This is a genomic window from Pantoea sp. X-Soil-YNGN-775, from assembly GCF_059730575.1.
In genome coordinates this window covers 1,542,872-2,000,341 of sequence record NZ_AP035945.1, presented here as the reverse complement: position 1 = coordinate 2,000,341, position 457,470 = coordinate 1,542,872, and the positions used below count along the sequence as shown (strand labels likewise).

Annotated in this window: 430 protein-coding genes, 3 tRNA genes, 1 other RNA gene, 8 pseudogenes and 1 other annotated feature (2 of these 443 only partly in view); of the genes and pseudogenes, 189 read left to right on the top strand and 253 right to left on the bottom strand. The window is 56.7% G+C overall.

The annotated features are described in order from the left end of the window. The 3 genes in view from AC6I8I_RS09455 to AC6I8I_RS09445 are tightly spaced (at most 24 nt apart) and all read left to right on the top strand, a layout consistent with a single transcriptional unit that may run on beyond the window. Positions 1-339, top strand: partial view of an ABC transporter permease gene (locus tag AC6I8I_RS09455; RefSeq protein WP_312054632.1) — the end only. Its footprint begins 1,881 nt before the window's first position; only the last 339 of its 2,220 coding nucleotides appear in the window; the start codon falls outside the window, past its left edge; the stop codon is at positions 337-339. Next, on the top strand, positions 336-1,397 hold the full coding sequence (locus AC6I8I_RS09450; RefSeq protein WP_497828606.1) for an ABC transporter ATP-binding protein: 1,062 nt from the start codon (positions 336-338) through the stop codon (positions 1,395-1,397). Before AC6I8I_RS09455 ends, AC6I8I_RS09450 begins: the two co-directional genes overlap by 4 nt. A gap of 24 nt (positions 1,398-1,421) precedes the next feature. Continuing rightward, positions 1,422-2,216, top strand: a complete 795-nt coding sequence (locus AC6I8I_RS09445) for an inositol monophosphatase family protein (protein ID WP_312054636.1) — start codon at positions 1,422-1,424, stop codon at positions 2,214-2,216. A gap of 48 nt (positions 2,217-2,264) precedes the next feature. Here AC6I8I_RS09445 and AC6I8I_RS09440 read toward each other — a convergent pair whose 3' ends face one another. Further along, positions 2,265-2,699 carry a GNAT family N-acetyltransferase gene (locus tag AC6I8I_RS09440; protein ID WP_497828605.1) on the bottom strand — a complete coding sequence of 145 codons (435 nt, stop codon included), beginning with the start codon at positions 2,697-2,699 and terminating at the stop codon, positions 2,265-2,267. A gap of 188 nt (positions 2,700-2,887) precedes the next feature. Here AC6I8I_RS09440 and hipB point away from each other — a divergent pair, with 188 nt between their 5' ends. The 6 genes from hipB (at position 2,888) to AC6I8I_RS09410 (ending at position 9,100) form a co-directional block, all read left to right on the top strand. Next, positions 2,888-3,136, top strand: coding sequence for a type II toxin-antitoxin system antitoxin HipB (hipB, locus tag AC6I8I_RS09435; RefSeq protein WP_497828604.1), 249 nt, complete (start codon positions 2,888-2,890; stop codon positions 3,134-3,136). Beyond that, a complete protein-coding gene (locus tag AC6I8I_RS09430; protein ID WP_497828603.1) occupies positions 3,136-4,461 on the top strand; it encodes a HipA domain-containing protein in 1,326 nt (441 codons plus the stop codon). The genes hipB and AC6I8I_RS09430 overlap by 1 nt, the downstream gene beginning before the upstream one ends. Positions 4,462-4,528: 67 nt before the next feature. Next, the gene (locus AC6I8I_RS09425) at positions 4,529-5,929 is read left to right on the top strand and encodes a M24 family metallopeptidase (RefSeq protein WP_497820055.1); all 1,401 of its coding nucleotides are present in this window, start codon (positions 4,529-4,531) and stop codon (positions 5,927-5,929) included. Positions 5,930-5,990: 61 nt separating this feature from the next. Next, entirely contained in the window at positions 5,991-6,632 is a 642-nt protein-coding gene (locus tag AC6I8I_RS09420; RefSeq protein ID WP_312756969.1) for a LysE family translocator, read from the top strand. A 146-nt stretch (positions 6,633-6,778) separates the two neighbouring features. Beyond that, the gene (locus AC6I8I_RS09415; protein WP_497828602.1) at positions 6,779-8,824 is read left to right on the top strand and encodes an FUSC family protein; all 2,046 of its coding nucleotides are present in this window, start codon (positions 6,779-6,781) and stop codon (positions 8,822-8,824) included. 45 nt (positions 8,825-8,869) lie between these two features. Continuing rightward, complete coding sequence (locus AC6I8I_RS09410; RefSeq protein WP_497828601.1) at positions 8,870-9,100, top strand: winged helix DNA-binding protein; 231 nt, start codon at positions 8,870-8,872, stop codon at positions 9,098-9,100. A 240-nt stretch (positions 9,101-9,340) separates the two neighbouring features. Here AC6I8I_RS09410 and AC6I8I_RS09405 read toward each other — a convergent pair whose 3' ends face one another. The 4 genes from AC6I8I_RS09405 to AC6I8I_RS09390 all read right to left on the bottom strand — a co-directional run bounded on the left by AC6I8I_RS09405 (position 9,341) and on the right by AC6I8I_RS09390 (position 13,284). Then, positions 9,341-9,676 (bottom strand): gamma-glutamylcyclotransferase family protein, encoded by a 336-nt coding sequence (locus AC6I8I_RS09405; protein ID WP_497828600.1) that lies wholly within the window; start codon positions 9,674-9,676, stop codon positions 9,341-9,343. A 972-nt stretch (positions 9,677-10,648) separates the two neighbouring features. After that, positions 10,649-11,662 (bottom strand): hypothetical protein, encoded by a 1,014-nt coding sequence (locus AC6I8I_RS09400; RefSeq protein WP_497828599.1) that lies wholly within the window; start codon positions 11,660-11,662, stop codon positions 10,649-10,651. Between the two features lie 24 nt (positions 11,663-11,686). Beyond that, positions 11,687-11,857: a hypothetical protein gene (locus tag AC6I8I_RS09395; protein WP_312054665.1), complete on the bottom strand. Its 171-nt coding sequence runs from the start codon at positions 11,855-11,857 to the stop codon at positions 11,687-11,689. A gap of 407 nt (positions 11,858-12,264) precedes the next feature. Continuing rightward, positions 12,265-13,284, bottom strand: a complete 1,020-nt coding sequence (locus AC6I8I_RS09390; protein WP_312054667.1) for an alpha/beta hydrolase — start codon at positions 13,282-13,284, stop codon at positions 12,265-12,267. A 444-nt stretch (positions 13,285-13,728) separates the two neighbouring features. Between AC6I8I_RS09390 and uraH the strand changes: the two genes are divergently transcribed. Continuing rightward, positions 13,729-14,157 carry a hydroxyisourate hydrolase gene (gene uraH / locus AC6I8I_RS09385; protein ID WP_031376896.1) on the top strand — a complete coding sequence of 143 codons (429 nt, stop codon included), beginning with the start codon at positions 13,729-13,731 and terminating at the stop codon, positions 14,155-14,157. 37 nt (positions 14,158-14,194) lie between these two features. Here uraH and AC6I8I_RS09380 read toward each other — a convergent pair whose 3' ends face one another. Beyond that, on the bottom strand, positions 14,195-15,106 hold the full coding sequence (locus tag AC6I8I_RS09380; RefSeq protein ID WP_497828649.1) for a LysR family transcriptional regulator: 912 nt from the start codon (positions 15,104-15,106) through the stop codon (positions 14,195-14,197). A 152-nt stretch (positions 15,107-15,258) separates the two neighbouring features. On the opposite strand from AC6I8I_RS09380, the gene AC6I8I_RS09375 reads away from it, so the two are divergent. Further along, positions 15,259-16,008: an SDR family oxidoreductase gene (locus AC6I8I_RS09375; protein ID WP_497820047.1), complete on the top strand. Its 750-nt coding sequence runs from the start codon at positions 15,259-15,261 to the stop codon at positions 16,006-16,008. Between the two features lie 267 nt (positions 16,009-16,275). Then, a complete protein-coding gene (locus AC6I8I_RS09370) occupies positions 16,276-17,379 on the top strand; it encodes an NADH:flavin oxidoreductase/NADH oxidase (protein WP_312054674.1) in 1,104 nt (367 codons plus the stop codon). Positions 17,380-17,424: 45 nt separating this feature from the next. Here the strand turns inward: AC6I8I_RS09370 and AC6I8I_RS09365 are convergent, their stop codons facing one another. Beyond that, positions 17,425-18,009 (bottom strand): NUDIX domain-containing protein, encoded by a 585-nt coding sequence (locus tag AC6I8I_RS09365; protein WP_497828598.1) that lies wholly within the window; start codon positions 18,007-18,009, stop codon positions 17,425-17,427. An 82-nt stretch (positions 18,010-18,091) separates the two neighbouring features. Here AC6I8I_RS09365 and AC6I8I_RS09360 point away from each other — a divergent pair, with 82 nt between their 5' ends. Continuing rightward, the gene (locus AC6I8I_RS09360) at positions 18,092-18,841 is read left to right on the top strand and encodes a DeoR/GlpR family DNA-binding transcription regulator (RefSeq protein ID WP_497828597.1); all 750 of its coding nucleotides are present in this window, start codon (positions 18,092-18,094) and stop codon (positions 18,839-18,841) included. Here AC6I8I_RS09360 and AC6I8I_RS09355 read toward each other — a convergent pair. Together AC6I8I_RS09355 and AC6I8I_RS09350 are read right to left on the bottom strand one after the other, a co-directional pair. After that, the gene (locus AC6I8I_RS09355) at positions 18,834-19,463 is read right to left on the bottom strand and encodes a glutamate racemase (protein ID WP_409455980.1); all 630 of its coding nucleotides are present in this window, start codon (positions 19,461-19,463) and stop codon (positions 18,834-18,836) included. The genes AC6I8I_RS09360 and AC6I8I_RS09355 overlap by 8 nt on opposite strands. Positions 19,464-19,511: 48 nt before the next feature. Then, positions 19,512-20,429, bottom strand: a complete 918-nt coding sequence (locus AC6I8I_RS09350; protein WP_312756948.1) for a LysR family transcriptional regulator — start codon at positions 20,427-20,429, stop codon at positions 19,512-19,514. A gap of 112 nt (positions 20,430-20,541) precedes the next feature. Here AC6I8I_RS09350 and AC6I8I_RS09345 point away from each other — a divergent pair, with 112 nt between their 5' ends. Beyond that, positions 20,542-21,918: an MFS transporter gene (locus AC6I8I_RS09345; protein WP_312756946.1), complete on the top strand. Its 1,377-nt coding sequence runs from the start codon at positions 20,542-20,544 to the stop codon at positions 21,916-21,918. Further along, on the top strand, positions 21,915-22,289 hold the full coding sequence (locus AC6I8I_RS09340) for a DUF4440 domain-containing protein (RefSeq protein WP_497820044.1): 375 nt from the start codon (positions 21,915-21,917) through the stop codon (positions 22,287-22,289). Before AC6I8I_RS09345 ends, AC6I8I_RS09340 begins: the two co-directional genes overlap by 4 nt. On the opposite strand, the gene AC6I8I_RS09335 is transcribed toward AC6I8I_RS09340, so the two are convergent. Continuing rightward, entirely contained in the window at positions 22,290-22,682 is a 393-nt protein-coding gene (locus AC6I8I_RS09335) for a VOC family protein (RefSeq protein WP_312756942.1), read from the bottom strand. Positions 22,683-22,777: 95 nt separating this feature from the next. Here AC6I8I_RS09335 and AC6I8I_RS09330 point away from each other — a divergent pair, with 95 nt between their 5' ends. Both AC6I8I_RS09330 and AC6I8I_RS09325 read left to right on the top strand, forming a co-directional pair. Continuing rightward, positions 22,778-23,311 (top strand): GNAT family N-acetyltransferase, encoded by a 534-nt coding sequence (locus tag AC6I8I_RS09330; RefSeq protein WP_497828596.1) that lies wholly within the window; start codon positions 22,778-22,780, stop codon positions 23,309-23,311. A gap of 138 nt (positions 23,312-23,449) precedes the next feature. Beyond that, positions 23,450-24,088 (top strand): LysE family translocator, encoded by a 639-nt coding sequence (locus AC6I8I_RS09325; protein ID WP_312756938.1) that lies wholly within the window; start codon positions 23,450-23,452, stop codon positions 24,086-24,088. Here the strand turns inward: AC6I8I_RS09325 and AC6I8I_RS09320 are convergent. After that, on the bottom strand, positions 24,064-24,927 hold the full coding sequence (locus tag AC6I8I_RS09320; protein WP_497828595.1) for an AraC family transcriptional regulator: 864 nt from the start codon (positions 24,925-24,927) through the stop codon (positions 24,064-24,066). The genes AC6I8I_RS09325 and AC6I8I_RS09320 overlap by 25 nt on opposite strands. Positions 24,928-25,138: 211 nt before the next feature. Here AC6I8I_RS09320 and curA point away from each other — a divergent pair, with 211 nt between their 5' ends. Continuing rightward, entirely contained in the window at positions 25,139-26,170 is a 1,032-nt protein-coding gene (gene curA, locus AC6I8I_RS09315; protein WP_312756935.1) for an NADPH-dependent curcumin/dihydrocurcumin reductase, read from the top strand. Between the two features lie 40 nt (positions 26,171-26,210). Here curA and AC6I8I_RS09310 read toward each other — a convergent pair whose 3' ends face one another. The 7 genes from AC6I8I_RS09310 to AC6I8I_RS09280 all read right to left on the bottom strand — a co-directional run bounded on the left by AC6I8I_RS09310 (position 26,211) and on the right by AC6I8I_RS09280 (position 35,209). Next, positions 26,211-27,071: a PfkB family carbohydrate kinase gene (locus AC6I8I_RS09310; RefSeq protein WP_312054688.1), complete on the bottom strand. Its 861-nt coding sequence runs from the start codon at positions 27,069-27,071 to the stop codon at positions 26,211-26,213. Between the two features lie 2 nt (positions 27,072-27,073). Next, the gene (locus AC6I8I_RS09305; protein ID WP_312054690.1) at positions 27,074-27,931 is read right to left on the bottom strand and encodes a MurR/RpiR family transcriptional regulator; all 858 of its coding nucleotides are present in this window, start codon (positions 27,929-27,931) and stop codon (positions 27,074-27,076) included. Then, positions 27,931-28,902: an ABC transporter permease gene (locus AC6I8I_RS09300; RefSeq protein WP_312054691.1), complete on the bottom strand. Its 972-nt coding sequence runs from the start codon at positions 28,900-28,902 to the stop codon at positions 27,931-27,933. Before AC6I8I_RS09300 ends, AC6I8I_RS09305 begins: the two co-directional genes overlap by 1 nt. 45 nt (positions 28,903-28,947) lie before the next feature. Continuing rightward, on the bottom strand, positions 28,948-30,438 hold the full coding sequence (locus tag AC6I8I_RS09295; protein WP_312054692.1) for a sugar ABC transporter ATP-binding protein: 1,491 nt from the start codon (positions 30,436-30,438) through the stop codon (positions 28,948-28,950). 16 nt (positions 30,439-30,454) lie between these two features. Further along, complete coding sequence (locus AC6I8I_RS09290) at positions 30,455-31,495, bottom strand: sugar ABC transporter substrate-binding protein (protein ID WP_312054693.1); 1,041 nt, start codon at positions 31,493-31,495, stop codon at positions 30,455-30,457. Positions 31,496-31,558: 63 nt separating this feature from the next. Continuing rightward, entirely contained in the window at positions 31,559-32,539 is a 981-nt protein-coding gene (locus AC6I8I_RS09285) for a TIM barrel protein (RefSeq protein ID WP_312054695.1), read from the bottom strand. A 312-nt stretch (positions 32,540-32,851) separates the two neighbouring features. Then, on the bottom strand, positions 32,852-35,209 hold the full coding sequence (locus AC6I8I_RS09280) for a membrane-bound PQQ-dependent dehydrogenase, glucose/quinate/shikimate family (protein WP_497828594.1): 2,358 nt from the start codon (positions 35,207-35,209) through the stop codon (positions 32,852-32,854). Positions 35,210-35,898: 689 nt separating this feature from the next. On the opposite strand from AC6I8I_RS09280, the gene AC6I8I_RS09275 reads away from it, so the two are divergent. Together AC6I8I_RS09275 and AC6I8I_RS09270 are read left to right on the top strand one after the other, a co-directional pair. Further along, positions 35,899-36,879 carry a GT-D fold domain-containing glycosyltransferase gene (locus AC6I8I_RS09275; protein ID WP_312054699.1) on the top strand — a complete coding sequence of 327 codons (981 nt, stop codon included), beginning with the start codon at positions 35,899-35,901 and terminating at the stop codon, positions 36,877-36,879. Between the two features lie 203 nt (positions 36,880-37,082). Beyond that, positions 37,083-38,408: an MFS transporter gene (locus tag AC6I8I_RS09270; RefSeq protein WP_312054701.1), complete on the top strand. Its 1,326-nt coding sequence runs from the start codon at positions 37,083-37,085 to the stop codon at positions 38,406-38,408. A 32-nt stretch (positions 38,409-38,440) separates the two neighbouring features. Here AC6I8I_RS09270 and AC6I8I_RS09265 read toward each other — a convergent pair whose 3' ends face one another. The 4 genes from AC6I8I_RS09265 to AC6I8I_RS09250 form a co-directional block, all read right to left on the bottom strand. Beyond that, the gene (locus AC6I8I_RS09265) at positions 38,441-39,082 is read right to left on the bottom strand and encodes a DapH/DapD/GlmU-related protein (RefSeq protein ID WP_312756930.1); all 642 of its coding nucleotides are present in this window, start codon (positions 39,080-39,082) and stop codon (positions 38,441-38,443) included. A 611-nt stretch (positions 39,083-39,693) separates the two neighbouring features. Beyond that, complete coding sequence (locus AC6I8I_RS09260) at positions 39,694-40,995, bottom strand: PQQ-dependent sugar dehydrogenase (protein WP_312054703.1); 1,302 nt, start codon at positions 40,993-40,995, stop codon at positions 39,694-39,696. Positions 40,996-41,007: 12 nt separating this feature from the next. After that, positions 41,008-41,415 (bottom strand): DUF2231 domain-containing protein, encoded by a 408-nt coding sequence (locus AC6I8I_RS09255; RefSeq protein WP_031377392.1) that lies wholly within the window; start codon positions 41,413-41,415, stop codon positions 41,008-41,010. Between the two features lie 165 nt (positions 41,416-41,580). Next, positions 41,581-42,696 (bottom strand): ABC transporter substrate-binding protein, encoded by a 1,116-nt coding sequence (locus tag AC6I8I_RS09250; protein WP_497828593.1) that lies wholly within the window; start codon positions 42,694-42,696, stop codon positions 41,581-41,583. Positions 42,697-43,170: 474 nt separating this feature from the next. Between AC6I8I_RS09250 and AC6I8I_RS09245 the strand changes: the two genes are divergently transcribed. The 6 genes from AC6I8I_RS09245 (at position 43,171) to AC6I8I_RS09220 (ending at position 49,638) form a co-directional block, all read left to right on the top strand. Continuing rightward, entirely contained in the window at positions 43,171-44,325 is a 1,155-nt protein-coding gene (locus tag AC6I8I_RS09245) for a mandelate racemase family protein (protein WP_312056112.1), read from the top strand. Positions 44,326-44,461: 136 nt separating this feature from the next. After that, the gene (locus AC6I8I_RS09240) at positions 44,462-46,096 is read left to right on the top strand and encodes an ABC transporter substrate-binding protein (protein WP_312756924.1); all 1,635 of its coding nucleotides are present in this window, start codon (positions 44,462-44,464) and stop codon (positions 46,094-46,096) included. Then, complete coding sequence (locus tag AC6I8I_RS09235) at positions 46,093-47,124, top strand: ABC transporter permease (protein WP_069728294.1); 1,032 nt, start codon at positions 46,093-46,095, stop codon at positions 47,122-47,124. The genes AC6I8I_RS09240 and AC6I8I_RS09235 overlap by 4 nt, the downstream gene beginning before the upstream one ends. Next, on the top strand, positions 47,121-48,026 hold the full coding sequence (locus tag AC6I8I_RS09230) for an ABC transporter permease (RefSeq protein WP_312056114.1): 906 nt from the start codon (positions 47,121-47,123) through the stop codon (positions 48,024-48,026). The genes AC6I8I_RS09235 and AC6I8I_RS09230 overlap by 4 nt, the downstream gene beginning before the upstream one ends. After that, positions 47,998-48,864 carry an ABC transporter ATP-binding protein gene (locus AC6I8I_RS09225; protein ID WP_497828648.1) on the top strand — a complete coding sequence of 289 codons (867 nt, stop codon included), beginning with the start codon at positions 47,998-48,000 and terminating at the stop codon, positions 48,862-48,864. Before AC6I8I_RS09230 ends, AC6I8I_RS09225 begins: the two co-directional genes overlap by 29 nt. Before the next feature lie 9 nt (positions 48,865-48,873). Beyond that, entirely contained in the window at positions 48,874-49,638 is a 765-nt protein-coding gene (locus tag AC6I8I_RS09220) for an ABC transporter ATP-binding protein (RefSeq protein ID WP_312056116.1), read from the top strand. 230 nt (positions 49,639-49,868) lie between these two features. On the opposite strand, the gene AC6I8I_RS09215 is transcribed toward AC6I8I_RS09220, so the two are convergent. Beyond that, the gene (locus AC6I8I_RS09215) at positions 49,869-51,602 is read right to left on the bottom strand and encodes a methyl-accepting chemotaxis protein (RefSeq protein ID WP_497828592.1); all 1,734 of its coding nucleotides are present in this window, start codon (positions 51,600-51,602) and stop codon (positions 49,869-49,871) included. Positions 51,603-52,227: 625 nt separating this feature from the next. Further along, entirely contained in the window at positions 52,228-52,866 is a 639-nt protein-coding gene (locus tag AC6I8I_RS09210) for an RpiB/LacA/LacB family sugar-phosphate isomerase (protein WP_312056118.1), read from the bottom strand. Between the two features lie 139 nt (positions 52,867-53,005). Between AC6I8I_RS09210 and AC6I8I_RS09205 the strand changes: the two genes are divergently transcribed. The 3 genes from AC6I8I_RS09205 to AC6I8I_RS09195 all read left to right on the top strand — a co-directional run bounded on the left by AC6I8I_RS09205 (position 53,006) and on the right by AC6I8I_RS09195 (position 54,863). Further along, positions 53,006-53,335: a cupin domain-containing protein gene (locus AC6I8I_RS09205; RefSeq protein ID WP_312056119.1), complete on the top strand. Its 330-nt coding sequence runs from the start codon at positions 53,006-53,008 to the stop codon at positions 53,333-53,335. Positions 53,336-53,815: 480 nt separating this feature from the next. Next, the gene (locus AC6I8I_RS09200; protein WP_031377998.1) at positions 53,816-54,049 is read left to right on the top strand and encodes a hypothetical protein; all 234 of its coding nucleotides are present in this window, start codon (positions 53,816-53,818) and stop codon (positions 54,047-54,049) included. 316 nt (positions 54,050-54,365) lie between these two features. After that, complete coding sequence (locus AC6I8I_RS09195; RefSeq protein WP_497828591.1) at positions 54,366-54,863, top strand: P-loop nucleotide/nucleoside kinase family protein; 498 nt, start codon at positions 54,366-54,368, stop codon at positions 54,861-54,863. Positions 54,864-54,982: 119 nt separating this feature from the next. Here the strand turns inward: AC6I8I_RS09195 and AC6I8I_RS09190 are convergent, their stop codons facing one another. Continuing rightward, positions 54,983-55,876, bottom strand: a complete 894-nt coding sequence (locus tag AC6I8I_RS09190; RefSeq protein WP_497828590.1) for a dihydrodipicolinate synthase family protein — start codon at positions 55,874-55,876, stop codon at positions 54,983-54,985. Between the two features lie 127 nt (positions 55,877-56,003). On the opposite strand from AC6I8I_RS09190, the gene AC6I8I_RS09185 reads away from it, so the two are divergent. The 5 genes from AC6I8I_RS09185 (at position 56,004) to AC6I8I_RS09165 (ending at position 59,768) form a co-directional block, all read left to right on the top strand. Then, positions 56,004-56,318 carry an antibiotic biosynthesis monooxygenase family protein gene (locus tag AC6I8I_RS09185; RefSeq protein ID WP_497828589.1) on the top strand — a complete coding sequence of 105 codons (315 nt, stop codon included), beginning with the start codon at positions 56,004-56,006 and terminating at the stop codon, positions 56,316-56,318. Position 56,319: 1 nt separating this feature from the next. Further along, the gene (locus AC6I8I_RS09180; protein WP_497828588.1) at positions 56,320-56,730 is read left to right on the top strand and encodes an amino acid-binding protein; all 411 of its coding nucleotides are present in this window, start codon (positions 56,320-56,322) and stop codon (positions 56,728-56,730) included. Further along, a complete protein-coding gene (locus AC6I8I_RS09175) occupies positions 56,708-57,436 on the top strand; it encodes an ArsR/SmtB family transcription factor (RefSeq protein ID WP_497828587.1) in 729 nt (242 codons plus the stop codon). The genes AC6I8I_RS09180 and AC6I8I_RS09175 overlap by 23 nt, the downstream gene beginning before the upstream one ends. Before the next feature lie 189 nt (positions 57,437-57,625). Next, positions 57,626-58,936 (top strand): MFS transporter, encoded by a 1,311-nt coding sequence (locus tag AC6I8I_RS09170; RefSeq protein ID WP_497828586.1) that lies wholly within the window; start codon positions 57,626-57,628, stop codon positions 58,934-58,936. A gap of 10 nt (positions 58,937-58,946) precedes the next feature. Continuing rightward, on the top strand, positions 58,947-59,768 hold the full coding sequence (locus AC6I8I_RS09165; RefSeq protein WP_497828585.1) for a molybdate ABC transporter substrate-binding protein: 822 nt from the start codon (positions 58,947-58,949) through the stop codon (positions 59,766-59,768). On the opposite strand, the gene psrA is transcribed toward AC6I8I_RS09165, so the two are convergent. Both psrA and AC6I8I_RS09155 read right to left on the bottom strand, forming a co-directional pair. Then, entirely contained in the window at positions 59,743-60,642 is a 900-nt protein-coding gene (gene psrA / locus AC6I8I_RS09160) for an L-proline-binding transcription factor PsrA (protein ID WP_312056125.1), read from the bottom strand. The two genes, AC6I8I_RS09165 and psrA, sit on opposite strands and share 26 nt — an antisense overlap. A 24-nt stretch (positions 60,643-60,666) precedes the next feature. Then, positions 60,667-61,152 carry a MarR family winged helix-turn-helix transcriptional regulator gene (locus AC6I8I_RS09155; protein ID WP_497828584.1) on the bottom strand — a complete coding sequence of 162 codons (486 nt, stop codon included), beginning with the start codon at positions 61,150-61,152 and terminating at the stop codon, positions 60,667-60,669. Between the two features lie 72 nt (positions 61,153-61,224). On the opposite strand from AC6I8I_RS09155, the gene AC6I8I_RS09150 reads away from it, so the two are divergent. Then, positions 61,225-62,160 carry a quinone oxidoreductase family protein gene (locus AC6I8I_RS09150; RefSeq protein WP_312056127.1) on the top strand — a complete coding sequence of 312 codons (936 nt, stop codon included), beginning with the start codon at positions 61,225-61,227 and terminating at the stop codon, positions 62,158-62,160. Positions 62,161-62,174: 14 nt separating this feature from the next. Here the strand turns inward: AC6I8I_RS09150 and AC6I8I_RS09145 are convergent, their stop codons facing one another. The 8 genes from AC6I8I_RS09145 to AC6I8I_RS09110 form a co-directional block, all read right to left on the bottom strand. After that, positions 62,175-62,615, bottom strand: a complete 441-nt coding sequence (locus tag AC6I8I_RS09145; RefSeq protein WP_312056128.1) for a thiol-disulfide oxidoreductase DCC family protein — start codon at positions 62,613-62,615, stop codon at positions 62,175-62,177. Further along, the gene (locus AC6I8I_RS09140; protein ID WP_497820026.1) at positions 62,584-63,207 is read right to left on the bottom strand and encodes a P-loop nucleotide/nucleoside kinase family protein; all 624 of its coding nucleotides are present in this window, start codon (positions 63,205-63,207) and stop codon (positions 62,584-62,586) included. Before AC6I8I_RS09140 ends, AC6I8I_RS09145 begins: the two co-directional genes overlap by 32 nt. After that, entirely contained in the window at positions 63,204-63,641 is a 438-nt protein-coding gene (locus AC6I8I_RS09135) for a PTS sugar transporter subunit IIA (protein ID WP_312056130.1), read from the bottom strand. Before AC6I8I_RS09135 ends, AC6I8I_RS09140 begins: the two co-directional genes overlap by 4 nt. A gap of 9 nt (positions 63,642-63,650) precedes the next feature. Beyond that, positions 63,651-63,920, bottom strand: coding sequence for a hypothetical protein (locus tag AC6I8I_RS09130; RefSeq protein WP_312056131.1), 270 nt, complete (start codon positions 63,918-63,920; stop codon positions 63,651-63,653). Positions 63,921-64,030: 110 nt separating this feature from the next. Beyond that, entirely contained in the window at positions 64,031-64,873 is an 843-nt protein-coding gene (locus tag AC6I8I_RS09125) for a class II fructose-bisphosphate aldolase (RefSeq protein ID WP_031377539.1), read from the bottom strand. Then, the gene (locus AC6I8I_RS09120; RefSeq protein WP_497828583.1) at positions 64,860-66,227 is read right to left on the bottom strand and encodes a PTS sugar transporter subunit IIC; all 1,368 of its coding nucleotides are present in this window, start codon (positions 66,225-66,227) and stop codon (positions 64,860-64,862) included. Before AC6I8I_RS09120 ends, AC6I8I_RS09125 begins: the two co-directional genes overlap by 14 nt. Then, positions 66,220-66,534, bottom strand: a complete 315-nt coding sequence (locus tag AC6I8I_RS09115; RefSeq protein ID WP_031377537.1) for a PTS sugar transporter subunit IIB — start codon at positions 66,532-66,534, stop codon at positions 66,220-66,222. The genes AC6I8I_RS09120 and AC6I8I_RS09115 overlap by 8 nt, the downstream gene beginning before the upstream one ends. Before the next feature lie 10 nt (positions 66,535-66,544). Next, positions 66,545-67,525 carry a 6-phosphofructokinase gene (locus tag AC6I8I_RS09110; protein ID WP_497820023.1) on the bottom strand — a complete coding sequence of 327 codons (981 nt, stop codon included), beginning with the start codon at positions 67,523-67,525 and terminating at the stop codon, positions 66,545-66,547. Between the two features lie 458 nt (positions 67,526-67,983). Here AC6I8I_RS09110 and dld point away from each other — a divergent pair, with 458 nt between their 5' ends. Then, positions 67,984-69,681, top strand: a complete 1,698-nt coding sequence (gene dld, locus AC6I8I_RS09105) for a D-lactate dehydrogenase (protein WP_312756894.1) — start codon at positions 67,984-67,986, stop codon at positions 69,679-69,681. 44 nt (positions 69,682-69,725) lie between these two features. Here the strand turns inward: dld and AC6I8I_RS09100 are convergent, their stop codons facing one another. The 8 genes from AC6I8I_RS09100 to AC6I8I_RS09065 form a co-directional block, all read right to left on the bottom strand. After that, positions 69,726-70,310 carry a YceI family protein gene (locus AC6I8I_RS09100; RefSeq protein ID WP_312056137.1) on the bottom strand — a complete coding sequence of 195 codons (585 nt, stop codon included), beginning with the start codon at positions 70,308-70,310 and terminating at the stop codon, positions 69,726-69,728. A 118-nt stretch (positions 70,311-70,428) separates the two neighbouring features. Further along, on the bottom strand, positions 70,429-72,810 hold the full coding sequence (gene pqqF, locus AC6I8I_RS09095; RefSeq protein WP_497828582.1) for a pyrroloquinoline quinone biosynthesis protein PqqF: 2,382 nt from the start codon (positions 72,808-72,810) through the stop codon (positions 70,429-70,431). Between the two features lie 2 nt (positions 72,811-72,812). Next, the gene (gene pqqE / locus AC6I8I_RS09090) at positions 72,813-73,955 is read right to left on the bottom strand and encodes a pyrroloquinoline quinone biosynthesis protein PqqE (protein ID WP_497820020.1); all 1,143 of its coding nucleotides are present in this window, start codon (positions 73,953-73,955) and stop codon (positions 72,813-72,815) included. Next, a complete protein-coding gene (gene pqqD, locus AC6I8I_RS09085; RefSeq protein WP_312056139.1) occupies positions 73,942-74,220 on the bottom strand; it encodes a pyrroloquinoline quinone biosynthesis peptide chaperone PqqD in 279 nt (92 codons plus the stop codon). The genes pqqE and pqqD overlap by 14 nt, the downstream gene beginning before the upstream one ends. Before the next feature lie 3 nt (positions 74,221-74,223). Then, the gene (gene pqqC / locus AC6I8I_RS09080; RefSeq protein ID WP_031377893.1) at positions 74,224-74,979 is read right to left on the bottom strand and encodes a pyrroloquinoline-quinone synthase PqqC; all 756 of its coding nucleotides are present in this window, start codon (positions 74,977-74,979) and stop codon (positions 74,224-74,226) included. 3 nt (positions 74,980-74,982) lie between these two features. Further along, positions 74,983-75,900: a pyrroloquinoline quinone biosynthesis protein PqqB gene (gene pqqB, locus AC6I8I_RS09075; protein ID WP_497828581.1), complete on the bottom strand. Its 918-nt coding sequence runs from the start codon at positions 75,898-75,900 to the stop codon at positions 74,983-74,985. Between the two features lie 54 nt (positions 75,901-75,954). Continuing rightward, entirely contained in the window at positions 75,955-76,026 is a 72-nt protein-coding gene (gene pqqA / locus AC6I8I_RS09070; RefSeq protein ID WP_009090272.1) for a pyrroloquinoline quinone precursor peptide PqqA, read from the bottom strand. A gap of 146 nt (positions 76,027-76,172) precedes the next feature. Beyond that, a complete protein-coding gene (locus tag AC6I8I_RS09065; protein WP_312056169.1) occupies positions 76,173-77,189 on the bottom strand; it encodes a dipeptidase in 1,017 nt (338 codons plus the stop codon). 217 nt (positions 77,190-77,406) lie between these two features. Between AC6I8I_RS09065 and leuA the strand changes: the two genes are divergently transcribed. Next, the gene (leuA, locus tag AC6I8I_RS09060; protein WP_497828647.1) at positions 77,407-79,122 is read left to right on the top strand and encodes a 2-isopropylmalate synthase; all 1,716 of its coding nucleotides are present in this window, start codon (positions 77,407-77,409) and stop codon (positions 79,120-79,122) included. On the opposite strand, the gene AC6I8I_RS09055 is transcribed toward leuA, so the two are convergent. Further along, entirely contained in the window at positions 79,043-79,825 is a 783-nt protein-coding gene (locus tag AC6I8I_RS09055) for an AraC family transcriptional regulator (protein WP_312056141.1), read from the bottom strand. The two genes, leuA and AC6I8I_RS09055, sit on opposite strands and share 80 nt — an antisense overlap. After that, entirely contained in the window at positions 79,822-80,685 is an 864-nt protein-coding gene (locus tag AC6I8I_RS09050; RefSeq protein WP_497828580.1) for an NAD(P)-dependent oxidoreductase, read from the bottom strand. Before AC6I8I_RS09050 ends, AC6I8I_RS09055 begins: the two co-directional genes overlap by 4 nt. Positions 80,686-80,696: 11 nt before the next feature. On the opposite strand from AC6I8I_RS09050, the gene AC6I8I_RS09045 reads away from it, so the two are divergent. From AC6I8I_RS09045 to pqqU, 3 genes are all read left to right on the top strand, one after another. Beyond that, positions 80,697-81,026, top strand: a complete 330-nt coding sequence (locus tag AC6I8I_RS09045) for a hypothetical protein (protein ID WP_497828579.1) — start codon at positions 80,697-80,699, stop codon at positions 81,024-81,026. Then, positions 81,013-81,591 carry a diguanylate cyclase gene (locus AC6I8I_RS09040; RefSeq protein WP_497828578.1) on the top strand — a complete coding sequence of 193 codons (579 nt, stop codon included), beginning with the start codon at positions 81,013-81,015 and terminating at the stop codon, positions 81,589-81,591. Before AC6I8I_RS09045 ends, AC6I8I_RS09040 begins: the two co-directional genes overlap by 14 nt. 218 nt (positions 81,592-81,809) lie before the next feature. Continuing rightward, positions 81,810-83,936, top strand: coding sequence for a TonB-dependent receptor PqqU (pqqU, locus tag AC6I8I_RS09035; protein ID WP_497828577.1), 2,127 nt, complete (start codon positions 81,810-81,812; stop codon positions 83,934-83,936). Between the two features lie 51 nt (positions 83,937-83,987). On the opposite strand, the gene AC6I8I_RS09030 is transcribed toward pqqU, so the two are convergent. The 3 genes from AC6I8I_RS09030 to AC6I8I_RS09020 form a co-directional block, all read right to left on the bottom strand. After that, on the bottom strand, positions 83,988-84,548 hold the full coding sequence (locus tag AC6I8I_RS09030) for an isochorismatase family protein (RefSeq protein WP_497819972.1): 561 nt from the start codon (positions 84,546-84,548) through the stop codon (positions 83,988-83,990). An 11-nt stretch (positions 84,549-84,559) separates the two neighbouring features. Then, the gene (locus AC6I8I_RS09025; RefSeq protein WP_312056147.1) at positions 84,560-84,991 is read right to left on the bottom strand and encodes a MarR family winged helix-turn-helix transcriptional regulator; all 432 of its coding nucleotides are present in this window, start codon (positions 84,989-84,991) and stop codon (positions 84,560-84,562) included. Positions 84,992-85,058: 67 nt separating this feature from the next. Further along, complete coding sequence (locus tag AC6I8I_RS09020; RefSeq protein WP_497819971.1) at positions 85,059-85,613, bottom strand: helix-turn-helix domain-containing protein; 555 nt, start codon at positions 85,611-85,613, stop codon at positions 85,059-85,061. A gap of 133 nt (positions 85,614-85,746) precedes the next feature. Between AC6I8I_RS09020 and AC6I8I_RS09015 the strand changes: the two genes are divergently transcribed. From AC6I8I_RS09015 to AC6I8I_RS09000, 4 genes are all read left to right on the top strand, one after another. Beyond that, positions 85,747-86,925, top strand: coding sequence for a benzoate/H(+) symporter BenE family transporter (locus AC6I8I_RS09015; RefSeq protein ID WP_497828576.1), 1,179 nt, complete (start codon positions 85,747-85,749; stop codon positions 86,923-86,925). A 157-nt stretch (positions 86,926-87,082) separates the two neighbouring features. Then, complete coding sequence (locus AC6I8I_RS09010) at positions 87,083-88,414, top strand: SrfA family protein (protein WP_497828575.1); 1,332 nt, start codon at positions 87,083-87,085, stop codon at positions 88,412-88,414. A 2-nt stretch (positions 88,415-88,416) separates the two neighbouring features. Next, positions 88,417-91,380, top strand: coding sequence for a virulence factor SrfB (locus AC6I8I_RS09005; protein WP_497828574.1), 2,964 nt, complete (start codon positions 88,417-88,419; stop codon positions 91,378-91,380). Then, on the top strand, positions 91,377-93,743 hold the full coding sequence (locus AC6I8I_RS09000; protein ID WP_497828573.1) for a virulence factor SrfC family protein: 2,367 nt from the start codon (positions 91,377-91,379) through the stop codon (positions 93,741-93,743). Before AC6I8I_RS09005 ends, AC6I8I_RS09000 begins: the two co-directional genes overlap by 4 nt. Here AC6I8I_RS09000 and AC6I8I_RS08995 read toward each other — a convergent pair. The 3 genes from AC6I8I_RS08995 to AC6I8I_RS08985 form a co-directional block, all read right to left on the bottom strand. Beyond that, positions 93,740-94,006, bottom strand: a complete 267-nt coding sequence (locus AC6I8I_RS08995) for a barstar family protein (RefSeq protein ID WP_312756863.1) — start codon at positions 94,004-94,006, stop codon at positions 93,740-93,742. The two genes, AC6I8I_RS09000 and AC6I8I_RS08995, sit on opposite strands and share 4 nt — an antisense overlap. Before the next feature lie 2 nt (positions 94,007-94,008). Next, positions 94,009-94,443: a ribonuclease domain-containing protein gene (locus tag AC6I8I_RS08990; RefSeq protein ID WP_312056154.1), complete on the bottom strand. Its 435-nt coding sequence runs from the start codon at positions 94,441-94,443 to the stop codon at positions 94,009-94,011. A gap of 86 nt (positions 94,444-94,529) precedes the next feature. After that, positions 94,530-94,871: a helix-turn-helix domain-containing protein gene (locus tag AC6I8I_RS08985; protein ID WP_013357796.1), complete on the bottom strand. Its 342-nt coding sequence runs from the start codon at positions 94,869-94,871 to the stop codon at positions 94,530-94,532. 299 nt (positions 94,872-95,170) lie between these two features. On the opposite strand from AC6I8I_RS08985, the gene AC6I8I_RS08980 reads away from it, so the two are divergent. Continuing rightward, on the top strand, positions 95,171-96,325 hold the full coding sequence (locus tag AC6I8I_RS08980) for an efflux RND transporter periplasmic adaptor subunit (protein WP_497819967.1): 1,155 nt from the start codon (positions 95,171-95,173) through the stop codon (positions 96,323-96,325). 12 nt (positions 96,326-96,337) lie between these two features. Further along, positions 96,338-99,490, top strand: coding sequence for a multidrug efflux RND transporter permease subunit OqxB (oqxB, locus tag AC6I8I_RS08975; protein ID WP_497819966.1), 3,153 nt, complete (start codon positions 96,338-96,340; stop codon positions 99,488-99,490). 206 nt (positions 99,491-99,696) lie between these two features. On the opposite strand, the gene AC6I8I_RS08970 is transcribed toward oqxB, so the two are convergent. The 4 genes from AC6I8I_RS08970 to AC6I8I_RS08955 form a co-directional block, all read right to left on the bottom strand. Then, a complete protein-coding gene (locus AC6I8I_RS08970) occupies positions 99,697-100,122 on the bottom strand; it encodes a type II toxin-antitoxin system HicB family antitoxin (protein ID WP_031377623.1) in 426 nt (141 codons plus the stop codon). A gap of 24 nt (positions 100,123-100,146) precedes the next feature. Continuing rightward, on the bottom strand, positions 100,147-100,329 hold the full coding sequence (locus AC6I8I_RS08965; RefSeq protein WP_031377622.1) for a type II toxin-antitoxin system HicA family toxin: 183 nt from the start codon (positions 100,327-100,329) through the stop codon (positions 100,147-100,149). A gap of 137 nt (positions 100,330-100,466) precedes the next feature. Continuing rightward, the gene (locus AC6I8I_RS08960; RefSeq protein ID WP_031377621.1) at positions 100,467-100,961 is read right to left on the bottom strand and encodes an RrF2 family transcriptional regulator; all 495 of its coding nucleotides are present in this window, start codon (positions 100,959-100,961) and stop codon (positions 100,467-100,469) included. A gap of 207 nt (positions 100,962-101,168) precedes the next feature. Further along, entirely contained in the window at positions 101,169-102,353 is a 1,185-nt protein-coding gene (locus AC6I8I_RS08955) for an MFS transporter (RefSeq protein WP_497828572.1), read from the bottom strand. Between the two features lie 204 nt (positions 102,354-102,557). Between AC6I8I_RS08955 and tus the strand changes: the two genes are divergently transcribed. Then, positions 102,558-103,487 (top strand): DNA replication terminus site-binding protein, encoded by a 930-nt coding sequence (tus, locus tag AC6I8I_RS08950; protein ID WP_497828571.1) that lies wholly within the window; start codon positions 102,558-102,560, stop codon positions 103,485-103,487. Between the two features lie 57 nt (positions 103,488-103,544). Here the strand turns inward: tus and fumC are convergent, their stop codons facing one another. Further along, positions 103,545-104,942 carry a class II fumarate hydratase gene (gene fumC / locus AC6I8I_RS08945; protein ID WP_312056159.1) on the bottom strand — a complete coding sequence of 466 codons (1,398 nt, stop codon included), beginning with the start codon at positions 104,940-104,942 and terminating at the stop codon, positions 103,545-103,547. A gap of 200 nt (positions 104,943-105,142) precedes the next feature. On the opposite strand from fumC, the gene manA reads away from it, so the two are divergent. Together manA and AC6I8I_RS08935 are read left to right on the top strand one after the other, a co-directional pair. Continuing rightward, complete coding sequence (gene manA, locus AC6I8I_RS08940) at positions 105,143-106,318, top strand: mannose-6-phosphate isomerase (protein WP_497828646.1); 1,176 nt, start codon at positions 105,143-105,145, stop codon at positions 106,316-106,318. 134 nt (positions 106,319-106,452) lie between these two features. Further along, positions 106,453-107,952: a YdgA family protein gene (locus tag AC6I8I_RS08935; protein ID WP_497819962.1), complete on the top strand. Its 1,500-nt coding sequence runs from the start codon at positions 106,453-106,455 to the stop codon at positions 107,950-107,952. Positions 107,953-108,007: 55 nt separating this feature from the next. On the opposite strand, the gene malI is transcribed toward AC6I8I_RS08935, so the two are convergent. Further along, positions 108,008-109,033, bottom strand: a complete 1,026-nt coding sequence (malI, locus tag AC6I8I_RS08930) for a Mal regulon transcriptional regulator MalI (RefSeq protein ID WP_409456006.1) — start codon at positions 109,031-109,033, stop codon at positions 108,008-108,010. A gap of 175 nt (positions 109,034-109,208) precedes the next feature. Between malI and malX the strand changes: the two genes are divergently transcribed. From malX to add, 3 genes are all read left to right on the top strand, one after another. Further along, entirely contained in the window at positions 109,209-110,798 is a 1,590-nt protein-coding gene (gene malX, locus AC6I8I_RS08925) for a maltose/glucose-specific PTS transporter subunit IIBC (protein WP_497828570.1), read from the top strand. A 16-nt stretch (positions 110,799-110,814) separates the two neighbouring features. Beyond that, positions 110,815-111,987: a MalY/PatB family protein gene (locus AC6I8I_RS08920; RefSeq protein WP_497828569.1), complete on the top strand. Its 1,173-nt coding sequence runs from the start codon at positions 110,815-110,817 to the stop codon at positions 111,985-111,987. 140 nt (positions 111,988-112,127) lie between these two features. Continuing rightward, positions 112,128-113,123 (top strand): adenosine deaminase, encoded by a 996-nt coding sequence (gene add, locus AC6I8I_RS08915; RefSeq protein ID WP_312056163.1) that lies wholly within the window; start codon positions 112,128-112,130, stop codon positions 113,121-113,123. A 71-nt stretch (positions 113,124-113,194) separates the two neighbouring features. Here add and AC6I8I_RS08910 read toward each other — a convergent pair whose 3' ends face one another. The 5 genes from AC6I8I_RS08910 to AC6I8I_RS08890 form a co-directional block, all read right to left on the bottom strand. Further along, positions 113,195-114,241, bottom strand: coding sequence for an oxidoreductase (locus tag AC6I8I_RS08910; RefSeq protein ID WP_312056164.1), 1,047 nt, complete (start codon positions 114,239-114,241; stop codon positions 113,195-113,197). A gap of 225 nt (positions 114,242-114,466) precedes the next feature. Then, on the bottom strand, positions 114,467-115,384 hold the full coding sequence (gene araC / locus AC6I8I_RS08905; RefSeq protein ID WP_312056165.1) for an arabinose operon transcriptional regulator AraC: 918 nt from the start codon (positions 115,382-115,384) through the stop codon (positions 114,467-114,469). A 77-nt stretch (positions 115,385-115,461) separates the two neighbouring features. Then, positions 115,462-116,448, bottom strand: a complete 987-nt coding sequence (araH, locus tag AC6I8I_RS08900) for an L-arabinose ABC transporter permease AraH (protein ID WP_031377613.1) — start codon at positions 116,446-116,448, stop codon at positions 115,462-115,464. A gap of 12 nt (positions 116,449-116,460) precedes the next feature. After that, on the bottom strand, positions 116,461-117,981 hold the full coding sequence (gene araG / locus AC6I8I_RS08895; protein ID WP_312056166.1) for an L-arabinose ABC transporter ATP-binding protein AraG: 1,521 nt from the start codon (positions 117,979-117,981) through the stop codon (positions 116,461-116,463). 130 nt (positions 117,982-118,111) lie between these two features. Then, a complete protein-coding gene (locus AC6I8I_RS08890) occupies positions 118,112-119,095 on the bottom strand; it encodes an arabinose ABC transporter substrate-binding protein (protein ID WP_312056167.1) in 984 nt (327 codons plus the stop codon). A gap of 365 nt (positions 119,096-119,460) precedes the next feature. Between AC6I8I_RS08890 and AC6I8I_RS08885 the strand changes: the two genes are divergently transcribed. The 4 genes from AC6I8I_RS08885 to AC6I8I_RS08870 all read left to right on the top strand — a co-directional run bounded on the left by AC6I8I_RS08885 (position 119,461) and on the right by AC6I8I_RS08870 (position 124,541). After that, positions 119,461-121,158 carry a ribulokinase gene (locus AC6I8I_RS08885; RefSeq protein WP_497828568.1) on the top strand — a complete coding sequence of 566 codons (1,698 nt, stop codon included), beginning with the start codon at positions 119,461-119,463 and terminating at the stop codon, positions 121,156-121,158. 147 nt (positions 121,159-121,305) lie between these two features. After that, the gene (araA, locus tag AC6I8I_RS08880) at positions 121,306-122,805 is read left to right on the top strand and encodes an L-arabinose isomerase (RefSeq protein ID WP_312756847.1); all 1,500 of its coding nucleotides are present in this window, start codon (positions 121,306-121,308) and stop codon (positions 122,803-122,805) included. Positions 122,806-123,442: 637 nt separating this feature from the next. Beyond that, positions 123,443-123,739: a hypothetical protein gene (locus AC6I8I_RS08875; RefSeq protein ID WP_497828567.1), complete on the top strand. Its 297-nt coding sequence runs from the start codon at positions 123,443-123,445 to the stop codon at positions 123,737-123,739. A 334-nt stretch (positions 123,740-124,073) separates the two neighbouring features. Continuing rightward, positions 124,074-124,541, top strand: a complete 468-nt coding sequence (locus AC6I8I_RS08870) for a GNAT family N-acetyltransferase (protein WP_312057453.1) — start codon at positions 124,074-124,076, stop codon at positions 124,539-124,541. A gap of 44 nt (positions 124,542-124,585) precedes the next feature. Here AC6I8I_RS08870 and yjfF read toward each other — a convergent pair whose 3' ends face one another. From yjfF to AC6I8I_RS08845, 5 genes and pseudogenes are all read right to left on the bottom strand, one after another. After that, the gene (yjfF, locus tag AC6I8I_RS08865; RefSeq protein ID WP_031377340.1) at positions 124,586-125,572 is read right to left on the bottom strand and encodes a galactofuranose ABC transporter, permease protein YjfF; all 987 of its coding nucleotides are present in this window, start codon (positions 125,570-125,572) and stop codon (positions 124,586-124,588) included. Continuing rightward, positions 125,562-126,585: pseudogene (gene ytfT, locus AC6I8I_RS08860) on the bottom strand (galactofuranose ABC transporter, ATP-binding protein YtfT); the annotation flags it as partial. The pseudogene ytfT and the gene yjfF, both read right to left, overlap by 11 nt. After that, entirely contained in the window at positions 126,578-128,098 is a 1,521-nt protein-coding gene (locus AC6I8I_RS08855; protein ID WP_312057455.1) for a sugar ABC transporter ATP-binding protein, read from the bottom strand. The gene AC6I8I_RS08855 and the pseudogene ytfT, both read right to left, overlap by 8 nt. Positions 128,099-128,152: 54 nt before the next feature. Further along, entirely contained in the window at positions 128,153-129,109 is a 957-nt protein-coding gene (gene ytfQ / locus AC6I8I_RS08850) for a galactofuranose ABC transporter, galactofuranose-binding protein YtfQ (RefSeq protein ID WP_312057457.1), read from the bottom strand. Between the two features lie 487 nt (positions 129,110-129,596). Continuing rightward, positions 129,597-129,746 carry a hypothetical protein gene (locus tag AC6I8I_RS08845; RefSeq protein ID WP_497828566.1) on the bottom strand — a complete coding sequence of 50 codons (150 nt, stop codon included), beginning with the start codon at positions 129,744-129,746 and terminating at the stop codon, positions 129,597-129,599. Between the two features lie 134 nt (positions 129,747-129,880). Between AC6I8I_RS08845 and AC6I8I_RS08840 the strand changes: the two genes are divergently transcribed. The 13 genes from AC6I8I_RS08840 (at position 129,881) to AC6I8I_RS08780 (ending at position 142,687) form a co-directional block, all read left to right on the top strand. Further along, on the top strand, positions 129,881-130,414 hold the full coding sequence (locus AC6I8I_RS08840; protein WP_497828565.1) for a cysteine hydrolase family protein: 534 nt from the start codon (positions 129,881-129,883) through the stop codon (positions 130,412-130,414). Between the two features lie 383 nt (positions 130,415-130,797). Then, positions 130,798-131,013 (top strand): transcription modulator YdgT, encoded by a 216-nt coding sequence (gene ydgT / locus AC6I8I_RS08835; RefSeq protein WP_031377344.1) that lies wholly within the window; start codon positions 130,798-130,800, stop codon positions 131,011-131,013. Between the two features lie 102 nt (positions 131,014-131,115). Next, complete coding sequence (locus AC6I8I_RS08830; protein ID WP_312057459.1) at positions 131,116-131,559, top strand: DUF2569 domain-containing protein; 444 nt, start codon at positions 131,116-131,118, stop codon at positions 131,557-131,559. 123 nt (positions 131,560-131,682) lie between these two features. Further along, positions 131,683-132,264, top strand: coding sequence for an electron transport complex subunit RsxA (gene rsxA / locus AC6I8I_RS08825; RefSeq protein WP_031377346.1), 582 nt, complete (start codon positions 131,683-131,685; stop codon positions 132,262-132,264). Next, positions 132,264-132,842: an electron transport complex subunit RsxB gene (rsxB, locus tag AC6I8I_RS08820; RefSeq protein WP_031377347.1), complete on the top strand. Its 579-nt coding sequence runs from the start codon at positions 132,264-132,266 to the stop codon at positions 132,840-132,842. Before rsxA ends, rsxB begins: the two co-directional genes overlap by 1 nt. Then, complete coding sequence (gene rsxC, locus AC6I8I_RS08815) at positions 132,835-135,834, top strand: electron transport complex subunit RsxC (RefSeq protein WP_497828564.1); 3,000 nt, start codon at positions 132,835-132,837, stop codon at positions 135,832-135,834. Before rsxB ends, rsxC begins: the two co-directional genes overlap by 8 nt. Beyond that, entirely contained in the window at positions 135,835-136,893 is a 1,059-nt protein-coding gene (gene rsxD, locus AC6I8I_RS08810; RefSeq protein ID WP_312756837.1) for an electron transport complex subunit RsxD, read from the top strand. 3 nt (positions 136,894-136,896) lie between these two features. Further along, positions 136,897-137,529, top strand: a complete 633-nt coding sequence (rsxG, locus tag AC6I8I_RS08805) for an electron transport complex subunit RsxG (protein WP_312057699.1) — start codon at positions 136,897-136,899, stop codon at positions 137,527-137,529. Then, positions 137,522-138,223, top strand: coding sequence for an electron transport complex subunit E (locus AC6I8I_RS08800; RefSeq protein ID WP_312056951.1), 702 nt, complete (start codon positions 137,522-137,524; stop codon positions 138,221-138,223). The genes rsxG and AC6I8I_RS08800 overlap by 8 nt, the downstream gene beginning before the upstream one ends. Continuing rightward, positions 138,220-138,852, top strand: a complete 633-nt coding sequence (gene nth, locus AC6I8I_RS08795) for an endonuclease III (RefSeq protein ID WP_312056952.1) — start codon at positions 138,220-138,222, stop codon at positions 138,850-138,852. Before AC6I8I_RS08800 ends, nth begins: the two co-directional genes overlap by 4 nt. A 320-nt stretch (positions 138,853-139,172) precedes the next feature. Next, complete coding sequence (locus tag AC6I8I_RS08790; RefSeq protein WP_497828645.1) at positions 139,173-139,802, top strand: HPP family protein; 630 nt, start codon at positions 139,173-139,175, stop codon at positions 139,800-139,802. Positions 139,803-140,019: 217 nt separating this feature from the next. Further along, positions 140,020-141,363: an MFS transporter gene (locus tag AC6I8I_RS08785; RefSeq protein WP_497819953.1), complete on the top strand. Its 1,344-nt coding sequence runs from the start codon at positions 140,020-140,022 to the stop codon at positions 141,361-141,363. Further along, the gene (locus AC6I8I_RS08780) at positions 141,341-142,687 is read left to right on the top strand and encodes an enolase C-terminal domain-like protein (protein WP_497828563.1); all 1,347 of its coding nucleotides are present in this window, start codon (positions 141,341-141,343) and stop codon (positions 142,685-142,687) included. The genes AC6I8I_RS08785 and AC6I8I_RS08780 overlap by 23 nt, the downstream gene beginning before the upstream one ends. Before the next feature lie 37 nt (positions 142,688-142,724). Here the strand turns inward: AC6I8I_RS08780 and AC6I8I_RS08775 are convergent, their stop codons facing one another. Next, a complete protein-coding gene (locus AC6I8I_RS08775; protein WP_497828562.1) occupies positions 142,725-143,423 on the bottom strand; it encodes a CTP synthase C-terminal region-related (seleno)protein in 699 nt (232 codons plus the stop codon). Positions 143,424-144,101: 678 nt separating this feature from the next. On the opposite strand from AC6I8I_RS08775, the gene dtpA reads away from it, so the two are divergent. After that, entirely contained in the window at positions 144,102-145,598 is a 1,497-nt protein-coding gene (gene dtpA / locus AC6I8I_RS08770; protein ID WP_031377355.1) for a dipeptide/tripeptide permease DtpA, read from the top strand. A gap of 147 nt (positions 145,599-145,745) precedes the next feature. Further along, on the top strand, positions 145,746-146,351 hold the full coding sequence (gene gstA, locus AC6I8I_RS08765; protein ID WP_497828561.1) for a glutathione transferase GstA: 606 nt from the start codon (positions 145,746-145,748) through the stop codon (positions 146,349-146,351). A 58-nt stretch (positions 146,352-146,409) separates the two neighbouring features. Here gstA and pdxY read toward each other — a convergent pair whose 3' ends face one another. The 4 genes from pdxY to AC6I8I_RS08745 all read right to left on the bottom strand — a co-directional run bounded on the left by pdxY (position 146,410) and on the right by AC6I8I_RS08745 (position 149,738). Then, positions 146,410-147,270: a pyridoxal kinase PdxY gene (pdxY, locus tag AC6I8I_RS08760; RefSeq protein ID WP_312756822.1), complete on the bottom strand. Its 861-nt coding sequence runs from the start codon at positions 147,268-147,270 to the stop codon at positions 146,410-146,412. A 56-nt stretch (positions 147,271-147,326) separates the two neighbouring features. Then, positions 147,327-148,601, bottom strand: coding sequence for a tyrosine--tRNA ligase (gene tyrS / locus AC6I8I_RS08755; RefSeq protein ID WP_312056961.1), 1,275 nt, complete (start codon positions 148,599-148,601; stop codon positions 147,327-147,329). 140 nt (positions 148,602-148,741) lie between these two features. Further along, positions 148,742-149,398, bottom strand: a complete 657-nt coding sequence (pdxH, locus tag AC6I8I_RS08750; RefSeq protein ID WP_312056963.1) for a pyridoxamine 5'-phosphate oxidase — start codon at positions 149,396-149,398, stop codon at positions 148,742-148,744. A gap of 25 nt (positions 149,399-149,423) precedes the next feature. Then, a complete protein-coding gene (locus AC6I8I_RS08745) occupies positions 149,424-149,738 on the bottom strand; it encodes an MliC family protein (protein WP_312056964.1) in 315 nt (104 codons plus the stop codon). Between the two features lie 189 nt (positions 149,739-149,927). On the opposite strand from AC6I8I_RS08745, the gene AC6I8I_RS08740 reads away from it, so the two are divergent. Next, on the top strand, positions 149,928-150,131 hold the full coding sequence (locus AC6I8I_RS08740; protein WP_031377361.1) for a hypothetical protein: 204 nt from the start codon (positions 149,928-149,930) through the stop codon (positions 150,129-150,131). 69 nt (positions 150,132-150,200) lie between these two features. On the opposite strand, the gene AC6I8I_RS08735 is transcribed toward AC6I8I_RS08740, so the two are convergent. Then, on the bottom strand, positions 150,201-150,881 hold the full coding sequence (locus AC6I8I_RS08735; RefSeq protein WP_312056967.1) for an SOS response-associated peptidase family protein: 681 nt from the start codon (positions 150,879-150,881) through the stop codon (positions 150,201-150,203). Positions 150,882-151,187: 306 nt separating this feature from the next. Here AC6I8I_RS08735 and AC6I8I_RS08730 point away from each other — a divergent pair, with 306 nt between their 5' ends. The 3 genes from AC6I8I_RS08730 (at position 151,188) to AC6I8I_RS08720 (ending at position 152,345) form a co-directional block, all read left to right on the top strand. Further along, the gene (locus AC6I8I_RS08730; RefSeq protein WP_031377363.1) at positions 151,188-151,421 is read left to right on the top strand and encodes a YgdI/YgdR family lipoprotein; all 234 of its coding nucleotides are present in this window, start codon (positions 151,188-151,190) and stop codon (positions 151,419-151,421) included. 16 nt (positions 151,422-151,437) lie between these two features. Beyond that, on the top strand, positions 151,438-151,668 hold the full coding sequence (locus AC6I8I_RS08725) for a YgdI/YgdR family lipoprotein (RefSeq protein WP_031377364.1): 231 nt from the start codon (positions 151,438-151,440) through the stop codon (positions 151,666-151,668). A 404-nt stretch (positions 151,669-152,072) separates the two neighbouring features. Next, on the top strand, positions 152,073-152,345 hold the full coding sequence (locus AC6I8I_RS08720; RefSeq protein WP_312056969.1) for a hypothetical protein: 273 nt from the start codon (positions 152,073-152,075) through the stop codon (positions 152,343-152,345). Between the two features lie 183 nt (positions 152,346-152,528). On the opposite strand, the gene AC6I8I_RS08715 is transcribed toward AC6I8I_RS08720, so the two are convergent. The 6 genes from AC6I8I_RS08715 to umuD all read right to left on the bottom strand — a co-directional run bounded on the left by AC6I8I_RS08715 (position 152,529) and on the right by umuD (position 156,073). Next, positions 152,529-152,669: a hypothetical protein gene (locus AC6I8I_RS08715; protein WP_497828560.1), complete on the bottom strand. Its 141-nt coding sequence runs from the start codon at positions 152,667-152,669 to the stop codon at positions 152,529-152,531. Between the two features lie 108 nt (positions 152,670-152,777). Further along, entirely contained in the window at positions 152,778-152,981 is a 204-nt protein-coding gene (locus AC6I8I_RS08710) for a hypothetical protein (RefSeq protein ID WP_497828559.1), read from the bottom strand. 146 nt (positions 152,982-153,127) lie between these two features. After that, the gene (locus AC6I8I_RS08705; protein ID WP_409456010.1) at positions 153,128-153,658 is read right to left on the bottom strand and encodes a TetR/AcrR family transcriptional regulator; all 531 of its coding nucleotides are present in this window, start codon (positions 153,656-153,658) and stop codon (positions 153,128-153,130) included. Positions 153,659-153,951: 293 nt separating this feature from the next. After that, positions 153,952-154,230, bottom strand: coding sequence for a hypothetical protein (locus AC6I8I_RS08700; RefSeq protein ID WP_497828558.1), 279 nt, complete (start codon positions 154,228-154,230; stop codon positions 153,952-153,954). Positions 154,231-154,382: 152 nt separating this feature from the next. After that, a complete protein-coding gene (umuC, locus tag AC6I8I_RS08695; protein WP_312056975.1) occupies positions 154,383-155,651 on the bottom strand; it encodes a translesion error-prone DNA polymerase V subunit UmuC in 1,269 nt (422 codons plus the stop codon). Positions 155,652-155,653: 2 nt separating this feature from the next. Beyond that, positions 155,654-156,073: a translesion error-prone DNA polymerase V autoproteolytic subunit gene (gene umuD, locus AC6I8I_RS08690; protein ID WP_312056976.1), complete on the bottom strand. Its 420-nt coding sequence runs from the start codon at positions 156,071-156,073 to the stop codon at positions 155,654-155,656. A gap of 336 nt (positions 156,074-156,409) precedes the next feature. On the opposite strand from umuD, the gene AC6I8I_RS08685 reads away from it, so the two are divergent. After that, positions 156,410-156,661: a hypothetical protein gene (locus tag AC6I8I_RS08685; RefSeq protein ID WP_312056977.1), complete on the top strand. Its 252-nt coding sequence runs from the start codon at positions 156,410-156,412 to the stop codon at positions 156,659-156,661. 92 nt (positions 156,662-156,753) lie between these two features. Here the strand turns inward: AC6I8I_RS08685 and AC6I8I_RS08680 are convergent, their stop codons facing one another. After that, entirely contained in the window at positions 156,754-156,978 is a 225-nt protein-coding gene (locus AC6I8I_RS08680) for a hypothetical protein (RefSeq protein ID WP_031377372.1), read from the bottom strand. 85 nt (positions 156,979-157,063) lie between these two features. Between AC6I8I_RS08680 and AC6I8I_RS08675 the strand changes: the two genes are divergently transcribed. From AC6I8I_RS08675 to AC6I8I_RS08660, 4 genes are all read left to right on the top strand, one after another. Beyond that, positions 157,064-157,228, top strand: coding sequence for a hypothetical protein (locus AC6I8I_RS08675; RefSeq protein ID WP_312756812.1), 165 nt, complete (start codon positions 157,064-157,066; stop codon positions 157,226-157,228). A 290-nt stretch (positions 157,229-157,518) separates the two neighbouring features. Next, positions 157,519-157,776, top strand: coding sequence for a biofilm development regulator YmgB/AriR family protein (locus AC6I8I_RS08670; protein ID WP_312056979.1), 258 nt, complete (start codon positions 157,519-157,521; stop codon positions 157,774-157,776). 288 nt (positions 157,777-158,064) lie between these two features. Beyond that, entirely contained in the window at positions 158,065-158,913 is an 849-nt protein-coding gene (locus AC6I8I_RS08665; protein ID WP_312056980.1) for a manganese catalase family protein, read from the top strand. Between the two features lie 86 nt (positions 158,914-158,999). Beyond that, positions 159,000-159,863 (top strand): glucose 1-dehydrogenase, encoded by an 864-nt coding sequence (locus AC6I8I_RS08660; protein ID WP_312056981.1) that lies wholly within the window; start codon positions 159,000-159,002, stop codon positions 159,861-159,863. A gap of 48 nt (positions 159,864-159,911) precedes the next feature. Here the strand turns inward: AC6I8I_RS08660 and AC6I8I_RS08655 are convergent, their stop codons facing one another. Then, positions 159,912-160,880: an apurinic/apyrimidinic endonuclease family protein gene (locus AC6I8I_RS08655; protein WP_312756810.1), complete on the bottom strand. Its 969-nt coding sequence runs from the start codon at positions 160,878-160,880 to the stop codon at positions 159,912-159,914. A 96-nt stretch (positions 160,881-160,976) separates the two neighbouring features. On the opposite strand from AC6I8I_RS08655, the gene AC6I8I_RS08650 reads away from it, so the two are divergent. Further along, complete coding sequence (locus AC6I8I_RS08650) at positions 160,977-161,342, top strand: MmcQ/YjbR family DNA-binding protein (RefSeq protein ID WP_312756808.1); 366 nt, start codon at positions 160,977-160,979, stop codon at positions 161,340-161,342. Positions 161,343-161,496: 154 nt separating this feature from the next. Continuing rightward, positions 161,497-161,673 carry a con-10 family general stress protein gene (locus tag AC6I8I_RS08645; RefSeq protein WP_031377378.1) on the top strand — a complete coding sequence of 59 codons (177 nt, stop codon included), beginning with the start codon at positions 161,497-161,499 and terminating at the stop codon, positions 161,671-161,673. 125 nt (positions 161,674-161,798) lie between these two features. Here AC6I8I_RS08645 and zinT read toward each other — a convergent pair whose 3' ends face one another. Then, a complete protein-coding gene (zinT, locus tag AC6I8I_RS08640; RefSeq protein WP_497828644.1) occupies positions 161,799-162,422 on the bottom strand; it encodes a metal-binding protein ZinT in 624 nt (207 codons plus the stop codon). Positions 162,423-162,535: 113 nt separating this feature from the next. Beyond that, positions 162,536-162,949 (bottom strand): VOC family protein, encoded by a 414-nt coding sequence (locus AC6I8I_RS08635; RefSeq protein ID WP_312056987.1) that lies wholly within the window; start codon positions 162,947-162,949, stop codon positions 162,536-162,538. A gap of 195 nt (positions 162,950-163,144) precedes the next feature. Here AC6I8I_RS08635 and katE point away from each other — a divergent pair, with 195 nt between their 5' ends. Next, positions 163,145-165,409, top strand: coding sequence for a catalase HPII (gene katE / locus AC6I8I_RS08630; RefSeq protein WP_497828557.1), 2,265 nt, complete (start codon positions 163,145-163,147; stop codon positions 165,407-165,409). Between the two features lie 115 nt (positions 165,410-165,524). On the opposite strand, the gene AC6I8I_RS08625 is transcribed toward katE, so the two are convergent. After that, a complete protein-coding gene (locus tag AC6I8I_RS08625; RefSeq protein ID WP_497828556.1) occupies positions 165,525-165,827 on the bottom strand; it encodes a hypothetical protein in 303 nt (100 codons plus the stop codon). A 414-nt stretch (positions 165,828-166,241) separates the two neighbouring features. On the opposite strand from AC6I8I_RS08625, the gene AC6I8I_RS08620 reads away from it, so the two are divergent. Beyond that, entirely contained in the window at positions 166,242-166,703 is a 462-nt protein-coding gene (locus AC6I8I_RS08620) for a hypothetical protein (protein ID WP_312056991.1), read from the top strand. Positions 166,704-166,849: 146 nt separating this feature from the next. Then, complete coding sequence (locus AC6I8I_RS08615; RefSeq protein ID WP_497828555.1) at positions 166,850-167,419, top strand: hypothetical protein; 570 nt, start codon at positions 166,850-166,852, stop codon at positions 167,417-167,419. Between the two features lie 172 nt (positions 167,420-167,591). Here AC6I8I_RS08615 and AC6I8I_RS08610 read toward each other — a convergent pair whose 3' ends face one another. Further along, positions 167,592-169,253: a methyl-accepting chemotaxis protein gene (locus tag AC6I8I_RS08610; RefSeq protein ID WP_497828554.1), complete on the bottom strand. Its 1,662-nt coding sequence runs from the start codon at positions 169,251-169,253 to the stop codon at positions 167,592-167,594. Between the two features lie 842 nt (positions 169,254-170,095). Between AC6I8I_RS08610 and AC6I8I_RS08605 the strand changes: the two genes are divergently transcribed. Next, entirely contained in the window at positions 170,096-171,352 is a 1,257-nt protein-coding gene (locus AC6I8I_RS08605) for a mechanosensitive ion channel family protein (RefSeq protein WP_312057201.1), read from the top strand. A 54-nt stretch (positions 171,353-171,406) separates the two neighbouring features. On the opposite strand, the gene AC6I8I_RS08600 is transcribed toward AC6I8I_RS08605, so the two are convergent. Next, positions 171,407-171,703 carry a hypothetical protein gene (locus AC6I8I_RS08600; protein ID WP_312057199.1) on the bottom strand — a complete coding sequence of 99 codons (297 nt, stop codon included), beginning with the start codon at positions 171,701-171,703 and terminating at the stop codon, positions 171,407-171,409. A gap of 433 nt (positions 171,704-172,136) precedes the next feature. Here AC6I8I_RS08600 and treZ point away from each other — a divergent pair, with 433 nt between their 5' ends. The 4 genes from treZ (at position 172,137) to budC (ending at position 179,467) form a co-directional block, all read left to right on the top strand. Next, positions 172,137-173,924 carry a malto-oligosyltrehalose trehalohydrolase gene (treZ, locus tag AC6I8I_RS08595; RefSeq protein WP_497828553.1) on the top strand — a complete coding sequence of 596 codons (1,788 nt, stop codon included), beginning with the start codon at positions 172,137-172,139 and terminating at the stop codon, positions 173,922-173,924. Next, complete coding sequence (gene treY / locus AC6I8I_RS08590; protein ID WP_497828552.1) at positions 173,921-176,449, top strand: malto-oligosyltrehalose synthase; 2,529 nt, start codon at positions 173,921-173,923, stop codon at positions 176,447-176,449. The genes treZ and treY overlap by 4 nt, the downstream gene beginning before the upstream one ends. Positions 176,450-176,510: 61 nt before the next feature. Then, a complete protein-coding gene (gene glgX, locus AC6I8I_RS08585; protein WP_046288352.1) occupies positions 176,511-178,586 on the top strand; it encodes a glycogen debranching protein GlgX in 2,076 nt (691 codons plus the stop codon). Between the two features lie 116 nt (positions 178,587-178,702). Continuing rightward, positions 178,703-179,467 carry a meso-2,3-butanediol dehydrogenase gene (budC, locus tag AC6I8I_RS08580; protein WP_312057195.1) on the top strand — a complete coding sequence of 255 codons (765 nt, stop codon included), beginning with the start codon at positions 178,703-178,705 and terminating at the stop codon, positions 179,465-179,467. Between the two features lie 137 nt (positions 179,468-179,604). Here the strand turns inward: budC and AC6I8I_RS08575 are convergent, their stop codons facing one another. Beyond that, complete coding sequence (locus AC6I8I_RS08575; protein ID WP_312756791.1) at positions 179,605-179,880, bottom strand: hypothetical protein; 276 nt, start codon at positions 179,878-179,880, stop codon at positions 179,605-179,607. 542 nt (positions 179,881-180,422) lie between these two features. Here AC6I8I_RS08575 and AC6I8I_RS08570 point away from each other — a divergent pair. Both AC6I8I_RS08570 and AC6I8I_RS08565 read left to right on the top strand, forming a co-directional pair. Further along, on the top strand, positions 180,423-180,965 hold the full coding sequence (locus AC6I8I_RS08570) for a TetR/AcrR family transcriptional regulator (RefSeq protein WP_312057193.1): 543 nt from the start codon (positions 180,423-180,425) through the stop codon (positions 180,963-180,965). After that, positions 180,962-182,131 (top strand): MFS transporter, encoded by a 1,170-nt coding sequence (locus tag AC6I8I_RS08565; RefSeq protein ID WP_497828551.1) that lies wholly within the window; start codon positions 180,962-180,964, stop codon positions 182,129-182,131. The genes AC6I8I_RS08570 and AC6I8I_RS08565 overlap by 4 nt, the downstream gene beginning before the upstream one ends. Before the next feature lie 170 nt (positions 182,132-182,301). Here the strand turns inward: AC6I8I_RS08565 and AC6I8I_RS08560 are convergent, their stop codons facing one another. Further along, positions 182,302-182,535: a hypothetical protein gene (locus tag AC6I8I_RS08560; protein ID WP_312057205.1), complete on the bottom strand. Its 234-nt coding sequence runs from the start codon at positions 182,533-182,535 to the stop codon at positions 182,302-182,304. A 311-nt stretch (positions 182,536-182,846) separates the two neighbouring features. Between AC6I8I_RS08560 and AC6I8I_RS08555 the strand changes: the two genes are divergently transcribed. From AC6I8I_RS08555 to AC6I8I_RS08545, 3 genes are all read left to right on the top strand, one after another. Beyond that, on the top strand, positions 182,847-183,371 hold the full coding sequence (locus tag AC6I8I_RS08555; RefSeq protein ID WP_497819939.1) for a GNAT family N-acetyltransferase: 525 nt from the start codon (positions 182,847-182,849) through the stop codon (positions 183,369-183,371). A 97-nt stretch (positions 183,372-183,468) separates the two neighbouring features. Then, positions 183,469-184,686, top strand: a complete 1,218-nt coding sequence (locus AC6I8I_RS08550) for a diguanylate phosphodiesterase (RefSeq protein ID WP_312756784.1) — start codon at positions 183,469-183,471, stop codon at positions 184,684-184,686. Positions 184,687-184,959: 273 nt separating this feature from the next. Next, the gene (locus tag AC6I8I_RS08545) at positions 184,960-185,193 is read left to right on the top strand and encodes a DUF4060 family protein (RefSeq protein WP_312057187.1); all 234 of its coding nucleotides are present in this window, start codon (positions 184,960-184,962) and stop codon (positions 185,191-185,193) included. A 63-nt stretch (positions 185,194-185,256) separates the two neighbouring features. On the opposite strand, the gene anmK is transcribed toward AC6I8I_RS08545, so the two are convergent. Further along, on the bottom strand, positions 185,257-186,378 hold the full coding sequence (gene anmK, locus AC6I8I_RS08540) for an anhydro-N-acetylmuramic acid kinase (RefSeq protein ID WP_497828643.1): 1,122 nt from the start codon (positions 186,376-186,378) through the stop codon (positions 185,257-185,259). 285 nt (positions 186,379-186,663) lie between these two features. Between anmK and slyB the strand changes: the two genes are divergently transcribed. After that, positions 186,664-187,131, top strand: coding sequence for an outer membrane lipoprotein SlyB (gene slyB / locus AC6I8I_RS08535; RefSeq protein WP_031375726.1), 468 nt, complete (start codon positions 186,664-186,666; stop codon positions 187,129-187,131). A gap of 45 nt (positions 187,132-187,176) precedes the next feature. On the opposite strand, the gene slyA is transcribed toward slyB, so the two are convergent. Beyond that, positions 187,177-187,614 carry a transcriptional regulator SlyA gene (gene slyA, locus AC6I8I_RS08530; protein ID WP_312057185.1) on the bottom strand — a complete coding sequence of 146 codons (438 nt, stop codon included), beginning with the start codon at positions 187,612-187,614 and terminating at the stop codon, positions 187,177-187,179. Positions 187,615-187,764: 150 nt separating this feature from the next. On the opposite strand from slyA, the gene AC6I8I_RS08525 reads away from it, so the two are divergent. The 3 genes from AC6I8I_RS08525 to AC6I8I_RS08515 are packed head-to-tail and all read left to right on the top strand — an operon-like array spanning position 187,765 to position 190,860. Then, entirely contained in the window at positions 187,765-188,001 is a 237-nt protein-coding gene (locus tag AC6I8I_RS08525; RefSeq protein WP_031375724.1) for a DUF1656 domain-containing protein, read from the top strand. 4 nt (positions 188,002-188,005) lie between these two features. Next, the gene (locus tag AC6I8I_RS08520) at positions 188,006-188,863 is read left to right on the top strand and encodes an efflux RND transporter periplasmic adaptor subunit (protein WP_312057184.1); all 858 of its coding nucleotides are present in this window, start codon (positions 188,006-188,008) and stop codon (positions 188,861-188,863) included. Next, positions 188,860-190,860: an FUSC family protein gene (locus tag AC6I8I_RS08515; protein WP_497828550.1), complete on the top strand. Its 2,001-nt coding sequence runs from the start codon at positions 188,860-188,862 to the stop codon at positions 190,858-190,860. Before AC6I8I_RS08520 ends, AC6I8I_RS08515 begins: the two co-directional genes overlap by 4 nt. Here the strand turns inward: AC6I8I_RS08515 and AC6I8I_RS08510 are convergent, their stop codons facing one another. From AC6I8I_RS08510 to AC6I8I_RS08495, 4 genes are all read right to left on the bottom strand, one after another. After that, the gene (locus tag AC6I8I_RS08510) at positions 190,861-191,328 is read right to left on the bottom strand and encodes a hypothetical protein (protein WP_312756778.1); all 468 of its coding nucleotides are present in this window, start codon (positions 191,326-191,328) and stop codon (positions 190,861-190,863) included. Between the two features lie 131 nt (positions 191,329-191,459). Further along, on the bottom strand, positions 191,460-191,978 hold the full coding sequence (gene sodC, locus AC6I8I_RS08505; protein WP_312057181.1) for a superoxide dismutase [Cu-Zn] SodC: 519 nt from the start codon (positions 191,976-191,978) through the stop codon (positions 191,460-191,462). An 84-nt stretch (positions 191,979-192,062) separates the two neighbouring features. Continuing rightward, positions 192,063-192,959 (bottom strand): aldo/keto reductase, encoded by an 897-nt coding sequence (locus tag AC6I8I_RS08500; protein ID WP_312057180.1) that lies wholly within the window; start codon positions 192,957-192,959, stop codon positions 192,063-192,065. Between the two features lie 68 nt (positions 192,960-193,027). Beyond that, complete coding sequence (locus AC6I8I_RS08495) at positions 193,028-193,267, bottom strand: DUF1289 domain-containing protein (protein WP_312057179.1); 240 nt, start codon at positions 193,265-193,267, stop codon at positions 193,028-193,030. Positions 193,268-193,443: 176 nt separating this feature from the next. Between AC6I8I_RS08495 and AC6I8I_RS08490 the strand changes: the two genes are divergently transcribed. The 4 genes from AC6I8I_RS08490 to rnt all read left to right on the top strand — a co-directional run bounded on the left by AC6I8I_RS08490 (position 193,444) and on the right by rnt (position 196,496). Further along, a complete protein-coding gene (locus tag AC6I8I_RS08490; protein WP_312756771.1) occupies positions 193,444-194,040 on the top strand; it encodes a TetR/AcrR family transcriptional regulator in 597 nt (198 codons plus the stop codon). A 50-nt stretch (positions 194,041-194,090) separates the two neighbouring features. Then, a complete protein-coding gene (locus AC6I8I_RS08485) occupies positions 194,091-195,188 on the top strand; it encodes an alkene reductase (RefSeq protein WP_312057177.1) in 1,098 nt (365 codons plus the stop codon). Positions 195,189-195,303: 115 nt separating this feature from the next. Beyond that, entirely contained in the window at positions 195,304-195,711 is a 408-nt protein-coding gene (gloA, locus tag AC6I8I_RS08480) for a lactoylglutathione lyase (protein WP_031375718.1), read from the top strand. 119 nt (positions 195,712-195,830) lie between these two features. Next, a complete protein-coding gene (rnt, locus tag AC6I8I_RS08475) occupies positions 195,831-196,496 on the top strand; it encodes a ribonuclease T (RefSeq protein ID WP_031375717.1) in 666 nt (221 codons plus the stop codon). 45 nt (positions 196,497-196,541) lie between these two features. On the opposite strand, the gene AC6I8I_RS08470 is transcribed toward rnt, so the two are convergent. Next, positions 196,542-196,877 carry a Grx4 family monothiol glutaredoxin gene (locus AC6I8I_RS08470; RefSeq protein ID WP_176035873.1) on the bottom strand — a complete coding sequence of 112 codons (336 nt, stop codon included), beginning with the start codon at positions 196,875-196,877 and terminating at the stop codon, positions 196,542-196,544. Positions 196,878-197,241: 364 nt separating this feature from the next. On the opposite strand from AC6I8I_RS08470, the gene AC6I8I_RS08465 reads away from it, so the two are divergent. Continuing rightward, positions 197,242-198,027, top strand: coding sequence for a C40 family peptidase (locus AC6I8I_RS08465; protein ID WP_312756767.1), 786 nt, complete (start codon positions 197,242-197,244; stop codon positions 198,025-198,027). Between the two features lie 58 nt (positions 198,028-198,085). On the opposite strand, the gene cydH is transcribed toward AC6I8I_RS08465, so the two are convergent. Beyond that, positions 198,086-198,175, bottom strand: a complete 90-nt coding sequence (cydH, locus tag AC6I8I_RS08460) for a cytochrome bd-I oxidase subunit CydH (protein WP_122983609.1) — start codon at positions 198,173-198,175, stop codon at positions 198,086-198,088. A 281-nt stretch (positions 198,176-198,456) separates the two neighbouring features. Here cydH and purR point away from each other — a divergent pair, with 281 nt between their 5' ends. Then, complete coding sequence (purR, locus tag AC6I8I_RS08455) at positions 198,457-199,482, top strand: HTH-type transcriptional repressor PurR (protein WP_312057614.1); 1,026 nt, start codon at positions 198,457-198,459, stop codon at positions 199,480-199,482. On the opposite strand, the gene punR is transcribed toward purR, so the two are convergent. Further along, positions 199,479-200,384 (bottom strand): DNA-binding transcriptional activator PunR, encoded by a 906-nt coding sequence (punR, locus tag AC6I8I_RS08450; RefSeq protein WP_312057612.1) that lies wholly within the window; start codon positions 200,382-200,384, stop codon positions 199,479-199,481. The two genes, purR and punR, sit on opposite strands and share 4 nt — an antisense overlap. Positions 200,385-200,490: 106 nt before the next feature. Between punR and punC the strand changes: the two genes are divergently transcribed. Both punC and cfa read left to right on the top strand, forming a co-directional pair. Beyond that, positions 200,491-201,693, top strand: coding sequence for a purine nucleoside transporter PunC (gene punC, locus AC6I8I_RS08445; RefSeq protein ID WP_312057610.1), 1,203 nt, complete (start codon positions 200,491-200,493; stop codon positions 201,691-201,693). Positions 201,694-202,005: 312 nt separating this feature from the next. After that, on the top strand, positions 202,006-203,154 hold the full coding sequence (cfa, locus tag AC6I8I_RS08440) for a cyclopropane fatty acyl phospholipid synthase (protein WP_312057608.1): 1,149 nt from the start codon (positions 202,006-202,008) through the stop codon (positions 203,152-203,154). Positions 203,155-203,207: 53 nt separating this feature from the next. On the opposite strand, the gene AC6I8I_RS08435 is transcribed toward cfa, so the two are convergent. Next, positions 203,208-203,867, bottom strand: coding sequence for a riboflavin synthase subunit alpha (locus AC6I8I_RS08435; RefSeq protein ID WP_497828549.1), 660 nt, complete (start codon positions 203,865-203,867; stop codon positions 203,208-203,210). Between the two features lie 205 nt (positions 203,868-204,072). On the opposite strand from AC6I8I_RS08435, the gene AC6I8I_RS08430 reads away from it, so the two are divergent. From AC6I8I_RS08430 to AC6I8I_RS08405, 6 genes are all read left to right on the top strand, one after another. Then, positions 204,073-205,446, top strand: coding sequence for an MATE family efflux transporter (locus tag AC6I8I_RS08430; RefSeq protein ID WP_312057701.1), 1,374 nt, complete (start codon positions 204,073-204,075; stop codon positions 205,444-205,446). A 153-nt stretch (positions 205,447-205,599) separates the two neighbouring features. After that, positions 205,600-205,676: transfer RNA gene (locus AC6I8I_RS08425), tRNA-Val, on the top strand. Positions 205,677-205,679: 3 nt separating this feature from the next. Next, a tRNA-Val gene (locus AC6I8I_RS08420) sits at positions 205,680-205,756 on the top strand. A 10-nt stretch (positions 205,757-205,766) separates the two neighbouring features. Next, a tRNA-Val gene (locus AC6I8I_RS08415) sits at positions 205,767-205,843 on the top strand. A 344-nt stretch (positions 205,844-206,187) separates the two neighbouring features. Beyond that, entirely contained in the window at positions 206,188-207,600 is a 1,413-nt protein-coding gene (gene pykF, locus AC6I8I_RS08410; RefSeq protein ID WP_031375710.1) for a pyruvate kinase PykF, read from the top strand. Between the two features lie 303 nt (positions 207,601-207,903). Next, positions 207,904-208,140, top strand: a complete 237-nt coding sequence (locus AC6I8I_RS08405; protein ID WP_006118977.1) for a major outer membrane lipoprotein — start codon at positions 207,904-207,906, stop codon at positions 208,138-208,140. A 79-nt stretch (positions 208,141-208,219) separates the two neighbouring features. Here the strand turns inward: AC6I8I_RS08405 and AC6I8I_RS08400 are convergent, their stop codons facing one another. From AC6I8I_RS08400 to sufA, 7 genes are read right to left on the bottom strand one after another with little or no spacing between them, the layout of a single operon-like run. After that, complete coding sequence (locus AC6I8I_RS08400; RefSeq protein WP_497828548.1) at positions 208,220-209,245, bottom strand: L,D-transpeptidase family protein; 1,026 nt, start codon at positions 209,243-209,245, stop codon at positions 208,220-208,222. Positions 209,246-209,301: 56 nt separating this feature from the next. Continuing rightward, on the bottom strand, positions 209,302-209,718 hold the full coding sequence (sufE, locus tag AC6I8I_RS08395; protein ID WP_031375709.1) for a cysteine desulfuration protein SufE: 417 nt from the start codon (positions 209,716-209,718) through the stop codon (positions 209,302-209,304). A 21-nt stretch (positions 209,719-209,739) separates the two neighbouring features. Then, positions 209,740-210,963 carry a cysteine desulfurase SufS gene (sufS, locus tag AC6I8I_RS08390; RefSeq protein WP_031375708.1) on the bottom strand — a complete coding sequence of 408 codons (1,224 nt, stop codon included), beginning with the start codon at positions 210,961-210,963 and terminating at the stop codon, positions 209,740-209,742. Continuing rightward, on the bottom strand, positions 210,963-212,243 hold the full coding sequence (gene sufD, locus AC6I8I_RS08385; RefSeq protein ID WP_497828547.1) for a Fe-S cluster assembly protein SufD: 1,281 nt from the start codon (positions 212,241-212,243) through the stop codon (positions 210,963-210,965). Before sufD ends, sufS begins: the two co-directional genes overlap by 1 nt. Next, positions 212,218-212,964, bottom strand: coding sequence for a Fe-S cluster assembly ATPase SufC (sufC, locus tag AC6I8I_RS08380; protein ID WP_031375706.1), 747 nt, complete (start codon positions 212,962-212,964; stop codon positions 212,218-212,220). The genes sufD and sufC overlap by 26 nt, the downstream gene beginning before the upstream one ends. Before the next feature lie 42 nt (positions 212,965-213,006). Then, positions 213,007-214,500: a Fe-S cluster assembly protein SufB gene (sufB, locus tag AC6I8I_RS08375; RefSeq protein WP_312056827.1), complete on the bottom strand. Its 1,494-nt coding sequence runs from the start codon at positions 214,498-214,500 to the stop codon at positions 213,007-213,009. 7 nt (positions 214,501-214,507) lie between these two features. Next, complete coding sequence (gene sufA / locus AC6I8I_RS08370; RefSeq protein WP_031375704.1) at positions 214,508-214,882, bottom strand: Fe-S cluster assembly scaffold SufA; 375 nt, start codon at positions 214,880-214,882, stop codon at positions 214,508-214,510. A 389-nt stretch (positions 214,883-215,271) separates the two neighbouring features. Between sufA and AC6I8I_RS08365 the strand changes: the two genes are divergently transcribed. Beyond that, complete coding sequence (locus tag AC6I8I_RS08365; protein WP_312056825.1) at positions 215,272-215,676, top strand: hypothetical protein; 405 nt, start codon at positions 215,272-215,274, stop codon at positions 215,674-215,676. A gap of 33 nt (positions 215,677-215,709) precedes the next feature. Here the strand turns inward: AC6I8I_RS08365 and ydiJ are convergent, their stop codons facing one another. Then, complete coding sequence (ydiJ, locus tag AC6I8I_RS08360; RefSeq protein ID WP_497828546.1) at positions 215,710-218,763, bottom strand: D-2-hydroxyglutarate dehydrogenase YdiJ; 3,054 nt, start codon at positions 218,761-218,763, stop codon at positions 215,710-215,712. Positions 218,764-218,970: 207 nt separating this feature from the next. On the opposite strand from ydiJ, the gene ydiK reads away from it, so the two are divergent. Both ydiK and rprA read left to right on the top strand, forming a co-directional pair. Then, a complete protein-coding gene (gene ydiK / locus AC6I8I_RS08355; RefSeq protein ID WP_312056837.1) occupies positions 218,971-220,080 on the top strand; it encodes an AI-2E family transporter YdiK in 1,110 nt (369 codons plus the stop codon). Between the two features lie 264 nt (positions 220,081-220,344). Further along, positions 220,345-220,452, top strand: an RNA gene (rprA, locus tag AC6I8I_RS08350) — antisense sRNA RprA. 71 nt (positions 220,453-220,523) lie between these two features. Here rprA and ppsA read toward each other — a convergent pair. Further along, positions 220,524-222,908: a phosphoenolpyruvate synthase gene (gene ppsA / locus AC6I8I_RS08345; RefSeq protein ID WP_497828545.1), complete on the bottom strand. Its 2,385-nt coding sequence runs from the start codon at positions 222,906-222,908 to the stop codon at positions 220,524-220,526. A 439-nt stretch (positions 222,909-223,347) separates the two neighbouring features. On the opposite strand from ppsA, the gene ppsR reads away from it, so the two are divergent. Next, positions 223,348-224,175: a posphoenolpyruvate synthetase regulatory kinase/phosphorylase PpsR gene (gene ppsR / locus AC6I8I_RS08340; RefSeq protein WP_031375700.1), complete on the top strand. Its 828-nt coding sequence runs from the start codon at positions 223,348-223,350 to the stop codon at positions 224,173-224,175. Between the two features lie 152 nt (positions 224,176-224,327). Next, positions 224,328-225,374 (top strand): 3-deoxy-7-phosphoheptulonate synthase, encoded by a 1,047-nt coding sequence (locus AC6I8I_RS08335; protein WP_497828544.1) that lies wholly within the window; start codon positions 224,328-224,330, stop codon positions 225,372-225,374. A 1-nt stretch (position 225,375) separates the two neighbouring features. On the opposite strand, the gene AC6I8I_RS08330 is transcribed toward AC6I8I_RS08335, so the two are convergent. The 15 genes from AC6I8I_RS08330 to AC6I8I_RS08260 form a co-directional block, all read right to left on the bottom strand. Beyond that, positions 225,376-226,827 carry a protein adenylyltransferase SelO gene (locus tag AC6I8I_RS08330; RefSeq protein WP_497828543.1) on the bottom strand — a complete coding sequence of 484 codons (1,452 nt, stop codon included), beginning with the start codon at positions 226,825-226,827 and terminating at the stop codon, positions 225,376-225,378. An 85-nt stretch (positions 226,828-226,912) separates the two neighbouring features. Beyond that, the gene (locus AC6I8I_RS08325; RefSeq protein WP_312756747.1) at positions 226,913-227,659 is read right to left on the bottom strand and encodes an EAL domain-containing protein; all 747 of its coding nucleotides are present in this window, start codon (positions 227,657-227,659) and stop codon (positions 226,913-226,915) included. A gap of 295 nt (positions 227,660-227,954) precedes the next feature. Beyond that, positions 227,955-228,413, bottom strand: coding sequence for a C40 family peptidase (locus AC6I8I_RS08320; protein WP_031375696.1), 459 nt, complete (start codon positions 228,411-228,413; stop codon positions 227,955-227,957). A 68-nt stretch (positions 228,414-228,481) separates the two neighbouring features. Continuing rightward, a complete protein-coding gene (gene btuD, locus AC6I8I_RS08315) occupies positions 228,482-229,231 on the bottom strand; it encodes a vitamin B12 ABC transporter ATP-binding protein BtuD (protein WP_497819928.1) in 750 nt (249 codons plus the stop codon). Next, positions 229,232-229,777 (bottom strand): glutathione peroxidase, encoded by a 546-nt coding sequence (locus tag AC6I8I_RS08310; RefSeq protein WP_497819927.1) that lies wholly within the window; start codon positions 229,775-229,777, stop codon positions 229,232-229,234. A gap of 39 nt (positions 229,778-229,816) precedes the next feature. Continuing rightward, positions 229,817-230,800 (bottom strand): vitamin B12 ABC transporter permease BtuC, encoded by a 984-nt coding sequence (btuC, locus tag AC6I8I_RS08305; protein ID WP_312056806.1) that lies wholly within the window; start codon positions 230,798-230,800, stop codon positions 229,817-229,819. Positions 230,801-230,961: 161 nt separating this feature from the next. Next, entirely contained in the window at positions 230,962-231,264 is a 303-nt protein-coding gene (gene ihfA, locus AC6I8I_RS08300) for an integration host factor subunit alpha (protein ID WP_003853259.1), read from the bottom strand. Positions 231,265-231,268: 4 nt separating this feature from the next. Further along, complete coding sequence (gene pheT / locus AC6I8I_RS08295; protein ID WP_497828542.1) at positions 231,269-233,656, bottom strand: phenylalanine--tRNA ligase subunit beta; 2,388 nt, start codon at positions 233,654-233,656, stop codon at positions 231,269-231,271. 14 nt (positions 233,657-233,670) lie between these two features. After that, complete coding sequence (gene pheS, locus AC6I8I_RS08290; protein ID WP_031375692.1) at positions 233,671-234,654, bottom strand: phenylalanine--tRNA ligase subunit alpha; 984 nt, start codon at positions 234,652-234,654, stop codon at positions 233,671-233,673. 71 nt (positions 234,655-234,725) lie between these two features. After that, positions 234,726-234,851, bottom strand: a sequence feature (Phe leader region). Then, complete coding sequence (pheM, locus tag AC6I8I_RS08285; RefSeq protein WP_159859786.1) at positions 234,802-234,846, bottom strand: pheST operon leader peptide PheM; 45 nt, start codon at positions 234,844-234,846, stop codon at positions 234,802-234,804. Its footprint overlaps the feature before it by 45 nt. Positions 234,852-234,968: 117 nt before the next feature. Then, the gene (rplT, locus tag AC6I8I_RS08280; protein ID WP_003853267.1) at positions 234,969-235,325 is read right to left on the bottom strand and encodes a 50S ribosomal protein L20; all 357 of its coding nucleotides are present in this window, start codon (positions 235,323-235,325) and stop codon (positions 234,969-234,971) included. A gap of 40 nt (positions 235,326-235,365) precedes the next feature. Next, complete coding sequence (gene rpmI, locus AC6I8I_RS08275; protein ID WP_004157374.1) at positions 235,366-235,563, bottom strand: 50S ribosomal protein L35; 198 nt, start codon at positions 235,561-235,563, stop codon at positions 235,366-235,368. A 100-nt stretch (positions 235,564-235,663) separates the two neighbouring features. Beyond that, the gene (gene infC, locus AC6I8I_RS08270) at positions 235,664-236,215 is read right to left on the bottom strand and encodes a translation initiation factor IF-3 (RefSeq protein WP_031375691.1); all 552 of its coding nucleotides are present in this window, start codon (positions 236,213-236,215) and stop codon (positions 235,664-235,666) included. Between the two features lie 3 nt (positions 236,216-236,218). Then, a complete protein-coding gene (gene thrS, locus AC6I8I_RS08265; protein WP_312056802.1) occupies positions 236,219-238,147 on the bottom strand; it encodes a threonine--tRNA ligase in 1,929 nt (642 codons plus the stop codon). Positions 238,148-238,394: 247 nt separating this feature from the next. Continuing rightward, on the bottom strand, positions 238,395-239,156 hold the full coding sequence (locus AC6I8I_RS08260; protein WP_069728221.1) for a DUF481 domain-containing protein: 762 nt from the start codon (positions 239,154-239,156) through the stop codon (positions 238,395-238,397). Between AC6I8I_RS08260 and AC6I8I_RS08255 the strand changes: the two genes are divergently transcribed. The 3 genes from AC6I8I_RS08255 (at position 239,062) to AC6I8I_RS08245 (ending at position 240,801) form a co-directional block, all read left to right on the top strand. Beyond that, positions 239,062-239,283: a hypothetical protein gene (locus AC6I8I_RS08255; RefSeq protein ID WP_497828678.1), complete on the top strand. Its 222-nt coding sequence runs from the start codon at positions 239,062-239,064 to the stop codon at positions 239,281-239,283. The genes AC6I8I_RS08260 and AC6I8I_RS08255 overlap by 95 nt on opposite strands. A gap of 225 nt (positions 239,284-239,508) precedes the next feature. Then, entirely contained in the window at positions 239,509-239,829 is a 321-nt protein-coding gene (gene ghoS, locus AC6I8I_RS08250; protein ID WP_312056834.1) for a type V toxin-antitoxin system endoribonuclease antitoxin GhoS, read from the top strand. Between the two features lie 78 nt (positions 239,830-239,907). Then, complete coding sequence (locus AC6I8I_RS08245; protein ID WP_312056799.1) at positions 239,908-240,801, top strand: fructosamine kinase family protein; 894 nt, start codon at positions 239,908-239,910, stop codon at positions 240,799-240,801. Between the two features lie 16 nt (positions 240,802-240,817). Here AC6I8I_RS08245 and AC6I8I_RS08240 read toward each other — a convergent pair whose 3' ends face one another. After that, positions 240,818-241,354 (bottom strand): YniB family protein, encoded by a 537-nt coding sequence (locus tag AC6I8I_RS08240; RefSeq protein WP_312056797.1) that lies wholly within the window; start codon positions 241,352-241,354, stop codon positions 240,818-240,820. Between the two features lie 145 nt (positions 241,355-241,499). Between AC6I8I_RS08240 and hxpB the strand changes: the two genes are divergently transcribed. The 6 genes from hxpB to AC6I8I_RS08210 all read left to right on the top strand — a co-directional run bounded on the left by hxpB (position 241,500) and on the right by AC6I8I_RS08210 (position 246,802). Further along, complete coding sequence (gene hxpB, locus AC6I8I_RS08235; RefSeq protein WP_497819924.1) at positions 241,500-242,168, top strand: hexitol phosphatase HxpB; 669 nt, start codon at positions 241,500-241,502, stop codon at positions 242,166-242,168. A 176-nt stretch (positions 242,169-242,344) separates the two neighbouring features. Continuing rightward, positions 242,345-243,181, top strand: coding sequence for a 5-dehydro-4-deoxy-D-glucuronate isomerase (kduI, locus tag AC6I8I_RS08230; RefSeq protein WP_312056795.1), 837 nt, complete (start codon positions 242,345-242,347; stop codon positions 243,179-243,181). 16 nt (positions 243,182-243,197) lie between these two features. Beyond that, positions 243,198-243,959 carry a 2-dehydro-3-deoxy-D-gluconate 5-dehydrogenase KduD gene (gene kduD, locus AC6I8I_RS08225; protein ID WP_497828541.1) on the top strand — a complete coding sequence of 254 codons (762 nt, stop codon included), beginning with the start codon at positions 243,198-243,200 and terminating at the stop codon, positions 243,957-243,959. A 141-nt stretch (positions 243,960-244,100) separates the two neighbouring features. Then, on the top strand, positions 244,101-244,691 hold the full coding sequence (locus AC6I8I_RS08220; RefSeq protein ID WP_046288366.1) for a metal-dependent hydrolase: 591 nt from the start codon (positions 244,101-244,103) through the stop codon (positions 244,689-244,691). A gap of 152 nt (positions 244,692-244,843) precedes the next feature. Next, complete coding sequence (locus tag AC6I8I_RS08215; protein ID WP_031375684.1) at positions 244,844-246,235, top strand: L-cystine transporter; 1,392 nt, start codon at positions 244,844-244,846, stop codon at positions 246,233-246,235. Positions 246,236-246,427: 192 nt separating this feature from the next. Further along, positions 246,428-246,802, top strand: a complete 375-nt coding sequence (locus tag AC6I8I_RS08210) for a DUF6515 family protein (RefSeq protein WP_497828540.1) — start codon at positions 246,428-246,430, stop codon at positions 246,800-246,802. A 70-nt stretch (positions 246,803-246,872) separates the two neighbouring features. On the opposite strand, the gene osmE is transcribed toward AC6I8I_RS08210, so the two are convergent. Further along, positions 246,873-247,208 carry an osmotically-inducible lipoprotein OsmE gene (osmE, locus tag AC6I8I_RS08205; RefSeq protein WP_010245718.1) on the bottom strand — a complete coding sequence of 112 codons (336 nt, stop codon included), beginning with the start codon at positions 247,206-247,208 and terminating at the stop codon, positions 246,873-246,875. 302 nt (positions 247,209-247,510) lie between these two features. Here osmE and AC6I8I_RS08200 point away from each other — a divergent pair, with 302 nt between their 5' ends. The 7 genes from AC6I8I_RS08200 (at position 247,511) to AC6I8I_RS08170 (ending at position 252,500) form a co-directional block, all read left to right on the top strand. Then, positions 247,511-248,713 carry a multidrug effflux MFS transporter gene (locus AC6I8I_RS08200; RefSeq protein ID WP_497819922.1) on the top strand — a complete coding sequence of 401 codons (1,203 nt, stop codon included), beginning with the start codon at positions 247,511-247,513 and terminating at the stop codon, positions 248,711-248,713. 118 nt (positions 248,714-248,831) lie between these two features. Continuing rightward, on the top strand, positions 248,832-249,656 hold the full coding sequence (gene nadE / locus AC6I8I_RS08195) for an NAD(+) synthase (protein ID WP_312057332.1): 825 nt from the start codon (positions 248,832-248,834) through the stop codon (positions 249,654-249,656). 60 nt (positions 249,657-249,716) lie between these two features. Continuing rightward, positions 249,717-250,607: an aromatic amino acid DMT transporter YddG gene (gene yddG / locus AC6I8I_RS08190; protein ID WP_497819921.1), complete on the top strand. Its 891-nt coding sequence runs from the start codon at positions 249,717-249,719 to the stop codon at positions 250,605-250,607. 217 nt (positions 250,608-250,824) lie between these two features. Next, a complete protein-coding gene (locus AC6I8I_RS08185; protein ID WP_497819920.1) occupies positions 250,825-251,517 on the top strand; it encodes a hypothetical protein in 693 nt (230 codons plus the stop codon). Positions 251,518-251,519: 2 nt separating this feature from the next. After that, a complete protein-coding gene (locus AC6I8I_RS08180) occupies positions 251,520-251,708 on the top strand; it encodes a hypothetical protein (protein ID WP_497828539.1) in 189 nt (62 codons plus the stop codon). Positions 251,709-251,746: 38 nt separating this feature from the next. Further along, a complete protein-coding gene (locus tag AC6I8I_RS08175) occupies positions 251,747-252,226 on the top strand; it encodes an Hcp family type VI secretion system effector (RefSeq protein ID WP_312057338.1) in 480 nt (159 codons plus the stop codon). A gap of 7 nt (positions 252,227-252,233) precedes the next feature. Then, complete coding sequence (locus AC6I8I_RS08170; RefSeq protein WP_497828538.1) at positions 252,234-252,500, top strand: hypothetical protein; 267 nt, start codon at positions 252,234-252,236, stop codon at positions 252,498-252,500. Positions 252,501-252,687: 187 nt separating this feature from the next. Here the strand turns inward: AC6I8I_RS08170 and AC6I8I_RS08165 are convergent, their stop codons facing one another. Continuing rightward, a complete protein-coding gene (locus tag AC6I8I_RS08165) occupies positions 252,688-252,813 on the bottom strand; it encodes a hypothetical protein (protein WP_312057339.1) in 126 nt (41 codons plus the stop codon). Positions 252,814-252,861: 48 nt separating this feature from the next. Between AC6I8I_RS08165 and cho the strand changes: the two genes are divergently transcribed. Continuing rightward, positions 252,862-253,722 carry an excinuclease Cho gene (cho, locus tag AC6I8I_RS08160; protein ID WP_312057341.1) on the top strand — a complete coding sequence of 287 codons (861 nt, stop codon included), beginning with the start codon at positions 252,862-252,864 and terminating at the stop codon, positions 253,720-253,722. 78 nt (positions 253,723-253,800) lie between these two features. On the opposite strand, the gene spy is transcribed toward cho, so the two are convergent. The 6 genes from spy to AC6I8I_RS08130 all read right to left on the bottom strand — a co-directional run bounded on the left by spy (position 253,801) and on the right by AC6I8I_RS08130 (position 260,676). Continuing rightward, positions 253,801-254,295, bottom strand: coding sequence for an ATP-independent periplasmic protein-refolding chaperone Spy (gene spy, locus AC6I8I_RS08155; protein WP_312057342.1), 495 nt, complete (start codon positions 254,293-254,295; stop codon positions 253,801-253,803). A gap of 295 nt (positions 254,296-254,590) precedes the next feature. Then, the gene (gene astE, locus AC6I8I_RS08150) at positions 254,591-255,586 is read right to left on the bottom strand and encodes a succinylglutamate desuccinylase (protein ID WP_312057343.1); all 996 of its coding nucleotides are present in this window, start codon (positions 255,584-255,586) and stop codon (positions 254,591-254,593) included. Between the two features lie 50 nt (positions 255,587-255,636). Then, positions 255,637-256,965 carry an N-succinylarginine dihydrolase gene (gene astB, locus AC6I8I_RS08145; protein WP_312057344.1) on the bottom strand — a complete coding sequence of 443 codons (1,329 nt, stop codon included), beginning with the start codon at positions 256,963-256,965 and terminating at the stop codon, positions 255,637-255,639. Further along, positions 256,962-258,431 (bottom strand): succinylglutamate-semialdehyde dehydrogenase, encoded by a 1,470-nt coding sequence (gene astD, locus AC6I8I_RS08140; protein ID WP_312756719.1) that lies wholly within the window; start codon positions 258,429-258,431, stop codon positions 256,962-256,964. The genes astB and astD overlap by 4 nt, the downstream gene beginning before the upstream one ends. Further along, on the bottom strand, positions 258,428-259,459 hold the full coding sequence (astA, locus tag AC6I8I_RS08135; RefSeq protein WP_497828537.1) for an arginine N-succinyltransferase: 1,032 nt from the start codon (positions 259,457-259,459) through the stop codon (positions 258,428-258,430). Before astA ends, astD begins: the two co-directional genes overlap by 4 nt. Beyond that, positions 259,456-260,676: an aspartate aminotransferase family protein gene (locus tag AC6I8I_RS08130; protein ID WP_312057348.1), complete on the bottom strand. Its 1,221-nt coding sequence runs from the start codon at positions 260,674-260,676 to the stop codon at positions 259,456-259,458. Before AC6I8I_RS08130 ends, astA begins: the two co-directional genes overlap by 4 nt. Before the next feature lie 160 nt (positions 260,677-260,836). Between AC6I8I_RS08130 and AC6I8I_RS08125 the strand changes: the two genes are divergently transcribed. Both AC6I8I_RS08125 and AC6I8I_RS08120 read left to right on the top strand, forming a co-directional pair. After that, the gene (locus AC6I8I_RS08125; protein WP_497828536.1) at positions 260,837-261,076 is read left to right on the top strand and encodes a hypothetical protein; all 240 of its coding nucleotides are present in this window, start codon (positions 260,837-260,839) and stop codon (positions 261,074-261,076) included. A gap of 28 nt (positions 261,077-261,104) precedes the next feature. Next, positions 261,105-261,657, top strand: a pseudogene (locus AC6I8I_RS08120) (porin); the annotation flags it as partial. A 65-nt stretch (positions 261,658-261,722) separates the two neighbouring features. Here AC6I8I_RS08120 and AC6I8I_RS08115 read toward each other — a convergent pair. The 7 genes from AC6I8I_RS08115 to AC6I8I_RS08085 form a co-directional block, all read right to left on the bottom strand. Continuing rightward, positions 261,723-263,171, bottom strand: a complete 1,449-nt coding sequence (locus AC6I8I_RS08115; protein WP_312057350.1) for a YchO/YchP family invasin — start codon at positions 263,169-263,171, stop codon at positions 261,723-261,725. Positions 263,172-263,342: 171 nt separating this feature from the next. Further along, a complete protein-coding gene (locus AC6I8I_RS08110; protein ID WP_312057351.1) occupies positions 263,343-264,140 on the bottom strand; it encodes a glucose 1-dehydrogenase in 798 nt (265 codons plus the stop codon). A gap of 11 nt (positions 264,141-264,151) precedes the next feature. After that, positions 264,152-265,219 carry an ABC transporter permease gene (locus tag AC6I8I_RS08105; RefSeq protein WP_497828535.1) on the bottom strand — a complete coding sequence of 356 codons (1,068 nt, stop codon included), beginning with the start codon at positions 265,217-265,219 and terminating at the stop codon, positions 264,152-264,154. A 17-nt stretch (positions 265,220-265,236) separates the two neighbouring features. Further along, positions 265,237-266,769, bottom strand: a complete 1,533-nt coding sequence (locus AC6I8I_RS08100; protein ID WP_089561234.1) for a sugar ABC transporter ATP-binding protein — start codon at positions 266,767-266,769, stop codon at positions 265,237-265,239. A gap of 10 nt (positions 266,770-266,779) precedes the next feature. After that, the gene (locus AC6I8I_RS08095; protein WP_497828534.1) at positions 266,780-267,391 is read right to left on the bottom strand and encodes a DUF2291 family protein; all 612 of its coding nucleotides are present in this window, start codon (positions 267,389-267,391) and stop codon (positions 266,780-266,782) included. 44 nt (positions 267,392-267,435) lie between these two features. Continuing rightward, positions 267,436-268,371 (bottom strand): D-ribose ABC transporter substrate-binding protein, encoded by a 936-nt coding sequence (locus tag AC6I8I_RS08090; protein WP_312057059.1) that lies wholly within the window; start codon positions 268,369-268,371, stop codon positions 267,436-267,438. Positions 268,372-268,426: 55 nt separating this feature from the next. Beyond that, on the bottom strand, positions 268,427-269,224 hold the full coding sequence (locus tag AC6I8I_RS08085) for a GolD/DthD family dehydrogenase (RefSeq protein ID WP_312057056.1): 798 nt from the start codon (positions 269,222-269,224) through the stop codon (positions 268,427-268,429). Between the two features lie 350 nt (positions 269,225-269,574). On the opposite strand from AC6I8I_RS08085, the gene AC6I8I_RS08080 reads away from it, so the two are divergent. Together AC6I8I_RS08080 and AC6I8I_RS08075 are read left to right on the top strand one after the other, a co-directional pair. Beyond that, positions 269,575-270,387, top strand: a complete 813-nt coding sequence (locus AC6I8I_RS08080; protein WP_312057054.1) for a DeoR/GlpR family DNA-binding transcription regulator — start codon at positions 269,575-269,577, stop codon at positions 270,385-270,387. Between the two features lie 112 nt (positions 270,388-270,499). After that, complete coding sequence (locus tag AC6I8I_RS08075; RefSeq protein WP_497819914.1) at positions 270,500-270,853, top strand: DUF6404 family protein; 354 nt, start codon at positions 270,500-270,502, stop codon at positions 270,851-270,853. A 210-nt stretch (positions 270,854-271,063) separates the two neighbouring features. On the opposite strand, the gene cobA is transcribed toward AC6I8I_RS08075, so the two are convergent. The 7 genes from cobA to AC6I8I_RS08040 form a co-directional block, all read right to left on the bottom strand. Then, positions 271,064-271,882, bottom strand: coding sequence for a uroporphyrinogen-III C-methyltransferase (gene cobA, locus AC6I8I_RS08070; protein ID WP_497819913.1), 819 nt, complete (start codon positions 271,880-271,882; stop codon positions 271,064-271,066). Next, the gene (locus AC6I8I_RS08065) at positions 271,879-274,497 is read right to left on the bottom strand and encodes a nitrate reductase (RefSeq protein WP_497828533.1); all 2,619 of its coding nucleotides are present in this window, start codon (positions 274,495-274,497) and stop codon (positions 271,879-271,881) included. The genes cobA and AC6I8I_RS08065 overlap by 4 nt, the downstream gene beginning before the upstream one ends. Then, the gene (gene nirB, locus AC6I8I_RS08060; RefSeq protein ID WP_497828532.1) at positions 274,494-278,561 is read right to left on the bottom strand and encodes a nitrite reductase large subunit NirB; all 4,068 of its coding nucleotides are present in this window, start codon (positions 278,559-278,561) and stop codon (positions 274,494-274,496) included. Before nirB ends, AC6I8I_RS08065 begins: the two co-directional genes overlap by 4 nt. 10 nt (positions 278,562-278,571) lie before the next feature. Continuing rightward, positions 278,572-279,360 (bottom strand): ABC transporter ATP-binding protein, encoded by a 789-nt coding sequence (locus AC6I8I_RS08055; protein WP_312057044.1) that lies wholly within the window; start codon positions 279,358-279,360, stop codon positions 278,572-278,574. 10 nt (positions 279,361-279,370) lie between these two features. Further along, a complete protein-coding gene (ntrB, locus tag AC6I8I_RS08050) occupies positions 279,371-280,243 on the bottom strand; it encodes a nitrate ABC transporter permease (RefSeq protein WP_497828531.1) in 873 nt (290 codons plus the stop codon). Positions 280,244-280,254: 11 nt separating this feature from the next. Then, positions 280,255-281,505: a CmpA/NrtA family ABC transporter substrate-binding protein gene (locus tag AC6I8I_RS08045; RefSeq protein WP_312057067.1), complete on the bottom strand. Its 1,251-nt coding sequence runs from the start codon at positions 281,503-281,505 to the stop codon at positions 280,255-280,257. A gap of 261 nt (positions 281,506-281,766) precedes the next feature. Next, complete coding sequence (locus AC6I8I_RS08040; protein ID WP_497828530.1) at positions 281,767-282,987, bottom strand: nitrate- and nitrite sensing domain-containing protein; 1,221 nt, start codon at positions 282,985-282,987, stop codon at positions 281,767-281,769. A 490-nt stretch (positions 282,988-283,477) separates the two neighbouring features. On the opposite strand from AC6I8I_RS08040, the gene AC6I8I_RS08035 reads away from it, so the two are divergent. From AC6I8I_RS08035 to AC6I8I_RS08000, 8 genes are all read left to right on the top strand, one after another. Beyond that, positions 283,478-283,969, top strand: a complete 492-nt coding sequence (locus AC6I8I_RS08035; RefSeq protein ID WP_031377504.1) for a hypothetical protein — start codon at positions 283,478-283,480, stop codon at positions 283,967-283,969. 85 nt (positions 283,970-284,054) lie between these two features. After that, positions 284,055-285,272 carry a type IVB secretion system protein IcmH/DotU gene (icmH, locus tag AC6I8I_RS08030; protein ID WP_312057036.1) on the top strand — a complete coding sequence of 406 codons (1,218 nt, stop codon included), beginning with the start codon at positions 284,055-284,057 and terminating at the stop codon, positions 285,270-285,272. Then, entirely contained in the window at positions 285,272-287,386 is a 2,115-nt protein-coding gene (gene tssM / locus AC6I8I_RS08025; RefSeq protein WP_312057034.1) for a type VI secretion system membrane subunit TssM, read from the top strand. The genes icmH and tssM overlap by 1 nt, the downstream gene beginning before the upstream one ends. Positions 287,387-287,399: 13 nt before the next feature. Beyond that, a complete protein-coding gene (tagF, locus tag AC6I8I_RS08020; protein WP_312057032.1) occupies positions 287,400-288,098 on the top strand; it encodes a type VI secretion system-associated protein TagF in 699 nt (232 codons plus the stop codon). Between the two features lie 36 nt (positions 288,099-288,134). Further along, on the top strand, positions 288,135-289,271 hold the full coding sequence (tagH, locus tag AC6I8I_RS08015) for a type VI secretion system-associated FHA domain protein TagH (RefSeq protein WP_312057030.1): 1,137 nt from the start codon (positions 288,135-288,137) through the stop codon (positions 289,269-289,271). Next, positions 289,268-290,044: a PP2C family protein-serine/threonine phosphatase gene (locus AC6I8I_RS08010; RefSeq protein ID WP_312057028.1), complete on the top strand. Its 777-nt coding sequence runs from the start codon at positions 289,268-289,270 to the stop codon at positions 290,042-290,044. Before tagH ends, AC6I8I_RS08010 begins: the two co-directional genes overlap by 4 nt. A 14-nt stretch (positions 290,045-290,058) precedes the next feature. Then, the gene (locus AC6I8I_RS08005; protein WP_312057027.1) at positions 290,059-291,012 is read left to right on the top strand and encodes a hypothetical protein; all 954 of its coding nucleotides are present in this window, start codon (positions 290,059-290,061) and stop codon (positions 291,010-291,012) included. 44 nt (positions 291,013-291,056) lie between these two features. After that, positions 291,057-292,484: a serine/threonine protein kinase gene (locus AC6I8I_RS08000; RefSeq protein WP_312057025.1), complete on the top strand. Its 1,428-nt coding sequence runs from the start codon at positions 291,057-291,059 to the stop codon at positions 292,482-292,484. A gap of 109 nt (positions 292,485-292,593) precedes the next feature. On the opposite strand, the gene AC6I8I_RS07995 is transcribed toward AC6I8I_RS08000, so the two are convergent. Together AC6I8I_RS07995 and chaB are read right to left on the bottom strand one after the other, a co-directional pair. Beyond that, the gene (locus AC6I8I_RS07995) at positions 292,594-293,271 is read right to left on the bottom strand and encodes a gamma-glutamylcyclotransferase (protein ID WP_312057065.1); all 678 of its coding nucleotides are present in this window, start codon (positions 293,269-293,271) and stop codon (positions 292,594-292,596) included. A 226-nt stretch (positions 293,272-293,497) separates the two neighbouring features. Continuing rightward, entirely contained in the window at positions 293,498-293,728 is a 231-nt protein-coding gene (gene chaB, locus AC6I8I_RS07990) for a putative cation transport regulator ChaB (protein ID WP_031377314.1), read from the bottom strand. 369 nt (positions 293,729-294,097) lie between these two features. Between chaB and chaA the strand changes: the two genes are divergently transcribed. Continuing rightward, entirely contained in the window at positions 294,098-295,189 is a 1,092-nt protein-coding gene (gene chaA / locus AC6I8I_RS07985; RefSeq protein WP_312057591.1) for a sodium-potassium/proton antiporter ChaA, read from the top strand. 68 nt (positions 295,190-295,257) lie between these two features. On the opposite strand, the gene kdsA is transcribed toward chaA, so the two are convergent. From kdsA to hemA, 6 genes are read right to left on the bottom strand one after another with little or no spacing between them, the layout of a single operon-like run. After that, a complete protein-coding gene (kdsA, locus tag AC6I8I_RS07980) occupies positions 295,258-296,112 on the bottom strand; it encodes a 3-deoxy-8-phosphooctulonate synthase (RefSeq protein ID WP_497828529.1) in 855 nt (284 codons plus the stop codon). 25 nt (positions 296,113-296,137) lie between these two features. Next, positions 296,138-296,947 (bottom strand): invasion regulator SirB1, encoded by an 810-nt coding sequence (gene sirB1, locus AC6I8I_RS07975; protein ID WP_312057587.1) that lies wholly within the window; start codon positions 296,945-296,947, stop codon positions 296,138-296,140. Position 296,948: 1 nt separating this feature from the next. Further along, positions 296,949-297,341, bottom strand: a complete 393-nt coding sequence (locus AC6I8I_RS07970; RefSeq protein ID WP_312057586.1) for a SirB2 family protein — start codon at positions 297,339-297,341, stop codon at positions 296,949-296,951. Positions 297,342-297,364: 23 nt separating this feature from the next. Further along, positions 297,365-298,198, bottom strand: coding sequence for a peptide chain release factor N(5)-glutamine methyltransferase (gene prmC / locus AC6I8I_RS07965; RefSeq protein ID WP_497828528.1), 834 nt, complete (start codon positions 298,196-298,198; stop codon positions 297,365-297,367). Beyond that, positions 298,198-299,280: a peptide chain release factor 1 gene (gene prfA / locus AC6I8I_RS07960; protein WP_031377320.1), complete on the bottom strand. Its 1,083-nt coding sequence runs from the start codon at positions 299,278-299,280 to the stop codon at positions 298,198-298,200. The genes prmC and prfA overlap by 1 nt, the downstream gene beginning before the upstream one ends. A gap of 42 nt (positions 299,281-299,322) precedes the next feature. Continuing rightward, positions 299,323-300,579, bottom strand: coding sequence for a glutamyl-tRNA reductase (hemA, locus tag AC6I8I_RS07955; protein ID WP_312057582.1), 1,257 nt, complete (start codon positions 300,577-300,579; stop codon positions 299,323-299,325). A gap of 216 nt (positions 300,580-300,795) precedes the next feature. Here hemA and lolB point away from each other — a divergent pair, with 216 nt between their 5' ends. From lolB to AC6I8I_RS07935, 4 genes are all read left to right on the top strand, one after another. Then, entirely contained in the window at positions 300,796-301,419 is a 624-nt protein-coding gene (lolB, locus tag AC6I8I_RS07950; RefSeq protein WP_312756699.1) for a lipoprotein insertase outer membrane protein LolB, read from the top strand. After that, positions 301,416-302,273 (top strand): 4-(cytidine 5'-diphospho)-2-C-methyl-D-erythritol kinase, encoded by an 858-nt coding sequence (gene ispE, locus AC6I8I_RS07945; RefSeq protein WP_497828527.1) that lies wholly within the window; start codon positions 301,416-301,418, stop codon positions 302,271-302,273. The genes lolB and ispE overlap by 4 nt, the downstream gene beginning before the upstream one ends. Before the next feature lie 136 nt (positions 302,274-302,409). Further along, on the top strand, positions 302,410-303,357 hold the full coding sequence (gene prs, locus AC6I8I_RS07940; RefSeq protein ID WP_006118899.1) for a ribose-phosphate diphosphokinase: 948 nt from the start codon (positions 302,410-302,412) through the stop codon (positions 303,355-303,357). A gap of 214 nt (positions 303,358-303,571) precedes the next feature. Then, positions 303,572-304,723: a GGDEF domain-containing protein gene (locus tag AC6I8I_RS07935; protein ID WP_312057661.1), complete on the top strand. Its 1,152-nt coding sequence runs from the start codon at positions 303,572-303,574 to the stop codon at positions 304,721-304,723. On the opposite strand, the gene ychH is transcribed toward AC6I8I_RS07935, so the two are convergent. Further along, entirely contained in the window at positions 304,720-304,995 is a 276-nt protein-coding gene (gene ychH / locus AC6I8I_RS07930; protein WP_312057663.1) for a stress-induced protein YchH, read from the bottom strand. The genes AC6I8I_RS07935 and ychH overlap by 4 nt on opposite strands. 261 nt (positions 304,996-305,256) lie before the next feature. Here ychH and pth point away from each other — a divergent pair, with 261 nt between their 5' ends. Together pth and ychF are read left to right on the top strand one after the other, a co-directional pair. Beyond that, complete coding sequence (gene pth, locus AC6I8I_RS07925; RefSeq protein ID WP_312057664.1) at positions 305,257-305,844, top strand: aminoacyl-tRNA hydrolase; 588 nt, start codon at positions 305,257-305,259, stop codon at positions 305,842-305,844. A gap of 108 nt (positions 305,845-305,952) precedes the next feature. Beyond that, complete coding sequence (ychF, locus tag AC6I8I_RS07920; protein WP_031375312.1) at positions 305,953-307,044, top strand: redox-regulated ATPase YchF; 1,092 nt, start codon at positions 305,953-305,955, stop codon at positions 307,042-307,044. Between the two features lie 173 nt (positions 307,045-307,217). Here the strand turns inward: ychF and AC6I8I_RS07915 are convergent. The 37 genes and pseudogenes from AC6I8I_RS07915 to exaC all read right to left on the bottom strand — a co-directional run. Next, positions 307,218-307,493 (bottom strand): annotated as a pseudogene (locus AC6I8I_RS07915) (type VI secretion system Vgr family protein); the annotation flags it as partial. A gap of 36 nt (positions 307,494-307,529) precedes the next feature. After that, a complete protein-coding gene (locus AC6I8I_RS07910; RefSeq protein ID WP_497828526.1) occupies positions 307,530-309,317 on the bottom strand; it encodes a T6SS phospholipase effector Tle1-like catalytic domain-containing protein in 1,788 nt (595 codons plus the stop codon). Beyond that, positions 309,317-309,862, bottom strand: a complete 546-nt coding sequence (locus AC6I8I_RS07905; protein ID WP_497828525.1) for a DUF3304 domain-containing protein — start codon at positions 309,860-309,862, stop codon at positions 309,317-309,319. The genes AC6I8I_RS07910 and AC6I8I_RS07905 overlap by 1 nt, the downstream gene beginning before the upstream one ends. Next, positions 309,849-310,118 (bottom strand): annotated as a pseudogene (locus AC6I8I_RS07900) (DUF3304 domain-containing protein); the annotation flags it as partial. The gene AC6I8I_RS07905 and the pseudogene AC6I8I_RS07900, both read right to left, overlap by 14 nt. A 106-nt stretch (positions 310,119-310,224) precedes the next feature. Continuing rightward, a complete protein-coding gene (locus AC6I8I_RS07895) occupies positions 310,225-312,012 on the bottom strand; it encodes a T6SS phospholipase effector Tle1-like catalytic domain-containing protein (RefSeq protein WP_497828524.1) in 1,788 nt (595 codons plus the stop codon). A 14-nt stretch (positions 312,013-312,026) separates the two neighbouring features. Beyond that, positions 312,027-312,551: a DUF3304 domain-containing protein gene (locus AC6I8I_RS07890; protein WP_497828523.1), complete on the bottom strand. Its 525-nt coding sequence runs from the start codon at positions 312,549-312,551 to the stop codon at positions 312,027-312,029. Positions 312,552-312,597: 46 nt separating this feature from the next. Continuing rightward, the gene (locus AC6I8I_RS07885) at positions 312,598-313,425 is read right to left on the bottom strand and encodes a DUF4123 domain-containing protein (protein ID WP_497828522.1); all 828 of its coding nucleotides are present in this window, start codon (positions 313,423-313,425) and stop codon (positions 312,598-312,600) included. Between the two features lie 2 nt (positions 313,426-313,427). Beyond that, positions 313,428-315,770 carry a type VI secretion system Vgr family protein gene (locus tag AC6I8I_RS07880; RefSeq protein ID WP_497828521.1) on the bottom strand — a complete coding sequence of 781 codons (2,343 nt, stop codon included), beginning with the start codon at positions 315,768-315,770 and terminating at the stop codon, positions 313,428-313,430. A gap of 3 nt (positions 315,771-315,773) precedes the next feature. Beyond that, positions 315,774-316,301: a type VI secretion system lipoprotein TssJ gene (gene tssJ / locus AC6I8I_RS07875; RefSeq protein WP_497819901.1), complete on the bottom strand. Its 528-nt coding sequence runs from the start codon at positions 316,299-316,301 to the stop codon at positions 315,774-315,776. 65 nt (positions 316,302-316,366) lie between these two features. Beyond that, the gene (gene tssG / locus AC6I8I_RS07870) at positions 316,367-317,446 is read right to left on the bottom strand and encodes a type VI secretion system baseplate subunit TssG (RefSeq protein ID WP_497828520.1); all 1,080 of its coding nucleotides are present in this window, start codon (positions 317,444-317,446) and stop codon (positions 316,367-316,369) included. Beyond that, complete coding sequence (gene tssF, locus AC6I8I_RS07865) at positions 317,410-319,179, bottom strand: type VI secretion system baseplate subunit TssF (protein ID WP_497828519.1); 1,770 nt, start codon at positions 319,177-319,179, stop codon at positions 317,410-317,412. The genes tssG and tssF overlap by 37 nt, the downstream gene beginning before the upstream one ends. An 84-nt stretch (positions 319,180-319,263) precedes the next feature. Next, positions 319,264-320,882, bottom strand: a pseudogene (gene tssA / locus AC6I8I_RS07860) (type VI secretion system protein TssA). Beyond that, positions 320,883-324,254, bottom strand: a complete 3,372-nt coding sequence (locus AC6I8I_RS07855) for an ImcF-related family protein (protein ID WP_497828518.1) — start codon at positions 324,252-324,254, stop codon at positions 320,883-320,885. A gap of 27 nt (positions 324,255-324,281) precedes the next feature. After that, positions 324,282-325,442 (bottom strand): KPHS_23130 family T6SS system protein, encoded by a 1,161-nt coding sequence (locus AC6I8I_RS07850; protein ID WP_497828517.1) that lies wholly within the window; start codon positions 325,440-325,442, stop codon positions 324,282-324,284. Positions 325,443-325,444: 2 nt separating this feature from the next. Further along, the gene (locus AC6I8I_RS07845; protein WP_101700237.1) at positions 325,445-325,702 is read right to left on the bottom strand and encodes a PAAR domain-containing protein; all 258 of its coding nucleotides are present in this window, start codon (positions 325,700-325,702) and stop codon (positions 325,445-325,447) included. 45 nt (positions 325,703-325,747) lie between these two features. Next, entirely contained in the window at positions 325,748-326,158 is a 411-nt protein-coding gene (locus AC6I8I_RS07840; protein WP_497819896.1) for a hypothetical protein, read from the bottom strand. Continuing rightward, entirely contained in the window at positions 326,158-328,584 is a 2,427-nt protein-coding gene (locus AC6I8I_RS07835; protein ID WP_497828516.1) for a glycoside hydrolase family 19 protein, read from the bottom strand. Before AC6I8I_RS07835 ends, AC6I8I_RS07840 begins: the two co-directional genes overlap by 1 nt. Positions 328,585-328,655: 71 nt before the next feature. Next, complete coding sequence (locus AC6I8I_RS07830; protein WP_497828515.1) at positions 328,656-328,913, bottom strand: PAAR domain-containing protein; 258 nt, start codon at positions 328,911-328,913, stop codon at positions 328,656-328,658. Positions 328,914-328,971: 58 nt separating this feature from the next. Further along, positions 328,972-330,201, bottom strand: a complete 1,230-nt coding sequence (locus AC6I8I_RS07825; RefSeq protein WP_497828514.1) for a lysozyme inhibitor LprI family protein — start codon at positions 330,199-330,201, stop codon at positions 328,972-328,974. Beyond that, entirely contained in the window at positions 330,192-330,434 is a 243-nt protein-coding gene (locus AC6I8I_RS07820) for a hypothetical protein (protein WP_497828513.1), read from the bottom strand. Before AC6I8I_RS07820 ends, AC6I8I_RS07825 begins: the two co-directional genes overlap by 10 nt. A gap of 121 nt (positions 330,435-330,555) precedes the next feature. Continuing rightward, entirely contained in the window at positions 330,556-331,047 is a 492-nt protein-coding gene (locus AC6I8I_RS07815; RefSeq protein WP_497828512.1) for a hypothetical protein, read from the bottom strand. A gap of 3 nt (positions 331,048-331,050) precedes the next feature. Beyond that, the gene (locus AC6I8I_RS07810; protein WP_497828511.1) at positions 331,051-332,067 is read right to left on the bottom strand and encodes a glycoside hydrolase family 19 protein; all 1,017 of its coding nucleotides are present in this window, start codon (positions 332,065-332,067) and stop codon (positions 331,051-331,053) included. 3 nt (positions 332,068-332,070) lie between these two features. Continuing rightward, positions 332,071-332,844, bottom strand: a complete 774-nt coding sequence (locus AC6I8I_RS07805) for a hypothetical protein (RefSeq protein ID WP_497828510.1) — start codon at positions 332,842-332,844, stop codon at positions 332,071-332,073. A gap of 103 nt (positions 332,845-332,947) precedes the next feature. Further along, on the bottom strand, positions 332,948-333,385 hold the full coding sequence (locus AC6I8I_RS07800; RefSeq protein ID WP_497828509.1) for a hypothetical protein: 438 nt from the start codon (positions 333,383-333,385) through the stop codon (positions 332,948-332,950). Between the two features lie 122 nt (positions 333,386-333,507). After that, complete coding sequence (locus AC6I8I_RS07795; protein ID WP_497828508.1) at positions 333,508-333,765, bottom strand: PAAR domain-containing protein; 258 nt, start codon at positions 333,763-333,765, stop codon at positions 333,508-333,510. A gap of 180 nt (positions 333,766-333,945) precedes the next feature. Continuing rightward, entirely contained in the window at positions 333,946-334,362 is a 417-nt protein-coding gene (locus tag AC6I8I_RS07790) for a hypothetical protein (protein WP_497828507.1), read from the bottom strand. Beyond that, a complete protein-coding gene (locus tag AC6I8I_RS07785; protein ID WP_497828506.1) occupies positions 334,359-334,892 on the bottom strand; it encodes a hypothetical protein in 534 nt (177 codons plus the stop codon). The genes AC6I8I_RS07790 and AC6I8I_RS07785 overlap by 4 nt, the downstream gene beginning before the upstream one ends. Before the next feature lie 12 nt (positions 334,893-334,904). Then, a complete protein-coding gene (locus AC6I8I_RS07780; protein ID WP_497828505.1) occupies positions 334,905-337,802 on the bottom strand; it encodes a hypothetical protein in 2,898 nt (965 codons plus the stop codon). A gap of 11 nt (positions 337,803-337,813) precedes the next feature. Continuing rightward, on the bottom strand, positions 337,814-340,168 hold the full coding sequence (locus AC6I8I_RS07775; protein ID WP_497828642.1) for a type VI secretion system Vgr family protein: 2,355 nt from the start codon (positions 340,166-340,168) through the stop codon (positions 337,814-337,816). Beyond that, complete coding sequence (tssH, locus tag AC6I8I_RS07770; RefSeq protein ID WP_497828504.1) at positions 340,168-342,825, bottom strand: type VI secretion system ATPase TssH; 2,658 nt, start codon at positions 342,823-342,825, stop codon at positions 340,168-340,170. The genes AC6I8I_RS07775 and tssH overlap by 1 nt, the downstream gene beginning before the upstream one ends. Positions 342,826-343,125: 300 nt before the next feature. Next, entirely contained in the window at positions 343,126-343,617 is a 492-nt protein-coding gene (locus AC6I8I_RS07765) for an Hcp family type VI secretion system effector (RefSeq protein WP_497819888.1), read from the bottom strand. A gap of 3 nt (positions 343,618-343,620) precedes the next feature. Continuing rightward, a complete protein-coding gene (locus tag AC6I8I_RS07760) occupies positions 343,621-345,309 on the bottom strand; it encodes an OmpA family protein (RefSeq protein WP_497828503.1) in 1,689 nt (562 codons plus the stop codon). After that, positions 345,309-346,061: a type VI secretion system protein TssL, short form gene (gene tssL / locus AC6I8I_RS07755; RefSeq protein ID WP_497828502.1), complete on the bottom strand. Its 753-nt coding sequence runs from the start codon at positions 346,059-346,061 to the stop codon at positions 345,309-345,311. The genes AC6I8I_RS07760 and tssL overlap by 1 nt, the downstream gene beginning before the upstream one ends. Continuing rightward, positions 346,058-347,407, bottom strand: a complete 1,350-nt coding sequence (gene tssK / locus AC6I8I_RS07750; RefSeq protein WP_497828501.1) for a type VI secretion system baseplate subunit TssK — start codon at positions 347,405-347,407, stop codon at positions 346,058-346,060. The genes tssL and tssK overlap by 4 nt, the downstream gene beginning before the upstream one ends. Positions 347,408-347,425: 18 nt before the next feature. Beyond that, entirely contained in the window at positions 347,426-348,973 is a 1,548-nt protein-coding gene (gene tssC / locus AC6I8I_RS07745; protein ID WP_312757323.1) for a type VI secretion system contractile sheath large subunit, read from the bottom strand. A 33-nt stretch (positions 348,974-349,006) separates the two neighbouring features. Further along, positions 349,007-349,504 carry a type VI secretion system contractile sheath small subunit gene (gene tssB, locus AC6I8I_RS07740; protein ID WP_497819884.1) on the bottom strand — a complete coding sequence of 166 codons (498 nt, stop codon included), beginning with the start codon at positions 349,502-349,504 and terminating at the stop codon, positions 349,007-349,009. A gap of 963 nt (positions 349,505-350,467) precedes the next feature. Beyond that, entirely contained in the window at positions 350,468-351,988 is a 1,521-nt protein-coding gene (exaC, locus tag AC6I8I_RS07735; RefSeq protein ID WP_312057462.1) for an acetaldehyde dehydrogenase ExaC, read from the bottom strand. Positions 351,989-352,220: 232 nt separating this feature from the next. On the opposite strand from exaC, the gene AC6I8I_RS07730 reads away from it, so the two are divergent. Further along, positions 352,221-352,784 carry a class I SAM-dependent methyltransferase gene (locus AC6I8I_RS07730; RefSeq protein ID WP_312057463.1) on the top strand — a complete coding sequence of 188 codons (564 nt, stop codon included), beginning with the start codon at positions 352,221-352,223 and terminating at the stop codon, positions 352,782-352,784. On the opposite strand, the gene AC6I8I_RS07725 is transcribed toward AC6I8I_RS07730, so the two are convergent. After that, positions 352,772-353,494 carry a glutamine amidotransferase gene (locus tag AC6I8I_RS07725; protein ID WP_312057465.1) on the bottom strand — a complete coding sequence of 241 codons (723 nt, stop codon included), beginning with the start codon at positions 353,492-353,494 and terminating at the stop codon, positions 352,772-352,774. The genes AC6I8I_RS07730 and AC6I8I_RS07725 overlap by 13 nt on opposite strands. A 178-nt stretch (positions 353,495-353,672) precedes the next feature. On the opposite strand from AC6I8I_RS07725, the gene AC6I8I_RS07720 reads away from it, so the two are divergent. Both AC6I8I_RS07720 and AC6I8I_RS07715 read left to right on the top strand, forming a co-directional pair. After that, positions 353,673-354,557: a DMT family transporter gene (locus tag AC6I8I_RS07720; protein ID WP_312756668.1), complete on the top strand. Its 885-nt coding sequence runs from the start codon at positions 353,673-353,675 to the stop codon at positions 354,555-354,557. Between the two features lie 48 nt (positions 354,558-354,605). Then, positions 354,606-355,970, top strand: coding sequence for a CoA transferase (locus tag AC6I8I_RS07715; RefSeq protein ID WP_497828500.1), 1,365 nt, complete (start codon positions 354,606-354,608; stop codon positions 355,968-355,970). 1 nt (position 355,971) lies between these two features. Here the strand turns inward: AC6I8I_RS07715 and AC6I8I_RS07710 are convergent, their stop codons facing one another. Genes AC6I8I_RS07710 through ghrA form a run of 3 tightly spaced genes read right to left on the bottom strand, consistent with a single transcriptional unit; the run spans position 355,972 to position 358,284 of the window. Beyond that, positions 355,972-356,538, bottom strand: a complete 567-nt coding sequence (locus AC6I8I_RS07710) for a TorD/DmsD family molecular chaperone (RefSeq protein ID WP_312057468.1) — start codon at positions 356,536-356,538, stop codon at positions 355,972-355,974. Between the two features lie 27 nt (positions 356,539-356,565). After that, the gene (locus AC6I8I_RS07705) at positions 356,566-357,303 is read right to left on the bottom strand and encodes a phosphatase (RefSeq protein ID WP_497828641.1); all 738 of its coding nucleotides are present in this window, start codon (positions 357,301-357,303) and stop codon (positions 356,566-356,568) included. Between the two features lie 39 nt (positions 357,304-357,342). Then, positions 357,343-358,284 (bottom strand): glyoxylate/hydroxypyruvate reductase GhrA, encoded by a 942-nt coding sequence (ghrA, locus tag AC6I8I_RS07700; protein WP_312756661.1) that lies wholly within the window; start codon positions 358,282-358,284, stop codon positions 357,343-357,345. A 210-nt stretch (positions 358,285-358,494) separates the two neighbouring features. Between ghrA and treA the strand changes: the two genes are divergently transcribed. Both treA and AC6I8I_RS07690 read left to right on the top strand, forming a co-directional pair. Next, on the top strand, positions 358,495-360,180 hold the full coding sequence (gene treA, locus AC6I8I_RS07695) for an alpha,alpha-trehalase TreA (protein ID WP_497828499.1): 1,686 nt from the start codon (positions 358,495-358,497) through the stop codon (positions 360,178-360,180). Between the two features lie 191 nt (positions 360,181-360,371). Further along, positions 360,372-362,471 (top strand): TonB-dependent siderophore receptor, encoded by a 2,100-nt coding sequence (locus tag AC6I8I_RS07690; protein ID WP_497828498.1) that lies wholly within the window; start codon positions 360,372-360,374, stop codon positions 362,469-362,471. Between the two features lie 61 nt (positions 362,472-362,532). On the opposite strand, the gene AC6I8I_RS07685 is transcribed toward AC6I8I_RS07690, so the two are convergent. Then, on the bottom strand, positions 362,533-362,781 hold the full coding sequence (locus tag AC6I8I_RS07685) for a GlsB/YeaQ/YmgE family stress response membrane protein (protein ID WP_031375306.1): 249 nt from the start codon (positions 362,779-362,781) through the stop codon (positions 362,533-362,535). 212 nt (positions 362,782-362,993) lie between these two features. Between AC6I8I_RS07685 and AC6I8I_RS07680 the strand changes: the two genes are divergently transcribed. Beyond that, a complete protein-coding gene (locus AC6I8I_RS07680) occupies positions 362,994-363,728 on the top strand; it encodes a flagellar brake protein (RefSeq protein ID WP_497828497.1) in 735 nt (244 codons plus the stop codon). A gap of 98 nt (positions 363,729-363,826) precedes the next feature. Next, positions 363,827-364,957 (top strand): mechanosensitive ion channel family protein, encoded by a 1,131-nt coding sequence (locus tag AC6I8I_RS07675; RefSeq protein WP_312057559.1) that lies wholly within the window; start codon positions 363,827-363,829, stop codon positions 364,955-364,957. Between the two features lie 164 nt (positions 364,958-365,121). On the opposite strand, the gene AC6I8I_RS07670 is transcribed toward AC6I8I_RS07675, so the two are convergent. From AC6I8I_RS07670 to AC6I8I_RS07635, 8 genes are all read right to left on the bottom strand, one after another. Beyond that, the gene (locus AC6I8I_RS07670; protein ID WP_312057560.1) at positions 365,122-366,540 is read right to left on the bottom strand and encodes an L-fucose/L-arabinose isomerase family protein; all 1,419 of its coding nucleotides are present in this window, start codon (positions 366,538-366,540) and stop codon (positions 365,122-365,124) included. Between the two features lie 18 nt (positions 366,541-366,558). Then, positions 366,559-368,046: an FGGY family carbohydrate kinase gene (locus tag AC6I8I_RS07665; protein ID WP_312057562.1), complete on the bottom strand. Its 1,488-nt coding sequence runs from the start codon at positions 368,044-368,046 to the stop codon at positions 366,559-366,561. Between the two features lie 2 nt (positions 368,047-368,048). Next, a complete protein-coding gene (locus tag AC6I8I_RS07660) occupies positions 368,049-368,993 on the bottom strand; it encodes a transketolase family protein (RefSeq protein WP_312057563.1) in 945 nt (314 codons plus the stop codon). Next, entirely contained in the window at positions 368,986-369,816 is an 831-nt protein-coding gene (locus AC6I8I_RS07655; protein ID WP_312057564.1) for a transketolase, read from the bottom strand. The genes AC6I8I_RS07660 and AC6I8I_RS07655 overlap by 8 nt, the downstream gene beginning before the upstream one ends. Positions 369,817-370,006: 190 nt before the next feature. Further along, positions 370,007-371,113, bottom strand: a complete 1,107-nt coding sequence (locus AC6I8I_RS07650; RefSeq protein WP_312057565.1) for an ABC transporter permease — start codon at positions 371,111-371,113, stop codon at positions 370,007-370,009. A gap of 2 nt (positions 371,114-371,115) precedes the next feature. Beyond that, on the bottom strand, positions 371,116-372,630 hold the full coding sequence (locus AC6I8I_RS07645) for a sugar ABC transporter ATP-binding protein (RefSeq protein WP_497828496.1): 1,515 nt from the start codon (positions 372,628-372,630) through the stop codon (positions 371,116-371,118). Continuing rightward, entirely contained in the window at positions 372,630-373,229 is a 600-nt protein-coding gene (locus tag AC6I8I_RS07640) for a DUF2291 family protein (RefSeq protein WP_312756647.1), read from the bottom strand. The genes AC6I8I_RS07645 and AC6I8I_RS07640 overlap by 1 nt, the downstream gene beginning before the upstream one ends. A gap of 2 nt (positions 373,230-373,231) precedes the next feature. Continuing rightward, positions 373,232-374,173, bottom strand: a complete 942-nt coding sequence (locus AC6I8I_RS07635; RefSeq protein ID WP_312057567.1) for a D-ribose ABC transporter substrate-binding protein — start codon at positions 374,171-374,173, stop codon at positions 373,232-373,234. Between the two features lie 183 nt (positions 374,174-374,356). Here AC6I8I_RS07635 and AC6I8I_RS07630 point away from each other — a divergent pair, with 183 nt between their 5' ends. Then, complete coding sequence (locus tag AC6I8I_RS07630; RefSeq protein WP_312056905.1) at positions 374,357-375,307, top strand: sugar-binding transcriptional regulator; 951 nt, start codon at positions 374,357-374,359, stop codon at positions 375,305-375,307. Positions 375,308-375,363: 56 nt separating this feature from the next. Here the strand turns inward: AC6I8I_RS07630 and emtA are convergent, their stop codons facing one another. Further along, complete coding sequence (gene emtA, locus AC6I8I_RS07625) at positions 375,364-375,993, bottom strand: membrane-bound lytic murein transglycosylase EmtA (RefSeq protein ID WP_084227875.1); 630 nt, start codon at positions 375,991-375,993, stop codon at positions 375,364-375,366. Positions 375,994-376,159: 166 nt separating this feature from the next. Between emtA and ldcA the strand changes: the two genes are divergently transcribed. Together ldcA and AC6I8I_RS07615 are read left to right on the top strand one after the other, a co-directional pair. Next, positions 376,160-377,083: a muramoyltetrapeptide carboxypeptidase gene (ldcA, locus tag AC6I8I_RS07620; RefSeq protein ID WP_497828640.1), complete on the top strand. Its 924-nt coding sequence runs from the start codon at positions 376,160-376,162 to the stop codon at positions 377,081-377,083. 22 nt (positions 377,084-377,105) lie between these two features. Further along, positions 377,106-377,768, top strand: a complete 663-nt coding sequence (locus AC6I8I_RS07615) for an MBL fold metallo-hydrolase (RefSeq protein ID WP_312056909.1) — start codon at positions 377,106-377,108, stop codon at positions 377,766-377,768. Here AC6I8I_RS07615 and AC6I8I_RS07610 read toward each other — a convergent pair whose 3' ends face one another. The 3 genes from AC6I8I_RS07610 to AC6I8I_RS07600 form a co-directional block, all read right to left on the bottom strand. Beyond that, on the bottom strand, positions 377,769-378,182 hold the full coding sequence (locus tag AC6I8I_RS07610) for a GNAT family N-acetyltransferase (protein ID WP_312756642.1): 414 nt from the start codon (positions 378,180-378,182) through the stop codon (positions 377,769-377,771). 21 nt (positions 378,183-378,203) lie between these two features. Then, the gene (locus tag AC6I8I_RS07605; protein WP_312056913.1) at positions 378,204-378,587 is read right to left on the bottom strand and encodes a hypothetical protein; all 384 of its coding nucleotides are present in this window, start codon (positions 378,585-378,587) and stop codon (positions 378,204-378,206) included. Positions 378,588-378,781: 194 nt separating this feature from the next. Further along, positions 378,782-378,961 (bottom strand): hypothetical protein, encoded by a 180-nt coding sequence (locus AC6I8I_RS07600; protein WP_233988194.1) that lies wholly within the window; start codon positions 378,959-378,961, stop codon positions 378,782-378,784. Between the two features lie 215 nt (positions 378,962-379,176). Between AC6I8I_RS07600 and AC6I8I_RS07595 the strand changes: the two genes are divergently transcribed. The 3 genes from AC6I8I_RS07595 (at position 379,177) to AC6I8I_RS07585 (ending at position 381,161) form a co-directional block, all read left to right on the top strand. Continuing rightward, a complete protein-coding gene (locus AC6I8I_RS07595) occupies positions 379,177-379,506 on the top strand; it encodes a hypothetical protein (protein WP_089561031.1) in 330 nt (109 codons plus the stop codon). A 63-nt stretch (positions 379,507-379,569) separates the two neighbouring features. Beyond that, complete coding sequence (locus AC6I8I_RS07590; protein WP_312056915.1) at positions 379,570-380,121, top strand: hypothetical protein; 552 nt, start codon at positions 379,570-379,572, stop codon at positions 380,119-380,121. Between the two features lie 29 nt (positions 380,122-380,150). Then, entirely contained in the window at positions 380,151-381,161 is a 1,011-nt protein-coding gene (locus tag AC6I8I_RS07585; RefSeq protein WP_497828495.1) for a Ppx/GppA phosphatase family protein, read from the top strand. A gap of 63 nt (positions 381,162-381,224) precedes the next feature. On the opposite strand, the gene AC6I8I_RS07580 is transcribed toward AC6I8I_RS07585, so the two are convergent. After that, the gene (locus tag AC6I8I_RS07580) at positions 381,225-381,431 is read right to left on the bottom strand and encodes a DUF2767 family protein (RefSeq protein WP_312056919.1); all 207 of its coding nucleotides are present in this window, start codon (positions 381,429-381,431) and stop codon (positions 381,225-381,227) included. Positions 381,432-381,619: 188 nt separating this feature from the next. Here AC6I8I_RS07580 and AC6I8I_RS07575 point away from each other — a divergent pair, with 188 nt between their 5' ends. From AC6I8I_RS07575 to AC6I8I_RS07560, 4 genes are all read left to right on the top strand, one after another. Beyond that, positions 381,620-381,868 carry an ElaB/YgaM/YqjD family protein gene (locus AC6I8I_RS07575; RefSeq protein WP_312056921.1) on the top strand — a complete coding sequence of 83 codons (249 nt, stop codon included), beginning with the start codon at positions 381,620-381,622 and terminating at the stop codon, positions 381,866-381,868. 189 nt (positions 381,869-382,057) lie between these two features. Then, a complete protein-coding gene (locus tag AC6I8I_RS07570) occupies positions 382,058-382,228 on the top strand; it encodes a hypothetical protein (protein WP_031374488.1) in 171 nt (56 codons plus the stop codon). A 367-nt stretch (positions 382,229-382,595) separates the two neighbouring features. After that, positions 382,596-383,657: a glycosyltransferase family 9 protein gene (locus tag AC6I8I_RS07565; protein WP_497828494.1), complete on the top strand. Its 1,062-nt coding sequence runs from the start codon at positions 382,596-382,598 to the stop codon at positions 383,655-383,657. Next, entirely contained in the window at positions 383,654-384,001 is a 348-nt protein-coding gene (locus tag AC6I8I_RS07560) for a DUF1493 family protein (RefSeq protein WP_312056925.1), read from the top strand. Before AC6I8I_RS07565 ends, AC6I8I_RS07560 begins: the two co-directional genes overlap by 4 nt. On the opposite strand, the gene AC6I8I_RS07555 is transcribed toward AC6I8I_RS07560, so the two are convergent. Together AC6I8I_RS07555 and icd are read right to left on the bottom strand one after the other, a co-directional pair. Further along, positions 383,998-385,005 carry a glycosyltransferase family 9 protein gene (locus tag AC6I8I_RS07555; protein ID WP_497828493.1) on the bottom strand — a complete coding sequence of 336 codons (1,008 nt, stop codon included), beginning with the start codon at positions 385,003-385,005 and terminating at the stop codon, positions 383,998-384,000. The two genes, AC6I8I_RS07560 and AC6I8I_RS07555, sit on opposite strands and share 4 nt — an antisense overlap. A 640-nt stretch (positions 385,006-385,645) precedes the next feature. After that, positions 385,646-386,896 carry an NADP-dependent isocitrate dehydrogenase gene (icd, locus tag AC6I8I_RS07550; RefSeq protein ID WP_046288384.1) on the bottom strand — a complete coding sequence of 417 codons (1,251 nt, stop codon included), beginning with the start codon at positions 386,894-386,896 and terminating at the stop codon, positions 385,646-385,648. Positions 386,897-386,993: 97 nt separating this feature from the next. Here icd and rluE point away from each other — a divergent pair, with 97 nt between their 5' ends. The 8 genes from rluE to AC6I8I_RS07510 all read left to right on the top strand — a co-directional run bounded on the left by rluE (position 386,994) and on the right by AC6I8I_RS07510 (position 394,857). Then, complete coding sequence (gene rluE, locus AC6I8I_RS07545) at positions 386,994-387,665, top strand: 23S rRNA pseudouridine(2457) synthase RluE (RefSeq protein WP_312756632.1); 672 nt, start codon at positions 386,994-386,996, stop codon at positions 387,663-387,665. 45 nt (positions 387,666-387,710) lie between these two features. Further along, on the top strand, positions 387,711-388,187 hold the full coding sequence (locus AC6I8I_RS07540; protein ID WP_497828492.1) for an NUDIX domain-containing protein: 477 nt from the start codon (positions 387,711-387,713) through the stop codon (positions 388,185-388,187). A 39-nt stretch (positions 388,188-388,226) separates the two neighbouring features. Beyond that, positions 388,227-389,339: a tRNA 2-thiouridine(34) synthase MnmA gene (mnmA, locus tag AC6I8I_RS07535; protein WP_312056929.1), complete on the top strand. Its 1,113-nt coding sequence runs from the start codon at positions 388,227-388,229 to the stop codon at positions 389,337-389,339. A 43-nt stretch (positions 389,340-389,382) separates the two neighbouring features. Continuing rightward, positions 389,383-390,024 (top strand): high frequency lysogenization protein HflD, encoded by a 642-nt coding sequence (gene hflD / locus AC6I8I_RS07530; protein ID WP_312056930.1) that lies wholly within the window; start codon positions 389,383-389,385, stop codon positions 390,022-390,024. Positions 390,025-390,068: 44 nt separating this feature from the next. Beyond that, positions 390,069-391,439, top strand: a complete 1,371-nt coding sequence (gene purB / locus AC6I8I_RS07525; RefSeq protein ID WP_312056931.1) for an adenylosuccinate lyase — start codon at positions 390,069-390,071, stop codon at positions 391,437-391,439. A 104-nt stretch (positions 391,440-391,543) separates the two neighbouring features. Beyond that, on the top strand, positions 391,544-392,212 hold the full coding sequence (gene phoP / locus AC6I8I_RS07520) for a two-component system response regulator PhoP (RefSeq protein WP_159860662.1): 669 nt from the start codon (positions 391,544-391,546) through the stop codon (positions 392,210-392,212). Between the two features lie 2 nt (positions 392,213-392,214). Further along, complete coding sequence (gene phoQ / locus AC6I8I_RS07515; protein WP_497828491.1) at positions 392,215-393,675, top strand: two-component system sensor histidine kinase PhoQ; 1,461 nt, start codon at positions 392,215-392,217, stop codon at positions 393,673-393,675. A 57-nt stretch (positions 393,676-393,732) separates the two neighbouring features. Next, a complete protein-coding gene (locus tag AC6I8I_RS07510) occupies positions 393,733-394,857 on the top strand; it encodes a ribosomal protein uL16 3-hydroxylase (protein ID WP_031374481.1) in 1,125 nt (374 codons plus the stop codon). Between the two features lie 111 nt (positions 394,858-394,968). On the opposite strand, the gene pepT is transcribed toward AC6I8I_RS07510, so the two are convergent. Continuing rightward, complete coding sequence (gene pepT / locus AC6I8I_RS07505) at positions 394,969-396,198, bottom strand: peptidase T (RefSeq protein WP_312756624.1); 1,230 nt, start codon at positions 396,196-396,198, stop codon at positions 394,969-394,971. A 315-nt stretch (positions 396,199-396,513) separates the two neighbouring features. Here pepT and potA point away from each other — a divergent pair, with 315 nt between their 5' ends. Genes potA through potD form a run of 4 tightly spaced genes read left to right on the top strand, consistent with a single transcriptional unit; the run spans position 396,514 to position 400,300 of the window. Further along, on the top strand, positions 396,514-397,629 hold the full coding sequence (gene potA, locus AC6I8I_RS07500; RefSeq protein ID WP_312056937.1) for a spermidine/putrescine ABC transporter ATP-binding protein PotA: 1,116 nt from the start codon (positions 396,514-396,516) through the stop codon (positions 397,627-397,629). Further along, positions 397,622-398,473 (top strand): spermidine/putrescine ABC transporter permease PotB, encoded by an 852-nt coding sequence (gene potB, locus AC6I8I_RS07495; protein WP_497828639.1) that lies wholly within the window; start codon positions 397,622-397,624, stop codon positions 398,471-398,473. The genes potA and potB overlap by 8 nt, the downstream gene beginning before the upstream one ends. Further along, positions 398,470-399,243, top strand: a complete 774-nt coding sequence (potC, locus tag AC6I8I_RS07490) for a spermidine/putrescine ABC transporter permease PotC (RefSeq protein WP_497819871.1) — start codon at positions 398,470-398,472, stop codon at positions 399,241-399,243. The genes potB and potC overlap by 4 nt, the downstream gene beginning before the upstream one ends. A gap of 13 nt (positions 399,244-399,256) precedes the next feature. Beyond that, complete coding sequence (gene potD, locus AC6I8I_RS07485; RefSeq protein WP_312056939.1) at positions 399,257-400,300, top strand: spermidine/putrescine ABC transporter substrate-binding protein PotD; 1,044 nt, start codon at positions 399,257-399,259, stop codon at positions 400,298-400,300. Between the two features lie 34 nt (positions 400,301-400,334). On the opposite strand, the gene cobB is transcribed toward potD, so the two are convergent. From cobB to lolC, 4 genes are all read right to left on the bottom strand, one after another. Then, positions 400,335-401,168: a Sir2 family NAD+-dependent deacetylase gene (gene cobB / locus AC6I8I_RS07480; RefSeq protein WP_031374476.1), complete on the bottom strand. Its 834-nt coding sequence runs from the start codon at positions 401,166-401,168 to the stop codon at positions 400,335-400,337. Between the two features lie 149 nt (positions 401,169-401,317). Further along, the gene (gene lolE, locus AC6I8I_RS07475) at positions 401,318-402,562 is read right to left on the bottom strand and encodes a lipoprotein-releasing ABC transporter permease subunit LolE (protein ID WP_312756621.1); all 1,245 of its coding nucleotides are present in this window, start codon (positions 402,560-402,562) and stop codon (positions 401,318-401,320) included. Beyond that, complete coding sequence (lolD, locus tag AC6I8I_RS07470) at positions 402,562-403,266, bottom strand: lipoprotein-releasing ABC transporter ATP-binding protein LolD (RefSeq protein WP_312056941.1); 705 nt, start codon at positions 403,264-403,266, stop codon at positions 402,562-402,564. Before lolD ends, lolE begins: the two co-directional genes overlap by 1 nt. Then, positions 403,259-404,458, bottom strand: a complete 1,200-nt coding sequence (gene lolC, locus AC6I8I_RS07465; RefSeq protein ID WP_312056942.1) for a lipoprotein-releasing ABC transporter permease subunit LolC — start codon at positions 404,456-404,458, stop codon at positions 403,259-403,261. The genes lolD and lolC overlap by 8 nt, the downstream gene beginning before the upstream one ends. Before the next feature lie 248 nt (positions 404,459-404,706). On the opposite strand from lolC, the gene AC6I8I_RS07460 reads away from it, so the two are divergent. Both AC6I8I_RS07460 and mfd read left to right on the top strand, forming a co-directional pair. Beyond that, on the top strand, positions 404,707-404,916 hold the full coding sequence (locus AC6I8I_RS07460; RefSeq protein ID WP_312056943.1) for a hypothetical protein: 210 nt from the start codon (positions 404,707-404,709) through the stop codon (positions 404,914-404,916). Between the two features lie 185 nt (positions 404,917-405,101). After that, on the top strand, positions 405,102-408,545 hold the full coding sequence (gene mfd, locus AC6I8I_RS07455; protein WP_312756618.1) for a transcription-repair coupling factor: 3,444 nt from the start codon (positions 405,102-405,104) through the stop codon (positions 408,543-408,545). Between the two features lie 122 nt (positions 408,546-408,667). Here the strand turns inward: mfd and AC6I8I_RS07450 are convergent, their stop codons facing one another. The 22 genes and pseudogenes from AC6I8I_RS07450 to hinT all read right to left on the bottom strand — a co-directional run bounded on the left by AC6I8I_RS07450 (position 408,668) and on the right by hinT (position 436,867). After that, positions 408,668-409,210, bottom strand: coding sequence for a glycine zipper 2TM domain-containing protein (locus tag AC6I8I_RS07450; protein WP_312056947.1), 543 nt, complete (start codon positions 409,208-409,210; stop codon positions 408,668-408,670). 244 nt (positions 409,211-409,454) lie between these two features. After that, a pseudogene (locus AC6I8I_RS07445) lies at positions 409,455-409,673 on the bottom strand (VENN motif pre-toxin domain-containing protein); the annotation flags it as partial. A gap of 245 nt (positions 409,674-409,918) precedes the next feature. Continuing rightward, positions 409,919-410,254 (bottom strand): hypothetical protein, encoded by a 336-nt coding sequence (locus AC6I8I_RS07440; protein WP_497828490.1) that lies wholly within the window; start codon positions 410,252-410,254, stop codon positions 409,919-409,921. A gap of 238 nt (positions 410,255-410,492) precedes the next feature. After that, a pseudogene (locus tag AC6I8I_RS07435) lies at positions 410,493-411,074 on the bottom strand (hemagglutinin repeat-containing protein); the annotation flags it as partial. 123 nt (positions 411,075-411,197) lie between these two features. Continuing rightward, complete coding sequence (locus tag AC6I8I_RS07430; protein ID WP_497828489.1) at positions 411,198-411,584, bottom strand: hypothetical protein; 387 nt, start codon at positions 411,582-411,584, stop codon at positions 411,198-411,200. A 234-nt stretch (positions 411,585-411,818) separates the two neighbouring features. Next, positions 411,819-412,322, bottom strand: coding sequence for an immunity 42 family protein (locus AC6I8I_RS07425; RefSeq protein ID WP_497828488.1), 504 nt, complete (start codon positions 412,320-412,322; stop codon positions 411,819-411,821). A 776-nt stretch (positions 412,323-413,098) separates the two neighbouring features. Next, positions 413,099-414,778, bottom strand: a pseudogene (locus AC6I8I_RS07420) (hemagglutinin repeat-containing protein); the annotation flags it as partial. 113 nt (positions 414,779-414,891) lie between these two features. Further along, positions 414,892-415,512 carry a hypothetical protein gene (locus AC6I8I_RS07415; protein ID WP_497828487.1) on the bottom strand — a complete coding sequence of 207 codons (621 nt, stop codon included), beginning with the start codon at positions 415,510-415,512 and terminating at the stop codon, positions 414,892-414,894. After that, a complete protein-coding gene (locus AC6I8I_RS07410; RefSeq protein WP_497828638.1) occupies positions 415,502-415,600 on the bottom strand; it encodes a hypothetical protein in 99 nt (32 codons plus the stop codon). The genes AC6I8I_RS07415 and AC6I8I_RS07410 overlap by 11 nt, the downstream gene beginning before the upstream one ends. Positions 415,601-416,836: 1,236 nt before the next feature. After that, positions 416,837-417,556 carry a hypothetical protein gene (locus AC6I8I_RS07405; RefSeq protein WP_497828486.1) on the bottom strand — a complete coding sequence of 240 codons (720 nt, stop codon included), beginning with the start codon at positions 417,554-417,556 and terminating at the stop codon, positions 416,837-416,839. A 1-nt stretch (position 417,557) separates the two neighbouring features. Then, positions 417,558-417,872 carry a hypothetical protein gene (locus tag AC6I8I_RS07400; protein ID WP_191919849.1) on the bottom strand — a complete coding sequence of 105 codons (315 nt, stop codon included), beginning with the start codon at positions 417,870-417,872 and terminating at the stop codon, positions 417,558-417,560. After that, positions 417,869-417,997: a hypothetical protein gene (locus AC6I8I_RS07395; protein WP_346544218.1), complete on the bottom strand. Its 129-nt coding sequence runs from the start codon at positions 417,995-417,997 to the stop codon at positions 417,869-417,871. Before AC6I8I_RS07395 ends, AC6I8I_RS07400 begins: the two co-directional genes overlap by 4 nt. A gap of 152 nt (positions 417,998-418,149) precedes the next feature. Next, complete coding sequence (gene cdiI, locus AC6I8I_RS07390) at positions 418,150-418,515, bottom strand: ribonuclease toxin immunity protein CdiI (RefSeq protein WP_497828485.1); 366 nt, start codon at positions 418,513-418,515, stop codon at positions 418,150-418,152. 17 nt (positions 418,516-418,532) lie between these two features. Then, entirely contained in the window at positions 418,533-429,272 is a 10,740-nt protein-coding gene (locus AC6I8I_RS07385; protein WP_497828484.1) for a hemagglutinin repeat-containing protein, read from the bottom strand. Positions 429,273-429,311: 39 nt separating this feature from the next. Further along, on the bottom strand, positions 429,312-430,961 hold the full coding sequence (locus AC6I8I_RS07380; RefSeq protein WP_497828483.1) for a ShlB/FhaC/HecB family hemolysin secretion/activation protein: 1,650 nt from the start codon (positions 430,959-430,961) through the stop codon (positions 429,312-429,314). Positions 430,962-431,540: 579 nt separating this feature from the next. Further along, a complete protein-coding gene (locus AC6I8I_RS07375; protein ID WP_084227771.1) occupies positions 431,541-432,845 on the bottom strand; it encodes an NAD(P)/FAD-dependent oxidoreductase in 1,305 nt (434 codons plus the stop codon). Positions 432,846-433,057: 212 nt separating this feature from the next. Beyond that, on the bottom strand, positions 433,058-433,600 hold the full coding sequence (gene ycfP, locus AC6I8I_RS07370; RefSeq protein WP_312052532.1) for an alpha/beta hydrolase YcfP: 543 nt from the start codon (positions 433,598-433,600) through the stop codon (positions 433,058-433,060). Between the two features lie 40 nt (positions 433,601-433,640). After that, on the bottom strand, positions 433,641-434,681 hold the full coding sequence (nagZ, locus tag AC6I8I_RS07365; protein ID WP_497828482.1) for a beta-N-acetylhexosaminidase: 1,041 nt from the start codon (positions 434,679-434,681) through the stop codon (positions 433,641-433,643). Positions 434,682-434,720: 39 nt separating this feature from the next. Next, positions 434,721-435,503 (bottom strand): thiamine kinase, encoded by a 783-nt coding sequence (gene thiK, locus AC6I8I_RS07360; protein ID WP_497828637.1) that lies wholly within the window; start codon positions 435,501-435,503, stop codon positions 434,721-434,723. Between the two features lie 16 nt (positions 435,504-435,519). Further along, complete coding sequence (gene lpoB, locus AC6I8I_RS07355) at positions 435,520-436,116, bottom strand: penicillin-binding protein activator LpoB (RefSeq protein ID WP_312756602.1); 597 nt, start codon at positions 436,114-436,116, stop codon at positions 435,520-435,522. A gap of 11 nt (positions 436,117-436,127) precedes the next feature. Further along, positions 436,128-436,496 (bottom strand): YcfL family putative periplasmic lipoprotein, encoded by a 369-nt coding sequence (locus AC6I8I_RS07350; protein WP_312052537.1) that lies wholly within the window; start codon positions 436,494-436,496, stop codon positions 436,128-436,130. A 20-nt stretch (positions 436,497-436,516) separates the two neighbouring features. Further along, the gene (gene hinT, locus AC6I8I_RS07345) at positions 436,517-436,867 is read right to left on the bottom strand and encodes a purine nucleoside phosphoramidase (protein ID WP_031377253.1); all 351 of its coding nucleotides are present in this window, start codon (positions 436,865-436,867) and stop codon (positions 436,517-436,519) included. Between the two features lie 363 nt (positions 436,868-437,230). On the opposite strand from hinT, the gene AC6I8I_RS07340 reads away from it, so the two are divergent. Together AC6I8I_RS07340 and bglB are read left to right on the top strand one after the other, a co-directional pair. Continuing rightward, positions 437,231-438,820, top strand: a complete 1,590-nt coding sequence (locus AC6I8I_RS07340; protein ID WP_031377252.1) for an MFS transporter — start codon at positions 437,231-437,233, stop codon at positions 438,818-438,820. 12 nt (positions 438,821-438,832) lie between these two features. After that, a complete protein-coding gene (bglB, locus tag AC6I8I_RS07335; RefSeq protein ID WP_497828481.1) occupies positions 438,833-439,972 on the top strand; it encodes a beta-galactosidase BglB in 1,140 nt (379 codons plus the stop codon). Positions 439,973-440,027: 55 nt separating this feature from the next. On the opposite strand, the gene ptsG is transcribed toward bglB, so the two are convergent. The 14 genes from ptsG to yceD all read right to left on the bottom strand — a co-directional run bounded on the left by ptsG (position 440,028) and on the right by yceD (position 452,249). Beyond that, positions 440,028-441,461 carry a PTS glucose transporter subunit IIBC gene (gene ptsG, locus AC6I8I_RS07330; protein ID WP_312052541.1) on the bottom strand — a complete coding sequence of 478 codons (1,434 nt, stop codon included), beginning with the start codon at positions 441,459-441,461 and terminating at the stop codon, positions 440,028-440,030. A 292-nt stretch (positions 441,462-441,753) separates the two neighbouring features. Beyond that, positions 441,754-442,545, bottom strand: a complete 792-nt coding sequence (locus AC6I8I_RS07325; protein WP_497828480.1) for a metal-dependent hydrolase — start codon at positions 442,543-442,545, stop codon at positions 441,754-441,756. 17 nt (positions 442,546-442,562) lie between these two features. Next, the gene (holB, locus tag AC6I8I_RS07320; protein ID WP_312052987.1) at positions 442,563-443,552 is read right to left on the bottom strand and encodes a DNA polymerase III subunit delta'; all 990 of its coding nucleotides are present in this window, start codon (positions 443,550-443,552) and stop codon (positions 442,563-442,565) included. After that, a complete protein-coding gene (tmk, locus tag AC6I8I_RS07315) occupies positions 443,552-444,184 on the bottom strand; it encodes a dTMP kinase (RefSeq protein WP_312052545.1) in 633 nt (210 codons plus the stop codon). Before tmk ends, holB begins: the two co-directional genes overlap by 1 nt. Then, a complete protein-coding gene (gene mltG / locus AC6I8I_RS07310) occupies positions 444,174-445,193 on the bottom strand; it encodes an endolytic transglycosylase MltG (RefSeq protein WP_312052547.1) in 1,020 nt (339 codons plus the stop codon). Before mltG ends, tmk begins: the two co-directional genes overlap by 11 nt. Continuing rightward, positions 445,190-446,005: an aminodeoxychorismate lyase gene (gene pabC / locus AC6I8I_RS07305; RefSeq protein ID WP_312756594.1), complete on the bottom strand. Its 816-nt coding sequence runs from the start codon at positions 446,003-446,005 to the stop codon at positions 445,190-445,192. Before pabC ends, mltG begins: the two co-directional genes overlap by 4 nt. 105 nt (positions 446,006-446,110) lie before the next feature. After that, the gene (gene fabF / locus AC6I8I_RS07300; protein ID WP_312756592.1) at positions 446,111-447,352 is read right to left on the bottom strand and encodes a beta-ketoacyl-ACP synthase II; all 1,242 of its coding nucleotides are present in this window, start codon (positions 447,350-447,352) and stop codon (positions 446,111-446,113) included. Positions 447,353-447,437: 85 nt separating this feature from the next. Then, a complete protein-coding gene (acpP, locus tag AC6I8I_RS07295; protein ID WP_003849865.1) occupies positions 447,438-447,674 on the bottom strand; it encodes an acyl carrier protein in 237 nt (78 codons plus the stop codon). 154 nt (positions 447,675-447,828) lie between these two features. Then, positions 447,829-448,563 (bottom strand): 3-oxoacyl-ACP reductase FabG, encoded by a 735-nt coding sequence (gene fabG, locus AC6I8I_RS07290; RefSeq protein WP_312052553.1) that lies wholly within the window; start codon positions 448,561-448,563, stop codon positions 447,829-447,831. A gap of 10 nt (positions 448,564-448,573) precedes the next feature. Further along, entirely contained in the window at positions 448,574-449,506 is a 933-nt protein-coding gene (gene fabD / locus AC6I8I_RS07285; protein WP_312052555.1) for an ACP S-malonyltransferase, read from the bottom strand. Positions 449,507-449,522: 16 nt separating this feature from the next. After that, positions 449,523-450,476, bottom strand: coding sequence for a beta-ketoacyl-ACP synthase III (locus tag AC6I8I_RS07280; RefSeq protein WP_312052557.1), 954 nt, complete (start codon positions 450,474-450,476; stop codon positions 449,523-449,525). Further along, positions 450,477-451,517, bottom strand: coding sequence for a phosphate acyltransferase PlsX (gene plsX, locus AC6I8I_RS07275; RefSeq protein ID WP_069728168.1), 1,041 nt, complete (start codon positions 451,515-451,517; stop codon positions 450,477-450,479). Positions 451,518-451,542: 25 nt separating this feature from the next. Further along, positions 451,543-451,713, bottom strand: a complete 171-nt coding sequence (gene rpmF / locus AC6I8I_RS07270; RefSeq protein WP_003849870.1) for a 50S ribosomal protein L32 — start codon at positions 451,711-451,713, stop codon at positions 451,543-451,545. A gap of 14 nt (positions 451,714-451,727) precedes the next feature. Then, positions 451,728-452,249 carry a 23S rRNA accumulation protein YceD gene (gene yceD / locus AC6I8I_RS07265; RefSeq protein ID WP_312052560.1) on the bottom strand — a complete coding sequence of 174 codons (522 nt, stop codon included), beginning with the start codon at positions 452,247-452,249 and terminating at the stop codon, positions 451,728-451,730. A gap of 140 nt (positions 452,250-452,389) precedes the next feature. On the opposite strand from yceD, the gene AC6I8I_RS07260 reads away from it, so the two are divergent. Next, complete coding sequence (locus AC6I8I_RS07260; protein ID WP_312756589.1) at positions 452,390-452,977, top strand: Maf family protein; 588 nt, start codon at positions 452,390-452,392, stop codon at positions 452,975-452,977. A gap of 11 nt (positions 452,978-452,988) precedes the next feature. On the opposite strand, the gene rluC is transcribed toward AC6I8I_RS07260, so the two are convergent. After that, complete coding sequence (gene rluC, locus AC6I8I_RS07255; protein ID WP_497828479.1) at positions 452,989-453,945, bottom strand: 23S rRNA pseudouridine(955/2504/2580) synthase RluC; 957 nt, start codon at positions 453,943-453,945, stop codon at positions 452,989-452,991. Positions 453,946-454,517: 572 nt separating this feature from the next. Between rluC and rne the strand changes: the two genes are divergently transcribed. Then, positions 454,518-457,470, top strand: the 5' portion of a protein-coding gene (rne, locus tag AC6I8I_RS07250) for a ribonuclease E (RefSeq protein ID WP_497828478.1). It continues 467 nt past the right edge of the window; the window shows 2,953 of its 3,420 coding nt (coding positions 1-2,953); it begins with the start codon at positions 454,518-454,520; the stop codon falls past the right edge of the window.

Genomic DNA, 457,470 nt, shown 5'->3' with positions numbered 1-457,470 from the left:
AACAGTTTCCGTACCCTACGTAAAGTGGTGCTGCCGCTGCTCAAGCCAGCGATCAGCGCGGCGCTGGTCTACGCCTTTGTGCGCGCCATTACCTCAATCAGTGCGGTGATTTTTCTGGTCAGCGCGCAATACAACATGGCGACGTCCTACATCGTCGGGCTGGTGGAGAACGGGGAATATGGTGTCGCGATTGCCTATTCGTCGGTACTGATCGTGGTGATGTTAGCCATCATCGGCCTGTTCCAGCTGCTGGTGGGTGAACGCCGCCTGCGCCGTGTTACTCAACCTGCGGCTGCGGCCGCTGCTGTCGCCACTCTGACTCAGGAGAGAGCCGTATGACCACCATCAACGCGGGATCGGTCGTGTTTGAACATGTTGCTAAACGCTTTGCCGGTTTTACAGCGCTGCCGGATCTGTCGTTAACCGTCGAGCCAGGCACGCTGGTGACGCTGCTCGGTCCCTCCGGCTGTGGCAAAACCACCACGCTGCGCCTGCTGGCCGGGCTGGAGCATCCTACCGCTGGCCGCATTCTGATTGGCGGTAAAGAGGTTACCCATCTGCCAGCCAATGAGCGCGACGTGGCAATGGTGTTTCAGTCATACGCGCTGTTTCCTCATATGAATGCTCTCGACAATATCCTGTATGGGCTGCTGTCGTCGGGGATGAGCAAACGGGAGGCGCTGGATCGGGCGCGGGAAGGGCTGAGGCTGGTCGGGCTGGAAAGCCAGGGTGAGCGGCTACCGTCTGAACTTTCCGGTGGACAGCAGCAGCGTATTGCGGTGGCCCGCGCGCTGGTGCTGGAACCGCAGGTGCTGCTGCTGGATGAGCCGCTGTCGAATCTGGACGAACGTTTACGGCGTCGGGTGCGGACCGATATTCGCGATCTGCAACAGCGGCTGGGTTTTACCGCGGTCTATGTGACGCACGACCAGGAAGAAGCGCTGGCGGTCTCCGATAAAATTATTGTCATGAAAGAGGGGGATATTGCGCAGCAGGGCGCGCCGGAAACCCTCTACCATTCGCCCAATTCGGTGTTTATCGCCGACTTTATGGGCGAAGCCAATATTCTGCCGTGTGAGGTTGAGCAGGCCGGAGGCGGTGAGGCGCTGATCCGCGTCGGTAACCAGCGCTTCCGGGTGCGTGGCGACGGAGCGAAAACCGGCAGCGGTCAGCTGGCGGTGCGGCCGCAGTTTATCACCCTGTCTGGCGACGGTCAGGGCGCCCTGCAGGGTGAGATTATTCACAGTACCTGGCTGGGTGACCATATCGAATATGAAGTGACCACCGAACTGGGATCGCTGTTCATCATCGATCCCCACATGGAACAGCGCCTGCCGCTGGCCGCCCGGGTCGGCGTTAACTTCAAGCCGCAGGGTCTGGCCCTGATTGCCCGCTAAACTGCTTAACCGCAAGGAGTCACAATGGAACTGCACGATGAAATGATGTCGCGTCTGGCGCTGGCTGAAGCTGTCGCCCGCGCTGGCGGTGCTACGGCCTTATCTTACTTTTCCCGCCGCGATACGCTGGTGGTGGAAACCAAATACGATCTGCAGGATGTGGTGTCGATTGCCGATCGCGAAGTGGAACAGACGATCGCCGCCCGCATCCGTGAAGCGTTCCCTGATGATGGCTTTCTCGGTGAGGAGAGCGGCCTGCACCCGGGCCGGACCGCCTACACCTGGGTGGTCGATCCGATTGATGGCACCAGTCCGTTTCTCAACGGCATGCCAAACTGGTGCGTGTCGGTTGCCGTACTGCGCGACGACGTGCCGGTCATCGGGGTGATTTTCGCACCGACCTTTGAGGAGTGCTATGTGGCAGCGCTGGGTGAGGGCGCGACTCTCAATGGCCGACGCTTGCAGGTCGATCCGGCACGTACCCTGCAGAATCACGTGACCGGCTTTGGTGCCAACAGCTACGTCAGCCCGCAGCAGGTTGGCGAGATTGTAGCGGCCTTGCTGGCAGCCGGCGGTAACTTTATCCGCATCGGCTCAGGCGCACTGATGCTGGCGTGGGTGGCGGCCGGTCGGGTCGTTGGTTACTACGAACCGTATATGCACGCCTGGGATTGTCTGGCCGGTTACTGTCTGGTGAAAGAGGCGGGGGGCTGGGTGCATCCTTTCAACACCGACGGGGAGCGCATCATCAAAGGGGCGCAGGTGCTGGCGGTGGCTCCCGGTGCCGAAGCGGATTTGCGTCGCATCGCCAGTCTGTGACCCTGTCACGACGCGCAGGTCAGTACAGCCACCTTAGCGTCGTGACCTTTAGCCGTTGAGCGTTTTGGTCAGGTAGTGCCGCTGCATACCGGGTTGCGGAAAGTCGGGCAGGGACATCTGCTGTTGATAACCCTGTTTCAGATAAAACGGTAGCGCCTGAAAGCTGAAGGTATCCACCAGCACCTGCTGACAGCCGTAAGCTATCGCCTGCTGCTCTGCTGCCCGCAGTAAAGCACTGCCCAGACCGCTGCCGCGCAGCGTATCATCTACCCATAGATAATCGACACAGAGCCAGTTCCCCTTACGCGAGGCCATTACGCCACCCCGCAACTTACCGTCTGCGTCATGATCAAATACCGCCAGCGCTCCCCGATTTTCACTGCCGATAAACTGCCGGTTGTAGCTGCCGAGCCCGGCGAATAACGCCTCCCGGTCCTGGTCCTCTGGCTGCTCCGTCACGGTAAGACCCGCGCTTAATGTCATGATTTTTCTCCTGTTATGCTACGCCATGAAGTCGAATATCCGTGTCAGGGGATAATAGACCATTTATCCCCGCAAGGGTATAAATAGTTATTTATCCCTTATTGGGGATAAATAACTAATTATCCTCTTTCGGGGATAATCAGGATACGCTATGCTGATCGTCTGCCGACCCCGGAGGAACAGACACCATGATATACAGTCCGCTGCAGCTGGCTAACCGGCTGAAACTTATCCGTCAGCGTAATGGCTGGACCCAGAGCGAGCTGGCCAAAAAGGTTGGTCTGAAACAGGCGACCATTTCGCATTTTGAAAATGCGCCGGACAACACCTCGCTGGCGACGCTGTTTAAGCTGTTGCAGTCGCTGGAGCTGAGTCTTGAGGTGCAGGAGAAAATGGCCGCCGCACCGCCGCCGCTCAATGACGAGGATGACTGGTAATGCAGAAGCTGATTGCGTGGATGAACGGCGAGCGGGTCGGCGTGCTGACCCGTCAGCGCAACGGTGCGCACGAATTTCAGTACGACAAAGCGTGGCTGAGTAATCCGCTCGCCAGGCCGCTGTCGCTCTCGATGCCGTTGCAGGTTCCGGCGATCACCTCCCACGCGGTGATTAACTTTTTCGATAATCTGTTGCCGGATAGCCCCTTGATTCGTGACCGGATTGTGGCGCGCTACCAGATAAAATCCCGTCAGCCGTTTGATCTGTTGCAGGAAGTGGGACGAGACAGCGTCGGTGCGACCATGCTGTTGCCGCCCGAGATGCCGCTGCCGCCGTTAGAGGTGCGCTATGAGCTGCTGAACGAGGCGCGGCTGGAAAGCGTACTGTCAGCCTATCAGTCCGACATTCCGCTCGGGATGCTGCGCGAAGAGACCGACTTCCGTATTTCGGTGGCGGGTGCGCAGGAGAAAACGGCGCTGCTGCACACGGAACAGGGCTGGAGCATCCCGACCGGGGCCACGCCGACCTCACACATTATCAAACTACCGATCGGAGAAATTAAGCAGCCGACGGCGACGCTGGACATGCGCGAAAGCGTTGAAAATGAGTATCTCTGTCTGGCGCTGGCCAGGGCGCTGGCCAGGGCGCTGGGAATGAAGGTGCCTGAAGCAACCCTTATCCGCGCCGGCGCGATGCGTGCGCTGGCTGTCGAGCGCTTCGACCGGCGCTGGTCACGTGACAGAAGCCGGCTTATTCGTCTGCCGCAGGAGGATTTCTGTCAGGCGCTGGGGCTGCCGTCATCGACGAAGTATGAGTCAGACGGCGGGCCGGGCATTGCGGAGATCATGCAGCTGCTGATGGGATCGAGTAACGCGATAGAGGATCGTTATCACTTCATGATGTTTCAGGTGTTTCAGTGGCTGATTGGAGCGACGGACGGCCACGCCAAGAACTTCTCGCTGTTTATTGAGCGCGGCGGCAGCTACCGGCTGACCCCTTTCTATGATGTGATTTCCGCCTATCCGGTACTGGGCGGCACCGGCCTGAATAAGCGGGCGCTGAAGCTGGCGATGGGGCTGCGGGCCAGTAAAGGCAAAAAAACCGAAATCGATAAGATATTCCCGCGTCATTTCTTCGCCACTGCAAAAAGCGTCAATTTTGATAGCGGTAGCCTGCAACAGATCTTCGACTTCTTTATCCGCGCTTTTCCACCAGCGGTTATCGCGGTGCGCGATGCGTTGCCCGCAGGATTTCCGCAGCACATTGCCGATGCCATTTTCAGTCATTCACTGATTATGCTGGAGCGGTTACGGCAGAAAGATTGAGGCAGACAGCAACAGGCTGGCCCGGCAACGGCCAGACTGCTGTTTTCCTGTTTAACCGGAGTCTGATATGAATCGCGATCGCTACGCACTGGAACCGATCCCGTTGCCACCCACTTTTCCCGACGTGGCGAGCCACGTGATGGCGGATGAAACCCTGCATCGCCGGCTGGCGGCGATTGTTCAGCGCATGAAACAGCATCAGATTACGCAGCTGATCGTTTATGCGGATAAAGAGCACGGCAGCAACTTTGAGTATCTGGCGGGCTTTATTCCGCGCTTCGAAGAGGCGCTGCTGGTGGTTAATCAGCAGGGCGAACTGGCCTACATCATGGGCAACGAAAACCTCAAGCTGGTGCCGTTTGCCCGTAATCCCGGCAGATGCCTGCACGCGCCACTCTTTTCGCTGCCCAATCAGCCGATGAGTGGTGAGGCATCGCTGTCCCTGCTGCTGAGCCAGGCAGGGATCGTCGCGGGGGCGCGCACCGGGCTGGTGGGCTGGAAGTTGTTCAGCCCCGCCCAGCAGACTCTGTTTGATCTGCCGCAGTTTATCTGCGCGGCGGCGGCCGACGCGGCAGGTGGCGTCTCGCATCTGGTCAATGCCACCGGGCTGTTTATCTCACCTGATCAGGGAGCGCGCTGCATTAACAGCGCCGATGAGGTGGCATTTTACGAGGCGGGCGCGAATCGTGCCTCAACCGCCATGCTGGCGGCGCTGAACAGCGTGACGCCAGGCGTAAGCGAGAAGCACATTGGCGCGCGTCTTAATGCCGACGGCCAGCCAAATAGCGTGATGACCATTGCCGCCACCGGCGATCGCTTTGCTAAGGCGCAGCTTTATCCCAGCGACAAAACGATTAAGGTCGGCGATAAGCTGTCGTTAACCGTCGGCTATAAAGGCGGGCTAAGCAGCCGCACTGCTTATGCGGTCAGTCAGGCATCAGAGTTACCCTGTCACGTTTCAGACTGGCTACCCCGGCTGGCGATCCCCTATTACCACGCGGTGGTCAGCTGGCTGGAGCAGTTACGCATCGGCATCACCGGTGGCGAACTGTATGCGTTAATCGAGGCGGTATTTCCTAAAGCACAGTATGGCTGGCACCTTAATCCGGGGCATCTGGTGGCGGATGAAGAGTGGTTATGCTCGCCAATCTGGCCCGATTCAGCCATCACTCTGAAGAGCGGCATGCTGTTGCAGATCGACATTATTCCTTCGGTGGCCGGCTACGGCGGCTGCAGTATTGAGGACACCGTCGGTCTGGCGGATGCGGCGTTGCGTGCCCAGCTGGCGGCGGAATTTCCGGCGGTCTGGCAGCGGATGACCGAGCGCAAAGCCTGGCTGAGCGACGTCCTGCGGCTGAAACTGGCCGATGAGGTGATCCTGCTGTCGAACACGGTGGGCTATCTGCGTCCGTTTTTACTGGACCCGCAGCGGGCGCTGGTGCGGCAGCCGGTGAATGACGGGGTTTGAAAAAGGGCGATCGGCTGTTAGGTTAATAGCTGATAAACCCTAATAAAGGTCAGGAGCCGTGATGTCCGATATCGTGCATTTCCCGCTGTTTGTAGCTTCCGTTGTGCTGCTCTGTATTACGCCGGGTCCCGACCTGGCCTATGTGGTGGGACAAAGTGTCGCCAGGGGACGACGTGCCGGTATTCTGTCAGCCGCCGGTGTTGCGCTGGGCAGCTGTACCCATGCCGTCGCCAGTGCGCTGGGTCTGACTGCGCTGATTGCCGCCTCGCCGCTGCTGTTCACGCTGATTAAGTATCTCGGTGCGGCCTATCTGATCTACCTGGGCGTCAGAATGATCGGATCAACCTTTATCGCATCCGCAGCAGCGGAGACTGCGTCACCGCCGCCCGCGCAGACCGGCACCCGCTTACTGCTGCTGCGCGGCTTCATCACCTCAATCACCAATCCCAAAGTGCTGCTGTTTTTTATCGCCTTTTTCCCGCAGTTTGTGGCGATCGGCAGTCAGTATCACGCCAGCGCCTTCCTGCTGTTGGGGATGACCTATGCGCTGGTTGGCCTGATGACTGACGTGATGTTTGCGCTGCTGGCGGGCGGGGCCGCAGGCGCGGTGGCCAACAATAAGCGGTTACAGACAGTGCTGGATCGGCTGGTCGGTGCCACTTTTATCGGCCTGGGGATCCGTCTGGCGCTGACCCGTCGCTGAGCCAAATCTGACGCGCCAGGCACAGTCAGCAGCAACCTGAACCGGTCAGGGAAGGCCGGTAATAATTTGTATAAGTTAACTGAGAGTAAAACGCTGACGCTTCTGTCAGGATACGCGCCACAGAAGTATTTCGGTCCTCTCATTCGATGAAATGGTTTACCAAAAACGCGGTTTTGTTTGCCTGCAAAACCTCCCTGGCCGCGTTTATCGCGTTATCTGTTGCTCTAATCCTTAACTTTGAAAAACCCGCCTGGGCGCTGACCACCGTTTTTGTCACTTCCCAACTTTATGCCGCCTCAACCGTCTCGAAATCGGTTTTTCGTCTGATCGGAACCGTGCTGGGCGGCGTATTTATCCTGCTGATCTATCCGGAAACGGTGCAGTCGCCGCTGCTGTTCAGCCTGTGCGTCTCGCTGTGGGTGACGTTTTGCCTCTATCTATCGCTGCATGACCGCACGCCCAAAAGCTACGTCTTCATGCTGGCGGGCTATAGTGCGGCGATCATGGGATTTCCGGAGGTGAACACGCCGTCGGCGATTACCAATACGGTGATTTCGCGTATCGAGGAGATCACTCTCGGCATTTTGTGCAGCACGCTGGTACACCGGCTGGTTTTTCCGGTATCGATGCACCATCTGCTCGGGCAGAGCGTGGATCACTGGTTTCAGAATGCGCGTAAATTGTGTAATGAGCTGGTCAGCGGCATGGTGAAGAACAAGTCCCTCGAGCGGGAAGATATTCTGATCCAGATGGCGGGCTATCCGCTGAATGTCGAAACGCTGCTGACGCACTGTGTTTATGAAGGGGAAGCGGCGCGCAATGTGATCCGTCTGGTCAGCGTGCAGTATCAGCATCTGACCTATCTGCTGCCGACGCTAACGGCAATTGAATCGCGACTTGGGGTGCTGGCAGAACTGAACATACGCTTTCCGCTATGCGTTACCTCGGTGTTTCAGCAATTTCTGCTGTGGCTCAATCATGACCGGGTTAACGATATCGAAGGACTGCGTAACGCCATCGCCGCGGGGCAGGCGACGCTGGAAGCGGACTGGCAGGCGGGAAGGCTGGGCACTGAAGAGAGCCTGCTGCTGATTGGCTTACTGGAACGGCTGGCTAACTTTGTCCGTATCGCCGATGCGTATCAGAACGTCAGCGCCCGTGCTGGCGATCTCTACAGTCATGGCGACGGGGCGGCGATCAGGAACATTCGCGAGCATCGCCACATTGATAACGGACTACTGAGCCTTTCGGTACTGACGGCTTTTCTGGCGACCTTTCTTTCCAGTCTGTTCTGGATTGGCAGCGGCTGGGCCGATGGGGCCAATGCACCGCTGATGGCGGCGATTATCAGTTCGTTTTTTGCCGGGGTGGATTCGCCGGTTACGCCGATGAAGCTGTTCGTTAAAGGGGTGATGATTGCGCTGGTGGTCAGCCTGTTTTATATCGCTTTTCTTATCCCGCAGGCCAACACCCTGCAGGCGTTAATGATCTGCCTGCTGCCGGGGCTGATGCTGCTGAGCCTGATCATTGCCAATCCAGCCACCAATCTGATTGGTCTGAGCGTGGCGATCCAGATTCCAGGCTTTATCGGACTGAGTCATCACTATGTGCCCAATCTGATCGTCACCCTGAACGCCGCAATATCGTCGCTGGTGGGGATTATGTTTGCGGTGGTGCTGACGGCGCTGATCCGCAATAAGCGTCCCTCGTGGATTGCCCGCAGGGCGGTGCTGCGGGGGCTGCGCGATCTGCTGAGCTTTATTAAAAAGGTCGAACGCAATTCCGCCACGCTGTTATCACGCCAGCAGTTTATTGCGCGCATGCTGGACCGGGTGAACATTATTCTGCCGCGTAAACGGCTCGATCCGGTGCCGGATATCGTGGTCGGTGGCTATCTGATCAGTGAAACCTGGCTCGGCGCTAACTGCTATGACTTTTATGCCCGCTATCGGGAGGTGCTGGAGGCGCACCGCATCGACAGCGGCCAGATGTTCCACGAACTGGGTCTCTATCTGAAGCGTAAAATGAAGTCGCTGCAGCTGCTGCCGCATCAGGATCTGCTGGAGGAGCTGGATCAGCTGCTGCTCCGGCTGGAGAAGATTGCGCTGCAGGAGAGTGCGGCGGTAGCTCCGCTGGTTCACCTGTTTAACATTCGCGTCTCGCTGTTCCCGCAACAGCGCTGGCCGGGCTGAGTGTGCTATAAAGGTTGCCGCGCTCTTTCAGGGGGAGAAAAACCGATGTCAGCACAGCAAAAAACGCCGCCAGAGACGCCCGATTCCGCCGCGCTGGGCGAGGAAGTGAGAAGGGTGATCAGCCAGTTTGTCCGGCGGGTTCGTCAGGAGACCGGCACGCTGCGTCATTCGCAACACGAAACCCTGGAGCTGCTGGAGCGTCAGGGGCCGCTGTCGGTAGCCGAACTGGCCAGCCTGCGCAGCGTAAAACATCAGTGGATCGATAACGGATATTAGTTACATCATACATTAGTTGTTGCGTTAATTACTCATCAGACATTGTGCCTGTTTATTTTTTGCGAGTCAGCATAAGAGGTCGATATAAAGAAGGCTTCGGGGTAACCGATTAATCAAAACGGCTGGCATTACCGCGCTGCACGCTGACTCGATACACGACAGGATCGGTCTCAATACCGCTGATAAAAACGCTAAAAGAGCAGGGCGTACGCAGGGCAAACCGGCTGAAAGGCTAATCGGTCAGGCTGATAATGGCGGCTGCAGCTGGTAAATCCAGGCGGTTAACTGCTGATTGTTGCCGGTGTTAACCGTCACTTCAACCCGATTGTAGCCATCTTCAAATTCATCCAGCATCGGCCAGTGCTCGTCGAGCCGATCGGAGATAAACAGATAACCCGGTACCGGTGATGCCTGGTCATCCAGAATGATGCCGGGGAAATCAGCCGCCGCACCCCAGCCACGCGGGTAGAAAATGCCGGTCACCGAACCGGGCAGCCATTCACCGCCAATCTGTTCCAGGATGTGGGCATTCTCACGGCCAGGGCAAAGCGTGCCATAAACAAATAAGCGTTTCATTTTTCCTCATCAGGATCACAGCCGAAGCCGGCAACTTTAACCTGCCTGAAAGCCGTTGTCATGTCAGCCGGGTGGATTTCGGCTTTTACCATCGAACGGTAATTCAGCCAGCGATAAAATGACGCGCTGTGATAAATTCTGCGACCCAGTAGTCACGCGGCAGGCGCAGAATTCACGTAGCGTTGTCAAAATCGCGGGTTGTTTCAGCCGTTTTATCCCGATTGGCCGGTAAAGGAAGCAGACAATCCTAATCGGGCAATGCCAGTGACTTAGCGTGTTTGCAGTAGCAAAGGCCGGTTTAGTAGGCATTAGCTGGCAGGAAGACAGCAACGACAAAGCCCGGTACAGTGCGGTTTATCTGGCAGCGCGACAATCAGTAACGACGTCGAGCCGTTTAATAACAATGGTGCAGGAGATTGTTTGCCGCTGCGTCTGGCGTGGCCAACCGAACGTGCCGTTGCATAAGTACGGTTGCCGCAAAGCATACGGAAGCAAGACGTGATGAATCAAAGGATGAGGCCGCAAAGCATGTTGAGCGAGAACGATGTTGCACGGGAAAGTTGTCGCAAAGAGGATTGCAGAATGATCGCTGGAGTTACGGCGTTCCTGACACAGAGGAAAGCGGTTTATGCCAGCGAACGCAGAAAGAGGATCCGGGGAATGATCTATAGCCAGGGGCGTTGGTTGGTCAGAAAGTAAAGAAGGTATTGAGCCAGTCAGGAGCATTGGTCGAACGAGAGCAAACGGCAGCAAACGGCAGAATTAAGCGATGTCCGGCCATCATAATCAGGCGGTTACCTAAAGGCGCATAATGTATATTATGTTAAATAAGGTATTAACACGGCATTATCTGACTCAGCCACAGCGATCATATCATCCCCTTTCCTCTGCCTTCCTGATTTTATCCCTTACCTATGAGGCCCGCGTCTGTGTGTCGACAGTAAGCCATTTCAACGCTCCCCGTTACGCGTTTCACTTCTTATTGCCACGCATCTCTTTTTGCCGTTGTTGTTCAGCACGGCGCTGCTTATCCCGACCAATTCTGGCCACATTATTTTTCAGAGCCGCGGCTTTCATCGGCAACTCTTTAGCCCAGAAAGCTTGCGGCACGTAGTAACTTTCTGGCTCAGCTTCAAATACCGCAGCAAGCTGCTCAGGAATCAGATGCAGGTTTATGTTGTGCTCGACCTGAACACGTATATTTGTTTCCTGCATGGATATCCGGAAGAACTCGTCGAGATAGGCTTTCATCTCACGAAAACTGACTGGACACCTTTCCGCTTCATCAGCGGGATCGGTGACTGCATCAAATTTCTCCAGTAAAAAGTAGACAACAGGAAGCATCATCGCTTTGATACGAGCGACTTCTATTGCCGGATTACGTTTCAAATCGCTTAGATTGCTTAACCTTGCACGGATACAAGCGATCGGATTGATGACCCTGATAAGTTCGTGTGATTCTGCAGATGTGGCGCTATCTTGCTCAATCATAAACCTCTCAGTGTTTAACTGCAGTCTATCGCCAGAAAAGTCTTTGTAGCTGAATCCTGATGGAAAATCGATAACATCCACCGTGTTTGGCCGTTCAGGACTATCCGGGTCTGCAAAGAATCGGCCATCAACGTTTTTAATCTGTTGTGTTTTAAGGTCAACCAGGGCAAATCGTGCCAGTGATGGTGGCTGTCCTTGTTCATTCATATTCGGATCCACACCGAGAGCTGCAGCTATTGCAGCGACATCATGGCGTCGGGCGGCGTAATCGACATCTACGGAGGTAACAAGACGGGCATCTGGCAGAGCATCTCTGTAAAGCTCCCGGTAGTAAGCAACCCAGTACTGAATGGCTTGTCCGCCAACGGTTATTACGGGATCAGATAAAGTATGGGCCTTATCAATCAATTTCTTATTGAGAATATAGGCTTGTTCAAAAGGCGGGATGACAGGATCAGGTGACATAAAAAAACCATCTGCTGGAAGATGGTTCATTTTGCTTTGCCTTATCAGACAGCATCAGGAAAAGCTGACGATATGCTTAGATAAAAGTTTACAGGATTTACTGTAGCGCGATTTCTCAGCAGGTTTATATCCGTCTTCACCCCGGACAATTGCTGCCGCTTTTTCATTATAGCGCTTGTGCTGTGCTTCTTTGATTTCAGACGGAGTCATTTTAAGAAACCACATTACCTTTCAGTAGACAATGCTACAAATTTATACCCTTTCGTCTGACCATTCCAGTGTTTCGAACGACAAAATCTCGTCTGCGGGCTGATTCAGCCTCGGCCAGCTCCTGATGCTTAAACAGATAAGATGACTACACTTACACACTGCCGATGTGATTTAAAAATGAAAATCAGTTAATTTTATTAATATTTTATGGTTGTAAATCAATAAGTAACCACCCTTTCCTATCGTTTTCATTTACACGCAGAAACCTCCGGGAAACATTATCTCAACAGCTTGCGCTGGCCTGAAGTCCACCGGTATAAGGTTAGTGTTGCGATGTTAACGGTTGCTGAACCACTAATGCGGTGAAAATGCCGTATTGGTGAAACAGAATTCGGGCGGCATCATGATACCGCCCGGCTTGCTTATTTCAGATGTGCGCGCAACGCTTCACCGGCCTGGCCGATGGCCGTTCTGACCGTGGGTTCCTGACTTAATGCGTTCAGCAAACCGTAATCATGAATCATGCCGTTATAACGCGTCACGGTAACCGGCACGCCCGCTGCATCCAGTTTACGACCAAACGCTTCGCCTTCATCACGTAACACGTCCAGTTCTGCGGTCTGAATCAGCGTCGGTGGCAACCCTTTCAGCTGCGCGGTCGTTGCCCGCAACGGCGACGCCAGGATGTTATTACGATCTTTTTCCGATGTGGTGTAGTTATCCCAGAACCACTTCATCATGTTCTTCGTCAGGAAATGGCCGTCGGCAAACTGATCATAGGACGCGGTATCGAAACGCGCATCGGTAACCGGCCACAGCATCACGTCATAACGAATGGCTGGGGTTTTAAACTGTTTCGCCTGCAAGGCAACCGCAGCCACCATGTTACCGCCAACGCTGTTGCCAACCAGCGCCAGACGTTTACCGTCAACGCCAATTTCAGCGCCGTGTTCGGCAACCCATTTAGTGGCTTCATAAGCCTGAGTAATCGCCACCGGGAAATGCGCTTCTGGCGACGGCTGATAATTAACAAATACCGCAGCCGCGCCGGAAGCATTCACTATGTCACGTACCAGCCGCTCATGGGTCGGGAAATCGCCCAGCACCCAGCCGCCGCCGTGGAAGAACATAAACACTGGCAACGTACCGCTGGCGTGCTCGGGCTTAACGATGGTCAGCGTCAGTGGCTGGCCCAGTACGGTGATGATCTTTTGTGAAACCTGTGCCGGCGGCAGTTCTGCGCCCTTCTGCGCGCCAGTCAACACCGCACGGGCGTCTTTAACCGACAGCTGCTCAATCGGTTTGCCACCGCCGCTGTTCAGCGCTGTCAGAAAAGCAGCAACGCCGGCGGTGGGTTGCGGGCTGTTTTCAATCGGTGCAGCAAACGCGGTACTCATCTGGCTGGCTAACAATAATGCGCTGGCGGTCAGTTTCATTTTCATCACAGGGCTTCCTTTAATTTGCTATTAAGTAGTGTGCTATCTGGTTGGCAAGACAATGACACGCCGCAACTGAATTGTAAACTATCAAATAGTGCGCTATTTAAATGATGCATTCACCCTGCTGGTTATTCTTCGGCCTTAACAGCCAACCTTGCGGTTATCTGCATCGATTACCTGCCAATACGCGTCCTTCCTGAGAAGTTAACAAAAGCAAAAATTACTCCAAGACCCTGCTTTCCTCGCTAATTAGCCATTAATATCCGCACATTGTCGGATGACTGTTAGTTGGAAAATTAAATGTATGATGTAACTAATAAGAGCCATAGCCCCCGACTTCTGAGGGTTGCGCCTCGGAAATTTCACATTTTCCGCTGCAAATTATCGCTCTGCCGCCAACCGCTCTACTATTGCGGCAAATAAACCCCGTCAATAAAGGAAACATTGATGAAAACCTCACATGCTTTGATCGCAACCGTACTTCTGGCCACTGGCGTTTCTGCTTCTGCTGTCGCTGCACAACCGGCTGCGGCAAAAAATCCGTTAAGCGTCCACGTCCTCAACCTGCAAACCGGCCAGCCGACCGCCGGTATTGAAGTTGAACTGGATCAGAAACAGCAGGACAACTGGGTGAAGCTGGCTTCAGGCGTGACCGACAATAATGGCCGTATCAGCGCCCTGTTCCCGCAGGATAAAACCGCCAGCGCCGGCAGCTACCGCGTAGTGTTCAAAACCGGTGATTTCTATAAAAAGAACAACCAGAAAACCTTCTTCCCGGAAATCCCGGTTGAGTTCAACATGGAGGCCAGTGGCGAGCATTACCACATTCCGCTGTTGCTGAGCCCGTTCGGTTACTCAACCTATCGCGGTAACTAAGCCTGTTGAACGCATCCGGCACGCTGACCGTGCCGGATTAACCCTCTCCCGCCACCCGCGCCGGAAAACACTCCGCCAGCCAGTCGATAAACACCCGCAACCGATGCGTAACGTGACGATTCTGCGGATAGACCAGATGAAACGGATAGCCCGCTGGCCGCCAGTCGCGCAGTATTTCCACCAGTTCCCCCTGTTGCAGAAGTGCCCCAAGGCTGTAGCTGAAGGTCTGGATAATCCCCAGCCCGGCCAGTCCCGCCGCCAGATGCGCATTACTTTCATTTACGCCAATCCGATGCGCACTCTTGATCTCGATTTTCTCGCCGTTGCGTTCAAAACGCAGTGGAAACGGCCTGCCGCTCTGCGGTGACAGATAGCTGACCAGCCGGTGACCATTGCGCAATTCATCCGGATACGCCGGCACGCCAAAGGCTTTCAGATAGGCAGGCGTGGCGCAGGTAATCAGCGTGGCGTGCCCCATATTACGGGCAATAAGTGAAGAATCGACCAGCGGTCCGCCGCGTATCACACAGTCAACGTTATCGCTGACCAGGTCGATCGGTCGATCGGCCACCCCGAGATCCAGCGTGATGTCGGGATAACGGGCAAAGAAATCAGGCAGCAGCGGGATCAGTACCTCCCGGGCGGTGGAACCGCCGATATCGACGCGTAAATGCCCGCGCGGTTTACTGCGCAGCACGTTAAACGAAGCATCGATATCGTCGAGGTCGTGCAGGATACGCAGCGATTTTTCATAATATTCCCGCCCTTCTGAGGTCACCGTTACCCGCCGGGTGGTGCGCTGGAGCAGCCTGACCGACAGATGGGTTTCCAGCTGCTGGACCAGCTTGCTGAGGGTCGCTTTCGGCATATTCAGTAAGTCAGCCGCACGGGTAAAACTGCCGCTCTCCACCACCCGGGCAAAGGCTTTGATCGCCAGTAACTGATCCATTTCTTCCCCTTTATTATCCACCACCATGGATAGTCATTTTCATTTTACCCGATTTATCTGCCAATCCTGCCGCTCTACAGTAGCCATCAGTCGGGCAACGTAACGGCCCGGGACACATCGGCTTTATAACTACCTTATCCGGAGAGCAACAGATGAACGCAGCACTGGCAGGAAAGATTGCACTGATCACCGGCGGCACCAGCGGAATTGGTCTGGCAGCGGCTATCGAACTGGCATCACAGGGCGCGCAGGTGTTTATCACCGGTCGACGTCAGGCTGAACTGGATGCCGCAGTTGCTGAAATCGGCAGCGCCGCCACTGGCATCCGCGCCGATGCTTCACAATTGCCTGACCTTGATACGGTTTACGCCCGCATCGCCAGTCAGGCCGGACGGCTTGATATTCTGTTCGCCAACGCGGGCGGTGGTGACATGATGCCATTAGGGGCGATCACTGAAGAGCATGTTGATCGCATCTTCGGCACCAACGTGCGTGGCGTGCTATTTACCGTGCAGAAAGCCTTACCGCTGCTGGTCGATGGCGCATCAATTATTCTGACCGGTTCTACCGCGTCGATTCAGGGCACCGCAGCCTTTAGCGTCTACAGCGCCAGCAAAGCCGCCGTGCGTAACTTCGCCCGTTCGTGGGCAGTGGATCTGAAAGAGCGTGGCATTCGCGTCAACGTCGTCAGCCCCGGCCCGGTCCGCACCCCGGGTCTGGGCGGGCTGGTGAGTGAAGATCAGCAACAGGGACTGTTTGATGCGCTGGCGGCGCAGATCCCGCTCGGTCGGCTGGGTAAACCCGAAGAGATTGCCAAAACGGTGGCGTTTCTCGCCTCGGATGCGGCCAGCTTTATCAACGGCACCGAACTGTTTGTTGATGGCGGCATGGCGCAGGTCTGACAATCATCCCGCGACGGATAAGTGGGAGCGGCACGGTCAGGCCGTTATCTCCGGATAACTAACCCGTGCGGCAAATCATCGCCGCATCGGACCAGGCAAATGCAGCCTTTGACCGCGTCCGGCCGCCACCATAAGCCGCTTTGGCGACGCGGCACCGCAGCAACCCTGCTCGCTGTCATAAAATGACACGTTGCGCCGCCCCCAATCCGGCTAATCCCCCGCTATAGTTATTCCCTGTCACGTTAGTCATACAACCATGGAGATAACATGAGCCAACTTTTTTCCCCTGTCTCACTGGGCGAACTTGCGCTGGAAAACCGCATTGTGATTGCGCCGATGTGCCAGTATTCAGCCGAAGCCGGCAATGCCTCGGCCTGGCACCGCATCCACCTTGGCCAGCTGGCTTTTTCCGGCGCCGGTCTGCTGATCATTGAAGCCACCGCCGTCGAAGATATCGGCCGTATCTCTCCCGGTGATTTAGGGCTGTGGAATGATGACAATGAAGCGGCGCTGAAGTCAGTGCTGGCGGATGTCCGTCGCTACTCGTCGATTCCGATTGGCATTCAGCTGGGGCACGCCGGACGCAAAGCGTCATGCGCGGTACCGTGGGAAGGCGGCAAACAGATTGCACCTGATGCCGCAGAGGGCTGGCAAACCGTGGCACCTTCGGCGCTGAGCTACAGCGAAGATGAAGCCAAACCGCTGGCGATGGACGCCGACGCGCTGGCGCGGGTCAAACAGGCGTTTGTCGACAGCGCCCGCCGGGCGGTAAAGCTTGGCATTGAGCTGATTGAGGTGCACGCCGCACACGGCTATCTGCTGCATCAGTTCCTTTCGCCGCTGTCGAACCAGCGCAGCGATGAGTACGGTGGCTCGCTGGAAAACCGGATGCGCTTCCCGCTGGAGGTGTTCCAGGCGGTGCGTGATGCGGTACCGGCGTCAGTACCGGTTGGCGTGCGTATTTCGGCAACGGATTGGGTTGAGGGTGGCTGGGAAGTGAATCAGTCGATCGCCTTCTCCCGCGAGCTGGAAGCGCGCAACTGCGCCTATATTCACGTCTCCAGCGGTGGCTTGTCTGACAAGCAGAAAATCAGCGTCGGCCCGAATTACCAGGTTCCGTTTGCCCGCGATATTCGTGAGCAGGTTTCCATTCCGGTGATTGCGGTTGGTCTGATCACCGAGCCGCAGCAGGCAGAAGATCTGTTGCAGCAGGGTGAAGCCGATCTGGTGGCACTGGCACGCGGTATTCTCTACGATCCGCGCTGGCCGTGGCACGCCGCCGCCGCGCTGGACGGAAAAGTCCGGGTTCCGCCACAGTATCTGCGATCGGAGCCGCACGACGTCAAAGGCATCCTGACCGGCGACGAATAAGCACACTTGCAGGCCATCGCGAGGCGGCCTGCCTGTCATTGGATGCTAAAGAATGCCCTTCAGCCGCAGATGTTGCAGCAGCATGATGGTTTTGGCATCCATGATTTCACCGTCCGTAATCGCCTGCAGCGCCTGGTCAAAGTCCATCTCCAGCACCTCAATATCTTCCCCCTCTTCAGCGATACCACCGCCCTCACCGCTGCGCTGCCGATCGGCATATTCAGCGATAAAGAAGTAGAGCTTTTCGGTGACCGAGCCGGGACTCATAAAGGCTTCAAACACCTTCTCGACCCGCGTGACGCGAAAACCGGTCTCCTCTTCAGCTTCGGCGACGATGCGCGTCTCCGGTGAGGCGTTATCCAGTAATCCCGCCGCCGCTTCAATCAGGAAGCCGTCGTGGCCGTTAAGGTAGATGGGTAAACGGAACTGACGCGTCAGCACCACCCGTTTTTTGTCACGGTTATACAGCAGGATCACCGCACCGTTGCCCCGGTCATAGGCTTCCCGGCTCTGCTCCTGCCATTGCCCATCACGCCGTAACAGCGAAAAGGTGTATTTTTTCAGGGTGTACCAGTTATCCGACAGCAACTGCTCGCTGATGATGCGCACACGGTCACGGTTCTGCTGCATAGTGATCTCCTCGATGAGTGGACAGCGGTCACGCTATCATGCACAATCGTGCAATATCAAGAAAAAACAGGCAGGCAAGCTGATGTTATCAGGGCAACGTAAACAGGCGATTCTGGCGCTGCTCGCCAGCGAAAAGCAGGTGCAGTCGCGCGACCTCAGTCAGCGATTTGGCGTCTCAGAAGACTCTGTGCGGCGGGATCTGCGTGAAATGGCGGCTGAAGGATTGCTGCAGCGGGTCCATGGCGGCGCCCTGCCGGTTTCCGCTGCGCTGGCGGGATTTGAAACACGCAAAAACGTGCAAGCCGACTCAAAACGGGCAATTGCACAGAAAGCCGTTGCGCTGATTCAGCCCGGACAGATCGTTCTGATCGACGGCGGCACCACCAGCGCTGAACTGGTGCGACTGCTGCCGGCGACGCTGGAATTTACCGCGGTGACTCACAGTCCGAGCGTAGCGCTGGCGCTGGCCGATCATCCGCGCGTCGAGGTGATCCTGATTGGCGGCCAGCTTTATAAGCACTCGGTGGTGGCGGTCGGTGCGGCGATGCTGGAATCGAGCAACCGCATCAACGCCGATCTGTTTTTTATGGGGGTCACCGGTGTGCATCCGACCGCAGGCTTTACCACCGGTAATTTCGAAGAGGCCACGGTAAAACGCGCGCTGGCCGGTCGGGCGGCGGAAACCGTGGTGATGGCCTCTGCGGAGAAACTCAATTCCGCTTCCGCTTTTGCAATTGGCGATCTCTCGCTGGCCAGTACGCTGGTGGTCGATACGCCGCCGGGCGAGCCGCTGCGTCAGGCACTGACCGCCCACGGCGTCACCCTTATCTGAGGGCGTAACAGGCCTGTAACGCCAGATGCGGCGCGGTCAGCGGCCGCTGGCTGACAGTAAACTGCTGCGCCACCGGCGTCATCGAGCTTTGCGCCAGTGCCACCTGACCTGCGCCCTGCTGATAAGCCTGCTGCACCGCGTCCGCAATCAGGGCAAAATAACCTGCACTGTCTCCGGCTTTAAAGGCTGCCCAGGCACCTTCCACCAGCCGGACCTCAACCTCGCTGCCGGCCCGGCAAAACAATGATCGGGTCGCGTCCAGCGTCGATTCCGCAGCACAAAGTGCAACCGAGGGTCCCTTATGACGCTGCAGCGCTTCAGCCAGCATTTTATCGCTACGCAGCACCCAGCCATGCTGACCGGCAGCGACAAAATCATCGGCGACCGGTGCCAGGGTTGAGCAGGTAATCACTATCGCATCCATCTGCGGCAGCAAGGAATCAATCAGCCGGGCGATCCGGACGCGCAGTTCCGCCGTCATGCCGCCGCTGCGCTCCGCCTCCGCCAGCCAGTCAGGCATCACCAGGTGGTTTAGCGGGCGCGCAGTGGTGGCCAGCGAGGCGGCAGCGTCATCAAAAATGGCGATATTACTGGCCGCAGTATGCAGACAGAGCAGGTTCATGGTTCTCTCCGGGCTGGGTTATGTCGGGTGAGTGAGCAGCTGACAGACTCAACCGGTTACGCCGCCCTGTCCAGCGCTTAAGGCGATCCGCTGACGTAAAAAGTCGATAAAGCTGCGCACCTTTTCCGCAACGTGTCGGGTATCCGGGTAGACGGCATAGATACCCTGCATCGGAAACGCGTAGTCCGGCAGCAGATGACACAGGCTGCCGCGTTCAATCGCCTCACTCACCAGCCACGCCGGCAGCAGCGCGACCCCATTGCCCTGCAGCGCAAATGCCATCAGTGCCGCCGCGCTGTCTGCCGAAAACCTGACCGGCCGGGTTATCTCAAACGGAATCATCTGACCATCCGGACCGCTCAGCTGCCAGCGTAGCGGGTCGGTAAGCCGGTTGTGCACAATCCAGTCAGCCTGGGCCAGCGCGCTCAGCGAGTCAACCGGCTGGTGGTTCAGCCATTCCGGTGCGGCCACCGGCAGTATGGCAAAACGATCCAGCAGTGCCGCCCGATGGGTGGAATCCGCTAACCGGCCGAGTCGGATAGCCACATCAAAACGGCCGGAAATCAGATCGTCAGTCGCGGTCGAGGCGACGTGCCGGATACGCAGATCGGGATGCTGCCGCTGAAAGGCAGTGAGCGCCGGAATGATCATCTGCACCCCATATTCCGGCGTACTGGTGATATGCAGCTCGCCGGTTAACCCGCGGTGATCGCGCTGCACGTCGTCAAGCATCCCCTGCGCATCCTGCAACAGTGTCACGCTACGGCGATAAAAGGCGTCGCCTGCCGCGGTCAGCGCCAGCCGTCGGGTGGTGCGCAGCAGCAGGCTGACGCCCAGCTCCGCTTCAAGCTGCCGCAGGCTGAAACTCACTGCCGCTTTAGTCTGGCCGAGCGAAGCGGCGGCGGCGGTAAAACTGCCGCTCTCCACCACCGCCACAAACATCGCCACCCGCTGTAGATTGAGCATCGGCATCATCCTTATTGTCAAAAATGCGTTGACAGTATATCGCTGAATCCGGAGTTTATCTGACATTCTGCCGCGCCTAAAGTGTGCTCATCGTTCCGGAGAGAGCCCACTTATGACCTATCGTAGTAAAGTCGCCACGGTATTCCTGCTCGGCTTTTTTATCGACCTGATCACCCTGTTTATCGGCAGCGTCGCCTATCCGACTATCGGCCACAGCCTGCATGCCTCGGTGGCAGAGCTGGCCTGGGTGAGCAACGGCTATATTCTTGGCCTGACCTTAGTCATCCCGCTCAGCGCCTGGCTAAGCCAGCGTATCGGCGCGCGGCGGGTATTTCTGATCTCCTTACTGTTGTTCAGCGTGGCAACCGCCGGTGCGGGACTGGCACCCAGCCTGGCGGCGCTGATCGGCTGGCGGGTCATTCAGGGCATCGGCGGCGGCCTGATTATTCCGGTCGGTCAGGCGCTGACCTGGCGTCTCTATCCGCCACAGCAACGCGCCAGGCTGTCGGCGGCGGTAATGCTGGTCGGTCTGTTAGCCCCGGCGTTATCACCCTCGCTGGGCGGCCTGCTGGTGACAACGCTTAGCTGGCGCGGCATCTTCATGGTCAGCCTGCCCGTTTCACTGCTGACGCTGTTACTGGCCGCCTGCTGGATCAAACGCGAACCCCTGCCCGCCATCCGGCCGCCGCTGCATCTGACAGGCCTGCTCAGCGGCTGTGGCGCGCTGGCTACGCTGTTACTGGGATTAACCTGGATCAGCGATCCGGCCCGGCGACCGCAGGCGGTTGCGCTGCTGCTGTCCGGCGGGCTGCTGGCTACCCTGTTTATCCGCAGTAGCCGTCGCCATGCTCATCCGCTGCTGCCGATGCATCCCGGCCAGCTGATGCGCTTCTCAATGATCGTCTATCAGTGCGTGCCGGGAATGTTTATCGGTCTCAGCCTGCTCGCCATGTTCTATCTGCAGGCACAGCTCGGGCTGACGCCGGTGGCGTGCGGCATGCTGATGCTGCCGTGGTCGCTGGCGTCGGGACTGGCGATCGTGCTGACCGGTAAACGCTTCAATCACACCGGCCCGCGTCCGCTGATCGTCACCGGCTGTCTGCTCCAGGCGCTGGGGATAGGCGTACTGGCGCAGGTCAGCGCGCCGGCACCGCTGCCGGGGCTGATACTGGCTTTTGCCCTGATGGGGGCTGGCGGCAGCCTGTGCAGCAGCACCGCTCAGAGCAGCGCATTTCTTGAAACCGACGACGATGCGCTGCCGCACGCCAGCGCCCTGTGGACGGTTAACCGCCAGCTGAGCTTTTGCTTTGGCGTGGCGCTGCTAAGCCTGTTGCTGGATCTGCTCTCCGCCCATCTGGCGTTACCTCTCGCCTACCAGCTGACCTTTTACAGCGCCGCGCTGATCGGCCTGCTGCCGATTCTGGCCAGTTTTGGTTTTGATAACCGCGCCATTGTCCGGCGCTTATCCCCCCACAAGGAGTCCGTATGAACCGTTATTTTCGTGAAGTCATCGAAGCCCATCAGGCGATAGAAGCCTGGCTGAGTGCAGGCAGCGGCGACGCGCTGCTGAGCCGTTTTGATACCGACTTTTCAATGATTACCCTGAGCGGCGCGGTGATTGATTACGCCGCACTGAGCGCGATGTTCAGCAGCCAGCGCGCCGCCCGGCCAGGCCTGCAGATTACGCTCGATCGGCTGACCTTACTGGCGGAATGGCCGCAGGGCGCGGTGGTGTTATACCGTGAGCACCACCACCAGCCGGGCCAGACGCCGATTGTCCGCTGGTCCAGCGTGCTGTTTACGCGACAGGGTGAGCGGCTACTGTGGCGGCACCTGCACGAGACGCGCCAGCCAGAGTAGTCAGGGTTGCCAGGCGGCGTGCTGCAACACCACCCGATAGCCATCAGCATCCAGGAAGGTGATGCCCTGCCGATCCCAGTAGGGATTAAAGGCCGGACGCCGCTGGAATCCCGCCTGATCCATCCGCTTGCAGTGGGTCAGCCACTGCTCTCTGGCCGGAATATAGAGCACCAGCAGGTCGTCGTCGGACACCTGCGGCGTCAGCGGATGGGCATCACAGCGGGTAAATTCCAGATGCCAGTTTAAATCGGCCCGCCCCAGCATCACGCCGCTAAATCCCTGATGCTGTTCAAACGCGCCGATCGGGCTGAGCGCCAGGCCATGACAGTACATTCGGCTGCTTCGGTTCAGATCGGTCACCGGTCGGGCGATACGCAGTTGTTGAATATTCATCGCTTTCTCTCCTTCAGGTTTACTGTTATTTATCACAACATTCCGTTCTCTCTGTTACGCCGGGTGCGCAACCGCACCCTGCCGAGGCTGATACCATGCTGCACACTGAACGTTTACTGCTACGGCCGATCCGGCCAGAAGATGAAGCCGATTTGTGGCGTATCTATGGCGATCCCGCCACCAATACCTTTAATCCGGCCGGTCCGTTGCGCGATCGCCAGCAGGCCCATGACGTACTACAGGCATGGCTACAGGGCTGGCAGGATGACGGCTTCGGCCGCTGGGCGATTGCCCGTCAGGCGCATCCCGATAAGCCGATTGGTTTTGGCGGCCTGAGCGTGCACCTGCAGGATGAACGGCGGATGAATAATCTCGGATACCGCTTTGAAACCGCCGCCTGGGGCCAGGGATACGCCACGGAATTCGCCTGCTTCACCGTCGGTTATGGCTTTACGGCGCTGGCGTTAAGTACCATTGAAGCGCGGGTCAGAAAACACCATCAGGCGTCGATTAAGGTGCTGGAGAAAGCCGGGCTGCGCTATGTCAGTGAGATTCAGGACGTCGCCAATGCTGCACCGAGCCAGCTTTATGCGCTGTCGCGCGCAGCGTGGCTGGCCCGGCCGGCGTGAATCCGCCATTTTTTCCGCAATTTTTTCCAATATTCCTCTCGCCCGCCGGTGATGAAATCGGGTTTCCTTTTTACTGCTAACAGGAAGCCTGATGCCAGCCTTACTCCTCACCCAATTCATCCTGCCGGGCGGTGCCGCATGATGCCATTTTCTAATGGTTTTTTGCTGAGCCTGTCGTTGTGCCTCGATATCGGTATCGCGAACATCGCGATGATCACGCTGGCGATGCAGCGCGGCTATTTCCAGGGGTTCTGGCTGGGCATCGGGACCTGCGTCGGCGATCTGGTGTATGCGCTGCTGGCGCTCTCCGGCATGGCGGTGCTGCTGCAGTTCAGCGCGGTACGCTGGGTGTTGTGGATTGGCGGCAGCGCTATGCTGCTGTGGTTCGCGGTCAAAATGGCGTTTGCCGCCGCCCGCCCCGCAGCGCCGGTCGGTCTGGAGACGGCCGCGCCGCCGCGCCCGCTGAAACGTGAGTTTTCCCGTGGCGTACTGCTGGCGCTCTCCTCGCCGAGTGCGATTCTGTGGTTCGCCACCGTCGGCGGTGCGCTGATTTCCCGCATCGGTCAGCAGAGCGCGGCCACCTCATCCGCCTTTCTCAGCGGCTTCTTCATCGCCGGCGTGCTCTGGACCTGCGCCTTGTGCCTGGTCGGGCATCTGGGCGGCCGGGCGCTGGGTCAGCGCTTGCTGAAATATTGCGCCATCGCCTCGGCCATCATCTTCAGCTATTTCGCTGTCTACGTAATCGTCTCTGGCTATCGGGAATTTATGCTGCCGTGAGCGGTGTGCCGGGCATAGTCATGCGGCGTCACGCCCATCACTTTCCGGAAGGCATTGATGAAATGACTCTGATCGTAAAAGCCCAGCGCCAGCGCCGCTTCCAGCGGATGGACCCGGTTACGCAGCAGCTGACGGGCCCGGTGCAGACGCAGCTGCATATGATATTGCAGCGGCGGCAGACCGGTGTGGCGGGTAAAGCAGCGTACCAGGTGATACTTGCTCACACCCGCCTGGCGGGCCAGATGGTCAAGCGAAGGTTTGCTCTCCAGCGTCGCATGCAGTTCAGCTTTGACCGCGGCCACCAGCCGATGCTCTGCCGGGTCAGCCGGCGCTTCGGGTTGCAGCAGTTCGCCACACAGCGACAGCAGCCGCTGTTGCTGATCCGCCAGCTCATGGTCCCGGCTCGCCGCAGCGAAGTCACATATAGCGCTAAACAGACGCGGTTCGTCCAGCACTCCTTCACGCAACGCCGGTGCCTGCTGGTGACTGACCAGGTTGTGCGCGCGGGCAAGGCTCTGCAGCAATGACTGTGGCAGATGCACGCTGATAAAGCTCACCCCCTGACGATCGAATCGCGAGGCCTGCAGCGTGGCCGGATTGTATAAGGTGACCTGCCCGGCCTTCACCTCGGCGGTTTTGCCCGCCAGCCAGATCTGCTCAACGCCGGTCAGGTTGGCGCTGATCACATACTCATCATGCAGATGACGTGGGAAAACCGCGTCGCAGGCGCTGACCTGCGAGCATTCAATGCCGTTAAAACTGAACCACGCCGAGGAGTGTAGCGCCATTCTGTCGCCCTTTTTTGCCAGCGGATTTTTGCCAGCGGATCTCTCTGTCACGATGAATCATCACACCATTTTGCCGTTGCGAATGCAATCGGTCCGCCGCCGTTCACGCCGTGCCGAATGCGGGTCAGCGCTCCCGTTGTCAGCGGGCCCCGATCTCATACCGCCCACAGCGCTAAACGCACCCTGTCAGATGTCATCTACACTTTGTCGACGTTCACCTGGCAATGCACAGCGCGTTGCCCCGCACTAAAAGGATGACAGCATGACTGAACACGCGACGCAGAACCACGCCTGGTTACTGGCCTCTCGCCCACAGGGCGAACCGACCAAAGAGAATTTCCGCCATGTAGCGCAGCCGATACCGGAACTGAAAGAGGGTGAAGTGCTGCTGCGCACTATCTACCTTTCGCTCGACCCGTACATGCGTGGCCGCATGGATGAGGGTAAATCGTATGCCGCGCCGGCCGAACTGGACCAGCCAATGGTCGGCGGTACCGTCTGTCAGGTCGCTGAATCAAAAAACAGCGATTTCCAGAGCGGCGACTGGGTACTGTCGCAAAGCGGCTGGCAGGAATATGCCGTCTCGGATGGCAAAGAGATCGCGAAGCTGGGCAACGATCTGCCGCACCCATCATGGGCACTGGGCATTCTCGGTATGCCAGGCTTCACCGCCTACATGGGCCTGATGGATATTGGTCAGCCAAAAGCCGGTGAAACGCTGGTGGTGGCGGCGGCGACCGGACCGGTCGGGGCGACGGTTGGCCAGTTAGGCAAACAGCAAGGCTGCCGGGTCGTTGGGGTCGCCGGAGGTGAAGAGAAGTGCCGTTATGCCGTGGATACACTGGGCTTTGACGCCTGTCTCGATCACCACAGCGCCGATTTTGAACAGCAGCTGAAAAATGCCTGTCCGGACGGCATTGATATCTACTTTGAGAACGTCGGGGGCAAAGTGTTCGATGCGGTGTTCCCGCTGCTGAATACTGCGGCGCGCGTGCCGGTCTGTGGGCTGGTCTCCGCCTACAGCCAGCGTGAGCTGCCGCCCGGCCCGGACCGCACCTCGTTGATCATGGCGGGCATTCTTAAACGCCGGATCCGCATGCAGGGCTTTATCATCTTCCAGGATTACGGCGATCGTTATCCGGAATTCCTTGAGGCGATGCGTCCACTGGTGGAAAGCAAAAAAATCCACTATCGCGAGCATGTAATTGAAGGACTGGAGAATGCGCCACAGGCGTTTATCGATATGCTGAACGGCAAAAACTTCGGTAAAACCGTGGTGAAAGTGGCATCGTAAGGTAAAGCGTGCAGCGTCACTGACGCTGCACGCCGGTTGATCAGTGCGGCAGTCGCGACACGTGCTCTGCCGCCGCCCGGTTCGCCGCCTGAACCGCAGCCGCCAGCGTTGCCCCGTCGCTTAAGCGCTGACACAACACCCCGACAAAGCAATCGCCCGCGCCATGGGTGCTGACCAGCGTCACTTTCTGCGCCGCCAGACTCTCGCTGTGGCCGGCCTCGCTATACGCCACGCCATGTTCGCCTGCGGTGACCACCACCCGGGCAAAACGTCTGCCCAGCGCCTCAGCAGCGGCCCGCGCCGAAGCCAGATCCTGCACGCTGATCTGACACATATCGCGCGCTTCAATCGCATTCACCACCAGCAGATCGATACAGCGTTCAAACTCCGCTGACAGCGTTCTGGCTGGCGCAGCATTAACGCACACCGCAATGCCACGCGACCTTGCCGCCTGTGCCGCCCGCAGATTGACCGCTTCCGGCACCTCATTTTGCAACACCAGCATCGTCACATCCTGCCAGAAAGCCGGCTGGTCAAACGCCGCCAGCGCAATGTGCTGGTTGGCGTTTGAGACCACCACTGCGCCATAGTCGCCTTCGGCATCGGTAATCGCCACGCTGATACCTGACGGCAGATGATCGACAGTGGTGACCGCAGTGCAATCCACTCCGGCCTGTAGCAGCTGATCGAGCAGAAAACGGCCTTGCGGATCGCTGCCGACCGCTCCGGCAAAGCGCACCGCTGCGCCCGCACGGGCTGCGGCCACCGCCTGATTACCGCCCTTGCCGCCAAACTTATAGTGACAGGCGCTGCCCATCACCGTTTCGCCTTTCTCCGGACGATGTGGCGCGTCCAGCATAATGTCGTAATGAAGACTGCCGGTGACTGCAATTTTGCTCATAGCTAGAATTCCCGCAGATCCTGAACCGCATGCTGGGTTTTCATCAGGTTTTTCTCCGCCCGCTTTAAATCTTTCTTGGCGATAGCGACAAACAGCGCATCCAGAATATTCAGCTGGGCGATGCGTGACGCGGCGTTTTCCCCTAACAGATGCGATCCCTGAGACGTTGAATTGAGGACCACGTGCGCGCTGCGAGCAATCGGTGATTCGGCATAATTGGTAATGGCGATCACCTTCGCGCCATTCCGTCCCGCCAGTTTCACCGGATCGTTCACCGCACGCGTGGCACCCGAATGACTGATGGCGATAACCACATCGTCATCAGATAACACCGCGGCGGACATCAGCATAATGTGGGCGTCATCATAGGCGGTCGACTTAATGCCTATCTTCAGCATCTTGTGCGAGAGATCGCGCGCAACCGCCGCCGATCCGCCCACCGCATACAGATCGATATGACGCGCTTTAAAGATAATGTCCGCCGCGCGATTAAATTCAGAGACATCCAGAATCGACAGGGTCTCTTCGATGGCCTGGATAGAGGTTCTGAATACTTTTGCCAGCAATTGTTCCGACGAATCATCCGGCTCAATTTCCGCATGCAGTCCCGCCACCTCAGACTGATTGTAATAAATCAGGCTGCTTCTGAAATGCCGGAAGCCGGTGAAGTTAAGCTTTTTGGTAATCTTAACGATCATCGCCTCAGAGACATTATTCTCACCGGCAATCTCTTTTAATGACGACTGCTCGGTCATGTCGGTTCTGGCGATAATCGCCTCAGCAACACGGCGTTCTAACGGCGTCAGCTGGGGCAAACGCATACGAATCTGAGCACCAATGGCTCGTGGATCTTGCTTCATTACTTGCCTCGGGTCGCCCGGTCAATCAACATCGCTATGATAATAATCAGACCGGTAGCGAGCAATTGATAAAAGGCCTGAATGTTCAGTAAGGTCAAACCATTACGTAACGCACCCAGGATAATCACGCCAATCAGGGTGCCAAACACGCTGCCCTTGCCGCCCATTAACGAGGCGCCGCCAATCGCCGCCGCCGCGATAGCATCCAGTTCCCACAGGTTACCGATGGTCGGCTCCGCCGCGCCCAGACGGCCAATCAGGATCAGCGACGCCAGTGAGGCCAGCAAACCGGAGAAGATGTAGACCGTGACTTTGGTGCGCTTCACCGGCACCCCGGCGACCCGCGCCGCCTCTTCGTTGCCGCCGATGGCCAGAATGTATTCGCCCAGCGGGGTTTTGTTCATCACCGTCCACAGCAGCAGCGCAATCACCGCCACCACCACGATCGGCATCGGGACCCCAAACAGGGTGCTGTTGACCAAGCTGCGAAACGACAGCGGAATGCCGAAGATCGGATTACCGCCGGTGTAGATCAGCGCAATGGCGCGAAACAGCGACAGACCGCCGAGCGTGACGATAAAGGGTTGCAGGCCGGCATAGGCAATCAGCGTGCCGCTGAACAGGCCACACATCGCCCCGACGCCCAGCGTAGCGAGGATCGCCAGCGGCACCGGCACCCCGGCTACCATCAACGTTGCGCCCAGCACCGCCGACAGCGCCGCGGTCGGACCGACCGAGAGGTCGATACCGCCAGAGATAATCACCAGCGTCATCCCCAGCGCAATTAAGGCGTTAATCGAGGACTGCTGCAGAATATTCAACAGGTTCGGCAACGTAAAAAATACCGGCGACAGAAATGAAAATGTCACCACGATAATTAATAATCCAATTAAGGTACCGGCATCGCGCAGATTAAATTTCAGCAGCGCGGGCGTGCGCACACCCGCCTGGGGAGTCGTCTGAGTCATCATAGTTATAACCTTCAATAGGGTCCGGATAAGAAGTCAGGCAGTCGGTTAACTCTGTTTAATGGCAAAGCGGGCAATATTCTCTTCAGTGATCGCGCTGCCGGTTAATTGCTGGGTTATTCGCCCCTCGCGCATTACCAGCACCCGGTCGGCGATCCGCATGATTTCGGTCATTTCAGACGAGACCACCACAATGGCTTTGCCCGCCTGAGCCAGTTTTTCAATTAAATGGTAAATTTCAGACTTGGCGCCGATATCAATGCCGCGGGTCGGTTCATCAAATAAAAAGACGCTGGCATCCGCCGCCACCCAGCGACCAATAATCACTTTTTGCTGATTACCGCCGCTCAGCGTGCCGATACTTTTCTCGATATCCAGCGGCCGCAGTTTTAAATCGCCCATCACCGTTTGTGCTTTGCGGTTCAGCCGCACCTGGCTGAGTAAACCGCCGAAGGTGAAATGGTGCATCGAGGGCAGCGCCATATTCATCTTCACCGCCCGCTCTTTAATGATGCCCTCTTTTTTGCGGTCTTCCGGCACCAGACCGATGCCGGCTTTGATGGCAGCACGCACGTTATGGTTCTTCACCGGATTACCGTTGACGCTTACCGTGCCGCTGGTGCGTTTGTCGATGCCGGCAATCAGCTTCAGCAGTTCAGTACGGCCCGCGCCGACCAGCCCGGCAATGCCCAGCACTTCACCGGCTCGCACGCTGAAGTTGGCCGCCACCACCGCGTTGCCGCGTCCGAGGTTCTCCACCCGCAGCACTTCGCGGTCGCTGACAAACGCCTGGTGGTCGAGCTTGTCGATCTTACGCCCGACCATTTTGGCGACGATGCTCTCTTCATCCTCATCACAGATATTGACCACCCCAACCTGTTTACCATCACGCATGATGGTGGCGCGATCGCAGACCCGGAAGATCTCATTCATCTTGTGCGACACGTAGATCAGCGAGACGCCGGTCGACTTGAGGTCAGCAATCAGCTCGGCCAGCCGATCAAACTCGGTCGGCGTCAGGCTGGAGGTCGGCTCATCCATGGCGATGATTTTGGCGTCATCGAGCAGCGCCCGGGCAATTTCAACGATCTGCTGCTGCGACACCTTGAGATTCTTAATCGGCGTGCTGGGATCGATGCTCGGGTCCAGCGTTTTCAGGATCAGCGTCGCCCGCGCCAGCTGGGCGCTTTTATCCACCCAGCAGCCACCGGCTCGGGTCAGCGGACGACCGAGAAACATATTCTGCGCCACCGAGAGTTCGGGAACGTGCTGCAACTCCTGATGAATCATCGCGATACCGGCGTGACGGGCGCTGAGCGGATTCTTCATCTGCACCGCCTGCCCGTTGACGCTGATTTCGCCGCTGTCCGCCGCCCGCACGCCGGAGAGAATATTCAGCAGCGTTGATTTGCCGGCTCCGTTCTCGCCAATCAGGGCATGCACTTCGCCGGGCCGCACTGAAAAATCGACGTTCTGCAGCGCGGCGGCGTTGCCGTAGGTTTTACTGATGCCACGCATCATCAAACGATTCTGTTCCATGGGCACTCCGCCTGACTTATTGCTGGGTCAGCAGCTGACGTAACCGGGTGTTGTCTTTGGTCGAAAAGGCCTCGACGTTCTCTTTGGTGATCAGCGCCTGCGGGGTTGAAATCACCCGCGAGAGTTTCTGGCCGTTGATCAGGCGAATCATCACATCCATCGCTACTTCGCCGGTCAGCACCGGGAAACTGTCCACTGTGCCGGTCAGTTCGCCGCGCTTGATTGAGGCATAGGCGTCAGAGATACCGTCGGTGCCAAAGATTGCCACCTGCGCTGCTTTGTTCTGCGCCCGTACCGCTTCCACCACGCCGAGCGCCATGGTGTCGTTGTTGGCGTAGAAACCAATCAGGTCCGGGTGCTGTTGCAGAATGGTCGAGGCGGCGTTAAACGCCTGCTCGCGGCTCCAGTTGGCCGGTACGCTGGCGGCGATAGTGAATTTGCCGTTGGCCTGCAAGGTCTCTTTAAAACCACGGGTGCGCTGTCCGGCCGCGTAGACGCCCGGCTGCCCTTCAATCACCGCCACTTTTCCGCCCTGCGGATGGTGTTCAATAAACCATTTGGCTACCCGCACGCCGTTGTCTTTCTGCACGTTACCGACGTAATACTGCGCGTTGGGCATCACCGCATCGTTGACGTTAACCACCGGGATATTCTTGCTGTTGGCGGTTTCCAGTGCCGGTTCGAGGTTGATGTCGGTCTGCGGTGAAACCAGCAGGCCGTTAAAGCCCTGCGAAATCAGGGTTTCGGCAATCGACAGCTGACCGAGCTGATCGTCTTCATTGGCTGCCGCCTGATACGCAACGGTGAAGCCATATTTTTTCGCCACGTTCTGATAGCCCTGGCCGAGTGAACGCCAGTATTCGTTGGTCAGAGTTTTCGATACCCCACCAATCTTCAGCGATTTGTCCGCGTTGGGCAGCGCACCATATTTGGTATCGAGCTGGGTCCAGTCAGTGCGATCCGGTTCGGTGTCGGACTGCAGCGGGGCCAGTTCAGCCGCATAAACGGTGCTGCACAGCAGTGAGGAAGCGATGACGGCGAGCAGGAGTTTCTTCATACAATGGCCTTTTCTTCTCGGGTGTTGGGGAGAGGTTTTTCTGTTTTATCGGCGCTACAGCCGTTAGCGCGCCAGCATAATGTCATTGACGATCTGCTGTGACGCCACCGCATCCTGGCGATCGATTGCCGCCTGTAATGGCGCGTTGTCATCCAGCTGCTGACACAATCTCAGTAGGCGGGTGACGGTGGCGATATTGCTTTCCGCTTCACGAATCGGGTCAAGGCCGCTGGCATCCGGGAAGGTATCGAAGTAGTAGGCTCCGCTGTAGCCGTCACGCTGCATCTGCCAGAGAAACTCCAGCGTGGCGCGTGGATTGACCGAACCCACCATCAGTCCGTCGTCGCGTTTGCCCCAGCCGTCGTTCAGATCCAGCCCCAGCAGGCGGGAACGGCGCGCCACCATCGCCGCTGCGTACGCCGGGATCTCATTGGCAAACAGCACGTGGGCGAAGTCGAGCGTGATGCCGAGGTTCGGGCAGCCCGCCTCTTCCACCGCCAGCAGGCAGGTGGTGGCATTGGGGAAAATACTGTAGGCCCGTGGCTCGTTGGGTTTGTATTCAATACTGACGTCGACGTCCGGCGCATACTCCGCCACTTCACGTACCGCGCTGACCGCATCTTCCCAGATCTTCTTGTAATCCGCCTGGAAGCAGTAATCGAAACCATCCTGCCCCATCCACAGCGTCATCAGCCGTGAGCCAAACTCCCGGCCGGTGTCAATGCCGCGCTTGGTCAGCTCGATCGCCTCACGACGTATCTTCGCATCCGGATGGGTGAAGGCACCGATTTTGAACTGCGGCGCATCCCAGCGCATCTGCATGCCGTTGACGGCCAGCCCGGCGTCGGCAATCGCCTGACGTAGGGTCGGGATGTCAGTGGTGAGGTGCTGCGGGAAATTGAGATCGAGATGGGTTAAGCCCTTCACCTTACCGGCGCGGGCAATCATCTGCAGCACCGACGGTTTGCCCTGTAAATCGGGCCAGTAGAGATGAGCGCCCGAGGCGAAGGAGTTAAGACGAGTGGCGAATTTCAGTTCGGACATGGTGATCAATCCTTCAGATAGCGACTTGTGATGTACTTTCCATATTCACAGTTATTTGTGAAGTTATGCATTAATCTACTCTATGTGCTGTGCTGCGCAAGCGTCGCAGCGCTGCTGAATCTCTGAACTGAGAGAGCCATCACGAAATAGTTTCGTGGAGTGATTAGATGAATTGCGCGGACCGGTCTCTGAAAAAACTGCGACAACAAGGAGTTAGACGAGGAAGGTGTCAGGCGAAAGCAGGTAAAAAAACGGTGCGGCAGCGGGAAGAAAAAAAGCTGAGCGCCAGCCAGTGGCGCTCAGCCTGTCAGGTTACTTCAGACGGAAAGCGACCACGCTGTCGCCCGCCGTGGTGCCGAGCGAACCGTGTCCGCCAGCGGCAATCACCACGTACTGCTTACCATCTTTACCCATAAAGGTAGATGGCGTGGCCTGCGCGCCAGCGCTCAGTTCGGTCTGCCACAGCAGCTCGCCGGTGGTGCTGTCATAGGCACGGAAGAAGTTATCCGCCGTGGCACCGTGGAACACCAGATCGCCCGCGGTCAGTAACGGACCACCGTGTGCCACCATCCCCATCGGGAAGCCGATAGGGAAACGGCCCGGCAGGAAGCTGGTTTTCAGGTTTTTGGTGTTACCCACCCGACGCAGCCATTCGGTTTTGCCGGTTTTCAGATCGACACCGACCATGCGTCCCCACGGTGGCGCGATGCACGGAATGCCGAGGCCAGAAGCCAGCTGCTGGATGTGAATCGCATAGTCGCCGTGGAAGTTTTCATTCCAGTACGGCGCACCATCTTTGGTGAAGGTACGCTGGGTTGCGGTTTCCGGCGTGCGCTTGATCAGGTTGTATTTGTAGGCCAGACGGACTGGCGCAGCAATCAGCATCTGACGCTGCGGATCAACGGCCACCGAGCCCCAGTTGAACACCCCGATGTTGCCCGGGAAGATCAGCGAGCCTTTCTCGGTTGGCGGCGTCCACGGGTTACCGTCGTAACGCAGCTCACGGAAATCGGCCCGGCAGCTCATCTGGTCAAACGGCGTGATACCCCACATCGACTTTTCAGTCAGCTGCTGCGGAATGAAGTTAAGGCTGGAGACCGGCTGCGTGGCGGCATACTGCTCGCCTTTGATGCCATCAGTCGAGACCTTAACCTGCTCCACCGGATAAACCGGTTCGCCGGTCAGACGGTTCAGCACAAACAGGTTGCCGGTTTTGGTCGGCAGGATCACCGCCGGTTGTGACTTGCCCTGATAGTCGATATCAATCAGCGAAGGCTGTGACGGATTGTCACGGTCCCACAGATCGTGGTTTGAACTCTGATAACGCCATTTAAAGGCACCGGTTTTCAGATCCAGCGCCACCAGCGCATCGCGGAACTTCTCGGTGTTGCTGTTTGGGTCACGCTCAATGCCGACTTCATCCGGCGAGGCGTTGCCAAACGGCACATAGACCAGCCCATTTTTCAGGTCAGCGCTCAGGGTCGCCCAGGCAACCGGGGTATCCTGGGGATAGGTGGCGGCTGCCGCTACCGGCGCGGTATTTTCCGGATTGGCCGGATCGAAGTTCCACACCAGACGACCGCTGATCGCATCGTAAGCACGGATCACGCCAGACGGGTTGCCGGTGTTGAAACCGTTATCCATCACTGAGCCACCGACAATCACCAGATTGCCAGCAACCAGTGGCGCAGCGGTCTGCATCAGCGCATGGGGACGGACATCGCCCATGTTAGCGCGCAGGTTCACCACACCGTTATCACCGAAGTCAGCACAGGCTTTACCGGTGTCGGCATCCAGCGCAATCAGGCGAGCGTCGGTGGTGGCGTTGAAGATACGCTTGCGGCACAGGGCCGGCTGCGCGCTGCTTTGCGGCTGAGCCGCCTGGCCCGCGTCGAAGTAGCTGACGCCGCGACAGGTCTGGTGCTGCTGCAGATAAGAGCGGTTTTTATCCGGCGCCGTCTTCCACTTCACCGCACCGGTTTCCGGGTCGAGCGCGTGGACTTCGTTATGCGGCGTACAGAAGTAAAGCATGCCGTTGGCTTTCAGCGGCGTCGCTTCAAAGGTGTACTCGGTGGCATCATCACCCTGACGCAGATCGCCAGTATGATAGGTCCACGCCACTTCCAGATCTTTCACGTTGTCTTTGGTGATCTGCTTCAGTGCCGAGAAGCGCTGGCCGTCAGTGGTGCCGCCATAAGCGCTCCACTCGTCAGCTGCACCGTTAGTCGCAGATGGCGTGCGCGCGTTGCTGATGGTGCCCTGCTGAGGAACCGGATCGTAGAAGCACAGGCCGATCACCAGCAGCACCATCAGGATAACTGTCCCGCCCAAAAACGGATGGAAACGGCGCTGTCCCTGATAGAGCGACCGGACCACCCACGGCAGTGCCAGCCAGACGCCCAGTACCCCAAACAGGTCACCGCGCGGGATCCACTGCCACTTGTCGAAGCCCACTTCCCAGATAATCCAGAACAGGGTGATCCACATCAGCAACGCATAGAGCGTTAGCGCGCTGCGCTTGTTCATAAACAGCAGGATAGCGCTGAGCAAAACGCCCACGCCGATTAGCGCATAGAATGCACTCCCTCCCACCAGCAGGAGTTGTCCTCCCATGTAAATCAGGGCGATAGCAATTATCGCCATGATTACACTGGTAATTTTGTTAATCATGATCCATCCTCGGGTCATTAGCGGCGGTAGAAAATCAAATTAGAAAACATAAAATCAACGGGATTTTAACTAACGTAAGAAATATGTAAAAACATGTCGAAAGGTAAGACATTAGACAGACTTATTAATATCCCCCCCCTCAATAGCCTAATCGCCGCTTTTTTTACTTTCCGAAGCGGTAAAACCGCGACATTCATCACAAAAAATTAACCAATGGCCTGAGTGAACCGCACCTTTTGTTCAAAGCTGTGGATTTAATCAACAAGTTAAACTTCAGCGACACGCCACCACAACGTCGCTTAAACCTTTTTCAACTGACAAAATTGTGTAATCAGAACGCGGGGAGCTGACTGCGCTAAATCTTAACCCCGCCAGCGAATAAGCTGCGCTTATTTTCATCTTTGCGTCACCCGGTGTGAAATAGTGCCTGCGAACAAGAGGTTAACGCCGCCCGACCGGCAGCGCTTTTATTTATTACCCCTTTTCTGCTTAAAGCGTTTGTTTACATCGAGTCCGATAAGCCCGATAAAATATTAACGTTGCTGTTAACTTATTGCGCTAAATAGCTTTAAGATATTCCTCAGCCTGGCAACATTAATGCAGTATGATATAGATCAGGCAGACCTTTATTTCCGTTCATGCAGGCGCTGCACATTTATCGCCGGCAAAATAAAACAGGCAGGCTAATCATGTCGGCAATAAATGCGATTTATCGTAAGATTCGTTTCCCGTTTAAATTTATTAATGCAGCGCTTCGTTATCCGGCTGCTCAGGCCAGAGTTAAATCTTATTCAGTGATGTCGATAGAAGAGACCATCGATCGGCTATTAAGCGATCCGCAGTTATCGCTGGCCCGCTACGGCGATGGGGAACTGGAGATGACCTATTATAAGAACATCGGTTTTCAGCCCTTCGACCCACGCCTCTCGGCAAGGCTTAAGACACTGTTGCAGCAAGGACCACAAGCCAACCCGCACTGCCTGCTCTGCCTGCCGGACGCCTTTCGCACTACGCGAAATATGCGTAACGGATCGGCCCTGTTCTGGTTCTTTCACAAATCGTTTTATTTTAAATATTATCACTCTCTGCTGAATAAGCAGTACCAGTATGGTAATACTTCGGTGACCCGACCCTATCACGATTATAAAACCAAGCAGTTATCCCGCACCATCTTTGATAAATTCAAGCTGCTCTATAAAGACCGACGGGTATTAATTGTTGAAGGCAGCGGCACGCGACTGGGATTAGGTAATGATTTACTGGCCGGGGCGGGTGAAGTTAAAAGAATTACCACCTTAAACCGTAACGCTTTTTCAATTTATGACCGCCTGTATGCCGCCGTTTTATCCCATGCTGCTGATTTTGATCTGGTCTTAATTTCACTCGGCCCAACCGCAACGGTACTGGCTTACGATCTCAGCCAGCAGGGCATTCGCTGTATTGATAGTGGCCACGTTGATATTGAATATGAATGGATGCTGGCCAGTGCCACCGATAAAATTAAAGTGGCGGGCAAAAACGTCAATGAAGCAGGCGTGCTGCTGAGTGAGCAGAGCGCGGTGGCGGATGCCGGCTATCAGCAGCAGGTACTGCAACATGTTGGCGAACCGGAAGAGCCACCGCTAATGCCGCTCCCCCACGCCAGTCAGACGCAGCACAACGCAACCTGAGCCTGAACCCTGCACTCCCTGTTATCAGGCACGCTCTGCACCGGATTGATGCGCAGGCGAATAATTAGCCGGGTAATTCTTCATCACCGCTCGCCCGTCAGGCGGTCTGCACCGCCTGCACCCGCTGGCTTTTCAGCCCGGCCCGCATTTCCGGCACTCATTTTGCTTAATCGATCCTGTTAATTCCATTCAGGAGAAGTGAGATGAAGGCCAGCCGTTACCGTTACACCATATTTTCACTGTTGTTCCTGATCGCCCTGATCAACTACATCGACCGCGGCGCGCTGTCGTTTGCCGCCAACGCGATTGCCGTCGAGTACCACTTCAGTAAAGTGCAGCTGGGTGCCGTGCTGGGCTACTTTGGCTTTGGTTATCTGTTTGGTTCACTGTGCGGCGGCTTTCTTGCCGATCGCATCGGCACCAAAAAGGTCTGGTTACTGGCAGGCGTACTCTGGTCGCTGCTGGAGATCGCGACCGCCTGGGCCGGTGAGCTGGGTATGGCGCTGTTTGGCGGTTCCGCCATTATGGGCTTTGCCGCCCTGCGCATCCTGTTTGGCTTCTCAGAAGGTCCCGCCTACGCGCTGATGAACAAGGCGATTGCGCACTGGGCGCCGGATAACGAACGCGGCCTGGCGCTCGGCATTGGCCTGCTCTCCACCCAGGTTGGCGCGCTGCTGACCGCGCCGATTGCGGTCGGGCTGCTGCTGCTGACCGGTGACTGGCGGATGATGTTTATTCTGCTGGGGGTGTTTTCGCTGCTGGCGATGGCGCTGTTTGCCCGCACCTTCAGTGACGGTCCAGAGAGCAGTCCCGCCACCAGCGCAGCCGAACGCAAGCTGATCCGTGACGGCCAGCGTCAGCGCGCAGCCGATGGCGTGGCGCTGCCGTGGTGGCGCTTCTTCACCAGCCGCACCCTGGTGTGCAACGCACTGGGCTACTTCTCCTTCCTCTACATCACCTTTACCCTGGTGACGTGGATGCCGAAATACCTGCAGGATAATTTCCATTACGACCTGCATTCGCTGTGGTACGTGGCGATGATCCCGTGGAGCGGTGCCTGTGTGACCGTACTGCTGGGCGGACGGATCGCCGATACCCTGCTGGCCCGTTTCAATAACCTGCGGCTGGCGCGCAACCTGTTCGCCGCAGTCACGCTGTGCGGCACCGCCTGTTGCTTTATGGCGATCCCTTACGTGTCGTCAGCCGCCGGGATTATTGCCCTGATGACGCTGGGCAACGCGCTCAACGCGCTGGTGAATAACGTCTACTGGTCAGTGGTGATTGACGTCACCCCGAAAGCCTCAGTCGGCACCTACAGCGGCATGACGCTGGCGATTGCCAATCTGGCCGCGATCATCTCGCCGATGTTATGCGGCTGGCTGGCGGAATATTACGGCTACAACGCGATGTTTACCGTCACCGCGCTGATCGCGTTTGGCAGTATGCTGGCGATGACTCTGCTGCAACCGGAAAAACCGCTGGTCGCTGATACCGCGTCGTCTGAGGTGGCAGAGAGGTCGGTGGCATGATGGTTGTCGCCCCGGTTCGCGCGGGGCGACCGTTACGCGGTTCGGCGGTCGTGACGATCGCAGAACTGTTCAATATCACCCTGTTGAAAGTCCGCCAGGTTAGCCAGCAGTTTTTCCAGTGGCCAGTCCCACCAGGCAATACGCTGCAACCGGGCGGCAATCGCCGGGGTAAACCGCAGCCGCAGTGGCCTGGCTGGCACGCCGCCCACTACGCTGTAAGGCGCGACATCTTTGGTCACTACCGCACCCGCCGCCAGTACCGCGCCATCACCAACGGTAACGCCGGGCAGTACAATCACCGCATGGCCAATCCAGACATCGTGCCCGATGGTCACCCGATCGGCACGACGCGCGGCAAAGAAACTGCCATCGCGTTGAGCGTCAGGGTGGTAATACTCCGGGCAGTAGGTGAAGCGATGCTGGGAAGCGCGATCCATTGGATGATTGGGCGCACCGATGCGCACCTGATTAGCGATGGCGCAGAAGCGGCCAATCTGGCTATCGGCGATGCTGCAATGCTCCCCGACGTAAGAGAAGTCCCCCAGCGCGCAATATTCCAGCGCGCTGTGGGCCAGAATTTCACACTGCTGGCCGATGTGGGTTTCACGCAGACGCACACTCTCATCAATCCGGGTGTGCTGGAGTCTGGCGGGCATAACGGTGGCAACTGACATAACACTCCCGATAGCGAAAGGTGACGCCAGGCTGGCGTCACGCTGTCGCGCCACTCTACCCGGCCAGCATGACAGCCAATTGACAGCGAAAAAAGGCGGAGTGGTTAGCTCCGCCTTGATTCAAGTTCCGGTTAACCTGCGTGACCGGTCAGTTGCATAAGGGCAACGATGATCTGCAAGATGACCCGGATCAGATCCAGAATCAGCTTAGTCAGTTCCATCACTTTCCTTCTCCTGTAACAGGAGCGCGCTGTTCGGCAACCGAGGCTTTGACTCTACCCGCCGGGCGCCTAAGCACATCTTTGTGGAGAGGGCTGAGCGGCACTCATGGTTAAAGCCACAGGCCAGCACCACCTGATGCCTGCCGGGATTTTGGAAACCGTGCCCCTGGGAGCGGCCAGTCGACAATGAGGCTTCGCCCAACGCTCAACACATGTATAAACATACAGTATTTTGGCGAAACTTGAAATCCTTAGCCGCACATTTTACAATCTGCTGTGTGGAGAGTGCTGAGCACCTCGTTCGCAGCGCGGTTACCAGCCGGGTAGCGAGCAAAAAAATAAAGGATTTGGCATTACGCCAAATCCTTTTTTTATGCCGGTCATAAACTTTTAGTTGGCGGCGCTGATCCGCCAGACGGTATTGCCGGCATCATCAGCGATCAAAACGCCGCCCTGCTGGTCGCTGGCCAGGCCAACCGGCAGTCCCCGCACCTGCTTCTCATCTTCCGTCAGGAAGCCGGACACCACCGTCTGTGGCTGCCCGACCGGCTTGCCGTTTTCAAACTTCACCCACACCACTTTGTAGCCGTTGAGCGGCGTGCGGTTCCAGCTGCCGTGCTCACTGATGAAGGCACCACCGCGATACTGCGGCATATTATCGGCACCGTAAAACAGCAGTCCGAGCGGTGCGACGTGCGAGCTGAGCGCGTAATCCGGCTTTATCGCCTTCTCAACCAGATCTGGACGCTGCGGTTCAGCGCGGCTATCGACATGCTGACCAAAGTAGCTGTAGGGCCAGCCGTAGAAGCCTTTATCCTGCACCGAGGTCATATAGTCCGGCACCAGATCGGAACCGATTTCGTCACGCTCGTTGACGATGGCCCACAGCTTGCCGCTCTGCGGTTCCCACTGTAAGCCGGTCGGATTGCGCAGCCCGCTGGCGTAAATGCGGCTGGCACCGCTGGCGGCGTCCACTTCCAGCACCGCCGCACGCCGGTATTCGGCCCCGATGCCGTTTTCGGTAACGTTACTGTTGGAGCCAACGCCGACATACAGTTTGCTGCCGTCCGGGCTGGCTAACAGCGCTTTAGTCCAGTGATGGTTAATCGGGCCGCCCGGCAGTTCGGTCACTTCTTCCGGTGGGGTGCGGATTTCGGTGTCCCCTTCGCGATACGGGAATTTCACCAGGCTATCGGCATTAGCGACGTAAAGCGTGTTGCCAACCAGCTGCATGCCAAACGGCGAATGCAGGTTTTCGATAAAGCGATGCTGCTCCCATTTACCGTTAACGTTACGCAGCAGCGTGATGCGATTGCCACCGGCCCCGCCTTTGCCTGAGGCTTTCTGCACAATGCCCATGATCAGCTGCTTAGGTCGGGTGGTCGGCTTCGCCGGCCCGTTTGATTCCGCCACCAGCACATCGTTATTCGGTAACACATAGACCTGGCGCGGATGCTGCAGATTCTCGGCGATTTTCTCGATTTTCAGCCCCTGCGCCACTGTTGGCATTTCGCCCGCTTTCCACGGCGTGCCTTCCGGCACCTGCATTGGCGGCATAAAGAAGTTCTGCGCCTGCGGCAGTTCCGGGTTGGGTCCAGTCTGTTTCTGCGGATCGACCAGCGCGCCATCATCACAGCCCACCAGCAGAGCCGTCAGGGTGAGCGCCAGGATAGATTTATGCTGCATTTTCATGGTGGCTCCTCCTTAAGCGCTACGCTGACGTAACGCAAGTTGCACATTCGCCAGCAGCAACAGCGCCACCACCAGCGTGGAAAGCGTTACGCCAAGCGGGATCACCGCGGCAGCGTCGCGACTGTGGATAAACGCATTGACGATAGCGATGACAATCGCCACCAGCCACAGCCAGAAATGGCTCTTTTCTGCACTGTCGCTGCCGCGGAACAGATAAACCAGCGCGATGAGTCGCGGCACAATCGCCAGCACCAGCCCCAGCGCGATCAGCCAGCCGGCGGCGTCGGTCCAGAACTGGACAAAGGTCTGGCTATAGAGGATATCGAACAGCCAGGCCGCGACAAAAAAGCCCAGCGGCACCGGCTCCAGCAGAGCGTACAGCGTCACGGCGAATGCCGATCTTCCCGAGGTATTGCGCATGTTTCTCTCCATTTTAACGATGAATACAGATCAGGCCAGACGTCAGGCTGCCGGTAGCAACCGATATCGTGCCTGTAAAAGATTAGTAAACATGAAGAAAAGCGAAGGGTTAATTCGGCAGGAAGTGAAAATCAGGGCGGCGACCGGCAGGTCACCGCCTGCGGATCAGGACTTATCGGCCGGCAGCGTCATCCAGTAGCCTGGCTGATACGGCAGCGGCAGGAACTGCTGATGAAACTCACGGAAGGTCGCGTCGGGATCGAGATCGGCAAACAGATCGGGATGCAGCCATTTGGCCAGCGCCTGAATCGCAACAAACTGATACGGGCTGTCATAGAACTGATGCCAGATGGCGTGCGCGTTGCCGTTGTGCGCCACCGGCAGGGTTTTGAACGCGTCCCGCATCATCAGGGCGTTGAGCCGTGCGCGGGCTTCTGTCAGGTTGGCACCCGGACCGACGCCGACCCACTTACCGACGGTGTTGTAGTTCTTCCAGTTGGCACCGGTCACCACCACCACATCCGGCTGGCTGGCAATGATCTGCTCCGGGTTAACCGTGCCAAAGGTGCCGGGGATCAAATCCTTCGCGATGTTGCGTCCGCCGGCCATCTCCACCATCTGACCAAAGTTTTCATTACCAAAGGACATGCAGCACTCATCGCTGTAGCCACCGGCCCGATCAATCATCACTTTTGGCCGGTAACCGGTAAAGTTGGCCAGCTTTGAGGTCACCCGATCGATCTGCTGCTGACGAAAACGGATAATCGCCTGCGCCCGCTCTGGCTTGTTCAGCAGTTCGCCCATGATGTGAATGCTTTTCTCAGCATTAACAAACGGCGATTCACGGAAATCGATAAACACCACCGGGACGCCAACTGCCTGCAGCTTCTCGATTAACTTACCTTCATCGGTTGCCGCTTTCGATTCGAGGTTCATCAGCACCAGATCGGGCTTGAGGGTTAACGCCTGCTCAACGTTGAACGTGCCATCTTTTGCGCCGCCAAAGGTCGGCAGCTGCTTTATCTGCGGATAGCGCTGCTCATACGCCTGGTAACCGTCCCAGTCCGCTTTAGGAAAATCATCGCGCCAGCCGATCACCCGCTTAAACGGCGCATCGGTATCAAACGCTGCCAGCAGGTAAATCTGCCGTCCCTCACCCAGAATGATGCGTTTTGCCTCCTGCGGCACCTCGACCTGGCGTCCGGCCACATCGGTAATGGTTTTGGCCGAAGCCATCCCTGCCAGCGTGATTAGCCCCAGTGCTAAAAGCCATTTTTTCATAGTCAGAATCCACAGTAATGATAATGAGAATTATTAATATAAAGCGGCGTTACTATCACCTAAAAACAGCAATGGGGGAAGTGATGGCGCGAAATGTTTTTCCGCTGGGTCGCAGCGCGGCAGGCCGTGCGCGAACGCCGGGCTTTGGGCTTTGGGCTTCGGGCTTGGGGCTTCGGGCTTCGGGCTTCGGGCTTCGGGCTTCGGGCTTCGGGCTTCGGGCTTCGGGCTTCGGGCTTCGGGCTTCGGGCAAAAGTATTGGTAAGCACGGGGCGGTCTGCTGACAAACGGCTGTGTTACTGCTCACAAAACGGACAGCTTTCGTGAATATGCTCACAACATCCTGGGCGCTTGCACACATATTAGCCAGCAAGATACGCCCTTTGGCTAATGCGTTAATAAAATGTTACGGCTAGATTGAAAAATGAAACGACGTTTTAATATTTCGTCAGGATAGCCAGCCACAGGAGCTTAGCCGTGAAGATTAGCGCGATTGATGTCACTCTCTTTACCTATCCGACCCAACGCTGCAGCGACAGCGCCGGGCATTCCCATCCCGGTCCGGAAAATGAGGCGCAGATGGCGCTGCTCACCCTGACCAGCGAGGACGGTGACTGCGGTTACGCCTTTGCCCCGCCCGAAGTGATCCGTCCACATGTGGTTAATGCCTTCTTCCGTAAAGTGCTGATCGGCCAGAACGCTTTTGATCGCGAGCGCTTATGGCAGGATCTGGTGCACTGGCAGCGCGGCAGCGCCCATCAGCTCACCGAACGGGCGCTGTCAGCGGTGGAACAGGCGCTGTGGGACCTGATTGGCCGCAAGCTTAACCAGCCGGTGCATAAGCTGCTGGGTGGCTATCGCGAAAAGATCCCAGCCTATGGCAGCACCATGTGCGGCGATGAGCTGCGCGGCGGCCTCTCTACTCCGGATGAATACGCGCAGTTCGCGGAAAAACTGGTGGCGCGCGGTTATCAGGCGATAAAACTGCACACCTGGATGCCGCCAGTGTCGTTTGCGCCCAGCCCGGCGATGGATATTAAAGCCTGCGCCGCGGTGCGTGAAGCGGTCGGTCCGGATATCGCGCTGATGCTGGATGGCTACCACTGGTATAGCCGCAGCGATGCGCTGACCATTGGCAAAGCGCTGGAGAAGCTCAACTTCGCCTGGTTTGAAGAGCCGATGGAAGAAGAGAGCATGGCCTCTTACGCCTGGCTGGCGGACAACCTGTCGATTGACGTGCTCGGCCCGGAGAGCCTCGGCGGCAAGCATCACAGCCGGGCAGACTGGGTGCGTGCCGGGGCCTGCGACATTCTGCGTGCCGGGGCCAACGGCGTCGGCGGTATCTCTGCCACGATCAAAGTGGCTAACCTCGCCGAGGCGTTCGGCATGGACTGTGAAGTCCACGGCAACGGCGCTGCCAGCCTGGCGGTGGTCGGGGCGATCCGTAACTGCCGCTGGTATGAGCGCGGTCTGCTGCATCCGTTCCTCGATTACGACACGCCGCCAGCCTATCTCAACAGCCTGGTCGATCCGATGGATGAGCAGGGTTTTGTTACCCTGCCGAGCCGCGCCGGACTGGGCGAGGACATCAACTTTAGCTGGATCGAGACCCATACGCTGAATCGCTGGTAAGTCGCGATCGTCCCCTACAGCCAACAATAATAATTCCGAATCGCCACCGGCTTAGCGCCGCGCTGACCGTTCTGCGGTCAGCGGGCTGACCGGCTGAAAGACGATCGGGCAACCTCTGACCTGCCGGACCCGACTTATGAAACTGTTTAAATCGTGTGGCAGCGGGCTGATTGCGCTGCTGCTGCTGCTGACGGGCAGCCCCGCGCTGCAGGCACAAACGCCTGACGACCAGCTGATCGTCGGCATGAACATGAATAACCTGCTCACCCTTGATCCGGCCGCCATGACCGGCAACGAGGTGGTGGGCATCGTGGTCAACCTCTATGACGGGCTGGTGGAACTCAACCCGAAAAAGCTGACCGAGGTACGTCCGGCGCTGGCTGAGCGCTGGTCAGTCAGTGCCGATAACAGCACCCTGACCTTCCACCTGCGTGACAATGTCACCTTTCATTCCGGCAATCCGCTGACCAGCGACGATGTGATCTGGTCGATGCGGCGGGTGCTGCACCTTAACCTGGCGCAGGCCTCGGTGTGGAAATCCTACGGTTTCAGCCGCGACAACGTTGACCAGATGATCACCGCTCCCGATGCCCGCACCGTAGTGATCACCCTGCCTAAACCCAACGATCCGCAGCTGGTCATCTACTCGCTGGCGGCGCTCGGCAGCATGGTGGTGCTGGATCGCAAAACGGTGCAGCAGCATGAGATCAACGGTGACTGGGGCAACCGCTGGCTCACCACCCACGAAGCGGGTTCCGGCCCGTTCCGGCTGGATATCTGGCAGGCCAAAGATGTGCTGCGCATGAGCCGCTCGGCCGGTTACTGGCGCGGTGAAGCGAAAATGTCGCGGGTGGTGTTCCGCCATCTGCAGGAGTCGCAGACCCTGCGCCTGATGATGGAGAAAGGCGACCTCGATATCGCCAGCAACATGTCGATTCCCGACGTGCGCGCTCTGCGCCACGATCCCGATCTCACCATTGATGCGGTGCGGCGCGGCACAATCTACTACCTGGCGATGAGCATGAAGGACCCGCATTTTGACGACAGCCGGGTACGTGAAGCGGTGCGTTATCTGGTGGATTATCAGGGGATCAATAAGAGCCTGATGACCGGCTACGGCGAACTGCATCAGCGGCCGATTCAGGCGGGTATGCCCGCTACGCTGCCCGACCCTGGCTACCGGCTGGATGTGCCACGCGCCCGGGCGCTGCTGGCCGAGGCGGGCTATCCGGACGGCTTCGACACCACGCTGCGGGTACTGGCCGACCAGCCGTTCCTGAATATCGCCATTGCCATTCAGTCGACGCTGCTGCAGGCCGGCATTCGCGCCCGCATCATCACCGGCACCGGTAACCAGATCTACGGCGCGATGCGCGACCGTCAGTTCAGCCTGCTGGTCGGACGCGGCGGCAGCGGCGTGGAGCCCCATCCTCACTCCAGCCTGCGCTCGCTGGTCTATAACCCGAACAATGCCGACAGCGCCCGTCTGACTAATTTCCAGGGCTGGCGCACCGGTTTTTACGATGCGCAGCTCAACAGCATGATCGATCGCGCGCTGGTGGAACGCGACAGCGCCCGGCAACAGCAGGCTTACTTCGCTATTCAGCAACGCTACGACCAACTGGTACCGGCGCTGATGCCGATCTCCCAGATGCTCGATTCGGTGGTGGTCAACAACCGGGTGCAGGATTATCAGCCACACCCTTCGGCCACCACCTTTCTGCGCGACGTCTGGAAAACCCCGGATAGCCTGGCAGGAGGACCCCAATGACCCTGACACTTACCCGCAGCCACTGTCGCCGCATCAGCAAACGCGGCCTGCAGGTGCTAATCACCCTCGCGGGCTTACTGATGCTGACCTTCTTTATCGGGCGGGTTATGCCGCTCGATCCGGTGCTGGCGATTGTCGGGCCAGATGCCGATCAGGCCACCTATCAACAGGTTTACCACCAGCTCGGTTTTGATAAGCCGCTGTGGGTGCAGTTTGGCCTCTACCTTAATGCGCTGCTGCACGGCGATCTTGGCCATGCGCTGCTAACCGGCCAGCCGGTGGTCAACGATATCCTGCGCGTCTTCCCGGCGACGGTGGAACTGGCAACGCTGGCGATTGTGATCGGTGCCGGTCTCGGCGTGCCGCTCGGGGTACTGGCCGCCGCCCGACGTAACAGCGTAATCGATTATCTGGTGCGGATGATCAGCCTCGCCGGTTACTCAACGCCGATTTTCTGGGTCGGGATGATGGGTCTGCTGCTGTTTTATGCCCATCTCGGCTGGGTCGGCGGCGCGGGCCGGGTAGATTTCAGCCTTGATGGCATCGTGCCACGCCGCAGCGGCTTCATGCTGATTGACGCACTGCTGGCCGGTAACAGCCAAGTGTTCTGGAACGCACTTAATCACCTGGTGTTACCCGCCTCCCTGCTGGGCTTTCATTCACTGGCCTACATCAGCCGCATGACGCGCAGCTTTATGCTGGCGCAGCTGTCGCAGGAGTTCATCCTCACTGCCCGGGTAAAAGGCTTAACCGAGTGGCAGGTGATCTGGCAGCACGCCTTCCGCAATATTCTGGTGCAGCTGCTGACGGTGGTGGCGCTGGCCTACGGTTCACTGCTGGAGGGAGCGGTGCTGATTGAAACCGTCTTCTCGTGGCCCGGCTTTGGCTCCTACCTGACCGGCAGCCTGATGCTGGGCGATATGAACGCGGTGATGGGCTGTGTACTGGTGGTTGGCCTGATTTTCGTGCTGCTTAACCTGCTCTCTGACCTGCTCTATCAGGTGTTCGATCCGAGGACCAAAGTATGACCCTTTCCTTTGATGCCCCCGCTGTCAGCACTACCGGTGAGCGACTGGCGCGCTGCCGCCGTTTCGCTGCCCGCAGCGCTCACTTTATCTGGCGCATGGCCCGTAATCCGCTGACCGCTATCGGCGGCGGCATTGTGTTACTGCTCTGCGTGGTGGCGCTGTTTGCCCCGTGGATCGCGCCGTATCATCCGCTGATTCAGGATCTGAATAATGCGCTCTCGCCGCCGGGTGCCGCCCACTGGTTCGGTACCGATGAGTTTGGCCGCGACATCTTCAGCCGTCTGGTGTGGGGTGCGCGCATCACGCTGTATATCGTGCTGCTGGTGTCGGTGACCGTCGGGCCACTCGGCCTGCTGCTCGGCGTCACCGCCGGCTATTTTGGCGGCTGGGTCGACAGCGTGCTGATGCGGGTGACCGACATTTTTATCTCGTTTCCCAGCCTGGTCCTGGCGCTGGCGTTCGTCGCCGCGCTGGGTCCGGGACTGGAACACGTGGTGATCGCCATTACCCTCACCGCCTGGCCGCCAATTGCGCGTCTGGCGCGGGCGGAAACCCTGTCGCTGCGTCAGGCTGACTTTATCTCTGCGGTGCGTTTACAGGGTGCCTCGCCGCTGCGGGTGCTGTGGAAGCACATCATCCCGCTCTGCCTGCCGTCGGTGATTATCCGCATCACCATGAATATGGCGGGCATTATCCTCACCGCGGCCGGGCTCGGCTTCCTCGGGCTGGGCGCGCAGCCGCCCGATCCGGAATGGGGCGCGATGATCGCCAGCGGCCGCACCTACATGCTGGAGTGCTGGTGGGTGGTTACCGTGCCTGGCCTGGCGATTCTGATTAACAGTCTGGCATTCAACTTTTTAGGAGATGGCCTACGTGACCTGCTCGATCCCCGCAGTGAGTAACGCCACGCCGTTGCTCGACGTGCGCGATTTGCACGTAAATTTTGTTAACGGACGCCAGAGCACCCCGGCGGTTCGCGGCGTCTCGTTTCAGCTGGGTCAGGAGAAGCTGGCGATCGTCGGTGAATCCGGCTCCGGTAAATCCACCGTCGGTCGGGCGCTGCTGCAGTTACTGCCGGCGAAGGCACGAATTGAAGCCAGCTGGATGCAGTTTGGCGCGGTCGATTTGTTACACGCCAGTCCGGCCCGGATGCGCGAAATCCGCGGCAAACGGATCTCGATGATCATGCAGGACCCAAAATATTCGCTTAATCCGGTGGTACGGGTCGGTGAACAGATCGCTGAGGCGTGGCGCAGCCACCATCGTGGCCAGCATGCCGCCGCCCGTCAGCGGGCGCTGGCGATGCTGGAGGAGGTGCAGATCCGCGATCCTGAGCGGGTTTATCAGCTCTATCCGCATGAAATTTCCGGCGGTCAGGGGCAGCGCGTGATGATTGCGATGATGCTGATTACCGAACCGGAGCTGGTAATAGCCGATGAACCGACCTCAGCGCTGGATGTTTCGGTACGGCTGCAGGTGCTGACGCTGCTGGATGAGCTGGTCAATGCGCGCGGGCTGGGGCTGATTTTTATCAGCCACGACATCAACCTGGTGCGCAGTTTTTGCGACCGGGTGCTGGTGATGTATGCCGGCCGGGTGGTGGAGTCGCTGGCCGCCAGTGAACTGGATCGCGCGCAGCATCCCTACACCCAGGGCCTGATGGCCGCGCTGCCAGACATCGATCACCGCCGCAGTCGTCTGCCAGTGTTACAACGTCACCCAAGCTGGCTCACCGAATAAGGAGTAGCGATGATTGAAGTGAACAATCTTAACCTCAGTTTTGGCGACGAGAATGCCCGCAATCAGGTGCTGTTCGACGTTAATCTGCGGGTCAATCAGGGCGAAATCTTTGGCCTGGTCGGCGAGTCAGGTTCCGGCAAAACCACGGTGCTGAAGTGCCTGGCCGGCCTGTTTAATCACTGGCAGGGTACGCTGGCGATCGATGGCGAGCCGCTGGCGCACCGGATTAATCGGGCGCGCTGCCGGCGGGTACAGATGGTATTTCAGGACCCGTACGGTTCGCTGCATCCGCGGCATACCATTGGCGATATTCTGGAAGAGCCGCTACAGATTCAGGGCATCGGGCAGCGCCAGCAGCGCGTAATCGCCATGCTGGAAAAGGTCGGCCTGAACCGCGCCTGGCTGACCCGCTATCCCCACCAGCTGTCGGGCGGACAGCGTCAGCGGGTGGCGATCGCCAGGGCGCTGATTCTGGAGCCGGCGGTGCTGTTGCTGGATGAGCCGACCTCGGCGCTCGACGTCTCGGTGCAGGCGGAGATCCTGAATCTGCTGAGCGATCTGCAGCAGCAGGACAACCTGACCTATCTGATGGTAACCCACGATCTGGGCGTGGTGGCGCACCTCTGCCATCGGGTGGCGGTGATGCAACAGGGAAAAGTGCTGGAGACGCTGGATGTGCCGACGCTGGTGAGCAATCGGGCGAGCGTGGCCTATACCCGGATGCTGGTGGAGGCGAGCCGGCACGCGGCTCCGGTGCGGCTACAGGCGCACTGAGCTGGCGCTGATGCCGGTCAGGCCGGATGATTGTCAGACTGCATAACCGATAATGGAAACGCGGCTGCGGCAGAATGAACACCTCAGGCCGCGTCACGCAGCTGCGCCTCAGCGGCATTGCCCGCTCGCTAGCGCGGGCTGTGTTCACAGGAGGCCCGAGGACAGCGCCTCAGCGGCATTGCCCGATCAGCTGCGTCTGCAGTTGTCCGGGCCTGCCCCCTTACTGCCGCCTATTCAACGATAAACTTGTTCACCAGGTTGCTCATCGCCTCTGATTGATCATGCAGCAGATGGCTGCTGTTAGCAGCCTCTGAAACCATACTCACATTCTGTTCGGTCACCTGACCCATCTGGTTTAGCGCCTGTTGAATTTGCGCAATGCCCGCCGACTGTTCAGCAGAAGCATCCGCAATATCATCAATAAATCGCTTCATTTGCCCGGCATCGCCCACCACGCTTCGCAGAATATGCTCAGAGGAGAGGACTCTTTCTGCCCCCTCTTCAATCTTATTGATATTCTGCGCAATCAGTTTTTGAATCATATCGGCCTCGTTGGCGCACAGCCGCGATAAGTTGCGGACTTCAGCCGCAACCACGGTGAAGCCCTTGCCTAAGTCGCCCGCCCGCGCCGCTTCAACGGCGGCGTTTAACGCCAGCAGGTTGGTCTGAGAAGAGATATTGTTGATCGATGACACAATGCCGGCGATCTGCTCACTGAAGCTCCGAATATCCTGCATAGAAAGGTTAGCCTCGCCCACACTCTTACTGGCCGATTCGACATGTTCGACCATGTGCTGGGCTAACGTTTCTACACGTCGGGCGTTATCTGAGTTTTGATCTATGGCGGTAGAAATCTGCTCAATACTGGCTGACGTCTCCGTCAGGGACGCCGCCTGCTCTTCGGTTCGTTTTGCCAGCTCATCATTTTCTGAGGCAATTTCTGAACTGACCTTGCGCACAATGGCTGCGTTATTTTTAATTTCCCGCACCATCGACTGAATATTTTCTATTGATTGATTGTAAAACTTATTTAATACCGATATTTCATCGGTGCCCCGCACCGCCAGACGCTGAGTCAAATCGCCGTCCATATTCTCGATAATATTAATGGTAGAGCGCAGTTGTAAATTAATGGTGCGAATTACAATCCATGCGACCAGCGCTGAGGTAATAAAGGCCACCAGGCAGATAATTAAAAACATAATCTCCTCGCGACTGGCTTGCTTATAATTATTTAGCGCCGCGCGTTTAATATCCTTATTAATGCTCTTTTCAATATCATGCAGTGCTTCGATACGCTGGGTTTGCGCCTCGTACCACTCCCTTGCGGAAATTTGCCATCCGCCGCTATCTGCCCGACTCAGTGCGGTGTTGCGCAGCGATAATGCCTGCATAAAGCTCGGTGTAAGGCTCGCCTCGGTAAAAAGCGCCGCCTGCTGCGGGGTCGCCTTCATCAGAAAATAGTGTTGCCAGACCGCCTGACCCGCCACCAAAGCGTTCAGCGCCGCTAACTGCCCCGGTTGAAAATGGTCAAGGACAAAAACGCCGGACATAAACGCCCGCTCACTTCCCATCATATTTTTTAAATTCAGCAGGGCATAATACGCGCCGAGCTGGCGGGCAATGGCGCCGTTCTGAACCTGCGTATCGCTTTTACCAATCACGTTAAGCAGCGTGCCAATGTCGTTATTGTAAAATTTTATGGCGCTAGCGGCGGAAACGCGAAAATTAACGATATCCTCACGCATCTTTTTCAACTCATCCAACCGTTGGGCATTATAATGGAGTAACGAAACGTTTTGTCTGGCGGCATCGGTTTGTTTTTTTTGCCGGCCCAGATCGGTTGAAAACTCTGTGCCTTTACTGATCAGAAATCCTGAGGTTAATCCCCGTTCTTTTTGCATTTCATTAATTAAATTACCGACGGCCTGGGCTAACTGCACCTGTTGTTCAACCGCCCACATCTGCTTTTTTAGCTGATATTTGGCATAAACACTGCTGTAGCTAAGCCATACGGTAGTCGCCAGCAGCGGTAATAATAACAGCAGTAATTTCTGCTTCAGCGAAGTCCGATATAACAAATACATGTGGGTATCCTTTTTTTTTATACATTAAAGAATATAATCGGTCGGAACAGCGATCGCTAAATACCTCTAAAGAGGTATGCTGTATGAGAGCTTTTCTCATTAATCAATTAGTTACTGCTAACTAAAATCGGCCCAGCCCGCTGCTGACGGGCGTCACAGGCGTGAATCCCACCCGACGTAAGCCGCTACCGGTTAACTCTTTTTGAGATTTTTTTGCGCAGTTGCGGCAAGAATTAACACCAGCAGGAAAAATGGCGGCAACCGAAGTGGCTGAGGATGTTGTCAGTCAGGCGCTGACAATCATAAAAGAATCGAGGCTACCCGGCCGCGTTCGAAAATCTGCGCCAGGTGGCTGACAGTTTCCGCCAGCCGGTTTAAACAAAGTCGCCGGTTCTGCATCATCGGTGACAGCGCCAGCGCAGCGTCTGCCAGACAATCACCGTGCGGCGTGCAGGCAAAAAAAAAGGCCAGGTTGCCCTGGCCTCGTGTGGTGCTGGTACTTTTACTGCGTCAACTGGCGCACAAAGGAGACGATATCCTGATTTTGCCCGTGTTCGAACAGGCACTGCTGGAAGCGCGGGCCACTGACCGCGGTCTGCACCAGCTCAGGATCGATGGCGCGCAGCGTATCGAGATAGTTCTCTTTGATGACGGCAGCTTTCACCTGATTCAGCAGGCCGGCGTTACGCACCTGCGGCTCTTTACGCTCTGGCGGATAGCCCATGCCTTTTTCGCCGGTAAAGGCTTTCTCAAAGATAAAGCGCAGGTTGAGTTCAGCACCCCAGCCGAAGCCTTTGGCGAACGGCAGCGCCAGGGCATTACCGTTATTGATCTGCGCAAACAGGTAGGCATCGGCCGGATCGATACAATAACCACAGTTGACGCCAGGATGAATGTTGAGCGACATCAGCGCGCCCTGCCCGGTGCCACAACCGGCCACCACGAAATCGACCGCCTTGCTGTTCAGCAGCAGACTGGCCTGAATGCCGAGGTGAATATAGGTCAGATGGTGATCCTGCTCGTCGCTCATGCCGACGTTGAAGACCTGATGGCCCAGCGGCTGCGCCACGCCTTCCAGTTCTTTCAATACGATAGCGTTTTTAGCCGCCTGGCTATTTTCCATCATTAACGCGATTTTCATGATCTGCCCTTAACATTTAATTGAAACACCGTTTCATTTTAATGAAAAACCACTAAAGTGCATGGACTAATTCACCTTTACGCTGTGAGTAGCGTCACAAAACGACTACCCAGGCGTCCAACCACACACTGGAGTTGCGATGTTTATTTATAAAAAAGAGCGTCCACTGGAAGATTTAGGTCAGGGTGTCTCCCGTCGGGTTCTGGCTTACGGCGGCACAATGATGGCGGTGGAAGTTAGCTTCGAAAAAGGTGCCATCGGGCCGTTACATCACCATCCCCATGAGCAGTTAACCTATGTGCTGAGCGGCCGTTTCGCCTTCACCATCGGGGATGAGACGCGGGAAGTCGGGGCGGGCGATACCCTCTACAAAGCGCCCGATGTGGTACACGGCTGCGTCTGCCTTGAGGCCGGTATGCTGCTGGATACCTTTACCCCGCAGCGTGAAGATTTTCTGCCTGCCCGCTAACCCCGCTTCCTGACGCCGCCGTGTTGCCTGTCAGCACGGTGGCCGTTCGAATGCCGTGCACGTTCAGCCCACAATAGCAGCCCAAAATACCAGCCCAACATACCCGTCAGAATGGCCAGCCAGACATACCCACCGAAATATCAGCCGCACATATCCGCCGGGATGTCAGCCCTTAACGTCACTCTGGCTATCGCTGGCCGTTACAGTGGCTATTTTTTCAAAAAATTTTCACTGGCCGGTAGTTAGCTAACCAAATGATTAGCAGGCTTTTAGTCAGTAACCGCTACCTGTTTGCGGGCTGACACCGCGCTGTAACCCGCGCCAACCGGGCCTGGCTCAACTATTCTTATTCTGTTTACTCACTCCCTGACGCCCGTCTCAGCAAAAAAAGAAGCCCGCCAAAACTGTACAAAATTAACTTTCGTGTATAAGTTTAGATCACCCACCAGGTCATTTTTTAACCCAATACAGGATAATTCTATGAATCACTCAGAGAGCGCCACCCTGGCCGTGAAGGAAAATGTCCACCTGATCAACCCGGCGTTTCACGCCACCGAGCGGGAAAAAATGAATTTCCTGGTTGAGGAACTGATGGAAGCGGGCAAGGAACACAGCTGCATGGCGCTATTGCGCCATCTGGCGGCGGCAGACAGTGCTGAGGAAGAGGCGTGCTGTCGGGAACTGCTGACGTTACTGATGGCGAAACAGGCATAATGGCCACAGCCTGCGGCGAGGTGGTGAACCGGTAAGCGAGCGGCTTGCTGACAACCGGACACCACCGTGTCTCTCACCCTGCTGTGCGGCTCACTGTTTTGCTGCTCAGTTCACAGCACCGCCTGACTCCGGACGATAGCGCGACAACATTCTGCTGGATAATCCCGCCCACTTTGCTAGTCTCACCGGATGAACCGATACCCAGCTTGCCAGCCAGCGATGATTATTTACACCGTCTGTTGCGCGGTGGGATAAGCTGTCTCTTATACCCGCCGGTAAGGCGGGCCTTACCGGTGTTAATCCGCTAAGGAACCCTATGAAGCACGACACCGTTACGCCGGCTACCCTGCATCTGCTGTGCGGCAAAATCGCCTCCGGTAAATCCACCCTTGCGGCCCGGCTGGGCGCCGAACCGGGCTGCATCATCCTGAGTGAAGATCAGTGGCTGGCGGCACTCTATCCGGATCGGCTGCAGTCAGTCGCCGACTATGTGCGCTGTGCGGCGCTGCTGAAAAATGCCATTACCCCACACCTGCTGGCGCTGCTCACGGCGGGGGTTTCGGTGGTGCTCGACTTTCCCGCCAACACTCAGGCGAATCGCGGCTGGATGATGTCGCTGATCAAACGCTCGGCGGCACAGCACCAGCTGCACTATCTCGATCTGCCGGACGATCGCTGTAAAGCCCGCCTGCATGCCCGCAATCAGTCGGGTGAACATGCCTTCGCCACCACCGAACAGCAGTTTGAGCTTATTACCCGCTACTTCGAGCCACCGCAGGCAAGCGAAGGCTTTCACCTGGTGTATCATCGCTGAGGCTATTGACGGCAGAGAAACGCCGGTCGCGGCGCAATAAACCACGGGCCAGGCCGGTAGCCAGCTACCCCGGGCAGCCAGCATCGCCCGGCAGGCTGTGGCCTTGCTGCCCGCGCCTGCTACGCCAGTTCCAGCCCGGTCACGACCTCAGCGATCTGCTGATAATCAGCGGCGGAGAGCGGTAACAGCGGGCGCGGCAGGCAATCTGCTGCGGTCAGCCCCAGAATCGCCGCTGCTGCTGCCATCACCCGCAGGCTGCCGCCATGCTGACGGAACAGCGCCCACAAGGGTTGCAGTTGCGCATCCAGCATTGTGACGCGCCGATCGTCGCCCGCCTGCGCCGCCTCAGCGATCGCCTGGGCTACCCGCGGAAACAGTCCGCCACACACCGAGTACCAGCCATCACAGCCCGCCAGCAGGCCGGTTGCGGCAAACGCATCGCCGCTGACGCCGATTGAGACAGTTTCAGGCAGCAAGGCCCGCAGTTGGGCGATGCGCTGAACAGCCGCCGGCAAATCTGCCGGTACGCCGGGAATTTTTATTGAGGCGATGCCAGGCAGCGCGGCGATGCGGCCGATCAGCGCATCGGAAAAGGTAAAATGGGTGGTGCCCGGATTATCATAGACGCAGATCGGCACCGACGCGTGACGCGCCACCGTCTGGTACAGCGTAAAGACCTCTTCATCCCGCAGCGCCTGATAGCCAAGCGGCGGCAGCAACAGCGCTGACGCGCCCGCCTGCTGAGCATCTTCCGCCAGATACAGCACCTCAGCGCTGCTGACCGCGCCAATCCCGATCATCACCGGGACAGCACCAGCATCGGCAACCGCCAGTTCGGCGATGCGCCTGCGCTGGGCGCGGGTCAGATAAGCGTAACTGCCGGTAGAGCCCAGCACGCCAAGCGAGTCCACCTGCGCTTCAGTCAGCCGCTGCAGCAGCCGTAAAAATGCCGCTTCATCCGGCTTGTCAGCCGTAAACGGGGTAAGGGGAAACGCACTCAGTCCGGTGAACATATTACCTGCTCCATGATAGTGAAATGATGGTCTGGTTGATTAGCCGTACAGGCATATTTCGTAGCAGGCCGAAGCATCACGCCGCCCCGCCCGCTACTGTGCTGCTGACACCCTAAGGAGACAACCGATGATCGCTGTACTGTTTGAAGCCCAGGCCCGACCCGAACACCAGGCTCGCTACCTGCATCTGGCCACAGAACTCAAACCGCTGCTGGCGCAGGTCGACGGTTTTATCGCGATTGAGCGCTTTCAAAGCCTGACCGATGAGAAAAAGATCCTCTCGCTGTCCTGGTGGCGCGATGAAGCGGCAGTGCTGGCCTGGAAAAACAATCCACAGCATCAGGCTGCCCAACGCGAAGGCCGTGAGACCCTTTTCGCCGGTTACTCGCTGCGCATTGCGACGCTGGTCAGAGAGTATGCATCGAAACCGGAGACAAATTAAGATGTTCGATATTCATGTGATCCTGCAAAATAGTGCTGGCACCCTTTCCCGTCTCACCGGTCTGCTGGGCCAGCACGGCATTGGACTGGAAGGCAGCGGCCTGTTCCCGGCTGGCGCGCAGAGCCACGCGCATTTTCTGGTGGTGGAGGGCGAGCGGGCGCGGACCGTGCTGGAGGCGGAAGGACTCGCAGTACAGGCGGTGACCGCTCCGCTGATCCGCAAATTACCCCAGCAGCGCCCCGGTGAACTGGCTGAGATAACGGCGCGGCTGGCCAGCGCCGGCATTAATATTCTGGTGCAATACAGCGACCACGCTAACCAGCTGATCCTGATCACCGACGACAATCACTCAGCCGCGAGGCTGACAACCGCATGGGCAGTCCCGACAGATGACAAAATCACAACCGCATGAACGCCCCGACGACAGCGTCGCTCTTGAGGCGGCGATTGTCGCGGTGGCTGCCGCCATGGCTGACACCTCCAGGGTGAGGATGCTGTCAGCACTGATGGATGGCCGCGCCTGGACCGCCACTGAACTCAGCGCCGTCACCGACGTTGCGCCTTCGACCGCCAGCGCGCACCTCAACCGTTTGATCAACAGCGGGCTGATCGTCTGCCTGGCGCAGGGTCGCCACCGTTATTACCGGCTGACCGGCAGTGACATCGCCGCCCTGATTGAAAATATGATGGGCGTGTCGTGGCGGCGGATCTCTGCTCCGGACAGCCGTACCCCGAACTCGCTGCGAACTGCCCGCACCTGTTACGACCACCTGGCGGGCGAAATTGCAGTGCAGATTTACGCCGCCATGCAGCAACAGGCGTGGATAACGGCGGACGGCAGCGCCGTCACGCTTTACGGCCAGCAGCAGTTTGCGGCGTTACAGATCGATCTCTCTCAGCCGGGACGGCGCAAAGCCTGCTGCGGCTGTCTGGACTGGAGCGAACGCCGCTTTCACCTCGGCGGCTATGCCGGTGCGGCGCTGCTGAGCGGCTGCAACAGACGTTTGGCTGGATGCGCGCCTGACCTGCCGCTCAGCCAGCCTTGCCTGCCCGGTCAGCGCCGCTGTTACACAGTTATGAATTCTGTCACATTTCCGCAAACTCGTGGCGCGGGTTAGCCGCAACGCCGCCGCCCGCACCTTTACGCTAACGCGCTGATATTAATCGACTTAACCCACAAGCTTCGCCGAGTCATGCAGGCCACGCATCAATCCATGCCCTTTTTGCACTTATTAACCGCCGGTCGCTGATCCACTCTTCAGTCACAGGCGCGGCAAAAAGCGTCAATCACCGACTGGAGCTCACTGATGCAGACCCCCTCACCTACTACGCTTTCCACCCGCGCCCGGATCGGCGCAATATTCCGTGTCACCTCAGGCAATTTTCTCGAACAGTTTGATTTTTTTCTGTTTGGATTTTATGCCACCTACATCGCCCATACCTTCTTTCCGGCCAGCAGCGAGTTTGCCTCGCTGATGATGACCTTTGCGGTGTTCGGTGCCGGTTTCCTGATGCGGCCGATCGGCGCAGTGGTACTCGGGGCTTATATTGACAAAGTGGGCCGCCGTAAAGGGCTGATTGTAACGCTGTCGATCATGGCGGCAGGCACCTTCATGATTGTGCTGATCCCTTCTTATCAGAGCATTGGCCTGTGGGCACCGCTGCTGGTGCTGACCGGACGCTTGCTGCAGGGCTTTTCGGCGGGAGCCGAACTGGGCGGCGTGTCGGTTTATCTGGCCGAAATCGCCACCCCAGGCCGGAAAGGTTTTTATACCAGCTGGCAGTCAGGTAGCCAGCAGGTGGCGATCATGGTGGCCGCAGCGATGGGCTTTATCCTGAATGCGCTGCTGGCCGAGAGCGCTATCCGCGAATGGGGCTGGCGGATTCCGTTCCTGTTCGGCTGCATGATCGTGCCGTTTATCTTCGTGCTGCGCCGCAAACTGGAAGAGACGGCGGAATTCAGCGCCCGACGCAACCCACCCGCGCTGAAACAGGTATTTAAAATTTTGCTGGCTAACTGGCAGGTGGTGATCGCCGGAATGCTGATGGTGGCGATGACCACCACCGCCTTCTACCTGATCACCGTTTATGCCCCGACCTTTGGCAAAAAAGTGCTGATGCTCAGCGCCTCTGACAGCCTGCTGGTGACCCTGCTGGTGGCGGTGTCGAATTTCATCTGGCTGCCGATTGGCGGCGCACTGTCGGATCGCTTCGGCCGCAAGCCGCTGCTGATCGCCATGACGCTGCTGGCGCTGACCACCAGCTACCCGGCGCTGAGCCTGCTGGCGGCGGCCCCCAGCTTTTCGATGATGCTCGGGGTCCTGCTGTGGCTGTCACTGATTTACGGCCTGTATAACGGCGCGATGATCCCGGCGCTGACCGAAATTATGCCGGGTGAAGTGCGGGTTGCCGGCTTCTCGCTGGCCTACAGCCTGGCCACCGCGCTGTTCGGCGGTTTCACGCCGGTGATGTCGACCGGACTGATTGAACTGACCGGCGATAAAGCGTCGCCCGGTTACTGGATGAGTTTTGCTGCCGTCTGCGCCCTGCTGGCGACGCTCTACCTCTACCGCCGGACCGGCAATCCGTTGCCTTTCGCCAATAATGCCGTGAGCTAAGGAGATTGATATGAAACGCTATTCTCTGTTGGTCGCTCTGCTTATCAGCGTGGCGGGCAGTGCCAGCGCCCAGACCCGGGAGCTGACCGTGATGATCTCGGGCGGCTTTAAAGCGGCGTGGGACCAGTTATCTCCTCGCTATGCGGCGCGGGAAGGGATCCGCATCAATACGGTGGCCGGTCCGTCAATGGGCAAAACGCCGCAGGCGATCCCGGCCCGGCTGGCGCGGGGCGAACGCGCCGATCTGCTGATTATGGTGGGCGATGCGCTGGGCAATCTGGAACAACAGGGCCGCACGCTGCCGGGTTCGCGGGTTGAACTGGCCGATTCACGCATCGGAGCGGTGATCAAACAAGGCGCAACGCCGGTCGCCATCGACAGCGAGGGTGCCCTGCGCGCCACCCTGCTCAGCGCCCGCTCGATAGCCTACTCCGACAGTGCCAGCGGTCAGTACATCAGCAGCCAGTTGTTCACCCGGCTGGGCATCGCCGATCGGGTCAACGCAAAGGCGTTTAAAGTAGAGCGGATTCCGGTCGCCTCACAAGTCGCGGCCGGCAAATATGCGATCGGGTTCCAGCAGGTCAGTGAACTGTTGCCGGTGCCCGGCGTTACCTTTGTTGGCGAGTTACCTGACAGCCTGCAATACACCACCCGCTTTGCCGGCGCGGTGGTACGGCAGTCAGCACAGCCCGATGAAGCGCGCCGGCTACTGCGCTGGCTCGCCTCGTCCGAGGTCCAACAGGTGGTACGTCAAACCGGGCTGCACCCGATCGGCCAGCCTCAACCGGCTGGCGCGTCACAGCCAATCAGACAGACTGATACCGTTCAATAATCAGCGCTTCCAGCTCACCGGCGACGTGTGACAGCGTGCGGCCGTTTTTTCGCAGCAGACCCACCGTGCGTTTCACCGCCGGGTCGGTCAGCGGCACTGCCGTCAGCGCGGAGTGACCGGCGGTCGGCATCGACATAGCGGGCACGGCAGCAATGCCGAGGCCCGCTTCAACCATGCCGAGCATCGTGGTGACATGCCGGGTTTCACAGATGCAGGCTTTCTCCGGCACGATATGCTCCAGCGCCTGATCGAGCAGATTGCGGTTGCCGGAGGTCTTGTCCAGCCCCACCCACTCCTGCTGATAAAACTCCCGCCAGCTCAGGCTCTGTTTTGCCGCGATCGGATGTTCATGCCGACAGGCCGCCACGTAGGGATCGTCGATCAGCGGCAGAAAATGGACATCGGGCTGCGCCCGGCCGGAAAAGCTAAGGCCGAAATCGGCCTGACCGCCAATCACCGCGTCATAGACATTGGCGGCGCTGCTGTCGATTAACCTGACCCGCACCCGTGGATAGCGCGCCTGAAACAGCCGGATGATGTTGGGCATAAAATAATAGGCGGCGGAGGGCACACAGGCGACGGTGATCAGCCCGGTCCGCGCCAGACTGACCTCACTCAGATCGGCCATCACCTCTTCAAAATCTACCAGCAGCTTGTCTGACCGTTCGGCAAAGGCGTGGCCTTTTAGCGTCAGGGTGACCCGGCGGGTGGTGCGCTCAAACAAACGGATCCCCAGCGCCGTCTCCAGCTTGTCTATTCTGCGGCTCAGCGCCGACTGTGACAGGCAGATTGAGTCCGCCGCGAGACGAAAATTGCCATACTCCACCAGCGCGCGAAACGCATAAAGATCGTTGAGATCGATATTAACCGGCATGGTTGCGTCCTCCTGTCACCTGCATCACGCGTCGTCCCTCTCATCGCCCTGCAACGCGCTAAAGTCGCTCACAAATTGCTGCAACAACTGTTCCAGTGTGGCACGGTCGCTCTGCGGCCAGTCAGCGAATACCCGCTGGTAGATCTGCGCCCGTTGCGCATCGATTTTATCAGTCATCGCTTTACCGGCCGGGGTAATTGCCGCCTCGTTGATCCGCTTATCCGCGGCATTTTTTTGTCGCTGCACCAGGCCGGTCTGTTCCAGCTTCGCCACCTGGCGGCTGACGGTGGTGTAATCACGTCCGACCCGATCGGCGAGCTCCCCGACCCCGATCGGTCCGAAGCGGCCGACCTGCACCAGCAGCGGGAACAGGGCGCGATCAAGCTCAATGCCCGCGCCCCTGATCATCGCCAGATCGCGCTGTGGCCGGTTAAAGGCCGCCACAATGGTGAGTAAGCTGTTGTGCAGCACATCGAACGATGAGTTATGTGTATTTTGCACTTTTTTCATTGACGCCATCCAGAGGCAGGAATAATGTGTGTACTTTACACTTATTATCCCGCAGACAGAAGGCCACACTCCATGAAAGCAGCAATAATCGATCGGGCAGGCGCGACACCCCACTACGGTGATTTTCCCGAACCGCAGGCAGCAGCAGGCCAGCAGCGGGTGACGGTGAAAGCCGCCGCCATCAGCCAGCTGGCAAAATCACGGGCGGCGGGCACCCATTACAGTGGCGCGGCACGCTATCCGTTGATTCCCGGCATTGATGGCACCGGCTACCTCGATAACGGCGATGCGGTCTATTTTCTGGCATTCGACGCGGGCTGGGGCAGCATGGCGCAGCGCACCCTGGTGCGAAGCGAGTGCCTGATTGCACTGCCGCCGACGCTTGATCCGGTGGTCGCTGCGGCTATCGCCAATCCGGGCATGTCATCCTGGACCGCACTGACCCGCCGGGCGGCGCTGCGGCCCGGTGAAACGGTGCTGATTAACGGCGCGACCGGCACCTCGGGTCGGCTGGCAATCCGCATTGCCCGCAGCCTGGGCGCGGGAAAAATCATTGCCACCGGCCGCAACAGCGAGACGCTGCAACAGCTACAACAGGAAGGAGCCGATATCACCCTGACGCTGGCGGCGCTGCCGACCGAGCTGCCAGCGCTGATGGCAGCAGGCGTTGATGTGGTGCTGGATTATCTGTGGGGAGAGAGCGCGCTGGCGATCATGACGGCCGCCGTCAGCGGCGGTGATAAAGTGGTGCGTTTTGTGCAGATTGGGTCGCTGAGCGGTCAGGAGATCCCGCTGCACAGCAAGTTGCTGCGTTCCTCCGGGCTGACGCTGATGGGCAGCGGCTTGGGCAGCGTCGCCGACCGCGAGCTGATCGCCTCAATCGGGGAGATGCTGCAGGCCGCCGGTCCTCACCACTTTTCGGTGCCGTTCCGCGCGCGACCGTTAAGCGAGGTTGCGCAGGCGTGGGAGGAAGATGACAGCCGCTGCCGGACGGTGTTTACCCTGTAATGTCACTGGCCGCTTTAGCGCGATGGCTCCAGCGGATGCAAAAAGCGCTCAGGGTAATCGGGGGTAATTGCCTGCTGACTGTCGTAGCGGCCAAACAGCTTATAGCGGTTCAGGGCGATACGATCGTAGGCAAAATTACTGATTGCATCCGGGAAATGGCGCAGCACGCTGAGGCCGCGCCACGGTGCCGGCATCTGCTGCATCACGCGAAATACCGCCTGCGCCCGCAGCCAGTGCTGATTATCGGCGATATAGACAATGGTGCTGACATTCTCCTGAGGTAATCCGGCCCAGCGCAGCAGCGCCTTGCCCTGCTCGCTCTGAACCGCTGCAAAACGAACCTGCCGCGCCAGCCGATGGCGCAGCAGGAACCGGACCCAGCCGTTGCACAGTTTACAGACGCCGTCATACAGCACGGCGCTTTCACCGGTTTGCAGATAAGGGGGTGATGACATGCTGCAACTCCTCACTCGTCGGACATTGAGGTGAAGTGTAGCTGTTTCTCTCCAGCTGTTGCTGTAACCAGCCGGCCACCGCCCGTTCATCCTGCGCGCTGGCGTTGACCCGCAGCACCGGCCCCAGCGCCATCGGCTCTGCCTGTTGCGCCAGCTGACGCAGTTCAGGCAGATATTCCGCGCCGGGATGGCCGGGCAGCCGCTGCGATAGCCGGGCCTGATAACGCGCCACCGCCGCCTCCGGGGCGATCTGCATCCACAGCTCCAGCACCGTGTCGACGCCAGCCTGCTGCAGGCCCTGTTCCAGCACCGCGCGCGACTGAAAGCCGAACCAGGCGTCAATCAGCCAGATCTGACTGGCCGGTGCCTGACCGACAATGTTCCAGATCGCCTGATAGGCGGCGCAGCCGAGCTGCCGGTTACGCTGCCGGTCGACCGGCGCAAAGCAGGCCATAAAGGGCTCCTTCAGGCTGTCGAGCGTCAGCACCGGCCAGCCGAAGCGCTGCGACAGCGCACGAGTCAGGGTGCTTTTTCCCGAGGCCGGAATTCCGTTCACCAGCACCACGCATTTTAACGGGGTTGTTGTCGTCATAAGATATCAATCACCTCCGCGGCGCTGCGGGCCTGGCGTAATCTGACCAGCGTCTGTTCATCTTCTAGCAGCGAGACAATGGCGCGAATGCCCTCTTCGATATGCGCATTACTGTCGCGCGCGCCGAACATAATCACGATGTCCGCTTTTTCGCTGCCGGCAAATGAGATCGGCTGCGCCAGCACGATCAGGCTGAAGCAGTCGCGGATCACGCCGGCTTCCGGTCGGGCATGCGGCATGGCGATGCCCTCATCAAACACGTAATAGGCGCCGTGGGTCAGCGTATTGGCGATCACCTCTGCCGGATAGCGCGCGTCGAGGTAGCCCCCACTCACCAGCGGTTCAGCGGCCAGGGCGATCACCTGACGCCAGTCCGTGGCGTCAATGCCGACCTGAATCGCGTTAGCCTGTTGCAATAGCTGCTTAATGCTCATCCACTCTCCTTAAATCGACTGGCGAACCAGATTGCGTAATTCATCGATTTTGACAAACAGCGCATCAATTTCATTTCGGTAGCGACGGCTTTTGGCAAATAAGCTTAATGCCCGGTTATATTCCAGCATTAATTGCTTCTGCGTCTCGCCATCACGCGGATTGTCAGCCAGCTTATTTTCCAGTTCGGTCATTTTCTCGCGGCTGGCTTGCGCCTGCTGGTCCTGCTGTTCCGTATCCGGTTGTTCAGCTGGCGGCGACTTTTTTAAGAATCCAAACATAGCGTCTCCTGCCCCGACCGGCGCCGGGGCACCTCAGGTTAAGGCGTAATAAAGAATGAAATGATCGACTGACCGCTGATTCAGGTCGGCCGCGCCCTCAGACCGGGCGATTAACGGAACAACTGCATCTTCTCAACCAGCACGCTGGTCACCGCATCATTGGCCGGTACCAGGAAATTACGCACGCTGTCGTTGACCTTGCCTTTTTCAAAGCTGGTTTTGCATTGTGCGACCCACTGCACATTCATTTCCGTGCCGACGTTGACCTTTTCAATGCCGCTGCGCACCGCTAAACGCATATCTTCGTCACTGACGCCGGTCCCACCGTGCAGCACCAGCGGCGTGTGGGTGGCGGCGGTAATGTCCGCCAGCCGCTGATGCTGAATATGCGCTTTACCGGTATACAGGCCATGCACCGTGCCGATCGAAATCGCCAGCATATCGACGCCGGTCTCCTCCACGAAGCGTCTGGCATCCTCTACCGGGGTAAAGGCGATCGCCTCCATTTCGACGCATTTGCCATCTTCTGAACCGCCAATCGCCCCAAGCTCCGCCTCTACCGAGACGTTGTGCGGCCGCGCCATGTCGATGACCCGACGGGTGTTGGCGATATTCTCCTCAATCGGCAGATGCGATCCGTCATACATCACCGAGCTAAAACCGGCGTCGATGGCGGTCTGAATCGCCGCCAGGTCGGAACAGTGATCAAGGTGCAGACAGGTCGGGACGCCGGTGCTTTCTGACAATGATTTAATCGCATCGACCAGCAGTTTATGACCCAGGTATTTCGCCGTACCGGTGGAGATCTGAATCATTAACGGGCTGTTGGTTTTTTCCGCCGCTTTAAAATAGGCCGGCAGCATCTCCAGGCAGTGCAGGTTAAACGAGCCGACCGCTTTAAAATCGCGTTGCTTAGCCAGCTGTAACAGATCGGCGAAATTATAAAGTTTCATGGATTTTTTCCTCTTGTGGCTTAGTGGATTTCCCGTTAACAAACCAGGCGAGTGCAGTAACGAAAGCGATAAACAGGGCGACAAACAGCCAGTTGTTCTGGAAGGCGTGGCCGAGCACCAGCCCGGTGCTGATCACGTCGGAATCGCTGAAGGTCACGCCGGTGAAGCCGTAGCTCTCCAGCATCGGAACCAGAATTGCCGGCAGCAGCGTGATAAACAGGCCGTGGACGAAGCCACCAATCACCGCCCCGCGCCGTCCGCCGATGGCGTTACCAAACACCCCGGCGGTGCCGCCGGCGAAGAAGTTGGTCAACAGACCAGGCAGGATCATCGCCAGGCCAAACATCGGGAAGACCAGCATGCCGACGATGGAGCCGAGCGTGGTGGCGAGGAAGCCGACAATCACCGCGTTCGGCGCGTAGGGAAACATCACCGGGCAGTCGAGCGCCGGTTTAGCGTCCGGCACCACCCGCATCGCAATGCCACGGAAGGCTGGCACCAGTTCGTTAAGCAGCAGACGCACCCCGCTGTAGAGCACGAACACCCCGGCGACGAACTGAATCGCCTGCATAAAGGCGTACATCAGGTAGTTCATGCCGTTGCTGTACTGGGCAATAAACGCCGGGCCAGCCGCCAGCGCCGGGATCAGGTACATCGGCACCATCACCAGCGCCATCGACAGATAGGTGTCCTGCAGGAACTTGAAGTTATCCGGCAGCTTCAGGTCTTCGGTTGAGCGCGATCCTTTACCGACCACCTTCGCCACCGCTGCCGTCACCAGATAGCCGATGGTGCAGAAGTGGCCCAGCGCGACATCATCAGAGTCGGTAATCCGCCGCACCACTGGCTGCGCCAGTGCAGGCATCACCACCGCCATAATCCCGCCGAAAATGCCGCCGGTCAGGATCAGCGGCAGACCGCTCAGTCCCGCCTTGTAGCCAATTACCGCACCAATCGTTGCCATCCACAGCAGCGCCTGGCCGGTGAGGAAGATGTACTTAAACGGCGTCAGGCGGGCGATGATAATGTTGACGATAAAAATCACCAGCAGGGTCAGCGCCACCTCCGATCCCAGTTCACGGTTGGCCAGCCCGGCAATCGCCGCCACATCGGTGATGTAGCCCTGCATCCCGAAGCCGTGGGTAAAAATGGTGTTAAGGAAGGTCAGCGTGCCGACAATAATATTGATACCGGCCATCATAATTAAAAAGCCCAGCAGGGTTTTGAAGGTGCCCTCCACCACCTTGCCGGCCGATTTTTTTTGCAGCAGCAAACCAATCAGGGCAATAAAGGCGATCAGAATCGAGGCCTGCCCTAATAAGTCTTTTACCAGGAAGTCGATCACACTATTCATGGGCAGCGACCTTCATGTTGCGTTCTTTTAAAAAGGCGACGATCTTTTGCTCGATTTCCGCTTTATCGGTGAGCTTATTCAGAATAATCACCCGTTTAATCTGTTCCGGACTGGCATCGGCATTTAATACATCGGCAAAGGCTTTTTGCGTCAGGATCATGTCTGATTTAAACGCGTTGGCTTCAGAAATGGTGGTGTGGTCAATATCCGCGTCAATTTCCAGTTTTTTTAAAACCGCTTTTGCGCTCATCTCAATCGCAAAACTGGATCCTAATCCGCAGCCACAGACACATAAAATTTTCAGCATGGTTTTCTCCTCACAGAATTTGCAGTTGTTTAGCGAGCTTGTAATGATGCCCGTCGATATCGACCAGGCGTTTTTGCATGCTTATTAAATCAATCGGAATCGGTTTATTACTGCCATTAATAATCACCGCTTTATTGCGCATTCCTGACTGAATACAACGCACCACTTCACTGGCCATAATGGTGCCCTGATAAATTTCCTCACAGGTCGGTTCACCATTACGCAGCCCGTAACCGAGAATGGTTTTGCGGATGCGAACGCCAATTAACGGTTCAAGCTGTTTGATTAAGGTATCGATCGCCCCCTGAAAACCGGGCGAATATTCACGGGTGTAGCCCTCTGAGCAGAGGATCACCACGCTGTTCTGCTGCGCCAGCCGCTGGGTGATGCGTTGAGCCAGCTGCGGCAGCGGAATCTGGCACTCCGGGATTAGCGCAAAATCGGCATTGGATTTTAACGCCGACTGCAGGGTTAACTCGCCGCAATAGCCGCCGAGTAATTCCAGCATAAATACCCGTCCGGGTAATGCCCGACCGGTATTGCGCAGCTTTGCCACCTCTTTTAATACCTGCTCGCAGGCGGTGGAAAAACCGAGCGTATAATCACTGCCAAATACATCGTTATCAATCGTCATGCCGACGCCAAAACAATTGACGCCAGATTCCGACAGGGTATGCAGAAATTGCAGCGACCCGTCACCGCCCGCCATAATTAATACTTCAATCCGTGCGCTCTTTAGCTGGCGGGCAATCATTTCATATTCACTGCGCAGCAATTTTTTTTGCGTCCGTCCCGATTGCATCACCGGGATCGGGGCGATAGAAAAGTCCAGCAGATCACGCTGACTAATATCCCGGTGGCAATGACTTAATAAACCGGGTATGCCGCCATCAAATATCACGATCTCTGCCTGAGTGAGTCGGCCGATCTGAAAAACAAAGTTATTAATGCCGCTGACATCGCCACCGCTGATCACTATTCCGATTCGCATTATTCACCCCGCTGGCTTAATTGGTGTCGGGTTTCATTGTTCCGGGATAAGGCGTTGTTATTTGCAACGGAGATCACAGTTATGAGCTGTATTTTGCGGGTGAGATGATTGACAGCGGATTATTACCAGGAATATTTGTGAGTACCATCACAATCAACAGCGCCGATCGGCGTGGTGTGAATCCTGATATATCAGCGGGTTAGCTAACGTATTCAGGGAATATTGTTGCCAGAGACTGACCGGCCGATTGGCGGGCGAATCGTCGTGACAAATTTGTGATTTTCACCTCATTTTTTGCGGTTCGGCGACTATTTTCGTCGGGCTTCGGATGCAAAAAGCTGATTAAAAACGCCGCAATAATCGCTATTTTTGTTATTTCGCTGGCGATCAATGATTGACAGTGGAATGGCGCCGGCTGTCCAATGACTCTCTGTTGTTAACCAAAATATTGAGATCAAATGACCTCCTCTCAGCTCATGCTCCGCCAGCTTGGCGAACGGGTCGGTGTGAAAAATCTGCTCACCGATCGGGATGATAAAGCCTGGTACACCAAAGGATTCCGGGTCGGTCGGGGGGAAGCGCTGGCCGTGGTGCTGCCGCAGACGCTGCTGCAGCTGTGGCAGGTCCTGCAAATCTGCTGCGCCAGCAACGCCATCGTGCTGATGCAGGCGGCCAATACCGGGGTGACCGGCGGCTCGACGCCGGATGGCAATGATTACGATCGCGAGGTGGTGATTGTCAGTACCCGTCGGCTGAAAGGGGTACAGGTGATCGACCAGGCGCGTCAGGTGATCGCCTTTCCGGGTGCCACCCTGACCGAGCTGGAGAACATTCTCGCCCCGCTGGGCCGGGAACCCCATTCGGTGATCGGCTCCTCCTGTATCGGCGCATCGGTGATTGGCGGTATCTGTAATAACTCGGGCGGATCGCTGATCCGGCGCGGTCCGGCCTTTACCGAAAAGTCGCTGTTTGCCCGTCTGCATGACGATGGGCGACTGGAGATGGTGAATCATCTGGGTATCGATCTGGGAGAGAGCCCGGAAGAGATGTTGCAGCGGCTGGAGCAGCAGAACTACACCACCGGCGACCGACCCGACTGGGCGGGGAAAATCTGGGCAGACGACTACGCCAGCCAGCTGCGGGACACGGCGGCGGACAGCCCGTCGCGCTTTAATGGCGATCGGCGTTATCTGCATGAAAGCGCGGGCAGCGCCGGTAAAGTGGTGGTGTTTGCGGTGCGTCTGCCGACCTTTGAAGCCAGTCCGCAGACCCGCACCTTCTATATCGGCAGCGACGATGAGCAGCAGCTGGTGGCGCTGCGGCGGGTGCTGCTGGCAGAAATGCAGGCGCTGCCGATTCAGGCTGAATATATCCATCGCAACGCCTTTGATCTCACGGTGCGCTACAGCAAACATATGATGCTGGCGATTGGCAAACTCGGTCCGCAGGCGCTGCCCGGACTGATGGCGAAGAAAGCCCGCTGGGATGTGCGGGTCAGCCATCTGCCGTTTTTACCGCGTAACAGTGTTGATCGACTGCTGCAGTTGTTTAATCAGATCACCCCGCGCGGAGTGGCGCCGCGCATTATGGCCTACCGCGATCGGTTTGAGCATCATCTGATGATCAAAGTGGAGGCACAGCAGACCGCAGAGCTGGAGGGCCTGCTGACCCGCTTCTTCAGTCAGGGTCAGGGCGATTTTTTCCTGTGTAACCAGCAGGAAGCGCGCGATGCGTTTCTGGTGCGCTTCGGCGTGGGCGGCTGCACCATCTCTTACTGTGATTATCTCGGCTATGACCCCGATCGGCGGCTGGTGGCATTTGACGTGGCGTTACGGCGTAACGATCAATCATGGCGCATTGAACTGCCGCCCGAGCTGGCGGAACAGGTGCAGGTCGACTCCTGCTGCGGCCATTTTTTCTGCTACGTCAATCATCAGGATTATGTGCTGAAACCGGGCGTGGATGCGAAGGCGTTTAAGCAGGCGGTGATTGCGGTGCTGGAGCAGCGCGGGGCGAAGTATCCGGCGGAACACAATGTCGGCCATCTCTATTGTGCGTCAGACGAACACGCAGCGCACTGGCAGACGCTGGACCCGACCAACAGTTTTAATCCGGGGATCGGTAAAACCAGTAAGAAGAAATTCTGGGCGCAGTAAGCGATACGCAATAAGGGCTGCGGCCCTTATTGCGTGGCCCGCAGCTATTTAGCGTAGGCTTCAGTCGACAGGGTCAGCGCAACCTCATCACCTACCGCCGGAACATATTTATCCAGCTTAAAGTCGGAGCGCTTGATGATGCCGGTGGCATCAAAACCAATCGCCTGCTTCTTCACCATCGGATGCTCGCCCTGCTTGTTCAGCGTGGCGTGCAGCGTCACCGGTTTGGTGATGCCTTTCAGCGTCAGGTTACCTTCGACGTCAAAACGGTTATCGCCCTTCGCCACCACTTTGGTGCTGTGGAAGGTAGCGGTCGGATATTTCGCGGTGTCGAAATAGTCTGCACCGTTAAATTCTTTGGTCAGTGCCGCAACGTGGCTGTCGATTTTGCTGACCGGCAGCGTCACATCAACACGTGACTGCTCAGGATGATCTTTATCGAACACCAGCGTCCCGCTGGCATCCGGGATATCGGCGGTCGGGTGTGAGAAACCGAAATGATTCCAGCTGACCACCACCGAGGTGTGCTCTGGATTGAGCTGGTAGTGCATCGCTTCTGCCTGAGAGACAGGAACATACAGGCTGGCAACGGCTAACAGGGGCAGCGCAATACGCTTGAGGTTCTTCACGATAAATTCCTTGTACAACTCAAAAAGTAAACTGAGTGTGGTGCAATTCGGTCGGAATAAACAGTGAAGAGATTTGTCGGTAATTTTCAAATAAATTCAGCAACTTTGCGGCTGCCGCTTAGCTTGCGCTACCTGGGGTAAATAATACCCGCCAGCGACGCCGCGCCTGAATCAAATCGTGGTGCAGCTGCTGCAGTCTGACAACGTCCAGCGCGTCAATCGCCGCCGCATCCGCATCGGCCAGGCCATTCAGCTGACGTAAGCGGGCCAGCGGTGTATCAAGCCGTTCGCGATGCAGACTGGCCTTCAGCGCCGCCAGATCGCAGCTCGCCAGCGCCTCATTCAGCGAACGCAGAAAATTACGGCAGTAGCGCAGCAGCGACAGCGCGCTGTAATCGGGCGACTGCAGCGCGAACAGCACGCCATCCTGATCGGCACAGCGCAGGTAGCGGCTGCTGACCACGTACCCTATCTGCTGTTCGACCCGGTAACGCTGGAAGAAACGCGGCTCATACAGCAGCGCCAGCGCCCGCAGCGCAGCCAGCTGTTGCGCATCCTGAGTCGACGCGCGTGACGGCTGGTGCAGCGGGATAAACAGCAGCAAGGCGTTATCGCGGCTGGCGTGCGGCAGCGCAATCATGCCGCTCGGCGCGCTGGTGCGCATCGGCGACGCCGCCGGGTTAACCGGCAGCGGCAGCGCGCTCAGACGGCGGGCAATCAGCGTCTGCAGCGCCGTGCTGCCGCCGGTCAGCAACGCCCGCCAGCAGCCTGGCGAAAAGGTTGATGCCAGCTGATAGGGCAACTGCTGCAGCAGCGCGCGGATGGCGATAGTGTCGGGCGGCGGCGGCGGCTCGTCGTCGACCGGCGGCGTCAGCGCCAGCACCAGCTGATGCAGCGCCCAGTCCGCCACCGCCAGATCGCGGGGGAGTTGCAGCGTCAGTTGCCACACGCCCTCCACCTCCTGCCATTCGCCCTGGCCACCTGAGTGACGCAAGGCGGCAAATAACGGGCGCAGCCGGCGACCATAGGCGTGCCCCATCGCCGCGCTGAAGGTTGAAAAGAACTCCGGCCGCAGCAGCAGCGTAGCGGTATTATCGCCAGCCGGATCGGCGTCGGCACCCGGCTCAGCGGTCGGACTGTCAGCCTCGCCGTGGCCGATAAGTTCGGGTTCGGCGACAGGTTCCACAGCAGAATAATGCGGTAACGGCACCGCCTGTGACGGCAGCGGCTGATGGGTCAGCGCTGCCGCCAGCGGATAGAAAGCGAACGCTGCCGCACTGTCGGCGACGGGCAGCGCAGGCTGCCACGGGTGCAGCGCCAGGCTGAAGCCCTGGCTGTGGCAATTTTCCTCAGCCGCCTGCGGGCTGCACACCAGCGTGGTGCCAGGCGCATCCGCCAGCGTGGCCAGCCATGACGCAAACGCACCGACCTCGGTTTGCGGGGCGAAGCCAAAGGCGCGCTCGCGTAGCTGATCGAGCGGCGTCAGTGCCGCAAAGCGTTGTTGCGCCAGCTGAAGATAGTGCTGATGCTGCGGCCGATCGGTCTGCCGGAGGGCGGATAACCAGCGATCGAGCAGTGCGTTAACCGCTTCAGGCCGCTCGGTTTCAATGCCCAGCGCCAGCCACACCGCGTTATCCGCCCGGTAGAGCCACTTCAGGCTTAGCCGATCGGCCAGCTGCTGTTGACGCAGTGCAGCCAGCAGCGAACCCGGCGCTTCATCCAGCAGAAACTCACGCCATAACGTGACACCGTCACTGCTGTCCAGCAGCCAGCTGCGCCACAGCGCGGCCGGTGTGCTGTTGGCAAGGCGCAACCCGTCGCTGACCGGCAGCGTGGGCCGCGGCGTCTCCTGCTGCCACTGCCCGTCTGGCAGCGCGGCGGCAAAGGTGCGCGCCAGCTGCTCCAGCTGATCCAGCGACTGCGGTCCCTGTAGCCAGAGCTGCATGTTAGCGGCATAAAAATGGCGCTGATGGAACTGACGCAGCGCCTGTTGCAGCGCGGTCATCTCTTCGCCAAAGCTGGCGCGACTGCCAATCTGAAAGCGCCGAAACGCCGGGGGTGCGCTGGCGGCATGCAGCAGCGCGGCTTCGGTACGCGAAGGTTGATGCTGCTGGATCAGCTGATATTCAGCCTCAATCACCGCGATTTCCTGACGGATTGCCTGATGATCGAGCAGCGGATGGCACAGCATATCCTGCAGGCGCGCCAGTCCGTCAGCCAGCTGCGGCGGCGCAACCTCAAAAAACCAGGCGCTGCGCCAGGCCAGCGTGGTGGCGTTGACCCGACCGCCCTGCGCGGCGATCCAGCTCATCAGCCGCCCGTCGTCCGGCCAGCCGGCGCTGCCGGTGAACAGCAGATGCTCCAGCAGGTGCGCCAGGCCCGGCCAGCGCTCCGGCTCATCGTGGCTGCCGGCACCGACCTGAATTAACGCTGCGGCCTGGCGCGCATCAGGCTGATGCACCAGTTCCACCCGCAGGCCGTTAATCTCCAGGCGGCGCACGGTTACAGGTTCCGGGTCTTGTAGATCAGCTGAGAATTGCTGCGATTGCGGAACTGCAGCTGTCCAATTTTGATATCGCTGCAATCGGCTTCGCGGCGTGCGGCGAGGATTTTGTCGTGGTGCGGCGATTTACTGCAGACCGGATCGGCGTTGTCGGCATTGCCGGTCAGCATGTAAGCCTGACAGCGACAGCCGCCAAAGTCCTTCTCTTTCTCATCGCAGGAGCGGCACGGCTCCGGCATCCAGTCGTAACCGCGATAACGGTTAAAACCAAACGAGTGATACCAGATGTCATCCAGCCGCTGATCCAGCACCGACGGAAACTCCACCGGCAGCTGGCGCGCACTGTGGCACGGCAGCGCGGTGCCTTCCGGTGTAACGCTGAGGAAAATCGCGCCCCAGCCGCCCATACAGCCTTTCGGCCGCTCTTCATAATAGTCAGGCGTGACAAACAGCAGGTTGGTCAGGTTGCCGCTGGCGCTCATCCGCTCACGGTAACGGCTGACCACCGCTTCGGCGCGGGCGATCTGTTCGCGGGTCGGCAGCAGCCCTTCACGGTTGAGCTGCGCCCAGCCATAAAACTGGCAGGTCGCCAGCTCAACATCATCCGCTTCCAGCTCGATGCAGAGATCGATAATTTTATCGATCTGGTCGATGTTATGGCGGTGCAGCACAAAGTTCAGCACCATCGGATAGCCGTGCGCCTTAACCGCCTTCGCCATCTCCAGCTTCTGCTGGAAGGCTTTTTTCGAACCGGCCAGCGCGGCGTTCAGGGTTTCATCACTGGCCTGAAAACTGATCTGAATATGATCCAGCCCGGCTTCGCTGAACGCATCCAGCTTTTTCCCGGTCAGGCCAATGCCAGAGGTGATCAGATTGGTGTAGAAGCCGAGGTCACGCGCCGCTTTGATCAGCTCAGGCAGATCCTTACGCACCAGCGGCTCACCGCCGGAAAAACCGAGCTGTACGCTGCCCATGGCGCGCGCCTGACGAAACACCTCGATCCACTGCTCAGTGGTCAGCTCTTTCTCCTGCTGGGCAAAATCGAGCGGATTCGAGCAGTACGGGCACTGCAGCGGGCAGCGATAGGTCAGCTCCGCCAGCAGCCAGAGCGGCGGATTTACGCCAGGTTTACTCGGGGTCACGGAACTGTATCCACTTCTGTTCATAGGCTGATTGCAGGAACTCTTTCACATCGTCGCCGACGCCGCCGGCTTCCGGGAAGCGGCTGTCGAGGGTGGCAATAATCGCGGCGATATCCTGTTTGCCGTCCACCAGCTCAAGGATGGCCGCGGCGGTTTCATTGAGCTTCGCCATCCCTTCCGGATAGAGCACTACGTGGCTATCCTGCGCGGCTTCCCACTGCATGCGGTAGCCGCGACGGAACGCGGCAATAGATTTTTCGTTCATGTGTTATACCAGTCGGGTGGTGTGCCACGCCGCCTTGTCGGTGACGGTGTGGTAAGGCGGACGCTTAAGCTCATAGGCCATGGTCATCGCGTCGAGCATGCTCCACAAAATATCGAGCTTAAACTGCAAAATTTCCAGCATCCGGTTCTGCTTTTCAGCGGTGGTGCAGAATTCCAGCGCCAGCGCCAGGCCATGTTCCACATCGCGGTTCGCCTGGCTCAGGCGGCTGCGGAAGTAGAAATAGCCCTCTTCTTTGATCCACGGATAGTGCTGCGGCCAGCTGTCGAGGCGTGACTGATGGATCTGCGGTGCAAACAGCTCGGTCAGCGAGCTGCAGGCCGCTTCCTGCCAGTTGGCGCGACGGGCAAAGTTGACGTAGGCGTCAACCGCAAAGCGCACGCCTGGCAGCACGTGCCGCTCGGAAATCAGTTCTTCACGCGTTAGCCCGACCGCTTCGCCCAGCTGCAGCCAGGCTTCAATTCCGCCTTCAGCGCCATTGCTGCCGTCGTGATCGAGGATACGCTGCACCCATTTACGCCGGGTCGCCGGATCGGGACAGTTAGCCATGATGGCAGCATCTTTCAGCGGAATGGTGGTCTGGTAGTAAAAGCGATTCGCCACCCATCCCTGAATCTGCTCGCGCGTCGCCTGACCGTTATGCATCGCGATGTGATACGGATGATGAATATGGTAGTAAGCGCCTTTGTCGCGCAGGGCCTGTTCAAAAGCCTGCGGCGACAGCGTGTCAGTGATCTGCATGATTTAGTCCTGAAGGTGGATCGCCATTCCGTCCCAGCTCACCTCAATCCCTTGCTGCGTCAGGAACTGTCGCTGAGGGGACTGCTGGTTGAGAATCGGATTGGTGTTGTTAATGTGAATCAGAATTTTGCGTTTTGCCGGCAGCGAGGACAGCAGCGCCATCAGGCCCTGCTCTTCGGCCAGCGCCAGGTGACCCATCGCTTTGCCGGTATTTTTACCGACGCCGGTGGTCAGCAGCTCATCATCCTGCCAGACCGTGCCGTCGATCAGCAGGCAGTCGGCTTTTTGCAGCCACGGCATTATTACCGCATCCGGTTCGCCGAGGCCCGGCGCATACAGCAGCGTCTTGCCGTTGCTGCGGTTTTCGATAAACAGCGCCACGTTGTGGCCCGGCAGTGGCCGATCGCGGTAAGGCGAATAGGGCGGCGCATTGCTGAGAATCGGAATCGCGGTGAACTTTAGATCGCGACAGACATCGACGCTGAACGGCGTCAGCGGCGCGATCGGCCGGTGCTGCAAACCGCCGTTCCAGTGGGTCAGCATCGGAAAGATCGGGAAGCCGCTGCTGAGGTCGTGATGCACTTCCGGCGTACACCACACCTGATGTGGGCACCCTTCCCGCAGGCTGAGCAGCCCGGTGGTGTGGTCGATCTGACTGTCGGTCAGAATAATCGCGCCGATCGCCGTGCCGCGCAGCACCCCGTGACGGGTTAATTCGGGAGTATGCAGAATCTGCTGACTGATGTCGGGCGAGGCGTTACATAACACCCAGTCTTCGCCATTATCGCTGAGGATAATCGACGACTGGGTCCGTGCGCTGGCCTCAATGGTGCCGGTACGCACGCCATGGCAGTTGGCGCAGTTACAGTTCCACTGCGGAAATCCGCCACCAGCGGCTGAGCCGAGGACTTTAATAAACATGAAGGAAAACCAGAAGTTGAAACAAAATGCCCGCGCAGATGGCGGGCAGAATTATTAACGGTTGGAGATGTACAGAGTCACTTCCAGGCCGAGACGCAGATCAACGAAAGTTGGCTTTTTCCACATGATTTATTTCCTCTTGAGTAACAGTAAATTAGCGGCCAGAAAATCCGGCGACTGAGGGTAAAACGCGATCCCAGTCACAAATTTGCCGACAGATGTTGCGCCAATGGCGCATCGAGATCAACCCGAAAGAAGTAAGGAAATTGTTATCACAGGCCGGTTTGCGCTAAAACCCGCTGCCAGTTTCCCCACGCCAGCTTCTCTGTCAGTGTTTGATCATAGCCCGCTTCCCGCAAAGCGGCGAGCAGACGCGGTAATCCGCTGACATCGCCCAGCGCCTCCGGCGGGGTTATACCGTCGAAATCGGAGCCAAACGCCACATGGTCGCTGCCCATTATCCTCAACAGATGATCACAATGCTTAACAATTTCTGTCAACGGAGTGTTACTGTCGCGCTGACCATCGGCGCGCAAAAAGGCGTTGCCGAAATTAATCCCGACCAGCCCGCCGCTGTCGCGGATCGCCACCAGCTGGGCATCGGTCAGGTTACGCGGCTGGGGACAGAGCGCATGCGCATTGGAATGGCTGGCGACCAGCGGCGCATCAGAGAGTCGCGCGGTATCCCGGAACGCTTTTTCATTCATGTGCGACACGTCGATCATCATCCGCAGCGCATTCGCCTGCTGAATCAGCGCTTCGCCCGCCGCCGTCAGCCCCGGACCGGTATCGGGCGAGCCGGGAAAGCGGCCGCTGACCCCCTGACCAAACCGGTTAGGCAGATTCCAGAAAGGCCCGATGCTGCGCACCCCGGCCTGCCAGAACGCCTGTAACGCCTCGCCGTCACCGTCCAGTGCATCAGCGCCTTCAATATGTGCCACCATCGCCAGCACGCCTGCGGCGCGGCAGGCCACAATCTCATCATGGCTGCGGCAGATGCGCGCCCGGCCATCCGACTCATCGGCCAGCTGCTGCAAAATCGCCAGCTGTTGCCACATAATCTGCAGTGGTTGATACGGCTCGTCGGCACGTGCCGGCGCCATTCTGGCGATGTACTCCTGCGGCGGCACAAAAATCGCAAACAACCCGCCGCCCATGCCGCCCTGTTGGATACGCGGGTAATCAAGATGCCCACGCTCAATGCCGTTGTAAAACGCCTGCACCGGCGCATCACGATGATGCAGCCACAGATTAAGCAGCAGATCGTTGTGACCATCAAAAATCAACATAAACACCTGACTGGAAAACGCTAACCAAGATCGCGCCATGCTACCCCTGCCCGGCGGATTCATCAAACCGCAGCGCACCCAGGGTTCATTGCGCGGCGCGGCTCTCCGCCGCTCAGCCCGCCGGTTGTCACTTTTGCGCATCAGGTTGTCAGCATTGCGCGCGCGCCGCTGGCCCGCTGCCGCCAGACTGGAAAAAAAACCCCTGGAGAGAATGATGATGCTGACCAATCCCGCTGAGAAATACCGTCCATCCCCGCTGATCACCCTGCCCGATCGCCAGTGGCCTGCGCGCCAGCTCAGCCACGCACCGCGCTGGCTCTCTACCGATCTGCGTGACGGGAATCAGGCGCTGGCCGAACCGATGGATCGCGACCGCAAAATGGCGTTCTGGGCGTTGCTGCTGCGCTGCGGCTTTAAAGAAATTGAGGTCGCCTTTCCGTCGGCCTCGCAGACCGACTTCGACTTTGTGCGCGATCTGATAGAGCAGCAGCGCATTCCTGATGACGTGACGTTGCAGGTGCTGACCCAGGCGCGCCATGACCTGATTGAACGCACCTTCGTCGCCTTGCAGGGCGCGCCGCGGGCGATTGTGCATCTGTATAACGCCACCGCCCCGCTGTTCCGCGAACGGGTTTTCAAACAGAGCAAAGCGGAGATCGTGGCGCTGGCCACGGCCGCTGCGCAGCAGATCCGCACCGCCTGTGAGGCGCAGCCCGACACGGCGTGGACCTTTGAGTACTCGCCGGAAACCTTCTGTTTTACCGAAATGGCGTTTGTGCTGGAGATTTGTGAAGCGGTCGCCGACGTCTGGCAGCCTGACGCCAGCCGGCCGATGATCATCAACCTGCCCGCCACGGTGGAGGTCAACACGCCCAATGTTTATGCCGATCAGATTGAGCTGTTCTGCCGCCAGTTCAGCCGCCGGCAGGCAGTCTGCATCAGCGTCCATCCGCATAACGATCGCGGCACCGGTGTCGCCTGCGCTGAACTGGCGCTGCTGGCCGGGGCGGATCGGGTCGAAGGCTGTCTGTTTGGCAACGGCGAGCGCACCGGCAATGTCGACCTGGTCACCCTGGCGCTGAATCTCTACACCCAGGGCGTCGCCCCGCAGCTGGATTTCAGCCAGATGAGCGAAGTGCTGGAGGTGGTGACCCGTTGTAATCAGCTGCCGGTCCACCCGCGCCATCCTTATGCCGGCGAGCTGGTGTTTACCGCCTTCTCCGGCTCGCATCAGGATGCGATTCGCAAGGGTTTTGCCTGGCGCGCCAGCCAGCAGGAAACGCACTGGCAGATGCCCTATCTGCCGCTCGATCCGGCCGATATTGGCTGCAGCTATGAAGCGGTGATTCGGGTGAACAGCCAGTCAGGCAAAAGCGGTGCCGCGTGGCTGCTGGAGCAAAACCACGGCTTACAGCTGCCGCGCGCGTTGCAGCAGGATTTCAGCCGCTGCGTACAGCAGCACACTGACCATCATGGCGGCGAGATGACCCATTACGCGCTGTGGCAGCTGTTTTGTCGTCAGTATGGCGTGGACCAGCCAACGCTGCAGTTGCTGAAGGCCAGCAGCCAGAGCGATAACCACGGCCAGACCACGCTTAACGCCAGCGTCAGCTCTCAGTCGCGCACCCTCAGCTTACAGGGCAGCGGCAACGGCTGGTTGTCGGCCGGGGTGAATGCCCTGCGCCACGCGTTCGACCTGGCGCTGACCATTGAGGATTACCATGAACACACGCTGGGGAAACGCAGTGAGAGTCGCTCGGTCGCCTATATCAGCTGTCTGGATGCCAGTGGCAACCGCTACTGGGGCGTGAGCATCGATAATGATACGGCGCGCGCCGCGCTGCAGGCGCTGTTTAACGCGGCGAGTCGCTTTCCTGCGCGGGAAAATAGTCCGTCGGCGCCACGCCCAGCAGGCGACGAAACATCGCGCTGAAGGCGCTGGGACTGTCATAGCCGAGATCCAGCGCCACCCGCAGCACCGAATCGCCCTGCGCCAGTCGCGTCAGGGCGATGGCGAGGCGGGCGCGACGGACCCAGTCGCTGAATTGTAAGCCGGTTTCACGGCTGAAGTGACGCGCCAGCGTGCGGCCCGAGACGTTAAGGCTGGCGCTGGCACGCAGCAGGGTCCAGCTTTCGCCCGGCGTCTGCTGAATACGCTGGCACAGCGCCTGTAATCGGGCGCTGTGCGGTGCGGGCAGCGCAAACGGCAACACGTCCATGCCGCGGATTTCGTCCAGAATCAGTTCCACGATCCGTTCGGCCCGGCTGTCAGCCAGATAGGCGGACGGCAACGTCAGCGCGCTGACAATCAGCTCACGTAGCAGCGGCGTAATCTGCACCACCTGACAACTGGCCGGCAGATCGGCGCGCGCCAGCGGATGGATAAACAGCGTTCGTGCCGCCACCCTGCCGGTGATCTGTAGCGCATGCCGGGTAAACGCCGGTAGCCAGACCCCGCGACTCGGCGGCACCGTCCAGCTGCCAAATTCGGTTTCCACCCGCACCACGCCACTCAGCGTGTGGATCAGCTGCGCGCAGTCATGCTGATGCCACGGCTCGCTGGCACCGTGGGCGTAATCGTGCGCCAGCGGCACCAGCGGCCGGTGGCTGAAGTCAAAGCCGGGCGGACAACTCATGGCGCGTTCAGATAGCGGTAGACCACCGCCAGATCCTGTTCACCCAGGCCGTCATCCACCGCCTGCTGCCAGAAATCAGCAATATTTTCCAGCGCCGGCAGCGCAATATCAGACGCCTCAAGGGCCAGTCGGGCATCTTTCAGCGCCCAGACCAGATTCATCTGCGGGGTGTAGTCGTCGCTGGCGATCATCCCCAGCTTCATTTTTGCGTACGGGGCCGCCAGTGGACCGCCCTCCAGCACCTGCCAGAGATCGTCGGTCGAAAAACCAAACTGCGCCGCCAGCTGGGTGCTCTCCGCCAGACTCTGCATCATGCCAATCAGCCAGCTGTTGATCACCAGCTTCATGCGTGAACTTTTACCCGCCTCGCCCAGCCACTGCGTGCCCTTGCCAATCGCGGCAAACACCGTTTCTGCCGCGGCTGCGCGGCGGCGATCGCCGCTGGCCAGCACCAGAATCTGGCCATTTTCTGCTGGCGCTTTGGTGCCGGATACCGGCGCGTCAATAAACAGCACGTCGCTGCGCGCGTCAGCGAACAGGGCGATCAGCGCGTCGGTTTTTTCCACGCCGATGGTGCCCATCTGACATAAAATGGCGTCCGGTTTAAACGCCGTCTGACTCTGCTGCAGCACCTGCTCAGTGGTCTCGCCGTCCGACAGCATCGCAATCACCACATCCGCCTGACGCACCGCCCCGGCGGGCGAATCGGCCAGTTGCAGACCGGCGTCCAGCAGATCCTCGCCGCGAGCGCGGGTCCGGTTCCAGCCGTGGACCTTAAAGCCTTTCTTCAGCAGGTTAGCGGCAAACGCGTGGCCCATTGCACCCAATCCCAGAACCGCCACTTCAGGTTGTTGACTCATGCTGACTCCCTTTGATCAATGAAGAAATGATGCGCCGCGACCCGACAGGCCCCGACGCACGAGGCTTAAAAAAGGCTGTCTTCAGCCTGACGGCAAACGGCCAAAAAATCCAGCCCAACGCGACGAGGCTGTCAGCAATGGCCTGTTTTGGCACCTACGCTGTCGGCGCGCTAATATTCCGGCCGCGCACGCCTGTTATTGATCCTGCGGCGCTAATCGCCTCTTTGCCTGAGTCAACAATAAACAGCACGCCTGCCGCGGCCGCATTTTGCGTCTCATCCTGCCAGGTCTATGCTTTATTCACTTTCATTCCGCAGAGGCTGTGTAATGCATCAATTTGATCCGCAAATGCTGCTGTTACTTTATTTCGTGTTACCGGTCTGGCTTATTGCTGGTTTCGCTGACTGGATCTGTCATCGGGCGACCGATATTGAAAACACCACCGGCCTGAAAGAAACCTGGATCCATATTCTGATGTTTTTAGAGATGGGACTGCCGTTATTGTCGGCCCTGTTTTTAGAGGTGAATGCGCTGGTGATCGCCTTTATGATTGTGCTGTTTTTCTGTCACGAAGCCACCGCGCTGTGGGATGTCAGCTACGCGGTGACGGCGCGTGAGGTCAGGCCGATCGAGCAGCATGTTCACAGTTTTCTGGAGATGGTGCCGCTGATGGCGCTGCTGCTGGTTATTTCACGGCACTGGCCGCAGTTCCAGGCGTTATTTGGTTTCGGCGCTGAGCCGCCCCGTTTTGAGCTGATGTGGCGCGCCGATCCCCTGCCGACCGGGTATATCATTTTTGTTCTGTCGGCTATTTTCCTGCTGGAGATGCTGCCTTATCTGGAAGAGTACTGGCGCGGCAAAAAAGCGCGTAAGCGTGCCGCGAATAAAGCCGCAGCCGGCGATTAATTCCACAACCTGCCGGCGGCGGTTATTTGCGCACGGCAGACCAGCAGAAAATGAAATAACCGTCGCCAGCCGCAGATTGATAAAATAGCGTCTGCGTTGTCGGGTGAACGGAATAAGCCTGACGACACGTAAAGATCTATACCAGAACCCGGTAAAGCATTACCATACGCGCCAATTGTTCCAGCTGGTTCATTATTCCTCTTTTCAGGCCGCTAAAAATGAAAATAACGTTACTGCGTCAGGCGACGCTGCCGCTGTTGATCCTGCCCGCCCTGTTTCCGCTGTCGCTGCTGGCAGAAGAGAATGACAATAGCCTGGTGGTCAGCGCGACCCCGTCCGAAAGCGGCCTGAATGTACTCGACACGCCCGCCGCGGTCAGTGTGGTCAGCGGTGATGAGATGCGTCAGGCCGCGCCACGCGTCAACCTGTCAGAAAACCTTAGCAGCGTGCCGGGCTTACAAATCCAGAACCGGCAAAATTATGCCCAGGACCTGCAGCTGTCGATCCGTGGCTTTGGCTCACGCTCGACCTATGGCGTGCGCGGTTTACGCATCTATGTCGACGGCATTCCGGCCACCATGCCGGACGGCCAGGCGCAAACCTCGAATATCGATATCGGTTCAATCGACCACGTTGAAGTCCTGCGCGGGCCGTTTTCCGCGCTGTACGGCAACGCCTCTGGCGGAGTGGTGAATGTCACCACCCAGGCCGGGCAACAGCCGCCCACGCTGGAGGCCAGCAGCTGGTACGGCAGCTATGGCAGCTGGCGCAACAGCGTCAAAGCCAGCGGCGCGACCGGCGACGGCAGCCACGCCGGGGATGTGAACTACACCGTTTCCGCCTCACGCTTTACCACTCACGGCTATCGCGATCACAGTTCGGCGCAGAAAAATCTCGGCAATGCGCGGCTCGGGGTGCGGATTGATGATGTCAGTACCTTAACCCTGCTGTTCAACAGCGTGCATATTGATGCGCAGGACCCGGGCGGGCTGACGCCGTCCCAGTGGCGCGACAATCCGCGTCAGGTGGTAAGCAACGTTTCGCTCTACAATACGCGTAAAACTGTCGATCAGACCCAGGGCGGCCTGCACTACCAGCGCCAGATGAGCGACAACGACGATCTCAGCGTGATGGTCTACGCCGGGGTTCGGGAAACCACCCAGTTTCAGTCGATTCCCGCCAGCGTACAGAGCAATCCCAGCCATCCCGGCGGCGTAATCGACCTGACCCGCCACTATCAGGGGATCGATACCCGCTGGACGCACCGCGACACGCTGCTGTCGATTCCGGTGACACTGACCGGCGGTCTCGACTACGAGACCATGACCGAACGGCGTAAAGGCTATGAGAACTTCACCGTCAGCAACGGCGTGACGCATTACGGCGATCAGGGTAACCTGCGCCGCAACGAGCGTAATCTGATGTGGAACCTCGACCCCTATCTGCAGACGGCCTGGCAGCTGACCGATAAGCTGTCGCTGGATGCGGGCGTGCGCTTTAGCACCGTCAACTTCGACTCCAATGACTTCTACGTTGGTAACGGCAACGGTGACGACAGCGGCAATGCCCGTTATCACAAATGGCTGCCGGCGGCGTCGCTGAAATATGCGTTTGATCCGAGCTGGAACGCCTATCTTTCGGCCGGTCGCGGCTTTGAAACCCCGACCATCAATGAGCTTTCTTACCGTTCTGATGGTCAGTCGGGCCTGAATCTTGGCCTGAAACCGGCCACCAGCGACACGCTGGAGATCGGCAGCAAAAAACGGATCGGCAATGGCCTGGTCAGTGCGGCGCTGTTCCAGACCGATACCCAGGATGAAATTGTTGCTGATACCAGCAGTGGTGGACGCACCACCTATAAAAATGCCGGGGAGACCCGCCGCCGCGGACTGGAGCTGGCGTTAGATCAGCAGTTTGGCTGGGACTGGCAGCTGAAAATGGCCTACACCCTGCTGGATGCGCGCTATCGCAGCAACGCTTGTGGCAGCGACAGCTGTGACGGCAACCGCATTCCGGGCATCGCCCGCAATATGCTGTACGCCGGACTGGGCTATGTGCCGGAACAGGGATTCTATGCCGGGGCTGAAATGCGTTATCTGAGTCAGATCGCCGCTGACGATCAGAATGAGGTCAAAACGCCGTCCTACACCGTGGTTGGCCTGAACAGTGGTTATAAGTGGCAGGTCAGCGACTGGACGCTGGACCTGTTTGGGCGGGTCGACAACCTGTTTGACCGCGAGTACGTCGGATCGGTGATCGTCAATGAGAGCAATGGTCGCTACTTTGAATCAGCACCCGGCCGCAATTACAGCGTTGGTTTAACCCTCGGCTACGCCTTCCGCTAAAACAAGTCGGGCTACCATTGCGGTGGCCCGACTCTTAAGTTCACACGCTAATCAGGCGCGCGAAGTCAGCTGCGCCAGAATATCAGCGCTGCTGCCGGTTTCGCCTAAGCGTGGGAAGATCAGGTTGACGCTATTGTTGTGGGTATTGAGGTCTAAATCGGTCATCGCGTCGGTGGCCAGCGTGACGTTGTAACCTAATTCATATGCCTGGCGTGCCGTGGATTCAACCCCAATGCTGGTGGCGATGCCGCAAATCACCACCTGCGTAATGCCACGCTGCTGCAGCTGCTGGTGCAGTGGCGTCGCGTGAAAAGCCCCCCAGGTGTTTTTTGTGATGCTCAGGTCGTCCTGCTGCGGCGTCATTTCCGGCACCAGGGTGGCCCAGTTGGCCGGCAGTTCGCCGCCATGCCGTGCCTGTTCAGTCCGTCCCGGTGCACCGCCCGCCACGTTGACCAGTACCACCGGCAGATCGCTGGCACGAAACGCCTGTGCCAGGCGCGCGCACTGCTCAATCACCGGCTGCGGCTGATGTACCAGTGGCAGCGCAACGATGCCGTGCTGCAGGTCGATTACAATCAGCGCGGTTTTCGCATCAAGTGTGGTTACAGCCATCTTTAGTCCTCTCAGGGTTCATGTTCAGTCAGTCGTTGAAGTAAAGGGATAGCGTCAATCAGCTGCTGTCGCTCGGCCGGGGTAAGTCGCGCCTCAAATGCCTCAATCAGCCAGTCGTCACGCCGGGCACGGCTGGCGGCGATCACCGCCAGGCAGGCGTCAGTGGGACGGTAACGGGTTTTGCGTCCATCGTGCGGATCGGGTTCGCTGGTCACCATACCCGCCTCCAGCAGCGTTGCCACGGTGGCCCCCATCGACTGGCTGCGCACTCCTTCCGCCGCCGCCAGTTCAGTGACCGTCATCGCCCCGTCACGCACCAGGTAGCCCAGCACCGCCACCTGCGACCAGGTGAGTTCACCCGGTGGCGCAGACTCACGCAGTTTGCGGCCCAGCTTGCCCACCAGCATACGCAGCGTGGCAGCAGGTTCGCTTAAATCGCACATCGCCCTCTCCTCAGGTTTGACGGTCAGTATAGAGATACGAAGGTAAACTGTGTAGTTTGCCCTGGTATCAATTTGTAATTTCCGGCCGTTGCAGATAGTGGATCAGGCTATGAAAGCGCAGCGGCGTGCTGAGCGGATTGCGGTAGCTGTGCGTGACGTCGGCGCGAAACTGAAACGCCGCGCCACGCGGCAGACGCCGCCACAGATCGCCGACCCCGAGCAGCAGCTCTCCCTCAATCACCACCACCTGTTCGATGCAGCCCGTCTCATGCGGCGAAGAGATGCTCTGCGCACCGGCAGCCAGTTCAACCGCCAGCAGATCAAAGCGCAATTGCGGATCGTAGGGCAACAGCGGCTGGACCGACATTTCGGCATTGGGCTGGCTGAAGGCAGCCGGACTGCCTGGCGCGGGGCCGCCCTCAATGAAATACGAAAACGGCACGTTAAAGCCGGTGGCGATCTTCCACAGTGTCGCCACCGTCGGGCTGGATTCGCCGCGCTCGATCTGGCCAAGCATCGCTTTACTGACGCCGGTGCGTTCGGCGGTCAGCGTCAGGCTCCAGCCGTTGGCCTGACGTAGCTGTCTGAGTGCGCTGCTCAGATGGTGTTGAAGATTGCCCATTAATTCTCCTGAATTGAGACGCCTGCTGCGGTCATCAGCCTGTTCGCTGACCGGATGGCGGCAGTGTAGCACTTGTGCGTTATAGCGCATCATGCGACCATGTGCGCTATAACGCACAATTGGGGATCAACCGATGTCTGAGGTCGCCGTTCAACCCCGCTTTACCCTGCCGATGCTGGTGTCGGGTTTTGTCGCCGTGCTGGTGGGATACAGCAGTACCGGTGCAATTGTTTACCAGGCTTTTCAGGCGGCTGGCGCCTCGCCCGGTCAGATTGGCGGCTGGCTGGCGGTGCTGGGACTCGGGCTCGGCATTGCCACGCTCGGGCTGTCGCTGCGCTATCGCATGCCGGTGCTGGCCGCATGGTCAACGCCGGGCGCGGCGCTGCTGGCGACCAGCTTTCACGGCATCACCATCAATGAAGCGGTCGGGGTGTTCGTTTTCGCTAACCTGCTGATTGTGATCTCTGGCGTGACCGGCCTGTTTGCCCGCCTGATGAATTACATTCCCGCCTCGCTGGCGGCGGCGATGCTGGCCGGTATTTTGCTGCGCTTTGGCCTGCAAACCTTTGCCGATTTACAAACCAACTTTGTGCTGTGCGGCAGCATGTGCCTGGCCTGGCTGCTGGCCCGTCGCTGGCTGGCGCGTTACGCCATCCTGCTGACGCTGCTGATCGGCGTGGCGGTGGCGCTGGCGCAGCGGGCGATCCACTTTCCGCCGCAGCCGATGATGCTGGAGCTGCCGCAGCCGGTGATGCCGCACTTTACCCTGACCACGCTGATCGGCATCGGGCTGCCCTATTTCCTGGTCACCATGGCGTCGCAGAACGCGCCCGGCATCGCCACGCTGCAGGCGAACGGCTACCGTCCGCCGGTTTCCGCGCTGATTGGCTGGACCGGTTTTATCGCGCTGTTACTGGCGCCTTTTGGCGGTTTTTCGGTCTGTGTCGCGGCGATAACTGCGGCGATCTGCATGAGTGAAGAGGTGGATGCCGATCCGCAGCGACGCTGGCGGGCGGCGGCACTGGCCGGCCTGTTTTATCTGCTGGCGGGCGCATCCGGCGCGCTGATCGCGGTGTTGTTCAGCGCGCTGCCGGCGGAACTGATCCAGGCGCTGGCCGGACTGGCATTGCTGGCCACGCTGGGCGGCAGCCTGCAACGCGCGCTGGAGCAGCCAACCGAGCGCGATAGTGCGTTAATCACCTTTCTGATCACCGCCTCGGGGGTCTCGCTGCTCGGCATCGGTCCGGCCTTCTGGGGACTGGTCGGCGGCGTTATCGCCCACCTGCTGCTGGTGCGTAAGCGCGCTGATTAGCGCTCAGCGCGGTTGTTTTTGCAGCAGCCGGTGAAAAAACCGCTGCATTTGCCCCCTTTTCCGCCGTTTGATTTGTCATTGTCCCGCGTAAAATCAACCCAATCGTCGATAACACGCGATTTTCTGCCTCAGACAACGACCGATAAGGGCCCAACAGGTGGCAAAAACTTTTCTGCGCAGCGGTAATTTAGATGCAGTTCTGGCGTTAGGTGAAAATGGCCAGCCGGTCTATGCCTCAGCGTTACAAATTCGCGAGACCCTGCGTCTGCGCCGTCAGGGCGCACTGGCAGATTGCCTGGCCATTCCACAGGCCAACGACCGGGGCGATCGCCTCGACTGGTATGCGCCCTTCAGCGGCCGGGTGAAATCCTGGCTGGCCGCCAGCGATCATGAGCGCCGCGCCGCGCTGCAACATCTCACCGCCTGCCAGCAGGATATGCAGGCGCTCAGTACGCGCGCGCGCGCGGCAGAGAATCCGGCCATGCGCCTGTTCGGCGCACTGCTCAGCAAAAGCCTGCAGTTTCCCGATCAGCAGTATGTTTACCTGGTTGATGGCAAACCGGTGATCACCTTCTGGGGCTTTGTCGATGCCCAGGCCCGCAGCCGCGATGACGCGCTGGCCTGCCTGCGCGATACGCTGGAAGAGAGCCTGCCGCCCCTGCTGGTCGAGCCTTCGCCTGCGCCCGTCGCCGGGCCGGTCACTATCGAACCGCTGCTGGCCGAGCCGTTACTGGCCGAGCCGCTGCCGGTCGAACCGGAACCGACAGCCGAACCGGTTGTCCTGCCCGCCGCACCGGCGGTCGTTACGCCTTCCGCACCCGCTGCGGCGGGCCGTTTCCGCATCTGGATGATAGTGCCGCCGCTGGCGATTGCCGCCGCCGTGGCCGTGGCGGTGCTGCTGCACCGTCCGCAACCGGTCAGCACCCCGGTTGCGCCGCCGGCGACGCCGGCTGCTGTGCCGGTGGTCAGAACGCCGTCGGTGGTCAACGCCGCCGAAAAACTGGCGGCTTCCCTGCCGCAAAAACCGGCCACGGTTAATGCCGCCGCCGCTGCACCTGCCGCCGCGTCTGCTACCCTTGCCAGTGTGGTGACCCCGGCAGTGCCGGCCCGGCCGGACGATCTGATCGTCACCCCGGATGCGGTGCGCGACGGCCAGGTTGAGGTGATTGATGGCCGCTGGCGCGTCACGCTTGGCTCAATGCCAACCGCAACCGGCAAGCCGGCAGTGATGCGTTTTCAGTTTAAAAATGGCAAAGGCAGCGTACAGATCGCCCAGGACAATACCCGTTGTAAGGCGGACGTCAGCGCGGCGATGACCAGCGCCGGTAATCTGGTGATCGAAAGCCGCTACACCGCTAAATGCGAGAATAAATCCCGCTATCGCATGCCGCTGCTGATCTGCCATGCCAGCATCGGTGCCGCAGTGTGCGAAGCGCAATATGCTGATGACCGGGTCTTCCCGATGACGATTAAGCGTGAGAGTAAATAAACATGCTGGCTCCCCTGATCGATGACAAACAAAAAATTTCGCTGATTGAAAACAGCGGCGTGCAGTTTCTGGATTTTGGTCTGCAGCTCTCTGCTCCCCAGGCGCGCCGCCAGTTCGTGCGCCAGACCGCCAACGGCCCGTTGCTGCGGCTGAACGTGGATGGCAACAGCGGTAAGTTTCTGCTTTACCCGGAAGATGGCGGCGCACCGGAAGTGGTGCGTCCGGAGTCAGACATCGCGCTGGTTGATTCGCTGACCCTGCTCTCCGGCTGCTGGCTGCCGCTGCCGATGCTGCGTTGCGCCAGTGGACGGCGGTTTATTGGCGGACCGGAAAACTGGGCGCGGATGCGTCTGGTGGCGCTGGAAACCCCTGACGCCGCCGGCAATACCCATCGCGTCAGCCTGGCGTTTGATACCCGCTGCGTGGCGGAACAGGATGGCGGCGAGAAGCTCGGCCTGTCGGCGGCCGATGCGCAGAATGGCGTGACCTTCGCGCTGGCCTGGCACAACTACGAGTTGGGTGAGTTTCTCGACCACACCTGGGTCGACGGCTGGCTGCGTGAAACCTTTACCGATCGGGTCTCTGACCGCCGCGAGCAAGCGATCAATCAGGCGCTGCGTGAGTTTGAATATCAGGCACACTACCTCAATCTGCTGGAGCTGCTGGGCGAACAGCTGAACCTCAGCGAGATCCACATTCAGGCCGCTACGCTGCAAACGCCAGCGGTTAACGTCGATATCATTCTGGACGTCGGCAACTCACATACCTGCGGCATTCTGGTGGAAGATCACCCGGAAGAGAGCAACGGACTGAAGCAGACTTATGAGCTGCAGCTGCGTGATTTATCCCAGCCGCATCAGGTCTATAACGAACTGTTTGACAGCCGGCTGGAGTTTGCCGAAACCCGTTTCGGTAAAGAGAACTTTTCGCTGGAAAGCGGCCGCGAGCACGCCTTTATGTGGCCGTCGCTGACCCGCGTTGGCCGTGAAGCGAGCCGCCTGGCCCTGCAGCGGGTCGGTCTGGAAGGCAGTACCGGCCTTTCCAGCCCACGCCGCTATTTATGGGACGAAGCGCGCTACCAGCCAGGCTGGCGCTTTAATAATCCTGGCGCGCAGTCTGAACCGCTGGCCTGCGCCGCCCCGTTTACCACCCTGCTGAACGATGAAGGCCAGCCGCTCTATACGCTGCCGCTGGACGATCGGCTGCCGGTGTTCTCACCGCACTACAGCCGCAGTTCCCTGATGACCTTTATGCTGTGCGAGCTGCTGGCCCAGGCCCTGATGCAGATGAATAGCGCCGCCCAGCGTCAGCGGATGCCGCAAAGTCACGCGCCGCGTCAGCTGCGCCATGTGATCCTGACGCTGCCTTCAGCGATGCCAAAACCGGAACGTGAAATTTTCCGCCGCCGGATGCAGCAGGCGATTGCGCTGGTGTGGAAAGCCGAAGGCTGGCTGAGCGACGACGAAGATGTCGCGCCGGCCGGTCCGCGCCACAGCCCGAAACCGCTGCCGGATGTGCAGATGGAGTGGGATGAAGCGACCTGCGGCCAGATGGTCTGGCTGTTTAATGAAACTCAGGTGAACTTTGCCGGTCGCGCCGAAGACTTTTTCAGCAGCATGGCCCGGCCGGATCGCCCGCGTGAGGCGGATGAGCTGCCGGGTAAAAGCCTGCGCATCGCCTCGATTGATATCGGCGGCGGCACCACCGATCTGGCTATCACCCAGTACCGGCTGGACGATGGGCTTGGCAACAACGTGAAAATCACCCCGCGGCTGCTGTTCCGTGAAGGCTTTAAGGTGGCCGGTGACGACATCCTGCTGGATGTGATCCAGCTGTGGATCCTGCCGGCGCTGCAACAGCATCTGCAGAAAGCCGGACTGACGCTGGCTGAGCCGCTGATGAACAAGCTGTTCGGTCACGACAGCCGGATGGACGGTCAGGCCACCCTGCGCCAGCAGGTAACGCTGCAGCTGTTTATTCCGCTGGCACAGGCGGTGCTGGAGCGCTACGAAAACTGGGACCCGCTGGAGAGCCACGCCGAGATCAACGCCCTGTTTGGCGAACTGGTAGAGCAGTCGCCTGGCGAAGCGGTACTGGCTTTCGTCAACGGTGAAATTCAGCGTGAGCTGGGCGTCAACAGCCGCTTCGACCTGTTACAGGTGCCGCTGGTGGTCAGCCTGGCGCAGCTGCACGGCGAGTTTATGCAGCACCGGATGGCGATCATCCCGGCGCTGCGCTCCATGTGTGAAGTGGTGTCGCTCTATCAGTGCGATGTGCTGCTGCTGACCGGCCGGCCGTCGCGCTTCCCCGGCATTCAGGCGCTGGTACGCCATCTGCAACCGCTGCCGGGCAGCCGTATTCTGTCGCTGGAAGGCTATCACACCAGCGACTGGTATCCGTTTAACAAGCATGGTCGCATCGATAATCCGAAATCGACCGCCGCCGTGGGCGCGATGCTCTGCCTGCTGGCCCTGGACCTGCGCCTTAGCAGCTTCTGGTTCCGCGCCGGCGATTTTGAACCCTATTCCACCATCCGTTACCTCGGTATGCTGGATGAAAATCAGGCCCTGACCGACGAAAACCTCTGCTACAGCGAGATCGACCTCGACGATGCCGGTTTTGCGCTGGATAAGAAGAGCAGCTTCCGCATTCGCGGCAACGTCTGCCTTGGCTTCCGCCAGCTGGATAACGATCGCTGGCCCGCCTCACCGCTCTACAGCCTGACGCTGAACGATGCCACCCTGGCGCGTAAAGTGGCCGGTGAAAGCGTGTTGCGCATCAAGCTGGCGGTGCAAGCCGGCCCTGATGCGCCGGGTCCGGAAACGCTGGTGCTGAGCGATGCGCGGCTGGATGATGGCAGCCGCGTGCCGCTGGAGCAGCTGAGTCTGAAACTGAATACCCTGTCGGCCACCGGCAACGCTAATGCGCAGTACTGGATTGACAGCGGGAGCGTATGTAAACGATGAAAGTTCTCAAACCCCGCCAGCCGCAGACGCTGGCCAAACGCCTTAACCTGCTGCAGGACGCGCTGAACAACAGCCTGGCCTGGATCGAGACCACCCGCGAACAGTCGCCACGACTGGCGCTGGAAGCGGAAACCCTGACTCTGCAACTGCGTCAGGCGCGGGTGCAGACCCAGGCGCTGGCTCAACAGGTGGCCCGGCCGGTGACGCTGGCGCTGTTTGGTCAGTCACAGGCCGGTAAAGCCTGGCTGCTGAACGAGATGGTGGCCGATGCGCAGGGTCAGCTGGTGACCCGACTGGGCGACAAATCGCTCAACTATTTTCAGCACATCAACCCCGGCAACCTCGATTTTGCCACCGCCACCCGTTTCTGCCATCAGCGTGAACCGCTGTCGGGCGAATGGCCGGTCGAACTGGCGCTGCTGACCGAGGCGGAAATTATCCGGCTGATGATCGCCTGCGCGTCCGCCAGCGTGCCGCCGGATGTGGCGCTGATTGACAGCGGCCTGCAGCGTTTGCAGCGTCACCGCCTGACCAGCCCGCTGGCCGGCCTGGAGAGCGATGCGCTGGTGACGCTGTGGTCGTGGTGCCGCCGCCGTCAGCACTATGACGCGCGCCTCGATCGTCACTTCTGGCCGCAGGCGGTTGAGCTGGCCCCCTGGCTAAGTGTGGATGACCGGGTGCAGCTGTTTTCGCTGCTGTGGCCGAATCAACCGGCGCTCAACGATGCCCTGCGCAGCCTGCTGCATTTACGCCACCAGCTGCGCAACAGCAGCCGGGTGCTGGCGCCGCTCAGCCTGCTGACCGATGCGGCCCTGCTGCCGGCCGAGCAGCTGATTGTGCCGGCCAGCGAGCAGGATCTGCAGCAGCCGGTCGAGGTCTGTCCGACCAACGGCAATCGAATCGGCAAACCGCAAAGCGTGGCGCTGGGGTTACTGGCGTTACTGACGCTGGAAGTGGTGATCCCGCTGAGTTCGACGCCGCGCACCGCGCTGTATGATGAGGCCGACATGCTGGAGCTGCCCGCACCAGGCCAGCCGAATGATGAGGCCGCCGTGGAGGATCGCCTGCGCCTGCAACAGCGCGATCCGCTGCGCGCTGCGCTGCTGGAACAGAAACGCGCCCTGCTGCCCGGCCTGTATGCCGCGCGCCAGGCTATTGATCTGCTGCTGGTCTGTACCGCCGCCAGCCAGCGTCAGGATGCCGATCGGGTCAGCCAGTCGCTGCGTGAATGGCAGCGTCTGCAACCGACCCAGGAGTCGGCTGAAAAACCGCGGCTGATCTGGGCCATCACCCCGCATGACGCCCGTCATCAACAGATTAACGTCGATGAAGCGGTGCAGCGTCAGATGGGACAGCCGGGACGACACTGGGGATCGATGCTGGCGCTGGATCGCGCGGGTGTCGATCGCATGGCCAGCTGGTTGCAGGATGAGATGCAGCCTGAGGCCCGTCGCGAACTGCTGCTGAGCCAGCTGGCGCAGATTCAGCACACCGTGGTTGAGCGGCGTTTATTGCCGTGGACCGAGGCGGGTGCCAGCCCGGAACAGGCGGCGCGCAAACAGAATATCGCCGACACCCTGCTGAAATGTTTACAGCACCGTACCGGCCTGCATGGCGAACTGCTGGAACGTCTGCAGCCGCCGCGTGAAGCGCTGCGCCAGCTGTGGCTTAATCAGTCGAGCCTGAGCCGCAGCACGCCGCATCCGCAGGCAGCAGAAAATCAGTTCGGCATCGGCTTTGAGTTTGATCTGTTCAGCGAATCAGAGCCAGAAGTGCCGGTTCAGCCTCGTCCGAGCGGGCACGGCGCTCAGCATTTTCCGCGCAAGGTACTGCTGCTGTGGCTCGATCACCTGCGCCAGCTGCCGGAAAATCGCAGCCTGCTGACGTTGCTGAATATTGATAAGGCGACCATGGAGTGGCTGGTGGAAGAGTTGATCACCGCCAGTTTCCGCACCGACATGACGCAAAAACTGCAGCAGGCGCTGCATGAGCCCGACAGCCACAGCATCACCCATGAGTCGCGGGCCGATCGTCAGGTGACCCGCGCCATGACGGTGCTGGGTGACTTTGTCGCCTGGCTCGGGTTTTTGCAGCGCCCGGAAGCGGAGCGTCCGGCCAGCCGGGTTAATCGCGGCCAGGCGATCTTTACCCGGCCGCCGGCACCCAGCGTCAACTTCAGCGCCGGACAGCGGCTGACTAAGCTGTCAGCGGCCCCGGCCAACCACACCGCCTATTACATCTACGACTGGCTGGTGGGCCTGAATCAGGTGATTATCGAAAACAACGGCTATACCGGCGGCGGCGATTTACCGCAGGCGTCACGCGAGGCGCTGATCGCCCTGCTTAAACCGCTGCGCGCTTAATCCTTCACCAGGCGCAGTTCGCCGTTCAGCGACTGCGCCGCCTCTTCCAGTAACGCCAGCACCGGAGCCAGATCGGCATGATGTTCGGCGTAATGCTGCAGCCGCACTTCCGCCGGCAAGGCAATACCGCCGGTCAGCCAGTCCCACAGCGCATCCAGGTTGTTGCCAAAATAGCCAGGCGTACCGCCGCTCTGTGCGGCAAACTGCTGGTAGAATGCTGCGCGGCTGGTCAGCTGGCGCAGATCAAATTGCAGGATCAGCATGATCAGGGTACCTGTTTAAAGCTGCGATAGTGATCGGTAGAGAGCAGTACCAGCCCGTCGGAGGAGTAGACCAGCCGATCGGCGTCGCGCCGTCCACAGCGATAGTTGACGTCCGCCTCATACCACTGGCGCCCCGCCCGTTGCGGCAGGCGTTTCTCACGGTTGGCGAAGCGATCGCCGCCGATGGCTTTGCCGGGCAGCACCTCGCACAGATTGCCTTTGGCCGGATTCCAGCCGCGCTTGCGGGCTTCGCTTTTGGTCAGGTAATAGTCCGGCAGCTGCTGATGTTGCAGCACCCAGCGCGCCACCGTATGGGCGTCGGTCAGCGTGGCGATGTCTGCCTGAGCAGGTGCCACAGAGGAGTTCAGATAAGGTTTAAGGCCGTAGAAAGCGGCCGCGAGGACAAGGAAAAGTCCGATCCAGAGTTTTTTTGACATGATGGCATCCGTGACGACAGGATGCAGATGATAGCAGTTTTGCGCGCCGAAAAAAGCGCGGGCCAGACGAGCTGGCCCTGGCGAGGTTATGCAGCGTGCGATTCACCGCTGTGTCGACGCCATGCACCCGGTGCCACACCGTACTGACGTTTGAAGCTGCGATTAAACGACTGCTGCGAATCGAAACCTAATGAAATCGCCACGTTAAGGATCGGCTCATCGGTGCTGGTCAGGCGGTCGGCTGATTTTTTCAGTTTTTTCACCCGGATATATTCACCCAGTGGATAGCCGGTGTGCTCTTTGAACATCCGCTGCAGGTGCCATTTTGAGTAGCCGGCGCGCTCTGATACGGTGTCCAGATCCAGACGTGCTTCAATGTTGTTATCAATCCAGTCGATTAAATCGTGAATAAAGGCGTCACTCATCATTCCAGTCTCTCCCGTCGCCGCGGCGAACAGTATCAGTATTAGTTGCAGTTACACTTAAAGGGTGACTGACTATGTCATTTAATGCAAGTTTTATTAGTACATTAAATGCCGCACTATTTTTAGGGTCTTTTGCCAGCCGCTTAGCTTTTAACCTGCCAATAACAAACCGCACATAAAGTGTATCTGTTATTCTTGCAGTTGCCCGCGACGCAAGCCTACACTCCTCGCGATTAATTGCAATCTTAAAAGTTGCAAATATTGGCCTGTGGGTCGTTTTCACTTATCGCGGAATAACAACAATGATTACCAACTGGGTTCGTCAGGGTTTTACCCTTTTAGGGATGGTACTGCTCATCAGCCAGCTAAGCGGTTGCGATGACGGGGTGGCGCAAAACGCCCCGCCGCCGCCGCCCGAGGTCAGTGCCGCGCCGGTGCTGATCAAGCCGGTCAGCCAGTGGGACAGTTTCAATGGCCGGGTTGAGGCGGTGCAGAGCGTGCAACTGCGTCCGCGCGTCTCAGGTTACATTGAGTCGGTTAATTATCGCGAAGGCGATGAGGTGAAAAAAGGTCAGGTGCTGTTTACCATCGACGACCGCAGCTATCGTGCGGCGCTGGAGCAGGCCAAAGCAGAATTAGCCCGCGCCCGCAGCCAGGCGAGTCTGGCCCGCAGTGAGTCGGGCCGCAGCGAAAAGCTGATTGGCAGCCAGGCGATTTCGCGTGAAGTGTGGGAGCAGCGTCGTTCGGCCGCCAGCCAGGCGCAGGCGGATGTGCTGGCAGCTGAAGCCGCGGTCGATATGGCGCAGCTGAATCTCGATTTTACCCGCGTTACCGCGCCGATTGATGGTCGCGCCAGCCGGGCGATGATCACCGCTGGTAACCTGGTGACCGCCGGCGACAGCGCCAGCGTATTAACCACGCTGGTCTCGCAGCAGAGCATGTATGTCTATTTCGACGTCGATGAAAACACCTTCCTGCACTATCAGGCGATGGCGCGTCAGGGCCAGCAGCGCCATGCATTGCCGGTTGAAATCGCGCTGGTCGGCGATCAGGGCTACCCGCATCAGGGCAAGGTGGACTTCCTGGATAACCAGCTGACCGCCAGCACCGGCACCATCCGTATGCGCGCCCTGCTCGACAATCAGCAGCGTCAGTTCACCCCAGGCCTGTTCGCCCGGGTTCGTCTGCCCGGCAGCGCGCAGTTTGAGGCGGTGCTGATTGATGATAAAGCGGTGTTAACCGATCAGGACCGTAAGTATGTCTACGTGGTAGACAGCCAGGGCAAAGCTCAGCGCCGTGATATCGAACCGGGCGCGATGGTGGACGGTCTGCGCATCGTCAAGTCGGGCCTGAAATCGGGCGATCGGGTGATCATCGCCGGTCTGCAAAAAGTATTTATGCCCGGCATGCCGGTCACTGCTCAGCAGGTCGCCATGCGTGCGGCAACCGCTCAATAATCTGAGGCCGTTATGGACTTTTCCCGTTTTTTTATCGACCGGCCGATCTTTGCGGCGGTGTTATCGATTCTGATCTTTGTCACCGGGCTGATCTCCATTCCGCTGCTGCCGATCAGTGAATATCCCGATGTGGTGCCGCCCAGCGTGCAGGTGCGGGCCGAATATCCGGGCGCGAACCCGAAAGTGATCGCTGATTCGGTGGCAACGCCACTGGAAGAGGCGATCAACGGCGTCGAAAACATGATGTACATGAAGTCGGTGGCCGGTTCTGACGGCGTGCTGGTGACCACCGTCACCTTCCGCCCTGGTACCGATCCCGACCAGGCTCAGGTGCAGGTGCAGAACCGCGTGGCGCAGGCGGAAGCGCGGCTGCCGGAAGATGTGCGTCGGCTGGGTATCACTACCCAGAAAATGTCACCGACCCTGACGCTGGTGGTGCACATGTTCTCACCCAACAACACCTACGATTCGCTCTATCTGCGTAACTACGCCACCCTGAAGGTGAAAGATGAGCTGGCGCGTCTGCCGGGTGTCGGCCAGATTCAGATTTTCGGTGCCGGTGAGTATGCGATGCGCGTCTGGCTCGATCCGAATAAAGTGGCGGCGCGTGGCTTAACCGCCGCTGATGTCGTCAGCGCGATGCAGGAGCAGAACGTGCAGGTTTCTGCTGGTCAGCTGGGTGCCGAGCCGCTGAAGAAGCAGAGCGATTTTCTGCTGTCGATCAACACCCAGGGACGGCTGGAGAGCGAACAGCAGTTTGGCGACATCATCTTAAAGACCTCTGAAGATGGCTCGCTGGTGCGGCTGCGCGACGTGGCGCGGATCGAAATGGGCTCCGGCAGCTATGCCCTGCGCTCGCAGCTGAATAACAAAGATGCGGTCGGTATCGGCATCTTCCAGGCGCCTGGCGCTAACGCCATTGACCTCTCCAACGCGGTGCGGGCCAAAATGGATGAGCTGGCGACCCGCTTCCCTAACGACGTGAAATGGGCGGCACCTTACGATCCGACCGTCTTCGTGCGTGACTCGATCAAGGCGGTGGTGCAGACCCTGCTGGAAGCGGTGGTGCTGGTCGTACTGGTGGTGATCCTGTTCCTGCAAACCTGGCGCGCCTCGATTATCCCGTTGCTGGCGGTGCCGGTTTCGGTGGTTGGCACCTTTAGCGTGCTCTATCTGCTCGGCTTCTCGCTGAATACCCTTAGCCTGTTTGGTCTGGTGCTGGCCATCGGGATTGTGGTGGATGACGCCATCGTGGTGGTGGAAAACGTCGAGCGTAACATTGAGATGGGGCTGACGCCGCGGGCGGCGGCGCATCAGGCGATGCGAGAGGTCTCCGGGCCGATCATCGCCATCGCGCTGGTGCTGTGTGCGGTGTTTGTGCCGATGGCGTTTTTGTCAGGCGTGACCGGACAGTTCTACAAGCAGTTCGCCACGACCATCGCCATTTCAACGGTAATCTCAGCGATTAACTCGCTGACGCTGTCACCGGCGCTGGCGGCGATGCTGCTGAAAGATCATCATGCGGCCAAAGATCTGCCGACCCGGATTATCGACCGGCTGTTTGGCTGGCTGTTCCGGCCGTTTAACCGCTTCTTCCAGCGCAGTGCCCACGGCTATGAAACCCTGGTCGGTAAAACCCTGCGTCGGCGCGGTGCGGTATTTGGCGTCTATGTGCTGCTGCTGGCGGGTGCCGGTTTCATGTTTCACAGCGTGCCGGGCGGCTTTATTCCGACCCAGGATAAGCTCTACCTGATCGGCGGCGTTAAGATGCCGGAAGGCTCATCACTGGCGCGCACCGATGAAGTGATTCGTAAGATGAGCGAAATCGGCATGCAAACCGAAGGCGTGGCGTATGCGGTGGCGTTTCCAGGCCTGAATGCGTTGCAGTTTACCAACACCCCGAATAGCGGCACGGTATTCTTTGGCCTGAAACCGTTCAATCAACGCACCCACACCGCAGCGGAGATCAACGCCGAGATCAATGCCAAAATCGCCCGGATTCAGCAGGGCTTCGGCTTCTCGATCATGCCGCCGCCGATTCTGGGACTGGGTCAGGGTTCGGGCTATTCGCTCTATGTTCAGGACCGCGCGGGCCTCGGCTATGGTGCGCTGCAGACCGCCATCAACACCATGTCGGGTGCCATTATGCAGACACCGGGAATGCACTTCCCTATCTCCTCATATCAGGCGAACGTTCCGCAGCTGGATGTGCAGGTTGACCGGGATAAAGCCAAAGCACAGGGCGTGTCGCTGACCGATCTGTTCAGCACTCTGCAGACCTATCTCGGTTCGTCTTACGTTAATGACTTCAACCGTTTTGGTCGCACCTGGCGCGTGATGGCTCAGGCTGACGGTGATTTCCGCGACAGCGTGGAAGATATCGCCAATCTGCGGACCCGTAACGATCGCGGCGAGATGGTGCCGATTGGCAGCATGGTGACCATTTCGACCACTTACGGACCCGATCCGGTGATTCGCTACAATGGCTATCCTGCCGCCGACCTGATTGGCGATGCCGATCCCCGGGTGCTCTCATCAGCCCAGGCGATGACTCAGCTGGAAACGATGTCCGGTCAGCTGTTACCCAACGGTATGAACATCGAATGGACCGATCTGAGTTATCAGCAATCGACTCAGGGCAATACTGCGCTGATTGTGTTCCCGATGGCGGTGTTGCTGGCTTTCCTGGTGCTGGCCGCGCTGTATGAGAGCTGGACCCTGCCGCTGGCGGTGATCCTGATTGTGCCGATGACCATGCTCTCTGCGCTGGTAGGCGTCTGGCTGACCGGCGGCGATAACAACGTGTTTGTGCAGGTCGGACTGGTGGTGCTGATGGGGCTGGCCTGTAAGAACGCGATTCTGATCGTTGAGTTCGCCCGCGAACTGGAAATGCAGGGCAAAGGGATTGTCGAGGCGGCGCTGGAAGCCTGTCGCCTGCGTCTGCGTCCAATCGTGATGACCTCCATCGCCTTTATTGCCGGGACAATTCCGCTGATTCTTGGCGAAGGTGCAGGTGCAGAAGTCCGCGGCGTGACCGGCATTACGGTGTTCTCCGGCATGCTCGGTGTGACGCTGTTCGGGCTGTTCCTGACGCCGGTGTTCTACGTCACCTTACGTAAGCTGGTGACGCGGAAAGCGAGCAAAGCCGCGTTACAGACGGTATAAACTGCAAAAGGGCGACCGCGGGGTCGCCCTTTTTTTGGCTGTCGTTGCGAGCCACTGAATCTGCTCTCGCGGCTGCTGAAGATGGCAGATATGATAATTCGCCGTTATTCATCGCCGTGTTGAGCCGGAGATTGACACTAAAAAGCCCGCCAGGGCGGGCTTCAGACACCGGTTCACTGCCATGCGCTTTGCGGGCAACAACGGCGTTAAGTATGGATTTCGATTTGCGCTTTGCGTCCCAGTTGGGCCAGCGCCAGTTCCACTTTTTCGACTTTTGACGAGTGTTCAACATCCAGCAGGCGATCAACCTGAGGGCCATTCACGCCCAGTCGACGTGCCAGATCGGCTTTTCGGGTTCCTGTTTCGATCATGGCGTTATATAAGGCGGCTTTCATCGCCACCAGCACCGGCAGATAAACCACATATTCGCCCGGCTGCGGTTCGCTGGCTGACGGGATGGGACGGCGCATATCCATTTCAAGCGAGATTGCGGTGACAATTCCATCTTCCGCTTCTAACAGCGCGCCATCAATCGTGTCGCCTACCGAATGCATTAACGGTAAATCCCGGCATGACACTTCATAACAGCCACTTTGTGCATCATGGTTTAATCTGACTGCGTAATTAAACATACCCTTACCTCATCAATCTCAGGATTACAGCCCCAGATCCTTTAAAATTTTTTTGCGGGTTCCCTCGGGCATTTCCTTTGCACCGTGATCGGGAAAAACAGACTGCCTTGCGCCCAAAAACACTTTGAAATGGCTGCTTCCGCTACGGTGCTTTATTAAAATGGCGCCCTGTTGTAACAGCCAGCGCCGAAATTCACTGTATTTCATCGCGATCCCTCGCTTCAGTTCAACCGTCACTCATCATAACAACAGTGATGCCTTACACAACATTTATGTTTACTTTGTCTGTTTTTCAATCATAAATGAACGAAATAAATGATTTTGCAGGCATAAAAAAAGCCGCATCAGCGGCCTTTTTTACACAGATCATCAATCTCATCCGGCTCCGGTTCCGGAACCGCGGTGCAGTTGCTGGTGTCGCGTTTCTTCAGCTCATTAAGCGCATCTGCGACGGTGCGTTTCGCCAGCACGTCCAGCGACGCCTGCTCGGCTTCATCGGCAATCGATTTGAAGTACCAGCAGAGATTGGCGCTGACCAGGCAACGTGGCGCGACATCGGGACGCGCCGCCCAGATTTTTTTGTCTTCGATGACCGAGACGTAGATATCCCGCAGGGTAATCTCTGCTGCAGGGCGACCCAGATGGATCGAACCGGTACGGCCCAGCGTCGAGACGATGATGCCGTCACGGGTCAGCGGGACCATTAATTTTCGAATGAAACTGGGATTCGCTTCCAGCCCGTAGGCCAGAATCGCGCTGGTAGAGCGTTTTCCCATTTGCTCCGCCATCGCTACGCTCAGAACCATTTGCAAAGCTGTCGGGAAGCGGTAATCAAGCATTTCTTTATCCTGAGTTGCGGTGCATCTTATTGTTTTATTGCCGCATAAGTGAACAATCAATGAGCAATAAATATAACAAACACTGTTGCTTTTTAGAAGCAAGCCAGCGGTGACAAGGCACGTATTCACCAAAGCCGGCAGCCTGATAGCACAAGGTGCTTAGCCTGCTAACAGCCCGCGTCATCGGCGTTCCGTGCGGTCAGCCCGTCAGGCGATGTCGGCTGGCGCGGCGGGCAACCGGTGTTTCAGTATCATCACCAACACCACGTTAAAGATTGCTAACCCGCAAAGCAACCACAGTGTTGCTGAACCACCCATCCTTTCAAATACATAGCCGCCGATCAACGGCGTCAGCGCCTGTCCCATCAACGCCGGGCGGGCCATCCGGCCCACCACAATCGCATAAGACTCTGGTTTGACCATCGCCAGCGGTAAAGTTCCGCGCACAATGGCACGTAAACCATTCCCTGCGCCGTAAAGCACCATGCTCAGCAGCGCCATCTGCGGTGCCAGCGCCAGCAACAGCAAGCCAAGCGCCACCAGGCCGACCGAGAAAAAAGTGGTGCGGATCGGGTGGCTGCGCTTAAAGGCGATATCCACAATTCGCGCCCCCACCTGACAGGGCCCCAGCACCGCGCTGATCGCCAGCGCCGAGGTCAGCGTGTGGCCGCTGGCCTGCAACAGGGTAATCAGCTGCACGGAAATGGCGGTCATGATCACCGATGCCAGGGTGAAGATAGCGCACAGCAGCCAGAACAAACCGGGGGCAATCTCCGTGGAAGACGATTGCGGTGTCCGGGCGTTAACCGGCTTTACCGCCCGCGTTGCCGGTAAGGCATACAGATACGCTGGCAGCACGCAGAGCGTTAACAGCCCGGCAATCGCCAGACAGGCACCCCGCCAGCCGAGGGCGTGAATCAACAGTGCCGTCCCCGGCCACACCAGGGTGGTACAGAAGCCGGAGATCAGGGTGATGCCGGTAATTGCCGCGCGCGCCTGAGCGCCATAGTAGGTGCCGAGGGTAGCAAACAGCGCATCATACAGCCCCATCGCCATCCCGATGCCAATAATCACCCAGGCGAACAGCAACAGCGGCAGATGATAGCTGAACGCCATCATCACCAGCCCCAGCGCCATCACCGCCCCACTCATCGCCAGCAGCAGGCGGCCACCGGTGCGGGCAATAATCCGGCCACTGAGCGGTGCCAGCAGTCCCGACACCAGAATGCCGGTCGACAGCGCACCATAAATCCACTGTTGCGACCAGCCGGTTTCTGCTGCTATCGGGTTTGCCATTACCGCCATCAGATAGAACGAACCGCCCCACGACAGGATCTGTATCGCGCCGAGCGTAATAATGGCGGCGACGCCGGGTTTTTTGGTCTGGTTCACGTCAGCTATCCGTTAGCGGGCAAACCATTTTTATAACATGTTCTGAGATAAGGAAAAATGGATGCCGCGGTTTAAGCCTGCTTACGCCCGGATGGCGGCACGGTTGTTAACGGTATAACTAACAGTATGTTGTAACTATTATCACTATTGCGTCCATCCGCCGCTTCTGCCACATTATGGACGTTGTAACTATGGAGGCTCAACATGGCGCGCTACGACTTAGTGTCAGATATGCATCAATGCGTAAACGATTTAGAGCAGGCGCTGGGCGAGTTGCGCCAGCAGATTGAGGCCCAGCCGCTGCTGATTGCCCGGGTATTCAGCCTGCCGCCGATAGTGAAAGGCCGTGAGCATGAGGCGATTACTCAAATCACAGTGGAGCAGCATCTGGGGCAGCACGCCTTAACGCTGGCGCTGAACCACTACTGCCGTCTGTTCATGCAGCATCAGTCGGAGCAGCTCAGCACCAAGGCGGCGGTCCGTCTGCCGGGTGCGCTATGCATTGAGTGTGATGAGCAGCGTGAGGCGGAGATCAGCGCGCTGGTCGACAGCATCAATCAGCTTAAAGCGCGACTGGAGCAGCTGATTACGGTTGAGTCCGGCTTGCCAGCCGAGGCACGGTTCGAATTTGTCCATCAGCATCTGCGTGGGCTGATCACCCTGAATGCCTATCGCACTATCACCCTGCTCAGCGCACCCGACAGCCTGCGTTTTGGCTGGGCGAATAAGCACATCATCAAAAATATGCAGCGTGAAGAGGTGATCGCTCAGCTGGAAAAAAGCCTGAAGGCGGGTCGGGCGCAGGCGCCGTGGTCACGCGAACAGTGGGCAGAAAAAGTGCAGGAGGAGTTAGCCAGCGTGCGCGCCCTGCCCGCCTCGGCCAGGCTGAAGATTAAGCGCCCGGTCAAAGTCCAGCCGGTGGCGCGGGTCTGGCGTGCCGATCAGAAAAAGCAGACGCAGCTGGCCTGTCCGTCGCCGATTCTGGTGATCTGCCACGACCGCAGCCAGGTGCCGGTGCTGGGTGAACTGCTGAATTACGATGCCGATAACATTACCTATCGCCATAAGCTAGCCGCCGAGCCGCTTAACCTGCTGATCCCGCGGCTGCATCTGTGGGTCGACTGCCCGATTTAAGGCATAAAAAAGGCCAGCACGCGCTGGCCTTTTTACAGCAGATGTACAGCAGAAGGCTTACGACTTCATGCTGCCAACCATCTCTTCCGGACGCACCCAGGCGTCAAACTGCTCTTCGGTCAGATAGCCCAGCTTCAGCGCCGCGCCTTTCAGCGTCAGCCCCTCTTTATGGGCTTTCTTGGCGATTTCGGCCGCTTTGTCATAACCGATATGGGTATTCAGCGCCGTCACCAGCATCAGTGACTCATTCAGCAGCTGTTCGATACGCTCGCGAACCGGTTCAATGCCAATCGCGCAGTGATGATTGAAGCTATCCATCCCATCCGCCAGCAGACGAATCGACTGCAGGAAGTTATGGATCACCATCGGACGGAACACGTTCAGCTCGAAGTTACCGGACGCGCCGCCCATGTTGATGGCCACGTCGTTGCCCATCACCTGACAGCAGAGCATGGTCATCGCTTCACACTGGGTCGGGTTGACTTTACCCGGCATGATCGAGCTGCCAGGTTCGTTTTCCGGAATGGCGATTTCACCAATGCCGCAGCGCGGACCGGAGGAGAGCCAGCGCACGTCGTTGGCGATTTTCATCAGCGAGGCCGCCAGCCCTTTCAGCGCGCCGTGAGCATGCACCAGCGCATCACAGGTTGCCAGCGCTTCAAACTTATTCGGTGCGGTAACAAACGGTTGCTGAGTCAGGTCGGCCAGCGCTTTCGCCACCCGGACCGCATACTCCGGATGGGTGTTCAGGCCGGTGCCGACGGCAGTGCCGCCCAGCGCCAGTTCCGCCACGTGCGGAATGCTCTGCTCGATGTGCTTCAGATTATGTTCGAGCATCGCCACCCAGCCGGAAATCTCCTGGCCGAGCGTCAGCGGCGTGGCGTCCTGCAGGTGAGTACGGCCAATTTTGACGATATCTTTGAACGCCTCTGACTTCTCGCTCAGGGTCTTTTTTAACACCTGAATCTGCGGGATCAGCTGCTCGCGCAGGGCGATGACCGCGGCCACGTGCATCGCGGTCGGGAAGACGTCATTCGAACTCTGGCTCTTGTTAACATCATCATTCGGATGGACCAGGCGCGACATGCCCCGCTCACCGCCCAGAATTTCGCTGGCGCGGTTGGCCAGCACTTCATTCATGTTCATGTTGGTCTGGGTGCCGGACCCGGTCTGCCAGATGGCTAACGGGAACTCGTCGCTGTGCTTATCGGCCAGCACTTCATCCGCCGCGTTAATGATCGCTTCGGCGCGATCGGCCGGCAGCAGCCCCAGATCGCGGTTAACCGCAGCAGCGGCGCGTTTGGTCAGCGCCAGCGCGTGAACCAGCGCGGTCGGCATTTTTTCTGTTGAGATGCGGAAGTGTTCCAGCGAGCGCTGCGTTTGCGCGCCCCACAGTTTATCAGCCGGTACATCAATGGGGCCCATTGAATCTTTCTCAATGCGGTTGGCTGCCATGAATACGTCTCCTTCGCTCTGTTTGAAGTGAATGCCCGCCCAGCGCATCGTCCTGTGGGCGACATTCGGGCGGGCAAGATAATGACATACAATAATTTAACATTATGAGAGCTTAGCGTCCTTTTGCACTTGATATGTATTTTCCCTGGCACTTTCTGCTTTAATAGCGCCAATAACATCCCGTGATGAAGGGTTATATGATGCAAAAAATGAACAATTCGCTGCAGAATTACGCGTGGGGTAGCAAAACAGCCTTAACCGAACTGTACGGCATTGCCAATCCGCAGGGGTTACCGATGGCCGAGCTGTGGATGGGGGCGCATCCGAAGAGTCCGTCTACCGTTGACGACCAGGGGAGTTCGCGCTCGCTGCGCGAGGTGATTGACGCCAACCCGACCGCCACCCTCGGCGATGCGGTGGCACAACGCTTCGGTGAACTGCCTTTCCTGTTCAAAGTGCTGTGCGCCGAGCAGCCGCTGTCGATTCAGGTACATCCCAGCAAAAGCGCCGCGGAAGCCGGTTTTGCGCGTGAAAATGCCGCCGGCATTCCGCTGGACGCCGCCGAACGCAACTATAAAGATGCCAACCATAAACCCGAGCTGGTCTATGCCCTGACGCCCTTCCAGGCGATGAACGGTTTCCGCCCGCTGACCGAAATGGTTTCGCTGCTTGAGCCGGTGGCCGGTGCCCATCCGCAGATTGCCCATTTCCTGCAGCATCCCGATCGGGACAATCTGGCGACCCTGTTTTCCACCCTGCTGTCGCTGGACGGTGAAGCCAAATCGCTGGCGCTGGGGATACTGAAATCGGTGTCCGGCCACCAGCAGGGCGAACCCTGGCAGACTATCAGCGTGATCGCCGCCAACTACCCGGACGACAGCGGTCTGTTTTCACCGCTGCTGCTCAACGTGATTACCCTGCAGCCGGGCGAAGCGATGTTCCTCTATGCTGAAACGCCGCACGCCTACCTGAAAGGCGTGGCGCTGGAAGTGATGGCGAACTCCGATAACGTGCTGCGGGCCGGCTTAACGCCGAAATATATCGATATCCCGGAACTGATGGCCAACCTCAAATTTGACGAGAAGCCCGCCAGTGCGCTGCTGACGCAGCCGGAGCAGCATGGCAGCAGCCTGCACTTTCCGATTCCGGTCGACGATTTCGCCTTTGCGATCCATACCCTGAGCGCGCAGCCGCAGACGCTGGATCAGCAGAGCGCGGCGCTGTTGTTCTGCATCGGAGGACAGGCGGTGGTGGCGAAGGACCAGCAGCAGCTGACGCTGCAACCGGGCGAATCCTGTTTTGTTGCCGCCAGCGAAACGCCGGTAACGGTCGCCGGAACCGGCCGGTTAGCACGGGTATTTAACCAGTTAGGGTGATACGGCTGACGGATCTGCGGTTAACTGCTATTATTTCAACCTATTAGCTTTTAAAACGCCCGCGGGCGTTTTTTCTTCAGTCGTCGGGGCTAACCTGCGGCGTAAGCGGACTCAAGGATAAGGACGAATCAGCAATGAAAAAGACCAACGTTGCCGTGGGCGTGATCATCGCGCTGGGCGTAATCTGGACCGGCGCGGCATGGTTCACCGGCAAGCAGCTTGAAAATCACATGGACCAGCTGGTGCAGAACGCCAATACCCAGCTGAATGCTTATGCCCCGAACAGCCGACTGAAGATCAGCTATCAGGATTATCAGCGCGGCGTTTTCAGCAGCAAAGCCAACCTGGTGATTCAGGCCAGCTCGCAGACGGAAGATAACGCCCTGCTGAAGCCGGGTCAGAGCGTGATCCTGAACGAAACCATCGATCACGGCCCGTTCCCGTTTGCGCAGCTGAAGCATTTCAATCTGATCCCGAGCATGGCCTCGGTGCACAGTGAACTGGCCAACACCGATGCGGTGAAGAAGCTGTTTGAACTGACGCAAAACAAATCGCTGATCAATGCCGATACCCGCATTGGCTACAGCGGCGCGACCGATACCGCACTGCGTATTCTGCCGATCGACTATCAGAATGCACAGAGCGGCGAGCGTCTGGCGACCAATGGCGGCACGCTTAACGTCAGCGCCGACAATAAAGGCGATAAAGTCTCGCTGGAAAGTGACGTTGATAGCCTGGCGCTGACCAGCAAAAATGAGATGGGTCAGCCGGTGCTGTTCACCGTCAATGGCCTGAAGCTCAACGGCAATACCCATCTGAGTCCGGAAGGCGTGCGGGTCGGCGATCAGTCGATCGATGTTGAGAAGGTCAACGCCAGCATTAACGGTCAGGATGCGCTGACGCTGCACAAGATGAAGGGTTCCTCTTCGTTCGACAACAGTGCCGGTAAGATCGGCGGCAACATTGATTACAAGGTTGATAGCGTTCAGCTGCAGAAACAGGATTTCGGTCAGGCTGCGCTGAAAATGAAGCTGTCGCAGTTCGATGCGCAGGCGGTGAAAGCTTTCTCCGATCGCTACAACGCCCAGATGCAGGATCTCACCAGCCAGAAAGGCCTGGCGGACGATCCGATTCGCTACCAGGCGGGCGTCAACGCCATCCTGATGAGCAACCTGCCGGTTCTGCTGAAAGGATCGCCTTCGATCAGCATCGCCCCGCTGAGCTGGAAGAATGATAAAGGTGAAAGCACCTTTAATCTGACCGCCAACTTTAACGATCCCGCTACCGTGACCGGCGAACCGCAAACGCTGAACGCGATGGTTGACCGGGTGCTGAAAACGCTGGATGCGAAACTGATCATCAACATGCCGATGGCGACCGAAACCATGCACAAAGTGGGTCTGGCAGAAGGTTATCAGGCCGATGATGCACAGAAGCTGGCCGATCAGCAGGTTAAAGGTCTGGCGGCGATGGGACAGATGTTCCGTCTGACCCAGCAGCAGGATAACAACATCGTCACCAGCCTGCAGTACGCTAACGGCCAGGTGAATATGAACGGCGACAAGATGACGCTGGAGCAGTTTATGTCTCGCTATATGCTGGGTATGCCGACCAGTGAAGGCATGCCGCAGTAACGGCTGACCGGTGATAAAAAGGCGACGCCAGGGTTAACGCTGGCGTCGCCTTTTTTTATGCTGAGCCGCGAATAATCAGCTGCGGCGGCATAATCACATTCTGCCGTGCGGCATCCGGTTGCGCCAGCCGTTGCAGGATACGTTCTGCCGCCACGCGGCCAATCTCGCGCGCCGAACTGGTGACAACCGTCAGCGGCGGATCGGTCAGCTCAGCCTGCGGTTCGTCGCCAAATCCCATCAGCGCCAGCTGTTGTCCATAGTAGCTGTCGACCGCGCCGCGGGCGAACGTCCGACCGGTGCGCAGCAGGCCAAAATAACAGCCCAGCGCGGTGGTGGCATTGTAGGCCAGTATCGCCGTCAGTCGCGGATGCTGTTGCAGCAGCAGGACCGCCGCCTCGGCCGCCTCTTTTTGCGTATTACCGCACTCAATAATCCACTCGGGCCGGAACGGCAAGCCATATTGCAGCAGCGTGGCGCAGTAGCCGCCAAGACGTTCTGCCCGGGTTAACGAAGCGCTATGGCCACCCAGCCAGGCGATGCGCTGATGCCCCTGGCGGATCAGATATTCGGTGGCAAGACGCGCCGCCTGAGCGTTATCCGGCCGGATCGCATCCACCTGTTCCAGACTGCTGGCACGCGCGGCGCAGACCAGCGCAATGTTCAGCTCACGGGCACGGGCCACTATTCTGTCAGCCTTATCCGCCCCGCCGCCCAGCACCACGCCGTCCACCCCCTGCGCCACCAGCGACTCAAAGCAGCGCTCCAGCTGCTGGCCCTGACGCCCGCTCTGGGTCAGAAACAGCAATTTGCCCTGCTTTTCCAGCGCCTCACTGAGCCCGGCGGTCATTTCCGCGTAAAACGGCTGGCTGAGATCGCGGACGATCAGTCCAATCACCCCGCTTTCACCGCCGCGCAGCATGGTCGCAGAGCGGTTGCGCACAAAGCCCAGTTGCTCAATGGTCTGGTTAACCCGCGCCATGGTTTCAGCAGAAATCCGCCCTTTGCCGGAGAGCACCAGAGAGACGGTGGTGACCGAAACGCCTGCAGCGGCGGCCACATCATGGATGGTAATTCTGCTCATGCGGATATTTGCCCGAATAAAAATGCCAGAATAATTGATAAAACGTTACACCTTAAAGCGGAAAAATAATATCAGCCCTCGCCGGAAGAGTGTGATTCAGCGCGCAAATCACCCTGATAAAACGTTTTATCATCTGTTCACTTTTTCACTGTGACTCACTGCCGCCGGAGCCATCATGCCCGCACCTCAACAAAAAATGTCTGTCTGGGAGTTTTTCCAGAGCCTGGGGAAAACCTTTATGCTGCCGGTTGCCCTGCTCTCATTCTGCGGCATCATGCTGGGTATCGGCAGTTCGCTGAGCAGCCATGATGTTTTGACGCTGTTACCGCTGCTCGATCAGCCGTGGCTGCAGTATCTGTTTCTGTGGATGGCGAAACTTGGCTCCTTCGCCTTTAGTTATTTGCCGGTGATGTTTGCCGTGGCGATCCCACTTGGCATGGCGCGTGAAAACAAAGGCGTGGCGGCGTTTGCCGGCTTTGTTGGCTATGCGGTGCTTAACCTCAGTATCAACTTCTGGCTCAATATCAATGGCATTCTGCCTACCACCGATGCCGCCGTGCTGAAAGCCAACAACGTCCAGTCGATACTCGGTATTCCGTCGATTGATACCGGCATTCTGGGTGCGGTGATTGTTGGCATTGTGGTGTTCTGGCTGCATGAGCGTTTTCATAACATCCGGCTACCCGATGCGCTGGCTTTCTTTGGCGGCACCCGCTTTGTGCCGATCATTACCACGCTGGTGATCGGCATGCTGGGGCTGGTAGTCCCGTTGATCTGGCCTTTCTTCGCACGCGGCATTACCGGACTCGGCTGGATGATCAACAGCGCCGGCGATTTCGGACCGATGATCTTTGGCACCGGTGAGCGTTTACTGCTGCCGTTTGGCCTGCAGCATATTCTGGTGGCGATCATGCGTTTTACCGATGCGGGCGGCACGCTTGAGGTGTGCGGCAAAAGCGTCAGCGGCGCTCTGACCATCTTCCAGGCGCAGCTGGCCTGCCCGGAAACCCATGGCTTTGCCGAAAGCGCCACCCGCTTCCTGTCGCAGGGCAAAATGCCCTCCTTCCTCGGTGGCCTGCCTGGCGCTGCGCTGGCTATCTATCACTGCGCCCGTCCGGAAAATCGCCATAAAATTAAAGGATTATTGATTTCCGGCGTGGTGGCCTGTGTGGTTGGCGGCACCACCGAACCGATTGAGTTCCTGTTTTTATTCGTCGCGCCGTTCCTCTATCTGATCCATGCGCTGTTAACCGGCATCGGCTTTAGCCTGATGGCGATACTGGGCGTGACCATCGGCAACACCGACGGCAACGTTATCGACTTCGTGGTGTTTGGCGTGCTGCATGGACTGTCGACCAAATGGTATTGGGTGCCGGTGGTGGCGGCGATCTGGTTTGCCGGTTACTACCTGATCTTTCGTTTTGCCATCCTGCACTTCAATATCAAAACGCCGGGCCGCGAAGTGGAACGTGCCAGCGCACTGGCGCAGCAGGTCAGCAATGCCGGTAAAGGCAAGTCAGGCTACAACTCACCGGCCATTCTGGCGGCGCTGGGCGGGGTGGAAAATATCACCTCGCTGGATAACTGCCTGACGCGCCTGCGTCTGACCATCGCCGACATGAGCAAGGTCAACGATGCGGCGCTGAAAGCCAACGGCGCAATCGGCGTGGTGCACCTTAACCAGACCAGCCTGCAGGTGGTGATTGGGCCCCAGGTGCAGTCGGTGAAAGACGAACTGTCGACGCTGATGAACGTCACCGCTTAACCTACCGGGAGCCGAAATGTTTAATTTTGATCAGGTTATCGATCGCCGTGGCAGCTGGTCGACCCAGTGGGATTTTGTCGCCGATCGCTTTGGCGTGCCCGATCTGCTGCCATTCACTATCTCCGATATGGATTTCAAAACCGCGCCGGTGGTGCTCGACGCGCTGCGTCAGCGTCTCGATCACGGCGTGTTCGGCTACAGCCGCTGGCAGCATGATGAATTCCTGTCGGCCTGCTGCCACTGGATGGCCAGCCGGTTCGGCTATCAGCCGTTGCCCGATTCACTGGTTTATGGGCCTTCGGTGATCTACATGGTGGCGCAGATGATCCGGCACTGGAGCGAGGTGGGCGATGAAGTGCTGATCCACACGCCGGCCTACGATGCATTTTACAAAACCGTGCACGGCAACCAGCGACAGGTGCTGGAAATGCCGTTGCAGCAGGTGGGCCAGCAGTGGCACTGTGATATGTCGGCGCTGGCGGCGAAGCTGGCGCGTCCGTGCTGCAAAATCCTGCTGCTGTGTAGCCCGCACAATCCCACCGGCAAAGTCTGGACGGCAGCCGAACTGCAGCAGATGGCTGAACTGTGCGAGCGTCATCACGTTCGGGTGATCAGTGATGAGATCCATATGGATATGATGGTCGGCGATCGGCCACATACGCCGTGGGCCCGGGTGGCGGGTGGCGACTGGGCGCTGTTTACCTCGGCATCGAAAAGCTTCAACCTGCCGGGGCTGACCGGTGCCTGGGGCATTATTCCGCAGCCAGCCGATCGGGCGGCCTGGTTTCAGGCGCTTAAGAACGCCGACGGACTCTCCTCACCGGCGGTGCTCGCGGTTGCCGCGCACATCGCCGCTTACCGGCACGGCGCGCCGTGGCTTGATGCGCTGCGTGACTATCTGACAGGTAACCTGATGCGGGTGGCCGACCGGCTTAACGCCGCCTTCCCGCAGCTTGACTGGCAGCCGCCTCAGGCGACCTATCTCGCCTGGATCGATCTTAATCCGCTCGGCATCGCCGAACAGACGTTGCAGCAGGCGCTGATTCAGCAGCGCGTGGCGATTATGCCCGGTTCAACCTACGGCAGCGCCGGCCAGGGTTTCCTGCGCCTCAACGTGGGCTGTCCGCGCAGCAAGGTCGAAGACGGCGTCAGCCGGCTGATTGCCGCGATTCACGCCTCGTCCGCCTGACAAAGCGATTTGCGCGCCATACCGGCCGGTTGTGAGTAATTAAACAGCATCCGGGCCGGTTGTTGCGCAAATAGCTGGCGCTGTTGCGCAAGATATTTTTATAATGTTATGCACTTTAGTTACCACTGAGCGAGTGCACCATGATCGATACTACCCTTCCTCTTACCGATATTCATCGCCATCTCGATGGCAACATCCGTGCACAAACCATTCTTGATCTGGGTCGCCAGTTTAACCTTGCCCTGCCCGCCACCACGCTGGACACGCTGCGTCCGCACGTGCAGGTGGGCGACAACGAGCCTGACCTGGTAAGCTTCCTGCAAAAACTCGACTGGGGCGTGAAGGTGCTGGGCGACCTCGAAGCCTGCCGCCGTATTGCGCTGGAAAATGTTGAAGATGCGGCTCGTGCCGGCATTCACTATGCGGAACTGCGCTTCTCGCCGGGCTATATGGCGATGACCCATCATCTGCCGATTGCTGGTGTGGTCGAAGCGGTGATTGATGGCGTCAGAGCCGGTTGCCAGCAGCACAATATCGACGTGCGCCTGATTGGCATCATGAGCCGGACCTTCGGCGAAGAAGCCTGCCTGGCCGAGCTGGATGGCCTGCTGGCGCATCGCGATCACATCACCGCCGTCGATCTGGCGGGCGATGAACTGGGCTTCCCCGGCAGCGAGTTCCTCAGCCACTTTACCCAGGCACGCGATGCCGGTTTCCGGGTGACGGTGCACGCTGGTGAAGCAGCCGGCCCGGAGAGCATCTGGCAGGCGATTCGTGAGCTGGGTGCCGAGCGTATCGGCCACGGTGTGAAGGCGATTGAAGATCGGGCGCTGATGGATTTCCTCGCAGAGCACCACATCGGGATTGAATCCTGCCTGACCTCCAACATTCAGACCAGCACCGTGGCGTCACTGGCGCAGCATCCACTGAAGGCCTTCCTTGAGCACGGCATTCTGGCGACGATCAACACAGATGATCCGGCGGTTCAGGGCATTGAGCTGGCGCATGAGTATCACCATGCCGCACCGGCTGCCGGTCTTAGCGCGGCGCAGATCCGTCAGGCGCAGGAAAATGGTCTGACGATTGCGTTTCTCAGCGACGCCGAGAAAGCCGCAGTCCGCGCCCGCGTGCAGTAAGGCTGTAGCTTCAGAGAAAACAAACGGGCCGGATAACCGGCCCGTTTTGCATCTGACAGTTAATCAGGCGATCAGCCGCGCTTCAGCGACAGCGTCTGGCGTTTCTCGGCCGATTGCAGTCCGAGCTCAATCAGCTCCATCACCTGAATCGCCTCTTCTGCCGTCACCGGGTTACTGCCGCGACCGGCAATCGCATCACGAATGCCCGCATAGTAAGCCGGATAGTTACCCGGCTGCGTCAACTGGCTGGTTTCGGTCAGTGAATCGCCGTCGACCAGCGTCAGGGTGCCGTCACGCATGTCGTAACCCCAATCTTCCTGCGGCGGGAAATCACCGGATTTAAGGCGATCTTCCTGTGGATCGAGACCATATTTGACGTAGCTGCCGCGGGTGCCGTGCACGGTGTAACGCGGTGACTCGGCCGCTACCAGCATGCTGGCGTGCAGCACCACGCGGCGCTGTGGATAGGTCAGCGTCGCGTGGAAGTAGTCGGTGGTTTGCGCGCCCGGCCGCATCTCGGCCAGATCAACGTTAATCGCCACCGGCGGGCCAAACAGCTGCAGCGCCTGATCCAGCAGATGCGGTCCCAGGTCATACCAGATACCGCTACCGGCGCCTTTCATTTCACGCCAGCGCTGACGCACTTCCAGACGGAAGCGGTCAAAGTGCGACTCGAAATAGCGGACCTCGCCCAGCGTACCGGCGTCGATCAACGATTTCAGCGTCAGGAAATCACTGTCCCAGCGGCGGTTATGGAACACCGATAACAACAGCCCTTTCGCCCTGGCTAAGGCATCCAGCTCGCGCGCCTGTGACAACGTCACGGTAAACGGCTTATCGACCACCACATGCTTACCGGCATTCAGCGCCGCTTTGGCCAGCGGAAAGTGGGTATCGTTGGGGGTAGGAATAACAATCAATTGCAGAGACGGGTCGTCCAGCAGCGCCTGAGGATCGGCCACTACCTGAACGGCAGGCCAGTCGGCGTGGACTTTGCTGGCATCGCTACTGGAAATAGCGGCCAGCTCAACGTCCGGGGTGCCCGCAATCAGCGGGGCATGAAACGTTTTGCTGGCAAAACCGTAACCGATCAGGCCAACACGCAGTTTATCGCTCATTTTAATTCCTCATGGAGTCTATCCCGCCAGGCGTAATTTTGCAGACAGTCTGGGCCAGAACAGCGCGGAATAACCGCAGCGTACACCGGGTGCGTGAGGATTGTGAGCACTGCCCAGGTTCAGACTGACAAATAAAATAGCCTAAAGGGATAGGCACTTAGTTGCTAACCTGATTGATTTAAGACTATTAACCAGGCCAGGACAAGGAGGAATATCCCGAAAAAACTAAGAGATAGCACTCTGTGCCATCGGCCAGGCGGTTTGCGCCGCCAGATTGTCGTGCGCATCCTGATTACGGCGACGGAAGTCACTCGGGCTGACGCCGACCCGCTTACGGAACACCCGGGAAAAGTAAAGCTGGTCGTCATAGCCGACTTCGCGCCCGACGGTAGCGATCGGTTCCTGGGTGGTTTGCAGCAGCAGTTTGGCGCGAATCACTCGCTGATCTTCACGCCAGCGCAGCAGGTTAACCCCCATCTGTTCGCGGAACAGGTGCGCCAGCCGCGACGGTGACAGGCAGACGTGGCGCGCCACCTCTTCAATTTTCACTTCGCTGGCCAGATGATTGGTGACGTACTGACAGGCTTCAATCACCCGTGGATCGCGGATCAGCTGATGACTGCGCGGATCCTCTTCCACCGCTCGCAGCAGCAGGCGCTCCAGCAGGTTCATCGCCAGCTCTTCGGCAAAGCGGCGGCCGGAGTTATGGGTCTGTTCGATACTGGCAAACAGCCGGTCGAATTCGCCGCGCAGCGATTCCGGCAACAGCAGACGGCCGACGCCCTCCTGCTCATCCTGCCAGCGCAGCCAGTCGTGCCAGTAGGCGCGCGGCCGGAAATAGACCCAGCGATGAAACCACTGTGGGCTGTCAGGCGCGCGACCATAGTAGTGGGCGGTTTTAGGCTGAAACAGCAGCATTTCGCCCGGCTCGCAGTCAAAGGCCCGCTCGCCATCGAATACCCGTCCTTTGCCTTTAATGGTGAGATTGAGAATGTAACCCTTCATGCCGTGCGGACGATCGATAAAAAAGTCCAGCGGACCGTCGGCGGTAATCGGCGTCAGCCCCGCCACCAGCCAGGCATTGAACGAATAGCCCGGCAGTAAGGGATTTTGCTGCTCGGCCGGTAATTCACGGTGATACATAGTGTCCTCACTCAGTCTGTCATTGATCGGATCACCCGCGGACACCTGATGCATCCGCGGGTTAACTGCTCGCCAAATCAGGCTTTATGCTTTTGTTTGTAGCGGTCAAATATCACCGCTGCTAACAGTATCAGACCGCGCACCACATACTGTGAGAATGGCGAGATATTCAATAAATTCATCGCATTCTCAACGGTTCCGAGGATCAGTACCCCGGCAACCACGTAGGAGATTTTACCGATGCCGCCCTTCAGCGAGACGCCGCCCAGCACGCAGGCGGAGATCACCACCAGCTCATAACCCAGTGAGGTCATTGGCTGACCACTGGTCATGCGTGAAGCCAGAATGATGCCCGCCGCGGCTGACACCAGACCGGACAGAATAAAGATAATGATTCGGGTCCGCACCACCGGCACCCCGGCCAGTCGCGCCGCTTCTTCATTACCGCCAATCGCCAGCGTATTACGGCCAAAGGTGGTTTTATTCAGCAGGAAGCCGAAGATCAGCATGGTGGCGATGGTCAGCCAGATGGGCGCAGGAACGCCCAGCCAGTTGGCAAACCCGAGTGCGAAGAAGCGTTCATCTTCGATACCAACCGCTTTACCGTCGGAGAAGATGTAGGCCAGCCCGCGCACGATCTGCATGGTCGCCAGGGTGGTGATCAACGCATTGATCTTCAGGCGGGCGATGACAAAGCCATTGATAAAGCCGGTAAGCATGCCGAGCACCAGACCGGCTGCTACGCCAATCCACAGGCTTTCGGTCATGTTGATCACCACCGCGGTGACCACGCCGGCACAGGCGATGACCGAGGCGACCGACAGATCGAAATCGCCGGAGGCCAGACAGAACAGCATGCCGCAGGCGACCATGCCGGACATCGACATCGCCAGCCCGAGGCCTTTCATATTGATAAATGAACCGAAGTTCGGCACAAACACCGCACAGGCAATAAACAGCAGCGCAAACACCACCAGCATGCCGAAATTGTCCCAGATGCGACCAAACTGCAGGCCGCTGCGTGAGGCTGGCGGCGGCGTATTTGAGGTCGTGGATGAAGCCATGTTGCTCTCCTGTCAGGCCACGGCGGCCGCTTGTGTGGTTTTTGGCATTGCCAGGCTCAGCGTCTGCTGCTCCGTGGCGTCGTCGTGCAGCACTTCACCGGCAATCGCTCCTTCACGCATCACTACGATGCGATCGGCGAGACCCATCACTTCCGGCAGGTCGCTGGAGGCGAACAGCACCGCGATGCCGTCGCTGGCCAGTTGGTAAATCAGGTTATAAATTTCGTGTTTCGCCCCGACGTCAATGCCGCGCGTCGGCTCATCCAGCAGGATCACCTTCATCTCTTCAGATAACCAGCGGCCGAGAATCGCCTTCTGCTGGTTGCCGCCGGAGAGGTTCATGATCAGCTGTTCTGCGCCCGGCGTTTTGATGTTGAGCGAACGGATATGGCTGTCGGCGTTGCGGCTCTCCCAGTCGTTTTTGATCAGACAGCCTGCGGTAAGGTTGTGACGCCGGGCGCTGATGTTGATGTTGTCGCGCACCGAGTGCACCGGAATAATCCCTTCAGCTTTACGATCTTCCGGGCACAGCATAATGCCGGCGCGGATGGCGTCGATCGGCTCGCGCAGCGTCAGCGGTTTGCCATCCAGCAGCACCCGGCCACCGCGCAGGCGCGTGCCGCCGAACAGCCCTTTCAGCAGTTCGCTGCGTCCGGCGCCTACCAGACCAAACAGCCCGACGATCTCGCCAGCGTGGACCTTGAGCGAAATCGGCGTTCGCACTCCCTTCGCTTCCACCTGGTCCAGCTCAAGACGCACCGCGCCTTTTTCACGCGGTGAATAACCGTAGATGTCGCCGAGGTTGCGGCCCACCATCGCCTGCACCAGATCGTCATGATGGGTGTTGGCCATGTCGGTAAAGGTGCGGACAAAGCGGCCATCTTTGAACACCGTGATGGCGTCGCTGAGGGCAAAAATCTCTTCCATCCGGTGTGACACATACAGCACCACCCGGCCCTCCTCGCGGAGCTGGCGGATGACGCGGAACAGGTTGTCGATTTCACGCGCCGACAGCGAACTGGTCGGTTCATCAAAGGCGATAATGCGCGCGTTACGCGCCAGCGCTTTGGCGATCTCCACCATCTGCCACTGACCGAGCGACAGGTACTTCAGCGGCATATCCGGATCGATATCCATACCGAGGTTTTTCAGTTGCAGACCGGCCTCGTAGCGCATCAGCTTACGGTTGACCAGGCCATGCTTATGCGGGATCTGGCCGAGATAGATGTTCTCCGCCACGCTCATTTCCGGCACCAGATGCAGTTCCTGGTAGATAATTGCCACCCCGGCATCCAGCGCATCGGTGGTGTGCTGGAAGTTAACCGGCTGGCCTTTAATCCGAATCTCGCCGCCGCTCGGCTGGTAGCTGCCGCTGAGAATTTTCAGCAGCGTCGATTTGCCTGCGCCGTTCTCACCCATTAAGGCGTGGACTTCACCGCTGCGGCAGTCGAAAGAGATATCCTGCAGCGCTTTCACGCCAGGAAAGGTTTTACTGATGCCATGAAACGACAGAAATGCTGAATCAGTGTTCATGTTTATCCTCACTATTTCGCGCCGCCTGGCCACGCCGGGTGTTAATGCCCGGCGGCAGTCTGGCGGCGCGAAATACACGGGCTGACTAAATCGTGACGCCGTTGTGTTCAGACACCGGCAGGAGCAGGCTTTACATCAGCCCTTTCTTCGCCAGTTCGGTTTTGAAGTTGTCGCGGGTGATTAACACCACGTCGGTGACTTCGGTAAATTTTGGTGGCTCTTCGCCTTTGCTGACCCAGTTGTAGAGCATCTGGCTGCTTTTATAGCCGTGAACGTCCGGGCTCGGCAGCAGAGAACCGTAGAAGCCGGTCGCTTTGTCTTTTGACAATTCGCTGATTGCATCGACGCCGTTGATGCCAATACCGATGACGTCAGCGGCTTTAAAGCCCTGACCTTCGGTGGCGCGCACGCCGCCCAGCACGGTGTTGTCGTTCATGCCGACAATCAGCCAGTGTTTGACTTCCGGATGCTGTACCAGCAGTGAGTTACCGGCATCAAACGCGCCCGGAATATCATTCGATTTGGTCGGCACCTGATAAATCTGCGCGGCCGGGAAGCCAGCCGCTTTGATCGCGTCCATCGAGCCGCCGGTGCGACGACGCGCGGTGTCCAGCTCATTTGCCGTAATCGCCATTACGCCGGTGGTTTTCACATCCCAGCCGCGTTTCTGCATCTCTTTGTAGAGTTCCTGACCCTGACGTTCACCAATTTTGGTGGCCGCCATCATCACCAGCGGAACGGTATCCATCGGCTTGCCTTTGGCGGTCACGAACTGATCGTCCACCGCAATTACCTTCAGACCATAGCCACGCGCTTTGGCCATGATCGCTGAGCCGAGCTTAGGATCGGGCGTACAGATGACGAAGCCTTTTGCGCCGTTAGCGGCCAGGCTGTCGATGGCGTTGAGGGTTTTCTCACCATCGGGAACCGCAATCTTAATCACGTCAAAGCCCAAATCCTTGCCGGCTTTATCGGCGAACTTCCACTCGGTCTGGAACCAGGGTTCCTCCGGTTGCTTGACTAAAAAACCGAGCTTCATGGTCTCGGCGATAGCGGATTGTGACATAACCGCTGCCAGGCCGATGGCCGCGAACGCTTTAGTGAATTTATGCATGATGCTCTCCGGTGCCAGGTTGTTTTTCACTGCTAATAACGAATCGGTGTAAACGCTACCAGTGTTTTCTCATTTGTAGGTACAGCCATAAATCAGTGCGTTAGAGTGCTATGTGCTGAAAGCCTGTTCAGACGCTGGCCTAGTTTTAGCGGGAATAGCGAAGAAAAATGTAGAGCGGTATCACATCTTAAAATCACGGCAGAATGGTCCATATATTCAGCAAATTTAACCGGACGTTAACTTTTGCAATGGATCACAAAATCACTGTCGATGACAGAAAAGTGCATATTGTCAGCCAGCCATGACTAACCGTTCTGGCGCGCCGGTCACAGGATGTAGGAGTTCATTAACTACAGGAGATTCCGATGCGTGCTGGAGCCATCACCCTTGGGCTGGACTTTGGTAGTGATTCGGTGCGTGCGCTGGCCGTTGATTGTCACAGCGGCAAAGAGCTGCAGAGTGCGGTGGTCAGCTACCCGCGCTGGCAACAGGGCTTATACAGCGATCCACACACCAACCGTTTTCGTCACCATCCGCAGGATTACATCGATGCGATGGAACAGGCGATGCTCGGCGTACTGAATGCGCTCAGCGAGCCGCAGCGCGCCGCCGTAGTCGGCATTGGCGTCGACACCACCGGCTCGACCCCGGCCCCCATCGATCGCGACGGAAACGTGCTGGCGCTGCGCCCCGAATTTGCCGACAACCCCAACGCCATGTTTGTGTTATGGAAAGATCACACCGCCATTGAAGAGGCGGAAGAGATCAATCAGCTGTGTCACAGCGGCCGTTTTCAGGATTACAGCCGCTATATCGGCGGCATTTACTCCTCTGAATGGTTCTGGGCCAAGATTCTGCACGTATCACGCGAAGATGCGGCGGTGCGTGACGCGGCGGTCTCATGGGTTGAACTGTGCGACTGGGTGCCGGCGTTACTGAGCGGCACCACGGCGCCCGATCGGCTGCGGCGTGGCCGTTGCGCCGCCGGACACAAAGCGCTGTGGCACGGCGACTGGAATGGCCTGCCCGAAGCAGACTTCCTCAATGCACTGGACCCGATGCTGACGCAACAGCTCGATTCACCGCTGTTCAGCGACACCTGGACCGCTGACCTGCCGGTCGGCACCCTCAGCCCGGAATGGGCGCAGCGGCTCGGTCTGCCGCAAACGGTCACCCTGTCCGGCGGTGCGTTTGACTGCCACATGGGCGCGGTCGGCGGCGGCGCGAAGCCCTATACCCTGGTCAAAGTGATTGGCACCTCTACCTGCGACATCCTGATTGCCGATGCTGAACAGGTTGGCGATCGCGCAATTAAAGGTATCTGCGGTCAGGTTGATGGCAGCGTGATGCCTGGTGCGGTCGGGCTGGAGGCGGGACAGTCTGCTTTTGGCGATATCTATGCCTGGTTCAGCCGCCTGCTGGGCTGGCCGCTGCAGCTGGCCGCTGAGCGTCATCCGGCGCTGAAACCGCAACTGGCGGAGATGCAGCAGACGCTGATTAAAGATCTGACCGAAGCCTGGGCTGCCAATCCGCAGCTCGACCACCTGCCGGTGGTACTCGACTGGTTCAACGGCCGTCGCACCCCTAATGCCAACCAGCGCCTGAAAGGGGTCATTACCGATCTCAACCTCGGCACTGATGCGCCGGCGCTGTTTGGCGGACTGGTTGCCGCCACCGCCTTTGGCGCGCGCGCCATTATGGAGTGCTTCGAACAGCAGCAGATCCCGGTAGAAAACATCCTGACCCTCGGCGGCATCGCGCGTAAATCACCGGCGATTATGCAGGCCTGCTGCGACGTGATGAACCGGCCACTGGATATTGTCGCCTCCGATGAATGCTGTGCGCTGGGCGCGGCGATTTTCGCCGCCGTCGCGGCTGGCGTCTATCCCAGCGTGCCCGAGGCACAGCAGGTGATGGCCAGTCCGATTGCCGTCACCCTGCAGCCCGACCCGGCGCGCGTGGCACGCTATCAACAACTCTATCAACGCTATCAACAATGGTGCGTGACGGCTGAACCGCAATATGCCGCCCGCCCCGCTTCCGCTAAGAGCCTATCCCAGTAGGCGTAATTGTTGCAGGCAGTCTGGACACGGACAGCGCGGAACAACCGGAGCGTACACGGAGTACGTGAGGATTGTGAGCACTGCCCAGGTTTAGACTGACAAATAAAATAGCCTATTGGGGTAGGCTCAAAGTAAAGGAGTGGATTTATGGAACAGTTAAACAACTACAGCGTGTGGTTTGTGATTGGCACGCAGCACCTCTACGGGGCGGAGACGTTACGCCAGGTCGAACAGCATGCACGTCAGGTCGTCGAAGGATTAAATCAGGCTGGCCTGCCGCTGCAGCTGGAGCTGAAACCGCTGGTAAAATCACCGGATGAAGCGCTGACGCTGTGCCGCGACGCGAATCATGACACCCGCTGCGTCGGCATCATTACCTGGCTGCACACCTTTTCGCCGGCCAAAATGTGGATTGGCGGCCTGAGCGTGCTGAATAAACCACTGCTGCAATTCCATACCCAGTTCAATGCTGAGATTCCGTGGGACAGCATGGACATGGACTTTATGAACCTGAACCAGACCGCGCACGGCGGCCGTGAGTTTGGCTTTATCGGCGCACGGATGGGTCTGCAGCACAGCGTGGTCACCGGTCACTGGCAGGACGGGGCCAGCCAGCAGCGTCTGGGTAACTGGATGCGTGCGGCGCTGACGAAACAGGCCAGCCAGCAGCTAAAAGTGGCGCGCTTTGGCGATAACATGCGCGAAGTGGCGGTTACCGAAGGCGATAAAGTCGCGGCGCAGATCCAATTCGGTTATGCGGTCAACGGCTGGGGCGTCGGCGATCTGGTTGAGGTGATCAATCAGGTCAGTGATGGCGACGTCAATGCGCTGATCGACGAGTACGAGAGCCTCTATCGCTTTACCGATGTGGCAGCCTCTGGCGGAGAAAAACGGCAGAACGTGCTGGATGCCGCGCGTATCGAGCTGGGCCTGAAGCGTTTTCTGGAAGCGGAAGGCTGTCAGGCGTTTACCACCAACTTCCAGACGCTGCACGGTATGACGCAGTTGCCGGGACTGGCGGTGCAACGTCTGATGGGTCAGGGCTATGGCTTTGCCGGTGAAGGTGACTGGAAAACCGCGGCGCTGTTACGCATTTTCAAAGTGCTGGCGGGCGATCGCAAAGGTGGCACCTCATTTATGGAGGATTACACCTATCACTTCTCACCGGGGAACGATCTGGTGCTCGGCTCCCACATGCTGGAAGTCTGCCCGTCGATTGCCATTGAAGAGAAGCCATTAATCGACGTGCAGTTCCTCGGCATTGGTGATAAAGCCGATCCGGCCCGCATGATCTTCTCAACGCCAGCCGGGCGTGCGATTAACGCCAGCGTAATTGATATGGGCGATCGTTTCCGTCTGCTGGTTAACGTAGTAGATGCGATTGAACAGCCGAAACCGCTGCCGAAGCTGCCGGTTGCGCGCGCATTGTGGAAAGCCCAGCCGTCATTGGCGACCGCGTCAGAAGCCTGGATCCTTGGCGGCGGCGCGCACCATACGGTGTTCAGCCAGGCGCTGACTTTGGATGATATGTATCTGTACGGCGAGATGAACGACATCGAAGTGCTGGTGATTGACGAGCATACCCGACTGCCCTCCTTCAAAGATGCGCTGCGCTGGAATGAAGCGTACTACCGGCTGAAACGTTAATTACGCCGCTGAGGCAGCACTGCTCATTTTAACGATTAGCCGCGCGCTAAAGTCAATGAAACCACCGATGCAGGCTTATGCGGCATCGGTTTTTTTTTATAAAAACGGCGGTATTCAGTCGGGAATAGTGGGCGTTCCGTAACATCGCCGTCAATAGATCCCGCTAGTCCCGCCCGCCGGGATACTCGCCTCACACGCTCCGCTTCCTGCGGCTTAACGCGATGCATCGGCCCAGCCGGGAAGGAATGACATGCCTGAAGAGCAAAGCGTCCGCGCCCGGGATGGCGCGGCCGATCCGCAGGGAGGCGGGAATCCTTTGCGAGCAGGCATGCCTTTCCTGACCCTGCCTCCTCAGCCACCAGCGACTGTTTTATCCATCCACCAGAAAACGCTCCGCTTCCTGCTTCTTAAAGCGACACATCAGCCCAGCCGGGAAGGAAATGCATGCCTGAAGAGCAAAGCGTCCGCGCCGGGATGGCGCGGCCGATCCGCAGGGAGGCGGGAATCCTTTGCGAGCGGGCATGCCTTTCCTGACCCTGCCCCCTCAGCCACCCGCCATTGTTTTATCCATCCACCAGAAAACGCTCCGCTTCCTGCTGCTTAAAGCGACACATCAGCCCAGCCGGGAAGGAATGACATGCCTGAAGAGCAAAGCGTCCGCGCCCGGGATGGCGCGGCCGATCCGCAGGGAGGCGGGAATCCTTTGCGAGCGGGCATGCCTTTCCTGACCCTGCACCTGCACCTGCACCCTCAGCCACCAACCACTGTTTTATCCATTCACCAGAAAACGCTCCGCTTCCTGCTGCTTAAAGCGACACATCAGCCCAGCCGGGAAGGAAAGACATGCCTGAAGAGCAAAGCGTCCGCGCCCGGGATGGCGCGGCCGATCCGCAGGGAGGCGGGAATCCTTTGCGATCGGGCATGCCTTTCCTGACCCTGCCCCCTCAGCCACCCGCCATTGTTTTATCCATCCACCAGAAAACGCTCCGCTTCCTGCTTCTTAAAGCGACACATCAGCCCTGCCGGGAAGGAAAGGCATGCCAGAAGAGCAAAGCGTCCGCGCCCGGGATGGCGCGGCCGAGCCGCAGGGAGGCGGGAATCCTTTGCGATCGGGCATGCCTTTCCTGACCCTGCCCCTTAAGCTACCAGCGATTGTTTTAGCCGGACATACAAACATCCTTTACTGCAATGTAACCTCTTCATGATCTTGCTCTTTCACCCACCAGCCTGTATTGCTTGATGCCTGACAAAATAAAGGCGCCCCGCACATGCTTATTGCCGAGCTGAATCAACATCCCCGCTACGCCGAACAAACCGCACAGCTGCTGTACACTGAATGGTCACATCTTCCTGCATGGTCTCACCCGCCTGCCATTGTTGCGCGTTTAAAACAGCGCAATCAGAAACCTTCGGCAGAATTTACGCTTATTGCCACGCCGGATGGCGAAACGGTGATTGCGACCTGTAGCGTCATTCGCTATGAACTGGATGACATTGCCGCGCGGGAATACTGGATTGGCGAGGTGGTCACTGATAAGAGATTCCGCGGTCAGGGCGTGGCAAAAGCGTTGATCCAACTGGCGATTGCGAAAGCAATCAAACAACAAATCAGTGAACTGTGGCTCTATACGCCCGATCAGCAAGCGTACTATCAGCGTTCAGGATGGCAGGCGGTGGAACAGCGGCAAATAGCGGGTGAAGAGGTCACGGTGATGAAGTTGCCTCTGGCGCAGTAAAGGACGGCTCCGGCGAGCCGCCCTTTAGCGGGATACTCAGGTAGTCAGGAACTCAATCGTTTTACCGGTGCATTCTGCTGGCGATCCCAGATCACCGTCAGCAGACGTTGTAATGCGATAAAGGCAAACAGCAGAATACCAATGGCGATTTTGGTCCACCACGAGCTGAGGGTGCCGTCGAAATTAATCCAGGTCTGGATCAGCCCCTGAATCAGCACGCCGAACAGCGTACCCAGCACCGTGCCAACCCCGCCCGACAGCAGCGTGCCGCCGATCACCACCGAAGCAATCGCATCCAGCTCCACGCCCAGTCCCGCCAGCGCATAACCGGCCGAGGTGTAGATAGAGAAGACGATACCGGCCAGCGTGGCTAAAGTGGTGGAAAGCATATAGATTTTGATGGTGGTGGCACGAGTCGACACCCCCATCAGCTGCGCCGAGGTCAGGTTACCGCCAATCGCGTAGACCTGATTACCAAAGCGGGTGCGGTGCGCCAGAATAATCCCGCCCAGTACCACTACCAGCATAATCACCGCCAGCAGGCTGAGACGTCCGCCACCTGGCACTTTCCACGCCAGGCTGGAGAGCATGGTATAGAACGGATGATCGATCGGAATCGAGTTCTCCGACACCAGATAGCTGCAGCCGCGCAGAAAGAACATGCCGGCCAGGGTGATGATAAAGGCCGGGATCTTCAGCGCATCGATCAACCAGCCCATCATCGCGCCGAACAAGGCACCCAGCGCCAGAATCACCGCAAAGGCCAGCAGCGGATCGAGGTGGAAATCGCCAATCGCCCGCGCCAGGAACACCCCGGTAAAGGCGATCACCGCGCCGACCGACAGATCGATACCGCCGGATAAAATCACAAACGTCATACCGACCGCGATAATGCCGAGAAAGGCATTATCGGTCAGGATATTGCAGATTACCCGGGTTGAGGCAAAGCCAGGGAACTGACTCAGGCAGAACAGATAACCCGCGACGAAAACCAGTAAGGTGATCATCAACGGCAGATGGCGTTTGATCATGTCGGGCGTCTCCGTTTTAACATCGCAATAAACCGGGGTGACTGCAGTAACAGCACGCACATCACCACCACCGCTTTGACCACCTGATTCAGCTCTGGCGGGAAGCCGGAGAGCAAAATACCGGTGTTCATCGACTGAATAATCAACGCGCCGATCAAAGACAGCACCAGATTGAAGCGTCCGCCCATCAGCGACGCCCCGCCGATCACCACCGCCAGAATCGCATCCAGCTCCAGCCATAATCCGGCGTTATTGGCATCCGCACCGCGAATGTCGGCAGCAACAATCAGCCCGGCTACTGCAGCGCAAACGCCGCTGATGGCGTAGGTCGACATCACCACCAGCCAGCCTGTGACGCCCGCATTGCGCGCGGCACGCAGGTTAATCCCTACCGCTTCAATAAACAGGCCGAGCGCGGTTTTGCGAGTCAGCAGCCAGACCGCCAGCGCCACCAGCAGGGTGATCCACACCGGTACCGGCAACATCAGCAGCGAGCCGTTGCCAAACCAGCCAAGGCTGTCACTGTCGAAGGTAACGATCTGGCCCTGAGTAATCAGCTGAGCGATACCGCGCCCCGCCACCATCAGAATCAGCGTGGCGACGAACGGCTGAATACGCAGCAGCGCCACCAGCACCCCGTTCCAGATGCCGCAGACCAGACCGGTAGCCAGCGTCGCGGCAATGATAAACGGCACGCTGTGTCCGGCCACTGTCAGAGTGGCGGCCGTCGCGCCAGCAATCGCCATCACCGCGCCAACCGACAGGTCGATACCGCCGGTGGCGATCACCAGCGTCATGCCAATTGCCAGCAGCGCCACCGGTGCGGCGCGGTTGAGAATATCAATCGGACTGCCGAACAGTCGGCCATCCTGCAGATGGACAGCAAAAAAGTTATTTGCCACCAGGCTATCGATCAGCAGCACCAGCAGCAGCGCCGCAATTTGCGGCATGCCCGGTGGCAGTTTCAGCTTACGGCGTTGCGGTTTTTCAGGTGTCATAGGGGTCTCAAGCATGTTGTGCCCCTCCGTCAGCGATAGCGTTGACGATCGACGCTACCGAAAGTTGCTCCAGCGGAATTTCTGCCACCTGCTTCAGATCGCGCATAATCAGCACCCGATCGGCATAACCCACCAGTTCTTCAAGCTCAGAGGAGATAACCAGCAGCGCCAGTCCATCAGCACATAAGGATTCAATTAAACGAATAATCTCGGCGTGCGCGCCCACGTCAATGCCGCGCGTCGGCTCGTCGAGGATCAGAAACTGCGGTTTCGTCACCAGCCAGCGCGACAGCAGCACCTTCTGCTGGTTACCGCCCGACAGCAGCTCCACCGGTTGATCGGCGTGCGGCGTACGAATGCCGAGGCTCTTAATAAAGCGTTCGGCGATCGCCTGCTGCTCACGCTTTTTAATCGGCCGTAACCAGCCACGCTGCGCCTGTAACGCCAGAATGATGTTTTCGCGCACCGAGGCCGCGCCAATAATCCCGTCAGTTTTGCGATCTTCAGGACAGAACCCCATGCCCAGCTGCGAGGCGCGGGCCGGGTTAGTAATGCGCTGCACCTTGCCTTTGATTTTTGCCGTGCCGCGATCGGCGCGGCGAATACCAAACAGCACTTCTGCGGTTTCGGTACGTCCCGAGCCCAGCAGCCCTGCCAGACCGACCACTTCACCCGGCCGGACCTGCAGATTAAACGGCTCGATGGTGCCTTTTTTGCCGTAATCTTCAAACGAGACCACCGGCTGATTACTGCGCAGAGTACTGCCCTGCCGCTGCAGCGCCGTCTCCAGCAACTCGCGCCCCAGCATCAGTTTGATCAGTTCAATTTGCGGCAGCGAGGCGGTATCGCGGGTAGCGATAAATTGCCCGTTGCGTAATACCGTGATGCGATCGGTAATGCGGTAAACCTGATCGAGAAAGTGGGTCACGAAAATCAGGCTCATCCCTTTGGCTTTTAGCTGCGCCATCAGGGTAAACAGCATCTCCACTTCACTGGCGTCGAGGCTGGCGGTCGGTTCATCCAGAATCAATACCTGGGCGGAAAGATCGACCGCGCGACAGATAGCAATAATCTGCTGCATCGCCACTGAGTAGTGTCCCAGCGGGCGCGTCACATCGAGTGAAAAACCGTAGTTGCGCATCAGCGCGTCGGCATCCCGCACCATGCGCCGCCGATCGATCATGCCGAAGCGTCGTGGCTCGCGGCCTATATAAAGGTTATCGGCCACCGACATATTCGGCAGCATGTTTACTTCCTGATAAACGGTGCCGATGCCCATCTCCTGCGCCTCGGCGGTGTTGTGCGGGGTAATCGGCTTACCGTTAAGGGTGATAGTGCCGGCATCGCGGCTGTAGACGCCGGTCAGCACTTTGATCAGGGTTGACTTACCCGCGCCGTTCTCGCCCAGCAGCGCCATGATCTCGCCCTTGCGAATATCAAACGAGACGTTGTCCAACGCTTTAACGCCGGGAAACCCTTTGCTGACGCCGCTGATGGTTAACAGCGATGTTTCATTGTGTGTGGTCATTCTGCTAACTCCGCCTCACGTCATGAAAAACCGCCCCGCAGGGCGGTCTGCGGCTTAGTAACCCATGCCTTTTTTGCGTTCCAGCTCCTGCTGTGCGTCAGCAGGCAGGAACAGTTTCGATTCGGTTTTGATCACTTTTGGCGGCAGCGTGCCCTCTTTCTTAAATTTCTCCAGCGCATCAAAGGCCGGGCCAGCCATGTTTGGCGTCAGCTCAACGTTGGCGTTGGCTTCGCCTGCCAGCATCGCTTTATAGATATCCGGTACGCCGTCAATCGAGCCGGTCAGAATATCTTTGCCGGGCTTCAGACCGGCTTCTTTAATCGCCTGGATGGCACCGATCGCCATGTCATCGTTGTGTGCGTAAACCATGCAGATGTTCTTGCCGTTGTTTTCCGCCTTGATGAAGCTTTCCATCACCTCTTTACCTTTGCTGCGGGTAAAGTCGCCGGACTGAGAGCGGATCACTTTGATGTTCGGATGACCGCTGATCGCTTCAGCAAAGCCTTTCTTACGATCGATCGCCACGCTGGCCCCGACCGTGCCCTGCAGTTCCACCACGTTACACTGCTTGTCGCCGACGGTTTTCACCAGCCAGTCGCCAATCAGCTTGCCTTCCAGCACGTTGTCTGCGGTAACCACCGCCTGATACAGCGATTTGTCTTTGACCACGATGGCGCGGTCCAGCAGATAGACCGGGATTTTGGCGTCTTTGGCTTCTTCCAGCACCGGTTCCCAGCCGGTCTGCACCACCGGCGCGATAAAGATGGCATCCACGCCCTGAGCGATGAACGAGCGCACCGCTTTAATCTGGTTCTCTTGTTTTTGCTGACCATCGGCGATTTTCAGCGTGATACCGCGTTTCTTAGCTTCGCTTTTCGCCACGTTGGTTTCGGCGGAGCGCCAGCCAGATTCCGAACCCACCTGCGAGAAGCCGACCGTCATGTCCGCAGCCAACACTGGTCCGGTCAACGCGGCGCTGACCAGCGTGGTCAGAAGTAAACGTTTCCACATAGTTTTTATTCCTCTGAAGGGCATTTGCTGTTTAGGGTAGAGAGCTCGCTTAGCCTGGACTAAAAAAGGGTGCATAATGGCGACATGCTTCACAAAATTGAGCAATTTAAAGGAGTTACGTCAACAGCAACCGTTTTATAGCGCAGGCTGTTATGGATAAAACAACTGAAAGTGAAAACCGGACGGGTTAAATAATTGTAATAAACAGAATCGCTTATGTTCAGCCCCACTGAAAGCGATTACAGCCAGGCGTACAAAATGGGTTATCCGCCTGCGGGATGAACAAAAAATGGGATTTGTGATTGCCCGCACATTGCTTGCATAGTGCTAGCGTCGTGCTCGCATAGTGCCTACAGAGTGCATTTTTCGGGTGACTGGCGGGCGAAACGTTTCTCTGGCGACTTCTGCGGGCGATCGGTTGACAGCGCGACGCCGTCTGACCACGACGGGCGGCCTGAGACGACGGCAGGCAATGCGCACTGCCGGGTTAAGTGCGACCCTGACCAGGCGTTTTTTTACTCCGCTGCGGCGTATTTACTGCACCATCTGTGTTAGCGTGTTGTTCAGCAGTCACCACTCGTTCAGCAGTCACCACGGAAGGCAACATCATGTTGATCTCAGGTTCGATCACCATCACTACCACCACCCGCACCGCTTTGAGCGGCGGCGTGAGCGTATCTGTGACCGGCACCTGACAAACAGATCTTCGCTCCCCGCCCAACCGGACGGGGACCTGTTCTCCGTTCTTTACCCTCTGAATGGAGAAACAACATGAGTTCATCTGAAAGCGCATTATTAGTCATCGATATGCAACAGGGCCTGTTCAGCGGAGCTGTCACGCCTTATCACGCCGATAGGGTGTTAGCGAATATTTGCCAGCTGATTGAAAAAGCGCGTCAGGCTAAGGTCCCGATCTTTTTTGCACGCCATACCGGACCCGATGATTCCCCATTCAGCGCCCGGAGCCCGTTAACCCGTCTGTTGCCGGAACTGGGCGTTGATGACGCGCAGGAGGGTGTTTTTATCAAAAAATTCCCCAGCTGTTTCAGAGACACGCCGCTGCTGAGCCAGTTACGAGAAAAAGGGATTAAACAGCTGGTGGTGACCGGGATGAAAACCGAGTTTTGCGTCGATACCAGCTGTCGGGCAGCCGCAGATTGCGGTTTTTCAGTGGTGCTGGTTTCTGATGCCCACACCACGGTGGATAATCCCCATCTGACCGCAGAAAAAATCATTGCTCACCATAATCTGACGCTGGCCGGTCCGTTTGTTAGCCTCACCACTGCCGCTGAGTGGCAGTTTTAGACAGCATGGACTCGTTAAAATCTGCGCGGTCAGAACAACTGCCGCGCCGGTTAACCGCTTGCTGCACCGCTGCCGCACCTCACTCTGGTGGCGGGTCAGAACAGCAGCAAAAACCGTGCGGTGCTACGTGCGACTGAGGAGTGTCGCTGTTGGCTCGTCAACGCGGACCAGGCCTTTTCTGACGCTGGCTTTGGTGCAAAATCCCTCGTTCAGCGCCCCGGCCAGGCGGCCCTATCCATGAATAAACCTGCAAAAATGGACTTTTAGCCGCGTATCCCGGTCGTTTGTCTGATTTTCGCCTTTTTTTCACCGCAGGATCTGGACAGCTTTAGCTTGCCCCCTATACTGAGCACTCCTTTGTTCCCTCTACTGTTATGGCAATGATGACTGCGTACGACTACCTGCTTAAATTTCGTAAAGTGAATAACTCAGACAGTCTGGAAAAGCTCTTCGATCACCTCAATTACTCGCTCACCGATGAGATGGATATCATCAATATGTACCGTGCTGCCGATCACCGGCGCGCCGAACTGGCGTCGGGCGGACGGTTATATGATCTTGGCTGTGTGCCTAAGACGGTGTGGCGCTACGTGGTATAATTCCCTGCTGCCTGATTTTTTGTCACGTTGTCCAGGCGGGCGCGCCCCATCTGGACATGCTATTCTGCTGCGCTTCGACTTCTCAGGACAGGAATTACCACTATGAATGAACAGGTTGCTGCGCCGCGCATCGGTGGCTGGCTTTTGCTGCCGCTGGCCTGGCTGATTATGACCCTGTTAACCACTGCGCTGGTCTTGGCGATGTACCTCACACCGCTGTTTAATCCGGCATGGCGCGCGACACTCTTCTCCCATGGCAGCACCCTTTTCTCTTACTGGGCCATCTCTCTGCTGACTGCCGTGGCGGTCTGGGCTTACAGCCTGTGGATTAGCTGGCTGTTCTTTAAGCGCTCACGCCGTTTACCGCGCCACTATCTGCTGTGGTTGCTGATTACCGTGCTGTTAGCGCTGAAAACCTTCGCCTTTACCCCGGTTACCGACAGCCGTGCTCTGCAGACGCTATTGCTTTCACTGCTGGCGGCAGCGGTGTTTGCTCCCTACTTCAAACGATCTAAGCGGGTAAAGAGCACCTTTATTGAGCCGTAACGCTGTGAGCTGTGTCAGGAATTTAATTCTGAGTGCGGTCTGCCCGGCCGGTTGCGGCGTAGCTGTTGAGATACGCCGCGCTATCAATGATAATAAGCCGCTTTCTGGATTTCAGGCGAAAAAATGACCGATTATCTGCTGCTGTTTGTTGGTACTGTGCTGGTAAATAACTTCGTGCTGGTGAAGTTCCTTGGCCTGTGCCCGTTTATGGGCGTTTCCAAAAAACTGGAAACGGCAATCGGCATGGGCCTGGCCACCACTTTCGTGATTACACTGGCCTCAATCTGTGCCTGGCTGGTGAATCATCTGATCCTGCTGCCGCTCGATCTGGTCTACCTGCGCACCATGGCCTATATCCTGGTGATCGCGGTGGTGGTGCAGTTCACCGAGATGGTGGTGCGTAAAACCAGCCCGTCGCTCTATCGCCTGCTGGGCATTTTCCTGCCGCTGATCACCACCAACTGCGCGGTGCTGGGCGTGCCATTGCTGAGCGTTAACCTCAATCACACCTTTCTGCAGGCGGCACTGTACGGCTTTAGCGCTTCCCTTGGCTTCTCGCTGGTGATGGTGCTGTTCGCCGGCATGCGTGAACGTCTGGTGCTGGCCAACGTGCCGGCCCCGTTCAAAGGTAACTCCATTGCCCTGATCACCGCTGGCCTGATGGCGCTGGCGTTTATGGGCTTTACCGGCCTGGTGAAATTCTGATGACCGCGATCTGGATAGCAGTGGCTGTATTAAGTGCGCTGAGCCTGGTGTTCGGTGCGCTGCTGGGCTACGCCTCGCGCCGCTTTGAGGTCGAAGAAGACCCGATCGTTGAGCAGATTGATGCCATTCTGCCGCAGAGTCAGTGCGGGCAGTGTGGCTATCCCGGTTGCCGGCCCTATGCCGATGCGGTGGGCAACAACGGTGAAGCCATCAACAAGTGCGCGCCAGGCGGTGAGCAGACCATGCTCAAGCTGGCAGAGCTGCTGAACGTTGAGCCGCAGCCGATTGATGGCGATGAGACGGCCAAAGCACCGGTCCGCACCGTAGCCTTTATTGATGAAGCGAACTGCATTGGCTGCACCAAGTGTATTCAGGCCTGCCCGGTCGATGCGATTGTCGGGGCGACCCGCGCCATGCACACCGTGCTGAGCGATGTCTGCACCGGCTGCGATCTCTGTGTTGCGCCCTGCCCGACTGACTGCATTGAGATGCGGCCGGTTGAGACCACGCCTGCCAACTGGAAGTGGGATCTGAACAGCATCCCGGTGCGGGTGATTCCGGTAGAAACTCATGCTTAATTTGTTGAATTTTTTCAAAAAAGAGAAGATCTGGGATTTTCAGGGCGGCATTCATCCGCCGGAAATGAAAACCCAGTCCAACGGTACCCCGCTGAGCGAACTGCCGTTGCCACACCGTTTTATCATCCCGCTGAAACAACACATCGGTCACGAAGGTGAAATTTGCGTGTCGCCGGGCGATAAGGTGCTGCGCGGTCAGCCACTGACTTTTGGCACCGGCCGGATGTTACCGGTGCATGCCCCGACCTCCGGCACTATTGAGGAAATCGGTCAGCACATGACCGCCCATCCGTCTGGCCTGTCAGAGCTGTGCATTTTCCTGACGCCCGATGGCGAAGACCGCTGGATGCCGCTTGATCCCCTGCCCGATTATCGACAGCATCCGCGCGCCGACATCGTGCAGCGCATTCACGATGCCGGGATCGCCGGTCTGGGCGGCGCGGGTTTCCCGACCGCCACCAAGCTGAAAGGCGGCCTGCGCGGTGTCAAAACCCTGATCATCAATGCGGCAGAGTGCGAGCCTTACATTACCGCAGACGATCGCCTGATGCAGGACTACGCGTCAGAAGTGCTGGAAGGCAGCCGGATTCTCGCCTGGGTTTTGCAGGCAGAACGGGTGCTGATTGGCATCGAAAATAATAAACCTGAAGCCATTGCGGCACTGAAGCAGGCGTTAGGCGGCGAGCGCGATCTGCAAATCCGGGTGATCCCGACCAAATACCCCTCTGGCGGTGCTAAACAGCTGACCCGCATCCTGACCGGGATGGAGGTTCCGCACGGCGGGCGCTCGACCGATATCGGCGTGCTGATGCAGAACGTCGGGACCGCCTGGGCAGTTAAGCGCGCGATTATCAACGGTGAACCGATTACAGAACGCGTCGTGACGCTGACCGGCGAGGCGATCGCCCAGCCGCGCAACGTCTGGAGCCGTCTCGGCACGCCTATCAGCCATCTGCTGCATCAGGTTGGGTTCCGTCCTGGCCCGCGCCAGATGGTGATCATGGGCGGCCCCCTGATGGGCTTTACCCTGCCGTCGCTGGACGTGCCGGTGGTGAAGATCACCAACTGCATTCTGGCTCCGTCCAGCAGCGAAATGGGCAACAACGACGAAGAACAATCCTGCATTCGCTGTTCTGCCTGTGCGGATGCCTGCCCGGCTAAACTGCTGCCACAGCAGCTTTACTGGTACAGCCAGGGCGGCGACCACGATAAGGCGCGTGCGCATCACATTGATGATTGCATTGAATGCGGGGCCTGCGCCTATGTCTGCCCGAGCAATATTCCGCTGGTGCAGTATTACCGGCAGGAAAAAGCTGAGCTGCGCGCCATCGATCTGGAAGCGAAACGTACCCTCGAAGCCAAAGCGCGCTTTGAAGCACGCCAGGCCCGACTGGAACGTGAGAAGCAGGCGCGTGAAGCGCGACATGAAGAGGCGAAACAGCGCGTTGCCCGCAGTGACAGCGGCGAGCTGGCGGCAGCGAAAGCGCGGGCCGCCGCCCGTCGTGCCGAGCCGGATGAAGCCGCCGCCGAAGCGCAGCGTGAAGCCCGTCATGCACAGGCGCGTCTGCGTCAGGCCGAGGCTCAGGCAGAAACCCAGGCGCTGAGCCGTCAGACCACCGATCCGCGTAAAGCGGCGGTTGAGGCGGCGATTGCCCGCGCCAAAGCGAAGAAAATGACGCCAGCCGGGGCCGGAACCGAGGCCAGTGAAGAGGCGGCAGTCGATCCGCGTAAAGCGGCGGTTGAAGCGGCTGTTGCCCGCGCGAAAGCGAAGAAAGCCGCCCAGGCGGACAGCGCGGCGCAGCCGGTAACGGACGCGGACGCTCAGCCTGTCGCTGAAACCGACGATCCGCGTAAAGCCGCGGTGCAGGCCGCCATTGCCCGTGCGAAAGCGAAGAAAGCCGCCCAGGTGGACAGCGCGGCGCAGTCGGACGCGGACGCTCAGCCTGCCGCTGAAACTGACGATCCGCGCAAAGCCGCGGTGCAGGCCGCTATTGCCCGTGCGAAAGCGGAGAAAGCCGCCCAGGCGGACAGCGCGGCGCAGCCGGTAACGGACGCGGACGCTCAGCCTGCCGCTGAAACTGACGATCCGCGCAAAGCTGCGGTGCAGGCCGCCATTGCGCGTGCGAAGGCGAAGAAAGCACAGGCGCAGGCAGAAAGCGCGCAGCCGGTAACGGACGCGGACGCTCAGCCTGCCGCTGAAACTGACGATCCGCGTAAAGCCGCGGTGCAGGCCGCGATTGCCCGTGCGAAAGCGAAGAAAGCCGCCCAGGCAGAAAGCGCGCAGCCGGTAACGGACGCTGATGCACAGCCTGCCGCTGAAACCGACGATCCGCGCAAAGCCGCAGTGCAGGCCGCTATTGCGCGTGCGAAGGCGAAGAAAGCCGCCCAGGCGGACAGCGCGGCACAGCCGGTAACGGACACTGACGCTCAGCCTGCCGCTGAAACCGACGATCCGCGCAAAGCCGCGGTGCAGGCCGCCATTGCCCGCGCGAAGGCGAAGAAAGCCGCTCAGGCGGACAGCGCGGCGCAGCCGGTAACGGACGCGGACGCACAGCCTGCCGCTGAAACCGACGATCCGCGCAAAGCCGCGGTGCAGGCCGCCATTGCCCGTGCGAAAGCGAAGAAAGCACAGGCGCAGGCAGAAAGCGCGCAGCCGGTAACGGACGCTGATGCACAGCCTGCCGCTGAAACTGACGATCCGCGCAAAGCCGCGGTGCAGGCCGCCATTGCCCGTGCGAAAGCGAAGAAAGCACAGGCGCAGGCAGCGGCGGCCGATGAAGCCTCACGTGATGCTGCGGTAGTGGCCACCCAGGCACACTACGCCGTCGAAAAAGCCGAACAGGCGCAGGAGCAAGCGAACAACGCCAATGCTGAACCGGAACAGGCACCTGAACTGAATCAACCCGATGATGCGCGTAAAGCCGCCATAGCGGCAGCCATCGCCCGTGCCAAAGCGCGTAAAGCGCAGTCGTCTACGACGCTTGAGGATTAAATGGCTTTTCGTATCGCAAGTTCTCCTTATACCCATAACCGCCGCAGTACCGGCAATATCATGTTGCTGGTGGTGCTGGCGGCGGTGCCGGGTTTTGCCGCACAGTGTTATTTCTTTGGCTACGGCACTTTTTTACAGGTTTTACTGGCTACGCTGACCGCCTGGCTGACCGAAGCCGCTATTTTACGGCTGCGTAAAGCGCCGGTGGGCAGCAACCTGGCAGATAATTCAGCGCTGCTGACCGCCGTGCTGATCGGTATCAGTCTGCCGCCGCTGGCGCCGTGGTGGCTGGTGGTGATCGGCACGGTATTTGCCATCGTGATTGCCAAACAGCTGTATGGCGGGCTGGGCCAGAACCCTTTTAATCCGGCGATGGTCGGTTACGTGGTGCTGCTGATCTCCTTCCCGGTCCAGATGACCAGCTGGTTGCCGCCCGACACGCTGCAGGCAATTAAACCGACGCTGCTGGACAGCCTGAGCATGGTCTTCCGCGGCCACACGCTGGCGGGCGAAACCATGCAGCAGTTGCAGATTGGTGTTGATGGCGTCAGCCAGGCGACGCCGCTGGATACCTTTAAAACCGGGCTGCGCGCCGGTCATAGCGCCGATCAGTTACTGGCGCAGCCGATCTACAGCGGCGTGCTGGCGGGTCTCGGCTGGCAGTGGGTCAATCTCGGTTATCTGGCGGGCGGCCTGTTTCTGCTGTGGAAAAATGCGATCCGCTGGCATATTCCCGCCGCTATGCTGCTGTCGCTGGCGTTCTGCGCTACGCTTGGCTGGGTATTTTCACCGGAGTCACTCAACAGTCCGCTGATTCACCTGTTCTCCGGTGCCAGCATGCTGGGGGCATTTTTCATCGCCACCGATCCGGTTACCGCCTCCACCACTAACCGCGGCCGACTGATTTACGGCGCGCTGATCGGGCTGCTGGTCTGGCTGATCAGAAGTTTCGGCGGCTACCCGGATGGCGTGGCCTTCGCGGTGTTGCTGGCCAACATCTGCGTGCCGCTGATTGACTACTACACCCAGCCGCGCGTTTACGGCCATCTAAAGGATTAAGCGATGCTGGAGACGATTCGTAAAAATGGCGTGACGCTGGCGATTTTTGCCGCGATCACCACTGCGGCGACCGCAGTGGTTAACACCGTGACCAAACCCACGGTGGAACATCAGACTCAGCTACAGCAGAAAAACCTGCTCGACCAGGTGGTGCCGACCGCGCTCTACGACAACAACATCCAGCAGGATTGTTACGTTGTCACGGACCCGGCGTTAGGCAATGCTGCGCCCCACCATCTTTATCTGGCGCGTAACAACGGTCAGCCAGTGGCGGCCGCGCTGGAAACGACCGCGCCGGATGGTTACTCCGGTGCCATTCAGATGCTGGTCGGGGCCGATTTTCACGGTAAAGTGCTGGGCGTGCGGGTAGTCGAACATCATGAAACGCCGGGTCTGGGCGATAAAATCGAGTTGCGTATTTCGGACTGGATCAACAGTTTTAATGGCAAAGTGGTTCAGGGTCCGACAGATAAAGCCTTTGCGGTGAAAAAGGATGGCGGTGAGTTTGACCAGTTCACCGGGGCCACCATCACCCCACGCGCGGTGGTCAACGCCACCAAACGCGCCGCACTATTAATAGAAACCCTTCCGGAGAAACTCTCTTCGTTACCGGCATGTGGAGACGCAAATGAGTGAAGCTAAAAGCCTGCTGGTCGGCGGGTTGTGGAAAAATAACTCCGCGCTGGTTCAGTTGCTGGGGCTCTGCCCGCTACTGGCCGTGACCGCCACCGCCACCAACGCGCTGGGATTAGGTCTGGCGACCACCCTGGTGCTGACCCTGACCAACAGTTTTATCTCCGCCTCACGCCGCTGGGTGCCGTCGGAGATCCGCATCCCGATTTACGTGATGATCATCGCCTCGGTGGTGAGCTGTGTGCAGATGCTGATCAACGCCTACGCCTATGGTCTGTATCAGTCGCTGGGCATCTTCATCCCGCTGATTGTGACGAACTGCATCGTGGTTGGCCGGGCCGAAGCTGTCGCCTCGAAAAGCAGCATTCCGCTGGCGGCACTGGATGGTTTCGCTATCGGTATGGGTGCCACCTGCGCCATGGTGGTGCTGGGATCGATGCGTGAAATCATCGGCAGCGGCACGCTGTTTAACGGCGCCGATCAGCTGCTGGGTCCGTGGGCTAAATCGTTGCGGATTGAGGTGGTGCATTTTGACTCGCCAATGCTGCTGGCGATGCTGCCGCCCGGTGCCTTTATCGGCCTCGGCATGATGCTGGCGGGTAAATATCTGATCGACCAGAAAATGAAACAGCGGGCAGCACAGCGCGCAGAAGCCGCTGCCTCTGCTCCACAGGGCGCGACCGGGAAAGCGGTGTGAACCAGACCAAACGTAATGAGATCCTCCGTCGGCTGCAGCAGAATAATCCGCATCCGACCACCGAGCTAAACTTCAACTCGCCGTTTGAGCTGCTGATTGCGGTGCTGCTGTCGGCGCAGGCCACTGACGTCAGCGTCAACAAAGCCACCGCCCGGCTCTATCCGGTAGCGAACACCCCGGCCGCGATGCTGGCGCTGGGCGTAGAAGGCGTGAAGGAGTACATCAAAACCATCGGGCTGTTTAACAGCAAAGCGGAAAATGTGATTAAGACCTGCCGCATCCTGCTGGAACAGCACAACGGCGAGGTGCCGGAAGATCGTGCGGCACTGGAAGCGCTGCCCGGCGTCGGCCGTAAAACCGCCAACGTGGTGCTGAACACCGCCTTCGGCTGGCCGACTATCGCGGTCGATACCCATATCTTCCGCGTCTGCAATCGCACCCACTTTGCGCCGGGTAAAAATGTCGAGCAGGTGGAGCAGAAACTGCTGAAGGTGGTGCCGGCGGCGTATAAAGTCGATTGCCATCACTGGCTGATCCTGCACGGCCGCTACACCTGCGTGGCGAGAAAACCGCGCTGTGGTGCCTGTCTGATTGAAGACCTGTGTGAGTATCCCGATAAGGTTGAGTAACCTTCATTTCTGACCCGCCACGGCGGGTCTTTTTATTTAGCGCTCACCAGCCAGCGTCAATGACAACCGATAAACATCGTTGCTGGCACCATTATTTCCCCTTTTTTCCGGGGTAAATATCGCCCCGAAGATACCTGCACAATTTGTCGGGTTGTTACATTGATGTTGATGATGGAAAATCGCCGACCCCGACGATAAGAAAAAGTTATGACACGGTGCGTAAAGTAATCAACAAAAGTTCTTCCAGTGTGCGGCAGGTGGTGCGTCTGTTTCTGTCCCGACTGTGGCCCCATCCGCTGGCGGTGAGTAAAAAGCATGTGATGATCGCCAGCCTCGGAGCCGGTATCGGATTGATCCTGACCAGTCTGCTGAGTCACTGGGTGCTGGGCGAGCTGAACCTGTGGTTTGTCGCGCCGGTGGGTGCATCGGCGGTATTGCTGTTTGGCGTACCGGCCAGTCCGCTGGCGCAGCCGTGGGCAATCGTCGGCGGCAATACGCTGTCGGCGCTGGCTGGCGTGACGATCGGTCAGCTGATCCCCAATCCGGCGATCGCCTGTGGCGTCGCCGCCTGCATGGCGATCCTGCTGATGTTTCAGCTACGCTGCCTGCATCCGCCGGGCGGCGCAGTCGCCCTGACCGCCATTCTGGGCGGGCCAACGGTGAATCAGCTCGGCTATCATTTTGTCCTGACGCCGGTGTTGCTCAACTCCCTGACCCTGGCGCTGCTGGCTATCCTGTTCAACAACCTCGCCGGGCGGCGCTATCCTCATCCGCTGGCACCGGAAGAGGTGAAACCGGCTCCGGTTGAAATTCCGGTGCCGCTGACGCGCGCGGATCTGCATCAGGCGCTGGAAGGCGGCGAACTGCTGGATATCGATGAAGATGATTTGCAGGCGCTGTTGCAGCGTGCCGAGCAGATCGCCCAGCGTCGTCAGGCCGCCAAAGCGTGAGCCGCCGTGGCCGGTCGGCTTCAGCCCGACGTGACCGGCCCTGAACATGATCCGCCCCACAGTTTTGCGCAGTCAAAGCGAAACGCTATTGAAGTAACATATTGATAACAATCATGCCCAGGCCGGACGCCCAGTGTCCCCTGGGCGATTGCCCATAGAGCCCGCCTTTTCAGCGCCCTACACTTTACTCTTCTTTACGCAGCCGCGAGGAAGACCGATGGATAGCGCCCTGTCACCGCAGCACGATCAGCTGATTACCTCCGCCATCAAAAAGTTTTTTACCCGCATCATTCCTATGCTGGCCGTGATGCTGATCATTAACCAGATTGACCGTGCCAATATTGGCTTTATTAAGTCAGAGCTACACACCGACGCTGGCATCAGCGCGGCGGCCTTTGGTTTGGGTGCCGGACTGTTTTTTATCGGTTATGCGCTGTTTGAGGTGCCGAGTAACCTGATGATGAAGCGTTACGGCGCCCGGGTCTGGCTAACCCGCATCATGATCACCTGGGGTCTGGTGGTGGTGCTGACCGGCTTTATCACCTCCCCGCTGCAGTTCTACCTGCTGCGCTTTTTACTGGGGGTTGCCGAAGCGGGCTTTTTCCCTGGCGTGCTGTTCTATTTTCGCCAGTGGGTGCCCAATGCCTGGCGCGGCCGGGCCACTGCGATGGTCCTGAGCGCCACCGCCGGGGCATTTCTGTTTTCCGGCCCGATCACCGGCGCGATCCTGATGCTGCATAATTTTCTCGCTATTGCTGGCTGGAAATGGGTGATGTTCCTCGAAGGTGGTGCCTCGGTGCTGGTAGGGATCGTAGCCGCCTGGGTGCTGGTTTCGCGGCCCGCCGATGCCCGCTGGCTGAGCGAGCCGGAAAAGCAGGCGCTGGCACAGCAGTTGCAGCACGAAGAAGCCCATCGCGATCGGCTTAACCAGCAGCCGGGCCGGATGTCGCTGCTGCGTAACCGTAGCCTGCTATTCTTCTGCGCCATTTTCTTCACCATGACCATGACCGGCTACACGCTGGTGTTCTGGCTGCCGCAGATTATTCAGCGTATCCAGGGCTTCAGCAGCTTTGGCATCGGCATTCTGACCGCCGTGCCCTGGCTGTGCGCGATTGTCGCCATCAATCTGCTGAGCCGCTTTTCAGATCGCCATCGCGATAAGCTGGATAAAGCGCTGGGTGTCGCCATGCTGGTGGCCGCCTGCGGTACCTTTATGGCGACGCTGGGATCGCCGTGGTTTGGTTTTCTGGCGATGATCGTCGCCTGCATCGGCTCGAAAGTCAGCGCCACCTTCTTCTGGCCCATGCCGCAGGGTGAACTGCCCGCATCGATTGTCGCCCCGGGAATTGCGCTGGTGAACTCCATCGGTAATCTCGGCGGTTTCTTCGCGCCGACGGTGTTCGGCTATCTGGAAATGAAGACCGGCTCGACCACCGGCGGCCTTTACGCACTGACCAGCGTGTCGCTGCTGACCGGTCTGTGGCTGCTGCTGCGCCGTAAACCCACCCCGTCTTCCCTTGTACCTATGGAGAATCAACATGTCAGCCAGTCCAGTCATTAAAACGATGCGGGTGGTGCCGGTCGCCGGCTATGACAGCATGCTGCTGAATATTGGCGGCGCGCATAACTGCTATTTCACCCGCATTCTGGTGATTATGACCGACTCCGCCGGCCGCACCGGCGTCGGCGAAAGCCCGTGCCACGCCTCGACCCTGGCGCTGCTGGAGCGCTTCCGGCCACAGATTGAGGGCAGCGATCTGCTGCGGCTCAACGCAACGATTTCGACGCTGTTTGCCAGCGATGCGCGACACCAGCAGAGCGCGCATACCAATGACATTCACATTCCGCAGATGAACCCCGAGAAGTTCTACAATGCCGCTGCGGCGATTGAAGCGGCGCTGCTTGACCTGCTGGGACAGCATCTCGATTTGCCGGTCGCCGAGCTGCTGGCCAGCGGCAAACAGCGCGATCGGGTGCCGGTGCTGGGTTACCTGTTCTATATTGCCGACCGTAAACTGACCACCATGAATTATCAGGCGGGTCCGGCTGGTGGCGATGGCTGGCTGCAACTGCGCCATGAAAAAGCGATGGATGCCGCCGCCGTAGTGCGGCTGGCGGAGGCCGCGACGGATCGTTACGGTTTCCGTGATTTCAAGCTAAAGGGCGGCGTGCATCACGCGGAGGTGGAAGTTGAGACCGTTAATGCGCTGCTGGCTCGCTTTCCTGATGCGCGGGTCACGGTGGACCCCAACGCCAGCTGGTCACTGGATGAGGCGATTTACTATGGACGCCAGCTGGCGGGTCGCATTCCTTATCTGGAAGATCCCTGCGGCGCGGAGAACGGCTATTCTGGCCGCGAGACGCTGGCAGAATTTAAGCGCGCCACCGGCATTCCGGTCGCCACCAACATGATTGCCAATGACTGGCGTCAGTTGCAGCATGCCTTACAGCTTAATGCCATCGATATTCCGCTGGCCGATCCGCACTTCTGGACGATGCGGAATGCGCATACCGTGGCGCAGCTGTGCCACGAATGGGGCCTGACCACCGGCTGTCACTCGAATAACCATTTTGATGTCTCGCTGGCGATGGTGGCGCACCTGGGAGCGGCTGCGCCTGGCGATCGGCTGACCGCCTTCGATACTCACTGGATCTGGCAGGATGGACAGCAGCTGACGCAGCAGGCACCCCAGATTCGCGACGGCTATCTGGAACTGCCTGAGGGGCCAGGACTGGGTATTACGTTAGATATGTCGAAGGTTGACGCGGCACATGCTCTCTACAATGCACTGCCGGATAAGAACCGTAACGATGCAATCGGCATGCAGTTCCTGATTAATAACTGGCGCTTTGATGCCAGACGCCCGGCGCTGTTACGTGATTAATCACGCATCCGGTGACACTGTCACCGGCTACTGGCGGTCAGCGCTGCGCCAGCGCGGCCTGCATCCAGGCGACAACCAGCGGTGAGTTCTGCTGCTGCAGCGCGGCCCGCTCTGACTGAAACAGCGTGGCGACAAAAAACGGGTGATCGTCCAGCTCAACACCGCGTACATCACCGTCTGAGTCCCAGGCGGTGATAGCCAGCGTCCTGTCGGCCAGCGCTGCGCTGAAGTCCGGGTTAACGCCAAAGTTACAACGGTAACCCTCATCGCTGTTCAGCGTGCCGTAGGCCCTGGCAATACGCGAACCGGCGGCAAAGCTGACCGCGCCGCGCTGCTCCACCAGCGAACAGCTCAGTGGCGCTATCACCATCCGTCCGCTCTGGTCGGTCTCCGCATGTGCCGCATCCTGCCAGTCGAGCACGTTGCGGGCATACTCAATCACCGCATACTGAAACCCGCCGCAGGAGCCGAGAAAAGGTTTGCCCTGTTCCCGCGCCATACGGATGGCAGCAAACACGCCGGCATCATGGTGATAAGGGCTGCCTGGCACCACCCAAATCGCCTCACGCTGTTGCAGCCGGCTGAGATCGCCCAGTTGTTCCGTGGCGATCCACTCAGCGTCAACGGCGATATTCAGATGGGCGGCGGCTCTTTCTATCGCCAGCGGAATCGCCTGATGGGCTACCGCATCAGCACGGTAATCGCCGACCAGGGATAAACGTAAAGGGGAAGACATAAACCATCCTCATCAGGGAAAGGAGGAGATTACAACAATGTTAATTTTCTGTCGAGCGAGGCCGGACGTGCCCCGTTCTTCCGCGCCTGGCCCTCTATCAAACCTGGCATCTGACCCCTGATCGTCGGCTAGCGCCGGCTTTTTTTATGCTTCGATTGTTACCTGTGGCCTTTTTTTGCTGCGTATATTTCCAGCACGCAAACGGTTTCTTCTTTTTCTTCCTGAATTAAATCATCTATTTGTGCGCAGGATCGTCATTTGTTCACTTTTAGTGCAAAGCGGGCAGATAAATGACGGATATTTCGCCGCTTCGCCTGGAATATAGTCGCTGACTGACGAATAGTGCTGGATAGTTATTATTCAACAAACTATTAATCTGCATAATCCTCTATTAGCAGTTAATATCAATATTATCCAGCCACTGGCTCGCATCCACAGCATTTATACTGCTATAATCGACACTTGCCATATTTAAATCCGATTAACAGTTTGTTATAAGTTTTTTAACCCGACAATATCAGGCTAAACCAGTGGTCAGAAAATTCTTGCCCTGTCGCGCTTAATCAGCCAAATTAGTCGCCGCTTTTCCCTTCTAATAACAATCTTGCGCATGGACAACTCACATGACGCGGACTTAATTCCTGTCCCGAAACAGGGTGTGATAAAACTGAGGTACATGTGTCAACTGCAAACAAACACACTGATGAGACAGTCAGTCTCAATGCGTTTAAACAGCCAAAGGCGTTCTACTTAATCTTCTCGATTGAGCTGTGGGAACGTTTTGGTTTCTATGGCCTGCAGGCCATCATGGCGGTTTACCTGGTGAAACAGCTGGGGATGTCCGAATCAGACTCCATCACGCTGTTCTCCTCGTTCAGCGCACTGGTCTACGGACTGGTGGCGATTGGCGGCTGGCTCGGCGATAAGGTGCTGGGTACCAAACGCGTGATTGTGCTGGGCGTGCTGGTGCTGGCGCTGGGTTATGCGCTGGTGGCCTTCTCCGGACACAACGTCAGCATTGTCTATATCGGTATGGCGACCATCGCCGTCGGTAGCGGCCTGTTTAAAGCGAACCCGTCTTCGCTGCTGTCAACCTGTTACGACAAAGATGACCCGCGTATCGACGGTGCTTTCACCATGTTCTATATGTCGATCAACATCGGCTCGCTGTTCTCGATGATGCTGACCCCGTGGTTAGCCGAGAAATATGGCTACAACGTGGCGTTCTCGCTGTCGGTCATTGGTCTGGTGATCACCCTGTTCAACTTCCTGTTCTGCAAGCGCATGGTTAAAGATTACGGTTCTAAACCGGACTTCGCCCCGCTGCAAATCGGTAAGCTGCTGATGACGCTGGTGGGCGTGGTGGTGCTGGTGGCGCTGGCTAACTGGATGCTGCATCATCAGTCTATTGCCCGTCTGGTGCTGGCGGTGATTGCACTGGGTATCGTGCTGGTGTTTGCCAAAGAGGCCTTTGCTCTGCAGGGTGCCGCGCGTCGTAAGATGATCGTCGCCTTCCTGCTGATGGTCGAAGCGATTCTGTTCTTCGTGCTCTACATGCAGATGCCGACCTCGCTGAACTTCTTTGCCATCCGCAACGTTGAGCACAGCATTCTCGGCATCACCTTTGCGCCGGAACAGTTCCAGGCACTGAACCCGTTCTGGATTATGCTGGCCAGTCCGCTGCTGGCGGCGCTCTACAACAAGCTGGGCGATAAACTGCCGATGCCGCATAAGTTCGCTTTCGGCATGGTGCTCTGCTCAGGCGCGTTTCTGGTGCTGCCGGTGGGCGCGAAGTTCGCCAGCGATGCCGGTATCGTCTCGGTTAACTGGCTGATTCTGAGCTATGCGCTGCAGAGTATCGGTGAACTGATGATCTCCGGCCTTGGCCTGGCGATGGTCGCTCAGCTGGTGCCACAGCGTCTGATGGGCTTTATCATGGGCTCATGGTTCCTGACTACTGCCGGCGCAGCAGTGATTGCCGGTAAAGTGGCTAACCTGATGGCGGTGCCGGAAAACGTGACCGATCCGCTGATTTCGCTGGCCACTTACAGCCGTGTGTTCCAGCAGATTGGTATCGTGACCGCGGTCATTGCCCTGCTGATGCTGATCACGGCACCGTTGCTGAACCGTATGACTCAGGACAACGACGCTAAAACTAAAGAGGTCGAGGCGTAAACCGCCTGATCCCTTACCCGCCGGGCACTGCCCGGCTTTTTTATTGCCGCCGCCGTCACCCTCTCTTCGTTCCCCGATCGCCGTCACTGGCAATTCCGTGCCAGGACCTTATGATGCAATTATCCCATCGCATCAAGGAGGCTGGTCATGAAACTGTTTTGCAAAGCGGGTGCCTGTTCTCTCTCACCCCACATTGTCATGCGCGAATGCGGGCTCGACTTCACCCAGGTGAATGTTGATCTGGCAAAAAAAATCACGGAACGGGGTGACGATTATTGGCAAATCAATCCCAAAGGACAGGTGCCGGCGCTGCAGCTCAGCGACGGCACGGTCCTGACCGAAGGTGTGGCGATTGTGCAGTATCTGGCGGATCTTAAGCCTGACCGCCATCTGCTGGCCCCGGTCGGCAGCCTGACGCGCTATCACACCGTGGAATGGCTGAGCTACATCAGCAGCGAACTGCACAAGAGTTTTACTCCACTGTTTCGTCCGGATAGCAGTGAAGAGGAAAAAAACCGGGCGCGGACCCTGCTGATGGCTAAGTTCCGCTTTGTGGATGAGGCGCTGCGTGACAAGCAGTGGCTGATGGGGCTGCACTTCAGCGTGGCAGATGCCTATCTGTATGTGGTAACGCGCTGGGCGCAGGCGCTCAGGCTCGATTTATCGGCGTGTACGGCGCTGGAGAGCTGGTTCAGTCGGGTGGCTGCGCGGCCGGCGGTGCAGGCGGCGTTAACCGCGGAAGGCTTGCAGTAACCCTGCAACCCGATGAGGCGATCAGTCAACAGGGCCGGTTTTCCGGCCCTGCTCTGTTTTACAGCTTTTCAGCCGCGAAGTGCTGGGTCGGCGCGGCAATCGCATCCTGCGCGGCCACCAGTTGCAGTTCATACTCGCCCATCTGATGGGTTTTCAGCATCACTTCATATACCGCCGCCGTTACGTGCTCCAGCGCATCCTGTAAGCTCTTGCCGTGCAGCAGATTCACCAGCAGCAGACCGCTGGTCAGATCGCCGACGCCAACCGGCTGACGGACGCCAAAATCAACCAGCGGACGGCTGATGTGCCAGGCATCTTCGGCGGTGACCAGCAGCATCTCAAAGCGATCGCTGCGACGGCCCGCCCGCGCCAGATGTTTCACCAGCACCACTTTCGGTCCCTGAGCGATCAGCGCCCGCGCGGCGTCTACTGCGGCATCAACATCGGTAACGCTGCGCTCGCTCAGCATCTCCAGTTCCAGCAGATTCGGGGCGATGATATCGCTGGCCGGCATCGCCATTTTACAGTGAAACTCCGCCACGCCCGGCGCCACGATACAGCCCTTTTCAGGATGGCCCATCACCGGATCGCAGAAATACCAGGCGTCGGGATTGGCCGCTTTGACCTGGCGGACAATCTCTAAAATCTGTTCGCCCTGTTCCGCCGATCCCAGATAGCCGCTCAGCACCGCATCACAGGTCTTCAGTCGGTCAATGTCGGCGATGCCTTTCACGATATCGGTCAGATGAGTGGCTGGCATCACCGTGCCGGTCCAGTGGCCATATTGGGTATGGTTGGAGAACTGTACGGTATTCAGCGGCCAGACGTTCGCGCCCATGCGGCGCATCGGAAACTCGGCCGCCGCGTTACCGGCATGACCAAAAACAACGTGCGACTGAATCGCTAAAATATTTTTCACTTGTTTGCCCTGTCCTGCCTTGCCATAAAAAAGGGCCGGAAACCGGCCCTGAAATCTTACTGCCAGTTAATCAGGCAGTAATGTTTCTTGCCGCGACGCAGCAGCGTGTAGCGATTAAACAGCTTATCGCTGTCGCTGAAGCGGTACTCCGCGTCCGACTGCTTCTCACCGTTGAGTGAGACGGCGTTTGAGCCGATCATGGTGCGAGCCTGACCGCGTGACGGCACCAGCTCCGCTTTCACCAGCGCCTGCTGCAGATCGTCCTCAGCGCTCAGGGTGATGGTCGGCATGCCATCCTGCGCCAGCTGTTCGAAATCGGCTTCGGTCATTTCGCTGATCGAACCGGAGAACAGGCTGGCGGTAATCCGTTTGGCGGCGGCCAGGCCTTCCTCGCCGTGCACCAGACGGGTGACCTGCTCGGCCAGCACATACTGCGCACGTGGCGCGGTGCCGCTGTTTTTATCCTCTTCTTCCAGCGCATTGATCTCTTCAATGCTCATGAAGGTGAAGAACTTCAGGAACCGATACACATCGGCATCCGCGGTGTTGATCCAGAACTGGTAGAACTTATAAGGACTGGTTTTCTTCGCATCCAGCCAGACCGCGCCGCCTTCGGTTTTACCGAATTTAGTGCCGTCAGACTTGGTGATCAGCGGAACCGTCAGGCCAAACACCTGGTTCTGATGCAGACGACGGGTCAGATCGATACCGGAGGTGATGTTGCCCCACTGATCGGAGCCGCCAATCTGCAGCGAGACGCCGTAACGCTCATTGAGGCAGGCGAAGTCGTAGCCCTGCAGCAGATTATAAGAAAACTCGGTGAAGGAGATGCCCTGATCGTCACGGTTCAGACGCTGCTTCACCGCTTCTTTATTGATCATCTGGTTCACTGAGAAATGCTTACCAATATCACGCAGGAAGGTCAGCACATTCATGCTGCCAAACCAGTCATAGTTATTGGCGGCGATGGCGCTGTTGCTGCCGCAATCGAAGTCAAGGAAGGGTGCCACCTGCTGGCGGATCTTTTCGACCCATTCATTGACGGTTTCGCTGGTATTGAGTTTACGCTCTGCTGCTTTAAAGCTGGGGTCGCCAATCAGGCCGGTAGCACCGCCAACCAGCGCGACCGGCTTGTGTCCGGCATCCTGAAAACGCTTCAGGCAGAGCAGCGGTACCAGATGGCCCAAATGCAAGCTGTCAGCAGTGGGATCAAAGCCGCAATAGAGCGAAATTGGCCCCTGCGCCAGTTTCTCTGTTAACGCGTCTTCATCCGTCACCTGGGCGATCAGGCCCCTCTCTTGCAATTGTTGTATCAGGTTACTGCTGGTCATCACTGACTCCAAATTGATCAGACTGCACCTATGCTGGTACACAGCTTTCCGCTGAGTTGCGGAATCGAAAAAAATGAGGGCTATAGCATAAAGCGCTGACGACTTCTGTGCCAGCGCTGAAAGGTGGGAATCTTACCGATTCAGGGTGCCAGTCGGTCGATTTTCCAGCCGTCGTGATCGCGCTGATAGAGGAAACGATCGTGCAGGCGATGTTCACCTCCCTGCCAGAACTCCAGGGTATGAAATTTTACCCGGTAGCCGCCCCAGAAACTGGGCAGCGGGATCTCGCCCTGCTGGAACTTCTGCTTAAGCTCAAGGAACTTGCCTTCCAGTATGCCGCGCGCAGAGATGCGACTCGACTGCTTCGACACCCAGGCCCCAATCTGGCTGTCACGCGGACGGCTGTGAAAGTACTTCAGCACCTCCAGCGGCGACAGCTTTTCGACCTCACCCAACACCAGCACCTGACGCTCCAGAAAGTGCCACGGAAAATGCAGCGAAATACGCGGATTGTGCGCCAGCTGCAGCGCCTTACGGCTGCCGAGGTTGGTATAAAACACCATGCCCTGCGCGTCGAAATGCTTCAGCAGGACGATGCGTTGCCACGGCTGCCCCTGTTCATCCACCGTCGCCACGGTCATCGCCGTCGGATCGGGCAGCTTCGCTTCGCAGGCCTGGCTCAGCCACTGTTCAAACAGCGCGATAGGATCGTCCGGCAGATCCTTACGGCGCAGCCCGCCGCGGGTATATTCACGTCGCAGATGGGCAATAGTGTGTAGCGTATCGCTGTCGCTCATAATGTTCGCTCATTCAGGTAAACAGTCAGCTGGCGGGTTGCAGCTCACAATCATTGACGACAATTTTATCGTTACGTTCGATAAACGCGCCGTTTCCTTTGGACCAGAAGACGTAGTTGCCGTCGCTGTAGCGGACGCCCGAGGCGGATATCGTCTGTTTCAGCGTCAGCGGCTGGCCATCCATAATAAAGCTGACCTGCTGCTGTGCGTCATCAAGGGTGACGGTCAGCGGTAACGTACCACAGCGATAGTGCAGGGTCTGGGGTGCCGGTGGCTGTTTATCCATCAGGCTACAGCCCGACAGCAGCAGCACAGCGGCCACGGTTAATCCTTTCAACATAAGCGGGTCTCCTTTACGAGTGAAGCTGGCATTATAAGAAGGATTTGACGTGAAGTAAGTGGGAATCCACGCCAATCTGGCCAACAGTTGACCCTGAGGGGCTTTATTGCGGTTTATCAGCCGGTTGTCTGAATGCACGCGCGGCTTAATCAGGCTACGCTCTATAGATCTGAAGCGAGGGAGACAAAAATGAAATTTGATAACGAAGATGCGTTCAAACTGGCGGTAGCGTTTATGAACCACAAAGAGAACGCCACCATAGCCAGTAGCTACTTTAAAACCTTTATCGACACCTACCAGAAATTCGATCGCTGGCTGAGCGCCTCCGATCCGATCAATGCGATGAAAGCTGAGAAAGCGGCCGCCAAAGCCGGGGAAGACTCGCTTCTCTGATCGGCTCACACTGCCGATCGGCTCAGTGGATCGGCACGGTTAATCCGTCCTGTCCGACCCGGTCACGGCTCACTCTGCCGGGTCATCAATCTCCGCGATCAGGCTGGCATCCTGATGATGAATATTCCCTACCGCCTGGCTCACCGGGTGCCAGGCAAACGCCTGCTCCGGTAATGCCGCCTGCTTTGCAATCTCAACTGCCCGCTCTGGCGTGGTCTTCGGGCTTAGCCACTCAGCCACAGCGTCGGCCGCCAGCACCAGCGGCCGCCGATCGTGAATATCGACCATCCCTTTATCGCTGGCGGCAGTCACAATCACAAAACCCTCTTTACCGTGCTCACGGTCATAAGGCGCTTTGCCGATGGCGGCGAAGAACAGCGGTTGCTTCTGACGATGATAGATAAACCACGGCTGCTTCTGTTTGCCCTGCTTTTGCCATTCGTACCAGCCGTCTGCCGGCACAATAGCGCGACCGTGCGCCCACAATGGTTTAAACATCCGCCCCTGCGCCGCGGTTTCACTGCGCGCATTGATCAGCGGTGCCTTGTGCCACCAGTCGGGACCGTAACTCCACAACACCGGATCAAGATGCAGCCGGTTGTCGCGCTGGTTCAGCAACAGCACCCGGGTGCCGGGCGCAACGTTGTAGCGGCCGATCGGTTGCGGGTCGTAAATAATTTCATCTGCCGGAATACCCAGCGCATCGAAATAGTCATTCCGGCTGCTGTACTGCGCAAATCGTCCACACATAAGCACCTCCTCGCTTAAGCATAGCTGATGCGGGCATCACAACATCGGCGACGGCAGCAGGATTAACTTTACTGGTCTGACCTTTTCACTGCGGGTTATTTGCCTGCGATTTAACCGGCCGGACAAATATCCTGCCCGGCCCCTTTCATTGGCAATAAATGCTATATCCGGCGCGCAGGTGGATGATTATTCCCCTGCACGCGCCTTTCTGGTGAAAAAATAGCCAACGAAACGCGACAGGGCCAGCAAAATTTATAAAGGCGTCTATGCTGTATACGTCTGGATTTACTTCAAGGAGATGAAAAAATGAAAATGAAATCCCTCTCGGCTGTCGCTTTGGTGGCCCTTTGCTTAGGCACCCTGGCGGGTTGCGCATCTAATCAATCGATTAAGACTACCGATGGCCGCACTATTGTAACCGACGGCAAGCCACAAATTGATGATGATACCGGTCTGGTGTCATATCGCGATGCTCAGACCGGCAAAACCGAGCAAATCAATCGCAACGAAATTAGTAACATGAGTGAACTCGACAACTAATTATAAGGTGAATACGATGAAAAAAGCGCTGATTTTACCTCTTGCTGCATTGATTGGTATGACCGTATTAACCGGTTGCACCCGTACCAGCTATGCCATTCATACCAATGATGGACGCACCATTATTAGTGATGGCAAACCTTCTGAGTCAGATGCCGGCCTGCTGGCGTATAAAGATGCCAACGGCGTTAAGCAGCAAATTAATAAAGCTGACGTTAAAGCGGTCTCTGAAGTACCCAATAAATAATCAATAGTATTGCGATATAAAGCCGCCGCCTGGCGGCTTTATTTTTGCCTTTTTTCAGCTGGCCGTTTAATCGTTCCCTGCCCTGTCACGCTGATCACCGCCGCTATTCATCTGTACCAGGCTGCCCGGTGCGAGTACCGCGCTTTATTCCGCCCCTTCGCTTATCTGAATTTCAGGCACATGCGGATTTTGTTACCGGTATTATGCGTACATCCACTTTGCGTCAAAAACAGTGCAGCGCCGCGTTTTAACCAGATATCAGTAATTTAACGGCATCCATAAAAGTTCATTTTATTTGCTGATGATTTTAATAGCGCCAGCCCTGGTTTATTCCACTTTCGTTTAAGCTGCTTTTTACTAAAATAATTACTGCATTACTTACATTTTCACTCAGGAGGTTACCCATGGTATTTCACGATAAATCAGCCGGTCATATGATTCTTGGTGAAGCCGCCATTAACCTGGCGTTTGAACAACAGGATATTACGCTGGTCGCACTGATTCGACAGCTGGGTGAGATGGCTGAAAATGAGCGTAACGACGATCGCGTGGCGCAAATTGCTGATGCGCGTAGCTGGCTGAAAAGCTTTATTAATGCCTCTACCCGCGATCGGGCTGAGCTGAACTGGCTGGTGGTGACCGGACAGGAACCGGTTGAACTGAAAAACTATCGCTAATCCTTCCTCTCCGGCTGACGTTCCTGCCGAGGGCACCTTCTCTGGTGCCCGTATCGCCTGACTTTTGACACCGTATCAACCTGCGTCAGAGGCGCTAACTGAAAAGCTAACCCTCTGCTCTGCGGCGTATTGGCCATCGGCAGACTGGCCTGTCAGAGCTGACTGTGGCGTTATTCACTGGGTTTATTTCGCCAGGGGCTCGCCGTTTTCGGTGACGCTCTGCTGCGACGGATGCTTTGTCGCATGGGTTTCGAACCCGCCACGGGCGGCAAATACAGAACAGCCGATAGCGGCCACCAGGGTCAGTAAGATTGAGGTTTTCACGAAACAGGCCTTAATTTTTTACGCAAGAGAATGGAGCAGAAAAGCCTGGCACACAATAAGCGGTTCGGAAAGGCCGCCGCCGCATTTCTCTGCCTGAAAAGCGGTAGGCTAATGGAGTTTACGTGCCAGAATGCGAATCGCTTTCCGGCAGGATAAGCGGGTATTACGATCGGGTGAACAGACGCGCAAACTGTGCAGCGCGTTGATGATTTCATGAACGCTCAGCACTTCATCGGGCCTGATCAGGCGTGAGACCACTTTTCCTATCAGGGCGCGGATTTCATCATTAATCGTCAGGTCTTCGTCTGTCACTGCACACTCCCGGACGTCTGGCTGGCGGCGATGGTCCTGCCGCAGGTTATGATATTTGACACTGCGTTTTCCTTGTTCGCTGTTGGTGACCTCTGTCAGTTTTATCAACAACTTTAGGAAGCGATCGCCTCCTAATCAGGTAAATGTTAACCCAGCACTTTTAACGCCAGGGCAAGGGTCTGTTGTTCGTTTACCACATCGCTGACTTTGCCCGCTACCCGCATCCCATAGGCAATGCAGAGGATCAGTCCGGCAGCCGACTCAACGTCCAGCGTGGCGGAGACCGAGCCATCCTGCTGTCCCTGCTCCAGCAGCGAGACCAGGAAACACTGATTACGCGCCACCACCTGATTGATGCGTAACGCCAGCGCCTCATCCAGCGTCTGCAATTCAATCGCGCTGGCGACCACCAGACAGCCACGTCGCCCTTCAACGGCACGCGCGGAGTCGAGATAGAACTGCAGCAGTTCGGTGATCTTTGCCCGGCCGCTGGTACAGGGCAGCAGCCGGCGGCGCAGCTCGGCATTACGCAGCAGCAGATAACGTTCAAACACCTGCAAAAACAGGGAGCGTTTATCTTTAAACGCCTTATAGATGCTGCCTGCAGAGAGCTTCATCGCCTCGCCCAGATCGCTCAGTGATGCCGCGTGATACCCTTTTTGCCGAAAAACAATCATGGCGCGGTCCAGAGCCTGTTCAATATCAAACTCTCTCGGGCGGCCCCGCTCTTTGTTTTTATGCACTGTGGCTATCGTGATCATCATTACCGGCCAGGGGGAAAGGTGCTCCCGTAAAAATCAACAGGGGATTGTAGCCCAGTCGCTGATAATAAGTATACCGCGCAGAGGATTTATCCTCGGGCCGGAGATCGGCTGGCCGAAAATTTAACCTGCTGAATGGTTAATGATACTACTCAATTTATGCTTTTTAGTGCCGATTTATTTTCTCGCTATCAGAACAATCCCGATGCTTATTGATTCGGCAGTAATGCCGACCCGGCTTGACGTTCGGCCTTTTGCTGGCGACGTTTCTCGCTATTTATTTTGATCAGCCACAGCATAAACTGTTTAATAAGCAGGCTGGCATGGTTTTCATTATCCGCATAACAGATAAATAGCTGGGATTTTATATTATTACTTTCATCGACTGCATAAATTTCATATTCATCTTCGCGACGGTTTTTTACCATCGCGGTGAAATTTATGGCAGGCCATTGATTAATTCTGGTTTCAAATTGTCTAAAGTTCATCACATTCACCTAAATATTTTATCAATATACCCAAACAGCTAACAACTGGTCGGGCCAGGTAAAGGATAACGGCCAAATAATTTCAGTTCGTGATAAAAAAAGCTTTTAACCAGAAATCATCATGCGACAACGCAAGTAAAAATAGCAGGCTCTTACTTCACTTTCGCGACCGGTAAATCGGTCAGACGGGTAGTATAGGCGGGCGACAGCATATCGCGCTTCATCGCCCACTCTTTGTGAATGCCCTGACCGGCAAACCACAGCTTTCCACCGCCGCTCTGGTTGATGCGGTCAACCAGCTGCATCAGTACCTCGCTGTCAGCTCGCGGTGGCACCTCATCGAACAGATTAAGCTGGGCAACGCCCTGACTGAAAAAATCACCCAGCAGGATACCGGCTTTCATATAGCGGTGGCCCTCTACCCAGATATTATCCAGGCACGCCATGGCGACGCGGATAATGTCACGCGTGTCGTGAGTCGGCGTCAGCAGCTGACCGGTGGACTGATTGCCATAGAACGTTTCGTTGGCCGCATGCGGACTGGTACGCACAAATACGCCAACCTGACGGCAATACTGCTTTTCCCGCCGCAGTTTTTCTGCCGCCCGTTCAGCGTAGGCGCAGATGGCTTGTCGCATCTGCTGGTAATCTGAAATGCGGCTGCCAAACGATCGCGAACACATGATCTGCTGCTTCACCGGGGCGAACTCTTCCAGTTCCAGACAGGGCTCGCCGCGCAGTTCCCTGACCGTGCGCTCCAGCACCACATTAAAATGTTTACGAATGGACGGGGGGCTTTGGGCGGCCAGATCCTGTGCCGTCTCGATCCCCATTGCATTCAGCCGTTTCGCGATGCGGCGGCCCACGCCCCAGACGTCGGCGACATCAATTAACGCCAGCAGCTTTTTCTGCCGCTCAGGGTCCGACAGGTCGACGATACCGCCGGTTTTGCTCCACTTCTTGGCGGCAAAATTAGCCAGCTTCGCCAGCGTTTTAGTCTGGGCGATGCCGACGCCGACGGTCAGATGCGTCTCTTTCAACACCCGATCCCGGACCTGGCGGCCAAAGGTTTCCAGCACCGTACAGTTACGCACGCCGGTCAGATCCAGAAACGCTTCATCGATCGAATAGATCTCAACCGAAGGGGCCATCTCTTCCAGGATGGTCATCACCCGATGGCTCATATCGGCGTAAAGCGCATAGTTCGAGCTGAAGACCTGCACCCCATGGCGCGTCAGCTCCTCACGCATTTTAAAATAGGGTGCGCCCATTTTGATGCCCACCCGTTTCGCCTCAGCGCTGCGGGCAATGACACAGCCGTCATTATTCGACAGCACCACCACCGGCTTGCCGCGCAGATCGGGTCGGAACACCGTTTCACACGAGGCATAAAAACTGTTCACGTCGACCAGCGCGAACATGATTAATGAGTCGATTTAATGACGAAGGTCACCACACCAAACACCTCAAGCGCATCTTCCGTTTTAATGGCGATTGGCCTGAACTGGGTATTCATCGGCATCAGTTGCAGGCAGGGATGGAGCTGGAGGCGTTTGACCGTGAATTCACCGTCAACGGCGGCGACCACAATATCGCCATGGGCGGCGGTCAGCGAACTGTCGACCACCAGCATGTCACCGTCGTTAATACCCGCGTCGATCATCGATTCGCCGCTCACCCGGACGAAATAGGTGGCGCTGGGCCGCTGAACCATCAGCGCGTTCAAATCAATTCTTTGTTCGACATAGTCCTGCGCCGGAGAGGGAAATCCGCAGGGTACCCGTTCGATGTACAACGGCAACGGCATAACGGCGCGCAGGTCCGCAGGTTTGATGAATTCCATAATGACACTCCTTTTCAGATAACTGTATATAAACACAGTAATATCGAATTACCCTTTTAATCAAGCGCAACGGAAAAGGTTTAAGCGAAGGGGTTGATGACAATGCACTTTTTTTTGTGGCGTTTTTTTGCGCTGGCGTAATATTCAGCAGAAAGTGATCACTATCACTGCACTACCTGACTGACGCGGAGTGTTGATCGGAAGTGCCGGAATAACCTCGCCGGCTACTGTATTATTCTGACTTAAGGAAAATCTGACAAAGTCTGTTGGCGACCTGCGTTGTTTGAATATCCGGCGCGGCATGGTTATTCTGCGGTGTTTAATCATGGAGGTGTTATGTCAGACGATGCGCGAATCAAACATCTTGAAGAGGAAGTCCGTCAGCTAAAAGTAGAGACCACGGTATTAAAAGAGATCCTCGGTCAGCAAATTGCGCTGAATAATCTCAACTACAAAGGTAAGTTTGATGATGTGCTGGCGGCGCTGGCGAAAGAATATGCCGGACGCGGTCTGGATGAAGGCAATAACCGGGCAATTCATGACACATTGCGGCAGTACATTAAATATGAGCCGCCGTCAGTAGAATAAGCGCTACACCCGGCAGCCGATACGTTGCCGGGCCTCAGCGGCGATCCGGTGCTGGCACCCGGCCCGACGCCACACCGCATCAGGTGCCAGATTTACACCTCGCTATCGCTTTCCAGCGCATCCTGAATCGCATCCGCCAGATTAGCAATTTCATTGGCTACCGCCTGCAGATCCCACGCCGTTTTGGAACCGGTCGCCGAGGTTGACGCACTGACTGACTCTTTAGCTACCGCCAGCGCAGCTGCCACTGCCACCGTGCGCTTGTGTTGTTCCTGCGTGATGCCAGCAGGCGGAAGCGCGAAATAGTCGTTAATCATGATCATCTCCTTCTGATAAGTAAGCGCTAAACCTTAGCCTTCTGCGCCGCAGGTGTGAAGTGAATTGTGCTGGCTTCACGGTCAGATGAATAAGATTGCAACCGGTGCGTCGTCTGTTGGTGTCTCGCCACGCCGTTTTACTGCCCAAACCTGTACAGGTTTTCGTAAAAAATCACCTGATCGGACAGCGTTTAGCGGAGATATCGTTTCAGCGGATTTGATGGATAAAGAGCCTGAAACGCAAACATAAATATTTAACTTTCTGTATTTAATGAGATTTTATAAGAAAAAAACCTTAAATTTTTTAAACATGCAAATATAATACACCACCGACCAGTAAAATTTTATCGAATTTCGTTGTACAAGTTTGTCGTTTTTGTATAACTTTGCGCCGTGATGTTAAGTCACTTGTAACGAAAGGTGCCTTGCACCGCATCTGAAGGTGTCGTGGATTTCCACCTTCAGATGCTCTTTTTTTGCGTCGTCCCCTGACCGGACCTGAAATGGCGCATTTACCCCCCCTTTTTGATGAGGCCTGATATGCAAACGACAATCAATACAGAGTCTCAGATTTCTGAATACTTCATGAACTCTGGCACTCCGGTTACCAGCGAGAAAGAAGTTATTGCAGCCGTCCATGCTGAACTCGCGCATTACAAAACCCACGTTTCCGACAAAGACCTCGTTCTGGGTCTGATTCACCGCCTGGAGAGCGAGCGTGACGTGGTTAAACAGGATATTTATCGTCAGGCACTGGAACACGTTCTGCAAAATGCGTCGTCGACCAGTAACAGCTGACATCCTGTGTCTGTTGTGAGGGATCACTGATTAGCACGGATGCTTTTCTTTCCGAAAATTTGCCCCGCCTGCGGGGCTTTTTTACGCCCTTTTTCCCGGTGTTCAGCGTCGTCATTCTGCTGTAATCAGCCCTCATCGGCGGGCCAGCCGCTTATCCATTTTTCGCGTTTTTTTGCCGCTTATCGCCCCTTACTTGCCAGCTAATTGCTCTCGTTACGCTTTCTTTTTTCGCTATCCCTGTCCAGGCTTTTTCCTGCATCGAGTGCAAACACTGACGAGGAAAAAATCATGTTTCATCATTCATCAAAACTCCAGTTCCCGGTTCGCGTCGAGAAACCAGATCCAGAATTCGCCATGCTGTTACAGCAAGCCATTGGTGGCGTAGAGGGTGAAATCCGTGTGGCGATGCAATACTTTTTCCAGGCAATGGGCGCGCGTGGCGATGCCCGGATTCGGGATCTGCTGATCTCCACCGCAACCGAAGAACTCAGCCATATCGAAATGCTGGGCTATGCAGTGGCACTCAACCTTGAGGGCGCACCGCTCTCCTATCAGGAAGCTTCAGCCAAAGATCCGGTGGTTAACGCCATTCTGGGCGGTATGAACCCGCGCCATATTCTCTCATCCGGGCTGTCAGCGATGCCGGTGAACGCCAACGGTATGCCGTTCGACATGAGCCATATCTATGCTTCCGGCAACGTGGCGGCCGATATGCTGGCTAACGTCACGGCTGAAGCCACCGGCCGCGTGCTGGCGACCCGGCTGTACAATATGACGGAAGATAAAGGGATGAAGGACTTCCTGTCGTTCCTTATCGCCCGTGACACCATGCATCAGCAGCAGTGGCTGGCGGTGATTGAAGAGATGGGCGGCCTGAATGCTTCGCTGCCGATTCCGAACAGCTTCCCGCAGGAGCATGAAGCGCAGGAGCACTCTTACTACTGCCTGAACACCTCGCTGGATAAACCGCTGCCGGAAGGCCGCTGGAGCAACGGCCCGGCCTATGACGGTCACGGTCAGTTCAGCGCGAAACAGCAGCCGGAGATCCTCGGTGATGAGCCGCTGCTCGGTAACGCTCGTCCAGGCTCAGGCGCGCAGCAGGAGCAGATTAACGGCGTTGCGTCACCGAAACCTTAATTGACGCCAGCGTGTCAGTCAGGGCCGCCATTCCCGCGGCCCTGATTGGTTGTTTTACGCTAACGGATTTTTATGGAGGAATATTCATGTCATCAACTCAACGCCCGCAACCCCCTTTCGCCGAACAGCAACAAACGCCGCCGGGTAAAACCGCGGCCATGCAGCCACAGCCCGATCATGGTGAACAAAGTTATCAGGGCTCAGGCCGGCTGGCGGGCAAAAAAGCCATTATTACCGGCGGCGATTCCGGCATCGGCCGGGCGGTCGCCATCGCGTTTGCCCGCGAAGGGGCCGATGTCCTGATCTCTTACCTTGATGAACATGAAGATGCGCAGGATACCGCCCGGCTGGTCGAAGCCGCAGGCCAGAAAGCGATTCTGGTGCCAGGCGATATTACTGAGGCAGCACACTGTTCCGCCATTGTTGAGAAAGCGGTAGAGGCATTTGGTGAGATCAACATTCTGGTGAACAATGCGGCTTATCAGATGACACGTGAATCGCTGGATGAAATCAGCGATGACGAGTTTGACCGGACGATGAAAACCAATCTTTACGCCCTGTTCCGCATCACCAAAGCGGCGGTGCCGCATATGCCGGCGGGCGGCTCGATCATTAATACCGCCTCGATCAACGCCGACCAGCCGAAACCGAAGCTGCTGCCCTACTCTGCGACCAAAGCGGCTATCGTCAACTTTTCCGGTAGCCTCGCCGCGATGCTGGCGGAAAAAGGCATCCGCGCCAACGCGGTCGCACCAGGTCCGATCTGGACACCGCTGATCCCGTCGACCATGCCGGTTGAGCAGGTGAAAAACTTTGGCAGCGAAGTGCCGTTGCAGCGTGCCGGTCAGCCGGCTGAACTGGCCCCGACCTATGTGATGCTGGCCAGCGATGAGGCCAGCTATATTTCAGGTGCTAACATTGCCGTCACCGGCGGCGTGGCGATTATCTGAGGACGCTTCCCCTTGCTGCATCGGCAGCAAGGGGAACGCTGTCGGCTGTTACGCTATCCGCTGTTGCTGTTTCGCCCACTGATAGAGCTGTTCCCGCGCCAGATTCTTCATTTTCACTTCGCACATAATGTCGAAATCCTGAAACGACAGTGCCCAGTCATTGAGCGTGTCGTTGAAGTAGTAATCGGAGTGCGCCCGCAGTTTGCTTTTCGACACGCCGAGCTGTTGCTGATCCGGCCAGCCCTGCGGCGGAATCATCCCCTCCTGTGAAATCGAATAATGCAGCACCGGCCGGACGCCGCGCCATGAGGCGATTATCGCAGCAATCCGCGCATCGTCAGGCTGGATAAACTGATTCTCTTTCACCCAGTGATGATGAATATCCAGCACCACCGGGCAGAGCGCGGCGGCCTGCAATACGTCATCCAGCGAACAGGATATTTCGTCATTCTCTACCGTCAGCATCCGGCGCGCCTCCTCGCTCAGCTGACCAAACGAACGTTTAAAACCGTCGAATCCCGCCTTGCCGTTCATATGAATATTGATTTTAAAATCCTGGAAGCGTTGGCCGTAGCCCATCAGGCAGGCGCAGAGGGTGTGATATTCGACATCCTCCAGCGCGCGGCTCACCACATCCGGATTATCTGATGCCAGCACCGTATATTGCCCCGGATGGAAGGAGAGCCGGATCTGATGCGCGCGTGCCAGTTCACCGCAGCGGGCGAACAGCGGATGAAGCTCGGGTAAAAACGCGGCAAACAGCGACGTGGCCTCCGGAACGGTATAAAGCGGCAGCAGATCGCTGCCAATGCGCATCATCCTTAACGGCTCCGGTAAGGTCGCCAGCTGCTCCAGCGTCAGGTAGAGCTGGTTAAGGTTGGTAACGGATATCTCATAAATCAGTTGATTACGTTGATCGTGCGGTAAACTCAGAAACCGTTTACGCGTGGTGGCGCGGAACGGGAAAAACTGTTTGCCATCGTGGTTGAGATACTTACATGCAAAGCCTAATTTCATGTCTGCTCCTGATTTATGCTTATCAGAAGTGTAACAGGCCTCAGTCACTCAGCCAGTGGGCAGAGATTGACCAACCCGGTAACAAGGAGATTCGCTATGCAGGGTGCTGATATCCAGCGCATCGCTATTGAGGCGGCCGAGCGGCTGCCTGCCGCCGAGTCCAGCTATCCGTTTGGACCGGCACATCAGGTGTATAAAGTGTGCGGTAAGGTGTTTCTACTGCTGACCGTGCTGCGGGGGGTGCCGATCATCACCCTGAAATGCCAGCCGCAGCAGGCGGAACTGCATCGCGCCATCTATCCCTCAATTACCGCCGGTTACCATATGAATAAGCAGCACTGGATCACCGTCTATCCGGGCGAGGCGCTGTCCGAAGGGCTGATCCAGCAGCTGGTCGACGATTCGTACCAGCAGGTAGTGAAGGGAATACCGGCCTCGCGCCGGCCAGCATGGGTTGGCTGAAGTCCCGCCAATTTATGCAGATAATCAACAGATTAGCGAGGCGACAGCCGCCTCGATTTTGCCGTTTTGCTGGCATAATCCAGCCGGCAAACTAAACTTAATGCTGTGACTAGCTAGTCCTTCTTATCTAAGGAACCTGATACGAGGCCTATCTATGACACAACAGAAATACCGCGGTGGCGCAGGCAACTTTGCCAATGACCCGGACCGTGCCAGTGAAGCTGGAAGTGCCGGTGGCAAAGCCAGCGGAGGCAATTTCAAGAACGATCCTGAAAGAGCCAGGGAAGCTGGACGCAAGGGCGGTAAAGTCAGTCGGCGCACCTCTAAGTAGATCTGAGTGAAGCGCTTTAGGATTTTGTACGCCACGGATTGGCGATTTATCTGCATAAACCGGCTGCGTTTGTCGCCTGAGAACCCGCCGTCGCGGGCGGGCATGTCAAAAGCCGAAGCAAATCCTTAATGATGCAGCATCTCATCCACCACCTGCGCATTCATCATCTGCCAGGGATAGTAGGTCGGCCAGTTATCCATCTCTGCCAGTAAGTCTTGCTGCGAGCGGTTACCCATAAATATATGGAAGTGGGCTGATTTGCGCGGTGCGATGGTGTGATCGCTGAACTGCACATATTTCGGCGCGTCGCTGTTCGCCTCCTGACATTCAAACAGGTAGCGCACCCCTTTCCTGCCCGAGGTGTAGGTCAGGATGCGGTGGCCGGCATAATGATAGCGGCAGGCGCTGACCCGATCGCCGATATGAAACTCCATCACGCCGTTTTCGATGCCGATGGTGTCGACATTGGTCGCGTAGCCTTTGCGGTAATAGTCTTTAACCTGCTGCGCCGTTTTGCTGCCATCCTGCTGCGCTTTTTTCTGCCATACCGGGTCCAGTTCGCCACTTTCCAGTAGCGGATAGACCGACTGCCACAGGCCATCCCAGTCCGACAGCGGGCGATCTTTAACATCCACATCGGCAAAGTCCCCTTCCGCCGCTTTCTGTTCCATAGCTGACAACGGTTTGCCGTGCGCATGATCGCCATGCGCCGCCACCTGATTGCTGATCAACAGCGCGCCCAGCGCCATCGCCCACTTACCTGTATGATTTGCCAACGTCGCGATCCTCAATAGAAGTTACAAAGTGAAATGTTATGATATAACATTTCCAACTTCAATCAGGAAATGCACGCCGGCGGCAATTAAACCGACGCGTAGGCCGGATCGTCGTTACAGAACAGCGCCAGCTTATTGCCTGCCGGATCGCGCAGGTAAGCCACGTAAAAATTCGGGTTGTAGCGTTCACGAATGCCGGGCGCGCCTTCATCTGTGCCCCCTGCCCGCAGGCCCGCCGCGTAAAGCTCGTCAACCCTTTGCCGCGTTGGCGCGCGGAATCCGGCCATGTTGCCGTTACCGGGCTGCGCTTCTGCCCCATCCCACGGCTTCGCAATGAAAACGGCACCGGGTCCGTTTTGCCGATCGGGCACCTCCGGCAGTGAGAAGATCAGCTGTTCGCCATCGGGCTCAGCCAGATAACCGAGCGGCAGCAGAACGGCCCGATAAAAGTGACCGGACAGCGCCACGTCATTTGCACCAATAAACAGATAGCTGAGCATACAGACCTCCGGGTAATTGCTGTTGGCCGGCAATAAGCGAAACGACAGGCTGCCGCACCGGGTGAAGGTTCTATTTTAGTCCGCCAAAAAGAAACCCGGTGAGGTCAGTTAACGTCGCGGTTTACCCCCAGCATTGGTCAGGTTGTTCTATATTTAGTGTCGTCGAAAGTAAAATAACCGCTGGAGCATGGATTAATGTCGAAAGAAACAGAGAAGAAAGAACTGAGCCACCGCGCCCCCACTACCGGACCGGAGTCGTCAGAGCCAGGACTCGGTTCGCTGGCACCTCAGGATGGATCACATCAGCCGCCAGCCGAACCGACGCCTCCTGGCAAACAACCGACCGCGCCAGGTAGCCTGAAAGCCCCGCAGACCCATAACGCTAAACTCGACCAGCTCAACGCCAGCCGTAAAAACGGCACCAACAGCCCGCTCACCACCAACCAGGGAACCCGTATTGCGAACGATCAGAATTCGCTGCGTGCCGGTTCGCGTGGTCCAACGCTGCTGGAAGACTTTATTATGCGTGAGAAGATCACGCATTTTGACCATGAACGTATCCCGGAGCGCATCGTGCATGCGCGCGGCTCCGCGGCGCACGGCTATTTTCAGCCTTACCGCTCGTTAAAAGATCTGACTAAAGCGCAGTTCCTCGGCGATCCGGATCAGGTAACGCCGGTTTTCGTGCGTTTTTCCACGGTACAGGGCGGCGCCGGTTCCGCTGATACGGTGCGTGATATTCGCGGCTTCGCCACCAAGTTTTACACCGAAGAGGGCGTCTTCGATCTGGTCGGCAACAACACGCCGGTGTTCTTTATCCAGGATGCGCATAAATTCCCGGATTTCGTGCACGCGGTGAAGCCTGAACCGCACAATGAAATCCCGCAGGGCCAGAGCGCCCATGACACCTTCTGGGATTACGTTTCGCTCCAGCCGGAAACCATGCACAACGTCATCTGGGCGATGTCTGACCGCGGCATTCCGCGCAGCTATCGCACCATGGAAGGGTTTGGTATCCATACCTTCCGCCTGATTAATGCTGAAGGCAAAGCGACCTTTGTCCGCTTCCACTGGAAGCCGGTGGCGGGCAAAGCCTCACTGCTGTGGGATGAGTCGCAGAAACTGACCGGCCGCGATCCCGACTTCCATCGTCGCGACCTGTGGGAAGCGATTGAAGCGGGTGACTTCCCGGAATATGAACTGGGCCTGCAGCTGATCCCGGAAGAGGATGAGTTCAAATTCGATTTCGATATTCTCGACGCCACCAAGCTGATCCCGGAAGAGCTGGTACCGGTCGAAATCGTGGGTAAGATGGTGCTTAACCGCAACCCGGATAACTTCTTCGCCGAAACCGAGCAGGTCGCGTTCCACCCAGGCCACATCGTGCCGGGCCTCGACTTCTCCAACGATCCGCTGCTGCAGGGCCGTCTGTTCTCCTATACCGATACCCAGATCAGCCGGCTCGGTGGACCGAACTTCCATGAGATCCCGATCAACCGTCCAACCTGCCCGTACCATAACTTCCAGCGTCAGGGGATGCACCGTCAGGATATCGACACTAACCCGGCCAACTACGAGCCGAACTCGATCAACGATAACTGGCCGCGTGAAACCCCGCCAGCCGCTGAAGGTGGCGGTTTTGAAAGCTACCAGGAGCGCGTTGAGGGCCATAAAGTGCGCGAGCGCAGCCCATCATTCGGTGAGTATTATGCTCAGCCGCGCCTGTTCTGGATGAGCCAGACGCCGGTAGAACAGCAGCATATTATCGGCGCTTACTCGTTCGAGCTGAGTAAAGTGGCGCGGCCTTATATCCGTGAGCGGGTGGTTGATCATCTGGCACGCATCGATCTCGATCTGGCAAAAGGCGTGGCGGATAATCTCGGTATCGCCCTGACCGCCGATCAGCTGAATATCCAGCCACCAAAAGCGGTCAACGGCCTGACCAAAGATGACAGCCTGAGTCTCTATGCCATCCCGGATGGCGAGATCAAAGGCCGTCAGGTGGCGTTACTGGTTAGCGATGGCGTGAAGGCGGCAGACGTGCTGTCGATTTTGCAGGAACTTAAAGCGGTCGGTGTTCACACCAAACTGCTGGCCTCACACATGGGCCAGGTGCGCGCCGATGATGGTTCAGTGCTGCCGATTGATGCCACATTCGCCGGTCTGCCGTCACTGACCTTTGACGCCGTGATGGTGCCGGATGGCAACATCGATGCCCTGCTGCTGAGCGGTGATGCGCGTTACTTCCTGCTGGAAGCCTACAAGCATCTGAAAGTGATTGGTCTGTCTGGCGACGCACGTCGCTTCAAGGCGCAGTTCGGTCTGGGCGAAACCGAACAGGAAGAAGGCCTTGTTGAGGGTGACAAAGCAGAAAACGCCCTGATGACCGACTTCATCCAGGCGATGAAAGCACACCGCGTCTGGTCACGCAGCCAGAAAGCGCTGTCAGTACCGGCCTGACGATCGCGGCGCGCTATTGCGCGTCAGATCTGCAATAAAAAACCGCCTCCCGGGGCGGTTTTTTACTGCTCTATCCGGTCGGCAAGCGGCGCTGCTGCAGCCAGAGATGCACCGTTCATTGCGTCTTTTTGACCCGGTTTGCACGGAACAGCAAGCTGACGACACCGAATATTCCGCCGGTCAGGAAGCCGTATTCGAGATCGGCGGCATCCTTACGGATATCCTGCAGCCTGATCAACGCCCTTTCCGCATCAGGCGCGATAATTTCCTCAAACTGTTTCCGGTAGCCATCAGCCTTAAGCCGATCGACTGACGCGCTGTCCTTCCGGTCGACAGCTACCCGCTGACGGCCTTTCCTGAAAAAGCAAAATTCGGGCATGCTAAGTTCCTTTGCAGTCACGATTTGAAGCTTCAACATAACCGCAATCAGACGCTGCGCTCAGCGGAAAATCAGGCCTGGGCAGCCCGGCAAAGCGACAGTGATCAGACGCCGGCTTATCCGGGGCTGGCCGTAGCCTGCCTCTATTCTGTTATCGGCGGCAACGGGTCGTCATGAGAAATGCACTAAACCAGAGTGAGGAAAGCAGGCGTTTGCGTCGGCGACATTGATTCAGGCTCAGGGACAACGGATGTGACACGCAGAGGGTTGCCTTGCACCGGAGCGGGTAGAATGGGTGTCGCCTGGCGACGGAGGTGGCTATTCTCATTTTCGGTGTCATTAGTCAGGAACGGCTAATGAGGTAATGAATTGCCAGCGTTAAAGGTTGGAACAATGCTACCGATACTGATTCAGTAACTGATTAGAACGCGTAAAAACAGCCAGGAAGGGACGATGGCACGAAGAAAAGAGCTTAAAGGAATTGCCCATTCTCTGAATGGCAGCTTTGTCAGTCGAAACAACGATTATCAGGGTTTTTGGTCGATAGGCCGGTTAAAACGCTTTGCTATTGAGCGGGGGCTTAAATCAGTGACGTTTACCTTTCCTGTGCCTGCAAGCGGTGAAGATTTTGATCTGATAAATGATATAGGGCGCCGTTATACGGTAATGCTGGCAGACCTTATACTGAAACAGCAACTACCTGACTCATGGGTTAAAAATGCCAGCATTGTGATCGACTTTTATACCCACGATGACGCTGCTCAGTCAGCTGAGTGTCATACATCAGGTGATCCTTTCAAATGCCTTTGCCAGATAACTGACGATGGTGGTTATGAATACTCGTCCATCATTTATGGCCGGTGTCTGCCCCACTCGCCGGAGCGAGAGTTACGATCAAACCGTTACCTCTGCTGATAATCTCTCAAAAGCCTGAATAACAATCTGAGCGGGTACCCGGCTGGAAATCTGGCCGAAACAGGACGCCGCGTCAGACGCTAAAGTTAAGCGAATACGCCGGAACAATGTAAGGATTAATTACTGATAAATAAGGGAATATAAGCGTGAAAAGCACTACTTATTTCAAAGGTAATTTCAGGAAATGGTTTACTGCCGCAGTGGTATACATTCTGTTAGGTAGCTGGTGCTGGTATATGTTTTGGGCATCCAGCATTTCACACAATACAGTGTTAAAAAAATCGGTTCCTGAATGGAAAACCTATATTTTATCTGGCCTGTTTATGGGCATCGTTATTCTGGCACTGGCTTGCCGCAGGGGCACGTTTAATAAAAACGTAAAGTCTCTGTTTAATGCATTCAGTGGCGGTTTTATTCTGGGCTTTGTGTTGTCCTTAAATTGTTATGATGTCTCTGTTTATCTCTTCCCGGACAAAGTCATAGGCTATGAATCGGAATATGAAGTTGTCTTCCCCGGCCCGTCAAGAGGCAAGTACGGGCATTGTGAAGCGGGTCTCTGGCTAAAGGACCCGAACACCAGCAGATGGAAGCAGCTTTGTATCAATAAAGAGTATCTGCACAGCCACCGTAAGCAAGGAATGACGGGAGTATGGGTAACCGCTCGTGTGAATAATATTGGCTCTTACATCGTGAGATATGAATTTATCTACCGGTAGATAAAGCGACTGAAGCGATTGGCTGTAGTGATTGGCTGTAGTGATTGGCCAACGTTATTCGCCAACGTATCGGTCGCTATCAAACACCTTCCCGATTGAGCTCAAATGCAGCGAGCCCAACCGGGTTATCACGCGCTGGCCGTCAGCATTTTCCTGACTAACGGCCAGCCACTCAGAAGGCCTGCCAGTTAGCGTTATCCGCCTGCGCGCTGACCGCAGCAGGACGCAGCTGACTCACTACCGGCTGGGCCGGTGCTGCGGAAAACGCCGCCTGCAGGCTGCCGGTTTTAAATACCGACACCGTTTTACGCAGATAGCTGGCCTGCTCTTCCAGCGAAGCCGCCGCGCTGGCCGACTCTTCTACCAGGGCGGCGTTCTGCTGCGTTACGCCATCCATTTCAGAAACCGCAATGCAGACCTGTTCAATGCCGCGCGTCTGCTCGACCGATGATGAGGCGATCTCTTCGATCAACTGGGTTACCCGACTGACCGACGTGACGATACTGTCCATCGCCTTACCGGCTTCAGAGGCATGGCCGGCCCCGGTTCTGATCCGCTCGGCGGAGCGATCGATCAGGCCGCGGATTTCCTGAGCGGCACTGGCGCTGCGGCCTGCCAGCGAACGCACCTCGCCCGCGACCACCGCAAATCCACGTCCCTGCTCACCGGCACGCGCCGCTTCCACCGCGGCGTTGAGCGCCAGAATGTTGGTCTGGAAGGCGATGCTGTCGATAATGGCAATGATGCCAGCGATTTGCCCGGAGCTTTCGCTGATCTGCTCCATATTGGCGATGACCCGGGCCACCGTTTCGCCGCCCTGGGTGGCGGTGGCTGACGCCTGTTTCGATACGGCCGTTGCCTGCTGCGCATTGTCGGCATTGAGCTTCACGGTTGAGGTCAGCTGCTCCATGCTGGCCGCCGTTTGTTCCAGTGCCGCGGCCTGCTGTTCGGTGCGTGAGGAGAGATCGGTACTGCCGGCTGAAATTTCGGCAGCGCCGGTAAAGATAGAGCGGGTGGCGTCATCAACCGAGGTGATGGTGACCACCAGCGCATCGCGCATCTGTTGCAGTTCGGTAATCAGCAGCCCCATCTCATTACGGCCTTCATGCTGAATGTCTGAGGTCAGATCGCCGGCAGAAATCGCGCGGATATAGCCGGTCAGTCGGCTAAGCGGCCCGATAAGCCGTTTTTGTAACCCGACCCAGACTGCGAAAATGATCACCACGGTCACCAGGCCAAGCACCAGCAAGGTCCAGAGCGCATCGGTCAGGCTGCGCTGGTTCTGCTCAGAGGTGTTTTTCATCAGCTGAATGTTGACCGCGCGCCAGGCTTCATAAGCGCTGTCGAGCCGATCCTGCGCCGCCTGCGCTTCCAGATTGCCGTAGCCCTGATAGTTGCGCTGTTTCAGGAAGGTCACCGAGGCCAGCATGGTGTCGTGCATTTGCTGATAGGCAGCCCGCACCTCGCCAGCCTGCGCTTCATCCTGCCCCGCTTTGCGCGGCAACGCCTGCCAGGCGCGGAATTCGACATCGGCAGCGGCGGCTGACTGCTCAGCCTTATCCAGCAGCGACGCCATCGCAGCCAGTGAAGCCGGGTCCTGCTGATTTTTGAGGAAGCGGATCGCCACCCGGTTGATGGTGACGCGGGTTTTAATCAGGGTTTTCACCGCATCGCTCAGGTGCTGCTGCTGCAGGGTTAACTGCTCCGCCGCAACGAAGTTCTGATCGGCTTTGGCGACGGCGTTGTACAACAGAAAGCCGGTCAGGCTCAGCAGTGCGGTAAAGATAAAAAGTACGGCGAGAATACTGTGGGTTATTTTGAGGTTTTTAAGCATTTCAGCAGACTCATGTCAGAAGAGATAATGCTGTTATCGGCCAGCACAGGTTTTATCTGAGTGCCGACAGGTGATGGGCTCGCGATAAGATAAATAACCGGGCAAATGGGCCTAATGCTGGTCAGTTAAGATTAGATTTGTAAAAGGCTGTCACGGTCAAACGTGGCAGCTTTTTTCCCGGGCGAGCGAGCCGCAGTGCGGGCCAGCGCACCTCTGCTGCTGCCGGGCCGTCCTCGCGCCGCTCGCGCGGTACCTTCGGCTTTGACGTCGTGCCGACGAACCGTTCGGGGATCGGCCCTCCCTGGCCGGCCCCGAACTGCCCACGCTTCCCGGCGGGGACTTCTGGCTCACCGTCACGCCTCAGCGCTGTGGATAGCCCTTTCAGCAGCAGAGACGCTCAGGCCTCCACTCTCGTGCCCTTTTTTAACAATACACACTGAAGTTTCAGAACAGGCCGGTGCCGGGCAGGGGCAGGCAATCCGCAGCGCTGAACAGAATGAGTCTGCCAGGAGAGCCCGCAGGACGCGGGCGAAAGGCGGGGCGGCACAGGATGTGCCATCCCCGGCGGTCCGTCAGGCAGGCGAATGAAGTGAAGGAACCGCGCAGCGGCGCGAGGACCGCCAGCCCCTGAGCGGCACCAGACTGCGTTATCACCTGCTGCTTAACTGATCGGCATTAGTCAAATGGGCACAGTTTTAATCGCCACCGCCGTCAGGAAGGGTTGCGGCAGCCTAAGCGGCGGCAAAACCGGACGCCAGCCGTGCTAAACGCATTCGCCGCTCAACAACCCGCGCCGCAGTGTGGTTGAATTCGCCCCTTATCTTGCTCAGCACGTGGTTACCATGCATTACATTCAGAGTTTAATGGATTTTATCGAGGGGAATGCGGTGCTGTCGGCCAGCTTCAGCGTGATCCTGTTAATAATGGCCGGGATGGTCACTCATCTGATCTGCAAATTTTTCATCGTCAAAGTGATCAGAAAGGTCTTTTTCAGCAGCCATAAACAGGGCGTTCCGCTGGATAAAGATGTCCGCCTCTCTCAGAAGCTGTCGAATTTTGTGCCGGTGATTGTGGTCTACAATTTCCTGCAGTTTATGCCGGGCCTGCCTGATAATCTGAAAGTGGCGATTCAGACCATCTGCGGCATCCTGTTTTTTGTCTATCTGTCGATCTTCTTCAATGAAGTGCTGGAGATTGTTAACAACTCCTATTCGCGCAAATCGAAGCGCAAAAATCACTCGATCAAGGGCTATATCCAGATTGGTAAAATCCTGGTGCATATTATCGCCGCGATCATGATTCTGGCGATTATGTCCAATAAGTCACCGGCGATTATTATCTCCTCGCTGGGTGCGGTCGCCGCGGTACTGATGCTGATCTTTCAGCATACGCTGTTGTCGCTGGTGGCGAATATTCAGCTCTCGTCCAACGATGTGCTGCAACTGGGCGACTGGATTGAGATGCCGGATAGAAATATCAGTGGCGAGGTGATCGATATTGCACTGCACACCATCACCATCCGTAACTGGGATAACACTATCTCGCGCATTCCGACCAAGAATTTCCTCACCGAGACCTACACCAACTGGCAGGCGATGTTCTCTTCGGGCGCGCGGCGTATCATGCGCAGCTTTTATCTTGATCAGAAGTCGATCACCTTTGTGAATCAGGAGATGCTGCAGGCGATGAGCCAGATCCGCATCGCCAGCGAATCGATTACGGAACTGCTGGATGGACGTGATATCAGCGCGGTCGGCGACCGCTGGTTTATGGAGAACGGCATCACCAACCTGACGGTGTTCCGTAAATTCCTGACCGCCTGGCTGGCGCAGCGCGAGGACATTAAGAAAGAGATGTATATCGTGGTGCGGGCGCTGAAGCCGTCGCCGGATGGCTTGCCGGTGGAGATCTACTGCTTCACCTCCTCGATATTCTGGGCCGATTATGAGAATACCCAGTCAGCCATTTTTGAGTACATTTACGCCATGGCCCGCTATTTTGATCTGCAGATTTATCAGCATCCGGCGGGCTCAGATTTCGCCCGGCTGGCCCAGCCGCGTCCTGCCAGCACTGAGGTGCAGCAGAACGGTCCGCAGTAACCTGCCTCGCGGCGGCGTTGCTCACGCCGCCTGATTTTGCTGCCACACCCGGCGTCAGCTTTTGCTCAGGGCAAAGTTCAGCACCCTGTCGTTTTTCATCTGCACCGTTAACGTCTGCCCTTCGGTGGTGTTAAGGGTACGCGCCTCACTGTAGGTCCACTTCAGCAAACGCTGTCCATCCGGATACGGCGTCTCGCTGTCGGGCTGACCAAACAGCGAAATCAGCTGTGCCTGGGTGGTCTGGCCGGGATGAATATGCTGCAACCGCGCGGTATCCAGATTATGTCCGACGCGATTAGAGCAGCCGGATAACAGCATCATCAGCGCCACAAGCAGGGCTTTCTTACTCACGTAACATCCTTTTGAAAAAATAATTTCGCGCAGCTGGATTGCCCGGCACGCCTGCGTTGGCAGGTCATCCAGCTTATACGCAATCGACCGTCGTCGGCAGGATTTTCTGCCGCCGTCTCGCGCTGACTGACCGATGCGAGGCTGCGGATCCGCGCCATTAAGTCAAATTCCCGCCTCTCTGTGGCCCGCCGCCCCGCGATTGCGACATCTTAGTCTATGATTATTCTTCGTATGCCGCGTGGAAACGGTCTCATCACCTACTTTTCGCCGCATCGCACTGTATACCAGTCCAGGATCCTGGCTGAAGAGACGCGCCAACCCATTTGGCATCCTGGTCTCGCTGACATGTTTATGTTTTTGAAGCTCGCATCATCGGCATCATTTCCGCGCGATGGCGATTATTGCGCATTTCCAGGTTAAACGAGGCAACTGAATGGAATCCAAATCATTTTTTAAAAGCTGGGGCGCCGAACGGGTGTCCAGCGATGAGGTCCGTTTCCGTCTCTGGGCAACGGGTCAGCAACGCGTCACCCTGCGGTTATCCGGCAAAGATATCGAGATGACCCGCCAGCCTGACGGCTGGTTCGAAACCCAGCTGAGCGGCGTCGCCCCCGGCGCTGAATACGATTTTGTGCTGGCGGACGGCACCGCAGTGCCCGATCCCGCCTCACGCGGCCAGAAAGGTGAAGTCAACGGTCCGTCGCTGGTGATCGATCCTGAGGCTTACGTCTGGCAAAACACCGACTGGCGAGGCCGTCCGTGGCAGGAATCAGTGGTGTATGAGCTGCACATCGGCACTTTTACCCCGCAGGGCACCTTTCAGGCGGCAATTGAAAAGCTGCCATGGCTGGCGGAAAACGGTATCACCATGATTGAAGTGTTACCGGTTTCGCAGTTCGGCGGCAATCGCGGCTGGGGCTACGACGGCGTATTGCTGTATGCACCGCATTCCGCCTACGGCACGCCTGATGATTTCAAAGCCTTTGTCGACGCGGCGCACGGTCATGGCCTGTCGGTGGTGCTGGATATCGTGCTGAACCACTTTGGCCCGGAAGGTAACTATCTGCCGCTGCTGTCGCCAGACTTCTTCCATAAAGAGCGGCAGACACCGTGGGGCGCAGGTATCGCTTATGACGTGGACGCAGTGCGCCGTTACATCACCGAAGCGCCGCTCTACTGGCTGCAGGAGTTTAATCTCGATGGCCTGCGCTTTGACGCCATCGACCAGATTGAAGACCCGGCCGATAAACATGTGCTGATTGAGATTGCGGAGCGCATCCGGACTGACATTACCGATCGACCGATTCACCTGACCACCGAAGATTGCCGTAACGTCACCTTCCTGCATCCGCGTGATGAAAAGGGCCAGGCAACGCTGTTTACCGGCGAATGGAATGATGACTTCCATAACGCGGTCCACGTGCTGGCAACCGGCGAAAATCATGCCTATTACCAGGACTTCGCCGATCGGCCGGAACAGCGGGTTGCCCGGGCGCTGGCGGAAGGCTTTGTTTATCAGGGCGAGGTGTCGCAGCAGTCCGGCGAACCGCGCGGGGTCGACAGCCGCGGTCAGCCGCCGGTGGCCTTTGTTGACTTCATCCAGAACCATGACCAGGTGGGGAACCGGGCCCAGGGCGAAAGACTGGTGAGCCTGGCGGGCATCGAACGTACCCAGCTGCTGCTGGCAACCTTACTGCTGTCGCCGCATATTCCGCTGCTGTTTATGGGCGAAGAGTATGGAGAAACCCAGCCGTTCCTGTTTTTCACCGATTTCCATGGCGAGCTGGCCAAAGCGGTGCGTGAAGGCCGCGCCAGAGAGTTTGAAGGTCATGCCGGTCACGAAGGCGAAAGCGTGCCGGACCCGAACGATCCACAGACCTTTGCACGTTCGAAGCTGAACTGGGATAAGCCGCAAACGCCGGAAGGCCAGCAGTGGCTGGCGCTGACGCGCAGACTGCTACAGCTGCGCCAGCAACACATTGTACCGCTGCTGCCCACCGCCGGTGGTCACTGTGGGCGGGTGGTGAACACCGCGCCCGGTTTCCTGGCGGTGCGCTGGGACTTCCCGCAGGGCACGCTGTCACTGGCGCTGAACGTCGGCGACCAGCCGCAACCGATCGCCGATCTGCCGGGCGAGACCCTGTTTGCCTGGCCGCAGCAGACCCTCGAACTGGCTCCGGAGGCGATCGTGGTTCGTCTGGAAAAAGGAGCCGCACAATGAACATCCCAACCGCCACCTACCGTATTCAGTTCCGTAACGGCATGACCTTTGATCGTGCGGCAGCGCTGGTGCCTTACCTGAAGCAACTCGGTATCAGCCATCTTTACGCTTCGCCGATCTTCAGTGCTACTGCGGAATCGACCCACGGTTATGACGTCACCGACGTTAACCAGATCGAACCGTCGATTGGTGGTCGTGCCGGTTTTGACCGCATGGCTGCGGCGCTGAAAGCGGCCGGACTCGGACTGATCCTCGATATCGTCCCCAACCATATGGCCGCCTCGCTGGAGAACCCGTGGTGGCGCGACGTGATCGAGAACGGTGAGCAGAGCCGTTATGCCCACTACTTTGACATTGACTGGTCACGTCGCCTGACGCTGCCGTTCCTCGGCGACAGTTTTGAGGCGGTGCTGGCCAACGGTGAGATCGGCGTGCAGCGCGATCCGCAAAGCGGCAAACCAGCGCTGGCCTACTTCGACAACTACTACCCGCTGGCCCCACACACCTGGCAGGGCCGTGAGGAAGAGGTGCTCGGCCTGCGCGCGCCGGATCAGATTGCCGCGCTGCATGACCAGCAGCCGTGGCGCCTGATGTCGTGGCGTGATGCACCCAACGATCTCTCCTACCGCCGCTTCTTCGAAGTGACCGGGCTGGTCGGCGTGCGGGTCGAAGATAAAGCGGTGTTCGACGCTGCACACCAGCTGATCCTCGAACTGGTGCACAGCGGCGCGGTGCAGGGACTGCGCGTCGACCACGTCGATGGTCTGGCCGATCCGCGTGGCTATCTTGAGCAGTTACGCCAGGCCGCAGGCCCTGATTGCTACCTCACGGTCGAGAAGATCCTCGGTGAGAACGAGCAGTTACCGGATGCGTGGCCGGTCTCCGGCACCACCGGTTACGAATTTATGGCCGCACTGTCGAACGTGCTGGTGGACGGTAACCACCTCAGTGCGCTGCGCAAGGCTTATCAGGCGGTGATTGGCAAAACGGTCGACATGAAGGCCGAACTGCGCGCCGCCAAACTCCTGATGGCCAATCGCAACTTCGCGGGCGAGTTTAACCGCCTGCTGCAGCTGGCTCTGGGCATCGCCAGTCACGATGGCGCGCCACAGCCGGAAGCCAAACTGAAAAATGCGCTGCGCGAGCTGCTGGTGGCGTTTCCGGTGTATCGCACCTACGGCACGCCGCAGGGCCTGACGCCTGTCGATACCGCCCTGCTGCAACAGGTGGTGAGCCAGGTCAAAGCCAGCCCGAATGCCCCGGATGAGCAGGCGCTTGATCTGCTGGTGCGGATTCTGCGCGGCGACGTTGCGGCCGCGGCCGCTAAAGATGCCAGCCAGTTCCGCACCCGCTTTCAGCAGCTGACCGGTCCGCTGATGGCGAAATCGGTTGAGGACACGCTGTTTTTCCGTCAGCACATGGCGCTGGCGTTAAACGAAGTCGGTGCCGAACCGCTGGCGCGCCACTTTTCGCCGGATCAGTTTCACGCTGAGATGCAGGCACGACGTGAGCATCAGCCGGATGCGCTGTCGGGAACCTCAACCCACGATACCAAGCGCGGCGAAGACGCCCGCGCCCGCTTGTATACCCTGACCGAAGCGCCAGACCGCTGGGCAGAATGTGTCGCCCGCTGGCGGGAGATGAACCACGGGCAGGTGATCGCGCTGAAAGATGGTCCGGCACCGGAACCGGCGGTGGAGTGGATGCTGTATGAAGCGCTGGCTGGCGTCTGGCCGCCGTCCCTGCAGCCAGAGGACGCCGACGGTCTGGCGGCACTGGAAGCGCGCTTTGTGGTTTACGTCGAGAAAGCGCTGCGCGAAGCCAAATTACGCACCGACTGGGCAGACAATAACGATGCCTACGAACAGGCGGTACTCGACTATGCCCGTCATCTGCTGGCACCGGCCAATATCACCTTCCTGCGCGATTTCTGCTCCGCCCTGCGCCCGTTTGTGCGTGCCGGACTGGTTAACAGCCTGACCCAGACGGTGGTGAAACTCACCGCGCCAGGCGTGCCGGACATTTACCAGGGCAGTGAAGCGCTGGACTTCAGCCTGGTCGATCCGGATAACCGGCGCGAGCCTGACTTTGCTGCACTGGCCGCAATGCTGGACCAGCCGCAGCATGACGAGGGCGACGGCCACTGGCTGCGCGGTCAGGTGAATCAGCAGGCCATTGCCCGCCTGCTGGCGGTGCGTCAGCAACATCCGTCGCTGTTCCGCCACGGTGACTATCTGCCGCTGCCGGTGCACGGTGAGCATCAGGATCGGCTGCTGGCATTTGCCCGTTGCGAACCGGATCAGGCATTGATTGTGGTGGTGCCACGGCTGGTGTTGAGCAACCTGCCGGCGACGCTCGATCAGCCACCGGCGGACCGCTGGGCCGCCACCGCGATCGCCCTGCCGTCTTCACTCAGCCAGCGCCGCTACCGCGATGTACTGAGTGGCAAAGAGATTGCGCCTGGCGACCAACTGCAACTGGATAGCATCACATCAGGCTGGTGTGCGGTGCTGCTGGCGCAGTGATCGCCCGCTTTCAGGAAATTTTTTTAACGCGTCAATCTGGTCATTGAATAACGAGGCATAAATGTCAAACAGTAAGCGTTTTGAAATCACGGCGGGCTACAGCCATCTGCTCGGGGCGAATTTTGATGGTCAGGGCGTTAACTTCGCGCTGTTCAGTGCGCATGCCGAGCGGGTGGAATTGTGCCTTTACGATCCGAGTGGCAAGACTGAAATCGCCCGGCTGGAACTGCCGGAGTTTACCCATGAAGTGTGGCACGGCTACGTGCCAGGCCTGCAACCGGGCGCGCTGTATGGCTATCGCGTCTATGGGCCTTACGACCCGGAAAATGGTCATCGTTTTAACCCGAACAAATTACTGCTCGATCCCTACGCCCGAGAACTGGCTGGCGATATTGAGTGGAACGAGGCGCACTTTGCCTATGACCTTTATCACGAAGACAAAGACCTGACCTTTGACAGCCGTGACAGCGCGCCGTTTACCCCAAAATGCCGGGTGATCGATCCGGATGAGTTCGACTGGCAGGACAAGAACCGTCCCAACGTGCCGTGGCCGAAGACGGTGATTTATGAAACCCACGTTAAGGGTTTCACCCAGCTCAATACGGCGCTGCCACCGGAACTGCGCGGCACCTTTGACGGCATGAGCCACAAATCGACCGTCGACTACATCAAAAGCCTGGGGATCACCTCAGTTGAGCTGTTGCCGGTGCACTGGTTCCCGGATGACCAGCATCTGCTGGACAAGGGGCTGAAAAACTTCTGGGGTTACAACACGCTGGGCTTTTTCGCGCCCGCCACGCGCTACTTCGGTCCGCGCGGTATTCAGGGCTTCCGTGACATGGTGCGGGCGTTTCACGATGCCGGTATCGAGGTGATCCTTGACGTGGTGTATAACCACACCGCCGAGGGCAACGAGCTGGGCCCAACGCTGTCGTTTAAAGGCATCGATAACTTCTCTTATTACCGCACCCTGCCCGACCAGCATCGTTACTACATCAACGATACCGGTACCGGCAACACGGTTAACACCTCGCATCCACGGGTGCTGCAGATGGTGATGGATTCGCTGCGTTACTGGTCTGAATCGATGCATATCGACGGTTTCCGCTTCGATCTCGGCACCATTCTCGGCCGTGAGCCTGAAGGGTTCGATCCGCGCGGCGGCTTCTTTGACGCTGTGATGCAGGACCCGGTGCTGTCGCAGAAAAAACTGATTGGTGAGCCGTGGGATATCGGTCCGGGCGGCTATCAGGTTGGCGGCTTCCCGCCGGGCTGGGCGGAGTGGAACGACCAGTACCGCGACACGGTGCGCGATTACTGGAAAGGCAACAACGTCTCAACCGACTTTGCGGCTCGCCTGCTGGGTTCGGGCGATCTTTACGATCAGCGCGGCCGCCGTCCGTGGGCCAGCGTCAACTTCATCACTGCCCACGATGGCTTCACCCTTAACGATCTGGTGTCGTATAACGACAAGCACAACGATGACAACGGTGAGGATAACAACGACGGGCACAACGATAACCGTTCTTACAACTACGGCGCGGAAGGTCCGACCGATGATGAGAACATTAACGCGGTGCGCGAGCGTCAGAAACGCAACTTCCTCGCGACGATGATCTTCTCACACGGGACCCCGATGCTGCTGGCGGGCGACGAGTTTGGCCGAAGCCAGCTGGGCAACAACAACGGCTACTGTCAGGACAGTGAGATCTCCTGGGTGCACTGGGATAACCTGCCGGAATCAGCCGAGGCGCTGCGCGAATTTACCCGCCAGATCCTCAAACTGCGTGCTGACCAGCCGCTGCTGCGGCGCGAAAACTGGCGCGACGGCATGGATATCAAGTGGTTCAACGCCGGTGGCGGTTTCCAGCAGGCGGAACAGTGGGATGAAGGTTCGACGCTGGGCGTCTATATCGGGCGCCCGGATCTGCAGACTGAGGAAGGCATCTGGCACGACGTGCTGATGCTGTTCAATCCGTTTGAAGGCAACGTACCGTTCCGTATTCCGCAGTTTGGTGAAGGCGGCTGGGTGCTGGAGCTGACCACCAGCGACACGGCGAAGCGCGGTCTGGTGATCACCAAAGAGAAAGATTTCGAGCTGGAAGGACGCAGCTTCGCCCTGTTCAGACGTCCCTAGCCGTTAAGCAAGGCAGCCAGGCGCAGCGCATTTCGCGCTGCGCTTGAGTTTCTGACTATGGCTGCCAGGCTTGACCGGTTATTAACACTCAATATTGATGCTGACAAGGAGGCATAATGTCCAGATTTACGCAGAAGGTTGTGGTTGTGACAGGTGCCGGTTCCGGTATTGGCGAAGCGGCGGCTAAACGCTTTGCTGAAGAAGGCGCATCGGTGGTGCTGGTGGGAAGAACCCGCGAAAAGCTGGAAAAAACGCTGGCCGGGCTGGCTGCGGGCGATCATCTGGTCGCCGCCTGTGACGTTTCCGACGCTGACCAGGTGAAGCAACTGTCAGAAACGGTTCAGGGTAAATATGGCCGGGTTGACGTACTGGTCAACAACGCCGGGGTGATCGTGCAGGGCCGGATCCATGAGGTCGAGCTTGATGACTGGAAAACGCTGATGAAAACCGACCTGGATGGGGTTTTCCACGGTGTACACTACTTTATGCCCGCCCTGCTGCGCAGCAAAGGCAACGTGGTGAACATCTCTTCCGTTTCCGGCTTAGGCGGCGACTGGGGCATGAGCATCTATAATGCCGCGAAAGGCGCCATTACTAACTTCACCCGTGCGCTGGCAATGGATTACGGTGCTGACGGCGTGCGGGTTAACGCCATCTGTCCCGGTTTCACCTTTACCGATTTGACTGAAGATATGAAAGATAACCCCGAGCTGCTGGAACGCTTTTACGACCGTATTCCGTTACGCCGCGCCGGGGAAGCAGATGATATTGCCCGTGCGATTGTCTTTATTGCCAGCGATGAAGCCGCTTATATTACCGGCGTCAACCTGCCGGTAGATGGCGGTATTACCGCCTCAAACGGTCAGCCAAAGCAGGCTTAATACCTGGCAGGCAATCTGACAGACATAATGAAAAGGGCAGCGAGTTTACGCTGCCCTTTTTCTTTTTAACTGCCGCGCTTAAGCACGCGTTTTATTATTAGCAGGGTCCAGGCCGTCAGTCATCAGCGACAGCGGGATTAGTGTCTGGGCGTATGGCGGGTTGGCGTAGCGGCGCGCGCTGGCTTAATTGTCGCACTGCTGGTGGTCGGGCAGATAAAATTATTCAGGCAAACGCTACACATAGTGGCATTAGCATGATGGATTTTCGCAACGGTTAACGCCTGCTGACGAGTATAAAGCGAGCCGATAAATACGCGCTTATCGTTTTTTAGCAGATTAACGCAACCTTCTTTGTGTAAAATCCATCCACCCATGGGACGTGGGCACAGATAATAATAACTGGCTTTGAGCATGGTATTCATCCTAATAGTTGCTGTATGTATCTTAAAAAAACCGACAAAATTCGTAAGGGCTTATGTTTTTATCTGAAGCTTTATTAAACTAACTGAGAGTTATGCTTAAAACCACTTTATTGTACCGGTTAAACTGACTTTGGGATTTAGCCGTTTTCAGACGGTTGAGTCGCTTTAACCCTCCTGTGAGAGTTAATTCCCCTTTTGCCCCGCCACCACTCGTTTCATTCGACCTGCTAATGATTTTAATCGATAGCGACATCTTTAATAGTTACTTTAAATCAAACAGTTAAAAACAAAATAGTCCGTACCACCCTGGGGAGCAAGAGCAATTTGATTAAATCAGCTGGGGAAAAAAGTGTGACTTCGCCCGGCAATTATGAGCATTGATGAACTGAAGCAAAATTGTTCAGTCGTCCAACTGCTGGCCTTAATCAGGCGCAGCGGCAGTGCCGTCTGGCTTAGCGGTTAATCAGTTAAGGCGAAGGCGATAAATCGGCTGGCGCCTTGAAAAAGTAAAACGATCGGTTTACTTTTAAACCATGAAAAAGAGAGACGATATTATTCAGGCGGCCGAGCGGTTGTTCTATGCCAGCGGTTTTCACGCCACCAGTACCGACCAGATATGCCGCGCAGCAGGTGTTTCGACGCGTACGCTTTATCATCACTTTGCCTCGCGGGAGGCACTGACCGCTGCGGTAATGGATGCCCGCGAGCAACGCTTTATGGCGGACCTCTCTGCGCCACAACAGCCTGAAGCGATTGCCCGGCTGTTTCAGGTACTGGGCGAGTGGACGCAGGCGAACGGGGCAAAAGGCTGCTTCTTCCTCAAAGCCTGGGGCGAGTATGCCGGACGGGATGCGGCGCTGGCTGCCCAGGCGCTGGCCTTTCGCGCCACGCTGCGCCGTTACATTAGCGACTGTGTCACCGCCGCGCAGGGAGAAGAACATCAGCTGTTAAGCGATGCCATCTGGATGCTGTTTGAAGGCGCGATTACCTCGGCGCTGGTGATCGGCCCCGCCGCGGCTCAGCTGGCTGGTACGGTCGCCAGTCAGCTGCTGCAACAGCGCGGCGCGGCGCAATGAGATCGCCGGGCGCGCTGGCGCTGACCGGATTTAGCCTGATTGCGGTGACCTATGGCATGGCGAGATTTTCATGGGGGCTGATGCTGCCGGCCATTTCAGCGGATATCCCGCTCAGCCCGAAGCTGGCGGGCTTGCTCTCCGCCTGCAGCTTTGTCGCTTACTGCCTGACTATTCTGGCTGCCGCCTCGCTGGCGCAGCGATTTGGCGCACGTCGCGTCGCGCTGCTGGCGTCGCTCTGCGCGGCGAGCGGTCTGGTCCTGTTGGCCTGTGCCGCTTCACCGCTGTGGCTGGCGGCGGGTCTGTTTATCGCCGGACTGAGTTCTGGGCTGGCTTCTCCGGCGCTGGCAGCCGCCGTAAGCCAGCGGGTGAGCGCGGCCCGACAATCGCCGGTTAATACCCTGATTAATGCCGGCACCAGTGCCGGAATCATCCTGACGGTGCCCATTCTGACCCTTTTACCGGGTGGCTGGCGGGCCGCCTGTCTGTTATTCGCGCTGCTGGCGCTGAGCTGTATCGTGCCGCTGATGCGGGTGTTACCCGGCGACACTGAGGTCGATCGCCGTTGCCGCCAACCGTGGCATCAGCGACTATTTCGCCGCTCAATGACGCGCCTGATCGCCATCGCCCTGGTTGCTGGCCTGACGAGCGCCGCCTGGTGGAGCTTTGGTTCCGTCCTGCTACGCCAGCATGTCGGCCTCGACCCCGCCGCCACCAGCCTGCTGTGGCTGGTGGCAGGCGGCGCGGGCATTGTCGGCGCGGCGACCGGACCGGTCGCCGCCCGCATCGGCATGCACGCCGTTTACCGGCTGTCACTGTTGGGCATGGCGTTGCCGCTGCTGGTGGTGGCCTTCAGCCACGGATACTCCACCGGTTTATTGATTGCGGTAGCCTGTTGCGGTGCCGGTTATGTCACGCTGTCAGGCGTGCTGCTGGTTTGGGGCGCGCAGGCAACCGAAGACGCGCCGGCTACCGGCGTCGGTATGCTGTTTTTCATGCTGGCTGTCGGTCAGGTGATTGGATCGCTGCTGTTTGGTCAACTCTACGCCGCGGCGGGTGCCGTTATTGCCCTGCTGCTGTTTGCCGCCAGCGCGTTACTGCTGCTGTTTTTTGCCCCGCAAGAAGCCACACGAAGTGAGAGCAAAAAAAAACCCGCACGCTGCGGGTAAAAGTTCGTTACAGAGAAACTCTGTTCTGTTTCGGCAGCCCCGCAGGGCCGAAGTTCATTTTTTCTCAGCTGCGTATTTTAAGCCAGACGGCTATTTATGCCGCGGGCAGTCACTACTGCGAATAAGCACTTCCTGCGTTGGGCAAACTATTATCACTGGGCAGGTGTAACTCAGATGACGCGAATATTGTTAATTCTCGGATTTATTGTCTGGTTTATCAGGTCCTGTTCTGGCCCAAGATAATAAGGCACAGCACACTGCTTGCCATCTTTGGTGAAAATAACCTGATTATCATGCAGAAACAGCGCGGTGAAATGGCCTAATACCACGCCATTTAATTCAAAGCAGTGATTTCTTGCTTCACGAAGCCCCTGCTTGCTATTAAGAAAATCAACAAATCGCATCACGCTGCGTCTCCCCTACTGAATTTCATTCGCTCTGCTTTTTTATTAAACAGAGACCAGGCGAAGGATAATAGCCGTAAGCGCAGCGCGGATCATTAAGCTGGTGCGGTTTTCAGAATAGACTTAATGGCGAATAATCAGCCTGGCTGTACAGATCAAATAACCGCAGCCATCCTCCGCTTAACCGTGCTGACTGCAGCCATCAGAGGAAATACTTATGGCTCACAGTGGGCATATTGCGCCGGGAAAGCGGGCGTTTTATGGTGGTTTTCACTGAGCGCACCCGGGACAGAACAGCGACGAGGCAGCAGATGGAAATTTTTGAGGCGGATGAGCGTTATATTGCGGCAATTCAGCAAATTTATGCCTGGCATGTGCTTAATGGCACCGGCTCCTTTGAAACCGTGCCGCCGGATGAGGCGGAGATGGCTCAGCGGCTAAACAGGATCAGGCAGGCGGGCCTGCCGTGGTTTATTGCCGTCAGTGACGGCGCGGTTCTGGGCTTTTGCTACCTTGCGCCCTATCGTCCGCGCCACGCCTACCGGTATACCCTTGAAGACTCTATTTATATCGATCCGCAATTTCGTCAGCGCGGCGTGGGTTCGCGTTTGCTGCGTCATGCCATTAGCTGGGCGGAACAGGCGGGATACCGTCAGCTGATTGCTAACGTCGGTGACAGCGAGAACCGCGCGTCGGTTGCATTACACTGTGCGGCGGGCTTTGAAAGGGTCGGCACATTAAAGTCGGTTGGCTTCAAACATGGCCGCTGGCTGGATACCGTTTTCCTGCAGCGCGCACTCGGCGTGGCTGATTCGGAGCTGCCCGCCAACGGCTAAATAACGGCGGGAACAATAAAGGCAGCCAGGCCTCGTTCACCGCGGATAAAGCTTCTGGTAATGTGTGCGGACAAAAGCAAAAAAACCGGAAGCCTTTATGTTGTCGACAATCATTTACCGCAGCCATATCGCCGGGCATGTTCCGGTTAAATCACTGTTTGATTTGGCGGTAAAAGCCAACAAGATCAATCAATCATCCAGCATTACCGGCATCCTGCTGTTTAATGGCACCCACTTTTTTCAGGTGCTGGAAGGCCCGGAACAGGCGGTAAAGGCGGTATACAGCCGGATTTGTCAGGACACGCGTCATCATAATCTGGTGGAACTGATGCGCGATTATGCGCCATCACGCCGCTTCGGCAACGTCGGCATGGAGCTGTTCGACCTGCGACAGCATGACAAAGAGACGGTGCTTGAGGCGGTGCTGGCAAAATGCACCACCAAATTTCAGCTCACCTATGCCGATCGCGCTCTGCAGTTCCTGCGGACTTTTGTCGAAGCCCGCGAAAAAGAGAACTATTTCGAGATTCCTGACGCCCGCAGCTGGACCTTCATCCATGATGAATCCGTCGGGCGCGACGGTGAAGCAACGCTTGCGGGGTCTGATCAGGTGAGTTTTGCCTTTCAGCCGATTGTCGATCCTTTCGCCTGTGAGATTGTATCGCTGGAAGCGCTGCTGCGCGGCCCGCAGGGTGAACTGCCGCTCGACTATTTTTCCCGTCTGTCACGTGACGAGGTTTATCTCACCGATATCCGGTCGAAAAAGATCGCCTTTGCACAGGCAAAGCAGCTGGGCATTGAAGGCCTGACGCTGTCAATTAACCTGTTGCCGATGTCGCTGGTGGAAGTGCCTGACGCGGTGCCGTTCCTGCTGAATGAAATTGAAGCGCAGGGACTGGTGCCCGAACAGATCATGGTGGAATTCACGGAAAACGAAGTGATCTCACGACTTGACGAGTTCGAAGCGGCGATCAAGCAGCTAAAAGCGGCCGGTATCAGCCTGGCGCTTGATGATTTCGGTGCCGGTTTTGCTGGCCTATCGCTGCTGACCCGGATTCAGCCAGATAAGATCAAGATCGACCGCAACATCATCAGTGGCGTCCATAAGAGCGGCCCGAAACAGGCGATCATTCACGCCATTCTGAAATGCTGCTCGTCACTGGAAATCTCGGTTATTGCGGAAGGCATTGAACAGCCGGAAGAGTGGATGTGGCTGGAAGCAGCCGGTGTTTCGCAGTTCCAGGGCTTTCTGTTCGCAAAACCTAAACTCAACGGCATCGCGGCGGTCGCCTGGCCCGAACTGAGCCAGAGCTGAAACCACAATCAAAGCCAGCGCTAAACCGAGCCACGCGCCCTGCGAATTAGACGAATCTGATCTTCCCCGCCTTGCCGGATCCGCCCGGTGCTGCTAAAAAATAAGCAGCACCGGGTGATGATCTTCATCTCACTGTCATCTCTCCGCTGCACAGTAAGCTATTATTATTTCGTTATTATCATCGATGTTTAGCAGTCAGATGTTCAGTGTTTAGGCCGACGCAGCGCGCCATGCTTGCGACGTGACTCCCAGGGACAGCATTTGAGGAACTGAATGAAGCAAATCATCCGCGGTGATAAAGAACCCGCCCATATCCTGGCCGCGACGCGCGCGCTTGAAGCGCACTACTCTCGCTACGGTGAAGGCAATAAATACCATCCCATCATCTATTCCATCGCCTATCGAAACCGGTTTTATCAGGTTGAAGTCATTACCCGCCGTGAAACCATGGTCGCTACGGTGATTACCGGGGTGCGCAATCTGACCCATCTCTCTGGCGCAGCCTGATACCAGACGGACCCTGCCAAAAAACGCGGGGGCTCTTCGGCCCCCGTTTCACTGGATAGCGCCTTAGCGCCGGTACAGCGCGTTAGCCGGATAAATCGCGCCAAGCACACTCTTTTCCCGCGCACCCGTTACGGCTGGCAGGTTGCCCGGTAAGCCGGAAAGCGTGCGAAAGGCCAGCCAGGCGAACGCCAGCGCTTCCATATCATCACCACTGATGCCGGCAGCATCGGTGGTGGTCACTTCGGTGCCCGGCAGATGCGTCGCCAGGCGCGCCATCAGCAACGGATTGCGGCTGCCGCCGCCACACACCAGCAGGCGATCGCAGCCATCGTTGAGCTGAACCTGCTGGGTGATGGTGATGGCGGTCAGCTCCACAAGCGTGGCCTGTACATCCTGTGGCGCCAGACCGGGGAAATGGCGCAGATGCTGTTCCAGCCAGCCGAGGTTGAAATGTTCACGGCCGGTGCTTTTCGGCGGCGGCAGCGCAAACCACGGCTCGCGCAGCAGGACCTCCAGCAGCGCCGGAACCGGCGTGCCGCTGCGCGCCCACCCGGCATCTTTGTCGTAGGCTTTGCCCTGATTGCGCCAGATCCACGCATCCAGCAGCATGTTACCGGGTCCGGTATCAAAACCGCGCACCGGCTGACCCGGAAACAGCAGCGAGAGGTTGGCAATGCCGCCGATGTTCAGCACCATGCGGCGTTCCGTGGCATCCATCAACAGCGCCTGATGGAAGGCCGGCACCAGCGGTGCGCCCTGCCCGCCGAGCGCCATATCGCGGCGGCGGAAATCCCCGACCACGGTGATACCGGTCGCCGCCACGATCTGGTTATTATCGCCAATCTGCAGGGTGTTCGGGGCGTCACTTTGCGGCTCATGCCAGACGGTTTGCCCGTGACAGCCGATCGCCACCACATCGCTCGCCTCCAGCGATTCGCGCTTCATCAGCGTCAGTACCGCCTCAGCAAACAGCTGGCCCAGTCGGGTATCCAGCTGGCCCAGCTGTGAGAGCGTCAGGCTTTGGCCCTGGCAAACCGCCAGAATCGCCTGACGTAAATCAGGCGGCATCGGATGACAGTAACTTGCCTGTTGCGCCACCAGATTCTCATCAATCGCCGCCAGCACCACATCCACCCCATCCAGGCTGGTGCCTGACATCACACCAATGTAACGTCCTGATTTCATAGCCATTGCTTTTCCCCCGCTGGGTGTGCGATTCATCTGTGATTAGCCTGACAAATTACCTGGGCTAATTCTATGATTAATTTGTTTTTTTCTCAGAGATAGCGCACAGATAACGCATTAGGACACTTTTTTTCCTGCCGATTGAATTATTGTTAACCTTGCGCAGTCTATGCTTCGTCCCACCGTGTTTTATTTGGACAAGGATTAATTTGCCAGGTTTGTGTCTTATACTGTGTGCAGGATATCGCGATAAACGTGGCGCCTTCTCGACTAAAGGAGTTTCAAATGATTAAGCGTGTAGTTGTGGTCGCTTTGACCGGTATGATGCTGGCAGGTTGTAGCAATACGAGTACGCTGTCGGGTGATACCTACAGTGCCAGTGAAGCTAAACAGGTGCAGAGCGTCTCTTACGGTACATTAGTCTCGGTTCGTCCGGTGAAAATTCAGGGCGGTGACGAGAGTAATGTGATCGGCGCGATCGGCGGTGCCGTGCTCGGTGGCTTCCTGGGTAATACCATTGGCGGTGGCAGCGGCCGCAGCCTGGCAACAGCCGGCGGTGCGGTTCTGGGCGGCGTTGCCGGTCAGGGCGTGCAGGGTGCGGTAAATAAAACTGATGGCGTCGAGCTGGAAATCCGTAAGGATGATGGCAACACTATCATGGTGGTGCAGAAGCAAGCCGCCACGCGCTACTCGGTGGGTCAGCGCGTCGTGATGGCGTCGAACGGCAGCCAGGTGACAGTTTCACCTCGCTAATCCGCGTGATGTAGAAAAAAAACCGACGCCTGAGCGTCGGTTTTTTTATTTCTCGCGATGCTGTAATTCGAGAATGTTTTTTTCAAGCCGGGCGATCAGCGTCACCATCTGATTGATCTCTTCGCGGCTGATGCCAGACAAAATGTCATCCCGCGTTTCATCAATCACGCTCTCAACCTGTTCGATAATCGGCTCTGCCTGCTGCGTCAGCTTGATGCGCTTGGCGCGACGATCGTTGGCGCAGGTCGAACGGGTAATCAATCCTTTCTCCTCCAGCTGGTCAAGCGTACGCACCAGTGAAGGTTGTTCGATGCCGATGGCTTTGGCTAACTGAATCTGTGACTGCTCTGGCGGCAGTTGATGAATATTGTGCAGCGTTACCCAGTGAGTCTGAGTCAGCTCAAGCGGTTTTAATCGCTGATCAATCAACGCGCGCCAGATGCGCACCAGTCGAGATAAATCCGTTCCGAGGGGCGTATCCATTTCATCTCCTTATAATTAGCTTGCTAGCTATCAAGCCAGATTTTACACTATTCTGCGAGTTTACAGGACAAATTACAAATCCCAGGCCGGCGCGCCGTCATGCGGCCTCGCCTTCAGTCTGCCGCTCGGGTTACTTAAGGATATTGAAACGTGCTCACCAACGTCTTCTCCAGTGCCAAACCGCTGACTGATCTGGTGGTAGGCGCCTCGCTGTTTTTTCCACCGATCTTTAAAGCGGTGATACTCGGTTTTCTGGTCTGGCTGCTGATTCATCCGCTGGTGCGCGGCTGGATCTATTCTGGTGATATCTGGCATCCCACCCTGTTTGATCTCTCGCTGTTTGTGCTGTGCGTTACCGCTGCACTCTGGCTCATCGGTCACGGATAATCGTATGAAATTCAACGCGGTAAAATACTTCTCCACCCTGATTGTGTTTGCGCTGGCGCTGCTGGCTGCCGGCTGGATGTGGAACTACTATATGCAGTCGCCCTGGACCCGCGACGGCAAAGTACGCGCCGAACTGGTCGATATTACGCCTCAGGTCTCGGGCCGCATTACCCAGCTGCAGGTGAAAGACAATCAGTTCGTTCACCGTGGTCAGCTATTGCTGACGCTCGATCCGGTGCCGTGGCAGATTGCGCTCGACAACGCCGATGCCCAGCTCAGCAAAGCGCAGGCCGATCTGGCCCGGGCGCAGCACGAATTTAACCGGCGTAGCCGCCTGCCGCGCAATGTGATTTCGGCCGAAGATCTCGATGCTGCCCGGCTGGCGGCCAATGCCGCCGCCGCCAGCACCAAAGCCGCCCAGGCGGAGCTGGATCGGGCACGCTGGAATCTGCAACAGACCACGCTGACCGCGCCGACCGACGGCTGGATCACCAATCTCACCCTGCGGCCTGGCAACTACGCTACCGCCGGTAGCCCGCTGTTTGCGCTGGTGGATAGCCACTCTTATTACGTGGTGGGCTATTTCGAAGAGACCAAGCTGCGCCACATTCGTCCGGGTGCGGCGGCTCAGGTAGTGCTGTACAGCAATGGCGCACGGCTTCAGGGTCAGGTCGACAGTATTGGCCGCGCCATCTATGACCAGAGCATAGAGACCGACAGCGGGCTGGTGCCGGACGTCAAACCCAACGTGCCCTGGGTGCGTCTGGCGCAACGGGTGCCGGTGCGGATTCATCTCGATCCGCTGCCGGCTGACGTGCCGCTGGTGGCGGGTACCACCTGCACTATCACCATTCAGCCATGAATTTTCAGTGGCTGGCGTGGGATCAGTTGCCGTGGATTAAGGCCAACGCCAATCAGTGGCGTTATGCGTTGCGCAATGCCATTGCCATGTGCCTGGCGCTCAGCATCGCCTATGGACTGGATCTGGATGAGCCGTACTGGGCGATGACCTCCGCGGCGGTGATCAGCTTTCCTACCGTCGGCGGCGCCATCAGTAAGAGTCTGGGCCGGATTGCTGGCAGTCTGCTCGGGGCCAGCGCCGCCCTGCTGATCGCCGGACATACCTTGAATGAGCCCTGGCTGTTTACCTTCGCGATCGCCGGCTGGCTGGGGTTGTGTACCGGCGTCGCCAATCACTATCAGAACAACGTCGCCTACGCTTTTTCGCTCGCCGGTTACACCGCTGCCATTATCGCCTTCAGCAGCGTTAACATCACCGATATTACCGATTTGTGGACCATTGCTCAGGCGCGAGTCTGTGAAGTGATCTCCGGCATTTTGTGTGCCGGCTTTATGATGATGGTGCTGCCGAGTACCTCGGATGGCGAAACCTTAATCACCTCGCTGAAGCAGATGCATGCGCGGCTGCTGGAACATGCGGTTTTACTGCTGCAGCCCTCGGTCAGCGACAACATTCGTACCGCGCACGAGAACGTCATCAGCCAGATTCTGACCATGAACCTGCTGCGAATTCAGGCGTTCTGGAGCCATTACCGCTTTCGCCGGCAAAACAACGTGCTCAACTACGTGCTGCACCAGCAGCTGCGGCTGACCAGCGTGCTCTCCAGCCTGCGCCGCATGTTGCTGAACTGGCCCGATGCGCCCGACGCGCTGTTTGCTGCGCTGCAACAGCTGCTGGCGGAGCTGGGCAAACCACAATGTGATAAATACCGGCTGGCGCGCATCCTGCGTAGCGTCACCCCGGCTGCCGATGGCGACTACCGGCAACGCGCCTTCTGTCAGCGGCTGCGCTACTTCTGCTGGATGTATCTCAACGTGCTGCGCTGGATCAGGCTGCTGGATCGGGCCGACGCCGATACCCGCTTCCAGCCGCCGCCGGTCCCGGCGCTGGCACGCGACAGCGACAGCGCCGAAGCGGGCTGGAGCGCGCTGCGCACCTTTAGCGTCATCGTGCTGGGATGCGCGTTCTGGATCAATACCCAATGGTCTTCCGGCGCGGCGGCGCTGACCTTAACCGCCATCGCCTGCGTGCTGTATGCCTCATCGCCTTCACCTGGCGGCAGCGTTATTCTGCTGCTGAAAACTCTGCTGTGGCTGTTTGCCTTCAGCTTTGTCATGAAGTTCGGCCTGATGGTGCAGATCAGTCAGCTGTGGCAGTTTTTGCTGCTGCTGTTTCCGCTGCTGGCGACGCTACAGCTGTTCAAACTCCAGCAAAAGCAGCGGGCGGGGATGTGGGGGCAATTTATCGTGTTTATGGGCTCGTTCATCGCCGTTACTAACCCGCCGACCTGGGATTATCAGGACTTCTTTAACGATAATATCGCCAAAGTGTGCGGAGTACTGCTGGCCTGGCTGGCGTTTCAGCTGCTGCGCCCCAGCTCAGATGCGCGTCGCAGCCGGCGTCATATCCGGGCGCTGCGGCTGGCGTTTCTTGACCAGCTCAGACAGCGTCCGCGGTTGAGTGAAAGCCGGTTTGAATCGCAGATTTATCATCGCATCAGCCAGCTCAGTCACAGCCGGGATGAGCAGGCGCGCGTCTGGTTATTGCGCTGGGGTGTGGTGTTGCTCAACTGCTCGCATATTGTCTGGCAGCTGCGGCAGTGGCGGGCAGATTCCGCCACGCTGATGGAGGTGCGCGACAGCAGCCTGCAGAATCTACAGCGGATTATCAGCAGCCGTGGCGTGCAGCACAGTTCGCTGGACCAGATTCTGACGGAGCTGGAGAGGATGATCGCCACATTGCTGGCGCTGGGCAGTAATGAGGCCAGTGAACTGGCCGGTATTATCTGGCGGCTACGCTGTTCGCTGGCCCAGTTGCAACAGGCGGTACCCGGCTGACTACTGGCAATATTGCTGCTGCTGCCGGTTAAAGTCATCCTGTAGCTGCTGCAGCGTTTTATGGCCCTCAAAGCGGGTTTTATCCACCTCGGTCATCGGTTCGATCACCAGCGCTTTTTCATCCGGCGAGAAGATAAACCGGCGGGTCAGTTCTGTGCCGGTAAAACTTTTGCCCTGAATGCTGCCGCAGACCATCGTCATGGTGCGTCGGAAAATAGTGGTTTCAATGAAATTGGTTTCGGTGGCGCTGCGGAACACCTGCTCACAACCCTTCGCTTCCAGTTTGCGCACCGTATTGCGGCTCAGCCATTCACGCCCTTTAGCGATATTTTCACAGGTGCTGCGCATCGGGCTGGTATCAATCGTGCGCTGTAGCTCACGCCCGGTTTCCGTCACCAACTGTGTATCGTTGGGTTTATCGCATCCCACCAGCAGTAAGCACAGCAGTAATGCGCCCTTGTATTTCATACTCCTGCTCCTTGACCCATCGCGCTTTCTTACCTGAATCAATATCATAGGGGGGAAATCGGCGGGATGGTACAACAATTCATAAACGGGCAGGAAGAAAAGCGGGCGGCAAGCGATCGCCGCCCCGAAACTCAGATAACACCGCAGGCAAAGCGTGCGCCGCCGCCGCCCAGCGGTTGGGGATGATCGGCATGGTTATCGCCGCCGACATGCACCATCAACGCTTTGCCCTTAATTTCGCTCAGCGATTTGAGGCGCGGTGCCAGTACCGGGTAGCTGGCGCTGCCTTTATCATCGATATACAGCGCGGGCAGATCGCCGGCATGCCCGTCGGCATAGGGACCCAGATGTTTGCCGCTGTTAGCCGGATCAAAGTGCCCTCCTGCCGCACCGGCAGCCACCACTTTCCCCTGCGATTCACCCGGCTCACAGCTGCCCTTCGCATGCACATGAAAACCGTGGATGCCGGGCTGAAGCCCTTTCAGATCCGGGGTAAACTGCAAACCATACTGCGTCTCTTCAATCGTCACACTGCCGAGCGATTTGCCAATCCCCTCCGCCGTAACCTGATGGAGGGTAACCTGCTCACTGGCCGCCGAGGCCGCACCGCAGGCAAGAAGGGCTGATAGCGCAACTGCTTTGATTTTCATTGTGACTCCTTTGAGGTACCAGGGTATGGCATAAGCCTGGTACCGGTTGCGCTATTCTGCCGAAGATTGACGCAGTTTTACGCTTCAGGGCACATCAAAGCCTAACGCCGCCTTGCGGATGCGGAACCATTGCTGACGCGTCAGCGATAAGTTAACCGCGGCGGCCGCTTCACTGACGCGTGCCGTTTTACCTGAACCAATAATTGGCAGCGGTTTGCTCGGCAGCATCATGATCCACGCATACACCACCTGTTCGAGGCTGCTGGCGCCGGTTTCCTGGCGGATAATCTCCAGCTCGTCACGCAGCGGCTGATAATGGGGATCGTTAAACAGGCGGCCACCGCCAAGACAGGACCAGGCCATCGGCCGGAAACGCAACTGCTGGCACTGATCCAGCGTGCCATCCAGCAGCAGATTTTGTTGAACCGGCGAGATCTCCAGCTGGTTCGTGACCAGCGAAAACGGCAGGCGTGACTGCAGCAGCGCGAACTGCGCCGGGGTGAAGTTGGACACGCCGACGTGCAGCACTTTTCCGCTCTGGTGCAGGGCGATAAAGGCTTCGGCGACTTCATCGGCATCCATCAGCGGATCAGGACGGTGAATCAGCAGCAGGTCGAGGCGATCGGTTCCAAAATGACGCAGTGAATTTTCAGCACTCTGCAGGATATGCGCTTTACCGGTGTTGTAATGGCCGATCTGATGTTCAGGACGGGCGCGGGTGGCAATGCCGCATTTGGTGACGATCTGGAGCCGCTCGCGCAGGCCCGGAGCCAGCTTCAGCGCCTCGCCAAATGCCGCTTCGCACTGATAATCACCGTAGATATCCGCATGGTCGACGGTGGTAATACCGAGGCTGAGATGGTGCTCAATAAACGCCACCCGCTGTTGCGGCGACATGCCCCACTCCATCAGCCGCCAGTACCCCATAATCAACGGTGAAAAATCCGGACCCTGCGACGCGATGGCTTGCGGTTGTAACATAACGATCTCCCTGTGGCACGATGGCTGCAATGAATGTGTCAGAGAGTATAACGGAAAGCGAGAGACCGTCAGAACAAGCTCGGCTGATGTGGATCAAGCGGCTCCTCTTTATTCTGTTGCCGCTGCAGGCGCAGGCGACGCTGATAACAGAGACGCAACACCTCACGCTTTTGCGCATCACTAAAGCGCAACCAGTTGAACCGCTCATCACGGCTGCGTAAACATCCCAGACAATAGCCGCGGGCATCGCTCTGGCAAATGCCACGACAGGGACTGGGAACCGGGAAAAATTCAAGCTGCTCGGCCACCGCGACTCCGGATTGAGAGAGTGAACAATCTATTGAAGAGATCTTAGCCGGTTTGTGCAACAAATAAGCATAAGTTCATCTGATTTCTCTGCAAACCCCCCATATACTGAACACTCTGTGCCAAACGGAATCGACTGCCATTGCATTAGACCGACTGGTCTACTAACCTGAGGGCCATGAACAAGACGCAACAACGCAATGAAACCCGCGAACACCTGCTCCGCATTGGTGAGCAGATCTGTCTGCAACGCGGTTTTACCGGCATGGGACTCAGCGAACTGCTGACTCAGGCGGAAGTGCCGAAGGGCTCTTTCTACTATTACTTCCGTTCCAAAGAGACCTTTGGCGTGGCGTTGCTGGAGCGCTATTTTGCGCGTTTCCTGCAGGATGTTGAGTTGCAGCTTAATCAGCCAGACGGTACCCCGCGCGAGCGTCTGCTTAATCATTTCCGGGCGGCAGAACAGCTGTTCACTCAGCAGGGGCACATCGTGGGTTGTCTCGGCGTGAAGGTTTCCGCTGAGGTCTGCGATCTCTCTGAACCGATGCGCGACGCGCTGCAACAGGGTGCGGCAAAAATTACTGCCCTCTATGCCCGCACGCTGAGCGCCGCTGCGCAGCAGGAGTCGCTGTCGTTACCGCATCCGCCGGAACAGATGGCCGAGTTGCTGTCACTGCTGTGGCTGGGAGCCAGTTTACAGAGCAAGATTTCCCGTGAGCCGCAGCCGCTGCGACTCGCATTAAGTACCATCGAACAGTGGCTAAAAATCCACTGATTTTTAAAAACAGCATTTGTAGACGACTGGTCTACTAATCAGGAGCTAACATGGCGAGTACCCAGCTGTTTCGTCCGCTGAAAGTCGGCGCGATTACCGTGCCAAACCGCGTTTTTATGGCGCCGCTGACCCGTCTGCGCAGTATTGAGCCAGGCGATATTCCTACCCCGATGATGGGCGAATACTACCGTCAGCGTGCCAGCGCCGGTTTGATCATTACCGAAGCCACCCAGATCTCTTTCCAGGCGAAAGGCTATGCCGGCGCACCCGGCTTGCATACGCAACCGCAGATTGCGGCGTGGAAAGCGATTAACGAAGGCGTCCATCAGGCTGGCGGACACACTGCAGTACAGCTGTGGCACACCGGCCGCATCTCACACAACAGCGTGCAGCCAGACGGTAAAGCTCCGGTTGCACCCTCCGCTATCGCCGCTGGCACCCGCACCTCGCTGCGTGCCGCTGACGGCAGCGTTTATCGCGAAGAGACCTCGTTGCCACGTGAACTGACGGTGGCAGAAATTCAGCAGATCGTGGCCGATTTCGGCCAGGCGGCAGCCAACGCCCGTGAAGCCGATTTCGACCTGCTGGAACTGCACTCGGCGCACGGTTACCTGATCCATCAGTTCCTCGCGCCGGGCTCTAACCAGCGTACCGACGAATATGGCGGCAGCATTGAAAAACGTGGCCGTTTTGCGCTGGAAGTGGTTGATGCCGTGATCGCTAACTGGTCAGCTGACCGGATCGGTATCCGCGTATCACCGATCGGCAGCTTCCAGAATCTGGACAACGGTCCGGATGAAGAAGAAGCGGCGCTGTGGTACATCGGTGAACTGGCGAAGCGCAATATCGCCTATCTGCACCTCTCCGAGCCTGACTGGGCCGGCGGTAAGCCATACAGCGACGCGTTCCGTGAAAAAGTCCGTAACCTGTTCCCTGGGGCGATTATCGGTGCGGGTGCCTACACCGTTGAGAAAGCGGACGACCTGATTGCGCGTGGCCTGATCGATGCGGTTGCGTTTGGTCGCGATTACATCGCCAACCCGGATCTGGTGGAGCGCCTGCAGCAGGATGCGCCGCTCAACCCGCAGCGTCCGGAGAGCTTCTACGGCGGCGGTGCTGAAGGCTATATCGATTACCCAACGCTGTAAGAGAGCGGGCTGCTATCCGGCAGGATGGCAGCCATTATTCATTGGCGATTTTGATCGCTATACTTAGCGCTTGTGTCATCCGGCGATGGCGTTTTGATTATCAAAGAGGATGTTTATGCGTTTACTTCATACCATGCTGCGCGTTGGCGATCTGCAACGCTCAATCGACTTCTATACCCGCGTGCTGGGCATGCGCGTGCTGCGTCAGAGTGAAAATACCGAATATAAATATACGCTGGCGTTTGTTGGTTATACCGAAGAGAGCGAAGGCGCAGTGATCGAACTGACCTACAACTGGGGCGTTGATAAATATGACCTCGGTAACGCTTACGGTCACATCGCGCTGGGCGTCGACGACGTTGCTGCCGCCTGCGAACGTATCCGTAACGATGGCGGCAACGTCACCCGTGAAGCGGGTCCGGTGAAAGGTGGCTCAACCATCATCGCCTTTGTTGAAGATCCTGATGGTTACAAAATCGAACTGATCGAGAACAAACACGCCGGTCACGGCCTGGGCAACTAAACCTGCTCTTCAGCCTGCCCTGTCGGGTGGGCTGACCTCTTCTGCTCCTCTTCATCTGCTGCACCCGGGCCAGATTTTTGCCATAATGCGCGCTGCCCTTTTTCTGCAATGAGATCCTGATGTCTGAATCGAATTCCCCCAATGCACTCAATCAACGTTTCCGTGGCTTCTATCCGGTGGTCATCGACGTCGAAACCGCCGGCTTCAACGCGCAGACCGACGCGCTGCTGGAGATCGCCGCTACCACGCTGAAAATGGATGACGAGGGCTGGATCCATCTCGACCAGACGCTGCATTTTCACGTTGAACCGTTTGTCGGGTCGCTACTGCATCCTGAAGCGCTGGCGTTCACCGGTATCGACCCCAGCAATCCGCTGCGCGGCGCAGTGAGTGAATATGAGGCGCTGCACGCCATCTTCAAGATGGTGCGTAAAGGCATTAAGGATACCGGCTGCAATCGCGCCATTATGGTGGCGCATAATGCGACCTTTGATCTGAACTTCATGAACGCGGCGGCCGAGCGTGCCAGCCTGAAGCGCAACCCTTTCCACCCGTTTGCCACCTTTGATACCGCGGCGCTGAGCGGACTGGTGCTGGGGCAGACCGTGCTGGCGAAGGCATGTAAAGCCGCGGGCATGGCGTTTGACAGCACCCAGGCTCACTCGGCGCTGTATGATACCCAGCAGACCGCTATTTTGTTCTGTGAACTGGTGAATCGCTGGAAACGGCTGGGTGGCTGGCCCCTGCCCTTCGCCGAAGGCGAAGCAGCCGCGAGCGCTGACTGAGGGATCTGCAATGAAAAAGGCCGACGCGATGTCGGCCTTTTTGTTTTATTCCGCTTCTTTAAACTTCTCTGCGGTCTCTTTAATCAGCGACTGCAGTTCACCGCGCTGGAACATCTCAACGATGATGTCACATCCGCCGACCAGTTCGCCATCAATCCACAGCTGCGGGAAGGTTGGCCAGTTGGCATATTTCGGCAGCTCTGCACGAATGTCTGGGTTCTGCAGAATATCCACGTAAGCAAAACGCTCACCGCAGGCTGACAGCGCCTGAACCGCCTGCGCAGAGAAACCGCAGCTTGGCAGTTTCGGGGAACCTTTCATGTACAGCAGGATCGGGTTTTCTGCGATCTGGCGCTGAATTTTTTCTACAGTACTCATAATTGCCTTCCTTAATTCATTACTTCGTGTTTGTTTATTGTAGCGACTTCGCCCCAGGACTGAAAACGAGATTTTGGCCGTTGCCCGATTAAATCGCCATGTTTGTTAACTCCTGTTTTCGGCCCTGTTAACCCATGATTATTAACCGCAGGTAACATATTAATAATTTGCAATAGTTTTGTAGATATAAGATGCTGAAAATGCTCATTTTCGACACAACTGTGCGTGTCCGAAAGATTAATAAAAAAAGGCGTTACGGTTTTCAGGCGAACTGGACTAGAATGGCTTCGGCACTGATCCTGGATCAGATTATTCCCAACTTTGTCGTGGTGCGTAGTGGCCCTGACAACTTAACTAAAACCGGACTATGCGTTTAATCATTACGCTTTTCATCCTTGCCTTTGCGCAACTGTTCTTCAACATCGCTTCTGCTTCCCCGCAGGCGCCGGTGAATGTCAGTTCGCATAAAGCAGAGAAAAAGAGTGCGCGCGAAGATGAGCGCCGCAAGCGTCGCCCGTTGAAAACGTCGGCGAAGAAAACACGCGTCAGCCCGGTCCAGAAGCTCAAACTCAAAAAACAGAAAAAAAGCGAACTCAGCGCCAGCCATCTTTCCGCAAAGAAAAGCAAAACTCCGCTCAAAACCGCCAGTAAAAAACGTTACGGCCATCAGCGTGCGCTCAAAACCGCAGACGCCAGCAGCAGTGACATCGGCACCATTAAAATGAGCAAGTCACATCGTCAGCGCTACCAGAAAGCGCGTGAGACGGCGATGACCAAGCTGATGGGCCAGCTGGGCAAACCCTATCAGTGGGGCGGCACCTCACCGCACACCGGTTTCGACTGCAGCGGCCTGGTCTGGTACGCCTATAAAGATCTGGTCAAGTTTAAGATCCCGCGTACCGCCAATGAGATGTACCACCTGCGCGACGCCGCGCCGGTAAAACGCGAGTCGCTGGAGAAAGGCGATTTAGTCTTCTTCCGGATTAATGGTCGCGGCACCGCCGATCACGTTGGGGTTTATCTCGGCAACGGCAAATTTATTCAGTCACCTCGCACCGGCAAAGATATTCAGATCAGTGCGCTGGGTGAAGATTACTGGCAGCGCCACTACATCGGCGCGCGGCGGGTAATGACCCCGAAAACCATTCGTTAAGCGGCTTCGCTACGCGAAAATCAAACAGAGAAAAGCCGGGCGATGCCCGGCTTTTTCATTAGTGCAGCACCGCTGTAAAGCTAAAGGCGACGATCATCAGCAGACAGCCGACGGTAGTCATCAGGGCCAGTTTCAAATCTGTACTCATTTAGCGCTCCTTAGTCACACATTTTGTAGGGATAAGCCATTTTCCCATAGGGGCTGGTAAAAATCTCGTTTTATCCGTTCAGCCTTGTTAGAATCCTGCCTTTGTTGCGCAACGCGCGCAATCCCGGTTCCGTTTGCTCTCCTTTTCAGGCGCTCATTACCCGCCAGACGCCTGTTTACCGGTCAGAAAAGCTGCATAATTGCGGGGAGAACCCTGAGCAGACGCAAACGTTTAACATTATGCTTATCATTGCGTTAGATAAGCCCTGGAGTCCGATTTTAATGGCAACAATTAAAGATGTGGCAAAACGCGCCGGCGTCTCAACGACCACCGTTTCGCACGTCATCAACAAAACGCGTTTTGTCGCTGAAGAGACGCGCAACGCGGTCTGGCAGGCGATTCAGGAACTGCACTATTCGCCGAGCGCGGTGGCGCGCAGCCTGAAGGTGAATCACACCAAAACGCTGGGCCTGCTGGCAACCTCCAGCGAAGCGCCCTACTTTGCTGAAATTATTGAAGCGGTGGAGAATCACTGCTTTGATAAAGGCTACACCCTGATTCTGGGCAATGCGCACAACGACCTGCAAAAGCAGCGTGCCTATCTCAGCATGATGGCGCAGAAGCGCGTCGATGGACTGCTGGTGATGTGCTCTGAGTATCCGGACGATCTGTTAAAGATGCTGGAAGAGAATCGCAATATCCCGATGGTGGTGATGGACTGGGGTGAATCACGCGCTGACTTCACCGACACGGTGCTGGATAATGCCTTTCAGGGCGGCTACCTGGCCGGACGTTATCTGATTGAGCGCGGTCACCGTGATATTGGCGCGATTCCCGGCCAGATGGAACGCAACACCGGCGGCGGACGTCACGCGGGTTTCCTCAAGGCGCTGGAAGAAGCAGGCATTCAGCCGCGTGCCGAATGGATCGTGCAGGGCGACTTCGAGCCGGAGTCGGGCTATCAGGCGATGCAGCAGATCCTGTCGCAGAAACAGCGTCCGACTGCGGTGTTCTGCGGGGGCGATATCATGGCGATGGGCGCGATTTGCGCCGCCGATGAGATGGGATTGCGGGTGCCGCAGGACATTTCGGTGATCGGTTATGACAATGTGCGCAACGCGCGCTACTTTGCGCCTGCGCTGACCACGGTGCATCAGCCAAAAGCGCAACTGGGTGAGAAAGCGCTGGAGATGTTGCTGGATCGCATCACCAGTAAACGTGAGATTTCTCAGACCATCGAAGTACACCCAACGCTGATTGAACGCCGTTCGGTGGCTGACGGTCCGTTCCGCGACTACCGCCGTTAATCTTCGCTTAACCACTCCTGATTAAGCGTTTGCGCATCACCCAGATAGCTGAGTAACCAGCCCGTTGCCGGTGATGCGCGATCTTCCGCCCAGCTTACGCAACAGGGACTGTCCGGAAACGCGACCGGCAACGTTAATTCTACCAGCGCTCCGCTGTCCAGTAATGGCCGCGCCAGATGCCCAGGCACCATCGCCACGCACAATCCCGCCAGCACGCAATCCAGTCCGGTCTGCCATTCCGGCACCACCAGCCGACGCTGATTGTCGAGCGTCCACGTCATCCGGCGCGGCAGCGCGCGCGAGGTATCTTCCAGCACCAGCGACGGCCAGCTGCGCAGGGTGTCGTCGTCAATCTGGCTCACCCCGGTCAGCGGATGGTGGTGCGCCACCACACAACGCCAGTTGAGCGTCCCCATGTCGCGAAAGGCAAAGCGTCCGCCGACCGGTATCGCCTGAGTGGCACCGATGGCCACTTCAACCCGATCATCGGCCAGCGCATCCCAGACGCCGTTAAACACTTCATAACTGATGTGCAACTCCATGTCGGGGAAATGGCGGTAAAAATCCTTGACTAACTGCCGGGTGCGCTGCGGCTTGACGATGCAGTCGACCGCAATACTCAGCTGTCCACGCCAGCCGTTAGCCAGCTGCTGACACTGGCGGCGGGTGGCGAGCATTTTTTTGATAACGCTGCGCCCTTCCCGGACAAAATGCTCGCCGGCGGGGGTTAATACCACCTCGCGATGCTGGCGCTCAAACAGCGGTACCGCCAGCCACGTTTCCAGCTGACGCACGGTGTAGCTGATAGCTGACGGCACCCGATGCAGCTCCTGCGCCGCGGCGCTGAAGCTGCCACCGCGCGCCACCGCATCCACCACCTCTAAAGCATATTCTGACCACATAATCTGCCTTCAAATTTTTTAACAGCAACCGGCAAATATTAGCGTTTCACAGCGGCAAACGCACCTTTTACACTCTGCCGCGTTCAACCTGCAAAATGAGAATCAGATGTCACCGTCAAAAGGATTTATGCCTTATCTCGCTCTGCTGAGCATGCTGGGCTTTTTAGCCACCGATATGTACCTGCCCGCCTTTGGCGCGATGCAGCAAACCTTTAACACCTCACCCGGCCTGATCAGCGCCAGTATGAGCCTGTTCCTGGCGGGATTTGCCTGCGGTCAGCTGTTCTGGGGACCACTGTCAGACCGCATCGGCCGCAAGCCGGTATTGCTGGCCGGTCTGGCGCTGTTTGCCGTCGGCTGCGCCGGTATGCTGTGGGTCAATGATACTTATCTGATGCTGGCGCTGCGCTTTGTTCAGGCGATCGGCGTCTGTGCCGCAGCCGTTAGCTGGCAGGCGCTGGTAGTCGATCGCTATCCGGCGGCGCGGGCCAACAAAGTGTTCGCCACCATTATGCCGCTGGTGGCGCTCTCACCGGCGCTGGCACCGTTGCTGGGTGCCTGGCTGATCGGCCATTTTCACTGGCGTTCTATTTTCCTGGTGCTGACGCTGATTGCCGTGGCGCTGATCCTTACCACCCTGCGCCTGCCGGCCAGCCGTAAAGCCAAAGGTGAACAAGGCGCACAGCCTGGTTTTTTCACCCTGCTGAAGTCGCGGGTCTACAGCGGCAACGTGCTGATCTACTCCGCCTGTTCCGCCAGCTTTTTTGCCTGGCTGACCGGCTCGCCGTTTATTCTGGCCGATCTGGGCCTGACGCCCGCCGACATCGGTCTGAGCTATCTGCCACAGACGGTTGCATTCCTGATTGGCGGTTTCGGCTGCCGCGCCCTGCTCAACCGTTTTACTGGCGCACAGTTGCTGCCGTGGCTGCTGGCGATCTACAGCCTGAGCATTCTGGCGCTGTTTGCGGTTGCGCTTTCCGGCCACAGTACGCTGGTCAGTCTGCTGCTGCCGTTCTGCGGCATGGCGCTGGCCAATGGTGCTATCTATCCGATCGTAGTTTCCGCTGCGCTGATGCCTTTCCCTGACGCCACCGGTAAAGCGGCGGCGTTGCAGAACACCCTGCAACTGGGATTATGCTTCGCCGCCAGCCTGGCCGTCTCGGCCGGACTGACCCAGCCGTTGCTGACCACGACCCTGATGATGGCGCTGACTATCCTGCTTGCCCTGCTCGGCTTCGTGATGCAGCGTGTTGCAAACGCACAATCTGATGTTGCCACCCCCTCTACCGCCTGCCAGGATAATCACTGAAGCAATGATTTTTTAGTTAGCTCACTAACAATAAGTCATTGAATATTGACCCGCGTGGGAATATACTCATTCGGGTCAATAAATCCGCATCAAATCAACAACATAATAACATTACACAATGATTGGCAACCGGCTCGCCGGGAGGATGTCTGCGCGCACGTCAGGATTTATGCGTCGGATCCTTTTGCACCATTTCAATCCTCTGTATCACGCCAGATATCTGGTTTACAGAGTCATCCGTGACTTTTCTCAATTCCTGAAGAAATTGACTATTCTTTTTCAGGTTAAGATTGGACAGGTGGTGGAGAAGCTATGAGTTCATCGTATGTAGAAGAAGTGAGCCTCGAAGAAAACCATTGGTATCGCATCGTTCACGAACTGCTGGAAAAAGCAGATATCGAAATTAATGGTTCACGAAGCTGGGATATTCAGGTTAAAAATCCTGACTTCTTTAAACGTGTTCTGCAGGAGGGATCGCTGGGTCTGGGCGAAAGTTATATGGACGGCTGGTGGGAATGCGATCGGCTGGATATATTTTTCCACCACGTACTCAAACATAAACTGGACCAGCAACTTCCTCATCATTTTAAAGATACGCTGCGTATTGCCGCGGCGCGCTTAACCAACCTCCAGTCGAAAAAACGCGCCTGGATTGTCGGTAAAGAGCATTATGATTTAGGAAACGATTTGTTTTCTCTGATGCTTGATCCTTATATGCAGTACTCCTGTGGCTACTGGAAGGAAGCCACCACGCTCGCCGCCGCGCAGGAAGCGAAGCTGGATATGATTTGCCGCAAATTAGCGCTGGAGCCGGGCATGTCGCTGCTGGATATTGGCTGCGGCTGGGGCGGACTGGCAGAATTTGCCGCACGTCATTATGGCGTTAAAGTGCATGGTGTTACCATTTCGGCTGAACAGCAGAAACTGGCGCAGCAGCGCTGTGAAGGATTAGACGTCACCATTCTATTACAGGACTATCGCGATCTGAATGAACAGTTTGACCGCATTGTGTCGGTCGGAATGTTTGAGCATGTCGGTCCTAAAAATTACGCCACCTATTTTGATGTCGTCGATCGTAATTTAAAGCCAGACGGTATTTTCCTGCTGCACACCATCGGTGCGATTAAAACCGATATGAATGTGGATCCGTGGATCGATAAATATATTTTCCCGAATGGCTGTCTGCCTTCGGTACGCCATATTGCCGACGCCAGCGAACCGCATTTTATTCTGGAAGACTGGCATAACTTTGGCGCAGATTACGACACCACTCTGATGGCGTGGTATGAACGCTTTATCCAGGCCTGGCCGCAATTAGCAGATAGCTACGGTGAACGCTTTAAGCGCATGTTCTCTTATTACCTTAACGCCTGTGCCGGCGCGTTTCGCGCTCGCGACATTCAGTTATGGCAGGTGGTGTTCAGTCGGGGCGTGGAAGGCGGGTTACGCGTGGCGCGTTGAAACCTCTGCGGGAGCGGATAAACGATAAAAAAGGCGCTGATGCGCCTTCTTTTTTAGCTTTCTGCCGTCGGTTGCCCGGTCAGCATATTCATCGCCGCCGCCGCATCACGCTGCGCTAATACCCGCTCAACGGTGTCGACAATTGCCTGGGTATGCGGATCGATCTCGATATTAACCCGGTCGCCAAAGGTTTTTGTTCCTAAGGTAGTGCGTTCCAGCGTTTCCGGGATCAGATAGACGCAGAATTTGGTTCGGGTTACATCCCCGACCGTCAGGCTTATCCCGTCGATACCAACGAAGCCTTTGTGCAGGATATATTTCATCTGGGTCGGATCCTGGATCTTAAACCAGACTTCGCGGTTATGTTCCGACTGGATGATTTTGCAGATTTCAGCGGTGGTCATAATATGACCAGACATCAGGTGTCCGCCTATTTCATCGCTGAATTTTGCGGCGCGTTCAATATTGACCACATCTCCCTGACGTAAATCGCCGAGGTTGGTGACGCGCAGGGTCTCTTTTATTAAATCAAAACTGACCCGATCGCCATCAATAGCCGTCACGGTTAAGCAGCAGCCGTTGTGTGCCACCGATGCGCCCAGTGCCAGCCCCGGCAATAATTCTTCCGGCAACCTGACGGTGTGAGTACGGAACAGCTCTTTCTCTTCAATGGACACTATTTCTGCGGTGCCCTGCACAATACCGGTAAACATAGTCTTTGCCTCTGCGAAGTTTGCGCTAGTTTATCACAGCTCACGTCCGCTGTTAGCTTTCAGCCGGCGGCGTAGCCTTACAGCGTAGCAAAACGCATGCAGTGACAAAGATTGGCGAATCCGCTATCGCCAGTTACACTAGCTGACGCAATTCCTGGGGCTTCCCTGCCCCGCCATTATTTCATTTAACTTTTCAGGTGTTAACGTGCAGAAGTATTTAACAGAAGCGCGTCAATTGCTTGCCCTTGCGATTCCGGTCATCCTTGCTCAGGTGGCTCAAACCGCAATGGGATTTGTGGATACCATTATGGCCGGCGCCGTCAGCGCCACGGATATGGCCGCCGTCGCTGTCGGCACCTCTATCTGGCTTCCGGCCATCCTGTTTGGTCATGGTCTTCTGCTTGCATTGACGCCCACGGTTGCGCAACTCAACGGCTCTGGCCGCCGCGAACGCATCGCCGAGCAAATCCGCCAGGGTTACTGGCTGGCCCTGTTTGTTTCGCTGTTGATCATGATGCTGTTATGGCATGCCGGCTACTTAATCCGGGCTATGCATGACATCGATCCGCTGCTGGCGATGAAAGCAGAAGGCTACCTGCATGCCCTGCTGTTTGGCGCACCGGGCTATCTGTTTTTCCAGGTACTGCGTAATCAGTGCGAAGGCCTGTCGAAAACCAAGCCGGGTATGGTGTTGGGCTTTCTCGGTCTGATGGTTAATATCCCGCTGAACTACATCTTTATTTATGGCCATTTCGGCATGCCGGCGCTGGGCGGCGTGGGCTGTGGCGTGGCAACGGCCTCGGTCTACTGGGTGATGTTCATCTGCATGCGCTTCTGGGTCCGCCGGATGAGCACCATGCGCGATATCCATCTGACCAGTAGCTGGTCACCTCCTTCGCGTCCGATTCTGACCCGTCTGATGACGCTGGGCTTACCGGTGGCGCTGGCGCTATTCTTCGAGGTCACGCTGTTTGCTGTGGTCGCACTGCTGGTGTCGCCGCTGGGTATTGTTAACGTCGCCGGTCATCAGATCGCGCTCAACTTCAGTTCACTGATGTTCGTTCTGCCGTTGTCACTGGGCGTGGCCACCACCATCCGGGTTGGCTATCGGCTGGGTCAGGGGTCAACCGAGCAGGCCAAAGTCGCCGCCTGGACCGCCCAGGGCGTCGGCATCAGCATGGCCGCGCTGACCGCGCTGTTTACTGTGACCTTCCGGCATCAGATCGCCCTGCTGTATAACGACAATCCGGAAGTGGTGACGCTGGCGGCGCAGTTGATGCTGCTGGCGGCCATCTATCAGTTTTCTGACTCGATCCAGGTGATTGGCAGCGGTATTTTGCGCGGCTATAAAGATACCCGCTCGATCTTCTTTATCACCTTTATCGCCTACTGGCTGCTGGGCCTGCCGGCCGGCTATTTACTGGCACTGACCGACTGGCTGGTGCCGCGAATGGGGCCGGCAGGCTTCTGGTGCGGCTTCATTGTCGGGCTGACATCGGCGGCGGTAATGATGATTTGGCGGATCAGGCGCTTGCAACAGTCACCTGCCGAGGTGATCCTGACGCGCGCGGCGCGCTAACCGGTTGAGCGGGCGGTAAAAGGCCCGCGATGCCTAAAAAAACGACGCATAGCACAGTTGCTGTTCAGTCACGGTGAAAAAACCATTTTTCCCCTTGCCAGCCTCTTCGGCTGCCGTTAATATTCGTCCCCGCTGTCGCCCAGACAGCGTGTTGCGCTCTTAGCTCAGTTGGTTAGAGCACCACCTTGACATGGTGGGGGTCGATGGTTCGAGTCCATTAGAGCGCACCAAGTGCGTCCGTAGCTCAGTTGGTTAGAGCACCACCTTGACATGGTGGGGGTCGGTGGTTCGAGTCCACTCGGACGCACCATTTCCTGTAAGCGTTCTTAGCTCAGTTGGTTAGAGCACCACCTTGACATGGTGGGGGTCGATGGTTCGAGTCCATTAGAACGCACCACTTTCAGAATTTCTCCCGCTTGCGCAACTCCCCCTTTTATTGATCTACATCTCTTCCTGTGCTGCTTTTCAATTGGTTTTCGCATACTTAGCGACTATACTGTGCCGCGTTGTCCACTTGAAAGGTTTCAGCGATCACGTGCCTATTGCGATAACTCAGATAATTTGCGCAACACTCAGAAGGTGGTTACCAACCGTAACCGCACAACTTCCCTGCACGCCTGGCCTTCGTCACCTATTCTTACTCTGTATAGCCCGTTTCGATTTCAAACAGAATTCTCACTTCGATGCATTGCCATCGGATTTCGCCCTTTATCATCCATCACAACTTACAGATAACCCGTCATGAAAAAGACTAAGATCGTTTGTACTATCGGCCCGAAAACCGAATCAGAAGAGATGCTGACTCAGCTGCTTGAAGCCGGCATGAATGTTATGCGTCTTAACTTCTCCCACGGCGACTACGCCGAGCACGGCCAGCGCATCACCAACATGCGTGCCGTGATGGAAAAAACCGGCCGTCAGGCGGCTATCCTGCTGGACACCAAAGGCCCTGAAATCCGCACCATGAAACTGGAAGGCGGAAATGATGCCCCTCTGAAAGCGGGTCAGACCTTTACCTTCACCACCGACCAGAGCGTGATCGGCAACAGCGAACGCGTTGCGGTGACCTATCCTGGCTTTACGGCTGACCTGAAAATCGGTAACACCGTACTGGTCGATGATGGCCTGATCGGCATGGAAGTGACGGAAGTCACCGAAAACACCGTGGTGTGTAAAGTACTCAATAATGGCGACCTCGGTGAAAACAAAGGCGTTAACCTGCCAGGCGTTTCTATTCAGCTGCCGGCGCTGGCGGAAAAAGATAAGCGCGACCTGATCTTCGGTTGTGAGCAAGGTGTCGATTTCGTTGCTGCGTCGTTCATCCGTAAGCGTTCAGACGTGCTGGAAATTCGTGAGCACCTGAAACAGCACGGCGGTGAGCACATCCAGATCATCTCTAAAATTGAAAACCAGGAAGGCCTGAATAACTTCGACGAAATTCTCGAAGCGTCAGACGGCATCATGGTTGCGCGTGGCGACCTGGGCGTTGAAATCCCGGTTGAAGAAGTGATCTTCGCGCAGAAGATGATGATCAAGAAGTGTAACAAAGCGCGCAAAGTGGTGATTACCGCTACTCAGATGCTTGACTCAATGATCAAAAACCCACGCCCTACCCGTGCTGAAGCGGGCGACGTGGCAAACGCCATCCTCGACGGTACTGATGCGGTGATGCTGTCAGGCGAAAGCGCCAAAGGGAAATACCCGCTTGAGTCAGTGACCATTATGGCCACTATCTGTGAGCGTACCGATCGCGTGATGAAGTCCCGCATCGATAGCCAGAACGACACCCGCAAGCTGCGCATTACCGAAGCGGTCTGCCGCGGTGCGGTTGAAACTGCTGAGAAGCTGGAAGCGCCACTGATTGTGGTCGCCACTGAAGGCGGTAAGTCTGCCAAGGCAGTACGTAAGTACTTCCCGAACGCCACTATCCTGGCGCTGACTACCAATGCCACCACCGCGCGTCAGCTGATCCTGAGTAAAGGGATTGAGACCCGTCTGGTGACCGAAATCGCCTCGACTGATGATTTCTATCGTCTGGGTAAAGAAGCGGCGCTGGAAAGCGGCTATGGCCAGAAAGGTGACGTGGTGGTGCTGGTGTCAGGTGCATTAGTACCAAGCGGAACTACCAACACCGCCTCAGTACACGTGCTGTAAAACTATTTCCACCATTTATTTAGAAGCGCCTTTCACGGGCGCTTTTTTTATTTGTACTTAATACAAATGTCGGAAAATTCCAATCGAAAATAACTATTCAATTTCACTTTATATTAAGGTTAATCCGATTAAATCTCTCTGTTTTCGCTAAATTTTTTTATCATCTTCTGCGATCCGCTGCTTCTTTGAGCGAACGATCAAATTTAAGCATCTTCTCATCAAAAATTTATTCTCAACTTAAAAAGCTTTGTGTAATACTTGTAACGCTACATGGAGATTAACTCAATCTAGAGGGTATAAATAATGAATCGTACTAAACTGGTACTGGGCGCGGTAATCCTGGGTTCAACTCTGCTGGCTGGTTGCTCAAGCAACGCTAAAATCGACCAGCTGTCTTCTGACGTTCAGACTCTGAACGCTAAAGTTGACCAACTGAGCAACGACGTGAACGCAGTGCGTTCAGACGTTCAGGCTGCTAAAGATGACGCAGCTCGCGCTAACCAGCGTCTGGACAACCAGGCTCACTCTTACCGTAAGTAAGAGTTCTGGTTTAAAAATGGCGCCTTTAAGGCGCCATTTTTTTTGCTTTGCGTTTACGCGGTTTCCCGCGTGACCCGCTTTAGGGCGTGGCCGTTTCAGCTTCCGCCTGAACAACCGGCGCAGCAGAGGCCGATGCAGGCGTCTCCAGCCCTGCAGGCGGCGTTGTTTCACTCTGGACCGGCTCACCACTGCTGACCAGCACCGGCATGCCTGAGCGACGCGTCAGGCTGGCTTTAATCAAGGCGCTATCACTTTTCTCGCTTTTGATAAATTGCTTCAGTCCGGCATTCAGCGCTAACGGCATGGTTTGCGGATCGTCCTTATCGTTACGCGATAACGGCTGATGCACCTCGACGTAGCGTTTGCCGTCAGGTTCTACCGCATACTTCACCGGCTGATTAATGATCTGCACCCGCGTGCCTTTCGGCACCGAATTAAACAGCGCTTCGATATCCTCTGAACGCAGGCGAATACAGCCGGAGCTGACGCGCATACCAATGCCGAACTTCGCGTTGGTGCCATGAATCAGATACTGGCCGCTACCGCGCGCCAGGCGCAGCGCAAACAGCCCCATCGGGTTATCCGGCCCGGCAGGCACTACCGCAGGCAGCGTAACCCCTTCTTTGGCATAGCGTTTACGAATGTTCTGAGTTGGCGTCCAGGTTGGGTTGGGAATTTTCTGGCTGATTTGGGTCACCATCACCGGGGTTGCCGCCCCGAGCTGACCAATACCGATCGGATAGACAATGACTTTGTCTTCGCCTTTGGGATAGTAGTAGAGACGCAGCTCGGCCAGGTTCACCACAATGCCTTCTCGCGGAGTATCAGGCAGCAGCATCTGCAGCGGGACGGTGAGTTGCGTGCCGGCTTTCGGCAGCCAGGGATCGGTGCCGGGATTCGCCTCCAGCAGGCTAAGCAGGCCAACCTGATAGCGGGCCGCAATCTCTTCCAGTGGGCGTTTGTCGTCAGGAACCTGGGTCAGGACGTTTTCGCCAATCAGGCGACTGTCAGGGGGTGGCAGCGGGTATTCCGTGGCAAATGCGGGTGCAGAGAGCCCAAAACAGGTCAGCAGCAATGCACCGGCTAAACGTAAAGCAGGTTTCATGCAATATTCTCGTCAGATAAAAAAACAGACGCCGGATGGCGTCTGTCGAGTGTAGCTTAGCTGAGGTTCTGAGCGGTATGGCGAATAGACCGAATCATCGCTTCCAGACCCTGCGACCGGGTCGGCGTCAGGTGCTGCATCAGCGCCAGTTCACCGAACCAGTGGCGCACATCCAGCGCCACAATTTCAGCCGGCGGCAGATTCTGATAAAGGCTAAACACGATAGCAATCAAGCCTTTAACAATGGCGGCATCGCTGTCGCCTTCAAACGCGATGGTGCCATCTTCCTGCGGCGTCATCCTGATCCACACCTGGCTCTGACAGCCTGAAATGGCATTCTCTGGCTGGTGCAAGCTTTCGGAGGATTCCGGAAGTTTTGCACCCAGCTCAATGATGTAGAGATACTTCTCTTCCCAGTTGGCGCAACGGTTGAAGTTACGAACCAGTTTCTCTTTTTCTGGCAAGTTCGCCATCTGTCACTCCGTTAAAACTGTTCAGCCGCCCAGCAGACGATGAATACGAGTCAGTCCGGCCGCCAGACGATCCACTTCCTCTTCACTGTTGTAGAAGGTGAAAGAGGCGCGACACATGGCTGGCACGTTGTAATGGTGCATCAGCGGCATCGCACAGTGGTGGCCGGTGCGGATCGCAATGCCGTACTGATCGAGGAAGCTGCCAACGTCAAAGGCGTGGTGTTTGCCCAGATTGAAGGCAATCACCCCGGCGCGTGACTGCGGGCCGTAAATCCGGATGTCCGGTACCGAGGCCAGCTTATCGAGCGCATAATTCATCAGTGCCGTTTCGCGCTGATGAATGGTATCCAGTCCCAGCGCCTCAACGTAGGCCAGCGCGGCTCCAAAGCCGATAATCCCGCCGGTGTTCGGCGTACCAGCTTCAAAACGCCAGGGTGCGCTGTTCCAGGTGGTGCCGGTTGGCAGCAGTACGCGGTCGATCATCGATCCGCCCCCTTCCCACGGCGGCATCTCATCCAGCAGCGCTTTACGCCCATAGAGAATGCCGACGCCGTTCGGGCCGTACAGCTTGTGGCTGGAGAAGACGTAGAAATCGCAGCCGATATCCTGCACGTTCACTTTGTCGTGCATCACCGCCTGCGCGCCGTCTATCAGCGTCACCACACCCGCGGCTTTCGCCTGTGCGACGATCGCTTTAACCGGGTTGACCGTGCCGAGAACGTTAGAAACGTGCGTCACCGCCAGCAACCGGGTACGGCTGTCGATCAGCCCCGCCAGTTGCTCCAGTGCCAGTTCGCCGTTGTCGTTCAGCGGCAGAACCCGAATTTCAGCACCGGTACGCTGCGCCACCATCTGCCACGGCACGATGTTAGCGTGATGCTCCATCTCAGTGATGATCAGGTTATCGCCCGGCTGGAGGTTTGCGCCGCCCCAGCTGTTGGCCACCAGATTGATGCCTTCAGTGGTGCCTTTGACGAACACAATCTCTTCCTGGGTGGCCGCATTCAGAAAACGGGCCGCCTGATCGCGCACGTTCTCCATGTCGCTGGTCGCCTGCTGGCTGAGCGTATGGATACCACGGTGCACGGCCGCATAGCCGTGCTGATAAAAATGGCTTTCGGCGTTGATTACCGACAGCGGACGTTGTGCGCTGGCCGCACTGTCAAGATAGGCCAGCGGATGACCGTTGACCTCACGCTTCAGGATCGGAAAATCTTCCCTGATGCGTTCGAGATCGAAGTTCATCATAAGTCGCCTCCAGGAAAGCGCTCAGCGATACGCTGCAGCACTGCCTGACGCAATACCTCATTCTCCAGCGCTTCGGTCAGTTCCGCAGCAAAGGCATGAATGATCATGGTCTGGGCAGCATCCTGCTCAATACCGCGCGAGCGCAGATAGAACATCTGCTCATCATCGATGCGGCCGATGGTGGCGCCGTGGCTGCACTTAACGTCATCCGCATAGATTTCCAGCTGCGGTTTAGTGTCCACTTCGGCCAGACGTCCCAGCAACAGGTTGTTGTTAGTCATCTGTCCATCGGTTTTCAGCGCATGCTTCGCCACTTTGATGTGACCGTTAAACACCGCGCGGCCTTTATCGCGCACGATGGTTTTATGCATCTGGCGGCTGACGCAGTAGCCTTTATTGTGCTCAAGGTAAGTTCGGGTATCCGCCACTTCCTGACGCACCGGCAATACCAGGCTGTTCACCGCCAGCTGGGTATTTTCACCGTTCAGCTGGGTACTGGTGTTGTGGCGACTCAGACCCGCACCGAGCAGGAAGCTGGTGCTGCTGACCTGCGCATCGCTGCCGATCACCAGGTCGTTGTGCGCGAAGTGATAACTCTCGCTGCTTTCAAACGCCAGTTTAGTGTGGGTCAGTTTTGCATTGTCACCGACGGCAAAAGTAAAGCGGCCGCCCGTGAAATGCGCACTGCTATCCAGCGAGACGTAGTGCTCAATCACTTCCGCTTCGGCGCTCTCATCCAGTTGCAGATGATGACGATAATGAACCGTGTTCATCCCGTTCTGCTGGCCGCTGGTGATGTGCAGCAGATAGAGCGGACGGGCCGCTGATTTACCGCGCGCCAGACGCAGGGTGGTCACCTCTTCCGCCAGACTCTCAGTCAGGTGCAGGAAGACTTCCGGCTGAACGGCCGCCGGCAGGGGGCGACGTTCAGCCGCTACGCTGTGCTGAATCTCAAACAGCTCGCTGTCGTGCGAACTGAGCGCAGGCTGGAACTGACCATCAACGTAAACCAGACGCACCGCATCCAGTGGCAGCGCCAGCGCATCGACCTGCTCAGCGCTCAGGGTTTGCGGTGCCTGCGGCAGCACAAACTGTTGCGCCAGCAAGGTATCCAGCGAGGTGTATTTCCAGTTCTCATGCTTGCGGGTAGGCAAGCCAACCCGCATCAGTTGCTGCCAGTGCTGCTGAGCCTGCAGCGAACGCACGTCGCCGCGCGATTCAAACAGGTGATGCCACTGTTGCAGCGCAGAATCACTCTTCGTCGGTAAGCCAGCCATAACCTTGCTCCTCCAGCTGTTTCACCAGCGAGAAGTCGCCAGATTTCACGATTTTGCCCTGATAAAGAACGTGTACGAAGTCTGGCTTGATGTAATCCAGAATACGCTGATAGTGGGTCACGATGATGAAGGCACGCTTCTCATCGCGCAGGCTGTTGACGCCATTGGCCACAATTTTCAGCGCATCGATGTCCAGTCCGGAATCGGTTTCATCGAGGATACAGAGCTCCGGCTCCAGCGCTGCCATCTGCAGAATGTCGTTACGCTTCTTCTCACCACCGGAGAAGCCAACGTTGACTGAACGGGTCAGCAGATCTTCCGGCATCTTCAGCAGGTGAATTTTATCTTCAATAAAGTCCTGGAAGTCGAAGCGGTCCAGCTCTTCCTGCTGACGATATTTGCGCACCGCGTTAACCGAGGTTTGCAGGAAAAACTGGTTGCTCACGCCTGGGATCTCAACCGGATACTGGAAGGCCATAAAGATACCTTCACCGGCACGCTCTTCCGGTGCCAGCTCCAGCAGATCTTTACCTTTGAAGGTCACCGAACCGCCGGTTACTTCATAGTCTTCACGACCGGCCAGCGTGGCAGAAAGCGTACTTTTACCTGAGCCGTTCGGGCCCATGATGGCATGGACTTCACCCGGTTTAATTTCGAGGTTCAGACCACGCAAAATGGCTTTATCTTCAACACTTACCTGTAAATCTTTAATGCTTAACATACTTATTCCTTCACATTGCTTCCGGCAACGCGTGTGACGGCATCAGCCCACACTGTGCTCAAGGCTGATGGCTAACAATTTTTGGGCTTCCACGGCAAACTCCAGCGGCAGCTCCGAAAATACGTCTTTACAGAAGCCGTTCACGATCATCGAGATGGCATCTTCTTCACTGATACCGCGTTGCAGACAGTAGAACATCTGGTCTTCGCCGATACGTGAGGTGGTGGCTTCGTGCTCAAGCTGGGCCGTGTTGTTACGGGTTTCAACATACGGGAAGGTATGTGCGCCGCAGTCCGGGCCAATCAGCATTGAGTCACACTGGGTAAAGTTACGTGCGTTGGTCGCGGTCGGCATGATTTTAACCAGGCCGCGATAGGTGTTCTCGCTTTTACCGGCCGAAATCCCTTTTGAGATGATGGTCGATTTGGTGTTTTTACCAATGTGAATCATCTTGGTGCCGGTGTCCGCCTGCTGGCGGCCGCTGGTCAGCGCCACAGAGTAGAATTCGCCGACCGAGTAGTCACCGCGCAGAATGCAGCTCGGGTATTTCCAGGTAATGGCGGAGCCGGTCTCAGACTGCGTCCAGGACATTTTACTGTGGTCACCTTCACACAGCGCACGCTTGGTAACGAAGTTAAGGATACCGCCCTCGCCTTCACCGCCCGGGAACCAGTTCTGCACCGTCGAATATTTCACTTCGGCATTTTTATGGATGATCACTTCCACCACGGCCGCGTGCAGCTGATAGCTGTCACGCACCGGCGCTGAACAGCCTTCGATGTAGCTGACGTAACTGTCTTCATCAGCAATCAGGATGGTGCGTTCGAACTGACCGGTTTTGGCTGCGTTGATACGGAAGTAGGTCGACAGTTCCATCGGGCAACGTACGCCTTTCGGGATGTAGACAAAGGTTCCGTCTGACGCTACCGCCGAGTTCAGCGCGGCAAAGAAGTTATCGTTGGCCGGGACGACCGTGCCGAGATACTGCTTCACCAGCTCCGGATGTTCCTGAATTGCTTCGCCGAACGAACAGAAGATAATGCCCTGCTCCGCCAGCTTGCCGCGATAGGTGGTAGCAACCGAGACGGAGTCAAAAATAGCGTCCACGGCCACTTCACGACCTTCACGCACCGGGACACCCAGCTGGTTAAAGGCGTTTTCCACTTCCTGCGTCAGGTAATCGCTGGCCGGCGCGCTGCCTGATGCCTGGGTCGCACCCGGCTCAGACGCGCAGCTGTCATCGCAGTTACCGCATGACGGTGCGGAATAGTAGCTGTAATCCTGGTAATCGAGTTTCTCGTAGTGCGCTTTCAGCCAGTGAGGCTCTTCCATTTCAAGCCAGGCACGGAAAGCTTTAAGACGAAACTCCAGCATCCACTCTGGCTCGTTACGCTTGGCCGAGATCGCGCGCACCACATCTTCATTGATGCCGTTCGCAAATTCTTCGGTCTGCAGTTGGGTAAAGAAGCCCTCTTTATAGTTGAGCTTGCCGTCCCAGATTTGTACATCGTCAGATGCTTCGCTGTGTCGTGACATATTTCACTTACTCGACGCCAAAGCTCTCGCCACACCCGCAGGCGTGCTGAGCTTTAGGGTTATTGAATTTAAAAATCTGATTCAGGCCTTCGCGAACGTAATCCACTTCGGTGCCATCCACAAATGGCATCGCCTGAAGCGGCACAAACAGGGTTGCGCCATGGAACGAGAACTGCAGATCGTCATCGACTGGCTCTTTCACCAGATCCATGACATAACCAAACCCGGCGCAGCCGGATTGTTTTACGCCTAGCCGTAGCCCCTTGACATCAGGGTCCTGAGCAGCCAGATTGAGAATTTGTTGCGCTGCGGTTTCAGTCAGCGTCAGCCCTTTCCAGACGAAATCGTCGGGTGAGAAAGAGTCTGCATTAACGGATGCCATGTTGATACCTCTTGAGTCCGGACCTTTTCAGGCTATCCCCCTATGGTAGTGATCTGACCGATCACTTCAACCTCTTGTTTTGCAGGGATAATCATCTTGTGCTGTTTTATTCGGCTATTTATTAAGCATAGACCCTTCAACTCACTTTGCGGTGAGACAGCTCACGTGAAGAGTCGTGATATAACCTGTTAATAACCCACTCTTTTTTCAAAAGTGACTTTTCATAAAAGTGCTTATTGATAGGTTACGCCTTTCTGCGATGTAAACAGATTGTTATTGCCGATTATACTGACAGGTCAGATAAATCGTAAAATTTTTCTGCCGGAGCAATTGCATTCCTCGCCCCGATGAATATGATAATTATTATCATTCACATTCAGGGTGGCATTATGACGCTTTCCGTCTCTGCCTGGCTGCAGCATAAAATCGACGAATACAGATTTTCGGTACGCGATATCACCGTCGACTTCTACCTGGCGCAGGCCAGACTCGACCGGGCCGACTGTACCCTTCAGCAATTACGTCAGTTTAATGATACCTGTCTGGATATGGCAGAAGTCTGCCAGCTGAACGGAGATGACCAGAGCTATTTGCACGCCATGGGCAAACTGCATCACCGCCTGGTGCAGGAGATGGGAAATAGCGATCGCGATCGTCTGTTCCGCATTCAGGCTTACCAACTGGCGCGACTCTCCCTGACCCGTCTGTGCCATCAGCTGGCGATGATCGGTGAATGGGATAAAGCCACCGCGCTGCAAAGCGACTTTGTGCGTCACGCTGGCTGGATATTCTAATCCAGCCGCGCCGTGACGTCGCGCACAATTTTTTTACAACAGCGTTAAGAGGGCCTGGAGCGGATGGCGCATTCCGTTACCTTCCACCCGCTTGACCTGGCTGCGGCAGGAGTAACCGGTAGCAAGACAGCGCTGACGCGGTAAGCGTTGCAGCTGTGGATGCCAGGAGAGCGCGTAGATCCCCAGCGAGTTTTCAAGGTTTTTGGTTTCGTGGCCGTAGGTGCCCGCCATGCCACAGCAGCCCACGTTGATGTTCTCCAGTTTTGCGCCAAAGCGGGAAAAAATCTCCTGCCACTGTGTCGGCGCGGACGGCAACGCGGTTACTTCAGTACAGTGCGCGAACAGGTACCATGACTCGCCCGTGGTGCTCTGCACTTCCCGCTCCGTCAGCGCACTCTGCAACCACTCATGCACCAGCAGCACGCTGAAATCACCGCGCGCCTCGCCCAGCGTCTGACGATACTCATCGCGATAGCAGAGTACGGTCGCAGGATCGACCCCCACCATCGGCATTCCAAGCCGCGCCACCCGGTTCAGGAAATCGGCGGTCCGGCTGGCGGTCCGGGCAAAGCGTTGCAGGAAGCCTTTCACATGCTGCGCTTTACCATTCGGCGAGAACGGCAGCAGAACCGGCCGGTAGCCGAGCTTCTCAATCAGCCGGATAAAATCATTCACCAGCTGCGCTTCGTAGAAGCTGGTAAACGGATCCTGCACCACCAGCACGCACTTCGCCTGATCGGCAGCCGGCAGTCGCTCCAGCTGCTCCAGCGTGATATTCATCGCGGGATGGCCGCTCAACTGCTGCTTCAGCGTCGGTGAAGAGAGCAGCGGCAGATCGACCATGCCGATCTGAGTTTTGCTCAGCTCTTTCAGCCACGGCTGGCGCAGAAAGAAGTTAAAGGTTTTGGGTGCCTTCGCCATTAATGGCGCGTAGCTTTCAACCGCCGCCACCAGATGATCGCTGACCGGGCGCAAATAGCGGGTGTGATAAAGCTGTAAGAAGCGCGAGCGGAAGCTGGGTACGTCAATTTTGATCGGGCACTGCGTTGAGCAGGCTTTGCAGGCCAGACAGCCCGACATCGCCTCTTTTACCTCGTGCGAGAAATCGTACTCCCCTTTACTGGCGTGCCAGCTATTGCGGGTACGGGCGATCAGCCCGCGCAGTGAAAGCCGGCTCTGCGGTAACTGCTTCTCCAGCATCAGTGGATCCACACCCTGATTAGCCAGCAGCCGCAGCCATTCCCGCGTCAGGGTCGCCCGACCTTTGGGAGAATGGATACGGTTACGGGTGATTTTCATCGACGGACACATCGGGCTGCGGGCGTCAAAGTTAAAGCACAGGCCGTTACCGTTACACTCCATCGCGCCGCGCCACTCGTCGCGTACCGAGAGCGGAATCTGGCGATCAAAAGTGCCACGCTTCTCCGCATCGACCTGCATCATCTCGTCATGGCTGTCAAATGGGGTGCAGATTTTGCCGGGATTGAGGCGGTTATGCGGATCGAATGCCGATTTAATCCGGCGCAGCTCATTGAACAGGGTTTCACCAAAGAACGCCGGGCTGTACTGCGCGCGGAAGCCTTTGCCGTGCTCGCCCCACAGCAATCCGCCGTAGCGCGCCGTCAGGGCCACAACTTCGTCGGAGATCTGCTTCATCATCATCTCCTGCTGCGGATCGCACATGTCCAGTGCCGGACGAACATGCAGCACGCCGGCATCGACGTGGCCAAACATGCCGTAACTTAGCCCGTGGCTGTCAAGCAGGGCGCGGAATTCGACAATGTAATCCGCCAGGCTTTCCGGCGGGACGGCGGTATCTTCGACGAACGGGATCGGCTTGGCGCGGCCTTTAGCATTGCCCAGCAGCCCCACCGCCTTTTTACGCATGTTGTAGATACGCTCAATGCCCTGCAGATCGTCGCAGAGTTGATAACCGATGACGCCGCCCTGCTGTTGCGCCATCAGCGCATCCAGCCGCGCACAGAGCTGACTGATTTGACTGTCGATTAGCCCAGCGTTATCACCGGCAAACTCGACGATGTTCAGCCCCAGCATCTCTTTGTCCGGCACGTCGGTAATCAGTTCCCGCACTGAATGCCAGACGATATCTTCGCGCGCCAGGTTAAGCACTTTTGAGTCGACGGTTTCGACCGACAGCGCCTGCGCTTCCACCATAAAAGGCGCATTACGCAGGGCGGAATCGAACGAATCATATTTGATGTTGACCAGCCGCCGCACTTTCGGCAACGGCGTGATATCCAGCCGCGCTTCGGTGATAAAGGCCAGCGTCCCTTCGGCTCCGCACAGCAGGCGCGTCAGGTCGAAGGTTTGCATATCGTCGCTGAACACGTGACGCAGGTCGTAACCGGTCAGGAAGCGGTTCAGCCGCGGGAATTTTTCGAGGATCAGCTCACGCTGCTCACGACAGCGGCTCAGCACCTGCTGATAGATGCGCCCTTCCGGGGTGGCCGTGCGGGCCACTGTTTCAGCCAGCGCCGTTGCCATCGGCCGGGTATCAAGGATATCGCCACCCAGCAGCACCGCGCGCAGACCAATGACGTGATCGGAGGTTTTGCCATACACCAGCGATCCCTGGCCGGAGGCGTCGGTATTGATCATCCCGCCCAGCGTCGCGCGATTACTGGTCGACAGCTCTGGCGAGAAGAAAAAGCCATAGGGCTTAAGCCAGGCGTTCAACTGATCCTTGATCACCCCCGCTTCTACCCGCACCCAGCCCTCATCCGTATTGATCTCGAGGATGCGGTTCATGTAGCGCGACATATCAACAATAATGCCCTGGTTCAGCGACTGACCGTTGGTACCGGTGCCGCCGCCGCGTGGCGTAAACACCAGACTTTCAAAGCGTGGCTCGCCTGCCACCCGGGCGATCAGCGCGACGTCAGCGGTTGAGCGCGGAAACAGCGCCGCGTCGGGCAGCAGCTGATAGATGCTGTTATCGGTAGAGAGTGAAAGGCGGTCAGCATAGCTGGTGGCGGTGTCGCCGGTAAAACCCTGCTCTTTCAGCGACTCAAGGAATGTCAGCACCAGTTGAACGAGGCCCGGCGCCTGCGAAATCTGTGGGATCATTATTGTCTAACCGAAGATGTTGTAAACGTTTGCGTTTGCGCGTTTGCGGTCCCTCGTTTTATCACATTTTTTTGCCGCCCGCCGTTTTTTCAGGAAAGGGAAAAAGCTTTCTCTGCTGCTCTGTTTAATCCGCACTAAATAGATCATGATAAAAACGGGCACTGAGAGCCCGGCAATGAAGGAATTAGACGAGGTTATGAGTCGATGATGAAAAGCCTGTATCGGGACATGGATTTACCACAGATACTTTTTACCCTGATGTTCATTTTGTTACTGATCATCGCCTGTTTGTGGGTGGTACAGCCCTTTATTCTGGGTTTTGCCTGGGCCAGCATGGTGGTGATCGCCACCTGGCCGCTGATGCTTCGGTTGCAGCGGCTGTTGTGGGGACGCCGATCACTGGCAGTGATTGCCATGACCCTGCTGTTACTGCTGCTGTTTATTATTCCTATCGCACTGCTGGTCAGCAGCCTGATCGATAACAGCGCACCGGTGGTCGCCTGGGTGACGCAAGGCCATCTGATGCCACAACTGCTGTGGCTTAACGATGTGCCGATGGTCGGCGAAAAGGTTTATGCCAGTTATCACAAGCTGGTGGAAGGCGGTGGCTCCGGCATCATGGCGAAAGTGCAGCCCTATATTGGCCGCACCACCGGCTTCTTTGTGGCGCAGGCCGGCCATTTTGGCCGTTTTATGATTCATCTGGCGGTCATGCTGCTGTTCAGCGTGCTGCTCTACTGGCGTGGCGAACAGGCGGCGCAGGGTATTCGTCATTTTGCTTTCCGCATGGCGGGGCGACGGGGCGATGCGGCGGTGCTGCTGGCGGCGCAGTCAATCCGCGCCGTGGCGCTGGGCGTGGTGGTGACGGCGCTGGTGCAGGGCGTGCTGGGCGGCATTGGCCTTGCGGTCTCCGGCATTCCTTATGCCACGCTGCTCACGGTGCTGATGATCCTCTGCTGTCTGGTGCAGATTGGTCCGCTGCTGGTGCTGGTGCCGGCCATTATCTATCTCTACTGGAGCGGTGATACCACCTGGGGCACCGTACTGCTGGTCTGGAGCTGCGTGGTTGGTACGCTGGATAACGTGCTACGCCCGGTGCTGATTCGGATGGGCGCTGACCTGCCGATGATATTGATCCTTTCCGGGGTCATCGGCGGCCTGTTCGCCTTTGGCATGATTGGCTTATTTATCGGTCCGGTGGTGCTGGCGGTCTCTTATCGGCTGGTGTCAGTCTGGGTGCATGAAGCGCCCGCGCCGGACGATGACCCGCTGACCGTGGCGGATGCCCTCGTCGATCACGACGAAACCCCGCATTAAATCTGCTTCAGCAATGGTTAGGGCGGTTAATGATGATTGACCGCCCCGATTATTCTGCGTCACGTAAAGTTTATTTTTCATTAGCGGTTTTTAAGAAAAAAGCCATCTTTAGCCCCGAATCACCCATTCAGCGCTAAAACAGATTATTTTCTGCACTGTTTCTTAAGGGAAATGCAGTATAAAAGGTGACAAAAGATTATCGGCTTTAAACTAATAAGAGGATTCTTAAAGACGTCGGCCGGTCTGGTGAATAACATGTTTCCTATGTTCGAAATCAACTCACTGATTTCTAAACAACCTTTTTCCCCTGAGTAAAGTAAAGAATTGCTGTGTGTAGTCTTTGCCCATCCCCTGTGATGGGCTTTTTTTTTGCCTGTCACTGACCAGCCATAAATAGAAAAGGCCAGCAGAGCTGGCCTTTAGCGGTAAATCGGGGCTTATCGTCAGGCAGATTTGTTTAACTGCGCCAGGCTTACCCAGGTCTCGACAACGGTGTCCGGGTTGAGCGATAAACTGTCAATCCCCTCCTCCATCAGCCAGGCGGCAAAATCCTGATGATCTGACGGTCCCTGACCGCAAATACCGACATACTTGCCCTGCTTTTTCGCTGCCTTGATCGCCATTGACAGCAGCGCTTTGACGGCTTCGTTGCGCTCGTCAAACAGCGCTGAAACCACCCCGGAATCGCGGTCCAGTCCCAGCGTCAGCTGGGTCATGTCATTTGACCCGATCGAGAAGCCATCGAAGTGCTGCAGGAACTGCTCAGCCAGTAAGGCGTTGGACGGAATTTCGCACATCATGATCACCTTCAATCCGTTCTCACCGCGCTTCAGTCCCTGACGGGCCAGCTCTTCGACCACCGCCTGCGCCTGATCGACAGTGCGCACGAACGGGATCATGATCTCCACGTTAGTCAGCCCCATCTCGTTGCGTACCCGCTTCACTGCTTCGCACTCCAGCGCAAAGCAGTCACGGAAACTGTCGGCCACATAGCGACCGGCACCGCGGAAGCCAAGCATCGGATTTTCTTCCTCCGGCTCGTAACGTTCACCGCCGACCAGATTGGCATATTCATTGGTTTTGAAGTCCGAAAGTCGCACAATTACCCGTTTCGGTGCAAAAGCGGCTCCAAGCGTGGCAATTCCTTCAGTCAGGCGACCGATGTAAAACTCAACCGGATCGTCAAATCCCTTCATCATTTTGCGAATCTGCTGCTGCAGTTCCGGCGTCTGCTGATCAAATTCCAGCAGCGCTTTCGGGTGGACGCCGATCATGCGATTGATGATGAATTCCAGACGCGCCAGGCCAACGCCTTCATTCGGCAAACAGGCAAAGTCAAAAGCGCGGTCAGGGTTGCCAACGTTCATCATGATTTTCAGCGGCAGCGTCGGCAGTGAATCAACCTGCGAACTGGTGACGTCAAAATCGATCAGCTGATCGTAGACATAACCGGTATCGCCTTCAGCACAGGAGACCGTGACCTGGTGGCCCTCTTTCAGACGATCGGTGGCATCGCCACAGCCGACCACTGCCGGGATCCCCAGCTCACGCGCGATGATCGCCGCATGACAGGTACGGCCGCCACGGTTGGTGACAATCGCCGAAGCCTTTTTCATGATCGGTTCCCAGTCCGGGTCGGTCATGTCAGTCACCAGCACATCGCCTTTCTGGATACGGTTCATTTCGCTGATGTCGTGAATCACCTTCACTTCACCCGCGCCGATACGATGACCAATTGCGCGGCCTTCGACGACCACGCTGCCCTGGCCCTGCAGCGTGTAACGCTCCATTACCTGACCGTTTGAACGGACGGTCTCAGGACGCGCCTGCACGATAAACAGCTTGCCGGTGTGGCCATCTTTGGCCCATTCGATATCCATCGGACGCTTGTAGTGCTGTTCAATCAGTACCGCCTGCTGCGCCAGCGCCTGCACTTCGTCATCAGAGAGACAGAAGCGATCGCGTTCCGCCTCGGGCACATCTTCGATCCGAACCTGCTCGCCATGTTCCAGTGAATCGGCATAGACCATGCGAACTTTTTTCGAACCCATATTGCGGCGCACAATCGACGGACGGCCAGCCGCCAGCGTCGGTTTGTGTACATAGAACTCATCGGGGTTAACCGCGCCCTGCACCACCATCTCACCCAGGCCTAGCGCCGCAGTAATGAATACTACCTGGTCAAAGCCGGATTCAGTATCGATAGTGAACATCACGCCGGAAGCCGCCAGATCGGAACGGACCATGCGCTGAACGCCCGCTGACAGCGCTACGCCGCGGTGGTCATAGCCCTGATGCACGCGGTAGGAGATGGCGCGGTCGTTAAACAGCGAGGCATAGACATGCTTCACCGCCACCATCACCGCTTCAATGCCCTGCACGTTGAGGAAGGTTTCCTGTTGACCGGCAAAAGAAGCATCGGGCATATCTTCAGCGGTCGCCGATGAGCGAACCGCAAAGGAGGCGTCGGCATCATCAGCCGACAGCTGCTGGTAGGCTTCCAGGATCGCCGTTTCGAGTTCCGGCAGGAACGGCGTTTCGACAATCCACTGACGAATTTGCTTACCGGCTTTCGCCAGCGCATCAACATCATCAATATCGGTGCTATCCAGTAATGCATAAATGCGCTGGTTCAGTCCGCTTTGATCGAGGAACAGGTTAAAGGCGTACGAGGTGGTCGCAAAACCGTTGGGAACCGAGACCCCGAGCGACGACAGATTAGTAATCATTTCACCCAGAGAGGCATTTTTGCCCCCCACCCGATCGACATCATGCATGCCAAGCTGGTTATACCAGAGCACTAGCGGCTGTTCGCCTTTATTGGACATTGAGCTTATCCTTTATCAATGAATGGGCACATGGAATATTCTGCAATCAACCCATTCAGCCTGGCATAAGCCCCTGGCAATGACGATCTGTTGAATCGTTAAAGCAGATTATCAGTGACAGATTCGGAATTGTGCACGCCAGAATAATCCGTTGCGCAAGGGGTTTATTTTTCGCTAACTGACTGATGCAACAGTAAATGTCACCTTTTCAGTCACTTAATAATTGTTTTTTGTTGCGCAACAAGCAGGATGGTTATTTTTGACGCCAGATAGCGTGGCAGCAAAATTATGCGGAATGAAACACGCTTTCATTTTTACTGCTGTGCTAAAACAGGGCGTTAATAATGCAACTAAAAGATTCATAATCGAAAAATATGGATTATTTATTTTATCTCGCGGGCTATTCAGACCGCTCATTCTTTGCAGAGGCCGACCCGTCATGACGACTGACAGAAGCGTTTTCTATATCTCCGATGGTACTGCTATCACCGCCGAAGTGCTGGGCCATGCGGTGCTGTCACAGTTTCCGGTCAATATCACCAGCCTGACGCTGCCGTTTGTTGAAAATGTTCAGCGGGCGCAGGCGGTCAAAGCGCAGATCAACGCCCTTTACCAGCAGAGCGGCGTGCGGCCGCTGGTATTCTTCTCTATTGTCACGCCGGAAGTGCGCGACATCATTGTTCAGAGCGAAGGCTTTTGTCAGGACATCGTTCAGGCATTGGTGGCCCCGCTGCAGCAGGAGCTGGGATTGTCGCCGGCACCGGTGGCCCACCGCACCCACGGGCTGGATGCCAGCAATCTCGGTAAATATGATGCGCGTATCGCCGCGATCGATTACACCCTGGCGCATGATGACGGCATTTCGCTGCGCGGTCTGGAGGATGCTCAGGTGATTCTGCTGGGCGTGTCGCGCTGCGGCAAAACCCCCACCAGCCTCTATCTGGCGATGCAGTTTGGTATCCGTGCCGCCAACTACCCTTTTATCGCGGATGATATGGATAACCTCAAACTGCCGCCGGCGCTGCGCGCGCATCAGCATAAATTGTTCGGGCTGACTATCGATCCGGAACGGCTGGCCGCCATTCGTCAGGAGCGGGCGGAAAATACCCGTTACGCCTCAATGCGCCAGTGCCGGCTGGAAGTGGGAGAAGTGGAAGCGCTGTTCCGGACCCATCAGATCCGCTATCTCAACAGCACCAACTACTCGGTCGAGGAGATCGCCACCAAAATTCTCGACATCATGGGTCTGACCCGCCGCATGTACTAAGCGTCTCTGCGCGGCCGCGATGTAAAGCGTCGCTGCCGTTGGTTTTGTTTTCATTATTAATTCCCGGGTTGAATTCGCAGGCTAATGGTTTATTGTGACCACCATCACTTCCCGGTATTTCACCGTTGCGAAGAATCGTTTCCGAGAAAATCATGAACAAAACCGACGAACTGCGTACCGCGCGCATTGGCAGCCTGATTACGCCTGCCAGCCTTGCGGCCGGACATCCTGTCTCTGACGCCATTGCTGATAACGTCACGGCGGCCCGCCAGCGTATTGCCCGTATCCTGACCGGTGAAGATCCACGTCTGCTGGTGATTATCGGCCCCTGCTCACTGCACGACCCGAAAGCGGCGCTGGAGTATGCCGAGCGCCTGAATGCCCTGCGCGTCCGTTATCAGGATCGACTGGAGATCGTGATGCGCGCCTATTTCGAGAAGCCGCGTACCGTTGTCGGCTGGAAAGGCCTGATCTCCGATCCCGATCTGGATGGCAGCTATGATGTGAACCGCGGGATTGGCATTGCTCGCCAGTTGCTGATTGATATTAACGCCCTTGGCTTACCGACCGCGACCGAGTTTCTCGATATGGTGATCGGGCAGTTTATTGCCGACCTGATCAGCTGGGGCGCAATTGGTGCCCGTACCACCGAAAGCCAGATCCACCGTGAAATGGCCTCTGCACTCTCCTGTCCGGTCGGCTTTAAAAATGGCACCGACGGCAATGTCCGCATTGCGGTAGATGCAATTCGTGCCGCCCGCGCCAGCCATATGTTCCTGTCACCGGATAAGCTCGGTCAGATGACCATCTATCAGACCAGCGGCAACCCGCATGGCCATGTGATCCTGCGCGGTGGCAAGCAGCCTAACTATCACGCCAGCGATGTGGCAGACGCGGCGGCCAGCCTGACAGAGTTTAACTTACAGCAACAGCTGGTGATCGACTTCAGTCACGGCAACTGCCTGAAGCAGCATCGCCGTCAGCTTGATGTGGCGGCCGATGTGGCGCAGCAGATCGTCGCCGGATCGCGCGCGGTCGCCGGCGTGATGATTGAGAGCTTTCTTGAAGAGGGCAATCAGAAGGTGGTCGGCGGTGAACCGCTGGTTTATGGCCGGTCGATTACCGATCCCTGCCTCGGCTGGCAGGACAGTGAAGCGGTGCTTGCCCTGCTCGCCGAAGCGGTCTCCTGCCGTTTCTGAGTTAGCTGGAACAGCTCACCTCTAAGGTTTTACCCCAGTCTGGCGGCCGTTGACGATATTCAGCGGCCGTCTGATCGCTGAAAGGTTGCTGCAGCGCCTGGTGCAATCGCTCCAGCGCGCCCTGCTCTCCCCGCTCTGCCTCGTCAATCGCCTGCTGCGCCAGATAGTTACGCAACACCACTGCCGGATTCGCTGATTTCATCACTGCCTGTCGGCTGGCATCACTGACCTCTTCCTGCAATAACCGCGCACGATAGCGCTGATACCATCCATCAAAGGCTTCACGATCAATAAACTCATCGCGCAGCGGTGAACGGATTTCAGCCTGCTGCGTCTCACTTAACACGCGGAAGGTCAGCGTGTAGTCGCTGTGCTCTTTGGTCATCAGCGCCAGCAGTTCGGTCAGAATGTCGTTGTCGCCGCTCTCCGCCGTCAGCAAGCCGAGCTTAGCCCGCATCCGTTCGCCCCAGACCCGCATCAGTTCCGGCTCGTAAACGCTCAGCGCCTGCTTCAGCTGCTCTGTAGTCATCAGCCCGGACAGCGCATGTGCCAACCGGTTGAGGTTCCACAAGCCGATCATCGGCTGATTTTCGAAGCTGTAGCGCCCCTGATAATCGCTGTGATTACAGATGTAATCGGGCTGGTAGTCATCAAGGAAGCCGAACGGGCCATAATCGATGGTCAGGCCCAGAATCGACATGTTGTCGGTATTCATCACGCCATGGGCGAAACCGACGCTCTGCCACAGCGCGATCAGCCGTGCCGTACGCAGGACCACATCGGTAAACCACAGCTGATAGCGTTCAGCTTCGTCTGCCAGCTGAGGCCAGTGGTGGCGGATCGCATAATCAGCCAGTTGCTGCACCTTATCCTGCTGCTGGCTGTAGAAGAAATGTTCGAAGTGGCCAAAGCGCAGATGGCTCGGCGAAATTCGCATCAGCATGGCGCCGCGTTCCGGCGTTTCACGATAGACCGGCTCATCGCCAATCGATAACGTCAGTGCCCGGGTGGTCGGAATGCCCAGATGATGCAGCGCCTCTGAGGCCAGAAACTCACGCACGCTGGAACGGATCACTGCCCGACCGTCCCCCATCCGTGAATAGGGCGTCAGACCCGCGCCTTTCAAATGCCAGTCAAGCTTGCTGCCATCCTCCAGCCGCTGTTCGCCCAGCAGAATACCGCGCCCGTCGCCCAGTTGCCCGGCCCAGACGCCAAACTGGTGGCCGCTGTAGACCTGCGCCAGCGGTTGCATGCCGGGCAATAAGGCCGCGCCGTGCCAGACATCATGACCGTCGCCGCTAAACAGGGCCTCATCCAGCCCCATTGAGGCGGCCAGCGGTGCGTTATGGTAGAGCAGGCGTCCGCCTGCCAGCGGCGTGGGGGTAAGCGCGGTGTAACACCCTGTCAGTTCGCGAAACCAGGTGTTGTCGAAGGTAACCTTGCCAGTGGACATTGTTTCTCCCATGTGACGCTCAGCGATACGTCGTTCAGCTAAAACCTTCAGTGTAACGCTGATATCAGGGATTAAACAGGCCGCATCAGCCCGGATGCAAAGAGGATGGCATGCGGTTGTCGGCGCAGATCAACGAGCAGAGCGCATCTGATTTCACCACCGGGAACAGCGCGCCCTGCAAATGCGCGCCGCTTAGCTGAAGCGCTTTGTCCAGCAGTCGCTCATCGTCGATGCCACAAATAATGATTTGATCGCAATGGGAACGGAAGTTATCGATAATGCTTTGTACAAACGGCACGAAAGAGGCGCGTTTGGCCAGCGAATGAATAAAACCTTTATCGAGACTGATACAGCTAAATAAATTATCGTAGACCGCATTGGCGGGCGATTTGCCGGCACCAAAATGCGAAAGCGATAAATTAAAGTCAGCCTGCAGACTCTGTAGCAACGGATTATTTATGCCCTGCCTGAGGTGCGGAAACGTTTCAGTAATATCCAGCAGCACGTAGGGCAGCTGTTTTATTTTCCGCATCAGCAATTCACTTTCCAGCAGCGTGCGCGCCATTCCTTCATCAATACGAATTAAGGCAGAAACCGTATTAGTTTCAAACAGCGCGCGATATTGCTCCAGTAATCCAATCTGACTCTGCAACAGGCGCAGCTGCTGCGACTCGTCGAGCTGCGGCAACAGCAGGTCCTGCGGCAGGGTGATAGGTGCACTTTCATGCACAAACTGGGTTACCAGCTCGACAGCGGTCAGCCGCCCGTCAACATCGCAGGCAGGATAAAACCAAATTTCCGACTGATAGTCGGCCGATAAGTGAATTTTCATTTCTACTGCCAGAATATGCGGCGATGGTTATATCCTATATGAATGGATACACGCAGGCAATAGGACCAAATCATTGAAGAGATGGACTTAATTAGCTTTCCATCGCCGTTTGACGCCTGACAATCTCGCTTAAGCCAAATAGCGACAATAAAAACCCGGTTATTAGTGGAATTAAACCGCGGGTTATTATGATTAATAAAATCCCGACAGGATAAGTGACATCTAAAATAAAACTTTTATTCGTGGGTCAGGGTCTGATTTAAATTGGACTTAAGTCGGGGGCCTGAATGCGCGGTTAAATGCGTCGCGCCTGCCAGAACACTTTACGCCAGTAGACATTATCCAGCGATGACCGGATCACGCCCTGACTGGTCGAGGCATGGATAAAGGCGTTATCGGTGTCATAAATCCCGACGTGTAAGCCATTTTCTCCGCGCCCGGTTTTAAAAAATACCAAATCACCCGGCAGCAGATCGTCCTTACTGATGCGCGTACCAATATCACTCTGCGCCGCCGTGGTGCGCGGCAGTTGCAGGGCGAATTTGTCGCGGAAGGTGAGATAAACAAAGCCGGAGCAATCGACGCCGTTGCGGCTCATGCCACCATAGCGATAAGGCGTACCACGCCAGTTGCCAAGCTGATCGTTCAGCTGGGCAATCACGGTGATCGAATCGGAAAGACGGCCGTTAATGGGCGGCGCGTGATGACTGCAGCCCGTCAGTAGCAGAACCCAAAGCAGCAAAGCCAGGCGCATCGCCAAATGTCCTTATCAGAAGTTACGACCGGCTTAATGTAGCGGGAAAGCGCGCCGGGTGGCAAGTGTCAGGGCAGCACCGTCAGCAGCGTGCGCCCTTCTATTTCCAGCTGGCGAAACGCAATCTGGTACAGCGGCGTCAGCTGCGACGGCGTCAGTACCGCCGCAGGGGTTCCCTGCGCCACCACCTCGCCCTGATGCATCAGCCAGACGCAATCGGCCTGTTGCAGGCTGTGATTAAGGTCATGGCTGCTGGCGATGACGCTGATACCCGCCGCGCACAGCTCAGCAATTAAATCATCCACCGCTTTCTGCTGGGCCAGATCCAGCGCGGTTAGCGGCTCGTCGAGGATCAGTAACCGGCCGCGCGGATTGATCTGCGGATCGATCTGGGCGCAGACCGCAGCCAGCCGGACGCGTTGCCACTCGCCGCCGGAGAGCTGGGTCAGCAAACGGGATAACTTGTCATCCAGCTGCAGCCGTTGCAGCAGCGTTGTCAGGCGCCGATCCGCACCAGCGTCCGCCGTTTGCAGGTGCAGGCGTAAATAGTGCCAGACCGGCATCTGGCTGAGCGGTAGCTGCTGCTGAGGCAGCCAGCCCCGCACCTGCGCCAGCGCGCTGCCGCGCCAGTCGCTCAATGGACGCTGTTCCAGCTCAATGCTGCCATCAGCAGATTGCAGACCGGCGATAACGCTCAGTAAGGTGCTTTTGCCGGCTCCGTTCGGCCCGGCCAGATGCAGCAGCTGACCGGCATCCAGCGCACTGCTAAACGGCAGCAGCCGTCCGGAGACGGCTACCTGTTTCAACCGCAACAGCATTTATTTTGCCAGCGCCTGCTTGATAGTTTCCAGAATGATTGGGTCTTCCGGCGTCATGTCAGGGGCAAAGCGCTGAATAACCGTGCCGTCGCGGCCAATCAGGAATTTTTCGAAGTTCCACAGGATATCTCCTGGCGCTTTCGGGCCGCGGCCTTTGCTCACCTGTCGCTCATAAAAACCGCTGCCTTCCGGACGTACGGCTTCAGGACATGCCGCCACCAGCTGGGCATACAGCGGATGGCGCTGGTCGCCATTCACCTCGGTTTTTTCAAACATCGGAAACGTCACGCCGTAAGTGGTGCTGCAGAAGGTTTTGATCTCCTCACTGCTGCCCGGCTCCTGCTCAAGAAACTGATTGCAGGGAAAGCCCAGCACGCTGAAGCCCTGATCCTGCCAGGCTTTTTGCAGATTCTCCAGCTCTTCATATTGCGGCGTCAGACCGCATTTAGAGGCGACGTTGACCACCAGCAGTACCTTGCCCTGCCACTGTGACAGCGTGGTTTTTTCCCCATCAAGCGTAACCAGTTCAGTTTGATAAATGCTCATTCTGGATTCCTATTGTGGATGTTAAATAACCAGCCGAGGCTAGCGTGAAGATTTCACCAGTAATGCAATAAACAACGGGGCACCGAGCGTCGCGGTCACCACGCCAATCGGTAATTCAGCGGCGGTCAGCGCCAGCCGGGCAACAATGTCGGCACCCAGCAGCACACAGGCTCCGGCCAGCGCGGAGGCTGGCAGCAGATAACGGTGATCGCTGATGCCACTCAGGCGCAGCAGATGCGGGATCACCAGCCCGACAAAGCCGATAGCCCCGGCCATGGCGACGCTAACGCCCACCAGCCAGCCCATCGCCAGCACCAGCAGATTGCGCCAAAAGAACAGCGACAGGCCAAGCTGGCGTGCCGAGGTTTCGCCCAGTGCCAGTAAATTCAGTATCCGGCCGCTGCCGTTCAGCGCCAGCATCACCGGTAACAAGGTCAGCATCATCCAGCCGTAGCGCCAGTCAATACCGCTGAAGCCACCCATCATCCAGTACATCAGCTGACGTAAATCGAGACTGGTGCTGAAGTAGACCGCCCAGGTCATGATGGCGCTGCAGATGATGCCCAGCGCAACGCCGGTCAGCAGCAGCCGGGTCACGGAGAGCTGACGATGGGCGAAATGCAACAGGATCAGGGTGATGATCAGCGCACCGGCCATCGCCGCCAGGCTCAGGCTCCACAGTGAGCCGCTGCCGAGCAGTACCCCGAGCACCAGCCCTATCCCGGCTCCATTCGAGACCCCAAGCAGTCCCGGCTCGGCCAGAGGATTGGTAAACAGTGCCTGCATCACCACGCCGCATAGCGCCAGTGAGGCGCCCACCAGCATTACAGCCACGCTGCGCGGCAGCCGCAGCTGCCAGACAAACAGCCTGCTGCTGTCATTGAGCCAGTGTGACGGCGCAATCCAGCTGTCGCCGGCGCACAGGCTGACAATAAGTAGCGCAAGCAGCGCAATAGCCAGCCCCGCCAGCCATTTCTGGCTACGGCGATCGGCCTGGTGAGCAAGCTGGTCTAGCAGAGACATAAGCAGGATTAGCTGAGAAAACAGAGATTTGATTGTAGAGGGATTGCAGAAAAAAGAAAGGCTGCTGGTGATACGCACCGGCGCGGTTGCCAGGAAGCGTGAGGCCGGGAATGGCTGAAATGAAAAAAGGCCGCTTGCGCGGCCTTTTTGAAACGCTGAAATCAGTCAGTCTCTTTGGGTGTAGCGTTCTCTACGCGGCTTTTCAGCTTCTGCCCTGGGCGGAAGGTTACTACGCGACGCGCAGTAATCGGAATATCTTCCCCCGTTTTCGGGTTTCTGCCAGGACGCTGGTTTTTGTCGCGCAGGTCGAAATTGCCAAACCCAGACAGTTTTACCTGTTCTCCATTTTCCAAAGCGCGGCGTACCTCTTCGAAAAACAGCTCCACTAACTCTTTTGCATCGCGTTTGCTCAGCCCGAGTTTCTCAAACAGGTACTCTGACATTTCAGCTTTTGTAAGCGCCATAGGTTCAATCCCTCAAGGTTGCCTGGAATCGCTCTTTTAATGCCGCAACGCATTTGCCAACGGTCGCGGCAATCTCCTCTTCTTCGAGTGTCCGGCTGGTATCCTGCAAAATCAGGCTGATTGCGAGGCTCTTGTAACCCTCAGAAACGCCCTTACCGCGGTACACGTCAAACAAGTTTACGCCAACTACCTGATTTACGCCAACTTTCTTACACTCCGCGATGATATCTGCTGCAGGGACGTTTTCAGCCACCACAACGGCAATATCACGACGGTTCGCCGGGAAGCGTGAAATCTCGCGCGCGTCAGGCAGGACGCGGTCTGCGACCTTATTCCAAAGCAGTTCAAAGACTAAGGTGCGACCATTGAGATCAAGCTTACGTTCCAGCTCAGGATGAACCACTCCGATAAATCCGATTCGTTCATCATGCAAATAAATCGCAGCGCTCTGTCCCGGATGCAACGCCGGATTGGCTTCAGCACGGAAGCTGATGTCGTCCAGTTTGCCGGTTAAATCGAGCAGCGATTCTAAATCGCCTTTTAAATCATAGAAGTCAACCGTCTGGCGCGCCAGATCCCAGTGCTCTTCAGCACGGTTGCCGCTCAGTACGCCAGCCAGCATAAGATCCTGACGGATGCCAAGATCGGCCTGAGTATCCGGCACAAAGCGCAGACCGCTTTCAAACAGGCGCACCCGGCTCTGCTGACGGTTCTGGTTGTAGACCACCGCACTCAGTAAGCCGGTCCACAGCGAGAGGCGCATGGTCGACATATCGCTGGAGATCGGGCTGGGCAACAGCAGCGCCTCTTCACCCGGATGCAGCAGCTGCTGAATTTTGGGGTCAACAAAGCTGTAGGTAATCGCCTCCTGATAGCCTTTATCGACCAGCAGGGTTTTGGCACGCTTCAGCGACAGGTTCGCTTCGCGGTGGCGGGTCATCACCAGACCAGCCTGAACCGGCACGTCCGGAATGTTGTTGTAGCCATAGATACGGGCGACTTCTTCAACCAGATCTTCTTCAATCGCCATATCAAAACGCCAGCTCGGCGCAACCGCCCGCCACTGGCCCTCAGCAACGCTCACCTGGCAACCGAGGCGAGTCAGGATATCCGTCACCTGCTGATCCGGGATGACGTGACCAATCAGACGGTCCAGCTTCTCACGACGCAGGGTGATGGTGGCCTGCGGCGGTAAGGCGGCCTGATGGGTCTGATCGATGATCGGACCCGCTTCGCCACCGCAGATCTCTAACAGCAGCGCGGTCGCGCGCTCCAGCGCCATCTGCTGCAGGGCCGGATCGACGCCACGCTCATAACGATGTGACGCATCGGTATGCAATCCGTGGCGACGTGCGCGGCCGGTAATCGAGAGCGGGTCAAAATAGGCACACTCAAACAGGATATTCTGCGTTTCGCTGTTCACACCGGAATGCTCGCCGCCAAAAATACCGGCCATCGCCAGCGCTTTGTGATGATCGGCAATCACTAAGGTGTCGCTTTGCAGCTTAGCGTCGGTGCCGTCCAGCAGCGTCAGGGTTTCGCCCTCTTTCGCCATCCGCACCACGATGCCGCCATCAATGCGGTCGAGGTCAAAGGCGTGCATCGGCTGACCCAGCTCCAGCAGCACAAAGTTAGTGATATCAACGATCGGGTCGATAGAGCGGATGCCACAGCGGCGCAGCTTCTCTTTCATCCACAGCGGCGTGGCCGCCGTGACGTTCACGCCCTTCACCACGCGGCCCAGATAGCGCGGGCAGGCGTCGGTTGCATCAACCCGAATCGGGAAGGTCTCGCTCAGCGTTGCCGCCACCGGCTGAATCTCCGGCATATTAAGCGGCAGGCCATTCAGGACGGCGACATCACGCGCGATCCCGATAATGCCCAGACAGTCGGCGCGGTTCGGCGTGACGCTGATTTCGATGGTGTTGTCATTCAGCTGCAGATAGTCGCGGATGTCAGTCCCAATCGGCGCGTCTGCGGGCAGTTCAATAATGCCGTTATGATCGTCGGAAATACCCAGTTCGGAGAACGAGCAGAGCATGCCTTCGGACGGTTCGCCACGCAGTTTTGCGGCTTTGATTTTGAAATCACCCGGCAGCACGGCACCCACGGTCGCCACGGCGACTTTCAGGCCCTGACGACAGTTTGGCGCGCCACAGACGATATCCAGCAGGCGATCGCCGCCGGTGTTGATTTTGGTGACGCGCAGTTTGTCGGCATTCGGGTGCTGACCGCACTCCACGACTTCACCAACCACCACGCCGTGGAACGCGCCCGCGACCGGGTCCACGCCATCGACTTCCAGGCCGGCCATGGTGATTTGCTCAGACAGCGCCGCGCTGTCCAGGGCTGGATTTACCCATTCGCGTAACCAGAGTTCACTGAATTTCATTGGATAACCTGCCCTTACTTAAATTGTTTGAGGAAACGTAAATCGTTTTCGAAGAATGCACGCAGATCGGTCACGCCATAGCGCAGCATGGTCAGACGCTCCATTCCCATCCCGAAGGCGAAGCCGGAGTAAACTTCTGGATCGATGCCGACATTGCGCAGCACGTTTGGATGCACCATGCCGCAGCCCAGCACTTCCAGCCACTTACCGTTTTTGCCCATCACATCCACTTCCGCCGAAGGCTCGGTGAACGGGAAATAGGAGGGACGGAAACGAATCTGCAAATCTTCTTCGAAGAAGTTGTTCAGGAAATCGTGCAGCGTGCCTTTGAGATTGGTAAAGCTGATGTTTTTATCGACAATCAGCCCTTCCATCTGATGGAACATTGGCGTGTGGGTTTGATCGTAATCGTTACGGTAAACGCGGCCTGGGGCGATGATGCGAATCGGCGGCTGCTGATTCTTCATGGTACGAATCTGTACGCCAGACGTCTGGGTACGCAGCAGACGCGTCGCGTCAAACCAGAAGGTGTCATGATCGGCACGTGCCGGGTGATGGCCAGGAATATTCAGCGCATCAAAGTTATGATAATCGTCTTCGATTTCCGGGCCCGTCACCACCGCGAAACCCAATTCGCCGAAAAAGGTTTCGATACGGTCGATGGTACGGGTGACCGGATGCAGACCGCCATTCTCAATGCGACGGCCAGGCAGTGAAACGTCAATCGTTTCAGCGGCCAGACGCGCATTCAGTACCGCAGACTCCAGCGCATCTTTGCGTGCGTTCAGACGCTCGGTGACCTGTTGTTTAGCTTCGTTGATCACCGCGCCCGCTGCCGGACGCTCTTCGGCTGGCAGCTCGCGTAAGGTGGTCATCTGCAGGGTCAGGTGCCCTTTCTTACCCAGATATTCGACGCGCACCGCGTCAAGGGCGGCGATATCTGTCGCCCCGTCGATGGCCGCCGTGGCGTTGGCCACCAGTTCTGCGAGTTGGGACATAGTTTCCTCTTTTTCCAGTCAGGCTGGTCAGTTCTCGTTGGGACCTGCCGGTCCAATATGCTAGCGCCAGAAACAAAAAAGCCTCCACGAGGGAGGCTTTCAGCGCGATTTTTCGTTTCTCTTCTTATGCGCAAAAGCCCCCAAATGTCAGGCGCTAAAGTAAAAAAAGAAACGGAAAATAGCAGCAGTCATGCTTGCGGTTACCTTGTCATGGATCATGAGGGTACTATTGAAATGCGTGGCGAAGAAAATGTCAATCTTTTGCGCGAGTTACAGGCAATAAAAAAGGGAGCAAGCTCCCTTTTTCATCCGGCTTACGCCAGCGCTGATTTCGCTTTTTCGACCAGTGCAGAGAATGCCACTTTATCGAATACCGCGATGTCGGCCAGGATCTTACGGTCAATCTCAATGGCTGCTTTTTTCAGACCATTGATGAAACGGCTGTAAGACATGCCGTTCTGACGTGCCGCTGCGTTGATACGCGCGATCCACAGCTGACGGAACTGACGCTTACGCTGACGACGGTCACGGTAAGCATACTGACCAGCTTTGATAACAGCCTGGAAGGCAACGCGGTAGACACGTGAACGTGCACCGTAATAGCCTTTAGCTTGTTTTAAGATTTTTTTGTGACGTGCGCGAGCAACTACACCACGTTTAACGCGAGCCATGTGAGCTCTCCTGTTCTATATTCTGTTTAAAAAAATGGACTTATGCGTACGGCAGGCAGGCAATAACCAGACCCAGATCGCCTTTAGACACCATGCCTTTAGGGCGCAGGTGACGTTTACGCTTAGTAGATTTTTTGGTCAGAATATGACGCAGGTTTGCGTGTTTACGCTTGAAGCCGCCAGAAGCGGTCTTCTTGAAGCGCTTAGCCGCGCCACGTACAGTTTTAATCTTTGGCATTTTAAAAAATATCCACTTCGCATTGTTGATAACATGACCCAGACAGGCGGACAGATAACCGCACAGCGCGAACGCTGCGCGGTTAATGTTACTTGAAAGCCTACTGTTTCTTCTTAGGAGCGAGCACCATGATCATCTGGCGGCCTTCGATCTTCGAAGGGAAGGATTCGACAATGGCCAAATCCAGATCTTCACACAGATCTTTACGGACGCGGTTAAGCACTTCCATACCGATCTGCTGGTGCGCCATCTCACGACCGCGGAAACGCAGCGTGATTTTGGCTTTATCGCCTTCTTCCAGAAAGCGAATCAGGTTGCGTAGTTTGACCTGATAGTCGCCATCATCGGTTCCAGGACGGAATTTGATTTCCTTAACCTGAATAACTTTTTGCTTCTTCTTCTGTTCCTTAGAAGATTTGCTTTTTTCATAGAGGAACTTGCCGTAATCCATGATGCGGCAGACCGGCGGTTCGGCATTCGGGCTGATTTCTACTAAATCAACACCCGCTTCCTCGGCTTTTTCCAAAGCTTCGCGTAATGTGACAATGCCAATCGGCTCGCCATCCATGCCTGTTAAGCGCACTTCAGTTGCGCGGATTTCACTGTTGATTTTGTTCGGACGCGTCGGTAGTACTCGTTTTCCGCCTTTAATACTTTATTCCTCCAATTGGTGAAGATTTCGGCTGCGAATCTCTTGTTGAAGTTTCTCAACAAACACATCGACATCCATCGACCCAAGGTCTTTACCACGGCGGGTGCGAACGGCCACTTTGCCAGCTTCCACCTCTTTATCACCGCAGACCAACATATAAGGGACGCGACGTAATGTATGCTCGCGGATTTTAAAGCCTATCTTCTCATTTCTCAAGTCTGCCTTCACACGAATGCCAGCATTCTGCAGCTTACGCGTCAAAGACTCAACATATTCTGCTTGTCCATCGGTAATATTCATTACCACGACTTGCAGCGGTGCCAGCCAGCTTGGGAAGAAACCCGCGAATTCTTCGGTCAGAATACCGATGAATCGCTCCATTGACCCCAGAATCGCACGGTGAATCATCACTGGCGTCTGACGATCGTTGTTTTCACCCACGTAGGTTGCTTCAAGGCGTTTTGGCAGGGAAAAGTCTAGCTGAACTGTTCCACACTGCCAGGCGCGATCAAGACAATCGTACAAAGTAAACTCAATTTTAGGACCGTAGAACGCGCCTTCGCCTGGCTGGAACTCAAACTCAATGTTGTTTTCGTTCAGCGCGGCGGCCAGATCTTCCTCAGCACGGTCCCACATTTCATCAGTACCGATACGCTTCTCAGGACGGGTGGACAATTTCACCACAATCTTTTCAAAGCCGAAGGTGCTGTACATGTCATAAACCATGCGGATACAGCTGTTTACTTCATCACGAACCTGTTCTTCAGTACAGAATACGTGTGCATCGTCCTGAGTAAAGCCACGAACGCGCATCAGACCGTGCAACGCACCCGATGGCTCATTACGGTGACAGCTACCAAACTCCGCCATACGCAGCGGCAGGTCACGGTATGACTTCAGACCCTGATTAAAGATCTGCACATGACCAGGGCAGTTCATTGGCTTGATACAATATTCACGGTTCTCAGAAGAGGTAGTGAACATCGCTTCTTTATAGTTTTCCCAGTGTCCGGTTTTTTCCCACAACACCCGATCCATCATGAATGGACCTTTGACTTCCTGGTACTGATACTCTTTTAGCTTACTGCGGACAAACACTTCCAGCTCGCGGAAAATGGTCCAGCCGTCATTATGCCAGAATACCATGCCCGGTGCTTCTTCCTGCATGTGATAGAGGTCAAGCTGCTTACCAATCTTACGATGGTCACGCTTCGCCGCCTCTTCCAGACGCTGCAGATAGGCGGCCAGTTGCTTCTTGTCTGCCCACGCGGTGCCATAAATACGCTGCAGCATTTTGTTGTTGCTGTCGCCGCGCCAGTAGGCACCGGAGATTTTCTGCAGCTTGAAATGATGGCAAAAACGCATATTCGGCACGTGCGGACCGCGGCACATGTCGACATATTCTTCGTGATGATAAAGGCCTGGATGGTCATCGTGGCTGATGTTTTCATCAAGAATGGTGGTTTTGTAAACTTCACCCCGCGCCGCGAACACGTCACGCGCTTCCTGCCAGCTGACTTTTTTCTTCACCACGTCATAGTTGGTTTCAGCCAACTGATGCATGCGTTTTTCCAGCAGGTCGATATCTTCCTGGGTCAGGGTACGATCAATATCGACATCATAATAGAAGCCGTTATCAATAACCGGACCGATCGCCATTTTGGTGTCCGGCCACAGCTGCTTAATCGCATGCCCTAACAGGTGCGCGCAGGAGTGACGGATGATTTCCAGACCCGCTTCGTCTTTTGCGGTAATGATCGCAACGTTTGCATCTTCAGTGATGGGATCGACAGCATCAACCAGTTCACCATTAACGCGACCCGCGATACAGGCTTTTGCTAATCCCGGGCCGATGTCCAGCGCGATATCCATCACGCTGACAGGGCGATCAAATACACGCTGGCTGCCATCAGGAAGCGTAATTACAGGCATTTCATATCCTTAATTGCAGTGGTAAGCCACACGAAAGCTTACATACAACATGATGTAAATTTAATGACCCGGCGTTATGTCAGACCCACAGTGTCGGAATGTCGCCAGGATTTCAGTGCGGAAGCGATGATAGCAGTTTTCCCGGGCGAGAAAAACCCATGCCATTTTCGCTAAGCCCCGGAGAGATCAAAAAAAAGCGGCCTGACTGATCATCAGGCCGCCTGGCATGCCACTGCGGAAAACCGCCTTACATCGCGTAAGAGAGCATGATAGAGGTTTTGGTATCGGTGCGATCCGGCGCAGACTCTGGCGGATTGTTGTTCCAGGTCACGTTGTAGGCCAGCTTCAGCGCGAAGTGGCTGTTGATAGCGACCTGCAGGCCGGTTTCGGAGTTAAGAGTGGTATCTTCACCGAAGCTGCTCAGCACGGAAACACCCTGCACGAATTTGGTGGTATCGGTCAGCTGCCACTGATAGCTGATGGCGCCGTAGCCCAGCGCTTTGGTTTCATGACCGCCATCGTGGAAGTCATCATAACGTACACCCGGACCAAATTCCGCACGCAGCGAATGCACCGGACCGTTCAGAATCTGGCGACCGTAACCGGCGGTCAGTACATCACGTGAATCGTAGCCGTTGAAGCGATCGCTTAACCAGCTGGCCTGACCAAACAGGTAGTCATAAGAATTGAGGTTATAACGTGAACGGCCACCGATGTTATAGGTTTCAGACGAGCGCTCATCATTTGATGAAGTGTTCGCTGCGTTGCCCCACAAGCTGTACGCCATCGATGACTGATACCAGGTCATGTTGGTCTGAGCGGTCATTGATGAACTGGTGGTGTTACCGGTTTGCGCCAGGTAACCTGCAGAAGCAGAACCTTCAAACGGTTTTTTCGCCGTGGAAGGGTCATCCATGGAAGTAAATACGGCATTATCGGCCAGTGCCTGGTGGCAAAACGCTCCGGCGGAGAGCAAAAGAACAGCAGACAGCTTGTTAAAGGCTTTCATTAAATGTGATCCGTGCGACAGTTTAAAAAACGGAGAGTCTGAAGCGTTTTGCCGGGCAATCAATGCAATTTACGGTAAGTTTTGTAAAAAAATATTAACTCGCTCGAAATGCGTGGTATTGCTCTGAAACCGCATGTTAATTGGGACTCTTCTGATTAACGCGCCGCATTATAGTGGCCCTCAGACCGAAATACAGCCGCTGCGCAACAAGATTTTTCAGAACGTTAACCGTTGCTGCTGACAGGATTTTACGTTTAGTCACCAGCGCAGGCTTTCACCATCCCCTTAATAACTCGCTCATTTTTTCACCATGGTCTACGCTCAGTTCAGTTTCTCTACCCAGAGGTGCATGATGAGCAGCAATTCCTTAACCCGTTATATCGTCACGTTGCAGTATCAGGAATCTGGCTTAAGTGACATTCTTGAGCTAACCGGTGCCATGACGGCTGCCGGGTTTACCACCACCCTGACCGACGACGAGGGGCACCCGCACGAGCTGGGGACCAATAGCTTTGGTATTGTTACTACGCTGGAGGAAGACGATCTGCGTCAGCAGGTGGCTGCCGCTGGCGAAAGCGCACTGGGACAAAAGCCAGAAGTGACCGTCACCACCTTTGAGCAGTTCCTGCGCGACGCCGCCGATCATCGCCCTGCCGCCTCCCCGACTGAGTAAAGGGTGCTTCCGCGCTGGTTTTGGTGAATATTTACGCGCTACAATCGAACTTACGCAGCGAATAACGAGGATAGCCCGATGTGGTCAGCCATTAGTCGTCTGTTAAGCGAGCAGTTAGGCAACGCCGAAATTACCCAACGTCACGCCCTGCCCGGTGGCGAAGTCCATCCCACCTGGCGTATCCGCTACGGTGCCCACGAGGTGTTCGTAAAATGCAACAGCCGCGAGATGCTGTCGCTGTTTACCTGGGAAGCCGATCAGCTGGCACTGCTGGCCCGCACCCAGACCGTCAGGGTGCCGAAGGTTTATGGTGTCGGTCATCATCGCGAAGAGAGCTTTCTGCTGCTGGAATATATTGAGCCGCAGCCGCTCGACCCTCAGAGCGCTTTTCAGCTGGGCCAGCAGCTGGCGCATCTGCATCAGTGGAGCGAGCAGACTCAGTTCGGGCTCGACTTTGATAACAACATCACCACCACTCCCCAACCCAACAGCTGGCTGCGACGCTGGTCGGTGTTCTTTGCTGAACAGCGCATCGGCTGGCAGCTGCAGCTGGCGGCGGAAAAAGGCGTTCAGTATGGAGATACCGAACTGATCATTGCCTGCGTGCAGCGGGTGCTGGCATCACATCATCCTCAGCCCTCTTTACTGCATGGCGATCTGTGGCCGGCTAACTGCGCAGGCAGCGCAGCGGGGCCGTGGATCTTCGACCCCGCCTGTTACTGGGGCGATCGTGAATGTGATTTAGCGATGTTGAGCTGGTTTACCGATCTGCCGCGGCAAATTTTCGAGGGCTACCACGCCGTCTGGCCGCTGCCGGATGGCTTTTCGCAGCGTCAGCCGGTTTATCAGCTTTACTATCTGTTAAACCGGGCGAACGTGTTTGGCGGACACTGGCTGGGCGACGCACAGTTCGCCATTGGCCAGTTGCTGGATGAGGATGCGCTGTCAGCCAGTCAGGCCAAACCGGCCTGACTGCATCAGAACTGCATCAGATAAAGCCCAGTAGCGACAGCGCGAAATAGCCAGCGATAGCAATCACCACCGGCAGGACGTACAGCGGGAAAATCTGCAAAAAGATGGTGTGGCGTGGGACGCGTACTTTCTCTTCCAGCTGCTGGCGGGTACGCCCTTCACTGCCCTTCACCTGCTCCAGTATTAACTGATCCTCAATCCCTTCTTTGACATGACGCACCTGGCGTCCCATCCGCGCGCCTGATGATTCCAGCGCCAGCCCGACAAAGATCAGAATATAGATCAGCCAGAATCCGAGGTTCATCTGACCGTTAAATTCCGGCACCGGCGAGTTATGCCAGAACACGTTGAGGAACGGAGTATTAAAGCGGATCATATCGACGATTACATGGACGAAATCGAGCATCACTGCATCAATGCCAGGCTGCTTTTCGCTGTGCTTAAACATAAAGCTCAGTACAGAAATAATGGTCGAGAGTAGCGCCAGTAAAAAAATCACCCAGCCAGCCACACGCTTAAGGATGGCGATGCGGCCAGCCTGTTGATAGGTCATGATATCTCCTGTACCCAAAATCCAATTTGCTGTAAGTCTACCTGCCAATGCTGAAATTTCCCAAATAAAGCGTGGCTGGCTGCTGTCCGTCCCGCAACCGGCCGATCAATGCTAAGGTAAGTCAGACTTTATAAGGAGACCTCAGATGCCCTATCACCGCCCCGTTCTCGCCGCATTGTTTGACATGGATGGCTTATTAATCGATTCCGAGCCGCTGTGGGATCAGGCTGAACTGGATATTTTTTCGACGCTGGATGTCGACCTGTCACGCCGCAACGAGTTGCCCGACACACTCGGCTTACGCATCGATCAGACTGTTCGTATGTGGTACGAAACGCTGCCGTGGAACGGTCCCAGTCAGCAGGAGGTCACGCAACGCATCATTGCCCGCGCGATGGCGCTGATTGACGAGACGCGTCCCCTGTTGCCCGGGGTTGAGACCGCACTGCAGCTGTGCCGGCAGCACAACCTGAAAATCGGCCTCGCCTCTGCCTCACCGCTGGCGATGCTGGAACGGGTACTGGAGATCTTCAACCTGCGGCACTATTTCGACGTGCTCGCCTCGGCGGAAGCGCTGCCTTACAGCAAACCCCATCCGCAGGTGTATCTCAATGCGGCCGCCAGCCTGGCGATCGATCCGCTTAACTGCGTCACGCTGGAAGATTCTTTCAACGGCATGATCGCCACCAAAGCGGCGCGGATGCGTTCGATTGTGGTGCCCGCTGCGGCGCACCGCAACGATCCGCGCTGGGCACTGGCGGATGTCCGGCTGGATGACCTGACCCGACTGACGCTGGCCGATTTACATGGCTAAGTGCAAGCCCGCCAGCAGGCGGGCTTTTTTTACCCGTTTCGCCGTACTGTTGATCTACTCCGCAAATAATTAAAACAACGTTTCATTTTTATTGAATTCATATCCCGCTCTGCCTAAGATGCCCAGACAGTCCCTGTTCCGGGGCATGCTTAACCTGATCTGCAGAGAGGCCTGAGATGGACGTTCGTCAAAGCATTCACAGTGATCACGCCAGACAGCTGGACACTGACGCGCTGCGCCGCGAGTTTCTGATTGAAACGATTTTTACTGCCGATAACTACACCCTGACCTACAGCCATATCGACCGCATTATTATTGGTGGCGTGATGCCGGTGAATAACCCGGTAACGATTGGCGATGAAATGGGTAAACAGTTAGGCGTCAGCTATTTTCTTGAGCGCCGCGAGCTGGGTATGATCAATATCGGTGGCCCCGGACTGGTAGAAGTGGACGGTAAAAGCTGGGAAATCGGCCATGAAGAGGCGCTCTATGTCGGTAAGGGCGCGCGAAATCTGCTGTTCCGCAGCCTGAATCCGGCCCAGCCGGCGAAGTTCTACTACAACAGCGCCCCTGCGCATGCCACCTTCCCGGATAAAAAAATCACCTTACAGGAGGCCGCCACCGCCACGCTCGGCGATCCTGCCACCTCCAACCGCCGCACCATCAATAAGTTCATCGTGCCGGATGTGCTGCCGACCTGTCAGCTCACCATGGGCTTAACCAAACTGGAGGAAGGCAGCCTGTGGAACACCATGCCGTGCCACACCCATGAACGCCGCATGGAGGTCTATTTCTATTTCGACATGAGCGAGGAGAGCGCGGTGTTCCACATGATGGGCGAGCCGCAGCAAACCCGTCACCTGCTGGTGCATAACGAACAGGCGGTGATTTCACCCAGCTGGTCGATTCACGCCGGCGTCGGCACGCAGCGCTACACCTTCATCTGGGGCATGGTGGGCGAAAATCAGGTCTTTGATGACATGGACCACGTCAAAATCAGCGAACTACGCTGAGCAGAGGAGAAATATCATGATACTGAATGCGTTTAGCCTGGAAGGGAAAGTGGCGCTGGTGACCGGCTGCAATACCGGTTTAGGACAGGGTATGGCGCTGGGCCTGGCGCAGGCGGGATGCGACATCATCGGCGTCAACCGCGAAGGACCGGACGAGACCCAAAGCAAAGTGGAAGCGCTGGGCCGCCGTTTCTGGCCGATAAAGGCTGACCTGATAAAAACGGAGGTGGTCGGCTCGGTAGTAGAGCAGGCGCTGGCCGCAGCCGGTAAAATCGACATTCTGGTGAATAACGCCGGGATTATCCGCCGCGAAGATGCACTGAACTTCAGCGAGCAGGACTGGGATGATGTGATGAATCTCAACAGCAAGAGCCTGTTCTTTCTGTCACAGCAGGTTGCCCGGCAGTTTATCGCTCAGGGTAACGGCGGAAAAATTATCAATATTGCCTCAATGCTGTCGTTTCAGGGTGGGATCCGCGTGCCCTCTTACACCGCATCAAAAAGCGCGGTGATGGGGCTGACCCGACTGATGGCGAACGAATGGGCGAAGCACAACATTAATGTTAATGCGATCGCCCCCGGTTACATGGCCACCAATAACACCCAACAGTTACGCAGTGATGAAGCGCGCAGTGAAGAGATCCTCGGGCGTATCCCGGCCGGTCGCTGGGGCGCACCCAACGATATGATGGGACCGGTGGTGTTCCTGGCCTCAGCGGCCTCTGATTACGTTAACGGCTTTACGCTGGCGGTGGATGGCGGCTGGCTGGCGCGCTAATTTATCGGGCGGACAGGCCGCAAGGATTGTCCGCTTTTTTTAGCTAAATTCACGCTTCGTTACAGCGTCACATGTTCTCATTCACTGGATAAATCCCTATACTGGATGCATCGACAGTTTTATTTGCAGCCAGGTTCCATCATGACGGCCGAGGGCCATATCATTTTTGCCATTGCGAGTGCTATTTTCGCTAAACGTGCTGAACTTACACCGGTGCTGGCGCAGGCAGACTGGTGGCATCTTGTTCCGTCGGCACTGCTGACCTGCCTGTTGCCCGATATCGATCATCCAAAATCGCTGCTCGGGCAGCGGCTACGCTGGCTCTCCCATCCGATTGCACGGGCGTTTGGCCACCGCGGTTTTACCCACAGTTTACTGGCGGTGGCCGCCGGGCTGTGGCTGTTTCAGCTTAACCTGCCGGCGGAATCGCCGATTCCGCCTGATGTACTGCAGGGACTAACGCTGGGTTATCTCAGCCATATTGTTGCTGACATGCTGACACCTGCAGGCGTACCTCTGTTATGGCCCTGCCGCTGGCGCTTTCGTCTCCCTATTCTGAAAAGTCAGAAAGGTAACCAGCTTGAGCGGGCGTTATGCCTCGGACTGGTCGGTTATGCGCTGTGGTTCCCGGTGGGCATGCCTTCGTTTGGTGCAAACGGCTGGCCCGCTCAGCTGTTTGATACGCTACAAAATGGTGTCGGACGGCTAATTTCCAGCCAGACTGCGCATTAAATCAACAAATTAAGCGATTAAGTTATAAAGCATGCCATTTGGATATAAGGCCTGCACCCTCTCCTGCTGCTACCATTCCCGCAGTCTTAATTCGTGATTAACATTATGCGGTTTTCCCGACGCGGAAAACCGCATTACTCTGGAGTTTCAGTATGGACCTTCCTCTTACGCTTAACCTCGTCGCCTTTGTGGTGCTGCTGGTGTTGCTCTCCCGTTTCAGCCGCAACAACTGGAGCCTGTCGAAGAAAGTGCTGACCGGTCTGGTGATCGGCGTACTGTTCGGCCTGGTGCTGCAGCTGATTTACGGTGAAAACAGCGCGGTGGTTAAAACCTCCATCAGCTGGTTTAACATCGTTGGCAATGGCTACGTGCAGCTGCTGCAGATGGTGGTAATGCCGCTGGTGTTTGTTTCGATTCTGAGTGCGGTTGCCCGCCTGCATAACGCCTCTTCGCTGGGTAAAATCAGCGTACTGACCATCGGCGTGCTGCTGTTTACCACCGCTATCTCGGCGCTGGTTGGGGTGTTCGTCACCGGCCTGTTTGGTCTGAGCGCTGAAGGTCTGGTGCAGGGTGTGCAGGAAACCGCGCGTCTGAGCGCCATTCAGAGCAACTACGTCGGCAAAGTCTCTGACCTGAGTGTGCCGCAGCTGGTGCTGTCCTTTATTCCGAAAAACCCGTTTGCCGATCTGACCGGTGCCAATCCGACCTCGATCATCAGCGTGGTCATCTTTGCTGCCTTCCTTGGTGTGGCCGCGCTGCAGCTGCTGAAAGATGATGAAGTAAAAGGTCAGCGCGTGCTGGTGGCGATCGACACGCTGCAGTCGTGGGTGATGAAGCTGGTTCGTTTAGTGATGAAGCTGACGCCGTACGGTGTGCTGGCCCTGATGACCAAAGTGGTAGCCGGTTCGAATCTGCAGGACATCATCAAACTGGGAAGCTTCGTGGTTGCCTCTTACCTCGGTCTGGCAATTATGTTTGGCGTCCATGCGCTGCTGCTGTCGGTCAACGGGATTAACCCGATGCGTTTCTTCCGCAAAGTGTGGCCGGTGATTACCTTTGCCTTTACCAGCCGCTCCAGCGCCGCCAGTATTCCGCTGAGCGTTGAGACGCAAACCCGTCGCCTCGGCGTGCCAGAGTCGATTGCCAGCTTCTCAGCCTCGTTCGGTGCCACAATCGGCCAGAACGGCTGTGCCGGTCTCTATCCGACCATGCTGGCAGTGATGGTTGCGCCAACCGTTGGCATCAATCCGTTTGACCCGCTGTGGATCGCCACGCTGGTCGGGATTGTCACGCTGAGCTCGGCTGGCGTGGCCGGTGTCGGTGGCGGTGCGACCTTCGCCGCGCTGATTGTACTGCCCGCCATGGGCCTGCCGGTGACGCTGGTAGCGCTGCTGATCTCCATCGAACCGCTGATCGACATGGGCCGTACCGCCCTGAACGTCAATGGCTCCATGACCGCCGGTTCCCTCACCAGCCGCTGGTTAGGTCTGACCGATAAGCGCGTACTGGACAGCGATGAACACGCCGAACTGGCGCACCGTTAATCCCACATCAACCTGGCGCGCCCGCGCCAGGTTTTCTGCTCTTCCCCTTTCTCTCCATAATTTCCCCGCTTGATGGCGACGCCGTTAAGAAAACGTTAAGCAAGGTAAACAGGCGAAAATTCGCCGCTTTAGCGCTTGTCTTTAGTCGCTAAAAGGCCAATTCTGCAGGCAGTCTTATAAGGAGAATGCCCGATGAAAAAAGTTATCGCCTCCCTGCTGGCGTTAACCCTGTTAACCCCGGCTATCGCTTTCGCTCATCCTGGCGGATGGGGTCCACATGGTGGTGCTGGTCCACACTGGGGCGGGCCCGGTCCGGTGCGTTTTTTACCTGAAGCCGCAACAGCGGTGTTGATCGGCGGACTGACCTATTACCTGCTTAACGGCAACTATTATCAGCGCCATGGCGAAGAGTATGTGGTGGTCGAACCGCCTGAAGAGCGCCGGGTCAGCGATGACATGCGGGTGCTGGACTTCAACGGTAAACGCTTTTATGTGCAGCAGGGGCATTACTACCAGCGGCAGATAGATGGCGATTACGTCGAGGTTCCACGGCCGGCAGGCTTATAACAGCTGCAACGAAAAACGGCCCGTCAGATGACGGGCCGTTTATTATTCGATTAGGGCTACTGCAAATGCCTTACTGCTGAACCTGCGGATCGGTATCGTATTCCGCACAGCTCTGGAAGCCGTAGTTCATTACGCGACCGGTATCGTTGTAGCTAACGAAATAGGTCTGTGCTTTGCCGTCACGCTGGCCCAGTACATAAGTCTGGCAGGTGCCACGCGCGTGAACCATGGTGATTTCAGTCGACGGTGTGCCGGCGATCTGACGAACCTGGTCACGGGTCATGCCTTTTTTAACATCCTTCACCACTGGCTTAGTCACGTAGCTTTCAGCGCGGTCGTAAGTCGTACAACCAGACAGGGCAGCCAGCGTCAGCGCCGCAGCGATACATCCCATCACTTTATTCATCTTGTTGTTCCTCATTTATTGTCCATGTGCAGACAAGCCTGGAACATAAATTCAGGTTTATCAAGTTTATGGCGAACTTTTAATGCACTGGCAATCGTCAGGATTTCGTAAAGAAGGCTGTTTTGCTGTCAACGGGCACGTATAATCTGCGCCAAAAAACAGGCCCCTTAGCCAGACTAAAAGCGTCGCCGGGGCGCGGGTTGCCGTCACCGGCTGTTCACGGGATGACGCTGGCATCAGTAACTGCCCGCTAACGCGTTGTCTGCCTTTCATTCACTCATCGCTTCAGATACTGAGGATAAATGACACCTGCACATTCTAACCGGCTGGTTTATGCCATCACGCTGGGCCTGCTGGCCGCACTCGGCCCGCTGTGTATCGACCTTTACCTGCCCGCGCTGCCCCAGCTGGCCCGTGACCTGCAGACTGAAACCGCCACGGCGCAGCTTAGCCTGACCGCCGGACTACTCGGTCTGGGTGCCGGCCAGTTAGTCTTCGGTCCGATGAGTGACAAATTTGGTCGCCTGCGGCCGCTGGCCCTGTCGCTGGTGCTGCTGTTTATCGCCTCAATTGGCTGTGCGCTGGCGCAGGATATTCATCAGCTGCTGCTGGCTCGCCTGTTTGAAGGTTTAGCCGGCGCGGGCGGTGCGGTGTTATCGCGAGCCATCGCCCGTGACATGTACAGCGGTCACGAGCTGACCCGCTTCTTTGCCCTGCTGATGCTGGTAAACGGTCTGGCACCGATTGCCGCTCCGGTACTCGGCGGCGTGCTGATGACGGTGCTTAACTGGCGTGGCATTTTTGTGGTGCTCGCCTGTATTGCGATACTGCTGATTCTGCTGGCGCGCTGGAAACTGCATGAAACTCTGCCCGAGACGCGCCGCAGTAAAGGCTCGATTTTATCCGCCTACGCCGCGCTGGGCCAGGTGATTACCCATCGTCCTTTTATGGGCTTCTGCCTGACTCAGGGCTTTATGATGTCCGGCATGTTTGCCTATATCGGCGCATCGCCGTTCGTGTTGCAACAGCTCTACGGCCTGTCGCCACAGGCGTTTAGCTTCTGCTTTGCGGCTAACGGTGTCGGACTGGTGATCGCGTCCCAGACCAGCGCCCGTCTCTGTCCGCTGTGGGGAGAATATCGGGTGCTGAAAGGCGGACTGACGCTGGCGTTTGTCGCCTCCAGCCTGCTGCTACTGGCCGCACTGACGCAGGCGCCGTTACCGCTGCTGCTGGTAGCGCTGTTCTTTACCATCGCCAGTAACGGGGTAATTGCGACCACCGCTTCATCACTGGCGATGCAGAGCCAGGGCCATCGCGCTGGCAGCGCTTCGGCAGTGATTGGCGTTACCATGTTCACGCTGGGTGCCATCACCGTGCCGATTACCGGTATTGGCGGAACCTCAGTGCTGAGCATGACCGCCACCATTTTTGGCTGCTTTATGCTGGCGATCCTGATGTTCCTGCTGCTGGCAAAAAAACCGCTGCCGCAGGTGAAAACTGTCTGATTTCGCAACGGTTAACTGAAATCCGCTGCCGCTTTGGCTTGTTGTTTTCGCTGAGTCACGTTAGCTTTAATAAAACGTTCGCATCGAGCCGACGGGCCACTGACCTGAGGAGAAGTTCATGTCACTGCAGCAGGAAATCATTGAAGCACTGGGCGTTAAGCCCACTATCGACGCCGATCATGAAGTACGCGTTAGCGTCGATTTTCTTAAGTCCTACCTGAAGCGGCACAGCGGCCTTAAGACGCTGGTGCTGGGGATCAGCGGCGGCCAGGACTCCACCCTGGCGGGTAAACTGGCGCAGCTGGCCATCAGCGAACTGCGCCAGGAGAGCGGCGATAACGACTACACCTTTATCGCGGTGCGCCTGCCCTATGGTGTGCAGGCCGATGAGCAGGATTGTCAGGACGCACTGGCGTTCATTCAGCCCGATCGGTCGCTGGTGGTGAACATCAAAGAGTCGGTGCTCGCCAGTGAGCGGGCGTTGCAGGCGGCCGGCATTACGCTGTCTGACTTCGTGCGCGGCAATGAAAAAGCGCGTGAGCGAATGAAAGCGCAGTACAGCATCGCCGGCATGACCCAGGGCGTGGTGGTCGGCACCGACCATGCAGCTGAAGCGGTCACCGGCTTCTTCACCAAGTATGGCGATGGCGGCACCGACATTAATCCGCTGTTCCGCCTCAACAAACGCCAGGGCAAACAGCTGCTGAAACAGCTTGGCTGTCCGGAGCATCTCTACCTGAAGAAACCGACGGCCGATCTCGAAGACGATCGTCCCGGCCTGCAGGATGAAGTAGCGCTGGGCGTGACCTACGAGATGATTGATGACTATCTGGAAGGTAAAACCATCGATCCTGATAACGCAAAAATCATTGAAGGCTGGTATCTGAAAACCGAGCACAAGCGTCGCCCACCGATTACCGTTTTTGACGACTTCTGGAAGTAACCCTGCCCCTCCCTTGCTGCGGCAAGGGAGGCTCTGCTGCCTTACCCGCTTGAGAGTGACATGCCTGCTGCTGCCCCACGCGCCACCCTGATCGGTCTGATTGCTATTCTGCTCTGGAGTACCACCGTTGGCCTGCTGCGCAGCGTCAGCGAAGCCTTTGGTGCCACCGGCGGCGCTGCACTGATCTATACCACCACCGCCCTGCTGCTGTGTGTTACCCGCGGTCTGCCCAAACCAGGCGCGATGCCCGCCGCCTATTTAGCTATCGGGGGCGCGCTGTTTGTCGGCTATGAAATCTGTCTGGCGCTGGCCATCGGGCTGGCCAGTAATCGCAGCCAGTCGCTGGAGCTGGGGATGATCAACTATCTCTGGCCCTGTCTCACCGTGGTGCTGGCGATCCCGTTTAATCAGCAGCGTTTTCGCCAGTGGCTGTGGCCGGGACTGGCGCTCTCCCTGCTGGGTATTGTCTGGGTAATGAAAGCCAATGGCGGCGGTTCGCCCGCCCAAATGTGGCACAACCTGTTGCGTAACCCGACCGCCTATTCGCTGGCCTTTATCGCCGCCATCACCTGGGCACTCTACAACAATGTCACCCGTCGCTATGCCAGAGGGGCGAATGGGGTCACGCTGTTTTTTATCCTGACCGCGATGGCGCTGTGGCTTAAATACTTCCTGAATGCGCCAGCGGCACCGATGACGTTTAGCCTGGAGCCGCTGCTGCAGGTGTTATTTATCGGGGCGTCGACCGCCATCGCTTATTCAGCGTGGAATCACGGCATTCAGCACGGCAACCTGACGCTACTGGCGACCGCCTCTTACTTCACGCCGGTTTTGTCCGCACTGCTGGCTTCGTTATGGCTGGGTCTGACGCCGCCGCTGGCATTCTGGCAAGGAGTCGCGATGATCACGCTCGGTTCGCTTATCTGCTGGCTGGCGACGCGGCGTCTGTGAGCAGACGGCTGGCGATCATATTTTGAACTACGTTAACCTAATGAATTAGCGAGTCAAAAAACCAGGAAAGTCATGTTTTACGCCGTTTCTCTTCCCTGAGAAACAATATACATAACCGCATATTTCGTTTAGTTATTAGCAATTCTGTTTACTAAATGAACATTTACCTTTAAGTTTATACGGCCATAGAACGGCCATTAACCAAAAGGAATCGGTTATGTACTACAGCAAAGAAGTTATCCGTTATTTGCAGTCGAATAACATCCTCGCTTTAAAGTTCGACCACGCATTAACCGGCGTCGGAAACGCGGTATCAAATCAGCTTGAAACGATTGGCGCAGGCGCCAGACGTGCGCTCTATTACACGTCCTGTTTTACAGATGAGTATAACGATGTTTGCCAGCAACAAAAGACCGAGGATATTCGATTCAGGGATGCCGTTTATAAGGTAATACGCCATGGCGATGTGATCTTTGACATGCTCCGCATCTACTTCGAAGAAGTTTTCAAATACAAAACTTCTGAGCAGTCAGAACAGATAAAACAGTGCCTGATGAATGTGAATGTCCATATCGCCGCTAATTCTCTCACCAGTGCCGGATTTACGTTAGCGGTCGCCAGCAGCGTTCGCATTGGATTAAACATCAACCTTGAAATGAGCACTCTTGCAGGTACGTGGGCTTCCCGTGGTATTGCCGCTATTGGGTTTTATGGCGTTGTGCAGAAAGCTGCGGAGAGTGCTCATCGCCTGCATATTCAATTTCCTGCCTATTATGCTGCGCTTTATGCACAAGGGCTGGAAATGCTTTACTTTCTTATTGAGTCGGTATTCCAAAAGGCGGGCGCTATCGAAGCACAATGGGCATCAAATGACGACATTGTGGGCATCATTAGCCGGATGATCCAATAATCATGATGAAGATTATCAACCGCTTTTTACGGTGGCAGGGGCGTATCTTCTTTTCGGTTTACGGCCCAACCGTACTGACCATTGTTTTTGCCCTGCTTCAGGCTCATTTCTTCCCGGGTAGTCCGGTCTGGCCAATTGGTGTTTTCTTCGTAGCCGTAATGTTTATTTTTTGTCGTTATGTGAAACGCTGAACGTCCCAATATTGAATACACACTGATAAGGAAATTACATGTCTGCTCCCGCACATTTATGGCTTGAAGATGAAAGCGGCTCTCCGGTAATCGGAAGCTGTATGATGCCACTGCGTCTGGGCTCTATCGAGTTAAAGTCCTACTCTCATGGTATAACTATCCCGGTCGATCCGAACTGGGGGAAACTTACAGGAACGCGTCTCCACCGCCCTATCACGATAGTGAAGGAGTTTGATCAAACAACGCCACTGCTTTACAGAGCTGTCTGCGAAGGTCGAACCATGAAAAAGGCGACAATCAGGATGTACCGTATTCTGGAATCAGGCATTGAGGCCGAGTATTTCAATATCATTCTGGAAAACGTCAAGTTCACCACGGTTGCGCCATACCTGTCTCCTGACGGTATCAGTGGGACTCATCTTGAAACGCTCGAATTACGCTATGAGGCGATTACATGGAAATATACAGACGGTAATGTGATCTACCGCGACACATGGAATCAATTAGCTGCATATTGAAATAATAATGCCCGGCATGGGTGCCGGGAAGCGGGTTTGGCTTATTTTAACCAGCACAGCAAATAACACAGAATTACATACCGGAACTCTTTTTACGCCATCAGTAAATACTATTATTTCAGATGCCATTAACATTATCACCCCTGCGCTGCCTCGCCGCATATCCCACTCGGTGGCTTTACCTGCCCACCAGCCGCAATCTTTGTCAGAACACCTTTCTCGTGAGCAGAGGCTCGATACCCAAAACTGGCTGGCCATAAAACGCAAAAAATGACGGCGAGTGATAATGAAGTGCGTGGAAGAGACTGACTCATTATCGTCGTTTAACGCCTGTTTTTCGTACTGCTTTTGAAAGATTCCAGACAACAAGCAGCTAACACAGCTTTTAATCCTGGGGTGGTTAAGGATAGCGGATACCGATTAGATGCTTTCACTATCGTACTCTTTAAAATTATTAAATTTCATATCCTTAGTTCAAAATCCGGGGGTTCGCTATCAACGATCCCGATGTTGATAACGAGATCCGCTGCATTAGCAATAACCATCAGGTCTGCCGGCTGGAACCCTTTCATCTGGCTGGCGATCATTTCACCTGCCTGTTATGCTGTATGGACAACCAGTAAATGGAGTCCATCTTGGTCAGACGTGCTGCAACGCACCGCCTCGAGTTCGACGCGGCTGCAATTTATCAATATCCCGAACACCTGCGCGAGTGGCTGGAAGGCCTGCCCAATCAGCCCGGCGTATATACCTTTCACGGCGAAAGTGATTCGCTGCCGCTCTACATTGGCAAAAGCGTCAACCTGCGCTCGCGGGTAATGTCCCATTTCCGCACGGCGGATGAGGCAAAAATGCTGCGCCAGTCGCGGCGCGTCAGCTGGATCCCGACCGCAGGCGATCTCGGCGCGCTGCTGCTGGAAGCGCAGATGATTAAAACGCAACAGCCGCTGTTTAATAAGCGCCTGCGTAAGAATCGTCAGCTCTGCTCGTTGCAGATCACCGACGGTAAACCGCAGGTGGTTTACGCCAAAGATCTCGACTTCAGCCAGTCACCCAACCTGTTTGGCCTCTATCGCAGCCGCTTTGCCGCGCTGGAACGGCTGAAGCAGCTGGCCGATGAGTATCAGCTCTGCCACGGCCTGCTGGGGCTGGAAGCGCTCAGTGCTCAGCGCGGCTGCTTCCGTTCCGCGCTGCGCCGCTGTGCCGGTGCCTGCTGCGGCAAAGAGCCGGTCAGCGATCATCAGGATCGGTTACTGGAAGCGCTGGAAAATGTGCGGGTCTTTTGCTGGCCGTGGCAGGGTGCGGTCGGGCTGGTTGAAGAAGGCAAACATATGACCCAAATCCACGTCATCGATCACTGGTTTTATCTGGGATCGGTCAGCAGTATGGAGGAGGCGAAGACGTTGCAGCGTACCAAAGGTGGCTTCGATCATGACGGCTACAAGATCCTCTGCCGCCCTATTCTGTCGGGCGATTATCCTATTCTGCCACTGTGATCAAAAAAAACCGCCGACGCTGTCCACTTACTGTCAGTGGACAAGGCCGGCGGTCTCAGACCGTTCGCTTAACGAAAATTATTCAGCGGGTGCGGCTGGCGGTGCCATTTTGTCATCGTGCGGACGTTTCTCTGTCAGACGCTTTTCGAAGTTGGCGTTATATTGCTTCTTCTGCTCGGGTGTCAGCACGTTATACAGTTTGTTCTGGGTTTCCAGCATCTTCAGCGCATGCTCTTTCGCATTGGCGGTCATTTTTTCCGCCTGAGCCTCGGCTTTGCTCTGGTCGAAGCTGTCCGCGGCAACAATGCTGTGCATCGCACGGCGCTCTTCCAGCGACGGACGCTTCATATCTTTGTGGCTCTCTTTCATGATGTCGCGCATCTGGGTTTTCTGCGCGTCGGTCAGGTTCAGACCTTTAAACATCATCTCCATGCCGTGACGCATTGGCGGCTTATGCATTGCTTTTTCACTGCCGGCTGGCGCTGGAGTCAGGTTATCAGCGGCGGCGTGAACAGCGCTGGCCGCGCCAAATGCCAGTGAAGAAGCCAGTAACAGGGAAGTCAGTTTGCGCATAATAGTGTCCTTATTGATTCGGGATTATGACGACAGCACTCTGTCGCGTCTTCGGAAACAAGCATACGACGCTGAACGTCAACTACTCAGAGGCTGAGTAAAGCCGTGAAAGCATAAAAGACAAAAATTCGGCAATCATGAAGAGAATGCGAAGAAAGGCGTGAGGAATTGCAAAAGTTTATGAATTTAAAGCGAATCTGGCAGAAATCATGGAGAGGTGTGCGGAGAGTGTAAGGGTTAAGTCAAAAAAGCGGAAGTAAAACTCCCGCTTATTCCCGGCTGGTGATAAACCACGTCAGAGCGGCAGCGCCTGGGTCTGTTCGCCCTCTTCAATCAGCATTAATCCGGCTCGCAGTCCGGCAGCCACATTGGGGTTGGGGAACAGCACATACTCACGCGCCTGCTGGACGTAATAACGGGTCTCGCCGTCCTCCGCCAGCAGCGTGCCCTGCGGGAACGCGGTGAAGTTCAGCGTTTCCGCTGACATGTGCAGCTGAAAGTTTTCACTCAGTCGGGTAATCTGCTGCGCCACCCGATAGTGACGCGGGGGTGCCAGCGCCTGTGGCAGCGCATCGCCGTACAGCAGTGCCGCCAGCGCCTGTTGCGTGGCGCTGAACTGGCTGAGATCGTTAGCGCCGAACGGTAACGCTTTCCCTAACTCCAGCGTACAACTGGCCGCGCCGAAATGTTCACAGCTGAAATGAGTAAAGGTGCCGCCGGGTGAACGGTGAAACACCAGCGCTTCCAGACCCGCCGCCGCCAGCCAGTCGATAAACTCTGGCGGCCACGGACGCTCGTTGTGCGGCATCACGCCGAAGCGAGGATGATAAGAGCCGCGGATCGCGGTGTGCATATCGAGGTGCCAGCGCGTCTCATCACACTCACCGACCTGCCAGAAGGTTTCCAGCGTCTGTTCCAGCCGCAGCACGCGGCGGGCTTCGTCGCCATCATCAATCTGCTGCCAGCGTCCGCCAAACAGCCGGTTAATGTCGTAGCGGATGTAACGCTTGCCGCTACGCAGCGCAGAAGGATTACCGAGGATCACCAGCATCCGTTGCTGCAGCGGCTTCTCACCGCGCAACAGCGGCGTGATCACCTGATTGAGTATTTCGACCGGCGCGGTTTCATTGCCATGAACGCCGGCGGAGAGCACCAGCGCCTGTTTGACCGGCACCGTCGGTTCCATTAACAGAATACCGTGATACAACCATTGCCAGCGAAGATGCGCCGTTTCACCACTACGCTTATGCGGCGCCTCGCCGGACAGCGTTTGCTGTAAAAAGTCCTGCATCGTTCCTCCTTTTGGCCTGAAGCGAGCGGCAGCCTCTGCTGCCGCGCCCTTCACTGCTGAAATGCGTACACATTTCCTAAGTCTAGCAGCTTAGTCAATTCATCCAGCGCGTCACGTCCTTCGCGCAGCAGCTGAGGATCGACCAGATCGGCCTGAGTCAGGCGATCGCGATAGTGACGATCAACCCACTGGTTAAGGGTGACGAACAGCCGATCGTTCATCATCACCGCCGGATTGACCGCCTGCTGCTCCTGAGGCGTCAGCACCACCCGCAAGCGCAGGCAGGCCGGGCCGCCTCCGTTATACATGCTTTCACGCAGATCAAACACCTTCAATGCCTTCAGCGGACCACCGCTCTCCACCTGTTCGCACAGATAATCCCAGACGCCCGCGTGCTGACGTGACTCTTCCGGCAGCACCAGCAGCATGCTGCCGTCGGGCTGACTCAGTAGCTGGCTGTTGAACAGATAGGTGTTAACCGCATCCTTCACTGATACCCGATTTTCCGGCACTTCCAGCGCCACAAATCCCGGTACCCGCGCCTGTAACTCGGCCAGTAACGCAGGCTGATCGACAAAGGCGTGCTGATGACAGAACAGCATCTGCTGATTGCTGACGGCAATCACATCATTATGAAACACGCCCTGATCGATAACCGCCGGGTTTTGCTGGGCAAACAGCAGATGATCGGGTGAGAGCTGATGCAGTCGCGCCACCGCTTCACTGGCTTCGCGTGTCTGACGGGCCGGATAACGCTGCGGCGCCATCCCTTCGTGGCTGCTGTCGCGACCGTAAACAAACAGCTGCACGCCGCGCTCACCATAATCTCCGCCAAACCGGTTATGGTTGGCCGCGCCTTCATCGCCAAACATCGCGACCTGCGGCAAAGCATCATGCACCGTAAAATGGCGGCTATCGCGGAAAATGGCGCGCAGCAGTAACGCGGTCTCCGGCGCTTCCATCGCCCGATGAAACTTGTTGTTGAGGTTAGCGACGGTCAGATGGACCCGGCCATCACCACTGTCAGCCGACGGCGAGACCGTGGCAGCATTTGCTACCCACATCGCCGAAGCGGAACTGGCGGCCGAGAGTAAACCCGGTGCGGTTTTCCCGGCGCGGGCCAGCACCTGCTCATCGCTGCCGCTGAAGCCTAACTGACGCAGCGCCGCAATATTTGGCCGCTCATGAGGCGGAATGACACCCTGCAGATAGCCCATATCCGCCAGCGCCTTCATCTTCAGCAGGCCCTGCTTCGCCGCCAGACGGGGATTCGACGGCTGCAGCTGATTACGCGTCGAGGCCTCATTACCAAACGACAGACCGGCATAATGGTGAGTTAAACCCACCAGCCCATCAAAGTTCGCTTCTGTTGCTTTCATTTGGCCGTCTCCGCGCCGGCGAAATCAAGCCCCGGCGATAGCGTGGCAGGCAGCGTCAGATCCGGCGTCTCCAGCGAGGCCATCGGCCAGGCACAGTAGTCGGCGGCGTACCAGGCGCTGGCGCGGTGGTTGCCCGATGCTCCAATGCCGCCAAACGGCGCAGTACTGGCCGCCCCGGTCAACGGTTTATTCCAGTTTACGATGCCGGCGCGTGCCTCAAGCAACAGCTGATCAAACTGCTGACGCGACGGTGAAATCAAGCCGCACGACAGGCCGTAGCGCGTCTGGTTGGCCAGCGCAATCGCATCATCGTAATGGTCATAGCGAATCACCCCGAGCAAGGGACCAAACACCTCTTCATCCGCTACGCCTTCGACGCCGGTCAGTTCAATAATGCCCGGCGTCAGCAGTGCGCTGTGGCGATCCGGCCAGCGCATCGCCAGCAGCACCTTGCCGCCCGCCGCGACCCGCTGCTGCCATTCGCCATAAATTTTTTCTGCCGCTGCGGTCGAAATCACGCTGCCCATAAACGGCTGCGGCTCTGCGTTCCAGCGGCCCGGCTGCAAACGACCGGCCACTTCCACCAGCCGCTGTAAAAAAGCATCGCCTGCCGCGCCGCGTTTCACCAGCAGCCGACGGGCACAGGTGCAGCGCTGACCGGCAGTGATAAACGCCGACTGCAGCGCAATGTGTACCGCGGCGTCAATATCAGCCGGATCTTCAACGATCAGCGCATTGTTACCGCCCATCTCCAGCGCCAGCATCTTCTCTGGCTGGCCGGCAAACTGACGGTGCAGCTGATAACCGGTATGCGCGCTGCCGGTAAACAGCAGGCCATCGATCTGGCTATCCGCGGCCAGCGCCTGTCCGGTTTCCCGACCGCCCTGCAGCAGCGCCAGCACACCGGCGGGCAGGCCAGCCGCCAGCCAGAGCTGCACGGTTTTCTCAGCCGTCAGCGGCGTCAGCTCGCTGGGTTTGAACACCACACAGTTACCGGCCAGCAGCGCCGGAACGATATGACCGTTCGGCAGATGTCCAGGGAAATTATAGGGACCAAACACCGCCAGCACGCCGTGAGGACGGTGACGCAGGCTGCTCTCACCTTCCGACTGTTCACCCGTCCGGCTGTGATAGGCCTTAACCGAGATAGCGATTTTATTGATCATCGCGCCGACTTCAGTCAGCGCTTCCCAGCGCGGTTTTCCGGTTTCACGGGCAATGGTTTCCGCCAGCTCAGCCTTGTGCGCCTCCAGCTGCGCGGCAAATTTTTCTACCGTCGCCTGACGCTCGGCAAACGGCCGTTTTGCCCAGCCGGGAAACGCGGCGCGCGCCGCTTCACAGGCGGCACTGACCTGTGCCGGCGAAGCCGCCTGGCCCTGCCACAGGGTTTCACCGCTTACCGGGTCTGATTTGACCAGCGATTCAGCCTCGCCGCTTAGCCAGTCTCCATTAATCAGGTGGGTCATGCTTTTTTCTCCTCGCTGCAGAGCGGCACCACGCGCAGGCTATCGCCCGGCTGGCAATGCAACGCCCGCATCTGTTCATTGGTCAGGTGCACACAGTCGCTGTCAGCCTCGGCCGGAATCAGCGCCACGCGGAACTGGCGATAATTGTTGTTGGCGACCAGGCACAGCGGCGCATCGTGGCGATTTTCGCCCGATTCCGCACAGCGCAGCCGACTCTTGCGTACCGCACGGATCCGATCAATGTCACACTCCAGCGTCGGACCGCCATCAAAAATGTCGACATAGTTGAGGTAGCGAAAACCTTCCGCCTCCAGCACGGCGCGGGCCGGCGCAGTTTTAGGATGCACCTCGCCAATCACCGCCTGCGCTTCTGGTGACAGATAGTGAATATAGAGCGGGTGTTTTGGCATCAGCTCGGCGATAAACGATTTCTGACCGGTGCCGCTCAGGAAGTCGGCTTTGCTGAATTCCATCGAGAAGAAACGGCTGCCGACGCTGTCCCAGAACGGCGAATGGCCGTGCTCATCGCTGACGCCGCGCATCTCAGCCACCACCCGATCCATAAAGCGCTCGCGGAAATTAGCCATAAACAGAAAGCGCGACTTTGACAGCAGATAGCCGTTTTTACCGTCGCGGTAGTCCGGATCAAGGAACAGCGTACACAGCTCACTGCTGCCGGTATGGTCGTTACTCAACGACAGCGTGGGCAGCGCGGCATAAACATTCAGCTCTTTGGATGCATGCACCTGAGTGCCAACCCGGAAGTTATACCAGGGGTCCTGCAGGCCCACCGCCACTTCGATAGCGCAAATCCCGACTGCGCGATTGTCTTCGCTGTCGGCCAGCACAAACACATAGCCCTGCTCGGCGCGCGGTAGCGTATCCTGCCAGGTTTGCAGCGATCGATCGATACGCGCCTGCAAGGTAGCGCTATCAACCGGCAGCGAGGTCAGCCCGCCGCCGGTTTTGCCTGCCAGCGCCAGTAGCTGGCTCAGATCATCGCGTTCAACCGGACGGATTATCATCATGATGCGGACCCTCGTACCAAGCGTTCACAAACCTCGGCGAAGCGTGCCATGCCCAGCTTCACTTCCTGCTCACTGATATTGAGCGCCGGGGCGAAACGCACCACGTTGGCACCGGCGATCAGCACCATCACTCCCATTTCTGCTGCGGCGAGATTGATCTGCTTCGCTTTGCCGGCAAAATCGTCGTTCAGCACCGCACCAATTAGCAGACCCAGTCCGCGAACCTGTTTAAACAGGTGCAGCCGCTGGTTAATCTCGTCAAGCGCGGCGACGATCCACTGGTGTCGCTCGGTCACGCCAGCCATCAGGGCCGGTTGATTAATCAGTTCCATCACTTTACCGGCGACCGCACCAGCCAGCGGATTACCGCCGTAGGTGGTGCCGTGTGTGCCGACGCCCATCACTAACGCCAGATCTTCACGCGTCAGCATCGCCCCGATCGGGAAGCCGCCGCCGAGCGCTTTGGCGCTGGTCAGCACGTCAGGCGTTACGCCGTAGTGCATGTAGGCATAAAGCGAACCGGTGCGACCGACGCCGCTTTGTACTTCGTCAAAAATCAGCACCGCATGATGCTTATCGCACAGCTCACGCAGTCCGCGCAGGAACGCCGGTTCAGCAGGCACCACGCCCCCTTCACCCTGAATCGGTTCAACAATCACTGCACAGGTATCGTCATTAATCAGCGCTGCTGCAGCGGCCAGATCGTTGAAAGGCGCATGCTGAATGTCAGGCGGCAAAGGGGCAAAATCTTTGGAATAGGCCGGTTGTCCTCCAGCGGAAACGGTAAACAGGGTGCGGCCATGGAAGGCGTTATTAAAGGCGACAATGCCGCTTTTAGCCGGACCAAAGCGGTCGTGTGCAACTTTACGCGCCAGTTTCAGCGCGGCTTCATTCGCCTCGGCACCGGAGTTACAAAAGAACACCCGATCAGCGAAGGTGGCATCGATCAGCTGCTTAGCCAGACGCAGAATAGGCTCGTTGGTATAACCGTTGCCGGTGTGCCATAACCGCGCCGCCTGCTCCTGCAACGCCTGCTGTAAGGCCGGATGAGCATGCCCTAATGCATTGACGGCAATGCCACCGGCAAAATCGATGTAATCCTTGCCGTTTTGATCCCAGACGGTTGATCCTTCAGCGCGGACCGGCACAAATGCGGCGGGCGCATAAACCGGCATCATCCATTGATCGAAATCGTGACGCGAAACCTGCAGTGACATAACCCGCTCTCCTGCTTCCCCGACTGGGTAAAGCTTTTGTTTTAAAATTGTTAAAGGATGTTGTGAAGCAGCTCTACTGTAGAGTGCAGGTAGCGTGCCAGCCAAGGAGATTAATGCATAAAATGGGTCATCAAACGAATTATCAATAACTTAGGTAACGATGATATTCACTTATTTTGCATATATAGTGAATAATTGTCTGATCGAAGCGCCAGCGCCGGGTTTTAATCAGCAGAATTATGCATTTATGGCAGGAAATATCGCTTTTGTGATCGCTGATAAATTATCTGTCCAAAAAAGCTCAGCCGTTGCCCTGTTTTGGCGCATTACGCCTTTTCACGGTGCAGTAAAAGCCGCGATTGCCCGCCGGGCGGTGCGCAGCCTGCCCGGGTTGATTTAACAATTAATTTGCATTTGCCACCACTAACTATGCTGGGCTGAAATCTGGCGAGGAAGATGCTCTGGATGATGGCCGTCGCTATGGCCTGGTGTATGACGTACCCGGTTACACCGATATGCTGCCGTTCTTCGGCGGCGATTCCGGTTACACCGATGCCTTTGTTTCCGCTCGCTCGACGGGCGTGCTGACCTGGCGCAACAGTGACTTCTTTGGTCTGGTGGAGGGATTAAACCTTGTCGCGCAGTATCCGGGAAGAATGAGCGCAGCAGCGACATCGATGGCCTACGGCGCTCTGACGGCGGCGGTTTTGCCAACAAAGCGCAAAATGTCGAAGCCGTGGCGTAGTATCAGTTGCTGAATGGGTTCCGTCCGTCGCGGGGCTATGTGTCATCGAAAGGCAATGGGATGGAGAACAGCGGTGACGCTGACCTCATTAAGTACTCCGCGGTTGGCGCAACCTGATGATTCAACAACAACATATCGGTTTACGGTGAGTACCGTATCAACCTGCTGAATGACAACAATCCACTCGGTCTGGCCACCGACGACGTTACCGCGTGGGCCTGATCTATCAGTTCTGATTATCCCGCTGTGTTACGCAACGGCCCGACAGTGATTGTCGGGCCGTTTTTATTGGTGCGGTGCGCTACAGCGTGACGCCGGAAGCGCCGACTGGTGCCATCAGATCGTAACGATCATCCTGGGAAGCATCGTCCATCGCCATCGGCGGCTGGATTTTCAGGGTGATCCAGTTTGAGGTTACCCGTTGCTGCTTGCTGTCTTCCAGCGTAACCGACAGCCGGTATTCATTGCTGGCACCCGGTGAGTCATCCCACTGCGGTAAAATTACGCTCCAGCCCTGCGGATCGGCGTTACTGGCCGGCGGCGTCAGGCTCAGCGCCTGGGTATCGCCCTGCCAGCTCACCGCCTTGATCGGATTGCTGGCGCGTACCTGAAGCTTCAGCGGCAGGCTCTCACCGGCGTTTAATTGCCACGGCGGCGTCGCCAGGAAGACTGACAGGGTTTTGCGCTGGCGGAATGACAGCACCGGTGTATCGCTGCGGCTGACAATATCGTAACGGCTGCCGCGCAGCGAGCGCGCTTCATCGACATTACTGGCATCCAGCTGGCGACGCAGCGCCACGCCGAAGCGATAATTGAGCTTCAGCCCAAGCTGATCCTGCGTCTCTCCGGCACTGCTGGTTTTATGGGTCGCCGACAGCGTCACCAGCGGCACTGGGGTATACGACAGGCCAAACGACATCGCCGAAGGATTATGGTAGCGGTTGCCGCTGTTAAACAGATCGACGTTTTCGCCCAGATATTGCTGGTAGCTCACCGAGACGCCGAGCTGACGATAGAAAGGCAGGTAGGTTTGACTGGTGATGTCATAGCCGCGCGCCATGCGCTGTTGCTGAGAATTACCAAGATTTTTCCAGCCCGACAGCGGCATGTAGTAATTGGCTGAAAGCCGCAGATTATCATTCCAGGCTTCGGTTCCGAGCGAAGCGCGCTGCAGACCGCTGCTGAATACCCGATCGACAAAACCGTTGTAGCCGAGCAGCCAGTTGCCGGCATCCCAGCGCTGGCCCAGGCCGGCATTACCGACCACGCCATCACCGGTATCGTGTAACCCGAGCTGGCTGAAGGTGAGCATACTGTTCTCGTCAGCCAGCGCACTGAACAGATCGCCGCCGGTGCCGGCAAAGTTACCGTTCATGTCGACCATCAGATCGAGCTGTGCCGTGCCGTACGGCGAAAGCAGCGACTGCCCTTCGCTCTCGACCCGATTGGCTACCTCATCGCGCAGATGATTAAAGGCCCAGACCCCGGCCTGCTGACCAAAGGATGCGTCACTGTCATTGTTGCTGGCTTCGCCGATGCTTTTAGCGATCGATGCCAGCTTCCTGCTCCACTCTTCATCCTGTTCCGCGCTGCTACCCAGCGTCGGGAGCGCCTCCAGCGACTGACGGTAGCGTGCCGGATCGTCAAATGGCGTCTCTGACACCCGTGTTTCGGTCTGTAACGCGCGGGCGGGCTGGGTAACCAGCAGCGTGGGCGCGATCAAAGAAAGAATCACTGTTTTTCGTATCATGTCACCAGGCATTCGGATTAAGGTTAAGCGTGAGCGAAGGAAAAAATATCTCGCCTTTACCTTAACATATTGTGACAGCGATTCAGGACAGACGTGACAAATTGTGCATATGCCAGAAAATTCTGACACAAAAAAGCCTGCCACAGCAGGCCCGGAGGAGACAACCGCGCATCAGGAGAAAATTAACCCGCCATCGACATTAATTGTCTGGCCGGTGATGTAGCGCGCATCTTCAGACGCCAGAAAGGCCACCAGCCCGGCGACGTCTTCAGGCTGACCGGCACGCTTCAACGGAATGTTATTCACCCACTCCGCCATCAACTCCCCTTTGCCGTAGGTTTTCTGATCGTTACTGAGGATTTCGCCCCAGACGCGATCGTTGTAATCCCACATTTCGCTCTCAATGATGCCGGGACAAAACGCGTTGACCGTGATGTGCCACGGCGCCAGCTCCAGCGCCAGACTCTGGGTAATGCCAATCACCCCCATTTTGCTGGCGGCGTAGTGCGGTGTATAGATGAAGCCCTGCCGCCCCTGCCCCGATGAGGTGTTAATCAGGCTGCCGCTGCGCTGCTTTACCATATATTTCGCCGCTTCACGGCAGCAGAGCCAGACGCCGGTGGTATTCACCGCCAGCACCTTGTCAAAATCGCTTTTTGGCATACTGTCGAAGCGATCGATGGTGATCACCCCGGCATTCTGGATCGACACGTCGATCTGACCAAAGCGCTCGGCGGCCTGCTGGTAGAGCTGCTGCACCGCGGCCTCATCGGTGACGTCCACCTGCAGCGCCAGGATCTCACTGCCGAACTGCTGCTGGAGCTGTTCGGCGGTGGCAAAGACGCGATCGGCGTTCGATACCATCACCAGCTTCGCTCCGTCGCGGGCAAAGCGGGCCGCAATACCGGCACCAATGCCTCGGCAGGCCCCGGTGATCACCACTGTTTTTCCACTAAAATCGCGGGTCATAAACGCTCCTGTTAACTGTGTCGGATGTCAGAGAGCGGTGCCGCCTGCAGCTTCTTTTCATGACGACGTAACAGCACCACTTTGCTTTGCAGACGTTGCTGGAACTGGTCAATCACCACTGCGGTGACAATCACCAACCCTTTAATCACCATCTGCCAGAAATCGCTGACGCCCATCATCACCATGCCGTCCGCCAGGAAGACAATTACAAAGGTGCCAATAATCGAACCGGAAACCCGTCCGCGCCCGCCTGCCAGCGCCGTACCACCCAGCACCGTGGCGCCAATCGCGTCCATTTCAAACATGTTGCCGGTCATCGGGTGCGCCGTTTGCAGCTGAGAAGCGACCACCAGCCCGACCAGGCCCGCGCACAGGCCGGAGAAGGCGTAGACAAACACTTTCACTTTGATGATCGGCACGCCCGCCAGCCGTGCGGCTGACTCATTGCCGCCGATGGCGTAGATGTATCGGCCGAGCGGGGTTTTACGCGTCAGGTAGAGCCCGAGCAGCAGAAAGCCGATCATCAGCCAGATCGGGATGTAGACCCCCAGCACCGTGCCGGAACCGAGCAGCGCAAAGCCAGTGTTGCCGAGTGCCGGCAGCCCGACCAGATTGGCGTAGGTGCTGCCATCGTTGAACAGCAACGCCGCGCCGCGCGCCACGTACATCATCCCGAGGGTACAGATAAACGGTGCCACGCCCAGCCGGGTGATCACCGTGCCGTTAATTAATCCCACCAGCACGCCAAAGATCGCCACCACCAGAATCACTTCGGGCACGTTGAGGAACAGGGTATTGCCGCCCCACAGCGGCACGCCGTTGGTCAGCAGCGCGCCCGCCACCATGCCGCAGATGCCGGCCACCGCGCCCACCGACAGATCGATGCCGCCGGTAAGAATGACCAGCGTCATGCCGATCGCCAGCAGTCCGGTAATCGCCACGTGCTGGGTCATGATCAGCAGATTGGACGGGGTGAGGAAGTTGGGAACCATCACGCTGAAAAAGCTGACCACAATCAGCAGCGCAATAAAGGTGCGCGCCTTCAGCAGATACATATAGAGCAGATATTTTTGGTTCATGGAGTTCTCCGGCCAGCTTAATCTTGCGGGGTGGATGCCGCGATCAGTTGCTCTCGCGTTGCCACAGCACGCGGTAAATCGGCGGTAATCCGGCCATCAGCCATCACTAAAATACGGTCCGCCAGTGCCATTACCTCATCCAGTTCCGATGAGGAGAACATCACCGCCAGCCCCTGTTGCGCCAGATTGCCAATCAGGTGGTAAACGTCAGTTTTGGCACCGACGTCGATACCGCGCGTCGGTTCATCGAGTAACACCACCTGCGGACCGGTCATCAGCGCTTTACCCAGCACTACTTTTTGCTGATTGCCGCCGCTCAGCGAGGTGATAGGCAGTTCGGCGTCGCTGACCTTGATCGACAGATGCCCAATCATCTCATTGACCCGCTGATTCTCCTGGGCCGGACGGAGCAACCGCAGCGCGCGGCGAAAACCGCGCAGGCTGAGGTCGGAGAGGGTCATGTTGGCGGTAATCGACATCAACTCCACCACGCCTTCCCCCTTGCGGTCTTCCGGCACCAGCGCAATGCCGCTTTTTAACCGCTGCTGGAAACTGCGTTTCGCCAGATCTTTCCCCGCCAGTTGCACCCGGCCCGACTGGCACGGCATCAGGCCAATCAGCCCCTTAAACAGCTCGGTTCGCCCGGCACCCAGCAGGCCATAAATGCCGATGACCTCCCCTTTACGCAACGTAAAACTGACGTCGTTCAGGGTGTAACCGCCGTTCTGGTGCAGGGCGGTAAGCCCCTCAACCTGTAACACCGTTTCGCCCTGCGGGGCGGCCTGATAATCAAACTGCTTCTTCTTATCCCCCACCATCTGAGCGATGATCCACGGCACGCTCGCCTCCCGCACTTCGCGTTCGCTGATGAACCGTCCATCGCGGAAAATGGTGATGTGATCGCCAATCTCCATCAGCTCTTCCAGCCGGTGCGAGATATAGATGATGGTGACGCCGCGCCGCTTAAGCTGGGCAATCACGTTAAACAGCACTTTCACTTCAGACTGGCTCAGTGCGCTGGTCGGTTCATCCATGATCAATACCCGGGTATCTTTGGAGAGCGCGCGGGCAATCTCCACCAGTTGCTGATGGCCGATGCCCAACTCGCCGAGCGGTGCATAGGGGTCAACATCCAGCTCCAGTCGCTCAAGCAGCGTCTTCGCCAGCGCATACTGATACTTCTCGTTGATCACCCCGCGCTGGAAAAACTCGTTGGCGATAAAGATGTTGTCCATCACGTTCATGTTGGGAAACAGGTTCAGCTCCTGAAAAATAATGCTGATGCCCTGTTTTTCTGCCTGATGCGTAGAGCTAAGCGACACCACTTTGCCGTCCAGCAGAATCTCGCCCGACGAAGGGGTTTCCACCCCCGCCAGCATCTTCATCATGGTCGATTTACCGGCACCGTTTTCGCCAATCAGCACGTTGACCTTATTGCGATAGACCCGGTAATTAACCTGATCGAGCGCAGTTACGCCGGGGTAGAGACGTGACACGTTGCGGGTTTCGATGATCACATCGCTGCTCTGCTGCGGTTGAAGATCTTGCATCTGCCGCTCCTTATTGCCGGCTTATCGCCGCCGGGGTGATGTCCGGCAGCGTCTGCGGAATGTCCCAGCTGCTGAACACGCCGATGACCGTCACCTTATCGCCCACGGCTGGCTTGAATTTCTGCATCAGGCTGGACGCCTGCTGATTAATCGCTTTGCCGTAATCGCCAAACAGCACCTGATCGTTAAAGTCCTGATAGCTTGCGCCCTTATAGGCATCGCGCAGTGCGGTACCGCGAATGATCGGCCCGGCCTGAATAGTGACAGTGTCACCTGATTCATCACGGATTTTCATCTTGCCGCTGCGTGAAGTGGTATTCAGCGCAGTGATTTCGCCGCGCACCGCCACGCTAAACACGCACGGATTCTCCGCCTGGCTGCGGTAGCCATAGGATTGACAGCCGCTGTCGAAATCTTTAGCCGACTGCAGCGACTTGATTAAGCTCGCCAGCGGTTTCGCCTCCGCCGTCAGCTGCGGCACCAGTTTCTGCTGCCAGACCTGATCGATATTTGCCATCTGCGGATTGGGGGGATTTTTCAGCTCGGCCAGCTGTTGCTGTGACACTATTCGGCAGCCGCTCAGCAGCAGGACCACCAGCGTCAGCCAGACTCTTCCGGACATCTCATTCTCCCTGGCGCCCGCTCGGGCAGGCGCGCGGCGGTTAATTACGACTTGAAGTTAAAATCCTGCACGCCGTTGGCATTGTCCGGTGTAATCAGGATGCCGCGGAACATCACGCGCTGTTTTTCTGGCTTCGCGCCTTTCTGGATGTAATTGTCGAGATCGGTCACGCCCTGCGCCGCAATCGCCTGCGCCTGCAGCATCACCGTGGCTTTCAGGGAGCCAGCCTTCACCGCATCCCGCTCGTCATTGCTGCCATCAATACCCACTACGATCACATCATTGCGTCCGGCCGCTTTCAGCGCGGCAATTGCCCCCAGCGCCACCGGACCATTGCCGCAAATCACCCCTTTCACATCCGGATGCGCCTGCAGAATACTGTCCATGATCCGCTTGCCGTCGATCAGCGTCCCTTTGGCATCCTGACGCGCGACGCTCTGCATATCGCTGTACTGATCCAGCACCTGATGAAACGATTTGGAGCGCGTAACGCAGTTATTGTCGGCCAGGTTACAGGTCAGCTCGGCATACTTGCCCTTCTCGCCCATCTTCTCGACAAACACGTTGGCCACGTCAGACCCCGCCTGGAAGTTGTTGTGGGTAATCTGCGCCAGCGCCACATCGTCTACCGGGATTTCGCGGTTAATCAGCACCACCGGAATGCCGGCATCTTTGGCCTTTTTGATCGCCGCCACGCTGGCCGTTGAGTCGGCGTTGTCCAGCACGATACCCTGCACTTTTTTGCCGATAGCCGCATCGATCAGTTCGCTCTGCTTCTTCACATCTTCGCCGTGCGACAGCACCGAGGTTTTGTAGCCCAGCGCCTGGGCTTTGAGGTTGGCGCCTTTGGCTTCAGAGGCGTAATAAGGATTATCAAGTGAGTTGACCAGAATCATAATGGTGCCTTTCTCGACGGCGAACGCCGCTTGCGAAACCAGACAGGCGGCCACAGCAGTGCACAGCAGGGTACGGTTTTTCATGATGTTCTCTCTTATCGTTATCACTGGTTGGTGATTCCCGGGTGTCAGGGCAGCCTTACCAGATGGTAAATCCGCCATCGATCATTAAATCCGCGCCGGTAATCATGTCGCTGCCGTTGCTGGCAAAAAACAGCACCGCCGCGGCGATCTCATCGGTGTATGCAAAGCGGCCTAACGGAATCAGTTTTTTCATCTGCTCGCCCTTCTCACCGCGCCAGGCTTTTTCGCCCATCGGCGTCAGTACTACGGTGGGCGAAAGGGTATTGACGTTGATGCGGTGCGGCGCAAACTCTTTGGCCATCACTTTGGTCATGCCAAGCAGTCCGGCTTTGGCCGAGGTGTAAGCGACGTGGTTATCGATCGCAATCGAGGCCGCCTGCGAGGCAATATTGATAATTTTTCCGCCGTTACCGGCGGTGATCATCAGCCGCGCTGCCGCCTGCGAGCAGAGGAAAGGACCGGTAAGGTTGACGGCGATCTGCTTCTGCCACTCGGCAAAATCGGTATCAATCACCGGCTGTAACATCACATATCCGGCGCAGTTCACCAGGATATCAATGTGGCCGTAGTGGGAAATAACCTGATCAAACGCCTGGCTAACAGCGGCGGGATCGGTGACATCGCAACAGACAAACTGCACCCGATCGGCGGCAAACTCTGGCTGCAGGCTGGCAACCCTGTCCGCTTCGAACGGCGGATAAAGCAGCGCCAGACGCGCCCCCTTTTCCAGCAACATGCTATTGGTCGCCATCGCAATGCCGCCCAGGCCGCCGGTCACCACCGCGACTTTGTCAGCCAGATTCAGCGCGGTATCCACGCCATATCGCAGGTTTACGTCATATTCACCACTCATCCCACTTATCCCCTCAGTTTTTTGCCGTCGCCGTTGACGCAATCATTTTCGAACAAAAATATAAGCTATCGAAAAGAAATGATATGTGGGGCAGATCAAATTTCGACCATCTGCTGGTCAGCGATGATTATCTTATTGAAAAGACGTGATCTGGCTTGCAATGCGCAAATAAAAGTAGAAAGCATCAATCGTAAAAGCGAGTGTGATTCAATAACCTGCATCTTTTTAACTTTCGTTCGAAAATGAACATCTCTTACGGCCATCTCGCATTCATAAAAATGGCGCGTTAAACTCTGCGACAGATCCTTCTTCGCCTGAATACCCTGCGATTGGAAAAGGGAGCATTTCGATTGAAAAGCAAAAGTGAGCAGTTAGCTGACATGCAGCAACGCCGCGAAAAGATTCTGGAGATGATCCGCGAGGATGGCACCGTCACGGTCAAAGCGCTGACGGAGACCTTTGGCCTGACTGAAGCAACGTTGCGCAGCGATCTGCGAATGCTGCAAAAACAGGGCTTTGTCCAGCGCTACCACGGGGGCGCGACCCTGATGACTGGCAAACAGAATACCGGCGCGATGCTACTTGAGCGGCAAACCCATCTGGAAGAGAAAGAAGCCATTGGCCGGCTGGCGGCACAGCACATCGAAAATGGTGACACAGTGATTTTCGATTCCGGCACCACCACCACCGCCATCACCGACGCCATTACTCATATTCGCCGCTTATCGGTGGTCACCACGGCGGTGAATATCGCGCTGAAACTGGGTGGGGAACCCGGCATCAATATTCTGCTGACCGGCGGCACCTTCAAGTTCCCGACGCTATCGACCTCCGGTGAAAAGGCAGCCAGCTTTTTTGAAAACGTATTAGCTGAGAAACTGTTTCTGGCGACCGCCTGCATCTCACCTCGCCTCGGCCTGAGCTTTCCGAGCGAAACCGACATCAAGGTCAAGCTGGCGATGATTCGCTCAGCCAACACGGTCTATGTGGTGGCCGATTCCAGCAAGATTGATAAGGTGTCGATGTTTGCGCTGCCGTGCGACTGGAGCAATATCCACTATCTGATTACCGACAGCGGCATCACAACGGCGCAGGTCAACGCGTTCGAGGCGCTCGGCGTAAAAGTGCTGGTCGCTCCGCTGCCGCTAAAGCGGGCAATGTAACCGACTGTTCCGTCGCTGTTATGCCGGGCAGCAAAAGATCATCTGAACGACATGTTGTCGGGTCAGGCTGTGATTACGATGCGGAAAATAGCCACCCGAAAGGGGATTACCAATGAAAGACGATATTTTTGAACGCAGGCGGGCACGGGCATTAGCGCTGATGGCGGATAAACAGATATGGGCCAGCAGCACGGCTCCACCGTTACATCGACTGCTGTGGAAAATGAACATTAACCTGCCACCGCCGCCTTTCAGTGACTTCTGGCTCAACCTGCTGGTATTTAGCTCAATGTATATTTTGTTGATACCGTTGCTGCTTTTCCTCCCTACATTTTCACTACCCACCTTAGACGCAGCGTCAATCGAAACCAATCTGCTGGCAGGGCTCTTTTTCGGCCTGGCCATGGCGGGATTCTACTCGTGGTGCAGATGGTTCCACCGCCTGCCTGAATGGCAGCAGTTATAAGGCCCTCAACCCCGCCCTTCCGCCCAATCCGCGCACCCCAGCCAGCCGGGCAGCAAGTGCCTGCCCGAAGAGCAAGGTGTGCGAGCCACGGATGGCGAGCCCAGTCCGCAGGGACGCAGGATTCCCTTACAGTCGGGCCAGCCCTTACTGACCGCTGCACCGCTGCATCCCCGCAACACCGCAACTTTGCACCCGCGCGCGCACTCCCTCTCAACACGCCGCAACGCGCGCCATCACCCCAACCTGGAAGTCAGCCCGGTAATAACGCACCACCTCACCGACCAGCAACAACGACGGCGAAACCGGCTTCTCCTGATCCACCGTCTGCGCCAGCCCGGCCAGCGTGGTAATCAACACCCGCTGATCCGGCCGGGTACCGTTCTCAATGATCGCCACCGGCGTCAACGCATCACGCCCGTAATCCTGCAACTGCCTGCTGATCGAAGCACTCCAGCTCAACCCCATATAAAACACCAGCGTCTGGTTATCCGCCGCCAGCGCGGCCGCATCCAGCTGCGGCTCCCCGCTGCGCCCGTGCCCGGTGATCAGCCGCAACGACTGCGCGCAATCACGGTGGGTCAACGGAATACCACTGGCCGCCGCGCAGCCCACCGCGGCGGTAATCCCCGGCACCACCTCACATCGAATTCCGGCCTGCTGCAGACTCACCATCTCCTCGCCGCCGCGACCAAAAATAAACGGATCGCCGCCTTTCAAACGGATCACCTGGCGGCCACTGCGTGCCAGATCCACCAGCAACTGATTGATCTGCGCCTGCTTCAGACCATGCTGCCCAGGCCGCTTACCCACATCAATGCACAACGCGCTCTCGGGCACTTCCGCCATCACCGCCTCGCTCACCAGCCGGTCATACACCACCACCTCGGCACGCTGCAGTAAACGCAACGCTTTCACCGTCAGCAACTCAACGTCGCCCGGCCCGGCACCCACTAACCACACCGCGCCCTGCGGCGGAACACTGCCCTGCGGCGACAGCAATTTATCCAGCGACTCAATTAACAGCGTCATGACGCCTCCGTAACCGATTGGGAACGCAACAGCTGTTTCAGTTCCGGAATACAGGAACCACACTGCGTGCCGCATTTAAGCTTCTCACCCAGCGCCTGAGTCGTATCACACCCCTGCGCCACCGCCTGCAAAATGGCCTGCTCACCGACCGCCATGCAACTGCAGATAATCCGCCCCGCCGCCTGACCCTGTGCGGCCTGGCCTGCCAGCAGCCGATGCCGCCGAAACGCATCCGACGGCGCAGCCTGAAACGCGGCAGCGACGAAATTATGGTCGACTGCCGGCAAGCCAGCCCCGGCATACAATGCCAGCTGCAGCATGCCGTCTCGCCATGCCAGCACCCGGTAATCACTGCCGCTGCCGTCAGCGACCTGCAACTGACACCCGCTAAGATCATAATGCGCTGCCAGCCAAGCTTGCGGCGTATGCTCGCCAGCAACCACATAACGCTGCACCCCGGCATAGGGTGACCGCGCCCAGTAACGCAATCCCGCAGGTGACGCCAGCGTCGGCTGCCATAACCAGCCTTGCCAGCTCACCGGCAACGGCATAATCCGCACCGGCGTCTGCTTCAGCGCCGGCTGTCGCGAAAACGGACAGCCGCGCGCGGCGATCAACACATCGACATGGCTCTGCTGACTGAACTGCCGGTTCCAGTGCATCGGCACAAACAACTCCCCGCGTCGCAGCCCGCGATCCAGCGTCACCCGCGCGCTGATCCAGCCAGACAGCGACTGCACACGGGCCAGCGCCCCCGCCGTCAGCCCATAGTGGGCCGCGTCGGCCGGATGAAGCGCCACAAACGGCTCGTCACAGTGCTGCATCAGCCGTGGCACCAGCCCGGTGCGGGTCATGGTATGCCACTGATCGCGCACCCGACCGGTATTCATCAGCAACGGATAAGCCGCCGCGCGGGGCGTCAGCGCGGGCGTCGCCGGTACCCACAGCCGGGCTTTGCCATCTGGATGATAGAACCGGCGATCGCTAAACAAGCGGGCGCAGCCAGCAGGATACTCAGCGTTGACCGGCCACTGAACCGGACGCAACGCATCCCAGTCCGCATCACTTAACTGCGCCAGCGCGCTGATATCAAACGCCCGCTGACCGCCGTTCTCAAAGCCCGACAGCGCCGCATGTTCACGGAAAATCGCCGCCGGATGCTGCCAGTTAAATCCGTCAAAGCCTAAACGCTGGGCCACCTGAGCCAGCAGCCACCAGTCGGGACGCGCATCGCCGGGCGCGGCGGCAAAGGCGCGCTGACGCGAAATCCGCCGTTCTGAATTGGTCACGGTGCCATTTTTCTCGCCCCAGCCGTGGGCCGGCAGCAGAATGTCAGCAAACGCGCTGGTATCGGTTTGCGCCATCACGTCCGACACAATCACCAGCGGACAGGCCGCCAGCGCCTGCGCCACCCGATTGCCCTCTGGCATTGAGACCGCCGGATTGGTGCCCATAATCCACACCGCTTTAACTCCGCCGGTGGCGATAGCCTGAAACAGATCCACCGCCGTCAGGCCGGGCTGACGGGCGATAGTCGGGCTGCGCCAGAAACGCTGCACCCGATCGCAGTCAGCCGGATCAAACCCCATATGCGCCGCCAGCTGATTAGCCAGCCCGCCCACTTCACGTCCTCCCATCGCATTTGGCTGTCCGGTCAGGGAAAACGGACCGCAACCCGGCCGCCCGATCTTGCCGCTTACCAGATGCACATTGAGGATCGCCTGATTGTTATCACTGCCGGTGATCGACTGATTAATCCCCATGCACCACAGCGTCACTACCCGCCCGGTCTGGCTGAACAACCGGTAAAAGTCGGTCACCTGCTGCGGCGTCAGATCGCACTCTGCGGCGACGTGCGCCACCTGCCACGGCTCTGCCGCCGCCAGCGTTTCCGCCACGCCGCTCAGGTGCGGCAGCATGGTCTGATCGATGCCACCCTGCTTGTCCAGCCAGCGCAGCAGACCGTAAAACAGCAGCGTATCGCTGCCAGGACGCAGCGGCAGATGCAGATCGGCCAGGTCGCAACTGGCGGTGCGTCGCGGATCGATCACCACCATCCGCATATCAGGTCGCTGCTGCTTCGCCTGCGCCAGCCGCTGCCAGATCACCGGATGTGCCCAGGCCGCGTTGGAACCGACCAGCACCACCAGATCGGCCTGATCCAGATCCTCATAACAACAGGGCACCGCATCCGCACCGAACGCACGCTTATAGCCGATCACCGCCGAGGCCATACAGAGCCGCGAGTTGGTATCGATATTGGCGCTGCCGATATAGCCCTTCATCAGCTTATTGGCGACGTAATAATCCTCAGTCAGCAACTGGCCGGAACCGTAAAACGCCACCGCCTGCGGGCCGTCACGCTCGATCACCGCGCGTAATCCCGCCGCCGCCGCATCCAGCGCCGCGTCAAGCGTCACCGGCTGGCCATTAACCTGCGCCTTCAGCAACCGTCCCTGTGGCGTCAGCGTCTCGCCTAACGCCGCTCCCTTGACGCACAACCGCCCGGCGTTGGCCGGATGCCGTGGATCGCCCGTCACCTGCGCCCGATGATTCTCCAGCGGCGTCACGCAGACGCCACAGCCGACGCCGCAATAGGGACAGGTGGTATTCATGATGCCTGCGCCAGTTGATTCGCCGGACGGTTAGCCAGCCAGATCTGCCCCGCTTCCAGCTTCACCGGCCAGCAGCGTAACGGGTGCTGCGGATTATCCAGATTCTGACCGTCCCGCAGCCGCACCCGCTGCTTGTAAAGTGGCGAAATCACCACCGGCTCGCCGCCAACATCACCGAGAATACCGCGCGACAACACGCTGGCTTCGCTGCCTGGCTCGCGATCTTCCAGCGCATAAAGCGTCTCGCCAAAGCGGAACAGCGCGATACGCTCACTGCCGAGCCGCGCCCCGATGCCGGCCTGCTGGGGCACCGCGTCAAGAACGCAGACCGCGCTCCATCGCTCGGCCGGCAGTTGCAGCAACGGGCGGGACGTGGCCGCGTCCGGCTGGCGCTGGCCACGCACCCGGCTGTAGTGCAGGCTCTCATCCGGCCGATCGCTATTGATCGTCGGAGTGAACAGCGCCAGGCGTGACGCATCGGCCAGCGTGGTCTGCCATTCGCACTGGTACGCCCCGACCACCTGCTGCATCTCCTGCTCCAGCGTTGCCGCCAGCCCGAGACTATCGTCAATCACCACCTGACGCAGATAGTCGAGACCACCTTCGAGGTTATCCAGCCAGACACTGGTGCGCTGCAGCCGGTCGGCGGTTCGGATATAAAACATCAGCAGACGATCGACATACCGCAGCAGCGTGGCGTCGTCGAGGTCGCTGGCGAACAGATCGGCGTGACGCGGCTTCATGCCGCCATTGCCGCAGACATAGAGGTTCCAGCCCTTGTCAGTGGCGATCACCCCGATATCTTTACTTTGCGCTTCGGCACATTCGCGGGTACAGCCGGAAACCGCCATCTTGATTTTGTGCGGGGCGCGCAGGCCCTTGTAGCGGTGCTCCAGCGCGATAGCGAAGGCGGTAGAGTCCTGCACGCCATAGCGGCACCAGGTTGATCCGACGCAGGACTTCACGGTGCGCAGCGATTTGCCGTAGGCGTGGCCGGTTTCGAAGCCCGCGTCCAGCAGCGTCTGCCAGATAGCTGGCAATTGATCGAGCCGTGCGCCGAACAGATCGATGCGCTGCCCGCCGGTAATTTTGGTATAGAGATCGTAGCGCGCCGCCACTTCGCCAATGGCAATCAGACCTTGCGGAGTGAGCTCACCCGCCGGAACGCGCGGCACCACTGAATAGGTGCCATCTTTCTGGATATTGGCAAAGTAGCGATCGTTGGTATCCTGCAGCGGCAGATGCGCCGGTTGCAGCAGATAGTCGTTCCAGCAGGAGGCCAGCAGCGAGGCCACCAGCGGTTTACACACTTCACAGCCGTGGCCGTTGCCGTGCGCCGCCAGCAGATCGTCAAAGGTTTTGATCGCCTCCACCCGGATCAGGTGATACAGCTCCTGCCGCGACCAGGCGAAGTGCTCGCAGACATCCTTCTTCACCACCACGCCGAGGTTCGACAACTGGTATTCCATCACCTGTTTCACCAGCGCCGCACAGCCGCCGCAGCCGGTGGCCGCTTTGGTACAGCTTTTAATGCTGCTCATTTCGCTGCAGCCGCTTTTCACCGCTGCGCAGATATCGCCTTTGCTGACGTTTTGACAGGAGCAGAGCTGGGCGCTGTCGGGTAGCGCAGCCACGCCCGGCGCTTTGGCCGGTGCGCCCGCCAGCAGCGGCAGGATCAGGCTCTCAGGCGCGGCCGGCAGCGGCAGCGCATTCAGCATCATCTGCAGCAGGGTGGCGTAATCGCTGCTGTCCCCCACCAGCACGCCGCCCAGCAACCGGCTGCCGTCGCCGGAGACCACGATTTTCTTGTAAATGCCTTTTGGACCGTCGGTCCAGTGATAACTCTGGCTGCCGACGGTGCGCCCCTGCGCATCACCAAACGACGCGACCTCGACGCCCAGCAGTTTGAGCTTTGTGCTCATATCCGCACCGCTGAACGCAGCGGGTTCTGCCGCCAGATGGCCCGCCAGCACCCGCGCCATCTGATAGCCTGGCGCCACCAGCCCAAAAATCTGACCGTTCCACAGCGCGCATTCGCCGACGGCGTAGATCGCTTCATCGCTGGTCTGACAGCGATCGTTAATCTCAATACCGCCGCGCGCACCGAGCGTCAGACCGGCCTCACGCGCCAGCTCATCACGTGGCCGGATGCCGGCGGAGAACAGCACCAGATCGCTGGGCAGGCTGCTGCCATCGGCAAAGTGCAGCAGTACGCTGCCGTCGGCCTGAGTCTCAATCTGCTGAGTCTGTTTTGAGGTGTGTACCGTCACACCGAGCGACTCGATCTTCTGACGCAGCATGGATGCGCCGCCCTCATCGAGCTGCATCGCCATCAGGCGCGGCGCGAACTCCACCACGTGGGTTTCCAGCCCGAGTTGCCGCAGCGCATTGGCCGCTTCCAGACCCAGCAGCCCGCCGCCAATCACCACGCCGCGCTGACTGTGACGGGCGCAGGCAGCAATCGCATCGAGATCGTCCAGCGTGCGGTAGACGAAGCAGCGTGCCGCATCATGGCCGGGAATCGGCGGCACAAAGGCGCGTGATCCGGTTGCCAGCACCAGCCGATCCCACGCCAGCTGGTTACCTGCGCTGTCAGTCAGGCTGCGCTGCGCCCGATCAATCGCCACCACCTGACAGCCCGTGCGCAGCTCAATGCCGTGCTGCACAAAAAAATCCTCTGCCACCAGTGAGAGATCGGCCGCCTGTTTGCCGTTGAAATAGTCCGACAGATGCACCCGGTCATAGGCTGGCTGAGACTCTTCGCCATACACCACAATCTGATAGTGCTGATGCAGTTCACGGGCGACCAGTTGCTCAAGAAAATAGTGACTGACCATGCCGTGACCGATCACGGCTAATAAAGGTTTGCTCATCAGAAGACTCTCTGCAGCCTGCGGCTGCGTTTCAGGTTGATCGGGATCGAACAGGGTGGCGAGAGTGGCGGGTTCAGCACGCTGCAGGCGGCCGAGCAGTGCGGCCCCCTGCTGGCTGTCACCAAACAGCAGCACGCCGTTGAGGCGTCCCTGTCGCAGAAAGAGACGACGATAGTCGCCGGAGAGCGGATCAAAACTGCTGACCGACGGCGCTTCACTGATATCCCCGGCGCTGAACAGTGAAATGCCGCTGACTTTCAGCCGCGTGCCGCCAGGCTGGGTGCGATAATCAGCCTGTGGCGAACCGGCCAGCTGCGCTGCCAGCACCTGCGCCTGCGCCAGACAGGGCGCTACCAGGCCAAAGGTTTCCCCTTCAATTTCACAGCACTCGCCGACGGCATAGACATCGGTCACCGCGCTGCGCAGCTGGCGATCGACCAGAATCCCACGCTGGCACGGCAGCCCCGCCGCCCGTGCCACGGCCACGGCCGGGTCCACGCCGATGGCGATCACCACCTGCCCGGCGGCGTAATCAGTGCCATCCGCCAGCGTGACGCCGGTTGCGGTGATCGCCTGCAGCCCACTGTTCAGCAAACAGCGGATGCCACGCCCGCGCAGCGCCGTCAGCAGCAGTTCGCCCGCTCTGGCATCCAGCTGGCGATCGAGCAGCCAGCCTTTATGGTGGATCAGCGTCACCTCGCGGCCCTGCGCCCGCAGTGCCGCCGCCGCCTCAATGCCGAGGAAACCGCCCCCCAGCACCGCCACCGGTCCCTGGCCCGCCAGCAGCCGTTCAACATCATTGATGCTGCGGAAACCGCTGACCTGCGGCCGATCGATGCCCGTGATGGCCGGCAGACGCGGCTGCGATCCGGTGGCGAAAACCAGCCGGTCCCAGCCCAGCTGACGCTGGTCGGTCAGCACCGTGCGGGCCGCCAGGTCGACCTGCCGCACCGTTTCACCTGCCAGCAGCGTCACGCCGTGCTGCTGATACCATGACGGTGGATGAATCAGGGTTTCGCTGAAGTGCATCTCGCCAGCCAGCACCGGTGATAACAGCACGCGGTTATAGTTGCCGTGTGGTTCGCGACCGATCACCGTGATGGCGTAGCGCTGCGGCGCGCGTTGCAGCAGGCTTTCGACCAGCTGCATCGCCGCCATTCCATTCCCAATCACCAGCAGCCGTTGCCTCATGATGCGATCCTCACGCCGCCGTGGTCTGTTTTTCATACAGAAAGTGCAGCACCCGCTGGCGTAGCTGGTGATAGCGCGGCTCGTCGGCCAGCGCCACGCGTGAGCGCGGACGCGGCAGATCGACCGGCAGGATCTCACCGACCCGCGCCGCCGGGCCGTTGGTCATCATCAGTACCCGATCTGACAACAACACCGCCTCATCGACGTCATGGGTGATCAGCACGATGGTGGTGTTCAGCTCCTGCTGAATGCGCATCACGCTGTCCTGCAGATGCGCGCGAGTCAGGGCGTCCAGCGCGCCAAATGGCTCATCCAGCAGCAGCACCCGCGGTTTCATCGCCAGCGCCCGCGCGATACCGACGCGCTGCTTCATGCCACCGGAAATCTCACCCGGCCGCTTGTGCATTGCATGGCTCATCTGCACGCGATTCAGGTTGTGCTCAATCCAGTCGCGCATTTCCGCTTTACTGAGCCGGCCTTTAAACACCTGCTGCACCGCCAGCTCAACGTTCTGAAACGCCGTCAGCCACGGCAGCAGCGAATGGTTCTGGAACACCACCGCCCGCTCTGGCCCCGGCCCGGCGATCTCGCGGTTATCGCACAGCAATACGCCGCTGCTGGGCCGGCTTAATCCGGCAATCAGGTTCAGCAGGGTTGATTTGCCGCAGCCGGAATGGCCGATCAGGCTCAGGGTTTCGCCCTGGTGAATATCAAAGCTGACGTTATCCAGCGCCAGAAACTCACCGCTGGCGGTATTGAAGCGCTGGCTGACCTGCTGGACGCGAATAATCTGTGACATGGTGAACTCCTTATTTATCCCAGCTAAAACGACGGACCAGCAGCATCAAGCCCTGCTCCAGCAACAGGCCGACGACGCCGATAATCAGGATGGCGATCAGAATGTTTTCCACGTTGAGGTTGTTCCACTCGTTCCAGATCCAGAAGCCGATACCCAGTCCGCCGGTCAGCATTTCGGCAGCGACAATCACCAGCCACGCAATGCCGATCGACAGACGAACCCCGGTCAGCACTGCGGGCAGCACCGCCGGCAGCAGGATGCGGCGCATCACCGTCCACTCAGAGAGCTGCAGCACCCGCGCCACATTGAGGTAATCCTGCGGAATGCGTTGTACCCCTTCGGCGGTGTTGATGATCATTGGCCAGATCGAGCAGATGAAAATGGTCCAGCTGGCGGCAGGCTCGGCACGCTGAAACAGCAGCAGACCAATCGGCAGCCACGCCAGCGGACTGACCGGACGCAGCAAGGCGATAATCGGATTGAACATCCGCGTCATAAACAGAAAGCGGCCGAGCAGAAAACCGGCCGGAATGCCGACCACGGCCGCCAGGCCGAAGCCAATAGCGACCCGCTGCAGCGACGCCAGCACGTTCCAGCCGATGCCCTGATCGTTGGGGCCGTTGCTATAGAACGGATCGGCAAACAGCACCTGTGCCGCCTGCCAGGTGGCATACGGCGTCGGAAAAGACGGCTCTGACAGCGCGGCAATTTGCCACACCAGCAGCAGCAACAGCATCCCGCCGGTGGCCGGAATTGCCCGCTGGATCAGCGGACGCAGGCGAGCCGGTCTGGCGGCGGCTTTCGGGGTAATCTGCAGCGGGATCACGGTAGCACTACTGTCGGTCTGTACCGGCTGCGCCAGGGCGCGTGCGTCAGTTTTCATGGCATCCTCTCTTAACGTTTGATAGCGAAACTGGCGGCGTAGGCGGCAGGATCGCTGCCGTCCCAGACTTTGCCGTCGATGAGGGTACTGCTGCGCATCTGCGTGGCGGGCAGCGCGATCTGGCCGACCGCACTGGCGGCCTGTTTATAGATGTCGATGCGGTTAATCTGCCGTGCCACCGCCAGGTAATCGGGATCGTCGGTCAGCAGGCCCCAGCGTTTCATCTGGGTCAGAAACCACATGCCGTCGGAGAGCCACGGGAAACTGACGTTGCCGTCACCGAAGAAACGCATCGGGTGCGCGTCCTGCCACGACTGACCCAGGCCGTTCTGGTACTGACCCAGCATCCGCCCTTGCAGCGTCTCAACTTTGGTATTGATCCAGGCGCGCCCGGCTAACACCTGCGCGGTTTCGCGACGGTTATCGTCGGAGGCGTCAATCCAGCGGGCCGCGTCCAGTACCGCAGCCGTGAGCGCGCGTGCAGTGTTAGGGTTCTCATTGACCCACTGCGCGCGGGTGCCGAGGATTTTTTCCGGATGCTCAGGCCAGATCTGCTGGCTGGTGGCGGCGGTAAAGCCGATGTTGTCGCTGATGGCGCGCTGGTTCCACGGCTCGCCGACGCAGAAACCACTCATGTTGCCAATCTTCATGTTCATCACCATCTGCGGCGGCGGCACAACCACGGTGCGTACCTCCTCAAACGGGTTGATGCCGGCATTGGCCAGCCAGTAATAGAGCCACATGGCGTGGGTGCTGGTGGGAAAAGTGTGGGCAAAGGTGAAATGGCCTTTGGCCTGGCTGTCGACCGCCTTTTTCAGGCTGGCCGCATCGGTCACGCCGCTGGCTTTTAGCTGGTTCGACAGGCTGATCGCCTGGCCGTTGTGGTTGAGCGTCATCAGATTCGCCATGTCGTGCTGCGGGCCGGCTACCCCGAGCTGCAGGGCGTAGATCATGCCGTACAGCACGTGTGCGGCATCCAGCTCGCCAGAGGTCAGTTTGTCGCGCACCGCCGCCCAGCTCGCCTCTTTACTGGCCTGTAGCGTCAGGCCATATTTTTTATCAAATCCTTTAACCGACGCCATCACCACGGGCGCGCAGTCGGTGAGCGGAATAAAGCCGACCCGCACCGCCTTTTTCTCAGGCGCATCCGAGCCCGCCGCCCATACGGCATTGCGTAATCCCGGAATCACCCAGGCACCGCCCAGCGCGGCCCCGGAAAGCAGTAACTGACGTCGTGAAAGAGAAAATGGCGTTTTGCTCATCATATTGACCCTGAACAGGAATAAAAAAAGGCGTCCTCCGACATGCCGAAGCATGCGGATGGACGCCTTTATCCAAAGCACTGGCCCCACCGCCGTTGGCGGGAACAATGCGCACTGTCTGTCATATCAAGCAAGCCGCGTGCCAGAATCAGCGTCGGCTATAACACCGGGTTTTCACCCTGCCACGGTTGAAAAAGTAACCGTTTTTGCACTTTCCTGACGCAGGTTGCGCACAAGCGTTGTGCAGCTAACCCTTTCGGGTTAGGTGTTGAGCGTCGCGGCGACAGCCAGCACCGCCTGCGCGATCTCCAGTACCCGTTTGTTCTGGTTCATGGCGCTTTTACGCAGCGCCTGCCAGGCCGCCTGTTCACTGAAACCATGCTGCTGCATCAGCCAGTGCTTAGCCTGTTCAATCACCCGGCGCTCATCAAGTGAGACGCGCATGGCGGCCAGCTCATCGGCCTGCTGCTGCAAGCGCTGGGACTGTTCACCAATCAGTGACAGTACCGAGCGCCCAAGCTGCGGCGCCAGACCGTCGCTGTCGAGCGTGGCCGCGCCGGGCAGCCAGTCGGCACCGGAAACGTAGAGCGCAAAGCTGCTCTCTGCCTGCGCCGGGGTCAACGGCAGCGCCGCCTGCAGCTCGGCCTGCGCAATTGCGGTCCGGCAACGTAGCATCAGCGTGGTGGCGAGACCATCTTCGACCTGTTTCATCTGATCGAGCCGCGCGGAGAGCAGTGAAAACCAGTTCAGCGCGCCGGTCGCTTCAGCCTGGCCACCGGTGCAGGCGATGCGCCGCAGCCGCTCAATCTCCCGGCTGGCCTGCGCCAGCGGCTGCCATTGGCTACGCGCCTGGTCATCGGCAAACGCGTGAAAAGTCGTAAAGCTCTGCTCCTGGGCCGCAATCAGCGCCACCAGCTGGCTGCGCTGATCGGCGGTGAACTGTCCGGCCGCAAAGCCAGCGGAGCCGATGGCACGCTCCTGTCCGGCCAGCTCCTTGCCCTGCATAAAGCTGAACAGCGCAATCAGCGCGCGGGAGATATCGGGATGGCTGGCGGTATCGGCGGCTTCAAATACCAGGTTGAGTAAGGTGCGGATCACCTGGTTAAACGCCACCATCGCCGCTGGCTGATTGAGTGTCCCCTCCGCGATCTGCTGTCGCAGTGCGGGCAGTTCGCTCAGCGCCTGCAACGCGGCGGCAATCAGATGACAGAAGCGGCTGTAGCCCGGCTGCGGCTGCGCGGGGGGTAGCGCCTGATAAACGTGCTGCAGGCAGGCGCTGACATCCTGCTGACGGGCGATCCGCTCAGCGCTGAACAGCTGACCGTGGGAACAGATCCAGATATTGCTGGCTCCGCGTTCCCGCTGCAGCTGATGGACCAGCTCACTGACCGCGGTAATCAGCCGTCCGGTCTGGAGTAGCCGTTGCAGGCTGGCAATATCGCTATCCCGTGATGCCTGCAGCCAGGTCAGGGCGTCCCTCATGGCTCACCTCTTATCGCCGTAAAACCATTATTAAGCAAAAGACGTGCCGTTTTATCGTCACAATTGCCTGAACGGCTGCCCGTAAATTCCGATTTTGATGAGTTTCTTAAGGCAAACGGATAAAAATTTCTGACAATGAGTGATTAGAAAAACTTAATAGTTTCCAATGAAATCCTTTGCATGGCAGAATGCGCGGCAAGGTTCTCAACCAGTTTGCCGTCACGATAATTCAGTTAGCTTTAACTATCGTAAAGCATGGCGCTTTTCCCGCGCCCTGGCTTACCAGAAAAGCGCCTGCTATCACGCATCGGCAGCCGGTGCAATGGTTTGAATTCTCAAAAGTCTTAGGTAGACTGAACGCAGTACTATCCTGATGTAATCTGACCTTTTTTTTGAATGTCAGAACTTTGGCCTGCTGCGGCGCCATTGTCGGCGCCCTGTTACGTTGGGCCAGGCAATATGCAGATACTTTGATGAGATCACGAGGAACATGGTGAAAAAGAGTCTTGCGTTAACACTGCTGGCGGTCCTTACCCTGGCAGGCTGTAAGGCCCCGCCGCCGCCCGTCACTGATGACACGCTGGTGACCAGCGAAATCAACGGCGTCAAGCTGGTTCATCGGCATGCCGTTGCGGCGCCGACTGAATTTGAACCGGTCAATCAGACCTGGAGAGCGTTGTATGGCGCGTCAGTGATGACGACGCCCGATTACGGCGGCAAAGTGGTTCGCTATCTCGAAACGGGTAAACCGTTTGAAGTATTAGGCAATGTGGAAAATCACTGGCTGGCGATTGCCGATCAGGCTGACGGTCCGATGATCGGTTACGTCCCGTTAAAAGCGGGTGTGGAAAGCAGCCGCTATGACGCCACCGTCCAGAGCGATCGCCCTCGTCCTCGCAAGACGAAACAGGTCTGTGTCGCCGTTGGCGGTGCCAGTAAAGCGTGCCGCACTAACGATACCGCGACCTGGATCTTAGACTAAACATGAAATCCGGCGCATATTGCCCGCAGCACCGTCCTGGGCTGCGGGTACAGGGATTTGCCATTGGCTGGAAGATCACGAATTAATGACTGTGGAATCCCCTGCGCGTGAGGTCACCTCCTCAGGCAATGAGAATCTATTACTTCAGGCTGCTGCGCCACTGCTGAACGCGGTGGTGCAGATTCGTCAGGCAGCCACCCATGACGACCCCGCGGGCTTACGTCAGTCACTGATTGATGAGATCCGCCAGTTCGAACAGCGTTGTAAACAGGCCGGCCTGCCGTTTGAAATGATTATCGGCGCGCGTTACTGCGTCTGCAGCGCACTGGATGAAGCTGCGGCGCAAACACCGTGGGGCACCCGCGGCGTCTGGTCTGGCAACGGCATGCTGGTGACCTTTCACAATGAAAGCTGGGGCGGCGAAAAATTCTTTCAGCTGCTGTCGCGTATTTCACAGAGCCCACAACAGCACCTCTGGTTACTGGAGGTGGTGCACTACTGCCTGCTGCTCGGCTATGAAGGCCGGTATCGCGGCAGCGAACAGGGTCGCGCCCAGTGCGACGGCATCCGTAAGCGACTGAAAACCCTGATTGAAGAAACGCGTGCGCAGCGTCTGACGCCGCAGCCGCCGCTGGTGGAGGTGCATCCGCTGGTCAGCACGCTGGCTCGGCCGATGGTCCCGCTGTGGGCCTGCGCGATGCTGGTGGCGCTGATCGGCTGCCTGATCTACAGCGGCCTGAACTGGCGACTGGGCAATGCGGCCGAGCCGCTGCTGCGCGCTATCTATCAGACGCCGCTGCCGCAGATAACCGCCGGTCGTCGTCCCTCTTCGCCTCAGGCGCTGCTCGACCTGCGACAGCGGCTGAATGATGTGATTGCCGCAGGCCAGCTTGAAGTCAGCGACGGTGCCTTCGGCAGCAAAGTTATTATCCCGGCGGATAAGCTGTTCGCCGAACAGGGTACGGTGATCAACCCGGTGGGCCGCGCCCTGCTGGCACGGGTCTCGACCGCCATGAAAAATGTCAAAGGCACGATTCTGGTGTCGGTGTTTACCGACGATCACCCGGTGGATAACAGCCGGTTTGCCTCCAGCTATGAATTTTCTTTCGCCCGCGCCCGCGCGGTGACGCAACTGTTGCAGGTCCAGCTGGCCGACGGCCATACCGTGCGTTCTGAAGGCCGCGGCGACAGCGACCCGCTGCTGCCGAACGACAGTAGCGAAAACCGTACCCGCAACCGCCGCGTTGAAATCACCCTGTTTGCCGCGCCCGAAACGCTCAGTAATCATCAAGGAGCACAATAATGCGCGCTTCCGTACGACTGCTTCTGACACATCGATTGTTATGGAGTTTTATCGGCGTTACGGCGCTGAGCTGTCTGGTGTGGATGCTCGGTCCGCTCTGGACGTGGGGCGAATCGCGGCCGCTGGAGCCGATCCTGCCGCGCCAGCTCACCGTCAGTGCCTTCTATTTTTTGTGGATCCTGTTCCAGCTGATGCCGTCGCTCTATCGCGCCTGGTTTAATAGCCGGTTACTGAATCAGCTGCAGGCCGCAGGCAGCGACGATCCCGCCGAACGTCAGGTGACCGAAGAACTGCTCAACCAGCGCTTCAGCGATGCGGCGATGCAGCTCAGGCGCACCCAGTTTGGTCGCCGCCATTCCGGTGGTCTGCTGTCGCGCTTTAATTCCAATTACCTTTATCAGCTGCCGTGGTATCTGGTGATGGGCGCGCCGGGAGCCGGTAAAACCACGGCGCTGTTGAATGCCGGACTGAATTTTCCCCTGACCGATACGCTGGGAAAAAACGCGATCCGCGGCGTGGGTGGCACCCGCAACTGCGACTGGTGGTTCACCGACAGCGCGGTGCTGATTGATACCGCCGGCCGCTACGCGCTGCAGGAGAGCCAGCGTGCGCGCGACGCCGCCGAATGGCACAGCTTCATCAACCTGCTTAAGCGCTACCGCACCCGCCAGCCGATTAACGGCGTGATCATGACCATTAGCGTCGCCGATCTGCTGAGTGACTCTGCCGAGGCGCGGTTTGCCCAGGCCAGCGCGCTGCGTGAGCGTATGGCGGAACTGCACCAGCAGACCGGCATCCATTTCCCGGTCTATGTGATGGTGACCAAAACCGACTTGCTGAAAGGTTTTATGAGCTATTTCGGCTCGGTCGACAAAGCAAAGCGTGATGCAATCTGGGGCTTTACCTTTAACTGGGACCTCGGCAAGCCGCACAAAGGCGACTGGCATCGCCATTTTGGCCAGCAATTTCAGCGGCTGGAGCTGGAGCTGCAGCAGCAGCTGGCTGACCAGATGACCCAGGAACGCGACCTCAATGAGCGCGCCGAATGTTTCCTGTTCCCTCAGGAGTTTGCCTCGCTGCGTCCGCTGCTGAATGAATACCTCGATATCGTCTTCTCTGACCATCAGGATGCGGTTGCCTGGAGTCCGCGCGGTCTGTTCTTCACCAGCGGCACCCAGGAAGGTCTGCCTTTTGACCGGGTGATGGGCGAGCTGAGCCGTAAACTGCAGCTGCGTCAGGCGGGCGATCATTCAATTGCCGCCTGGGACAGCGTCAACCGCAACAGCCCGATTCCGGGTAACAAAGGCCAGAGCTTTTTTATTCGCGATTTGCTCAACGATCTGATCTTTAAAGAGAGCGGCCTGGCCGGCAGCAACCGGCGCTGGGAATACCGCAATCAGCTGTTTCACTGGATCGGTTACGGCGTGCTGGCCGGCGGCCTGCTGATTATGTCTGGCCTGTGGGGCCTCAGTTATTACCATAATCAGCACTATCTGCATCAGGTTGAAGCGCGGGTACCGGCTATTCGTGAGCAGAGTCAGCAGGTGATTCATCAGCCTGCTGATAATATTTTTGATCTGCTACCCTTTCTCAATAGCCTGGTGAAATTGCCGCTGTCCGATCGTTTTTCTCTCGATAATCCGCCGCTTACTATGCGGGTGGGCTTATATCGCGGGACGCAGGTCAGCGATGCGGCCTGGGCGCTTTATCAAAATGCGCTTAAGTCTTTACTGCTGCCGCGCGTCGCCCAGCAGATCACCAATATTCTGCGCAATGACCCGGGCGATGATAACGCGTACAGCCGCAATGCCCTGCGCGCCTATCAGATGCTGTATCAACCGCGTAATTACGATGGCGAATTTCTGCGTGCCTGGCTGCTGCAAAACCTGCAGCGCTCGCTGCCCGACTCGGTCAGCACTCGCGACCTTCAGCAGCTCGACTGGCATCTGAGCCAGCTGCTGGATCAGCAAATTCAGTCATCGCCCTATGCACGTGATAATGCGCTGATGATGCGTAAGCTTGCGGAAAATCTGAAAATTGCAGGGCAATCCGGCCCTGTGCTGGCGGTGACGCCCTCGCGCTCTGCACAGCGATTGACCCTGCATAGCGAGTAATGGTGAGGTGTACATGGCTGCTTATACTGCCCCCGGCTGGTATGGCAAGCTGCCGTCAACCGGCGACTTTTTGCATCACCGGCTGAGCGAGCAACAGATCACCCCGTGGAATCACTGGTTCCAGCAGGGTCTGATGCACTGGCATCAGCAGGACGATGCGGTAACCGCGAACTTTTTACGCGCTCCGGTATGGAATTTTGTTCTGCCGATCACCCCGACCCGGCAGCAGGTGCAGATGGGCTGTTTACTGCCCTCCTGTGACCGCGTCGGCCGGGCCTGGCCGCTGCTGGCGCTGCACAGTTTTCCGCTTAGCCAGTGGCATCCGGCTCAGCTGACCATTTCGGGCGACTGGTTTCAGGATCTGGGCGCGACGCTGCTGCGGGCGGTACAGACGCCGCTCAACGGCGCACAGCTGGAACAGCAGATTCAGGCGCTGCCACCGCTGCTGGTGCCGGCCCGACAGCCTTCCGAGATCATGGAAGTGATCGGTTATCAGGATTTGCCCTGCACGCTGAGCTGGCGTGAAGTGGCTGAACGCTTCGATCCTCAGCAGCATATGAGCTACTGGTGGAGTAACCGCAGTGATGGTTTTGCCCACGCCACCCACAAGCACAGCGGCAACCTCACGGCACAACTGTTTTCATTACTGTTTAACCCGGCGGCAGGTGCACAGCCGGGACGTAATGGCCTTTACCCACCGATGTTTGAGTAAGGCCGGTTGCGTTTGCCGTTCAATCTGGGATAACTCATGCAATTTACCATTGTGCAATGCACTACGGATGTTCCGGTTAAAACCGTCGTGTTTCAACCGCCTGGTGGCACCATTGGCCGCAGTCAGGACAACGATCTGGTGCTGCCAGATGAGTCGCGCGCCATTTCGCGCCTGCAGGCGCTGGTCCATCTGTCGCATGACGGCGAATGCCGCCTGACCAATCAGGGCAGCGTGACGCCGGTGGAGCATAACGGCATCGCGCTTGGTCGCGGTATGCAGGTGCTGCTGAAGCATGGCGATGCGTTGCGTATCGGTGACTATGCGCTGGAAGTGCGCGATCCCGCCTGTCAGAGCGATCACAGCGATCCCCTCGCGCTGTTTGCCGGCAGTAGCGACCAGCCGGCTAATCCGCTGGGCATTCACGACCACCACGAGGTTGAAGAGCGTCTGCTGGTGAACGACGCTTCCCCGGTGCGCCACGAGCGCCATAATGATGCACGGCTGGCGATTGAGCCGCAGGCGGACGAACCGCGCCGCGCCCTGTCGTCCCAGCCGCAGGATCAGGACCAGCTGATCGCCGCGCTGCTGGACGGGATGGGCCTGAGCAACGGCCACGCGACGCCGATTGATGAAGAGCAGATGCGCATCACCGGCCGGATGCTGAGCCTGTTTTCCCAGGGCACAGTGGCGCTGCTGTCGTCGCGTTCCATCCTCAAGCGCGGCGTGAAAGCGGACATGACGATGATCCTGAATGAGGCCAACAACCCGTTTAAGATTCTGCCGTCCGGTAAAACCGTACTGATGCAGATGTACCAGAGCCAGATGCCGGGCTTTATGCCGCCGGAACAGGCGGTCCGCGATGCGCTGGTTGATTTACAGGCGCATCAGCTGGGAATGATTGCCGGTATCCGCGCCATCATTGCGGCGATGCTGCAGTCGTTTAATCCGGCGCGCCTGGAAGAGCAGGCACGCACCGACGGCCTGCTGCCGAAGCTGCCGTTCACCACCACTAAAAAGGCGGCGCTGTGGGACTACTTTACCCGCAACTATCAGCGTACCGCCGGTGAAATTGAAGATGATTTCCATACCCTGTTTGGCGAAGCGTTTCTGCATGCCTATGACATGGAGGTCAATCAGTACAAAGATTCCCAGACGCGGGTAGATGAAGCATGAAGATCGTTTTTGCCAGCCGCTGCCAGCAAGGCCTGCGCGATGATAATCAGGACCGCACCGGTGCCACGCTGGACGATCGCCGGGCCTGTTTCGTGGTCTGTGACGGCGTCGCCGGTCTGCCCGGTGGCGAGATGGCGGCGCAGCTGGTGCGTGACAGCCTGCTCGGCCAGCTGGAGAACTGTGAACAGTTTACGCCCGACTTTACCCGTCAGGCGATCGAACAGTGCCGTTTGGCGCTGCATGAGGCACAGGGAAAGAATCCGAAATTTGCACGGATGAGTACCACCCTTGCGGCGCTGTTTATTGACCGTCAAAAACAGCGTGCATGGTGGGCCCACGCAGGTGATAGCCGGGTTTACCACTTCCGGCGCGGGGTACTGCATGAGGTCACCCGCGACCACAGTCTGGCCCAGCAGTTGAAAGAAGCGGGCTATGAAAATACCGGCATTAACAGTAATTTACTCTATAATGCGCTCGGTGCTGAACCGCCGCGTGCAGTCAGTTTTTCGCAGCAGATTGCGCTGGAAGATGGCGACGCGTTTCTGGTCTGTACCGATGGATTCTGGCTCAACCTGACCACCGGTGAAATGGAGCAGGCGCTGCGGATGGTTAACGCCTGCGAAGAGTGGCTGGCACTGATGGAACAGGCGGTGAGCCGCAACGTGAAAAAAGATAATCTCAGCGCACTGGCGGTCTGGATTGGTGAGCCGGAAGAAGCGACATTGCTTTATTCACTGGCTGATTCGGCGCGCTTTCTGCCGCCTCGTTTTTGATTCCAAGGATCCTTATGAAACTGTGGTTGCCCGGCATCGCCACCTTACTGATAGCCTTTTATGCCCAGGCCGAAAATTATCGTGTGGTCTATTCCCCCAGCCTGGCGCTGGAGGTCTACATCGATAACGTGGTGAGCAAAGCGCCCGACGACTGGTGCAAAGAGACGTTGCCGCTGCGCATTGTTTCCGGAAAAAGTAAGGATTCGGCGGTGCTGACCACCTTTTTACCGCGCGTCGGTACCCTGCTCGCCAACCAGTGCGGTTTGCTGGATGTCATGCCGTGGCAGATGACCGACAAAGACGGCGGCGTATTAGCCAGCGGCAGCGCCAGTAAGCTACAGAACTGGCGGCCGATTGTCATGGCGGACGCCACGGCCAGCGCCAGCGAAAGTAACGCCGCGCCGCTTGATCTGTCACGCCCGGCCAATAGCACGCCGCTGCAGCATTTTGATCTGCCGAGCGGCTGCCATTTTCGTACCGCCTGGGATGAGAATGCCCGGACGATGTTTATTCCGGACGTCAGCAAGCAGCAGTGCTCGCCCGACGGCTGGGCCGAAGGCAAAAGTGAACTGACGCTGGCGACACCGGATCATCCGACGCCGGTTGCGGTGAGCTTTTATCAGGGCTACCCGATCGCTAACCTGACCATTCCGGACAGCAAACTGGAAGTGATTGCGGCCAACAATCAGCGCATGATTGTCACCCGCGCCGACACCGCCGATAGCTGGCTGGTTCTGCCGTTCGATAGCCAGCAACATGTATGGCGTTTTAATGGAACTCTGTTGATTAAGATGGATAAGAATGCTGCGCAGCAGGATGCTGACGCTGTGAAATCGCGAGTTGATACGTTGCGCGGCCAATGGGCGCCGCATTTCATGCCACAGCAAAAAGTGAATGTGTTACTCATCGACACCCTGCACGCGGATCTGGTTGATCCTGCCATTGGTGCCTGGCGTAACATCAATTAATTACCGCGCAGCCTGGCGAGCAGGCCGTGTTCAGAGAGTTCACTATGTCGGCAAATGATAATCAGAAAACGGTTCCGAATGCCCTGCCGGACGGATACCGCTTCAACGAGTTTGAGATCAAGGAAGTGATTGGCGGTGGCGGTTTCGGCATTGTCTATCGCGCATGGGATCACCAGCTGGAACGCACTATCGCCATTAAAGAGTACATGCCGGTTTCGCTGGCGGTACGCGCGGCGGATTTGACGCTGGAACTGCGTGGCGAACGCTTCCAGAAACTGTTTAACGCCGGTCTGAATAGTTTTATTCAGGAAGCGCGGCTGCTGGCCCGCTTTAACCATCCGGGCCTGCTGCACGTGCTGCGCTTCTGGGAGCAGAACGGCACCGCCTATATGGGCACGCTCTACTACAGCGGCATGACGCTGAAAGAGTGGCAGATCACCAGTCCGGAGTCGATTTCCGAAGCCTGGATCCGTCGTCTGCTGCCGCCGCTGCTGGGAGCCATCAGTACCATTCATCAGGCCGGTTATCTGCATCGCGATATCTCGCTGGATAATATTCAGATACAGGAAAACCAGCTGCCGGTGCTGCTGGATTTCGGCTCGGCGCGTAAGGAGATCGGCAACCTCTCCGATGAAACCGAAATCATGCTCAAGCCGGGCTTTGCGCCGATTGAGCAGTACAGCGAAGAGGGCGAGGTCGAACAGGGTCCGTGGACCGATATCTACGCCCTTGGTGCCGTGCTGCATAACCTGATCACCGGCAATCCGCCGCCGGTCAGCGTGGTGCGCTGCATTGAAGATAACTACCAGCCGCTGGTCGAGCGTCAGCCGACGGGCTATTCCCTGCCGCTGCTGCATGCGATTGACTGCGCGCTGGCGATGAAACCTGGCGATCGTCCGCAATCGATTGATGCGTTTGCGGCGTTGATCGACCTGCCGGTGAGTGATGTTGAAGCGGTGGTAAACAGTTTCCCGGTGCCGGGCGAGAGTGTCGCCGCAGTGGAAGAGGAGCCGGTTGAAGCCGCAGCGCCGATCGTGATGGCGGTGAATCACGGTGCCGCCGCCGCTGAGCCGGTGACACCGCGCACCGTACGCCGGCTGTCGCCGGGACTGATCGGTGCTGCCGCCGTGGCGCTGCTGGCGGTGATTGCTGCAGTCTGGCTGGCGAATCGTCATAGCGCCGCGCCGGAACAGGTGACGCAATCACCGGTGGCGGCCAGCGCGCCCGCCCCGACCACCCCGGTGGCGGCTGCGCCAGCCATGCTGGCCACGGTCTATCTCAAGCTGGAAAACGGTGAGAATGTGGTGCTTAACGGTCAGCCACTGGAAATCAAACCTGGCAGCAGTGGTTTTGCTGCCCTGAATCTGGCGGCCGGACAGTATCGTATTGAAGTTCACAACGGCAGCGTGACGCACGCGCAATCGTTGACGATTGATAAACCCGGCACCTGGCTGATTAATCCGGATAACTGACTGGCGGGGTCGCGGGCGGGAGCGGTCTCTCAGGCTGCGCCGCCCGGCTGACCTGACCGCCGGGCGGAAGTGAGGAGTGTTGTTTCAGGTGACGGAGGAGCCTGAGGGATCAGGCCTGCTTCAGGCAGTGACTCTGCTGTAACGTTCGTACCTGATGCGCCAGCCGGCTCAGGCTCTCTTCTTCCATGCCGCGTTTTGTCAGCTCTTCTTCAAGTGAAAAAAGATACTGGGCATTCGAGCCGAGCGGGCCGCTGGCGGCGGCAATCAGCGGTGCGATCGCTTCCGGGCAGGAGTCCGACTCATACAGCGGATGACGCGGGTCCATGATAAAGGTCAGCGCCGTTACGCTGCGCCCATCTTCAAGCTGCAGCTCACACCAGGTCGGCAGATAGCAGCCGGTGATCATCTCGCGTTTCCACAGCAGCGCCAGCTCTTCATGCAGCCGCGCCTCGGGCAGACGAAAAGCCAGACCGCTGGTCCGGCCGCCCTGTTTCAGCGCCAGCATCCGGCCAGGATGAGTGGCGGTGCCCCGTCCGGCAATCAGCCGCAGACAGAAAGCGCGATGCCAGCCTTCCAGCCAGCCGGACGCCACCTCATCCGCTTCAAAGATCGGGTTCCACATCAGAGAGCCGTAACCAAAGATCCATACCGGGCTGTGATCGGGACGGCAGGCCAGCGTAGCCGCCAGCGACGCCGCGCGCTGCTCGCAACTCCAGAGCAGCGTCTCTTCGATATCACCGAACGACGTTTTACAATCCGCTTTTAAAAGAAATTCCCGGGTAAGCAATGCGACCTCCTCGACTTTCACGGCGTCCTGTCCAGATGGCTCCTCTGTATGATCACCAAAACGGCTTCGCGTTTCGTTCACAAAATTGACATTAATCGATTTACTGGTGGGGTTTCAAGCGTGAGGCGGGTCGCAGGATAAAAAAAACCAGATAAACCTGATAGCACAGGCAGAAAAAAGGGCCGGATATTTCTGGCCCTTTGATTAAAGCAGACTAACCATTTAATCAGCGCTTAGGATGCCACTTATCATCATCGCCTTTTTCATACTCTTTTTTCACCGCTGCCCAGGCCACTTTATGTGCCACCTCTTCGCGGGAATCGTCGCCGCGGCGATCTTCGGCCTCTTTATACTGCGACCAGGCGCTGTTAAACGCCTGCTGGTAGATATCCTGCGCGTGTGCCGGAAGTACGTGTTTAACGTTGTCAGGTAAATCGGCTCGGCTATCGTAAGGCATACTTCCTCCTCGGTTTACTGGGTCATAATAAGTCTGGTTCATGACAGCAAAAACACAAACAACGATTTATGCTCAGTTTAGCGATAAAACGGTTAAATCACGCTGTAAATTCACACTATCACACCTTTCCATGGTTAAAAACAGATGGATTATTACGGTTTAACCATTTTTTATTGCCTGATTAATAATAGAATATTAGCGATAATCTGGGGTTAATCTGCTTCCGCTGATTTATCTGGCTTAAGTAAAAAGCAGTAAATTTTTCCCGCTCGGGCAGCTGAAAAGATAAACTGCGCGCTGCCCTAAAACTGATTATATTTTAACAGCAGCGCCGCTGCCCTTATGATCATTAACCAGAGAGGATGGTGAATGCCTTCACATGAAAAAACACGTCACAAGGAATTCTCGCTGATATTTCCCATCGTTACGCTGGGTGTACTCTATTTTTTTGGCGCACAAACCTCATTTCCGATCGTGGTTGGTATCAACATACTGGCCCTGATTGCCATTCTTAGCAGCGCCTTTAGCGTGGTTCGCCATGCTGATGTGCTGGCGCACCGGCTGGGCGAGCCATACGGTTCGCTGATACTGAGCCTGTCGGTAGTGATCCTTGAAGTAAGCCTGATCTCGGCGCTGATGGCGACCGGCGATGCCGCGCCCGGCCTGATGCGTGACACGCTCTATTCGATTGTGATGATTGTTACCGGCGGACTGGTCGGTTTCGCTCTGCTGCTCGGCGGCAATAAGTTCGCCACGCAGTACGTTAATCTGGCGGGCGTGAAGCAATATTTAATCGCTATCTTTCCGCTGGCGATTCTGGTGCTGGTGTTCCCCAACGCCCTGCCTGGCGGCAACTTCTCCACCGCGCAGGCGCTATTGATTGCCGCGATTTCAGCCGCCATGTATGGCGTTTTCCTGCTGATTCAGACCAAAACCCACCAGAGCCTGTTTGTCTATGAGCATGAGGATGAGAGCGATGATGGCGATCCCCATCACGGTAAGCCCTCAGCACACAGCAGCATCTGGCACACCGTCTGGCTGATTGTGCATCTGGTGGCGGTGATTGCGGTCACCAAAATGAATGCCAACCCGCTGGAAAGCCTGCTGACCGAATTGAATGCCCCGGTTCAGTTCACCGGCTTCCTGGTGGCGCTGCTGATCCTGTCGCCGGAAGGATTAGGCGCCATTAAAGCGGTGCTGATGAACCAGGTGCAGCGCGCAATGAACCTGTTCTTCGGGTCAGTGCTGGCGACCATCTCGTTAACCGTACCGGCAGTGACCCTGATCGCTACTCTGACCGGCCAGGAGCTGATATTTGGCCTTGAGCCGCCGCAGATGGTGATTATGATGGCGTCGCTGATCCTGTGTCAGCTCTCCTTCTCCACCGGCCGTACTAACGTGCTGAACGGTGCGGCGCATCTGGCGTTATTTGCCGGCTATCTGGTGACCATTATGCTGTAAAGCCCGCCGCCTGCAGACGAAAAAAAAGAGCGATTTCTCGCTCTTTTTTTTGCCTTGCCGCAGCAGAATTACTTGCTGGTATCCAGATCAGGGAAGCTTTTAACCAGATCGTCAATCGCTTTCATCTGCACCAGGAACGGCTCCAGCTTGTCGAGCGGCAGTGCCGAAGGACCATCACACAGCGCGTGATCCGGGTCCGGATGCGCTTCAATGAACAGGCCGGCAATACCCACCGCCATACCGGCACGTGCCAGTTCGCCCACCTGCGCACGACGTCCGCCAGAGGCCGCGCCAAACGGATCGCGGGTCTGCAGCGCATGGGTGACGTCGAAAATCACCGGGCTGTTGTTGGTGACTTTCTTCATCACGTTGAAGCCGAGCATGTCGACCACCAGGTTGTCATAACCGAAGTTGCTGCCACGGTCACACAGGATTACCTGCTCGTTGCCGCCTTCAGCAAACTTATCAACGATGTTGCCCATCTGGCCAGGACTGACAAACTGCGGCTTCTTGACGTTGATCACCGCGCCGGTTTTCGCCATCGCTTCAACCAGGTCGGTCTGACGCGCCAGGAAGGCAGGCAGCTGGATCACGTCAACCACATCCGCCACCGGCTGCGCCTGTGACGCTTCGTGCACGTCAGTAATGATTTTCACGCCGAAAGCCTGCTTCAGCTCCTGGAAAATCTTCATGCCGTCTTCCAGGCCCGGACCGCGATAGGAGTGAATAGATGAACGGTTAGCTTTATCAAACGACGCTTTGAACACGTAAGGGATACCGAGCTTGTCGGTTACTCTGACGTAATGTTCGCAGATGCGCATCGCCAGATCGCGCGACTCCAGCACGTTCATCCCGCCGAACAGTACAAACGGCAGATCGTTTGCTACCTTGATGTCACCAATACTCACGACTTTCTGTGTCATGCCCTTTCCTTTTCAGTGGGTACGCTTAGTGCAGCGTGACCTGTTTTTGTTCGATTGCGTGAATCTGCACTTTGATCATCTCGCTGACCGGGTCCTCAGGACACTGCTCAACGAAATAGGTGAGATCGTTCAGCGCGATATGTTCGCACTCCAGCTGCGCATAGATCAAACCGCGATCGCGAATTTCGTACGGATCGTCAGGATCGATTCGCAACAGCACCTGGCTGACGTTCAGCGCCAGCTCCATTTTCTTCTCTTCCATCAACGCCGCTTTTAACGTGTCGAGCATTTTGCGCATCACGGTAACGGTTTTGGCTTCATCGAGATCGTCATCGTACAGGCGCGCCGTCGGGCTGATGTTGCCCTTGAGCCACACTTCCAGCGTATGCGTGTCGAGCGTTTCACCATTGAACGGATTAATCAGCCATTTCTCGCCATCAATCCAGTCGGCGCGCAGGATCAGCTGGGTTGGGAAGATGACCGGCATCAGCGGCAACTCCAGCTCGGCAGCAATGTGCAGCAGGATCACCCCCAGTGAGACGGCCGTGCCCTGGCGGGTTTTCAGCACGTTGTCGAGCCAGAGCGCGTCAGAAAGTTTATATACCCCGCTGGCGCCGCCAAATCCCCATTGGCGATAGAACAGCTCCAGCAGTTTTTCGAGTTTCAGATCGGCATCGCCGGCCTGGCTAACATAATCACGTGCTTCGGCCACCAGGGCCGCAAGTTGTGCTTCCACCGACACGGCCGGGAAATCGGCGCGGATGGCAAGCGTAGCGCCAATCACCGCTTTACATAACGGTGTCTGGCTAAAATCTAATTGTTCGGTAGAGGTCATACTATCCCCATAACGGCATTTTGCTCAGCGCCAGCTTAATGACCATCACCAGCGCGATTAACGCCACCAGAAACGCGATCCAGCGGGTACGGTCAGTGCGTGGTCGGCGGCTCAATGCCACAAATCCTAAGGCGATGTAGATAATAACCCCTAATAGCTTCTCAGTCAGCCAGCTTCCTTGCGGAGTGAAAGGATAGAAGTGAGTAATCATCACCAATGAGATACCGGTCAACAGTAACAGCGTGTCGTTGGCGTGCGGCAAAATCCGCACCCAGCGCCGCGACAGCATCGCCGATCCGCTGCGCAGCCAGAAAAAGCGCAGCACAAACATCGAAATAGTGACGATGACCGTTAACAGGTGCAAATTTTTAATCAGTGGATACCAGGCGTACATCGTGAGTCCTTTTTCGTCCGCTTTCAGGTTGAAGATTGCCCAAGGGTAACGCGGGGATTGCCACCGTAGTCATTGACGGTTTCCACCGCGCGGTAGCCGTGCTGACGCATCATGTCGCGCACCGCCCGATCCTGCTGCCAGCCGTGCTCCAGCAGCAACCAGCCGCCGGGCTGCAGCCAGTCAGGCGCCTGCTCAATCAGCGTGCGCAAATCTGCCAGGCCTGCGTCAGCCGCCACCAGCGCGCTGCGCGGCTCAAACCGCACGTCGCCCTGCTCGAGGTGGTGATCGCTGGCGTCAATATAAGGCGGGTTGCTGACGATAATGTCAAAGCGCTGCGGGGAGAGCTGCTGAAACCAGTGGCTGAGCGTAAAGCGGGCATTCGGCAGGTTAAGCTGCTGCGCATTGCTGCGCGCCAGTTCTACCGCCTCGGCGATACGATCTACGCCGGTGACCTGACAGTCGGGCCGTTCGCTGGCCAGCGCCAGCGCAATTGCGCCGGTGCCGGTGCCGAGATCAAGAATGGTGGCTGCGGATACCGGCAGATGCGCCAGTGCCTGCTCAACCAGCAGTTCGGTGTCCGGACGCGGGATCAGCGTGGCGTCCGACACCCGCAGCGGCAGCGACCAGAATTCACGTTCGCCGACCAGATGCGCCACTGGCTCACCGCGGGCGCGACGGCTCAGCAAGGCATCAAGCTGGCTAAGCTGCCGATCGCTGAGCAGGGTTTCATCAAAAGCGATTAACCAGCTGCGCGACTTGCCGATCACGAAGCTCAACAGGATTTCGGCGTCGCGCTTCGGACTGTCGCCGCCGTTCAGGGTCGCAACGGCCTGTTTCAGCCAGTGACGAATATCCATTAATCCTGGCCAGCCAGCGCCGCCAGCTGATCCGCCTGATATTCCTGCACGATCGGCTCAATCAGGCTATCGATTTTCCCTTCCATGGTTTCATCCAGACGGTAAAGCGTCAGGTTGATGCGATGGTCGGTAACCCGGCCCTGCGGGAAGTTATAGGTACGGATACGGTCAGAGCGATCGCCGCTGCCCAGCAGGTTACGGCGGGTGCTGGCTTCGGCGGCGTGACGACGGGCCATTTCGGCAGCGTGAATACGCGCGCCCAGTACCGCCAGCGCTTTGGCTTTGTTTTTATGCTGCGAACGCTCGTCCTGGCACTCCACCACAATGCCGGTTGGCAGGTGGGTAATACGGATCGCGGAGTCGGTGGTGTTAACGTGCTGACCGCCGGCACCTGATGAACGGAAGGTATCAATTTTCAAATCACCGGCGTTGATTTCCGGCAGCTCTGCCTCCGGTATTTCCGGCATTACCGCCACGGTGCAGGCGGAAGTATGGATACGCCCCTGAGATTCGGTCTCGGGCACACGCTGCACCCGATGTCCGCCCGATTCAAACTTCAGGCGACCATAGGCACCCTCACCGGTCACCCTGGCGATCACCTCTTTATAACCGCCATGTTCACCTTCGTTGGCGCTGACGATCTCAACCCGCCAGCGGCGCGCTTCGGCATAGCGGCTGTACATGCGGAACAGATCACCGGCAAAAATGGCCGCCTCATCACCGCCGGTACCGGCGCGAACTTCAATGAAGCAGGCGCGCTCATCATCGGGATCTTTCGGTAACAGCAGCACCTGTAACTGTTGCTCCAGCGCTTCGCTCTGTTCGCGTGCCGCCTGCAGCTCTTCCTGCGCCATGTCGCGCATCTCAGGGTCGTCGAGCATCTGCTGCGCCGTCTCAATATCTTCCTGAACCTGCTGCCAGTCGCGGAAGCAACGGGTGACATCGGTCAGCTGGGCATATTCGCGCGACAGCGCACGGAAGCGTTCCTGGTCGGCGATAACGCCAGCATCGCCCAGCATCGCTTCCACTTCTTCGTGGCGCTCCTGCAGGGCTTCCAGTTTGGCAACAATAGAGGTTTTCATTTAAATGTGGGATTCCCGTAACAGGTAGCAGCAGCCTGGTGCCTACTCGAGACCCAGGCTGTCGCGTAAAATCTGCAGGCGTTCATTATCGCCGTCGCGGGCGGCCTGCTGAAGCGATTTGGTTGGAGCGTGAATTAAACGGTTGGTCAGCTTGTGCGCCAGTTCCTGCATCACTTTCTGCGGATCGGCACCCTGTTGCAGCGCCTGTAGCGCGCGGCCTTCCAGCTCAGCGCGGATCTCCTCCGCCTGAGAACGGTATTCACGGATGGTGTTGACTGCGCCCTGAGAACGCAACCATGCCATGAACTCACCGCTTTCCTGCACCACGATGCTCTCGGCCTGCACTGCCGCCGCTTTGCGCTGCGCCAGGTTCTGCTCGATAATCGCCTGCAGGTCATCGACGCTGTAGAGATACGCATTGGGCAGTTTGCCCACTTCCGGCTCGACATCACGCGGAACCGCAATATCCACCAGCAGCATCGGCTTATTACGACGCGCTTTCAGGGCGCGCTCCATCATGCCTTTGCCAATAATCGGCAGCGGACTGGCGGTAGAGGAGATGATAATGTCGGCTTCCGCCAGACGAGCATCGATCTCCGCCAGGCTGATCACCTCGGCACCCACTTCGGTAGCCAGCGCCTCAGCACGCTCACGGGTGCGGTTGGCAATAATCAGTTTTTTAACCTGATGCTCGCGCAGATGGCGCGCCACCAGCTCGATAGTTTCACCGGCACCGACCAGCAGTACGTTGACCGAGGAGAGCGATTCAAAAATCTGACGCGCCAGGGTACAGGCGGCAAACGCCACCGAGACGGCATTGGCGCCGATATCGGTTTCGGTACGGACCCGTTTGGCTACCGAGAAGGTTTTCTGGAACATGCGTTCCAGTTCGCTGCTCAGCGCCTGGCCACGCGAGGAGTCAGCAAAGGCTTTCTTCACCTGTCCAAGAATCTGCGGTTCACCCAGCACCAGCGAATCCAGACCGCTGGCAACCCGCATCAGGTGGCTGACCGCCTCGTTATCCTGATGCCAGTAAAGACTGTTGCGCACATCCTCTTCATCGAGCTGATGATAGTCGCACAACCAGCGTACCAGACGCGTCTGCAAATCGGCCTGCTGCTCGACACTGAGATAGAGTTCGGTCCGGTTACAGGTCGACAGCACCACGCCGCTCTGCACCATTGGCTGTGATAACAGGCTGTTCAGCGCCTGCTCAAGCGTCTCCGGCCCGAACGATACACGTTCGCGCAGAGCAATGGGGGCAGTTTTGTGATTGATTCCGAGAGCGAGCAGCGTCATGGTGGTTTCGGTTGGGATGTCCCAATAATGTCAGGGTTTTGTGAGGCGCATTCTACAAGATGCGGCAGATCAAGAAAAGCCATACAAAGCCTATGACTGTAATAAGATTAACCTGATCGTGCTCAATTTGCTGCATAACAGCATTGACGGCTTAAATATGGATGGTTAGCGTTATCCGTTACGAATTATAAACGTGTCTGAGGAGATGACCACTTGATGCTTTATTCACCACGCACTCTGTTGCGCATTTTGCCCCTTGCCAGCGTATTGCTGGCCGCCTGTAGCGTTAACAAACCGCAAGGCCCGGGCCCCAGCGTGACCGCGCCACAGTGGCAACAGCATCAGCAGGCGGTCTCACACGTCACCCATTATCAGACCCGCGGCGCTTTTGCTTACCTCTCTGATAAGCAGAAGGTCTACGCGCGCTTTAACTGGCAGCAAACTGCCCCTGACCGCTATCGCCTGTTACTGACCAATCCGCTTGGCAGCACCGAGCTGCAGCTGGATGCTCAGGGCTCGGTGGTGCAGATCGTTGACAACAAAGGCAAACGCTACGTCAGCAACGATGCGCAGAAAATGATTTCGCAACTGACCGGTATGAACATTCCGCTGGCGAACCTGCGTCAGTGGATGATGGGCCTGCCCGGCGATGCCACCGATTATCAGCTCAATGAAAACTATCAGCTGCGCAGCCTGAACTACAGCCGTGACGGCCAGAGCTGGCAGGTGTCGATTGCCGGTTACGACAGTAAAGTCACGCCGCCGCTGCCCTCCAGTCTGGAGCTGAAAGAAGGCGATCAGCGGATTAAACTGCGTATGGACAGCTGGACCGTTCAATGATGAGTCACTGGCCGTCACCGGCAAAACTGAACCTGTTTCTCTACATCAACGGCCGTCGTCCCGACGGCTATCACAATCTGCAGACGCTGTTTCAGTTTCTGGATTATGGCGATACCTTGCAGATCAGCGTGGATCAAAGCGATCGCATTCAGCTACTGACGCCGGTGGCGGGCGTCGCGGAGGCAGATAACCTGATCGTCCGCGCCGCCGAACGGTTAAAACAGGCGGCACAGGCGAAGCAGACCCTGCCGCCGCAGGCAGGCGCACAGATTGCCATCGACAAGCGGCTGCCGATGGGTGGCGGTCTCGGAGGCGGCTCATCCAACGCGGCCACCGTGCTGGTGGCGCTGAATCACCTGTGGCAAACCGGCCTGACGCCGGATGAGCTGGCGGCGATCGGCGTGCAGCTCGGTGCTGACGTTCCGGTGTTCGTCAAAGGCTTCGCCGCCTTTGCTCAGGGTGTGGGTGAACAACTTCAGCCCGCAGAGCCGGAAGAAAAGTGGTATCTTGTCGCCCATCCCGGCGTGAGTATCAGCACCCCGGCAGTCTTCAACGACCCCGCGCTAACGCGAGATACGCCGGTGCGCAGTTTAGCGACGCTTTTATCCTCACCCTTCGCTAATGATTGTGAAGCAGTGGTAAGAAAACGTTTTCGCGAGGTTGATGAGCTTGTTTCCTGGCTGCTAGAATACGCGCCGTCGCGCCTGACTGGCACTGGCGCTTGTGTGTTTGCTGAATTTGACACCGAGTCTGCTGCTCGTCAGGTGCTGGAACTTGCCCCGAATGGGGTGCGCGGATTTGTAGCCCGAGGCGTAAATGTTTCGCCGTTACAGCGTACCCTGCGAGGCGATTAGCGAATGCGTGACAGTGTCACCCCGTTCCAGACACTGCACGTTTCGCATCAACACACCCGTGTGAACGCCCATGACCGTATTCGCCGGTTACTGTCGTGCCGTTCATTCTCTGGACGCAAAGCCTGAGGTTCTTCTCGTGCCTGATATGAAGCTATTTGCTGGTAACGCCACCCCGGAACTAGCACAACGTATTGCCAACCGCCTTTACACCAGTCTGGGAGACGCCGCCGTTGGGCGTTTTAGTGACGGTGAAGTGAGCGTACAGATTAACGAAAATGTACGCGGTGGTGATATTTTCATCATCCAGTCCACCTGTGCTCCCACCAACGATAATCTGATGGAACTGGTTGTGATGGTCGACGCGCTGCGTCGTGCTTCTGCTGGTCGTATTACCGCAGTCATCCCCTACTTTGGTTATGCCCGTCAGGATCGCCGCGTGCGCTCCGCGCGTGTACCGATTACCGCTAAAGTAGTGGCAGACTTCCTTTCCAGCGTCGGTGTTGACCGTGTTCTGACGGTTGACCTGCACGCCGAGCAGATCCAGGGCTTCTTCGACGTCCCGGTTGATAACGTATTTGGCAGCCCGATTCTGCTGGAAGACATGCTGCAGATCGGTCTGGAAAACCCGATTGTTGTTTCTCCCGATATTGGTGGCGTAGTACGTGCCCGTGCTATCGCTAAACTGCTGAACGACACCGACATGGCTATCATTGATAAACGCCGCCCACGCGCGAACGTTTCTCAGGTGATGCACATTATTGGTGACGTTGCTGGCCGCGATTGCGTGCTGGTCGACGACATGATCGACACCGGCGGCACGCTGTGCAAAGCGGCTGAAGCGTTGAAAGAACGCGGTGCCAAGCGCGTATTTGCTTACGCAACCCATCCGATCTTCTCAGGTAACGCCGTTGAAAATCTGCGTAAATCAGTGATCGATCAGGTGATTGTCTGCGACACCATTCCGCTGTCTGAAGAGATGAAGTCGCTGCCGAATGTGCGCACCCTGACCTTGTCTGGCATGCTGGCTGAAGCAATTCGCCGCATCAGTAACGAAGAGTCAATCTCGGCAATGTTCGAGCATTAATCTTCGCCAAACCGGGCCTCGCGCCCGGTTTTTTTCTGGCGGCCGATCGGCCGATTAACGCGCTTCTTATTCTGATATTTCCGCGATAAATTTCCCCAAAATCGATTATTTTCAACGCCACCTACTCTTTTAGTAAAACGCCGCGTTCCGCACTTCTGCCCCAGACGCTTAAGTGATAATTTGCTGCGCACTTTTCATAAGAACGCCACCCGCCATGACTCTGGATATCTATACCTTATTTATTTGTGAGCTTTATGTGCTGGGGTTTTTAAGCATCATCATGGTATTTGCCTGGATGGGATCGCAATACGATCGCGTGCTGGGTTTTACCTGTCTGTCGCTGGTTTTTACCCTGGTGGCGGTATTTTTCAGCAGCCTGCGCAGCAGCGGCCTGCAGTTCCTGCCGGTTGCCGTCGGCAATGTGCTGGTGATGCTGGCCTACGGCGGCTTGCTGAATGCTTTTCGATTATTCTGCGGCAAAAAGATCGGCACTGGCTGGCTACTCGGCGCGTTACTGTGGGCGATCCTCTGCTGTTTCCCGAGCTTCTATTACAGTTTGCCCAAGCGGGTGCTGGTGCTGTGCATCGCCTGTATTGCCTACACCGCGGCACTGATCCAGCTATTATGGCTGGCGCGTGACGCGCTGAAAGTGACTTTCTGGCCCGCACAGCTGCTGCTGTGGATCCATCTGCTGTTTCATCTGGCGCGCATCTGGCTGGACAATGCGATACCGACCCGCCTGCACGGTGCGATTGGCGGTTCAGGCTTTTCGGTATTTGTGGTTCTGGAGTCGATATTGTTTGTCATCGGCCTGACCTTTACCATTCTGGCGATGGTCAATGAGCGTACCCAGATTGCGTATAAATACGCGTCGTTACACGATCCGCTGACCAGCGTCTGGAACCGTCGCGCACTGTTTAGCGAGGCGGAAAAAATGGTGGCGCGCTGTCGTCGGCACAACCGCCCTTTCAGCGCCGTGCTGTTCGATCTGGACCACTTCAAAACTATTAATGACCGGTTTGGCCATCATCAGGGCGACCTGATTCTGATCGACTTTTGTCGCCTGGTGACAGAATTAATGCCGCCTGATGGACGTTTTGCCCGACTGGGCGGAGAGGAGTTTGCCGCGATTGTTGCGCTCGGTGAGCAGGATGCGCAGGCGTGGTGCGAAGCGATCCGCATGGCGGTCTGTCAGTCACAGCCCAGTGCGGTTGGCTACACGGTCAGCATTGGATTTGCCACTGCCAGCCAGGGCCATCAGAACTTTGAAAGTTTACTGGCGCTGGCTGATGAGGCGCTTTATCGCGCCAAAGCCAGCGGCAGAAACCGCACGGAACAGCAGCTGATGCCGGCGCTGGTTATTTAGTGGTGGCTGTGATGTGACCGGCGGCAGCGTTTATCGTAGTGACGCAGCCAGTAATAACGGTCTTCCACCTTTTCCCGTCCGCTAACGCGTGCGCCTACTAACCACAGCAGCGCACCGATAAAAATGCTGAACATCGCGCCGTGCGCCAGAAACTGTGGCAGATGAAGCGAAGGCAGCTGGTTAATAATAGAATAACCGACGCCCAGTACCATGGTGAGTAATCCCAGTACCATCAAGCTATTACCCGCGACGCGACAATGTTGATGTTTCATCCTGCACCTCCATCCTTATGAGCCAATGTAAAACCGCACACAATGTTAAGTTGTCATAAGTTTAGGCAATGGCTGACGGCGACGTTGCGGGACGGATCACACAACCGGTATAAACTTTAGCCTGGATCTGTGGGCAGCTTGTTGATTTAGATGAAAAATGATTAGTCACCGGACTGAATCAATTTAATCCTATGCGCTTTGTCATCTCGCCTGTGGCGAAGTAAACTAACGCCCTTTGGCAATAACAGCAGGATATTCATTGTGAGCAGCATTAAACTGATTGTGGGTCTTGCCAATCCAGGCGCTGAATATGCCGCCACGCGCCATAACGCCGGCGCCTGGTATCTGGATTTACTGGCCGGGCGTCACAATCAGTCACTGAAAGAGGAAGGCAAATTCTTCGGTTATACCGCCCGACTGGCGATTGCCGGAGAAGATGTGCGCTTGCTGGTGCCGACCACCTTTATGAACCTGAGCGGTAAAGCGGTGGCCGCTATGGCGACTTTCTATCGCATTGCACCGGAAGAGATTCTGGTGGCGCACGATGAACTCGATTTGCCGCCGGGCGTGGCGAAGTTTAAGCAAGGCGGCGGACACGGTGGCCACAACGGATTGAAGGACATCATCAGTAAGCTGGGCAATAACAACAATTTTCACCGTCTGCGCATCGGAATCGGCCATCCGGGCGATCGCAATAAGGTGACCGGATTTGTGCTAGGCAAACCGCCCGCCAGCGAGCAGAAACTGATTGATGATGCCATTGATGAAGCGGCGCGCTGCACTGAACTGTGGCTGAAAGAGGATCGCATCAAGGCGATGAACCGGCTGCACGCTTTCAAGCCTGCTTAATCGCCCGAATCGTCGTGATTCTGTGTATAATGCGCGAAATTTTTCATTTCGTCTCCGATAGCCCGCCGCCGGGCGAGCTGTCCATCCAGTTATAAAGGGTATCAAACCATGGGATTCAAATGCGGTATCGTGGGCCTGCCGAACGTCGGTAAATCCACTCTGTTCAACGCGCTGACTAAAGCGGGTATCGAAGCGGCTAACTTCCCCTTCTGCACCATTGAGCCCAACACTGGCGTGGTGCCGATGCCTGACCTGCGTCTCGACCAGCTGTCTGAGATTGTTAAACCGCAGCGCGTGGTGCCGACTACCATGGAATTCGTCGACATCGCCGGTCTGGTAAAGGGCGCATCGAAAGGTGAAGGCCTGGGTAATCAGTTCCTGACCAACATCCGTGAAACTGAAGCGATTGGCCACGTGGTGCGCTGCTTTGAGAACGACAACATCATTCACGTTGCGGGCAAAGTTAACCCGGCTGAAGATATTGACGTGATCAACACCGAGCTGGCACTGTCCGATCTTGATACCTGTGAACGTGCGATTCAGCGCGTGCAGAAGAAAGCCAAAGGCGGCGATAAAGACGCTAAAGCCGAGCTGGCGGCGCTGGAGAAGTGCCTGCCGCATCTGTCTGAAGCCGGTATGCTGCGTTCGCTGGATCTGGATGCTGATGAGAAAGCGGCGATTCGCTATCTGAGCTTCCTGACGCTGAAGCCAACCATGTACATCGCCAACGTCAATGAAGACGGTTTTGAGAACAACCCGTATCTTGATCAGGTTCGTGCCATTGCCGAAGCAGAAGGTTCCGTGGTGGTGCCGGTGTGCGCCGCCGTTGAGTCAGATATTGCCGAGCTGGAAGATGAAGATCGTGACGAATTCATGGCGGAGCTGGGACTGGAAGAGCCGGGCCTGAACCGCGTAATCCGCGCCGGTTACTCCCTGCTGAACCTGCAAACTTACTTCACCGCAGGCGTGAAAGAAGTGCGCGCCTGGACCATCCCGGTGGGCGCGACTGCTCCACAGGCAGCCGGTAAAATCCATACCGACTTCGAGAAAGGCTTTATCCGCGCCCAGACCATCGCCTTTGAAGACTTTATCGCCTACAAAGGTGAGCAAGGTGCGAAAGAAGCCGGCAAAATGCGTTCAGAAGGGAAAGAGTACATCGTGAAAGATGGCGATGTAATGAACTTCCTGTTTAACGTCTGATTTGCGTGTCTCATGTGTTTTTTAGAATCTCGTGAGACCTGAATAAAATAAAAAACCACGCAATTGCGTGGTTTTTTTTTAAAGATCACGGGATGCTTGATGTGAGTGCTATTCGAAATGTGCAGATGAGTGTAAAGACTGTCATCTGCTGCAATTTTACTGAGCCTGTTAACCCATACGGACACATGCAGGCGGGTGTCACGGGCGGCCCGGAAGGTGGCGAGCGTAATGACCATCCCCTCTTTCAGCTCCGGCACGCCACTGTCGCCGGTCTCCAGCACCATGCCCGGTGTCAGGTGGCTGGTGTTACTGAACAGGTGCAGGCGGATGGCGTTATTGAGCGCATGTTCATGCTGAATGCGGGCGTAAAAGGCTCCGCTTTCGGTTTCCGGCTCTGAGGTGGTGTCATCTCCGGCATCGCGGTAAGGCGCCAGGTTGCGGTAGTGTTTACACCTGTCCGGAACCAGATATCAGATACCCGATGATTAAACTTCAGGTTTTTCCAGTGAACGAATAACCAGGAAGTCCTGAGAGATGCCAACATCTTTTCCCGTTGCTTGTCTGCTATGAATAAACCAGGCATACATATCTAAGGGCGCGTTATCTTCAGGGAAAGGTTGAGGCTGACCAAGATAAGCTGCATGCGCATAATCGAGAAAACGTCTCGCACGCCTCAATGCAGGCCTATAAATATCAGGCACGATTTGGATACGCTTATCATTAGGATCGTTTTCCATACTGTTCTTCATTCTTATTGCGGCATCATGGACATCGTCCAGCCATCCCCAATTTTTATGCAACACATCAAGTTCATTCTGGTAGTGTCTTGAAGTTTCTTTTGCCTGTGATGAAATCCCCAATAGCCCGGCAGAAGCACCAGCGGAGGCTAAAATATCGCCGCGTTGTTTTTCATACTTCATGCACTCACAGCGGTATTGATAGTATTGTCGCCCAAGCCACTCAATATAGCTGTCCAGATGACGGTTCTGCGCTCCGATACTGACGGCGTTAAAAGGCATCGCTTGCTGATACAGTTTTGTCCATTGAGCGACAGACTTGTTCTTAACCTTATCCTGCATGATGAAATAGTTTGCAACTGTTTCCGATTGAGCCCGCAAATTTTGAAAATCAGGAAAAGGGACGCCAGCCATCGTCGCGGTCCGGTACATCCGGTGAAGGGCCACCCGGCAAAGTTCTGCACTCGGCTTTTGTTCATTTGGCTTCAGGCCTCCCCCTACGTCCTCCGCGCAGCCGGGTAACAGTTCTTCCTTGTGCTTATGATTACTTCCACCAAGACAATAGACGCTACGCCATGGCCGGTTTTCATGGGCTGCCACCAGGTGCAGTGCGTTTTTAACCGTATCCGGCAATACCGACTCCTGATCAACAGATTTATCGCCCATCAGCACGCTGATACCTTTAACTGGCCCCCCGAAAGTCGAAATAAACCAGTCCACGCCATTATTATTGCTTGCGGGAGTATGACGGGCACAATCAAACAAACCTGTAAAAACAATCTCTACGGGGATCCCCTGGTAAGTATGTTTATCACCCTGCTTCTGACAAATATCATCAAGCAGCGTATCAATAAATTTACGTGCAAGAGTTGCTCCGACATCGTATCCAAAGAATGAAATAGAGATCAGTTTGATCGGTACAGGGCTATTGGTTTTGGCTCGTTCAAAAAACCGCTTAAAACGTAATTTAGCCGAATTTATTCGCGTATCGACACCGGTAACTAACATATCTGCAATAGCGGGATTATCACGCAACCAGGGGGTTGCCTCGATACCTGATTTCTTTGCTGCGTTTTTAGCTACATCCCCCGCCAGCGATTTCCACTCTGAAGGGTTTATCAGTTTTTTTCCTGAGTCCTTTAAAACCTCCCACCAGTTACCACCTTTCAAATAATCCAGGCCAGCATCTTTCGCCATTTCTTTTGGCTGATCTTTCAAATCATCCAGTGCAGAACCTTGTGCACTGTCCATAATGATATGCAGTTTTTCAGTGAGATCTTCTTTAAATGGCGTACCAAGACCAGAAAAGTAAAATGCGTCATAGCTTTCATTAGCTGTATTTTGTTGGATACTAGGGAAAGCTCGGAACAGCCGAGATATATTACTAAGCCTCTGTTCAGGAGCATCCTGATCAATATTACGGTGAATACCATCAAAGAAAAACCCGACATGCCAGATCCGGGAGCAGTTTCCCAAGCCAGCACCATTGGCCTGCTGAGCACGACTGGCGGCAGCAATAACACTTTCAATATCCATCAGTTTTTCTCCTGCTTTGCAGACTTGCCTAGAGCATCAGGACGTTTTTCATAAGGCGACCAGGCATTGTCGCTCCAGCCCAGTAAGACTTTATCTCCGGGTAAAAAATGAACATGCAAATCATTTTCTCCCCACTTTCTTTCTGGCAGCGGCATCACAACCCGACGTTTTTCCAGACGCATACCTTTAAGATACTGCTCATGAGTAATATCAAGGGTCCATATTACTTCCGCTGTTTTCCCGCTGATGGTGCCACAGCATGTTGTCTTACCTGCACCTTTGGCATATGGATTATTTTTGTCATAGGCTGAAGAATTGCCGCCCGCCACACCATTCACACTGAATCCCAAAATGGGTCTGTCAATTTCACTGTGAATAATTAGCGTTACCCCTCCAGTCGGTGGCCCCCAGATGGATGCCCAGATTAACCATCCGCCGTATGCCAGTACGAGCGCCAATAAACTCCCCCATATCCATTTCCTCCAGCGGGCATAACCACGATTCACGGCATTATCAACTTTGTCGTAAGTCTTAAAAAATTCCATTATTATTTCTCTGTTTCACATGCTGGTTAATATTTTCTGGAGCTTTTTCATAAAGCGGCCATGCATTATCACTCCAGCCCAGTAAAACTTTATCTACGGGTAAGAAGTGGACATGTAGATCATTCTCTCCCCATTTCCTTTCCGGTAAAGGCATGATGACACGGCGCGTTTCTTTGCGAAGGCCCGCATCGTACTGTGCTCGCGTAGTGCTTAATGTCCAGATAGCTTCCGCTGTTTTCCCGCTGATACTGCCGCATCTGTGTCCTGGCAATCACGGGACATTAAGTAGTCGGCGTTATCGAATAAATAAAGATGAACGACCCAAAGGTCACTATTTAGCAAGAGTCACTGACGGTTACAGGTTAAACATCAGGTTTTTCCAGTGAACGAATAACCAGGAAGTCCTGAGAGATGCCAGCATCTTTTCCCATTGCTTGTCTGCTATGAATAAACCAGGCATACATATCTAAGGGCGCGTTATCTTCAGGGAAAGGTTGAGGCTGACCAAGATAAGCTGCATGCGCATAATCGAGAAAACGTCTCGCACGCCTCAATGCAGGCCTATAAATATCAGGCACGATTTGGATACGCTTATCATTAGGATCGTTTTCCATACTGTTCTTCATTCTTATTGCGGCATCATGGACATCGTCCAGCCATCCCCAATTTTTATACAACACATCAAGTTCATTCTGGTAGTGTCTTGAAGTTTCTTTTGCCTGTGATGAAATCCCCAATAGCCCGGCAGAAGCACCAGCGGAGGCTAAAATATCGCCGCGTTGTTTTTCATACTTCATGCACTCACAGCGGTATTGATAGTATTGTCGCCCAAGCCACTCAGTATAGCTGTCCAGATGACGGTTCTGCGCTCCGATACTGACGGCGTTAAAAGGCATCGCTTGCTGATACAGTTTTGTCCATTGAGCGACAGACTTGTTCTTAACCTTATCCTGCATGATGAAATAGGCAGCAACATCAGTATCCGTCTGATCTAGTGTTTGTAAATCTGGAAATGGAACACCAGCCATCGTCGCTGCCCGGTACATCCGGTGAAGGGCCACCCGGCAAAGTTCTGCACTCGGTTTTTGTTCATTTGGCTTCAGGCCTCCCCCTACATCTTCTGCGCAGCCGGGTAACAGTTCTTCCTTGTGCTCATTATTACTTCCACCCAGACAATAGACACTACGCCATGGCCGGTTTTCATGGGCTGCGACCAGGTGCAGTGCATTTTTAACCGTATCCGGCAATACCGATTCCTGATCAACAGACTTATCACCCATCAGCACGCTAATGCCTTTTATTGGCCCTCCGAAAGCAGAAATAAACCAGTCCACGCCATTATTATTACTGGCAGGGGTATGACGAGCACAGTCAAACAGGCCTGCAAAAACAATCTCTACGGGGCTCCCCTGGTAAGTATGTTTATCACCCTGCTTCTGACAAATATCATCAAGCAGCGTATCAATAAATTTACGTGCAAGAGTTGCTCCGACATCGTATCCAAAGAGTGAAATGGAGATCAGTTTTACCGGTACCGGGCTCTTAGTTTTGACTTCTTTAAAAGCTTCTTCAAATGTAGTTTTCGTCGAAGTAATTCTGGTATCAACACCTGTTACCAACATATCGGCAATAGTGGGATTATCACGCAACCAGGGGGTGGCCTCTATTCCCGATTTCTTTGCTGCATTTTTAGCCACATCACCCGTTAGAGTTTTCCACTCCGAAGGACTTACCACTTTTTTTCCTGAGTCCTTTAAAACCTCCCACCAATTACTACCTTTCAGTAATTCCATACCAGCATCTTTCGCCATTTCTTTTGGCTGATCTTTAAGGTCATCCATAACAGAACTCTGGGCACCATCCATGATGGTATGAAGTTTTGACGTTAGATTTTCTTTGAATGGAGTACCTAACCCGGAAATATAGAATTTTGAGTAGTTTTCATGGGATGTATTTTGCTGCACACTGGGGAAAGCCCGAAATAAACGAGCAATATTACTTAGGCGGTTCTCTGACGCATCCTGTTCAATATTACGGTGAATACCATCAAAAAAGAATCCCACCTGCCAGGTTCGATCACAGTTCCCTACATTTGCATCTTCAGCTTGCTGTGCACGGTTCGCAGCCGCAATTATGCTTTCAATATCCATGTCTATCATTCCTGTCAGTCAGTATGCTCTAAAATCGCTTCAGCCTTAGGACTTACGAAGCCAGTTCCCCACCATAGTCGAACTTTATCTCCTGGAAAAAAATAAACATGGAGATAATTTTCTTCCCATTTTCTTTTTGGTAATGGCATAACAACCCGACGAGTTTCTTTACGAAGACCCGCATCGTACTGAGCACGTGTGGTACTTAATGTCCAGATGACTTCCGCTGTATTACCACTGATACTGCCACAACAAGTTGATCCACCAGGTCCCGAAGCATATGGATTATTTTTATCATATGCAGAAGAATTTGCCCCAGCCACGCCGTTAACGCTAAACCCTAGAATTGGCCTGTCAATTTCACTGTGAATGATCAACGTTACTTGACCAGTCGGCGGTCCCCAGACCGCGGCCCAGATTAGCCAGCCACCGTATGCCAGAACCACTGCCAATAAACTGCCCCAGACCCATTTTTTACAGCGGCCATAGCCACGATTAACGGCGTTATCAATTTTGTCGTAAGTCTTAAAAAATCCCATTTGTTATTTCCCTGATTGAAGCAAAGACCATTAACTGTTTAGATTTTCAGTACTGTGTTTCCGCAAGGTTAACCAACACCTCTGCCAGTGACCGTGTACCATTCAGCACCTTTGGTAATGCAGCCTTCAGTGCATCTGATTCCAGCTCCTGTCGCCCACCATTAAGGTAATACAGCGCGTACACTTTCCGATCCGCCGGGGATAACGAACCCAACTCTCTACTTTTATTCAACGCTTTGATCACCATCGAGCGCTGCGCGCATGGTGGAAATACCTTGCTGGTCGGCATTTTCTGCCATTCATTCAATACACTGGTAACCTCTGGCTTATCCGTAATCTGCTGCCAGGTCGCCTTATCAAGCCGGATGATATGATTAGTGAGCTTATCTACTTCAGAGGGTTTTATGGCAAGCGCCTGCCACTGCCTTTCTCCGGGAAACCACCACTGCGTAATGGCATTGAACAGATAGGCATGCCAGTCACAGTCAGCACACTGCGCCAGCATTTTTATGACATGGCTGGCATAAAAGCGCGTTAACTCTGTAGAGCCGTCTGGCTGCACAACCGTGCAGCCACGGGATAACTGCACTGCCAGCATTGATGGATAACGCGTTGAAACAATGACTGCGGCACATCCCGGCAAAGACGCCAGGTAATCAGGTAGCCGCTCCGCATTATCAATTTCCAGCAGCCAGGGGCCGTAGTTCTGAAACTCCGTCAATTGCGGGTGGATATAGAGCGAATGCATCCTGTCTTCATGCTTCGCTTTAAACGCCAGAAAATCCTCTTCCGACTGCGCTCCGGCTTCAAACAACAGGCTGATATTTTCGTCTGGTTCGAAGGCTAACGCAGCTATCAGTTCTGTACTGTCCATTGTTATGCTCCCTGCACTATCGCATCATTCGCCTGTATCGCTTTAAGCAGACATGGAATACAAATTTTATTTTCGACTGGCGGATACAAGACTGGCATTTCTATCCTCTGTGAGGCACCACCTTCCGTATCCAGTCGACTGGCCTTGCGGGTATAGGTACCTGCTGTCTCGTATTTGATTTGTCCCTGCTCGATGAGGATGGAGCTCCCGCCACCCACCAGACGTATCCGCTTCTTCCCGGCCAGCAGCATCTCTTTTGCTGAAATGAGGGTCAGTTTCTGCTCGGCACTCAGGTGCATCACGCCATTCTGCGCCTGAAACTGTACAGGCCCCTGTGCCGAAATCAGGCTCAGCTTGCCGTGTTGGGCAAACATTCCCACGCTGTCGCCCGCCAGCCCTGTGATATGCCCCTGGGACCCGATACTGATATCACCACCGGCATTCAGGGCGATATTGTCAGCGGCCGCCAGCTGCAGATGCTCAGCACTGGTAAACGCTATCCCCTCAGGGGCCGAAAAGTGGATCATCTCATTGAGCGTTTTCAGGCGGGTGCTGAACATCGCCTGCTGACTGGCAATGTCAGCTTCCAGGGCTTTTGCCTGGCGGATGGCTGTGGCCAGTCCCTCGATTTGCGTACGGACGGCCTCAATCTCCCGGAGTGCCACGCCCATATCCGGCACATCACCTTCGCCGTGCACTTTGCCATCGGCGGTGACCAGCAGCCCTTTCGCCACACGGATAACCCCGTACTCATCGGTGCGCAGCTCAAACCCGGTTCCCCGCGGTTCGTTCTCTGTGTCGACGATATGTCCCTGGTTCAGCGCCGTGGCCCCGAACGGCGTGCTGAGCGCGATATGCTCACTCTGACGCAGGTCTTCCATCCGCAGTTCGTTCTGACCCGCGGTGCGCAGGATGTTCTGACTGCGGTTATCGCGGGTGACCACATCCGGATGTTCTGAGTCATGAAACGCATGGGCGATGTATGGCCGGTCCGGGTCACCGCCGTCAAAAGCAATCCCCACTTCAGTGCCATTTATCAGCGGCGTGTGCCAGCCATAGGTTTCCCCGGCGTACGGTTTGGCCTGACGTATCCACAGGTAGTTATAGCCCGGCTCTGCGTCTTCACGGCTGAAGTCCAGCTTCACCCGGTAACGTCCCGTTTCATCGAGATGCGCGTGCGGCGCATTCTTCTCATCGCTCTCGATGCGGGCGGTCAGCGTCCCGGCAATCAGCGGACGCGGTGCAGGCTCAGGTCTGAAGCAATACTGCTCGCTGTAGGACATGCCCCACACGGAAACGTGCAGACGGGTCTCCCGGCCCGCGCGGAAGGTGGCGAGCGTAATGACCATCCCCTCTTTCAGCTCCGGCACGCCACTGTCGCCGGTCTCCAGCACCATGCCCGGTGTCAGGTGGCTGGCGTTACTGAACAGGTGCAGGCGGATGGCGTTATTGAGCGCATGTTCATGCCGAATGCGGGCGTAAAAGGCTCCGCTTTCGGTTTCCGGCTCTGAGGTGGTGTCATCCCCCGCGTCACGATAAGGGGCAAGGTAGCGGTAATGTTCGCCAGCGGTAGCCGCCTCATTTCTGACACTGACGGTCGCATCCATCGGCGTGCTGGCGGTACGGTAATTATAATCCCGGGTGGCCACACTGCCGGTCACCGTGTGGTGCCACACTCTGGCATCCCACACCGCTTCCACCGCACCGTCATGGAGGGCAGAAGGCTCACGGAACGGCAGGCGAACATCAAACTGATACTGCAGCTGGCTGTCAGCAAAGGTCACCGTGTCCAGCCCGTTAGTGGTGTTGACCCCGGTGCGAAACCAGATGCCGTCTTCAGCGAGGATGCGCTGGATAAACTGCAGGTCATTCTCACGCCACTGGGTTATCAGTTCGCGGACCGGGTAAGTGCGTTCCAGGCGGAATTCAAAATCCGATCCTTCCAGCCCGTGGCTGCGCAGGACCTGCTCCACCAGTTCCGGCACCGAGACATTCTGGTACACCGCACAGCGGCGGGTATGGGCAAGCAGCGCCAGGCGGGAAGAAAGTGTGACGGCAAAATGTGTCTGGTCTGCCGTTTCGTTGAGGTGTTCAAAGCCGGTGATAATGCCCTGCACCACACGGCCACTGAGCATGCTGAGGGTGGAATATTTGAGCATCACATCCTCGCGGCCGATACCTTTCTGAGGCGTGGTGAACTCAATGCGCCATTTGAACGGTTCATTCAGCGCTTCGCGCCCGTGAAAGTTCAGCACATCCGGCTTCAGGATGCTGTCATTAATCTCAAGACGATAGCGGGTCTGCCCGTCAAACAGCGCCAGCCAGTTATCGAGGGTTATATCCATGGGTTACTCCTTCACCGGAACCAGAGTCAGCCTGGTGCTGTTGAGCTGAATAGTGCGCGGTTTATCCGGGTCGAGGTCGTCGCGGCTCAGTACCAGTTTCCAGGTGTTGTTGCGCAGATCCGGACGGTTGAACAGCCCCACCACCGCTACAAATTTCGCCTCTTCGTTCATCGGCATGTTGAGCGTCACGCTGCCTTTGGGCATCACCAGCAGCGACTTGCTGCCCACTATGTCTTCTTTCAGCGTGGTGTCCGCATCGCGCAGCAGTTTCTGGTAGTCGGCGGCGTCCACCTTCTGGCGGTCCCGGAGCTGGTAAACCTGCACCATGGTGGCAAGCGGGGCCTGCGCCTCATCGGCGTTGATAGCCGCTCGGGGTTCAAAATCAAGATGCAGCACCTTTATTTTTTTGTAGAAGATGGCTTTGGTAGCGCTGACCGTGCCATCCGACACGGCCTGAGTCAGGCCACATGCAGTCGACAGGGAACAGAGCAGCATCAGTGCAGCGCTGCGCGACAGGGAAGCGAAAGTCATTCGTGGAGTCCTTTTCAGCTTTCAGAAACGGGGTGTATTTGTTGAATGTGTTGTTCGTGGGAATATCAGTCGAAACGGTAACCACCGGGGTGTGCCGGCAGCAGGGTCTCACAGGTCAGGCCTTCATAGGTGCCCAGGCTCACGGTCAGGTGCGTGCGGGTTGCGGGTTTGTCCCGCTTCAGGCCCAGCACGCCGGCACGACCCAGTTGTACCCGGTGTGTTTTACCCAGACGGGGTTCAGGCAGACAGCTCACCGGCACTGTCAGGCGCAGTCTGACATCGGAGCGGTAACCCATGTACACCCGCAGCAGCACCATCAGGTCGGTGTGCAGCTGACCGCCGGGCAGCCAGCCCGGCGCCTCGTCCGGGTTGTCGGTCGCCAGCATCAGCAGGATACGACTGCAGGCCTCTTTGCCGGTTTTGCCGAGCGTGGCACGCTGTGACAGCGACACGCGGTTGGCTTTGCCGAGTCCACTGCGGTTCTCCACGGGGACTTTCACCGGGTCCGGGCTGATAACCGTGGCACGGGTTTCCGGGGCCAGCAGGCTCACCAGTTGGCGTATCCCTTCGGCGTTTCGGGTGGGCAGCCGCATGGTCCCCAGTAGCGCCAGGAAGCGGGAGACCGGCGTGGCAATCTGCTCCGCCGTACCCGGGATGCCAAGACCGACCAGTCCCAGCAGGCACTGAGAAGTGTCATCCACCCCGCCGGCTTCGAAGGTTGCCGGGTAAGCGTATTTGCGCCAGATACGGTAGTGCTGGGTGTGGATACGGTGGCTGAAGATATCGAGAAACGCGGTGGTGGCTTCATGCCCTTCCCGGCGCTGCGCAATATCATCGAGGTACGCCGTCGGTAGCGGGGAGTCCACACCGTACATCCCGAGGAAGGTGGTGCGAATCGTCGGCGACAGGCCCGGGTAATCTTCATCGGTTTCAACCGCTTTGAGTTCGCTGACCGGGAAGCCCATTCCCGGCCACGGACGAAAGCGCACCGGGTCAGCGGACAGTTTTTCGGTACTGCCGAGCTTCGGTGCCTCCGGGTTTTCCTCCTCCAGCAGCTGGCAGAAGCGGTAGAAATTAACCCGCCAGATGTCGTCGCGAAGTCGCTCTGTCAGCCCGGAATGTGCTGGCTGTGATTCTCTTTCCATCGCAGTCGTTTCCCTGTCGGTTGCAGTACCAGCGTGAGCTGATTGAAGAGGTGGACATCGGCATAAAGGGCAAAGAAGCGGTGCAGCATTTCACCAAACAGGGTGACATCCCCTTCCCCGGCAAAATTATCGGCGTTGAGGGTGATTTCGATATCAACCCCGCGCAGCATAAAGCCCTTTTCAAAGCGGCGGATAAGGGTGTGTTTCACCGCCACAATGGCGTCCAGGCGACGGCGGTTCATCTCATCATCCGTCCAGTCATACAGTGCCAGCGTGCCGCGCAGCACCTCCGGGTTATCCATCATGCTTAAGAAACTGGAGCCCAGGTGGCTCATCACCCGCCAGTGGAAACGGTCGTTAGCAGGTGGGTAAAGCGGCAGGGTCGGCACGTTCAGGTTCAGGACCCTGACCGGGATCTTGCCCGCTTTCACCACCCGGTCAAGCAAAGTACTTTCCAATGAGCGGCGCGGCAGCTGGCCGTTAGTACCAGTGATACGGATGGAGAGCGATTCCGGGGCCTGCGACAGTTGCTCCAGTTCGAACGACTTGCCGCCGAGGATAAGCCAGGTGTCATACAGCCCGGATGGACCGCGCTTCACGCGGGTATGGAAATAACGCTCCGGCGCATCGTGCCGCATCATGCCGCCACGGTGGCGGAAACTGGTGAACGGCACGTACGGATGTTTACCGTTTTTCACCGCGCCGTGAATGGAGTCCACGCTGTAGATTTCGGTATGCCCGTCCTGTACGCGCATCGGGCGCAGCAGGTATTCGTTCTGCAGCGGATCAGGCGTCAGCGGGTCGGCTTCCAGTGAGAACAGATTAATCACCGGCGCGCAATGCAGACGGAAGTTGTCGGTCTCAAACGGCATGTCAGAGGGCCAGCCACCGTCGAGCACGATATCAGTTTCAAACCAGGTGGTTTTCTGACTCAGCCCGGCAAGCTCCAGACCTTTAAGCTCCACGAACATAAACTTCTCGCGGAAGCTGAAATACTCCAGCAGCAGCTGGTAGCCGCTGAATGCAGAATCCCCTTTCGGCCACAGGCGGTCAGCGTCATCAAAGCCCATCGGCTTACACCAGCCTTCGACGCGGACTCGATCAGTACGGGTTTCGCTGTGGCGAACATACATCGCCTGAACCCGGCGGGTCAGTGCCAGATGCAGGGCAGAAGCTATCGGGCTGTCGGCATCGAGATAAATGGCGACCTTATCAATTCCGGCTTTCGACCAGTCCACCTTGTCCGGGCACTCAAAGCGCAGCCGAATGGTGGCGCGACCATCCGGCTCGGTCTGCAGACGGGCCTCGGCCAGGTGCAGCGGCTGCAGGGGCACCTCACGAGTGGTGCGGTACTGGCAGACGGTGTTATCGGGACCGACCGGGCGCGACAGCACGGAGAAGCCGTTTTCCAGCACCTCCATTTTACGCAGCTGACGCCAGTCCGGCGTAAACGCCACTACAGAGAGTGACGGGATGGTGCGCATATAATGCGGCCACAGCAAGCTCACCAGCCCTTCGGTCAGCTCCGGCAGGTCATCATCGAGCTTTTCACGCAGGCGACCCATCAGGAAAGCGAAGCCCTCGAACAGGCGCTCAACATACGGGTCACGCGCCCCGGATTTATCCAGGTTGAGCATGGCCGCACGGTCGGGATGGGCGCGGGCAAACTCTTTACCGGCCTCGCGCAGGTAGCGCATTTCGGCTTCGTAGTAGCGAAGGGTTAAATCATCCATGTACGGAGATCCTGAGTGTAGAAAATATCAAAAAGAAAACAGACGGTGCCATCGGAGGTGATGACCCGTAATGTCAGGGGATGCTTAACCGCACAGCACCATCGCGCGTGTCGGATCGAGAGAAATCAGCCCGGCCAGCAGGCTGTCCATTTCCGGGGCAAAACGAGCTTTGTCGCTTTCACTGCGCCCGGCTTTCATGCGCAGCAAACGAAGACGGCGGGCCTGCACGTCAAACAGCAGTCCCGGCTCCCACTCACTGAGCGTCAGCTGTGGGGCGTTGTCGGTCAATTCACCCAGCAGATGAAGAGCCAGTTCATTTCGTCCGTATTGTTCGGCCACCTTCGCCATCAACAAACGGAGCAGCCAGCGCTGCGGGGCGAAGCCATGTCCGGGCGGCTCTGAAGCCAGGACAGTGCCGCCTCCGGGCCCTCGCTGTCGCCCTTCTCCATCGCCTCCGCTTCGAGTGCCAGGATGTCATCGGCCTGCGCAGCGGTGACCACTGCCGGTTCGTCACTGAAGCCGGGTATCTCATCGTTGACCTTTTCGGCTATCCAGTTCAGCGTCACCTCATCAGCCAGTGGCGTGCCGTTGTTCCAGGCGAGCGTTTCCAGACCCGGCAGGAGTTTGAGCATCAGCTTCAGGTCGCTGAGGATGTACTCTGCCCATTGTTCCCAGGGAGCGCCGGCACGGCTCAGCCCCTGCCACAGATACCACTGCAAATCGAGCCAGAAGCGGTTACCGCCTTCGGTGAACATCACATCCACCTGCTCCACCAGTTCGGTCCAGCTTTGTTGCAGGTACAGGCGTTTAAGCTGAGCGCGGTAATCGGCCTTTGGCGGCAACAGGCGCGTGCGACCGCTCGCATCGAGTGCCGGCAGCTGCGTCACCAGGTCCCAGCGGGCGGCCTTCATCATCCGGTGAGCCGCCAGCCAGCCCTGAGGCTGATCGACAACCCAGCCGGACAGTACGCGCAGCTGACGGACCAGCTCCACATCCGATTTGACGGCCGCAGTTTCCGGCACTGCGGTACCCGACGCCGGTGTGCTGTGTGTGCTGTCACCGGCATGTTCCTGGCCTGATGAAGCCACCGGCGTATCCAGCCCGCCGCTACCGGCCAGGCGGGTTTCCAGCCTGCACAGCAGACCGGTAAACGCAGGACGTTCGGCCTCCGGCAGCTGTTCCAGCGCGGTCTCCAGCAGGCACAGCGCCGCTGCCGTTCTGGCGGTCTCTTCCCGCGTCGCATCCGGCCAGCGTGCTAACGCATCCAGCACTTTCTCACTGTTCAGCCACTCGAGTGCCGCTAAACGGGCGGTGCTGCGCTGTGGGTGGCAGTGCTGCCCCGCCTGCTCCAGCATGGCGGTCAGCAACTGGATGCCGTCCGTCAGCCCGGTATCGCCGTCATGCTGCAGGCGGGCAAAGGCATACCAGGTCACCACCCGGATATCGCGGGCATGTCGGGTCAGAATACTTTCCGCCAGGCGGCAGAGCACGTCGGTATCGGTGTCGGAGAGTTTGTTGATTTCCTCGCGCATCAGCTGGAAATCATCGTCATAGGTCGGGTCGTCCCCGGCACCCTGACCCGTTGCCAGCGGCGTCAGCCACGGCGACCATCGGGTGAGGTTTTCCCGGGTCTGCGCGAGTAGTGCCGCGCGCTGAGCTTCATCCGGAAGACATAGAGTCAGGAGCGTTTCTGCAGTCGCCATTTATTCGTCTCCGGCAAGTGTGAGTGCGCCGTCAGCCGCGCCCACAGAAAAAATGATCTGCGGCAGGCTGAAGCCCTGCAGTTTGAGTAACGCCAGCGGCCCGTCGCCAAGCTCACTGCGCATAATGAATTTCAGCGGGTTACCGTCCGGGGTGATCCACACCAGCTGGGTGCGGCTGCTGTCGAGCGGGGTGATCAGCGCCTTATCGAGCAGACGAATGAAGCCCCAGTTCCCCTGGTTGCTGGCATAGAGGCGCATTTCGGTGCTGGTTGAGCGCCAGCTCAGGTCGACACCTGGATAGTAGGTGTTACCCGGCCAGGTGAAGCTCTGCCAGCTTTCCATCTGGTTGAAGTAATCCAGTTTCTGACCATCCAGCGTCAGTTGAGTGCGGGCCACATCGCGTGACGGTCGGGCCATCAGCTCAAAATGCACCCCGGCATCGCCCTGGGCAAAGACGATATCGGAGATATCGGCAAGCTTATTGATGGCGGTAAGAAACGCCGGACTGATGCTCATCCCCTGACTGGCTGCCGGATCCACCACCCAGTGACTGCCTTCCTGATGCAGCATCCCACCAAGATTGGTTTTGATGAACGCGGCAATGCGTCCGGAGTCGCTTCGCAGGAACTGAGCCAGCAACGGCAGTGAGGCATCGCTGCCGGTGGCCTTAAACGGATAGCGTCCGGCAAAAGCGGTGTTCCACTGCGAGACAATGGTGCTCTGCCAGCGGGCGTTCAGACTGCCTGCAGCCGGTGCCAGCACCTGACGCCAGGCCAGGTCGAGTGGCTGTACAAACAGCGCCTGCCCGAAGCCGTTCCACTCCTGGCCGAGGCTTGCCGCCACCAGAGAGCCATAGTCACGCGTGTCTGTCAGGTCAATGGCTTTGCCCTGGAAGACGGTCTGGGCCAGCATCTGGGCCATCGCCTGCGGATCAGGGGCACTGGTCACCTGCTGGAGTTTGAGTCGTACCTGAGTCACACGGGCAAGCCAGGACTGGAAGCTGAGGTTGCCGTTCGAGCCGGTCCCGTCTTTCCCGGCCATCAGACCCGTCAGTGGACCAAACACGCCGTCCAACGGACCTTTTGGCCCCTGCGCCTGTTCGATAAACTGTTTTGCGTTCTTCTTACGCCCCACCAGTTTCTTCGCCGAGTCCACAAGAGAATCCGCCAGCGCTTCTCCTTTGGCCCCGGTCTGCCCCTGCCAGGCAAGGGTATTCATCAGCGCCACCAGTGGCGACTGGCGTACATCCGCCAGCAGGTTCAGCTGGGCAATGGCCTCCGAAAGTGATGCCGCTTCGTGCCACTGAATGCTGTTGGCCATGTTGAGCCAGGCGTTGCCAAAATCAGTGAAGTAGCGCTCCGTCAGGCGCTGTTTAAGCGCTTCCGGTGACACATCACTGCCCGGTTGATGGGTTTTATCAGTAAGCACCCAGTCGATTTCATCACGGCGGGTCTTCACCACCTCATCAATCGCGTCCTCAACCTGCTCTTCCCACGCCTGACGGGTGAACATCCCCGGCACCACTTCTTCAGAGGAGAACAGGGTTGACGCGTCCGTATCGCCGGTCATATCCGCCAGGGTTAAATCCGGCCAGTTGCGGGCAATGCGCCCGAGCATCTCATGGTACAGACCCGATTCCGCGTTGCGCTGACCAATCTGCTTGAGCAAAATCTGACGTACCGTTCCCACCAGGGCGCGGTCGGGGGTTATTTTCCACTCAGGGTGTGCCGGTAAGTTCTGCGCATAGAAGCCGAGCAGCTTCGGTGCCTGGGTCTGCCACACGCTGTCAGGCACGCCGTTGCGGTGCGGCCAGGCCTTCAGCATGTTACCGGCAAGCCAGTTCGCATCCGCTTTATCGGGGCGGGCCAGCATCAGGTAACCCTTGAGCAGACTGTAAGTCTTTTGGGTGGCAGAGGTACGCGCATCGCTTGCCGGTGGCAGTTGTACAAAAGCATTTAACTGGAGATGGAGTTCATCGGCCAGTGCGTCGCGCATCAGTTGCTGGTTGTTTCGTGCATACAGTGGCCAGAGCATCTTCAGCATGTCGCTGTCCTGGTTCAGGCCAAAGCGGGTGTACCACGGCGCACCGTGTACTTCGCGGTTCTGCAGGCGGGCAATAGTCTGTTGCAGCGCCAGCTGGTTACGCAGACGTTCGGACAAAGGCTGTTTTGTGTCAGCGGCAACACGGGCCGTATCCTGGGCCAGCCAGATTTGGGCGCGGTTAACGGAAAGCGACAGCAGTGTACCAGCCCCCCAGATCAGAACCACTCCCAGCAGTACCAGGCGCAGCACCTTTTGCCAGTGGAAGCCGATTTTACGGGCATGCACCTGCAGGCTGTCATTCTCAAGTTCCTGCCAGATTGCCGGTGACAGGCGCGCGTGCGGTACCGTTTCGGTTCCCGGCAACGCCGGGCTGAACATCACACCGCGCAGACGGTAAGGGGCTGGCCCTGACATCAGCGTGGTCAGCAACGGCACCAGAGAGCGCCGTAACGAGCCGCGCAGGGCTTTTGACAGGCTCAGCAGCCAGTGGTGCTGTGAATTCTCAAGCAGCGCTGCCACGCCGGGCATCTGCAATTCGGAGGACAGAGTGGTGAGTGTCTCGCGGGTCTCTTCCGTTGTTGCGCCAGAACCAAATAACGCGCCAGTTGGGGGCACACCTTCCCCGTCATGGGCCCAGCTGCCTTCCCGGACAAGCCACAGCCAGACCGGCAGTTGCCAGCCCAGCAGGGTATCGGTTTTCTGACGCACACGCACCAGGGTGTCCTGCTTCGCCGTATCGGGCAGAGCGGCCGCATTCATCACCTGCACCACGCCATCCAGCGGACGCTGTGGTCGCACATCGTTCAGGACGGACAGGAACTCATCATCCGGCACGCTTTCCGCCAGACCGCCGTAAATAAGCACAATCCCGTCACTCTCCTGCCAGTGGTCACGCTTCAGGCCCGGCACCACCTTTTCAATATCGCTGTCGGTACCCTGTACCAGCAGCATGCGCACTTTAGCTTTCCAGCGGCGACGGTAGCGCAGACGCAGGTGATCGACCAGGGCCTCAGCCACAAACCGGGAGGTATCTGCGTCGGTATGTTTTGCCTCTGGCTGGGATGCAGTCGCCTGCTGTCCGGAGGCTGCCACATCCAGCTTTCCCAGCTTCTCACCGTTCTTTGTGAATACAGTTTCAAGTACCCAACCGATGATCAGTGCCGCCAGCATCAGCAAAAGACAAATGATCACAATGCCGGTCGCGCTGACCGGACCCAGATTGAAGGTGTCCTTGACCCACACCGGATAGATCCAGAGTGCGCCGCCAATGAGACAGACAGATAGCACGCCCAACAGCAGCGTAAGAAGAAAAGTGGATGCGATTTTCATATATAGAGGAGAGCAATCCCTTGAGAGTTATTCCGGGGTGACAATACAGAGTTGTCGGTTGTCTTCTGAAAGTTCGGTGACAATAAGCTGGGCTTCGTTGTCGCTCAAACACTGACGGGTCGCCAGCTGTAACGCCTGCCAGGGAGCGGCTACGCCCGCGAACCCGACAACCGTGTCAATATGAATGATTTTGTCAGCCTTAAGACCAGGAGCATACGTCTCACGGGCCTTGCTGAAGATATCGCCGGAGGCCATCTGGCCGCCGCTGGTCCATGCCTGCTTCAGTGCTGTTTTTTCCAGTCCTGACCACATCATGACGAGCTCAAATGCCCGGTCGAGATTGCCATCGCGACACATCTGCGATCGGTGAATTTTGACCGACACGTCCGGAATATCCTTCAGACGGCAGTTGGTCAGCAGTAACACGGAAATGGCCTCACCACTGTCCTCTGGAGGGGCTTCGTAAAGCTGAGCGCTGACCACCAGTAACGCAGCAGCACGGTCATAATGGCAGTCCAGCCAGTAGTCGAGGATTTCCAGCCCCGTCAGTTCGCGAATGCGCACTAGCGGATGGGACACGCTTTTTTGCAGGAGGGACGGCAAAGTCGAAAACTGTTCACCGGTATCCACCGCCAGATAGCAGGTCAGCGTCGGCGGGAGCAACGCCACCAGATTCTGGACGTTGGCGGTTATCTCCTGAAAATAATGCGCTTCCCGGTCAGCTATTTCTCCGGTGGCCGCCAGCGCCCGGTGACGAACCGGGTCGCCACCATTAACAGGCTCACGGGGCATCATCAGTGGCTTTTTGGCTAACACGGCTTCATGCGTCATCGGACTGGCGGGTCCCAGCCCGTTAATCAGGGTTTCACCGATAAGCCAGGCAAAGCGCTGTCCGCGCGCAACATCTGCCCGGTACCGGGCGGCAGTCGTGGAATTTTTTTTCTCACAACGACCACACAGTAATACGTAGCCAAAATAGCGCCCGACAACCAGTAACCCCCACAATACGACAGGCAGCCCTGTTGCCAGCCCCCAGAACGTTGCACCTGAGCGCTCATCCTTCCATAGCAGGAATGTGGCCGTAGCCCCTGCCAACAACATCACAATGCCCAGGAGGAGCCAGCGCTTAAAACGTGGACGGGGCGGCAGTTTTTCCTGTGCCGGAATGCGCTCAAGTTCAACCGGCACGTTCACCCCACCAGAGCATTGGGCAGGGAGCTGATAAGCGTGCAGCCACAACCACACTTGTGGCCATGGAACGCCACAGGAACACCGCGATCGCGATAATTTGGGTTACCTTCGACGATAGTGGTATCGCCATGTTCCGGGCAGGAAACACGATCGCCTTTACGGGCCACACCAATATCGCCAAAGAACATGGTTGTTGAACAGGACAACACTTCCCCGCCATGGGTGGTTTTATCGCCGAGCCTGATTATCCCTTGCATCTGCCTTCCTATTGCTATACTTAGAATAAAACTAAGGTAAAAATATTATTTCCACACACAATCTGAACGATCATCATTGTATGCATCTATATTTTCGGAGAACTCGGTAACCTTCCCTTTTAATGATTTATAATCAAACTGATAAAAGCGAGCACCCTGTGACATTACCGTGTAATATCCATTTACTTTCCCGTTAACTATCTCATTCCAATCGGTTGTAAAAGATGAGGGACGGTCAGCAGAATCTTGTTCTTCTTCTGTTTTTACAAAAAACAATGGGATAGCTGATTTTGAATGTTCGTACTTAACATACCCAATATCTAATCCATCCTGAGACATTTGGAAGAATTTGACATTCGTCTTCCCTGCACTAAAGCACCCTACAGTTTCATTCGCATGAGCCAAGGAACTGAGTGACATAGTAAATACTGACAAAATCGCAACTAATACTTTCATTAAGATACCTCTAGAGCTGTAATTCTTCCATTTATATAGTTGAGTACCCCTTGGTACTCAACTCCATAAATTTTTCTATGTGCCTGTCGTGCAGGGAAGGGGTTAGCATTTATGAGTTCCTTTGCACGCTTGTAGCCTGCTAATGCTTTATCTTTATTCTTCTCTGTGCCATGACGTCTTGACCCTGGGTCATGCCAAAGCCCCCATCCAAATGAGTAAATCTTACTATTGTAAATTTCACTGGACGCAAATGGATATGTTCCATCCTCGCTCTTTTTATTCAAATACTCTGCATGAAGACTTTTTACAGCCTTATTAAATATATTTAGACGTTCATCATACCCATTAAAACCGCCATTAATAACCGCTGTTATTTTATTGAAATCATCATTCCCTGAGGGAATATCCAAAGACTTGTGAACTTTGAAAAACCAGAATGCAGAAAGAACACTATGAGGCAGCGTCGTTAACTTATCTCTGGCTGAGCCGGATGATGATACATCCTCAACAATGTAACGCCCATAACTATCATAATTAGTTTGTAGAGTAATTTGGATTAATCCTCTACCATACCAAGGCTGATAAGAGGCCCTTTCTCCATTAATTTCTTTCGTGAATCTAAAATTCCCACTTTCGTGCAAAACTTGTGCAAGGAAATGGGCTTTATCTCGACATTTAGTGATTTCAAATCGCTTAAAGCCTGCATTTAACCCATCCAAATAACTTTTAAGTGTATCAACATTCACGCCTTGGGCTATTTTTTGAAGTTCCTCAATAGTGATATCTCGATTACATGCGCATATCCCATGTTCATTAATTGCGTCTAAAAATGTCACGGGATGCATATGCCAGACAGGTGCACCACTGCTGAACCCCTCCACCTTGCTCATCCATTCCATGTCGTCAAACCACTTTTTGACATAGCTGACACAGAGGGGATCCATTTGCTTTAAAAACGTTCTCCAGCGGTGATGGCTGCTGCCACCAAACCACTCACTGTCGTGTCTGACCACCATCCGTGCCGCGATATCCCTGACATCCAGCTCCGCGTAATTCACCGCCTGGCGTAGCTCTGCACCGGAAAGGTCGCCACTGTTATCGCTGTCCATTTTCCGCAGCAGGGCTTTGTAGTAGTCAGAGACCTGCTTTTCCCGGATACCGCGCTCAGGCCGTACCCACTCCGCCATTCTGGTGAACCCGTCTTTGATCCACCCTTCATGCAGGGATTTTGTCATATCGGATGTGGACGGCTCTTCAAATGCTTTAAAGCCCAGTTTATCCAAGTCGTACTGGCTAATATCCGCATCGACATCGTCTTCGCTGAGCCAGGCCCCGTCCCCGTCCCCGATATCAAACCAGCGTTTACCGTCTTTGTCTGTGAACGGATGGCATTTGTCCTGCGGCATAATTTTGTGAATATCTTTCTTCACCTGTCCTCTGGTCCGGGTGAAGGTATCGCCGGAACGTGCACAGACAAAACTCTCCGGGTGAATATGAATATATTTCGGCCCGCTCTTCACCTGTGCCTTATTGCTCAGAAAATCGACCATCCGGCTGTCGGTGCTGATCACTTCAATGTGTGCGAACGCACTTTTCTCCACGCCGAGCAGGTTGCAGGGCGCAATGTCTTCCGCCAGGTAGCCCACGGCATCGCCGGCTGCCACCTCAAGTCTGGTTGCAGGCTTAACGACTTCATCAAACGTTCCCTGCGCAACTGCCTGCTGCATCCAGGCTGGCAAATGCGCCCTCTGCTCACCGACAGGTGTCACAAATTGCGAATCGAGCGACACCCAGAACGCCCCGCCGGTCATTTCGGATTTGCTGTTCAGCGCCCGGGCAAGCCCGAACGTCTGCGTCTGTCCCTTCAGGTCGAAGGCGGTCTCACGCAGCACGATGACGCTATCGCCTGTTTTCAGTTTATTCTTCGCTACCGGCGCCTTATCTCCGTCTTTTTCTTTGCCGGTATATTCACGCTGACTGAGCCCGTCGCCCTTCTCTGTGACCAGATACAACTTGTGCTCTGGAAAGGCTGAGAGCGGCGCAAGCCCGATATACAGCGTGTAAAAGTCGAGGCTGTTGTCCTTCTTTTCGGGATCCGGGGTACAGGTAGATTTGACCAGCACAAAGGTACTGGAATACTGCAGCGGGTTATTGATGTATTTACCCGTCAGATAGTCCTGATTGATACGCCAGGCCACCACTTCGCCACCTGCCATAAACTGAAGCGGTACCGCAGAGTCCGCCGTCTCGCTTGTCAGCACGGAACCCGGGGCACTCTTGCTGGTGATGTGGATCCCGCCGTGCCACATGTTATTCGTTCCGGCCAGCCAGGAGCCGTGTGGCTCCTGACAGAGCGGCTGCATCATGTCATCCACAGTGGCGTATTGTTCACCATTCGCTTTGCGGGCAGGAAAACAGATTTTCATTCCGGTCATCCTTAACGTGAAGGAGGGCTCAATCTACCGTGCCGGGATGCGCTCAAGTTCAACCGGCACGTTTACCCCACCAGAGCATTGGGCAGGGAGCTGATAAGCGTGCAGCCACAACCACACTTGTGGCCATGGAAAGCCACAGGAACACCCCGATCGCGATAATTTGGGTTACCCTCAACGATAGTGGTATCACCATGCTCAGGGCAGGAAACTCGATCACCTTTGCGGGCCACGCCGATATCGCCAAAGAACATGGTTGTTGAACAGGACAGCACTTCCCCGCCATGGGTGGTTTTGTTACCAAGACGAATAATTCCTTGCATGGTACATTCCTATTTAAATCACCTTAAATCTATATTTGATGCCGCAACTCTATATATATTATTCCTTGGCTATATAGAAGCCATATTTGATTTTATGCTCTCTATTACCAGAGTTGTCGATGTATTTAGCAATGATAAATGATTCGCCATTATAACTAATATAATAAGGCTCAATCATACCTTCAATTGGCAAAATCCTTTGAGTGGTTTTGTTTTTTAAATTAGCTTTCCAAATACAAGCCAAACCACCCTGATTATCAAAGTAGAAATCATCACTACCACCCCACGTGTAATTTCTTTCATACCCCCAATCATCTCGTTCCTCTTCAGCTTGAGGCAGAAAAACATTGACACCTAGATCGGGTCGATTCGCTGGGAAATAATACACACCCTCATCGACATTTGTTTGTCCTAAATCAGGAGAGGCAATACGCCATTTATTATCGGGTGAAATAACTTTACTAACACACAAGCTATCACCGCAATATCCTTTCCACACATGCGCATCAGATTGTTCGTTCATTTCATGCTTGATAAACTTCGGTACTGTGATCTGACCATCAATATCATTAATTTCATATATATCTTCAGAGTCACCAGAACTAACTGCATATGTGGTAAGCGAATCACTACGCCCCTTCAAATATACATCTACATCTGAATCCCCCCTTGAATATTTTGCTAATATTGAGTTCTTACCGTCTGTGTACTTCATAAGAAAAATACTATCATCTGCCTTGACAATGTACAATAAAACCAGATCATGCTTAACAATAAAATGGGTTAATATCTTCCAATAAAATACATCTTCAGCCAATAATGGTATTCCGAATTCTCGGTTAAGATCATATTCTTTAACTAATGGCCTTATTCTCCATTGTTTGTCACTAATAGTAAATCCATATTTATTCACCAACCCATATTTCAAGGGTTTATCCAACTCGCTAAAAACTTCAGACACTGAACTAAAAGAAGGCATATAAGTCAACTCTCTATATCTGTTGTTATATGAGTTTTCTATGCATGAAGTATTCTCACCACATTTATTTCTTTGTTCTAACCATTCGAGCTGTTGTCTTTTTAGGGTACCAACGTTCAAACTATCATTAATTTTTGATATGTATTTTTTGTTGGCAATACCATCAATCCCGCTTAGTGATGGATTATTGCATATCGTCCGCTCAGTTACATTTAACCCTTTCATATCGCATTTAAATGCTGCTGCAAAAGTAACCACTGGGAATATACTAAATACTCCAACTACCACCGCTAATTTTGTTAACTCCATTTCCTCTCCCAAAGTAATTGCTGGCAAACAAATGAACTATCTTTATCGCAATGATGTTTAGCGACTAAGTGTGATAGCTTATAGACACTATTCCCCTTAACAATGTATGAATACTTATATCTATTAGCATGATTACGGGCCACACCGATATCACCAAAAAATATGGTCATTGAGCAGGACAATACTTCTCCACCGTGTGTGATTTTGTCGCCGAGACGAATAATCCCTTGCATACTTCTCTCCAGCGAGTAATTTTAATTTATTATTCACGGACGTAACTTCCGAAGTAACCATGTAATTTATCATCATCCGATATTAAACATCCAAAATTGCAACCACCCAAACCAATTAAAATTAATTATATTTATTTTTAATATATTTTTTAATAGATGCGGCGTCTTTATATTTAAAATACACTTCATCACCGTTAAACTCACCATCCATACCGTTTAGCGCAGGATCCTTTGTGATTACATCATTTAAAACCAATGAGTCATTAGTGTATTTATAAGCATAGACTTGATAAGTATTCCCATTGATGGACTCAGCTTGATGCAATTGGTGCCAGGATATTAAGACAATAACGTTTTTTACATTATGAATCTTCATAAAAAACACAGTATCAACATTTGGAGTATCCCCATCCATTTCATATTTATCAACTTGAGTTTTTTTTGTTCCTGAATCGTAGTACAAACCAAGAGGGAAATCAGGATTTGGTTCTCTCTGAAAGTAGATTGCTTTTTCGCCGTCAATTTTGAACGGCCCTTGAACTATCTCATTCTGCCCATATGAAGGCAATGAGCAGAATGCAAATAATAAACTACAAAGCATCTTAGAAAACATATATTAGTCCTTATTAATATTTATCAATTCTGCAACCTTGTTAAACCTAATCCGACGATCATCATATCCGTTATGCCCACCATTTACTTTAAATGTCACATCATAAACATTTAAGCTTTTGGCTAACACATTTAATCTTTTGCTTACCCAAAATGAAAAAGCAGACTCAACACCGTATTCTAAATTTGATATAACTAAATCAGGGGTAGCTACAAAATCCTGATTATCTGACGGATTTTTTTTGTTGTGTATATTTGTGAAATACTGATATCCATCTTTACCTGTTAGTTGAATCATACCGCGACCACGATATCGGTACCCATCACCTGATGCTTCATCATCATTTCCCATACGGCCCGCATAAACATAATTGGCTAAGTTCTCTGGATGATGGGCGTAAGTTGATTCTTGTGTCCATAATTTATTTCTCAATCGTCCTAAATCACAGTCATCATTAGCTTTGTTATAGTTTTTAGGTCCCTTTTTACAACCAAAAATCCGCCTCATGCCTTTACCGCTATAATTAAGATTTTCTTCGGTTATGACAAACCCGCTTTCATGACCAATTTGAGATAAAAAGTGAGCAATTTCTTTTTTATCTTTCATGCCATAAGCATCAGCGTATTTATTCAAATAGGGCAAAACTTCCTTACATTGTGGTTCATTTTTTCCTAAGTTTGCTGCCAAAACCATTTCTAATGTGATGAATCCACTTTCAACGGTCTTAATTGCGTCTAAAAATGTCACCGGATGCATATGCCAGACAGGCTCACCGCTGCTGAATCCCTCCACCTTGCTCATCCATTCCATGTCGTCGAACCACTGTCTGACATAGCTGACACAGAGGGGATCCAGCTGCTTTAAAAATGTTCTCCAGCGGTGGTGACTGCTGCCACCGAACCACTCACTGTCGTGTCTGACCACCATCCGCGCCGCGATATCTCTGATATCCAGCTCCGCATAATTCACCGCGAGACGCAGTTCTGCACCGGAAAGGTCGCCACTGTTGTCGCTGTCCATTTTTCACAGCAGGGCTTTGTAGTAGTCTGATACCTGTTTTTCCCGGATACCGCGCTCAGGCCGTACCCACTCTGCCATTCTGGTGAATCCGTCTTTGATCCACCCTTCACGCAGGGATTTTGTCATGTCGGACGTGGACGGCTCCTCAAATGCTTTAAAACCCAGTTTATCCAGGTCATACTGGTTGATATCTGCATCCACATCGACTTCATTGAGCCAGGCCCCGTCCCCGATATCAAACCAGCGCTTACCATCTTTATCTGTGAAAGGATGGCATTTGTCCTGCGGCATAATTTTGTGAATATCTTTCTTTACCTGTCCTTTGGTCCGGGTGAAGGTATCGCCTGAACGGCTATAAATGAAACTTTCCGGGTGGATATGAACGTATTTCGGGCCACTTTTCACCTGGGCCTTATTGCTCAGAAAATCGATCATCCGACCGTCGGTACTGAGCACTTCAATATGTACAAAAGCACTTTTTTCCACACCGTGTATGTCACAAGGGGCAATGTCTTCCGCCAGGTAACCCACGGCATCGCCGGCTGCCACCTCAAGTCTGGTTGCAGGTTTAACGACTTCATCAAACGTTCCCTGCGCAACTGCCTGCTGCATCCAGGCCGGCAGGTGCGCCCTCTGCTCACTGACAGGTCTCACAAATTGCGAATCGAGCGACACCCAGAACGCCCCGCCGGTCATTTCGGATTTGCTGTTCAGCGCCCGGGCAAGCCCGAACGTCTGCGTCTGTCCCTTCAGGTCGAAGGTGATCTCACGCTGCACGATGACGCTGTCGCCTGTTTTCAGTTTATTCTTCGCTACCGGCGCCTTATCTCCGTCTTTTTCTTTGCCGGTATATTCACGCTGACTGAGCCCGTCCCCCTTCTCAGTAACCTGATACAGCTTGTGCTCTGGAAAGGCTGAGAGCGGCGCAAGCCCGATATACAGCGTGTAAAAGTCGAGGCTGTTGTCCTTCTTTTCGGGATCCGGGGTACAGGGTACAGGTAGATTTGACCAGCACAAACGTACTGGAATACTGCAGCGGGTTATTGATGTATTTACCGGTCAGATAGTCCTGATTAATACGCCAGGCCACCACTTCGCCGCCCGCCATAAACTGAAGCGGTACCGCCGTGTCTGCCGTCTCACTTGTCAGCACTGAGCCGGGAGCACTCTGACTGGTGATGTGGATCCCGCCGTGCCACATGTTGTTGGTCCCCGCCAGCCAGGAGCCGTGTGGCTCCTGAAAGAGCGGCTTCATCATGTCATCCACGGTGGCGTACTGCTCGCCATTCGCTTTTCGGGCAGGAAAACAGATTTTCATTCTGGTCATCCTTAACGTGAAGGGATATTACGTGTTTTGGGCGGCGTCACGCTGGCGTTTGTCTGGCTGAACTGAGGCGGCGTAACGTCCATGCTGCCACCGGCCAGATTCAACCCGCACGTTTACCCCACCAGAGCATTAGGCAGCGAGCTGATAAGCGTGCAGCCACAGCTACACTTGTGCCCGTGGAACGCCACAGGAACACCGCGATCGCGATAATTTGGGTTACCTTCGACAATAGTGGTATCACCATGCTCAGGGCAGGAAACACGATCGCCTTTTCGGGCCACGCCGATATCACCAAAGAACATGGTAGTTGAGCAGGACAGCACCTCACCACCATGAGTGGTTTTGTCACCGAGATGAATTATTCCTTGCATAATAGTTCATTAGCTCAACAAACATACAAACGGAAATCAGTCACAATCAAATTTATAAAAGTGATAAAACCCAACGCAATCACCCAAAATATCAGTCGCATAATAAGTTACGCTAACAATTGTAGCGTGCGAGACAGTTATGAATAAGCAGGTTATATCAACTCGTCGATTCCATCTAAATCATTTTTTATGCATTTTCTTCCAACCCGCAGAATCCCAGGGGAAAAGTTCACTTTTAACTAATACATCCCCATAAAACGATTTCTTTAGTAAAAATTGAGGTGATGGAGTATCGCAGTCCATCAACGAATTTTCGTCATCAGTTAAACCCAAAGCGAAGTAATCACCTTTATCAGTGATCGTATAAATACCATCGCAAGTATATGGAGCATGCAAGGATGAGATATTCACTTCAGCTTTGCCATTGCCATTAACCACAATCGACCATGTAATACTTGCCTTGCTTCCATCTATAAGTTCATCACCGCTTTGAGAATAAGAATATGTACCAGCTGGAAGCTTATCATTCGATGCTGCAAATGAATCACTTCCAAAAGTGAAAGCCCAGAAAATCACAGATAATAAGTAACTTTTCATTTATAAAGATCCTCTGCACACGTTGACTTCACATCATATCCAAGTGAGTAGTACAGATGCAGTTTTCTATTTCCTGAGTAAACGTGAACTCCCTCTGAACTTGTGCAAGAGTAAAAATCTTGCCTTACACCATTAATTTTAAAAGTGATTTCATTTTTCCCATTAAAACTGAAATCAGCCTTACCATTTTCAGGATAAATGAATGACAAGTATGTTCCACTGTTAAGCTCGTCAGTTTGCTTATCATTATAACCAAATGTATAAATATTCTTACCATTAGCAACGTCTTCAACTGAATCATCAACAGTCATAATCGAAAATGATGAACCTTCATAGCTCTTGCACAATGCATCCTTCAAGGAACAGATTGAAATAATATCACCATCAAGAAACTCTTTAGTAGTCGACAATTGAATTCCTGATTGCTCAGATTTTACTATGCCTATAGAGACCACAGAAGAGATGTCCCCTGCATGTGTAGTGATAGGTAATAAAAAAATCAAGAAAATACTTTGTAACTTTCTAAGCATATATCACCTGTCTTAATGACCATCATCAGACCAATGTGGAGGATCTGACAGTAATTTATGAACTCCAAATGATGCCCCAACCTCATGCAATTTAGATTGTGAACTTACAAGCACATTATTCCCTGATGCATTTTTCAGATATTTCCCCATCACACCAGTGATAGTCATATCAATTGCTCTTCTCTGTGTATGCCTTGATGATAATACGGGTCCGTAAACAATATGATAACCATTTACCATATCCTGAGCAGCTGCAAATGCAGAATTATCATTTCCTTTATGAGTCCAGTCTATATTTACACCATCTTTAGCAGGTACTGATGAGGGCCTCATACCTTCTCTTGCGATTTTCCAGGCGTAATGCATCAGATAAGCACGTTCAACTGGTCGATATGTCGCGGACACTCTCACATGCCCCCCAGCATCAATAATCGATCGAATAAAATTGTTTACCGCGGTTGAGAATCCTGGAGATAAATCACTTATATTTGAACTCGTTTCAAAACGTCTTATCCACTGAGAACCACTTGGTTCCTTCGATACTGAAATGGCATCCGGATAACACAAGCATTTATTTACATATTTCCTTCCTTCATCCCTCAGTTTATTTAACCGAGAGAGTAACTCACCTCTCTGAATCACACCATCATTGTTCCCGAGATTGCCATGTTGATTTGAGTCCAAACTACTATTCGCTTGATAGTAGTTAACATCCTCATCTTCATCTTTTTGTCGACTATATAGCGCAAAGCCATCATCTCTGCCTACGCCTGCTGGGCAGAAGATATAAAGATATATATCTTCACCAGTTTTAATCTTGTTGAACAATTTTTTATTTGAGGTGAAATATAGCTTCACATAATCAAGCTGCTCAATTTCATCCATCAAAGCAAGTTGCTGCTTTGTAATTGACAAGCCATGTGTTTTATTTAATTGTGCTACTGCAGGCCCTGTAAACTGAATGAGCCCCACTGCACTCCGAGAAGCGACAGAAGGATTTGCATTTAACTCTTGCTTTGTGATAGGCCGATATTCTCGCACTGGTCTTCCATTACTATTTAATATTACAACACCCTGAGAGTTAACTTTTGGCATCAACTTAACTACCGATGAAGAGAACAATCTGGATGTTTCAACCGCCATGCAAGCCATAAGTGAATTAGCAAATTCAAGTTTCCTTTCTTCACCCCATAATTCAGAACATATTTTAACAACTTTCTTTCTGAACAGGCATGCCTTATCTTGACCTAAACGCTGATTAACCACATCTCCCCAAATTAGCTTTGCGCATTCATCTTCAGTTTTAAGTGCGTCTAAAAACACCACCGGATGCATATGCCAGACAGGTGCACCACTGCTGAATCCCTCCACCTTGCTCATCCATTCCATGTCGTCGAACCACTGTCTGACATAGCTGACACAGAGGGGATCCATCTGCTTTAAAAACGTTCTCCAGCGGTGATGGCTGCTGCCACCAAACCACTCACTGTCGTGTCTGACCACCATCCGTGCCGCGATATCCCTGACATCCAGCTCCGCGTAATTCACCGCCTGGCGTAGCTCTGCACCGGAAAGGTCGCCACTGTTGTCGCTGTCCATTTTCCGCAGCAGGGCTTTGTAGTAGTCAGAGACCTGCTTTTCCCGGATACCGCGCTCAGGCCGTACCCACTCCGCCATTCTGGTGAATCCGTCTTTGATCCACCCTTCACGCAGGGATTTTGTCATGTCGGACGTGGACGGCTCCTCAAATGCTTTAAAACCCAGTTTATCCAGGTCATACTGGTTGATATCTGCATCCACATCGACTTCATTGAGCCAGGCCCCGTCCCCGATATCAAACCAGCGCTTACCATCTTTATCTGTGAAAGGATGGCATTTGTCCTGCGGCATAATTTTGTGAATATCTTTCTTTACCTGTCCTTTGGTCCGGGTGAAGGTATCGCCTGAACGGCTATAAATGAAACTTTCCGGGTGGATATGAACGTATTTCGGGCCACTTTTCACCTGGGCCTTATTGCTCAGAAAATCGATCATCCGACCGTCGGTACTGAGCACTTCAATATGTACAAAAGCACTTTTTTCCACACCGTGTATGTCACAAGGGGCAATGTCTTCCGCCAGGTAACCCACGGCATCGCCGGCTGTCACCTCAAGTCTGGTTGCAGGTTTAACGACTTCATCAAACGTTCCCTGCGCAACTGCCTGCTGCATCCAGGCTGGCAAATGCGCCCTCTGCTCACCGACAGGTGTCACATATTGCGGGTCAAGCGACACCCAGTATGCCTTGCCGGTCACTTCGGATTTACTGTTCAGCACCCGGGTAAGACCGAACGTCTGCGTCTGTCCCTTCAGGTCGAAGGTGATCTCACGCAGCACGATGACGCTGTCGCCTGTTTTCAGTTTATTCTTCGCTACCGGCGCCTTATCTCCGTCTTTTTCTTTGCCGGTATATTCACGCTGACTGAGCCCGTCGCCCTTCTCTGTGACCTGATACAGCTTGTGCTCTGGAAAGGCTGAGAGCGACGCAAGCCCGATATACAGCGTGTAAAAGTCGAGGCTGTTGTCCTTCTTTTCGGGATCCGGGGTACAGGTGGATTTGACCAGCACAAAGGTACCGGAATACTGCAGCGGCTTGTTCATGTACGTGGCGGTCAGGTAATCCTGATTCACACGCCAGGCCACCACTTCGCCACCTGCCATAAACTGAAGCGGTACCGCAGAGTCCGCCGTCTCGCTTGTCAGCACGGAGCCGGGGGCACTCTTACGGGTGATGTGGATCCCACCGTGCCACATGTTATTCGTTCCGGCCAGCCAGGAGCCGTGTGGCTCCTGACAGAGCGGCTGCATCATGTCATCCACAGTGGCGTATTGTTCACCATTCGCTTTGCGGGCAGGAAAACAGATTTTCATTCCGGTCATCCTTAACGTGAAGGGATATTACGTATTTTGGGCGGTGTCACGCTGGCGTTTGTCTGGCTGAACTTAGGCGGCGTAATGTCCATGCTGCCCCCGGCCATCGGCGAGCGGTAATGGGGGGATTTCACCAGGTAATCGCCCAGGGTCTCTTCGACAATGCCACCATTGTCCAGGGTGATACTGGAACCTCCACCGTTGAGCCGCAGTTTAGGCGCACTGATGAGCAGCTCATCCTTGTTGCTGCTGATGGTAAACAGCAGTTCTGATGTCATCTCCATTGAGCTCGCATCTGCGCGAACCTCAACATCCCCCTGATTGGCAATGAACTTTGCCCCGGACTGATGAGCAAACAGCCCGACAGACTCACTGGCGGCAAGCGTGATGTTCTTCATTGCGCCCATATCCAGATGCTGACCCGCACTCAGGATAGTGTTCTGCTTGCTGGTCATCTGAAGGTGCTCACCCGAGGTGAACGCCACGCCCTGTGGTGCACTGCCCAGCAGTGCCGCTGACTGGAGGTCTTTGAGACGGTTTTCCAGCAGGCTGTTCTGGCTTTCCAGGTCGCTGGTGAGTGCCTGAGCCTGCTGTGCGAGAAGATTAAGCCGCTTCATTTCTGCAGCTGACTGGCTCAGGCGCTCAATAGCCGGCGCCATGTCCAGCACTTTGCCCTGCGCCGACGGCTGTGCATCTGCGGTCAGGAACATCCCCCGCCCGGCACGCAGCGCCCCGTATTCATCGGTACGCAGTTCAAATCCGGTACCGCGTGGCTCACGCTCACTGTCCACGACGTGGCCGCCGTTGAGTTGCGTCTTGCCAAACGGCGTTGCAAGCTTGAAATGCTCTTCCTGACGTTTGTCTTCCAGCCGGAATTTGTTATCCCCGGCCGTGCGCCAGATGTTGCGCGTGTGGTTGTCGCGGGTAACGTGGTCAGGGTGCTCTGAATCGTGCTGTGCGTGAGCAATATACGGACGGTCGGGATCACCGCCGTCGAACATCACCGAGACTTCGGTACCGTCCAGCAACGGGGAGTGGAAGCCGTAGGTATCCCCGGCGTACGGTTTTGCCATGCGCAGCCAGAGGTAGGCATACCCCTGCTCGGTGCTGTTGCGGTCAAAATCGAGCCGGACGCGGTAGCGCCCCTGATTATCGAGGTAGGCGTAGGTGTCATGCTTCTCATCGCTTTCCACCCGGGCAGGCAGAGAGCCAGCCATGACTGGACGGTTCAGCAATGCCGGGCGGTAGCAGACCGTTTCGCTGTAAGGGATGCCCGTAAAGCGCAGCTGAAAGCTTTTGTCACGTGCACCTGAGGTGTGAACCCCGGTGATGACAATGCCATCCTTCAGCAAATCGGGCAAACCACTGCTCTGTGGCTCCAGCACTTCGCCCGGGGCCAGAATCGGGCTGCTGGCTCGCCCCGTGACAGTCTGCTGTGCGTTAAGGTAGCGCTCATGACGCAGGCGGGCAAACCAGGCTCCGCCTTCGGGGGTTTCCGTATCCCCTTCACTCAGGAACGGCTCAGCATAGTGATACACCTCACCGGTGGTCGCCCCGCCTTCCTGGCTAACGGTCACGGAGCTGTCCTGCGGGGTCAGCGCGTCACGGTAGTTATAGTCGCGGGTGGCTACGCCACTCGTCACCACGCGGTCTGTCGAACGAATATCCCAGACGCTCTCCTGACCGTTATCACTGGTACGTGACGGCGGGATGATAGGCAGCTTCACGCCAAACTGATACTGCATCTGGCTGTCCTGGAAAAACACCACATCCTGTTCAATGCGGTCGTCCATCTCAAAGCGCCAGAAAATGCCGACTTCGGCCAGCAGACGCTGAACAAAGGCCAGGTCCGTTTCACGCCACTGGGTAATGAGCTCGCGGACCGGGTAGGCCTGCGACAGACGGAATTCGAAATCCGCCCCTTCCAGCCCATGGGAACGCAGAATTTGCTCCACCACTTCCGGCACCGACTGGTTCAGATATACCGCACAACGCTCGGTATGCTGCATCAGGGCAATACGCGGCACCAGTCGCAGGGCGTAGGTAATTTCATCCCCTGAGGCAGAGATACGTCGGAAATCATCCACCACCCCATACACCGTACGCACCGGCACGGCTGGCGTACCGTCATAGAGCGGTGTCTGGAAGGTAAAGGAGGCCGGTTTAAGCATCAGCTCACTGCCGGCAATATTTGCCGCACAGGTGACGGTGATGTCATAGCGCCACGGCTGGCTCAGGGTTTCACTGGCGCGAAAACGCAGGACATCGAGAAAATGCGGGCACTCATGAACATCCACGCGATAGCGGGACAGCCCCAGAGCCTCATCAATTTTCTTCTGTGCCAGACTGGCAATGCTTTCCATTATCACGCCTCCTCTCGGGTATCCGTGGCATCAAATTCCAGCCCAATCCCTTCTTCCTCACTCCAGCTCAGCGTCAGGGAGTGTGGCTTCTGTTTCGCCGCCATATGGGTTAACAGTTGCTGGCTCAGCACCGGCAGAATTTGCTGATTGAGCAGGCTGTCGACATTACGCGCCCCGGTATCCGGCAGCAGGCAGGCGGCGGTCAGGGCGTCATACAGGCTCTCATCAATCTGCGTAGTCAGGCCGTAGTGACGATGTAAGCGCCTGCTGACCTGTGACAGCTTCATTTCCACGACGGTGCGCATCGCCGTTTCATTCAGCGGGCGGTAAATCACCGTCTGGAAGCGGGCCAGCAGCGCGGGCTGAAAGTGGTCGCGCAGGATCGGGCGCAGCAGCTCGTGCAGCTCCGCTTCGGTGGCCTCCGGCTGTTCATCCAGCAGCTGCATCAGGTGGTCGCTGCCGAGGTTTGAAGTCATCAGAATAACGGTGTTGCGGAAGTCGATTTCACGCCCTTCACCGTCGCGCATAAAGCCGCGATCAAACACCTGATAGAACAGGTTCATCACGTCACGGTGCGCCTTTTCCACTTCATCCAGCAGCACCACGCTGTACGGACGCTTGCGCACCGCTTCGGTCAGGATGCCGCCCTGGCCGTAACCGACATAGCCCGGCGGTGAGCCTTTCAGCTGCGAAACGGTGTGCGGCTCCTGGTATTCGGACAGGTTGATGGTGATGAGGGATTTCCCACCGCCGTACAGCACGTCCGCCAGCGCCAGCGCGGTTTCGGTTTTGCCGGTGCCGCTCGGACCGACCAGCAGGAACACGCCCTGCGGGCCGTTCTCTGACGTCAGCCCGGTTTTGGCGGCGCGCAGGCGCTGAGCGATGGCCTCAAGAGAAGTATCCTGGCCGACGACACGGCTGCCGATTTCGTTTTCCAGCGTCAGCAGTCCGGTCTGTTCGTCTTTCATCAGGGAAGAGAGCGGCACGCCGGTCCAGTCGGCAATCACGCTGGCAACCGTGCGGGTGTCCACATCAACGGAAAGCAGCGGGTTGCTGTGCTGCATGCCCTTCAGCTCCTGTTGCAGCGTGTGCGTCTCGCTCCGACGGGAGATGTCATGTCGGCTTTCCAGCAGTTGTCCGGTGAGTTTCAGCTCCTGACCGTACCGGGTCTGAAGCTCGTCGAGTGCAACGATGAGATCGTTCTCTTCCTGCTCAATGGCGGTCAGACGTTCACCATGACTCTGATTGCCGGCGGCGATATCTTCCAGCAGCGCCTGCTTCTCCATTTCAAGAGAGGTAATCTGCGAGCGAATGCGGGTCAGCTGTTCCGGCACGGTGTCGAGGCTCATGCGCACGCGCGCAGCGGCGGTATCGAGCAGGTCAACCGCCTTGTCCGGCAGCTGACGACCCGTCAGGTAGCGGCGCGACAGGCTGACCGCTGCTTTTACCGCATCGTCGGTGATATGCACGTCATGGTGTTCGGCATAGCGGGATTTCAGCCCACGCAGCATCAGGCAGGCGGTGTCGTCGTCCGGCTCGTCCACCTTCACCATCTGGAAACGGCGCTCCAGTGCGGCATCGCGCTCAAAATACTGTTTGTATTCGGACCATGTTGTGGCAGCGATGGTGCGCAGCTCACCGCGCGCCAGCGCCGGTTTCAGCAGATTGGCGGCATCTGCGCCACCGGCCTGATTACCGGCACCGATAATGGTGTGGGCCTCGTCGATAAACAGCAGAACCGGCACCGGTGACTGCTGCACGGCGTCGATAACGTTTTTCAGCCGCTGTTCAAATTCGCCCTTCACCCCCGCCCCCGCCTGCAGCAGGCCGAGGTCAAGGGTGCGCAGGATGACCGGTCTGAGGGACTCAGGGACGTTACCTTCGGCAATGCGCAGCGCCAGGCCTTCCACCAGTGCGGTTTTCCCGACGCCCGGCTCACCGACCAGAATCGGGTTGTTTTTACGGCGGCGGGAGAGAATGTCCACCATCTGGCGGATTTCCGTGTCGCGGCCGAACACCGGGTCAATCTGACCTTCCCTGGCCCTGGCCGTGACGTCGAGGGTGAATTTATCCAGCGCGTTCTGCAGCGCCGGGTTCAGCTCCCCCTCTTTCAGCTCTGCACCGACCGGGCGGCCCACAAACTCCACGTTACTGCCGTGGCTCTGCGCCAGCTCTGCTTCCTGCTGCAGTTCCGGCCGCTCATCCGACTGCCCATCAAGCAGCGGACGCAGGCGCTCCAGCTGACTCTGGCCCAGCGTCAGCAGCGGCCACAGCCCGTCACAGCGAACCAGTTTCTGTTTGTCAGTCAGCGCCATCAGCAGATGGATGCTGCGGATTTGTTCCTCACCGTTAAGAGAAGCAATCAGCCAGGCTTCCTGCATCAGCGTCTGAATGTCGTCAGACAACTGCGGGCGTTGACGCACCGAACGCGGCTGTTTATCCAGCCAGCCCAGCAAATCCTGCCAGATGGCGTCCATATCCCACTCATAGCGGCGGGCCAGCACCGTCAGGTCACCTTCCCCCTGTTCGAGCAGCTTCAGCAGCCAGTGCTCCGGCAAAATTTCCGCATGGGCACGGGTCTGGCAGAGCGAGGCCGCCGCCTCCATCGCACGGGCGCAGTAAGGGTTCAGACGTCGCAGCAGGATGGCTGGATTTTCCATGACTCTCTCTCTTTGTCGGTTGCTGGACACGCTACCGCCCCTCGCTGTTTCCCGTGAAGGAGACCAGAGCGCACAAGGTCGGGCGGGCAGATTGTGGGTTTCTTTGCTGAAAGCCCGCACAGGCAGACGCTCAGCAAAAGTAAAAAGCGGACAGAACAGGCTGCCCGTCAGGCGGTTACGCTAAATAGTTCGTGCTGTAGCAAGGCGGCAAGCGCGTGCAGCCCCGGGAGCTTACATAAGTAAGTGACCGGGGTGCATGAGTACAGCCAACACCGCTACAGCGCGAAATATGACGCGTAATCAGGCGGTGGCGCGTTCGTTCCAGGAATCGGAATGAATGATGTTGCCGTCTTTGTAGGTCCAGGTGATTTTTTCGTAACGCAGCTCGATGGTTTCGAGGTGGTTATGCTTCTCGTAGGATGGGTCTTTGATGTCGTGCATTTTCGGCGCAACTTTCACCAGCCTGACGTTTTCCAGCTTCGTGTTGAAGTACTCCACCTCCTGACCCGCGTCGTTGATTTTGTACCACTTAAACTCCGCAGACTTCAGGGTCTGACCGGTGGTCACCGCCTTGTAGAGGTACGGGCTGGAGGAGTCGATTTCCTTGGTGAACAGGAACGGCGTGTGGATACGGGTGCCGGTCAGCTTGCCGGTGTTGTTATCGGTCGGGATATAGAGGCAGTGATCCTGAGCAACCACTTCGATGCTGCCTTCACGCTCATGAACGTCTACAGACCCTTTAATGTCCGCACCGCCGTCGTCTTTCAGCCACAGATAAACAGGAATAGCCATGTGTTATTTCTCCATTTTATAGTCGTGCGCGTCACCATCCTGCGATGACACGTTGGTGTTGCCTGGAATTCGGCAGGCATCGGCCTGCGGTACCAGACTGATTTCAACACGACGGTTAAGCGCGCGGCCTTCCGGCGTGTCGTTGGTCGTTACGGGACGGTCTGCGCCATAGCCCTGCACTGCAAAACAGCTTTCCGGCACGTCGCCGGTGTCACGCATCCAGTTGCGCACCGCTTCGGCACGGTTCAGGGACAGCGTCTGATTGAGTTGCGGATTGCCGGTGTTATCGGTATGGCCGGCCACCACAATCAGCCAGCCCGGCTTCGCTTTGATGCCGACCAGCGAGTTCACCAGCATTTTGGTGGAGCCTGCCTTCAGCTCTGCCCTGCCGGAATCGAACAGCGACATACTGTCGAGCTGCACAATTTTCGGTACCGGTTTGGGTTTCGGCTGCGGTTCAGGCGGCGGAGGCGGCACCCAGGTATCAATAGCCTGCTGAACCGCGAGCCACAGGCGGTTGCCCGGATACAGCCCGAGTCCATAACGGTGTGGTTCTCCCTGTCGCTGCCAGCGTTCCAGCAACAGTGCATCCTGCTGCAGCGCATGCAGGGCCTGTGCTTTCGGCGCATAGTGCGTCATCGGAATCGCCGTCCAGCGCTGAAGATCGGCGCTGACTTTGCGGATAAGCGCCTGGTTATGTCGCACGGACAGCGCGATGGCGCCAAGGGCACACAACAGCAGCACCATCACCACCCGACGTCCGGTCTTACCGCCCTGCAACGGCGTGGTATAAGGTGCCAGCAACGGGAGGATGGGATCGGCAAAGTGCCAGTGGCGTTCATACGCACTGACGCGGTCAGATGGGGTGATATGGGTCTGGCGAAATAGCCATTGCGGCCACAGCGCCGTCGGGGAGGTACGGATCTCCCCAAAGCGCAGGGTGGCCGCGAAAGGACGGACCGGCGGACAAAGGCGGTCGGCTTTCTCCAGTTCATCCAGCATAACCCTGTGCAGCATCGCAGTGGCCTCAGCGAGGAACGGCTGTATCGTGGCCGTCAGTGCTACGCGCTGCCACTCACTGAGGGTAATGGCTGGCCCATCGTCGCGGCACACCAGGGCAGCATTGCCCAGCACCACAATCCACGGCGTTTCCGGGCCACTGAACTCTGCATTCAGGACCACCGGTACGGTGTAGCCCGTCAGGCCACGGAGCTGTTTTATCTGCAGGCGCACGGCTTTCAGGGACGCGCGCATCAGCGCTTCATCTTCGTGATGGTCAGGCAGACAACGGAACATCACCGCAAGCTGCCCGGCCATGGTCGGGCTGCGGGCCAGTAACTCGCTTGCCAGGATGGTCAGTTCTGCCGGATCAGATATCCGAAGGAACCAGCCTTCTGCCGTTTCCCGACCTGAACCCCGGGCGAACATATCATCATCCACATCCCCGCAGACCATCACGACCGGGCCAGTATGACTTTCCGGCGGGAAGCCTTCTTTATCGCCGGTTCGCTGAACAGGCTGTCTGCGCAGATAACGCCGGCGGGTTACCACGCTGGCAACCAGCAACGAAAGCAGCGTCAGGACAGATTTTCCCGATACCGGCCAGGCCAGAAATCCCCAGGCCAGCCAGAGGAAAACCACCAGGCACAGCAGTACCGGAAACACCGCCCGGGCGAATGTACGTCCGCGCATCAGTGTGGCTCCGGAAGTTGTTGGTGCAACAGATCCTGCAGCCACAGGTGCCCTCCGAACCACGCGACAGCGGTCAGCACTACCGCCAGCCCAATCCAGAACCAGACAGAACGCAGCAGGTTGTAACGGCGACGCCCGGCTTTCTGCATCACCAGGGATGAGCCGATTTCAAGCGGCGGCACACGCTCATTCAGTGCGGCGATAATCTCATCACGGCGGGACTGCCCCACGCCGGACAGCCGGTACTGCCCCTGGAAACCGAGAGCCAGTACCCGCTGGTAGCAGGTCAGTACGGCAGGCGCAGGCGCAGGGTGACGCAGGATCTCTGCAATGCGGTCGTAAAGGGCCTCACCGGCGCGTAGTGAACCGAAGTACACCGCCTGCAGCGGCGCTGAACGCCAGGCTTTCTGCCCAGCATCCAGCGAAGCCATGTTCAGCGCGTCACGGGATATTTCATCAGTAGACGGGCCTTCTGTGGCGCGGGTTTCACCACCATCCGCGACTGCAAATTTCGGCTCCGGCCTGCGGTTCAGAACGATTTCATCCAGTAGTGCGCACTGGGCGTAGGTGATGTGATCGACACTCTCTGCGTTAAACCCGGCCCTTTCTAGCGCTTCCCGCACGCTCTCTACCTGCGCTTTACACGCCGCATAGAGCGCAGGACCATCGGTGATCTTCCCGCCGTGGCGTAACTGCGCCACGGTGAGCCATGTTGGTGCCATCAGGGCATCAATGTCGAAGTCCTTGATCATGAGCGCAGCACCGCAAAGAGTTCCAGATCAAGCTCGCCGAGCACGGACGGAACATAGAAGACGCAGACACCCTGATCCAGCATTTCGCGGGCCGCATCACTCTCCATATCCAGCACAAAGTACTGGTTCTCCAGACGCACTGGCAGCGCAGCAGGCACGCGGCTCAGGGCAATGAGACCGATACCCTCGACGGCCAGACCGGACACTTCGCCAACATTAGCCGGCGCACCGGCAATACACACTTCGGCGAAGCGTTCAGCAATCTGCCAGGCCGGCTGATTAGCCCGGACGGAGAGATAGAAATCGGCTTCATCGCGCAGACGAATATCGTGCAGTACCGCTTTCCAGGTTTCCGGATCCATGCGATCCATACGGATGGCCACCACGTGTGACGGCAGACTGGCTTCCAGCAGTTCGCTAATAAGGTCAAAGAGTGGCGGGAAGGTTTGCTCCGGCGCGCTGTGGTCGTAACCCGGGATCGCATCCAGATCGTGCTCAAGCGAAAAGGTCAGCATACTGCCGGCAAGCCGTGCCAGCTCGGCCCAGAGCTGCTCAGGATGCCTGTCAGGGAAACGCTCATACTCAGAGAGCACCCGGGCATGCGAGTTCAGCGCATTCAGCAGCCAGAACAACGACACGTCAGCGACTGCAAAATCGGCCATTCTGTCGTTACTTTCACGACGCATAGACATCAGACGCTGGCGGCGGGAGCGCAGCTGACGGTTCAACAGTGCAAGGCGTTCACACAGGCCACGGCTTGCCGAGAACAGGGCCATCGGTGGGATAAAGTCAGGATCCTGACGCCAGCCTCCCTGCCCATCCCGCAACAGACGGGCAACGGCGCAGGTATCCCAGACGCCGTTGTCTTCATGTCCGAAACGGAATGCCAGATTATAGCGGGCCACCGCCATCGACTCTTCTTCCTGACCGAAGCGATCGGCAATCGTCTCCCAGGCTTCCCGATAGCGCAGCGGGCGCTCTGCAGGTACCGTGTCCGTCTGCACATTCACGATACCGGCCTGCATCACAGGTAATGCGACATACACCGTCACCGGAGCATTGCTGGCAGAAGCCGGGGCCTCGATTTCACGCGGCTCCGGTGGCTGGTCGCTGAATCGGGTATCAACCAGCGTATCATCAGGTAGCCAGAGACGAAGTGACTGCGCCTGCACGCGGCCGGAGGCCAGCATCGCGTCATCCAGCTCAACCCGACCAACGCCCCAGGGAAAAGCATTTCCGCGGGCGGCAATACCGGCCCGGGAAAATGCATCCCATTCAGACTGCTGCTGAAACTGCTGAGGGGCCAGAAGCGCCCCTTCATTCCATAACGGACGATAAATTTTCATCCCTGATTTCCCCTCGCCTTACGATTTCGCTTTCGGCATCTGGGAAACCAGCGACAGATTGACGTCCATGCCTTCCACCTGGAAATGCGGCACGGCAAACAGCTTCACGCGGAAGAAACCGGGGTTGTCCTCGATATCTTCCACCACCACTTTTGCATCGCGCAGCGGGTGTGACGCCTGCAGCTCGTCGCCCGGATCGGTCATTTCAGTCACCAGACTGCGTACCCAGGTGTTGAGCTCCAGCTCGAGTAAACGGCGATCTTTGGTGGTGCCGATGTTTTCGCGCTGAATGAGTTTCAGATAGTGCGCGATACGCGACAGCAGGAAGATATACGGCAGACGGGCGTTGATGCGGCTGTTGGCTGTCGCATCTGCCGTGTCGTACAGCGCCGGTTTCTGGGTGGAGTTGGCGGAGAAGAAGCAGGCGTAATCGCGGTTTTTATAGTACGACAGCGGGATGAAACCGAGACTGGCGAACTCAAACTCACGGGTTTCCGGGATCATCACTTCTGAGGGGATCTTCACCTGGTTACCGGTGCCGAGATCGTACAGATGGATAGGCAGATCCTGCACAGCGCCGCCGGCCTGCGGCCCCCGGATTTGCACGCACCAGCCGTTGTTGATGAAGCTTTTCACCATGTTGGCGGCAAACGCAAACGAAGCATTGGTCCACAGGTATTTATCGTGATCCGGCCCCTTCACCTCTTCAGTGTAATTGAAGCTGCGCACCGGCACGGTGTCAGGACCGTAAGGCAGGCGTCCCAGCACGCGCGGCATCACCAGCCCGATATAGCGGCTGTCGTCGGTTTCGCGGAAGGATTTCCATTTGATATATTCGGCACGGTCAAAGTAGTTGCCAATATCTTTAATCGCCGCCACCTCTTCCATTGAGCTTTTCAGGAAGAACTGCGGACCGGCAGAGCCGATAAACGGCATGTGCGCTGCGGCAGACACTTTCGAGATGTTGCGCAGCAGGGTGATGTCCTGCGCCGAGGCGTCAAATTCATAGGCAGAAATCAGCGCGGCAATGGGTTCGCCACCCGGGCTGTCGTACTCTGCGGTATAGGTGTGCTGATATAATCCGCTCTGAATAATCTCCGGCGCGTCCTCAAAATCCTGACGCAGAGCCTCTTTCGACAGGTCAAGTAACTCAATTCTGACGTTCTGACGGAAGTCGGTTTTGTCCACCAGCGACTTCAGCCCGCGCCAGGTGCTTTCTGTTTTCTGGAATTCTTCATGATGCATTACCGCATCCAGCTGGCGGCTGATCTGGTAATCAAGCCCGGCGATGTGGTGGTCAATCAGCGTTTTATCCAGTTTTTCAACTTTTGAACCCGATTTTGTCAGGCACTCAAGAAACACCTGCATCCCGGCGGTCAGTCGCTCGTCAGCCGTGGCATCGGACATCGCCTGGCTGTCCTGCCAGATATCCAGGGCGCTCAGTTCAGAGACCGGGTTCAGGTTGATTTTTTCAAACAGGGCGGCATATACGCCACCGGCTTCCGGGCGTTCCAGCACGATGCTTTCGCCACCCGCGCCATTCTCATTTTTTACAGACATCAGCATTTCCTTCATTAATCCGTTAAACCGGGGTGGCCGTTACGGCTGTTTCGGTGCCAGAGCAGATAACTCACCGCGTAATTCAGCGCTGAGCGTCGGGTCGAGCAGGATTTTTTCCAGCTCTTTACGGAAGGTCACGTTGTCCAGCAGGTTAGCTTTGAGGTCGCGGAGCAGGTTGCGCATGGCGAGCATGGCCCGCAGCTGCGGGATTTGACGCGCGACCTGTTCCGGCTCGAAATCTTTCATTTCATTGAAGGAAAGGCTGACGTTCTCTTCGCTGCCGTCACCGGCCAGGGTGTTTTCGACTGACAGGTGAACGGCAGGCGTGAATCCAGTCATCACGCTGTCGAAGTTGTTTTTATTGACGCTGACGGTTTCACGCTCCGATACCGGGCGTTGCTCTGCGCCATTGCTGTAATCGCCGATAACCATCAGCCTGAGCGGGAGTTCGATTTTTTTCTGTGCCCCGCCGGTGTGCAGGCTGAGCCGGATATTTACGCGGGCTTTGGGGATTTCGGACTGATAGGAGTTAGACATGGCTGTCCCTGTTCTACGAAGTAATAGAAACGGTTAATGCCACTGAAAAATTAATAAGAAAGACTTACCTTTAAATAACCCCTTCCCCGTTTACGCTACCCGAGGACGTGAGTCAAAAATCGGGCAGATTCCATTCATCAGCGAGCATGACACCTGTTTTGAGGTTTTATATGAAAGGCATTAATTTCGGACAACGCCTCATTGACGAAGTTTAGAAACATTGCATCGGCGTTTGGAAATGAAAATATGTAACTAAAGATTACAGGAATGGGTTTTAACAAAATCAGATCATCACCATGATTTATAAGAATTTTCTAAAGACACCGTGCGCAGACCGCATCAGGTAAGGATGTGCGCCAGACGATTACTGTAACCTGGCATTTAAAATCGTATAAAGCATCGTCACTTTCACTCTTCATATGAGACTGTAATTTTTATGTAACTACGAGAGCCGGGCCGCGCAGCGGTAAATGGAATGTTCATCATTGCATTGAAAGTGAATTTTTTGTTTTTACTTAAATATCGCTTAATATTATTTATGTACCCAAAAAGGAGGAGATGTAACCGTTCGTCGTGACTTATTGAGGAAAATGCTGGCATTCTGGACAGGGCGAAGTGGTGGGAAGGGTTAGCGACAGAGATGACCTTATTTCGGCTGACAGGTGCAGCAATGCCCGGATCAATACCGATCGCAGTGCGGGAGCAATGCCCGATGTAATGGACCGGGCAATGCCCGGAGTCAGGCGCAGAAAAAAGCCGCGGCTACGCTCTGGCTTCTGCACCCGACGAGCATTGTGATAGGTAGCAACGGCAAAGCAGGTTTCCACCACAACGTGGAGCCGCCGTTCATCCAGACACCGCTTTAAATAAAAAGATTAATGCTCAGGCCGACAGTCGAACTCCCTGTTGCCACGCCCCGCCTGATTGCGTGCCGCTTAACCGCGGCACGTCTCATCTATACACTCAGAAGAAACCCAGTGGTTCAATGCTGTAACTGATCAGCAGGTTTTTGGTTTGCTGATAGTGATCGAGCATCATCTTGTGGGTTTCTCGTCCGATACCCGATTTTTTATAGCCGCCAAAAGCGGCATGCGCCGGATAGAGGTGATAGCAGTTGGTCCAGACTCGCCCGGCTTTGATCGCCCGGCCCACGCGGTAAGCGCGGTTGATATCGCGCGTCCAGACGCCAGCACCCAGGCCGTAAATCGAATCATTGGCGATGCTGACCGCTTCGGCTTCATCTTTGAAGGTCGTAATGCCAATCACCGGGCCAAAAATCTCCTCCTGGAACACCCGCATGCTGTTATTACCTTTCAGTAAGGTCGGCTGGATGTAGTAACCACTGGCGAGTGCGTCGTCCAGCTTTTCAACCCCCCCGCCCACCAGCACTTCTGCGCCTTCCTGCTGGGCAATTTCCAGATAAGAGAGAATCTTATCGAACTGCTGCTGTGACGCCTGCGCCCCGACCATCGTCTCGGTGTCGAGCGGATCGCCCCGCTTGATGGTTTTGACGCGTTTCATCACCGCCGCCATGAACGGCTCGTAAATCGACTCCTGCACCAGTGCCCGCGAGGGACAGGTACAGACTTCGCCCTGGTTCAGGAAGCCCAGCACCACGCCTTCAGCGGCTTTCTCAATAAAACTCTCTTCCGCCTGCATGATGTCTTCAAAGAAGATGTTGGGGGATTTGCCGCCCAGTTCGACCGTTGAAGGGATCAGGCTTTTCGCTGCCAGCTCCAGAATATGGCCGCCGGTGGCGGTTGATCCGGTAAACGCGACCTTGGCGATGCCCGGATGGGACGCCAGCGCTTCGCCCGCCTCTTTGCCGAAACCGTGCACCACATTCAGTACCCCGGGCGGCAGTAAATCTTTAATCAGATCGACAAACAGGGTGATCGACAGCGGCGTCTGTTCCGCCGGCTTCAGCACCACGCAGTTTCCCGCTCCTAACGCCGGTGCCAGCTTCCATGCGGCCATCAGCAGCGGAAAGTTCCACGGAATAATTTGCGCCACTACACCCAGCGGCTCATGAAAATGGTAGGCCGCGGTAAATTCATCAATTTCTGCTGCGCTGCCCTCCTGCGCCCGCACGCAGCCGGCAAAATAACGGAAATGATCGACCGCCAGCGGCATATCGGCGGCCAGAGTTTCCCGCACCGGCTTGCCGTTATCCCAGGTCTCGTTTACCGCCATGTATTCCAGATTCTGCTCCAGCCGGTCAGCGATTTTCAGTAGCAGCAATGAACGCTGTTGCGGTGACGTTTTACCCCAGGCATCGGCCGCTGCCGCTGCGGCGGCGACCGCATTATCCACATCCGCGCGGTCAGAACGCGGAAACTCACCTGCCACTGAACCGTTAACCGGTGAAGTATTGGTGAAGTAGTTGCCATTCACCGGCGCGACGAATTCACCATTAATAAAGTTGCCATAATTCTTTTGTAGCGTGATCAGAGAACCCTGTTCTCCGGGGGCGGCGTAACGCATGGTCATTCTCCTTACAGGTGACGAGATGCAACAATGATGAAACTTATTATTAACATGAAGGATCATTGCCAGCCTGTCAGATCTGTTGCCCGGAAACTGTGACCGCCCCGAAGGAAAAGCCGCATCGGTTGCTGCTACAGATAATTCCGACTTTTCCCGGTTGCGCTTATAAATAAGAAACTTGTCAGCAGGAAAGGGTCAATATGAGGAAGAATTCATACTGGAGGTAAGCATGCTGGCTTCGGCTTTCACCTTAATGCGCGCAAAGGCAAACTTCGTGCATCAGTTCATCCGCAATCCGCGCAAGATGGGCAGTATTACGCCCTCATCCGATGCGCTGTGCCGCACCATGATCGAGTCGGTGGAATGGAATAATCAGCTGCGTATCGCCGAGCTTGGCGGAGGAGACGGTGTGTTGACCCGGCGGTTACTGGAACGGATGTCACCGGATGCCACGCTGGATGTGTTCGAAATCAGCAGCATGCTGGCGGAGAAACTCAACGCACTGGACGATCACCGTATGACGGTACGCACCTGTTCTGCGGAGTACCTTAACGGCCAATATGATGCCATCTTCTCCGGCCTGCCGCTGCTGTCGCTGCCGCCTGCCCTGCGTGAGGCGATTCTGCGGGCGGTCTACGCGGCGCTGGGCCCGAACGGGGTGTTTGTGCAATTCCAGTACACTTCGCTGACCCAGCCTGACCTGTCACGCTATTTTACCTGGGAGCGACAGCGGGTGCTGAAAAACGTGCCGCCCGCCTGGGTTTATCGCTGCACCCGCCACTACGCTCCCTGAGCCTGCTCAATTGACGGGCGCGTCTGTTGCCAGAAGACGGTTAACAGTTCACGCGCCCAGTCTTTTCCTTCAATCACGCCAGCCACCTCACGACTGCCGTCCGGCAGACAGGCGCGCATGATCTGTGGCGAAAATTCAGGATGAAACTGCACTGACAGCGCCTGCGGTGAATAACGAATAATCTGGCATCCATCGCGCTCAGAGGCGGCTAACACCTGTGCCTGCGGCGGCGGCGTCAGCACCGACTGTCGGTGCGACAGCCAGGCGCTGAAGGTCGGCGGCAGTTTCCGCAGCAGCGGGTCGCGCTGCGCCTGCGCACCGCAGGTGACCGGCAGCAGACCGCGTTCCCAGCCGTTCGGGTTATCCGCTACCTCGCCGCCCAGCGCATACGTCATCAGCTGATGGCCGTAGCAGACGCCCAGTAACGGCAACGACGCGTCGATGGCCGCTCTGATCCACGCAGCGCAGCGTTCGCTCCAGTCGGCATGGTCGGTGACCATCGCCCACGAGCCGCTGAGGATCGCCGCAGAAATCTGGTCGAAGGCCGGCAACGCCTCGCCCAGATGCGGACGGACAATCAGATACTCATCAGGTTGTAGATCTAACGCGTCAATGAACCAGCGTGGTTGTTCACCAATCTGCGCGACGACGTTAGCGGGCGGGACTTCAAGCTGAATCAATGCAATGGGCAAGGCGGGCGTGTGGGTCATACCGAATCGGGTCCTGTTCAAGAGGCGTTTCGGAAAATCAGTCTGACAGCAACGCGCAAAAAAGTCTTATGATTTTATTTTTCTCAGCGCGACAGAAAATTTCTAACCGCTGCTGCCTGAAATGCCCTGGTTCGTGCCATCATTAGCCAGCTAAGCAAAAAAAGTTAAGGATATTATTGTGGCGGTGCGGCATTTTTTTCTGGTTCTGATGGTGGTGTGTATCTGGGCCTTCAACAACGTGGCGGTGAAATGGGGCTTGCTTGAGCTTCCGCCGCTGTTTCTGACATTTATGCGTTTTGTGGTGGTCGCCATTGTGCTGGTGCCGTTCTGCCGCATCACCCGACAGCAGCTACCCTGGCTGCTACTGCTGGCCTTTACCTTCGGCTTCATGCACTTCTCGCTGCTGTTTGTCGGTATGCGGTACACCGATGCCGGCACCGGCGCAATCGTGGTTCAGCTCGGTACGCCGATTGCCATGCTGCTGGCGATGGTGGTGTTAAAAGAGAAGCTGAAGCTGGTGCAGCTGGCGGGCATTATGATCTCACTGAGCGGCGTGGTGGTGCTCTCCGGCAGCCCGACCATTCCTACATGGTGGGTGCTGTGCCTGCTGTTGTGCAGCGCAACCGGCTGGGCGGTCAGCAACCTGATTGTTAAAAAATCGCCGTCAATTAAACCGCTGACCATGACCGGCTGGATCGCCTTCCTCGCCATTCCGATTGTCGGTGCTGCCAGCCTGGTGATGGAGTCACATCAGCTCTACGCCCTGCAACATGCGGGCTGGCACGGCTGGTTCGCCATCCTCTACAGCGCCATCGCCTCATCAATCGTCGCCTATACGCTGTGGTATGTGCTGCTGAAGAAATACAACGTTAACCTGATCATGCCCTACTCATTGCTGACGCCGGTGCTGTCGGTACTGATGGGGATTGTGGTGCTGGGCGACAGCCTTAACAGCTTCAAAATCATTGGTGCCTCGCTGGTGATCCTCGGCACGGCGATTGCGGTGATTAATCTGCGTAATCTGCGGATGCATGCCCGCTTCCCGCGTCTGCGGCGACGTTAATCACCCGTGCTATGCTTGAGAGATTGTCACTCGTCAGGAGCACAGCAGATGGATCATCAGCTCGCCACGTCCCTCTGGCAGCAGATGTGGCAGGGATTGCGAGGCAACACCGCAGCGCATCCGTTACCCACCTTTGTCGATAACGCCAGTTTCCCCGCCGCCTTTGCCGTCAGTGAACTGGCGGCCACCAGCATCGGCCTCGCCACGCAGGCTACCGCCGCCCTGATCAATACCAGCCGCCCGGTTGAGGTGAATGTCCGGCTGGCGTCGCGCTGGTTCCAGCACAGTTTTATGCCGCTTAATCGCCCTGCTCCCACCCTGTGGGATGCCTTCGCCGGCGATTACGCCAGCCGCGATGGCTGGATCCGCCTGCATACCAATGCCGCCCATCATCGGCAGGCGATGGAACGGGTACTGGGCCAGCACGCTGACCGTACTTCGCTGGCCCGCGAGGTGCGGCGCTGGACCGCCGGTGAGCTGGAGCAGGCGATCGTTGACGCGGGCGGCTGCGCTGCGGAGATGCGCAGCACGACCGCCTGGCAGCAACATCCGCAGGGCCAGGCCGTGGCGCAGGAGCCGCTGTTCGCCTGGCAGACCACCGGCCAGGCCGCCGCGCCGGACTGGCAACTGCCCGAGGCACGTCCGCTGCTCGGCATTCGGGTGCTGGACCTGACGCGAATTATTGCCGGCCCGGTCGCCACCCGCTTTCTGGCCAGCCTCGGTGCCGATGTGTTGCGTATCGATCCGCCGGGCTGGCAGGAACCGTCGCTGGATGAGGAGATCACCTGTGGCAAGCGCCGGGCAGTGCTCGATCTTAAGCGCCCTGCCGATCGCGAGCAGTTTATCCGCCTGCTGCGTGAGGCCGATGTGCTGGTGCACGGTTATCGGGCGGACGCGCTGGAACGGCTCGGCTTTGATGCTGCTGCCCGACAGGCGCTGGCACCCGGGCTGGTTGATGTCAGCCTGAACGCCTGGGGCTGGCAGGGTCCGTGGCGCAACCGGCGCGGCTTTGACAGCCTGGTGCAGATGGGCTGTGGCATTGCCGAACAGGGCATGCAGTGGCAGCAGAGTGATAAGCCGACGCCCTTGCCGGTGCAGGCGCTGGATCATGCCACTGGTTATCTGCTGGCGGCGGCGGTACTGGAGGGATTACGTCAGCGACTGGCTAACGGACACGGCAGCCAGGTGCGGCTGTCGCTGGCGCGCACCGCCTGGCTGTTGCAGCAACATCCTGCGGCACCGGGTAGCAATCAATCAGCTATTCTGGCGAAGACAGCGGATAATCTGCCATTTTATGAGCTCACGCCGTGGGGGCTGGGCGTGAGGTTGCGGGCGCCATCCTGGCTGCCCGGCACCGCACAAGTTTGCGCGACGCCGGGCTGTCTGCCGGGTACGCACCCGGCATCATGGTAAATCAGGCATCCTGCTGCGGCTCACTGCTGTCGAGCAGTTCGTTGTACATCGCCTGAATCGCCTCACGACTGAGCGCGGCCAGCGTGCGGTAAAACGCGGTGGTAGCGTGCGCTTCAACCTTACCGAGGAAAGTGCCGCACCACGGCAGCAGATACTCTTCAAACAGCGCCAGCTGGGCGCTGCTCTCATCTTCCGCTGACTGATCTTCCAGCCATGACGCCGCCAGCAGCAGCACGCCAAAATGATCGGCAGGCGCATCGCTCAGCGGCATGCCACGTGAGGTCAGAAATGCGCGCACTTCCGGCTCGGTTTTTCCTTCCGGCCACTGTGACGCATACGGCGACACCTTACAGTCGCTGCCAACAAACAGCGCATTGTAATCGGCGGCCAGCGCCTGCGGATCGCTGTTCTGTTGCAGACGGGTCAGCAGTTCGTCCTGCTCCAGCGGCCACTGCGCCTGCAGTTTTCCCTCACGCAGCAGGGTAAACAGCGGCACCAGCAGCGGGTCCTGCGGCTGACGATTGAACAGTGAGCCGATCACGCGGCACAGAATGGAAAACTCATTCATGAGTCAGTTTCCTTGAGGCAAAGTAAATTAAAAGTCAGCCAGTTCAGCAATATGTTTGCCGGTACGCTGTTCGAGAAAGTCGAGCAGACGCCGCGGCGTGACATTTAACACCCGATCCTCTGGAAAATCCACTTCGCGGGTGATGCGCAGGCAGTGTTCAAAATGGCCGAGCGTAAAGGCGGTGTGTGAATCTGAGCCAAACGCCAGCCGTCCGCCGGCATCACGCACCGCGGCAGCGATCGCCCGGCAGTTAGGTTCACTGCCCGGACGCGAGTGGGTAAAGGAGGAGTTATTGATCTCCAGCGCCACATCGTAGTGGGCTGCAGCCTCGGCGATTGCCGGGATATCCACCGGGAATTTCGGGTTACCCGGATGGCTGATGATATGCACCAGTCCCCCGGCCATCGCCGCAATCATCGCGTCAGTGTGGTGTTTTCGGTCACGCGGCGCGTAGACCGGCTCATGAAAGCCCGCCACGATCAGGTCCAGTGCATCCAGCATCGGACCGGAGCAGTCAATCTCACCCTGCTGGTTTTTAATATTGGCTTCAATACCGCGCAGAATCCCGACGCCATCAATCACCCGCGGCCAGATGCGCATATTGATGAAGTGCCAGTAATGCGGTGCATCGGCCATATCAGGCCCGTGATCGGTTATGGCAAACAGTTTCAGTCCCGTTTGTCTGGCCTGAGTGACGTAATCGTGCAGCGTGCTGTAGGCGTGCGTACTGGCGATGGTGTGCATATGCAGATCTACCGGATACATCATCTTCTCCTGCTGATAGCCCCTGATTGGGCAGGGTAATTAGTAGCCACGCTGACGATCGACCCGCCCCTGCGGTGTTTCTCCCGCCTGATGCTGGTGAATCGCCCGGGCAATATAGTCAATAGCTTCGTCGATTAAGGTTACCGCCGCATTATGCGGCGTCAGCGTGACGCGCGGATGAGACCAGAGCGGATGCGATTCCGGCAACGGCTCGACCTGGAACACATCCAGCGCGGCGGCTTTCAGCTGGCCGCTGTTGAGCGCCGCCAGTAAATCTGCTTCCACCACCTGCGCACCGCGCGCGATGTTGAGGAAGAAAGCGCCGTGCGGCAGCTGCTGGAAAAAGTCGTGATTAATCAGGTTGATGGTTTCCGCAGTGCTGGGCAGCAGGTTGATTAATACCCGGGTCTCCTGCAGAAAATCGTGCAGCGCCTCACGGCCGGCAAAGCTGGTTACACCCGCAATTTGCTTCGGCGAACGGCTCCAGACCCGCACCGGGAATCCCCAGGGTTTAAGCGCTTCCGCCACGCTCTGCCCCAATACCCCGGCACCGAGAATACCGATGGTGAAGCTGTCGCGCGGATAAGCGGGCAGCGGCTGCCAGCAGCGCTGCTGTTGCTGTAACCGGTAGTCGTCAAAACGACGGAACCAGCTCAGCACGCTGTGGACCGCATACTCCTGCATCTGCCGCGCCATGCCGGTATCTTCCAGCCGGAACAGCGGCACCGTCTCCGGCAACATATCCGGATACTGCTGCAGCTGGCGGAGAATTTCATCCACCCCGGCGCCCAGCGCAAATACCCCGCGCAGCCCGCTGCGCCCTTGCAGCATCTCTGCTGGCGGAGAACGCACCAGCGCGTAATCGGCCGGGCCCTCATCGCCCGGTTGCCAGGCACGTACCCGCGCCTGCGGCAGACGCTGTTGTAAACCATTAATCCATGTCGCGGCGGGTTGCGACGGGTGATACCAGATGATCTCCATCCTGCTCTCCTTTTTTTCTTTCAGCGTCAGGGAAAACCGGCATCAGGGCAAGCAAAAACCGGCTGGAAAAAACGCTTTTTTCAGTAAAAATTATTCACGTGGCTTCACATTTCCGGCTGGCTTCAGGGTGAAGCGGACAGATAAGGTCTAAAGTTGGTCGTGTGGTCAATGCGTTACACGCGGCCGCGTTTCGGACAAGGAGAAAAACCGATGACAAAAATTGAGGTAAACGCCACTGAACGGCGTCAGCGTTATGCACCCCTTCTGCTCACGCTGCTGCTGAGCGTACCTGCCTTCACCGTTCACGCCGACGACACGTCGCGTATGCTGAATAATCAGCCGCAGCCGCCGGATGTCCGTTTAGGGCCACTGTTTAATGCCGTCCAGCAAGCAAAGTTCTATCCCGATCAAAAAACTTTTGCTGATGCAGTGCCTAAATACGATCCGGCATCGATCCTGGCCGACTGGCAGATGCAGAAAAAACAGCGCAACTTTGATCTGAAACGCTTTGTTGCCGCCAACTTCACGCTGCCCACTCAGGGCGATAAATATGTGCCGCCTGCCGGACAAAATCTGCGTGACCACATTGACGGCTTATGGCCGGTACTGACCCGCACCGCCAGCAGTGCCGGTCAGTATGATTCACTGCTGCCGTTGCCGAAGCCGTATGTGGTGCCGGGCGGTCGTTTCCGCGAAGTCTATTACTGGGACAGCTACTTCACGATGCTCGGCCTGGCGGAAAGTGGTCACTGGGATCGGGTGCAGGATATGGTGGATAACTTCGCCTCGCTGCTGGACCGTTACGGCCACATTCCCAACGGCAACCGCAGCTACTATCTGAGCCGTTCGCAGCCGCCGTTCTTTAGCCTGATGGTGGATCTGCTGGCGAGCCACGATGACGGCAAAGCCTATACCCGGTATCTGCCACAGCTGCAAAAAGAGTATGACTACTGGATGGCCGACAGTGACAAACTGACCGCCGGCTCAGCCAGCAAACGCGCCATCAAACTCAGCGATGGCACGGTGCTGAACCGCTACTGGGACGCACGCGATGTGCCGCGTACCGAATCCTGGATGGATGATGTGACCACCGCGAAGAAAGCGCCACAGCGCGACAAGGCGGAGCTTTATCGCGAGCTGCGTTCTGGCGCGGCATCCGGCTGGGACTTCAGTTCCCGCTGGTTCACCGATGCCCACAATCTGGCGACCATCCGTACCACCCAGCTGGCACCGGTCGATCTTAACAGCCTGATGTTCCATCTGGAGCAGACGCTGTCAAAAGGCTATCAGATGAACAAGCAGGACGATCTGGCGAAGCAGTTTGCCGACCGTGCAGAGAAGCGCCAGGCCGCGATTAACCGCTACCTGTGGGACAGCAAACAGGGCTGGTATGCTGATTACGACTGGCAGAAAAAACAGGTGCATCCGCAGCTGACTGCCGCCGCGCTGTTCCCGCTTTATCTGCGGGTTGCCAGCGATAAGCAGGCTGAAAGCACCGCCAGCGCGGTGGAAAAACAGCTGCTGAAACCGGGCGGGCTGGTGACCACCACCGTCAATAACGGCCAGCAGTGGGATGCGCCGAACGGCTGGGCGCCGCTGCAATGGGTGGCAGTAGAAGGTCTGGAACATTATAACCAGCCAAAACTGGCGAAAGAGGTCGGGCTGCGCTTCCTGCAGAACGTCCAGAACACCTACGACCGTGAACATAAGCTGGTCGAAAAATATGTGGTGGAAGGCAAAAACCTTGGCGGCGGCGGCGGCGGTGAATATCCGTTGCAGGACGGCTTCGGCTGGACTAACGGCGTCACGCTGAAACTGCTGGATAAATACTGCCCGAAAGATAAAACCTGTAACAGCGCCCACGATATTCCTCAGGCGTCTGCCGCTCAACCCTGATGTTCTCTGGAGACCGTCGGCCTTGCTGGCGGTCTCTGCCCTCGCCTTTTAGCGAAATTTACTTGACGTTCTTCGATTGCCAGGCAAAATTGCAGCGAACTTACAAACGGTAATAATTCTCACTCTGATAATGAGAATGCTTATCGAGGCTATTATTCACCTGCTGAACCTCTGCCATGAAAGGAATTTCAATGAGATTGCCATCGCCGCTGAAAGGTTATGTCCCGTTCTGCACCCTGGCGCTGACCGCGCCGGCCCTGAGTTTTGCTGCTGATATGGTGGTCACAGCCCAACCGCAGGAGCAGGCTGACTCCCCGACCCAGGGATATCTTGCCACCACCAGTCAGGGCGCGATGAAAAGCGATCGTCCGCTGATCACCACGCCGCAGTCGGTGTCGGTGGTGACGCGCCAGCAGATGCAGGATCAGGGCGCACTGACCCTGAATCAGGCGCTTGGCTACACCTCCGGTGTGTTTACCAACTTCGGCGGTGCCGCGACCCGTTATGACACCATTGCCCTGCGCGGCTTTCACGGCGGCGATGTTGACAACACCTTCCTTGACGGCTTACGGGTGATGAGCGACGGCGGCAGCTTCAACGTGTTGCAGGTCGATAACGCCTTCCTCGAACGCATCGATGTGATTAAAGGCCCCTCTTCCGCGCTGTATGGTCAGACGGTGCCGGGCGGGCTGGTCAACATGGTGACGAAACGTCCTCAGTTCAGTGAAGAGGGCCATATCCAGCTGCAGGCGGGTAATAACGCCACCACCGGTGCGATGTTTGATTACACCAACGCGATTAACGATCAGTGGGCGTTTCGCCTGACCGGTGTGACCCGCAACAGCGATACGCAATACGACCATACCCGTGAAGAGAAGTATGCGCTGATGCCACAGCTGATGTGGCAACCGGATGAAGATACCCACTTAATCCTCAAAGCTTATCTGCAGAAAGATCCGTCCGGCGGCTATCACGGCTCGGTGCCGGCCGACGGCAGCCTGAGTGAGCATAACGGCTATAAGCTGAGCAACGGTTTCTATGAAGGCAACAGCGACCTGGATCAGTTCAAGCGCCGTGAACAGATCTACAGCTACGATTTCGCCCATCGCTTTAACGACGTCTGGTCGTTCTCCTCCACCGGCAGTTACAGCCATTCCAACGTCGATCTCGATCAGGTTTATCAGATTGGCTGGGATGCGGTAAATCCTGACCTGCTGAATCGCTACTATTCCGGTGAGCGCTCCTCACTGGCCGGCTGGGCCACCGATAACCGGTTACAGGCGGAGTTCGCGACCGGAGAAGTGGAACATCGGGTGACGATGGGTGCGGAGTATCATCGCTATAAAAATGAGATCAGCAGCGCCGCCGACAGTGCCTCGCAGCTCAATGCCGTCACCGGGGAACAGGTTGGCGCAATGCCGGCCTACAGCTGGAGCGATGAAACCCGCCGCTACTATCAGACCGGCCTCTACCTGCAGGATGAGATGAAGCTGGATCGCTGGCATCTCGATCTCTCTGGCCGCTATGACCGGATCGTCGCCAACAACAGCGGCAACGATCGGCGGCAGGACGACCATATCAGCGGCCGCGCAGCGCTGCTTTACGCGTTTGACAACGGTATCTCGCCTTATGTCAGCTGGAGCCAGGCGATCACCCCAACGGCCCTGACCGATCCTGATAACAACCTGCTGAAACCAACCACGGCAGAGCAGTATGAAGCCGGGGTGAAATATCAGCCGAACGGCACCCGCGATCTCTATTCGCTGGCGGTCTATGACCTGACGCAGAAGGATGTGGCTAACCGTAATGTCCAGGACGGCACCTATACGCCGTCCGGTAAAGTACATTCGCAGGGAATTGAGCTGGAAGCGCGTAATCAGCTAACCCCACGTCTGAGCACCGTCGCCAGTTACACCCTCAATCACCTGCGCTTTAAAGATTCAGTTGATGGCAACGAGGGACACACCCCTTACGTGACGCCGAACAGCATGGCGGCCCTGTGGGGTCACTATCAGTTTGATTACGGCTTAAGCGCGGGCGCGGGCGTGCGCTACATCGGCAAACAGTGGGCTGACAACGAAAACACCACCCGTGTGCCGTCGGTTACCCTGTTTGATGCGTCGGTGCGGGCCGACCTCGGCGTCTGGAACAGCAGTCTGAAAGGCGCGTGGCTGCAGGTAAACGCCAACAACCTGACTGACCGCAAATATGTGGCGGGCTGCTACGGCACCGGCTATTGCTACTGGGGCGCGGAACGCAGCGTGATGGCGACGGTAGGTTACGATTTCTAATCGCCGGATGTGAAAAAGGGGACGAATCGCTTCGTCCCCTTTTTTGATTAAACCGTTACGATCAACTGCGTACTTTGCGGTAGATAAACAGCACCACGATGGCACCAATCACTGCAACCACGAAGCTGCCGAAGTTAAACCCATCGACACGACCGAAGCCAAACAGCGTACTGATCCAGCCACCCACTACGGCACCGATAATACCCAGCACGATAGTCAGAATGAAACCGCCACCGTCTTTACCCGGCATGATCCACTTCGCCAGAATACCTGCGATTAAGCCAAAGACGATCCAGGAAATAATACCCATCTGTTGCTCCTTCCTTTTTATGATTAAATCGTGAACGCTTGATTTATCAAGCGGTTTACCGCGATAAGTATAGACAGGTTTTCAAAAAATGTTTACTTGCTCACAGTTATTATTGACCTGTCAGAGGCTAAAGCTTTTTTTTGCCACGCCGATAACGGAGATGAGGCAAAAAAAACAGAACAAATAAAGCACCAACCTTTTGGAGCCAGGAAGTGAAAGAAGCCGATCAGGAACAATATTTAAAACGTGGCACGCTGGCCGTCCTGGGCGTAATGAAGGACCTGCTGCGTTTACAGACCCCGTTACTGGTGAGTTTTTCCCGTGGGCAGTTTATCAGCCGCATGCTGGCGGCCGATGAAGACCAGCTGCTGTTTGATCTCGGCAGTAACAATCTGGATAACGACTATGCCCTGAACTGCAATGAGCTGAGCATTGCGGCAGAAACCTATGGCGCTAAAGTTGAGTTCAGTCTTGCTTCGCTGAAGCGGGTTGAGTTCGAGGGGCTGCCTGCGTTCAGCGCGCCGCTGCCTGAACTGGTGTGGCAGATCCAGCGTCGTGAATTTTTCCGCGTCAATGCGCCACTGGAACCGCAGTTCTGGTGCCACACCGAGTGGCCCGACGGCAATAAAGCGCGCCTGCGGCTACAGGATTTATCGCTGGGCGGTATCGGTGTATTGATCGATGACGCCCTGCCGGAAGGGTTACAAATCGGTGACAGCTTCAAAAAATTTTGCGTCGAACTGGGCGAGTATGGTCATTTTGAAGTGCCGGTAAAGCTGTTGCACATTGGCGAACGTAGCGTGGTTACGCATAAAAATGAAACCCGCATTACGCCGCGACTGAGCTTTCGCTTTTCGGCCCTCGATCCGGTGCAGGAGCGACAGCTGCAGCAGGTCATTTTTGCCCTTGAGCGCCTTGCGCGCGATAAATCGACCCGTTTTCAATAAGTTCTTTTGCCGGATGCGCCGCACAGTTGCGCCGCATCCAGGCTATGCTTCTTGCTTGTTTTCTTTTAAACCGGAACCCAGCAAGGAGAATCTCCCCAATGGAAAACTGGCTTGCTTCACGTCATTTTCAATCCATTCTGTTTAATCAGTCTTTCTGGCTCAACAGTGCCATCGTCGTTGTCGCTACTCTCGTCATTTACTGGCTGCTGCGTACCCTGATCCGGTTTATCTCTAACCGGATTGCCCGCTATAGCGAGCACCGCCACATACGGGCCACCGGTATCCTGGTGGAAATTCTGCGCAGTACCAGTCAGACCCTGCTGCTGATCTTTTCACTGCTTATCGCGCTGAAGTTTGTCGATTTACCCGCCTCATGGCGGGTGGCGATATCGCACGGCTGGTTCCTGGCGCTGATCGTTCAGCTGGCATTGTGGATCGACTGCGGCATACGGCTCTGGCTGCACAGCCTGCTGCGCGATCCGCTGCACGTGCGAAATCCGGTCACCACGGTGATTCTGGGTATTCTGCTGCGCGTGGTGGTGTGGATCATGATGTTCCTCGCCATTCTGTCGAATATGGGCATCAACATTACCGCGCTGGTTGCCAGTCTCGGCGTCGGCGGTATCGCCATTGCGCTGGCGATTCAGACGGTACTCAGTGACGTGTTCGCTTCGCTGGCCATCGGTTTCGATAAGCCGTTTGAGCACGGCGACTTTATCGTGTTTGGTGATATTGCCGGTTCGATTGAGCACATTGGCCTGAAAACCACCCGCCTGCGCAGCCTGAGCGGTGAGCAGATTGTCTGCTCAAATACCATTCTGTTGCAGCAGACGATTCATAACTACAAGCGCATGCAGCAGCGCCGCATCGTGTTTAAGTTCGGTATCAGCTATGCCACGCCATCTGAGCAGGTGCGTGAAATCAGTCCGCTGGTAAAAGAGATTATCCAGAGCGTTGAGACCACCCGCTTCGACCGCGCCCATTTCCTGGCATTTGAAGATTCTAAGCTCACCTTTGAAGTGGTCTACTTCGTGCTGGACGCCGATTACAATAAGTACATGGATATCCAGCAGGAGATTAACCTGCAGCTGATGGCGGCGCTGGAACAGCGCAACATTCGCTTTGCCTTTCCGATCCGTCAGGTTGAGTTCAGCGGCGGAAATCTGCCGCCGGTGGATCTGGTGGCGGTGGACAATGAGGATGGCGAGGTACGCCGAATGGCGCGCTAAGCGGGCTTTCGCGCCGATGCCGGCCTTCCCGCTGCCTGACGGGAAGGCCGGCGGAGAAAATCCGCCCTCTGTAAATGCCCTGACTCGCCCGGCCCGCGTAACCCAATGTGGGCCAGGCGAGCCACGCCTGGCTTCTGACGCAACCCTCGCGAACCGGCACTGCGCTACTGATGGTGATAACAGCTGACGCCCAGATACTGGCTAAACGCCTCCTGTAACACCTCTGCCGTGGCGGAGTGGTTCATCGCCACATGATGTTCGAAACCGTTACGGCAAATCCACGCCAGCAATGACTCCAGCTGCGGCACCTGAATCACCGCACGGCAGCCCACCGTATCCAGCGGGTCCTCTACCGAAAGGCCTTCACCGACGTAGGCCTTGATCTCGCCGCTGAAATCATCGGTTGAGAGGCGGAAATAGGTCAGATCGCCGCTTTTCATCCGGCCATGCACCGCACCGCAGGTGTTCTCTTTGCCCACCGTGGTGCCAATAATGTCGGCCGTGCCCATGGTGGGCGACTCCAGGCTGGCGCTGGCAAAATTGCCGCAGTGAAACAGCACGCATTTATCACGCTCATCCCCAAAGTTGTTATTCCAGTCTGCCAGCGAGGCGGGACTCAGCGAGCAGCTGGCCAGCGCATACATCGACAGCGCGCCCATCACATCCACTTCGCAGGCGCTGGGCATCAGCTGTCCCGACATCACGCTCATGATCGAGCAGACGTTAATGCCGAGATTTTCCTGCAGCGAGGTCCAGCACTGAATCGCGGTGGTGTCGATATCGTTGTCATTGACCCACTCGCTGATCACCACGAACAGCTTCGCCATGGTTTGCAGTTTTTCGCCCGGAATGCCGCGCGCATCGGCGTTGGCTTCCAGAATCTCGCGCTTCTCCGCTACGCGGATATCATCATCACGTAGCCGGTTGGTTCGGGTGAAAATCTCCGACAGATCGAGCGTTTCGACCGCAATCCCCATCTTCTCCAGCAGCTTTTCGCTGTAGCGTACGGTATTGAATCCGGCTGGCCGGGCACCAATCGCCCCCACCCGCACCCGTCGCATCGCATTGACTACCCGGCAGAGTTGGCTGAACCGCTGCAGATCCTGCATGAAAATCTCACCGCTCAGGGCGCAGACGTGCTGACGGGTCAGGGTAAAGGGGATGCCATATTGCCGCAGGTTGTTGCACAGCGATATTTTGCCGCAGAAGCTGTCACGGCGGGTCGCCAGCCCCATTTTGTCGAGATTATCTTCCTCGGCCTGCACCAGTACCGGCACATTCAGACCCGCCAGGCGTAACGCCTCCGCGATCGCTTTTTCGTCGCCAAAGTTAGGCAGCAACACCACCACACCGTGAATGGCATCACGGTGCTGGCGAAACAGTTCGGCGCAGATTTTGGCTTCCTGCCGGGTCTCCACCCCGCCGAGATTGGTCTGGCTCTCATCCAGCATCACCGTATTGATGTTCATTTTTTCAAACAGCGCGACCGCCTGCTGGCGCGCCTCACCCACCAGATAGCTGGGAAAGAACCCGCGGTTGCCAATAATGACGCCGAAGGTTAACTGCTGAGGAAGTTTTGACATGGCTCTGCTCCGAAAGGGTTAATGTGGCTGATAACGACAGCGAGCGACGGCGTCGATCCAGCCTTTATAGTTTTCCTGCATCCGCTGCGCATACGCCTCACGCGGCGCGATCACGTTGCCGCCCTGCAACGCCTGCATATCACTGCCCTGCTGCCACCAGCCCAGCACTTTGCCTGCCAGCAGCGCGGCGCCCAGCGCCGAGACTTCGGCGGTCGGGACCCGCAGCAACGGGCGCTGCAACACATCGGCCTGCAGCTGCATCAGCCAGCTGTTTTCGGTAGCGCTGCCATCAACACACAACGCTGGCAGTTGCTGGCCGCTGGCCTGCTCCATGGCAAAAAAGACGTCGGCGATCTGCCAGACGATCGACTCCAGCGCCACCCGCGCCAGTACCGCCGGGGTGGCCGCATCCGTCAGGCCGCACACCATGCCGCGCGCCTGCAAATCCCACCAGGGCGCGCCCAGTCCGGAGAGCGCCGGCACAAAATAGATGCCCTGATTATCTTCACTGGTTTGCGCCAGCGCGGTGAGCTGACGCGGGTCCTGAACCCCCAGCATGCTACCGAGCCACGCCGCGCCGGAACCGGTGTGGGTGATGTTGCCTTCGAACGCAAAGCGCAGGGTACCGTCATGCCAGGCCACGGTGGTGCTGAGGCCGTTTTCGGTCAGCAGCGGCGTCGCCATTGACATCATCAGCGACGATCCGGTGCCGTAAGTGGCTTTTACCACTTCCGCTGCGCCACGCCGTTGTGCCTGCAGCGCGGCGTGGGAGTCGCCGATGCGTGCCAGAATCGGCGTGCCCGGCGCTAAGCCCGCAATATCATTTATCGCTACCACGCCCTGTTCGCTGGCGGAGGCGACAATACGCGGCAGCGCGGCGCGGGGCAGCCGGAACAGCGCCAGCAGCTCATCGTCCCAGTCGTTAAGATGCAGGCTGTAGAGCTGGGTGCGTGAAGCATTGGCATGATCGGTAATAAAGGTCTCGCCCGCACTGAGCTGCCAGCTCAGCCAGCTGTCGACGGTGCCAATACAGAGTTCACCGGCTTCGGCGCGCGCCACGCCATCCGGGATAGCCGCCAGCATGCCGGTCAGCTTGGCAGCCGGGAACATCGGGTCGACCGCCAGCCCGGTCAGACCGGTGATACGCGGCGCTTTACCCGCCTGATGCAAATCCCGGCAGAACGGCTCAGAGCGCCGATCCTGCCAGCTCACCAGCGGCGTCAATGGCTGGCCGTCGTGGCGCTGCCAGATCAGCACCGACTCACGCTGATTACTGATCGCCACCGCCGCCACGCTGGCCCCGCCACACGACGCCAGACACTGCGCGATCGCCTGCTTTACCGCCTGCCAGATCGCCAGCGGATCCTGCTCTGCCAGCCCCGGTTGCGGATGCGCCAGGGTTAACGGCTGGCTACCGCGCGCCACCACGCTACCGAGACGATCAACCGCAATCGCTTTGGCATTGGTGGTGCCTTCATCAATCGCCAGGATCAGGGGTCCCACCATCGTTACGCTCCTGCGCAGATACGCGCTGCACTGTTAACCACGCTGCTGGCATCAATGCCGTGGCGGGCCCGGGTTGAGGCGCGATCGCCGGCAATGGCATATTCGCCATCCGGAATACCGAGCCGCAGCAGCGGAATCGCACAGCCGCCTTCCGCCAGCACCTCAGCCACCAGGCTGCCGACACCGCCATTGACGTTATGCTCTTCAACGCTGATAACCGCTGGGTAGTGATTTAACAGGTTGCGCAGCTGTTGGGTATCACAGGGTCGAATCGATGGAACCGCGATCACACCGGCTGAAATCCCCTGCTCAGCCAGTTGCTCAGCGGCGTGAACCACCTCGTGAACGGTCGAACCCATCGCCACCAGCGCGATGTCATGACCTTCGCGCAATACGTCGATCTGCCCTGGCCTGAACTGGTAGCTTTCATCGTGCAGCTGCGGCAGATCTTTGCCATCAAGACGGATATAGACCGGCCCGACGTGCGCCAGCGCATAATCGATAATCTGGCGGCACTCCAGCGGACAGGAGGGCGCGTAGATTTCAATGTTGCCGAAGCCGCGCATCACTGCGATGTCGTCGATGCTGTGATGGGTACTGGCGAGCGGGCCATAGCTGGCACCGGCATTCAGCCCGAACAGTTTGACGTTGGTGTTGTTGTAGCAGACGTCAACTTTCACCTGCTCATTGGCCCGCGACACCAGAAACGGCGCGGCATTACAGGTAACAGCGATTTTACCGCCCAGCGCCAGGCCTGCCGCAGTGCCGACCAGCGTCTGCTCAGCAATGCCGACGTTGATTAGACGATCGGGAAACGCCTTGATAAACGGCGCGATTTTGGCGGTCGAGGTCGAATCCGCCACCACCGGCACCAGATCCACGCCGCGATTCACCGCGTCAATAAACGCCGTTACCATTACACTGGCTAAATGTTGTGCATTACTCATCTTTTAACTCCTCCAGCGCCTGCTCAATTTCCGCCCCTTTTGGTACCCGGTGATGCCATTCGGCTTTGCTCTGGATAAAGGAGACGCCAAATCCCTTCTCGGTATGCGCCACAATCACCTGCGGTTTGCCGTTCTGCGGCAGGCTTTCGATGGTGTCGACCACCGCCGCCATGTCATTACCGTTGCACTCGGTGACCTCCAGTCCAAAAGCGCGCCATTTTTCCGGCAGCGGATCGGTGTTCATGATTTCGCGGGTCGCGCCCGCCAGTTGCAGCTTGTTCTTGTCGTTGATGATGATCAGGTTGTCGAGGCCGTAATGGGCCGCCACCAGTGCCGCCTCCCAGTTACTGCCTTCCGCCAGCTCACCGTCGCCGGTAACCACAAAAATGCGGCGGGTGCTGCGGTCTTTTTTGGCAGCGATAGCAATCCCGACCGCCACCGGCAGCCCGTGTCCCAGCGCACCGGTATTCAGTTCAACGCCAGGGGTTTTTTGCCGCACCGGATGCCCGGGCAGATGGGAATCTGCATGCTGATAGGTGGCAAGCCAGTCGGTCGGGAAGTAGCCCGCCTCCGCCAGCACGCAGTAGTAACCGCCGACCGCATGGCCTTTTGACTGGATGTAGATGTCACGCTGCGGATCATCGGTGCGATCCGGCGCGCAGTTGAGAATGCGGAAATAGAGCGCCGTGAGGATCTCGACCTGCGACAGATCGGCTCCGGTATGCCCCCCCGCCGGACTGCCTGCGTTAAGCTGGATAATACGACGACGGATCGCCCGCGCTCTGCGCTTCAGATCGTCTACCGGAAGAGTGAAAGGATTCATACGCTACCTCTGAATTTTAAATCGTTTATGAATAAATATTCATAAGGGTTAAAAAAAATGGCCGGTAAAACGGCCGGTCACTCGGACCGGCTTTATTGCTGCCTCCTGGGGTGGCGGCAGCTGAACACGCAATAGCAGATTCGCGTGCGGGTCATTCGCTGATCGCCGGCTCAGTAAGCAGGCTGACCGATTAAGGTTTGAGTGGCGCGCCCTCCTCTATCAGTGCTTTTTGCGCGACCACGGCCGCTTTTTGCTGCATCCGGCTTTGGGTCTGATCGATGATCACCGCAATGATGATCACGATGCCTTTAATCACCATCTGCCAGAACTCACTGACGCCCATCATGATCAATCCGTCCGCCAGGAAGCCAATCACAAATGCCCCAATCAGCGTGCCGACAATGGTGCCGCGCCCGCCCGCCAGCGAAGTGCCGCCCAGCACCACCGCGGCAATAGCGTTCATCTCAAAGGCGGTGCCGTTGGCCGGATGGCTGGCGACCAGCTGTGATGAGACCACAATGCCGGCAATCGCCGCGCAGAAGCCGGAAAGCGTGTAGACCAGGATTTTGACCTGACGGGTTTTTACCCCCGATAGCTCGGCAGCGCGTTCGTTATCACCGATGGCGTAAACCTGGCGTCCAAACGGCAGGCGGCGCGCGACGTAAGCAATCACCAGCGCCAGCAGCACCATCATCCAGATGGCATAGGGCAAACCAAGAAAATGACCGGCACCAATCTGATCGAAACCGGTGTTGCCGAGCAGCGGATTACCCTGCAGGCCGGGAAAGGTTTCTCCGCCCGAGGTCAGCATTGCCGCGCCGCGCAGGATATACATGGTGCCGAGGGTGCAGATAAACGGCGCAACGTTGTAGCGGGTGATGATCCAGCCGTTGCCTGCGCCGATCAGCGCGCCGACCAGCAGCACAAACGGCACGATCAGCCAGACGCTGGGAAAGATCGCAATGCCGAACATCGGTAACACGATGCCTTTGGTGATCAGCCAGCCAGCGATCATGCCGCACAGTCCCAGCGTGGCCCCAATCGACAGGTCAATGCCGGCGGTGATAATGACGAAGGTGATGCCGAGCGCCAGAAACGCGTTGATGGCGATGTGCTTCACCATGATCACCAGGCTGCCGACCGCCAGAAAGTCCGGCACGGTGATGGCAAAGAACCCGACGATCAGAATCAGCGCAATAAAGGTGCGCAGCTTCAGTAGCAGCAGCAAAAAATTTTCACGCGAGTTAAATGCCTTAGCCGGAAGTGTGGTCAGCGCCACGCTGTTATTGCTTTTCATGCTCAGAACCCCTGCGCACTTGCTTTTACCAGCGCTGCCTCTTCCGCCTGCTCACGCGGAAGATCAGCCGTAAGTTTGCCGCCCGACATCACCAGGATGCGGTCGGCTACCGCCATGATCTCTTTCAGATCGGAAGTGGAAAACAGCACCGCAATGCCCTGCTGCGACAGCGCCACCATCATGCGAAACACTTCCGCTTTTGCCCCGACATCAATGCCGCGACTCGGCTCATCCAGCAGCAGCAGGCGCGGATTGGTCAGCAACGCACGGCCAATCACCACCTTTTGCTGGTTGCCTCCGCTCAGGGCGCTGATCGCCACCTCTGGCGAGGAGATCTTAATCGCCAGATTGCCGACCGTCTGACTCACCGCCTGCTGCTCCTGCTGATGAGCGATGGCAAAACGGTGCGACAGCCGCCGCCACAGGCTGGCGATAGTCAGGTTACTCGCCACCGAGGAAACCGGAAAAATCCCCGACCGCTTGCGGTCTTCCGGCACCAGACTCATGCCCATCCGGATGCGATCCGCCGTCGGCAGGCGGGTTGGCAGCGGTTTGCTGTCGAGCCACAGCTTGCCCAGATAGTTGCGCTGGCTGCCCAGCAGGCACTCAAACAGCTCGGTACGTCCGGCCCCCATCAGGCCATAGATGCCGACAATTTCACCGGCCCGCACCTGAAAACTGACATCATCGACCAGCGTATTGCCGTTCGGGCTGACGCAGGTGATATGTTGCGCTTCCAGCATCGGGGCGCCGAACTGGCGTGACTCCGGCAGAAAGGTGGTAACCGGCTCGCTGCCCAGCATCTCCCGCACAATCCACGGCACGTCGATGCTGCTGACCGGCGCTTCGGCCTGGAAACGGCCATCGCGCAGGATGGTGATGACATCGCCAATCGCCATCAACTCCTCCAGCCGGTGCGAGATGTAGATGATTGAGACCCCTTGCTGCGTCAGATCGCGAATCACCCGGAACAGGATCTCCACTTCGGTTTTGCTCAGCGCCGAGGTCGGTTCATCGAGGATCAGAATGTCCGCATCCTCAGCCAGCGCTTTGGCGATCTCTACCAGCTGCTGCTGACCGACTTTCAGGTTACCGACCCGTTCATTGGGCGAAATCGGCTGGTCGAGACGCGCCATCAGCGCCGCGGTGCGGCGTGCCTGCTCCGCCTCATTAATCGGCGCTAAGCCACGCTGCAGTTCGCGTCCCAGAAACAGATTTTCCGCCACCGTCAGGTTCTCAAACAGATTGAGTTCCTGATGCACCATGCCGATACCGTGCCGGGCAGCGTCGCGGGTGCTGCTGAGCGTCAGCGGTGCGCCGTTGAGAAACAGCGCGCCGGCGGTGGGTTGCTGCACCCCGGCAAGAATCTTCATCAGGGTCGATTTACCGGCGCCGTTTTCACCGATGATGACGTTAACTTTGCCGCGCCATACCCGGTAGTCGACGCGATCCAACGCCAGCGTGCCGGGAAACAGCATTGAAATCTGCTCAGCCCGCAGAATGATCTCAGCGTCCATCAGGGCGTCCCCCGCTTCAGTTCGACCGCCACCACATCGTCAACGCTGCCGTGTCCGATGCTCACCGCCAGCAGCGCCTGTACCGGCTGGTTGACCCAGCTGGCGTCCAGCGTCGGCAGCTGCTTCACCGCGTGGCGATTGAGCGCCCGGGTCAGCTGGGCGTACTGCACCTGATTGGTGAACTCTTCAAAACGAAAACCGGCGGCATCGCGGATGGCATTACTGCGCAGCACCGGCCCGACGCTGACCTCAACCGGCTTGCCGTTCAGCATCAGGGTGAGGGTGCGCTCACGCGGATTGCTGTCGTTCAGTGCGCTGACGGTGCCGCTGGCGCGGACAAACACGCTTTCACGGCCGCCTGCCTTCACCGTCTGACTTTTGGTTTGCATATCAGCCCAGCTCAGCGCATGGCTGTTGGCGGTGTCCATCACCCGTGATTGCCAGCTTTCCTCCGCGATTTGCTGCGGCGTCTGGGTCGCATAACCCGGTTTCGCCTGCGGATCTTTCGGCAGAATCGGCTGACCGTTTGCATCCAGATCCACCACGGTACAGGCGCTGAGCAGCGCCATCCCGGTTAATACCGCCAGTATCCGTTTCATGATTATTTCGCCAGGTTGAAGTTTTTCAGTCTGGCGGCGTTGCTGTCGTCAATCAGCACGCAGTCCATCAGCTGCTTCTCCTCTTTCTGCGCTTTGCCATTTTTCAGGTAGTAGTCGGCCTGACTGACCGCCATCTGCGCCTGATCCCAGCCCGGTTGCAGCACCGTGGCTTTGATATTGCCTTTATTGATAATCGAGTCGCGGGTGTAGTCGCTGCCGTCAAAGCCCACCACGATCACCGCGGTTTTACCGGCGGCTTTCAGCGCGGCTTCGGCTCCCAGCGCCATGGTGTCGTTGCCGGAGATCACCCCGACGATATTGGGATGCTTCTGCAGAATGGTTTCCATCCGGCTGAAGGCTTCGGTCTGGCTCCAGTTGGCGCTCTGCTGAGCCACCATTTTCATCTCGCTGTAATCATCCAGCACGTCGTGGTAACCCTGCGAACGCACGCCAGCGTTGGTGTCGGACTCTTTGCCGAGCAGTTCAACGTAGTCTCCTTTGCCGCCGAGCAATTTGGCAAACTTCTCGGCCCCCAACTGCGCGCCCTGATAGTTATTCGAAACGATCTGCGCCACCGCAATGCCGGTTTTATTGATCTCCCGGTCGATCAGGAAGGTCGGGATACCGGCATCTTTGGCTTTTTGCACCGGCCCGACCGTGGCATCGGCTCCGGCGTTATCCAGAATGATCGCTTTGGCTTTGCGGGCGATCGCCGTTTCAATCAGCTGGTTTTGCTTGTTGACGTCATCATCATGCGAGGCCACCAGCGTGGTGTAGCCCAGCTCTTTGGCTTTGGCTAACGCGCCTTCCGCCTCCGCTTTAAAGAAGGGGTTATCGTGTGACGGGGTGATAATCGCCAGCAGCCCGCTTTCCGCTGCCAGCACCGAGGATGAGAAAGCAATGATTGAAGCCAGCAGGGTCAGTTTGATCAGAGGACGAGTCATTATTTTTCTCCGCTTGAATATATATTCACACGCGATTTTATATGCATAATGACTATGCACCGACGATGACACCTCGTCCAATGCGCGATGACTAAAAAGCGAAAACGATCACAAATTAACCTGCGTTGTGATTTTGGCGATCCTGGTTAACAATACCGGGCAGAATCAGAGAGGGAAAAACCGATGGCAAAACAGGATGAACAGCGACTGATGGTGAAGATTGCCACCCTTTATTACGTCGAGGGGCTAAAGCAGTCAGAGATTGCGCAGTCGCTGAAGTTATCGCAGTCGTTTGTCTCACGCATTCTCAACCGCAGCGTCAAAGAGGGCGTGGTTAAGATCAGCGTGGTTCCGCCAGCTAATGTTTTTCCTGACCTGGAAAAAGCAATTGAGCAGAGCTACGGCCTGCCGCAGGCGATCGTGGTGGATGTGCCGGATCAGGCTTCGACGTTACAGATTAAACAGGCGATTGGATCGGCAGCGGCGCACTATCTTGAGACCCGCCTGCGGGATGATGAACTGATTGGCATTTCATCGTGGAGCGGCACCATCCGGGCGATGGTCGATGCGCTGCATCCGCTGAATAGCGCCTGCAAAGGGGTGATTCAGCTGCTGGGCGGCGTCGGTGCCAACGGCAATGTGCAGGCGACTATTCTGACGCAAAACCTGGCGGCGTTACTCAACTGCCCGGCCTGGCTGCTGCCCTCGCAGTCGATTGAGCGCTCGGTCAGCGATCGCCAGCGGCTGTCGGCCAACGCCGAGGTGGCGGAGGTGTTGGCTAAATTTGATCAGGTCGATCTGGCGATCGTCGGGATTGGCGATCTCGAGCCGTCGGCGCTGCTGCGCAATTCCGGCAACTATTACGATGGTGAGATGCTCCAGACCCTGGCGGCGCGCGGCGCGGTCGGCGATATCTGTCTGCACTATTTCGACGCCAGTGGGCAGCCGGTATTGCAGGCTGAAGAAGATCCGGTCATCGGTATGGAGCTGGCGCAGGTGAAGCGGTGCCCGCAGGTGGTGGCGCTGGCGGGTGGAACCGAGAAAGCCCAGGCGATCCGGGGCGCGCTGCGCGGCGGTTATGTCAACGTGCTGATTGTTGATTATCCGACGGCGCGGCAGCTGCTGACCGGCTGAGGCGGCTATAGGATGTTGCCGGCGGGTCCGTCATTAAGCCCCGCCGGGCGAGGCGATTAGATGGTGCGGTAAGCGGTAGTGACTTTCCACAGATAGCGCGGTGCCTGGGCTGCCGGATGTTTATTCTGCACATGCTGATAAAACTCATCCGGCGACATCGCATTGATCATCGCAATTGCCCGATCGCGGTCGCGCGAGAAGGTGCGCAGTAGCGCGCCAGCGCCGTTGGCATAAGAAACGATGGTGGCATAACGCAGCGTCAGCGGATCGCGGATGCCCGACAGGGCGGAGTCCTGCAGGATGCGGATATAGGCGGTGCCGATATCGATATTCTTTGCCGGATCGCGCAGCTCAGCGTTGGAAGGCTGTCCACGCCGTCCGAGCGTTCGGTAGACTTCGCGTCCCGCTGTCGAGGCTTTGATTTGCATCAGCCCGACGGCATTAGAGCGGCTAACCACACCCGGATTCCCACCCGACTCGACACTAATAATGGCGCTGATCAGCTTCTCATCAACACCATAATGACTGGCGGCATCTTCGGTAAACATCGACCAGGCATCATTGACGCTGGAGGGCGGCGCCTGGGTTAACGGCGTATTCCGCTGTTTAACGGCATGATGCGACGGCTCGCTGGCACAGCCGGTCAGGAATAACGCTGACAGGATAAGGTGTCGGAATTTCAGCAATTTTTCATCTCGTTGCAGAAGTGGCGAATGCTATCATACCCAGACAGACTCAGAGCAAAATTACCGTTTATCCTAAATGCACTAATTCGCTTTCCGTACCGTGACTTCAGCGGCGCTTTTCGTCATCATCGGCCTGAGTCAGGTGCGCTAACAGCAGGAAAGTATGATGATTTCACGTTCAATCCGTCTTATCTCCCCATCCGGTTACTGTCACAATCAGCCAGCAGCCCTGCTTGGCATTGAACGGCTGCGCGCGGCGGGACATCAGGTTGAAAACCAGCAGGTGATTAGCCGCTGTTTCCAGCGCTTTGCCGGCACTGACGCCGAGCGGCTGGCGGATATCAACCAACTGGCTACGCTCAGCACCCTGCCCGATGTGGTGCTGGCGGTGCGCGGCGGCTACGGTGCCAGCCGGTTACTGGACGCGATCGATTACGTGGGACTGCAGCGTCGCCTGCTGAATCAGCCACTGGCGCTGTGCGGCCACAGCGATTTCACGGCGATCCAGCTCGCCCTGCTGGCGCAGGTAGGCTTGATCAGTTTCAGCGCGCCGATGCTGGCCGGCAATTTTGGCGCAACGACTTTATCTGAATTTACCCTGCAGCACTTCTGGCAGGCGCTGACATCACCTACAGTCAACGTAGACTGGCAGAGCGAATCGCCGGATCAGGGCGAATGGCAGGGTACGCTGTGGGGCGGTAACCTGGCGATGATCTGTTCGCTGATCGGTACGCCGTGGATGCCACAGGTCGAAAACGGCATTCTGGTGATCGAGGATGTGAATGAGCACCCGTTCCGCATTGAACGGATGCTGATTCAGCTGCAGCAGAGCGGTATTCTGGCCCGCCAGCGCGCCATCGTCACCGGCAGCTTTACCAGCACCGCGCTGTCAGAATATGACAACGGATTTGATTTCAGCACCGTCTGGCAACGGCTGCGCGACACCTGCGGCTTGCCGGTAATCAGTGAGCTGGCCTTTGGCCATGCGGCGGATACCGTCACCCTGCCACTGGGTGCCAGTGCCCGTTTACAGGTCAGTCAGGGGCACGCCCATTTGCAAGCGACCGGGCATCCCGTCCTGCGCGGATAAAAAACGTTTCAGGAGATCGACATTGAAGCCGTTGTATGACGATTTGTGGATCTCAACCCCGGAGTTTCCGGTGGAAGATACCGTTAACGACCTGATGATGCACGGGTTTATGCTGCGTCACCCGCGCGGTAATCTGCTGATTGGCCGGGTGGAAAATCCGCTCGATCATGAAGTGCTCGCCGATACCGGCGGAGTAATCCGCCACTATCTGACCCACTGGCATGAGTCTGCACCGGGTGCCGCGCTGATTCAGCAACGCTTCAGCAGTGCGCTTTACTGCCACAGCCGCTCGCTGGGTCCGATCAGCCGTTTCGTGGAGCCTGATGATACCTTTTCACAGCAGGAGACCCATTTCGGCAATTTCCAGCTGCTGCCCACCCCGGGCCATACGCCGGGCAGCAGCAGTTACCTGTACCATTCGCCGCTCGGCCTGACCTATCTGTTTGTCGGTGATACGGTGACGCGGGCGCATGACCGGTGGGTGACCGTGCTGGTGCCGGACAGCAATCCGGCTGAGCTGAGCCAGACGCTGGAGTTTTACCGCACGCTGCGGCCCGATGTGGTGCTGATGAGCACCACCCGTGGCCATCTGTCGTGGAAAAAAGTGACGCTGCAAAGCTGGCTGGCCGCGATTGATGAAGCGGAACAGCAGCCGCTGGATTTGCGCCAGCAGCCGCTGTTCTGATCACAAGACTTTGGTCAGATAATGCCGCTGATGCTGGCGGGGATAGTGGTCGAGGCTGAAGCGCAGGGTGAAGCCGAGCTTTTCATAAAAAGGCCGCGCCTGAAAACTGGCGGTATCGACCTGGGCAAAACGGCAACCGCGCTGGCGCGCTTCCTGCTCCGCCGCCCGGATTAACTGGCTACCGACGCCCTGCCCGCGCAACGTATCACTCACCCACAGCATATCGATTCGCAGCCAGTTGCCGGCGGTGGAGCCGGTCAGCCCGGCCTGCTTCCTGCCCTGCTCATCGCAGACAAACACCCCTATCGATTTAATCTCATCAACATTAATAAATTTACTGTTGAACGCATTCAGCCCCAGACGGACCTCATCCAGATCCTGCGGCGTTACTTTATCGGTGATACTGAGTTGCATAGCGGCTCCTGTCACGGCGGCTTAAGAGTTGGGCTGCTGACGATCGTCGTAGCGCTCCAGGGTCAACGCATCGACATCACGTTTTTCGCTGCGGCTACAGGGCACCAGCTTATCGCTGTCGCGGTAAACAAAGAAGGTCGCCTGACTGCGCTGGTTAACGATTAACTGATCGCCGTTACGAAAGCGGGTAATCGCCACCTTATCGCCGGCCTGTAACCGGGTGCGTTGCTGGCCGGCAGCAATCTGGAAATGTCGCTGCGGCCACATTAAGGTGGTTAAACCATACTCAGCGCGTGAAATAGTCATGGTCGGACGGCCAGGACAGTTAATCTGAAACTCGCTCTCGCTCCAGGCTGGGGCGATATAACAGGCCAGCAGGCCGAGGGTCATCAGTGCTGCCTTCATCTGATCTCTCCGCTGAATGGATGATTTTATTAGGGATTTTTTAGCTTAACACATCACAGGCGTGAGAAAAGGCAGCGCAGTGGGCAAAATAAGACCAGCCAAAGGTAGAATCAGGGGAAGGAAAATCTGAAAAGTTGAGATAATTTAAAGTAAACAGGCCAGCGTCCGGGTCGGGTATGCTGGCCTGTCTGAGGTTATTCTGACGAGACCTCGGCAGCCACTAACATCAGGGCCAGTCCCGCATTTTCGCCGTCATATGCCTGCATGGCGGCGCGAATATCCGCTGCACAACTGACCACCTGGTGCTTTTTATCGCTCTCAAGTTGCTCAATTGCGTGACGAATAATCATTAGATGTGCTTCTTCTTCGTTCATCATTTATCCCTGGTTTTGCCTAAGTGGTGCGCAAAGAAGCCAAGAATAACGTTAATTAATTAGCAAAGTCACTCTTTTACATTCCTGTTGCTTACCGATTAAACAAATTGCAAATGGGAAGCAGTGCTGAAACTGCTATGATCAAGCTATTAGTGACGCAACAAGATAGAATCGGCGCCACGAGATTCCCCAGGGACTGAAGCAGGTAGAGGATCATGTTGCGACTCAGCATTTTCATATTCATCATACTGATGACTGGATGTTCATCTGGCCCGAAAGGCGTTGAATGTCCCGGCGAAGTATCGACGATTTATGGCCAATCAATGGGACAAACTCAGGGTGTCATCTTTGACCTGGTGAGTTCGTTCAGCGTCAGCCGCGATGATGTCAGGGTAGACAGCGGGCCGCTGCAGTCGCTTGATCGTTTCAGGTATGTGCCTTCCGCCGTCACGCGTGAAGGCTACTATGCCCAGCGCCTGTCCGATAAGCAGTTCCGCCTGATCAATCCTTATCAAAACACCCAGATTACCTGGACATGCCCATAAGGGGTGAATCCTGCTGCCAGATGGTTTATTGTCACGAAACGTCAAGCAGCAGGTCTCTTTCCCATGGAAAAGCGTCTGGATAACAACGGTTACATCGATTTCCCCTTCCCCGCCACCCGTAATGCCGATGGCTCGGTTAATCCCTGTGGTTTCGATCTTACGCTGGAAACCGGCCGGTTAGAGGAGATCGCGGTGCTGGCTCATTCGGTCAATCTGCGTCGGCTGGTGGAAGAGATTAATCTGCAGGATGGGCTGTTTATGACGCTGGCCTGCGACTGGCAGCAGCAAACCAATGCGGTATGCGGCTTTGTTGACGTGGCCTTTCGCCCCGATCTGCCGCATCACGGCCATGATGAGGCGCTGCAGCTTGAAGCCCGCTTTAATCTCTATCTGGCCGGGCAGGAGAAGCAACACCAGATGCCGCCCGGCACGCTGGTGAATTATGCCCGCTCGGTGCTCGACTGGAGCTGGTCACCGCTGCGTCAGCGGCAGCGCGACTATGAAAAAATCACCATTCAGTTTTATTGCCCGCAGGCTGATGACGCCGAATGGTGTTTCGACCATCTGCGCCATTTCCTGGTGAGCTGGTATCCGGCGTGCGTGGCGTCCCGTTAATCCTGCTTTCATCTGCTACCGGAGCCGCTATGCGCCGTTTTGCGCTACTTGCTGTTACGTTGTTCTGTTCACTGTTGTCCACTGGCGCGGCCGGGGCCGACACGTGTCAGCAAATCCGGGCCGGCCTTGATATCGGCTCCGGCAGCACCAAAATCGCCGTCGCCCGGGTGGATGTCTGCAAGCATCGCATTGAGAAAATGCTGTTTCAGGATCAGCGCGCCGTGCCGTACAACGATGCGCTGTCGGCGGCCAGCGACAACCGGCTGAGCCCGGCGATTATCCAGCAGGGTGAGATAGCGCTGCAGCAGTTAGTGAGCAATGCGCAACGTTATCACCCGCAGCGTATCAGCGGCGTGGCCACGGCGGTATTTCGTCGGGCCAGCAATGGTTCGGCGGTGATAGCCTCGCTGGCCAGCCAGACCCATACTCAGCTGGCTGTCATCTCTCAGCAGCAGGAAGCAAAGCTCGGTTTTGTGTCGGCGAAAGCGGCGCTTAACGACCCGACACTGCGCGATGAACAGCTGCTGGTGTGGGATATTGGCGGAGGTTCGATGCAGATGACCGCCTGGCGACAGCAACAGGGCCAGCGGGTCGCCGATATTTATCAGGGTAAGCTCGCTTCGGTGACGCTGAAGAATTTCATCCTGACGGTGCTAAAAAACAGCCCGGACGCCGCGTCGCCTAATCCGATTGGTTCGTGGCGACAATCGGTGCTGCGCTTCGTCGGGTTGTTTGCCCGTAACGATGTCAGCCCGGAAATCCTTCAGGATGTGGCTGGCCGCCGGGTGATTGGCATTGGTGGGGTGCACGGTTTTTCTATCCGTAACCAGTTAGCAGGCAAACCTCAGCATTACAGCCTGGCCACCTTAAGCGCGCTGGCGAAACAGCAGGTCTGGAAAGGCGACAGCGAACTGACCGGCGATTATCGGGCAACCGACGTCAGTAATCTGCTGCTGGTTGAGGGTTACATGCGGGCGCTGAAGATAGACGAGGTCACCATAGTCAATGCCAGTCTGATTCAGGGCGTGCTGTTGCAGTAAGCGGCCAGCCAACGAGAACCGGCCGCAGCGCCGGTTCAGGCTATCCGGCGTGGCGCAGAAAGGTCAGGGCTTGATCAGACGGATAGCGTGCTCCAGCATTTTTTGCTCGTCACGTTCGCCGTGGGCGCGATGCTGGCGGGTGCGTTTCAGCACGTCGTAGATCTCATCGCGTTTGGTTTCATGGCCGCACTCCACCAGCATAATGACCGCGTCGCCAATTACCCGGCACACTTCGTCATAATCTTCTTCTTTGAGTACATCACGTTTCATCGCCTCTCCTCCCGTTACGCTCAGTATCGACCCGATTTTACAAAGGCTAGACAGTAAACGCTTAGCCTGCAAACAGAATGCCATTCACAGCCAGAAACGATTTTTACCGCTTCATTTACCGCTTAACGGCGCAGAGTTCGTCATCTTTGCTACGCTTGGAGAGTCTCATTAAAACCAAGGAGCACTAAATGTCAGGAAAAATCGAAGATAAAGTAAAAGAAGCCGCTGGCGCCGTTCAGGAACAATGGGGCGCAGCAACCGGTTCCTCTGAGCATCAGGCAAAAGGCGCGGCCCGTCGTTATACCAACCAGGCCAGCTATGCCGCACGTGACGCAGCGGATTGCATCAAGGATCAGGTTCAGTCCAGTCCTTTTGCCGGTCTGGCTGTCGCCGCAGGCGTGGGCGTATTCATCGGCTTCCTGCTGGGCCGCAAATAATTCAGCAGAATAGGTGACAGAACGGAAGCCTGAGGCTTCCGTTTTTTTTGGCTGTCGCGCCCCGCCCGATGCTGAGAAATCTCTGAAAAATCAAATCCCTTCAGGCTGAACGCTATTTTTCAACCAGGCTTAGTCAGGTATTCGCTTACAGATTCTTTTTACTTTTCTGAATAAATAAAAGGTGGTCACATGAAAGCATTCCCTGCCCTGTTGCTGGTTGCAGCAACCCTGACGTCACTGGCGGGCTGTTCACACCAGAGCAGCGCGATTAAAGAAGATGGCCGTCCTCATGCGCCAAGCGGTCAGTCTTCACCAGGCGGTACTCTGGGTTCTGGCCCGGTCGGTCAGCCTCAGTCATAACACGCTCCCCCGGCACTGTTGCCGGGGGCTGTTTCATCTGCCCGGCCGATAGTTAAGCGGGCAGTGATATAAATAGCATCCTGACTAATAATTACTCCGCTATTAATTACTGCCAAAATGAATATTATTTCTCCCCTTTGCTAAATTACAGAATGATCCTACTTATTTATTTTTTATTTATTTTGCCTGGCCGCCAGAATGTAAAGAACGCGCCTTGAAACAGTAAGGGATCTGTTTATAACTTCAACGCTTCCTCTACGGCCGATAAAAACAAACGTAATTAATGAACTTTACCCGCCAGCCTATTATCTAATTCTTCACAACACCTTCTGTTTAATAAAATTAATACGTTTAAGAGACTCCAGACGTGAAGAAAAAAAAGATTTATCTGATAGACCGGCTTTTAACGCTTTATTCCCGATTCTCCAGCCGGAAAAAGCCCCACAGCCTGCAGGGTCTGACGCCTGAGACGGTGGTTATCTACTCCACCACCGCGCTAGGAGATTTCCTGATGAATACGCCGGCGATCTGGAGCCTGAAAAACCGTTTTCCCACCAGTAAATTTATCCTCGTCTCCAGTAAGAAAAATAAAGATTTAGTCACCCGCTATCACTGGTTCGATGATATCTATATCTGGGATAATAAAATGCTGAATTTTTTACCCTTGCTGTTTAAACTGCGACGTAAAAAACCCGACCTTTCGGTGATATTACACGCCCATTTCCCATACGATATATTAAGTTCAGTCATCACCGGCAGCCAGACAATAATTCGCGATCACTATGGCAGCGAACCTGCGCTATTAAATAAACATCTCGATTACTACTCAGGTTTTTTCGACGATCACACTATTAAGCGCAAACTAAAATTAGTGGAATCGCTGGGTGCCGAAACCCACCAGACGGAGATGCATCTGCCGCTGCTGGACAGCCCGGCCGCTGTACCCTGCGCCCATCGGCGGATTGGGTTTCAGCTGGGCGCGTCGAAAGATATCCGGCGCTGGCCGCTGACGCATTTTAGTCAGCTGGCCACGGTCTTGCTGCAGAGCTGGCCTGACTGTGAAATCATTGTCACCGGCACCGCGGCTGAGCAATCGCTTGAGCAGCAATTTATCGACAGCCTGCCGCTGCAATACCGTAATAACGTGACGCCAATGGCGGGAAAAACTAATCTCAGCGGACTGATTACGCTGATCCGCAGCCTCGATCTGCTGGTCACCGGTGACACCGGCCCGCTGCACATTGCCGTCGCGGCACAGGTTCCCACCGTTAGCCTGTTTTCTACTGCCAATCCACGCTATACCGGTCCGTGTCAGGACAGCGATCGTCATATCGTTATCCATCGTCCGGAACGCCACGCCTCGCAACATCCTATGGCCTCAATCAAGGCTGAGGAAGTCCATCAGGCCGTGACCCAGCTGGTGGGATGATGGAGACGCCCCGCAAGCCCTGTTCGCCACAAGCGGTGATCGCGTTGATTGAGTATCACAACCAGCCAACGCTGTTTGGCTGGTTCAGGAAAATTGATCGTCACGACTTCCACCTGCAGCAGTTGCCGCTGAGCGAGGTGGAATTCGCGATACTGATGAGTGATTTCTTTATTACCTTCGGGGTCTGTTCAAGGCACTACGATGAAAGCTGCTATTTTCCGGCATCACGTTCTGCGCTGGACGGGCGGCTGGGGTTCGCTGCTGGCTTGCCCTACCGTCCACTGACGGTGGCTTTGCTGTGTGAGGCGGCCAGCCTTGGCCGCTGGCCTGAGAGGAATGACTAAATAACGGTGTTCACAAATGCGTCGTATACCTCGCGGCTGCTGAGCGAGGTCACCTCACGCGACGCCGGTTGCAGTACCTGATGCTTAACCTGCCACGGATGCCAGCAGGCCGGATCGCTGTCGCCAAACAATGCCACGATCGGCAGACCGAGCGCTGCCCCGATATGCATCGCCCCGCCATCACTGGTGACCAGTCCCTGACACAGCGACATCGCTGCAATGAGTTGTGGCAGGCTGGTAGTCGCCACCGCTTTCAGCGTCAGCTGCGGGCACAGCGCCATAATCTCGCGGGCTTTCTCATCATCGCCAGGATGGCGCGGATTATCGCGACTACCAGGCGACCACAACAGCATGATCTGGCATAAATGACGGGCGGCGAGGGTTTCCGCCAGTTCAGCAAAGCGTTCAGCTGGCCACTGCTGGCTCGGCTTACGGGCGCTGATTTGTAATGTATAGACTGGCAGGCTGGAATCGATGGCGTAGCTTTTCCGCAGGTGGTCGGCAATCTCTGCATCTGGCGTTAGCGTCAGCTTGCCCGGCGCAGCAGTCGTAAGGTTGAAGGGACGGGCTAAACTAAACAGGATCTCAGCGATATGGGCCGGCGCACACGTCTGCGGTGTTAACAGTCGGGTGATCAGCGGATGTGGCTCTTCTCCCAGCGCAATTACCTGCCCCGGACGCACCATTTTCACCCACTTCAGGCCATGATGATCCCAGCGGCTTTTCGCCAGAATCACCGTATCATACCGGTTCTTTTTTAGCGTCAGCATCAGTTGCAAACGCTGCAGCAGGCAGGCGATTCTGCCCTGTCCCGCCTCGCGATGATGCGACTTGGTATAGTAAAACAGTTGCCGGATATCAGGATTGTGCTGCAATACCGGTGCCGCATAATTGTTGGTTAACACATCGACCTGATGCTTACCTGACTGATGCAGCGCGCTGATCAGCGGCGTGGTCAGTAAGGTATCGCCAATATTATCCCGACAAATAATCAAAACCCGCATCTCTTACATCCTTTGCACACCGGCTACGCCGTCTGGCTGGCTAAAAATAAGACTCGCCACTGGCGTCCGCAAAGGGATAACCGTGACGGCATAAGTCAGCAATTAGTCAGCGCAGATTGGGGTTGGTTCAATAGCGGGAAGAACAGGAAAGAGTAAAGCAGGCGGGAAATGAAACAGGCCGCCTGCTGGCAGTCTGAGAACATGCCCCATCCGGCGCTTATCTCCGGCACTCGCAATGGCTTAGCTCTTGAAGGGGCGTAAGAATCATCTCATTGTGCGGGGTAACCGGCTTAACAATAATTGCGGTTGTTACTATTGTTTTGCGAAGTAAAATTAACCGTCGCTGTTGTCACCCCGTTACCGACGCTGGTCTATCCGTCTGCCACTCTGTCGAGGTTATTGCCTGAAAAAGGTGGCTCACTATTAATGCGACAGGCATCCACTCAACGCATACGCCGCTTGCCGCTATTTAGGTGACAGATGTCGACAGATAACGACAGTGATGCTGACAGTGAATCGAGCTTGCGGTATGACTGCTGAATTTCCGTACAGTTTCAGGGAAGTTTTGAGGAAGGGTTTAAAACAAAAAAAGCCAGCACAAAATTCACTCTTGTGCTGGCTCTGTATCGCTTAAAACTGATTACATATTTTCGATGATAGCGTCACCAAACTCTGAACATTTCAGCAGTTTAGCGCCATCCATCAGGCGTTCGAAATCGTAAGTCACGGTCTTGTTAGCGATAGCGCCTTCAACACCTTTAACAATCAGGTCTGCCGCTTCGAACCATTCCATGTGACGCAGCATCATTTCTGCTGACAGGATGACTGAACCTGGGTTCACTTTATCCTGTCCGGCATACTTCGGTGCAGTACCGTGCGTGGCTTCGAACAGCGCGCACTCATCACCGATGTTAGCGCCTGGTGCAATACCGATACCGCCAACCTGCGCCGCCAGGGCGTCGGAGATGTAGTCACCGTTCAGGTTCATACAGGCGATAACGTCATATTCAGCCGGACGCAGCAGGATCTGCTGCAGGAACGCATCGGCAATCACATCTTTAACGATGATCTCTTTACCGGTGTTCGGGTTTTTGAACTTCATCCACGGGCCACCGTCGATCAGTTCGCCGCCGAACTCTTCTTTCACTAACTGGTAACCCCAGTCTTTGAACGAGCCTTCGGTGAACTTCATGATGTTGCCTTTGTGGACCAGGGTCAGGGAATCACGATCGTTGGTGATGGTGTATTCCACTGCCGCGCGAACCAGACGCTTGGTACCCTCTTCCGAGCACGGCTTAACGCCGATACCACACTGCTCAGGGAAGCGAATTTTCTTCACGCCCATCTCTTCACGCAGGAACTTGATCACTTTGTCCGCTTCGGCAGAACCCGCTTTCCACTCGATACCGGCATAGATATCTTCGGAGTTTTCACGGAAGATCACCATGTCGGTCTCTTCAGGACGTTTAACCGGGCTTGGTGTGCCTTTGTAGTAACGTACCGGACGCAGGCAGACGTAGAGGTCCAGCTCCTGACGCAGGGCAACGTTCAGTGAACGAATACCGCCGCCGACCGGGGTGGTCAGTGGGCCTTTGATGGCAACGCGATATTCTTTAATTAAGTCGAGGGTTTCCTGTGGCAGCCAGACGTCCTGGCCGTAAAGTTCCACGGATTTCTCACCGGTGTAAATCTCCATCCAGGAGATTTTGCGCTCGCCGTTGTAGGCTTTCTTCACCGCAGCGTCGACCACTTTCAGCATCACTGGTGAAACATCAACGCCGATACCGTCACCCTCAATGTAAGGAATGACCGGATTATTCGGGACAACCAGTTTGCCCTGGTTCAGGGTGATTTTTTGACCTTCCGCCGGAACAACTACTTTGCTTTCCATTAACCTCTCCTAGGCGATTTTGTTAATGATTTGTAAGATGCGGGTCAATACTACTTGAATATTTCCGTCACGCCAATCACCGCAATTTCGCGTTATAATGCGCCGATTGTTTCTGACTGCAAAGCCCATGCGAAAAACTTCTCAACGAATTCACCAGGATAAACGATTCAGCCGCCCGACGCGTGATGCGCGACGTGCCCCTGAGCGTAGTGCTGCGCCGCGCCGCGTGGTGCTGTTTAACAAACCCTTCGATGTTTTGCCACAGTTCACCGATGAAGCGGGCCGTCGGACCCTGAAAAATTTCATCAGCGTAGCCGGGGTCTATGCCGCGGGCCGCCTCGATCGCGACAGCGAAGGATTGATGGTGCTGACCAACGATGGCGCCTTACAGGCCGCGCTGACTCAGCCGGGCAAACGCACCGGCAAGATTTACTATGTGCAGGTCGAGGGCGAGCCACAGGAGACCGACCTGCAACCGTTGCGGGATGGGGTTAATCTGAAAGATGGCCCAACCCTGCCGGCGCAGGTCGAGAAAGTCGCCGAACCAGCGTGGCTCTGGCCGCGCCAGCCGCCGATTCGCGAGCGTAAAAATATCCCGACCCAGTGGCTGAAAGTGACGCTGTATGAGGGCCGCAACCGCCAGCTGCGCCGGATGACGGCCCATATCGGTTTTCCCACTCTGCGGCTGATCCGTTATGCGATGGGCGGTTATACGCTCGATAATCTGGCACCCGGCGCGTGGCGCGATGCTGATGACAGTCCGGCCTGACAGTGCAATTTTTTATAACGTCAGGTTAACAATTACGGAGGAACGATGTTTAAACCTCATGTCACGGTCGCCTGTTTAGTGCAGGCGGAAGGTAAACTGCTGGTAGTAGAAGAGACCATTAAGGGACAGCCCACCTGGAATCAGCCTGCCGGTCACCTTGAAGCGGACGAAACGCTGCAGCAAGCCGCACAACGAGAGTTATATGAAGAGACCGGTATTGCGGCAGAAATGGCCTATTTCATCACCGTTCACCAGTGGATAGCGCCTGATAATACGCCTTTTGTGCGTTTTCTGTTTGGGCTCGATCTGGCCAAAAAGCAGCCAACCCAGCCGCAGGATAGCGACATCGACTGCTGCTGGTGGTTGCCGCCAGCACAGATTCTCACCGCATATAACCTGCGTTCACCGCTGGTGGCCGAAAGCGTGCGTCTCTGGCAACAGGGTGCGCGCTATCCGTTACATCTGGTCAGCGCGTTCCGCTGGCCGTTTCATGAGGGTGCGCGCCCGTCTTCTGCATGGTAGAATGCGCCGCCTGTTTTTTTATCGTTATGCGAGCGTGTCATGTCTGACAACAGCCAGAAAAAAGTGATCGTCGGTATGTCCGGCGGCGTCGATTCTTCCGTTTCCGCCTGGTTACTGCAACAGCAGGGCTACCAGGTCGAAGGCCTGTTCATGAAGAACTGGGAGGAGGACGATGGCGAGGAATATTGTACTGCCGCGGACGATCTGGCGGATGCGCAAGCGGTGTGCGACAAGCTGGGTATTAAGCTGCACAAGGTCAACTTTGCCGCTGAATACTGGGATAACGTCTTTGAGCACTTCCTCGAAGAGTATAAAGCGGGTCGTACGCCGAACCCCGATATCCTGTGCAATAAAGAGATCAAATTCAAAGCGTTCCTCGAGTTCGCGGCTGAAGATCTCGGCGCGGATTTCATTGCCACCGGCCACTATGTACGTCGTCAGGACGTTGAGGGCCAGAGCCAGCTGCTGCGCGGCCTGGATGGCAACAAAGATCAGAGTTACTTCCTCTATACCCTGAGCCACCAGCAGATTGCTCAGAGCCTGTTCCCGGTCGGCGAGCTGGAAAAGCCCGAAGTGCGTCGCATCGCTGAACAGCTGGATTTGATTACCGCCAAAAAGAAAGACTCTACCGGCATCTGCTTTATCGGTGAGCGCAAATTCCGTGACTTCCTGGCGCGTTATCTGCCGGCTCAGCCTGGTGAAATTGAGACCGTAGACGGCCAGATTGTCGGCGAACATCAGGGTCTGATGTACCATACGCTGGGCCAGCGCAAAGGTCTGGGTATCGGCGGCCTGAAAGAGAGCAAAGATGATCCCTGGTATGTGGTCGACAAAGATGTGGCGCGCAATCGCCTGATTGTCGCACAGGGTGGCGATCATCCGCGTCTGATGTCGGTCGGCCTGATCGCACAGCAGCTGCACTGGGTCGATCGTCAGCCAATCGTCGCCCCGCTGCGCTGTACGGTTAAAACCCGCTATCGCCAGACCGATATCCCGTGTGAGATTATTCCGCACGGCGAAGATCGGATTGAAGTCCGTTTTGATCAACCTGTCGCGGCGGTCACGCCGGGACAATCTGCGGTGTTTTATCTTGGCGAAGTCTGCCTGGGTGGCGGTATTATCGAAGAGCGTCTGCCGTTAGTCGCAAAATAAGCCGCCTTAACCCGGCGTACATGACGCGTAAACAGGAGTAACCGTGGCGAAGAACTATCAGGAAATCACACTGGCGCTGGCAGGCATCTGTCAGTCGGCCCATCTGGTGCAGCAGCTGGCACAGCAGGGTCACTGTCAGCCCGAGGCGTTTACCGTGACGCTGCGCAGCGTGCTGGATCTCAATCCCGGCTCGACGCTGGCGGTATTTGGCAACAATGAAGCCAACCTGCGCCTCGGTCTCGAAACCCTGATGGCGGTGCTCAACAGCAGCAGTCGTCAGGGCGCGGGCGCGGAACTGACGCGTTACACCCTCAGCATGATGGTGCTGGAGCGTAAACTCAGCGCCAATAAATCCGCGATGGCGACGCTGGCTCAGCGTATCAGCCAGCTCGATCGTCAGCTGGCGCACTACGAACTGGAATCCGATACCATTCTGAGCGCCATGGCCGGCATCTACGTTGACGTTATCAGCCCGTTAGGTCCGCGTATCCAGGTGACCGGTTCGCCCGCCGTGCTGCAGAACCCGCAGTTGCAGAGTAAAGTCCGGGCCACGCTGTTAGCCGGCATTCGTGCCGCCGTTTTGTGGCAGCAGGTCGGCGGTGGCCGTCTGCAACTGATGTTTTCGCGCCAGCGCTTGCTGCGTGAAGCAAAGACCCTCTTATCCCGGCTGCCACTGACTTACTAAGTCGGTGCGGCAAAATACTGTTAAATGATTCAGGAGTTGCACTGATGGAATTATCCTCTCTGACCGCCGTCTCACCTGTCGATGGTCGTTACGGCGATAAAGTCAGCCCGCTGCGTGCGATTTTCAGCGAATTTGGTTTGCTGAAATTCCGCGTTGAGGTTGAAGTTCGCTGGTTACAAAAACTGGCCGCGACCGCAGAGATCAAGGAAGTTCCTGCATTTGATGCCGACGCAAACGCTTTCCTCGACGCGATTGTCAGCAACTTTTCGGAGGACGATGCGGCGCGCATCAAGACCATTGAACGTACTACCAACCACGACGTTAAAGCGGTCGAATATTTCCTGAAAGAGAAAGTGGCGAACGTCCCTGCCCTGCATGCGGTATCTGAGTTCATTCACTTCGCCTGCACCTCCGAAGATATCAACAACCTCTCTCATGCGCTGATGCTGGAAACCGCGCGCCGCGACGTGATCCTGCCTTACTGGCAGCAGCTGATCGCCGCCGTAAAAGGCCTGGCGTCAGAATACCGCGATATTCCGCTGCTCTCCCGCACGCATGGCCAGCCCGCCACCCCATCCACCATGGGCAAAGAGATGGCCAACGTCGCCTATCGTCTGGAGCGCCAGCTGCGTCAGCTGAGCCAGATTGAAGTGCTGGGCAAAATTAACGGCGCAGTCGGCAACTATAATGCCCACATCGCCGCCTATCCGGAAGTTGACTGGCATCAGCTGAGCGAGCGTTTTGTCACCTCGCTGGGGATCAGCTGGAACCCCTACACCACCCAGATTGAGCCGCATGACTACATCGCAGAGATGTTCGACTGCATCGCCCGCTTCAACACCATCCTGATTGATTTCGATCGTGATATCTGGGGCTACGTGGCGCTGAATCATTTCAAACAGAAAACCATCGCTGGCGAGATCGGCTCCTCTACCATGCCGCACAAAGTCAACCCGATCGATTTCGAAAATTCCGAAGGCAATCTCGGTCTGGCAAACGCGGTGATGCAGCACCTGGCCAGCAAGTTGCCGGTCTCCCGCTGGCAGCGCGACCTGACTGACTCCACCGTACTGCGTAACCTCGGTGTCGGCATTGGCTATGCGCTGATCGCCTATCAGGCAACGCTGAAAGGCATTTCAAAACTGGAAGTGAACCGCGATCGCCTGCTCGACGAGCTGGATCACAACTGGGAAGTGCTGGCCGAACCGATCCAGACGGTGATGCGCCGCTATGGCATTGAAAAGCCGTACGAGAAGCTGAAAGAGCTGACGCGCGGCAAGCGGGTTGATGCGGCAGGCATGCAGGCGTTTATCGACAGCCTGGCGCTGCCGGAAGAGGAAAAAGTGCGTCTGAAGCAGATGACGCCGGCCAACTATATCGGCCGTGCTATCCAGATGGTTGACGATCTTAAATAACCCCCTCCGCAGACCGGTTCAGGCCGGTCTGCGTTAACATCCTGTTTAGTTGGTTTCGCGTATACTTTCTGCAATTTGACTCATTCAGATAGTAAGGAATTCCTATGCGTGTTCTGGTAGTGGAAGACAATGCTCTGCTGCGCCATCATCTCGCCGTGCAGTTACGTGATATGGGCCATCAGGTTGATGCCGCCGAAGACGCTAAAGAAGCCGACTATTTCCTTCGCGAGCACCTGCCGGACATCGCGCTGGTCGATTTAGGCCTGCCGGATGAAGACGGTATGTCACTGATCCGCCGCTGGCGTAGCGATGCCGTGCGTCAGCCGATTCTGGTGCTGACCGCCCGTGAAGGCTGGCAGGCAAAAGTGGAGGCGCTGGAAGCCGGTGCTGATGATTACGTCACCAAGCCGTTTCATATTGAAGAGGTGGCTGCACGGCTGCAGGCGCTGATGCGCCGCAACAGCGGCCACGCATCGCAGATCATTGATATGCCACCGTTCCAGGTTGACCTTTCCCGGCGTGAACTGACGGTGAATGAGCAGCCGGTAAAACTGACCGCCTTTGAATATACCATTGTCGAAACCCTGATTCGCAACGCCGGTAAAGTGGTGAGCAAGGATTCGCTGATGCTGCAACTCTATCCCGACGCAGAACTGCGTGAAAGCCACACCATCGACGTGCTGATGGGGCGTCTGCGTAAAAAGATCCAGGCGTTGCATCCCGCTGACGTCATCGCCACCGTGCGTGGCCAGGGTTACCGCTTTGATCTCTGACCATGTCCTGGTTTAGTCGTTATCGCCCGATTTCGCTGCGCGCCCGTTTTCTGCTGGCCTCCGCAGCGATTGTCCTGTTCCTCTCGCTCTCCTATGGCATGGTCGCGGTCATTGGCTATGTGGTGAGCTTCGATAAAAACACCTATCGGGTAATGCGCGGCGAAAGCAATCTGTTCTATACGCTGGCGCAGTGGCATGACAATCAGCTCACCATTGCTCAGCCGGAACGCATGACGCTTAACTTTCCGACGCTGGTGTTCATTTACGACGAGCACGGCAAGCTGCTGTGGCAGCAACGCGACGTGCCGGAAATCCGCAAAAAAATTCACCGCGACTGGCTGCTCAAGCCAGATTTCTACGAGATTGATACCAGCAACGGCACCAGCCTGGCCGCGATGGGGGATAACCTCAACGCGAAACGGCGACTGCATGCCTGGGATACCGACAGCGACGACACCTTCACCCACTCCGTGGCGGTTAACCGTTATGACGCCACCACCAATCTGCCGGCCCTGACCATTGTAGTGGTCGACTCAATTCCACAGGAGCTGCAGCATTCGGATGTGGTGTGGTCATGGTTCAGCTATGTGCTGGCGGCTAACCTGATTCTGATCGTGCCGCTGCTGTGGCTGGCAGCGCACTGGAGCCTGCGTCCGATTGGCGCACTGACGCAGCAGGTGCGGGAACTGGAGACCAGCCAGCGTGAAAAGCTGGATGATAATCCGCCGCAGGAGCTGCGTAGCCTGGTGCGCAACCTCAACCTGCTGCTGACGAACGAACGGCAGCGTTATACCCGCTATCGCACCACCCTGTCGGACCTGACGCACAGCCTGAAAACCCCGCTGGCGGTGTTGCAAAGCACCCTGCGGTCGCTGCGCAGCGGTAAAGAGTTGACGGTAGAAGAGGCCGAACCGGTGATGCTGGAGCAGATCAGCCGCATCTCGCAGCAGGTCGGTTATTACCTGCATCGCGCCAGTATGCAGGCCGATCACAATCCGCTGCAGCGCGATTTGCATTCAGTATCTGGCTTGCTCGACAGCCTCTGTTCGGCGCTGAACAAGGTTTATCAGCGTAAAGGGGTGGCAATCACTCTTGATATCTCGCCGGAACTCACTTTCGTCGGCGATCAGAACGATTTTATGGAAGTGATGGGAAACGTGCTGGATAACGCCTGTAAATATTGCCTCGAGTTTATTGAAGTCAGCGCCTACCAGAGTGAGAACGCGCTGCATCTCTACATAGATGATGATGGCCCCGGCATCCCGGAGAGCAAGCGCGATCTGGTGTTTGTGCGCGGTCAGCGCGCCGACACTCTGCGCCCCGGTCAGGGGCTGGGGCTGGCGGTGGTGCTGGATATACTTGAGCAATATGCCGGTAAGGTTATCGCTTCAGGCAGCACGCTGGGTGGCACCCGGATGGAAGTGGTGTTTCAGCGCCAGGAAGTCGAACATCGCCGCGAGTAGAAAATCCTCCGGGCTGTTATACTTGCTGGCATTTACAGCCCTAAGCGGAACCCTTGTATGGACTATCAGCTCGATCTCAACTGGCCCGATTTTATTCAACGCTACTGGCAAAAACGCCCGGTGGTACTGAAGCGTGGCTTCAAAAACTTTGTCGATCCCCTTTCTCCGGATGAACTGGCCGGACTGGCGATGGAAAACGAGGTGGATAGCCGCCTGGTGAGCCATCAGGATGGCAAATGGCAGGTCAGCCACGGCCCGTTTGAGAGCTACGACCATCTGGGTGAGAATAACTGGTCGCTGCTGGTGCAGGCGGTTAATCACTGGCATGAACCTTCTGCCGCCCTGATGCGCCCTTTCCGCTTTTTGCCTGACTGGCGTATCGATGACCTGATGGTGTCGTTCGCGGTACCGGGAGGCGGTGTCGGCCCGCATTTCGATCAGTATGACGTCTTCATTATTCAGGGCAGTGGCCGTCGCCGCTGGCGGGTCGGCGAAAAAGTGCCGATGAAGCAGCACTGCCCTCATCCGGATCTGCTGCAGGTGGAACCGTTTGACGCCATTATTGATGAAGAGATGGAGCCAGGCGATATCCTCTACATTCCACCTGGATTCCCGCACGAAGGCTATTCGCTGGAAAATGCGCTGAATTACTCGGTGGGTTTTCGTGCGCCAAGCGGACGTGAACTGATCAGTGGCTTTGCTGATTACGCGCTGGCGAACGAGTTGGGCAGCCTGCGCTTTAGCGATCCGGACGTGCCGTCGCGTGAGTGCCCTTCACAGATCCTGCCGCAGGAAATTGAGGGCGTCCGTCAGGTGATGCTGGATGTGATCAACCAGCCGGAACACTTTGCGCAGTGGTTTGGCGAGTTTATTTCTCAGTCCCGTCATGAACTGGATGTCGCGCCGCCAGAGCCGCCTTATCAGCCTGATGAGATTTATGACGCCCTGCAGCAGGGTGATGCACTGAGCCGGTTGGGTGGCCTGCGCGTGCTGACGATTGGCGATGCGGTCTACGTCAACGGTGAGCGGGTTGAATGTTCACACCCTGAAGTGATGGCCGTGCTGGCGCATCATTATCGCATCACGCTGGAAGATCTCGGGGATGCGCTGGACGATCCGGCGGTGCTGGCGCAGATTGCCGGTCTGGTGAATGCCGGATACTGGTATTTTGGCGAAGAATAACTGACCCTAAGGGCAGACGCATCAGCCGCCTGCCCTCAGCAAGCCAGTCTCCTCAAGTGGCTCTCCGCCATTAGCGGCAGAGAGCCTGCTTCAATAAACCCCGTTCGCAACTTAGCCTTTCTTCTGCGCCGCCAGTTCTGACAACCGCACAATCACTTCCACTGACTTCGCCATGATATTCAGCGAGGCAAATTCATGTTTGCCGTGATAGTTGTAGCCACCGGTAAACAGGTTCGGACACGGTAAGCCTTTCCATGACAGCGCGGATCCGTCAGTACCGCCGCGAATTGGTTTCACCACCGGCTCAATAGCGCAGTCACGCATCGCCTGCAGCGCTAACTCAATGATATGCGGGAAAGGCTCCACCTTTTCACGCATGTTGCGATAGCTGTTGGTGATCTCTACGGTGACAGAACAATCTTTATGCAGGTTTTTGGTCATCTCCGTCGCAATCTGCTGCAGCGTCTGTTTACGCTGCTCAAAACTGCCGGTATCAAAGTCGCGAATGATGTAGTGCAGCTCAGCGTGTTCAACCGTGCCTTTCATCTGGTGCAGATGATAGAAGCCCTCATAGCCTTCGGTGTACTGCGGCTTTTCATTAGCGGGCACGGCGGCATGGAACTGATTGGCCAGGTCCAGCGCGTTGACCATCACCCCTTTGGCTGAGCCAGGATGCACATTGTTGCCCACGATTTTGACCGTGGCGGAGGCGGCGTTAAAGTTTTCATACTCAAACTCACCCAGATCGCTGCCGTCAACGGTGTAGGCCCAGTCAGCGGCAAAGCCTTCAACATCAAAATGCGAGGTGCCGCGACCGATCTCTTCGTCGGGGGTGAAGGCAACGCGGATAGCGCCATGCGGAATATCGCTGTCCGCCAGCCGGGCCATCGCCGTCATAATTTCGGCGATGCCGGCCTTGTCGTCCGCACCCAGCAGGGTTTTGCCATCAGTGGTAATCAGCGTGTGGCCGATCAGCTTGTGCAGTACCGGAAACATCACCGGCGAAAGGATCTCATCGCCATTGCCCAGCGCAATGTCACCGCCGCGGTAATTTTCAATAATCTGCGGATTAACGTGTTTCGCGGTGAAGTCAGGCGAGGTATCCATATGGGAGATAAAACCAATCACCGGCGTTGGCCAGTCTACATTGGCCGGCAGTGTACCCATGACGCAACAGTGATCGCTTAACGTGACGTCAACAAAACCCAATGCCAGCAGTTCTTCCTGCAGCTGACGCGCCAGCGTCCACTGCCCTTCACTGCTTGGCACCTGACGCGCCTGCGGTTTTGCCTGGGTTTCGACTGCGACGTAACTCAAAAAACGCTCAAGTAACTGTTCCATATCCCATCCTTTAAAAGTGCCGTCCGTTATTATTCACAGACCAGCCGGACGCAATGTTGCGTCAAATCATCAGCTGACAGGTTAGCGCTGTCGATCCCATTTGGGGAAGCGATCAGGCCGAAAAAAAAGCCGGATTGTGAGATTGTTGCGGCAAGTCTCGCAATGTGTTGTTAACAATCCTGATTATCGCCTTTCCGGCGGGGGCAAAACATGGCATTGCCACATTTTTCAGGTATCATCCGCCCCTTCTTGCTGGCTGACCGCAACCGGCGGCTATGCTGTAACCTGTTCGACCTTTGACAGACTGAGACTAAAATGACGCAAACACGCGCACAGCAGGCGCTGGTTACGCTTTCTGGCATCAGTAAAGCTTTCGATGGCAAAACCATCATTGATGATTTTAATCTGACCATTCACCATGGCGAGTTTATTACTCTGCTTGGCCCGTCGGGCTGCGGCAAAACCACCATTCTGCGGCTGATTGCCGGTCTGGAAGAGGCGGATCGCGGCCGCATCCTACTGGACAATCAGGACATTACTGACACCGTGGCCGAACATCGTCACGTCAATACGGTGTTTCAGAGCTATGCGCTGTTCCCGCATATGACGGTATTTGACAATGTCGCCTTTGGTTTGCGGATGCAAAAAACGCCGGCGGCGCAAATCACTACCCGGGTTAATGAGGCGCTGGCAATGGTGCAGCTGGAAAGCTTTGCCGATCGGCGTCCCCATCAGCTGTCGGGCGGACAGCAACAGCGCGTCGCTATCGCCCGCGCGGTGGTCAACCGGCCAAAAGTTCTGCTGCTGGACGAGTCACTCTCTGCGCTGGACTACAAGCTGCGTAAGCAGATGCAGAACGAGCTGAAAGCGCTACAGCGCAAGCTGGGGATTACCTTTGTTTTCGTCACCCACGATCAGGAAGAAGCACTGACCATGTCCGATCGGATTGTGGTGATGCGCGACGGGAAAATTGTGCAGGATGGCACGCCACGTGAGATCTACGAAGAGCCTGATAATCTGTTTGTCGCCCGCTTTATCGGTGAGATCAACGTTTTTGATGCCGAAGTGATCGCCAGCGACAGCGCGCCATTAATACGCGCCAGAGTGGAAGGTCGTGAGTGTGATATCCACTGTGCTTTCCCGGTCCGGCCAGGCGATCGGCTGCACGTGATGCTGCGCCCGGAAGATTTGCGGGTGGAGGAGATTCATGGTGATAGCGCGGCTGACGGCCTGATCGGTTACGTCCGTGAGCGTAACTACAAAGGCATGACGCTGGAATCTACCGTGGAACTGGAGAACGGCAAGCTGGTAACGGTGAGCGAGTTCTTCAATGAAGACGATCCTGACTTTGACCACTCACTAAACCAGAAAATGGCGGTGAACTGGGTGCCCAGCTGGGAGGTGGTATTGCCGTATGAAGCTGATGCGTAATGGTTTCCAGAAAAGCGTCATTGCGCTGATTGTTGGCTGGCTGGCGCTGTTTGTCTTTCTGCCCAATCTGATGATTTTTATCACCAGCTTCCTGACGCGTGACGATGCGCACTTTGTCAGCGCGGTATTTATCCTTAGCAACTACACGCGCCTGCTTGATCCGCTGTATGCCGAAGTGCTGCTGCATTCGCTTAATATGGCGCTGATTGCCACCCTCTGCTGCCTGCTGCTGGGCTACCCGTTCGCCTGGTGCCTGACGATGTTACCGGCGCGACTGCGTCCGCTGATGCTGTTTCTGTTGATAGTTCCGTTCTGGACCAACTCACTGATCCGCATCTATGGGCTGAAAATATTCCTCAGTACCCGCGGCTGGCTGAATGATTTTCTGCTGTCGATCGGCCTGATCGATAAGCCGTTTCGTATTATCTATACCCCGGAAGCGGTGGTGCTCGGGCTGATCTACATTCTGCTGCCGTTTATGGTGCTGCCGCTTTACTCCAGTCTGGAGAAGCTGGATAAACCGCTGCTCGAAGCGGCGCGTGATTTGGGTGCCGGAAAAATACAGACCTTTTTCCGCATCATCCTGCCGCTCACCATGCCGGGAATTATCGCCGGATGCCTGCTGGTGTTGATCCCGGCGATGGGGCTGTTCTATGTGGCGGATTTGATGGGCGGCGCGAAAAACCTGCTGATTGGCAACGTGATCAAGAGTCAGTTCCTCAATATTCGTGACTGGCCGTTTGGTGCCGCCACCAGCATTGTGATGACGCTGTTAATGGGCCTGCTGCTGCTGATTTACTGGCGCGTTGCGCGGCTGCTGAATAACAAGGTGGATTTAGGATGATGACACGCCTGTTACGCGGCAGTTTTATGACGCTCATTTATGCCTGGTTCTATATTCCGATTGTGATTTTAATCGTGAATTCGTTCAACGCTTCCCGCTTTGGCATTAACTGGCAGGGGTTCACTACCCAGTGGTATCACCTGCTGCTGAACAACGACAGCCTGCTGCAGGCGGCGCAGCATTCGCTGATCATGGGCGTGCTGTCGGCCAGCTGTGCGACGCTGATAGGCTCGCTCACTGCGGTAGCGCTCTATCGCTATCGCTTTCGCGGCAAGCCTTTTGTCAGCGGCATGCTGTTTGTGGTGATGATGTCGCCAGATATTGTAATGGCGATTTCGCTGCTGGTGCTGTTTATGCTGCTGGGGATCTCGCTGGGATTCTGGTCGCTGCTGTTCTCCCACATCACCTTCTGTCTGCCGTTTGTGGTGATCACCGTTTATTCGCGGCTGAAAGGCTTTGACGTGCGGATGCTGGAAGCGGCAAAAGATCTGGGTGCCAGCGAGACCACGATTCTGCGCAAAATTATCCTGCCGCTGGCTATGCCAGCCGTCGCCGCCGGATGGTTGCTGAGCTTTACCCTGTCGATGGATGATGTGGTGGTCTCTTCGTTTGTGACCGGCCCCACCTTTGAAATATTACCGCTGAAAATTTACTCCATGGTAAAAGTGGGCGTTTCGCCTGAAGTGAATGCGCTCGCCACGATTCTGATGTTGCTGTCGTTGCTGCTGGTGGCGGGCAGTCAGTGGTTACTGCGTGACAAAAATAAATAACCGAGGATTGATAATGAAAAAATGGTCTCACTGGCTGGCAGCGGGCGCGCTGGCACTGGGGATGCAGTCTGCTCAGGCGGACGACGGTAAAACGCTCTACTTCTATAACTGGACCGAGTATGTCCCGCCGGGTCTGCTGGAACAGTTCACCAAAGAGACCGGCATCAAGGTGATCTACTCGACTTATGAATCCAATGAGAGCATGTACGCCAAGCTCAAAACCTGGAAAGATGGCGCTTACGATCTGGTGGTGCCCTCAACCTATTTTGTCGCCAAAATGCGCAACGAAGGCATGTTGCAGAAGATCGACAAGAGCCAGTTGAGCAACTTCAGCAATCTGGATCCGAATCTGCTGAACAAGCCGTTCGATCCGAATAACGATTACTCCATTCCCTACATCTGGGGAGCGACCGCCATTGGCGTCAACAGTGACGAGATCGACCCTAAGAGCGTCACTCGCTGGGCCGATTTGTGGAAACCGGAATATAAGCAGAGCCTGCTGCTGACCGACGATGCGCGGGAAGTGTTTCAGATGGCGCTGCGTAAGCTGGGTTACTCCGGAAACACCCGCGACCCGGCGCAGATCAAGGCTGCCTATCAGGAGCTGAAAAAGCTGATGCCCAACGTGCTGGCGTTCAACTCTGATAATCCAGGCAACCCGTATATGGAAGGCGAAGTGAATCTGGGAATGATCTGGAACGGATCGGCCTATGTGGCCCGTCAGGCGGGAACCCCACTGACGATTGTCTGGCCTGCAGAAGGCGGCATTTTCTGGATGGATAATCTGGCCATTCCCGCCAACGCGAAGAACAAAGCGGGTGCGCTGAAGCTGATCAACTTCCTGCTGCGCCCGGACGTGGCGGCAAAAGTGGCGGAAACCATCGGTTACCCGACGCCGAATCTGGCGGCGAAGAAACTGTTACCCGCCTCGGTAGCAAACGATCCGTCACTTTATCCGTCCGCTGAGATCATTCAGCACGGTGAATGGCAGGATGATGTCGGCGATGCCAGCGTGCAGTATGAGACGCTGTTCCAGCAGCTGAAAGCGGGCCGCTAAGCCAGAAAAGCCGGGCGGCCCGTCGTCACCCGGCTTATTTATACAGGCCACGCAGCAGCGTATGTACAAACTCCGGCACCACTTCACTGGCCAGACCGTAGTGCCGCTCGGCAAACTCATTGCCAACCTGACTCGGTTCCAGGTTCAGCTCAACGGTATGTGCACCCTGCAGTTTGGCTTCATGGACAAAGCCAGCTGCCGGATAGACATGGCCTGAGGTGCCGATAGCAATAAAGTAGTCGGCCTGCTCCAGCGCCTGATAGATCTGCTCCATGCCCAGCGGCATTTCACCGAACCACACCACATGCGGACGCAGCGCTGAAGGAAACTGGCAGCAGGTGCAGCGGTCATCAGGGGTAATATCCCCGGTCCACTCAATCACCTGTCCGCTGTTGACGCAGCGCACTTTCAACAGTTCACCGTGCATATGCAGTACCCGCGCATTGCCGGCACGCTCATGCAGGTTATCGATATTCTGGGTTACCAGCAGGAAGTTATCGCCTAACACCTGTTCCAGTTCGGCCAGCGCCAGATGGGCGGCATTAGGCTGAATCTCTGCCTGCTGCAACTGCTGGCGACGGGCATTGTAGAAACGTTGCACCAGCGCAGGATCGCGCTGAAAGCCTTCCGGGGTCGCAACGTCTTCGACATGATGTTCTTCCCACAAACCATCAGCGGCGCGGAAGGTGCGGATACCGGACTCGGCAGAAATGCCAGCACCGGTCAGCACCACAACATGCGGCTGTGGATGGGCGGCCAGCTCGGCCTGACGATCACGCTCGAAAATTCGCTGGCGAAAGCGCTGATGCACCTTTCTCCGGGTCTTTTTAAGGCGGGCAAGTCGTATGCGGCGACGTGGTGTACGCATAAAATCTCCTGGAGCAGCGGCTTCGGCGAGCCGCTATAAACAAATTCTGGGCTGAATTCACCCGATAATAACGGTTGCGCATGACAGTGCCATGCAGCAGAGGCCGAAAATGTGCGCGGCGCGAAGAGTGAATTCGCGCCGCGTGTCAATTACTGTCCGCTCAGTACCCGAGCCGGGTCGATGCGGCTGGCACGTCTGGCTGGATACCAGCTGGCCACCAGGCTCAGCACGATGGCGGTGATCAGCACCGAGAACACATCGATCCAGTGCAGCTCCGACGGCAGAAAGTCGATAAAGTAGATATCGCCGGCCAGCAGATGATGGCCGGTGAGCGACTCCAGCCCGCGCACCAGATGCGTCAGGTTTAGTGACACCAGCACGCCCACCACCACACCGCTGACGCTGCCGAGCAGGCCCGCCAGTAGACCGTACCAGATGAAGATGGCGCGGATCAGGCGATCTTTGGCACCGAGCGTCCGGAGCACCGCAATGTCGCTGCTTTTGTCTTTGACCGCCATCACCAGGGTGGAAACGATATTGAAGCAGGCGACGCCAATCACCAGCACCATTGCCAGATACATAATGGCGCGAATCATCTGAATGTCGCGGTACATGTAGCCGTAGGTGCCGATCCAGCTTTTGATATAGACGTAGGAACGAGTCGCTTCACCGGCGTCACGCACCAGCTTAACCGCCTGGAACGGATCGTTCATTTTCAACGCAATGCCGCTAACGCTGTTGCCCATATCAAGATACTGTTGCGCATCGGCCAGCGGCACCAGCGCCAGGCTGTGATCGAGCATGCCACTCAGCTGCAGGATACCACTGACCTGAAGCCGGATGCGCTTCGGTTGCAGCAGTTTGTTATCGCCATCGTTATTCGGGATCATGATGGTGATCCAGTCACCCTGTTTGACCTTGAGCGTAGTGGCAATGCCGCCGCCGAGGATGATCTGCTGCTTACCGGCGGCAAACGTCGACCAGCCGTTGTTGGCGACAAACTGCGGCAGTGCGCTCAGACGCGGCTCCTGCACCGGGTCCACCCCTTTAACCTGCAGCGCTTCCAGTCGCGCACCGCTTTCAATCAGTCCGGTGAAATTGACATACGGGGCCGCCGCCGCAATGCCGGGCACCTTTTCAATCGGCGCAATCATTGATTGCCAGCGCTGAAACGGCTGATTGACCGCTTCAATCTCACCGTGCGGGACCACGGCCAGAATGCGGTTATTCAGCTCACGCTCAAACCCGTTCATCGCGCTCAGGCCAATGATTAATACCGCCACACCCAGCGCAATACCGATGGTTGAGATCACCGAAATCAGCGATACCATGCCGCCACGGCGGCGACCACGGCTAAAGCGCAGGCCTAACAGCAGCGATAACGATGATCCCATTACTCTGCTCCTGCCATGGTCAGCTGTTCGCTTAACTGACCATCACGCATCTCCATCTGGCGCGACATCCGTTTCGCCAGCTGCAGATCGTGGGTCACCACCAGGAACGCGGTGCCCTGACGCACGTTGAGTTCGCCCAGCAGGGCAAAAATGGCATCGGCATTGCGCGCATCAAGGTTACCGGTGGGCTCATCGGCCATCACCAGGCGAGGACGGTTGACCAGCGCCCGGGCAATCGCCACGCGCTGACGCTCGCCGCCCGACAGTTCTGACGGCCGGTGTGTGGCGCGATGATCCAGCCCGACGGCGGCCAGCATCTCGCGGGCACGGTCCTGCGCTTCAGCTTTGGCGACTTTGCCAATCAGCAGCGGCATCGCCACGTTCTCCAGCGCACTAAAATCGGGCAGCAGATGGTGGAACTGATAGATAAAGCCCAGCTCGCGGTTGCGCAGATCTGCTTTAGCGGAGGAGGACATGGCGTTCAGCGACTGACCATCAAAGATCACGTCACCCGAGGTCGGGGCATCCAGACCGCCCAGCAGGTGCAACAGGGTACTTTTACCCGATCCGGAACTGCCGACAATCGCCGTCAGTTCGCCAGGCTGCAGGCTGAAAGCCACATTGCGCAGCACATCGGTCTGCACGCTGCCTTCCTGATAGCGTTTGCACAGGTCGCGACACTGCAACAAAGGAGAGTTACTCATAACGTAAAGCCTCAGCGGGTTGAACGGCGGCAGCGCGCCACGAAGGATAGAGCGTAGAAAGCAGCGCCACTACCATCGCGCTCAGGGCGATGGTCACCACTTGCCACAGATTAATGTCGACCGGCAGCGCTGCGCCATCGAGGAACAGGCCGATCACCGGCATCAGGTTATTCAGCTGGCTGGCCAGCAGCACGCCCAGCAGCGTACCGAGTAAGGTGCCGATAATGCCGGCGCTGGCGCCCTGTACCATGAACACCGCGACGATTTGCCGGCGCGTCAGCCCCTGGGTTTGCAGAATCGCGACTTCGCCCTGCTTCTCCATAATCAGCAGGCCCAACGAGGTAATGATGTTAAAGGCGGCGACCGCAATGATCAGGCTCAGCAGCAGCCCCATCATGTTTTTCTCCATCCGCACCGCCTGGAACAGATCGCCCTTGCGCTCGCGCCAGTCTTTCCACACCAGCCCGGCCGGCAGAGTTTGCTGACTGAGACTATCAACCTCCAGCGGCTTATCCAGCCATAAGCGCCAGCCGGTAATATTGCCGGCCGGATAGCGCATCACGCGCGACGCATCCTGTTGATTGACCAGAATCTGGTAGCCATCGACTTCGCTGTTGGCGGCATAGGTGCCCGCCACGGTGAACAGACGCTGACTCGGGACCCGCCCCATCGGGGTAAACTGGCTGACCGACGGCACCATCAGACGCAGCCGATCGCCGCGCTTCACGCCGAGCTGTGATGCCAGCTGTTCGCCGAGGATCACATTATACTGGCCGGGTTGCAGCACGCTCTGTTGGGTATTGACCAGGAAAGGCGTCAGCGGATCTTTTTCATCCGGCTGAATACCGAGCATCACGCCAACCGAGACGCTGTGCGGACTTTGCAGCACCACGTTAGCGGTGGTCAGCGGCGCAATGCGGCTGACGCCCTGCAGCGCCAGGCTGGAAGCGGGTTGCTGTTGCGGGTTGAGACTGCCTTTGTCGCTGGTAATCAGCGCCTGCGGCATCAGCCCAAGAATATTGCCTTCAAGTTCACGTTCGAAGCCGTTCATGACTGACAGAACCGTCACCATCGCCAGCACGCCGAGCGTAATGCCAATAGTAGAAAGCCAGGAGACAAAGCGACCGAAGCGATCCGATGCGCGTCCGCGCATGTAACGCAGACCGATAAATAGCGCGACAGGTTGATACATGGAATCCAGTAAGCCGTTGCCTGAAAATAGGTAGGGGGATGATAAAGGAGCCGCTGCCTTTATGAAACCTCTAACCCTCTGAGTCGGCTGCAAAGTTGAATCCGAATAGGTCACTGCGAGCCACAAAGCGCAGGTATAGCGCCTAAAGCGGCCGGTTATTGGCGGATTATTCCGCACTCATCGCGCTAGACTACAATCAGTAAGACGATAAAGCGTGACGTTATCGCACAGCGGTAGAGGTAGCGACCATGTTTAAATTTCCCAAAGGCAGCATCGTAAAACATAAATCCGGGGAGATCAGAGGCGAAGTCATCAACGTCTTTGCGCAGGGAGACGCGGCAGCCGGCTACTACGTAAAATGGGATGATGGCAACCATAGCTATCATTCTGAGCAGGATTTAACCTGGGCGAACATTGACCGCCCGCGCATGTATTACACACAGCAATCCATAAAATAAGTCTTCCCCTGTCCGGGTATTTACCCCCGTCGCCACTGCGCGACGGGGGTTTTCCCGTTGCCTCTCTTCTTCCGGCCGTTACCGCTGGCCAGCCAGCAGCAGGAAAATTGTGCCGCAGAGGTGATCGCCATGACGTAATATGGAATGATTACGTCCTGGTAAAAATGGAGCAACCCCGAGATCCCATGTCCGAACAGACTCGCTATACCCTGCCCGTTAAATCCGGCGATCACCGTCAGCTCGGCCAGCTCATTGGCGCTGCGCACGCGGTGGAGTGTGCCAGCATTACCGAGCGACATGCCGGTCCGGTGTTAATGATTACGCCCGATACCCAAACCGCCCTGCGTCTGCTGGACGAAATCCGCCAGTTTACCGACCTGCCGGTGGCGCATCTCGCCGACTGGGAGACGCTGCCCTACGACAGCTTTTCACCGCATCAGGATATTATCTCCGCCCGTCTGTCGACGCTTTATCAGCTGCCGGTGATGCAGCGCGGCATGCTGATTATGCCGGTCAATACCCTGATGCAGCGCGTCTGCCCGCACAGCTTCCTGCACGGCCATGCGCTGGTGATGAAGCAGGGACAGAAACTATCGCGCGATCGCCTGCGCGATCAGCTGGAGCAGGCGGGTTACCGCCATGTCGATCAGGTGATGGAGCACGGCGAATACGCCACGCGCGGCGCGCTGCTCGACCTGTTCCCGATGGGCAGCGACCAGCCCTATCGCATCGACTTTTTTGATGACGAGATCGACAGCCTGCGCCTGTTCGATGTCGACAGCCAGCGTACGCTGGAAGCGGTCGCGGAAATCAACCTGCTGCCCGCGCATGAGTTCCCCAGCGACAAAGCGGCAATTGAACTGTTCCGCAGCCGCTGGCGCGAAATTTTTGATGTGCGCCGCGAGTCGGAGCATGTCTATCAGCAGGTCAGCAAAGGCACCCTGCCCGCCGGTATCGAATACTGGCAGCCGCTATTTTTTGAGCAGCCGTTACCCAGCCTGTTCAGCTATCTGCCTGACAATACACTGATTGTTAACTGTGGCGATCTGGAAGGCAGCGCGACCCGCTTCTGGCAGGACGCGGAAGCTCGCTATGAGAACCGGCGGGTTGATCCGATGCGTCCGCTGCTGGAACCCACCAACCTGTGGTTACGCCCTGATGCGTTAATGGGCGAGCTGAAAAGCTGGCCGCGAATCCAGATGACCAATGAGCAGTTGCCCGCTAAAGCCGCCAACACCAATCTGGGTTATCAGCCGCTGCCCGACCTGACGGTGCAGGCGCAGGCTAAAGCGCCGCTGGATCATCTGCGTCAGTTCATCGAAACCTTCAGCGGTGCGGTGGTTTTCTCGGTCGAAAGTGAAGGCCGTCGTGAAAGCCTGCAGGAGCTGCTGGCGCGGATTAAACTCCGTCCTCAGCCGGTAAAACGCTTCGATCAGACCGGCGAAGAGCGTTTCAGCCTGATGATCGGCGCCAGCGAGCGCGGTTTTATCGATACGCTGGGTAACCGGGCGCTGATTTGTGAGAGCGATCTGCTGGGCGAACGCGTCAGTCGTCGTCGACAGGATACCCGCCGCACCATCAACCCGGACATCCTGATTCGCAACCTGGCCGAGCTGCACCCTGGCCAGCCGGTGGTGCATCTTGAGCACGGTGTGGGTCGCTATATCGGCCTGACCACGCTGGAAGCGGGCGGCATCCAGGCTGAATACCTGATGCTCTCCTACGCTAACGACGCCAAACTGTATGTGCCGGTCTCCTCGCTGCACCTGATCAGCCGCTACGCCGGCGGTGCCGACGATAATGCTCCGCTGCATAAGCTTGGCAGCGATGCCTGGTCACGCGCCCGACAGAAAGCGGCAGAAAAAGTTCGTGACGTGGCGGCAGAACTGCTGGATATCTACGCCCAGCGAGCCGCTAAAACCGGCTTCGCCTTTAAGCACAACCGTGAGCAGTATCAGTTGTTCTGTGAAAGCTTCCCGTTTGAGACCACGCCCGATCAGGCGCAGGCAATCAATGCGGTGCTCAGTGATATGTGTGAACCGCTGGCGATGGACCGTCTGGTGTGCGGTGACGTGGGCTTTGGTAAAACCGAAGTGGCCATGCGCGCCGCGTTTCTGGCGGTGGAAAACAACAAGCAGGTGGCGGTGCTGGTGCCGACCACCCTGCTGGCACAGCAGCACTACGATAATTTCCGCGATCGCTTCGCTAACTGGCCGGTGCGGATTGAAATGCTGTCACGCTTCCGCACGGCAAAAGAGCAGGCGCAGGTGCTGGAGCAGGCCAGCGAGGGCAAGATCGATATCCTGATCGGCACTCACAAGCTGCTGATGAGCGATCTCAAATGGCGCGATCTCGGCCTGCTGATCGTTGATGAAGAGCACCGCTTCGGCGTGCGTCACAAAGAGCGGATTAAAGCGATGCGGGCCGATGTGGATATCCTCACCCTGACCGCGACGCCGATTCCGCGCACCCTGAATATGGCGATGAGCGGCATGCGCGATCTGTCGATCATTGCCACCCCGCCGGCTCGTCGTCTGGCGGTCAAAACCTTTGTGCGTGAATTTGACGACCTGGTGATCCGGGAAGCGATTCTGCGTGAGATTTTACGCGGTGGTCAGGTCTACTACCTCTACAACGACGTGGAGAATATCGAGAAAGCGGCTCAGCGTTTAACCGACCTGGTGCCGGAGGCGCGCGTCGCCATCGGCCATGGACAGATGCGTGAACGCGACCTGGAACGGGTGATGAACGATTTCCATCATCAGCGGTTTAATGTGCTGGTCTGTACCACCATCATCGAAACCGGCATCGATATTCCGACCGCCAACACCATCATTATTGAACGTGCGGACCACTTTGGTCTGGCGCAGCTGCATCAGTTGCGTGGCCGCGTTGGCCGCTCGCATCATCAGGCTTACGCCTGGCTGCTGACCCCGCATCCTAAAGCGATGACCGCCGATGCCCAAAAGCGTCTCGAAGCGATCGCCTCGCTGGAAGATCTGGGCGCCGGTTTTGCTCTGGCCACCCACGATCTGGAGATCCGCGGTGCCGGTGAACTGTTGGGTGAAGAACAGAGCGGCCAGATGGAGACGCTTGGCTTCTCGCTCTATATGGAGCTGCTGGAAAATGCGGTGGATGCGCTGAAAGAAGGTCGTGAGCCGTCGCTGGAAGATCTCACCAGCAACCAGACCGAAGTAGAGCTGCGGATGCCAGCGCTGTTGCCGGAAGAGTTTATTCCGGATGTCAGTACCCGTCTGTCACTGTATAAACGCATCGCCAGCGCAGAGAGCGAAGAAGAGCTGCAGGAGCTGAAGGTTGAGATGATCGACCGCTTTGGCCTGTTGCCCGATCCGGCGCGTAACCTGCTGGACGTGGCAATTTTGCGGCTTAAGGCCCGCGCCGTGGGCGTACGAAAAATCGAAGCCAGCGACAAAGGCGGCTATTTCGACTTTGCTCCCAACAACAGCGTTGATCCAGCCTGGCTGATTAGCCTGCTGCAGAAAGATCCTAAGCAGTGGAAGCTGGAAGGTCCGACGCGTCTGCGCTTTAACCGTGAACTGTCAGAAAGAAAAGTTCGCATGGAGTGGGTGCAGGGATTCGTGTCACAGCTGGCGGAAAACCGCGCGTAGTCCCCTTTCCTGCCGCCTTCGGTCGATGGCGGAACGCAATAACAAAAGGCGCATCCTGAGATGCGCCTTTTTCTTTACGTCGGTGCTGTGTGGCCGCTAACGCGGCAAAAGACTTTGCCCAATTACGCCTGGTCGCTGTTAAGAATCAGCTGACCATTGCGATCCAGTGGAATACGTGTGCCAGGGTCATTTTCCATGCGGATTTTGCCCTGCTGGTCGCCTATTTTATAGGTCACGTCATATCCCAGCATTTTCTCTTGTTTATCGTAGACCGTTTTGCAGCGCTGTTCCGTGGTGGTGTAGGTGTCACGGTTCTGCATACCTGCCTGGACCTGATTGCCGGCATAACCGCCTGCCACTGCACCCGCCACGGTAGCGACATCTTTACCACGGCCGCCACCAAACTGGTGACCTAACACTCCACCCGCCACTGCACCTAATACAGAGCCAGCAATACGGTTTTCATCCTGTACCGCACGACGGTGCGTCAGCGTAACATTACGACATTCCTGACGTGGCTGTTTGATGCTCTCTTTAATCGGCGTTGCAGCCAGCACCTGAGCGTATTGTGGACCGCGATCAAACACATTCATGCCTGCCACGGCGGCAACACCTAACGCAGCTGCCACACCAATACCGATACCCGCTAACATTGATTTATTCACAGGAAGTTCCTCCTGAAAAGTGTTACCGCGCATTCCTGCCGCTGAAGCATCCTGTTCAACTGAGGCAGATCGGCGTGCGCGACTCGCCGTGTTTGTTGGGATGAAGTTTTACAGATGGACCGAAATTGCAACATCAGATAAATGGAGGAAAACGGTCACTTAGGCAACAGGACCAGTTTTTAGGAGAGTTCTGAGGCGGAAAAAGCAGCAGTGAAATGACCCGACGTGGCGGGATGAGAAGTGCAGGATACATCTGCTGCGCGATGTACTCCCCCGCCGTCCCGCCTGATGCCCCCGTCAGTGCAGGATTACCCGACGCGTATGACGTCACCGCGCCCACTACCGCGTGCGCAATCAGGTTTGCCTGAACGTTCACCACCTCTTTGCCGTCCGGGCCTTTCGTGGTCGTCAGCTTGTGTATCTGCTCCGCCAGATAAGGTGCGGCCCCTGCTGCTGTTGGTGCTGTCGGTGCGCTCGCTGTTCTGCGCTGAAAGCAGGCTGATGTCGTTTTTCGCCGTCAGGTCGAGGCCGTGCCCCCCTCCCTGCCTGCAACTGGCTGCCCTGCACGAGGATGTCGTCCACGCTGCCCGGCTCCGCGCCGGTGGGTGGCGGTGATGATAAAGTTAATTGAGTTGCTGCGATTATCAGGTAACTGACTAGTAATAAAGTAAAAATCTCGGTCGGAGGGCTAGTTTTTTACTTAATTCATTAAGATTTATTGTAATGTTCTGGGAGTTTGTATACTTCAGGTATTTCAGGCCAAGTGTTCTGCTGATTTATCATTATCACGTCATCTACAATATCCTGATAAAGATTTGACATATTTAACGATGCCATTCTCACTCGTGTTAATGCGCATCTAATAGCTATTTTATCTTTAGCTTTTATTGTTTTTTCAAGCAATTCCGTTGCATTAATAAAATCGGCAACATAGTCTTCATATTTTTCAACAACCTCCGATTCAATATTGATGTCGGATTCTATTTTTTGATCAACTACGACATTGAGCAGGCTGTATTTAAGTTTATTCAAAGATGACATCATTTTATTTTTCGACCTTCAGCTTCAGCTTGTTGAGTTTTTCTTTCATTTATAGAACCATCCAAATTCAGAACAGCCCTGAAGTTTCCTCGTTTATCAAAAAGTTCGATATGATCCTTGTGTAAACCATGCAGATAAAATTGATCGCCTTTTTTAATATAATCACCAATTTTGTCCGTAGCCTTATAGATGCTTTGCCCCTGATACTGCTGATTAGTTTTTTGAGTATTATCCTTAACTATATGTTGCCTTCGAACTGGCTGCCGATGCTGCCGCCGGTGCTCATGCCCGCGCTCTGGTGCTCGGTTTTATAGTCCGCGTGGTTCTCAATGTTGCTGAAGCCCAGCGTGCCGGTGTCGAGACGGTTCTTATCGGCGGTGGCGGTGGAACTGATGGCCGCGCCGTTCAGCCGGGTGTGCCCGCCCGCCGTCACGTCAAAGCCGTCCTTTCCGGCAAAAATGCCGGTCTGGTCGGCCACGCTCTGCCAGTTGCTGTGCATCCTGTCCTGGCTGAGGTTCACGCTCGCGGATCCGGTCATCGAGCCGAAGGTGAAGCTGCCGCCCGCGCTGGCGTTCTGCTGCCTGCTGTCGTAGCGGTCGCTGTCCTGCTCTGAGGTCAGCGTCAGGTTGCGGCCGGTATCCACCTTCACGCTGTCCCCGCGCACCTGTGCGCCGGTCAGCGTGGTGTCGCGCCCGGCGTTCAGGCTCAGCCCGTTGCCCGCGTTGACGCTGGCTGAAACGCTGATGCCGTAGCCGCCCGACCCGGCGGTCAGGCCGATGCCATTACCGATACCGATAACGACGCTACCGCCCTTGCTGCTGTTGATGCTGTCGGTGGCGGTGGCGGTGGCGGTGGCGGTGATGATAAAGTTACTTGAGTAGCAGCCATTATCAGACAACCGACTGATAATAAACAAATAAACTAGCCGTGAAAGTAGAGTTTTCTATTAACAAAATATTATTGTTGGACTAATAGAAGACAGTACTTCAATGACATCATCACCTGTAACTATTAAGTAATGATTTATCGAATCTCCATCATGGATATTGGCGCTTTGCTCATTAAACCATGATAAATAATGAGATCCTTCTACTGTATAAATTCCTGTAATCATCTGACCGTTCAGATCATCTTGCATTTTTAGCAAGTCGCCTTCATCTGTTACACGAAAAGAGTGTATCCATTCAAAAGAAACCAGAATATTACTTTTGGCATTCCCATCAAATAAGAAAAAATTCAGCTCAAGCGCTCCAGAAAAATACTTAACATCCTTTAACTGACTATTTTTAAAGGAATAAAATCCGATATCAATACTTAAAAGTTTCTCAGTCATATGGCATCACTCATCATATCTAAAATTGACTCTATTCTTACCCAAGCTGCCGCCCTTGCTGCTGGTGCTGTCGGTGCGATCGCTGTTCTGCGCTGAAAGTAGGCTGCCCACAACTGATAGAACAATTAATTGGATTCCCATCATTCTCTTTATATTTTTTAAACTATTAATCCATTCATCAACAGCCTTTAATCAATTTAAGTCTATTAAATTCAAGCAATCGCAATCATTAATCTATATACTATTAATTGCTGGCAACTGTGCTAAAACCGCACTAACAACGCCTCTACTAAAAATAGCCTTTCGAACTGTCTTACCGTAATCAGGACTATATATAAGATATTCTTCATCGTTATCTTTCGGGTAATAAAAAAGATAAAAACCTGCATCAACAACCTCTAAGGGGCTTAAAAAAACCCCTATTTTTTCCATATCTGGAAGTTCAAAGTCATCCGGATCGCTATCAATTATCATTCCATGTGAATGCGCTAAGGTTGCAAATAACATTTCGTCATTCATTGTTAAATCCAAGCCTTTACTCAGACAATCAATTACTTCTTGATAGCTATCCTTTAAATAGCCAATAGCCATTGTCAATGTGTAATTAGAACCTTTTGATGGATATATTTCATCCTCAATAAAAAACAAGAAAATACCATGCTTCCAATATCCATCAGCTGTTTCTTCTAATAGGTGATAGAAGATAGAAAATTCGTAAGGCTTTCCATAAATCATCATTTACCCTTTAACTGTTTAATTTCTTTGTTGAAGGAACCAAGTTCTCTGTTACCTAATTTATTTTTAGTATCGCCAGTACTACCACTCCAGTGGAAGATACCTGAACCATCTTTATTCGTGTTAAAAAATCTATGTATATTTCCATTTTGATCTATAGATAATCTTATCTTCGGATCTTTAGTTGCAACTGAGTGTTCAAAGAGCTCAAAAGAGTTCCTTGGCTCAATACCTGCATCAGGTCTGAATCCTTGAGCACCCGGAGTGTGCTTAGTATTAGATTCAACTTTTAAGCCATTGCTTGCTGTGGTTGATTCAGGAATAGGTAGCCTGTTATCCCTGCCTTCAGCCAGATAAGCCAGATCATCCTTATTCTGTTCAGAAATCGGCGTAACCGTGGTATTGCCTCCCGTATCCGGCACACCATCCGTATTTCCGGTATTGCTGGATCCCTGCTCACCAGACCGATCCGGCGAGATCAGCGGAGTTCCCTTATTCTCATCCTGCGCCGGATTGACCAGCTTGCCACCCGTCAGGTCATCATCAACCGGCACGGTTTCCGTTTTGCTGCCTGCCCCATTTGTATGCTGCTGGCTCTGCGCCGAAACGATTGCCATCAGCACGCAGCTGGGATTTGCCCGGCAGGTCGAATCAAGGCCTTCCTTAACTGCTTTTGTCAGTGCCAGGGCCGCCTGCTCATTAGCTCCGCCTTTGCCTGCTTCAGCCATCGCCGCCGAGTTCAGCGTTTCGTGCGCCAGCATCTGCTGCAACATGCCCATACCGACCATGTTATTGCTGATTTCATTCTGGCCCGCCTGCGCGCCCGCGACCGCACCTCCCGCACTGTCTCCGGCAATGCCGCCCGCAAGGCCCGCCGCAACCGTGCCCAGTGCAACCAGCGTCTGCTTCTGCTGTTCGCTCATCTGGCTTACCGGAACGTCACCATAAAGTGCATTTTTGATGGCTTCACCCATCGCGGCGGTGGTAGCTGCGCCTGCAGCGCCCGCTGCCGCTGAATTCCCCTGTGCCGCAGCGATGACTCCGGCTACCGCAGCATGTGCCATTATACGACTGGCCTCATCCGGCGCTTTCTGCTTAATCAGTTCTGCAAGGTAAGGGGCCGAACCGCCAGCCAGTGCGGCTTTCAAATCGCCCCCCGCCAGGCCCTGAATCGCCGCCGTCGCCGCGCTGATGCCCTGCTGCACCGAGCCGCCGGTTCCCATTCCGCCGGCCAGCATCTCCCGGTTGTACAGCGTCTGATAGACCTGTCCGGTGATGTCGGCCGCGGTCGGCTCCTGACCCGGGTTTGCTTTCCGCCACTGCGCTTCGGCGTCCTTCTTCTGGTCCGGCGAGATGTTCTTCATCTTCTCCGTGGCCGCTTTCGTCGCCGCAATCTCGCCCTGCGTCCGCGCGATGTCGCCCGCCTGGCTGCCGATTTCCGCCAGCAGCTGCGCCGTCTCCATCCGCCGCTGCTCTTTATCCTTGTCGAAGATTTTATCCAGTCCCGGATTCGCACCCGCCGCGTCGCGGCTCAGGTCCGCCACGTCCTGCGTCTGCTTCGCCTTATCCCGGATAATGAGGGTGCCGTCGCTCACCGCCGCCTTCGTCACCGACGAGGCGCTGCCGCTGCCGTTCAGCCCCGCCAGCAGGCCGTTCGCCATGTTGCCTTCGAACTGGCTGCCGATGCTGCCGCCGGTGCTCATGCCCACGCTCTGATGCCCGGTTTTATAGTCCGCGTGGTTCTCAATATTGCTGAAGCCCAGCGTGCCGGTGTCGAGACGGTTCTTATCGGCGGCGGCGGTGGAACTGATCACCGCGCCGTTCAGCTGGGTGTGCTCACCCGCCGTCACGTCAAAGCCGCCCTTCCCGGCAAAGATGCCGGTCTGCCCGGCCACGCTCTGCCAGTTGCTGTGCATCCTGTCCTGGCTGAGGTTTACGCTCGCGGAGCCGGTCATCGAGCCGAAGGTGAAGCTGCCGCCCGCGCTGGCGTTCTGCTGCCTGCTGTCGTAGCGGTCGCTGTCCTGCTCTGAGGTCAGCGTCAGGTTGCGGCCGGTATCCACCTTCACGCTGTCGCCGCGCACCTGTGCGCCGGTCAGCGTGGTGTCGCGCCCGGCGTTCAGGCTCAGCCCGTTGCCCGCCGTGAGCGTAGTCTCGGTATGGGTCAGCCCGCTGCCGTTCTCGCGGCCTTTGCCCGCGTTGACGCTGGCTGAAACGCTGATGCCGTAGCCGCCCGACCCGGCGGTCAGGCCGATACCCAGGCTGCCACCCTTGCTGCTGTTAGTGCTGTCGGTGCGCTCGCTGTTCTGCGCTGAAAGCAGGCTGATGTCGTTTTTCGCCGTCAGCCCGAGGTCGCCGCCCGCCTGAAGCTGGCTGCCCTGCACGAGGATGTCGCCCGCGCTGCCCGGCTGTGCGCCGGTGGCGGTGATGGCCAGGTTACCGCGCGCGCCCAGCGTACTGCCACTACACCTCTGCATCCTTCTTCTGCTCTGGCGTTATCATCTTCAGCTTATCAGTGGCTGTTTTCGTCGCCGCAATCTGCCCCTGTGTCCTGGCGATGTCCACCGCCTTAACGTCAGGTGTACTTAAGTTTTTGCAGGTTTCTTTTTTGGCCTAAAGCAACAATTTCACAATCAGGTTCGTCATAACGCCCCAATGCAAAAAAAACAACACCATTATTTATCCAGATATTACTCATCCATTCTGTTATCTGCCTCGGTATGGAAGCAGTCATATTTACATTAGTTGATTGGATGGTTGAAAAAAACACCTTCTCGCCGCTATTAATTAAGCTTTCAATTACTCCCAAGCTATTTGATTTAACAGAACCTAAGCCGGAAAGAATCAACCCTTCACTTCCCTTAACTATCACATCTTTTTTTTCCTCAACCCCATTAACTTTAACACCTCTAACATTAAGTAAACCCCAGGTTTTTCTGTGGTTAACAATTGCGCTATCAGGTTGCTCCGCTGATAAAACGACAAATGTGTATATATCTTCATCGCTAACACATGCAGAATAACTCTCTACCATTTTTTTCAATAAACCCTCACCAAATTTTTTTAGTGGCGCATTGGGTAATTCCCAGCTCACTGCAGAGATACCCTTGCCGCTTATTGAAAATAAGTTAAAATCTGTAATCTCATTTTTTTCATTTATATCTTCAGCATATCTAATAACAACATCAGTAGTCATAGTGGTTACCTGCAGGATCGTTAAAATGTGAGCCTCGATTTTGAGGATCATCGACTCCAAAGAAATGGCCTCCAGCATCATCTCTTATATAAACTTTTTGCGTACCTCCTCCCGGTTTTGAACTATAAATTCATATATATAACCTGGTTGAGGATTACCACGCTTGTCTATATTAGGGGATACCTTATTGGGGCTCTGACTCACTGGTATACCAGACTGTCTCTTCGCCTCATTAAAAGCACCTGAGCGACCAGCCCCTTCTGGCGACATATTCGCCGGCTTGTCCCCTTCAGTCAGATAAGCCAGATCATCCTTATTCTGTTCAGAAATCGGCGTAACCGTGGTATTGCCTCCCGTATCCGGCATACCATCCGTATTTCCGGCATTTCTGGATCCCTGCTCACCAGACTGATCCGGCGTAACCAGCGGAGTTCCCTTTCTAAGGTAAAACAGCCAGTTCGAGTAGGCCCTTCTCACCATTGCCGACCCGAAAATACAAAGATGAAAGCTTTTTAGAAACCAAGATATTTATATTAATACAAATGTAACCATCAATAGTGATGGCTACCTTTGCTAGCTAATTAATGATTCTATCTACAGTTAATTTTCATTATTTATACAACGCATACTTTAATACTGGATAAGGGTCTTTAGGTCGTTGGTTAAATATTAGCTCCCAGCACCCAATCTGCATTTTTTCGTTACACTTAAATCCCTGCGAGGATGCATCTTTAACAGCAATCTGGAGACTAGACAGCATAGCCTCGCTCCCTTCGGTTGTACTGTGAGACAATCCATTTCGTGTTAAATATTCACCCATCTGTTTAGTTTCATTTGGGTTTACCTAAACTGTTTGCCCATTAACATTTAATTCAAAAGACTTTGGAATGGAAGTCCCGGGTATTGCATGTTTAGTTGCTTTAATCGAATCAAAGACAGTTCCCCTTGGCAACTGAGTGTTTTTCGCCGCATTAGCCGCCACAGCCCTCGCTACCATCGCCTCAACCGCAGTCTTACCAACACCCATAGCTCCTGCTGCACCAACTCCTCCCGGCGTTACCGCTTCCGCTACCTGCAACCCGGCATTGTTCAGGCAGATTGTCGGTGCTGCCTTGCAGCCTTCCAGAGCCGCTTTAGCCGCCGCCACGATTTATGGTGTGGCACCCACTATCATCGTACCGCCGGCTACGTCAGCAACATCTGCCGATACCACAAGGTTACCTTCAGCCACACCTTTCGCGATATTTGCTTTACAGGCTGTATCACAGTCCGGCGTTTTGCCAAACCAGAATCCTGGGTCTGAACCGGGTGCCGCGCCCAGCCATTATTCTCTAATATTTCTTATCATTTCAATTTCATTCGCATCACCGATCGCAACAATTTCGGATGACTTATATTGTTCATCACCCAACAGAATAAATACAATAGCTCCTTTCGATAAGACATAATCCAACGTCTTACTGAAAATATCTTTTTTTATAATTAAAACAAACTCGTCCTCATCAAACAAACTCTCAGACATGTAAAAATAAAACCCTCTATCTTTATATGAAGATGTTTTAACCATATCTGTTATCTCATTAAAAAATAGCTTAGCATAACCGAAAAGTTTAATTTTATTACCATTAGCCAAAATAACTTCTTTCTTGTTTTCAAGAAATTTATAGCTCTTATAACCATAAGGCTTGAATCCCCAAAAACCTTTATGCCGGTTTATTTTTGTATCATCTATCCAAGGCGATAATTGACCATAGTAATAAAATGACTTATCAACACCCTGATAGCCAATACATTTTAATATTTCCCAAATAATTTCAACGTAGCCATCATTTCTGTCAGGTAAAAATAATTCAAGACTAATGGCCTCATAGTCTGAGGTAAGTTCATCGATATAGTCAAAGCAAATAACATCATTATCAGATTTAATGCTATGTGCAGTCCTTACTTTATACTTAGTAGTCATAATGATTACCAACATCATCATTAAAATGTGGCCCTCTGTTTTGAGGGTCATTACCTCCAAAGAAATGGCCTTTCGCATCATCTCAAATAATTAACGTTTTAATCTTACCGTTTTCATCTCTCATATCAAACTCATAGTTTTTTCCCGGCTGTAATTTACCACGGCGGTCATAGTTAGGAGTTACTCTATCCGGATGTTTTGATACAGGTATACCAGAATTGCGTTTCGCCTCGTTAAAGGCCCCTGAGCGCCCCGCGCCTTCTGGCGACATATTCGCCGGTTTATCGCCTTCAGCCAGATATGCCAGATCATCCTTATTCTGTTCAGAAATCGGCGTAACCAGCGACGTTCCTTTCTTTTCATCCTGTGCCGGATTGACCAGCTTACCACCCGTCAAACGATTGCTTCACGTACCAGCATTCCGTTTGCCGGAATATCACCATATTTTTCTTTACAGACGGAAGCATTAGAAGAACATACCGCTATCATTTCCTGCTGCTGTTTAAGACTCAGATCTTCCATTTCTTTAACGACTTTTCCGCAGTCGCCACGGGATTCACAGCCTTTGGCCTTAGCCGCAAAATCATCTATCTGCGTCGCACTCAGCGCATTATTCTCAACAACAACATTTGCTCAATCCCGGCTCAGTCTATTCAATGGCTGGGATTTTCAGATCATAGAGATAGTTTATCCAGTAAATTATTTAGTCTCTCTGTATCTTCAGGATTCAACAGGAGATACCTCTCACATGCCAGACGGACGTACTGATAGCAGACTTCTTCACTAACAATGACAGTATCTGCTTCAGAAGCGGGATAGCCAACGGCAAATTCAACGCCTTCAAAATGTTCGCTTTCATCATAACTATCCATATCTGGAAAATTACAATAAGCACCATCGGTGTTAAAGCCGACTTTTCTTATTATGTGTTCAATAACCTCCAGAAAATTCTTATCAGAGGACATGATATTAAAATAACCTACGATGATCTCATTTAAACCTGAATGTACATCCGACATGTCAAATAAGTTCTTATTCATATCAATTTTCCTGTAAATTAATTTGGGTGAAAATTTCTAACTGTACCTGTAGATTTATCCACGTATATTCTGAAGCTAACACCGCCAGCAACAACATTTGCCGTACCATTCGGGCTGCTCATAGCTTCTTTATAACCACTAGCAGCGGCCTGCTGTCCGAGTTCTAAGATCTTCTGATCCGAGAATATTTTAGGATCGTAGATGGTTTTAGTTTCAGGTGTTGCTTTGTAATCTCCGGTCAGATTTCCAGCCCGATCTTTCGTCGGTATTAAATACTTCACCTCAGTAATACCTTTTACGCCAGTAGGTGTCTCACTGACGATTTTTACATTGTATTCCTTAGCGGCATCGTAAAACGCATTGGAATTATGCCCCCCCGAGATCCCATTTTTTTGTGTAAATCCATCCACTGTTGCCAGATGCTTCGGCTGGTCAATTCTGAAATTCACTCCATCAGGATAAGTGATCGTCGTGGTACCTTTCTCTACACTGGTTTTGTAAGGCAATGAGTTACCATCATACTGACCACCCGGATATTCCACATTCGTAACCGTTTTATCCGGTTTTAGGCTAAATTCGCCTTCACTGGATTTCCAGGCTGATGGCGGCATGTCAGGTATAGCCTTCCCGGTTTTCGAGACAACCTTAGCAACAACCTTCTCCGTCAGTACCGCACCACCTTTCACCACTCCGGCACCGCCAGCCAGCAGACTGGCTATATCGGTGACCAGCTTACCGCCTTCAACACCCGCATTAAACGAGCCGCTGGCCCCGGCTTTCTGGTACTCTGCCTCCATCCGGTCAATGCGGTCGATATAAGACTGCTTCACCGCGTCCGAGACATTACCTAACCCGTCACCGCTGTTAAACAGTGCCTTCAGTGCCTCGTAAGTTTCTACCGGACTGCTGGCCGTTTTCACGATACTGTCCACCGCGTCATACAGCCCTGCCGGAACCCCTGCCACCATTCCCGCCGCGAAGCTGCCGTCCTGTCCCAGATCTATAGCAGTCCATTTCGCCTGCGTCTGGGCTTTACAGGCCACGCTCTGACATTCTGCCAGCTCTTCTTTCTTTTGAGCCTGTTGTTTCTGGCTCAGATAGTTATTCTCAACCGCATTTCTCCCTGCCTGCGCGCCCGCCACCGCACCGCCCGTGCTGTCTCCGGCCACACCGCCCGCAAGTCCCGCCGCCAGCGTCCCCAGCGTGCTGATGGTCTGCCGCTGCTCCTCACTCAGGTCTTCGCGCTTAACTCCCGGATACATCTGCTGCGCGATGTACTCGCCCATCGCCGCACCAGAAGCACCCGCAAGTGCAGGATTACCCGACGCGTATGACGTCACCGCGCCCACTACCGCGTGCGCAATCAGGTTTGCCTGAACGTTCACCACCTCTTTGCCGTCCGGGCCTTTCGTGGTCGTCAGCTTGTGTATCTGCTCCGCCAGGTACGGCGCGGCCGCCCCGCTCACCGCCTGGGCAATGTTGCCCCCCGCCAGCCCCTGTATCGCCGCCGTCGCCGCGCTGATACCCTGCTGCACCGGCCCGCCGGTTCCCATTCCGCCGGCCAGCATCTCCCGGTTGTACAGCGTCTGATAGACCTGTCCGGTGATATCCCCCGCGGTCGGCTCCTGACCCGGATTCGCTTTACGCCACTGCGCTTCGGCGTCCTTCTTCTGGTCCGGCGAGATGTTCTTCATCTTCTCCGTGGCCGCTTTCGTCGCCGCAATCTCGCCCTGCGTCCGCGCGATGTCGCCCGCCTGACTGCCGATTTCCGCCAGCAGCTGCGCCGTCTCCATCCGGTTCTGCTCTTTATCCTTATCGAAGATTTTATCCAGCCCCGGATTCGCACCCGCCGCGTCGCGGCTCAGGTCCGCCACGTCCTGCGTCTGCTTCGCCTTATCCCGGATAATGAGGGTGCCGTCGCTTACCGCCGCCTTCGTCACCGACGAGGCGCTGCCGCTGCCGTTCAGCCCCGCCAGCAGGCCGTTCGCCATGTTGCCTCCGAACTGGCTGCCGATGCTGCCGCCGGTGCTCATGCCCACGCTCTGATGCCCGGTTTTATAGTCCGCGTGGTTCTCAATATTGCTGAAGCCCAGCGTGCCGGTGTCGAGACGGTTCTTATCGGCGGCGGCGGTGGAACTGATCACCGCGCCGTTCAGCTGGGTGTGCTCACCCGCCGTCACGTCAAAGCCGCCCTTCCCGGCAAAGATGCCGGTCTGCCCGGCCACGCTCTGCCAGTTGCTGTGCATCCTGTCCTGGCTGAGGTTTACGCTCGCGGAGCCGGTCATCGAGCCGAAGGTGAAGCTGCCGCCCGCGCTGGCGTTCTGCTGCCTGCTGTCGTAGCGGTCGCTGTCCTGCTCTGAGGTCAGCGTCAGGTTGCGGCCGGTATCCACCTTCACGCTGTCGCCGCGCACCTGTGCGCCGGTCAGCGTGGTGTCGCGCCCGGCGTTCAGGCTCAGCCCGTTGCCCGCCGTGAGCGTAGTCTCGGTATGGGTCAGCCCGCTGCCGTTCTCGCGGCCTTTGCCCGCGTTGACGCTGGCTGAAACGCTGATGCCGTAGCCGCCCGACCCGGCGGTCAGGCCGATACCCAGGCTGCCGCCCTTGCTGCTGTTAGTGCTGTCGGTGCGCTCGCTGTTCTGCGCTGAAAGCAGGCTGATGTCATTTTTCGCCGTCAGCCCGAGGTCGCCGCCCGCCTGAAGCTGGCTGCCCTGCACGAGGATGTCGCCCGCGCTGCCCGGCTGTGCGCCGGTGGCGGTGATGTTCAGGCTACCGCCCGCACCCAGCGTACTGCCCTGCGCCTCGCGGCTTTCGGTGCGGGTCTCGCTTTTCGACGACTGGCTGCCGTAAGAAAGACTGATGCCGACCGAGTTGGTGGAGCCTTCTTCATAACCTTTGTCGCCCGGTTTCAGGCCTGCGGCGGTGTTTCTGGCGTTCGCCGCGCCGGTCTGCGCGCCGTCCATCTGGTACGCCTGCGCGGCCTGGGCCGCCGTCAGCGCCGCTTTGGTGCCCTGCAGCGCCTTCAGCCGGTCATCGCCGCTCTCATCGGCGGTGCGGGCGGTCTGCACCGCCGTGTTCAGCGCCGCGCCCACCGTGCCGGACAGTGCCAGCGTCAGCCCGCTCTGCTTCTGCTCGGTTTTCGTCAGTGCGGTGTGGCTGTTTTCGGCCGCACTGAGGGTCACGTCGCTGCCGCTCAGGGAGAGATCTTTACCGGCGATCACGTCGCTGCCGTGCACGTTAAGCTGGTTACCGGCACTGAGGGTGACGCTGCCGTCGCTGCTGCCCACCGTGCTGCCGCGGCTGAGTGCGCCGCTGGCGTCGGTGCTGCTCTTCTGTATCGCCTGACCCACGGTGAAACCGATGCCGCCGGTGCCCATCAGGCCCGATTTTTTCTCCTCGCGCTGATGCACTTCATCACGCGTTTCTGTGGCGGTCGCGATGCTGAGATCGCGGCCGGCGGTCAGGGCAACATCCTGCGTACCGGCGACGTTGCTGCCGGTCATGGCAATGTCGCGGCCCGCCTGAAGCCGGACGCTGTCGCCGCTCAGCGTGGTACTGAGCGCCTCGCTGCTGTGCAGTTCGTCGTGGGTTTCCAGACTGCTGCCCGACAGCAGCCCTTTGCTGGACTGCCTGCTGTGTTCGGTGAGATCGGTACGGCTGTTGCCCGCGCTGAGCACGATGTCGCGTCCGGCACTGGCGGTCAGTGCCCCGCCCGCCGTGACGTCCGCTGCCGTAGCGCGGATATCCTGTCCGGCACTCAGCTGCAGCGCGCCGCCGGCAGTGATGCGTGTCCCGGCATCGCTCTGCTGTGACAGGCGACGGTAGTTGCTGCTGTTCCAGCTGTCATTTTCAGTGTGCTGCGTGCTGAGGGTGTCGAGCGTCAGGTCATTGCCCGCCTGAATCTTCGTGGTGCTCTTCTCTCCGGCGTTGCCGATATCGCTGGCGGCCAGGGTGATGTTGTTCAGCGCGCTCAGCGTCAGGGCTCCGTCGGTGCCCTGCACGTAGATACCGGCCGGACGATCTATCCAGCGGTCGGTGCCGTCGCCGCGCAGCGTTGACTGGCTGGTAATATCCCGTCCGGCCAGCAGCGACACCTGCTTATCACCGCTGATGACGCCGCCCAGGTTAGTGATATCCTGACGGGCGGTGAGACTGACCGTGTTGCCGCTGATGTAGCCGCTGTTGGTCAGCGACTGCGCCGTCAGCTGCGTCACGTCGCGGCCCTTAATGGTCCCGCTATTAGTGATGTCGTTGCGGGCATTCAGCGCCACGCTACCGCCCCCGATCAACGCGCCGTCGCCGGTTAAGTCACCCTGCTTCACCTTCGCATAAACCTGCGGTACCAGCACGGTCTGCTGTGTGCCATCCGGCAGCGTCACGGTCTGATTCACCAGCCAGACGATATCGCTGGTGAGCAGCGCCATCTGCGCCGGGGTCAGCGCCACGCCAAGTTCCAGCTCGTAGGCTTTGCCGAAGGCTACCCCATTATTCATCAGTCCGCGATACTGATCTTCATCACTGCCATACCCGCTGATATAGCGGTTGCCGGTCAGCTGGATAATCTGATCGCGCACCAGTCGCTGCTCGTAATAACCATCGCCCAGCCGCTTCAGGATCCGGCTGCTGTCGGTGGTCAGGGCGTTCTGCATATAGTCGCTGCTGAGCCACTGCTTCTGATTCACAAAGCGCGGATCGGTCTCGACCAGGTAATGGCTGTCGCTGCCAGGTTGCAGCTGGTACAGGCTGTTATCCGGCAGCCGGATATCAGGTGAGACGGCGCGGATCACCGGCGTAATCGTCTGTCCATCGACGACCGTTGCTGGCAGCGTCAGCGAAAATTGTTGCCCGACCGGTAACAGCAGCGGCCGGTCTTTAAGGCTGCCGAGCTTGTCCAGCGTCAGCGCGCTGTCATAGCGTAATCCGGCTGGCAGTAACGCACTGCCGCTATCCGTGGCACTCAGCGCCACCGCCGCAACCGTCTGCTGGACGGCTGGTGTGTCGATGCGATCAGCCTGCGCGGTGACGCCCTGCAGCTGGCGGTTGCCGGTCTGATAGCCATTACCCTGTGGCGCAGCATTCGCCTGCCAGCTCAGCGTCTGTAAATCGATGGTTTCCGTCACGGGCGCAGGGCGATACGTTTTCTTATCTTTGCCCTGCGACGTTTTGGTTCCACCCAGTTTCTTTTTCTTCTTCTTCGCGTACCAGCGAACCGATTTCCCGTCGTCCGTGGTAACGCGCGTTCCTTTTGTCGCCTGATTATTCAGCTCGCCTATCTGACCGCCCAGCATAGCACCCGCGACAATCTGGCTGTCGTGATTGTTAAGACGGCCGGCGCTAAAGGTCATGTTACCGCCCGACAGAATTTTGCCCGGATCGCTCTCTTTGATCTGGGTTTCCTTCACTATCCGCCGGTAGTCATACTCATAAAACTCGCTGCCGCTGCTGCCATCCGGCATTTTTGCCGTGTGCACGCCATACTTGTTTTTTTTGCTGGTATCCACGTCGGCCCAGTCAAAACGATCGGTGTGGCCTTTTAGCACCGCGTCGTGATGCTGACTATCTTCGGTCGTAACGACCTGCGTGGTCAGGTGGCGGTTGGTATTGTTGATTTCCGCCATGCTGATCGTGGCATCCTGCCCGGCCTCAATTGTTGCCCCGTCATTGTTGAGCTGCTGCCCCTGTCCGGTGGCCTGATTGTTCGCGTCCAGCTGGCCGCCTATATGCAGATCGCCATCACTGTAGATCAGCGCGTGGTCACGGTTGTTCAGCGTGCCAGCCGCAATATCCAGTCGCTGCCGCGCCGCAATCACCGCTGATTTGCCCGCTTCGCTGAGGTTGTTGAGCAGCGTGGCTGCAATGGCAATGTGATCGCCATAGATACGGCCGGTGCCGCTGTTATTCAGGACGCCCGCCACCAGGTGTGTCAGTCCGCCGTCAATCAGACCGCGATTGTTCAGGGTGTCAGCTGCCGTAATTTCAGTCTGCCCGCCGCTGATCTCGCCATTTGCCTGATTACTGATATTTTGCGCGGTAAGGAATAGCGCCTGCTGAGCAGCGAGGGTGCCATCGTTGGTCACGTTTCCGCCCGCCGTCAGGCGCAGCGTGCCGTTGGCTTTGACCTCTGAGAGATTATGAAAATCACCTGCCAGCGTGATGCCAAGATTCCCCTGCGACAAAACCTGTCCGTCGCCACTCAGGGAAGCTGCGTGGATCTGTGCCTCTTTATCAGCAATCAGCGTACCCTGCTGATTGTTGATGGCGAGCGCCTGCCCCTGGGTTGAGTCCTGAATAGTCAACGTATCCGCTGACGAGATCAGCCCGCTGACGTTATCCAGCGCCTGTTGCACTGTGAGTGCCAGCCTCTGTTTTGCGCGCAGAGCACCCTGACTGTTGTCCAGCGTGCCGGTTTCGAGGGTTAAACTATCCGCTTCAATCCCTTTGCCGCTCTGTCGGGTATCGCGGTTGATCAGCGATGGCGTGGTGATCGTCATCTGCTGGCCGCCCTGAATCAGCCCGCTGCGGTTATCCAGCTGCTGGCTCAGCGACAGGGTGCCGTTGCCGACGCTTTGCACCAGGCCGTCATTGTTGACCAACTGACCCGCCGTCAGCGATAGCGTGCCTGCTGAAAGGAGTTTACCCGCCTGATTGTGTAGTGCGTTCTGTCCCGCATTGAGCGTCAGATCGGTGCCACCCTGGATCTGTCCCTGCTGGTTATCCAGTGCGCCACTTTCAATATTGAGGTTACCGGCACCGGCAATAAGTCCGCGCTGGTTAGTCAGCGTCTGACCTGCCGTGGTGAGGGTGATATCCCCCGCCGACTGCAGTTTACCGTCATTGTTGTTCAGCGCCTGACCGTAGAAAGTCAGCCCGCCATTGCCTGCGATCTGCCCCTGGCTATTGTTCAGTTCACTGGCACTGAGTGATGCCTGCTGTCCGGCGGCAATGAAACCCGTCTGGTTATCAATTGCCCCGCTGCGCAGATACAGACTGTTGAGGGCAACGATACCGCGCTGGTCACCACTGTCGCGATTGATCAGGGCGTGACCCTGAGTGTCCAGCGTCATGTCGCTGCCAGCCTGTAACAGGCCACCCTGGTTTTGCAGCTCCCCGCTGGTGAGATCGAGCCGCCCTTTGCCGCCCGTCAGCGTGCCGGACTGGTTGTTGATATCGCCCGTCACAACCTGCGCGCCGCTATGACCGGTGATGAAGCCGCGCAGATTATCCAATGCGCCGCTGTAGAGCTTCAGCATGCCCGCACTGAACAGGCCGCCTGCGGCTCCGCTGTCACGGTTGATCAGGCTGTTGCCGTGGGTGTCCAGATGCAGATCGCCACCCGACTCAATCCTGCCTGCCCGGTTGTTGAGGAGTCCGCTATCCAGTTGCAGGGTGCCTTTAGCACCCAGTTGACCCTGCTGGTGGTCGAAGGTCTGCTGATGAGTATCGATGCGAATATTCTGTCCCAGCATCACCCCGCTACGGCCATCAATCTGGCCACTGGAGAGCAGCAGATCGCCGCCTGCAATAATACCGCCGCGTTCGCCGCTGTCGCGGTTATTCAGTTCGCCGCCCTGGGTGTTGACTGACAGCGCCTCACCCGACTGAAGCAGGCCGCGCTGGTTATCCACGCTGCTGCTTTCCAGCGTTAGTCCATGATCGGCATTAATAATCCCATCGACGTTGTTCAGTCCACCGCTGGTGAGCCGCATAGTGCCCGCAGAGACCAGCGAACCCGTGCTGTTATCGAGATCACCACTGCTGATATGCAGATTAGCCCCCGCAATAACGCCGCCTGATGCCGCATTATTCAGCGCCTCTCCGTGCGTATTAAGCTGCATATCACCGCCGGACTGCAGTCGTCCGCCGCTGTTATCCAGCGCGCCACTGCTCAGCAATAGTTCACCCCTGGCGCTGAGCAGTGCAGATCTGAAATCAGCGGACTGGCCCTGCGTATCGATCACCAGGTTTTGTCCCTGAATGACGCCGTGATCGCCCGCTAACTTTCCGGTTGAGAGTTGCAGATCGCCGCGCGCCACAATGCCGCCGCGATCGCCGCTGGCGCTGTTGTTCAGCTGTGCGCCGTGAGTATTCAGTGAGAGCGCCTGCTCCGATTGTAATAAACCTCGCTGATTGTCGAGTGCGCCGGTCTTCAGCGTCAGCGCCTCATCAGACATCAGTGTGCCGTCAATGTTGGTCAGCAGGCCGCTGCTGATACTGGCCGCCGAAGCAGCGGCGATAACGCCGTTCTGGTTATCCAGGTCGCCACTGTTAAGGGCAAGTGCGCCACCGCTGATTATCCCTGCTTTACCGCTGTCACGGTTAATCAGCGCCTGGCCGTGGGTATCAAGTGTCAGACCGCCGCCTGACTGGATCAGACCGGTGTGATTGTTCGTTGTCCCGCTGGAAATGCTGAGATCGGTACGGGCGACCAGGTTGCCGCCAGTATTGTTCAGTTCACCCTGCTGCGTGTCGATGGTCACGCCGCGGCCGAGCAGGGTTCCACGCTGATTCTCCAGCGCCTGACTGCGAAGGGTGACCTGCTGACCCGCTTCGATGCGACCCTGGGTGTTATCAATAGCCTCACGGGTTAACAGTGCAGCCTCACCGCCAGTTGAAGCAATCAGGCCCTGCTGATTATGCAGGCTTGCGCTGGTGAGCTGCAGATTGCGACTGGCCTGCAGCGCACCCTGCGTGTTCGTCAGGGTCTCCTGAACCTGCAGTTGCAGATCGCCGCTGCCCGCAGCCAGCAGCGTGCCCCCGCTGTTATCCAGGCTGCCTGATGAAAGATGCAGATTACCGCCGCTCTCAATCCGTCCACCACGGTTGTCTGTGTCACCCGCAACCGCAATCGCCATCTCGCCTGCGCCACGCTGCGACAGCAGACCCTGATGGTGATCCAGCGTGGCCACCGTCAGCGTCAGCGCCTCTGCCTGGGTGTGTCCCTGTGAGAGATCGAGCCTGTCGCCGCTGAGCGTTAACGCACCCGCTGACAGCAGATTGCCCTGATTGCCCTCCAGCCGGGTCGCATTAAGGTTCAGCGCGCCATTATTACCCGCCAGCTGCACGGTGCCGCCCTGATTATCCAGCCATGGTGTATCCAGCTGCAGTGAGTCACCGTTACCTGCGATGAGTCCGCTGCGGTTTTCAATATGCTGCGCCTGCAGCCGGGTATCGCCTTCATTGCTGAGCGTGCCCTGATTGTTAAGCAACGAACCCGTGGAGATCGTCAGGGCTTCGCGGTTTTGCTGGCGCAGCAGGCCGCGATTGTTACTGATGTTTTGTGCTGCGACAGCGAGGCTGCCCGCCGCCAGTTTGCCGTCATCATTGTTAAGCGTCGTCGCAGCCTGAATCCCGAGTGTACGGCCCGCCACCGTGGCGCCCTGGGTGCTGATATCCGCCTGCGTAGAGGTCAGCGCGATGGCATCTGCTGAGGTATGGCTCCCGGCAAGATCGACCCGGCTGCCCCGCGCCTGAATCTGGTCGTGCGCCAGGTTTTTACCCCGCGCTTTAAGCTCACCCTGGCTGGTCAGTAGCAGATTACCGGGCTGGCTCAGCGTCTCATTGCCGCCAACGCCTGCCGCCAGCGTACTTTCAGCGGTGCTCTCAATGGTACTGGCGGAGAGCGTAGCGTTACGGCCTGCGCTTACCAGCCCGCTGTTGCGCAGCATGCCGCTGGAGGTCAGCGTGACATCCTGCTGTGACACGATGTTGCCGCGGTTCTCCTGGTCGCCAGTGCTGGCTATCTGCATTGATGCCTGACTTTGCAGCGCGCCGCTGTTTTCCAGTCTGCCATCCACTGTCAGGTGCAGTTCACCGGCGCTGGCCCCCAGTTCACCGGCATTACGCACGCCAACGCCCTTCTCAGTACCGGTCAGCGTAATTTTATGGGCATACATGCCGCCAATGGCCGCAACATCGAGCGCAAATTCAGGCCGTGTCGTTCCATTATCCGCTTTCACCGTAGTGACTGAACCTTCAGCCGCAACCTGGTTCCTGCCCGTAACCACGTTGAGGTCGCGGGCATGAACTTTTGCGTTAACCGCTACCGACTGCGCAATGATTTGGGTGTAGTCAGCATCGCTGTCATTCAGGCCCTGACCTTCGATATTGATTCGGCCGCCATTAACATCGAAGCCTTTGAGCTGGCCGTTTTCAATCAGCGCCTGTCCGGTGGTCAGCGTATTGCGGCTGGCGTTGATAAATCCGCAACCGTTACAGGTAATGCCTGACGGGTTAGCAATCACCACCGCCGCCCGCTTGCCGGCCACTTCGATAAAACCGTTTAGCTGGCTGGGATTACGGCTGTTGACTTCGTTGAGGATAACGCTGGCTTCCTGCTTTGAAAGCCACGGGTTAGCCGCGACCATACCGCCAATCTGCGTCTGGCTATTCTGATGGCTGTTGTTCAGGATGGCGCCCCGCGCATCCACATCCAACTGACTATACTGGTTGCGCGATACGCCCTGGCTGTTTGGCGTCTGGATATTGATCTGCGGCAGTCCGTTAGCCGTAGACATGACCGTTGGCTGCTGGCTGGCTGGTGCGTGACTGTCCGCCACGATATTCGCCTGCACCGGCAGGCTGACCATGCCCGCGGCTAGCCATAGTGAGAAGCTCAGCGGTGAGATACGCAGTCGCGCTTCTGCACGTGCGGCGCGCTGGCGGCGACGGGCCACCGGTGAATAGCCGCTACGGGCGATGTCAGACACCACCATCAGCATGCCGCGGACCCGGTTAAAGATAATGCGAAAGCAAAGTTTATTCATAATGCGCACAGTCCATTGTCAGCATGAGAGATAAGAAGCCTAATAGTTCCAGTTAACACTGAAACCAAAGGTGACCGGATCGGTTTTAAAGCCATCGGGTTTAGATAACGGCATCCCGGCAAAAAAGTCATAGCTGAGACTGGCGGGGGTGATTGCGCCGCGCAGGCCGACAACGCCGCCGGCAAGATGACGTCCTACTGGCCCGCCCTGGGTTACGCTGTTGCCCCCGACCTCGCCGTAGTCAACACCCAGGTAGAGTTCCTGGGCAGGGAGCGGTGTCTGCCAGGCCAGGGTGTTTTGCACCGTCCAGCCACGGCTGGCACTCAGGGTGCGTTCGCCATCAAATCCTCGTACCGTCCAGCGGTTGCCAATCGCGAACTCATCCTGCGCGGTCAGCGGGGTATTGCTCATCTGCCGCCGATACTGGATGTTGTAACTTAAATGCTGTTTACCCAGCGTAAACGGTGTGCTCAGCCCGGCCTGCCAGGTGAGAATTTTTGATAGCGCAGTGGCATACGTTGAATCCTGCCATGACTCTTCCCAGGCAGGCAGCGCGCCGAACCAACGCGTACCGCGCTGATAGCTGACGCCTGCATCCAGCGTCGCCGGACCGATATAGTGACGGTGCGACAGTCCCAGTCGCCAGGCACTGGTGCGTCGCTGCTGGCTGACTATCTCCGTGTCATCAATGAAATTACGTGACTCCCTCACCAGTACATCTGCGCTGACGGTGGTTTTGGACGCAGCGTTGCGGTGCAATACCCGGCTGACCTGGATATCCAGCGAGCGGCTTTTACCGGCGTAGAGAAAGTCGCGGCTGTAACCGGCCACCGTCTGATGATAATCGTAATCGCTGGCGGTTACGCCCAGCAGCCAGTAGCCCAACGGCACCGAATAGTGTCCCGACAGGCTTTTGCTGCTTTTTCGGCCAGCAAAGCCGAGATCGCGGCTGGCAGTGAGATAAAAGAGATCGCTGAGTGAGGTGGGATTATCCAGCGCCAGCATCAATCCGCCCTGATAACGTCCGGTGCTTTCGGTACCCGAATCGTCCACCCAGGCACCTAAACGCCAGAAGCGGCGCTGTGTGCGCTCGATAACAATGTCGCTTTCACCTGGATTATCGCCCGGACGGAGCGCCATGTGCGCTTCCACACTGGGCAGTCGCTGCAGATTCTCCAGCCCTTGTTCTATGTCTCGCAGGTCCAGCAGATCGCCTGAGTGCGCCGGTACAGCAGACCACAGGCTGACATAGTGCGAAGAGGACGGTGACAGCTCTACCCGGCGAACTTTACCGGGCACAATCAGAAAATGCAGTTCACCCTGACGCAGATCCTGCTGCGGTGCCAGCACACGTGATGTCACCCATCCGTGGTTTATCAGCCGGTTCTGCAGGGTAGCCATTAACTGGCTGATGCCCTTCACGCCCAGGCACTGGCCATTCGCCTGGCTGGCAAGGCGCTGCAACGGCACCCAGTGCGGCAGAGCCTCCTGACCGGAGAGCGTGACGTGACGGATCACAAAACAGGGAGATTCCTGCGGGAAACGGAGATGAGAAAGCGACGGAACCGGCTCGGACAATCGGATGTCCGGTGCCTCAGGCTGTAAACGTTGCTGTCGCGCTTTCTGTTGTTCCTGCTGATGTTGCAACTGCGCATCGCCTGGCGCAGCCTGGGTAATACCGGTGAACATTCCGCATAGCAGAAGCGCTGTCGCTGAAAATCGTCCTTTATTTTCTGGCTGCATAATAGGTCCATTTAATCGCTGTAACCGAATATGTCAGTCCGCATATTCGCTGTTTATTATGCAGCCAGCCGGTAAAATCTCAAGAAAAATAAGCAAAAAACTTACACAAAATTTACAATAAATAACGAAACTCATTACTGACAGAAGTACCAGTAATTACCAGCAATAGTGGTTGATCAGCCATTACGCCGTAAAAGCATCCTCAACACTAACTCCGCTCACCAGGTACTTTTTGACATGTCCGATTCCGATAACACTCCTTGACTCCACTGCCTGTAATATCGGCTAATTGCCTATTTACTAACGGACCTGAAATCCGCTTTCTGCCCTTCACGCGCAGGTACGAAAGGTTAAAATTCACTAATCAACCGGGTTTTCTGCCACTGACGCCAGGGTGGATCGGTTTTCTGCCCGTAAAACGCTTCAGAAAGTGTCAGCCCACGGCAGACAAATAAAAAAAGCCCCCTGATGTGGGGGCTTGATAGAACGCAGCCGACAGCAATCTGCATCACTGGCGTCCGGAGATCAGTGCAGTTTTAACCGCGGGCGGATCACCCGGTTGATACTGCCTACCAGCATCATCAGGCCGGTCTTGAAATAACCGTGCAGGGCAATCTGGTGCATACGATACAGCGAGATGTAAACAAAACGCGCAATGCGTCCTTCCACCATCATCGATCCGCGCATCAGGTTCCCCATCAGGCTGCCAACGGTACTGAAGCGTGACAGCGAGACCAGCGAGCCGTGATCTTTATAGACGTAGGCTTTCAGCGGCTTGCCCTGACGTTGCGCCAGAATGTTTTCCATGGCGCGTGACGCCATCTGGTGCGCAGACTGGGCTCGCGGTGGCACGAAACCGCCGCCTGGCAAGGCGCAGGAGGCGCAGTCACCAATCGCATAGATGTCATCATCCAGCGTGGTTTGCAGCGTCTCTTTGACCACCAGCTGATTGATACGGTTGGTTTCCAGCCCGCCAATCTCTTTCAGGAAGTCCGGTGCCTTGATGCCGGCGGCCCAGACCATTAAATCGGCCTCGATAAACTCACCGCTTTTGGTATTCAGGCCGTGACGTTCAGCGCTGGTGACCATGGTCTGCGTCAACACCCGCACGCCCAGCTTGGTCAGTTCCTGATGTGCGGCAGCCGAAATGCGTGGCGGCAGTGCAGGCAGAATGCGCTCACCCGCCTCGACCAGCGTGACGTTCAGCGCTTCCCGGCCCAGGCCTTTGAAGCCATAGCTGTGCAGCTGTTTTACCGCATTGTGCAGCTCCGCCGACAGCTCAACGCCGGTCGCGCCGCCGCCGACAATCGCGATGTTAACCTTCTCGACCTTGCCTTCGCTGGCCGAGAATTTCAGAAACAGGTTAAGCATCTCATTGTGGAAACGACGGGCCTGATGTGGGTTGTCGAGGAAAATACAGTGATCTTTGACGCCCGGCGTACCGAAGTCATTGGAGGTACTGCCCAGCGCCATCACCAGCTGGTCGTAGGCCACTTCACGCTGTGGCACCAGCACGTCACCGTTCGCATCCAGCACTTCTGCCAGCTGGATCACTTTGCGCGTGCGGTCAATATCAGTCAGCGATCCCAGCTGAAACTCAAACCCGTGGTTACGGGCATGTGCCAGGTAGCTTAACGCGTCAATGCCTTCATCCATTGAGCCGGTCGCCACTTCATGCAGCAGTGGTTTCCACAGGTGGCTGTGGTTACGGTCGACCAGAATGATTTCGGCTTTCTTTTTACGACCCAGCTTATGCCCCAGCTGCGTCGCCATTTCCAGGCCGCCAGCGCCCCCTCCAACGATAACAATTTTCTTAACAGATGTAGTCAACAAAGACCCCCTCAAATTGTGAACCAAAAGTTAATCAATGGTTAAAATAAACCTTAATAAACATAGGGTTGGCGAAGTTAAAATCGCAATCTGCTGGCAGAATAACATGACGGGAAGAGGAGAACATAAGAAAATTGATATACATCAAATCAGGCGAATGAAACTCAGAAAATTACCCAATCAAAACAGGCACCTTGCGGTGCCATTTTCGATTAAGGCAATGTTTTGAAAGCTTTTATCCGCTGAAGGTGGGGGGAGATATTTTTAAATTTGTGCCCTTCTTCCTCATCCCAGATAATTTCATAATAGGGATGCAGTTGGTCGGCGATACGCTGACTGTCCAGCGCCTCATCCTGCCGGGAGAGAAAGGTCAGGCAGCGATCGCGGTTACGTTCGCGAAAATCACTGACGCACTTGGTGGCGATATCCTGGTACTCCTCCGGGCGGTCAATTTTTCCTTCCATATTTTCATACGGGTAGAGATTAGGATTAAAAATCGCCTGGCGAATACCACACAGAAACCCGATACGCTCTGACCAGTAGCCGCCCAGGCCGACGCCGCAAATCAGCGGCCGGTCGTCGTCGCACAGGCTCAGCATTTTATCGGTCTCTTTCAGCAGAAACTGCATGTCATGTTTCGGATGACGGGTGCTGTAACTGATTAACCTGACATCGGGATCGATGAACTGCAGCTGCAGCACCTTTTCGTGATTGCCCGGACTCGTGGAATCAAAACCGTGCAGATAGATGATCATGATAATCCTCAAGGTTGAGATGGCGCCGGGCAGTCACTGCTTACCGCGACGCTTTATAAGCCAGCCAGCGTTCCTGAAGCGCACTCAGTTGCTGTGCATTGCTTTTCCAGCGACTGCTTGCCTGCAGGCTGTCGCGGGTAAAAGTGCCCCGATGATACAACTGTGTCACCCGCTCTGCCCCGATCAAGGTCAGGTTATCTAACACGCTGATCGCGCCCTGACGATGATTGCAGACCAGGATCATGTCACATCCGGCGGACAACGATTGCTGCGCCCGCTCCGGATAGCTTCCCATCACCGCCGCGCCTTCCATCGACAGATCGTCGGAGAAGATCACCCCATCAAAGCCCAGCTGCTGGCGTAACACCGTTTTAAGCCAGTAAGGCGAACCGCTGGCGGGCAGCGGGTCGATCTCGCTGTAGATCACGTGCGCCGGCATAATCGCATCCAGCACCTGCTCACTAATCAATGTGCTGAAGATCGACATGTCATGCTCACGCAGCGTCGCTTCATCACGCGGATCGCGTGGCGTCTCTTTATGCGAATCGGCGCTTACTGCACCGTGGCCGGGAAAGTGTTTACCGGTGGTTTTCATGCCGGCTTCATGCATTCCGGCGATGAAGCGACGGGCTACTGCCAGCGCAATCGCCGGATCGGCGTGAAACGCCCGATCGCCGATCGCCGCGCTGATGTGGCCAATGTCGAGGACCGGCGCGAAGCTGATGTCGATATCCATGGCGATCATCTCGGCCGCCATTTGCCATCCCGCCTGCTGTGCCAGTTCCCCGGCGCTGGTGAGATCGTGTAACGCGGCAAAAGATTGCATCGCGGGTAACTGGGTAAAGCCGTCACGGAAACGCTGTACCCGTCCGCCCTCCTGATCGACCGCCACCACCAGCCGGGTGTGCGATGCCGCGCGGATTTGCCGCACTAGCTCCGCCAGCTGCGCCGGATCGTGATAATTACGGGCAAACAGAATTAATCCGCCCACCAGCGGATGCTGCAAAAGCTCGCGTTCTTCGCCGTCCAGCTCGTAGCCTTCGACGTCGAGCATCAATGGGCCGGGTAAATGTGATGTCATAACCTCAATCCTGTAGCTTTGCGTCGCTGCGCAAAACGATTAAATCTGTTCCCAGCTCTGTCGAGCCATCTGTTGCAAAGTTTCATCGCCACTTTGCTCGGCGCGCAGTTGATACCAGCTGGCCATCAATAGCCGCAGCCACGGCTGCCAGCTTGCCACCTGCCGCTGTAGCCGACTTAACGGTAGCCGTGCCGCCTCAGCATATGCGCTCAGCCAGTCAGCCTGATGAAGCGGATCGCCCGCGCACACCGCCGCCAGTTCCAGCGCCACATCGCCATCTGCCGCATACTCCCAGTCGATTAAACGCAGCCCCTGCTCACCGTCAATCAGGTTGCCGGCGTGGACATCCATATGCAGCGGTGCCAGCCTCAGCGGCTGGGGTTCGCCGTGGCGGGTTAATGCCTGCAGCGCTCGCAGCCAGCGGCAATGGCGCTGCTGACACTGCTGCCAGTAGTGCCATAACAGCGGTTGCAGCAACAGGCGATAACCGGTCAGCGGCTGCTGATGTAACTGCAGCAGCAGCGCGATAATTGCCGGACGCTGCTGGCTGAACGCCGCGCTATCCAGCGCCTCGCCAGCCGACCACGCCAGCAGCACGCCATGACGATCGCCCGCAATCGGTCTCACCGCCCCACCAGCCGGCTGCAGTTTGCGTAACAGACGAAACTCACGCTGCCGATCGACAAACGGAATGGCCGGCTGTGGCGCAGGCCGCGCGATAAAGATGCCGCGCGGCGTGACAATTTTCTGGCTCTGACCGGTCAGGCCGGCCAGCGGTGTGACCGACAGAGAATCGGTCTCACCCATCACCTGCTGAATAATCCGCTGGAAGGCCGGATTAATTCTGTGCAACGCCGTTGCCGGACCAGATGATCTCGCCGGTCTGAACCAGCATCAGCTGCATCTGCAGCGTTGGCGTTTTCACATCGCCCTGCGCATTGCTGTAAAGCACATACTGCGCGTTAACGTTGCGCGCCAGGCCGATCGCTTTACTGCGTGAATTGAGACTGTCATCGGGCGATAAGCCCAGCGTCTGCTTGGCCTGATTCAGTTGCCCGGTCGACACCAGCGTGAACTTACCGTTGTTGTTGAGCGCATTCTGGATCGCATCCGTGGCTTTCTCACTTTGCAGTGCGCCGTTGGTGCTGTTTTTGATGCGATCCACCAGCAGTACGCTGCCCGGTTCGGCGCTGGCGGCTCGCAGCATTTGCGCCACTAACGGCTGAACGCTGGCATCCCAGTTAATGGTTTTCAGCTTCGGCGGCTGCGGGATAGGCTGCGGCTGTGGCATCGGTTCAGGTTGCGGCACCGGCTGTACCGGCGGCTCAGTCGGCTGCGTCGGTTCGACCGGCGCAGGCTGCTGCTGTTTCACCACACAACCGCTCAGAATGAGCGCCATCAGTAGCGCTCCAGTACGATTAACACTGCGTATCACGTAAACAATCCTTAAAGATAGAGATAAAGGCGAACCTTGCTGGCAGTCAGGTTACCCAGTTGCGACATCACGACAATGCTGCCCTGCGCCGGAACGCTGACGGTTTGAGCCGGCTCCTGCGGGGTGATTTCCAGCCCTTTGTCGTCGTACCAGTAGTAACGATAGTGCACAATCACCGGCGTTTCGCGCTGATTATAGAGCACGCTGGCGGCACGCATCTGGCCATCCTTCTCATCCAGCGTCGGTTCATCGGTAATAATGCCCGCCGATAAGACGGATGACTCCATCACCAGTGACTGCGAGGTATTGATCATCGGTTTATCACTGCTACAGCCGGCCAGGCTGAGCAGGAACGGCAGGCCAATCAGCCAGGATCGCATAGCACGTTTCCGTTAGAGGTTCAGTTCGACAGCATCGGGCCAAGCGGCTCGCCGCCCAGCAGATGCATATGGATGTGGTAAACCTCCTGACCGCCGTGTTTGTTGCAGTTGACAATCAAACGGTAGCCATCCTGATCGATGCCTTCCTGACGGGCAATTTTAGCGGCGATGGTAAACATGCGGCCCAGCGCATGTTCGTGTGCCGCCTCCACCTCATTGACCGTCGGGATCAGCACGTTCGGTACGATCAAAATGTGGGTCGGCGCTTTCGGCGAAATATCGCGAAAGGCGGTGACCAGTTCATCCTGATAAACCACATCAGCGGGGATTTCGCGACGAATAATTTTACTAAAAATGGTTTCTTCAGCCATGGTGCAATTCCTTTAGCCAGGGTCGTAATCAATCAGTATGCGGGAGAAATTTGTTTTCTTTCAACCTCAGGTCCACTTTTCTTGCATTGTTGGTCTCTGTTTACAGCCACCGCTGCTGCCCGCGCCTCTGCTCGCCTTTACATGTCAATATTGATGCGCGCCACCGCACAAAAATGAAACGCCGTTTTATAAATTAGATTTTAGCCGCCCTTTTCTTTGTATCATTGCCACATCCGTCCCGGTGCTTGCCAGATTACGAAGGTTAACCCGCCGTCGCAGTTCTACTTTGCTATTCAGTCCGGCTGAGATGCCCGGCGTCGTCATGAGGGATTTACCGACATTCACCATCAAGGAGCACGCACCATGCGCTCACGTAAGATTGGTCTGGGTCATTATCTGGCCTACGGTTCCGGAGATTTTCTTGGAGCAGGCACCACGGCGCTGACTGCCGCCTGGTTGCTCTATTTCTATACCACTTTTTGTGGGTTGACCCCGATTGAGGCGACCCTGATTTTTGCCGCCGCCCGGGTACTGGATGCGGTTGTCAGCCCGCTGATGGGCTTCCTGACCGATAACTTTGGTTCAACCTGGCTGGGCAAACGCTTTGGCCGTCGCCGCTTTTTTATCCTGCTCGGCATACCCTGTGTTTTCAGTTACAGCCTGATGTGGATCAGCGATATGAGTTTCTGGTGGTATCTCTGCACCTATCTGCTGTTCGATATCATCTACACCATGATTCTGGTGCCCTATGAAACGCTGGTACCTGAGATGACCGACGACTTCCGGCAGAAAACCCGCTTCTCTGGCGCACGCATCGGCCTGGCTCAGCTTTCGGCCATCCTGGCGGCTTTTTTACCCGGCATCCTGCTCGGCGCGCTTGGCAAAGACAACCCACACTCCTTCTTCTATGCCAGCCTGGTGTTCTCGATCATCTGCGCTCTGGTGCTGACGCTGGTGTGGTTCTTTACCTGGGAACGTCATCCGGATGATTTCTCCGCCGAGTCACGCCGGGCAGAACAGGAAAAGCAGCAGCTGACGCTGCTGCAAAATCTCAAACGGCTCTATGTTGAGCTCTCCTCGACCTTACGCGTGCGGATCTTCCGCCAGCATCTTGGCATGTATCTCGGCGGCTATATCGCGCAGGACGTGTTTAACGCGGTCTTTACCTGGTATGTGGTGTTTGTCCTGATGCAGAGCGCCCAGATTGCCTCAAATCTGATGGGCACCATGGCGGTTTTACAGTTTATCGCGGTGATGGGAATGATCCCGCTGTGTATCCGCATGGGGCCGGCACCCGCCTATCGCCTGGTGGCGGTGCTGTTCGGGCTGGCGGCGCTCTCCTATGCCGGGCTGTGGTATGCCGGGATGAACGATAACCTCGCACTGCTGTTACTGATCTCAGCGGTGGCGGGTCTGGGCCGTGGCGGCATCAACTACGTCCCGTGGAACACCTACACCTATATCGCCGATGTCGATGAAGTGATCACCGGTCAGCGTCGCGAAGGTATTTTTGCCGGCATCATGACCCTGACCCGCAAAGCCTCGCAGGCCGGTGCGGTGATGCTGGTCGGTATCGTGCTGCAGCTCTCTGGCTTTGTCTCGGGTCAGGCAACTCAGGTGCCGGGCGTCAGCCACACCATTCTGGCGATTTTGAGCCTCGGCACCGTGGCGGTTCTCACCTGCGGTTTCCTGGTTTCACTGCGCTTCAAGCTGAATCTGCAGACGCATACCGTACTGCGTGAAGAGACCCTGAAAATGCGCGAAGCGGGACGCATTGTGCCGGAAAAAATCACGCCTGAAGCGCGACAGATCGTCGAAACGCTGGCCGGCATGCCCTATGAAAACCTGTGGGGCAACAACAACATTGGCTTCCTCAATCGCATGAAGCCCGCCGCGCCACCGTTACCCACGCATCGCCCTTTACTCTCATCTATCAACCCGACCTTAAAATGACAGGAATAAACCATGACTGTATTTCCCGTTAAACACAGCGCGCTATTGTGCCAACCTGAACATCTGCTGCCACGCAGCGAACTGGTCCAGCTGATCCACAAGCTGACACAAAATCTGGTCAACATCACCGACCAAACCGGCGAATTTTTGCTGCGGCTGGACGATGGCCGGGTGATCGATACCAAAGGCTGGGCGGGTTGGGAATGGACACACGGCATCGGCCTGTATGGCATGCTGCACTACTATCAGCAGACCGGTGACCAGCAAACGCTGGCGATCATTGATGACTGGTTCGCCCAGCGTCTGGCGGAGGGAACGCCGACCAAAAACGTGAATACCGTTTGCCCTTTTCTGACGCTGGCTTACCGCTATGAAGAGACCGGCAATGCCGCCTGGCTGCCGGTGCTGGAGCGCTGGGCAGAATGGGTGATGTATGAAATGCCGCGTACCGAACAGGGCGGGCTGCAACACATCGTCTATAACAATGAAAACAGCCAGCAGCTGTGGGACGACACGCTGATGATGAGCGTGATGGCGCTGGCGAAAATTGGTCAGTTACTGAAGCGTGACGAGTGGGTTGAGGAAGCGAGCTACCAGTTCCTGCTGCATACCCAGTACCTGATGGATCGCGAAACCGGGCTGTGGTTCCACGGCTGGAACTTTGACGGTCGGCATAATTTCGCCAATGCTCGCTGGGCACGCGGCAACAGCTGGCTGACCATCGTTATTCCCGATTTTCTGGAGATGATGAACTGGCCCGAGCATCATGCTACCCGCCGCTTTCTGCAGCAGGTGCTGGCGTCGCAGGTGAAGGCGTTGCAGGCGTGCCAGCACAGCAGCGGACTGTGGCATACCCTGCTCGATGACCCGCAGAGCTATCCGGAAGCCTCGGCTACCGCAGGATTCGCCTATGGCATTCTGAAAGCGGTGCGCAAGCGTTACCTGCCGGCGGAATATCGTGAGATGGCGGAAAAGGCGCTGCGCGGCGTGATTGCCAACATCGATGCCGACGGTGAGCTGAAGCAGGTGTCGTTTGGCACGGCGATGGGCAGCGATCTGGACTATTACCGCACCATTCCACTGACCTCAATGCCGTACGGCCAGGCGATGGCGCTGCTGTGCCTGACCGAGTATCTGCGCGTCTATCTGTAAATCACGCGCATAAAAAAAGCCCCGCTGGGCGGGGCTTTTTATCATTCCGCTGGCATTACATGCTGCGGATATAATCATCCATATCGGTTTTCAGGTTATCGGATTTGGTACCGAAAATCGCCTGAACACCTGAACCTGCCACTACCACGCCACGTGCGCCGAGGTTTTTCAGTTCAGTCTGATCCACCTTCGCGACGTCAGCCACGCTGACACGTAAACGGGTGATACAGGCATCAAGGTTGGTGATGTTCTCTTTACCACCAAACGCCGCCACCAGTTTGCCCGCCATTTCAGTGCCGGTTGCAGTGGACTGCTCGCTGCTGGTCTCTTCACGGCCTGGGGTTTTCAGGTCCAGTTTAGCGATCAGCACACGGAAGATGGTGTAGTAAACCAGACCGTAGATGATACCGACAATCGGGAACAGCCAGATTTTACTGCTGTTACCGCTCAGCACGATAAAGTCGATCAGACCGTGCGAGAAGCTGGTACCGTCACGCATTCCGAGCAGAATACAGATTGGGAAAGCCAGACCGGCCAGCAGCGCATGGATTACGTACAGGATCGGCGCAACGAACATGAATGAGAATTCAATCGGTTCGGTGATACCGGTCAGGAACGCGGTCAGCGCAGCGGAGATCATGATGCCGCCCACTTTGGCACGGTTTTCCGGCTTAGCCGAATGCCAGATAGCAATCGCGGCGGCTGGCAGACCATACATTTTGAACAGGAAGCCACCGGAAAGTTTGCCCGCGGTCGGGTCGCCCGCCATATAGCGCGGGATATCACCGTGGAACACCTGACCTGCCGCATTGGTGTATTCACCGATCTGCATCTGGAAAGGAACGTTCCAGATGTGATGCAGACCAAATGGCACCAACGCGCGTTCAATCACGCCATAAATACCAAAGGCGACAACCGGGTTCTGATAGGCTGCCCACTGGGAGAATTCCTGAATCGCGGAACCTATCGGTGGCCAGATAAAGGAGAGCAGTACGCCGAGAATGATGGCTGCCAGACCGGAGATAATCGGTACAAAACGCTTACCGGCAAAGAAGCCGAGATATTCCGGCAGCTTGATGCGGTAAAATCGATTGAACATATACGCGGCAATCGAGCCGGCGATAATACCGCCCAGTACCCCGGTATCCGCCAGGTGTTTCGCCTCAATTTCTGCCGCTGGCAGATGCAGCACCAGTGGAGCCACCACCGCCATGGTTTTCACCATGATGCCGTAAGCGACCACCGCGGCCAGTGCGGATACACCGTCGTTATTGGTAAAGCCCAGCGCCACACCGATGGCAAAAATCAGCGGCATATTGGCGAACACCGATCCGCCCGCTTCTGCCATCACATGCGAAACCACTGCAGGCAACCAGCTGAAATTGGCCGAACCGACACCTAACAAAATCCCGGCAATCGGCAGAACCGATACCGGTAGCATGAGCGATTTACCGACCTTCTGCAGGTTGGCAAAAGCATTTTTGAACATAGCGTGAAGCTCCTGAGTATGAGTGCATTTTTTCGCGCATTGCGCGTGGTAAAGAGGGAGGATTCTTTACCGGGTTGGCGGTGACCGCCTTTTGATTTATTACGAAGGGTAAAATAAATCGTTATTTGTTACTTTGACGGTTATCACGTTTCGACAATCGCATTCGTGCACTTTACGAAATTTCTTACTGACCCGCACGAATAATCAGCAATAAAAAGCTGGCCTTGCTGAAAAAACAAGGCCATATGCGCAGATTACAGATTAATTACAGAGTATGAAATAAACGGCCGACTCAGGCACCCAGCCGGCTCATCGGGATGTGGAATAGCTCAGCGAAATTGCGGGTGGTGGTGGCGGCCAGCGTGTCAATATCTACCCCTTTCAGCACCGCCAGATAATCGGCGACATCGCGGGTATAAGCGGGCTGGTTTTCTTTACCGCGATAAGGAACCGGCGCCAGATAAGGAGAATCGGTTTCAACCAGCATGCGATCCAGCGGAACGTAACGCGCCGCTTCCCGCAGCTGCTCCGCATTACGGAAGGTAACGATACCGGAGAACGAAATATAGAATCCCATATCCAGCAGCTTCGCCGCGGTCGGCTGATCCTCGGTAAAGCAGTGCAGCACCCCGCCGCAGCGCTCAACCTGTTCCTCACGTAAAATCGCCAGCGTGTCGTCTCGCGCATCACGGGTGTGCACAATAATCGGTTTGTTCAGGGTGATGCCGGTACGGATGTGTTCACGGAAGGAGGCCTGCTGCTGTGCTTTGGTCTCCTGCTGATAGTAATAATCCAGCCCGGTTTCCCCCAGCGCCACTACCTGCGGATCGGCAGCCAGACGGCGAAACTCCTCAACGTCATACGCTTCCTCCTGATTCAGCGGGTGAACGCCGCAGGAGAGTGCGATTTCAGGCCGATCGCCGACCAGCGCTTTCAGGGTATGAAAACCGGGCAGCGTGGTGGCGATGGCCAGCATAAATTTCACGTCACGCGCGGCCGCTTTGGCGATCACATCATCCAGATCGCGATGGTTTTTTTCATAGTCCAGGCCATCAAGGTGGCAATGGGAATCAACAATAAACATAGTTACTCTCAGAAGGTTTAGCCAATCAGCGCTGGCTTCATATTATCAGCCCAGCTCAGCAGCCGATCGGTCAGCAATAGTTCGCGGTTAACCGCCGCGACGTGCAGCAACTGCTCGCGACAGCGCATCCACTCTTGCGCACTGCTGTTGAGCGCAGTCGGGGTAAAGTGTCCGGCCAGCAGCGTCACCACGTCCTGACGATCGACGTTACTCAGCCACTGGCCTGCATTCTGCTGCCATTTCATCGCATCCAGCAGCAGCGAGAGCAGCCAGCCAATGCGCACCGCCGCGTCGTCGGCGTTGAGCACCGGCAGCAGTTGCAGAATGTCCTGCTGCAGTGCCGCAGGCAGCGCATCGCACAGTTTCTGTCGCGCCTGCCACGGGCCGGCCGCCAGCAGCTTCAGCGCCGCTTCCGGCGCGCCGGCGCTGAGTCGCAACGCGGCGACCAGCATCACTTCATCCTGCGTCGTCTGCTTCTTTAGCCAGTTCAGGCTGAGTCCTTCGTCCGGCGGCGAAAGATGCAGCGTCATGCATCGGCTGCGCAAGGTCGCCAGCAGGCGCGACGGGTCACGACTGCTGAGGAAAAACCAGCTATTGGCTGGCGGCTCTTCCAGCGTTTTCAGCAGGGCATTGGCCGCAGCCTCAGAGAGCTGAGCCGCATCAGGCAGCCAGACGATTTTGGCGCCGCCCTGCTGACCGAAATGATACATTTTCTCAGTCACCTGACGAACCGCGTCAATACCGAGGGTGTTTTTACCTTTCTCCGCTTCCAGCCGGTACCAGTCCGGATGAGTATTGGCCTGCATCAGCTGGCAGCCGTGGCATTCACCGCAGCTTTTCAGGCCGTCGGGCTGCTGGCACATCAGCCAGCGGCTGATGCCCCAAACCAGTGCATCATCGCCCATCCCGGCCATCGCCTGAATCAGCAACGCGTGATGACTCCGGCCCTGCTGATGCTGGGTGATCAGCTGGCGATAGGGCTGATTGAGCCACGGAAACCAGTTCATCACGCCTGCTCCGCCAGCCAGCCCTTGAGAGTGGACTGAAGTGACGCTGTCACTTGTTGCAGCGACTGGCTGGCGTCGATGGTCAGAATAGTCGGATCGTCCGCTGCCAAAGCCAGATAACGGTCGCGGGTGCGCTCAAAAAAGCGCAGCGATTCCTGCTCAATGCGATCCAGCGCGCCACGGGCACGGGCACGTTGCAGACCAATTTCCGGCGTTACGTCGAGATAGAGCGTCAGGTCGGGGCGAAAATCGCCCAGCACCGCATCGCGCAGGGTACGCATCAGTTCACTGTCGAGTCCGCGCCCGCCGCCCTGATAAGCCTGTGAAGAGAGATCGTGTCGATCGCCAATCACCCAGGCCCCGCGAGCCAGCGCCGGTTTGATCACCGTTTCGACCAGCTGCACCCGCGCCGCATAGAGCATCAGCAGTTCCGCTTTATCGGTCACCTGCTCACCCTCAATGCCCTGCTTGACCAGCACCCGCAGCTGCTCCGCCAGCGGCGTTCCGCCAGGTTCGCGGGTAAAGACAATATCTTCAATCCCGCGTTCGCGCAGCGTGGCGACAATCGCATCGCGCGCCGTGGTTTTACCGGCGCCTTCCAGGCCCTCAATGACGATAAACTTACTGTTCATTTTTTTCCTTCAGCGTTTGCCGGTAAAGCTGCACCGCCCGGTTATGGCTGGCAAGATTGGTGGTAAAGGTGTGTCCGCCCTTACCATCCGCAACAAAATAGAGGTAGTTGCTCTTTTCCGGATGGGCCGCTGCCTGCAGCGACGCTTTGCCCGGCATGGCAATCGGTCCGGGCGGCAGACCATTAATGATATAGGTATTGTAATCGGTTGCCGTCTCAAGGTCTTTACGTGTCAGGGTACCGTTATAGGCCGGGCCCATACCGTAGATCACCGTGGGATCGGTTTGCAGTCGCATGCCGGTTCGCAATCGATTAATAAACACCGAGGCGACACGGGCGCGCTCATCACTGACGGCGGTCTCTTTTTCAATGATCGAGGCCATGGTCACCAGATCCTGCGGCGTTTTGTACGGCAGATTATCCGCCCTTTCCTGCCAGACCTGATCGATGGTTTTCTTCATCCGCTCATGGGCGCGCTGCAGGATCGCCAGATCGCTGGTATTAGCGGTATAGAGATAGGTATCCGGGAAGAAGTTACCTTCCAGCTGCTGCGGATCAAGCTTCAGCTCGCTGGCCAGCGTCGCAAACTGGTCATCTTTCAGCGTATGCCGGATATAGGGCGCTTTACGCAGCTCGTTCAGCCACTCGGTCAGGCGCTGACCTTCGACCAGGCGCAGCGGAAACTGTGCCTCTTTGCCACTGGCCAGCAGCTGCAGCAGCGAACGCACCGTCATGGTCGGCTCGAGACGGTAGGTTCCGGCTTTGAAGGTCGCCAGTTCGGGTTCGACCTTCAGTAACGCGCCAAACCAGATGCTGTGCGGAATGATATTCTGGCTTTCTAACTGCGCTTCAAGCGCCACCCGGCCGGTACCGGCCGGCAACGTGTAGATCGTTTCCTGGTGCAGGGTTAACGGGGCGGACGCGAACTGTTTTATCTGCCAGTAACTGAAGGCAGCCGCGACACCCACTATCGCCACAATGCTGGCGAGAATTTTTTTACTTCGGCTCATGATGCATCCATTATCTTTTTACAGCTTGCGTGCAACTGATTAAACAGCGTGCGTTGCGTAAAGTTCACCGCCCCCAGCTGTCGTACCGGTAAAACCGGCATCAGGGCGTTACATAGTACGATTTCATCGGCAGCCAGCAACGCGTCTGGTTCACACTGGACAACCTGGCAAGCCTGCCCTGCGGCGGCGAGCTGCGCCATCAGACTGCGCCGCATAATGCCATCGACGCCCGCCCAGCGCAGGTCAGGGGTAAAAATCTCCCGGCCCTGGCGCCAGAATAAATTGGCCGCACAGCATTCCACCACCCAACCTTCAGTGTCAAGCACCAGCGCTTCGTCAGCGTCTGTCTGGTCAAGATGAGCCCGAATCATCACCTGTTCCAGCCGGTTGAGATGCTTCAGGCCGGCAAACTGCGGATTGCGCGCCAGCCGAATCGGGCTGACAGCCAGCGACGCGCCGCGCTGCTGTAAGGCAGCATAGTGTGGCGGCCACGCAGCCAGCGAGACGATACGCGTCGGCTCACCAACGCCTTTCCGGCTGTAACCGCGTCCGCCGCTGCCAGCGCTGAGTATCACTTTCAGCACCGCCTGTGTCTGATCACGGGCTGCCTGACGCATCTCTTTTTCCAGCTGCAGCCAGTCGATACCGTTGATTAACAGCCGTTCACAGCTTTCTCTGAGACGCTGCATGTGGCGTTCCAGTAACAGGATCCTGCCCTGCTGCACCGCCGCGGTGGTAAAGCAGCCATCGCCGAACTGCAGTCCGCGATCGCTGGCCGCCAGAGTTGATTGTTCGATGCCGTTAATCCACATAGTTCTCTCCGGTTGGGCAGCGATCGGCGCGCCGATGCTGACTCTGTTGAATAATCAGGATAAAAAAAGGCCCGCATCGCGGGCCTTTTTAGCAATCAACAATGATTACACTTTACGGAAAATCAATGAGCCGTTGGTGCCACCGAAGCCGAAGGAGTTACACAAGGTATACTCCAGTCCGGAAACCTGACGCGCGGTATGCGGCACGAAATCGAGATCGCAGCCTTCATCCGGGTTGTCGAGGTTAATGGTCGGCGGTACCGCCTGGTCACGCAGGGCCAGAATCGAGTAGATCGATTCAACGGCACCCGCAGCACCCAGCAAATGCCCGGTCATCGATTTGGTTGAGCTCACCATTACCGTACTGGCTGCTGCCCCAAATACCGATTTCACTGCACGCGTTTCCGCTTTGTCACCGGCTGGCGTCGAAGTGCCGTGCGCGTTGACATAGCCGATCTGCTCTGGCGTAAGCTGAGCATCGCGCAGCGCATTGATCATCGCGGCTGCTGCACCCGAGCCATCTTCCGGCGGAGAAGTCATGTGGTAAGCATCGCTGCTCATACCAAAGCCGACGATTTCCGCATAGATTTTCGCGCCGCGCTGCTTAGCATGTTCGTACTCTTCGAGTACCACGATACCGGCACCGTCACCCAGCACAAAACCGTCACGATCTTTATCCCATGGACGGCTTGCTGCCTGTGGGTCGTCGTTACGGGTGGAGAGCGCACGTGCGGCACCAAATCCGCCAACGCCTAATGGCGTACTGGCTTTTTCAGCGCCACCTGCCAGCATCACGTCAGCATCGTTATAGGCGATGATACGTGCGGCGTGGCCGATATTATGCACGCCAGAGGTACAGGCAGTCGCAATAGAGATGCTCGGACCTTTCAGGCCGTACATGATAGTGAGATGACCCGCTACCATGTTCACGATAGTCGACGGCACAAAGAACGGGCTGATTTTACGCGGGCCACCGTTGACCAGTGAAGTATGATTGTCTTCAATCAGACCTAAACCACCGATGCCGGAGCCAATCGCTGCGCCCATACGACCTGCATTCTCTTCGGTCACAACCAGACCGCTATCCTGCATAGCCTGCATGCCGGCAACAATGCCGTATTGGATGAAGTCATCCATCTTGCGCTGATCTTTGCGCGAGATGTAGTCATCACAATTAAAACCTCTTACCAGACCTGCAAAACGGGTTGCATAGGCACTGGTATCAAAATGGTCGATCAGGTTAATGCCGCTCTGACCGGCAAGGAGAGCACTCCAGGTAGACTCTACGGTATTGCCGACAGGAGACAACATGCCAAGACCGGTCACAACTACACGACGCTTAGACACGTTCGTCCTCCAGGGAGGGGAAATAGGGAACTATGTGGGACAAACATAAAAATCAGGCGGTCGAGCGACCGCCTGAAGATATTCATTAGCCTTTGTGGCTATTGATGTAGTCGATCGCTGCCTGAACGGTAGTGATTTTCTCAGCTTCTTCGTCTGGAATTTCAGTATCAAACTCTTCTTCCAGAGCCATTACCAGCTCAACGGTATCAAGAGAATCGGCACCCAGGTCTTCTACGAAAGATGCAGAGTTGGTCACTTCTTCCTCTTTCACACCCAGCTGCTCACTGATGATTTTCTTAACGCGTTGTTCGATATCGCTCATACTATTTAATTTCCTATCAAAACTCGCTTTCGCGATGGTTTTCGTAGTGTATAAAATGGTGAAAAAGATGCAACAAAATCCCGGCTGGTCGAACCACGATTTTACGCTATTTTGCGGTTTTAGCCGCAAATAATGCAAATGTTTTCGTGATTTATCAGACCATGTACATGCCGCCATTGACGTGCAGCGTTTCACCTGTGATGTAGGCTGCTTCGTCAGAGGCTAAGAATGCCACAGCATTGGCGATTTCTTGCGCTTCGCCTAAGCGACCCGCAGGTACTTCCGCCAAAATACCAGAACGTTGATCTTCGTTCAGTGCCCGCGTCATGTCTGTCTCAATAAAACCTGGAGCCACGACGTTGACGGTAATGCCACGTGACGCGATTTCGCGCGCCAGTGATTTGCTAAAGCCAATTAAACCCGCTTTTGCTGCCGCGTAGTTTGCCTGGCCCGCGTTACCCATGGTTCCAACAACGGAACCAATGGTGATGATACGGCCCACGCGCTTTTTCATCATGGCACGCAATACCGCCTTAGAAAGGCGGAAGACAGAAGTGAGGTTGGTATCGAGGATATCCTGCCACTCATCGTCCTTCATGCGCATGAGGAGATTATCACGCGTAATGCCTGCATTATTGACTAAAATATCCACTTCGCCAAATTCTGCGCGAATATTCTCTAAAACACTGTCGATCGATGCAGCGTCAGTCACGTTCAGTAACAGGCCTTTGCCCTTGTCGCCAAGGTAAGCACTGATGGCGTCGGCGCCACTCTGGCTGGTCGCGGTACCTACAACTTTAGCGCCTTTTGCCGCCAGCGTCTCCGCAATCGCACGACCAATGCCGCGACTCGCGCCGGTTACCAGCGCAACTTTACCTTCAAAGCTCATGATTTTCCTCTTATTCCTTTCCGAGTGCAGCCGTCAGTGATGCACTATCGTTGACGGCAGCCGCTGTCAGGCTATCCACAATGCGTTTGGTCAGACCGGTCAGCACTTTACCTGGACCGATCTCCAGCAGTTGGGTCACGCCCTGTGCCGCCATTGCTTCCACGCTTTCAGTCCAGCGAACCGGACTGTAGAGCTGGCGCACCAGCGCATGGCGAATCGCGCCAGCGTCAGTTTCGGCTTTGACATCGACGTTATTAATAACCGGCACCGCAGGCGTATGAAAGGTGATGGACTCCAGCGCCACGGCCAGTTTGTCCGCCGCTGGCTTCATCAGCGCGCAGTGAGACGGTACGCTAACCGGTAACGGTAGCGCACGCTTAGCACCGGCAGCCTTACAGGCCGCACCGGCACGCTCTACCGCTTCTTTGTTACCCGCGATGACCACCTGGCCTGGCGAGTTAAAGTTAACCGGCGAAACCACCTGACCTTGCGCACTCTCTTCACAGGCTTTGCGGATTGATGCGTCATCCAGGCCGATAATCGCCTGCATTGCGCCAGTCCCTTCCGGCACGGCTTCCTGCATCAGTTTGCCACGCAACTCAACCAGCTTGATCGCATCGGCAAAATCCAGCACGCCAGCACACACCAGCGCGGAATATTCACCCAGGCTGTGACCGGCCATCATTGACGGCTGTTCACCGCCCTGCTGCTGCCAGACACGATAAATAGCAACCGAGGCGGCTAACAGCGCAGGCTGAGTCTGCCACGTTTTGTTCAACTCTTCAGCCGGGCCCTGGCTGACTAACTGCCATAAGTCATATCCCAGTGCCGCAGAGGCTTCGCGGAAAGTCTCTTCCACCTGCGGATAGGTAGCGGCTAAATCAGCCAGCATACCGACCGTCTGTGAACCCTGGCCTGGGAAAACAAAAGCAAATTGCGTCATCTTATGTTCCTGTCAATCAAAAGCGAACCAGTGCAGAACCCCAGGTGAATCCACCACCAAAGGCTTCCAGCAAAATAAGGTGTCCGGGTTTGATGCGGCCATCACGGACCGCTTCATCCAGTGCGCTTGGCACCGATGCGGCAGAGGTATTGCCGTGGCGATCCAGGGTGACAACCACTTTATCCATGGTCATACCCAGTTTCTTCGCCGTCGCGCTGATAATGCGCAGGTTGGCCTGATGCGGTACCAGCCAGTCCAGCATTTCGCGGTCGAGATTATTGGCCTGCAGCGTCTCATCAACGATGTGCGCCAGCTCGGTGACCGCAACTTTGAAGACTTCGTTGCCAGCCATGGTGACGTAGGCAGGCTGGTCCTGATGGGCACGATCCTGATAAGGCAGGGTCAGCAGCTGGGCGTAGCGGCCATCGGCGTGCAGGTGAGTTGAAATAATCCCCTGCTCTTCACTCTGGCCAAGCACCACGGCACCGGCGCCATCGCCGAACAGAATAATGGTGCCGCGATCTGCCGGGTCCAGCGCACGCGCCAGCACGTCAGCACCAATCACCAGCGCATGTTTAACCGCGCCATTTTTGATGTACTGATCGGCCACGCTCAGGGCATAGGTAAAGCCCGCACAGGCGGCAGCAAGGTCAAACGCCGCGCAGTCTTTGATCTCCAGCATTTGCTGGATCATGCAGGCGGAGCTGGGAAAGGCATGGCTGGAAGAGGTTGTGGCGACAATAATCAGCCCAACATCGTTCGCCTCAATACCGGCCATTTCGAGAGCGCGTTGAGCCGCGCTGAATCCCATGGTGGCGACCGTTTCCTCAGGCGCAGCAATACGGCGCTCACGGATGCCGGTGCGGGTGACAATCCACTCGTCCGACGTCTCCACCATTTTTTCCAGATCGGCATTGGTGCGAACCTGGCTAGGCAAATAACTGCCCGTACCGATAATTTTGGTATACATCTAGGCTTTGTCACTCCTGGCTAATACAGCATCAAGGCGCGCAGCAATTCGTTCGGGAACCTGCTGCCGCACCGCCTGCTCTGCCTGTTCTATCGCCACGGTGAAAGCATGTTGACTTGCTGCACCGTGACTTTTGATCACTGTCCCGCGCAATCCTAACAGACAAGCGCCATTGTACTGGTCAGGGTTGAGATGCCCGAAACGCTTCGCCAGTCGTTTCTGAATCCAGCGTCCCAGCAACCTCAGCCACCATGACCGTTTTTTGCCTTCCCCCGACGACTTCAGCAGGGAAAGGAACATTCTTACCACGCCTTCCATGGTCTTCAGCGTGACATTACCGACAAACCCGTCACAGACCATCACATCCGTTTTACCGGTGAGTAGCTCATTACCTTCAAGGTAACCAATATAGTTGATCTGCGGTGATTCTCGCAGGATTACCGCCGCGTCGCGAATGGTTTCCAGCCCTTTGGTCTCTTCATGACCAATATTGAGCAGCGCGACACGCGGCCGGGCAATGCCGAGCACATGTTCCGCCATCACCGATCCCATCACCGCAAACTGCACCAGCATCGCACTGTCTGAGCCGACGTTAGCCCCCAGATCCAGCACCACGGTTTTACCCTGCTGCTGATGCGGTAAAACGGACATTAACGCCGGACGTTTAATGCCATCCAGCGGCTTTAATATCAGCGTGGCCAGTCCCATCAGGGCACCGGTATTGCCTGCGCTTACGCAGGCCTGCGCACGTCCCTCTTTGACCATCTCCAGCGCCACACGCATTGAGCTGCCGCGACTGTTTCGAATAGCCTGAGCGGGTCGCGCATCACTTGCAATAACCGATTCGGCAGGAATCACCTGCAAACGCCCCAGTAAGGAGGAATCCGCTTTGGCAAGCAATGGCGTGAGAATGTCGGGATTTCCGACCAGAAGAAGGAATAGCTGCGAATGAGAGGCCAGTGCCTGCAATGCTGCAGGCACTGTCACGCAAGGACCGAAGTCCCCGCCCATGGCGTCAATAGCCAGGGTCAAACGTGTCAAGGTATCGCCTTGCTAAGCAAGAAACTTACTTAACGATAACCTTGCGACCGCGGTAGTAACCATCCGCAGTAATGTGGTGACGCAGATGAGTTTCGCCAGAAACTTTATCTACTGACAGAGCAGCAGTGGTCAGCGCATCGTGCGAACGACGCATACCACGCTTAGAACGGGTGGGTTTATTCTGTTGTACGGCCATGGACCTTACTCCTATTACTTACGCTTTAAACTGGCTAATACGGCAAATGGATTTGGTTTCTCCGCCTCTGCAGGCAGTTTGCCAAAGACCATGTCCGCCTCGGACACTTCACAGTGTTCAGAATCATGTACCGGAACGACCGGCAGCGCGAGAATGATTTCATCCTCAACGACTGCCAGCAGATCGATCTCACCAAACTCGTTGACATCGATCGGCTCGTACGCTTCCGGCAATGCCTCGGCCTGCTCTTCAGAAGAGACAGGACTGAAGCAATAACTTACGTGTACGTGATGGGGAAAGGTCTGGTTGCAGCGCTGACAACGCAACGTCACCTGTACTTCAGCTGTACCCGTCAGTACCGCCAGACGTTGACTGTCAACCGCAAACGACATGGCACAATCCACATCACTGTCCACACTAACCACTGACTCGGCCACGCGCTCCACCTGTGAAGATGTGTAGACACCTTGATAATCAAGGCGTTTTTGAGCGGTGCGGACCGGGTCCAGTGTTAGGGGTAATTTTACCTTTTGCATAGGGCGCGCATATTAACTTTGTAATGTCATAGAGTCAAAGAAAAAGGCCGTTAAACAGCATCTTTCAACCACTATTCGCATCCAGTGCGGCGCACAGTTTAAAATGACTGTCACCAATTCGCTATCACTATTGAAAAAAAATGACCGCATCGATTCTTTTAGCCTCAACCTCGCCCTTTCGCCAGGCATTATTGCAAAAGCTGGGCCTGCCATTTACCACCGCCGCACCCGAGGTGGATGAAACCCCCTTGCCCGGCGAAACCGCGACCGCGCTGGTGACACGCCTTGCGATAGCCAAAGCGCAGGCGCTGGCGCAGGCCTTTCCCGATCGCTGGATCATCGGTTCCGATCAGGTCTGCGTACTGGATGGGATGATTACCGGTAAACCGCACAGCGTAGAGAATGCCCGGGCACAGTTACGCGCCGCCAGCGGCAACCGCATCACCTTTTACACCGGGCTGGCGCTCTATCACCCTGCCAGTCAGCAATTGATGCAGTGCTGCGAACCGTTTGTGGTTCATTTTCGTGAAATAACCGACGCGGAGATCGCGGCTTATATAGAGAAGGAACAGCCGCTGCACTGCGCCGGCAGTTTCAAAAGTGAGGGACTGGGGATTTGCCTGTTTGAACGGCTGGAAGGACGCGATCCCAATACGCTGGTGGGACTGCCGCTGATCGCGCTTAACGACATGTTACGGCAAGCCGGCATCAATCCGCTGTCGGACTGATGCCAGGGCCATTACGCTTTCAGCTGGCGTAATTTGAGCAGACACTGCTTCAGGCCGTCATCCAGCGGCGCTTCCACCCGCATCATTTCGCCAGTGCCAGGATGGGTAAAGGTCAGCGCCGCGGCGTGCAGAAACAGCCGCTTTAAGCCGGTTGAGGCTAACTGGCTGTCAAAGTCACGTTCACCGTAGCGATCGTCGAAGGCGATGGGATGACCGGCGTGCAGGGTATGAACGCGTATCTGGTGAGTACGGCCGGTCACCGGGCTGGCTTTCACCAGCGTGGCGAAGGCGAATCGCTCTTCCACCTTAAAGCGGGTTTCAGAAGGCTTACCTTCGCTACTGACGCGCACGATACGTTCGCCGCTTTGCAGAATATTTTTCAGTAACGGCGCCTGTACCACTTTCAGGTGTGAAGGCCAGTTCCCGCGCACCAGCGCGAGATAATCTTTCTGCATTCCCTTCTCACGCAGCTGCTCGTGCAGGGAACGCAGCGCTGAGCGCTTCTTTGCCACCAGTAAAATGCCGGAGGTATCACGATCCAGTCGATGCACCAGCTCCAGGAAGCGTGCCTCAGGCCGCAACGCACGTAATCCTTCGATCACCCCGAAGCTCAGCCCGCTGCCACCGTGCACTGCGGTGCCTGAAGGCTTATTCATTACCAGCAGGGATTCATCTTCATACAGGATGGCGTCCGCCAGCGAGGCAACTTTGGCCAGCTTCGGCGATACCGCATCTTCATCACGCTCCGCCACCCGCACCGGCGGAATACGCACCTCGTCGCCCGCCTCCAGCTTATACTCCGGCTTGACGCGCTTTTTATTCACCCGCACCTCGCCTTTGCGTACGATGCGATAAATCATGCTCTTCGGCACACCTTTCAATTGGGTGCGCAAAAAGTTATCAATTCGTTGTCCGGCATTTTCAGCCGTGATGGCGACAAGTTGTACGCCCGGATTCTCTGTTTTCATGGCGGCGATTCTAAATAGTGTCCCCTGATAGCGCCACCCCTTTTTCTGTGCTTAACTCTGGGGTTAGTGTCGCGGTAAGCGCTTCGGCTGCTGGCTTTTTCAGCAAGCTGTTGTTTTACCCGACACCGTTTGACGATAAATGTAAAGAAACTTCACAAGCTGGCTAAAGTCGCCTTGCTATATGAAGGTTAGCAATGGAATAATGCTTAAGTTTCTTACCTGAAGGGTTTCAGGGCAGAAAAAGAGCGAAATTGTCATTTTGCCGGATCGAGCAGACACGCAGCAATGGCGTAAGACGTAATGCGAAATCAGGCACTTAGCGGGCTGCGGGTTGCGGCCTGGACAGCAGTATGGGGTGCACGGGTTTTTTATTTGTCTCAGGCATTTCCACTATCTGGTGCTGTTTTCCCTTATGAAAAACAGGCCACCGACGTTATTTGCGCCCCTCGCGCGGTCGACAGCCGTGAGGTTGACGACATTGCACTAAGTCACGGGGCCATCGGTTGATACTCGTCCAGGGTAACTATGCCCGCAGCTGTAATCACTCATGAAAGAATAACGAGTAAGTCACGATGAAAAGAATGTTAATAAACGCAACTCAGCAGGAGGAGTTGCGCGTTGCCCTGGTTGACGGTCAGCGTCTGTACGATCTGGATATCGAAAGCCCAGGACACGAACAGAAAAAAGCCAACATCTACAAAGGTAAAATCACTCGCATTGAACCCAGCCTTGAAGCTGCGTTTGTCGATTATGGCGCAGAGCGTCACGGTTTCCTCCCCTTAAAAGAAATCTCCCGCGAATATTTCCCCTCCAGCTACAACGCGCACGGTCGTCCCAATATCAAAGACGTGCTGCGTGAAGGTCAGGAAGTCATTGTTCAGATTGATAAAGAAGAACGCGGCAATAAAGGCGCTGCGCTGACTACCTTTATCTCTCTGGCAGGCAGCTATCTGGTGCTGATGCCGAACAACCCCCGTGCCGGAGGGATCTCCCGCCGCATTGAGGGTGACGATCGGACCGAACTGAAAGAAGCCCTGTCTGCGCTGGAACTGCCGGAAGGCATGGGATTGATCGTGCGTACCGCCGGCGTCGGCAAATCAGCCGAATCGCTGCAATGGGATTTAAGCTTCCGTCTTAAGCACTGGGAAGCGATTAAAAAGGCCGCTGAAAACCGCCCTGCTCCGTTCCTGATCCATCAGGAAAGTAACGTGATCGTGCGTGCATTCCGCGACTACCTGCGTCAGGACATCGGTGAAATCCTGATTGATAATCCAAAAGTCCTCGAACTGGCGCGTCAGCATATTGCTGCGCTGGGCCGTCCGGATTTCAGCAGCAAAATTAAACTCTACACCGGTGAAATCCCGCTGTTCAGCCATTATCAAATCGAATCGCAAATCGAATCCGCTTTCCAGCGTGAAGTGCGCCTGCCTTCCGGCGGCTCGATTGTGATTGATAGCACCGAAGCGTTAACCGCGATCGATATCAACTCAGCACGCGCAACACGCGGCGGCGATATCGAAGAAACCGCCTTTAACACCAACCTTGAAGCAGCAGACGAGATTGCCCGTCAGCTGCGTCTGCGTGACCTCGGCGGCCTGATCGTTATCGACTTTATCGATATGACGCCGGTACGCCATCAGCGCGCGGTAGAAAATCGTCTGCGTGAAGCGGTCCGTCAGGATCGTGCACGTATCCAGATTAGCCATATTTCCCGCTTCGGCCTGCTCGAGATGTCACGTCAGCGTCTGAGCCCGTCGTTAGGCGAATCCAGCCATCACGTCTGCCCACGCTGTAGCGGTACCGGCACCATCCGTGATAACGAATCGCTGGCGCTCTCTATTCTGCGTCTGATTGAAGAAGAAGCGCTGAAAGACAACACCAAAGAAGTTCACGCGATCGTTCCGGTTCAGGTGGCCTCTTACCTGCTGAATGAAAAACGTGAAGCGGTGAACGCCATTGAAAAACGCCAGGGTGGCGTCAAAGCGATCATCGTGCCTGATGACAAGATGCAAACCCCGCATTACTCGGTGCTGCGGGTGCGCAAAGGTGAAGAGACTCAGACCCTGAGCTACCACCTGCCGAAGCTGCATGAAGCAGAAATGGCGTTGCCATCGGAAGAAGAGCATGGCGAACGTCGTCGTCCTGAACAGCCAGCACTGGCGGCATTCGTGATGCCAGATGCACCACCGGCTCCGGTAGAAGTGGCACCTGAAGCGCCACGCGCCGAAGCGCAACCGGCAGCCAAAGCGGCACCGTCCGTCGCAGCGCCGGCCACGGTCAGCACCGGTTTCCTTGGCCGCCTGTTTGGTGGACTGAAGAAAATGTTCGGTGGCGAAGAAGCCCCTGCAGTGACGCCAGCCGCCACGGAAGTAGCGGAACCACAGAAAGCGCCGGAAAGCGAAGAAGAGAACGCGAATCAGCGTGGCGAACGTCGTAACAACAACCGCCGTAATAACAACCGTCGTGAGCGTACGCCGCGTAACGGTGAGAACGGTCAGTCACGTGAAAGCCGCGAACCGCGTGAGCCACGTGAAAGTCGTGAGCCGCGCGAAAGCCGCGAACCACGTGAAAATCGTGAGCCGCGCGAAGGCAATGAGAACCGTCGCAACAAGCGTCAGTCTCAGCCTAATGAGGCACGTGAAGAGCGCCCGGCACTGAGCGAAGAAGCCCGTCAGCAACGTGACGAGCAGCAGCAACAGCGTCGTGAACAGCGTGCTGAGCGTCAGCGTCGTCGTCAGGAAGAGAAACGCGCCCAGCAGGAAGCAGCCAAAGCCGCTGAGCAGCCGGTGGTAGCAGAAGCGGTTGCCGAAGCACCAGAAGCGCAGGATGACGATCGCGTGCAGGTGATGCCGCGTCGTAAGCCGCGTCAGCTGAGCCAGAAAGTCCGCGTTGACGATAACCGTCAGCCACTGCCAGCAGAAGCCACTGACATTGCCGTGCCGACCGAAGCGCGTGCAGTACAGCAGCCTGCCGCAGAAGTGCTGCCAACCGAAGCGCCGCAGATCGAAGAGCAGGATGATAACGATAGCCGTGACAACGCCAATATGCCGCGTCGTTCACGTCGTTCGCCACGTCATCTGCGCGTCAGCGGTCAGCGTCGCCGCCGTTATCGTGATGAGCGTTACCCGACTCAGTCCGCTATGCCACTGGCTGCGGCAGCCGCGTCACCAGAGATGGCATCCGGTAAAGTGTGGGTACGTTATCCGGTGAGCCAGGCCAGCGAAGAGCAGGTTGTGCAGGATGCGGTGCAGACAACGCCAGATTACGCCCGCCAGGAGACCGCAGACGCCATTGCACTGCCGGTTGCTGCGGCGGCTGAATCGGCAGCATCACAGGATGCGCCAGTGCAGCAGGCTGAACCCCAGTCGGCAGCGTCACAGGATGCGCCAGTGCAGCAGGCTGAACCCCAGGCAGAAACGCCGGTCACCGTGGTGAACACTGACGATACCCGCGCTATCGACGCGCCGGTTGATCATCAGCCTTCGGTCATCCCGGCTGCGGCTGAAGCGACTGCTGAAACTGTCG

What these genes read in the sequence shown, in the direction of transcription:
- AC6I8I_RS09200 (WP_031377998.1), top strand. Translation starts at nt 53,816, where the DNA reads ATGAATCACTCAGAGAGCGCCACCCTGGCCGTGAAGGAAAATGTCCAC.
- tagH (WP_312057030.1), top strand. Translation starts at nt 288,135, where the DNA reads ATGCAATTTACCATTGTGCAATGCACTACGGATGTTCCGGTTAAAACC.
- AC6I8I_RS09405 (WP_497828600.1), bottom strand. Translation starts at nt 9,676, where the DNA reads ATGAAACGCTTATTTGTTTATGGCACGCTTTGCCCTGGCCGTGAGAAT.
- AC6I8I_RS09230 (WP_312056114.1), top strand. Translation starts at nt 47,121, where the DNA reads ATGACCCTTTCCTTTGATGCCCCCGCTGTCAGCACTACCGGTGAGCGA.
- AC6I8I_RS09110 (WP_497820023.1), bottom strand. Translation starts at nt 67,525, where the DNA reads ATGCGAATCGGAATAGTGATCAGCGGTGGCGATGTCAGCGGCATTAAT.
- AC6I8I_RS09255 (WP_031377392.1), bottom strand. Translation starts at nt 41,415, where the DNA reads ATGCGCAATACCTCGGGAAGATCGGCATTCGCCGTGACGCTGTACGCT.
- AC6I8I_RS08075 (WP_497819914.1), top strand. Translation starts at nt 270,500, where the DNA reads ATGAAAGACGATATTTTTGAACGCAGGCGGGCACGGGCATTAGCGCTG.
- potD (WP_312056939.1), top strand. Translation starts at nt 399,257, where the DNA reads ATGAAAAAATGGTCTCACTGGCTGGCAGCGGGCGCGCTGGCACTGGGG.
- AC6I8I_RS08310 (WP_497819927.1), bottom strand. Translation starts at nt 229,777, where the DNA reads ATGAGCATTTATCAAACTGAACTGGTTACGCTTGATGGGGAAAAAACC.
- yjfF (WP_031377340.1), bottom strand. Translation starts at nt 125,572, where the DNA reads ATGATCAAACGCCATCTGCCGTTGATGATCACCTTACTGGTTTTCGTC.
- AC6I8I_RS09280 (WP_497828594.1), bottom strand. Translation starts at nt 35,209, where the DNA reads ATGATTAACAAAATTACCAGTGTAATCATGGCGATAATTGCTATCGCC.
- fumC (WP_312056159.1), bottom strand. Translation starts at nt 104,942, where the DNA reads ATGGCAGCCAACCGCATTGAGAAAGATTCAATGGGCCCCATTGATGTA.
- AC6I8I_RS08870 (WP_312057453.1), top strand. Translation starts at nt 124,074, where the DNA reads ATGCTTATTGCCGAGCTGAATCAACATCCCCGCTACGCCGAACAAACC.
- AC6I8I_RS08220 (WP_046288366.1), top strand. Translation starts at nt 244,101, where the DNA reads ATGACGGCCGAGGGCCATATCATTTTTGCCATTGCGAGTGCTATTTTC.
- AC6I8I_RS09410 (WP_497828601.1), top strand. Translation starts at nt 8,870, where the DNA reads ATGTCAGCACAGCAAAAAACGCCGCCAGAGACGCCCGATTCCGCCGCG.
- AC6I8I_RS07385 (WP_497828484.1), bottom strand. Translation starts at nt 429,272, where the DNA reads ATGAATAAACTTTGCTTTCGCATTATCTTTAACCGGGTCCGCGGCATG.
- cdiI (WP_497828485.1), bottom strand. Translation starts at nt 418,515, where the DNA reads ATGAATAAGAACTTATTTGACATGTCGGATGTACATTCAGGTTTAAAT.
- AC6I8I_RS09430 (WP_497828603.1), top strand. Translation starts at nt 3,136, where the DNA reads ATGCAGAAGCTGATTGCGTGGATGAACGGCGAGCGGGTCGGCGTGCTG.
- AC6I8I_RS07575 (WP_312056921.1), top strand. Translation starts at nt 381,620, where the DNA reads ATGTCAGGAAAAATCGAAGATAAAGTAAAAGAAGCCGCTGGCGCCGTT.
- AC6I8I_RS08620 (WP_312056991.1), top strand. Translation starts at nt 166,242, where the DNA reads ATGGCACGAAGAAAAGAGCTTAAAGGAATTGCCCATTCTCTGAATGGC.
- tssK (WP_497828501.1), bottom strand. Translation starts at nt 347,407, where the DNA reads ATGAAAATTTATCGTCCGTTATGGAATGAAGGGGCGCTTCTGGCCCCT.
- AC6I8I_RS08935 (WP_497819962.1), top strand. Translation starts at nt 106,453, where the DNA reads ATGAAAAAGACCAACGTTGCCGTGGGCGTGATCATCGCGCTGGGCGTA.
- icmH (WP_312057036.1), top strand. Translation starts at nt 284,055, where the DNA reads ATGACTGTGGAATCCCCTGCGCGTGAGGTCACCTCCTCAGGCAATGAG.
- AC6I8I_RS08700 (WP_497828558.1), bottom strand. Translation starts at nt 154,230, where the DNA reads ATGAACTTTAGACAATTTGAAACCAGAATTAATCAATGGCCTGCCATA.
- AC6I8I_RS08405 (WP_006118977.1), top strand. Translation starts at nt 207,904, where the DNA reads ATGAATCGTACTAAACTGGTACTGGGCGCGGTAATCCTGGGTTCAACT.
- AC6I8I_RS09305 (WP_312054690.1), bottom strand. Translation starts at nt 27,931, where the DNA reads ATGAAGCAAGATCCACGAGCCATTGGTGCTCAGATTCGTATGCGTTTG.
- AC6I8I_RS08570 (WP_312057193.1), top strand. Translation starts at nt 180,423, where the DNA reads ATGAAAAAGAGAGACGATATTATTCAGGCGGCCGAGCGGTTGTTCTAT.
- AC6I8I_RS09390 (WP_312054667.1), bottom strand. Translation starts at nt 13,284, where the DNA reads ATGAAAATGAAACTGACCGCCAGCGCATTATTGTTAGCCAGCCAGATG.
- AC6I8I_RS09055 (WP_312056141.1), bottom strand. Translation starts at nt 79,825, where the DNA reads ATGAGTTGTCCGCCCGGCTTTGACTTCAGCCACCGGCCGCTGGTGCCG.
- thrS (WP_312056802.1), bottom strand. Translation starts at nt 238,147, where the DNA reads ATGCCTGTAATTACGCTTCCTGATGGCAGCCAGCGTGTATTTGATCGC.
- hxpB (WP_497819924.1), top strand. Translation starts at nt 241,500, where the DNA reads ATGCCCTATCACCGCCCCGTTCTCGCCGCATTGTTTGACATGGATGGC.
- AC6I8I_RS07590 (WP_312056915.1), top strand. Translation starts at nt 379,570, where the DNA reads ATGGAAAAGCGTCTGGATAACAACGGTTACATCGATTTCCCCTTCCCC.
- AC6I8I_RS09050 (WP_497828580.1), bottom strand. Translation starts at nt 80,685, where the DNA reads ATGAGTCAACAACCTGAAGTGGCGGTTCTGGGATTGGGTGCAATGGGC.
- tssH (WP_497828504.1), bottom strand. Translation starts at nt 342,825, where the DNA reads ATGGAAAATCCAGCCATCCTGCTGCGACGTCTGAACCCTTACTGCGCC.
- ytfQ (WP_312057457.1), bottom strand. Translation starts at nt 129,109, where the DNA reads ATGTGGAAACGTTTACTTCTGACCACGCTGGTCAGCGCCGCGTTGACC.
- hinT (WP_031377253.1), bottom strand. Translation starts at nt 436,867, where the DNA reads ATGGCTGAAGAAACCATTTTTAGTAAAATTATTCGTCGCGAAATCCCC.
- AC6I8I_RS07715 (WP_497828500.1), top strand. Translation starts at nt 354,606, where the DNA reads ATGGATCATCAGCTCGCCACGTCCCTCTGGCAGCAGATGTGGCAGGGA.
- AC6I8I_RS08545 (WP_312057187.1), top strand. Translation starts at nt 184,960, where the DNA reads ATGAAGCAAATCATCCGCGGTGATAAAGAACCCGCCCATATCCTGGCC.
- astD (WP_312756719.1), bottom strand. Translation starts at nt 258,431, where the DNA reads ATGACCCACCTGATTAATGGAGACTGGCTAAGCGGCGAGGCTGAATCG.
- dld (WP_312756894.1), top strand. Translation starts at nt 67,984, where the DNA reads ATGACCTCCTCTCAGCTCATGCTCCGCCAGCTTGGCGAACGGGTCGGT.
- AC6I8I_RS08435 (WP_497828549.1), bottom strand. Translation starts at nt 203,867, where the DNA reads ATGTTTACCGGTATTGTGCAGGGCACCGCAGAAATAGTGTCCATTGAA.
- AC6I8I_RS08685 (WP_312056977.1), top strand. Translation starts at nt 156,410, where the DNA reads ATGTCAGACGATGCGCGAATCAAACATCTTGAAGAGGAAGTCCGTCAG.
- AC6I8I_RS08665 (WP_312056980.1), top strand. Translation starts at nt 158,065, where the DNA reads ATGTTTCATCATTCATCAAAACTCCAGTTCCCGGTTCGCGTCGAGAAA.
- AC6I8I_RS09425 (WP_497820055.1), top strand. Translation starts at nt 4,529, where the DNA reads ATGAATCGCGATCGCTACGCACTGGAACCGATCCCGTTGCCACCCACT.
- AC6I8I_RS09040 (WP_497828578.1), top strand. Translation starts at nt 81,013, where the DNA reads ATGCATCAATTTGATCCGCAAATGCTGCTGTTACTTTATTTCGTGTTA.
- AC6I8I_RS08520 (WP_312057184.1), top strand. Translation starts at nt 188,006, where the DNA reads ATGAAATTCAACGCGGTAAAATACTTCTCCACCCTGATTGTGTTTGCG.
- lolD (WP_312056941.1), bottom strand. Translation starts at nt 403,266, where the DNA reads ATGAGTAACTCTCCTTTGTTGCAGTGTCGCGACCTGTGCAAACGCTAT.
- tssC (WP_312757323.1), bottom strand. Translation starts at nt 348,973, where the DNA reads ATGCTGATGTCTGTAAAAAATGAGAATGGCGCGGGTGGCGAAAGCATC.
- AC6I8I_RS08365 (WP_312056825.1), top strand. Translation starts at nt 215,272, where the DNA reads ATGACGCTTTCCGTCTCTGCCTGGCTGCAGCATAAAATCGACGAATAC.
- hemA (WP_312057582.1), bottom strand. Translation starts at nt 300,579, where the DNA reads ATGACGCTGCTCGCTCTCGGAATCAATCACAAAACTGCCCCCATTGCT.
- AC6I8I_RS09115 (WP_031377537.1), bottom strand. Translation starts at nt 66,534, where the DNA reads ATGCTGAAAATTTTATGTGTCTGTGGCTGCGGATTAGGATCCAGTTTT.
- AC6I8I_RS07635 (WP_312057567.1), bottom strand. Translation starts at nt 374,173, where the DNA reads ATGACTCGTCCTCTGATCAAACTGACCCTGCTGGCTTCAATCATTGCT.
- AC6I8I_RS08550 (WP_312756784.1), top strand. Translation starts at nt 183,469, where the DNA reads ATGTTGTCGACAATCATTTACCGCAGCCATATCGCCGGGCATGTTCCG.
- AC6I8I_RS08680 (WP_031377372.1), bottom strand. Translation starts at nt 156,978, where the DNA reads ATGATTAACGACTATTTCGCGCTTCCGCCTGCTGGCATCACGCAGGAA.
- spy (WP_312057342.1), bottom strand. Translation starts at nt 254,295, where the DNA reads ATGCGCAAACTGACTTCCCTGTTACTGGCTTCTTCACTGGCATTTGGC.
- AC6I8I_RS08855 (WP_312057455.1), bottom strand. Translation starts at nt 128,098, where the DNA reads ATGACCACACACAATGAAACATCGCTGTTAACCATCAGCGGCGTCAGC.
- AC6I8I_RS08110 (WP_312057351.1), bottom strand. Translation starts at nt 264,140, where the DNA reads ATGACCCGCGATTTTAGTGGAAAAACAGTGGTGATCACCGGGGCCTGC.
- potC (WP_497819871.1), top strand. Translation starts at nt 398,470, where the DNA reads ATGATGACACGCCTGTTACGCGGCAGTTTTATGACGCTCATTTATGCC.
- mltG (WP_312052547.1), bottom strand. Translation starts at nt 445,193, where the DNA reads ATGAGCCGAAGTAAAAAAATTCTCGCCAGCATTGTGGCGATAGTGGGT.
- gstA (WP_497828561.1), top strand. Translation starts at nt 145,746, where the DNA reads ATGAAACTGTTTTGCAAAGCGGGTGCCTGTTCTCTCTCACCCCACATT.
- treA (WP_497828499.1), top strand. Translation starts at nt 358,495, where the DNA reads ATGACAAAAATTGAGGTAAACGCCACTGAACGGCGTCAGCGTTATGCA.
- rpmI (WP_004157374.1), bottom strand. Translation starts at nt 235,563, where the DNA reads ATGCCAAAGATTAAAACTGTACGTGGCGCGGCTAAGCGCTTCAAGAAG.
- AC6I8I_RS08985 (WP_013357796.1), bottom strand. Translation starts at nt 94,871, where the DNA reads ATGATGAGTGACGCCTTTATTCACGATTTAATCGACTGGATTGATAAC.
- AC6I8I_RS08875 (WP_497828567.1), top strand. Translation starts at nt 123,443, where the DNA reads ATGCCTGAAGAGCAAAGCGTCCGCGCCCGGGATGGCGCGGCCGATCCG.
- AC6I8I_RS08800 (WP_312056951.1), top strand. Translation starts at nt 137,522, where the DNA reads ATGAGTGAAGCTAAAAGCCTGCTGGTCGGCGGGTTGTGGAAAAATAAC.
- AC6I8I_RS07570 (WP_031374488.1), top strand. Translation starts at nt 382,058, where the DNA reads ATGAAAGCATTCCCTGCCCTGTTGCTGGTTGCAGCAACCCTGACGTCA.
- AC6I8I_RS08995 (WP_312756863.1), bottom strand. Translation starts at nt 94,006, where the DNA reads ATGCTGATCCTGCAATTTGATCTGCGCCAGCTGACCAGCCGCGCAGCA.
- icd (WP_046288384.1), bottom strand. Translation starts at nt 386,896, where the DNA reads ATGGAAAGCAAAGTAGTTGTTCCGGCGGAAGGTCAAAAAATCACCCTG.
- AC6I8I_RS08670 (WP_312056979.1), top strand. Translation starts at nt 157,519, where the DNA reads ATGCAAACGACAATCAATACAGAGTCTCAGATTTCTGAATACTTCATG.
- rpmF (WP_003849870.1), bottom strand. Translation starts at nt 451,713, where the DNA reads ATGGCCGTACAACAGAATAAACCCACCCGTTCTAAGCGTGGTATGCGT.
- AC6I8I_RS07910 (WP_497828526.1), bottom strand. Translation starts at nt 309,317, where the DNA reads ATGGATATTGAAAGTGTTATTGCTGCCGCCAGTCGTGCTCAGCAGGCC.
- AC6I8I_RS08555 (WP_497819939.1), top strand. Translation starts at nt 182,847, where the DNA reads ATGGAAATTTTTGAGGCGGATGAGCGTTATATTGCGGCAATTCAGCAA.
- punC (WP_312057610.1), top strand. Translation starts at nt 200,491, where the DNA reads ATGTCACCGTCAAAAGGATTTATGCCTTATCTCGCTCTGCTGAGCATG.
- araC (WP_312056165.1), bottom strand. Translation starts at nt 115,384, where the DNA reads ATGTATCACCGTGAATTACCGGCCGAGCAGCAAAATCCCTTACTGCCG.
- AC6I8I_RS07765 (WP_497819888.1), bottom strand. Translation starts at nt 343,617, where the DNA reads ATGGCTATTCCTGTTTATCTGTGGCTGAAAGACGACGGCGGTGCGGAC.
- pqqU (WP_497828577.1), top strand. Translation starts at nt 81,810, where the DNA reads ATGAAAATAACGTTACTGCGTCAGGCGACGCTGCCGCTGTTGATCCTG.
- AC6I8I_RS09345 (WP_312756946.1), top strand. Translation starts at nt 20,542, where the DNA reads ATGACCTATCGTAGTAAAGTCGCCACGGTATTCCTGCTCGGCTTTTTT.
- AC6I8I_RS08965 (WP_031377622.1), bottom strand. Translation starts at nt 100,329, where the DNA reads ATGAAATACAGTGAATTTCGGCGCTGGCTGTTACAACAGGGCGCCATT.
- AC6I8I_RS08735 (WP_312056967.1), bottom strand. Translation starts at nt 150,881, where the DNA reads ATGTGTGGACGATTTGCGCAGTACAGCAGCCGGAATGACTATTTCGAT.
- purB (WP_312056931.1), top strand. Translation starts at nt 390,069, where the DNA reads ATGGAATTATCCTCTCTGACCGCCGTCTCACCTGTCGATGGTCGTTAC.
- AC6I8I_RS08400 (WP_497828548.1), bottom strand. Translation starts at nt 209,245, where the DNA reads ATGAAACCTGCTTTACGTTTAGCCGGTGCATTGCTGCTGACCTGTTTT.
- psrA (WP_312056125.1), bottom strand. Translation starts at nt 60,642, where the DNA reads ATGCCGGTTAATATCGATCTCAACGATCTTTATGCGTTTCGCGCGCTG.
- AC6I8I_RS07785 (WP_497828506.1), bottom strand. Translation starts at nt 334,892, where the DNA reads ATGCTTAGAAAGTTACAAAGTATTTTCTTGATTTTTTTATTACCTATC.
- AC6I8I_RS09220 (WP_312056116.1), top strand. Translation starts at nt 48,874, where the DNA reads ATGATTGAAGTGAACAATCTTAACCTCAGTTTTGGCGACGAGAATGCC.
- astA (WP_497828537.1), bottom strand. Translation starts at nt 259,459, where the DNA reads ATGATGATAATCCGTCCGGTTGAACGCGATGATCTGAGCCAGCTACTG.
- AC6I8I_RS07885 (WP_497828522.1), bottom strand. Translation starts at nt 313,425, where the DNA reads ATGGACAGTACAGAACTGATAGCTGCGTTAGCCTTCGAACCAGACGAA.
- AC6I8I_RS07855 (WP_497828518.1), bottom strand. Translation starts at nt 324,254, where the DNA reads ATGAAAATCGCATCCACTTTTCTTCTTACGCTGCTGTTGGGCGTGCTA.
- AC6I8I_RS08830 (WP_312057459.1), top strand. Translation starts at nt 131,116, where the DNA reads ATGAATGAACAGGTTGCTGCGCCGCGCATCGGTGGCTGGCTTTTGCTG.
- add (WP_312056163.1), top strand. Translation starts at nt 112,128, where the DNA reads ATGATCGATACTACCCTTCCTCTTACCGATATTCATCGCCATCTCGAT.
- AC6I8I_RS08565 (WP_497828551.1), top strand. Translation starts at nt 180,962, where the DNA reads ATGAGATCGCCGGGCGCGCTGGCGCTGACCGGATTTAGCCTGATTGCG.
- AC6I8I_RS09210 (WP_312056118.1), bottom strand. Translation starts at nt 52,866, where the DNA reads ATGAAAATCGCGTTAATGATGGAAAATAGCCAGGCGGCTAAAAACGCT.
- AC6I8I_RS08005 (WP_312057027.1), top strand. Translation starts at nt 290,059, where the DNA reads ATGAAACTGTGGTTGCCCGGCATCGCCACCTTACTGATAGCCTTTTAT.
- AC6I8I_RS07760 (WP_497828503.1), bottom strand. Translation starts at nt 345,309, where the DNA reads ATGCGCGGACGTACATTCGCCCGGGCGGTGTTTCCGGTACTGCTGTGC.
- AC6I8I_RS07780 (WP_497828505.1), bottom strand. Translation starts at nt 337,802, where the DNA reads ATGAAAATCTGTTTTCCTGCCCGCAAAGCGAATGGTGAACAATACGCC.
- ihfA (WP_003853259.1), bottom strand. Translation starts at nt 231,264, where the DNA reads ATGGCGCTTACAAAAGCTGAAATGTCAGAGTACCTGTTTGAGAAACTC.
- phoQ (WP_497828491.1), top strand. Translation starts at nt 392,215, where the DNA reads ATGTCCTGGTTTAGTCGTTATCGCCCGATTTCGCTGCGCGCCCGTTTT.
- tssG (WP_497828520.1), bottom strand. Translation starts at nt 317,446, where the DNA reads ATGGAAAGAGAATCACAGCCAGCACATTCCGGGCTGACAGAGCGACTT.
- AC6I8I_RS07405 (WP_497828486.1), bottom strand. Translation starts at nt 417,556, where the DNA reads ATGATGCGAAAGGCCATTTCTTTGGAGGTAATGACCCTCAAAACAGAG.
- astB (WP_312057344.1), bottom strand. Translation starts at nt 256,965, where the DNA reads ATGAAAGCAACAGAAGCGAACTTTGATGGGCTGGTGGGTTTAACTCAC.
- AC6I8I_RS08790 (WP_497828645.1), top strand. Translation starts at nt 139,173, where the DNA reads ATGATCGCCAGCCTCGGAGCCGGTATCGGATTGATCCTGACCAGTCTG.
- pheS (WP_031375692.1), bottom strand. Translation starts at nt 234,654, where the DNA reads ATGTCCCAACTCGCAGAACTGGTGGCCAACGCCACGGCGGCCATCGAC.
- AC6I8I_RS07675 (WP_312057559.1), top strand. Translation starts at nt 363,827, where the DNA reads ATGGAAAACTGGCTTGCTTCACGTCATTTTCAATCCATTCTGTTTAAT.
- sodC (WP_312057181.1), bottom strand. Translation starts at nt 191,978, where the DNA reads ATGAAAATCAAAGCAGTTGCGCTATCAGCCCTTCTTGCCTGCGGTGCG.
- AC6I8I_RS08000 (WP_312057025.1), top strand. Translation starts at nt 291,057, where the DNA reads ATGTCGGCAAATGATAATCAGAAAACGGTTCCGAATGCCCTGCCGGAC.
- ghrA (WP_312756661.1), bottom strand. Translation starts at nt 358,284, where the DNA reads ATGGAGATCATCTGGTATCACCCGTCGCAACCCGCCGCGACATGGATT.
- AC6I8I_RS09005 (WP_497828574.1), top strand. Translation starts at nt 88,417, where the DNA reads ATGCTGGCTCCCCTGATCGATGACAAACAAAAAATTTCGCTGATTGAA.
- AC6I8I_RS07425 (WP_497828488.1), bottom strand. Translation starts at nt 412,322, where the DNA reads ATGATGATTTATGGAAAGCCTTACGAATTTTCTATCTTCTATCACCTA.
- uraH (WP_031376896.1), top strand. Translation starts at nt 13,729, where the DNA reads ATGAAAACCTCACATGCTTTGATCGCAACCGTACTTCTGGCCACTGGC.
- AC6I8I_RS08980 (WP_497819967.1), top strand. Translation starts at nt 95,171, where the DNA reads ATGATTACCAACTGGGTTCGTCAGGGTTTTACCCTTTTAGGGATGGTA.
- AC6I8I_RS08775 (WP_497828562.1), bottom strand. Translation starts at nt 143,423, where the DNA reads ATGTCTTCCCCTTTACGTTTATCCCTGGTCGGCGATTACCGTGCTGAT.
- AC6I8I_RS07725 (WP_312057465.1), bottom strand. Translation starts at nt 353,494, where the DNA reads ATGACCCACACGCCCGCCTTGCCCATTGCATTGATTCAGCTTGAAGTC.
- cobB (WP_031374476.1), bottom strand. Translation starts at nt 401,168, where the DNA reads ATGCGTACACCACGTCGCCGCATACGACTTGCCCGCCTTAAAAAGACC.
- sufE (WP_031375709.1), bottom strand. Translation starts at nt 209,718, where the DNA reads ATGGCGAACTTGCCAGAAAAAGAGAAACTGGTTCGTAACTTCAACCGT.
- astE (WP_312057343.1), bottom strand. Translation starts at nt 255,586, where the DNA reads ATGCAGGACTTTTTACAGCAAACGCTGTCCGGCGAGGCGCCGCATAAG.
- tssM (WP_312057034.1), top strand. Translation starts at nt 285,272, where the DNA reads ATGCGCGCTTCCGTACGACTGCTTCTGACACATCGATTGTTATGGAGT.
- AC6I8I_RS09420 (WP_312756969.1), top strand. Translation starts at nt 5,991, where the DNA reads ATGTCCGATATCGTGCATTTCCCGCTGTTTGTAGCTTCCGTTGTGCTG.
- ppsR (WP_031375700.1), top strand. Translation starts at nt 223,348, where the DNA reads ATGACGACTGACAGAAGCGTTTTCTATATCTCCGATGGTACTGCTATC.
- AC6I8I_RS07440 (WP_497828490.1), bottom strand. Translation starts at nt 410,254, where the DNA reads ATGATGTCATCTTTGAATAAACTTAAATACAGCCTGCTCAATGTCGTA.
- AC6I8I_RS08990 (WP_312056154.1), bottom strand. Translation starts at nt 94,443, where the DNA reads ATGTCAAAAAAACTCTGGATCGGACTTTTCCTTGTCCTCGCGGCCGCT.
- AC6I8I_RS07690 (WP_497828498.1), top strand. Translation starts at nt 360,372, where the DNA reads ATGAGATTGCCATCGCCGCTGAAAGGTTATGTCCCGTTCTGCACCCTG.
- AC6I8I_RS08125 (WP_497828536.1), top strand. Translation starts at nt 260,837, where the DNA reads ATGATATTCACTTATTTTGCATATATAGTGAATAATTGTCTGATCGAA.
- AC6I8I_RS08650 (WP_312756808.1), top strand. Translation starts at nt 160,977, where the DNA reads ATGCAGGGTGCTGATATCCAGCGCATCGCTATTGAGGCGGCCGAGCGG.
- umuC (WP_312056975.1), bottom strand. Translation starts at nt 155,651, where the DNA reads ATGTTCGCGCTGGTCGACGTGAACAGTTTTTATGCCTCGTGTGAAACG.
- AC6I8I_RS09335 (WP_312756942.1), bottom strand. Translation starts at nt 22,682, where the DNA reads ATGAATATTCAACAACTGCGTATCGCCCGACCGGTGACCGATCTGAAC.
- AC6I8I_RS08175 (WP_312057338.1), top strand. Translation starts at nt 251,747, where the DNA reads ATGTCTGCTCCCGCACATTTATGGCTTGAAGATGAAAGCGGCTCTCCG.
- pabC (WP_312756594.1), bottom strand. Translation starts at nt 446,005, where the DNA reads ATGTGGATTAACGGCATCGAACAATCAACTCTGGCGGCCAGCGATCGC.
- rluC (WP_497828479.1), bottom strand. Translation starts at nt 453,945, where the DNA reads ATGAAAACAGAGAATCCGGGCGTACAACTTGTCGCCATCACGGCTGAA.
- umuD (WP_312056976.1), bottom strand. Translation starts at nt 156,073, where the DNA reads ATGGAATTCATCAAACCTGCGGACCTGCGCGCCGTTATGCCGTTGCCG.
- AC6I8I_RS07325 (WP_497828480.1), bottom strand. Translation starts at nt 442,545, where the DNA reads ATGTTTATTGTTGATTCCCATTGCCACCTTGATGGCCTGGACTATGAA.
- ycfP (WP_312052532.1), bottom strand. Translation starts at nt 433,600, where the DNA reads ATGATCATCTATCTGCACGGTTTTGATTCCACGAGTCCGGGCAATCAC.
- rplT (WP_003853267.1), bottom strand. Translation starts at nt 235,325, where the DNA reads ATGGCTCGCGTTAAACGTGGTGTAGTTGCTCGCGCACGTCACAAAAAA.
- AC6I8I_RS08725 (WP_031377364.1), top strand. Translation starts at nt 151,438, where the DNA reads ATGAAAAAAGCGCTGATTTTACCTCTTGCTGCATTGATTGGTATGACC.
- ydiJ (WP_497828546.1), bottom strand. Translation starts at nt 218,763, where the DNA reads ATGATCCCACAGATTTCGCAGGCGCCGGGCCTCGTTCAACTGGTGCTG.
- araG (WP_312056166.1), bottom strand. Translation starts at nt 117,981, where the DNA reads ATGAACACTGATTCAGCATTTCTGTCGTTTCATGGCATCAGTAAAACC.
- AC6I8I_RS07595 (WP_089561031.1), top strand. Translation starts at nt 379,177, where the DNA reads ATGTTGCGACTCAGCATTTTCATATTCATCATACTGATGACTGGATGT.
- AC6I8I_RS07845 (WP_101700237.1), bottom strand. Translation starts at nt 325,702, where the DNA reads ATGCAAGGGATAATCAGGCTCGGCGATAAAACCACCCATGGCGGGGAA.
- leuA (WP_497828647.1), top strand. Translation starts at nt 77,407, where the DNA reads ATGCTGACCAATCCCGCTGAGAAATACCGTCCATCCCCGCTGATCACC.
- AC6I8I_RS07350 (WP_312052537.1), bottom strand. Translation starts at nt 436,496, where the DNA reads ATGCGATCCTGGCTGATTGGCCTGCCGTTCCTGCTCAGCCTGGCCGGC.
- AC6I8I_RS08490 (WP_312756771.1), top strand. Translation starts at nt 193,444, where the DNA reads ATGAACAAGACGCAACAACGCAATGAAACCCGCGAACACCTGCTCCGC.
- AC6I8I_RS08720 (WP_312056969.1), top strand. Translation starts at nt 152,073, where the DNA reads ATGGTATTTCACGATAAATCAGCCGGTCATATGATTCTTGGTGAAGCC.
- AC6I8I_RS09450 (WP_497828606.1), top strand. Translation starts at nt 336, where the DNA reads ATGACCACCATCAACGCGGGATCGGTCGTGTTTGAACATGTTGCTAAA.
- btuD (WP_497819928.1), bottom strand. Translation starts at nt 229,231, where the DNA reads ATGCTGTTGCGGTTGAAACAGGTAGCCGTCTCCGGACGGCTGCTGCCG.
- sirB1 (WP_312057587.1), bottom strand. Translation starts at nt 296,947, where the DNA reads ATGACCTCTACCGAACAATTAGATTTTAGCCAGACACCGTTATGTAAA.
- hipB (WP_497828604.1), top strand. Translation starts at nt 2,888, where the DNA reads ATGATATACAGTCCGCTGCAGCTGGCTAACCGGCTGAAACTTATCCGT.
- AC6I8I_RS08035 (WP_031377504.1), top strand. Translation starts at nt 283,478, where the DNA reads ATGGTGAAAAAGAGTCTTGCGTTAACACTGCTGGCGGTCCTTACCCTG.
- AC6I8I_RS09295 (WP_312054692.1), bottom strand. Translation starts at nt 30,438, where the DNA reads ATGGAACAGAATCGTTTGATGATGCGTGGCATCAGTAAAACCTACGGC.
- AC6I8I_RS09150 (WP_312056127.1), top strand. Translation starts at nt 61,225, where the DNA reads ATGAAAGCAGCAATAATCGATCGGGCAGGCGCGACACCCCACTACGGT.
- AC6I8I_RS08575 (WP_312756791.1), bottom strand. Translation starts at nt 179,880, where the DNA reads ATGCTCAAAGCCAGTTATTATTATCTGTGCCCACGTCCCATGGGTGGA.
- pepT (WP_312756624.1), bottom strand. Translation starts at nt 396,198, where the DNA reads ATGGAACAGTTACTTGAGCGTTTTTTGAGTTACGTCGCAGTCGAAACC.
- ychF (WP_031375312.1), top strand. Translation starts at nt 305,953, where the DNA reads ATGGGATTCAAATGCGGTATCGTGGGCCTGCCGAACGTCGGTAAATCC.
- AC6I8I_RS07460 (WP_312056943.1), top strand. Translation starts at nt 404,707, where the DNA reads ATGTTTAAATTTCCCAAAGGCAGCATCGTAAAACATAAATCCGGGGAG.
- lolE (WP_312756621.1), bottom strand. Translation starts at nt 402,562, where the DNA reads ATGGGATCATCGTTATCGCTGCTGTTAGGCCTGCGCTTTAGCCGTGGT.
- malI (WP_409456006.1), bottom strand. Translation starts at nt 109,033, where the DNA reads ATGAGCAGAATTACCATCCATGATGTGGCCGCCGCTGCAGGCGTTTCG.
- AC6I8I_RS09285 (WP_312054695.1), bottom strand. Translation starts at nt 32,539, where the DNA reads ATGTCCGAACTGAAATTCGCCACTCGTCTTAACTCCTTCGCCTCGGGC.
- AC6I8I_RS09195 (WP_497828591.1), top strand. Translation starts at nt 54,366, where the DNA reads ATGAAGCACGACACCGTTACGCCGGCTACCCTGCATCTGCTGTGCGGC.
- AC6I8I_RS08730 (WP_031377363.1), top strand. Translation starts at nt 151,188, where the DNA reads ATGAAAATGAAATCCCTCTCGGCTGTCGCTTTGGTGGCCCTTTGCTTA.
- AC6I8I_RS07640 (WP_312756647.1), bottom strand. Translation starts at nt 373,229, where the DNA reads ATGAAACGGATACTGGCGGTATTAACCGGGATGGCGCTGCTCAGCGCC.
- AC6I8I_RS09165 (WP_497828585.1), top strand. Translation starts at nt 58,947, where the DNA reads ATGAAACGCTATTCTCTGTTGGTCGCTCTGCTTATCAGCGTGGCGGGC.
- ntrB (WP_497828531.1), bottom strand. Translation starts at nt 280,243, where the DNA reads ATGAAAACTGACGCACGCGCCCTGGCGCAGCCGGTACAGACCGACAGT.
- AC6I8I_RS08105 (WP_497828535.1), bottom strand. Translation starts at nt 265,219, where the DNA reads ATGAACCAAAAATATCTGCTCTATATGTATCTGCTGAAGGCGCGCACC.
- AC6I8I_RS07600 (WP_233988194.1), bottom strand. Translation starts at nt 378,961, where the DNA reads ATGAACGAAGAAGAAGCACATCTAATGATTATTCGTCACGCAATTGAG.
- sufS (WP_031375708.1), bottom strand. Translation starts at nt 210,963, where the DNA reads ATGAACTTCGATCTCGAACGCATCAGGGAAGATTTTCCGATCCTGAAG.
- AC6I8I_RS07820 (WP_497828513.1), bottom strand. Translation starts at nt 330,434, where the DNA reads ATGCAAGGGATTATTCGTCTCGGCGACAAAATCACACACGGTGGAGAA.
- slyB (WP_031375726.1), top strand. Translation starts at nt 186,664, where the DNA reads ATGATTAAGCGTGTAGTTGTGGTCGCTTTGACCGGTATGATGCTGGCA.
- AC6I8I_RS09130 (WP_312056131.1), bottom strand. Translation starts at nt 63,920, where the DNA reads ATGTTTGGATTCTTAAAAAAGTCGCCGCCAGCTGAACAACCGGATACG.
- AC6I8I_RS08745 (WP_312056964.1), bottom strand. Translation starts at nt 149,738, where the DNA reads ATGTTGAAAGGATTAACCGTGGCCGCTGTGCTGCTGCTGTCGGGCTGT.
- AC6I8I_RS09205 (WP_312056119.1), top strand. Translation starts at nt 53,006, where the DNA reads ATGTTTATTTATAAAAAAGAGCGTCCACTGGAAGATTTAGGTCAGGGT.
- rsxG (WP_312057699.1), top strand. Translation starts at nt 136,897, where the DNA reads ATGCTGGAGACGATTCGTAAAAATGGCGTGACGCTGGCGATTTTTGCC.
- AC6I8I_RS07795 (WP_497828508.1), bottom strand. Translation starts at nt 333,765, where the DNA reads ATGCAAGGAATAATTCATCTCGGTGACAAAACCACTCATGGTGGTGAG.
- rluE (WP_312756632.1), top strand. Translation starts at nt 386,994, where the DNA reads ATGCGCCGATTGTTTCTGACTGCAAAGCCCATGCGAAAAACTTCTCAA.
- AC6I8I_RS07830 (WP_497828515.1), bottom strand. Translation starts at nt 328,913, where the DNA reads ATGCAAGGAATTATTCGTCTTGGTAACAAAACCACCCATGGCGGGGAA.
- AC6I8I_RS08240 (WP_312056797.1), bottom strand. Translation starts at nt 241,354, where the DNA reads ATGACCTATCAACAGGCTGGCCGCATCGCCATCCTTAAGCGTGTGGCT.
- yceD (WP_312052560.1), bottom strand. Translation starts at nt 452,249, where the DNA reads ATGCAAAAGGTAAAATTACCCCTAACACTGGACCCGGTCCGCACCGCT.
- pheT (WP_497828542.1), bottom strand. Translation starts at nt 233,656, where the DNA reads ATGAAATTCAGTGAACTCTGGTTACGCGAATGGGTAAATCCAGCCCTG.
- AC6I8I_RS09360 (WP_497828597.1), top strand. Translation starts at nt 18,092, where the DNA reads ATGTTATCAGGGCAACGTAAACAGGCGATTCTGGCGCTGCTCGCCAGC.
- AC6I8I_RS07605 (WP_312056913.1), bottom strand. Translation starts at nt 378,587, where the DNA reads ATGAAGGCAGCACTGATGACCCTCGGCCTGCTGGCCTGTTATATCGCC.
- AC6I8I_RS09125 (WP_031377539.1), bottom strand. Translation starts at nt 64,873, where the DNA reads ATGAAACTTTATAATTTCGCCGATCTGTTACAGCTGGCTAAGCAACGC.
- AC6I8I_RS09215 (WP_497828592.1), bottom strand. Translation starts at nt 51,602, where the DNA reads ATGTGGGCGGTTGAACAACAGGTGCAGTTAGCCCAGGCCGTCGGTAAT.
- AC6I8I_RS09300 (WP_312054691.1), bottom strand. Translation starts at nt 28,902, where the DNA reads ATGATGACTCAGACGACTCCCCAGGCGGGTGTGCGCACGCCCGCGCTG.
- lolC (WP_312056942.1), bottom strand. Translation starts at nt 404,458, where the DNA reads ATGTATCAACCTGTCGCGCTATTTATCGGTCTGCGTTACATGCGCGGA.
- AC6I8I_RS08885 (WP_497828568.1), top strand. Translation starts at nt 119,461, where the DNA reads ATGCGTGCTGGAGCCATCACCCTTGGGCTGGACTTTGGTAGTGATTCG.
- AC6I8I_RS09370 (WP_312054674.1), top strand. Translation starts at nt 16,276, where the DNA reads ATGAGCCAACTTTTTTCCCCTGTCTCACTGGGCGAACTTGCGCTGGAA.
- AC6I8I_RS09350 (WP_312756948.1), bottom strand. Translation starts at nt 20,429, where the DNA reads ATGCTCAATCTACAGCGGGTGGCGATGTTTGTGGCGGTGGTGGAGAGC.
- AC6I8I_RS07685 (WP_031375306.1), bottom strand. Translation starts at nt 362,781, where the DNA reads ATGGGTATTATTTCCTGGATCGTCTTTGGCTTAATCGCAGGTATTCTG.
- AC6I8I_RS07585 (WP_497828495.1), top strand. Translation starts at nt 380,151, where the DNA reads ATGCGCCGTTTTGCGCTACTTGCTGTTACGTTGTTCTGTTCACTGTTG.
- ydgT (WP_031377344.1), top strand. Translation starts at nt 130,798, where the DNA reads ATGACTGCGTACGACTACCTGCTTAAATTTCGTAAAGTGAATAACTCA.
- AC6I8I_RS07880 (WP_497828521.1), bottom strand. Translation starts at nt 315,770, where the DNA reads ATGGATATAACCCTCGATAACTGGCTGGCGCTGTTTGACGGGCAGACC.
- mfd (WP_312756618.1), top strand. Translation starts at nt 405,102, where the DNA reads ATGTCCGAACAGACTCGCTATACCCTGCCCGTTAAATCCGGCGATCAC.
- AC6I8I_RS08085 (WP_312057056.1), bottom strand. Translation starts at nt 269,224, where the DNA reads ATGAGTGGTGAATATGACGTAAACCTGCGATATGGCGTGGATACCGCG.
- AC6I8I_RS08040 (WP_497828530.1), bottom strand. Translation starts at nt 282,987, where the DNA reads ATGAGGGACGCCCTGACCTGGCTGCAGGCATCACGGGATAGCGATATT.
- prmC (WP_497828528.1), bottom strand. Translation starts at nt 298,198, where the DNA reads ATGGATATTCGTCACTGGCTGAAACAGGCCGTTGCGACCCTGAACGGC.
- AC6I8I_RS08185 (WP_497819920.1), top strand. Translation starts at nt 250,825, where the DNA reads ATGTACTACAGCAAAGAAGTTATCCGTTATTTGCAGTCGAATAACATC.
- AC6I8I_RS08560 (WP_312057205.1), bottom strand. Translation starts at nt 182,535, where the DNA reads ATGCGATTTGTTGATTTTCTTAATAGCAAGCAGGGGCTTCGTGAAGCA.
- cydH (WP_122983609.1), bottom strand. Translation starts at nt 198,175, where the DNA reads ATGAGTACAGATTTGAAACTGGCCCTGATGACTACCGTCGGCTGTCTG.
- AC6I8I_RS08625 (WP_497828556.1), bottom strand. Translation starts at nt 165,827, where the DNA reads ATGTTGAAGCTTCAAATCGTGACTGCAAAGGAACTTAGCATGCCCGAA.
- AC6I8I_RS07650 (WP_312057565.1), bottom strand. Translation starts at nt 371,113, where the DNA reads ATGAAAAGCAATAACAGCGTGGCGCTGACCACACTTCCGGCTAAGGCA.
- exaC (WP_312057462.1), bottom strand. Translation starts at nt 351,988, where the DNA reads ATGCGTTACGCCGCCCCCGGAGAACAGGGTTCTCTGATCACGCTACAA.
- kduD (WP_497828541.1), top strand. Translation starts at nt 243,198, where the DNA reads ATGATACTGAATGCGTTTAGCCTGGAAGGGAAAGTGGCGCTGGTGACC.
- AC6I8I_RS08890 (WP_312056167.1), bottom strand. Translation starts at nt 119,095, where the DNA reads ATGCATAAATTCACTAAAGCGTTCGCGGCCATCGGCCTGGCAGCGGTT.
- AC6I8I_RS09395 (WP_312054665.1), bottom strand. Translation starts at nt 11,857, where the DNA reads ATGTGGTTTCTTAAAATGACTCCGTCTGAAATCAAAGAAGCACAGCAC.
- pqqD (WP_312056139.1), bottom strand. Translation starts at nt 74,220, where the DNA reads ATGAACGAAAAATCTATTGCCGCGTTCCGTCGCGGCTACCGCATGCAG.
- AC6I8I_RS07280 (WP_312052557.1), bottom strand. Translation starts at nt 450,476, where the DNA reads ATGTATACCAAAATTATCGGTACGGGCAGTTATTTGCCTAGCCAGGTT.
- AC6I8I_RS08610 (WP_497828554.1), bottom strand. Translation starts at nt 169,253, where the DNA reads ATGCTTAAAAACCTCAAAATAACCCACAGTATTCTCGCCGTACTTTTT.
- AC6I8I_RS07905 (WP_497828525.1), bottom strand. Translation starts at nt 309,862, where the DNA reads ATGGAATTTTTTAAGACTTACGACAAAGTTGATAATGCCGTGAATCGT.
- AC6I8I_RS07510 (WP_031374481.1), top strand. Translation starts at nt 393,733, where the DNA reads ATGGACTATCAGCTCGATCTCAACTGGCCCGATTTTATTCAACGCTAC.
- AC6I8I_RS08100 (WP_089561234.1), bottom strand. Translation starts at nt 266,769, where the DNA reads ATGCAAGATCTTCAACCGCAGCAGAGCAGCGATGTGATCATCGAAACC.
- rnt (WP_031375717.1), top strand. Translation starts at nt 195,831, where the DNA reads ATGTCTGAATCGAATTCCCCCAATGCACTCAATCAACGTTTCCGTGGC.
- sufA (WP_031375704.1), bottom strand. Translation starts at nt 214,882, where the DNA reads ATGGCATCCGTTAATGCAGACTCTTTCTCACCCGACGATTTCGTCTGG.
- AC6I8I_RS08045 (WP_312057067.1), bottom strand. Translation starts at nt 281,505, where the DNA reads ATGAGCAAAACGCCATTTTCTCTTTCACGACGTCAGTTACTGCTTTCC.
- AC6I8I_RS07555 (WP_497828493.1), bottom strand. Translation starts at nt 385,005, where the DNA reads ATGCGGGTTTTGATTATTTGTCGGGATAATATTGGCGATACCTTACTG.
- AC6I8I_RS09440 (WP_497828605.1), bottom strand. Translation starts at nt 2,699, where the DNA reads ATGACATTAAGCGCGGGTCTTACCGTGACGGAGCAGCCAGAGGACCAG.
- AC6I8I_RS09365 (WP_497828598.1), bottom strand. Translation starts at nt 18,009, where the DNA reads ATGCAGCAGAACCGTGACCGTGTGCGCATCATCAGCGAGCAGTTGCTG.
- AC6I8I_RS08215 (WP_031375684.1), top strand. Translation starts at nt 244,844, where the DNA reads ATGGACCTTCCTCTTACGCTTAACCTCGTCGCCTTTGTGGTGCTGCTG.
- AC6I8I_RS09250 (WP_497828593.1), bottom strand. Translation starts at nt 42,696, where the DNA reads ATGAAAAAATGGCTTTTAGCACTGGGGCTAATCACGCTGGCAGGGATG.
- AC6I8I_RS09170 (WP_497828586.1), top strand. Translation starts at nt 57,626, where the DNA reads ATGCAGACCCCCTCACCTACTACGCTTTCCACCCGCGCCCGGATCGGC.
- AC6I8I_RS08645 (WP_031377378.1), top strand. Translation starts at nt 161,497, where the DNA reads ATGACACAACAGAAATACCGCGGTGGCGCAGGCAACTTTGCCAATGAC.
- nadE (WP_312057332.1), top strand. Translation starts at nt 248,832, where the DNA reads ATGTCACTGCAGCAGGAAATCATTGAAGCACTGGGCGTTAAGCCCACT.
- sufB (WP_312056827.1), bottom strand. Translation starts at nt 214,500, where the DNA reads ATGTCACGACACAGCGAAGCATCTGACGATGTACAAATCTGGGACGGC.
- pqqC (WP_031377893.1), bottom strand. Translation starts at nt 74,979, where the DNA reads ATGCAGATCACTGACACGCTGTCGCCGCAGGCTTTTGAACAGGCCCTG.
- AC6I8I_RS08330 (WP_497828543.1), bottom strand. Translation starts at nt 226,827, where the DNA reads ATGTCCACTGGCAAGGTTACCTTCGACAACACCTGGTTTCGCGAACTG.
- rsxD (WP_312756837.1), top strand. Translation starts at nt 135,835, where the DNA reads ATGGCTTTTCGTATCGCAAGTTCTCCTTATACCCATAACCGCCGCAGT.
- osmE (WP_010245718.1), bottom strand. Translation starts at nt 247,208, where the DNA reads ATGAATAAAGTGATGGGATGTATCGCTGCGGCGCTGACGCTGGCTGCC.
- budC (WP_312057195.1), top strand. Translation starts at nt 178,703, where the DNA reads ATGTCCAGATTTACGCAGAAGGTTGTGGTTGTGACAGGTGCCGGTTCC.
- AC6I8I_RS08320 (WP_031375696.1), bottom strand. Translation starts at nt 228,413, where the DNA reads ATGCGCCTGGCTTTGCTGCTTTGGGTTCTGCTACTGACGGGCTGCAGT.
- treZ (WP_497828553.1), top strand. Translation starts at nt 172,137, where the DNA reads ATGGAATCCAAATCATTTTTTAAAAGCTGGGGCGCCGAACGGGTGTCC.
- AC6I8I_RS07935 (WP_312057661.1), top strand. Translation starts at nt 303,572, where the DNA reads ATGACTCTGGATATCTATACCTTATTTATTTGTGAGCTTTATGTGCTG.
- AC6I8I_RS09290 (WP_312054693.1), bottom strand. Translation starts at nt 31,495, where the DNA reads ATGAAGAAACTCCTGCTCGCCGTCATCGCTTCCTCACTGCTGTGCAGC.
- AC6I8I_RS09310 (WP_312054688.1), bottom strand. Translation starts at nt 27,071, where the DNA reads ATGAGCAAAATTGCAGTCACCGGCAGTCTTCATTACGACATTATGCTG.
- tssF (WP_497828519.1), bottom strand. Translation starts at nt 319,179, where the DNA reads ATGGATGATTTAACCCTTCGCTACTACGAAGCCGAAATGCGCTACCTG.
- AC6I8I_RS09445 (WP_312054636.1), top strand. Translation starts at nt 1,422, where the DNA reads ATGGAACTGCACGATGAAATGATGTCGCGTCTGGCGCTGGCTGAAGCT.
- AC6I8I_RS07815 (WP_497828512.1), bottom strand. Translation starts at nt 331,047, where the DNA reads ATGTTTTCTAAGATGCTTTGTAGTTTATTATTTGCATTCTGCTCATTG.
- chaB (WP_031377314.1), bottom strand. Translation starts at nt 293,728, where the DNA reads ATGCCTTACGATAGCCGAGCCGATTTACCTGACAACGTTAAACACGTA.
- AC6I8I_RS07260 (WP_312756589.1), top strand. Translation starts at nt 452,390, where the DNA reads ATGACCGCATCGATTCTTTTAGCCTCAACCTCGCCCTTTCGCCAGGCA.
- ldcA (WP_497828640.1), top strand. Translation starts at nt 376,160, where the DNA reads ATGATTTCACGTTCAATCCGTCTTATCTCCCCATCCGGTTACTGTCAC.
- AC6I8I_RS08605 (WP_312057201.1), top strand. Translation starts at nt 170,096, where the DNA reads ATGCATTACATTCAGAGTTTAATGGATTTTATCGAGGGGAATGCGGTG.
- AC6I8I_RS07540 (WP_497828492.1), top strand. Translation starts at nt 387,711, where the DNA reads ATGTTTAAACCTCATGTCACGGTCGCCTGTTTAGTGCAGGCGGAAGGT.
- AC6I8I_RS09180 (WP_497828588.1), top strand. Translation starts at nt 56,320, where the DNA reads ATGTTCGATATTCATGTGATCCTGCAAAATAGTGCTGGCACCCTTTCC.
- AC6I8I_RS08115 (WP_312057350.1), bottom strand. Translation starts at nt 263,171, where the DNA reads ATGATACGAAAAACAGTGATTCTTTCTTTGATCGCGCCCACGCTGCTG.
- AC6I8I_RS09155 (WP_497828584.1), bottom strand. Translation starts at nt 61,152, where the DNA reads ATGAAAAAAGTGCAAAATACACATAACTCATCGTTCGATGTGCTGCAC.
- AC6I8I_RS08090 (WP_312057059.1), bottom strand. Translation starts at nt 268,371, where the DNA reads ATGAAAAACCGTACCCTGCTGTGCACTGCTGTGGCCGCCTGTCTGGTT.
- sufD (WP_497828547.1), bottom strand. Translation starts at nt 212,243, where the DNA reads ATGGCTGGCTTACCGACGAAGAGTGATTCTGCGCTGCAACAGTGGCAT.
- chaA (WP_312057591.1), top strand. Translation starts at nt 294,098, where the DNA reads ATGCCTTCACATGAAAAAACACGTCACAAGGAATTCTCGCTGATATTT.
- AC6I8I_RS07660 (WP_312057563.1), bottom strand. Translation starts at nt 368,993, where the DNA reads ATGAGTAATGCACAACATTTAGCCAGTGTAATGGTAACGGCGTTTATT.
- AC6I8I_RS07825 (WP_497828514.1), bottom strand. Translation starts at nt 330,201, where the DNA reads ATGGAGTTAACAAAATTAGCGGTGGTAGTTGGAGTATTTAGTATATTC.
- rsxA (WP_031377346.1), top strand. Translation starts at nt 131,683, where the DNA reads ATGACCGATTATCTGCTGCTGTTTGTTGGTACTGTGCTGGTAAATAAC.
- AC6I8I_RS08510 (WP_312756778.1), bottom strand. Translation starts at nt 191,328, where the DNA reads ATGAAATACAAGGGCGCATTACTGCTGTGCTTACTGCTGGTGGGATGC.
- AC6I8I_RS07430 (WP_497828489.1), bottom strand. Translation starts at nt 411,584, where the DNA reads ATGACTGAGAAACTTTTAAGTATTGATATCGGATTTTATTCCTTTAAA.
- ydiK (WP_312056837.1), top strand. Translation starts at nt 218,971, where the DNA reads ATGAAAAGCCTGTATCGGGACATGGATTTACCACAGATACTTTTTACC.
- AC6I8I_RS08500 (WP_312057180.1), bottom strand. Translation starts at nt 192,959, where the DNA reads ATGTTACAACCGCAAGCCATCGCGTCGCAGGGTCCGGATTTTTCACCG.
- AC6I8I_RS08200 (WP_497819922.1), top strand. Translation starts at nt 247,511, where the DNA reads ATGACACCTGCACATTCTAACCGGCTGGTTTATGCCATCACGCTGGGC.
- tssL (WP_497828502.1), bottom strand. Translation starts at nt 346,061, where the DNA reads ATGATCAAGGACTTCGACATTGATGCCCTGATGGCACCAACATGGCTC.
- AC6I8I_RS07890 (WP_497828523.1), bottom strand. Translation starts at nt 312,551, where the DNA reads ATGGGATTTTTTAAGACTTACGACAAAATTGATAACGCCGTTAATCGT.
- AC6I8I_RS07800 (WP_497828509.1), bottom strand. Translation starts at nt 333,385, where the DNA reads ATGAAAATCTGTTTTCCTGCCCGAAAAGCGAATGGCGAGCAGTACGCC.
- AC6I8I_RS08920 (WP_497828569.1), top strand. Translation starts at nt 110,815, where the DNA reads ATGTTTAATTTTGATCAGGTTATCGATCGCCGTGGCAGCTGGTCGACC.
- AC6I8I_RS07560 (WP_312056925.1), top strand. Translation starts at nt 383,654, where the DNA reads ATGATGGAGACGCCCCGCAAGCCCTGTTCGCCACAAGCGGTGATCGCG.
- AC6I8I_RS09265 (WP_312756930.1), bottom strand. Translation starts at nt 39,082, where the DNA reads ATGTCAGTTGCCACCGTTATGCCCGCCAGACTCCAGCACACCCGGATT.
- sufC (WP_031375706.1), bottom strand. Translation starts at nt 212,964, where the DNA reads ATGTTAAGCATTAAAGATTTACAGGTAAGTGTTGAAGATAAAGCCATT.
- AC6I8I_RS08675 (WP_312756812.1), top strand. Translation starts at nt 157,064, where the DNA reads ATGAATAAGATTGCAACCGGTGCGTCGTCTGTTGGTGTCTCGCCACGC.
- nirB (WP_497828532.1), bottom strand. Translation starts at nt 278,561, where the DNA reads ATGAGGCAACGGCTGCTGGTGATTGGGAATGGAATGGCGGCGATGCAG.
- AC6I8I_RS07895 (WP_497828524.1), bottom strand. Translation starts at nt 312,012, where the DNA reads ATGGATATTGAAAGCATAATTGCGGCTGCGAACCGTGCACAGCAAGCT.
- AC6I8I_RS09015 (WP_497828576.1), top strand. Translation starts at nt 85,747, where the DNA reads ATGTCTGAGGTCGCCGTTCAACCCCGCTTTACCCTGCCGATGCTGGTG.
- AC6I8I_RS08970 (WP_031377623.1), bottom strand. Translation starts at nt 100,122, where the DNA reads ATGTTTAATTACGCAGTCAGATTAAACCATGATGCACAAAGTGGCTGT.
- nagZ (WP_497828482.1), bottom strand. Translation starts at nt 434,681, where the DNA reads ATGACATCACATTTACCCGGCCCATTGATGCTCGACGTCGAAGGCTAC.
- AC6I8I_RS09415 (WP_497828602.1), top strand. Translation starts at nt 6,779, where the DNA reads ATGAAATGGTTTACCAAAAACGCGGTTTTGTTTGCCTGCAAAACCTCC.
- AC6I8I_RS07610 (WP_312756642.1), bottom strand. Translation starts at nt 378,182, where the DNA reads ATGCAACTCAGTATCACCGATAAAGTAACGCCGCAGGATCTGGATGAG.
- AC6I8I_RS09030 (WP_497819972.1), bottom strand. Translation starts at nt 84,548, where the DNA reads ATGGCTGTAACCACACTTGATGCGAAAACCGCGCTGATTGTAATCGAC.
- AC6I8I_RS09135 (WP_312056130.1), bottom strand. Translation starts at nt 63,641, where the DNA reads ATGAGCATTAAGCAGCTATTGCAACAGGCTAACGCGATTCAGGTCGGC.
- AC6I8I_RS07835 (WP_497828516.1), bottom strand. Translation starts at nt 328,584, where the DNA reads ATGAAAATCTGTTTTCCTGCCCGCAAAGCGAATGGTGAACAATACGCC.
- AC6I8I_RS08180 (WP_497828539.1), top strand. Translation starts at nt 251,520, where the DNA reads ATGATGAAGATTATCAACCGCTTTTTACGGTGGCAGGGGCGTATCTTC.
- prfA (WP_031377320.1), bottom strand. Translation starts at nt 299,280, where the DNA reads ATGAAAACCTCTATTGTTGCCAAACTGGAAGCCCTGCAGGAGCGCCAC.
- AC6I8I_RS07645 (WP_497828496.1), bottom strand. Translation starts at nt 372,630, where the DNA reads ATGGACGCTGAGATCATTCTGCGGGCTGAGCAGATTTCAATGCTGTTT.
- manA (WP_497828646.1), top strand. Translation starts at nt 105,143, where the DNA reads ATGCAAAAAATGAACAATTCGCTGCAGAATTACGCGTGGGGTAGCAAA.
- AC6I8I_RS09235 (WP_069728294.1), top strand. Translation starts at nt 46,093, where the DNA reads ATGACCCTGACACTTACCCGCAGCCACTGTCGCCGCATCAGCAAACGC.
- AC6I8I_RS09275 (WP_312054699.1), top strand. Translation starts at nt 35,899, where the DNA reads ATGTCGGCAATAAATGCGATTTATCGTAAGATTCGTTTCCCGTTTAAA.
- AC6I8I_RS09025 (WP_312056147.1), bottom strand. Translation starts at nt 84,991, where the DNA reads ATGTGCGATTTAAGCGAACCTGCTGCCACGCTGCGTATGCTGGTGGGC.
- kdsA (WP_497828529.1), bottom strand. Translation starts at nt 296,112, where the DNA reads ATGACACAGAAAGTCGTGAGTATTGGTGACATCAAGGTAGCAAACGAT.
- holB (WP_312052987.1), bottom strand. Translation starts at nt 443,552, where the DNA reads ATGAACTGGTTTCCGTGGCTCAATCAGCCCTATCGCCAGCTGATCACC.
- pdxH (WP_312056963.1), bottom strand. Translation starts at nt 149,398, where the DNA reads ATGAGCGACAGCGATACGCTACACACTATTGCCCATCTGCGACGTGAA.
- phoP (WP_159860662.1), top strand. Translation starts at nt 391,544, where the DNA reads ATGCGTGTTCTGGTAGTGGAAGACAATGCTCTGCTGCGCCATCATCTC.
- potA (WP_312056937.1), top strand. Translation starts at nt 396,514, where the DNA reads ATGACGCAAACACGCGCACAGCAGGCGCTGGTTACGCTTTCTGGCATC.
- AC6I8I_RS09375 (WP_497820047.1), top strand. Translation starts at nt 15,259, where the DNA reads ATGAACGCAGCACTGGCAGGAAAGATTGCACTGATCACCGGCGGCACC.
- AC6I8I_RS07580 (WP_312056919.1), bottom strand. Translation starts at nt 381,431, where the DNA reads ATGAAACGTGATGTACTCAAAGAAGAAGATTATGACGAAGTGTGCCGG.
- AC6I8I_RS09140 (WP_497820026.1), bottom strand. Translation starts at nt 63,207, where the DNA reads ATGACGACAACAACCCCGTTAAAATGCGTGGTGCTGGTGAACGGAATT.
- AC6I8I_RS07670 (WP_312057560.1), bottom strand. Translation starts at nt 366,540, where the DNA reads ATGTCAAAACTTCCTCAGCAGTTAACCTTCGGCGTCATTATTGGCAAC.
- AC6I8I_RS08465 (WP_312756767.1), top strand. Translation starts at nt 197,242, where the DNA reads ATGCGTTTAATCATTACGCTTTTCATCCTTGCCTTTGCGCAACTGTTC.
- AC6I8I_RS09120 (WP_497828583.1), bottom strand. Translation starts at nt 66,227, where the DNA reads ATGAATAGTGTGATCGACTTCCTGGTAAAAGACTTATTAGGGCAGGCC.
- AC6I8I_RS08165 (WP_312057339.1), bottom strand. Translation starts at nt 252,813, where the DNA reads ATGATCGCCAGCCAGATGAAAGGGTTCCAGCCGGCAGACCTGATGGTT.
- AC6I8I_RS07630 (WP_312056905.1), top strand. Translation starts at nt 374,357, where the DNA reads ATGGCAAAACAGGATGAACAGCGACTGATGGTGAAGATTGCCACCCTT.
- AC6I8I_RS07395 (WP_346544218.1), bottom strand. Translation starts at nt 417,997, where the DNA reads ATGGAAGATCTGAGTCTTAAACAGCAGCAGGAAATGATAGCGGTATGT.
- AC6I8I_RS09065 (WP_312056169.1), bottom strand. Translation starts at nt 77,189, where the DNA reads ATGTTGATTTTTGATGGTCACAACGATCTGCTGCTTAATCTGTGGCTG.
- tus (WP_497828571.1), top strand. Translation starts at nt 102,558, where the DNA reads ATGGCGCGCTACGACTTAGTGTCAGATATGCATCAATGCGTAAACGAT.
- rsxC (WP_497828564.1), top strand. Translation starts at nt 132,835, where the DNA reads ATGCTTAATTTGTTGAATTTTTTCAAAAAAGAGAAGATCTGGGATTTT.
- AC6I8I_RS08635 (WP_312056987.1), bottom strand. Translation starts at nt 162,949, where the DNA reads ATGCTCAGCTATCTGTTTATTGGTGCAAATGACGTGGCGCTGTCCGGT.
- potB (WP_497828639.1), top strand. Translation starts at nt 397,622, where the DNA reads ATGCGTAATGGTTTCCAGAAAAGCGTCATTGCGCTGATTGTTGGCTGG.
- AC6I8I_RS09185 (WP_497828589.1), top strand. Translation starts at nt 56,004, where the DNA reads ATGATCGCTGTACTGTTTGAAGCCCAGGCCCGACCCGAACACCAGGCT.
- AC6I8I_RS09000 (WP_497828573.1), top strand. Translation starts at nt 91,377, where the DNA reads ATGAAAGTTCTCAAACCCCGCCAGCCGCAGACGCTGGCCAAACGCCTT.
- AC6I8I_RS08065 (WP_497828533.1), bottom strand. Translation starts at nt 274,497, where the DNA reads ATGAATACCACCTGTCCCTATTGCGGCGTCGGCTGTGGCGTCTGCGTG.
- AC6I8I_RS07705 (WP_497828641.1), bottom strand. Translation starts at nt 357,303, where the DNA reads ATGTATCCGGTAGATCTGCATATGCACACCATCGCCAGTACGCACGCC.
- AC6I8I_RS08010 (WP_312057028.1), top strand. Translation starts at nt 289,268, where the DNA reads ATGAAGATCGTTTTTGCCAGCCGCTGCCAGCAAGGCCTGCGCGATGAT.
- AC6I8I_RS08785 (WP_497819953.1), top strand. Translation starts at nt 140,020, where the DNA reads ATGGATAGCGCCCTGTCACCGCAGCACGATCAGCTGATTACCTCCGCC.
- ghoS (WP_312056834.1), top strand. Translation starts at nt 239,509, where the DNA reads ATGAGCAGCAATTCCTTAACCCGTTATATCGTCACGTTGCAGTATCAG.
- AC6I8I_RS07970 (WP_312057586.1), bottom strand. Translation starts at nt 297,341, where the DNA reads ATGTACGCCTGGTATCCACTGATTAAAAATTTGCACCTGTTAACGGTC.
- AC6I8I_RS07665 (WP_312057562.1), bottom strand. Translation starts at nt 368,046, where the DNA reads ATGGTGGGACCCCTGATCCTGGCGATTGATGAAGGCACCACCAATGCC.
- AC6I8I_RS08130 (WP_312057348.1), bottom strand. Translation starts at nt 260,676, where the DNA reads ATGTCACTGCAGGTTTCGCGTCACGATTTCGATCAATGGATGATGCCG.
- AC6I8I_RS09175 (WP_497828587.1), top strand. Translation starts at nt 56,708, where the DNA reads ATGACAAAATCACAACCGCATGAACGCCCCGACGACAGCGTCGCTCTT.
- AC6I8I_RS08335 (WP_497828544.1), top strand. Translation starts at nt 224,328, where the DNA reads ATGAACAAAACCGACGAACTGCGTACCGCGCGCATTGGCAGCCTGATT.
- AC6I8I_RS09145 (WP_312056128.1), bottom strand. Translation starts at nt 62,615, where the DNA reads ATGTCATCACCCCCTTATCTGCAAACCGGTGAAAGCGCCGTGCTGTAT.
- oqxB (WP_497819966.1), top strand. Translation starts at nt 96,338, where the DNA reads ATGGACTTTTCCCGTTTTTTTATCGACCGGCCGATCTTTGCGGCGGTG.
- AC6I8I_RS08260 (WP_069728221.1), bottom strand. Translation starts at nt 239,156, where the DNA reads ATGAAAGCCTTTAACAAGCTGTCTGCTGTTCTTTTGCTCTCCGCCGGA.
- fabD (WP_312052555.1), bottom strand. Translation starts at nt 449,506, where the DNA reads ATGACGCAATTTGCTTTTGTTTTCCCAGGCCAGGGTTCACAGACGGTC.
- ispE (WP_497828527.1), top strand. Translation starts at nt 301,416, where the DNA reads ATGATGAGTCACTGGCCGTCACCGGCAAAACTGAACCTGTTTCTCTAC.
- anmK (WP_497828643.1), bottom strand. Translation starts at nt 186,378, where the DNA reads ATGAAATCAGGACGTTACATTGGTGTGATGTCAGGCACCAGCCTGGAT.
- AC6I8I_RS08780 (WP_497828563.1), top strand. Translation starts at nt 141,341, where the DNA reads ATGTCAGCCAGTCCAGTCATTAAAACGATGCGGGTGGTGCCGGTCGCC.
- AC6I8I_RS08705 (WP_409456010.1), bottom strand. Translation starts at nt 153,658, where the DNA reads ATGATTGTTTTTCGGCAAAAAGGGTATCACGCGGCATCACTGAGCGAT.
- AC6I8I_RS09325 (WP_312756938.1), top strand. Translation starts at nt 23,450, where the DNA reads ATGATGCCATTTTCTAATGGTTTTTTGCTGAGCCTGTCGTTGTGCCTC.
- ppsA (WP_497828545.1), bottom strand. Translation starts at nt 222,908, where the DNA reads ATGTCCAATAAAGGCGAACAGCCGCTAGTGCTCTGGTATAACCAGCTT.
- AC6I8I_RS09330 (WP_497828596.1), top strand. Translation starts at nt 22,778, where the DNA reads ATGCTGCACACTGAACGTTTACTGCTACGGCCGATCCGGCCAGAAGAT.
- AC6I8I_RS08055 (WP_312057044.1), bottom strand. Translation starts at nt 279,360, where the DNA reads ATGTCACAGATTATTCGCGTCCAGCAGGTCAGCCAGCGCTTCAATACC.
- AC6I8I_RS07710 (WP_312057468.1), bottom strand. Translation starts at nt 356,538, where the DNA reads ATGAATGAGTTTTCCATTCTGTGCCGCGTGATCGGCTCACTGTTCAAT.
- AC6I8I_RS08740 (WP_031377361.1), top strand. Translation starts at nt 149,928, where the DNA reads ATGAAATTTGATAACGAAGATGCGTTCAAACTGGCGGTAGCGTTTATG.
- AC6I8I_RS07380 (WP_497828483.1), bottom strand. Translation starts at nt 430,961, where the DNA reads ATGTTCACCGGTATTACCCAGGCTGCGCCAGGCGATGCGCAGTTGCAA.
- araA (WP_312756847.1), top strand. Translation starts at nt 121,306, where the DNA reads ATGGAACAGTTAAACAACTACAGCGTGTGGTTTGTGATTGGCACGCAG.
- AC6I8I_RS08170 (WP_497828538.1), top strand. Translation starts at nt 252,234, where the DNA reads ATGCCCGGCATGGGTGCCGGGAAGCGGGTTTGGCTTATTTTAACCAGC.
- AC6I8I_RS07340 (WP_031377252.1), top strand. Translation starts at nt 437,231, where the DNA reads ATGCGCTCACGTAAGATTGGTCTGGGTCATTATCTGGCCTACGGTTCC.
- tssB (WP_497819884.1), bottom strand. Translation starts at nt 349,504, where the DNA reads ATGTCTAACTCCTATCAGTCCGAAATCCCCAAAGCCCGCGTAAATATC.
- gloA (WP_031375718.1), top strand. Translation starts at nt 195,304, where the DNA reads ATGCGTTTACTTCATACCATGCTGCGCGTTGGCGATCTGCAACGCTCA.
- ptsG (WP_312052541.1), bottom strand. Translation starts at nt 441,461, where the DNA reads ATGTTCAAAAATGCTTTTGCCAACCTGCAGAAGGTCGGTAAATCGCTC.
- slyA (WP_312057185.1), bottom strand. Translation starts at nt 187,614, where the DNA reads ATGGATACGCCCCTCGGAACGGATTTATCTCGACTGGTGCGCATCTGG.
- zinT (WP_497828644.1), bottom strand. Translation starts at nt 162,422, where the DNA reads ATGGCGCTGGGCGCGCTGTTGATCAGCAATCAGGTGGCGGCGCATGGC.
- tmk (WP_312052545.1), bottom strand. Translation starts at nt 444,184, where the DNA reads ATGAACAGTAAGTTTATCGTCATTGAGGGCCTGGAAGGCGCCGGTAAA.
- AC6I8I_RS07790 (WP_497828507.1), bottom strand. Translation starts at nt 334,362, where the DNA reads ATGAAAAGTTACTTATTATCTGTGATTTTCTGGGCTTTCACTTTTGGA.
- pqqB (WP_497828581.1), bottom strand. Translation starts at nt 75,900, where the DNA reads ATGTTTATTAAAGTCCTCGGCTCAGCCGCTGGTGGCGGATTTCCGCAG.
- AC6I8I_RS08515 (WP_497828550.1), top strand. Translation starts at nt 188,860, where the DNA reads ATGAATTTTCAGTGGCTGGCGTGGGATCAGTTGCCGTGGATTAAGGCC.
- tssJ (WP_497819901.1), bottom strand. Translation starts at nt 316,301, where the DNA reads ATGACTTTCGCTTCCCTGTCGCGCAGCGCTGCACTGATGCTGCTCTGT.
- AC6I8I_RS09020 (WP_497819971.1), bottom strand. Translation starts at nt 85,613, where the DNA reads ATGGGCAATCTTCAACACCATCTGAGCAGCGCACTCAGACAGCTACGT.
- AC6I8I_RS07840 (WP_497819896.1), bottom strand. Translation starts at nt 326,158, where the DNA reads ATGAAAGTATTAGTTGCGATTTTGTCAGTATTTACTATGTCACTCAGT.
- bglB (WP_497828481.1), top strand. Translation starts at nt 438,833, where the DNA reads ATGACTGTATTTCCCGTTAAACACAGCGCGCTATTGTGCCAACCTGAA.
- lolB (WP_312756699.1), top strand. Translation starts at nt 300,796, where the DNA reads ATGCTTTATTCACCACGCACTCTGTTGCGCATTTTGCCCCTTGCCAGC.
- AC6I8I_RS08910 (WP_312056164.1), bottom strand. Translation starts at nt 114,241, where the DNA reads ATGAGCGATAAACTGCGTGTTGGCCTGATCGGTTACGGTTTTGCCAGC.
- AC6I8I_RS08095 (WP_497828534.1), bottom strand. Translation starts at nt 267,391, where the DNA reads ATGTCCGGAAGAGTCTGGCTGACGCTGGTGGTCCTGCTGCTGAGCGGC.
- ychH (WP_312057663.1), bottom strand. Translation starts at nt 304,995, where the DNA reads ATGAAACATCAACATTGTCGCGTCGCGGGTAATAGCTTGATGGTACTG.
- AC6I8I_RS09340 (WP_497820044.1), top strand. Translation starts at nt 21,915, where the DNA reads ATGAACCGTTATTTTCGTGAAGTCATCGAAGCCCATCAGGCGATAGAA.
- yddG (WP_497819921.1), top strand. Translation starts at nt 249,717, where the DNA reads ATGCCTGCTGCTGCCCCACGCGCCACCCTGATCGGTCTGATTGCTATT.
- AC6I8I_RS08840 (WP_497828565.1), top strand. Translation starts at nt 129,881, where the DNA reads ATGAGTTCATCTGAAAGCGCATTATTAGTCATCGATATGCAACAGGGC.
- AC6I8I_RS08655 (WP_312756810.1), bottom strand. Translation starts at nt 160,880, where the DNA reads ATGAAATTAGGCTTTGCATGTAAGTATCTCAACCACGATGGCAAACAG.
- curA (WP_312756935.1), top strand. Translation starts at nt 25,139, where the DNA reads ATGACTGAACACGCGACGCAGAACCACGCCTGGTTACTGGCCTCTCGC.
- AC6I8I_RS08245 (WP_312056799.1), top strand. Translation starts at nt 239,908, where the DNA reads ATGTGGTCAGCCATTAGTCGTCTGTTAAGCGAGCAGTTAGGCAACGCC.
- cobA (WP_497819913.1), bottom strand. Translation starts at nt 271,882, where the DNA reads ATGACGCTGTTAATTGAGTCGCTGGATAAATTGCTGTCGCCGCAGGGC.
- mnmA (WP_312056929.1), top strand. Translation starts at nt 388,227, where the DNA reads ATGTCTGACAACAGCCAGAAAAAAGTGATCGTCGGTATGTCCGGCGGC.
- AC6I8I_RS08325 (WP_312756747.1), bottom strand. Translation starts at nt 227,659, where the DNA reads ATGAAAATTCACTTATCGGCCGACTATCAGTCGGAAATTTGGTTTTAT.
- treY (WP_497828552.1), top strand. Translation starts at nt 173,921, where the DNA reads ATGAACATCCCAACCGCCACCTACCGTATTCAGTTCCGTAACGGCATG.
- katE (WP_497828557.1), top strand. Translation starts at nt 163,145, where the DNA reads ATGTCGAAAGAAACAGAGAAGAAAGAACTGAGCCACCGCGCCCCCACT.
- AC6I8I_RS09400 (WP_497828599.1), bottom strand. Translation starts at nt 11,662, where the DNA reads ATGAACCATCTTCCAGCAGATGGTTTTTTTATGTCACCTGATCCTGTC.
- btuC (WP_312056806.1), bottom strand. Translation starts at nt 230,800, where the DNA reads ATGTCTCTGCTAGACCAGCTTGCTCACCAGGCCGATCGCCGTAGCCAG.
- pykF (WP_031375710.1), top strand. Translation starts at nt 206,188, where the DNA reads ATGAAAAAGACTAAGATCGTTTGTACTATCGGCCCGAAAACCGAATCA.
- AC6I8I_RS08210 (WP_497828540.1), top strand. Translation starts at nt 246,428, where the DNA reads ATGAAAAAAGTTATCGCCTCCCTGCTGGCGTTAACCCTGTTAACCCCG.
- AC6I8I_RS09190 (WP_497828590.1), bottom strand. Translation starts at nt 55,876, where the DNA reads ATGTTCACCGGACTGAGTGCGTTTCCCCTTACCCCGTTTACGGCTGAC.
- tagF (WP_312057032.1), top strand. Translation starts at nt 287,400, where the DNA reads ATGGCTGCTTATACTGCCCCCGGCTGGTATGGCAAGCTGCCGTCAACC.
- AC6I8I_RS07655 (WP_312057564.1), bottom strand. Translation starts at nt 369,816, where the DNA reads ATGAATCCTTTCACTCTTCCGGTAGACGATCTGAAGCGCAGAGCGCGG.
- glgX (WP_046288352.1), top strand. Translation starts at nt 176,511, where the DNA reads ATGTCAAACAGTAAGCGTTTTGAAATCACGGCGGGCTACAGCCATCTG.
- AC6I8I_RS09240 (WP_312756924.1), top strand. Translation starts at nt 44,462, where the DNA reads ATGAAACTGTTTAAATCGTGTGGCAGCGGGCTGATTGCGCTGCTGCTG.
- purR (WP_312057614.1), top strand. Translation starts at nt 198,457, where the DNA reads ATGGCAACAATTAAAGATGTGGCAAAACGCGCCGGCGTCTCAACGACC.
- fabG (WP_312052553.1), bottom strand. Translation starts at nt 448,563, where the DNA reads ATGAGCTTTGAAGGTAAAGTTGCGCTGGTAACCGGCGCGAGTCGCGGC.
- punR (WP_312057612.1), bottom strand. Translation starts at nt 200,384, where the DNA reads ATGTGGTCAGAATATGCTTTAGAGGTGGTGGATGCGGTGGCGCGCGGT.
- AC6I8I_RS09270 (WP_312054701.1), top strand. Translation starts at nt 37,083, where the DNA reads ATGAAGGCCAGCCGTTACCGTTACACCATATTTTCACTGTTGTTCCTG.
- araH (WP_031377613.1), bottom strand. Translation starts at nt 116,448, where the DNA reads ATGGCTTCATCCACGACCTCAAATACGCCGCCGCCAGCCTCACGCAGC.
- AC6I8I_RS08960 (WP_031377621.1), bottom strand. Translation starts at nt 100,961, where the DNA reads ATGCTTGATTACCGCTTCCCGACAGCTTTGCAAATGGTTCTGAGCGTA.
- AC6I8I_RS07730 (WP_312057463.1), top strand. Translation starts at nt 352,221, where the DNA reads ATGCTGGCTTCGGCTTTCACCTTAATGCGCGCAAAGGCAAACTTCGTG.
- AC6I8I_RS09380 (WP_497828649.1), bottom strand. Translation starts at nt 15,106, where the DNA reads ATGGATCAGTTACTGGCGATCAAAGCCTTTGCCCGGGTGGTGGAGAGC.
- AC6I8I_RS07415 (WP_497828487.1), bottom strand. Translation starts at nt 415,512, where the DNA reads ATGACTACTGATGTTGTTATTAGATATGCTGAAGATATAAATGAAAAA.
- AC6I8I_RS08255 (WP_497828678.1), top strand. Translation starts at nt 239,062, where the DNA reads ATGGAAGTAAATACGGCATTATCGGCCAGTGCCTGGTGGCAAAACGCT.
- malX (WP_497828570.1), top strand. Translation starts at nt 109,209, where the DNA reads ATGCCCGCACCTCAACAAAAAATGTCTGTCTGGGAGTTTTTCCAGAGC.
- kduI (WP_312056795.1), top strand. Translation starts at nt 242,345, where the DNA reads ATGGACGTTCGTCAAAGCATTCACAGTGATCACGCCAGACAGCTGGAC.
- cfa (WP_312057608.1), top strand. Translation starts at nt 202,006, where the DNA reads ATGAGTTCATCGTATGTAGAAGAAGTGAGCCTCGAAGAAAACCATTGG.
- AC6I8I_RS08485 (WP_312057177.1), top strand. Translation starts at nt 194,091, where the DNA reads ATGGCGAGTACCCAGCTGTTTCGTCCGCTGAAAGTCGGCGCGATTACC.
- AC6I8I_RS09355 (WP_409455980.1), bottom strand. Translation starts at nt 19,463, where the DNA reads ATGAACCTGCTCTGTCTGCATACTGCGGCCAGTAATATCGCCATTTTT.
- AC6I8I_RS08660 (WP_312056981.1), top strand. Translation starts at nt 159,000, where the DNA reads ATGTCATCAACTCAACGCCCGCAACCCCCTTTCGCCGAACAGCAACAA.
- AC6I8I_RS09260 (WP_312054703.1), bottom strand. Translation starts at nt 40,995, where the DNA reads ATGAAAATGCAGCATAAATCTATCCTGGCGCTCACCCTGACGGCTCTG.
- tyrS (WP_312056961.1), bottom strand. Translation starts at nt 148,601, where the DNA reads ATGACCAGCAGTAACCTGATACAACAATTGCAAGAGAGGGGCCTGATC.
- rsxB (WP_031377347.1), top strand. Translation starts at nt 132,264, where the DNA reads ATGACCGCGATCTGGATAGCAGTGGCTGTATTAAGTGCGCTGAGCCTG.
- AC6I8I_RS07810 (WP_497828511.1), bottom strand. Translation starts at nt 332,067, where the DNA reads ATGGACAGCGACAACAGTGGCGACCTTTCCGGTGCAGAACTGCGTCTC.
- acpP (WP_003849865.1), bottom strand. Translation starts at nt 447,674, where the DNA reads ATGAGCGATATCGAACAACGCGTTAAGAAAATCATCAGTGAGCAGCTG.